This window comes from Arthrobacter sp. Z5-13 (genome assembly GCF_056499105.1).
The window spans coordinates 1996094-2457466 of the sequence record NZ_CP096460.1; the positions used below are offsets into that span (position 1 = coordinate 1996094).

A 461373-nucleotide genomic window follows, 5' to 3' on the forward strand; every position below is an offset into this window, starting at 1 on the left:
GGTAAAGCAGGCCGTCCCTGACGCGAAATTTGTCTTCCTTGCTCCTCCCAGCTGGGAGGAAATGGTGCGCAGGCTCGTGGGGCGCGGCACCGAAACAGCGGACGAACAGCAGCAAAGGCTGGAAACCGCTAAACTAGAACTTGCCGCTGAACCGGAGTTCGATCACACCGTCATCAATGATGACGTTCGACGGGCAGCGGACGAGCTTGTTTCACTCATGGGGCTGATCCCGAACCCGCGTTAAGCGCCGGGAAAAGTCAGCCCGTTAGAATTTGGAGAATTCGTGTCCACGAACCTTGAAGGCATCATCAACCCGCCGATCGATTCGCTGCTGGAGGCTGCTGATTCCAAGTACGGCCTGGTGATCTTCGGTGCCAAGCGTGCACGTCAGATCAACGCTTACTACGCCCAGCTTCACGAGGGCCTGTTCGAGTACGTCGGCCCCCTGGTCGACACCAAGCTGAACGAGAAGTCACTCTCAATCGCCCTGCGTGAAATCAACGAAGGCAAACTGGTTTCCTCGCCGATCGAACCTGCAGAGTAGAACCTAAAGACTGCCTGTTGACGGAGGTCACGTGCGCATAGTCCTCGGAGTCGGGGGAGGGATTGCCGCCTACAAGGTGGCATCGCTCCTCCGGCTTTTTACTGAAGCCGGCCACAATGTCACGGTTATCCCCACCGAGGCCGCCAGCCGTTTCGTCGGCGTGGCCACGTGGGAAGCGCTCTCGGGAAACCCGGTCAGCAACAGCGTCTTCGACGACGTCCCCAGCGTCAACCACGTCCGTCTGGGACACGAAGCTGACCTGATAGTGGTCGCTCCGGCCACCGCAGACCTCTTGGCACGGGCGGCCCATGGCCTAGCCAACGATCTCCTCACCAACACTCTGCTCATGGCAAGCGGGCCGGTCCTGATGGCTCCTGCCATGCACACCGAGATGTGGCAACATGCGGCTACGCAGGCGAATGTTGAAACGCTGCGTTCCCGTGGAGTCACCGTGCTGGAACCGGCAAGCGGAAGGCTGACAGGGACCGACTCCGGTCCCGGCCGTCTGCCGGAGCCGGAGGCCATCTTCGAAGCAGCCATGGCGCTGACGCAGTCCCTGGCAGAGGCGGCCGAGGGGCGGCCCATATCACCAGCGGGCCTTTCAGAATCCGACGCCTTGCCCTTGGCCGGACGAACCGTAACCATCAGCGCTGGTGGAACCCGGGAACCCCTGGACCCCGTCCGCTTCCTCGGCAACCGATCCTCCGGAAAGCAGGGAGTGGCACTGGCAGTAGCCGCCCTCGAGGCTGGGGCCGCCGTCCGGCTGATCGCTGCACACATGGATGTTTCAGCGCCTCCCGGGGTTGAGCTGGTGGAGGTGGAGACGGCGCTGCAGCTGCGCGAAGCAGTCCTGCGGGCGGCGGCCGGTTCCGACGTCGTGATCATGTCAGCGGCGGTGGCTGATTTCCGCCCTTCCGCCGTCTCCGATACTAAAATCAAAAAGCGGGACGATACCGAGGACCCCGTGATCACGCTGGTGCGGAATCCGGACATCCTGAAAGAAGTCGTGGAGGTCAGGAACAGTTCGTCCCGTAGCCAGCTCATTGTCGGGTTTGCTGCGGAAACGGGCGACGCCGACGGCGATGTCCTTGAGTATGCCACCGCCAAGCTTCAGCGCAAGGGGTGTGACCTGCTGGTGGTCAACCACGTCGGAGAAGGCAAGGTCTTCGGCCGGGAGGACAATTCAGTGGTCATCCTGTCGCGGGCGGGCTCCGAACCGCAATCGGCATCCGGTTCGAAGGCAGACGTCGCTTCAGCGGTGATTGACCGGATCAGTACTGAGCTGAGCCGGGTTTATCCGCGAGCGTAGGCTTGTCCTTGTCCGGCCAGCCGATGTCCTCCAAGTCCCGTGGTCGTCTTAGCCCCATGTTCTCCTTAGTCTGGGGAAACATGTCACCAGCCATCCGTATCCCAACAAGTAAGGTAGTTGAGTGACTTTACCGCTGCACCTTCCCGGATCCCATCCTGCGCCTTCTGCCTTGCGCCTCTTCACCTCTGAATCGGTGACTGAGGGACATCCCGACAAGATCTGTGATCAGATCAGTGATGCGATCCTTGATGCGCTGCTGGCCGCAGACCCCGAGTCCCGGGTAGCGGTAGAGACCATGGCTACTACCGGCCTGGTCCACGTGGCTGGTGAAGTCACCACTGACGCGTACGTTGAAATCCCGCAGCTTGTCCGCGAGACCATCCTGGGCATCGGCTACGACTCGTCCGCCAATGGCTTCGACGGCGCCCGCTGTGGTGTGTCCGTGTCAATAGGCCAACAGTCAAACGACATCGCAGGCGGGGTATTCAACTCCCTGGAAGCACGCGAAGGCCGCCAGGAGGACGACTACGACCTTCAGGGCGCCGGCGACCAAGGCCTGATGTTTGGCTATGCCAGCGATGAAACGCCTTCGTACATGCCGGTTCCCATCTGGATTGCCCACCGGCTCTCGGAACGGCTGACGGAAGTACGCAAGAACGGGCAGCTCGCTTACCTGCGTCCGGACGGCAAAACGCAGGCCACCATAGGCTACGACGGCGACCGTCCGGTTTCAGTGGAAACCATCGTGATCTCCAGCCAGCACGCTGAGGGTGCAAGCCTTGAGCAGCTTCGGGCCGACCTGGTTGAGTACGTCATCAATCCCGTCTTGGCGACGGCCGACCTTGATATTTCGCGTACGGTCAACATCCTGAATCCTGCGGGTGCCTTTGTCATCGGCGGCCCCGTAGGCGATGCCGGCCTGACCGGCCGCAAGATTATCGTGGACACGTACGGGGGAATGGCCCGCCACGGCGGCGGCGCCTTCAGCGGCAAAGACCCGTCGAAGGTTGACCGGTCCGCTGCGTATGCCATGCGCTGGGTCGCGAAGAACGTTGTTGCGGCAGGCCTGGCTAAGCGTGCAGAAATCCAGATCGCTTACGCAATCGGCCAGGCACGGCCCGTGGGTACCTATGTTGAAACTTTCGGGACCGAAACCGTGGACCCGGCGCGGATCAGCGAAGCTATCGCCGAGATCTTCGACCTCCGCCCGCGGGCCATCATCGATGCCCTGGACCTGAAGCGCCCCATTTACGCCAAGACGGCTGCTCACGGCCACTTCGGCCGGGATGACCCCGACTTCACGTGGGAGCGGCTGGACCGGGTAGAGGAACTGAAGGCCTTTTTCAACGCCTGACCTCCCTGACCTGCTTGACACACGGGCGATGCCGAGGGGAGGCACGGAAAGTGACGATTGGCGGGAGAAACGTCGCCAAGGGTGGAAGCATGGCCACGAGTGGACAAACCAGTCCGCCCGAGCCTGTCCAGCCTTCGCTGCTGCAGGGATTTCCCCCGCTGGCACAACGTCAATCACCGGCTGGCCCGGATCTTGCCCCGGAGTTGCCAGTGGCCCGGATCCTTATCGAGTCGCCGCTGCCACATCTGGACAGGCCGTTTGACTACAGCGTTCCGGCAACCCTGCATCAAGCGGCGCAGCCGGGGGTTCGCGTCAAGGTGAAATTCAACGGGCAGGACCTCTCCGGGTATCTCCTGGAACGGGTGGCCGAGTCGGATGCCGGGCACTCACTGGTCCCGCTGCACAAGGTTGTTTCCGACGTCGCCGTCCTGACGCCTGCGCTGGCCGGGCTCGCCGGTAGTGTGGCGGCAAGATACGCCGGGACGGTCAGCGATGTTCTGAGGCTTGCAATCCCGCCGCGCGTGGCCAAGCTGGAAAAGGAGCTCTCCGGGCTCCCCGAACGCCCTGAATCCGGGGTACCTGGATATCGGCCTTCCGGGAACTGGGCCAGATATGGCAACGGGCCGGCGTTCCTTCAGCATCTCTCCGCGGGCGAATCACCCAAGGCTGTTCTCAGCGCCCTGCAGGGATTTGGAGCTGCTGGCTGGCCGCGACTGCTGGCGGAAGCTGTTGCAGCTGTCCGATCCTCTGGGCGGGGCGCCGTGGTTGTTGTTCCCGATTACCGCGACCTGGACCGCGTGGAGGCGGCGCTCCTGGAGGTGCTGCAACCCGGAGACGTCGCACGCCTGAGTGCCGAAGATGGGCCGACGCCGCGCTACCGCAATTACCTGCGCCTCCTGACCGGATCCGCACGCGTGGCGGTAGGCACCCGCTCCGCAGCCTATGCCCCCGTGCAGGACCTTGGGCTGGTGGTGTGCTGGGACGACGGCGATGACCTCCATATCGAGCAACGCTCGCCTTATGCGCACACGCGCGAGATTCTGCTCTTGCGCTCCGGGCAGGAGAATGCTGCTTGCCTGTTTGCTGCACACACGCGCAGTACGGAACTCCAGCGACTGGTGGAGTCCGGCTGGGCAAGGGCAGTGGAAGCTGAACGTACGGAGGTCCGCCGCACTGTGCCGCGCGTCCTGAACACGGCGGACAGCTACGAGCAAGAGCGCGATCCTCTCGCCAGGATTGCCCGTCTGCCCGGTGCCGCCTGGCGTGCGGCCAAGGAAGGGCTTGGGAGGGGGCCGGTCCTGGTGCAGGTTGCCCGTACAGGATATGCGCCGTCCTTGGCGTGTGAGCGGTGCCGGGAACAGGCACGTTGCGGAGCTTGCCAAGGACCTTTGGCCATTGCCGGGGCCAGTGGCACGTCCTCCGTCCCGCAGTGCCGCTGGTGCTCCACTCCGGCACCCGAATGGCAATGTCCTCATTGTGGCGGGAGCCATCTTCGCCGTGGCGCAACGGGGGTGTTGCGGACTGCTGAAGAACTGGGGCGTGCTTTTCCCGGGTCGTCCGTGATCACGTCATCCGGGGACCAGGTCAAGGCTACGATCCCTGACGCCAGGGCCCTGGTGGTCTCGACTGTCGGAGCGGAACCAGTAGCCGAAAATGGGTACGCCGCCGCCTTGCTGCTGGACGGGGATTCTTTGCTGCGGCGGGAAAGCCTCCGGGCGGGTGAGGATGCTGTCCGCCGGTGGTTCAACGCTGCTGCCCTGGTGCGCCCATCAACTGAGGGAGGGCTGGTGGTCATCACAGCCGATGACGCTGCCGCCGTCGGTGCCCTCTTGAGATGGGACTCCGGCGGTTATGCAGCACGGGAGCTCTCGTTGAGGCGCGAACTGCAATTGCCGCCGGCCGTCCGCATCGCTTCCGTCACGGGAGGCAGGACTGCCGTGGGGCACTTTGTCCAAGCTGTGGAACAGCGTCTCGCCAGGCTGGGGATTGTGCTGCGGACAGCGGGGCCCGCTCCGCTGGTGTTGGCGGCCACAGTGCCATCACCTGGCGGCCCATCAGCCGCCGGTGGGGGGTCAAGGGAAACAGAAGCCGACGTCAGGACCCTTTTGTTCATTCCCTACGCTCAAGCCACTGAAGCCACGAAGGCCATGAGGGCAGCGAGGGCGGCTGCGGCGGCGAAACGGAACGACGACCCAGTACAGCTGAGGCTCGACGGGGTGGACGTCCTCTAGCCTGCAGTTGGGCACTCCGGGGATTGAGCTCTTCTACAGGCTGCTGCGGTTCCGCCGCTGCCTTTGGGCGGCCACTTCCTCTGCCACCTCAAGCAACTGCCGTGCTGAGTGGTCCCAACTGAACTCGGCTGCCCGCTCCACAGAGCGACGTGACTGCACGTCCCAGACCGCAGGATCCTCCAGGGCACGGACTGCGGCCGCGAATTCCGATGGGGAATCGGGATGGACATAGGTCACGGCGTCCGAGCCCACTTCCCGGAAAATAGGGATGTCGCTGGCTATTACGGGGGTTCCATGAGACATGGCCTCCACAAGCGGGAGCCCGTAGCCTTCGGCTTTGGAAAGACTGATGAGTGCCGTAGCCCGCGAGAGCAGGGCCTCATACTCGTCTTCCGTCACACCGTTGTGGAACACAATGTCCGTCCCGTGGGGCACCAGCGATTCAAGCTCGGCCCGGCGGGCGGGAGTGATGCGGCTCAGGAGGTGAAGCGTCATGCCAGGCAGTTCAGTCATCCCCCTGATCATCGTTTCCACGTTTTTGTACGGCATGAACGATCCCATGTACAGCAGGCTTTTATCGGAACCTGCGGTGACGTCGCGGGGGGAGTGCCCATGCTGCGGGGCATTGCCCACAATCCTCACGGGCCTCGTGGTGAGGCGGTACTTTGCGATGAGGGAAGCGGTGGTGTGACTGATGGTTGCCACGATGTCAGCCCGGTTCAGCAGCAGCCGTTGCGGCCAGAAGGCTTTGTGGTAGAGGCGCCACAGGACTCGGACCGGCGCAGGAAGGAACCCCGGAGGCGCGGGGTGCTCATAGTAGATCAGGTCGTGGAGGGTCAGCACCAAGCCATAGTTCCGGCCCCAGGAGCCCATTGTCTGCATGGGGCAAATCACAACGTCGGCCCCCAGCCGGTTGACCTTTGCCGCCACAAAGAGCTCGGCGGGGGAGAGCGGGCTGTTGATGAGGGTGTACGGGACGTCGGGAAGAAGCTTAAGCTGCCGGGGGTCGCTGATAAGCATCGAAACGTCGGAGATCTTTGCCAGCGCCGCGATGAGACTTGAGCCGTAGCGGCTGATCCCGTCATGGTGGTCCGTGCGGGTGAAGCGGGCGTCAATCACGATTTTCACTAGGCGTGGTCCTTCAGGAAGCTGCGGATATGCCCGGCCGCAGGGGCCGGGGTTTCGTAGTGGATCAGGTGGCCTACGCCTGGGATGATGTGCAATCGGGCATCGGGCAACATTGCCAGCAACTTGTGCTGGTCTTCGAGGACGGCGATTTCGTCCTTCTCTCCGGCCACCAACAGCACAGGGAGTTCAAGGGCAGCGGCCACTTCACCCACATTGCTGCCCACTGAGGCACGGAACGATTCGAGGAGGCTCTGCCTGTTGGCGAATGCCGAAAAATAGGCGGAATGCTGGGCATGAATAAATCGCCGCAATTCCCTGTCCTTGGTTTTAGCCATCGCCACGCTCATAATCCTGACAATAAGCCGGCTCCGCAGAATGAAGAGTCCCAGCTTGCTGGGAAGCCTGGCAGACAGCTGGTAATAGAAAACGGCCAGCCTGGTCATGACACCCTTCGGCCCTTCCAAGGCCGGACTGGCTATCGGGTTGACCAGAATCAGCTCACGGACAGTGCCGGGATGCGCTGCCACGAAATGGCTGGCCACAATAGATCCAAATGAATGACCCAGCAGGACCGTTTCCGGGCCCAATCCAAGGGCGGCCATAAATCCTGTGATGAAGCGGCCGTAATTCTCCACGGTGTGCTCCAGCGACGGGAGCGGATCTGAGCTGCCGAAGCCCGGCAAGTCAGGCATGACCAGCCGCATCTCCGGGAGTTGATCCGCAACGCGCAAGAGGCCGTGGTGATCGCCACGGAAACCGTGGATCACCAGGATGGTCCGGGTCTCCGGGGTCACCTGGACCGGCTCGTAAATCCAGTACGCCACCCTGCCGCCGTCGACGTCGACATCAGCGGCTCGCGTCCGGGCAGCGAGCTGGGGGCTGAAGAGGGGCTGAGTCCGGCCGGTGTCCGTGTCCACTTGTTCCATGACTTTGAATCCTAGTTCACGTTGTCCGGGTGGGAGCCTGTGCGCTGACCGCGGTCCAAGGCCGCGATTTTGGACATTTCTGACGATTCCAGGCTGAAGTCGAAGATGTCCAGATTCTCCCTGAGCCGTTCATAGGAGCTGGCCTTTGGGATGGCGATGTTTCCCAGCTGCAGGTGCCAGCGAAGGATGATCTGCGCCGGAGTCCTTCCATGATTCGCGGCAAGATCAAGAATCACCGGGTCCTGGAGCACCTTGCCGCGCCCCAACGGACTCCATGCTTCGGTGCGGATCCCCAACCGTGCGTGCAGCTCGCGGAGTTCCTCCTGCTGGAGCCACGGATGGAGCTCAATCTGGTTCACGGCGGGGATGACTTCTGCCGTTTCCAGCAGATGATCCAGATGCGCCGGCTGGAAGTTCGACACCCCTATGGCGCGCACTTTTCCCTCCCGGTAGAGGGTCTCCAGGGCACGATACGTTTCGGCGTAGAGTCCACGCCCGGGGCAGGGCCAGTGGATCAGGTAAAGGTCCACGTAGTCCAGTCCAAGGCTGGCCATGGACTTCTGGAAGGCCCTTAGCGTGGAGTCGTAGCCATGGTCGTCGTTCCACACCTTGGTGGTAATGAAGAGGTCCCGGCGTGTGAGCGAGGGTGTTCCCGCTCCGCTGCCCTGTTCCTGACCAGCGAATCCGGACAAGGAGCCGACGCCCCTACCGACGCCGGCCTCGTTGCGGTACATGGCTGCGGTGTCGAAATGGCGGTACCCGGCTTCAATGGCCATGGTGACAAGGCCCGCCGCATCCGAAGGCGGCACTTTGTACAGCCCGAATCCCAACTGGTCGATCAGCACACCGTTGTTGAGCCCAAGGCGGGGGACAGGTTTCATAGCACCGACTCTACCGACTCGTATCAGCCCGGGTTCCGTCACTCGCCCCTCACGCCATGTTCTCTGAACCCACGAGCCTCCGGGCCATGGCCTCATCCAGAATCAGATCAGTGGCGAGTCCCGCGGCGAGCGCCCCGCGCAGCCCGTTGATTTTGGACGCGCCGGACACCACACAAATCCTGCGGCGCACCTGGCGCAACTGTGCCAGCGAGGGGCCGGTTGAGCGTTCGTTGAGCGTGATTCCGTCAGAAGAACCATCGCCGCGGAAGAAGACGGTGGCCACATCGCCCACAACGTCAGAACTTGCCAGCACTTTCAGGTCAACTTCATCGAGGTAGCCGCCTGCATAAACGTGGCTCGGATAGTCCGCATCGACGGAACCCACACCGAACACGGCAATGCTCATGCGCGACTGCAAATCAAGGATCCGCTGCACGCTGCGTTCATTCCACATAGCTGTCTTGGTGCTGGCGTGATCGAAAAACGCGGGCACGGGGAACTGTTCCACCCGCGCACCATAAGCGCTGCCGAAGCGCCGCATGATGTCGCTTGCGTAGGTGATGCCCGTGGTGTGCATGTTTCCGGCACCGTTGAGCTGGACGATAACGCTGTCGTGGGTGATCTTCCGGGTCAGGTGCCTGCTCACGGCGCTAAGGGTCGAGCCCCACGCGACGCCGATAATCGCGTTGGAATCCACCAGCGGACCGATGGTCCTGGCCGCCTGCATGGCAACACGGTCCAGTGTTTCCGCCTCGTTCAGGGACTCCAGGACCGGGACAACGTGCACATCAACGTTGTATTCGGATCGGATGATGCTTTCCAGCTCGGGGCCGGTGTCAAGAGGGCTGCGGATCTGGATCTGGACCAGCCCTGTGTCACGCGCCGTAGAAAGCAGGCGGGAGACCGTTGATCTGGACGTTCGCAACTCCCGGGCGATGGCATCCATTGTGAGGTCTTGCATGTAGTACAGCTGGGCAGCCCTCAGTGCCTCAGCGTGCCGTGAGTGGGGCATCAAAGATCCATTCTGCACGTTCGTGCATAGTGCTTGACTCCATTTTCCATTACTCCAAAGAATAGTGGTGAACGGCGCCGTGCCTGTGGGCGCGCCGCATAGGACCAAACCCAAAGGAGTTGTTTTGGGACACAAGGAATCACCTGGCCATCAGGCCTCTCCCCGGCATCGCCCAACCGTGGACAGTCTGCGTCAGCGGCCCCGGGCCCAGGTTCTCATCATCGGCGGAGGCATCAACGGCGTCGGGACTTTCCGTGACCTTGCACTCCAGGGGGTAGACGTGGCGCTCGTGGAGCGCGGCGACTATTGCCAGGGGGCCAGCGGTGCGTCATCGCACATGATCCATGGCGGTATCCGCTACCTGGAAAACGGCGAGTTCCGTCTTGTCCGGGAATCGGTGGTGGAGCGCAACCGGCTCCTGCGGATCGCTCCCCACTACGTAAAGCCGTTGCAAACCACCATTCCCATCTTCAGCACTTTTTCCGGGATACTGTCTGCGCCCCTGCGCTTCCTGACCCACAAGCAGCAGGGCAAGCCCAAGGAACGTGGCGCCTTCCTGATCAAGGCGGGGCTTACCCTCTACGATTCCTTTTCCCGCGATGGCGGCAACGTTCCGCGCCACGAGTTCCGCGGACGGAAACGCGCTTTGGCTGAACTGCCCATGCTGCATCCAAGCATTAAGTACACCGCCACCTACTTCGACGCGTCAGTCCACAATCCTGAGCGTCTGACCCTCGATGTGCTCCAGGACGGCGAAAAGGCCGGCAGCGGAACCAAGTCGGGTACTGCTGACGCCAGCGCCCGGGCCAGCAACTACGTGTCCCTTGTTTCGCACCAGGAGCCTGCACCAGCCACCCGCACGGACACCGGCACAGGCACCACCGTGCAGCTCAGGGACGAGCTGACCGGCGAACTGTTCGACTTCACGGCTGACGTCATTGTTAACACCACCGGAGCGTGGGTTGACCTGACCAACCAGGCAATGGGCGCAGCGTCAGCGTTCATGGGCGGCACCAAGGGTTCCCACATTGTCCTGGACCACCCGGGATTGCTTGCTGCCTGCAGCGGCCGCGAGATCTTTTTTGAGCACACCGACGGCAGGATCGTCCTGATCTACCCGATGGGGGACCGGGTGCTCGTCGGAACTACTGACATTGACGCCGATATGTCACAGGACGCGGTATGCACCGATGCGGAAATCGACTATTTCTTTGAGCTGATCGGACATGTTTTCCCGGATATCAGCGTTGACCGCGGTCAGATCGTGTACACGTTCTCAGGGGTGCGTCCGTTGCCTAAGCATGATGAGACGCAGCCCGGGTTCGTCAGCCGCGACTACCGGATCGAACGCCAGCCAATGCAGCAGGTCCCAGAGGGCGCCGCGGGCAGCAGCAGCGGCGCAGTTTTGAGCCTGGTGGGTGGCAAATGGACCACGTTCCGGGCGCTGGCGGAGCACCTCAGTGATGACGTGCTCGCCGAGCTGGGAATGCAACGCAGGATCTCGACGGCGAAACTGGCGATCGGGGGCGGCGCAGGGTTCCCCGAGACTGAGGCCGGAGTGCAAAAGTGGATCAAGGCCCACATGTCTGCAGGTCGCGACGCCGACCGGGTTGCAGTGCTGCTGACGCGCTACGGCACGAGGGCCGAGGAAGTTATCTCCTACCTCGACGCCGGGCCCGACCGGCTCCTTCACTCGACGCGCGAACTCAGCGTCCGGGAGCTCGAATTCATGGCACAGCATGAACAGATCGGCCACTTGGTGGACATACTGATCCGCCGCACATCCCTTGCCTTCCGAGGACTCGTAACGGGCGAACTGCTGAATGAAGTGGCCGATGTCCTCGCCGTTCCTCTCGGCTGGGGACCAGCAGCGCGTGCAGCCGAGATCCGCCACGCCCAGGACGTCCTGAACCGTTTCCACGGTGTCCAGGTCCATAGTCTGGTGGCCTGATTAACTTGCGTGCCCGGGTTATCCCGGGCGCAAGGACTGTGCGGAAGCTGAAGTGGCTTCCGGTGCAGCCGTCGGCCGGCAGTTCGGCATTGCTGCCGGCCTCAACAGCCCTTCAAACCCGCGAGGGGCTGACAACAGAAAATAGATGGAGTCAAAGATGTCTCTTGGAATAGTCTTCCTTTCCGAAGTCTTCGGAACCGCAATGCTGACCCTTCTGGGTTGCGGCGTTGTTGCCAACGTGGCGCTCAAGGGCACCAAGGGCAACAGCGGCGGCTTCCTCATGGTCACCTGGGGCTGGGGTATTGCAGTCTTCGCAGGTGTTTTTGTTGCCGCCAAGTCCGGTGCTCACCTGAACCCGGCCGTCACGCTGGGCCTGCTGGTCAACGGCAAGAGCGAGTATGCGCCAGGCGTCCCGGTTGATGTCGCCTCAACGTTGACGTACTTTGGCGCAGAACTGCTTGGTGCCTTCCTTGGCGCCGTAGTCGCCTGGCTCGCTCACAAGCAGCATTTTGACGTTGAACCGGAGCCCGCCAGCAAGTTGGCCGTATTCTCTACCGGCCCGGCTATCAGGTCCACGCCTTGGAACCTCGCCACGGAAATTATCGGAACCTTTGTGCTGGTGTTTGTCATCCTCACCTTCGGCGGCACGCCCAATGAGCTGGGACCGCTCGCTGTGGCACTCCTCGTTGTAGGTATTGGTGTTTCACTCGGTGGTCCCACCGGATACGCCATTAACCCTGCCCGTGACCTGGGCCCGCGCATTGCCCACGCCCTGCTTCCCATCAAGGGCAAGGGCTCCAGCGACTGGAGCTACTCATGGGTTCCGGTGGTCGGGCCTCTCGTCGGTGGCTCCCTCGCCGGTGTTGTGGCTGCAGTGGTTCCGATCATCGCCACTGCGGCGTCGTGAAATCCACCCCTTGAGACTCATAGTCCCGCGGGTCGTTCCAACTTCCTCCACACTCAACTGCACAGCATTTGAACTACAGACAAGGACGTCATAATGAACCAGTACGTAATCGCCATCGATCAGGGCACCACCAGCACCCGTGCCCTGGTCTTTGACCACAGTGGCAACATTGTTTCCTCGGGCCAGATGGAACACGAGCAGATCTTCCCTCAGGCCGGCTGGGTGGAGCACGACCCCGCCGAGATCTGGAACAACACCCGCGAAGTCATCGGCTCTGCCCTTTCCAAGGCGAACCTGACCCGTCATGACATCGCCGCCGTCGGCATTACCAACCAGCGCGAAACTGCTGTGGTTTGGGACAAGACCACTGGCGAAGCCGTCTACAACGCGATCGTCTGGCAGGACACCCGCACCCAGGGCATTGTGGACGAACTCGCCAGGGACGGCGGGCCTGAGCGGTTCAAGCAGAAGGTCGGCCTGCCGCTGGCCACATACTTCTCCGGCACCAAGATCAAGTGGATCCTGGACAACGTCGAGGGCGCACGAGCCAAGGCCGAAGCAGGCGACCTGGTGTTCGGAAACACTGATGCGTGGGTGCTGTGGAACCTGACGGGCGGCGTCGACGGCGGCGTGCACGTCACCGACGTCACCAACGCCTCCCGGACCATGTTCATGGATCTCCAGACACTGCAGTGGGATCAGGAGATCCTGGACGCATTCGGTGTACCGGCCAGCATGATGCCCGCTATTAAGTCCTCCTCCGAGGTCTACGGGAACGTGCACACCTCCCAGTTGCTGCGTGAAGTTCCTGTCGCCGGCATCCTGGGCGACCAGCAGGCTGCCACGTTCGGCCAGGCCGCGTTCCAGACCGGGGAAGCCAAGAACACCTACGGCACGGGCTGCTTCCTGATCTTCAACACCGGTGAGGAGATCGTCCATTCCAAGAACGGCCTGCTGACCACTGTGGGCTACAAGCTTGGTGACGCCGCACCGCACTATGCGCTTGAAGGTTCCATCGCGGTCACCGGTTCGCTCATTCAGTGGCTCCGGGACAATCTGGGCATGATCAGCAGCGCCCCCGAGGTGGAGACCCTTGCGGCCTCAGTTGAGGACAACGGCGGCGTCTACATCGTGCCGGCATTCTCGGGCCTCTTTGCACCGTACTGGCGTTCAGATGCCCGCGGCGCCATCGTTGGCCTGACGAGGTATGTGAATAAGAACCACATCGCCCGCGCTGCCCTGGAGGCAACGGCCTTCCAGACCCGCGAAGTGCTCGACGCCGTAAACGCCGACTCCGGTGTCCCGCTCACCGAACTGAAGGTCGACGGCGGCATGGTCGCCAACGATGCCCTCATGCAGTTCCAGGCGGACATCCTCGGCGTCCCGGTCATTCGGCCCAAGGTTGTGGAAACGACCTCCCTGGGTGCCGCGTATGCGGCCGGGCTCGCCGTCGGATTCTGGAAAGACCTCGGGGAGCTCTCGGCGAACTGGTCCGAAGACAAGCGCTGGGAGCCCAAGATGGACCAGGCCGAACAGGACCGGCAGATGCGTCTTTGGAAGAAGGCTGTGACCAAGTCCATGGACTGGGTCGACGAGGACGTGAAGTAGCGCGACGAGGTTAACAGAGGGGCCGGTGACTCCCGCCCGCCCGCTTCGCGGTGCCCACCACACCCTGGCGGGGAGTCACCGGCCCCTCTTTCTGTCTCTCGCGCTCCTTCGTCCTTGTGGCGACTTACGTTGGGGATGGGGGTGGTGCGCTAAAGTAGTTCTATGCGTGCGATCCTTCTGCTTAGCTAGCCGCCCGGTATCCCGAATCCATAGGAATACCGAGCGGCCGCCCCTCCCTGTCGAGGGGCTTTTGTGTGTCTGGGGCTGGCGGACCGGCACCAATGCGGACAGCAGGGGATCAAGGGCCGGGCGAAACAGAAGCCGGCCGTACGAAAAGCGGTACAGAACAGAAGAGGGCAGCAGTGAGCGTTCAGCCGGAAACAGACACCGGAACAGCATCAGCCGCAACGGCCGGGCCCGAAGAGGGTGCCTACAGCTTTGCGGCCATGGAAGCCAAATGGCCGCAGGTGTGGGAAGACCTCAAGGTCTTCACACCGGTCGACGACGGCTCCCGCGAGCGCCGCTATGTGCTCGACATGTTCCCTTACCCTTCCGGGGATCTCCACATGGGCCACGCAGAGGCGTTCGCCATGGGCGACGTCGTCGCGCGCTACCTGCGCCAGAAGGGTTACGACGTCCTGCACCCGATCGGCTGGGATTCCTTCGGCCTGCCTGCAGAGAACGCCGCTATCAAGCGCAACGCCCACCCGAGCGAGTGGACCTACGCCAACATCGACACCCAGGCGGCTTCCTTCAAGCGCTATGCCATCTCGGCCGACTGGTCGCGGCGGCTGCACACCTCCGACCCCGAGTACTACCGCTGGACGCAGTGGCTGTTCAAGCGGTTCTACGAGCGTGGGCTGGCCTACCGCAAGGACTCCCCGGTCAACTGGTGCCCCAAGGACCAGACAGTGCTGGCCAACGAGCAAGTGGTCAACGGTGCCTGCGAGCGCTGCGGCACCGCCGTCACCAAGAAGTCTCTGAACCAGTGGTACTTCAAGATCACCGACTACGCGGACAGGCTCCTGGACGACATGGAGCAGTTGCGTGGACACTGGCCTGAGCGCGTACTGGCTATGCAGAAGAACTGGATCGGGCGCTCCGAGGGAGCCCACGTCAACTTCGTCATCGAAGCCGAAGGTGGCAAACCCGCCAAGGACGTCACAGTCTTCACCACGCGCCCTGACACCCTCTACGGTGCAACTTTCTTCGTGGTCGCCGCTGACGCGCCTCTCGCCGTCGAACTTGTTACCGAAGAACACGCCGGCGCCCTGGCGGCGTACCGTGAGCAGGTCAAGTCGCTCACCGAGATCGAGCGCCAGTCCACAGAACGCGAAAAGACCGGAGTCTTCACAGGCCGCTATGCCGTCAACCCTTTGAACGGTGAAAAGCTGCCTGTCTGGGCCGCGGATTACGTCCTGGCCGACTACGGCACTGGTGCCATCATGGCCGTGCCTGCCCACGACCAGCGCGACCTCGACTTCGCCAAGACTTTTGACCTGCCTGTGCGGGCCGTGCTGGATACCGGCGAGGAGGACCCGTCCGTCTCGGGAACTGCTACAACGGGCGAGGGTACGCTGATCAATTCCGGTGCCCTCGACGGCCTGCCCAAGGCTGAAGCGATCCCGACTGCCATCAGCATGCTTGAAGCGCAAGGGACAGGGGAGAAGTTCGTCAACTTCCGCCTCCGGGACTGGCTGCTCAGCCGCCAGCGCTTCTGGGGCACTCCCATCCCCATCATCCACTGCGTGGAGTGCGGCGAGGTGCCCGTCCCTGATGAGCAACTTCCCGTCACCCTGCCGGGAGACCTCCGCGGTGAAGACCTGAATCCGAAGGGGACGTCGCCGCTTGCTGCGGCCGAGGCCTGGGTCAACGTTGAGTGCCCGGAGTGTCACGGTCCTGCCAAGCGGGACACCGACACCATGGACACGTTCGTGGACTCCTCCTGGTACTTCCTGCGTTTTGTATCCCCGCACTACACCGAGGGTCCTTTCGATCCAGCCAAGATCAACGACTGGATGCCGGTGGGACAGTACGTGGGCGGTGTCGAGCACGCCATCCTCCACCTGCTGTACGCACGGTTCTTCACCAAGGTCATCCACGACCTGGGCTTGATCGAAACCAGCGAGCCTTTCACCGCCCTGCTGAACCAAGGCCAGGTCCTCAATGGCGGAAAGGCCATGAGTAAATCCCTGGGTAACGGGGTGGACCTCGGCGAGCAGCTGGACAGGTACGGTGTGGACGCCGTTCGCCTGACCATGATCTTTGCTTCTCCTCCGGAGGACGACGTTGATTGGGCGGATGTCTCGCCGTCGGGATCCGCTAAATTCCTGGCTCGTGCGTGGCGCCTTGCCCAGGATGTTGCCAGCGAAGCGGGCGTGGATCCTGCTACGGGTGATCGTGCCCTGCGTTCAGTGACACACCGGGCCATTGCCGATGCCGCAACGCTCCTGGATAACAACAAATTCAACGTTGTGGTGGCCAAGCTCATGGAGTTGGTCAACGCCACGCGCAAGACCATTGATGCCGGTGCCGGTGGTGCGGATCCCGCAGTGCGGGAAGCGGCCGAAGCTGTTGCCGTGATCCTTAGCCTGTTCGCGCCTTACACGGCGGAGGATATGTGGAACGTCCTCGGTCACCCAGCCTCGGTAGCCAACGCCGGTTGGCCCCCCCACGACGAAACACTGCTGGTACAGGAAACCGTCACAGCCGTGGTCCAGGTGCAAGGCAAGGTTCGGGACCGGTTGGAAGTATCTCCGGATATCTCCGAAGACGAGTTGCGTGAGCTTGCACTGGCCTCTGAGAACGTCCAGCGGGCACTTGACGGCAAGGGCATCCGCACTGTGATCGTTCGTGCGCCTAAACTGGTCAACATCGTCCCGGCCTAGCCGGGTACTCGGCTCCCGGTACGTCCGGGAGCCGAACTGACCTCAGGAGGTGCTTGGTGGCAGAACGCGAACCCGCGGGCTGGCCTTGGCTGAGGGAACGGCTTGTTCGCCTTCGAAGTGTCAACCGGCCGGGAGGCCCCCCCGCAGTCCCCGCCGCCGTGGTGCGTACGGCTGTTGTAACAGACTCTGCAGCTGCCTTGCCGCGCGAATGGGTTGATGCGCTGGCAGACGGCCGGCTCAGCGTCATCCCCATGCCTGTCATGGTTGGCGAAGAGATTTACGGCGAAGGTGAAGACGACATCGCCGAAACTATTGCGGTGGCCCTGGCATCGGGGCAGTCAGTCAAGACCTCACGGCCTTCCCCGGGGCAGTTTGAACAGGCATATCGTGCCGCGCTTGACCGCGGGTTCGAGGCCGTTGTGTCTATCCATATCTCCGGCGAGCTGTCCGGAACAGCCGACTCCGCACGACTCGCCGCGGGCCGGGTGCGGATTCCTGTGGAGGTCCTTGATTCCCGGACTGTGGGAATGGCGCAGGGGATGGGTGTTCAAAGCGCGGTGGAAGCTGCCGCGATCGGGCTGTCTGCCGCCGAGGTTCGAAGCGCGGCCGAGGAGCGCCTGGCCCACACCAAGGTGTACTTTTACGTTCCCAGCCTGGAACAACTGCGCCGCGGCGGCAGGATCGGGGCAGCAGCTTCGCTCCTCGGAACCATGTTTTCGATCAAGCCTTTGCTGGGAGTCGAGGATGGCAGGATCACCCCGCTCGAGAAGGTCCGTTCCGCAGCGAGGGCCGTGGCACGGCTTGAAGAGCTGGTGGCGGCCGACGTCGGCAAGCGTGCCGCCGGCAAGGCTCGGTTGGCTGTGCACCACTTCGGCAATGCGGGGGAGGCCGAGCAGCTGGCCGGGCGTTTGTCCGCATCCCTGGACGGCGTCGCCCCGGTACAGATCAGTGCACTCCCTGCCGTCCTGGCCGCCCACGCAGGACTCGGAGTACTGGCAGTCATCGTTGGCGAGGGAAGTGACGCCGACGACGCCGTGTCGCCTCTTGAGGGCGCCGCCCCCGCGGCGGGGAAGTCACCCAAGGGCAAGCTTTCCACATAAGGTTCTAAACATGTCAGCTAGTTCGATACCCCCGACCAAGAGCAGCCTCTCCACTCCGATGCGGTGGATAAGTTACCTGTGCGTTCCGGTAGTGATTGTTCTGCTCACCGTCCTGCTGCTTCCATTCGTGGAACAGGCCGAGGAGGAGGTTGAGGTGACCTACGGCGTGGAGATCACAGAGACGACAGGGTCGCTCATGAACAAGAACATCATCTTCACTGATGATGACGGGAACAGCCTCAAGTGCCCGATGCCCAGCAAGAGTGACCTCCAGAACAAGGCCCCCATGCAGTGCAAGGATCGCAACGGTGTCGGCCACACGGTTGAAGCAATCAGGCCCGTGTAGCCACCGGAGCTGTTGGTGGACAGTCGGGAATGCGAGGCACGGTTTCGTAGCCGCAAGCAATTCACGCTCACTGGACAAGGCCGCGAGGAGCTGGACCGCGCGGCGGCAGCTTGGCACAGGATGAGCCAGGCCCTCACCGAAATCCGAACAACCAGACAGGAACAGCCATGAGCTACGAGCGAAACCTAACTTTCAACCTTAGGATCCGCGGGTTGTCGGAACCCGAGATCACGGAAGTGCTCAGCGATGTGCGGGCTCATCAGGCATCAGCCGGAACCTCAGCGGTAGCGGAATTCGGCACAACCGAGGAGTACGCCAAGCAGTTCCCCAAGAAGAAACGGCGGACACCGGGAAAAACCATAACGACTGTCGGAGCAGCGTTGGCAATCGCATATTTTCTACTAGTGGTCGTCCTGATGCTCCTATTTAGAATCGACATACGCGACTTCGTGGGTCCGATCACACTTATGCCTGCCGCCATATTGATCCTGGGCAGCGTTGTGACGGGATTTTTGACTGACTATTTCAGGCCCGCGCAGACGTACAGCGCGGCTCAATAGCTCCGACGCAGTCCGCGCCGACACGCCGCAGTCTGTGGCTGGACCCGTCACCGTCGAGGTGCCTCCGCTGACGGCTGGCCCGTGGGACGTACAGGTGAGCCTGCCGGAGGAGGTCGAGGACCTGCTGGGCGCGGACGCGTACGCGAGCCTGGAGGAGCGCTTTGCCGCCGTGCCGGGCGTGCGGAGAGTTGTATTCGAGGACCGCGACCCGCTGGTGCTTTCGACAGATGGACTCGAGCCCGAGGAGCTCAGGCGCGCCCTCGACGGTGTGCTGGTGGGGCTCGGCCGGCCTGACGTGGCATAGAGGTGGATGCCGAGGCGGCAATTGGCTGCGGATCTTCAAGAAGACCATTAGTCTTAGCTCCACAGGATGCTGGGGGAGCAAAAAATGAAACCGATTACTGTTGACGGCGGCAAGGGAACCGTGGAACTCGATGCCGAGGGAGTTCTCCATCTTGTGTGGAAGCCGGGGACCGTTCTGCAGGCCGATGATGTGCATGCGGCGATAGCAAAGATCAATGAGCTTGCCGAGGGTGCCGAGTTCCCGATGTTGATCGACATGAAGAACACCCAAGCGGTGACCCGCCAAGCCAAGTCCGTTTTCAGCGTCAAGTGCGCCGCATCACGAATTGCCCTGCTTGGCTCAAGCCCACTCAGCCGTGTCATTGCCAACTTCGCCATGTCACGTCGGACACTCCCATGTCCCACTAGATTTTTCACCTCCCGCACTGAGGCCATGGACTGGCTACTCCAGGGCCCCTTCGCTGACGCCGGTGTGGCAGGGGAGTAACCGCGGGACCGTCTGTTTCCTATCCAAGGAACTGAGAGGAACGCATGCCTGAATTCGCTGTACTGATCTATGCAAACGACTCCTTGCACGCACCTAAAGCCACGAAAGAGGAGCTCAAGGAGTGCGACGAGCATTTCGACTCACTCGTCGCAACCGGTCGCATGCACATCGCGTATGCCCTCACGCCGCGGGACCATGCGCGCACGATCCGAGCGGCCGGCCGCGCAGATGGCCCTTATGGCGGGGACGGTGACGTCGTCGCCGGGTTCTACATCCTGAACGCGACGGATATCGACGAAGCGCTAGACCTGGCCCGCAAAGATCCTTCCATCCTTACCGGCGGTGGAGTGGAGGTCCGCCCTGTGCACAGCGGCGGAGTCGTCACCCCTACCTGAGGTAACGCCGTCGAAATCCACGCTTGCCGTTTGTTGCAAAAGTGAATACAAAAGCGGCTGCACTGGATGACCGGCTGCCGGGCTGGAGGTCAGGACGGACCGCAGCTCTCGATGATTACGCGGCCGCTATCCAGGCAATTAAGGATCCAACTGCCAGCACCAGAAAAGCCAGGATCGGAAAGGCAGCGCTCAGCATGACGACGGTTGTGGCGAGCCACTGGCGAGGACTCTTCCGTGCCTTCGCGACGATGGCGAGGGGTAGGGCCAGGAGGACCAGTGGCGCCCAGATCCAGAACGAAAAGATGGGGTACAGCAACGCTGCCCATTCTTCACTGGTGCCGCCTTTGGCGGTGCTGGAGACGTTCGCCATGGAGGCAAGCAAGTAGGTAAGCTACCAACCCCTTCATCCATGCGCCGGCCGCGAACGAGCCAAGGTCCGTTTGAGCCCACGGGAAGAAGGGAGGTTTCCCTTCCGGTGTCATGCGCGCCGCACGCAGTTCTTCCGGGGACAGATTCACGTAATAGGAAAAGTGAACCAATCCTGAAGCATCGGATGAACGCCGCTCGACGCCGGTGGCTGCTTCCCTGAGCACCCAGCTCCGGCTATCACGCTCGATGCAGTGAGTGGTGTTCTTCGTGGAAGATCTTAAGGTACCGGCACTTTCCGCCCGGGCCGTAGTGCGGCCTGTCGTAGTTGTACGTCATCGGCCAGCAGGCTCAGATGGCTCGGTGGAACGCAGAGTAAAAACAGCTTTGGCGGCGAAAGCCGCGCCGGCCAGCAGGTTCGCGACGGCCGAAACGGTGGAGTACCAGACCCCGTTGGAGCCAACTGCAGCAAATACGCCGATGAGAAAGAAAATAACTGCCCCCAAGCGACCAAATGAGCGTTTCTCTTTTGGTGTTATTCATGGTTTCCACCCCTAAAGGAACCAAACTCGCACGGGTGCTGGAGTAAATCCGACGTCAACAAATCCCAGGACAACGGCGAAGGGCATGTCGCTAAAAAGCTTTCCACATAAGGACGACGCCGACTGTCCTGGTCGGTGACACTCTCCTAGCGTGGGTTCCATGTCACGTCGGAATCCGGGAGCCGCACCGAGCGCCGACCGAGCCCGGCGCGTGCTCGTAGGAAATGACACGGACGTCAGCGGGCTCCTGGATGGGAGTGCCTTGGTGGATGCGCCTGACTTGGGGGAGGGCGGCCCCGGTCACCCACCGCGCACGCGCTGGCGAACCGGTAAGCGTGCAGGGCTCTTGATTGCCTCCATCGCAGTGATTCTGTCCGGGTGGTTTTGGTGGTCAGCCGTCGGCAATAGCCCCCAGGTAGTGCCGCTTAGCTCAGTATCAAGTGCTGCCGCAGAAGGCCAAAGCGCCCCGGAAACGTCGGATTCTGTAACCTTAGCGACCGGTAGCGGGGCGACGGAGGGACCTGAGGTCGTGGGAAAGATCGTGATCCACGTTGCGGGAGCTGTGCACACGCCCGGGGTCGTCGAATTGCCCGCCGGCAGCAGGATTCACGAAGCGATAGGGAGAGCCGGTGGGAGCTTGCCCGGCGCCGACCTGAACCAGCTCAACCTCGCGGCCGTTCTGACAGACGGGCAGAAGGTTCATGTTCCTTTGCTGGGCGAACAGCTTTCCGACGACGCGGCGGGGAAGGACGTGGATGAAGACGCCACGGGTTCCGGGGCGACGGCAACGGGCAAGATCAATCTCAATACGGCATCAGTGGACCAACTGGGCACCCTGCCCCGGGTCGGCCCTGTGCTCGCTCAGCGCATAGTCGACTGGCGAAAGGAGCATGGAGTCTTCAAGACCGTGGAGGAACTCGACGCGGTGGACGGGGTGGGGCCGAAAATGCTGGAAGCGCTCCTTCCTCTCGTCACGGTCTGAGGGAATTGAATATGACGCGGGTAAGCCCCTGGAAGCGGTACGTGGATGCCGCCGTTTATCCTGGGCATCACGCAGATGCCCTTACCGAGGACGCCCATATACCGGGAAAGCAAAGCGGGCCGCGCGCAGGCAGCGCGGCCCTCTCCAAACGGTCAGCGTGGAAGGAGAATATCCGGGAGAAGCTGCAGGACGCACAAGCTTCCAGCGGAGGCACCGGCAACCAAGGCAGTGCACAGCCTCTCAGACGCGGCGACTTCCGCCTCGTGCCTCCGGCGGTCATTGCTTGGTTAACAGCCGTTGCCGGACTCTGGCTGGGGCCCGCCGGACTTGTGGTCCTCAGTGCAGGACTGATCGCGGCCGGCGGCGCTCTGTTGGCCTGGGCGTGGCATGCCTACTTCAAGGCAAGAGCGGGTCATACCCGGGGGAGGACGCGCCATGCAAGGCAGCCGCCCGGACGCAGTCTCCGTGCAACGCTGGCCGTTTCCTTCTTGTTGGCAGCTGCTGTCGCGGGTCATTCGGCCGGAGCGTCAACCCAAAGATATGACGGTGCCTTGGCAGATGCTGCATCGACGAAAGCAGCCGTCATAGCCGAACTCACAGTGGAGGCTCCCCCCAGAAAGTTGTCCGGTCCGGGCAACTCCGGAGCCGGTGAAAGATGGGCCACGAACGTCACGGCGCATTCCTTGACCGTCAAGGGCAATGTCATCTATGCGCGGGCACAGTTGCTCGTGATGGGTGGGGATGAGTGGCAGAACGTGCGGGCAGGGCAGCAGGTGCGCACCACAGGCAAGCTACGATCCCCGGACGGCGGCCAGGTGGAAGCGGCGATATTGTCCAGCACTTCGGCGCCCGTTGTCCTGGCTCCGGCGGGTCCTTGGAACAACGGCCCGGCCGCACTCCGTGATTCGTTCCGGGAAAGCAGCTCGTCATTACCGGGAGATTCCCGGGGCCTGCTGCCTGGCATGGTGACCGGTGACACGAGCAGCCTTGATAACGACCTGAACTCAGCCATGAAAACAGTGGGGATGACCCACCTGACAGCTGTCAGCGGCAAGAAGATTTGCAATTTTATATGGGTTCAAAACGGGGCAATTTTGAGCGTTCCCGCAGGTCAAAGCGATTTTTGCTACCCATCTCCGGCAAATAGTTTGTGATCACTAATGTTCATTTTTGAGGTACTTGATGCGCCGATGAGACTTCAACCGGCCGCGAACTTGAATTGACCAGCATCGGGCCGCGGCCCTTGAGAGTCGAACCTTGGGATCGCTCGGATGTACGCGGCTACCGCCGCAGACATCGTGGCCACCCGGTTGGGAACCGACCGCGAGGACGCCGAGTGAGCCAGGCGGTTAGCTGGCTGCGCCCTGGGCGCGGTACTGACAGCTGTCGCTGGATGCATCGGATTGCAGTCTCACCCATCCCTCAACAACCCCTGGTGGCTTCACCGTCGAGTTTCACGACGCGCAGCCAGTCCCCGGATGGTGAGCGCACGCCGCGTAGCTGCAGGATGCGCCGCCGATTCGGCTCCGCCTGCACTGCAGCTATGGGGCTCGGATCCCGTCCGGATCGACGACCCACCAGAGCCCGCCGTGAGTCGAGACGTTGTGGCACTTTACCTCGCCTGGCCCCTCGTGCGCGTAGAAGTAGAGCGGATGCCCGTTGTAGGTGACCTGGGTCGTGCCGTCCCGCCGCTTGGTGGTCCCCAGCAGTGCTGAGTCGACCTCGCCGCTGGCGGTCGGCGCTCCGTCGGTCAGCACGGGTGGCCACGCTTCAGCGCAGTCGTCGTAACACTCCGGACTGGTGCTCTCCTCACTCTCCCAGATATAGATGGCCTGTTTTTTGGCATCGAAGAGCATCTGGCCGAAGTCGCTCGCGGCTGTGGTGATCGTGGTGCCCGGCTTTGGCGCGCTGGATGGCTGGCTCGGCGGGGGTTGCGGGCTCTCCGGTGTCGTAGTGCTCGTACTCGGAGGCGGGGTAAAGTCCGGGGCCTCGCTCGGGGTGCTGCTTGCGCAAGACGACGCGACGAGTGCGAGGACTACCGCAGCCGCCGCTCGCAGTCCGGGTCTGGACACACTGTGCTCCTATCGGCAGGAGCGGGCGCCCCCGGCCAGGTCTTCGGGGTTGGCGATGATCAGATAGTGGGGCTGTTCGGTTCCCATCATCTCAGCTTTTGTCGAAAATCGGTGGGCGGCGCGGCGAGTCCGGTCATGGGGGACTGCCACCCGACTCGCCTGGATCAGTGAGCGGCTGTGGCCGTCAGGGTGCGGGGCGACGGCGCCCGGCAAGCAGGACGGTGCCGAGCAGCAGCTTCAGGACGACGAGTCCGAAAATCGCGCCGTACAAGGGGTCGCTTCAGAAAAAGGAAAAATCGTACGCTAAGGCCGCGTGGAGAAAAGTAACGGCTGGACCGCAGCTTGTCGATGGAAGCGGGCCAAAGTCCGTCCGTAGGGGAAACGCCCAACGGGACGGTTCTTGGCGTTGTACGCGGAGGACTCAGGGGATCAAACGGAACGGGTGGCTGCCGGTTAGGGGACTGCGGTGTTTCCTAAAGCCCGTTGAAATAGAGAATCAGAAATGCGGGCATGTGATGACGGGAGCTGGCAGGGGTCAGACCAGGTTTGGTGCGCTGGCCATGATGTAGTCGACTGCCGCCGGGCCTTTCATGCCTAGATGGTTGTGCTCGGGCTTGATTCGGCTGGCTTTCAAAGCTTCCCAGAGGGCTTCGGGCGGATGCAATTCTTCGCTGTTGAGTAGGCACCAGCTGGTGTACAGGCCGTACAGCTCGTCCGGGCTCAGACCGGCTTCCTTGTCCTGTTATTCATCAATGGCCTGGGCGAGAAAGACCTCAAAGTGGGGATGACTCATGATTATTGCTTTTCATCAATACAACTCACAGACAATTTTCCAGGTTCGCTCTGTACCGTGGTTGAACGCGCGTTCATAGCCAGCACCCGCATGCGGCCGGAAGTCCGCTGCAAAATCGTTGGGACGGCGATGTAGTCGGCGATGGTCCGTACCCATCCTCTGTTTCCCGTGGATACCCTGGTCCTTATGGCTTAGGTGAGCGTACGCGGCGCACGCCCAGTGGATCGCCGCTGAACGAGTTCTGAGGCTAGAACTTCACTCCGGGACGGGGCGGTTCGATTGATCTGCCCCAGAAGCTCCTGCACTGCAGCTCGTCCTTGCGCGGCGAAGTCAACGCGGATCGTGGTCAGGGGCGGCATAAAAAATGCCGCTTCCGGAATGTCATCTACGCCCGTCACACTTATATCGTCAGGAACCCTGAAGCCGTTTTCGAAGAGTGCGAGTATGGCGCCGAGCGCCATCTGGTCATTTGCTGCCACAATGGCCGTGGCTTGGAGATCCGTGGACACCCGCGAGACAGCTTCGTAGCCGGACTTGGCGGACCAGTCGCCGAAAACAATTCCTTCGGACTGGAGGCCTTGTTCTGCTATGACCGCTTCAAAGGCCCGCGCGCGGTTACGGGCCGCCGGAAACGTGGTGGGCCCTGCGATGTGAAGGAACCTGCGGTGACCGAGGGATGCCAGGTGCTCAATGAGCGCTGGAAAGCCAACGGTGGTCAATTGTGAGGGGCGCCCACTCAGGGCGTCGTCCTCTTCGGCCCCGATGTACAAGGGAACGCGGAATTCGGTTCTCTCGAAAGCCTCCCTCATCTCGTCGGTTGAGGCGAGGCCCAGGACGCCGGCAAGATCGTGCTGCATTACGAGGGCAAGTGCTTCCTCGATTGAAGCGCGGTCGCTTACATCCAGAGTGACGATGTCGAGCAGGTATCCGGCCTCCCTGGCCGCGGCACTTGCGCCTTGTAGGACCTTGCTGGGACCGAAGTGGGCTATTTCATGGGTAAGAGCGCCTATCCGATGCGATTCGCCGGTTGTCAGGGAGCGGGCCGACAGATTGGGCCGGTAGTTGAGCTTCTCGAGTGCATCAACCACCCGCTGTTTCGTTTGAGGTCGGATCCCCTCAAAACCGCGCAGGAAGCGGCTGACTGTCTGATGGGAGACTCCTGCTGCAGCGGCGACGTCGTAAATGGTGGCCTGTCTCGTCGCCGAGGACGCCTGGACAATGGCCTGCCCTGCGTCCACCACCTTCGCGGCCCCCTCATCGTTCATATGGTCCCCCAATCAGCGTTCATGTGGCGGCTCCTGCCACTGTAATGGAGTTTACCGGAAACATTTCTTTCTAAGGTCTATGTTTCCGGTAACAATTAGCGCTAACATGCAATGAACCTTCCCGCATCAAACCCCAACGGAGTGTCAACTCGATGGAATCGCCACCCCTCGCAGCCCTGCCAAGCGGCATCCTCTTCGGAGCGGCCTACTACGCCGAATACCATCTGACCGATCGGCTCAAAGTTGATCTTGATCTGATGAAGGACGCCGGATTCAACGTCATCCGCGTGGGCGAATCAGTCTGGTCGTCCTGGGAACCGCAGGATGGAGAGTTCGACGTCGAATGGTTGACTCCCGTTTTGGATGGCGCCCATGAGCGGGGCATCAAAGTCATTCTTGGCACCCCAACCTACGCAGTTCCTCCGTGGCTGCAGACGGCTTATCCGGAAATCGCTGCCGAACGCAGCACGGGAATCAAAATCCCTTGGGGTGCGCGGCAGGAGATCGACTACTCCCACCCTGCGTTCCTGTTCCATGCTGAACGTGTCATCCGCAAAGTCCTGGAACACCACGCCACCCATCCGGCAGTCATCGGGTTCCAGGTGGACAACGAACCCGGGCTGGAACTCATCCACAACCACGGTGCCTTCACCCGCTTCGTGCGGCGGCTCAAGAAGCAGTACGGCGACGTCGAGGCCCTGAACCGCGAATGGGGCCTCACCTACTGGTCCCACCGGATTACAGACTGGTCCGAACTCTGGCGTCCGGACGGCAACACTTTCCCCCAGTACGATCTCGCCTGGCGCCGTTACCAGGCCGATCTCACCACCGAATTCATCACCTGGCAAGCGGACCTGGTGGCGGAGTATCGGCGAAGCGACCAGTTCATCACCACGTGTTTGCAGTACCCTCGCCGCGGCCTGGACGACCAACAGCTGTTCCGCCGGCTCGACGTCGGAGCAGGCAACCCCTACTACGGCATGCAGGACCACCTTGACGGGCTCCAGGAGCTTGACCAGCCCAACTACTGGACCACCACCGGAGTGGCAGGCCTCTTCCGGCAGGCTGACCGGCTCTACGGGTCCAAGCAGGGACGGTACCTCGTCACGGAGACCAACGCACAGGCCATCGGGGCCGCCGAAACCAACCTGCCACCGTACCCGGGCCAGCTGAAGCAGTCCGCTTACGCTTTCATCTCCCGGGGTGCCGCCATGATCGAATACTGGCACTGGCACACCCTGCCATATGGAGCCGAAACGTACTGGGGAGGGGTCCTGCCCCACAGCCTGGTACCTGGACGGGTCTACACGGAACTCTCCGAACTGGGTTCGGAACTTGGCCAGATCGGAACGCTGCTCGACGGCTACGAGCCGGATGCCGACGTCGCCATCCTCTGGTCGAACCCCAGCCGGTTTGCCATGCAGTTCATGCCGCCCTTTGCTGCTAACGGCCAGCCTGACGGGGAGTCATACGAGCACATCATTGACTCGTTCCACCGTGGGATCATCGATGCCGGCCGGCAGTCGCGGGTGCTCCATCTTCCGCAGGCAGCTGCCCTTGGAGCCGCGCAGCTGGTCAAACAGTTCCCGGTACTGGTGGCGGCGGGCGTCTACATCGCCTCGGACGAGGAACTTGAGATGCTTCGGGACTATGCCCAACTGGGCGGCCACCTCATCCTTGGTGTGCGCACCGGATATGGGGACGAGGAAGCGCGCGCCCGGGTCGCCGTCGCACCTGACCTTCTTCATGAGGCTGCAGGCGTGCGCTACGAGGAATTCTCCAACCTGGACCGCCCTGTGGCAGTAACCGCTACGCCCGGCGGCGACCTCGAACTCGATGACGGATCGTACGCCAGGCTGTGGGTGGACGGGCTCATCCTCCAGGGCGCCGAATCGCTGGCCTCTTACGAGCACCCCCGCTTCGGTGACTTTCCGGCCGTAACAACGCAGGCCCATGGTTCCGGCCGTATAACAGTCGTCGGATGCGTGCCCTCCCCGGATCTCGCCAAATCCATTGTCCGCTGGGCCGTCCCTGACGCGTCCTCGTTCCTGGCTGGGGAGGTGGAGCGTCCGCTCACAGTGTCCTCAGGCTCACTGCCGGACGGCCGCCGGGTGTGGTTCCTCTTCAACTGGGGATGGGAAAGCCGGAACGTCACGCTCACCCGACACGTCAGGGAGGCCACCGAAGATGCCGCCCATGAGGCGGGAACAGAACTTTCGCTCGGAGCATGGTCAACACGTACTTTCATCAGCCGCTGAGCTCGACCGGATCCTCCGGAAGCTGCTCCAAAACATCAGCAAGACCAAAAATCACAGAAAGAGTAACCATGAAAAAGGCACCAAAAACAGCAATGACGCTGGTGAGCAGCGCCGCGGTCGCCGCACTGCTCCTCACCGGCTGCAGCAGCTCACCGGCCGGAACCGCCACCACGGAGACCGTCTCGCAGGACGAGATCGACAAGGCGCTCAGCACCCCCACCAAACTGACGTTCTGGACCTGGGTACCGGACATTGAAAAAGAAGTGGCACTCTTCGAAAAGAAATATCCGGCGATCGACGTCACGGTTGAAAACGTGGGCCAGGGACTCGAGCACTACCAAAAGGTCCGGACGGCGCTACAGTCCAAGGAAGGCGCCCCGGACGTTGTACAGCTCGAGTATCAGTACATTCCGTCCTTCACACTGACGGATTCGCTGCTGGACCTCGCTCCCTACGGCGCAAAGGACATCTCTGGCGACTACGTGGACTGGGTATGGAACCAGGTCTCCACCGACGACGCCGTCTGGGCAATCCCGCAGGACATCGGGCCCATGGGCAACCTGTACCGCAGCGATATCCTCAACCAGGCAGGCGTCACCGAGGCCCCGAAGACCTATGAGGAGTACGCAGCAGCGGCCCAAAAAGTAAAAGACTCAACGGGGTCATACATCTCCAACCTTGCAACCAACGACCCCGCGCAGGTTGTCGGACTGTTGTGGCAGGCCGGGGTTAAGCCTTTCGGCTACGACGGCGACAAGACCGTCAGTATCAACGTCAACAGCGCCGAATCGAAAAAGGTTCTCAGCTACTGGCAGGACCTGGTTCAAAAGGATCTCGTTTCCACTGACGCCGACTTCAACGACCAGTTCTACCAGGGCCTCGCCGGCGGCAAGTACGCAGGATGGCTCACCGCTGCCTGGGGCCCGATCTTCCTCCAGGGCACGGCCGCCGATACCTCAGGAAAGTGGAGCGCTGCCCCGCTGCCGCAGTGGGATTCGTCCAAGCAGGTCGCAGGGAACTGGGGCGGCTCCTCCGACGCAGTGCTGTCAACCACAAAGAACCCGATCGCTGCGCAGGAACTGGCGACATTCATCAACCACGATGAAGAATCAACCACCATGTTCGCGAACGAGCAGTTCCTCTTCCCGGCATCCAAGAAGGTCCTCGAAAGCCCCGAATTCAGTGGGAAGGCTGTGGAGTTCTTTGGCGGTCAGAAGGTCAACGAGCTCTTCGCCGACGTCTCCGGAACCGTTGACACCGAGTTCCAGTGGCTTCCGTTCACCGAGTACGCATACTCCCAGTTCAACGAGATTGTCGGCACAGCCATAGGTGAGAAGAAGGACCTCAGCGCAGCCCTTGACCAGTGGCAGGACGTACTCGTCAAGTACGCGAAGGCCCAGGGGTTCACCGTCAAATAAGACGCCCCGGAGGCGCCGCTGCCAGCAGCGGCGGCGCCTCCCACCCTTCCCATCTCTCTCAAATAAAGGATCAGCCGTGGCCATAAGGTCTATTCCCGCGGGAAAACCGGCGGGCGCACGCAGCGTCAGACGTTCATCCGTCAGCAAGCGCAGGCAAACAACCGCCGCCTACCTCTTCGTGCTGCCGTTCTTCGTGGTCTTCGCCACCATGCTTGTCATCCCGCTCGGATATGCGGGCTACCTCAGTGTGTTCAAGAACCAGCTCGTCGGCGGTCTCTCATTCATTGGCCTGGACAATTACATCCAGGCGTTCTCGGACCCGGATTTCCTGGGCGGGATTGGCCGGATGCTGATTTTCCTGCTCGTCCAGGTACCTATCATGCTCGGCGTCGCCCTGTTCCTGGCCCTGGGCCTCGACAGCGGACGGGCACACGGCGCCAAGGCGCTGCGCCTCCTGTATTTCATGCCCTACGCCGTCCCCGGTGTAGTGGCGACGCTGATGTGGGGATACTTGTACGGCCCCGATTTCGGCCCCATCTCCCAGCTGTTCCGTGCAGTGGGCCTTGAGTCCCCGAATCTGCTCAACTCCCAGAACATCCTTGGTTCGATGATGAATATCGTCACCTGGGAGTTCGTGGGCTACAACATGATCATCCTCTACGCAGCCCTCCGCTCCATTCCTGCTGAACTCTATGAGGCTGCGGCCATTGACGGTGCAAGCCAGTACAGAATTGCATGGAGCATCAAAATCCCCGCTATCCGCCCTGCAATTATGCTGACCGTCATCTTTTCGATCATCGGGACTTTCCAGCTGTTCAACGAGCCCAGCCTGCTCGACGCGATCGCTCCCAGTGCCATCACCAATGGGTTCACCCCGAACTTTTACGCGTACAACCTCGCGTTCGTCAACCAGGACGTCAACTACGCCGCAGCGGTGGCATTCCTCCTCGGGGCGATCATCGCCGTCGTCTCCTACGTCGTCCAGCTCGGCACACAGCGCAGTGAACGCAAGCAGCGAAAGGCCGCACGATGACCACCACCCAACTCGCTCCCGCCACGGGAAAAACCCCGGCTCCCGCTCCGTCGCGCCGTGGGAAACGACGCCGCGGGCAACAACGCAGCATGCCGTTGACCATCATGTTGTGGCTGTGCGCGCTCTACTTCCTTCTCCCGTTGTTCTGGCTGCTGATTGCCAGCACCAAGGACAACTCTGATCTCTTCAGCACCTTCGGGCTTTGGTTCGGGCAGAGGTTCTCCCTGTGGGACAACCTCGTGTCTGTATTCACTGTCCGCGACGGCCTCTACCTCCGGTGGACTCTGAACACCGTTCTCTACGCCGGTGTGAGCGCGGTCGGAGCGTCCTTAATCGCCACCATGGCCGGCTACGGCTTCGCGAAGTACTCCTTTCCCGGATCACGGGCCTTGTTCAGCATCACCCTCGGCGCAATCATGATTCCGCTCACGGCATTGGCATTGCCCACCTATTTGCTGTTCAACGCGGCCAGCCTCACCAACACCCCCTGGGCCATCATCCTTCCCTCACTCGTCAGCCCGTTCGGGGTGTTCCTGATGCGCGTATATGCCGCCGACGCGGTCCCCGACTCAATGATCGAAGCCGCCCGCGTGGACGGGGCAGGGGAATTCAGGATCTTCTGGCAGGTCTCCTTCCGTCTCCTCGGCCCGGGAGTTGTCACAGTCTTCCTCTTTGCCCTGGTGGCCACCTGGAACAACTACTTCCTGCCGCTGATCATGCTGAACACGTCCTCGCTCTATCCGCTGACAGTCGGACTGGCCCAACAACAGTCCGCAAGCGCCGCCGGAGGAGGCGCCCAGGCGCTCTTCTCCACAGTCATCACCGGCTCACTCATCAGCGTGGTACCGCTGATCATCGCTTTCCTGTTCCTCCAGCGCTACTGGGAAACCGGTTTGGCCACCGGCGGAGTCAAGGAATAGCCCCACGATCGCTGGGCTCCGGCCCGCAGATTTATCTAACCAATCCCCAAAGGAGGGGCTATGAAGGAAAGAAGAAGACTAATGAAGGCTCTAGGAGTCTTTGTTGCGGCGGCGTCATTGTTGACGCTGCCGGTGATCAGTGCCCAGGCTTACGCGCCGGAGGGCGGGGTTGTCTATCAGGTCCCCAGCGACCAGCCGTGCCTGAAGGGACGGGGCAACTGCGCTATCTACGTGAAGTCGGCGCAATTGCCGAGCGGGCGGCTCGTGGCGACGTTCGAGAAGTCGACCGTTGTAGCCGCCAGTCAGGGGGCTGCCGGACAGACCCTCCCGGTCTATAAGAGCGATGACCAGGGCACGTCCTGGCAGCCGCTCTCAGAGGTCAAGGCGCCTGCCTACCTTTCCAGCAACCCTCAGTTCGCGAAGTACACCAGCAACTGGGGGAGCCCCTACCTATACACGCTGCCGCAGGACGTCGGGAACCTGAAGTCGGGCACATTGCTCCTCGCGAGCACCGTTACGGGTGAGGACGCTTACTACAAGGAGCACAAGGCGGCCGATCCGAACTGGGTGCCGACTAATGACGGCGACCGCTCCGACATGGCCCTCGCTCTCTTCTCCAGCACCGATAGCGGGGTGACGTGGAACCTCGTCAACGTCATTGCTACCGCTGGCTGGCAGGGTGGCAGCGCAGGTGCGACCGGGGTGAACATCGCCGCCGCAAACACGAACCGGCAGGTCGATCCCATCTGGGAGCCATATCTGATGGTGCATGCCGACAAGCTCGTGGCCTACTACTCCGACGAGAACGACTACCTCAGCTTCGATCCGGCCACCGGCGTGCCGATCCTCGATCCGAACAACGGCACGGCTCCCGATTCCGAGGGCCAGATCCTGGCGCACAAGACCTGGGACGGCAGCAGCGCATCCTGGAGCGCGCCTGTCGTTGATGTCGCAGGATCCACTCAGAACATGGGCAACGGTAAGACCCAGATAGGCGGTGGCCGCCCCGGCATGACCACAATCGCGCAGACGACCGACGGCAAATGGCTGCTCACTTACGAGTACTGGGGCGGCGGAACCAACGTCAAATTCAAAATCGCCGATGACCCGCTGAAGTTCTACGCCGCCAGCGATTTCGACGGCAACGAGATCACCGGGTTGCCCGTCGACGCCGGTTCGCGTTCCTTGTCCCAAGGCGGCAGCCCTGTCCTGATCACCCTTCCAGACGGGCGGATCGTCTACAACGCTGCCAGCAGCGGAAACGTGTGGGTCAACGAAAGCGGACGCAGCGATGGCGCATGGACGGAATACCAGACCCCCGTCGGAGCCGGCTACACGCGCAACCTTCAATACGTGAACGGCACCGGGCGGGTGGTTATCCTGCAGGCGAGCTGGGGCGGCCCCGGCAGCCAGGCCGTGATTCGCTTTGGTGAGGTGGACCTGGGAAACTCCGACGGAACCTACTACCGGCTGGTGAACCGGAAGACCGGCCAGGTCATGGGGACAGGGAACAACACCAACGACGCCAACATCGGCAACGCCGATGTCCCGGACGTCGTCCTTGAAACGGCCGGCGCGGTGCAGAACCCGGATACCCAGTACTGGCATGTGGTCACGAAAGCAGACGGCAATAAGACACTGCTGAATAAATCGGGCGGACGTGAAGCGTCTATCTGGACAGCAAACGCGACAGTGGGCCAGCGCATCGGACAGTGGGTGGACAATAAGGCCGCGGGCAGCTGGAACGTCATTGACAACGGCAATGGTTACTCCCGCCTCCAGGCCGTGAAGAACACGAATCTGTATTTGACCGGCGGTGCTTCCGGGTCCCCGTTGACGCTGCAGAATTCGGCCACCGACGGTTCCCAGGAGTGGCAGCTTGTGGCAGAGCCGCGGCCGCTGGCTAAGACCCTGGTGGGGGCGCAATCAGGTAAATGTCTCGATCTGAAGTCCTTCGCGACAAGTGATGGCGCTGTGGTTGATATCTACACCTGCAATGGCGGCGCCAACCAGGACTGGACGCTCGACTCCTCCGGGCAGCTGGTCAACGCACATTCGGGCAAGTGTCTGGATGTGAGCGGCCACTCAATCTCAAATGACGCCTTGGTGCAGCAGTGGACCTGCACCGGCGCCTCCAACCAGAAGTGGACGCACAACCCGGTGACCAGACAGCTCATCGGGCAGCAGTCCGGCAAGTGCCTCGACGTCAAAGAGGGAGGCACCACAAATGGCTCCCGAGTGGTGATCTGGACTTGCGGCAGCCAGACCAACCAACAATGGACCATTAGGTAGCAACCGCCTTGATCGGCAGGGCTTCAAGGGTTTGAACTGACCACCCGGGACTGGGCGTCGCACTAATACAGTGCTTCGCCCAGTCCCTTCTCGAATGCTGATCTCCGCAATCGAAGATATCTCTGAGCCCAATCCGTCCCACTACATCCACGTCCACGTCCACGTCGAAAGACGTGCAACGATCGCGCCGATGAAATCAACAGACCGACCAATCCCGATACCGATAACAGCGCCTAACGAGCCCGGGCGGCCACTGTCTGTCCCCTAGGCTGACGACGGTCCATCATCCTGAGCCCCCCACGATAGGGAAGATAAAAGAGTGAAAACAGTTATCCCAGGCCTGCCTCCTCTTGAGTGGGCTAACGGTCAAGGTTCTGCCGAAATGCCTACCAACGATGTGCTTCGCCTCATAGCGGCCTCAGGCGCCGACTGGACCAACGACGCCTTCGGGGGGCCGCAACAGCACGCAGCAACCCTGCTCGGCTTCGTCCCGACCGAAGACTTCACTCTTTCCGCTCGTGTCGCGGTTCGGGGCGAGAGAACCACCTTCGATGCGGCCGTCCTGGCGATCTGGGGCGACAAAGACCACTGGGCGAAGCTTTGTTTCGAATACTCTCCGCAAGGACAAGCCATGGTCGTGTCTGTAGTGACCAATGACTTCTCCGACGACTGCAACTCCACGCTCGTAACGGAGGACGCGGCCTACCTCCGAGTTACCCGATCAGGAGCGGGCTGGGCCTTTCATTCATCGGCCGATGGCCACAATTGGGACTTCGTGCGGGTCTTCCGGATCGCGTATGACGGACCCATCAGCGTCGGTTTCCTTTCCCAAGCGCCGCTCGGCGACCTCTGCGTAGCCGCCTTCGACAACATAAGATACGGCACCAGCGTGCCCGCCGACTTCCGCGACGGCAGCTGACTCAAAAACCGCATTGGTCCTGGATATCCCTAGCTGCTGTGATGGCGCCGACACTGACCATACGGCCCGGTGAGGCACAACAGCTGCTGGAGGGGTTCCTGTTGCGCAATGATGATTGGATTGAGTCTTCTTCAGGTATTTGGCTCGCACCCAATCCTGGCGGCCGCCAATGACTCCCTCGGCGCGCTAGCCGACCGTCACGGTACTCCACAGTGGCGGCAGTTCCTCCTCAGGGCGCTGGTGCTCCGAATGGTGACACTCCACCTTCTCGTGGAACTGGAACGACTCACAAGCTGACAGACACACACCCGTCGCCGGCGCGATCGTCGCGCTGACGGAGTAAATTCTGAACGCTCTCATCGGGAGAAGTTGCAGAGATGCAAGGATCGCTGATCCGTGGCTGGAGAGCTATTCGTTCAAAAGCTACTCCGCGCATTACCGATACCTCGTCAACCGCATGGTGACCATTGTGGGGGAATGGTACGACAGGAACTGGTTGCACTGCCAGTGTGGACTGGTCGGTGTGCGGCCAGTCAGTTGGCAGGGGCGAGCCTTACTCTCGCCCGCGTTCCGATGAGCCGCTCCCGGACGTCGTCTTTGCAGCCGCCGGGCCAGCTGGCGGGATGCACTGAAGGAACGCCGCATGATCCATGGGATTTCAATGAGCCAGCGCGGGGCACATCGGACGAGATCGCGACGACGAACTTGTTCGGGGCTCTGGCGCATCACGAGAATCCCGTGCTGCAGTTACCTGCCAAGGGATGTTGAGAATGTGAGAGGGGAGTCGTGCAATGGATCCATTGACGAGGTGGGGGCATTCGCACTCCGGCCGTCAGATTCGCTCGCGAGTCTCAATAATTCCGGCGGTCTCACAAAGTCAAAGAGTAGGCCCGGGCCTATCTGACGGCGGTGTTGGAGCGCGGTGGTGAGGCGTAACCAAGTCGTATGCTTTCGGTTTGCTTGACATGGCGGGAGTATTGATGTCGAGAAGTTCGGCGAAGTGAAGGCTCTTTCGTCCGGGTTCGAGCTGTTTGACCTGCATGGCGCAGCTGAAGCCGTCGGCAAGGACAGGCATGTCCCTGGCAGTTCGGGCGAGGGCCGGGGCGAGGGCTTGCTCGGAAACTTTCACTGAGATGCTGGTCCGGTGCAGCGTCGGCGCGATCCGGTCCTGGGGTGAGGGTCAGCGCTGCGTGCCGTTGTACTCGTCGTCTGTGACGTGCTCGAGCCAAGTGGTCGTGTTAGCTGGGTCGTCGCCGTTTTCGAGCATGGCGATGTGCTCCATGAAGCAGCCGGGCGCGGCGGCGTGCCAGTGTTCTTCGTCGGGCGGTGTGTACAGGGTTTCGCCCTGGCGGACTTCGATGATGGTGCAGTCCCGGCCGCCGAACCGGGCAACACCCTGGGTGACGCGGAGGTACTGTCCGCGTGCATGCGAGTGCCAGGCGGTGAGGGCGCGTGGGGCGAAGCGGACGGTTGCAACGACCATGCGCTGGTCGTTTTCGTGCGGCAGCGCGATGGGGTCCAGCCACACATCCCCGCTAAACTGTTCGGGCGGGTTCTTGCTGGTGGGCCGGGTGGGTTCGATGTTCATGCGTTCTCCCTGCTGATGGGAGGGTTTAGTCGAGCCTGAGAACGACCTTGCCTTCAGCGGCACCGCTGCCGAGCCGTTTGTATGCGCGGTCGGCGTCCTCGAAGGGCATCTGCGAATCGACGATGGGGCGGACACGTCCGGCCTCGACATCGCTAAGCAGGTCCACCATCACGCCCGCCATGAGGGTTCCGATGGTTTCGGGCGGGGTGAGTCCGTACGAGACCGATCGCAGCGTTATCTGCTGTCGGGCGAGGCGGAACAGGTCGATTTCCGCAGTGGGCCCGGTGATGCGCCCCACGCTCACGACGGCACCGCCTTTTCGGGATGCGTCAACGGCATCGACCAGTCCCGAACCGCCGACATGGTCGAGGACGACGTCAGCGCCCTCGCCGCCTGTGAGTTCCCGGACTCGATCGGCCAACGCGGCGCTGTCGTCGAGGACGATGACATGGTCGGCGCCGCCCCGGCGGAGCAGGTCAGCGCGGCCACGGGTGCGGGTTGTGCCGAGAACGACCCCGGCGCCCAATGCGCGAGCGACTTGGAGGCCTACGAGGGCGATGCCGGAGGTGGCTGCGGTAATGAGCACGGTGTCACCGCTTCGCAGCCCCGCGCGGCGGAGTGCGCCGTACTCGGTGGAAAGAGCTGTGGGAAGTGCCGCGGCATCGGCGACGCCCAGCCCGCTGGGAATGGGCAGGAGGTGACGGTGGTCGGCGACCACGACCTCGGCGAACGCGCCCATGCCGATGCCCATGACGGGCGTGCCCAAGAGGCTTTTGGGAACGGCGTCGCCCACTGCCTCCACTGTGCCGGCAAATTCGAAACCGGCGACCTCGTCGCTGCTGACGGACAGGTCGGCGTTGTTGAGTGCGACTGCGCGTGGACGCACCCGCACCTGGTTGGGCCCGGCTTGGGGTTCGCGGCGTTGCACGAGGGTGGGGATGCCGTTGTCACTGATGATGGCAAGCATGAAGGCCCTTCTTGATTTAGGGGAGTCGAGGGGTCGTTGTAGTCAGGAAACCGCTCGCAGGACAGCGCTCTGCTCACCGATGGATGAGATGACGTCAGCCGACGCGTCCACGGTTCCAAGCTTCACCAGGCCGTTCGCATGGGGTTGGCGCTTATAGAACAGCGCGAGGTTTCCCCACGGAGCGAAGTAGCAGAGGTCCCCTATGGCGGCGGAGCTTCCCGCAGGGGACGATGAGGTGGGCAGCTTTGAGGGTAGATATCCGATCTTCTCTGCACCGTGGAAGTCGGTCAGCTCCAGCGTGACGGGCAGCATGTCTGCCAGCGCGGTGGTGGCGGGAGTGTCGAGCAAGTCAACCGTGAGGACGGTTCCGTCCTCCAGTTGAAGTTCGGCGTTCATGATGTTCCTTCCTAGTGCTCGCGGGTTCGACTCGACCCCGCTTGGTGGACTGTGTTGCCGCGGGGAGGTGGTGGATGGTTAGGTCTCCGGCGGGACCTTTGGTGGTGAGAGATTCTTTGGTTCGATGTTCATGTCACTTCTCCCAAACGGGTGCATCGATGTCGACGGCGTCTGCCGACCTGACAGCGGGCGCAGCCCAACTGGCCAGCAGGCGCAGTCGCTCATGTGAGACCGAGCCGGGTTCGGTGGCGTAAATGAACAACGACAGCCCCCGGTCTGCGGTCAGCTCGAGCCCTTCATAGGACAGAGTGATCTCACCGACCACCGGATGCTTGAAGGTCTTCACGCCGTGATCGTGGTGACGGACGTTGTGAGCGCCCCACCGGACACGGAAGTCGTCGCTGCGGGTGGAGAGCTCCCCGACGAGATCCTGAAGGCCCTTGTCGTACGGGTCCCGGCCGGCTTCCCGGCGCAGGATCGCGACGACGACATCGGCGGCCGAATCCCAGTCCGGGTAGAAGACATGAGAGCGGTCATCAAGGAACTGATACCGTGCAAGGTTGCCCGCGCCGGGACCGTCGAACACCTCAGTGTAGAACGCGCGCCCGAGCGCGTTGGTGCCAAGCATGTCCATTCGACCGTTCCGGACGAACGCCGCCCCATCGGTAATCGCGTCCAGTGAGAGTTGCACACCGGGCCGCAGCACGGCCGCCCTGGACGAGCGCCGGGGGGCCCTGGGGGTGATGGGCGCACTTGCAGTGCGGGCCAGATCGAACAGATGTGCCCGTTCGGCGTCTTCGAGTTGCAACGCGGACGCAAGGGCGTGCAGCACGGCCTCCGACGCCCCTGCAATGTTCCCGCGTTCGAGCTTGGAGTAGTACTCGATGCTCACATCCGCGAGGACGGCGACCTCGCTGCGTCGAAGACCTGCGACACGACGATTGGTGCCGGCCGGAATGCCCGCTTGCTCAGGGGTGAGCTTCGCACGCCGCGAGATCAAGAACTCGCGGACTTCCTTCTTGTTGTCCACGGATCCGACGGTACGCCTGGTTTGACGGCTCGGGGAGACCCTGTCAGTACACGTTCCATCAGTAACTCCCTCCATTGATGGAACCGACGTTGAATAGTTGTGCAGGCCCGAAACATCACTCGAACAAGGGGACCGCCAATGGCCGAAGAGACCACCACCGGCTGGACCGGTGGGCTAAAGCTTTCGGCTTCACGTCGCTGTTCGGTAAAAATGCGACCCTCACCGGGCCGCAACGAGCCGCGCCTATCTGGAGCAGGCTCTGCCTCGGGTCTTGGAGGGCACACCATCAACCCCGGACGCGTCTTCGACCCCGAACTGCGCCTCGGGGACATCGCCGAAGCCCACTGGCTCATGGATTCCCGGGAAGCGCTTAACGTCCTGATCCGCCGTGACAGCAAAAGCGAGGGGCAACACCATGCACCAGGGCGCTGCCCCTCGCCCGTCCCTCCCGAATCCATTCGCCGCCCAGTAACCAGAAAGACCACATCGTGAAAAACGCCATCGTCATCGGAGCGAACGGTCGCTCCGCCAGGGAAACCATCCCCCGCCTCCTCGCTCAACCCGACGTTGCGCTCACGCTCTTTGCGCGCCGACCGGAGCAACTGGCCGAGACTGTAACCAGCAACACCGTGCTCTTTGAAGGCGACGCACGCGACCGAGGCGTGCTCACCCAAGCGATAACCGGACAGGACATCGTGATCGTCGCGCTCGGCGGCGAAGACCTGGACAAAACCACGGCGTCGGTTGTCGACGCCGCACTGAGCGTTGGGACCCCACGTATCATCACCATCAACGCAGGAGGCATTTACGACGAACTACCTGAGCCGTTCAACACATGGGACCTAGGAATGGTCGGCTCTTTCCGCCCCATCAGTCGGCGAGCCGCGGACGTCGTGGAGCAGTCATCCCTCGTTTACACGATCCTCCGGCCAGTCTGGTTGACCAACAAGGACGTGCTGGAGTTACAGGTCACCCGAAAAGGTGAGACGTTCAAAGGCACGGAAACCTCCCGGGCCAGCGTCGGAGAGTTCATCGCAAACATAGTCGCCAATCCCCGTACCTACATGAATGAGAATGTAGGAATCTCCCAGCCGAACACTGACGGTGACAAACCAGCGGCATACCGATAAGTCCCGATAGCAACAGCTGCCGCTGTACAGCCGTGTGAGCTTTCGATACGCCTGACAGGCAGAAAAACCAGCTCCGTGCAGCTCCGAGGTAGCTGCCTCGGGCGACGACTCGACCGGCATTGTTAACTGAGCAGTTCGTTTAGGGGCACGCCGAGGGAGGCGAACAGCGCTCCGGACTGCGGTAGGAAGTCCTCGAAAATCTCATCATGATGCCGGCGGCGACGGTGCCGAGCACGCGGCGGCGTTGGTCATCTCTGGCGAGGTCCCCGGCGAGTGGATAAGGGAACTATCCGGCCACTGCACTGAACCCGATCAGAGCGAGCGTTCCGAGCAGCACCGGATAGGCGGTGACCCAGTAAAGGTTGCCGACCGCGGCACTGGCGGCGATCGTAAACATAAGGGTGAGTCGGTGGCGGGCTCGGTGTGGAGTTGCCGTGCGAATCGTTCCGTCAGAGGGTCGATCCCGTTGTAGGTCTGGTGTTGCCAGCCAGGCAGTACCGGTCGCGGCCACTCAGGCATTGGCCGCACTCAAGGCGGGATTTGGACTGGCAGCCGACGCCGACGATCCTGTGGCCGACGATCCTGTGGCCGACGACCGGCAGATGCGCGGTGGGGCCCGAGTCGCTGCGGATCGTGTGAATGTCCGAGTGGCAGATGCGGGCGTAGTCGATGTCGATCAGCACGTCCGACGTTGCGCTCGGTCGTCATCGGTTCCATGGGTGCGGTCGCGTGGGTGGCCCGTAGGCCTTCACAGTGGTCGTCATGGTGATTTCCTTGTTCGATTCGCATGAGGTTCGTTACCCGCCGCGTGCGGCGGGAGGAGCAGGACGTTCAGGTCGGTGGTCTGCTCTGCGCCGTGCTGCGGGATGGAACGAACCTTCAGACGTAGGCCAGGAATCGTCCTGCGAAGATCACACCCGTCCACGTTGTCATCGACACGACCGCCGAGACGCGGGCCGCGACCGGCGTCGCCTCGGCGTCCGCCCACTCGTCGGCTCGATGGTAGACGCCGCGGTGGAACACGAGGGCGTTCAGCCCGGCCAGGAACAGAAGTCCGAGCTTCCAGGGCGCAGCACCCGAGCCGGCGACGCCGACGGCCTGCGCGCTGAACAGCAATATGCCTGTCATGACGGCGATGGCCAGGCCGAGGTGGGACACGGGCAGGAGATAGCGTGCGGCCTTCGTGACGGATACCAGAGAACGCCCTACGCCCAGCAGGCGGAGGTCAAACGCGAAAGCCGGGCCGACGAGCACGGCGATTCCGAGGATGTGGAGGCTCTCGAGCGTCGCATACATGAAGGGAGTGGAACGCACGGCGTCACCGAGCGCGGAATCCTGCAGCCAGCGCAGGATCGGTTCAAGCCATTCAGGCATCCTGGTTCCGTTCATCCTGGCGGGTGCGGCGGCGTACGTAGAAGGCGCCGCCCACAACCGCCACGACGACGACGGCACCGAACACTGCCCAGACTCCCCACGTCTCTGAGCCGCTGCCATCGGCGGTGTCGGTATTCTCTGCGGGACGGCCCATTTCCACGGGATCCTCCACCGTGGACGGCACGTCGACAGGCCCGTCGCTTGCCTCCGCAGCGCCCGGCAGCGGCGCTCGGACGGGAAGCGTGCTGCCGATCACCTGGTTGACGGGCGCATTGTCGTCTCCATACCAGAACGCGACCGGACGGAAGAGGCCGTCATCGGTGCTGTTGATGTATCCGACACCCTGGAAGCGTTCTCCGATCTTCAGCGTGCGCTCCAAGCCGTTGCTGCTCGACCACCACGGCGGAGCGATGATGATCTCAAGCTCGTCGTGGGGTCCGTCATACGCGAGTGCGGCCTCGACCCGGGGGCTATCCTCCGGACCCGACAGCTCTTCGGGGATCGGCAGATCAGGTGTGCTGGCTGGCAGCTGGGCATCCAGTGCCACATCGAAAAGCGAATGCGGATCGCCCCAGCTCCCCTCGGACGAGACGGTGCCGGCGACGTAGACGAGCTCATTGGTCTCGAAGCCGTCCCAGCCGTGGTGCGCGGCGGCCGGTGACGCCGGGACCAGCGATATCGCTGCCGCGGTGAGGAGAGCCGCGGTGGCCATAAGGCCGCGGCGGAGTGGTCGGTCGGTGTGTGTGGAGACGCTCAAAGTCGTCGATCCTCTCTGTGGGCGGTGTGGCCCTCGTTTGGCGAGCCTGGGTCGGGGTTCAGGTTTCTGTGGAGAACGCGAGGCCGGTCTGCTCGGCGTAGGCGGCCAGTAGCCGGTCCTGCGCCTGGGTGTCGTGCACGAGCTCGTTCACGCGCGTCTCGATGTGCTGGTGGAAGAGGAACCCGCCTCCTATGGGGGAGCGCTGCTGCAGGCTGCCAAGGCCACTGCGCCGAAGGATGTGGCGGTCAGCAGGAGTCCGCGCCTGGTCAGAGGAGCCGTATTGAGCGTCATTCGTTGTTTCTTTCGTTCACCCGGTGACGGATATGGTGACCTGCTGCCCGTCCAGCAGCTCGATCTGGTCGATGTCCTCGGTCTTGCCGATCCTGGAAAGGTCGTTTGAGAAGGAGTTCCCGTCCTTGTCGTAGAAGAACCCGAGGTTGCCCCGCGGCTTGCAGGAGAAGAGGTCCCCGACTTTTGGATCTAAACCCTCGGTGTCGGTGAAGTCCCACTCCCCGGTCGGGGTGGCGACCTTCTCCTTGCCGCCGTAATCGGAGAACGCCAGGGTCATCGGCAACATCGCAAGGAATGAGCGGGTCGTGGGGTTGTCCTCGTCGATGACGACCTCGATGGCCGCTTGGCCGGCGGTGAAGCGCACGACCGTGCCCACGACTCCCTGGTCTGCGGATGGGGACTCGGACGCGCCGGTGGTTGTTCTGGGCAGTCGCATCGTGGAGGCCTTCCGGGTCGGTCCGAGGAGTACTCCATCAATGCAACACAGGAAATCGAGGGTGCGGGAGTCCCTGCTGTGAGGTGTACCAGGAGGGACTCCCACAACGGCGATCGGCGGGTGCCCTGCGGGGTTGCTGGCAATTGGGAGCTGAAATCCGCGGCACACGGTCATTCGGTGAGGGTCTTTCCGTCCTTTATAGGCACCGCGCTGCTTGGCCAGGGTGATGCCTTCCCTTTGGCGTTCTCGGATGAGGGAGCGTTCAAATTCGGTGGAAGGCGCCCATGACGGAGAGCATGAAGTTGGCATGGGGGAGTCCTCGCCGGTGAGGACCACGCTTTCTTTGACGAACTCCACGCGCACCCCTTGAGGGTGAGGCCTTGGACGAGAGCGGGTAAGTCGTCAAGGTTTCGGGCGAGCCTGTCCATGCTGTGCGCGTCCACGCTGTCCCCATCGCGGGCGAAGCGCAGCGGCACCGTGAGCTGTGGTCTGTCAGTATCCTGCCCGAAGCTCTATCCGTGAAGACCCGGTCCAAAACCTGGCCCTCGAGTTGGCTCTTCTCGTTCTGGTCCAGAGTGCTATCGCGCACTTACCCGATACGGTGTGGGGCCACTGTTTCATCCAACCCTCGCCTGTGAGGTTGAGTCCTAGACCGTCCTGCAAGGAAGTCAAGACCAAGACCTGGCTGGTGTCGGTGCTGGTCATGGCCTGCTTCTACCATCACAACTGTTTCACGGCAGCGCTCCCAGGGTTATCGCACGACTAAAAGACCAAATGCCCGGGTTTTGTCGGCGCTGTGTACCGCTCGGTTTGGTCGACACTAGCCATTAGATGTTTGCGGTAACAGAAACGTAGATGAAACTCTTGTTACCGGAAACAAACTAGGCTAGCGTTCTTTTTCGGCAGGGTCATTCCTTTACAAAGGATTGCCTGCCTCACCGGTTTGTCCCGTACCTCTATGTCATACCGTGCTTCCGCCCATCCAACATGACCAGGCCGCTCCTTGTCTGGTTGGAGGCTGAGGCCGACCTGCCTGGCCGCTTCCCTGGACGGCCTTGCCGCACTGTCGAAGCCGCCGCAGCCGCGAGCGGTTAGCTCCATGATCACGCACCGTCCAGAGACTTAGTCGTAGAGGACTCAAGGGCAATGGACCGCTGATTGTGGCTTCACACTCACTCGCAGCACCATGATCAGCCGCGCCTACCCGCAGGCGGCTGTCCCCCGGGACGCGACACACCTCCCTAGCTAGTCGCAAGGACCATCGGAACGAGTGCTTGCCTTGCGGCCGTCGGGTAGTCACTGGCGCATTCTTTGCGCACCTGCCCGTATCGGAACCTCACTACAATCCCCAAAGGAAGGGCCATGAACAAATCAAGGACATGGAGAACGCTCGGTGCCGTCGTCGCCGCGGCTGCAATGCTTACAGGACCGGTCATCCCAGCGCAGGCCTACACGCCGCAAGGCGGAATCCTGTACGAGCTGCCACAGGACGAACAATGCCTCAAGGGCCGTGGCAACTGTGCGGTCTACCCAAAATCCGCCGAACTGCCCAGCGGCCGGCTGGTGGCAGCCTTCGAAAAGTCAACGGTCGTAGCCTCATCCGGGGCAGCCACAGGACAGACTCTGCCCGTCTACAAGAGCGACGATGACGGAACATCATGGCAGCCTCTTGCTGAGGTTAAGGCTCCCGCTTACCTCTCCAGCGATCCGCAATACGCCAAGTACACAAGCAACTGGACAAGCGCCTACCTCTACACGCTCCCTGAGAAAGTGGGCAACCTGACGGCCGGCACACTCCTGCTGGCAACAACGGTCACCGGCGAGGACCACTACTACACCGAGCGAAAAGCCGCCGACCCGAACTGGATCCCCACGAACGACGGAGACCGGAAGGACATGGCAATCGCCCTGTACTCCAGCACTGACGAAGGCGCCACGTGGAACGTCGTCAACATCATCGCTACCGGTGGCTGGCAGGGTGGCAGCGCAGGCGCTACCGGAGTGAACGTTGCCAATGCCAACACCTACCGGCAGGTGGATCCCGTGTGGGAGCCGTACCTGATGGTCCATGACGGGAAGCTCGTTGCCTATTACTCGGATGAAAACGAATACCTTGGCTACGACCCGTTGACCGGCGTCGCCATCCTGGACCCGGACAATGACACGGCCACGGACCCCCACACGCAGATCCTCGCCCACAAAACATGGGATGGCTCCAGTGCGGAGTGGAGCGCCCCCGTCGTCGACGTCGCTGGAATGAATGTGACTGCCGGCGGAAAGACTTACATCGGCGGCGGTCGTCCGGGTATGACGAATGTCGTTCCCACCACAGACGGCAAGTGGTTCATCACCTATGAGTACTGGGGCGGCGGCGCCAACGTCCGGTTCAAGATGGCCAATGATCCGCTGAAGTTCTACGCCGATGGTGATGCCGACGGCGAAGAGATCAGCCGGGCAGACGGCAAGCAGGGCCTGCTGCCCTTTGCCACTGGTTCACGGGGCCTCTCCTGGGGCGGAAGCCCGGTCACCATCAAGTTGCCGGACGGACGCCTGGTCTATAACGCTTCCGGAAGCGGGTCCGTCTGGATGAACGAGAGCGGACGCAGTGACGGCGTCTGGACCCAGTACCAGGCCCCGTTGGGAGCAGGCTACAGCCGCACCCTGCAGTACGTCGAGGGCACCGGCCGGGTCCATATCTTCCAGGGAACCTGGGGCGGAGCCACCGCCATGGCAGTCATCCGCCACGCCGACGTCGACCTCGGACACTCAGAGGGCGCGTACTACCGACTGGTAAACCGCAAGACCGGCCAGGTAATGGGAACCGGCGGCAACACCACCGACGCAAACATCGGCAACTCAGACGTACCGGATGTCAGGCTCGAAGACCTGGGCGCGACGCCCAAACCTGACACGCAATACTGGCACCTGGTCACCAAGGCCGATGGAAAGGCGACCCTGCTGAACAAGGCCGGCGGGCGTGAAGCGGCTATCTGGACCGGCAACGCGACGATCGGCCAGCGGATCGGGCAGTGGGTGGACATCAGGCCCGGCGGACTCTGGAACGTGACCCAGACACCCGACGGCTACTACACTTTCCAGGCTGCAAGAAACACGAATGCGTACCTGACGGGCGCATCAGCCGGGGCATCGCTGACGCTGCAGAATGCGACCATCGACGGCTCCCAGCAATGGCAGCTCGTCAAGGATCCTGCGGTCGCTCCCGAGCCAAAGGTATCGTCGACGATTTCCGGTACTGATGCAAATGCTGCAGGATGGCGTTCCGGTCCGGCGTCTGTTGCACTGGCATTGAATGAGGGTGCGCAGGCCGGTATTGAGTATCGCCTTGGTGAGGGCGAGTGGCAGCCCTACACTGCACCTGTTGAGGTGGCGGGGGATGGGGAGACGATCCTGTCTTACCGTGCTGTGCTTAACGGGGTCCCCGTGGAGAACTCCGGCGGCGCAGAAACTATCCGCATAGACGCGACCGCCCCGACTGTGGCCTTGGCCGGGGGCCCGACCGGTGACTACAGCTTTGGCCATGACGCGGCAGCACCGACGTGCGAAGCCGCGGACGCGGTCTCGGGCCTGGCCTCGTGCATAGTCACCGGTGGAGGGGCCACGGTAGGGGAACACACCTACACCGCAACGGCCACTGACAACGCCGGCAACGTCAGCACCGCTGAGCTGAAGTACAGGGTTCTGCCCTGGAGCGTTACTGGTTTCATGGCACCGGTGGACATGGGAGGGGACTGGAACACGGTCAAGGGCGGAAGCACTGTTCCGTTCAGGTTTGAGTTATTCGACGGAGCGACCGAGCTCACCGATGTAAGCAAGGTCAAGTCCTTCACCGCCGCGGGCGTGGCCTGCCCCGGGCCGGGAGCGGTGACCGATGAGATCGAGACCGTCACGAGGGACTTGGCGGGCCTGGTGTACCAGGATGGGCACTTCCAGTGGAACTGGAAGACGCCTAAGAGGGCAGGGTCTTGCCTCGAGGTGACCATGACCGCTCAGGATGAAACCAAGCTGACTGCGAACGTCATCATCAAATAATCAACCACATGCCCAGCGAGAGGGCCGGAACGGTAAGACGCCTCTGGCCCTCTCGCTGCATCAGCATTGACAGCAGCTGATTACTGAAATGAGGAGTATGGCTATGACCCCCGAAGCAGCAGGACTCCCACCTTTGACGTGGACGGACATCGAAAGTGAAGCAGAATACAACTACGTGGATTCCACGCTGACGCTGACAGCCGGGGTTAGGAGTTGATTGGAGTAACGATTTCCATGGCGGAGAGCAGCAGCATCGTGCATCGGCACTTGGCTTCACGGCGCCGGAATCCTTTTCGCTGTCGGCCAGGGTCAGGGTGCAGTCGCCTCGAACGACTTTCGGCGCCGGGGCGCTGAGTCTGTGGATCGACCGGGATCATTGGGCCAAGCTCTGTTTCGAATACTCTCCCCAGGGAGAGGCCATGGTGGTCAGCGTAGTGACCAACGGCTACTCGGACGACTGCAACTCGCCTGTTGCTGGAGATCCACGGGCCTACCTGCGCGTGAGTCGGGTAGGCCCTGAATGGGCCTTCCATTCGTCCTCGGACGGCGAGAAATGGAGCTTCGTCCGCCTGTTTCGATTGGACACGCATAAGCCAGTCCATGTCGGTTTCCTGTCCCAAGCACCTATGGGCGGGAGTTGCGTGGCGCGGTTCGACGAGATCCGCTTCACGAGCCAAACACCCTTCAATCTGCGGGACGGCAGTTAGCACCGCTTCAACGCAGGCGTCGCATCCGGCTTCACTTGTGGCAGCTTGGGAAGAGGGCGCCGGAGCAGGAATTGGAGCACCTGCAGTGGATGTTGACAGGGACCGTTCCTCCCGACAGACGACAGACATTCATTCAACGGCACCAAATGCCCGTCTGGGAGTGTAAAGCGGAGTCAGTTTCCCGATGCCGGGACCAACGTGATCCGGGTGGGCGAATCGTGGTCCGCTGGGGAACCGCGGGACGGCGAATTCGACCTTGCCTGCTCACTCCGGTCCTGGGAGCCGCCTACCAGCGGCTATCCAAGTGATCCTCGCCGCGCCAACCTACGCCATTCCGCAGTGGCTCCAAGCCGCCTATCCTGCGATTGCAGCCGAGCGCCGCGCTGGCAAAAGGATCCCGTGGGGTGCGCGGCAGGAAGTGGATTACTCCAGTCCCGCCCTTCCACTTCCATGCCGTGATCGGCTACCAGGTGGACAATGAGCTGGCGTTGAGCTGTTCCACAATAAAGGAGTTTTTGTGCGCTTCGTTCGCTGGCTCAAGGCGCAGTATGCGGTATGGAAACGCTCAACCGCGAATGGGGCCTCACCTGCTGTTCGCACCGGCTCATGAATTTCCAAGGACCCCTATGCGGGGGGACGATCTTCGCGACGGCTACATGCCGCCTGACAATGCGGTAACACCCCCCTAGTGGTCACCCGCGCCCACAAGGGTTCCACAAAAAAACGGCAGCCAGCCGTTCAAAAGTTCACATGGGATCAGACATATCGGTGTTCCGAACTCTCCGAGTCGGCCAGGTTGCTCGGGTGGGCCTGCCGAGCCGGGTTTCGATGAGGGCGAACGAGGCAAGCACCACCAGTACTGCCGCCAGAGCGAACAGCGGCGCTGAGAGCGCCAGGATCGGTGCGAGGGCTAGGAGAACAATGGTTGTCACGGCTCGGAGAGCTAGGCGCTCTCGTCCGGAGCGCCATGCCGCCGCGGCGGTAGCGGCGAGGAAGAGGGCGGGCCCAGCGGCCAGAGCCCAAGCGCCAAGAGGGCCGAAACGGGCGGCATCGAGATGGGCCATTGCGAGCTCCACACCGAGCGCTGTGAGGATGATACCGGCGACGATCGGAAAGTGCAGGTAGGTGAAGATCTCGCGTGCGTCCTTGGCGCGCTCCTGCCCCTGCCGACTGGCGAGCCGGTCCTCAAGCCGGCGGTGGAGGCCGTGAAAGTATGCGAACCACAAACACACTGCAATTAGGAGGGCCAGAGCTGCGCCACTGGCGATGGGTACGTCGAGGTGCTCCTCTGCGAGTCCGGAACCGATCGCCATTACGGATTCGCCTAGCGCGAGGATGACGATCAGGGCGTGCCGCTCCGCGAAGTGTGCGGCCGAGCGTATGCCCCAGCCGCCGCCCGAGACGGCCGTGGCGAAGATGATTGCGAAATCGTAGAGGACTGCGGCTAGCCAGATCCAGACTTGAGGCGCCCCGCCGACCGCAGCTCCGACGGCCAACAACGCGACTGTGGGCGCGACTGCAGTGGCCGCTGTAATGGCGAGCTGACGGCGCAGCGCCGAGTTGCCCCCGGCGGCGATGAAGTAGGTGCCGAGGTGAGCCGTGCGGACGACTGCGTAACAGACGACGAGGGTCATGGGCGCGTCCAGCCCTCCCGGGGCGTCGTGGAAGACTTCCGGGATCGAGAGACTGGCGATAAATATGGCAACCATTGCGATGACGAACGCGGTACGTGGCAGGCCTCGACTCGCGCGCGCCTCGTTTGCCAGCCAGGTGTACGACGTCCAAGACCACCACAACAGCGACAGAATGATGAACGCCTCGAGAAACGACCCTGGCACCTCGCCGTGCGCCATGAGACCTGTCACACGAGTGAAGGCAAAGACGAACACTAGGTCAAAGAACAGCTCGAGCATCGTGACCCGGTCGCCTTCTTGAACGGCCGCCACCGATGGCGGGCCCGAGCGGATGTGGAGCCATTTCATGTCATCTCCTGCTGATTAGTGTTCAGGCAATGTGCCACGTCAGGGGTCGGTCTCACTCCCTGGCGAGTTCGAATGTGGCGGTGAACGTACTTACTTGGGCGGTCAGTGCGGCAGTCCCGCTCTCGAGGTGGCCGATCTTGACGAGGCCGGCCGAACGGCCGAAGTCCCGGCAGAAGATGGCCAGGTTCCCCCAATGCGAGTAATAGCAAAGGTCTCCTGCACGGGCAGCTGTACCGGCCGGACAGCCATCGGTGGCCAGCCTGTCGGGTAGGTCGCTGACCTTCTCGGTTCCGTGGAAGTCGCTCAGAGTAAGCGTCAGAGGCAGGAGCGCGGCGAAGTCGCAGGCCGCACGGTTGTCATCGAGCGCCGCGTCCAGGACGACGCCGTCAATTATCACGTGCAGTTTCATAAAGCTATCTTCCTCGGCTAATCGAAGCGTCCGGGAGCCCAGCCGACGAGCCGGCCGGCTGGGCGCCCGAATCGCCGCTCAGGCGAGATTCTTTGTAAAGAACTCCGTGAGCATGTCGAATGGGATGAGGTCAGTCTTGTCATACAGATCAACATGTCCGGCGCCCGGAACGAGGTACAGTTCCTTCGGCTCGGACGCCTGGGCGAAAGCATCCTCTGTGAAGTAGCGCGAGTGGGCGTTTTCACCGGCGACAAACAGGATCGGGCGCGGTGAAATCCACTCAATCTTGGACAGCAACGGGAAGTTCATGAACGGCATCGCACTGGTCATCGTGAACTGTGTGATCGCATTCGGGTGGTAGCCACGGTGTCTCGAATAGAACTCGCCAAACTCGCGGGCGATCGGATTAGAGTCGTCGTCGAAGTCCAGCGGAGCGGACCGCGGTGTCATTTCCGGCGGCGCGCTGGTCTCGAAGTCGACGTACCGCTGTTGCGCCACGGCTTCAAGCATGTCGTCCCGGTCATGTTCGGTCAGCGAGTCCGCGTAGCCGCGCTGGTAGTAACGACCGATGTCATACATGACCACCGACGCCACAGCTTTGATGCGCCGATCGGTCGATGCTGCTGACAGCGCGAAGCCACCCGAGCCGCAGACTCCGATGGCACCGACGCGTTCCCGATCGACAAAGGACCGCGTGCCCAGGAAGTCAACAGCGGCGCTGAAGTCCTCAACAAAGCTCTCGGGTGAGGCTAGGTGATGCGGTTCACCGCCGGAGTAACCGTTATATGCCGGATCGAAGGCCAGCGCCGGGAACCCGTGCTTTGCCATGGAGTGGGCGTAAATACCTGCGCCCTGCTCCTTGACACCACCGAATGGCCCACCGACGACGATCGCCGAATGGCGCTTTGCCGTGTCAATATCCTCGGGAAGGTAAAGGTCGGCGGCTATGTCAATGCCGAAACGGTTCGAGTACCTAACCGGTGTTCGTATAACGTCCGCATCGAGGTCAAAGATGTAGCTGTGGTTCAGTGCCATAGGAAACGCCTTTCGTGAAGCGGCGGCAGCATTCGCTGCACACGTGTCGGTACCGTTTTCCGCGGATGCGCCGCCGAGGTGTTCATTAGAACCGCAGGGCACTCCAGAGGATTGCCCGGCGGGTCTCGCCGGCCCCGGTCCAGCCGGTCCTCTGGGCGGTCAGGGTCTCTGCCTTTCGGGTGGTTCTACACAGACTGTGGCAGCGTGGGTCTTATAGCTGAGCATTACCGGGAGGTAGGCGCTGTTGGCGTACTTCGCCGGTAGGCCTCGTCAATCCTGTCATTCAACGACGCTATTAGTGGGGACGAATGCGAGGTCCTTCTCAATATCACCGGCGGTGATCCGCCCCGCGCCCCGCCCCTCGACGCGGCGGAGCGGTACCAGCGAATGCGGTTCCGTTATATGCCCTGACGTACACAGTTCTGTCCACGACGCGGACCAGATCCAGGTCGGTGTGCCGTATGTCGTCAGCTCGGAACGGCGAGATGTGGAAGTCGTCGCTGGAGGTGACGGTCCGTAACTCATCGGGGGTCCAATCGGTCATCACACAAGCTAAGCCCGCATTTCATCTGCGCGGGAGACCCTGCCAATAGGTGGTACTGACAGGGACTCCCTCCGAGATGAATGCGGCCGTAGGGTAGTTGGAATGGATAACCGCAAGGAGATTCGTGAGTTCCTGGCTACCCGGCGGGCGAAACTCACCCCGGAGCAGTGCGGCCTGCCAACTTTCGCCGCCAAACGCCGCGTCCCCGGATTACGGCGCGAAGAGGTTGCGATGTTGGCCGGCGTCTCGGTCGAGTATTACACCAAACTTGAACGCGGCTCGCTGGCCGGGGTTTCCGAAGGCGTGCTTGAGTCCCTAGGCAAAGCGCTGAAGCTCAACGAGGCCGAACGGGACCACCTCTACAATCTGGCTCGGGCGGCCTCCCCTTCGGCGCGGCCGCGGCGAAAAGTCAACCAGGCGGTGACGCCCAGCGTGCAAAGAATGCTGGACGCGATGATAGGAGTCCCCGCGTTCGTCCGGAACGGCCGGCTGGACATTGTGGCGATCAACGATCTCGGCCGCTCGTTGTACTCAGAGGCATACGGCCCAAACAGCGAACCCCCGAACCTGGCGCGCTTCACCTTTCTTAATCACCGCTCGCACGTACTCTTCCCCAACTGGGAAACGGCAGCCGACACCGCCGTCGCCATCCTCCACACCGAAGCGGGACGGGATCCGTTCAATAAGCCCCTCACCGACCTGATCGGGGAGTTATCTACCCGTTCGGAGGACTTCCGCAGCCGATCGGCGCAGCACGACGTGCGCCTTCACGGCACAGGCTACAAGGACTTCCGCCACCCTGCTGTCGGGGACCTTCACCTGGCGTTCGACGCCCTCGAACTTCCGAATGCGCCCGGGCTCACGCTAACGGCCTACAGTGCAGACCCCGGCACCCCTTCTGAAGACGGCCTCCGGCTCCTCGCCAGCTGGGCGGCGACCGAACTGTGGTCCACCCCCGCCAGCAAGGAGAAAGCATGAACAGAACCCACCTGCAGATATCCTCGCTGTGCTGATTATCGGCTCAGTCGTCTTCTATGTTGGGCTCCAGGCCGTGCACATCCTCGCGCAGACCCGGATGGTCTCCATTGCACGACTCAGCGATGTCATCCAGTGGAATCTCCCGGTCAAACATCCGCCTGGCGTCAAGGGGGAATCATGAAGGACCGTTCATTAGGCACTCTGGGCAGGCGTCTTTTCCCACTACAAACCAAGAGAGGTAGTCAGATGCGAGCAACTTTCATGTATGGTGCCGGGGACGTGCGCGTAGAGAACGTGCCCGATCCCGTCCTTCAGGATCCGTCCGACGCGCTGGTGCGCATTGTCCGTTCGTGCGTCTGCGGGTCGGACCTTCATCCGTACCACAGCATGCCTAAATCCCACCAGGGATCTCCGATGGGCCACGAGTTCATCGGTGTGGTCGAGGAGATCGGCAAAGACGTCGCCACGTTGAAGACGGGAGACTTCGTCATCGCCCCCTTCGCATGGTCTGACGGGACCTGCGACTTCTGCCGTGAGGGCCTGCAGACCTCATGCCGCCACGGCGGTTTCTGGGCCGCCGGCGGGATCGGCGGCGCCCAGGCTGAGGCCGTCCGCGTACCTTTCGCTGACGGCACCCTGGTAACGGCTCCCGTTGGCGAGGACAGCGAACTGCTGCCCTCGCTGCTGACCCTTTCGGACGTTTACGGCACCGGCTACCACGCGGCCATCAAGGCGGGCGTCAACGCCGGGACCACTGTCACGGTTATTGGCGACGGGGCGGTAGGCCTGATGGCGGTGCTGTCCGCCAAACAGCTCGGAGCCGAGCAGATCATCCTGATGGGACGACATAAAGCCCGCACCGACCTCGGCATCGAATACGGTGCCACTGAAGTCGTTGCTGAGCGCGGCGAGGCTGGCATCGAGAAGGTCCGCGACCTTACCGGCGGCGACGGGACCCATACCGTGCTGGAGTGCGTAGGGCACCGGCCAGCCTACGACCAGGCTCTCGGTGTGGTCCGTCCCGGAGGTGTGATCAGCCGTGTCGGCGTGCCGCAATACGAGGACGCGCCCATCGGGTTTGGTTCCATGTTTGGACCTAACGTGACCCTCACCGGCGGCCCCGCACCCGTTAGGGCTTACATAGAAACCCTGCTGCCCGGCGTCCTGGACGGCAGCGTCAACCCCGGAAAGGTCTTCGACCGCACCATCAGCCTGGATGAAGTCCCGGACGGTTACCGCGCCATGGATTCCCGCGAATCCCTCAAGGTGCTCGTCCGCCCGTAGCGCCCCCGGAAAATCCAAGTTGCAACTCCGCCCGTAGCCGCAGCAGGCCTGATACTTCGAATCAGGTCTGCCGCGATGCCAAGACGCTTCGACGCTGGCATCCCACGAAACAGAAAAACCAAACTCCCGGGAGTCCACCGCATCATTTACCAGCCGATGATGAAACTGATCAAAAGTATCGACTCACCAGCTGACCACAGCCGAAAGTAAGGCCAGTCGTCGCTTCCGAAGCCCGGAAATGCCTGCCCGCTTAGTCTGGTCTTCAGCAATCCTTATCCTGGCCGTTGCTTGGAGGCGTCCACGCAGCAGCCGCCCGGATTACGAACCATTCAGCCAATGTTCCACGACGCAATGAATGAGTTGAAAATCTCAAGGACTGGACGTGCGGGTATCAGCGTCTGCCCATGAATACGGCCGGGCAGAGCATGGAATTGGGCCCTCGGCATGAGTTTGTCAGCCCGTTCCGAGTCCCCATACCGAAGCGGATCCCTCTGCCACCCACGATCAAGTTGATGTTTTTGGGCCCTCATTGTTGAACGCGCTGGCGGTAGCTTCTTGGTGTTTCCCCAAGGTCGTTGAGGAAGTGCCGGTTGAAGTTCGAGAGGTTTGAAAAGCCGACTTCGTAACAAATTTCTGAGATGGCCTTGTCGCTGCGCTCCAGGAGGCGTCGGGCGTGGGCAAGACGTAATTTGCGCACGAGGTCGCTGAAGTTCTGTCCGGTGGCGCGCTTGAAATACTTTGAGAACGTGGACTCGGACATTCCCACCAAGGAGGACGCCTCGGACATCCGGACGTCGCCCGAATGGTTGTTGAAGACGTACTCGAGAATGATATCGACGACGGCGGCGGCCTGGCCGTCCAGCTGGGGCCGGAACCACTCATCTGCCAGGTAGAGGCGGTCTTCAAGCGGGGCGTGGGCCAGGACAGCGAACAGTTCGAACAAGTGGCGAAGGCGGGACAGTCCGTCGGATACGCCCATGGCTTCGATGGACGCCGCTGCGTTCTCCGCTGTTTGGCCCAGGAACTGGATGCCGCGCGATGACTGATCCAGGAGCAGGTGGACTTCGGCAAGCTCGGGTATCAGGGCGGCGCACTGCTGGACCCATTTACCGTCGAACTGGATGACGGCGTCCCGTCGTTCCAGGACCTCGCCGGGCTGAAGGTCGCTGACCCAGTCGTGGGGGAGTCCGGACCCGATGAGGGCGACATGGCCGGCTTCAAACGTGCCGATGTGGTCACCCACGATGAATTTGCCTGTTCCCTTGCGGATCAGGTGGATCTCATATTCGGGGTGGTAGTTCCAGCGTGCAATGGGACTCGGATAGTCGTGTTCATGCCACCTTACGGAGTGGTTTGGATCCGTCGGGATAACTTCGCGGTTGGCCTGCATCCCGAGAAGGCGCTCGGCTAGTCTGGCCGCGGCGCCTGCGGGGGAGCCGGCGTCAACTGAAACGGCTGCGGCCATGGCAAGTCTCCAAAATCATGCTCAAGTCTCCGAAAATTGTGCTTATGAACTGCGGACAGAAAGGCTGCCGCCCTTTCCCATGATAGCGCTACCGCCACCGAGTTTATTTGGAAAATTTGTATCAGAAATTGGAAAGAGGAGCGCTAGTTGTGCCCTATCCCACACGCCTAGTCTTGAAGTACATCAGCGAGGCATGTCCACCTACTTAGTCTTTGCCTCGCGCTTCAGCCCACCCGTTTGACACAGCAGTCAGCGGAGGGCTGTGCACCCCCTGAAGAACAAAGGAGTCCTTAATGCGCCCGAAAATTCGCGCTGCCACCCTCGCCGCAGGTGCCCTGACACTGGCCCTGACTGCCTCAGCCTGTTCGGGCGCCGGCGGAGGCACCTCCGCCGGTGACCAGAACAGCATCAACGTCCTGATGGTGAACAACCCCCAGATGGAGGATCTGCAAAAGCTCACTGCCGATAACTTCACCAAGGAAACCGGCATCAAGGTCAACTACACGATCCTGCCGGAGAACGATGTCCGAGCCAAGATCAGCCAGGAGTTCTCCAGCCAGGCGGGCCAGTACGACGTAGCCTCCCTTTCGAACTATGAGATCCCGTTCTATTCCGCTAACAAATGGCTGGCACCTCTGGACAGTGTGGCGAACGACGCCGAGTTCAACCAGGAGGACATCCTTCCCGCCTACACGGCATCCCTGACGGGAGAGGACGGCAAGCTCTACGGTGAACCGTTCTACGGCGAGTCTTCCTTCCTGATGTACCGCAAGGACATCCTGGAGGCCAAGGGACTGACCATGCCGGAGAAGCCCACCTGGGACCAGGTGGCCGAACTGGCAGCCCAGGCTGATGGTGCCGAGCCGGGCATGAAGGGCATCTGCCTTCGCGGCCAACCGGGCTGGGGCCAGGTCTTCGCGCCCCTGACTACCGTGGTGAATACGTTCGGCGGCACCTGGTTCGACAAGGACTGGAATGCCCAGGTCAACTCCCCTGAATTCACTGCCGCCACCGAGTTCTACGTGGATCTGGTGAAGAAGCACGGTGAGGCTGGCGCGGCGCAGGCTGGGTTCACGGAATGCCTGAACAACATGAGCCAGAGCAAGGTGGCCATGTGGTACGACGCCACCTCCGCAGCTGGGGCCCTGGAAGCCGAAGGATCGCCTGTGAAGGGAAAGATCGGCTACGCCCAGGCTCCCGTCAAGGAGACGGATTCCTCCGGTTGGCTCTGGACCTGGTCCTGGGGCGTGCAGGCAGCGTCCAAGAAGCAGGATGCTGCGGGAAAGTTCATCGCATGGGCCAGTTCGAAGAAGTATGAAGAACTGGTGGCGTCGAAGCTGGGTTGGGCCAAGGTTCCGTCCGGCAAGCGCATCTCCACCTACGAGAACGCCGAATTCCAGAAAGCAGCCCCGTTCTTCGAAGCAGAACGTTCGGCGATTGAAAACGCGGACCCGAAGAACCCGGGCGTGCAGGAACGGCCGGTCGTCGGCATCCAATTCGTCGGGATTCCTGAGTTCGCCGACCTTGGCACCACTGTCTCGCAGGGTGTGAGCTCGGCCATTGCCGGACAGGGGACTGTGGAGGACGCGCTGGCCAAGGGCCAGGAAGCCGCTCAGAAAATCGGCGACAAGTACAAGAAGTAACCACCCACCAACCGGAGCTGTGGCCCGCCTCCGGGCGGGCCACAGAACGGCAGGAGAACATGATGACTACCGCAACAGCGCGCGTGGCCCGTCAAGGACACAGCGCCCTCAAACCTTCAAAAGACGCCAGGGCCCGTGAACGCGCCGTGGCGTGGGCACGGCGCGCGCCGCTGCTGCCGGCCCTGATCTTCCTCATCATCGTTACGCAGCTTCCCTTCGCTGCCACTCTGATCATTTCCTTTATGAACTGGAATAGCCTGCGCCCGGACCAGACGGGGTTTGCCGGCTTCAGCAACTACGTGGAGGTCCTCACCAACGCTGACCTGCGCCAGGCCATCTTCACTACCATCGTCCTCACGGTTTCGGTGGTCTTGGCCAGCCTTGTCATCGGACTGGTTCTGGCGTTGCTGCTGGATAAGAAGTTCATCGGCCGTGGACTGGCCCGGACCCTGCTGATTGCACCCTTCCTGGTGGTCCCGGTAGCCGCGGCGCTGGTGTGGAAGCATGCACTTCTGAACCCGACCTATGGTCTGATCAACGGCATTCTCACATGGATCTGGTCGCTCTTTGGCAGCAACAACCCGCCACAGCCGGACCTGCTCTCGCAGGCACCGTTGATGGCCGTCATCCTTTCCCTGGTGTGGCAGTGGACGCCGTTCATGATGCTCATTCTGCTGGCAGGCCTGCAGTCCCGGCCCATGGACACCGTGGAAGCGGCCCAGATGGACGGCGCAAGCCCTTGGGAAATCTTCCGCCATTTGACGCTGCCGCACCTGCGCCAGTACCTGGAGCTCGGCGGCCTGCTCGGCGCGATCTACATCGTGCAGAACTTCGATGCCGTCTTCACCCTCACTTCCGGTGGGCTGGGCACAGCGAACCTGCCGTACTCCATCTACCAGACCTTCTACTTCGCCAACGAGTACGGCCTGGCTTCAGCTACCGGCGTCGTGGTGGTAATCGGCACGATCATTGTGGCCACCTTCGCGCTCCGCACAGTTTTCTCGCTCTTCAAGAAGGAGGCAGCACGATGAGCACCCACGCTCCTGCAGCGCCCGCCAACACACCCCCCGGCCCCACCGCCCTGAACACCGGCTCGGGCCGCCGCGGATTGTTTACATCCCGCCGCGGCAAGTCGCGAATGGATCCCACCCGGAACAACACCGCGGCCGGCATTGCCGCCTGGCTGCTGGCCCTGCTGTTCGTCGCCCCGGTCCTGTGGATGGTCCTGACGTCCTTCCACTCCGAGACGGACGCCGCCACCAACCCGCCCTCCCTCTTCGCGCCCCTGACCCTTGACGCCTACGAGGAATTCTTTGGCGCAAGTTCCGGCGTCAGCCCCTGGCCCCCGCTGATCAACTCAGCCACCGCTTCGGTCCTATCCACCGTCCTCGTTCTGGTCCTGGCTATCCCGGCTGCCTACGCGCTTTCGATCCGGCCGATCAAAAAGTGGACTGACGTCATGTTCTTCTTCCTCTCCACCAAGATGCTGCCAATCGTCGCGGCAGTCCTGCCGCTGTTCCTGTTTGCCAAAACCATCGGTGGGCTGGACAACATCTGGTTCCTGATCCTGATGTACACATCCATGAACCTGCCCATCGCGGTATGGATGATGCGCTCCTTCCTCGCTGAAGTGCCGGTGGAAATGCTCGAAGCCTCCCAGATCGACGGAGCAGGACTCCTGCTGACACTCCGGGCGGTGGTGGCACCGGTAGCGATGCCCGGCATCGCCGCCACGGCTCTGATCTGCTTTATCTTCAGCTGGAACGAACTGCTCCTGGCCCGCGTCCTTACCGGTGTCATGGCCGGAACCGCCCCGGTCTTCCTGACCGGCTTCGTTTCCAGCCAGGGCCTGTTCCTGGCGAAAGTCTGCGCCGCAGCCGTCGTGATCTCCCTGCCCGTACTGTTCGCCGGGTTCGCCGCCCAGGACAAACTCGTCCAGGGCCTCTCCCTCGGCGCCGTCAAGTAACTGCGCATCACCGCTTCAACCCACAAAGGAATTCTCCTGATGACAACACCTACAACCCAGGCTCCATCAGTCAAATTGGCAGCCCTTCCGCAGACGATGCGCGCCAACATCCTGAAGCGCCAGGGCCACATGGCTATGGAAACCCTGCCCCTTCCCCAGCTCGACGCCGACCAGGTCCTGGTGCAGGTCGCCGCCGTCGGCGTATGCGGCAGCGACGTCCATTACTACGAGCACGGCCGCATCGGTCCCTACGTTGTCGACCACCCGCTGATCCTCGGCCACGAACTGTCCGGCCGGATTCTAGCCGTCGGCAGCGCCATCGACCCCTCCCGCATCGGCCAGCGCGTCGCCGTTGAGCCCCAGCGGCCCTGCCGGAAATGCAGACAGTGCAAAGCCGGCCGCTACAACCTCTGCCCGGACATCGAGTTCTACGCCACCCCGCCCATCGACGGGGCGTTCGCGGAATACGTGGCCATTCAGTCCGACTTCGCCTACGACATCCCGGACAGCGTCAGCGACGAGGCAGCCGCTCTTATCGAGCCGCTCTCCGTCGGTCTGTGGGCCTGCGAACGCGCCGACATCAAGCCCGGCAGCCGGGTCCTGATTGCCGGTGCCGGGCCCATCGGCATCATTGCGGCGCAAGCTGCCCGCGCCTTCGGTGCGTCCGAAATTTACGTTTCCGACATCGCCGAAGACCGGCTGGCCTTCGCCCTCGACCACGGGGCAACGCACGCGCTCAACGCCACGACCGACACGGTCGAGGGGCTCGATGTCGACGCGTTCATCGACGCATCCGGCGCACCCCAGGCGGTCCGTTCAGGAATAAAGGCCGTAGGCCCTGCCGGAAGGGTCATCCTCGTCGGCCTGGGGGCAGACGACGTCGAACTCCCCGTCTCCTACATTCAAAACCGTGAAATCTGGGTCTCCGGCGTGTTCCGCTACACCAACACCTGGCCCCTGGCCATCCAACTCATCGCCGACGGCAAAATCGATCTGGACATCCTGGTCACCGGAAAGTTCGCCCTCGCCGACTCCGAAAAGGCACTCAACGCCGGGAAACAGCCAGGACAGCTCAAAGCCGTCGTTTACCCGGGCAGCTGAGCCCCCACGGCCCCGAAGCATCAGCAGCCAGATCAAGCACCGACCTGCGAGGAAGCAGCCATGTCATCACAAGGTACAGGTCCCGAACAAAAAATCTCCGACAGCAAAGTACTGGTAACTGTCATCGGCGAATCACTTGTCGACATCATCGAAGACTCCAGCCAAGAGAACTCCGCAGCCGAGACTCATCCGGGCGGCAGCCCCCTGAACGTTGCCGTCGGCTGCGCCCGGCTGGGCCTTCAGACCCAACTTGTCACGCACTTCGCCGATGACACTTTTGGCCAATTGATCGCCGAGCACTTGGAGAACAACAATGTCGAAAACATCGTCGGCGGTTCTCAACCCACCTCAACAGCTGTGGCGACTTTGGATAACACAGGAGCTGCAAGCTACACCTTCGCCATCACTTGGGACATCACCGGCGCCGCCATCCCCGCGATGGCAGCAGTGGAAAGTTCCATGCACGTCCATACCGGATCCATTGCCACGGTTCTGCCCCCAGGCAGCACATCGGTTATGGGCCTGATTGAGGGGGCCCGCCACCACGCCACGATCAGCTTCGACCCCAACTGCAGGCCGGCAATCAGCCCGGACAAGGCCACCGCCCGGAAGCAGGCAGAGGGCTTCGTTGCCTCTAGCGACATCGTCAAAGCGAGCGACGAGGACCTGCGCTGGCTCTACCCCAACAGGACCTTGGAGGAATCGATGAACGCATGGCTGGCTCTGGGGCCAGCCCTGCTGGCATTGACCCGTGGCGCCGATGGCCCCGTCCTCCTCAGCCGGTCCGGCAGGGTTGACGTCAGTGGCGATGCTGTCGCGGTAGCAGATACTGTCGGAGCCGGAGACTCATTTATGGCGGCGTTGATCTCCGGGCTCGCACAGCTCGACGCACTCGGTGCAGCAGCCCGCGAGCGTCTCCACGGCATTACCCAGGACCAGCTTCATGCCTTGGCCCGCTACGCAAATAAAGCTGCCGGGATCACCTGCTCCCGCCCGGGCGCAAACCCGCCCCGACTGGCCGACCTTGGCCCGTTGACCATCCCATCATCCATCCTCGAAGCTTAGGCACTCCATGCCAGCCCTGAGTAACTACACCCTTCCCGGCGTCCCAGGCCCGATCAGCAAACCCAGATACAACAGGTCACAACTGACCGAGGGGATCGTCCACTTCGGAGTCGGAGGCTTCCACCGCTCACATCAGGCAATGTACCTGGACCGGCTCATGAATGCCGGAAAAGCCCTTGACTGGGCCATTTGCGGAATCGGGGTACTCCCCGGCGATGTCCATATGAAGAAGGCCATGGACAGCCAGGATTGCCTTTACACCCTCACTGTGAAGCACGCCGACGGGACCAGACAGGCCAGAATCATTGGCTCCATCATCAACTACCTCTTCGCCCCGGACAATCCCGAGGCGGTGATTGAGAAGATGGCCTCGCCCACCGTCCGTATCGTCTCACTTACTGTCACCGAAGGTGGCTACAACTTCCACCACGTCACCGGAGAGTTCAATGCAGAGAACCCCGACGTCATCCACGACCTTCAACCGGGGGCTTCGCCTCGGACAACTTTTGGTCTCATCACAGCCGCCCTCGCCCGCCGAAGGCAACGCGGACTCACCCCGTTCACCATCATGTCCTGCGACAACATCCAAGGGAACGGCGATGTTGCCCGCAGGATGTTCACAGCTTTTGCCGCACTCAAAGACCCTGACCTTGGGGAATGGGTCCGGAAGAATGTCGCTTTCCCTAACAGCATGGTTGATCGCATCACGCCCGCCACCACCGCGGAGGACCGCCTGGCCGCATCCCGGGAGTATGGTCTCGAGGACGCCTGGCCCGTGGTCTGCGAGCCATTTGCGCAATGGGTCCTCGAAGACGATTTCAGCCTGGGGCGCCCCCCATTTGAGGATGTCGGCGTCCAACTCGTCAACGACGTCGAACCATACGAGCTCATGAAGCTCCGCCTGCTTAATGCCAGCCATCAAGGCATGTGCTACTTCGGTCACCTCGCCGGCTACACCTACGCTCACGAAGCCGCCCAGGACCCGCTGTTTGCCCGGTTCCTGCTGGACTACATGGACAAGGAAGCAACCCCGACATTGGAGCCCGTGCCGGGAATTGACCTCGACGGCTACAAGCAAACTCTTATTGACCGTTTCTCCAACGAGCACATCCGCGACACCCTCGCCCGCCTGTGCGGCGAAAGTTCAGACCGCATCCCGAAATGGTTGCTGCCTGTTATCCACACCAACCTGGAATGGGGTGGCGAAATACACCGCTCGGCGGCGATAGTGGCTAGTTGGGCCCGCTACTCGGAAGGGGTTGACGAGCAAGGAAACACCATCAACGTTGTCGATCGGCTCAAAGAACCGCTGATGGCAGCTGCGGCCCGCCAGCGCGAGGAGCCCCTGGCGTTCGTCTCCAACCGCCAAATTTTCGGCGACCTGATCGACAACGAACTCTTCGTCCAGGCCTACACCGATGCGCTGAACAAACTCCACAACGGCGGGGCCAGGTCCACTCTGGAATCCCTTACCTCTCAGCCCTAGGCGGAGGAATCCAGGCGTTCTTGCCGGCAATTTGAGCCCGAGCGGGCATGACAGCAGTTCAGGCAGAGTTCCCGGGGAGCCCTGACAGTACCCCTCACAAGAGGGACTCCCACAGGTAATGGAGGTGTGATGTGCTCGAAAGGACGACGAGGTCCATGAAGTTACCTAACCGACGAACACGAGGATCACATAACGATGAGCACCAATACTGACGGAAACACGACCACGACCACCGAAATCCAGGGGAAGGGTGTATCCCGCCGGAACCTGATTAAGCTGACAGGCACAGGTGCGGCGGCCATCGGGCTCTCCAGCGCAGCGGGGCTGGCAGGAGCGAATCAGGCTTTCGCCGCTCCGGCTTCCCGAAAGGACCTGGAACCCGGCGACACCTCCAACGGGGCAGACAACTTCTACACCAGCGACCAAGTCAGCGTCCGGAAGATCTCGTTCAAGAACAAGTACCAGATGAAGGTGGTGGGGAACCTGTTTGTCCCCAACGGCCTAAACCGCGGGACCACCCATCCTGCACTGGTAGTCGGACATCCCATGGGCGCTGTCAAGGAACAGAGCGCCAACCTCTATGCAACCAAGATGGCCGAGCAAGGCTACATCACCCTCTCCTTCGACCTCTCATTCTGGGGAGAGAGCGCCGGAAAGCCCGGCAATGCGGTCTTGCCCGACGTCTACGCCGAAGACTTCAGCGCCGCCGTCGATTACCTGAGGGCGCAGCCGTTTGTTGACAAAGAACGAGTAGGGGCGATCGGCATCTGCGGAAGTGGCGGCTTTGTGCTCAGCGCAGCAAAAATCGATCCAAGAATCAAGGCGATCGCCACAGTGAGCATGTATGACATGGGCGCCGCCAACCGCGACGGGCTGAACAAATCCGTCACCCTGGAGCAACGCAAGGCAATCATCGCGCAGGCCGCTGCACAGCGGGACATCGAGTTCGCCGGCGGCGCGATCCAATACACCGGCGGAACACCCGAAGTACTCACACCAGAATCGACCGCAGTGGACCGGGAGTTCTACGACTTCTACCGCACCGCCCGCGGATACCACCCTAACACCACCACGCACCCCACCCTGGCCACCAACACCAAGTTCATGAACTTCCACCCGTTCAACGACCTTGACCTCCTCTCGCCGCGGCCGCTGCTGTTCATCACCGGCGACCAGGCACATTCACGGGAGTTCAGCGAGGAAGCCTACCGCCTCGCCGCCGGGCCGAAGGAACTCTTCTGGGTCCCAGGGGCAGGTCACGTCGATCTCTACGACCGCATCGGCCTCATCCCCTTCGACAAGCTCACCGACTTCTTCCGGACAAAGCTCTAGCCAGCACCACCACTTTGCCGATGGACGTCGAGACGGCCACCCCCACACCATCTTCCACGTCCATCGGCGAAGCGCGGCCACGACTCAGGAAACCCATGTGTAGCACTACGTCCATTCGCATCACTGTCGGCAAAAGGACCGTACGCGGCATTCTGCAAAACAATTCCGCGTCTGCATTCCTTGTCGCCCAGTTGCCGCTCGAATTGTCGTTCAGTGATTTCGGCGGGCAAGAGAGGGTCGCTGCGCTCCCCCGCACCGCTCCCGCTCGACGGGATGCCGCCGGGTAGCGGGGCCGAACCCGGGACCATCGGCTACTACGCATCCGGTCAGGCTCTGGTCCTCTACTACCAGACCGTTGGCTACTACAAAGGGATCATCCCAATCGGCACTTTCGACGTCGCCACAATTCGCGACTCCACGGCGCTATCAATCCAGGCTGATTACCACTAGTCCAAATCGAACACAGGGCGCACAAATCTTTTCAAAGGAAGCAGCACCAGACCGCGATGACCGACGTCACCAAACGCACTCTTCTCCTGTCTTCAGCCTTCCTCGGCGCAGGCATCCTGACGGCCTGCACCCGGGATCCATCACCCGAGAACCCCAGCTCCACCGCAAATGAAGCACAGTAGGGGCGGGCAGTTACAACACCCAAGAAGTCGAGGACCAACTGCGCTACGTCGAGCAGAACATCAGGCCACTTCCCGCAGGGGAGGGGGAGCGCGGAAATCAATCCTGATCACAGGCTCTACCGCGGGAATCGGCCAGTTAGCAGCCGCGCATCTTCTCGCCCGCGGACACCCGGTTGTTGCCCACGCTCGCAATGAACAGCGTGCCGCGGACGTGTGACACCTTTGCGACCACCCTTTTCAGCGGTAGGGGCATACGTGATGGGGGCCCTGACGGGGACTCCCTTAGGTACTGTGGTTGGCTTAGCGTGGAAGTCATGGACAATCGAGCGGAAGTACGCGAATTCCTCATATCGCGGCGTGCTCAGGTCGCCCCGGAGCAGGTCGGATTACCTGCTGGAACGAACCGTCGTGTGAACGGTCTGCGCCGGAGCGAGGTCGCCACCTTGGCTGGTTTGAGTGTGGAGTACTACACGCGTATGGAGCGCGGTTCTATCAGCGGCGCCTCTCCGCAGGTGCTGGAGAGCATAGCCAAAGCCTTGTGCTTGGACGACGCTGAGCGGGCCCACCTGTTCGACCTTGCTCACGGGGCCAGCCCGGTTGGACGGCCGCCGCGGCGGCGGACCTCGAAGTCCTATGTGCCGCACCAGAGCCTGCAGTGGGCGCTGGATGCGATCACGGCCGGGCCGGCTTTCGTTCGTAATGGCCGCATGGATATCTTGGCGATCAATCCCTTGGCGCGCGCGTTTTACAAGGATTCCTATGACATGCCTGTGCAACCGCCGAACATTGCCCGGTTTACCTTCCTGGACGAACGTGCCTATGAGTTCTACCCTGACTGGGATGCCTTTGCGGAGGTGACTGTTTCCATCCTGCGTACAGAGGCGGGCAGGGATCCGCACAACAAAGAGCTCCATGACCTGATTGGTGAGCTGGGAACCCGTAGCGAGGAGTTTCGCAAGCGTTGGGGTGCGCACAACGTCCGCCACCACGGCACTGGCTTCAAGACGTTCAATCACCCCATCGTGGGCGAGATGACCCTTGCTTTCGAGGGGTTGGAGATGGCCGCTGAGCCTGGCCTGACCCTCACGATCTACACTGCGGAGCCAGGGTCGCCGTCGGCTGAGCGCATGCAGCTGCTGGCCTCGTGGGCGGCCAGCGAATACGGAAACGCCGTCCAGCCGGCCTCCGAAAGGACACACACGGAAGGCTGACGACGGCGTTGCTACCGCCGCTGAACGCCTCATGACGCAGGTCTACGCCGAGCTGCACCCCATATGAGTGCAGCCTTTATGCCCCGATCACCCGGACATTCCGTCCTGCCGCCGTGGAAGTAGAAGGAACACCATGAAGACAACCATCGCGATCATCGGTGCCGGACCCGGCCTTGGACTCGCCTCCGCCCGGCGCTTCGGCGCTGAAGGTTTCAATGTCGCACTTCTTTCCCGAATCCAGGAGCACGTGGATTCGCTCGCCTCGGAGTTGGCCGACGCCGGAATAACCGTCGGCGGTTACGCCGCCGACGTCTGTGATGCTGAGTCGCTCAACTCCGCCCTTGCCAGGGTGGCCGAGGAACTGGGAGTCGTCCAAGTCCTCCAGTACAGCCCGGTGCCATCCAAGGAGTACCTGCAACCTGTTCTTGAAACGACGAGGGAAGAACCGCACTCGGCGCTCGAATTCTCCACGCTGGGAGCCGCCGATGCCGTCAGTGCGGTACTTCCCGGCATGCGGTCCCTTGGCCGCGGAACCGCCCCGTTCGTCAACGGCTCCAGCGCGGTGCGGCCCAACCACACCTACGCTGGCACGTCTGCCGCGTTCGCCGCCGAATCCGCGTACACCCAGATGCTCCACGACGCTCTGGTTCCGGTATCCTCCTTACCGGTTCCAGCGACGGTCTCGGCCGCGCGGCGGCCGCAGCGCTGCTCACCGACGGTCATGCTGTCGTCGTCCATGCCCGCTCGGGGGAACGGCTGGAGGACAGAAAGGACCTCCTCGACCGCGGCGCACAGGCCGTCGTTGGCGACCTCTCGAGGCTTGATGAGATGCACGGCCCCTGGGAGCAGGCAAATGCGTTGGGGCGGTTCGACGCCGTGATCCACAACGCTGGAGTCATCGGTGCGTGGTCCCTGCTGCCTGTGAACGTGGTCACTCCCTTCGTCCTCACCGCGGAAATGGGACGACCTGACCGGCTGATCTACCTCAGCAGCAGGATGCACCATGGCGGACGTACGGACCTGGACGGAGTGGACTGGAGCGGAGGACACCAGACGCATTCGTACTCGGACAGCAAGCTGTTCGTCAATGCTCTGGCGGCTGCAGTTGCCAGGCTGTGGCCGGACGTGAGTGCGAACGCCGTCGATCCCGGGTGGGTGCCGACCCGGATGGGCGGCCGCAACGCGGGCGACGACCTTCGGCTCGGTCACGTGACGCAGGCCTGGCTCGCTGCATGCGAGGAAGCCCAAGGACTCGGGCGCGGCCGCTACTGGCACCACCAGAGAACCCAACACCCCATCAGGTGGTACGTGATGAGCGCTTCCAGGCGGCGGTCCTCGACTCGCTGGCTGACTACACGGGAAGCGTGATCCACGGAGGACCGAAATGAGGACATGGCCCCAGGGGCCGAGCGGATCGCTGCGAGTGATGACCTCCATATTTGCATCGAGGATGAGAAACCCGTACTAGGCGGATAGAAAAGGAACGATGAAATGGTCAGCTATGACTTCAACGGCAAGGTCGCCTTCGTCACCGGCGCAAGCGCAGGGATGGGCGCAGCGACGGCGTGTGCCTTCGCGGAGGCAGGCGCCGCCGTCGCAATTGTCGATCTCGACGGCGCGGCGGCGGAGCGCTTCGCGGCTGAATTGAACGCCGCGGGGCACAGTGCCCTCGCCGTACAGTGTGATGTGTCCGATGAGGCGCAGGTGGAAAGCGCTGTCGCCCGTACCGTCGAGGCCTTCGGCAGCCTCGACATGGCGTTCAACAATGCGGGCATCATGCTTCCGCCCGTGGATTCTGCATATGAGTCGGCAGAGGCTTTTGACAAGATCGTAGCGGTCAACCTGCGCGGCGTGTGGGCGTCGATGAAGCACGAGTTGGCGCAGATGAGGAAGCAGGGGTCCGGTGCGATCGTGAATTGTTCGTCGCTCGGAGGGCTCGTCGGCGGCAACGGGCGCGCAACTTACCATGCGACCAAGCATGGAGTGATCGGGCAGGCCAAAAGCGTGGCGCTGCAGTACGCACCCCTGGGAGTGCGGGTGAACGCCGTCTGCCCCGGAACCATTGACACCCCGATGGTGGCGCGGATGACAGCCCGTGGCGAGCTGGATCCCGGCGCCTCGCTCGCGTCCATCCCGCTGGGCCGGCTCGGCCGGCCCGAGGAGATCGCCGCTGCTGTGGTGTGGCTCTGCAGTGATGCCGCCAGTTACGTCACCGGTGTTGCGCTTCCGGTCGACGGCGGGTTCACCGCCTAGGTCTCCGTATTGCCGTAATTCTCTTCCGTTGCAACCAGCCAGCTATCGAACTTTCTGATGCCTTCCGGCTTCCACCACATCGAGGCAGTGCATTCGCACCCGCGGGGACGACGAAGCATCGGCGCGGCTGCGCCTACTGAGAGACCTTTAAGAGTCCTTCTACAGTGGGAGGCCCTGCCGTGTTCTGACAGGGTCTCCCTGTTTCTCATGAGATGGGATTTCATGGGTTGCGGACCCCAGCTCTTTTGAAAAGGATCAACTCAACATGCGCTTCATTACAAGCACCGCACGACAGTCTCGCGCCGGCACCCGTCGCGTGAAGCTGGCCGCCGCCTCCGTCATTTTCGCGGCGATGTTCACAGCTTTCCACGCTAGCGCCGCGCAGGCCCATCACGGTTTTGACGACTTCGACACCGACCGTCTTTACTACATCTCGGGCACCGTCTCGCAGGTCCGCTGGGGTGAGCCGCACTCCTACTTCTCTGTGACGCTCGACAGCCAGCTCCCCGCCGACACGCCTGAATTGGCGTTGCCTGAGCAGCTGCAGGCCCCCGAGGACAGTGGGCCAATCAGTGATGCTCCGTCGTCCCCTGGCTCCGATGACGTGCTGGAGGTGGTCATCGCGCCGCCGAGTTTCACGGGGAGGTGGGGCCTCGACCGTCCTCTTGTCGACGGTGAGCGAGTCGAGGCAGTCGGCTACATCGGCGCGAGTCACGACGATGAGTTTCGTCCGGTCGTGTTCTGGTTCGAGGACGGACAGCCGGTCAATCAGGTGCTCGGAAGTGAATTGCCGGCGAGGCCGCTGCCGGTTCCGTATCCCGCTCACGACGAGCTTGCCGCCGACGCCGACCAGGATGCCCCCGGCGCTGCAGAGGACTCCCACAGCACGTCTCCGATCGCGGTGTGGGCCGGCTGACCGTGGCAGCGCTCCGGGGAGGCTTGGCCTCATTCTGATCGCGGGCCTAAATATCCTGGTCTTCCATCGCCGCACCTACCGGAACGCGGCCGACTGGGACATAGGCGAACCGTCGCCTGACGCCGCTCGGATCGCTGCAGTCATCTCCTTCGTATCGTGGTCAGGCGTCACGGTCGCGGGGATACTCCTGGCCTACACCTGAGATGCGCCGGAGAAGGTCGCCGTGCCGGGCGCCCACAGCATTACCCCTGTAACCAACAAACCAAGCGCCTGCTCCCGCAGAAGCAACGGCCGTCAACAAGCTATTCAGGAGAAAACAATGAACGCCATCCGTACGTCGGCCCTGCTGGCAGCCACCCTCGCAGCCAGCCTGGGGCTGGCATCCTGCACTTCCACACCGCCGGAAGCATCCCCGGCACCGGGTACGGCGTCGGTTCAGTCCCCTTCGCCGTCCTCATCCGGGCTGGCGACAGTGGAGAACGCCACCCCGGCTAGCACGCCGCAAGTCGTGGCCAGCGGACTGGAGGCGCCCTGGTCCGTGGTGTTCCGCAACGGCACGCCCCTGCTCAGCGAGCGGGACAGCGGGCGAATCCTCGAACTCGGCGACGACGGCACCGCTCGCACCGTGGGAACCATTTCGGGCGTAGCGGGCACAGGCGAGGGCGGGTTGCTGGGCTTGGAAGCGGACAGCCAAGGCCGCCTGTATGTATACTCGACGGGCTCTGACGGAAACCGGCTCCAGCGCTTCAACGTCACGGGAGAATCAGGGTCCCTGGCGCTCGGAGAGCCCGAAACGCTCCTCGACGGGATCGCCTCGGCGAGCTATCACGACGGCGGGAGGATCGCCTTCGGTCCCGACGGCATGCTCTACGTCGCGATCGGCGACGCTGGCAATCGCGGCAGTTCCCAGGACCTCGATTCCCTGAACGGGAAGATCCTGCGAATGACCCCAGACGGGGACGTCCCCGATGACAACCCCTTCCCGGATTCACTCGTTTACAGCTACGGGCACCGAAACCCCCAAGGTCTGGCCTGGGCGCAGGACGGCAGCATGTTCGCTACCGAGTTCGGGCAAAACACCTGGGACGAGCTGAACATCATCACTGCGGGCGCCAACTACGGTTGGCCGGCTGCGGAAGGAATCGCCAATGCTGAAGGCTTCACCGACCCGGTACAGCAATGGGGGCCAGCCGAGGCCAGCCCCAGCGGCATGACCCACATAGACGGGACCCTGTTCATCGCTAACTTGCGTGGACAGGTCCTCCGGGCCGTTCCCGTCGCCGATCCCACCACCTCGACCATGTACTACAGCGGCGAATTTGGCCGCATCCGCGATGTCATTCAGGCCCCGGACGGTAAGCTCTGGTTCGTCACAAACAACACCGACGGCCGGGGTGCAGCGGGACCCGACGACGACCGCATCGTGAGTGTCGAGTTGTCCCGGGAGTGACTTGAGCGGCGCGGATGACGCGTATAATTCGGGAAGTGAATCACTCCAAGAAGGCCTAGTTTACTTACGATGTCGCCGGAATTTGGCTGCCATGAAGGCATTTAGCGGCGTTTGCCCTCTGTCATCGAAGGTGCGGTTACGGCGAACGCAAGCGCAGCTGCCCGGTCGGGGTCTGTTCCCTCGTTTCGCACAGTCACGGGCGCTTCGTCTGCCGGGACAAAGGCGCTCTCACCACGGTGCAGGGTAAGTGTGTGGTGCCTTGACTGCAGAGTGATGCCACCCGCGACCGCAAGCACAATTGCAGGCCGTTTTGGACCAGTGGCATGCCGGCGTCGGCTGCCTCCAGCTTGAGGCGTTGGAGCTTGAACTCTTCAAACGGCGGGCAGTACAGCTCCGGCCCATCCATCAGTTGGGCCGTTAGCGAGGGCGGGTCAATGGGTTCGAAAACGATGGTCTTCAGCAGTTCCGGGATATCCACATGCTTAGGGGTAAGGCCTCCTCTGAGCACGTTGTCGGACGAAGCCATGACCTCGATGCCCAGGCCCTTCAGGTAGGCACGGATGTTGCCCGCGGGCAGGTAGAGCGACTCCCGGGGATTGAGAACCACCCGGTTCAGCAGCAGTGCCACCAAACACCCGGGGTCGCCGGGATACTGATGGTGAAGTTCGGTAACAGTCTGAAGGTCCACTGCCACGGAGGATCCTGGAATATCCAACACGGCGAGCAACCCCAGGGCAGGTGACACCAAAGCGGCCTCCGAGAAGAGCCCGGAAAAGGCGCCCCGCAATCCGTCGCCGGCCGGGCTTTCCCGCAACGTGGCGGCAACGCCTGCTAGCAGCAGGGCCTCGGTGGAACGTTCCGGCAGAAGCTGGGACAGCTGCTGGACCTCGGCGGACTCCGCGACAGGGCGGAATCCGCACAGTGTGCCTCGAACCGTGTGAGGGCGAAGATCATTTCGGGTTTGTGGTTTGCGTCCTTGTAGTTCGGGTGAGGCGCGTCCGAGGGGACGCCGCAGGTGTTTCCGCTGCATTACCTGCCACCGCCTGTTCCAGGCTCGGGCGTACCTGGAGTGAAAGGGCGAGTCTGCAGCCAGGACTTTCATCAGGTACGGAAGCCGGCCGCCGAAACGCCGGTCCACATCCCTACCCAGCATCCGCCCCGGACCCAAGTCGATGAGGCGGTCCAGGCGGACACTCTCCCCGTGCGCAGTCACGGCCATTGAGGGGCAGTCCGGATGGGCGCCGATCCACAGTTCAGCCGCAGGCTCACCGGAGGGTTCGCGCCCGAAGAGCTCAGCGATCGCCGAGGTGGATCCCCAGGTGTAGGTGCGGATCGAGTTCTGGAGAAGCTGCATGCGTGCTCGTTTCTTTGACAGGCCGAGGAGGCCGGGCCAGATGTCTGCCAGGAAGAGGTCAGGCGTGGCTAACGGACAGATGTGATGTCCGGAGTTTCAGGGCCGTGGGAATTTCTATGGTCTCGAAGTCTTTCGGCTGCTGGTGATCCGCCAGCCGCGCCAGCGCAAGTTCGGCCGCGGCCGCCCCCAACTGCACAGGGTCGTGCGCGACTACGGTGATGCCGAGGGCATCGGCGAGTTCGAAGTCATCGAAGCCGACCATCGAAATCGGGGAGTTCGCCTCTCGAAGTGCAGTGTAGACACCGATGGCGGCCCGGTTGTTGGCGGCGAAGATGGCAGTGGGTATGGGGTCCAGCGTCAGTAACTGCCGTGTTGCTGCTGCTGTCGAGTCGACTGTGGGGGCACCTGTCCGTTCCAATGCGGCGTCCCATTCGATGTCTGCCTGCTCTAAGGCGTGGCGGTAACCGGAGACGCGTTCGCCATGCGTGTAGAGCTCTGCGGAGCTGCCGACAAATCCAATGCGTCGGTGTCCGCTGTCGACGAGGAGGCGGACTGCCTCGGGCGCCCCTTGCCGGTTGCTGAAAACCACGGCATCGCTACCCGCGTTGTTGAGCGGCCTATCCACGGCAACCACTGGAACATCGGCCGGGTTCGCAGCCTGAAGGTAGGCATGGTCTCTGGAAATGGGCACCATCAGCAACGCCAGGACGCCCCGTTCCAGCATTGACTGGACCACGGATGGTTCCTGGCGCGACTCGTCATCCGTGGCGGCCAGCAGCATTGTCAGTCCTGCTTGTGAGAGGACGCGCTCAACCCCGGAGGCCACTTTGGAGTAGAACGGGTTGCCCAGATCGCCGATCACAAAACCGGCCGTCGTCGGGATCCCTCCCGCGCGCAGTTCGCGGGTGCGTTGGTCCCTACGACGATGACGCTCTGCTCTCCAAGGGCAGCAAAGACTGCTTCCGTGAGGCGTTCTGCAGCGCGCGGCGCGTGTTTCTTCAGGCGTGCCCGTGCATGTCCGCGGCCGACCGTCTGGAGCGCCGCCGGTGTGGGATAACGGATGAACACCCCATGGGCGCCATTCCGGCAGTGTGTACCCTGGACTCCTCCCTGACCGTCACCAACAACATCACGAAAGTTGTAATGATGAGCCCATTCCGCCGCCACATCAGCGCGATGGTCGAGGGAACACCGGCATTCAGGCTGGACGCCGAGATTAAACCAGCGTGAGTTTTGCTTCGCCGGGCAGGTTGTTGACGGAGAATCCTGCGTGAAGGCGGTAGCTCCCTGCCTCGTACGTCCAGCCGTTGTTCCAAAATGCGAGGAGGCGGGTTGGTACCTTCAGCACAGTGCTGACGGTTTCGCCCGCACCGGCCCATACTGGTGCTGATGTGACGAGCCAGCGGACAGGGCGATCCACAGCGGAGTCGCTCTTCTCGGCATAGATCTGGATGACCTGTTTTCCTGACTTGGCGCCAGTGTTGGTCACGGTGACGCTCACGGGCACGACGGCCCCGGTAGCCGTGGTGGGCGAGACGTCCACAGACCCAAGCTTCCACTCCGTGTACCCCAGTCCGAAGCCAAATTCATAGGCAGGTTGAGCATCCGCCTTCAGCCAAGCCCGGTAGCCGATGTGGATTCCTTCGTCGTAGCTCAGGGTTCCGCCGGCGTCGGGGGTAACGTTAATGACGGGCACGTCCTCCAGACGAGCGGGCCAGGTGGTAGGCAGCCGGCCGCCGGGTTCGGTTGCTCCAGTGAGAATGTCTGCGAGGGCATTGCCGAATTCCTGGCCGCCGAAGTAGCCGATGAGGATGGCGGAAGCCTCATGGCGCCACGGCAGGAGGACCGGGGAGCCGGCGTTGACGACCACAATGGTCCGAGGATTGGCCGCGGCTACGGCGGATACCAGCCGGTCCTGCAGGCCCGGTAGTTCCAGGGAGGTCCGGTCGTAGCCTTCCGATTCAACCCTTGAGTTGGTACCTACCACGACGACGGCGACGTCGGCCGCGCGCGCAGCTTCAACAGCGTCAGCGATCAACGCTTCCGGGTCAGAGTCGCCGGGTTCCACCCCGATGGTCACTCCCAGTACGTTCCCAAGGCCCTCATCACTACCGCCGTTGATATCGAGCTCGACCAGTATCTCGATCGGGATGCCGGCGCTGACAGGAACGCGGACAGAGGCCGACGGCGGGGCCAGCAAAGCTGCGGCAATGTCGCTGCTTTCAGGGGCTATGGTGAGATCGCCGGCCAGAACGCCGTCGACCCTAATCCGGCAATGGCCTACGGTCGCGACGCCCAACTTTATGGTGCCGGTCTCATTCGGGGTGTAGATCGTGTGGAACTGCACCATGGAGGAGGCCGCGATCGGGGCATCCCCGCCGAACCAAACGAGGGCTGTCGAGCGGCGGTCCTCGGCGAACAGCTCGACCCCCTGGGAGTCCAGGAAGCGCGCACGCAACCCTGCATCCCCGGTCTCGGGATTCCTGAGCTGGTCCAGGGGCAGCTCGGCGATGCCTTCCTGGGTCACGGTGCCCACGCTGTAGCTGACCTTGTCCGCGCCGAACGCCTCACGGATTCCGTCCAGCGGACTGACGATTTTCTCCGGGATCACGGTGGCGGAGCCGCCGCCCTGGGTACGGGCATATCGGGCATTGTGGCCGATCACCGCGATGCGGGATACGGAAGTAGCAGCGAGCGGCAACGCGCCGTCGTTCTTCACCATCACGGTGCCCGCGGCGGAGGCCTCCCGGGCAAAAGCAAGGGGATCTTCATAATCTACGGGTTCGGCATGGACGGGTTCGAAGTCTTTCAGCGCCCCTACGCGGGCTGCGAGCTGGAGGATCCGCAGGACCTTACGGTCGATACTGGATTCGGCAACGTCCCCGGCACGGACTGATGCCACAAGAGCCTCGCCCCACGGCCCGTCCGGACCCGGCATGGCCAGGTCCTGGGAGAAGTTGGCGCTTTTGACGCTTCGCACTGCCGTCCAGTCACTGATGACGACGCCGTCGAAGCCCCATTCGCTGTTAAGCGGGGTTTCAAGGAGCTCATTCTCAGTGGCGGTGGCGCCGTTGATCGAGTTGTAAGCACTCATCACCAGCCAGGCCTTGGTCTCCACGACGGCCTTCTCGAATGCCAGTAGGTATAGCTCCCGTAGTGCTCGCTCTCCGATTCTGACGTCCACGGTAAAGCGGTCCGTCTCGGAGTCGTTGGCTATATAGTGCTTGAGGGTGGCTCCTACTCCATTGCGCTGGACGCCCGAGACGTAGGCTGCCGCGAGTTCCGCCGTGAGTACGGGATCTTCGCTGAAGGCCTCGAAGTGACGACCGCCGAGCGGCGAACGGTGCAGGTTGATGGTAGGGCCAAGGACAACGTCCACGCCTTTGCGTCGGGCTTCCGCTGCAGACGCCGCACCAAGCCGTTCCGCGATGGCCGGGTCCCAGCTGGAGCTGATGGCAGTTGCGGAGGGAAAACTTACCGATGGCTGGCGTTCATCCCAGACTTCACCCCGGACTCCTGATGGGCCGTCAGAAACGAGGATGGGCCGGAGTCCGATCTTCTCCAGCGGCCAGGTAGTCCAGAAATCCCGGCCCGTCAGCAGTTGTACCTTATCCTCGAGCGTCAGCTGACCGAGAAGCTGTCCCAGGGCCTGATCGGTGGAGCGCCCGTCGGTAGGGTTGATTTCCAAGATTGTTTCCTTGTCTGGGTTGGCCATTTTCGTTGCTCGCGGCGATGGACCGGGAACTACCTGTTAAGTGCCTGATTCAGTGGTGGTGGTGCACGCAGTTTGTGGATGTTTTGGGTTCCAAGCGGTTCAGTCTTCCAAGACACTGATACGTGGTCCGGCAGTTGGCACGTCACTTGCAGACGGTGTGGTGTTTCCGGGAATATGATGTCGAACTGTAGGACGCCGTCGTCGCACCAACCCCCTGAAACCGCAACAGGAGCCGAGGCTCCGTCCAGATCTGCCGGCGTCGGGAACCTCCAGCTGACCTGCAGCGCTACTTCGTGACTGATCGTTTGGTCTCCTGCCGGACCGCCGGTGAATCTCACCTTCCAGGAGGTTCCTTGGTGTCCCACGCGTACTTCAGTCAGTGGGCCGTCTCCGGCCGGGCTGCCGATGAAATGTTTCCACTCCGCCGCTGTCCGAAGGGGTGGGTGGTCGCTTCTTGTCAATGGGGGCACCGTGAGGTGGCTTAGCCGGCGAAGCAGGAGGTCATCAGCCGCGGCTTCTGCTAGAACGTCGTGCTCCATGGCCGGCAACAGATGTTGCCATACGGCATCCAGGATTTTCTGCATGTCGTGGGTTGCTGCCGTGATCGCCAGTACCGCATCGTGTTCGGGCAGTATGATGCAGAACTGGCCGTAAGCGCCGTCGCCGCGGTATCCGTGCCGGGAGTTCCAGAACTGAAATCCGTACCCCTGTTGCCAATCGGGGCTGGCCTGATCGCTGGTGTCGATCTGGGTTCGGGTTGCCTCCCTTATCCATTCGGGGGGCAGAAGCTGTTGGCCGTTCCACAACCCCTCCTGCAGATAGAGCTGACCTAGTCGGGCTACGGCATCCGTTGTGGCGTGCAGGCCTGAGTAGCCCAACTCCTGCCCTGTGTCATCGCATTCCCATCCGACGTCGCCAATCCCAAGTGGATCAAGCAGGCGCGGACGCAAGTAGCTGGTGAGAGACTGCCCGGAAGCGCGTGCAATGAGCGCACCCAGCACGTAGGTGCAGGGCTGGTTATAGGCGAAGCGGGTTCCCGGTTCGGCGTCCGGTGGTATGAGGAGAAAACCGCGGACCAGGTCTTCAGGGTCAGCCTCGGCTGCCCGGTCGAGGGTTTCCTCTGAATGCCCACTGGCCATGGCAGCAACGTGCCGAACAAGAATCCGGCGGCTGCGGGAGTCGGTGATGTCCGGCAGCAGCTCGGGAAAATGGCTGAGGACGGTATCGTCCAGGCTTAGCAGGCCTTCGGTGAGAGCGAATCCCAAAGCGGTAGCCGTGAAGCTTTTGCTCAGGGAGTAGAGCAGTTGGGGTCCGCTCACTGTGTAGGGTGCCCACCAGCCTTCGGCGATGACCTGGCCGTGGCGAAGGACCATCAGGCTGTGCAGTTCGACGTCCGGGGCAGATCCCAGTTCGTCAAGAAAGGCCATGATGGCGGTTGCCCGTGTCCCTTGCGCGGATGGAGTGGATCGAGGAAGAGGAAAGGGCTGAGTCATCGTTCTTCCCCAGTTGTGGCCAATTGCGAGCTGCTGAAGCTGTACCAGCCGCCGGTAACTGAGTGTTGTGCCCCGTCCGGAAGTTCGACCTGTGCTGTGATCCCGTCGGGAACTGTTACCTCGACGGTCAGGATGCCTTCGGCCGTTAGTGACCATGTCGCCTCGATCAGACCGTGGGGCGTCATCAGTGATGTCGCGGCTGAGGTTATACCGCCCCCTGGGCGAGGTGCGATGCGGACTTTCGCATAGCCGGGTTCAAGGGGAGCGAGGCCTCCGATAGTTTTGTGCATCCAGTCGGCAACCGCACCCAGCGCGTAGTGGTTGAAGCTGGTCATTCCTCCGGGTTTGACCGTTCCGTCGGGCAGCATGGAGTCCCAGCGTTCCCAGATTGTCGTTGCTCCCATTTTGACGGGGTACAGCCATGACGGACATTCTTCTTCCAGCAGCAGGCTGTATGCCGCTTCCAGGTGTCCGGTATTTGAGAGCGCCGTGGTGATGAAGGGGGTTCCGGCGAACCCGGTGGAGACGCGATAGCCGTTCTCACGGGCAAGGCCGGCCAGCCGTTGCCCGGCGAGGCGGTGTTTTTCCTCGGTATCCAGGACGTCGAAAGCGATCGCGAGGGAATAGACGGTGGCACAGTCACTGAGGATCGTGCCGTCCTCGTTGACGTAGTGCTTGTTGAAGGCGGCTTTGACCCGTTCGGCCAGGGCAGTGAAGCGGTCAGCGTCATCGTCTTTTCCGAGGATGAGCGCCGCTTGGGCTGTCATCCTTGATGTTCGGTAGAGGCAGGCAGTGGCTACGACCCCCTTGTCCGCTTTGGCGGCGTCTGGTTTGTCCGCCGGGGCATCCGGGTCAAGCCAGTCACCGAGCTGTACGGAGGCGTCCCACAGACCCGTTTCTGACAGCAGCCCTTCGACCCGGAACGTGTGCGCCGACATGGAGTCGTACTGTTGGCTCAGGACGGCCTTGTCTCCGTAGGCTTCCCAGAGCGCCCACGGCACCCAGACGGCGGCTTCGCTCCAGAGCGCAGTGGAGTCCGGGGTAGGGAAGTGCTCGGGCATCTTTTCGTACTTCAGCAGATCCGGGACTGTAAGAGGGACCAGGCCGTCGGCTGCTTTCTGTTCGGCGGCAAGGTCGAGGAGCCAATCCTGGAGGAAGTCCTTAACGTCATAGAGGAACGATGCGGTGGGGGTGAAGACTGCAATGTCCCCGGTCCACCCCAGGCGTTCATCACGTTGGGGGCAGTCGGTGGGAAGGTCGAGGAAATTCCCTCGGAGGCCCCACACCACGTTCTGGTGCAACTTGTTGAGCAGGTCATTGGAGCAGGTAAAAGTGCCTATTCGCTGTAATTTGGTGTGCACGACAACTGCTTCAAGGCTCTCGGTGGTGAGCTCGCCGGGCCAGCCTTCAACTTCTGCGTAGCGGAAGCCATGGAAGGTCTTGGTGGGTTCGTAGCGGTCCTCGTTGCCGGAAAGGATGATGGCGTCGGTCGCTTTTGCTGTACGCAGTGGCTCTGTGCCGAGTTCCCCGTCCACGAGCACTTCTGCGTGGCGGATGCTGATGGTGGTTCCCCGCTTCCCTTTGACTGTGAACCTGAGCCAGCCCACCAGATTCTGGCCAAAGTCAACCAGGGTCTTGCCTTTGGGGGACCGGTGGATCTTGACGGGTTTGAGGACCTCGTGGCGAATCACAGGGGCGGCCACCGGGTCAGTGAGCTTTGCATTGTCGAATTGCAGGGTGTGGGTTCCGAGCCATTGCGCTCCGGTAAATTGCGGCCTCAGCCAGCTGTTTTCCACCAGGCGCGCGTCTACTGTCTGCCCGTCGTACAGGTCGTTACTGAGGACCGCTGACGGTCCGGACTCCCAAGTGGTGTCAGTTGTGATGGTCTGGGTGAATCCGTCGGCATAAGTGATATCGAGTTGCGCAATAAACCCTAGTTCCTCACCGTAGAACCGGCTGCCCTGCATGAATCCAAGGCGTCCCCGGTACCAGCCGTTCCCTAGCGATGCACAAAGGACCGAGGTTTGTTCCAGTAGGGGAGTGACGTCGTAGGTGCGGTACCGCAGTCGCCATTCATATGAACTCCACCCGGGGCTGAGCACATCGGGTCCGACTGGTGTCCCGTTGAGAAAGGCTTCGAAGATGCCAAGGGCGCTGGCCCGTAGAACGGCCCGCTGCATGCTGCCGTGTCCGGCAGCCAAGGTGAATTCCTTGCGCAGGAGAGGGGCCCCGGCGAAGTCCTCATTGGGCGCGATCATGGTCGCTCTCCAAGGGAGTTGTGTCATAAGCGTTCCTAAGTTTGAAGTGCCAGTGGTGTGGAAACCGGGTGGGAGAAGGAAGAGGTCAGGCGACCCACATGTTTTCGTTGCCGCCGCCTTGCCCAATTTGCTGCCGCTGTAGGTCCAGCACCCGGTGCCTTTCGGCCCTGCGTTGTTCCTGCAATGCCGGATCTGCAACCGGGGAGGAGGTCAGGAGCCTTTGCGTGTAGGGGTGTTCGGGCGCCTCCGTGATTTGCTGCGCTGTGCCCAGTTCCACAACCTCACCGTGGAACAGTACTGCGATGCGGTGGCTCATCCTGCGAACGACGGCGAGGTCGTGGGTGATGAAGAGGTAGGCGACTCCGGTGCGTTCCTGGATGTCCAGAAAGAGATCCAGAACCCGCGCCTGGGTGGACAGGTCCAGCGCGCTGGTCGGCTCATCGCAGATGATCAGTTTCGGTGACAGCGCCAGTGCCCGGGCTATGGCGATGCGCTGGCGCTGGCCTCCCGAGAATTCCCGGGCAAGGCGCTGTCCGGCGTCGGCTGGCAGGCCCACATTGTCCAGCAACTCCCGCACGCGTTCGAGCCCAGCTTTGCGGCCCATGTCCAGCAGCGGCTCGGAGAGGATGTCCTCTATCGTCATGGCGGGATTCAACGAGGAGTATGGATCCTGGAAGACAGCCTGGATATCCCTGGCCGTCTTGCGCCGCTGGACAGGTTTCAGCCCCGTCAGGTCTCTTCCTTCGAAAAGGATCCGGCCACCTGATACCGGGGCCAGCCCCAGGGTGGCCCTGCCGATGGTGGTCTTTCCGGAACCGGATTCTCCGACCAGGCCCAGGGTTTCGCCGGGTGCTATGTCCAGCGACACACCATTGATGACCTGCACTGGCTTCTTGCGGAGTCCTTTGCGGCGGAAGTCGACCCGGAGGTCTTCGATCCGCAGAACGGAGGACGCGGCTGAGTATGTCATTTCAGGCTCCTTGGACACGGCTGGGGGTGAGTGGGGCTCGAAGCTCGGAACCGTCAAGGGTGGACCCGAGGAGCATCTTGGTGTATTCATGCCTGGGGTCGGCGAACAATTCGCGGGTGGAGTTGCTTTCAACAATCCGGCCTTGCTGCATTACACTGACCCGGTCGCAGATGTCAGCCACCACGCCAAAGTTGTGTGTCACCAGGATCATGCCCAATTGGCGCTCCCGTTGGAGTTCGCGCAGCAGTTCCAGGACTTCGGCCTGCACCGTGACATCCAAGGCAGTGGTGGGTTCGTCGGCGATGATGAATTCCGGATCCCCGGCGATGGCGCCTGCGATCAGGACACGTTGCGCCATGCCACCGGAAATCTGGTGCGGGTAGGAATGGAAGGTCCGTTCCGGATTGCTGATGCCGACCCGGGCAAGGAGTTCGATCAGTTCTGCCCGTGCCTGCTGTTTGCTGATTGTCTTCACTGCCCGCAGTCCGTACATGAGCTGGCTCCCGACAGCGAAGGCCGGATCGAGGTTGGACATGGGCTCCTGGGGAATGTAGGCGATCTTCTTCCCGCGCAGATTCTTCTGCAGCGTTCCGGATGCCAGCAGATCTTCCCCGCGGTAGAGAATCTGCCCGCCTAGCACGAGGGCTCCCTTGGGCAGGATGCCCAACACCGAGAACGCCGTCTGGGATTTGCCGGAGCCGGATTCCCCGACCAGGCCGTGGATTTCGCCCTTCTGTACGTCCAGGTTCACGCCCCGGACCACTTCCCGGACGCTGCTGGCCGAGTCGGGGTAGGCCACCACCAGGTTGCTGATGGAAAGGTGAGGAGTTTGACCCGTTTCTTTTGCAACTGCCGAAACAGCGCCGTCAGGGATCTGTAGCCGGGAGGACTCGTCACGGAGTTTCCTGATGACCGAGGGTTTCAGTTCATGGCTGCGTGAGCCCGCACCCTGCAGTCGGTCGCGGATCTCGTTGCCGAGCAGGGCGAAGGCCAGAGTGGTCAGGGCAACCAGCGATGCTGGCCAGAGAATGTTGATACCGGCGAGGTAGATTGAGTTGAATGCCTCCCGGAGCATGCCGCCCCAGGAAGGACGCGCAGGGTTTCCCAGACCAAGGAACTCCAGGCCTGCCTGGATGGCGATGCCGGCCCCCAGCACAAAAGCGCTTTGGATGATAATGGGCGCCCGGACGGCCCGCAGCACGTGACGCGAGATGATCCGCAGGTCGGTCAGTCCGGCCACCTTGGCGGCGTCAACATACAGCTCATGGCGGACATTGACGACCAGTGACCGTACCAGGCGGAAGTACGAAGGTGCGACAAGCACACCGAACACCGCCATCGCGGTCAAAGTGGAGGGGCCGATCACCGCATACAGGGCAATCAGCAGTACGATGCCGGGCAGTGCAAGGATAACGTCGGCTATCCAGCTGCTTACGGCATCAAAGATGCCGCCGTAGTAGCCTGCGATCAGACCGGCCGATACGCCCAGAACCACTGAAACCAGCAACAGCACGGCAGACCCGGCAAGCGTACTTCCGGTGGCGAACATAAGGCGGGAAAGGATGTCCCGTCCCGCCTGGTCGCCGCCGAGGATGTATTGGCTGCCAAAGGGCGGTGCGTTGGTCAGGGCCAGGTCGGTGAAGTTCGGGTCGAAGGGAGCCAGGTAAGGAGCCAGAAACCCGCAGAGGAGAATTAGCAGGATAAAGATGCTGCTGGCAAGACCCAGCGGATCCCTGAGAACCAGTTGGATTACCGACCTCTTCACAGGGACCACCCCCGTTGTAGGCGGCGGAGTTCGGGTCAGGTTTTCAACGCTCATGACAGTCTTGCCTTCGGATTGACTGCGCCATTAATCAGGTCAACGCAAAGGTTGACGATGATGACGACCAGTATGGTGAAAAGCACGCAGCCCATCACAGCGGGGATATCACCCTGGAGAGAAGCGCTGGTAGTCAGCAGACCCATTCCCGGCATGGCAAATACCTGCTCGATGATGACTACGCCGCCCATGAGGGCGATGGTCTGAAGCGACAGGATCGTCAGCCCGGGACTTGCCGCATTGCGCAAAGCATGCCTAAAGGTGATCTGCCGTTCACTGATCCCCCGGGTGCGCAGCGTACGGATGAAGTCCTGGCCCATCACATCAATCACCGCCCCCCGAAACTGCAGGGCTGCGTTCGCGACCGAACCTACGAGGACAGCCAGAACCGGCAGGGCCAAGGACCGGGCCCACCCGGCGGTGTCATAGTCGGGGGAAATATAGCCGGTCGCTGGAAAGACAGGGAAGGCCAGCGCAAACAGGAACACCAGGGCGATGGCAATAATGAAGCTCGGAACCGCCGTTCCGAGGATGCCCGTGATCTGCAGCGCGCGGTCCAGCCAGCCTCCCCTGATGGCGGCGGCCACGCCCGTCAGTACACTCAGCAGCACAGTGAAGACCAAAGAAACCAGCACCAGTGACAAGGTAACCGGGACCCGGGTCGCCATCATGCTCGTCACGGGCTCACCGCTGAAGTAGCTGGCCCCGAGGTCTCCATGAAGGAGCCCGCTCAGCCAGTGGAAGTATTGAAGCAGCACAGGTTGATCCAGGCCAAGTTCAACCACCTTGGCGGCAACCTGGCCGTCTGTGGCGTTCTGGCCCAGGATGTTTCGGGCGATGGCCGGCCCGCCGTTGAAGATCAGCATGAATGCTACGGCGGTGACGACGACGGTCAGGATCAGGCCTGAGACGACTTTTCGTGCGAGGAAGGTCAGCATTTTTTGTCCTAGAACGGGGGCAGGATTTCCGCGTGGCTGCGCAGGGGGTTCTTATGCGGGCTTGGTCGTGTAAAGGTACGGGACGGCGCTGCCGATTACCGGCTGCGGCGAAGTCTTCTTGTCGGTGGCGTAGTAAGAGCCTGGAAAGACCCAGGGGCAGAACCACGCCTGTTCGATCAGGAACTTGTTGATGGCCTGGGCATTCGCTTTGGCTTCGCTGCCCTCAAGCTTCTGCGCTTTGTCGATCAGTGGAGTCAAAGCAGGATCCTGGGCTTTGTTGACGTTCCAAATTGCGCTGGGCGCCACAGCCTGGACGATGTCCCACAATGCGGTCCGGCTTTCCAGGGCGAAATAGAAGATGGGGTACTTGCCGCTGAGGAGCTCGAAGATGGCTTGAGGCCCGGAGAGTGTTTCCTGGGTCACCCGGATCCCCAAGAGCCCCAGCTGCTGGGTGATGAGGGGATTCGCAAAATCAAAGCCCGCGAGTGCAGGGATCTTCAGATCGAATCCGCTTTCGTATCCGGCCTCGGCCATCAGTGACTTGGCTTTGTTGACGTCATACGGATACTGGTCGACCATGTCCGGCAGGTAAGCGTCGCTCTGTTCGTTGAAGATCTGGTTAGTCACCGTTCCGGATCCTTGGAACAACGCCTTAAGGATTGCTGGCCGGTCGAACACCATGTTGATGGCCTGGCGCACCTTCACCTGACCCAGGGCCGGAACGGCCGTGCCGTTGCGGTCGCCGATGAACAGGCCGGCCCATGCCGGCTTGGTTTCCATGAGGCTTGCCCCTGAACCGCGGAGCTCGGCCGCCGTCGCAGAAGTGGCTGGGGCGCCGTTGATCTGTCCCGACTTCAGCGCATTAACCCGGGCACTGATGTCGATCAAGGACTTGAAAACCACCTTGTCGAACGGGTAAGCGTCCTTGTTCCAGTAGTCCGGGTTCCGGACAAAGGAGTAGGTCGCTCCGCTGGTCGTCGCGGCGGCGTCCAGAGTGTAGGGGCCGGAGCCGACGGGCTTCTGGTCGCGGTCGGCAGCGGTCAGCGAAGCCGGGCTCGCGACGATGCCCGGCGCCAAACACATGAAGGTCGGGAGAAGACCGTTGGGCTCGGATGATGCGAGGACCACGGTCATGTCATCCGGCGCGGTGACGGTCACATTCGCGAGCCGGCTGGCGTCGGAGCCGCTGCCGTTCTTCATATTCTCCAAACTGACCTTGGCGGCGTTGGCGTCAACTGCCGTCCCGTCGGTGAACTTGACCCCCTTGCGGAGCTTCATCACCAGCTCGGTGTGCTGGTCGTTGAACTGGTAGCTTTCGGCCAGGTTCGGAACGACCGTGCCGTCCGGGTCCAACCGCAGCAGGGTGTCGAATACGCTCTGCCAGACCTGGATGACGGAGCCGCCGCTTTGGACCTTTGACGGGTCGAACGAACCAAACTCAAGGTCCAGCCCCAACGTGAGCGTCCGCGACGTTGCACCAGCGCTGCCCGCGCCCGACGGGTCGGTACCGGGGGTGCATCCCGCAGCGGCCAGCATCACCGCGCTGAGGCTGCCCAGGGCAAAGACCTTGTTGAAATTCCGGCGGCTTACATCAACCATTTTTGTACTCCTGATCCTGGATGGGACGGCAGCGTTGCAGCCCCATCGTTTGAAGGGTCACTACTTCCAGTGTGATTGCTCTGAGAGCTCGGTGGGGTTCAAGATTTGGATCCGCGTGAGCGCGACCGGGACACCTGGACCATGGATGGTCGATGATGCACGCATCGTCATGCTTCTCCTTTGAATGCAGCTGGCGAGAGTCGAGATGCTTGCCGGATCATTCCCTGTCTCCAAGACCGGAAGTGAATCGGTTCATTCTACTAACACGAGACAGTAACAGCTGTTAGTTGGGGTGGCAAGAGTCTGGGCGAAATCGGGGGCACCAACGTGCTGGGGGTTGCCGCACCTCACTTTGCGGACGGCGGAGTGAGAAGGAGGATTGCCGACTGCCCTGGACCTGGGAAGTGCCGGTGCGAAAGAGAATGTGGGCCCCGTTTGATGCTCCAGGTGAGGGGGCAAGGGCACACGCACGTAGCGGGCCCGGGTCGTGAACCCGATCACGGCCGTCGGTTTATGCTGACTCTCGGGGAACCACGTGGCTGAACGGCCGTTGTCCGGTTTCATTCTCGGCAGCGACTTGAAGCGCAGTCTTTACTCTGGCGGCGACGCTCGCCATATGAGCGGGGATGTCAAACCGGACGCTGGTGATTGAGGGTGCGACTACGGCGGACATGGGCAAGTCGTCGACACCGATCACGCTGAGATGGCGGGGCGCCTCGAGTCCGATCCGCCTGGCGGCGGTGATGACGCGCAGAGCGGTGTCGTCGTTATAGCAGCAGACCGCCAGCCGGTCACGGTCATGCCCGTCCACGATGTCCTGGATTGTGGTGTCGTCAATTGTTTCCGCGTTCGCCACCTCGATAAAACGGGGCGCGGGAAGGTGCCGGGCCGCCGCCGTCGAAGTAACTCCGCGAAAACGGTCGGAACGGATGCCGGCGTCACGAACGGCGGGCGACGCAACATAGACGATGCGGGTCGCGCCCCGGGAGATGACATAGTCGGCCTGAAGGGCTCCTGCATCGATCTGAATATTGTCTGGGTCATCCCGGGAACCGAAGGAATGGAAAAACGCTTCGATCAGCGGGACGTTCAATGCCTCGGTGCGTTGGCGTGCGTCGGAGGGCAGGTCGAACATCGCGACAACGGCCGCCGGGGAAATGGATTGCCAAAGAATATCGAGGCTGGCAGGGTCCTCGGCCGACTTGGCGATAACCGTCGCATAACCGGCATCCCGAAGGTTTTGGGTAAGCAAGGCAAGGCCCTCATCCATCAGCGAGGAAGGCTCCCAATCCGCCGTGATGCACAGCACAAGGCGGCTGGAACCGGCCCGCAGCGTCTTCGCCGCGGCTGACGGCGTGTAGCCAAGGGAGCGTGCGGCCTCCCTGACGGCGCGGCGCGTCGCATCTGGAATGGACTGATTGGGAGCGTTATTGAGGACAAAGCTCACGGTGGTGCGGGACACTCCGGCGGCGGCGGCGACGTCGTAACTGGTGACTCTACGGCGTGCGTTCACGAATTTCCTCTTCAGGTTTCGGGTCGTCCAACTTCTTGCCATCGTATACTAACAGCTGTTACTGTCTCGTGTTAGTAAGCAGCGAAAGTCCTGTCTCGCTAGGTATTCAAAGGAGAATCATGAGGATTGGGATGTCAGGACCCACCCTTCGCCAGGCCTGGTGGATGTCAGCAGTTCTGGGGATGGCCTCATATCTGGATGCTGCGGCGACCGCCGGCTCGGGGACCGCGATCGTGCTCCTGCAGTCAGAGTTCGACCTGACAGGAGATGACGTCGGGAGGCTATCGGCGATTTGACCTTCATGATTGCCGCCGGCGCGCTGCTGGGTGGCGCCCCACCCCGATCACGAGCGCTGGGCTGTACTAGCTACAAGGCGGAGCAATCGGCCGGCCGATGTACAAAGCCTGGAACCAGGAGCTGTTCCCGGCGCTCTCTTCCGCAGTGTTCAAGGGATCAGGCAGCTATCTCGGCACCATCCGCTCCCGTATCGGTCTCCTAGGAATCTCGCCCGGCCGCCGTCGCCGGCCGTCCAACATCCGACATGCCTCCCCATCAAGGTAACTACCGCCTGCCCACGTGTTTGAGGTGACCGCCCCTTTCACACACAATCCATTTCAAGTAGGAGAACAATGTCCGCACAGAGCATCACCTGGAATGACGAACCAATTCCAGGCCCTCATGGGCCCGTCCCCGTAAGGGTCTATCAGCCGCCGTCTCCCAGAGGCATCGGGATCGTCTGGATCCATGGGGGAGCCTTCCACCTCAATGACCTTGAAGTACCCGAAGCCCACTGGGTCTCTCAGCGTTTCGCGGAGGCCGGGGTGACTGTCGTCTCGGTCGATTACCGACTAGCGAACAACGGTATCCACTTCCCCATCCCCAGCGACGACTGCCTCGCTGCCTGGCGATGGGCTACCGAGCGTTCGGGCCTAGGCGTCCCAAGCGACCGCTGGCACATCGGCGGTGGAAGCGCCGGAGGCAACCTCGCTGCCTCCGTCAGCCTGCAGGCGCGTGACGGTCACGCCCTCCTCCCGCACTCGAACGTCCTTATCTACCCGGTACTGCACTCCCAGCTCCCCTCGCCGTCCGCCGAACTCGCAAATAAGCTCAGCCAGATGCCTTCAGAGCGACGTTTCCCGCCGGACGCCACTGAAAAGATCAATCTCAACTACGTGGGAGAGGCATCCTTCCTCACGGACCCCTACGCCTTCCCGGCCTATGGCGTCCACGAGGGTCTGCCACCGACCCTGATCGTTAATTCAGACATCGATGACCTCCGTGCTTCCGGCGAAGCGTATGCCGCACAACTCGCCACAGCCGGCGTCGACACAGTCGTGATTCGTGAAGTGGGGGTCTACCACGGTCATCTCAATGAGCCCGAGACCAGTGGAGCCCAGCGGACGGTCAGCCGGATGGTCGACTGGCTGACGGGAAGCGCCCTCATTGGCGAGCCGCACGAGACTCGTACGCTCGCCGCGCGGACGTCTGAGCACGCAGAATGAATTGAGGGTCCAGCAGGCGCTGAACGGCGCCCTTCGGACATCACGATCCATGGTGGCCCGCTACCGCGGTTCGCTCTCATGATGACTGGGATCGAGGCTCCGGCCAGCTGGACGTGGGTCTGCAGAACCTGGAAAGCCGGCGTGTTGCCGCTCGTCGTTGCACGGGGCGCTGCGAGAGGTCTCGCGGGCTAGATTCTTGGCACTTCACCTGTCCAGAATGATCGGTTTGATCAAGGACGTGTTCAGCGACCAGGTGGGATCGGTGGGCCCTTCTTCTAGGCAATTCAGGCGGAGCACGCGCGGCTAGAAGGTGGCGATGGTCAGGCCGAGGAGGCCACGGCCCGCCTGTTCCAGTATCGGATCCATAGTCAAGGTTGGGTGGTTGAGCAAGACGCTTACGTCGCGCTGGATCCGCTGGAGCGGATGTGCAAGGCGTGGGCGGTCGCTCCGGATCCGGCCATGATCAGGTTGACAGCCTGAGCAGAGGCCTCGCCACTGAGAGCGAGGGAGAGCCGGTACTGGGCCCGTTCCTTCTCCGTCAGCATTGACGGCTGCCGTTGGTGTGAGGCAGCAACCACCGTGATTGCCTGCGTCCAGTGCAGCCGTGCGGTGTCGACCAAGCCGTAGGCCTGGGAGAAACGGGCTTGGGCGAGGGGTGAGTCGCCTTGGCGGTTCTCCTGCGGCGTTCCGCGCTCTTTCTGTCCGAAATTCAAGAAGCGGACCATGAAGGAACGCACGGGGTGCTCACGTCCTATAGAAGTCTTCATCCATAACTTCCGGCGTTTCCGACTTCCCGAACCACGGTTCGCCATCGAACTCCGCGTCCATGAATCCACCTGCAGTCATGTTGATGAGGTTCGGCTCGGGGAGGCCATCCGGGACAAACCTCGCGTCCTCGGGATGGTGGTAAACATATTCCCTTGCGGAGTGCGCCAAATGTTCGTTGAAGAGCTTCTCTATGGCTGTTGTGCCCGTTTGTATGCGGTCAGCTTCCCCGCGAATAATAGCGCCTCTGAGTTCCTGGACTCGTGAGTCGTCTGATTCGAGTCCGTCAAGCATCACCGTCGGGTCGCTCATGAGCAACCCGAGCTTCCGTGTGAGGGGAAACGTAATGCCCCATGCCGTCATGAAACCCACACCTTCCGACGCCGCATCCTTTGGATTCGGGATCAGATTCACCGGGGCGTCCGAGGTGATCAGGGACCGTTGCTCAAACCGCACTATGCTCCACGGTCTGGCCGCGAAGTAGGGCGTCAACTTTTCAGCCGTATCCACCATTTGCTGAATATGCGCAAAGTTTGAAAAGCTGATCGGGGGGCCGCCAGGCTGAGTCGCCTCGGCCCAGATCCGATCTTCCTGCTCGGGGGACGGATCGAAGCCCAGATTCTTCTTGGTCCAATTACCAACGTTCTTACGCCCGCCGGCACCGATCTCGACGCGGACGAACTTAGCCCGAAGATGTTCCATAGTCTTGCGAGTGTCCGGTCCGCGCACGCTCTGAAGGGCCATGTAGTAGGAGAACGTCCACCGATCGCTTTCTGACAGAGGGAACCTGCTCTCTTCGAGCTTCCCAATGATGCTGATGGCTTCCCCCTCCACGCCGCTCAACGCTTTCTCGAACTCGTCAGGTTCCTCTAGGCCGTCTACCGTGTGGAAGTGCGTTTGCGCCGCTACGTTCTTAACTGATGAGGTGAACGATGTCCGGGAGCGATCGAGGGGCAAGGCAACGATTCGCCCCTTTTCGGTAGCGAATCCCCGAAGGTATCCCTGGGGCACGTAATGGTGAAGCTTTGCAGTATTACCCTTGCCGGTCATGTCTGGCATCTTCCCACAGGCAGAGCGAGGAAGTGCTGGCGACGGCAGGGCTACAGGAGAAGCGATCGAGCGAGCACGATGCGACCTAGGCCCATGCCGACCCACCTCGTTCGTGAACGTTCGTCAATCAAGCTCCTCTCACATGGTCTCTCTGAAGGTCGCTATCGTCCTCCGGTCAAGTTCGGCACGGTCGACTTGATCGCCGTGCCAGGGGCCCATTGAACGCAGATAACCTTGCCTGAAAAGGGGAAACAAGGGCCTGAACCGACCCACCTCCTGTCTTAACATTCACTGGCCAGACCGCATGAGCTCCGTGGCACCCAAGTCGATATAGGAGGTGGGTACCATAATCCCCGGAATGACGCGGGTTCTGGCCCCTGTCCGGATGTCTTTGCGGCACGGGAACGACCCATCTCTTTAGTAACGTTGGTGCCTTCATGTCACGCCGTGCCGGGCGTGAGGGAACCTTCCGCGGACGTCGCGAGGAAGATTGCTGGTTATCTCGTCGCACTTGGGCATGAGTTATGCATTCAGTATCGAATGCGGTTTAACTGCCAGCTGGGGTCACACCACCGAATTCCACTTTGACCGGGCACCCAGCTGCCTCTGAGTACTTGTGCTCCAGGTCTGCAACGTTCGATGCTCCCTTGGCCGATTCATCCAGCGTGAGCGTAAGACGCGACCCGTCAGGCGATACCGACGTAATGTTCACAGCCGGGTCTGAGGCCAGCAACTCGCTGGCAAACTCGTTGAGTTTGCCAGGAGAACAGGGGGCTGAGATGACTGCAACGTCGATGCTCGGAAACTGGCTGATTAGGTCTCGAAGCTTCGAGTCCACCGGACCATGCCAATGAACAAGAATCCGGTTCCCGCCTGTCACTTCGACTGAGGCAAATCGAGGATCGCCGGCCAGCTCCCGACTCAGTGTGCTGGCCGCGTGAGCGATACCTCCACCCGCAGGCAAAGCTTCGGGACTAACCGGTGGGCCAGTGGGAAGTGCAGGGTTCGCCTCACGCGTGGGCGCTGGGCCATCTTCGGCGGCCGGGGCTTCAGGACCCATTCCAGCGCAAGACGTCGCGAAAAGAGAGAGACCGAGCAGGACTACCGTTAGGCACCTGACCAACTTTGACCCTCCACTGAGCGCAGCCACACCTCATGCTATGCATCCGTCCGGGATGGAGCTAGCTTCGCCGACGCCCCCTGGCGTGTGTCGTCTTGTAAATGCCTTCCCCAGCGTAGGCGCGGCACGCTCGGGGAACCTTGAACGGGACGGAGCGTCTTATGGCGAGGACTCATTGGAAGCTCTTAGATCCTCGCGATAGCGAGAGCAGTTTCCGAGGAGTTCACGAGACCTTTCCTCAGAGCGGTTCGGGCTCTCGCCATTCGGCTGCGCGCAGTTGCAGGCTTGAGGCGCAGGATGGTCCCTGCCTCGGCCAGTGTGAAGCCGTCCCAGTACACGAGCATGATCAGTTCGCGATCCACCGGTTTCAGTTGAGTGATGGCGTCGCGGATCCCATCGACATTCGGTTCATCGTTAGCCCACCTATTGATCACGGCAAGGCGATTTCGGAGTCTGTCGTTCAGTGCGTCGCGTCGGCGGCGAGTGCGCCAGTGCGTCGACAGGACGCGGCGGCCGACACCATAGAGCCACATCCGCGCCTCGTCATTGTCAGCCGGGATGAGTGCGTGGCGACGCCATGCCACGAGTAGTGTCTCGCTGAGAAGGTCTGCGGCATCCTGAGGGTCGTCTACGCGGCGAGCGAAGTACTGCAGCAGCCGTGTCGCCTCGCGTCCGATCAGGTTCTCGAGCAGGCTGTGAGACACGTCGCGGTTCAATGCAGGTCTCCCGTGCAGCTTGAGTCGGACGCTGCGATGACGGCGTTCCCGGGAAGCAGTTCAGCGGGAACCGTGTCCAGGGTGAGGTTCTGTGCGGCCTGGTTCCAGGCCCAGCTTTCTCGCTCCTGCAAAGATCCGAAGGTCAGATCGTCGCGTGGCGCGAGCGAGGCGGCAAGAGCCTGGTCGTAGATGCGCTGGCCCACGCCGCTCCAATCAGCGTCGCTGAGGTAGGCGCGGAGATCCGCATCAGGAACCTCGAGGTTGATCACGCATTCGACGCTCCGTCCAGCGTCCGTGGTGTAGGCGACAGGGATGACCACGTCGGGTTCAACTGTCGTCATCCAAGCTGCGGCACCGGCAGTTACCGCGAGCCCGATGACGGCAAGGGCGGGCAGGAGGCGAGGCACTCGTCGACGGGGTTGGCAGCTCTGACTCTGGAGCTGTCGCGTGAGAGCCAACAGGCTCTCACTGACAGCAGCGTCATTCTCGAGGGTGGTCTTGCCCGAGTCGACCAGCATCCGGTCGAACGAAGAAGGGTTCATTGCGAGTCCAATCTTGAAGTGGTGATACCCAAGTCATGACCGGCGCACCGACATTTGTTGCACTGCTCCGAGGAATTTTACTCAGCGACTTCGGCCTGCATCGTAAGGCGATTCGACATAGCCTCAGCCTGCCGTAACCCACCTCGGTGGTAAACAGGCGCGCCGTTGTTGGACTGCCCGGTTAGGAACGTCATTTGACCTGGACCATGGTTCAACTACAAGACTTACGATCATGATGATGCCCGTAGTAACGATCAAAGGTGCTGTCACTACCGCCGGAACTGTACCCGTAGCGATGGGGACGATGTATTTTGGAACCCTAGTGCCTGCTGACCAGTCGATGAGTTGTTTGAGCCACGCCTATGACTTGGGCATGCGCTTTTGGGACACAGCCAATAACTATGCTTTCTGGGCTGGAGGTGTGGGAGACGAGTCAGAAATGGTGTTAGGGGACTGGTTTGCTACTCGCGGACCGGCTGCGCGTGACGATGTGGTGCTGGCAACGAAGGTGGGGGCGCGCCCCCGCCGGGGCGGCACCGATCTAACTCAGGCGCTTGGATTGTCGGCTCCAATGGTCCGCACCCAAACGCTGGACTCGCTACGCCGGCTGCGCACCGACCGTATTGACCTTCTCTACGCCCACATCGACGACAGCACGGTGCCGCTGGCGGAGACTCTTGGCGCGCTGGGTGATCTAGTTGAGGAAGGGCTGGTTCGACAGATCGCTGCCAGCAACCTCACTGCCCCACGGCTGAAAGAAGCGGCAGAAGTGGGCAAATCCACCGGGCATGCTTACGCGGCGCTACAGCAACGCTTCAGCTACCTCATTCCCAGCCCCACGGCGGACTTGTCCCCGCATGTTCTGCTGGATGACCAGATAGAATTCACCTGCACTGAGAACGATCTGACAATGCTTGGATATTCTCCCTTGCTATCGGGCGCTTACACTCGTCCGGACCGTGCACTTCCCGACGGATACAACACGTCAACTACCCGACACGCTATGAACGTGCTGACTGAGGTTGCCGAACAAGCAAGCCTGGACACTGGGCAGACTGTACTGGCCTGGATGGCGCAGCGGTCATCCCCGGTCCTTCCCGTCGTAGGTGTCTCCTCGGCTGGCCAGGTGGAGTCTGCGTGGCAAGCGGTGACATCGGGCCTCGCCGATGACGCGCTCAACCGGCTAGAGACGGCGCGTATCGGTGCCTGAAGCTCTGAGCGTTGGTGAAGTTGCAGCCCAATTCGGCCTCGAACCGGACACTCTTCGCTACTACGAACGCATCGGTGTGCTACCAGCACCCACCCGTAACTCCTCCGGGCACCGTATCTATACAGACCGGGACGTTCATCTGATCGAGGTGTTGCTGCACTTACGTGATACCGGTATGCCACTCACGCGTATCGCCGAATTCACACGACTTGTCGCCTCCGATCCGGACGGCGTGCCGGAGCGGCTTGCGCTGCTAGAAGAGCACCAAGCCGAGGTCCTCGAGCGACTGCGCGCGTGGCAGAACTCGCTAACGCTCATTGAACAGAAGATCGCCGACTACCGAAGCCGACTTGAACGTTAAAACTGCGTTCCATGGGAGGACGCCGACCGGTCTCGGTTGCTGCACCTGAATCAGGCGGCCACCGGCAGCGTGGCTAGTTGCTCAAAGCAATGCATCGGCAAAGAGGCGATATCGATACGGCTCGATCCACACCCATAGGATGGTGCAGTGACTGATCAAACCTCACAGCGCCGCTTCCTGACGATCGAGCAGGCAGCCAAAGAGCTCAACGTGAAGTCGAGCCTCATCCGGGGGCTGATCAGCAGTGGAGAACTTCACGCTCTGCAGGTCGGCGGGAGAGGCCTGTGGCGCATCAGCCTCCAGGATCTGGAAGACTACATCGCCGACGCCTACCAGCGTACGGCCGAACGCATCGCCGCCGGGGAGCTCATAGATGAGGGGGAGTCAGACGGTGAGTAGGTTCGCTGGTGGGGCCTGACGGTCAAAATTACGAACTGGGGTGCGTTTGGGCACGGCTGGCGGCAAGAACAAGAGAGGCTGACGGGAGAATAAATGCAACAAAATTCAAGGATAGCCGCGGCCCTTCGAACAGTTTCCCGGTTCGTGCTGCGCGCGCGGCTCGTTCAGGAGCATTCTCTGGCGGCTGACAAGAGCGCCCTGGAGAAGCATGCTGCCTGGGCTATGTCCTTTCGGGTCATTCAAAACTTGGCGACCGGGGAGCGTACCGTGGCTATGGTGCCGGCTCCTTTGCTCCCCACCGAGCAGGTCGAGTCAGCGGCCACCCGGGTGCGTCCCGTTTTTCTGGCCAAGGACGGCGTCCATTACGACAAAGTCCTCAACGCCCTGGGGGAGGCTGCCGCAGTCTCCAGCGCAGTGAAGAAGGAGATCGAGGGACTGAGGGTAAAGTTCCGGGCTGCCGACCCCGACTACCCGAATGGTCGCCCGACCGAGCCGCGAAGCGGACCGAGCATGACCAACAAGGAAGTCGCCGGTGCCTGGCTTTACGGTCAGCTGTTGCACGAGGATGAGCTGCGCCGTTCCTACGGTGCCGGCATCAGCGCCGAAGAGATGCTGCTGAATGCAACAAAGACAGTCTGCAGCGAGATGCTGGCCACGGTAGAAGCCCTGCACCTGATCGAGCGGCTTGTAGCCGATGGACTACTGGCTCTCTCCGAGGATCTCTTCACCGAACCCGTCAGCGTGACTGCATCCGAATGGTCACCCCAAATTGCCGGGGCTTATGTTGCTGATGTGGGAACAGCAATGCCTGAAAGTCTTACAGAACCCCTCGGCAGAGAGTGGAGCGAGGTTCATGATCTGTTCGATTTCGATCCTCCCACCACCGGTTCATCTGGCCCCTTTAAGGCAGACGACCCTGCCTGATTATCCTGCTGTTAGCACCTCTCCTGGCCCTGCCCTGCCGCCACCCCTAGGTTACCTTGTCCAGCTGGTCTTTCCTGGCGGGTTCCAGCTTGCCGGCGCGGTCATTGATGCGTTGGACATGCAGCCACACGCCAAGCATTCGTTCTAACGGGTCGTTGGTTTTGTTGTGCCGGGGCCAATCGTTGCCGGCAGCCCGGTACTCAGCGACCTCAGTAAGGCGCTGCGTCCAGCGCGCTTCGTCGTCAGCCCGTTTTGTCGATGGTTTCCGCCAGTCAGGGATCACGTCCAAGGCGTCAGCAAAGGCAGGGGAGAGGGTGCCCCGCGCTGCTTCCTGACGGCGTCGATGCAGCCACACTGCCAGTGCCTTTTCGCGGGCCGAGCGGCTGAAGATTGGCAATCGGCCTTCGGTCTTGTAGAAAGCGATGATGTCTTCCAGATTCCGCTGGCCAGCTGCTGTCAGACGCGGGAGTGCGGCGGGAAGCGCCGCCTGATGCTCAGCCCTGATGCGGGGCTCCAGCCTGGCGGCAATGGCCAGGTGGTACCTGACCGTGGTTTCAGCGACGCCGGCGACCACTGCGATTTTCGGCGTGGGAATGCCTTGCCGGTACATCAGCACCCACTCAGGATCGGGCGCGGTGCGCCTCGTCTGGGTCATTCGCTTGCCAGCGTCATCATCGCAGGGGGTCGTCCTTGGACCGTCCAGCCTGCTTTAGCTCAGCGATCCGCAGCCGGAGGAACACGATGACGAGGACCAGGGCGTAGACCGCCAGTCCGGCCAGCACGATCGTAAAGATCGCGTACAGAACACCAAAAACACCGAAGGCTGGACTTAAATTCACTGGTTCCCCCAATAGTCGTAAGCCCTAGGCTATGCGAACCAGTCCTCGTTTTGTTGGACTGGCGTAGTGCCCTGGAAGGACCGGGAATTGGCAGAAATCATCGCATGCTCAAAGCGATGACGCTCCTACCTCATCCCATGCGGTCCGTGTGGGCTCCAGCCGTCGAGGAACGGCACAAGGTCTTCATCGCGATAGTCTGCCAGAACGGGAACCTCGATGGGGCGGAGCAGAGGATCCTTGGCGTCGATGTAGTCGCGACCCCATGCCAGCCAGGCAAGCCCGCGATTGACCAGCTCTACATCCCGTTCTGAGGACACTCTCGCCTCCAGAGCATCCACGTATTTGCGAAGCATGCCGGCTTCTGCCCAGGCGTCCGCCTGTGTCTTAAGCAGCTGGGCCTTGTGGTGGTCCTGGATTCGTATGCGGGCGCGCTTCATGGCTGCCTCCCACCGTCGCTGCGTTTCCTCCTCCTTGAGGCGTGCTTTCTCGCGCTTCCATTCGTTTTCCAGATGCTGAATTTCGATCTCACGAAGTATGGCCGGCAGGACGGTGTCGAGTTGTTGCCGCTGTCCGTCGCGAAACCGTTCTCGGCGACCGTTGGTTGAGTATTTTGTGTCAGCTCCAGTTGGAGCCGCCCCGTTGATACGAAATTGGTGTTGTTTACAGTCGTCCAGGACTGGTCGCGGGAGTTGTATTTGGGAATGTATGGCCTTGCGGATCCGCCGTTCGGGGGGAGTTCCCGCATTTCCAGTGGAACGGTCGTTGTGCCGACCGTGATGGCGATGTCGCCGTCGAGAGTCGTGGTGCCGCGGGAGTTGGTGCGTTTGTGGCTCGAGGGCAGCGTGACTTCATAGCCGCGGGCTGTACCTTCCGTGGCCAGCGCGTGCAGCAGTTTGGCTGCACGGGCGACGTGCTCTTTCGACACCCCCTTTGTGCCGTCGCGGAACGCTTTGGCGACCGGGTGATATTTGCCCACCGAGTCCGGAATCGGGACCGGACGCTCGTCGACATCATCAGGGAAATGACGCACCCACCGTGCCTCGTACTTTGGGCTATGCCACGACCCGACGCTCGTTATCTCGAGCTTGTAGCCTTTCGGGCGCAGAGCTGACTTCATGATTTCACGAATCAGGGCATCGTTGGCTGCGCGGTGCGAATATCCGCCCTCGACCTCAAGGACGCCGTCAGCGGCAGTGAGCTTCTGTATATATTTGTCCGCTTCAGATTCGTGAGTGTGGTTGTTGCTATCGGAGTCATCGATACCCTCGAGGAGCTCCACACCCAGCTGGGTGATCTTGGCGGTCCAGGTGGGGCCCTTGCCGGTAACAGTGATGTATCGATCGTCCGCCAAGGCTCGGGCCGATATCCGATGTGAGTAGCCTTCGAAGATGCCGCCCGGACAGCCGTCATTGACCCATTTCAAGACTTCGGACTGTAAAACGCTGAGCGGCTTAGGGTGCTGTGGCAAAGGATTCTCCAATCCGGGACGGTCCAGGTTCTGAAGGGCTCTCGTGCAACCATATGGCCCGGTCCAGGGTTGCGGGTTCTACGCCAAGGTCGGCGGCGGCGAGTTCGAGGAGCTGCCGCACCAGTGCGAGTGCAAGCGATGCTTTCGCATCCCACGCATCAGCTTCACCGCCCTCGCCACCAGCGTTGCCCGTGCTCCGGATTTTTGTGTCTGTGGTGCCAGTCATACTTGAAGCACGTGCAGCGATCGTGTCAGTCGTCGCTCTTCCGGCGAGTAAAGGGGCCCGGAGGATCCCTGTCGGGCGCACCTCCCTGGATGACGACGAATGGGAGAAGCATGACGAGTGATGTAGTGATCACTGAAGACCAGGACCTGTATCTGCTTGCGCAGGTGCGTGAAGCGTTCGGACGGGTGGTCTACAGCCACAAGACACAGGAGAAGCAGGCGGACATCTGCTTCCGTCGCCACAGATGGCAGCAGGGCACGCTGATCGCTCTGACGGCGATCAGCTCGGGAACCTTCCTGGCCGCACTGGTCGGCGCGCTGGGGAGCCCGGTGCTGACCAGCCTCGCTACCTCCTTTATTGCGATCCTCGTCAGCGCGACGAGCCTTGCCACGAAGACGTTCAAGTTCTCGGAGGAAGCCGACGCGCACCGCGACATCGCAACACGGCTCTGGGATGTCCGCGAATCATATCTGTCCCTGATCGCCGACCTGATGTCCGGTACGACGTCAGCATCCGATGCCCGCGCACGGCGGGGCGAACTCCAGGAGGCAACGCGTGCGGCATATGCCGATGCGCCGAGGACGAGCTCGAAGGCGTTCGGCAGAGCCAGGGACGGGCTCAAGGACAACGAAGAGATGACGTTCACCGCCCGGGAGATTGATCTCTTCCTGCCCGAGAGACTCCGGCTCGACGAAAGCGAGGCATGATCATGAAGACTTCCGAGATCTTCGACGGGCTGCTCCACAACCTGAAGGTCGGCGATGCCAGCAACACGATCGCTTCACGCAGGGACGAAATCACGAAGGCGCTGAATAAGGACTTCAGATCCACGGACGGTTCTACGGCTTACCGGTTGATGGTCGGCTCCTACGGGCGGCACACGGCGACCCGTGGTGTGTCCGACTTGGACATGATCTTTATAGTCCCGCCCGGCTTGCGCACGAGTTATGGCAACGAGACCGGGCCGAGGAGAATCCTCAACCGTGTCCGAGACGTACTGAAGGCGCGGTACCCCAGCACTGATGTCCGCGTTGACCAGTGTGTTGTGCGGGTGCAGTTCACGAGCAACAAGTTTAAGTTCGAGGTTCAACCCGCCTTCGAAAACGAGGACGGCAGCTTCGACTACCCCGACACCGCCGCCGAAGCCTGGAAAGTCACCAAACCACGCGCTGAGATCAGTGCGACAAAAGTGTGCAACGACCGCACCTCCAAGAACATGCGCTATCTCGCGAGGATGGCCCGGGCGTGGAAGAACGCCAACGGAGTCGTCATGGGCGGCCTGCTCATCGACACTCTGGTGCACCGCTTCTTCTCAACGACCAGTCTCTACGATTCGGCGGGAACCGAATCGTACAACCTCATGGTCCGCGACTTCTTCGCGTTCCTCGCGGACGAGCCTGATAAGGACTACTACCTCGCTTTGGGGAGCTATCAGCGGGTGACGGTGAAGACGAGGTTCCAGCCGAAGGCAAAGAAAGCCTACAACCGTTGCCTGGAGGCGATTGAGGCCGAGGGCAAGGCATCCGCCAACAAGAAATGGCGAGAGGTGTTCGGTACATCCGCGCCGCTGGCTTCGAGCACGCTTGAGGCCGCGCGCGCATTCATCGATACCGAAGAGTTCATCGAGGACAAGTTCCAGATAGACATCTCACATTCGGTCACAATCGATTGCGAGGTCACGCAGGACGGATGGCGGCCGGTTTCGCTGCGGGAGATGCTGCGGGGGAGAAGCCCACTCATGGCGAACAAGGGTCTCAAGTTCAAAGTGACGTCCTGCACCGTCTCCTACCCCTACGTCCTGAAATGGAAGGTACTGAACCGCGGTTCAGAGGCCGAACGCCGGCACAATATCCGCGGGCAGATCATCGAATCGAGTCATCCGAACGCCCGGCACGAGCGCACGAGCTTCCGGGGTGAGCACGTCGTCGAGTGCTTCGTCGTAAAGGACGGAGTCGTCGTTGCACGGGATCGCATTGACGTGCCCATCAGTAATACAAGCACGACGTGAGAACGTGGCGATTTCTCGTCCCCCGCAGCTGCCGTACATAAGTAAGGCCTAAAGGCAGGTGCACTCAGGTCCCGCAATTACCGTGAGGAACTGGGGGAGGGGGACCTGTAGCCAATGTATCTCCTGTTCAAAGGCCTTGAAGCGCGAAGAGTGGCGGTTCCGCACACGCTGAGGATCTGCCTGGGCAAACTTTGGGCCTACCCACCCCCGCTTCAACGTTGGTCAGTCGATTCCCTATCAATGGGGTCCCGCAAGGGATCTGATTGCCGTCCATTCCCGACCGAAAGATGGGTTTGATCGTCACGCCGTTCCATCATTGGATAGCACGAAGCCGCCCCTGACCAGCGAAAACGCCGCTTCAAGGAGACCCACCTCCTGTTTTAACATTCACTGGCCAGACCGCATGGGCTCCATGGAACCCAAGTCGATATAGGAGGTGGGTACCAAAATCCCCGGAATGACGCGGGTTCTGGCCCCTATCCGGATGTCTTTGCGGCACGGGAACGACCCATCTCATTAGTAACGTTGGTGCCTTCATGTCACGCCGTGCCGGGCGTGAGGGAATGAGTCCGGCGACGTCCTTGCTGCATGGGATTTAGGACTTCGCCAGGGTGTTTCTCGTCTAAATCAGCCCGGTCAGACGGGATCGGTGAACGAGATCGGCTTGCCGGTGGCGTGGGCATATGCGATCTCCCTGCCCGTGGACTCGCCGATATACCCTCCGGGGTTGACGACCAGAACCCGGTCAGCCAAGTCGATCTTGCGCAGGTGGAGGGCGTCCAGCGCCGTCTTCTGCTCGTTGGTGACCAACTCGTCTGCTTCGCCTGGCGCGACGACGATGACACCTGCGAAGGTCAGATCACGGTTCGCCGCACGCATCTCATCCACGAAGCGGGTAGAGCCGCAGATGCAGACAATCTCAGGTCGGTCGGGCACGGCTCACTCCTTCGGTCCAACGGGAAACGATCTGTGTACCGTTCACATCACAGACAGGCACATGAGCCAACAGTTTACGCAACAAGATGGACACCACGCGCTTGGCCGAACGCCTTGGGATGCCTCGGCACCCACACGGGGGTGGCTGCACCTAGCCTGCGGGTGTGTATTTATCACCAGCACGGAGAGGGTACTTGGCCACGTACCAGGCGGCCATGGCAGCCAGGATGCTGGATCCGATGAAGTAGGTGGCGGGGTTGTATTGCACGGCGAGAAGTCCGGTGAACCAGAGGTAAAGCGGCAGGGTGAACACCACGAGATATGTCACCCACGGCAAAACCGCTCGGTTACTAAGGGTAAGCGCCGTTACGAAGACCAAAGCGAGAACAAACGACATGCTGACCGGGAATTGGTTCCAGGAGTAATCGCTGTAAAAGGTCATCCGTGCGCCGGCCCCATGACGGTACGCAACGAAGGTCACGCCAGCTGCCAAGGCAGGCGCAGCCCAACTCATCAATGCGGGGGCACCAACGGTTCGATTGGGATCCCCGAGCAGGGCAAGGACGGCCGCGACGGCAAAGAAAGCCGGGATGTACCAGTCAGGAGTGACGACAGTATGCGTCAAAAATGTCGCGAGAGGAAGCGTGATTGCCGCCGCTATCGTCAGCACGTGAGCGGCCACCCGGACTTTTGACATTCGAAGCATGGTTGCCAGGAAAGCGCACAGGCACAGAAGGTAAACCAAGGAGGCCGCCGTGGTGAACGGCCCGAAGAGCATCACGTCGGTCCCATAGCTGCCATACCGGAACCAGCGCCCCACTTCCCCCAGCACCATCATCGTCGCTGCCGCAGCGGAACCGATGATGGTCGCCCCCGCGGCGATACGGGAGCGTCGGTGCACCGGGATGCGTCCCACGACCAGCATGATTCGGGCGAGCAGTCCGCTGAGGCCCAGATTGATAATTTCCTTAGCTCCGGGTTTTACGCGGTGCTGATCCTCGGCCACGTCCATGAGGACCCCCAGGAGCTCATCTCCATGCTCCCGCCTCCAGCTGGACGGGTAGAAGGCCAAAGCCAACCTGTATCGGCGTTCGAGCGCCGTCGAATCCCTGCTCATGCCAGCCCACCTGCCAGTCGTGCCGAGCGGATCTGCAGAGAAGCTTTGGCTGCTACCACGTTCGACTCCAGCCTGGCAATTTCTCCGCCCAACTCATCCGCCCCAACATCGGTCAACTCGTAGTACCGGCGTAGCCGGCTGTCTACGACTTCTTCCCGAGTCACGGACACCAGGCCCTCTTCCTTCAACCGGTCCAAGGCCGTGTATAGCGTGCCGGGCTGCAGCGTTACGCGCCCTCCCGATAGCTTTTTCGTTTCGGTAATCAATGCGTAGCCGTGGGCCGGGCCCTGGGCGAGTACGGACAGGATCAGGAACGTTGGTTCTCGCATGGGACGCTTAGTCATGCCATAAAGATATTCAGTTAAGCGATATATGTGCTGGAAGCCCCGGGCGTGTCCCGACTCTATTCTAAAAACTGTGCGGTCGGCCGCCTATCAGACGGGACTGACTGGTGTCCATTGAAGGAACCCCCACCGAATGCTGCGTTCGTGTGCGTGAGGGGCGGCTACCCTTTTCGAATGGGACAAATGCGCGAGGTCCGCATCCACAAGAACGTCGTCGAGCGACCGGCCAAGCCATGGACACCGACGGTACATGCCCTTCTCAAGCATTTGCACGCCTCCAGGTTGCCCGTTCCGGAACCCCTTTATATCTCCGCCGGGGTCGAGCATGTGAGGCTCATTCCCGGTGACGCTGGATCGGATGCATGGGCCCATCAGCTGGAAGTCGAGTCGGTTCGTTCAGCTGGTCAACTGCTGCGCAGAGTTCATGATGCAACAGTTGGCTGGGTGCCACCGACAGATGCGAACTGGGCGGTCCCTTTCTCACCGGGCGAGATCGTCTGCCATGGCGACCCGCAGCCTGCGAACTTCGCCTGGCGTGACGGTATCGCCGTCGGCTTGTTCGATTGGGACGTTGCCCGGCCGGGCAAGAGATTGAGCGATCTCGCATATGCCCTCGAGTGGTTCGCTCCGATCGAAGATGACCCGACCGTGCTACGAATCCGCGGGTTCGACGAGACTTTGGACCGGCGGGCTCGGATCGCGGCATTTCTCGGCGGATACGGATGGGAGGGGCCGCTCGATTTGGTTGCGGCAGTCACAGCCCGGCAACAGACTGCCATTGATGAGGTGGTCTATCTCGGCGAACTCGGTCACCACCCCCAGTCGGAGTGGGTTGCGGCAGGCTGGCCGGATCGGTGGCGTTCGAAGCTAGAGACGGCCCGCCGAGTCGGTGAGAAGCTGGGAGTTTAGCCGCCAATCTCATTCAGTAATTCAGTCGTTGCTGCGACCTATGAAGGTCGGAATGGCAGGTTTTCCACAGCTCAGTCTGGCCGTTCCGTCGTCCCCGAAAAAGGAACGCTCAGCGGTCGCCTTCTGGGGTGGCTTTTGACTCTGCGTTCTGGATTTTCAGCCCCTCCCGTCGAGCAGCACGTGCCAGTGGGAGAGTGACCAAGAACAGGACAATCAATGGGACGCCATAGGTTATCCAAGGCGACCATCCCGTAGCTTCTCTGAACACAGCGCCGATAAGTGAGACCACAAATACCCCGATTATCCCCACAATGTTAAATCGTCTTGCTTGCGGCCTCTCCGTGCTGCTCACCATCAGGCAAACGTAGCTCTTGATGTCGGCCAGCGGAACCTTTGTCATGTGCCGCTTTCCAGACAGGTGCCTGTTTCAGATACCCGCTCAGCTCGTTGCCGCCTCCCGTCAGGGTTGTCCTGGATAGAGCCCTCCAACCGTTCCCGTAAGCCGGTCCACTAACGAATGCTGATGTGATGACAGCTTCCGTATTGATTGGACCGGGTTGTTGCGCTGGATGCACCTTCTGCAGGCGGTGTTCGACGGGGAGAGGATGCCTTACCTAGTGACGGTTGCGGAAGCCGTCCCGAGAAGACCTGTGTCGTACAGAACGCGGTGGCCGTCGCTTAGGACGCGACGCGTTCCTTCGTCTAAGGGGAAATCAGCCCAGCTCGAGGGAGCGATTCCCAATTCCACGATCAAGCCTGATGCCAGCCGAAATCTGCGTTCGTGTACTGGCCCCCATACCTCGGAGCGGATGAGGCGCGCCCCAGGACGGAGTTGTTTGAACCATCGCGCGTCTTCAAGGCTTCCGGGAGTGTCGCTTAGCACCACTAGGTCGACATCGCTGGCCATTCGCTCAGCCCCTCGGGCGTAAGACCCCACGAGAGCAACAGCTCTCACTTTGTCTTCCTGCTTCGCCCAGGTAGCAACTTCACTGATGATCTGCTGAGCAGCCCGCCGGCGACCTTTCAGTCTTGGTGTCATGAGAGAGATGCTATCCGCTGGAAATTTATTACAGCACCGTATGGGGATTCGTTACGAAGGGCTTCAGCCGACCAGTGAATTGATGCAGAAAGGATCGGCTTACGGGACCTATGGCAGAGTTACTACATGCGCTTGCTCGTGATTTTTGGTCCACCCGCCGTCGGTAAGATGACCGTCGGACGCGAGATCGTTCAGCGGAGCGATTTCCGCCTGTTCCATAACCACACGCTCATAGAGCCTCTACTCGAAGTGTTCGACTACGGGACACCACCGTTCAATCGACTACTTAGCGAATGGCGTGCGCGGGTCGTCGAGGAAGCGGCCATGTCAGGCACCGACCTGCTGTTCACGTTTGTCTGGGGCCTGGAGCAGCAGGCCGAAGCCGATGAGCTAGCGAGATACATCCGCCCTTATGTCGAGAAGGGTGCAGACGTAGCATTCGTGGAACTGTCGGCGGATTTGGACACGCGCCTGCGACGGAATCGGACCGAGTTGCGACTTGCTGAGAAGCGATCGAAGCGCGACGTGGAATGGTCCGACGCTAATGTTCGCGAGATGGAGCGTTTTCTCATGAATACTGACCGCCATGCCAGTGTCGACCAGGCTTTGCCAGGAGCCGCGCTCCTGGCGGAACACAGGCATATGCGGCTGGACAACGGCGACCTCGCACCACAGGAGGCAGCGGCTCGGATTCTCGCCTGGTTGGACAAATCCCCAACGGGACGCGTGACTCAAGAGTCGACATCCTAGCGCGTAAGCTGCGAGAACGTAGGCATGCCTGAGGGGAAGCCACCAGTCATTCAACTGCTAGGGATCGCTTCGGTCGGTTGCGCCTTCGCTTGCGTGGCTGTGGCGTGACAGCATGAGGCTATGGGGAATTTTCAACGATTTCATGCAAACTACGTCGGGCGGACCGGTGTAGGCGTCGGGATCTTCGTGCCGTTGATCACCTTCGCCGGACCGGAAGACTCAGCGACGATGAGATCCTTGTCTATGCCCTCACCGATGAATGGTTTCAGCAGAATCTTCCCAATCCTCTGAGTAGCTCCGACCGACGGTGGCTCCGGTCGTCCTTGGAAGTCGCTCATCCTGGCCACCCTTGGCTCAACGAACTTTAGATCGCCCTGCCAAACGAATTGCTGGCCACGGCCATATCCAGGTCGCCGTGTTTCGTTCGGATCAACTATGCCTATTGGAAGATAAAGAGGTTGCCGTGCGGAACTTGTACGTTGTCACTCACACGGAAGCGACACACCACGTGGAGAACCTGGTCGGTGGCTGGTATGACTCCGCACTGACTCCTCGGGGCCTGAGAGGTGCCCGACGCGTCGCAACGGCAGTGGCCGATCGAATACCAGACGGGCAAAGCGCTGTTCTCTTCTGCTCTGACCTCCTACGAACCCGGCAAACGGCAGAACCTATCGCTGAGCGACTAGGCGTGGAAATCGTCATCGATGCAGATCTTCGGGAGCAGTCCTACGGAGCTGCCGAGGGCACCTCTCCTGGATCAACCCCTTTTGTACCGCCGCCAATGCACGGGGACCGGATGCGTCATCGCGATGGAATTGGTGGTTCTGAGTCGCGGCTCGAATGGGCGAGCAGGGCCTACGCAGCCCTTCAACGGATTCTCACCAGCGGGGCGCAAGACGTAGTAGTGGTTACTCACGGCGGTACAGCGACCTATCTCATTGCAGCCTGGATCGGGCTTCCTCTCGAAGAGGCCGGCTTCGTGAAGTTTAAGGTATCGCCTGGCAGTATCACCCACCTTCGGGAAGACGACTTTTTCCATGATCGGCATGTGATGGCTCTCAACGAGGTCAGCCATCTGGATTGACAAGACCCGCTTGCCGCAGTGTCCATCGGATCGTGGTGGCTGTTCAAGTCCGCAGCAGTGGGGTGGGTAGGCCGCCGTGACTTCAATGGATTTGGCTGCCAGTTTGGCGATTGGTAGGGAGCCAGCGCAAGTACCTTTGAGCTATGACGATGAACTTTGATGTGCGTCCCGGTAAGCCCTTGGGATGCGTCAGCTATGGCCTGGCGTACGAGTTATTGGAGGTAGGTTCTGATGGGACCAGAAGAAGCCGTAGGGCTTGCCATCGAACTTGCTGAAGAAGGCCTGGATGCAGGAGAGATGCCAATCGGAGCTCTTGTACTAATTGGTGACAGGGTATTGGCAAAGGCCTACACCCAGGAGCAAGCCCTAGGTCGACGGGTGGTCCATGCTGACCTGATGGCGATGTTGGAAGCGGACCAGCTTATTGGGCTTACCCGCTCGCCATTGCCCCTGACATTGGTAGTGAATCTCGAACCCTGCCTGATGTGCATGGGAGCCGCCGTCACCTTGGGAATTGACCGTGTGTGGTTCGGGTTGGAGTCTCCCAACGATGGTGCAGTTGCGCTGATGGATCAGTGGCGGCCGCCCGTGGAGCAGCCGTTCTTCCGCAAACCGAATGAGATCGTTGGCGGTATCCACCGGGCTGCAATTCGAGATCAGTTTGCACGTTACGCGCGATCGTCAGGTCCCAAAGGGATGCGTGAATGGGCCCGTGGGCTTTCACTATCCAAATAACCTAGTCGATTTCCCAGACCGCAGGACAGACGATTTACTAGCCATTCTCAGCCGGCAGTTCTAGCGCGGCAGGTCCCTTGGACGGGAGTATCCCACTTCCTAGGAAAGGGGACACCCCCTCGTTCTTGGCAGCCGGCGAGAGCGGATTTGCTGTCGCTCCTAAGCAAGGATGTGCTGGAGGGTCCCCAGAGCGTCCTGAATCGTTCGGGCCACGGAGCGGCCAGTAACTCGGCGTGACGACGCCGGTCGACCTCGGTGAGTGTGACCCATACCGGCGTCGACGACTTCGGATGGGTCAAGCCGGAGGACGGTCGAGGCCGGTATGCGGGCGACGTAGAGGTCTACGAGGGCTGACTTCTCACGGTGTTGACCAACCTGAAGGAATGATTCGGGTGGTGCGGCGATGCCCGTTTCTTCCTGGAGTTCGCGGGCAGCAGCATCCCTGCTCAACTCGCCGGCCAGCACACTGCCTCCCGGAAACTCCCATGCGAGCCCAAACTCTTTCGAGGCCCCGCGTTGGGTCAACAGAACCCTGCCGTCATCCCGAATCGCACACGTTGCAGCGACTACCGGGTAGAGACCACATTTGGCGCGACGAAAATGCCGTCATTTATCGCTGCGAGTCACACACGTGGAGTGGAGCTGCCCCGTTATTGGCACCCTGCACGGAAACGCAGTCGATATCTTCTGCAGCCCAATGTTTCTATGCCATAGTGAGCGGAATGAGCCATCGAATCAGGAATATCGCCGTGGGTGTGCCTCTGCGAGGGGGTTACATCCTGGCTTCCCTAGGTGAGGACCGAAGGACCGGGGCTAACTTCTGCCGAGCCATCGGTGGCGGCATCGAATTCGGTGAAACCTCCGCGCAGGCTGTTCGTCGCGAGTTTACGGAAGAACTCGGATTCGACGTGAGACCGACAGTTCTTCTAGGCGTGCTTGAAAACCTGTTCGAGTTTGAAGGCTCATCCTCGCACCAGATCGCGCATGTCTATGCGATCGAATCCCGTGATATTGATGCCCTGGCACTTGACGCTGAGCTGACTGTCCGTGATGAAGGCAGCCCTGTGCGCTGGTACAGGCGGTCGGAGCTTCACGCGGCGAATCCACCCCTCTATCCCAATGGCATCCTGCAGTTACTGCCCAGTTGACCTTCGGCTAACGTGCACCAAGGGCGTGGTGATCGACCGGCTTACGGGCGCATCTTCGAGGTGCCTTCCGACTTGTGAGTGGGAGGATATTCACGTGATGGACGACATTAAGCCGCGCAGACCGGACGTCGTTGAGGCTGAGTTCAAAGGCGGTATTGAGAAGCGCCAGCTAGAACTGAAGCAGTACGACGATCGGTGGCCCAGCATGTACCTCGATCACCAACGCCGGATTGGCGATGCGCTTTCGGCAACAGAGGTCGAAATTGAACACATTGGTTCAACTTCAGTTCCTGGGCTGGGCGCGAAACCAATCATCGACATCGTTGTGACAGTTCACGACATAACCGCGGAGGAGGACTATCTCGACGCGCTGCTGGCGGCTGGCTTTGAGCTTAGGGTCAGCGACGCCCTCGCGAAATGGCCCCGTTACTACGTCAAGATCCTGAATGCGATTGCCTCAGCTCAAGGAGGCGTGCTGCTGCATTGTGTTCGAGGACATGACCGCACAGGCATCGTTGTCGCCCTGCTGCTGAGCCTCGTAGGCACGAGGCCGGAGGCAGTCATCGAGGACTATGTGCACGACAGTCCCCAATTTGCGCTGGCTGCCCCTGATGCCCATCACGCAGTACACAGCGCACTCGAAACGGCCGACACAACCTTAGACGCCGAGTTTTCGCTCCTGAACAGCGCCACTGTCTTAGAGAGAACGATCGAGGCGGGACTATCTGAAGACACCATCCGTACGCTAAGAACGAAGCTGATCGACGATGCCTAATCCACGAGTTGAAGGATCGACCAATGGAAGCCGCCGTGGTTACCTCAGGACGAGACAGGTCATGTCTGCTAGTGTCAGCGCAACCGTCGTTCGAATACGAAATTGACGGGAGTGAAGCCTTGAGATTTGAAGAAATCATGAGCATTCATGTTGAAATGCCAGGAGTCGAGTCGGATCGCAGCAGCCCCAAGTTCGCAGGCAAGGTCTGAGGCTGAGCTCATCAGTCGCCGGCCCACGCCCGCCGACTGTTGCGACGGTTGTACCCCGATGTGCTGGACGTAGAAGATCGACGCTGCGCGCTTGAATGGGTTGTCCCCGCTTACTATTAATTCAGCCAACAAGTACCCAACCGTGCCATCGGTAGTGGCAGCTATGAGTAAGTGGCTGCCGTCTACGATTCGCGCCTCAAAGAATGCCTGGAGTGCTGCAGCGTCAGGCTCTCGAAAAATGTCGGGGCGGCCTTCATGGTGGAGCTTTTGGATGCCCATTCCCAGCCGGGTAAGTTCGGCCAGATCCTTAATCTCTGCAGGGCGAATAGTAGTTTCGGCGGTTGGTTGACTCATCTGGTAACTCTAGGACAACACCAAGCGCAGGGCGTGTCCCCGGTGTTACCCGTTGGTTCGTTTGGTAGGGAGCCAGCGCATGTACGGTTGAGCAATGACGGTCGATTTTGATGTACGCCCAGCTAAACCCTCGGATGCCTCAGCTATGGCGAGAGTACACGTGGACTCCTGGCGCGAGACATACCGGGGGTTGATGAACGATGCTGTGCTGGATGATCCCGCGCTCCTGAGCCAGCGCGAGGCATTCTGGGCCGCGGCTCTGACCGATCCAAAGTACAACTGCAACACCGCAGCCGTAGCGTCCTACGAAGGCATCCTGATAGGTATCGCGATGTCAGGCCCGGCCCTCGGAGATGCCCAGCTACAGCAGTTGCACCTCCTCTACGCATACTCGGGGTTCCACGGTTCGGGAGTAGGTACTGCGCTCCTCAATGCAGTCATTGACAGCTCAGTGCCTGCTGCGCTCTGGGTCGCCGACCCTAACCCTCGTGCGCAAGCCTTTTACCGAAAGAACGGATTTGTTGCTGACGGTGCGGTGAAAACCGAGGACGGCGTCCGCGCGGTTCGAATGGTCCGGTTGGGTATTTCAACCTAATGGAGGACCACTTGAGACGGTCTGATCCAGGACCACCTGCCCTTCGGCTGAGCGAACGTTCATAACACCTCAGAGCATCAGCATCCGTAAGCTGTGTGAATGAGGCAGCAAGCTGAGGTCGTACTCGTTCATGGTCTGTGGCATCAGCCGGCGCACTTTGACCGGTTGGCAGACAGCCTGCGCGGGCACGGAGTCACTGTCCATGTTCCCCGTCTGCACCGAGGATCCCTTGCTGCCGACACAGCCGCTGTACAGCTGGTAGTCGATGGATGCCGGGTGCCGCCGGTTGTACTAGGGCACTCTTACGGCGGCTCCGTCATCACTGGCCTGGAGCGGGTCAGGCATCTTATCTACGTTGCCGCATTCGTTCCAGCAGCGGGTGAAAGCGCTGCACTGCTGGGAGGCACCGACGCTTTGGTCAACGACGCCGTGCAACACGACGACGACGGGACACCAGCATCCAGCCGGGGCAGGCACGTGAGGTCCTGTATGCCGATTGCACTGAAGCCGACAGCGACTGGGCCACAGCGCTGCTGGTGCCGCAACAGCCCGGTCACGGCCGCGGACTGCAGGACCGTATTGCCTGGCAAAGCATCGAGAGCACCTACATCATCTGTTGGCACGACAAAGCAATCAGCCCTTCCCTTCAGGAATGCATGGCCCGCAGATGCACAACAGTATTCAATTTAGAGTCGAGCCACTCACCCTTCATCAGCCGCTCGGCAGAACTCGCTGAGGTGGTTGTGGGGATCTAGAACCCAGGGGAGAAGACCATCCCTCTTGCCCAGCCGGCGGAGGCATGATGCCGCTGTCTACTAGGCATACCGGGAGTTCATGAGGACGCCCGAACGGAACCAGGCGAGCCGGGCTGCCAGCCCTGAACTCACGGCACTATGAGGGACCGGCTTATGGGACGCTCATACTCAGCGGCTGCGCCCTCGTACTCGCCTTCGCGGGCCTGTGACGAACTACGTTCTTCATCTACGCGAGCCGACCCTGATGGGTGCCTTTCGCGGATTCGAGCGTTGGCTGTTCGCTTTGGGTGAGGTAGGCGTGCACGTTAGCTGCAAGTTCGGCGATCGGCCTCGGAGGAAGGTACGCGGACGCGCCGGCGTCGAGAAGGCGGCTGACGGGACCGGAGTAGTGGACGCCAAGCTCTTCGTCCTCGATCTCGGTGATCACGATTCGCGCGTTGGGGAATTGATGGCGAAGGTGCCCGAGTAGCTGAGGGCTGATGTGTGGGGTCAGCAGGACGTCTGTGCTCGTTGGTGCCTTGGTGAAGTCCATGACGATGTAGTCGTCGCCGAACTCATCGGACAGCCGTCGCCGGGCGGTGTCCGACAGCGTCATGGCTGTCGCGACGACCGTGACGCCGCCTGGGATGGACACCGGGGCGGAGGGCTGGGATGGGACGTCGATGACGGCCCCTTCGAGCGCGACCGAGCGGAACTCCAGTGAGCCGATCGCGCGGCCTGAGCGAGCGAGCGTGAGGTCATTCCCCGCGATAACCGCTTCGAGTGCGCCACGCACCTCGGGAGGCAGATCATCCAGGTCCAGCTGCGTGCCGGTGCGATGTCGGCGACTCATGCTGTCATGCGTCCTCGCCGAGTTCCCTCAGCTGGACCAGCGCTGCTTGGCCCCACCCGGTCGGGTCCTGGCCGGAGGGGATTAGCAGTATGGAGTACCAGAGCACGAGGGCGTCCCACCAGCTCGCCTCCGCTGCAGTCATGCGGCGCTCGGATTGATATCCATCGAAGAACGCAGTGCGGACCTCAGGCGATACAGGCCCCCAGTCATGAAAACGTGTTCCGAGCATGACCGCCGATCGGGCCAGCTCGTCGATACGATGGTCGAATCGAGCCTCCTCGAAATCGATGACAGCGGCGATACCAGGTCCCGCAACCAGGATGTTCGCGGATCGGTAGTCGCCGTGAACGATCTGTGTCGGCAGAGGGTCGTGATCCGCGTCAGCGACCAGACGCCGCAAGGCATCCTGCGCTGCGGCGGGCACGTGGTCGGGGCAGGAATCGAGCCAGCCGTTGATCTTCTCGGCCAGAAGGTCAGACGGGGGGTCCAGCCAGGGCGCGCGGTCAGCCTCAGGATAGACCGCCAGCGCGTCGTGTACCCCAGCCAGGACGGCCCCAGCCATCCGGACCTGACGGAGATCAGTGATGTCCAGGAGGCTGCCCTCGATCTGACGCTGAAGGCCCAGCGATACGCCGTCTGCTTCGACCTGAAGACGGCCATCCATTGTGGCAATCGGCGCTGAGACCGGCAAGCCCGTATGGCCAAGCCAGGCCGTGAGCCGAGCCAACCCCGCCAGCCGAGGAAACCGCGCAGGCACTACCGACCACTTCGCGAGCATCCGGCCGGACGAAGTACCGACCCAGGCCAACGCGTTGTGGTCGCTGATCACGATCCGTTCGCAGAAATCAACCTGAACGCCCCAATGCTCGTCCAACATGGCAGCGATCCAGCGACCGACCGTAGCGACGTCGCTGAAGCCGAACCGCCTTTCCAGTGCGTCGCCGGCATCGCTGGTTTCCCACAGCATCTCCAGCATCGGTTCGTGCGTCTCTGTCATGCCATAACCCAACCATAAAAACAGTGTCGCTCCGATCAGAACCGCTGGCGGTTATCGGCTCCCACGCCCGCCCGTGATGCCCTGGTCCTTGCCGTAGCGCCACAGGATGGCGTCCACGATGCGCAGTTCGGAAATGGGTGTCCGGACCGTGGAGAGTTGGTGAATGCGCGCCAACCGGTTAGCAAGATCAGGGTCTTCTATGAATAGGTTGTGCCAGTTCAACCATTGGTTGTTAGAGGTGCGTTTGCCAACGACCGTCCCGATTACTTTGTCCCAGATGGGGATCCTTGACCGCGAGGCGGCTTACTGCGCAACACTTCGATCGAGGCCAACTCTGCCAGACGTCGATACTGTTACTTCATGAGCATCAAGTTGGTTGTCGCGCATGATCGAGAACGAGGAATTGGTCGAGGCGGACAATTGCCGTGGAGTCTTCCCGGCGAGATGAAGAGGCTTTCGGCCACAACGCTTAGGACTATGGTTCCGGGGCGGAAGAATGCTCTCGTAATGGGGCGAGCGACTTACGATTCCCTCCCAAGCGGTAAGCGTCCTTTGCCAGGACGCCTCAATATTGTTGTCACGAGTCGCCCGATTCCGGACACCGGGGTACTGACGGCCTCAAGTCTGGGTAATGCCATGAACCTGGCCGCCAGCGCCGATGTGGAGGACATCTTCGTCTTCGGTGGAGGCCAAATCTACGAGCAAGCCCTGGAATCGTTGATCCCCGACGAGCTCCTGATTTCGGTCATCGACGAAGTGTTCGAATGCGACACCTTCTTGTCGGAGCTACCCGAGCCATACGTCCTGCGGCGTTCAACCGAACAGATCTATCACGGGACACGGGTATTCCACGAGCAATACGAACGCCTCTGACAGAGTCCTCGTGCCCCGAATAGATGACTCACCCTTTGTCCAGAATCGCGGGCCTCCGGTAGAGGATCCCTTGCTGTACAACCGCCAAATAGGGCCGTGAAAAAGCCGCCATTTATCGCCGAAAGCCACAGACCTGCCATCGAGGCTACCTATTGGAGGGCGCACGGTTCTCCTTCGGAACCTTTACGATCTTCGTCCCACAGTGGGCCGCACTCGTTGATAGTGCGGGCGGCGGTGGGCCGCAGATGTGCCCTGAACCCGGGTTAGTGTCGGTCCGCTCATACTGCTGTCTTACTGGAGACTGATCGGGGTCTCCAGGTAGTAGGGCTGACCTGCGCGATCCTGTCGGCAGACCCATAGTGTGTCGACAGTGAATGGCGGCAATGGGCCGAGCCGATCAACCGCTGCATGAATCTGATTGAAGTCGATCGATTGGCCTTGTTCGAGGGTCAGATGGGGGGTCCACCCGTCGAGCTCGAAGTACCGTGCTGCATCTTCCGGAGCTGGGTTGATGCTCTTCAGGAGCACGTCGTGCAAGTCGTGGATACGTGGGGAATCGACCTCAAGGTATGCGACCGTATCGCCGAAGGACGCAAGTGAACCCAGCTGTACCCTCACTTCGCCGAAGTGCACCACGGCTTGCCGCAGCCGACCGATCCAATCGGGCTTGTCCTCCCCATTGAGGCCGGGTTGCGCTTTTACCGTGATGTGCGGGCCGACCATCAGGTAGTTGCCCACCTCACGCAGGGTGTCGCCGAGGCGTGATGGCGGGATGACCGCAATGAAGTGCTGCACCAAGCCGACTCTAGCTATATCGTCACACGCGAGGCAACCGTCGCCTTGGCGGTTCCTTCAATGAAGTCAAAAACGGTTGTGGAGGCCGGGAAGAAGATTCTCGCAATTGCTTTGGGGCGGCTTGGAGATCAGTTACTTGTGGCCCTATTACGTCCGTTCTGGCCGCGCTAAAGCCACTCACCGTTATGTTCCATTCCGGACGAAGAAAATCCGAGGGGATGATTCGGACGGCCCTGGCCACTACCCGTTTATTTCCGCTCGTTGTGTAGCCAAGCCCATAACCTGGGACAATCCTCATGAGTTATCCATCGCTACTGCTGCCACCAGGGAGCAACCCCTATGGCTCCCAATTTCCAGCCGTGGATAACACGGATTGACCCCAACTGTGGACAGCCCAGGTTTCCGGGCGGTCCCCCGTTCCGGGACGGGGGCCGCCCGGGCGTGCCGTCAAGGCCAGGAGACGGTAGAGCCTCTAGCTTGGTCAGCAGTGGAGAGCTGCGCGCCATTCAGGTCGGCGGGAGAGGTTATCTTGCTCAGACAACTGGGTAGATGCCATTTCTGCCCGGAGTTCGTGGGCAGAGGGTCTGATGCCGGTGATTGGTTTCTGTGCAGTTCGTGAGGATCGTTGGGCCCCTAGCGGGAGACCCTGATCCGCACGGCTCCGCCAAACCGGATACCCTGCTGGAATGGAATCCTGGCACCGGAAGCGGCTGAGCACGCGGCAGGCTGAGCTCGTGGAAACCTGGCTCCCAGGCATTCGTCTCCTGAACGATCTTTCCTGGAAGCTCACAGATACCGCCGTACTTGAAGTGGAACATGAGCAGCGCAGGTACATCATCAAAGCCGCAGGCCCTTCCAACCACCACATACGCCGTGAGATAGAAGCCCACCAGTCCTCGACCAGCGTCCTGGTCGGGTTGAACCGTGCACCGAAGCTCGTACAGTCCGACAGCTTCCTGAACGTCTTGATCACTGATTATTTGGAAGGTTGCCTGGTAGAAGGCACGGAAGCCGAATATGCGACGGAGACCTACGTCCAGGCCGGGTATCTTCTTCGTGCTTTTCACGAGCAAACCGGGCATAGTGACTCGGAATATGAGTTGGCGGCCACGGCCAAAGCTGTGTCTTGGCTGGACACACCCCACCGCATCGAAGAGTCTGTCGCAGAAAAAACCAGAGCCATATTCAGCATCTATCGGCCGGAACCGGTTGTAATCGTTCCGACCCACGGTGACTGGCAGCCACGCAACTGGCTCATAGACGGCACGGAGCTCAGGATCATCGACTTTGGCAGGTATCAGTTAAGACCAGCTGCCAGCGATTTCTGCCGCCTTGCCGTACAACAATGGAGAACGGCTCCTCACCTGGAGTCAGCCTTTTTCGCGGGGTACGGTTCAGATCCCAGGGATAGCAAACTCTGGAACGCAATGCTGCTGCGGGAAGCGGTTTCCACTGCTGCTTGGGCATACCAGGTTGGCGACTATGAGTTTGAGGAACAGGGTCACCGAATGCTCCGTGACGCCTTGGCCCGCTACTGAATAATTCTCTTCCCTGAGACAGACACGTAGAACCACGCCTGTTGATCATTCGCGGGAAGGCTGGCTCCGATCAGACTGAAAACAGTCAGATGGCCACCCGTCGCTTAAAGGAGGAGACGCCAAGCTGCAGGCGAGGTGACGCCATCCTCACAAGGACTGCGAAAAGAGTCAGGAACGAAGAGCACGATGCTCAAACAAACAATTCCTACAGCACTTATCGGGGCAAGATAACCGCGGCTGTGGCGCATCGGCCTCCAGGATCTGGAAGACTACATCGCCGAAACGTACCGTCGCACAGCCGCGCACATTGCCGCTGGCGATCTCCTGTACGACGGGGAACAGGACAGCCAGCCATACACCTAGGGACGGACACCTGTGACATCAGTACAGTTCCAGCGTGCTGAGCCCTGAAGCTAAAACGGCCCCATCAGTATGCGATAAAGGATTCAAGGAGAGGGTTGTCAGCAGTACCACTGACGAGGCATTCAATGTTCATTCGTGCCTCGGCGTTGTACTGGTTTGTCACGTCGGCTTCAACCTTCAAAAACCACTTGTCGTCCCGGATGTCCTCTGCGATCACGCCGAGAACCCAGCGCGCATCGAAGCCGTAGCGGAACTCATTCTCGCCGCGCGTGTTGCAGACCGCTCGTGCGGTTGTAGCGTCCAGTCCGGCAGACGTGGTTTTTTCTGCCGGGTTCGTTGCTGCCGCACCGGGAGGATTCGCCGGCTTACTCACCATGAACGTCACCTTTTCGCCCGGCCTGAGCACTGTTCCCGGCCCAGGACTGGAGGAGCTGATGGTCCAGTTTCTGGCAGCCAGCACTGCCTTACCCTCCACCGTATCGACGGCGTCGTGAAGGATGTCGGCTCTGTTCAAGTCTGCAACTGCAACATCCAACGTCTTGCCTGTGTAATCAGGCAGCATGAATTCTGCGGCCGTGGTGGCGCTGGCCGTCGGCGAGGGTGACTGCGCAGCATCGGGTGGGGCGGAAGAACGGTCGCCCGAATTGAAGATTTGGCCTAGTAGCCCCAATGCCAGCAGAATACCCAGGCCCCACAGCCACTTTCGCCTCGTTGACATTTTCGGCTTCTCTGACATGCTGCACCTCTGGCTCTGAACAGATGAACGTGCCTGTTGGTGAGTGCCGGTGAAGTTGTCCTGCCCAGGCGTTCCCCTGCAACTTATTCAACTTGTCCCTAACTCATTATCGGCTTCCCCCGAGGCCTCGGGAAGGGCTACTGGAGCAGCTCAGCTGAGGCCGGCGCGCGGGGTATTTACGGAAGCCGTGCCTGTCGAACGGGTCCGCCTCGATAAGGACACCGTGACCGAAAATGTCACCGTTGATGAGGACGTGCGCAAGGAACGGATCGAAACCGAGGGCACTGACGACACCCGCCGATAGCCTGCTTCGAAGATTAGGAAACCCACTAGGTCTAGCGCCCCTCCTTCCGGAACCCGGCGGCCGTGTTTGGCCAGAGCAAGGAAGGGGTAGTGATCCAGATATCTTCACTAACTGAATTGGCCGTCTCCCATGTACGCGTCATGCCGGCAGGTGGGGTGGCACGAGTGGCTCTGGTAATCACCAAGGCCACTCTGTCGTGTAGGCCCAGTGCCAGTGCCAGTGCCGGCACCGAATGAAGCCCTGGAAATGGCTCATCATCAAGGCGACTGATTCCCCCCGGCCAGGGTCCACGAACCTTCCGATGGGACCGAGTTCCGTTGGCCAGCGTCCTCTCTACCGAACATGTCCCAATTCCAAGGAAGTGAGACAGCCTGCTGAAGCCACATAAACGGGTCGATCACTTTTGGAATGTCTGGATAGGAGCAACAATATTTGTGTGGCAGCTTTCCCTGGCTGTTGCTTCTTTTATCGGAAAGTCCTCGGTGGGAACGCCGGGGACTTTCTTGTTGCCGGCCGTGGACGGCGACGTGGCAAAAGAAAGCCCACCAGATGGGGGACTGGCGGGCTTTCCGGATTCGACAGTAGTGGGTGTGGATTTAGACATCGAGTGGAGGATTCCCCAATCTCAGCTCAACGGAAAGAGCCATTGATGCAGTTTTGACTAATTCCTTGTCGGTTTGGGCGTGTTCCTTGAGAGGCATCGGGGAACGTTGTTCATGCCAGCAGGGGGTTGGCCTGAACTAGTCAATCCTTCTAGTCCCCTGGCGGTCTGATGCAACCGAAAAAAGATGGCGGAACTGAGCCGGTACTGGACGGTTCCTGTTTCCGGGTCCTGGCCTACGAAATCGACGACGAAGCCATCACCCTCCGGTTCATCACCGAATTCCGGAACCTGCTCCCGTCCCGAACAAACAGGATCCAGCTCGCCGTGAGCAATCAGGACCTGAGCGCAGCCATGGATGCCGTACTGAGCCTGGCAACTTCAGCGTCCATGGTGGGAGGCCTTCAGGTCGCACACCAATGCCGCTCGATCGGCCAGGCTGTGAAGAAGTCCGATTTCGCGACCGCCCAGCAGGCCAGCCTGACCCTCGAAGGACAAACGCAGGCCCTCGCCGATGAGCTCACTGCGATGCTGGATCGCCTTTCGGCAGGGTCATGAGCTGGCTGAGCATCGTCAGAGTCTGCCATTACCGTGGAAATGGCGCGGTAGGTATTGCCTTGACTGGGTGTGTGCCGCGGTAATAAATGAGTACACATTACTCGTGCCCAGAATGGTTCATTCGAGTTCAATAGGGGTCAGGGCCGGCGGCAATCAAGCCTTCTGAGACCGAGGTTTGCCCCCCAGTTGCCGCCGGCCCGGGGCCCGGAGGCGCGACCAGGCCCCACGCCCTGGCCGGCACCCAGGAACAGAAATCATTTCCTCCCAGCCATGGCACGAGTGAACGAAAGAGCACCATAATTGGGGCCATGATTGGTTCCTGGCATGCCACTGTCTTCGACTGCGCGGATCCGGATCCGCTGGCTACGTTCTATCAGCAATTACTGGGCATGATCCGCGTTCAGGATGATGCTGGCTTTATCACGATCGGTGACGCCGAGGATCGGCCTGCGCTGGCATTCCAACAGGTGGAGGACTACCGTCCGCCACAGTGGCCGGGACAGGAGGTTCCACAACAGGCGCACCTCGACGTGCGCGTGCAGGACCTCGACGAGGCAGAGCGGCAGGTTATTGAGATTGGAGCCACCTCACTCGACCGGGGCACCGACACGTTCCGCGTCTATTTGGACCCGGCAGGGCATCCATTCTGTCTCGTGCAGTGGTAACAGGAAGATGTGGGGCGTCCACCTGGAGCGTCCCACAACCAAGGATGTGGACTGTTGGTGGAAATCTACATATGCGCACCCTTGCCTCCGCGTCGCCTTCTTGGGTCGGGAAAGATTACCCTGCGAATGTTCCTTGAGCAGAAGTACCGTTGAGATATCCGGCTGCCAAGGGAGGCCCTCAATGACTGGCAGGGGCAGAGCTGTTTTGCGTATCAAAGGTTCGGGCAAGCACCTTCGGGTCTGGCTTTGTTCCGCTCCTAGTGCAGACCCGTTTGTTTCCGTGCGGGAGTGTGGTCGGGCAGCAACAGCCAACCGACCGTCCGCGCTCTGTTGGCGGGATGCCGGTGGCGCGTACAGCTGCTACTTGACGTTTGCTCGCCCGGCTTCCGCGGGGGAGAGGCGCTCACGACACCGGACGGCTTCAGAGTTCTTTCAGAACGGAAGTGCCTCCAAACTGCCCACATAGATTGATGCCCAGGGCACAATCCGAATGTTTGATCCCGCATCTGACACGTTCGGGGCCTTCGCACCGTCAGACAGACAAAGCCCCTTTTCAAACCTACTTGCAGCAGCTTCTGGGACAAGCAGCCGGGAACAATAGTGCCATGACGACATATACATGCCCTGTTTGCGGGTGGCCGGATCTCACCGAACCACCTCGTTCGTCTTCCGGAGGAGGGTCATACGAAATTTGTTGGAGCTGCGGCTTTGAGTTCGGGGTCACTGATGACGACCTCGGATATAGTTATGCGCAGTGGCGGGAAGAGTGGATCACGAAGGGCATGCCTTGGGATGAAGGTGAACCGCCGAAAAGGTGGGACCCTGTGGAGCAGCTGCGCGGGCTACAAACGGGGTCTGGAGATTGATCCCGATCCGGTCATGGGGCCCGTCATAGTGGGACTGGCCACACAGTTGAATCCGCGAATCCAGTTCTTGGCCACTAGCTTCACTTCACTAACTCCCCAGGCACCGCTGTAATGGGCGCTTCCAGCCTCGGGCCTTTTTGCTGACTCGTCCGAGGGAAACTTATGGTGGGGCCCCGCAGAGTGGAGGACGCGACAGACTCCGGCCGCTTAGGGGAACCATTTCATTACGACACCGCAACCCCCGGGGAAACTCCCGGGGGTTGCGGGTACTTATGACTCGCATTCGGCACTAGTTCGCCAAAGGATCGCCTACTTCGATTTCGAAGCCGCGCCTATGAAGCGGTCAACAACCCTATCAGCCTCTATCTTTGAGCCTGAATAGCTATCTGCCATCGACCCGCCCGACGAGGGAATGACGAAGTCCGCTCGGAGAAAATCGGCAACCGAGACTCTATTGGCAGGAGGGTTCGTTGGCCGCTCCTCTGGTTTGCGCCGACGGCGTTGAGGAAAGCCCATATGCACCACCTTTCTCTCTTATGTGCATGATAGCCGCACGCACTGACACTTTCATGACTTTTTTGAGTCGAGAGTGTCTGCTCGCTTCTTGCTGAACTTCGCATATGTCAATGCGGCCCAACCAGCGAAAAACATGACAATAAACCACAGGATCCACCAGATGGCGGGCGTGAACGGAATTGCCGCCAGGGCCGCCATGAGCAGTAAGGCGATGGAGCAGTAGAGCAGCGCCTTCCGCAGAGGCTTGAGTAGAACAGTGAGCAGACTGTGTTCTGTACGCCGGCTCATCCAGGACACCAACAGGGCTGGTCCCACCAAAATAATGGAAGACGAAGGGGAGGGAATCCATCTGACGTCCAGCAGAAAGAACGAATCGAAGGCCCTGATGAACTGGGCCACGACCACACATGCAACAACCGCAAGTACAGCGACACGCGTGAACGCAAAAATGCCAGCCTTTACCGGCTCTACTTTGACCTTGAAGCCTCCGCGGGCGAAACGGTGAGACGGCGCAATCGCGGCATGTGCGACGCTCCGCGTGTGCTCGGGTACATCCTGCACAGGAAGGGAGGTGAAGCCGTCTGGATAAAACTCCGCTACCTCAAGGGAACGGACAGCTAGACCGTGAGGTACCTCCACCTCGACGTGGTGACTGGCCGCGAAGCCAAAATCAGCCAGTTCATGCGAAAAGGATACGCACTTCTTCCCTTTGTCCGTGACGGTCGGCGGTTCGTGGTCCCAAGAGTACTTCAGCAGGACTCTTTTCGACTCTACTTCTACGTCCAGGACAACAAGAAACAAGAAGTGTTGGGACAACGAGCGCACAAAAGGACCAAATTCGTCCTGGTCGTCCGCTGACTTGTTGTCCATCCCGGCAGCACGCCGCGCCTGGGCATACCATTCGTCAAAGGCTTCTACAGCCTGACCTGCCTGGACCTTGGAGCATTCAACCACCCTTCGCAGAACTTCCATGGCAGCCGCACGCTGGCCGTCGTCAAGGGGCAATTCGGGAGGTATCGCGGCCGCCAGCATCGCTAGGGCGTATTCCGAGTTGAGTTTTTTTCCAAGCACGGTAACGGACTTGCCGCCATACTCCACATCTAACCTTCGAAGCGTGCCCTTGTTCATGAACGCAATCGGCACAACCACCTGGCCTCTGCCCGCAGCGATCGCGTTATCCTCGGGCAATGTCATATCGACAGACACATGCCACCTGGTCTGCCCCTCTGCATCTAATCTGAGCGATTCTACGCGCCGGTGGACCCAGGCCTGAGAGGAAGCCATCAGGGCGAGTAGCCTTCGTCCCACCGTAGGGTCCCCATCATCCAGACGAGCGTCAGCCTGGCCTGCAGGGTTTTTCTGTTCCCTGGATTCAAGGGGCTCATCAGGTTGCATGGCCCCATAGTAGCCAACAGCTTCCGGCGCGGACTTAGGGCCAGAAACGGCGAAGCCCCGCTTAGGGTGCTGTGGCAAGGAATGTCCAATCTGAGTCGGTCCATGGCGCATAGCAATGTCCAGAACTAATGATCGACTCAGTCGTCAATGAATGGGACCTGCAGGCGCTTTCATTGATGCCGGTAGCCGCTTCCTGAACGATCCCTACCGATGGTTTCTATTGGCCCCGTGGTCTCAGGGGACATCCTGGCAGTCTCAGTGGCGTAAGGATTCTCGCTCGCGTCTTGCACCGGCTTGTTCATGCCTGGGGAGTGAGGGGCAGGTTCAGTGAATCCTTCTATTTCCTCATCGATTTGCAGCGGCACGCTCATAAGCCGACGCTTCCGTTCATTGTGGCCGTTCGTTATCAAGTGGCACGAGGCTGCCCACTCGTCGCCATGGTGTTGGCCAAGAATGATCATGATCGGCTGGGGGCACCGAGCGGGTGCGTGGCGTGCGATTGCGCTCAGAGTTTGTTGATCTCGTGGGCTGGGGTTTGAGGTTCCGCCAGGATGCGTGTGCCAATCTCCGAGGTAAGCCAGCCGTCGACCTGATTCAGCGTAGAGCCTGGCGACTTCTTCAGACTGCCATTCGGCGTCGGGCACAAAAGAGTCGCGCGCGTGACTGGCCCCAGGTCCGGGACCAACGATGTCAGTGACGCAGATATGCTCCGTAGTGCGCCAGCCAAGAAGTACTCCGCCTGTTTCCAGAGGAGCACTCCTCGTTGTTTCCATGAACAGGGCCTTTGCGACGCCCTTGCCTAGCCAGGTAGCCGTCAATTGTGTAGACATTTCTCGTGTTTGGTCAGCGACGAGGCCTCCCATTGAGGTAATTCAGCGCCGCTGGGGTGATTCATGGACAGCACGGCCACGTCGTTGCGTGGTTTGCCGTCCAGAACTGCCATCGCTGTTCGTGCAGCGTGGATGGAAACTTCATTAAGGTTGTATCCAGCACCGACGAACGTAGGTTCAGCGCAGCCAATTGGTTGCGTCAGGGGTGCGGCACTTGCCGGGGGTTTAAGAGAAGGGGTTTCGGCTCGAGTCCATTCGAAGCATGAGAAACACCAAGGAGCCCCCGCTGGTATGTTGAGGACGGTTCCACCAACTGCACCATTGGTTGCCCACACCCCAATCCACGGCTTCTTCGCCTGTTGGGCGAGTGAAGCAGATAAACGCTGAACACCGACCTCGGCGGTGGCATCGATGACCGCATCAGCCTTGTCGAATTCCCGTGACAACAGCTCGCGTTGGGAAGAATCTGAGGACCGACCACCGACCACAAAAACGTGTGCTGTTGCATGAAGGTACGGGTTGACTTGGTTGGCGAGAGCACAGGCGGCACCGCTCTTAAATCCGCCGACGTACTGCAAATTGCTCGCGTGGCGGACAAGGTTGCCGGGCTCAAGGACGTCATGATCAATGACGGTCAATTCATCAATTCCGCTACGGGCTAGTTGGTCTGCAATGACGCTGCCGATGGCACCAGCCCCTAACAGCAGAACCTTTCTGGAAAATGTGGACGATGTGGGCTCCAGCCGTGCACGCATGTCCTCCAGTCCAACGCGTCCGGAGCGGACCAATTGGAAGGTCGACGGTGCACGTTGAGGCACCTGCCGTGCGGGGTGACCAGATTTAGTTCTCTTGTTCTTGACCCGACCAAACTGCTGTACAAGAAGAATCCACCCCGTGCCCGTGGTGGTCTGGGAGTGTTCCTCCGGAAAGGAGACCAGACGCAGCGCGAAATCAATACCATTGGCGCTTTGCCCCACGAAAGGTTTGTCCAGCGCCTCGATGGATGCCCAGATCTTTTCGGCCTCTGCAGCCCTGACAGGTTCTGGTATGTGGGTCCAGCGAGCCTTCCAAGGTGGGGCGTCTTTGTATTGAAACGCAATGGCAGGGGGCATGTTGAACAGCTGTTTGCCACCGTCGTCCGCAACCGAATCGATGACGAAATGGGTGAGGGCCCCTTGCTCCAGAGGCATACGACCAGAAAGCTTGAGCACAACCGACCCTCCAGATGTGCCCGCGGGAGGAGACCACGCGCTGTCTAACAGCACCATCGCATTCGGTTGGTAGTTGTAGTAGTCAGAGAACGGTTCGCCCTGGTCCTCTTCATCACCGCCGCGTTGATGGGAGGCTCCCAGATCGAGGGCTTTTTGCAACTGCTCGCGGATGAGCCATGCGAGGTCGTTTCCGGTATCCCACGACGCGGAAGCGCGGCCGATAAGGCATAGGTTTTTCCCGAAGGGGTGCTGGTGGTGGGCCATGTCGAGATCTGGCGCTGTGACATCGGGACGCAGAAACGGATAGAACTCGGGAAAGGTGACGACCAGTTGGACAGGTCCCTGTCCGGTGTACTCTCCAGGAACCTCGAAGAGCCATTCGATAATTCCGCTTGCTCTAGCTGCGGGGTCTTCTTTAGCGGTAATCCCGAGGGACTGGAGCGCCGTAAGTTCGTGCTCCAGTCTCCCGGGATATCGCTCCCACCAAGGTAGGAAGTCCACCATGGATTAGCCGACCGGCCTGTTGCCGGGCGGGTTTGGTGGGTTGGGCGGACCCGGGGGAACATCCGGTTTCTCCGGTTTGTCGGGATGTTCCGGATGCGGCGGGTGTACGGGATGGTCGGGCTTGTTTGGTTTTTCCTCTGGCTTTGCCATGCGGCATCTCCTTTCATTCTTAGCAGGAGAGTCTCTCCTCTGGAAAAGGATGCCATGCCCTACCGACAATTCGTGGCCATCCCGGGGCATCAAGGCCTCGCGCCGCCCAGTTTCAAAACGTTCAGTTCAGAAGAGGTCGGATTTGTCTGCAAAGCCTAGTTACGCCGGAGGTGCGCAGTTGTTAAGGGCCTGGTTAAGAACACTTTGTTACATCATGAATTCTTGACAATATGTTGCGGTTGAACGGCCGTCAGCTTTTCTTCAGCTCCTCGAAGAGCATCGCTTTTTCGTGCCTCCTGCATATGAGGACGCTGCAACCTTCTTCAAGAAACCCCTGTGATGCCCCTTCCAAGGACTCCGGCAGTACCATCAGAGTGACCCCATTTCGGGATCAGACCAGCCCTACGCTACGACAAGGTTCGTAAAGGCCAGGAAAATACGTCCTTGCGTTGAAATCCGAAGGTGGTCACGCCAGTGCGATTTAGGGGAGATGTTCAGGAGGGCGGACATCGGGGACGAAGGTGTTCAGGATCGCGGCTACTGCACCCGAATCGGGGCCGGCCCGTCAGCCGGGTATGCGATATGCGCCCAACAAGACTGGGGGCACCTGCACTGCAGTCAGATCCACTGTTCGAGAATGCGAAGTCCCTGCTCAGTTATGCGCCGGCCTACGAGCCAGAGCAGGTGATCCTGGAGTCGGTCCGCTGGCTGATCGACCATGACGAGCTCGAGGTGACAGGCATGCTCTTGGCCTGACTGAGTCTCTTCTCGATCTAACCCAAAGGCGGAATTTCGAAGCGGCGGTACCGGGCATGGACCCGAGCAAACCAGTGAGAGGTCCTGCCTGCCCCTGGTGGCAGAACGCGGTTTAGCGGAAGTTGGGCGGGAACTCTTGCGACCCGCCTAGCATCACTTCGCCTCGAGCTTACTGAGACGTTCGGCTATGCTGCTGCCGGCGCGCTGCGCCTTGGGACAGCGGGCCAGCCATCTCTTCAGAACCGCGATTTCCTCTTCCTTTTGGGAGAGTTTGCGGTGGATGATTGCCGCCTGCTCCGTATACGCCGGCGCGGGCATTCCACGTCCGGCGTCACCTTCTGCGCCTTCGATGGCTTTGTAGCAGAGGACGAGGGCTTCTTCGAGGCGTCCTTCGCGTTTCAGCTGCTTGATCGGCTCAATGAGTTCGAGGTAGTGGACGCCGTCGACCATGCCCCGTTTGAATTGCTGGGCTCTTTCGCCGCCGCCCTGCAGTGCTTCGCGGACCATTGCTGATTTCTCGGTGTGCGAGCTGTTGATCCGCTCCCGGGACGTGAGCGCCGGTGGGTTCTCCTTGGTATGTGCCCATTCCGGGTCGCCATCGCCGAGCCAGACGTAGGCTTTGGCCAGCAGCTTCTGATCGCGGAGAACGTGCAGCTGGTAGCGCACCGGCTCGCTGGCACCGGCTGGCAGGGGGAGGTCCTTTGCGGCATAGGACGGGAGGCAGCCGACCTTTTGGCCCTCCACCAGGACGGCCACAGCCCGTGGATCAACCGGGTTCTCTGTATCCCGCTGCAGTTGCGCCCGGCCTTCGTAGTAGCCGCGTTCTGCCAGCCCCTCGCGGTCCGCTAGAGCGGCGACGGTATCCTTGGCGAAGGTGGTTGTGCCAGCCACCTCTAGGCACTCATGGAACCGGAAAGTCACGCCCAGAGTCATTTTCGGCTGGTCTGGAACTTCCTGCTCAGGAGCCGTCTCGGGTGGAGACGGTTTTCCGGTGATTGCCTCACGAAGCCACGAACCAAGCCCCACTGAATTCCCCTCTCACGGTCCTGCGCGGGATGACCCGCTGCGGCATGACTCTATCAAGGTGCTGATGCCTTCAGTGGGTCGTAGATGCAAGGCAACCTCGTGCCGTGCGGTATCTCAACGGCTGGCTGCTTTCTCCGGGCCGCCTCGGCCCAACCCGTCGGACAGGAGACTTGCCTGACAGCCGGCGACGCTCTGGCACAATGGCTATTCAGCTCTGCAGCGGCCGGCCTTGTGCTCCTGGATGACGAGGACTCGTTCTTCTCCGAGCACGATGATGTCTTCGTAGCTGAACATGGAGCCAGTCCAACATCACAGGCCGGCCATCGGTAGGGGAGTCTTGGCATATGTGGAAAACCGATTGGACTGCTGCGACCCAGGTGGTGCTTAGACGAGTTCGGGTCCGTTGTTTCGGACGTAGTTCACTCGGAGGGCGTGTGGAACACAATAGCCCGACGAGCCGCACGAGCTGGAGCCAGGTGCATAGGCCTCAGTATTGTGGAGCGGACCTGCTGGAATAGAGACGGACCGCCTCTGTCAGCATCATGTACGCGAGCTGGGTTAGCACTGAAACGACCGTCATTCCTGCGGTGAGCCGGACCTCGGCCACTCCGTTGACGTGCTCTTTCATCAACTGGCGGTGGAGGACATCCAACGTGGACCACTCCCGTCCGTGTGCCATGCCACTGCACATCCTCCAACCCAGTTCACCTAGGTTGTCGCCGTCGGACCAGGTTTCCTTGTCGACCGTCTTCGCGATGGATCCAAACGAGGGAACACCGCCCCGTACCCTATGACGGTCGAGACCGCATTCACCGATAAGGTTCTCGACCCAGTCGTCTCTGGGCGTCGCAGGTGGCTCGTCAAGGCAGTCAGCCATGGTGTTCTGATCCCTGTCGTCAGCGCGGCAAGCAAGTATGTGACGGCTGATTCGTTCGCTCCGCTGCTCCGGTTTCAGGAGCCAGAGGGCATTGATGGAGCCTTCGAGGCTGCCACGAATGAGTGTGAACGGTGCGTAGGTGTGCAACGAGTTGGCCAGGAACAGCGAAGCCCGCAACGAATGAAGATGATCGATCGCAACGAGCAGGTTGCGGGTCACTGCATGGGACAACGGGTATGGGCTTGTCCGTCTGTCGTCTCCGCGCAGCGATGAGCGTGGTTGTACGCGTGGAAGTCGGATAGCGCCGTCGACGTACCAGGAATCAACCGCATCAAACATGCCGGACAGCTCGGCGCTGGCCTTCAGAGCCTCTCCCGGCGATTCCCTGCGCCTGGAAGTCCACACGTCCTCATCGGGTCCGGTCATGTTGGCTCTTGCCCCGGGAAGCTGCTGGTCATGGATATACCTTCCCGCATCTGGTGGCGATTCAGCCGCAAGACCCGATCGGCGAATCGAATGCCTAAAACACCAGCGTACTCAGGAAGCCCCAGATGCTGAGCTGGATGACCGCGGTTGTTGCTGCCAGGGTGATCGCGCCGGGCACGCGGCCCTTGTTCCTGGTCACCGCGATGACGCTCATGATGCCGGCAACGATGACCATCGGAAAGCAGAACCTGATGAATGCAGCGGCGAGTCCATGTCCAGCGTCGACGCCGTTTCCGGCTCCCGCGAAGGTCATGCCAAACACAACCGCCGCGACCACAAAGAACACCAGCGACATCGCTCCGATCGTGAACTCGTTCCGCTCGGGCGATGCAGGCTCGTGACTGACCTCGCTATTGCTCTCCATATCCCTTCTCGTGAGGACGGATCACGAAACCGCCGATATTGGTCCTTCCGGCGCATATCCGGCCAACACTGGTCAGGATCAGATTCGTTTCAACCAGCAAACATCCCTAGGGACAATTGAGCGCTACTTGTTACCGTCTTCAGTCGCGCGCCGCTCTATGGATTCACTTAACTCACGTAGCCAGGTAGCCGCTTCGATTAGGTGAGTGGGCGGAACATTGCCCGCTTTTCCGTGCACAAGGCGGTTTCGAAGCTCACGCATCACCGCCAGTTCTTGCTCTTGCTCCCGCGTAATGATGCCACGAGCGCGCAACCGTCTGACCAAGATCAGGATGGGAGGCAACTTTGTGGGCGATGACTGGTAGAGGCTATTCAGAAGATTTTCAAGCAGGATCCATGCTGTGATGAACTCGCCAAGCGCCAGAGTCTCAGCCGAGTCAGCTTTCAAATCAGCGACGGTAGCGCGACGAGAACCGCGGCGTGCCTCTGACATAGCCCGTGAGTACGCCTCGTAGCGGCTCGAGCTACCAGAGAGCATAAGATCGGCCAGCTGGTCGGCAACGGGCCGGTGTTCGAAGTCCTGCTCTAGCAGGCCCACATACGGTCCAACAGAAGACGCAGTAGCCTCCCCTTCATCAGTGAGGAACCTAAAAAGCACATCAACTCGACCCAAAGTTGCGTCCGTGAGATCAATGCCTAGTTCCTTCAAGCGCGTGCGAAGATATTCAGCTAACTCGTAATGGTCCCGGAAAGGAGTCTTAGCGGCGGCAACCCTTTCGTCTCCAGCCTTTTGAAGTTGTTCAAGCGCAATCTCGCCAGCAAGAACCAGTCCGTTGAGTTGGTCTAGCAGTGCATACTCTGATGGGGACAGCTCACCCTCTAGCGGCTTGTACACCAGATCATGCTCAACTTCGGACCAGGCATGCATAAGTACAGACGCTACTTGGACCTCAATGAGCGCCGACGCATATCGCTCCTGATCCGGGTTCAACTTTGATGCGGGGATGTGAACCCGGAAGTGCCGCGCCCCATAACCAGAGAACCGCTGCGCGCGCTCCGCCGGTTTTCCGGCGTCAGAGCCATCAAGGCCGGCATCAGGAGCTTTCGAGCCCTTGTCCTCAGGGAAGGACTTGCTGTCGTCCACACCCAGTGTCTCTCGAATGATGCGCTCGGCCTCATCCATCTGACCAGGAAAGTAGAGAGCAACGCGCACTCCGGCAAGGTCGACAATATCCTCGCGAATCGCCGAAATCGACGCATACGAGTTCTTGCGATCACGGATACGCAACTTCTCTAATAGTCGGTCAACAGACTTAGCCCGGCTCGTGACGATAGCCCGAAGGCCCGAGCTGGCAAGCTCCGTCTCCAACAGTCCGCAGGCCGAGCGCGCCGCGGCCTCCCAGAAGTCAATCTCGCGTTCATACTCCCTTACGAAGTCTTCAATGACTCCCACGCATTCCCCTTACATTCGCCACATCTGAAGTTTACGATCCCGCCTGGGTGTTTCGAACCCCGTGCACGGACGACAAAGAAGCAAGGCTCGGCGCAGGTGGATTCCCCCAGCAAACACCAAGGGACTCAACAGCAAAGTAACTCTAGGTTTCGGGGATGACCCGCCCAACCTCTTTGGTGTCCCTTTTCTTGATTTTCCTCGTTGGCTTAGGTGCTAAACCATGCCGAGAGGGTTCGTATGGCCCCATGTTCCGTGAATGATGAGTCGAGACATCCTTTACGGATGAGCCGGGTCATCGTTGACACCCCGGTCTTCGGACCGGGGTGGGGGCAGTCCCAGGCCCCGGTATTCGACTTTCAGCGCACACTCGGCTGACACCGAGTCCAGGACCGGGGAAATCAACCATGGGAATACCCATTGGCTTAGCCCCGGGGTCCGCCCAGACCGCCAGCCGCGAGCTGGGTATCAATGTCCGCCGCGAAAGGTTGCGGTGGCTGTGACGTTTCCTGTAAATTCTTACCAGTTCTAGGAGTGCCTGGCCTTGGGTCACGCTGGTTCGCGACCGAGTACTTCACAGAACCGGGTTGTTTCGGGTTCAAGTCCCGGCGGTCTCCTTTGGAGAGTTGTAGCTTAACTGGTAAAGCAACCGGCTGTTGTTGACGGAGGAGTTGGTCCTGAGGGTACAACTCCTCCGTTCTTTAAGCCACACCTGCCCTTGCCATAGCCGCCTGTAGGTCCTGGTCTGAGAGGTTCACGGGTCCGTACTGGAATTTTGCCAGTCCCCGCAGTTGCTTGTATTGCTGATTTTTGTCGCCAGGCTTCCGAGTCTCAAGCCAATCGACAACAGCGATGTCCGCCCAGGTGCTCTTCGGAAGCGCGTGTTGGAGTATGGAGTTGGCCTCTTCCGCCAAGCGTTTCGTGACAGCCAGGATTCCGATTAGTTCCGAGAGGCCAAGATCGACTTTGTCGCCCAAGCTGTACGTGCGAAATGTCGTCTTCGTGACAGTACTCCATACTTGAAGGGTTTGCGCGTCGGACGCACTGACTGCATTCACAAGCGCCGGGTTTGCTTTGCCGCCGCTATGAATGTGGGTATTTCTTGCCTTTCGGATCAGGTGAAAAAGGCTTAGTGACTCTGGAGTGAAACTTTTCCCGGTCGCAGACTCAAATCTTTCGTGGACGTTTGCGGCCTTAGCGCCTTCCGAGATGTTTCCAACGCCGGTTACATTCTTCTCCAGGAGTTCGAGCATTCCCACCATGAGGTCCTCTTGCAGGGCCATCACTTGAGGGACGGCCAGAATGCCCAGTAGTTCCTCGGCATCGTCAAGGACTTCCCGCGCCTTGTCTGTTGTCAAATTGAACCGGCGGACGTGCTCGACGCCGGGAAAGATGTCGCTCATAAGAAGTTTTGATCCGGCCGTGAGCATCAGCGTTTGAGATGCCAGCTTCGAGCCCGCTAACAGGCCCATCATCGTGTCGTTCGTCTGAACTCGTTGGCGTTGATGCTCTCGATATTCGAGATAGTGCACTATTCCCATGAGGCGATAGTTTCACATATTCAATTGACCGCTTGGAGAGCTACGTGAGCATCTTGTGTTGGATGGTGACGGCTCAGCGTAGACCCGGCAGTGCCGCAGTTGCATCATGTACCTGGGCTCATCGCAGCAGCTCAGGAGATCGCGTCCGACGGCACGTGCATCACGTTCCACATATATGAACAGTTCACAGGGGCGGGTGAACGAGCGGCCGATCCAGTTTCAGTTTGAACCGGGCAGTGCAGAGCAACTGGCATTCGAGGACTGGCGCAAGTACGGTAAGCAGTTGACAGCCGACGCCGCCGTCAACTCGGACCCTCTGAAACACTGCGGCGATGCTGTCCCTGGTGTCCGGGCTAGCCCATGTTGCTGGTGTGCTCTTGCCGAGATATTTGCGAGCAGTCGGATACCGATAGCAGCGGACTGGCGGGCATTCGCGATTGTCCGATTTGGACTCATCCGCGGCCCCGGTGCGGTCCGTCAGGTACTTCCGTGTCAAGACAGGATTATGCCACGGGCAGGTGTCTCAAATCTCTTGGTCTGGAATCGAGCTGTTTAGTACTTCGTATTCAGCCTCGTCGAGCCAGATGTCGCGGTGTTCGGTGAATGCGTCTGCGGTTTTGCCGAGCATAGTCCGGCAATGTCGGCGGTCCCCGTTATTCTGCTCTCGTGAGCGAAAACGACCATCCAGAAGACTCCGCCGACGAAGTCGAGGAGAATACCGACGATGCGGACGATCGCATCGTCCTCACGCCTGAACAGAAAGCAAAGCTAGCAAAGACATTGGAAGGCATCCAGCAGTCGCTGGCCGGCAACATCGAGCTCCCGAACTTCAAAGTCCCCGAATCGATTTTCAAGAACATCTTTGCCTTCTCGCGCATCGTCGAATCGCAGCAATCCATGGTAGCCAGAGCGATCAAGCCGTTGGTCGACATGCAGCCGCTTTGGCAGAAGCAGTTTCCCAGTATCAGCAGCGATATTTTCAAGGGGCATGCACTTGTACAGACCAACCTGAACCTGGTTGCCTCGCAACTGACAAAGAACATCGACTTCAGTATCTTTGCGGGCGCAGCCCGGGTTGCAGAGCAGTTCGCGGCACAGCAGACAACGTGGCTAAAGAACATCGCGCCAGCACTCGCATCACTACGTGCGGCCTTCTACCCGCCGAACCTGCGGAGCGTCGAAGGGCTGGAGTTCGAGGAAGTCGAGCAGGTCGTCATGGCCGACGGCATACCCCTCTATGGTCTGCCCCGGGCCTCGATCGCGGAGGCGTTGATCCGGGCAAACGGGGCGCGAGAACGGCGGGAGATCCTGGGTCGACGGTGGAAACCGATCTCTGCCGACTGCCGCGCGGTCGTAGGGGCATGCGGGTCGGACGCGGTTGCAGCGTACGTCCGGTACGCCGTGGCGGCACTCGATGCTTTGGACGCGGGACATGCTGAGGCCGCCCAGGCACTTGCCGGATCTCTCATCGACGCAATCCTGACTTCGTATTTTGGGAAGGATCGCAAGAACTACACCCCCGATCGGAACGGGAAGCGTACCAAGGATGCCTATGACGAATTCAGCGTTCGCCAGTTCATCGCGTTCGCTCCGATGTGGCAGACGTACCAACAATTCTTCGTAGCCGACGGTGACAAGGTGCCGATGACATTCAGCCGCAACGCCACGGCGCACACGGTGAGTCCCCGCCAGTTCAACAGGCGTAACGCGGTCCAGGGCATCATGGTCGCCTGCAGCCTGCTGTATCGATTTGACGAGGAGGCTAGGGCACTCGAGGTGGCCAAGGATAGGCAATAGCCATTGCACCGAGATGCGGAGGCTCAGCACAAGCACATCGCGGAGGTCTACCTTGAGGCACATCCGGACGAGACTCGGACTCCGGGTCTCGTCCGCGGTCGGGTCTCGTGAGGCTGTCGCAGGAGGGTGGTCATGGAAAACGAGTTCATGACACGAGAGCACTTGGCGGCCGTGCCTCGGGCCCGATTCCACCCATCTCGCGTTTCAACGTTGGTCGGTCGACCTCCTGTCAGATGGACTCCCGCAAGGACCTGATCGCCGTCCATCACGACCGGACGATGGGCCTTATCGTCGCGCCAGGTCCATCATTGAATAGCACGAAGACGGGTGGACCAGCGAAAACGCTGCTCCAAGGAGACCCACCTGCTGTTTTAACATTCACTGGTGCCAACTGCAGCCTCGTCCTTGGGGCCTTGCTTCTGGTGGCCCGTAGTCTCCGCCTGCCACGCGGGATAGCCGCAGTATGCGCGTTGGGTGGCCTCGGCTGTTTTGTCCTGGTGGTGGGGCCGGACGCCAGCGTCCTCCGGGCAGCCCTCATGGGCTCGATCGGACTGATGGCCCTGGCTGGCGGAAGACCAGGCAGGGGACTCAGTTTCCTGTGTCTGGCGGTGATCGGCTTGCTGCTGGTTGATCCCGCACTTGGCTCCAGTTACGGATTTATCCTGTCAGTGCTGGCCACGCTGGGCATCGTCACGATCGGGCAGCAAGTGGTCAAGTGGACGCCACGGATTGTGCCGCGATGGGCAGCTGCCGGGCTGGCTGTTCCGTTGTCCGCGCAACTTCTTTGCAGCCCGGTAATTGTCCTGTTGCAACCACAGTTCTCGCCATTCGCGCTTGTTGCCAACATTGCTGCTTCCCCGTTCGTGGGGCCCGTCACCATCCTTGGAACGGCCGCGGTGCCCTTGCTGCCCTTCGCCCCGCTACTGGGAGGGCTACTGATTTTCGTGGCGGGTTTCTTTGCCAATTGCGTTGCCTGCACCGCGAGGTTCTTCGCCTCCTTGCCTGGTGCCTCATTGGCGTGGCCGGAAGGGACATTCGGCCTCTCCACCATGGTTCTCCTGTCCTGCCTGAGCATTCTAGGAGCATGGCTGGCAATGCATCCTATAATTGCGGGCACGAAACTGCTGCTCTTCCATGCTGCCCTCGTCAGGTACCTGGACCGCTTGGCTGACGCAGGTCCTTTCCCGTCAAGCAGGAGCGAATCACGATCGGGCTTGGTGGTCCGGAGACAGCGTGGCAAGCCTGGAGTCAGCAGAATTATTTCCGCGAGGAAACAAAATTGGCCGCAACCCAGGCATCATCCAGAACGCCGGCCTCAAACACGGCAACGTGGCGGGATGTAACACCGGCAGGCGTGGTGCTGATCTCCGGCCCGGCGCAACCACGCCTCAGATTCTCATATCCCCATGCGCTGGTCGGTCCCTCTGGTGGCGGGAAGAGCTCGATCCTCCAGTTGATCGAGAGATTCTATCGCCCGTCTGCCGGGGAGATTCTGGTCAACGGCGTCGATATCACCGAAACTCGTCGAACGTGATGCGAAGGGGCTGGACGCAACGGCTGGTGAAAGTGGGGTCACTCTGTCGGGTGGCGAGCGGCAGCGGCTCGCTATTGCACGAACACTGATCACAGGTGCGCCCATTCTCCTTCTGGATGAGTCGACCTCGAGCCTCGACGGCAAGAACGAACAGCTCATGCGCGACGTGATCTACGCCCCTCTCCGCCGATCGAACGCCGCTTGTCGTCGCACATCGACTTTCGACTGTCATTGAGTTCGACCAGATCCTCATAGTCGAGGGTGGCAAGATAGTCGGCAGAGGAACGCATGACGAGCTGGTCGCCCCGACAACCCTCTACCGTGAGCGCTGAACATCAGCTGCTGCCCCGTATGGGCGGGTAGCGTTTCGGCCCCACGAGCAACCAGCCCGTTTCGCGAATCGCATGAACTGACAAGGAGAACTCGTGCCCCGTACTGAAGGCTGGCTCCTTGTGTTGCGTGACGCGCTCCTCGGGATCGTGCTGATCGCTGTCCTGTGGCTCACCGCTTCCGCGCCCGAGGCTGATCTTTCGTTTGCCTCTGCTTCTGCTTCTGCTTCTGCTCCTGCCTCTGCCTGGCGCTTGATGCAGATCAGCCTGGCGTTGATCGTGCTGGCCTCCGTGCTGCTGCGGGAGAGGTGGCCGGAGTCTGCGGTCGGAGTATCGCTGGTAGCCACGTGCACCGCCTGGACGCTCGGTATGACTTACGATCCGTTTGTGCTGACCGGGTGGTGCGTGCTCGTTCTCGCCGAACGACGCGGGGTGCGTGCAGCCCCCTGGTGGATGGTCGCGTCGGGTGCGACGCTGCTGCTGGTGGCACTCGGCCTGGGCGCAGAAGGCATAGAGGACCGCTTGCGCGGCATGCTGCTCGGTGCGGTGGTGCTCTCGATGGCGTGGATCCTCGGCGTGCGCACCCGCGAGGCGCGCAGCGATGCCGCGGCGCGATCCCGGACCGAGGAACGGCTGCGTCTCGCCCGGGACGTGCACGATGTGCTCTCGCACTCGCTGGGTGCGATCGGTGTGCGCGCCGGCGTCACCGCACACATCACGTCCCTGAGCGAGGATGACCTGCGAGAGGCGCTCCGCGAGATCGAGCAGGACGCACGGAGCTCACTCGCAGACTTGAAGACGCTCCTGAATCGGGAGCGCTCGAGCGGTTCCGAGCAGACGGGCGGCACGGGCGGCACGGCCCCGAGTCCCGGAACGACGGACGCGGCAGCGGAAACCGTGTCCGCGCCACTCGGCGAGATCCTCGCCGACCTCGCCCGCACAGCCCAGCACGCCGGCATCCGCACGACGCTTGAGGTACCCGACGACGTCGACCGGCTGCCCGCCGATGTGCGCACGACCCTCCACCGCGTCGCCCAGGAGGCGATGACGAACATTATCCGCCATGCATCAGCATCTTCGGCGACGATCACGGTGACGGTGCTGGCGAACCGGGTGCAGCTCGAAGTCCGCGACGACGGCGTCGGTGCCAGTGGTAGCGCGGGCCATGAAGGGAATGGATTGACCGGGGTTCGGGAGCGTGTCGCGCTGATGGGAGGCGCGGTGCTCATTGACCCTGCAGCGCCCGGGTTCACAGTGACTGCGACTCTGCCGTTGTCGGTGGCTGAAGCACGTGACGGGAGAGAGAAATGAGTGGAATCCGAGTGCTGATCGCAGACGACGAACGAGCCATCCGGGGATCGCTGCGGTTGCTTGTCGACGCAGAGCCCGACATGCGCGTCGTTGCAGAAGCGTCCGATGGCGACGAAGCGCTCAGGCTCGTGGATGCTTACCGCGCCGACGTTGTGCTGATGGACGTGCAGATGCCACGAATGAACGGCCTGGAAGCCACGCGCAGGCTCGCCGCCCGTGCGCAGAGTCCAGAGAACCCACGAAGCACAGAGAGCCCTCGCGTGATCGTGCTCACCATGTTCGATCTCGACGAGTACGTGTACGAGGCGTTGCGCGCAGGAGCGTCGGGGTTCTTGCTGAAGAACAGCCCGCCGACAGAATTGCTGCATGCTATCCGCGTCGTGCACGAGGGCAACGCGTTGCTGGCTCCCGAGGTCACCAAGCGGCTCATCGGACAGTTCTCCTCCCGGCGAGCCGACGCCGGCCTGCAGTACCTGACAGAGCGTGAACGCGAGACGCTCGTGCTGATCGGCCAAGGACTCTCCAACACCGAGATCGCCGGCGCACTGTTCGTCACCGTGACGACAGTGCGCACCTATGTCAGCCGCATCCTCACCAAGCTCGATGCCCGTGACCGTGCCGGGTTGGTCGTGATCGCCTACGAGAACAACCTCGTCGGGCTCGGCTCGCCAGCTCGCTAGACCAGCACAATACAGCCAACAGAGCAGAGCCAACAGAGCCCGCCCAAACGACACTGTCGACTCTCGCAGACTGACCCGGCCGTCCAAACCGAGTTGACTGGATGCATGATCGAAGTACACCATCTGACAAAGCGCCATGGTTCCCGTACAGTCGTCGACGACATCACCTTCACCGCCAGGCCCGGTCGCGTCACCGGGTTCCTCGGCCCCAACGGGGCCGGGAAATCCTCGACCCTGCGCATACTCCTGGGCCTCGACCGAGCGACCTCCGGACGGGCTCTAATCGACGGGAAGCCGTATCGATCCCTGCGTCGTCCCCTCTGGGAGGTCGGCGCGATGCTCGACGGCCCGGGCGCGAACAAAGGCCGCACTGCACGCGCGCACCTCCGCTGGGTAGCGGAGTCAAATGCGATCCCGTCGCGGCGTGTGGACGAAGTGCTCGAGCTCACGGGACTGCGAGATGCCGCTCGGACTCGCATCAGCGGGTTCTCGCTCGGCATGGGACAGCGGCTCGGCATAGCCACGGCGCTCTTGGGCAACCCTCGAGTCCTCGTGCTCGACGAGCCGACCAACGGTCTAGACCCGGACGGTATCCGATGGATTCGACGCTTCCTGCGTGCACAGGCCGACGACGGGAAAGCAGTCCTCGTCTCGAGTCACCTGATGAGCGAGATGGAAGAGACGGCGGACGACTTCGTCGTCATCGCTCAGGGTCGTGTCGTCGCCCAGGGCCTTGCCGCCGATGTCAAGGGTGGCCACGGCACGCTGGAGAACGCGTTCTTCGCGCTCACTGACGAGCACTCGGATTATCGTGCCCACGGTGCCGAGTTGGCCAACGAGCGCAGCAAGGGGGAGCGATGACCAACAACAGAACCGCCGACAACAGCAACAGCATCAGTCAGGCCAGCAAAGGCAGAATCAGAGGCACAGCACTGCAGAATGCGACTGCGCTGGTGGGCTCCGAGAGCACGAAGCTGGTCACCGCCAGAGCTACCTGGATCCTCGCGTTGGTAACGATCCTTGGCACATGGCCGATGGCCTGGTCGAACGCCGGCTCCGGTGACGACCTGCCTACGGACGATCCGCGATTGTTCTCCTCCAAGCCCATTCCGCAGGAGTTCCAGGGTTTCGAGATGGCAGGATTCGGCTACGTCCTGATCGTCGCGCTTGCCGCGCTATGGGCCGGAAGCGAGTACGGTTCCGGTCGCCAGATCCGCACCACCCTGCTGGCAACCCCGCAACGACTGCGTGTGTTCGTAGTGAAAGCAGCACTGCTGGCAGTGCTCGCCGGCGTCATCGCCTTCCTGACGATGTGGGGCACGATCGTCATCACGCACGCTGCGGGCCACACCAGCGTCGACCCCTGGGCGCTGAACCCGGCGATCTGGTCGAACCTCGCGATCGGCACCCTGGCACGGACTGCCATTCTGCCCCTCATCCTCATCACCCCCCTCGTGATCGGCATCGGGGACTTCCTCGCCGGGTTCTGGGAAGGTGCGAAGTTCCTGCCCATCGCCGCTGGCGCTTCGCTGTACAGTGATCCCGCATCCGGCACCACACTCGAGCCGCTCATGTGCGGACTCGTCCAAGCGGCATGGACGGTAGCCCTGCTGATCGCCGCCGCGATCTCATTTACCCGGCGAGACCTTTAGAGAGCCCGGGAATCAGAAACGGACAGAGCCAGGAACCATGATCCACACAATTCAGGCCGAGCTGACGAAGGCCTTCATGCTGCGCAGTATTCAGGGCACTGTCGCTGCAGCGCTCGTCGCACCGCCCGTCCTCGCCCTCGCCTCGGGTCTCGCCTTCAATCCTGCGGCGTCGAATTCTGCTGCCTCAGCGCTCACGCCGGAGGCGCACGGATTCGAGACCGCCGGGTTCGGACAGCCCCTCGTCATCCTGCTCGCAGCGCTCATCGTCGGGAGCGAGTACCTTGACGGGAGCCTGCGCACGAGTCTGCTGGCGACCCCGCAACGCAGCCGACTGTTCGCCGCAAAGCTGATCGTCATCGCAGGCCTGGCAGCCGCAGTCAGTATCATCGCCACGAGCGCCGCGGTGCTGCTCAAGCACGCAGCACTCGCCGAGCACGGACATGGGCAGGGGCTTGCTATCACGGAGTTCTCACCTGGCATGGCACTGAACCTCTTCACGGTCACCATCAACTACGTGCTCATCGCGCTCATCGCCGCGGCGATCACTGCGCTCGCCCGCACGTTCATCGTCACGCTTGTCGTCCTCGTTCCGCTGGTGCTGGGCCTCACCATCTCGCTCGTCAGCATGCTGCCGCCGCTGAAGTTCTTGCCCGACCTGGCGGGCATCCAGCTCCTCACCTCGTATCCAGGAGCCGGTCTTCTCGACCCTCTGCCCGGAGGACTGGTGATGGCTGCCTGGGCAGCACTGTTTACAAGCGCCGCAGCGTTCGTGTTCGTTCGTCGCGATACCGGGAACGGATGAGGTCAGGAGCACGAGGGGCACCAGAACGCACGAGAGGGCAAGCGGGCCCGCAAGGCTCAACTCAGTGCTGTGCTCCCGAGATCGGCAGAGCCACCCCGAGCCGCACGTTATAGGTCTTCAAGAGCTTGGCCAACGTCTTGAGGGCCCGCTCGCCCCTCCCTGCGGTACTTCCGCTTCCACGCCCAGCCGCCGTCACGCTGTGTCATGCATTCCCGAGGCGCATCCTCGAGACGGATCGCAACCTTCAATGGGTCAGGACGTAGCGGCGTTCCGGCCGACCTGATGAATTTCGTACCTTAAGTTCGTTCGTCCTGGTCCATCCAGCACCTTCGTAGGCAGCGATCCCTCTGCTGTTGTCCGCGATGACCCAAAGTTCCATCGGAGTGTTTTCTTGGGTCGAGTGTTGGCGGAGGTGGTCGAGAACCTCACGGGCAACGCCAGTGCCCCAGGCTGTCGGATCGACGGCCAAGTACAGCACCTCCAGAACACCGACACGGGGGATGGCTATCGCAAACGCCAATGCTTCTTCTTTTACGCGGGCAAAGACAAGCATCGCCCCATCGGTTGCCAAGGCGGATTCAATACTCGGGCAACTTGTCCTCGGCCGTCGGAACTGCAGGGAGCCGATCACGTCGTGCAGTAGCGCGGGCCCAGATCCCGGCGGCTTCTCTTGCCGCTCCGCTCCCTGGCTCCTTACGGATAGCCGAATGTGGAGCTGAAGTCATAGTCCGATCGTGCCACGAACAACGTCACCTAACGAAAAGCGCTTTGTCCGCTTAGCCTATTGTTCAATCTCCCTAATACGAGATCCAAGCTCATGGCTTGGTTACGTGATACTACAGCGGGAAAAACCCGAGATTTCCAGCCAGCAGTACAAGAAGGTCCAGGGGATTCTGCTGCCGGGTCTATTTTGTCGGTACTTGTCTCAGCTGCTGGCCTTTTAATAACGAGTTTCAGCGCAGGTTCCGCACCATGGACGCTGGCTTCCTTTGCTTTACTTGGACTCGCGATGCTGGTGGGTTGGGTTGTTGCGAGATCATCGTCTCCCGTGTAAGACCCAGAGCAACCGAGCCAGTCGTCATGCATGGTAGGGGACCGGACCCACTATTGGATCTCGTGATAGATGGAGAAACGATGTGTTCGCGGCTGGCGGCAAGAACAAGAGGGGCCTGACGGGAGAATAGATGCCACAGAATTCAAGGAAAGCCCCGGCCCTTCGAACAGTTTCCCGGCTCGTGCTGCGCGCGCGGCTCGTGCAGGAGCATTCCCTGGCGGCTGACAAGAGCGCCCTGGAGAAGCGCGCTGCCTGGACTATGTCCTTTCGGGTCACTCAAAACTTGGCGACCGGGGGGCGTACCGTGGCCTATGGTGCCGGCTCCTTTGCTCCCCACCGAGCAGGTCGAGTCAGCGGCCACCCGGGTGCGCCGCGTTTAGTCGCCCGACCGGCCGACCCCCAGATGGCTTGCGATTACTTCCATTGCACCCTGGAATTCAACAAATCTGAAACCAAAATTATCGCTGAAAATGGCTGGCGAGCTTCAGGGGTCGTTGCCGGAGCATGCTCAAAAGTTTGGCATGGTAGTGGGCGCGGCATGCGGCGCGCTGGGTGGTGGACTTACAACCACCGCGGCGCAGGCGAAGAATCAAGACGATTGCGTCGGGGTTCGCTCTGCCAAGGACATGTGGGGACTCGCTACCGGCGTTCCCTATCCGGCGATCTACGATGGCAGTAACTGTCGATAGAGATGGTGGTTTCCCCAGTGGCAACTCAAGAAGATCACGGTAAGTCTGGCGGGTTCAACGCCTTCTGGGCTGTCTATTTACTGATGTTGGCCGGCGTTCTAATGTTGGTTTTTCCCGCTGTTAAAGAGGCGGCTGGCACGTTTTGGGAGCTGTACCCGCTCGCCATGTTTGCCGCCATCGCTGTGGCGGCATATCGCAAGAAGACTGCATCGAAGGCCTCTCAGGGTGAAGAATCGCACCCGTGAGCGCGTTTAGGTCGAAGGCTCCGAGGAGGGCTTAGGCAAATCGTCCGCTCTCCCTCGCGGAGAGCGGGCGATTCGTTTCTCGCGAAGCGCGGCAGCGCTATCAGGGCATGGCGGCAGGCTTCAGCGGCCTCACACTGACTCGAAGGTACTTGCTCCGGTAGGAAGCATGGGTTATGCAGGTCCTTTCCCGTCGAGCAGGAGCGGGTTCCGATCGGGCTTGGTGGTCCGGAGGCAGCGTGGCAGGCTTAGAGTCCGCAGAATTATTTCCGGGAGGAACCAAGAGTGGCCGCAACCCAGGCATCATCCAGAACGCCGGCGTCGAACACGGCAACCTGGCGGGATGTAACACCGGCCGGCGTGGTACTGATCTCCGGCCCAGAAGAATATCTGGGAACACGTGCCATGGACAGGATCCGTTCCCTGGTGCGGGCTGCGGAACCCGATGTCGAAGTCACCCGCCTGGATGCTGGCAGCTACGAAGCAGGTTCCCTTGCCATGAATGTGAGCCCATCGCTGTTCGGGGAACGGAAGCTCATTGAGGTCGAGGGACTTGAGTCCATGAATGACGCGTTCCTTTCGGATGCGGTGGCCTATCTGGCCCGTCCAGAGCCCGATGCCGTCCTGGTGCTGCGCCACGGCGGCGGAAACCGCGGAAAGAAGCTGCTCGACGCAGTGAAGTCGGCAGGTTGGCCCATGGTTGACTGCCAGCCCCTCAAGAAAGAGGCGGACAAGACTGCCTTTGTGGTGGCGGAGTTCAAAGCTGCGTCCCGCCGGATCGAGCCGGCCGCAGTCCAAACCCTCGTAAACGCTGTCGGTGCCAGCTTGGCAGAGCTGGCGGCGGCTTGCAGCCAACTCATAGCCGATGCCGCTACAGCTGTGGATGCGGAAATGGTTGACCGCTACTACGGTGGCCGCGTTGAGGCCTCTGCCTTCAAAGTCGCCGATGCAGCAATGGCAGGTAACGCGCCGCTGGCACTGTCCACACTCCGGCATGCCCTCGCAACTGGCGCGGATCCGGTGCCTCTGGTGGCCGCTCTTGCAGCCAAACTTCGCACCCTTGCCAAGGTTGCCGGGGCTCAAGGCTCGTCCGCCCAGGTGGCCAGGCAGCTGGGAATGCAACCGTGGCTGGTGGAGCAGGCACAGCGGGATGTCCGTCGCTGGACCCCTGAAGGCCTCATCCGGTCCATCCAGGTCACTGCAGAGGCAGATGCCCAGGTAAAAGGGTTGTCACGGGATCCCGTTTATGCCGTGGAGCATGCAGTCACAATTGTTGCCACATCGGTTCGCCCACGTTAGAGCCTGGTCCTGTCTGCGCGTCACAGACGATGGCATTCGCTGGCGCTGCTAGGCCTCACAGCGCTGAGCGAGGGAGAGCAGCCAAGAGTTGCAAGGCGCGCTCAAGGAGATCCTCCATACTGCCCTTAGCTGCCCCTGCAACAGCGCGCCGCGCCACGGCCTCTGCACGGTCGGTTTCTCCGAGGATCAGCGCGGCTTGGGCTTCGGCAAGCAATACGTCTGTTTCCACCCAGGTATATGAGTCTGTGACTCGGCTGCAAAGGGTACTTGCGCTCTGCATCCATTCCAGAGCGGTTCGCGGATCGTCCTCCACGTGGGTGAGGCCAATCGTTTTTGCCGCGAGCCCCTCCCAGCAGGGGTCCTGAAGCTGCCGTGCTAAGGCGAAGGTCGTTTCAGCGCTCTCACGCACGGCGCCGGGGTCGTCGCCGCGGCCAAGGCGGGCATGGGCCAGCCAGGCCTCAGGCCACGGCCGGAACGCTGTCCAGTTTTCATTCCGCGCCAGCTCGCATGAGCGGGTTGCCCAATCCGCCGCTTCTTCAATCCGCCCCAGAATAAAAAGGGTCCGTGCCCCGATACCAAGGTTCCATGATTCGCGCCGGACAATTCCTGCCCTACGGCTGAGCTCGACGGCCTCCCGGAACCTTTCCATACCCGCTTCCAGCTTGCCCCAGTCGCTAAGATTCATGGCCTCAAACCCTGCCAGTGCCGCCATGAGCGGCATATCGTCTGTAGCCAGCTGACCAGCGGCCCGGAGGTAGTGAGCGGCGCTCGTCCGGCGGCTCGCAAGCAGGTCGACATAGCCCAGCTCAGACATGGCCTTGGCTGCGATCCTTTCCGCTCCAGCTGCCAGCGCCAAATCGACCGCCATTGCGAGAATTACGGCACCTTCGTCGTCGTAACCTCTAATCGAATGCACAAGGGCGGTGCCAAGCTCTGTCAGGCATCGGCTGAACAGTTCCTTGTCGCCCGATGTCTCCGCGGCTGCGGACGCGCCGCGCAGGCATTCAATTCCAGCGTCCGCGGCACCGGCGGAGACGGCCGCGAGGCCCGCCTCGCAAAGTGACCGCGCCGAGGCCCGCGCCGACACTCCAGGCACTGGTGCGGATAGGGCGGGGCGTGCTGCGGCCCTGATTGCCGGCGTTGCGGCAACACCAAGTTCGGTGGAAAACAAGGCCTCGCTTGCATCGGCTTGTCGAACGGCTGCCTCCACACTGCCGGATGCGGCGAGCGCTTTGATGAGGAGGACGTGGGGGCCTTCCTCAAGAGGGGCACGCCGAACCATGGCACCGGCAAGGGCAATTGCCCGTTCGAATAGCCGCCCTGACAGGGCCCGAAGCACTCCCTGTCGTAAGACAGACAGCACCTCGCCGTCGACTCGCTGACGTTCGATCAAGAGCCATGATTCAAAGGCCAACGATGCCTTGACTTCAATACCCTCCAGGAACTGGCCCTCGGGGATCTGGTCCTCCCCGATCACGCCTCGGGTGATATCCCAAACATCCGCTGACACATCAGTGCCAACGTCGATGGAGATCGGATTGCCCTTAAGCCCATCAGGATTGGCCATTCGCCGGCGCAATTCCGCGAGCGACCATCGCAAGGCTCCCATTGGATCGTCAGCCTCGCTGAACAGCTCTTCCACGAGGACCTGGCGGGATATTGGTTCGGACGCACGTAGTAACCTGCCCAGGACAGCCCAGGTTTTGTGGCCTCGAGGACCAGGGACTGGTTGGCCGTCTCGCTCCAAGCCCAGTTGCCCAATCAAACGCACGTACAGCACCATCACAATCTAGCAACCCTTACGCTGCCAGCTCCAGAACGTAGCCGGCGAGCAGTTCCGACGCAAGCTGTGTCTGCTCATTCGCGGGGAGCTCTCGAAGCAACACACCGTGCATGACGCCGAACGCCCTTAGCCGGGCAACTTCTGATCCATTCCAATCGATGAGCGCCGCTGACGCACCTGGGTTTAGATCGCCGGCAGCGGACGCCATCGCATGCAGGATCCGGGAATCGGAGTGGGTTCCGTTGGCGACAATGCGGTCGGCTGTGCGATTCAGAATCTCATTCAGTTCCATGATCGTTCTCCTGTCTGGGGTTGATACCTGAATCCTGCTTCACCCCCGTGTGAGCAGACGTGTGACCCGGGAAAACTGCATGGGAAAAGGGGCCCTGAATGGATATATTTGCTTCCTCAGCAAGATGCGCACAATAGCGTACCGCCGAGGCTGATCCCCGTCGCGGAATTCTGACCGCGATTGGGTCTACGCCCCTAACTGAGGCTGGTTCCCAGGGAACGGCGGAGGGCTACAGACTTCACGTCGTTTTCTCGGACGCCTTCAGCAATGAGAAACGACGGACCATGGAGGCATTCGGGGCAGTAGTCGAGGATGTACCAAGCGACCAGGAAAGGATCACCGAGAAGCTGATCCAAGCGATGATCGCCAAGGTAGCAGAAGTTAGTGCCCGGCCGAGCCGCCGGGCGTGCGACCAAGTCAGCAATCATGACGCCATCAACGGATACCTGGCCTTGGGTGAGGAAATCTGGCATGAGCCGGGGTCTTGCTCGAGAAGAAGGAATTTTTGGGGCACTTCATCAGGCGGGAACGTCGTTGCCGCTCTGCGGGTTGGCAAGCGCCTTGGGCCGGAAGCAACCGTGGCCACGATTATCGTCGATTCTGGACTACGCTATTTGAGCACTGCCTGTACGGATAGCAGTTTAAACGGATATGGCCGGCACCCCACAAGGGGTGCCGGCCATAATCATCAGTTCAGGTGAACTGGAAAACCTTAGAGTGCGTTGACCTTTTTGGAGATCGCCGACTTGCGGTTTGCAGCGTTGTTCTTGTGCAGAACACCCTTGCTGACAGCCTTGTCCAGCTTGCGGCTGGCGGCAACCAGGGCAACAGCAGCTGCATCCTTGTCGGTGGACTCAACGGCGGTGTTGACGGCGCGGATGGCCGTCTTCAGCTCTGACTTGACTGCGTTGTTGCGCAGGCGTGCCTTCTCGTTGGTGAGGATGCGCTTCTTCTGGGACTCGATATTAGCCACGTGTGAACTCTCTTTTTAATGCGGAAATGGTCTAGAGGGCTTTCAGATTGGCCATTGACTGAGCGGCGTGGGGATACCTATGGCGGCCAACCATCAGTGGCCGTCGACCTGCACGGACACACAGCTATAAATATTAGCAGATTGGCTGAACCTGTGGCGATTCCTGGACTAGTTCCAGCCGTGTCGCGCCTTCAGGGCGTCAGTCACCAGAACGAAACTGTCGGCGTCGATGATGGCACCCTCACGGCGGATGTCCTTGGGATTGATCTGGAGGATGCGGTCCAGCCTGGCTTCGCTGGGCCGTCCTTGACGATCCCAGCTTCCCGAACCGAGGTCCACGTAGTCAGCGCTTCGCCGATGATCGTTGTCGTGGTCTTTGCTGGTGAGCATGACTCCCAGAAGATGGCGGCCATGGCCGCCAATCAACAGAACCGGGCGGTCTTTGCCCCGCGAGTGGTCCTCTTCAAAGGGGACCCAGGTCCAGATCACTTCTCCCGGGTCCGGCTTGCCGTCGGGAGAGGGTGCATACCGCAGGTCGGCGGTGCCGGTGAAGTCGCCGCTATATGGAGCCGAAAGTCCCGAGGAAGGGTTGGAGGTGCTGGGTTTGCTACCGGAAGGTTTCGCAGGTGCTGCTGCGCCGCGCCCACCCTTCCTTGCGGGAGCCGCCCCGCGGGTTCCCTTTGTCCGGGCGGGCGCTTCCCCACGTAGTCCTTCCAGGAGCCGAAGGGATGAACGGACGATTGCGCCGATTGAGCGGAAGTTCAGGGCCATGGAGAAAACCATACCGTCGCGGCGTCACGGGCGCGGCCCCTTTTGCCGCCGCCGTAAGACGGGCGGCCGCACAGTTCCCGGATAGGATGCACCGCCGGACCGCCGAACGTGGGAGACTATAAATTCAGAGATGTGGCAGGCGGCCGGACAAATTGCAGCCGCCGTGCTCCCTGGAAGCCATCAGTATCGCCAACAGAAGCCAACAGTAAGGACCCTGCGTGTCTCCCATGGCCCGCACCGCACCGGTGCCCGCCGCGACAGATCCGGCCATCATCCGGAACTTCTGCATCATCGCCCACATCGACCACGGTAAATCAACCCTGGCCGACCGCATGCTGCAGTACACCGGCGTCGTTCAATCCCGCGATATGAAGGCCCAGTATCTGGACCGTATGGACATCGAACGCGAGCGCGGCATCACCATCAAGTCCCAGGCTGTGCGCATGCCCTGGGAACTCGACGGCACGAGCTACGCCCTGAACATGATCGACACCCCCGGCCACGTCGACTTCACCTACGAGGTCTCCCGTTCGCTGGCCGCCTGCGAGGGTGCGGTTTTGCTCGTGGACGCAGCCCAGGGCATTGAGGCCCAGACGCTCGCCAACCTTTACCTGGCGATGGAGAACAACCTCACCATCATCCCGGTCCTCAACAAGATCGACCTTCCCGCCGCCCAGCCCGAGAAGTACGCGGCGGAGCTCGCCAGCCTGATCGGCGGCGACCCCGACGACGTGTTGCGGGTCTCCGGCAAGACCGGTGCCGGCGTCGAAGTCCTCCTGGACAAGATCGTGCGCGACCTGCCCGCTCCCGTGGGCGATCCCAATGCCCCCGCCCGTGCCATGATCTTCGACTCTGTGTACGACACCTACCGCGGCGTAGTCACCTACGTCCGCGTCGTTGACGGCATGCTGCACCCGCGGGAGCGGATCCAGATGATGTCCACTCGCGCCACACACGAACTCCTCGAAATCGGTGTGAGCTCCCCGGAACCCACGCCTTCCAAAGGCCTGGGCGTCGGCGAAGTGGGCTACCTGATCACGGGTGTGAAGGACGTCCGCCAGTCCAAGGTGGGCGATACGGTCACCAACCTGGCCAAGCCCGCCGCGCAGTCCCTGCCCGGCTATGCGGATGCCAAGCCGATGGTCTTCTCCGGCCTCTACCCGCTGGACGGCACCGACTACCCGGTGCTCCGCGATGCGTTGGAGAAGCTGATGCTCAACGACGCCGCCCTGATCTACGAGCCGGAAACCTCGGCCGCGCTGGGCTTCGGCTTCCGCGTCGGCTTCCTGGGGCTGCTGCACCTGGAAATCACCCGCGAGAGGCTCGAGCGAGAGTACAACCTGGACCTGATCTCCACAGCACCCAACGTCGAGTACGAGGTGACACTGGAGGACAAGAAGGTTGTCCACGTCACCAACCCCAGTGAATACCCCACCGGCAAGGTCGCCGAGGTCCGGGAGCCGATGGTATCCGCCACCATCCTTGCGCCCAATGACTTTGTGGGAGCCATCATGGAACTGTGCCAGAGTCGCCGAGGCATTATGGGCGGCATGGACTATCTCTCTGAGGACCGGGTGGAGATCCGGTACCGCCTGCCGCTGGCCGAAATCGTCTTCGACTTCTTCGACATCCTGAAGTCCAAGACCCGCGGCTACGGCTCACTTGACTGGAAAGCGGACGGCGACCAGGTTGCAGACCTCGTGAAGGTCGACATCATGCTCCAAGGAGAACAGGTGGATGCCTTTAGCGCCATCACCCACCGGGATAAGGCCTACGCCTACGGTGTGATGATGACAGGTAAGCTGCGCGAGCTCATTCCCCGCCAGCAATTCGAGGTTCCCATCCAGGCCGCCATCGGGTCGCGGATCATCGCCCGCGAAAGCATCCGCGCCATCCGCAAGGACGTCCTGGCCAAGTGCTACGGCGGCGATATTTCCCGTAAGCGCAAACTTCTGGAAAAGCAGAAGGAAGGCAAGAAGCGCATGAAGATGGTGGGCCGCGTTGAGGTTCCCCAGGAAGCCTTCATTGCCGCTCTCACCACGGACGAATCCAAGGACAAGGCCAAAAAGTAGTGATGACCGTGGCCGGAACCTCCGGAGGCCGCAGCAATGCCTAGCGTTCTACCCCTTGGTGACCCCGCGCCGTCGGACGGTCTGCTTCCCGCGCAGGCTGCCGACGGTGCTGCCGGGCGCGGATTCGGGCTGTACGTACACATCCCCTTCTGTGCGGTGCGCTGCGGGTACTGCGACTTCAACACCTACACGGCCACCGAACTCGGCGGCGGGGCGTCCCAGGACGCCTATGCCTCCACGGCCATCGCCGAGGTGGAGTTTGCCGCCAACGCCCTGAAAGCCAGCGGATTGCCGGACCGCCGGATGAGCACTGTCTTTTTCGGCGGTGGCACGCCCACGCTGCTGCCCGCCGAGGACCTGGGCCGCATCCTCAGTGTAGCGATACGCGAATGGGGACTGGAGCCAGGGGCCGAGGTCACCACCGAAGCCAATCCTGACTCGGTGACTCCCGAGTCACTGCAGATCCTGGCGGACGCGGGATTCACCCGGGTATCGTTCGGCATGCAATCGGCCGTACCCCACGTGCTCAAAGTCCTGGACCGCACCCACACGCCCAGCCGGGTCCCGCAGGTGGTGCAATGGGCACGGGAAGCCGGCCTCGCGGTCAGCCTTGACCTCATTTACGGAACGCCGGGGGAGTCCCTTGAAGACTGGCGGTACTCCCTGGAGACAGCCCTGTCCTACGGCCCCGACCACATCAGCGCCTATGCCCTGATCGTGGAGGACGGCACCAAACTCGCCGCGCAGATCCGCCGTGGCGAAGTCCCTGGAATCGACGACGACGACCACGCCGACAAGTACGAACTCGCCGAAGAACTGATCTCCGCTGCCGGCCTGCATTGGTATGAGGTAAGCAATTGGTCCCGCACCCCGGAGCAGGCCTGCCGCCATAATCTGGCGTACTGGCGTGGCGATGACTGGTGGGGGATCGGACCCGGCGCCCACTCACACTTCGGCGGAGTGCGTTGGTGGAACGTGAAGCACCCCACGGCCTATGCCGCCCGGCTCTCATCAGGCGCGTCGCCGGCGGCCGGACGCGAAACGCTCGACGCCGGCACCCGGAGCATGGAACGAATCATGCTGGAGGCCAGGCTTTCCTCAGGGCTGGACATTGCCACGCTGGATGCTTCCGGTCGTCACGCTGTTGCCGGTCTCATTGCCGACAAACTAGTGGACGCGGCAGCCGCCTTCCAAGGACGGCTCATTCTGACACTTAAGGGCAGGCTGCTTGCCGACGCCGTGGTTCGACGGGTCCTGCCGGACTAGCGGGTCCTGCCGGACTAGTCTGGCGGATACCGCTCGGCCGATGCCGCTCGGCTGACGCTACTTGATCCACCGCAGATTGAACGGGTAGCGGTGCGGCTGACCCCGGTTGACATGGATCCCGGCAGCGACTGCAAAGCAGGTCAGGGCTATCCAGATTCCGGTGGCAAGCACGGCGAAAAGGTTACCGACCACGGGAAGCATTACCAGCACGTTCGCGATGACTGCGGCGATGGTGGGAGGAAGCGTGAAGTTCAGGGCTTCTTTGGATTCCTGGGCCGTGAAGGGCCCCCGCTCCTTGAAGATCAGGTAGATCAGCAGTGAAGGTACGCATCCGAGAATGCCGCCGAAATGCGCCAGCGTGGCCCACTGACGGTCCTCGCTGGCGGTCAACGGCAGTGCGTTGGCTGGAACACCATGGTACTGGGACTGACCTTGGCCGCCATGGTCGTCCCTGTGTTCACGTGCGTCTTCTGCCACGGTTACGTCCTTTGGATTGCAGTGGTGCGTTGGTGCCTGGAATAGCAGGGGAGGCTTGCAGGAAGCCGCCGTCGTTCCAAGAATACTGGTTTCCGGCCGGCTTCGCGGGGTAGACCCCGAGCCGGGTGCTACGGAGCTGTCAGGAAATCGATGACCTCTTCCACACGGCCCAGGAGGGATGCTTCAAGATCTGCATAAGTTCGTACTGCTCCGAGGAGTTTTTGCCACCCGAGTCCGATGTCTTCCTTGGTGGAATGCGGCCAGCCGAAGGCGGCCAGAATACCTGTCTTCCAGTCCATGCCCCGGGGGATGGCAGGCCACTGCTCTATTCCAAGGACGCTGGGCCGGATTGCCTGCCAGACGTCAACGTAGGGGTGTCCGACGATGAGCACGTTTCCTGCCGCCCCGGGCGATGACATGACCGACTGTGCAATCCGGGACTCCTTGGAACCGGCTACAAGGTGGTCAACCAGCACGCCGAGACGCCGGTTGGGTCCGGGCTGGAACGCCGCCACCGCGCCCGCCAGGTCGTCGATGCCGTGGAGAGGCTCGACGACGATCCCTTCGATCCTGAGGTCATCACCCCATACCTTCTCCACCAGTTCGGCGTCGTGCTTTCCTTCCACCCAGATGCGGCTCGCTTTCGCGACCTGCGCACGCTGGCCCTCTACTCGGACCGAGCCGGACGCCGTCCGCTGGGGAGCGGCCGAAGCAGCATTTTTGCGAGGGACCGGCGGAAGCAGGCGGATGGGTTGACCGTCCAGAAGGAAGCCGAAGCCCAGGCGGAAAGACCGTGACTTTCCCCGCCGGTCCTCGAGGGCCACAACGTGCATCCCACCGGACTTCTCAACCCTCGTTACGGCTCCTACCCACCCGGACTGGACGTCTTCAAGGACCATTCCACGTTCCACCGGAACGCCAGGAAGTTCGCGTTTGGCGGGGGCCGTGATGTCCTGCGGTCCCCAGTCCTGGTAAGTCATCGCCACTCTGCATTTCAGTTGGAATCCGCTCGTGGCCTCGGAAATCTGCACGCGCCGGTTCACTGCCGGAGTTTCGCCCGGAGCGGTACCAATGCTAACAACGCGGTGAGTCATATTAGACTGGTTAGCACTGAGGCATGTCGAGTGCTAACCGCCGAACTTCGTCATGAGGTCAGCGCGGATGCTGAAGGGTCTGGCGTTAACCGCTGACCCTCGGCGGACAGCACAGACATTTTGGCGGGACAGCAGATCGGAGGTGGACAGTGAGCGAACCACGCAAACTCGAAGTGTTGCGTGCCATCGTGGAGGACTATGTCCATTCACGCGAACCAGTGGGCTCCAAGGCCCTCGTGGAACGGCACCATCTGGGAGTGTCCAGTGCGACAATCCGTAACGACATGGCTGCCCTGGAAGATGAAGGCCTCATCACCGCTCCCCACACAAGCGCAGGCCGCATACCCACGGACAAGGGATATCGGTTGTTTGTCGACCAGATTTCTGCCGTCAAGCCTCTCTCGCAGGCAGAGCGCCGGGCCATCCAGTCCCTGTTGGAGGGGTCCGACGACCTCGACGACGTCCTTGACCGCACGGTGCGTCTGCTGTCGCAGCTGACAAACCAGGTTGCCGTGGTGCAGTACCCGCACCTGAGCCGGGCGCTGGTGCGCCACATAGAATTTGTGCTATTGGCGCCGCGGCAGGTCCTGATAGTGCTCATTGCTGATACCGGAAAAGTGGACCAAAGGGTTATCGATGTAGGGCACGACCTGGGCGATGACGCCCTGGCTGCCCTGCGGACACGTTTCCTCATGGGCCTGTCCGGAACGCCCCTCAGCCAACTGCCCCACGTTCTCCCCAGCGTGGTTGCCTCCTGCGAACCGTCCCGCCGCAACGTGGCCCAGGCCTTGGCCCATGGACTCGAAGCACTCGCCCACAGCAGCCGCGAAGAACGCATGGTCATGGCCGGAACAGCTAACCTGGCCAGGTCCAACGTGGACTTTCCCCTGACTATCGGTCCTGTTCTTGAAGCTCTCGAGGAACAGGTGGTGATGTTGCGGCTGCTCAGCGAGATGGCGCAGGATCCGCGCGGGGTCACCGTGAGTATCGGCCGTGAGAACCCGTACGACGGCCTGGCCGAGGCCTCCGTGGTAGCCACCGGTTATGGGCCGGATTCCAGTTCCAAGATCGGGGTTCTCGGCCCCACCCGGATGGACTACCCCACCAGCATGGCCGCCGTCAGGGCCGTCGCGCGATACCTTTCCAGGATCCTCGGCCCCGGAGGCTGATCGTCCCACCCGATTCTGCGCCCGCACGTAAGGCGCCGCGCTCCTAGACAGCGCGTTCGTATCACAGGCAGTACAACCAGGAAGAGACACAAACTTTGAGCAGCCACTACGACGTCCTTGGAGTCTCACCGGAGGCCACCGGCGAGGAAATCAAGAAGGCATACCGCAAGCTTGCGCGCACCCTGCACCCGGATGTGAACCCTGGTCCTGATGCCTCCGACAAGTTCAAGGCTGTGACCCACGCCTACGAGGTGCTCTCGGATCCGCAAAAACGCCGAGTGTATGACACCACAGGCAACGAGAACGGTACGGATAACGGCTTCGGTGGCGGTTATGCCGGCCAGGGCTTCGCGTTCCAGGACATTTTCGACACCTTCTTCGGCGCCGGCGGCTCCGCCGGGCCTGCCTCGCGCGTGCGCCGGGGGCAGGACGCCCTCATCAGTGTCCGCATCGACCTGCGCGATGCAGTGTTCGGCGTCAACAAAAAGCTTGAGGTGGACACCGCGGTAACCTGCCCGAGTTGCGAGGGTTCCTGCTGCCGGCCCGGCACCCACCCGGTCCGCTGCGACATCTGCGGCGGAAGCGGGCAAGTACAGCGCGCCGTACGCTCAATCCTGGGACAGGTCATGACCGCTGCTCCCTGCGGCTCCTGCGAAGGATTCGGAACGATCATCAAGGACCCCTGCAACGAGTGCAACGGCCAGGGCAGGATCCGCAGCCGTCGTTCCATGACGGTCAAGGTTCCGGCGGGCGTAGCCACCGGAACAAGGATTCAGTTGTCGGGCCAGGGCGAAGCAGGTCCTGCCGGCGGCCCTTCCGGCGATTTGTATGTAGAAATCAGGGTCAACCCTGACTCCACCTACCTGCGCGAAGGCGACGACCTTCACGCCACCCTCAATATCCCCATGACTGCTGCTGCTCTTGGTACGGAAATCACGCTTGAGACTTTCGACGGCGAGCAGGAGATCGACGTCAAGGCAGGCACTCAGTCCGGCGAGATCATCACGCTTCGCGGCCTGGGAGTGACCCATCTGCGGGGATACGGACGCGGCGACCTCAAGGTGCACTTGCAGGTTGAGACTCCCACCCGGCTGGATCCCGCACAGGAGGAGCTGCTCAGGAAACTCGCCAAGCTGCGGGGAGAACAGTTCACTGAAGGCAAACTTGCCGCCAGCGGCGGTGTCTTTGCCAAGCTGCGGGACAGGCTCGGTAACCTGTAGCGGTGAGCAACCCGGTCTTTTTTACCCAGGCAGGAAGCCTCGACGGACAGCAACCCGGGTCCCGGTTTGTCCTCGAGGGTCCCGAGGCCCGGCATGCTGTTACGGTCAAACGGCTCTCGGTGGGGGAGCCAGTGGATATTGCGGATGGATCCGGAAAACGAATGACCGGAATCGTCACCTCTGCTGCTCCGGCTGCGCTGACTGTCGAGTGCAGGACCCTGGAGGCTGAGGACCTGCCTGGTGTCAGGCTGGTCCTTGTCCAGGCCCTGGCAAAAGGTGACCGCGACGAGCTTGCTGCGGAAACCGCCACCGAACTCGGAATCGATGCTGTTATTCCCTGGCAGTCAGAACGCTCAATTGTCCGCTGGAAAGGCGAGCGTGCGGCAAAGGCCCATGCCAAATGGCAATCTGTAGTGACGGCAGCTGCCAAGCAGGCGCGGCGGGCGTGGATCCCCGAAGTACGCGACGCCGTCGATACTGCCGGTCTGCAGCGGACTGTCTCCGCCGCTGATCTCGCCATCATCCTGCACGAGGACGCTGTGCGCCCCTTGCGGCAGGTCCTGGAAAGCTGGCGCAACTCCAACCCTGACCTTGAACCGGGCGCAAGTGCGTCAAACGGGGTCAGGGAAGTCCTGCTGATTGTGGGCCCGGAAGGTGGAATCAGTCCGCGGGAAGTGACCAAGCTATGCGACGCCGGGGCCGTAACAGCTTTGCTGGGTCACCATGTGTTGCGGTCTTCCACCGCAGGCCCCGCCGCTACCGTCCTGGCCAGCGACGTGCTGGGACGCTGGTAGCAGCAGCTAGCGCACGATGAATCCGCGGCTGTCTACGTTGACTTCGGAGTCGCCTTGGACGGACAGGATCCGGGACACCCGAAGTTCGTATTTGCCAGGACCGAGGTTCACGGACAAGTTAAAGATTCCCGATTGGGAGGGGTCTGCGGACGCAGTGACCTCCCCGCTGAGATAAGTCGTTTTGTCGCTGTTTCCCTCCACCCGAAGGATGCGCCAGCGCAGCTTGTTACCGGGGCTCGTGCTTCGACCGTTAATCTTCACAATGCCCTCGGGAAATTCAGTTCCCTCCTGCGGGTCAATGATCCAGACCGGCGCCACCATCCCGGTACCCCTCGACATTGGAGTACCCAACCGGACGCGGTTAAAGCCCAAATAGCCGGTATGACCGTCCACGAGCACCACAACCTGTAGTTGCTGATTGGCGTCAATCAACCCGGCACTGGCTCCTGCCGCCGTCGCGGTGTAGACGAGCTGCTGGATGGCGCGATCGGCCGTGTCCGCGTCCAGGTTGCTGTTGAAGGCATCAGCTGAAACGTCCACTGTAATGACGTTCTTCCCTGAAATGGAGGTGGCGAGCTCCTTCGGATTTTGCCAGGGAGTGAAAAAGTCGGGGTCCATGGGTTCTTCCGACATCATGGCCCGGAGCGCGCTCGTCACAGGGTTCTCCTGCGCGGGGACGTCCCGGAACTCCCTGTATAGAAAGAAGTCATCATTGCTCCGGCCCACCCAATAGACGGGAGCCTTGTTCGATGCCTGCGTTGTCTCAAGGGGAGCACTTGTTGTGGGCACGTCGCCGGTGGCGGGAGCCGACGTCGAGGCCGTTCCGCCGTCGGTGGGTCCGGGCTGGGGATCGGCAATACAGCCGGAAAGGGCCAGGGAGGCCCCAAGCATCAACGGCAGGAGGGCAGCGCGAAGGTGCCTCTTTCCTGTCGAATGCCTATCCATCAGTTAGCTCTTTCCCATAGTCCGTTGTGGTGGCGTGTACCCGCAGCGTGGGCTGATGACCGCCATTTCCAGCATTACACACGGCTGTCCGCCGCCTCTCAGGATTACCTCCCGAGCCGCTAACTGCAACGGGAACGATATGAGGCCGATACGAAGTTGATACCAAATTGCGGGAACACGTCACGGAAGTGTAGCCGCTGTCACTTCAGGGCTGCGTTGGGGATGCGTGTCTGGCGTAAGATAAGAAGACTCGGCTGACGCCGGGAGTTGCCGACCCAAAACGATTCCAAACTGGAGGGGACCAGAGGCCCGCGGGCCAACATTATGACTGAAGCAGCGAACGGAAGGTCCCGGACCAGCGCCGGCGGACGGAACCCCAGCGAATTTCCCCATACCCTTCCGGGCATCCGGACAGAGGTCATTGTTTTTGACAACTCAGAACAGATGGTTCAGTCACTCGGCAGCCATGACGAGGCCCTGCGTTTCATCGAGGAGCAGTTTCCAGGCGTCGATTTCCACGTCCGGGGTAACGAGCTGTCCTTCAGCGGGCCCGCCGATGACGTTCCCCGGATCCTCCGTCTGCTGAACGAAGTCAACGGCCTGGTTGCCAGGGGAACGGTGATCACGCCGGCAGTCCTTCAGCAGCTCGTTTCACTGCTCAGGAGCCAGTCGCTGCAAAACCCCGTTGAGGTATTGACCCACAACATCCTTTCAAGCCGGGGGCGGACCATCAGGCCTAAAACCCTGAACCAAAAAAACTACGTTGATGCCATCGATGCGAACACGGTGATTTTTGGTATCGGGCCGGCGGGTACTGGCAAGACCTACCTGGCCATGGCCAAGGCTGTCCAGGCGCTCCAGCAGAAGGAAGTCACCCGGATCATCCTCACCAGGCCTGCGGTGGAGGCAGGGGAGCGGCTGGGCTTCCTGCCCGGCACCCTGAGCGACAAGATCGATCCCTACCTGCGTCCGCTGTATGACGCTCTGCACGACATGATCGATCCCGAGTCCATACCCCGGCTCATGGCTGCGGGCACTATCGAAGTTGCACCCCTGGCCTATATGCGCGGGCGCACGCTTAACGACGCCTTCATCATTCTTGACGAGGCGCAGAACACCACCCCGGAGCAGATGAAGATGTTCCTTACGCGCCTCGGGTTCGGCTCCAAGATGGTTGTGACCGGAGATGTCACCCAGGTGGATCTCCCGTTCGGCACCCGCTCGGGGCTGCGGATCGTCGAAGAGATCCTGCACGGGATCGACGACGTCAACTTCTCCGTGCTGGACGCCGCCGACGTCGTGAGGCACCGGCTTGTGGGTGACATAGTGAACGCGTACAGCATTTGGGACGAAGTCCAGCGGAACCGGGTCAAGCACACGGTCCCCCGCGAGAAGCGGGGGGATCATTCATGAGCATAGAAATCAATAACGAGTCCGGCGTGAAGGTTGACGAGGAACAGCTCGTGGCTCTTTCACGCTACATATTTGAGCGTCTCTTCATTCATCCCCAAGCCGAGCTCTCGGTACTGCTTGTGGACGAAGAAGCCATGGAAAAGCTGCACATCGAGCTTATGGACGAACCCGGGGCCACTGACGTCCTCTCGGTACCCATGGATGAGCTGACTCCAGGCACGCCGGATAAGCCCACGCCCCAGGGAATGCTCGGAGACATCGCCATCTGTCCCCAGGTGGCTGAAGTCCAGGCGCGCAATGCGGGCCATTCGACGCAGGATGAAATGTTACTCCTCGCCACCCACGGGATCCTCCACCTGCTGGGCTACGACCATGAGGACCCTGAGGAAAAGGCTGAGATGTTTGGCCTGCAGCGAGAGCTTTTGACCGGGTTTACCGGCAAAGAAGCCCCGGCAGAGACGACTCAGTGACGCCCCTGATTCTTGTGGGCATGGCCGTGGTGTTCCTGGGCATGGCAGCCCTGCTCACGGCAGCAGAAGCCGCATTCAATTTTCTTCCCCGGCACGACGCCGAGCAGGCTCTGCTCAGGACGCGCAACCCGGCACTGAAACGCATCCTTGCACAGCCGGTTTCGCACATCCGGGCGCTACGCTTTTGGCGCGTCTGGTTCGAGATGGCCGCAGCTGTGGCCGTTGCCGTGCTGCTGCACAGCATCCTCGACAGCATCTGGCTCGCCGGGCTCGCTGCCACGGGCATTATGGCTGTTGTGGGCTTTGTCATTGTGGGTGTTTCCCCCCGCCAGCTGGGCCGCGTCCACCCGGGTGCGGTTGTCAGGTTCACGGCGCCCCTGATCCGTTCCCTCTGCTGGGTGCTGGGTCCCATTCCGGGCTGGCTGGTAAAGCTGGGAAGTGCTGTGGCGCCAGGCTCCTCCAATGGCGACGAAGCCTTCTTCAGTGAAGAGGAATTCCGCGAGCTGGTGGATCGCGCCACTGAGTCAGACGTGATTGAGGATAACGAGGCCGAGCTCATCCAGTCCGTCTTCGATTTTGGCGACACACTGGTCCGCGCCGTTATGGTTCCCCGCACGGACATTGTCAGCATCGACGCCGGCTCCAGCCTTCGGAGGGCAATGTCGCTCTTCCTGCGCTCCGGGTATTCCAGGATGCCGGTGATCCGCGACAACACCGATCAGATCCTGGGGATCATCTACCTGAAGGACGTCGCCGCTGCCCTGCACGAACTCAGGCCCAACGACGAACCGCGTACGGTGGATGACCTCGCCAGGGAAGTACGGTATGTCCCGGAGTCCAAACAGGTCAGCGATCTACTCCGCGAGCTGCAAAAGGAATCCACCCACGTTGCCATCGTCATTGACGAGTATGGCGGCACCGCGGGCCTGGTGACACTGGAGGACCTCATCGAGGAAATCGTGGGCGAAATCGTGGACGAATACGACACCGAGTCGGCGGAGGCTGTTGAGCTCGGGGACGGCAGCTTCCGTGTCAGCGCCCGGATGAACATTGATGATCTTGGTGAGCTGTTTGACATAGAACTCGACGACGACGAGGTGGACACCGTAGGTGGGCTGCTGGCCAAAGCCCTGGGAAGGGTTCCGATCGTTGGAAGTACGGTGACGGTTGATGGTGTCTCCCTCCGGGCTGACCGTCTCGAGGGCCGCCGCAACCGGGTAAGCCACATCATTGCGGCTCCGGTGCCAAAGGAAGAAACTGACCATAACGAGCTTCTCGACGAGGCCGAATCAACGCAACAGGGAGTGCCACGTGAGCAAGCAGAATAAGGCCGATGCCGGGGATGCCTACGGCGGCTTCCGTGCCGGTTTCTCGGTACTGGTTGGGAGGCCCAACGCAGGCAAGTCGACACTGACCAACGCCCTGGTGGGTAAGAAGGTTGCCATCACCTCTGCCAAACCGCAGACAACCCGGCACACGATCCGAGGCATCGTCCACCGCGAGGATGCGCAGTTGATCCTTGTTGACACGCCCGGCCTCCACCGTCCCCGTACCCTGCTGGGCAAACGACTCAACGACCTCGTGGCCGATACCCTGGCCGAGGTAGATGCAATTGGTTTTTGCCTTCCAGCAAACGAGAAAATCGGGCCGGGCGACAAATTCATCGCGGCCCAGCTTGCCGCCGTCGGGAAAAAGCCGATCATCGCGATCGTCACCAAAGCAGATCTGGTAGACAGGCAGGCCCTGACGGAGCAATTGCTGGCCGTCGCCGCACTGGGCAGGACGGTGCTGGGCGAGGAAGGCTGGAAAGACATCGTCCCTGTATCCGCAACTGACGGCTTCCAGGTCAGTACTGTTGCGGACATCCTCATCAGCCACATGCCGCCGTCGCCTCCCCTCTACCCGGATGGCGAGCTGACTGACGAGCCGGAAGCCGTCATGGTGGCCGAACTCATCCGGGAGGCCGCCCTTGAAGGCGTCCGGGATGAACTTCCACACTCACTCGCTGTTGTAGTGGACGAAATCGTTCCAAGGGAAGGCCGTCCGGAAGACAGTCCTTTCCTTGACGTCCGGGTCAACCTGTATGTCGAGCGGCCATCGCAAAAGGCCATCATCATCGGCAAGGGCGGTGCGCGATTACGGGAAGTCGGCACCAATGCCCGCAAGGGAATCGAGGCGTTGCTGGGCACCAGGATTTATCTGGATCTCCATGTCAAAGTCGCCAAAGACTGGCAGCGGGATCCCAAACAGTTGGTCAAGCTCGGTTTCTGACTCGTCTGCGGAAGAGCCGATACCAGCGCGGCGCTTCGTGCGCGCCCGGCTTTTTCCCAGTCTCTGCCCCTAAGATAGGGCGGATCATATTCTTAATGGAAGGTACATTCAGTGGTGCAAGGCCGCGATGACAGCGCAGACAGGCCCAACGGGTCACGCTCCGACGCCGCCGCCAGGCACTCGGAACACACCGGACTCGGGGCCGCCCGGCATCTCGGGGCCACCCGCCATATGCCAGCGTGGCTAAAGGTAACCACCGCCATCGTCTCGGTTCTCGTGGTTGGGGGACTCGCCTTTGCTGCCTTCTGGGTTATCCGGCTACAGGGCAACATCGAAAAGGCGCCTCTGGGCGCCGGGAACCAAAAGACAGAAGGAGCCGTCAACGACGCGACTGACCGGATGCAGATTCTGATCCTTGGTTCAGATACCCGCGACGGGAAGAACTCGGAATACGGAGCCGCAGATCTTTCGTCGGGCTACGGACAATCCGATGTCATGATGATGATGGACATTTCCGCTGACAATAAACGCGTCAGCGTCATCAGCTTTCCCAGAGACCTCCTGGTCGACATCCCTGAGTGCAAGGACCAGAAAACCGGAAACGTCTACCCGGAGCGAACAAACGCCATGATCAACGAAGCCATGGCGCAGGCCGGGATCGGCTGTGCCGTGGACACCGTGAATAAGTTGACCGGCCTCGAGATCGATCACTTCATGATGGCTGACTTCAACGCCGTGAAGGAGCTCTCCAACGCCGTGGGCGGCGTGGACGTCTGCGTCAGCGACCCCGTCTTTGACCCCGACTCGCGCCTCCGCCTCCCGAAGGGAACCTCCCAGGTCCAAGGAGAGCAGGCACTGGCGTTCCTCAGGACGCGCCATGCCTTCGAACTCGGCGGAGACCTCGGCCGGATCAAGGCCCAGCAGGGCTTCCTGTCCTCACTGACCCGCAAAATAAAGGACGAGGGCACCCTCTCCGATCCCGGGAAAATGCTGCAGATCGCGGACACGGTCACCCAGAACCTCACCGTGGATGACGGCTTGGCCTCGGTTCCCGCCCTGCTCACCATCGGCAACCGGCTCAAGACCATCGATGTCAGCAAGGTCGCTTTCGTAGCGACCCCCACAGTCCAGGCGGTCATCGACCACAACCGGCTGCAGCTGGCTCAGCCTGACGCCTCACAGCTTTTCGCGGGCCTGCGGAATGACATTGACCTCACAGATCCCACACCCGCTCCATCGCCCACGCCAACACCCACCGCGCCGGGGACCACGCCACCCGTGGCAACGACTCCTCCGGCACCGGCCACGCCGCCCTATGACAAGACAGCTCAGCCGGTGACCATCGTGAACGGTACCGGGCTTCCCGCGCGGGCACAGGAGATTGTCCAGGCGGTGGTTGCCGGGGGGTTTACGCAGACAGGTCAGTTTGCTGCGGAATCCACAGAAACCACCATGGTCTATTACGGGGCGCAGTACGCAGATGTTGCCGCCGACATAGCGGCTTTGCTGGGTATCCCTTCTGCACAGGTGGCTCCTTCGCCTGGGCTGACAGGGGTGCAGGTGTACCTTGGCGGGGACTTCACCACAGGGACCAAATTCGGCGCCGTTGCGCTGCCGCCCGGCATCGTCAATCAAACGGCCGGGGACACGCTCTGTCAGCAGGTCAATCCGCTGTACATCGACGGCTAGGAGCCCCGACGGCTTGGAACCAGGACGGCTTGGAACCAGCATGGCCAGGAACGACGACGGCGGCAGGCTCCCGCGTGGGGCCCGCCGCCGTCGCTGTTAACCGCCGTCCGCAGCCGGAATCAGCAAGCGGCTGATTACCAGATACTGACGCGGTCCTCCGGCGAGAGCCACATGCCGTCCTGATCGCTGACCTCGAAGGCGGTGTGGAAGGCGTCGAGGTTTTTCGCAATGGCATTCGTGCGGAACTCATTGGGGGAGTGGGGATCTGTCGCGAGGCGCCGGATCGCCTCTTCTGTCCTGATCACCTGCCGCCAGCCTGCAGCCCAGGAGGCGAAGAAGCGCTGCTCTCCCGTGAACCCGTCAATGACAGGCGCGTCCTCACCGTTCAGGCTGAGGAGGTAGGCCTTGTAAGCGATGGTCAGTCCTCCGAGGTCACCGATGTTCTCGCCGAGTGTCAGCCTGCCGTTGACTTTGTGCTCCGGCGCCGCCAGGGGAGACAGAGCGTCGAATTGCGCTACGAGCTTGGCTGTCAGAGCTTCAAACGCCTTTCTGTCATCCTCGCTCCACCAGTTACGGAGGGCCCCGCCGCCGTCGAACTGTGAGCCTTGGTCATCGAAGCCGTGGCCGATCTCGTGCCCGATCACGGCGCCGATCCCGCCGTAGTTAACGGCGTCGTCGGCGTCGGCTGTGAAGAACGGCGGCTGCAGGATCGCGGCGGGGAAGACAATCTCGTTCAGCATCGGGTGGTAGTACGCGTTGACCGTCTGAGGAGTCATGAGCCACTTGTTGCGGTCCACGGGCTTCCCCACCTCGTCCAGATGCCTGTCGACGTCTGCGTTGTGAGCGCGTTCCACGTTGCCGAGGAGATCCAAAGGATCGATCTCCACGGCCGAGTAGTCGATCCACTCTTCCGGGTAACCGATCTTGGGCCGGAAAGCGTCCAGCTTCTTCAGAGCCTCCTGTTTGGTTTCTTCACCCATCCACTGCAAATCCGTGATGCTCTGCCGGTATGCCTCGATCAGGTTGGAGACAAGTGTCTGCATTCTGGCCTTATGGGACTCAGGGAAGTGCCGGGATACGTAGATCTGGCCCACGGCTTCGCCAAGTGAAGCTTCGACGACGGCGACGCCCCGTTTCCAGCGGTCTTTGTTGCGAGGTGTGCCGCTAATAGTTGTGCCATAGAAAGCGAAGTTGGCGTCCACGAATTCCGAGGATAGGTAGGGTGCGGCTGAACCGACCACGCGCATCGCGAGCCATTCCTGCCAGGCTTCCAGGGGTTCGGACTCAAGGAGCGACGCCGCACCGACGAAGAAATCAGGGGTGCTCACCACAATCTCACTGCGTTTCTCAGGGGAGATCTCAGCCGCGTCGAACCACGTGCCGATCATCGGAAAGAGCTGATTGGCTTCCTCTGCACTCTTAAGGTTGTAGGTCTTCTGCGGATCACGGAGCGTGACATTGTCCCAATGGTGGGAAGCAAGAGCTGTTTCCAAAGCGACCACCCGTGACGAAGCTCCCTCGGGGTCCGCGATCCCGGCCATGCCCAGCATGGTCCTGACGTGGTCCCGGTAAGCGTTGACAATCGGGGCGAATTTCTCTTCGCGGTAATAGGACTCATCGGGAAGGCCAAGGCCGCCCTGGCCCGTATAGAGAAGAATCCGATCCGGGTTGCCGGCATCGGGGGCGGGGTAGATGTAGAACAGGCCGCTGACGTCTGACCTGAACAGGCGTCCTGCCAGTGCCATGAGCTCTGAGGGAGACGTAGTGGCAAACACGGCTGCCAGGCGTTCCCTGATGGGATCCACGCCCTTGGCCTCCACCCTTTCTTCATCCATGAAGCTCTTGTAGAGGTCGCCCACCTTTTGTTCTATCCCACTGGCCTCTGCGCCACGGTTGGCGGCTTCCTCAATGATTTCCCTGACGGCCAGTTCGGAACCGTCGCGCAGCGCGGTGAAGGTTCCCTCAAGCGGCCGGTCATCCGGGATGGTGGTGCTCTTGAGCCAGGCGCCGTTAACGTGCTGGTACAGGTCATCCTGCGGCCGGACACTATGGTCGATGTTCGACAGGGCGATCCCCGAGTTTGGCACAGGTGCTCCTTCAAGTGAGGGCTGCAGCCGGTGCGGTCACCGGGGCAGCGTCTGCATGGTGGACGTTACGGAGGGTGTTGCTCCTTCATCTTACGCACCCGTGTTACTGTGAAATGGTGCGCGCAGAACTGCTCCTTCTTAGCTGCCGTGGCGAGGCCTCAGACGCAATCTAGCTCAAGGCCACCCTCGCTGCGGAGTTTGTGTTGCCCGGCCACCCTTTCATCAAGAACCAGAAAAGGCCACGATACTGATGCGAAACGCACAAAAGCCCTCAGGAATGCCCGTCCACCGCTACCTGCCGTTCCATGAGCAGATCACCGTCGATCTGCCGGACCGCACCTGGCCGGACAAGAGAATCACCAAGGCACCCCGCTGGTGCGCAGTAGACCTCCGCGATGGTAACCAGGCACTGATCGACCCCATGAGCCCGGCCCGGAAAATGAAGATGTTCGATCTGCTGGTCCGCATGGGCTACAAAGAGATCGAAGTAGGTTTTCCTTCGGCTTCCCAGACCGACTTCGATTTTGTCCGCCAGCTCATCGAAGGCAACCATATCCCGGACGACGTCACCATCCAGGTGCTCACACAGGCCCGCGAACACCTGATCGAGCGGACCTATGAGTCCTTGGTCGGCGCCAAGCAGGCCATCGTCCACCTCTACAACTCAACCTCGGTTCTGCAACGGCGGGTTGTCTTCAACCAGGACGAAGACGGGATTCTGGACATCGCCCTGCAGGGCGCCCGGCTGTGCAAAAAGTACGAGGAAACGCTCGTCGATACCGCTGTGACCTACGAATATTCTCCCGAATCCTTCACCGGCACCGAGCTGGAATACGCCGTTCGCGTATGTAACGCGGTCGCTGACGTCTTTGAAGCTTCGGCTGACCGCCAGGTCATCATCAACCTGCCGGCAACCGTGGAGATGGCAACCCCCAACGTTTACGCGGACTCCATTGAATGGATGAGCAGGCACCTGCACCCCCGGGAGGGAATCATCCTCTCCCTGCACCCGCACAATGACCGCGGCACCGGTGTTGCAGCAGCCGAGTTGGGCTACCTGGCCGGCGCTGACCGCATCGAGGGATGCCTGTTCGGCAACGGCGAGCGGACCGGCAACGTGGACCTCGTCACGCTTGGCCTGAACATGTTCGTGCAGGGCATTGACCCCATGATCGATTTCTCCGATATCGACGAAATCCGCCGGACCGTGGAGTACTGCAACCAGCTTCCCGTGGCGGAGCGTTCCCCGTACGGCGGAGACTTGGTCTTCACGGCGTTCTCAGGCTCTCACCAGGATGCCATCAAAAAGGGATTCGAGGCACTGGAGAAGGAGGCCGCGGCGGCCGGCAAGGACGTCAGCGACTTCACCTGGCAGGTCCCGTACCTGCCCGTGGATCCCAAGGACCTGGGACGCAGCTATGAAGCCGTTATCCGCGTAAACTCCCAGTCCGGCAAGGGCGGCGTAGCGTACCTGCTGAAGAACGAGCACAGCCTGGACCTTCCCCGCCGTGCCCAGATCGAATTCTCCGGAGTCATTCAGCGCCAGACGGACACCGTGGGCGGAGAAGTGAGCGGCGCGCAGCTCTGGAAGCTCTTCCAGGACGAGTACCTGCCCTCTACCGAATCCGGCAGCCAGTGGGGACGCTATTCCCTCGGCTCCTTCAGCACCGAAGTGGACGAGTCCGGTGATATGACGCTGCACGCCACCCTGAACATCGACGGCGTCCAGGTCCGCCGCACCGGGACCGGCAACGGACCCATTGCCGCCCTCCTGAACATCCTGAGCGAAGACGGTGTGGATGTGCGGGTTCTGGACTACAGTGAGCACGCGTTGTCAGAAGGCGGAAACGCAATGGCAGCAGCCTATGTCGAAGCCGCCGTGGGGGAGCGGGTCCTGTGGGGCATTGGCATCGACTCGAACACCAGCATGTCTTCCCTGAAGGCTGTCATCTCTGCCGTAAACCGGGCCATTCGCGACGCGCAAGCCTGAGAATTCCGGCACAAGCCTGAGAACCCCAGGGTGTGCCGCGGCAGTTAAGCCGCGGCACACCTTGACTCCCGGCCTGATAAGGCCAGGACGGTGCGAAGATTAACTGTGGCCAACCAATCATTTGCGGCGCGCTCCTATCGGGATGACGCGGTAGTACTGCGCACCCACAAGCTGGGTGAAGCTGACCGCATCATCACGCTGCTCACCAAGCATCACGGTCAGGTGCGTGCAGTGGCCAAAGGCGTGCGACGCACCAGCAGTCGTTTTGGGGCCCGTTTGGAACCGTTTATGGTCGCAGACCTGCAACTTATCTCCGGGCGTTCGCTGGACATTGTCACCCAGGCCGTCGCGAAGGGTGCCTATGGCGGCAACATCGCCGCCGACTACGGCCGCTACACGGTGGCCGCCGCCATGACCGAAACAGCGGAAAAGCTGACGGACGTCGACGGCGAAGCCGGGACCGCCCAGTACAACCTGCTGGTAGGGGCGCTGGCGTCATTGAGCCGGGGTGACCATTCTCCGGAGCTCATCCTGGACTCTTACCTGCTTCGTGCCCTGGCCACCGGAGGATGGGCGCCAAGCTTCACCCAGTGCGCACGCTGCGGCGCCGCAGGTCCTCATACCGCTTTTTCTGCTCCTTTGGGCGGGATGGTCTGTGGAAACTGCCGCCCCCCGGGTTCCCCGGCCCCGGCAGCCGAAACAGTGTTGCTGCTCGGTGCTTTGCTGACCGGTGACTGGACGACGGCGGATGCGTCCCTCACCGTGCACCGCCGGGAGTCTGCTGGTTTGGTGGCAAGCTACCTGCAGTGGCATCTTGAACGTGTACTGAAATCCCTCAAACATGTGGAGCGAACGTAACTTGGCCTTGGGAAATAAGCGAAAAACGGTCCGCCAACGAACCGCTCCGGTGATCAGCCCCTACCCCCATCCTTCCGGAGCGCTCCCACCGGCCATTCCGGCCGAGTTCATCCCGCGCCACGTGGCCATTGTCATGGATGGCAACGGCCGTTGGGCCAACCAGCGGGGACTGCCACGGATCGAAGGGCACAAAGCCGGCGAACCCGCTTTGCTCGACGTGATGGCCGGTGCCATTCAGTTAGGTATAGAACACGTCAGCGTTTACGCGTTTTCAACGGAGAACTGGCGCCGGTCCCCTGAGGAGATCCGGTTCCTGATGGGTTTTAACAAGGATGTGCTGCGTCGCCAGCGCAACCAGCTGGATGACTGGGGAGTGCGGGTGCGCTGGTCCGGCCGCCGCCCGAAGCTCTGGGGTTCCGTGATCCGCGAACTTGAGGAAGCCGAGGAATACACCCGCGGTAACAGCACCTGCACTTTGAACATGTGTGTTAATTACGGTGGCCGCGCCGAAATAGCTGACGCCGTGGCAGCCATTGCCGAAGATGTGGCGGCCGGCCACCTCAAGCCGTCAGCCATCAATGAGAAGACCATCCAGAAGTACCTGGACGAGCCTGACTTGCCTGATGTAGATCTCTTCCTGCGGAGCTCGGGGGAGCAGCGGCTCTCCAATTTCATGCTCTGGCAGTCGGCTTACGCGGAGTTCGTCTTTATGGACACCCTCTGGCCTGACGTTGACCGCCGGACCCTATGGGACGCCGTCGAAATTTACGCCCAGCGGGACCGCCGCTACGGTGGTGCGGTGGACGCCGCGGCCACCTGACGCTGCCGCCCCTGGCATGGCCGCGGACCCACATCGGCTCCCTGGCGGTGTTGGCTATTCGTCGTGGGAATACGCGCGGATCCAACGGGAAAGACGGGCATAGGCATCCTTACGAACCTTGGGCGGGGAGAGGAACACGTCATGCAGGCCACCCTCGATGCGTTCAAGGGTGACCGTCTTTCCCAATGACGATGCCCGGACGGCGATCGCATTGACATCGAGTACCGCGTCCGTTCTGCGCATCTCCTCGGTCCAGAAGAGTCCGTTGGCGCTGGCCCCGGAGAGCAGGACCAGTATGGGTATCTCAATACCCAGGCCGCGGGCCACCTTCGCGTGACCGGCCAGAACTGCACTCAGCCAGCCTGCCCTGACAGGGAAGGCCATTGGAGGCCTGTACTTGTCATCGAGGGCCCATTCCCCCTCAGCAGAGCTACTGATGCTGCGCCAGTAGAAGCCACGTTCCGGCAGGCGGAGGACGGCTTCGGGCTTGAAACGGGCAATCGGTTCCACCATGGTCCAGGCGACCCGGCGAACCAGCGTGCTGCCGTGCATCTCGAGCCAGGGGCTGTTGAGAACCAGTTGGCTCGCGACTCCCGGATGTCGGCTGACCCACAGCGCAGCGACCAGCCCACCGGCTGAATGCCCCATCAGGGTCAACGGCGGCGGAGGTGAATCCTGCGGTCCGAGCGTGCGGATAACACCGATTGCCTCGGCGATTTCCGCGTCGTAATCGGCAAGATCAGCGACATATCCGCCAGGCACTCCCTCCTGCAGGCTTCGGCCGTGATTGTGCATGTCCAGGGCGAAGAACTCAAACCCTTTGCCATACCAGAACGCGGCAAGTTCAACGTTGAAGAAGTAGTCGCTCCAGCCATGGAGGAAGAGGACTCCCCGCCGTTGGGCCGGTGATTCAACGTCAACCCCGGCAGGGGAATAGCGGATGAGAGTCGCAGTCCGCTCTGTCCCGTCGTCGCCCCGTGCCTGGAAGGTGTATGCCTGAAAGTCCGCGCCGAGGATGTCTGGTCTCCACTCCATGGCACCAGCCTAGGCATTCAGGCGGAAGTCAGGGAGTGGAGAGGCCAGTCCAGTTTGGTCTGGACCCCTCGAAGCGGAAAACTAGAGGCATGCGCGTATACCCAACTTTCTTCCGGCTGGCCTTTTCTTGGATGGACGCCGAACGCGCCCACAAAATCGGCTTCCGTGCCATCCGGCTCGTCCACGCTTCCGGTGCCGGCAAGGCACTGTACAAATTCACAGCTCCCGCACCTTCTTTGGAAACCAAGGCATTCGGCCTGACGTTCCCGTCGCCCTTTGGCCTGGCTGCCGGCTTCGACAAGGAAGGGCTTGGCATCGAGGCGCTGAGCGAACTCGGGTTCGGGCATGTGGAGGTTGGAACCATCACGGGACAGGCGCAGCCGGGTAATGAAAAACCCCGCCTGTTCCGTCTGATCGAGGACCGCGCGGTGATAAACCGCATGGGCTTCAACAACGACGGCGCCTCAGCCGTGGCTCCCCGCCTGCGCGCCGCGCGTGCAGCGTTACAGAGGAGGCACCCCGGAGTGCGACCCCTCATCGGCGTCAATATCGGCAAGAGCAAGGTGGTGGAGCTCGAAAACGCCACAGAGGATTACCTCCTCAGCGCCCGGAACCTCGCGCCGGCAGCTGATTACCTGGTGGTGAACGTCAGCTCCCCGAACACTCCCGGCCTGCGTCTGCTCCAGAATGTTGAGACACTCCGGCCATTGCTGAAAGCAGTAGGTGAGACGGCAGACCAAGCGGCTGGGCGTCACGTCCCGCTGCTGGTGAAGATAGCCCCTGACCTCAGCGACGAGGATATCGACGACGTCGCCCGCCTCGCCCTCGACCTGAACCTGGATGGCATCATCGCCACCAACACCACCATCGGCCGTGAGGGACTTGCCACCGCTCCGGACAAGGTGGCCGGGTGTGGTGCCGGTGGCCTTTCAGGAGCCCCTCTGAAAGGCCGGTCCCTGGAGGTTTTGCGGCGTCTCAGCAACGCAACAGAGGGGAAGCTGACTCTCATTGCCGTTGGAGGCGTGGAGACCGCCAGGGACGTCCAGGAGCGGCTTGAGGCGGGCGCAACGTTAGTCCAGGGCTACACGGCGTTCCTATATGAGGGACCGTTCTGGGCGGCGCACATCAACAGGCAGCTCGCTAAGTTGTCCAGGGCGGAACCGGCCGGGGAAAAGCGCGCGTAGTCCGCCACGGAAAGCCTCGAGGACATAGAGAAGCCCCAGCGGGTAATCCGCCGGGGCTTTCCTTGTTAAAGGCCTCAAACAGAGGGTAGGCCGTCAGGAGGGGAACTCGCCCCGGCTGACCAGGGGCTTGGGCAGGCGCAGCTTGCGGAACTGCAGTGAGCGCATGGATCCATACCAGATGGTTCCCCGCTCCGGTTCGCCGAACTTTTCTGTCAGGCGCTTCTTCAGCTTCCTGGACAGGATAAAGACGTCGACGAAGACAGCAAGGAACATGAGCCAGAACCCTACGAGGACGTAGACCATCAGTTCGCTGCTTGCAGGGATGAGCAACGAGACGATGACAAACACAAGAGCGCCGAACATCAGGTACTCGCCGAGGCTGAAGCGGGCGTCCACGTAATCGCGCGCATAGCGCTTTTGCGGGCCCTTGTCCCGAAGCGGCAGGAACTTCTCATCGCCGGTATCCAAGGCACGGCGCATTTTGAGGCGCTGTTCCTGGACGGCTGCGCGCTCAGCCGCCTTCGAAGCTTTCCGGTCTTCAGGCACCAAGGGCCGCTTGCGTGCAGCTTCCTGTGCCTTGCGCTTGGGCGTCGGCGTGCCCTTGCCAACGGCTATATTCTGCCGGGCTTCAGCCTCTGCGGCCTGCTGATCAACTACGTCTTGCGCCGATGGCGCTTCTTTTCTACGTCCAAACACCACTACAGAATACCCTGAGGGCAGTGCCACCGATGTTCTGCGTCCGGGCGGTCACCCTTGCCGGGCGGCCCGCTGCAGACGCCTGAATTCCGGCACCACACGCAGGCGGCCGGACGATTTGTTGTCGTTTATTACAGCGGTAGTGTGAGGCCATGACATCAACTCCCGCCCAGCCCTCACAAACCTCGAGCAAGCCCCTGGACGAAGCCCGGATTGAAGACCTCAAACGTGCAGTAGACGATGCTTTTGACGCAACTGTCGAGAAACTGAAGAACCTGGTCAGCATCCCGGGGATCGCCTGGCCCAGCTTCGACCCTGCGGAGCTGGATCGCAGCGCCAAGCACGTGGCGGAACTCGTAAGCCAGGCCGGCCTTAGCGACGTCCGGATCCTCCGCTGCGACAAGGAGGACGGTACGCCTGGCGGACCAGCCGTCGTCGCACGCCGGCAAGCCGCCCCCGGCAAGCCCACAATCCTCCTTTACGCGCATCACGACGTCCAGCCCCCGGGGGATGCCGGCCTGTGGGAATCAGAGCCTTTCACCGCCGTCGAGCGTGACGGCCGCCTGTTTGGACGCGGGGCCGCGGATGACAAAGCCGGAATCATGGCCCATATAGCGGCCTATTCCGCGGTCTCAAATGTTCTGGCTGATCAATTCGGGCTGGGAGTCACCTTCTTCTTTGAAGGTGAAGAGGAGGCCGGTTCCCCGACATTCAGGCCATTTCTCGAAGCGCATCGGGAGTTGCTCCGGGCAGATGTCATAGTGGTTGCCGATTCCAGCAACTGGAAGGTTGGGGTCCCCGCCCTGACTACAAGCCTTCGGGGACTGGTGGACGGCACGGTTGAAGTTCAGGTCCTCGAACATGCTGTCCACTCAGGCATGTTCGGTGGGCCCGTACTCGATGCCCCAACTCTGCTCGCGCGCATCATCGCCACTTTTCATGATGCCGACGGAAATGTGGCCATCGACGGGTTGGTGGGCCGGGACGATGTGGCGGTGGACCTCACGGAGACGGAGTACCGCGCCGATGCTTCAGTGCTCGACGGCGTCAGGCTCGCAGGTACGGGAAGTATCGCGTCGCGGTTGTGGACCAAGCCTTCGCTGTCCATCATCGGTTTTGACGCACCCGGCGTGGACGTGGCCTCCAACACGCTCCTGCCGAGGGCAAAAGCAAAGTTCAGCCTTCGCCTGGCACCCGGGCAGGATCCCGATCAGGCGATGGAGGCCGTCCGGAAGCACGTGGAAACCAACCCTCCGTTCGGCGCGCGCGTGGTGTTCACCCCGGGGGAGCAAGGGAACTCCTTTCTCACGGATACCGGCTCGGCAGCAGCCCGCAAGGCACTGTGGGCCTTGGGCGAGGCGTGGGGCGTTCCAGCCGTTGAGATGGGGATCGGCGGCTCCATCCCGTTCATCGCCGACCTCACCGAGCTTTACCCGAATGTCCAGATCCTGGTGACTGGCGTTGAGGACCCTGATTCCCGGGCTCACAGCGCCAACGAGTCCCTTCACCTCGGCGACTTCCGCAATGCGGTAGTGGCGGAGGCGCTCCTCCTGGCAAGGCTCAATCATGAAGGGCTGGCTTAATAAGGGAGGGATCAGGACCGGTAAATCGGATTCCGGGAACATAAAGGTCCTAAGAACGGTTACGCCTGAAGTTAGAGCTACAGCACTGCGCGACGTAGCATTAGCTATAGCCCATACCGTTTCCCCGGGGCGGACAAGGCGACAGCCTGGTCGCCACCATGTTGCAAGAAGGTAGGCCAATGAGTACTACGACCAATGAAAACAGCACCGAATCCACCGAGATCACCGGCGAGGAGCTGGCCAGCCACGAGGTCAAGCTGACCGACGTCGCGGCCGGCAAGGTCCGCAGCCTGTTGGAGCAGGAAGGCCGCACCGACCTTCGCCTGCGCGTGGCCGTCCAGCCCGGCGGCTGCTCAGGGCTTATCTACCAGCTGTACTTTGACGAGCGGATCCTGGACGGCGATGCCGTACGCGATTACGACGGCGTCGAGGTTGTTGTTGACAAGATGAGCGTCCCTTACCTCAGCGGTGCGAGCATCGACTTCGAGGACACCATCGCAAAGCAGGGTTTCACCATCGACAACCCCAATGCCGGAGGCTCCTGCGCCTGTGGCGATTCGTTCCACTGACCGGAAATAAGGTCCACTTCACCGTGCCCCGGTGACCGGCTGAAACCGGTCCCGACGCACGGTGCAGTCATGTGGGCGAAAACCCCCGGGGAGCGGTAAGCTCTACACCGAGTAGTAAAACTTTTCGTGTGCCCGGGGGCTTAGACAGCCCGGGCGACAGCAACAAGTAGGAAGGGCCGTCTGTGAGTTCGCAGAACCGAACCGGCAGCCGACGCAAAAAGATCTCTTCGATCACAGGCTTGGCATTAGCCGGCGCGTTGGCTTTGACTGGATGTTCACCAGAGGTACAGAAGGGGTGGTTGCCCACCGAGCGTGGCACCACCAATCACACTGACCGAATCATGGACCTCTGGGTCAACTCATGGATAGCCGCATTGATCGTCGGCGCCATCACGTGGGGTCTGATGATCTGGTGCATCGTCGCCTACCGTCGCCGGAAGGGCACGGTTGGATTTCCCCGGCAGACGAGCTTCAACCTTCCCTTGGAAGTCTTCTACCTCACCATTCCGTTGTTTATGGTGCTGGTGTTCTTCTACTTCACCGACCGCGATCAGCAGGCGATCGATGACAGGTCACAGCCTGCCGACGTCGTGGTTGATGTCCGCGGCAAGCAGTGGGCGTGGGACTTCAACTACAAGGCTGGCGAGGTCATCAATGAAGACCTCCACGAAGCTGGCGTCCAGGCCCACCTGACCGGTGAGGAAGTGGACAAGGAGAAGCTCCCCACTCTCTACCTGCCGGTCAACAAGTCTGTTGACCTGGAACTCAACGCCCGCGACGTTATCCACTCCTTCTGGGTCCCTGCCTTCCTTCAGAAGCGCGACATGATCCCGGGCAGGACCAACTACATCCGGTTCACGCCCACCAAAGAAGGAACTTACGACGGCAAGTGCGCCGAGCTTTGCGGGGAATACCACTCCGAAATGCTGTTCCGCGTGAAGGTTGTCTCTGAGTCCGAATTCCAGGCCCACATGGACAAACTGCGCCAGGACGGCAACACCGGGCTCCTCGGCGAAGAGTACGACCGCAATCCCAACCTGAACGAAATTAAGTAAGGGGAGCGACCGTGGCTACGTACACTCAATCGCCCGCCGGGATCCTCGAAGCTCCCGTAGTTCCTAAGTCCAAGGGACGCATTGTCGTCAACTGGATCACTTCCACTGACCACAAGACCATCGGGTACATGTACCTGATCGCGTCCTTCGTGTTCTTCTGCTTTGGTGGCGTCATGGCGCTGCTTATCCGTGCAGAACTGTTTGAACCGGGTATGCAGATCCTGCAGACGAAGGAACAGTACAACCAGCTCTTCACTATGCACGGCACGGTGATGCTCCTGATGTTTGCAACGCCGCTGTTTGCCGGCTTCACCAACGTCATCATGCCCTTGCAAATCGGCGCCCCGGACGTTGCCTTCCCGCGGCTGAACGCTCTAGCTTTCTGGTTCTTCCTGTTTGGTTCCACCATTGCGGTGTCCGGCTTCATCACCCCCCAGGGCGCCGCGTCCTTTGGTTGGTTCGCCTATGCACCGCTGTCCAACACCACCTTCAGCCCCGGCATCGGTGGCGACCTGTGGGTGTTCGGCCTGGCGCTCTCGGGTTTCGGCACCATCCTTGGCGCCGTCAACTTCATCACCACCATCATCTGCATGCGTGCTCCCGGCATGACCATGTGGCGTATGCCAATCTTCACCTGGAACGCCCTGGTGACGTCCATCCTCGTGCTGATGGCGTTCCCGCCACTGGCAGCAGCGCTGTTTGCCCTGGGTGCGGACCGTAAGTTCGGTGCCCACATCTTTGATCCGGAGAACGGCGGAGCGGTGCTCTGGCAGCACCTGTTCTGGTTCTTCGGCCACCCCGAGGTTTACATCATCGCGCTGCCGTTCTTCGGTATCGTCTCGGAAATCTTCCCGGTCTTCAGCCGCAAGCCGATCTTCGGTTACAAGGGTCTGGTCTACGCAACAATCGCCATTGCAGCTCTCTCTGTTACCGTGTGGGCCCACCACATGTACGTGACCGGATCGGTGCTCCTGCCGTTCTTCGCCTTTATGACGATGCTGATCGCCGTTCCTACAGGTGTGAAGTTCTTCAACTGGATCGGCACCATGTGGCGGGGATCCATCACGTTCGAAACTCCAATGCTCTGGAGCATCGGGTTCCTCGCAACGTTCCTCTTCGGTGGCCTGACGGGCATCATCCTGGCTTCGCCGCCCCTGGACTTCCACGTATCAGATTCGTACTTCGTGGTGGCGCACTTCCACTACGTCGTCTTCGGTACCGTTGTGTTCGCCATGTTCGCCGGCTTCTACTTCTGGTGGCCGAAGTGGACCGGCAAGATGCTGAACGAGCGCCTTGGCAAGATCCACTTCTGGCTCCTGTTCCTGGGCTTTCACGGCACGTTCCTCATTCAGCACTGGCTGGGTGTTGAGGGTATGCCCCGCCGCTACGCGGATTACATGCCCCAGGACGGTTTCACTTGGATGAACCAGTTCTCGACGATTGCCTCATTCGTTCTGGGTGCCTCACTGATTCCGTTCTTCTGGAACGTTTACATCACTTGGCGTAGCACCGAGAAGGTTGAAGTGGATGACCCCTGGGGCTTCGGGGCCTCACTTGAATGGGCCACCTCATGCCCGCCGCCGCGGCACAACTTCACCTCGCTGCCGCGTATCCGTTCGGAGCGTCCGGCCTTGGATCTGCACCACCCGGAGCTAGCCCAATCCCATACCGTTGAGTCTCCGGCACCGGCTGCGGCGACGCTTGGTAACGCCGACCAGAAGGACACCGCAAAGTGAAAATCGAATCATGGATATTTGGAGCCGGAGTCTTCTTCTTCGTCCCGGTCTCGTTGATTTACGGTTTCCTCACTCAGTGGTCTGAGTGGGTGGGAACCCTCGGCATTCTTCTTGTGGGTGGCCTCGCCGGCATGATCGGCGCTTACCTGGGCTTCACCGGCAAACGGGTCGGTTTGCGGCCTGAAGACCGGGCGGATGCTGAGATCCACGAAGGTGCTGGTGAACAGGGACATTTCAGCCCCTGGAGCTGGTGGCCGCTGGTTCTTGGGCTCGCCTGCGCGGCCGGTTTCCTGGGCCTTGCAGTGGGGTTCTGGATCGTCTTCATCGCGGGCGGGCTCGCCACGGTAGCCCTGGTTGGCTGGGTGTTTGAGTACAGCCGCGGAGACCACGCACATTAGTTTGCAGACGCACGTTTCATAGACGTACGACGGCGGGCCCCACCTTTTGGTGGGGCCCGCGGTGTTTAAGGTATTAGGGCGTAAGTCTGCCGGAGTGATCGGACATTGAGCGATCAAGCGGTCAGGAAGCCGCAGCCCGGTCCGAGGCAGGGGAGGGCAGGCGTGACACGCGTTCGTCATGCCCCGTCGCCTCCAGCACGCCACAGAGCGCCCTCAGTGCCCCCTCAGCATCTGCCGCTGTGCAACCGCCTGGCAGGGCCTCCGGGGTCACGGACAGCTCAACCTCGCACCCGAACTCAAAGTCTGCCGTCATGACCTCCAGAAGCGAGCGCGCATCCACGGGGGCGATGCCTTCTTTGCTGATGGTCACCGGAAGCCCGGTCTCCGTGACAGCCCGTACAAACCGCGCTGCGGGCCGGGCATGGAGGCCTATTTCTGATTTCACGATCGCCTTACGGACTGGCAACGTAACTCCTTCTCTGCAGCGGCACGCAGCCACTGTTTAATCAACCAATCCAAGGGTAGCTGTGCTCCCTTGGGAGCATGCAATTGAAGACGGACGGGTGGTCTAGACCTTTGCTTGTCTTGGCCTAGGCTTGTCTCATGAAAAACTATCGGAAGGGCCCCACTGATGCCTTCTGACGCGGCCCGCATCGTTGGGGATATCGACCGCAAGAGCAGCACCCCCATCTACGTTCAGCTTCGGGAATTACTCAGGGGCTACATCGGTTCCTCATGCCCGCCTGGATCAGCTCTGCCCTCGGAAAGAGACTTGGCGGAGAGATTCGGGCTGGCAAGAATGACTGTAAGGCAGGCAATCGATGCTCTTGTAGGGGAGGAGGTCATTGAGCGCGTCGTGGGGCTCGGTACATTCGTCCGCAGGCCCAAGCTCGACCTCCAGGTGAAGCTCACGTCCTACACCGAAGAGATGCAACGCCGTGGAATGGTGCCTGCAGCCAAGGTCCTGAGCTTTGAACAGATTGCGGCCAACGCCTTTTTGGCGCGTGAGCTGCAACTGGAGGAGGGTACACTCCTGGTCCGGTTCCGCAGGCTTCTGTTGGCTGATAACGAGCCCATGAGCGTGGACGAGAACTTTATCCCCGCCCACCGGGTCCCAGGCCTCCTGGACGGAGAGCCACCAACATCCTTATACAACGTCCTGAGCGAACGGTACGGACTCGTTATGGAGTGGGGCGAGGACATGATCGAGGCCACTGCAGCCACTCCTTCAACGGCACGGCTCCTCAATGTTGAAGTGGGCTCACCACTGCTGAAGATCCAGCGCCACGCCTTCGTTGCAAGGGCGATGGTGGACTATTCAGTCTCCTATTACCGTGCTGACCGCTATAAGCTCTGGGTGCCGCTGCAGCGTCCAGGCGTGCGGCCTACCCGGAACTACGCGTCAGGTTACCGGCAGCAATAGCAGAACTGTTCCAGGAAAAGGGCAGTTCCAGGTAATACATAAGGCCCGGTCCAATGGACCGGGCCTTACGTGGTTCAAAGCAGTTGTAGCGATTGTGACAGCTACTAGTGGGTGAGACTCCGTTGTTCGTCTGCTGCTTCTACAGCTTCGTGCTGCCCATGGTGGCCATGGGCTGCTTCGAGCTCTGCAGGTGTGGCCGGAGCAACGCGGTCCTCGAAGAACAGCTTGGAAAGAGCGGCGCGTCGCTTCTCTTTCTTGGTCACGATTCCGTGCTCGTTCGGAACAGCCGGGAGCGGTGCGGGCGATTCGAAACCGACCAGCTTGTAACGCTTGTACTCGTCCAGCGGAGCGTGCACCTCGATAAACTCACCGTGGGGCAGACGTACGATACGTCCTGTCTCGCGGCCGTGGAGTGCGATCTCGCGGTCCTTGCGCTGCAGGGCGAGTGCGACACGCTTGGTGACGATGAAGGCGAGCACCGGGCCGATGAAGAACAGGGCGCGCAGCCAGTAGGTGACATCGTTCAGGGACACATTGAAGTGTGTCGCAATGAGGTCAGAACCAGCAGCCGCCCACATTACGCAGTACCAAGTGAAGCCGGCCATGCCGATTGCGGTACGCGTGGGTGCATTCCTTGGACGGTCCAGAACGTGGTGTTCGCGGTTGTCCTTGGTGATCCACCGTTCAATCCACGGGTACATGAACATCACGGTGAAGAGAATGCCCGCCGGAACCAGTGCCGGCAGGAGCACATTGAGTGTCAGGACATACCCGAAGATCACATACTCGAAGTGGAAGTCACCAATGACGCCCGGCATCAGGCGGAGCGCGCCGTCAACGAAACCGATGTACCAGTCAGGCTGCGTGCCTGCGGATACGGGGGAGGGATCGTAGGGGCCGTAGTTCCAGATCGGGTTGATCGTGAAGAAGGCTGCCATCAATGCGATAACACCGAAGACGATGAAGAAGAATCCACCGGCCTTCGCTGCATACACAGGACCCAGGGGGTAGCCGACGACGTTGCCGTCATTGCGTCCGGGACCGGGGTACTGCGTGTGCTTGTGCACAACCACCATAAAGAGGTGCAGCACAATCATGAGCAGGATCAAGGCCGGGACCAACAGAATGTGCAGCATGTAGAGCCGGCCGATGATGACCGTGCCCGGGAACTCGCCGCCGAAGAGGAAGAACGAGATATAGGTTCCGATGACCGGAATGGACTTGATGACGCCGTCGATGATGCGCAGGCCGTTGCCGGAAAGGAGGTCATCGGGGAGTGAGTAACCGGTGAAGCCCGCAGCCATGGCGAGGATCAGCAGGACACTGCCGACAACCCAGTTGAGTTCGCGGGGTTTGCGGAATGCGCCGGTGAAGAACACACGCAACATGTGAACAGCAATCGAGGCCACGAACAGCAGGGCCGCCCAGTGGTGTACCTGACGCATGAACAAACCGCCACGGACGTCAAAGGAGATGTCCAGTGACGAGCTGTACGCTACTGACATTTCAACGTTCTGCAGGCCGGTGAAGGAGCCATCGTAATGGGTCTCGGCCATGGAGGGGTCGAAGAAGAACGTGAGGAACGTGCCCGACAAAAGGAGGATGACGAAGGAGTACAAGGCGACTTCGCCGAACATAAAGGACCAGTGGTCCGGAAATACCTTGCGGCCAAATTCCCGGAGGATGCCCGAGCCGCCAACGCGCTCGTCTACAAAGTCCGTGATTCGGCCAGCTTTAGTTTTAGCGACGTAGGCGGGGGCTTCAGCTCTTGATGCTGCGCTCATGCTCATCACGCTCCCAGTAACTCGGTCCTACAGGTTCGTTGAAGTCGCTCGTAGCGACGAGGTAGCCCTCGTCGTCAACTGCAATGGGCAGCTGGGGGAGAGGACGGCTGGCCGGGCCAAAGATAACCTTGCATTCCTTCGTCAGGTCAAAGGTCGACTGGTGGCACGGGCACAGCAGATGGTGCGTCTGCTGCTCGTAGAGGGCAACAGGGCACCCGACGTGGGTGCAGATCTTGGAGTAGGCAACGATTCCGTTGTAACCCCAGTCTTCGCGTCCCGGTGAGGGATTGAGGGACTCAGGATCCAGGCGCATCAGCAGAACGACGGCTTTGGCCTTTTCGTTCAGCTTGCCTTCGTGGAGTTCGTTGAGGCCTTCGGGGATGACGTGGAAGGCGGAACCGATGGTGACATCCGATGCTTTGATCGGGGTTCCGTCGGGGTCGCGGGTGAGGCGCTTGAGCTTGCCGTCCTCGGGTGCCCACATGGTGTGGGCCAAGGCCTTGTCAGGACGGGGGCCGAGGTCACCAAAGATGGCGATCGCGGGCAGCGGTGCCAATGCGACGGCGCCAAGGAGGGTGTTGCGGATCAGCGGCCGGCGCTTGATTCCCGTTTCCTCGACAATGTCATCGACGATACGGACAGCGGCCTGGCGGTCCTCCTCATACCGGATAGCATGGCGCTCTTCCGATACTTCGTGGTCCGGCATAAGGGCCTTGGCCCAGTGGACAATGCCGGTGCCGATGCCGAGCATGGCAAAAGCCGTACCCAGTCCCAGCAGGGCGTTCTGCAGCCGGATGTCCGCGATGGTGGCGCCGGAGCCTTCCCCCAAGTCGATGACAAAATACGCCACCAGGAAGATAAAGGTGCCAACGACCGAAAGGCCAAACAGAAAGGCTACCTGCCGTTCTGCTCGTTTCGCGGCCCGCGGGTCCGTGTCAGCCAGGCGCAAACGATGCGGAGGAAGCCCAGGATCCTGGAACTTCTCCACCTCATTCTGACCAGCCGTAGCTACGGTGCCCGAGTGGTTCGGACTGCCGTCACTATGGTTGCCCATGATTCGCCTCATCCTTCTCTCGTCTCGGTCGGTGCCGAGTTAGTTTTCAATTCCTATCCGCCTGATCGGCGGAAATTCTTACATGGTCCGGAGCGGCAGCTATGACGTCCGGGAGGTTAGCCAGATGGTGAAAGCAATGATGACGCCAAGGCCGGCGATCCAAACAAACAGACCTTCAGCAACCGGGCCCAAAGCCCCGAGATCTGCTCCACCCGGGGAGCCGTTGTTTTCGATCTGCTTCAGGTAGGTGATGATGTCGCGCTTGCCCTCAGGGGAGATATTCGCGTCGTTGAACACAGGCATGTTCTGTGGACCAGTGACCATGGCCTCGTAGATGTGCTGACCGGAAACTCCGGCAAGAGGCGGTGCGTACTTGCCTCTGGTCAGAGCACCACCGGCGGCAGCAGCGTTGTGGCACATGGCGCAGTTGACGCGGAACAGCTCTCCGCCTTCGGCTGCATTGCCCTTCTCGTCCAAAAGCCCGGCTTCGGGAATCGACGGGCCGGGGCCGAGGCTGGCAACGTAGGCGGCCAGCTGGCGGGTCTGTTCCTCATTGAACTGAACCGGCTTTTCCTGTGCCTGCGGACCGTTCATCTGCATCGGCATACGGCCGGTGCCTACCTGGAAGTCGACCGAAGCAGCGCCGACACCCACCAGGGAGGGGCCGTCCTGCGTTCCACTTGCACCCATGCCATGGCAGGTTGCACAGTTAGCGGCAAAAAGTTTTCCGCCTTCTTCTGTGTCCTGCTCGGTGAAGTTCGTGGTGGAAGCCTTGGCCTGGTTCATGGTGGTGGCAACGGCGTACAGCCCACCCGTGACCAGGAGGCCCATCAACAGCAAGGCTATTGCGGCCAGTGGGTGACGTCGCTTCTGCGAGAGTGCCTTCACGTGGTGGTTCCTTTATTCGATGGTGCGCCGGCTCCGGGAGCCGCTTCTTGAAATTCTGCCTCTTGTAGAAAAAGAGTCAAGTCGGGCTACTTCAGCACGTAGATGACCATAAACAGGCCAATCCACACGACGTCGACGAAGTGCCAGTAGTACGAGGTGACAATTGCGGACGTTGCCTCGAAGTGCCCGAACTTCTTCGCGGCAAAGGAACGTCCCATGATGAAGAGGAAGGCAATGAGTCCGCCAATGACGTGCAAGCCGTGGAAGCCGGTGGTCATATAGAAGGCTGAACCGTATGCGTTGGAGGAGAGCGATACATGCTCAGAGACCAACATCGCGTATTCAGTAGCCTGCCCGGCAACGAAGAACGCACCCATAAGGAACGTCAGAGTGAACCACTCATTCATTCCCCAGCGGGTGAACTGCAAAGCTCCACCGCTTCGGCGCGGTTGCAGACGCTCAGCAGCGAAAACGCCCATCTGGCAGGTAAACGAGCTCGCCACAAGGACGATGGTGTTCACCAGTGCAAACGGGAAGTTCAGCTTGGCAGTCTCCTCGGCCCACATCCCTCCGGAAGTGGAACGCAAGGTGAAGTACATGGCAAAGAGGCCGGCAAAGAACATCAGCTCACTGGACAGCCAGACCACGGTTCCTACGGAAACCATATTCGGGCGGTTGAGCGTCGGGTGCGCCGGGGTACTGGGGGCATGGGTCGCAGCAGTCACATAGACATTATGTCTGCAAAAGTTCGTCCTGCCCAACGCAAACCGGGTTTTCAGAGGACTTTTTCTACAAAGACGCGAATTCGCGCGAAAAAGTTCCCGGCTGCGTTCACATTGGTCTGGCGGCATTCGCCTAGATAGCATCAGGAGGTGACTTCACAGGTATCTGCGCAGCCGCCCGCCAAGACTTGGCCGCGGCTCATATCGGCACTGATTCATCGCACGGACCTCACGGCAGAAGATACCGAGTGGGCCATGGGCAACATCATGTCCGGGGAGGCGACCCCTGCACAGATCGCCGGTTTTCTCGTTGCACTCCGGGCCAAAGGCGAAACCGTCGATGAACTGACCGGCCTGGTGAAGGCGATGGTTGCCCACGCGAACCCCATCAGCATCTCGGGGGAGAAGCTGGACATCGTGGGCACGGGCGGAGACCAGCTGAACACCATCAACATCTCCACCATGGCTGCCCTTGTGGCGGCCGGTGCCGGGGCCAGAGTGGTTAAACACGGCAACCGCGCTGCTTCGTCCTCCTCCGGGTCCGCCGATGTGCTCGAAGCCCTCGGAGTGCGTTTGGACCTGGCCATCGACCGAGTGGCCAGGAATGCAGAAGAGGCTGGAATCACCTTCTGCTTCGCCCAGGTGTTTCATCCCTCGTTCCGCCACACCGCTGTTCCCCGCCGGGAACTTGCCATACCCACGGCCTTTAACTTCCTTGGTCCGCTGACCAACCCCGCCAAGGTACAGGCGTCCGCCGTGGGCGTCGCCCACGCAAGGATGGCGCCACTGGTAGCTGGTGTGCTGGCGCGCCGGGGCAGCCGCGGGCTGGTATTTCGTGGCGACGACGGCCTGGACGAGCTGAGCACCACCGGGCCTTCAACTGTCTGGGAGATCCGAAACGGCCACGTGGCACAGGAAACTTTTGATCCCGGTGAACTCGGTATCCGTCCGGCCACCATGGAGGAACTTCGTGGCGGAGACGCCCAAGCGAATGCCGCCGTCGTGCGTCAGGTTCTGTCAGGCAGTAAAGGACCGGCACGGGACGCCGTTCTGCTGAACGCCGCGGCCGGTCTGGTGGCATTTGACCTTGCTGCAGAGGGGCCCTTGATGCAGAGGATGGCTGCAGCACTGGTTAAAGCAGAGGACGCTGTGGACTCCGGTGCTGCCGCCGGGGTGCTGGATCGCTGGGTGGCCCTCAGCCAGGGCTAAGTGCTACTGCTCGAAACCCAGCGCAAAGGCGGCGTCGAGGTCGTGCTGTGAGTAGGCGCGGAAAGCTATGTGGGTTGTCGTATGGACAACCGCCGGAACCTTGGAAAGCTTGTCCGCAATGACATCTGCAAGTTCCTCGTGGCGTGAAACGCGGGCAACCGCGATGAGGTCCCACTCGCCGGTAACCGAATAAACCTCGCTGATGCCTGGGATCGCGGAGATTTCCTCCGCCGTTTCCGGGATGCGTGAGGCGTCTGTTTTGATCAGGACAAAAGCGGTGATCACTGCGAACCCTTCCGGATCGGTTGCGCCATTGCCGTTCCGGCAGGCCCTTGAATCTGTGTTGCCCAGCCTAGTGCATCTGCCTCTGACGGGCGCGAAGGCGTATGAAGGCCGTCACTGCAATGCGGTGTCCCAGGAGGAAGACCCCGAGGGTCACCAAGGCAACAATGATGAAGGTCACCACCACCGTCTGATTGGTCAGCGCCCGCAGCAGCATCCCGATGGCTACGGTGCCGAGCCATACTCCCACTCCGGCCGGCCATGGCGAAAAGGGCGCCTTCCATGCGAGCATCATCAGCCACATTGCTGCTGCACCGGCAAGGAAGGGCCACGCTGTGAGCAGGACTCCGGTGATGATATCGCCACGTTGGTGGGCTTCCCGGCCCAGGGCTGCGAAGACCAGAATCAGCACGGCATCCGCGGCGGCGGCCCAGATGACAGTTGAGGCAGTGGTCTTGGCAGTTGTAGTTTGCACAGGGGCCCGGTGAGGAGAAGTCATAAGATCAACACTAGGCATGAATCCGCCACAACCACGCCTTGGAGGAAGAAGTGATCCTGCTGCAAGTCGCGCAAAGGGCCACTGACCTGAATCGCGCCGCCGAATTCTATTCGGAACTGCTGGGCACCCGGCCAACCGGGCTTTTTGACCCTCCGGGTCTTCTATTCTTCGACCTGCAAGGCGTCCGCCTTCTGCTGGACCGGGGCGCACCGTCGTCGCTTATCTATCTCGCCCTGGAGGACATCCGGGTTGAGATTGAACGGCTACGGGGCAGGGGAGTGGAAGTCGTCAGCGAACCGCGGGTTATTTTCAACCACGCCGACGGACAACTGGGGCCGGCAGGAACCCAGGAATGGATGGCCTTCATCAAGGACAGTGAAGGCAACACGTTAGGGCTGGTCAGCCAACTGCCGCAGGACTAGGCTCTGGTCACATGCACAGGGGATGCCGGTTCTTCCGTTGCCCTCTCAAAGATGGGCCGAGGCCTGCAGTGATGGGAGATTTGCACTCATGAAAAAGATCACGACCTGCCTGTGGTTTGACGGAAGGGCCGAGGAAGCGGCGGACTTCTACACCTCAATATTCGAAGATTCCAGGATTATGGAAGTCGCCAGGTACGGAGACGCGGGGCACGGGACGCCAGGGGAGGCCATGACCGTTCAGTTCCAGTTGGGCAATCGCGAGTTCACAGCCCTGAATGGTGCCCCCGGCTTCACTTTCAATGAAGCCATCTCCTTCATGGTGCCTTGTGCCAATCAGTCAGAAGTGGACCGCTACTGGGACAGCCTTTCCGACGGCGGCGAAGAAAGCCGGTGCGGCTGGCTGAAAGACCGGTTCGGAGTGTCTTGGCAGATCATTCCTGACAGGCTGGGCGAGTTGCTGGGCGGACCGGATCCTGAGGGAGCCCAACGCGCGATGCAGGCCATGCTCGGGATGCAGAAGCTCGACATTGCGGCGTTGGAGAAAGCCTATGAAGGGACTTAAACTGACCCGCCCAGCCAGAAATTAGCCCGCCAGCCCTGAATTAGCCCGCCAGCCCGGCCAGAACAAAGATGGCGGAGGCGATTGCGAATCCCATGACGCCGATCAGGGTTTCCATTACGGTCCACGTAAGCAGCGTTGTCTTCACGTCCATTCCAAAGAATCGCCCCACAAGCCAGAAGCCTGAATCGTTGACGTGGGAGACCACCACCGAGCCGGCGGCGACAGCGATGACGAGCGCTGCCACCTGCATGCCGTTCAACCCTGCCCCAGCAACCGCCGGGGCGATCAGGCCTGCAGTAGTAGTCAAGGCCACGGTGGCTGACCCTTGGGCAATACGGAGGATGGCAGAAATCAGGAATCCTGCCACAATGAGCGGAATTCCAATGTTTCCGAGCACGCCGGCGAGGGCCGAGCCAATCCCTGACGCCCGGAGTACACCGCCGAACATGCCGCCGGCGCCCGTGATGAGGATCACCGAACAGACCGGGCCCAGAGAGGATTCGAGCAGCTTTTCAAGATCGCTGTTATGGGTTCCGCGCCTGGCCCCGAGGACGAAGAGTGCCACCAGCACCGCGATCAGCAAGGCCACCGGAGTTTCTCCCAAGGTGCGGAGAAGCTGGAACCAGTATTCATTCTTGACGGACTCATCGAAGACCCCGGAGGACGCCAGGGTGCTGAGCCCGGTGTTGACGAAGATCAACAGGAGCGGGAGCAGCAGCAAGCCGATGATGGTCCGGAACCGGGGCGGATTCGCTTCGGCGGCCGCGGAAGCATGTCCCAGCAGTTCCGGCACGGGGAGTACCAGGCGCTTGCCAGTCCAGAGGCCGTATAGGTACGCCGTCACATACCAGGTGGGGATCGCTGCGATGAGGCCGGCGATCATTACCAAGCCAACATTGGCTTCGAAGAAGGCGGAGGCGGAGACCGGGCCGGGGTGCGGCGGCAGGAAGATGTGCATCACGGAGAACGCTCCTGCGGCCGGCAGGCCATAACGCAGGACACCTCCGCCAAGACGATGCGCCACCGCGAAGACCACCGGCAACATCACCACCAACCCCGCATCGAAGAAGATGGGGAAGCCGAAGATCAGCGACGCCAGGCCCAACGCGAATGGCGCCCGCTTTTCGCCAAAGACCCCGATGAGATAATCGGCCAGGACCTTGGCGCCTCCACTGGTCTCGACTATGCGTCCAAGCATGGCGCCAAGGCCGACGAGCAGCGCAACCGTTCCCAGCGTGGTGCCGAAGCCGTTAATCAGTACAGGAACCACCTGGTTCGTGGGAATGCCTGTGGCAAAGGCGGTTGCGAGGCTCACCACAATGAGCGCGATGAGCGCGTGCATCCGAAGCCTGATGATGAGGAACAGCAGGACGGCGACAGCCGCGGCCGCTATCAACAGCAGCGGAACCGCGCCGAGTGTTTGGGTCCATCCTTCGATGGTCATGATTCTCCTTTGAAACAGGTCTGGGCATGGGATCTGGTTGCGGGGGTGGATGTGCTTGCTTTGGCACTGTGCAGGCGGAGAGCGGCTATTACGGCTTCAACGAGCTGCGCCGGGGGTTGCGCGATATCCAACCGCATGCTGCCCACTGCCAGCTCCGAGGTGTCCAGCGGCTCAAGTGCTGCCAGCTGGCTGGGGAGCAGGGTGGTGGGCATGAAGTGGCCTTCCCGTCCGCGCATGCGTTCCGCCAGAAGGGATGGATCGCCATCGAGGTGGATGAAGGCAACACGGCCGTGCGCTTCGGACAGAAGCCGGCGGTAGCTTTGCTTCAGCGCAGAGCAGGTCAATACTGTGCTGCTGCCGCCTTCGGCCTTGGCCGTCATCCAGTCCCTGATTCGAACAAGCCACGGCCAGCGGTCGTCGTCATCCAGCGGGATGCCTTGACTCATTTTGTTGATGTTCGACGGCGGGTGGAATTCGTCCGCTTCTGCCCTGGCCCAGCCAAGGGCTACAGCAAGAGCTTCCGCGATAGTGGACTTGCCGGCACCGGCAACGCCCATCACCACAAGGTGGGTAGGAGGACACTTCATTGTTTTGATCTCCGTAGAAGACGACGCTGGCTTGTGTAGAAGCTCGCAGCCCAAGACTGCCTTCGAAATAAGATAGCACCATTCGAGGCAACAGGTAGTATCTTTTGTAACACAGGTCATACCTTATGCCCGCGAGTCGGGTATTCTGGGAGGGCTGTATCTGTCAGACAGATCCAGTACAAAAGAGAGGACTGCGATGTCGACGGCGATACAGGGGAGCGGGGGAATGGCCACTACGGCTGGTCCCGCATTGCACCAAAAAGTCCTGGATTCGCTGGGGGAGGCCATAGCTTCTGGCAAGCTCGCCCCGGGCCGGCGCCTGACCCTGGATGAGATCCAGCAGGACTACGGCATCTCGCGGACCCTGGCGCGCGACATCATGCAGGTCCTCGAGTCAATGAACGTTGTCTACTCCCGCCGTCGGGTAGGCATAGTCGTTCAGGAGCCGACGCATTGGAATGTGTTTGATCCGAAACTGGTGCGGTGGCGGCTGGCCTCCGAGCGTAGGGCTGAGCAGTACAGCAGCCTGACCGAGTTGAGAATCGCCGTCGAACCCATCGCGGCTGCCGGGGCTGCCCGCCGCGCAAGCTCAGCGGAACGAAGCCGACTGGCAGGATTGGCGGCGGAGCTTAGGCAGTACGGCGAAGCAGGGGATCAGGAGTCGTTCCTGGCCGCGGACATAGCTTTTCATCGTCTCCTGCTGAACAGTTGCGGCAACGAGATGTTTTCAGCGCTGGACGGCATGGTGGAGGAAGTGCTGACAAGCCGCACAAGGCAAGGCCTGATGCCGTTTCATCCCAGCCCTGAGGCTCTGCGGGCGCACGAAGAGGTTGCTGCCGCTGTTGCCTCGGGTGATGCGAGGACAGCCGAGACGAGCATGCACCAGATTCTTAATGAAGTGCGGAACGCCATGGGCCTGGAGTAGAGCCGGGCCTGGACTAGCGTCCGGTTCAGCTCGAGTTACTCGTCAGGATTTGGGGTGCGTACGTCCTTCTCCCCGATATCAGCCGCGCCCAGGACGTCCGCTGCAGGGGAATGCGTAGGCTCGTGTTCCCGGACGCGGATCTCCGGATGATGAAGGTCCAGTGCGGGGCGCTCCGAACGGATCCGCGGCAATGAGGTGAAGTTGTGCCGCGGTGGCGGACAGGATGTCGCCCACTCGAGGGAGCCGCCGAATCCCCAAGGATCATCGACCCCCACTTTTTCCCCGGCCCGCCAGGTAATGTACACGTTCCAGAAGAACGGGATCATGGAGGCTCCGAGAAGGTATGAACCGAACGTGGAGAACTGGTTCATCAATGTGAAGTTGTCCTGCGGCATGTAATCCGCGTAGCGGCGGGGCATACCCTCAACACCGAGCCAGTGGTGAATGAGGAACGTGCCGTGGAAGCCCAGGAACAGCATCCAGAAGTGAATTTTGCCAAGGCGTTCGTTCAGCATGGTGCCGGTCCATTTGGGCCACCAGAAGTAGAAGCCAGCGAACATGGCGAATACAACGGTGCCGAAGACGACGTAGTGGAAGTGCGCCACCACGAAGTATGAGTCGGACAGGTGGAAGTCCAGCGGCGGCGAGGCCAGGATGATGCCCGTAAGGCCACCGAAGAGGAACGTTGCCAGGAAGCCGATGCTCCACAGCATGGGCGTCTCGAAAGTGATGGACCCACCCCACAGGGTGCCGATCCAGTTAAAGAACTTCACACCTGTAGGAACGGCGATCAGCATGGTCATAAAGGCAAAGAACGGCAATAGCACTGATCCCGTGACGTACATGTGGTGGGCCCACACCGTTACGGACAGGGCACCAATCGCAATGGTCGCGTACACCAGCCCCTTGTAGCCGAAGATCGGTTTGCGGCTGAAGACCGGGAAGATCTCTGTCACGATGCCAAAGAAGGGCAAGGCGATGATGTAGACCTCGGGGTGGCCAAAGAACCAGAACAGGTGCTGCCAGAGAATAGCGCCGCCGTTCTCCGGATCGTAAATGTGCGCCCCGAATTTCCGGTCGGCACCAAGCGCGAAGAGAGCAGCGGCCAAGGGTGGGAAGGCCATAATTACCAGGATGGCTGTCACCAGCGTGTTCCAGGTGAAGATGGGCATACGCCACATAGTCATGCCGGGAGCACGCATGCAGATGATGGTGGTGATGAAGTTAACGGCTCCGAGGATGGTGCCGAAGCCCGAGAGCGCCAGGCCGAACACCCAAAGGTCTCCGCCGACACCTGGCGTGAAAGTGGTGTTGTTCAGTGGGGCGTAGGCAAACCAACCAAAGGACGCCGCACCTTGCGGGGTGATAAAGCCGGCCATAGCAATTGTCGAGCCGAACAGAAAAAACCAGAAGGCCAAGGCATTCAGGCGAGGGAAGGCAACGTCCGGGGCGCCGATCTGCAGAGGCATGATGACGTTGGCGAAGCCGGCAAACAGCGGCGTTGCGAACATAAGCAGCATAGCCGTGCCGTGCATGGTGAAGAGCTGGTTGTACTGTTCCTTGGTCTGTACGATCTGCATTCCAGGTTCAAACAGCTCGGCACGGATCAGGAGGGCCATCACCCCTGCCAGCAAGAAGAAGACGAAAGACGAGATCAGGTACATGAAGCCGATCGTCTTGTGGTCGGTGGAGGTGATCCAGTTGACGACGACGCTGCCCTTGCGCTTGGGCACTACCTGCGGGGACGCGGTCGGCGCGGCGGTCCCGCCGGTTGCATACTTGTAACTGGCCAAGGTCACTGCCCCCCGGACTGTTCACTATGCGTGCATGCCATCATCGGCTCTTTTCGGGCGTGCATACTGTGCCGCCGTTCGGCTTCAGCGGCTGCCGCTTCCCGGCCGCACACCGGAGCCGGAAGGGTGTTCCCCGGCATGACTGCCATGCTGGGGTCCTTCTTCGAATTTACTGAGGACGAGGGGTCCTGTCCATAGCTTTTGTGCCCGGTGTTACTAGCTGCTGGTCTCGTAGGCAAGGTCATCAATCGCCCACGCAAGAGCGCGCAGGTCGAACCACGAAACGGGCAACAGATTGTGGATAAAGGCGTCGAATTCAAAAGGATCACAATCTCCGCCATGGGTCCAGTACTGGATCCAGAGGTCGACCAACGCCAGATCTTCCCGCTGTAGCAGTGTCCTCGCCCTCAACCGCAGGTCCATAACCAATCCTTGCTTCTGCTCCTGCAGCAGCACAAGATCAGCGGGACTCTAACCGGGCAACCCAGCCTGTTGCCCGTATACCTGGAGGCTAAACCACCGGGAAAAGTCCCGGTGAGGACAATGATACAAACACGAAACGTTGCGTCGAGGCCAGGAAACATTACGGAGCTACGCTGATTCCTAGTTGGACAAAGAGGTCCCAGCCAAACACGAAAGGAACTACTGATGTTGTTTGCGAGCAGCCTTACTCTCTTCCTCGATTACCGCGGCAAAGACGACGACGCCCACTCCGGCGGCGCGGAGCATGCCACAGACTTTCCGAGCGGCCAGCTGACTTCCAGTGCTTGGGAAGGTTGGTGGCACGACTAACCCGCCTGCCCGCAGGTGTCCGCCGTCGGTATGGGCTTCTGCCTGTCAGATCAGCATCGCCTCCCGCACGCGTTCAGCAGAGCCTGTCCCTCCCTCGCCGCTGGAACTGACCCTTCCGGAGGCGAGCACGTAGTATCTGTCAGCCGCCTCCAATGCGAAGCCCAGATGCTGTTCCACAAGCAGGATCTGCATCCCGCTGCGGCGGGCCAGATTGATGATGGTCTGCTCAATTTCGGCCACAATATTAGGCTGGATACCTTCGGTCGGTTCGTCCAGAATGAGCAACCTGGGTTCGGTGATCAAGGCCCGTGCGATCGCCAGCTGTTGCCTCTGGCCACCTGAGAGCAAGCCCGCCCGCCGCTCGAGCAGGGGCCGAAGAACCGGGAACATGTCCAGAGCCTCTTCCACAAGCCGTTTTCCATGTTTGCGGCCGTCAGCCACGAGCTGCAGATTTTCCAGTGCCGTGAGCTGCCCGAACGACTGCTGGCCCTGGGGAACATAGGCCAAACCGCGCGAAACACGTTGGTGTGGCCTTAAGACGGATATGTCCTCTCCATCCAGCATGATTTTGCCCTTCATCGGCTTGATGAGCCCGACGACGGAACGAAGCAGCGTGGTTTTCCCGGCGCCGTTGTGACCCAGGATGGAAACCACCGCTTCTGCCGGAACGCTTATGTTCACATCGGTGATGATTTGGGTGCCCCCATAGCCCGCCTGCAGATCTATGATTTCAAGCATTACTCGCCTCCCTCCCTGGCACTGCCCAAATAGACTTCCTGCACTCTTCTATCTGCCTGGACTTCGGCGACACTGCCCTCACTGAGGACCTTCCCGGCAGCGAGGACTGTTACTGAGGTGGCAAATTCCCGGACGAAGTCCATGTCGTGCTCAATGACCAAGGTGATACGGCTGGCACCTATTCTCCTGAGCAGCTCTCCGGTCTCGTTTCGCTCGTCCTGGCTCATCCCGGCGATGGGCTCGTCAAGCAACAACAGGTCTGAATTTTGGACCAGGAGCATTCCAATTTCCAGCCATTGTTTTTGTCCGTGGGAGAGCACGCCTGCTTGCTTTTCAGCCAGATGACCCAGCCCTACAAGGTCCATCGCCTCTTCGATGGCAGGCTCGGTCTTGCTGCGGCGACGCAGAAGCTCCAAGGCTCCGCGGCCTGAGCCGGCGGCGATATCCAGGTTCTGCAATACCGAGAGGTTCTCAAAGACGTTTGCTGTCTGGAAGGTACGACCCACACCGAGACGGGCAATCCGATGAACCTTCCGGCCCAGAATTTCCGTTCCCGTGTGGTTTACCGATCCCGAGGCGCGTACCAGTCCGGTGATGGCATCGATGACTGTTGTCTTCCCCGCTCCGTTGGGTCCTATCAGGAAGCGCAGGTCACCTTGCGAGACGTCGAGATTCACCCCATCCACTGCAATAAAACCATCAAAGACCACGGAAAGATTCCTGATTTTCAGCTTCCGGGGCTGTCCGGCCAGGGGTCCTCCCGCCTTTGGTTGGGCCCGGGGCAGCAACAATGGGGACTTCATCGGCGGACCTCTTCCCGAATAGGTACGGTCTTTGGTTGGACCCGGTCATGGGCATGAGGGTGAAGACGACTGTTGGCGGCAGGAGCACTGGCAGTACCGCCGCCCGCCCTCTTTTGATTGATCAGGTTGCCTATTGCCCTGGGAACAGAGGCCAGGCCGCCTGGCAGGAAGCCGATCACCAGCACAAAAAGCAGGCCCTGGAAATACACCCAGAACGACGGGAAGGACGAGGCCAGGTTGGTCTGCGCTACCGCCACGCCCACGGCTCCCAGAACAGGTCCCAGAAGAGTTGCCCTGCCGCCGATTGCCACGCCGATCAGGAAGGCGATGGAGGGGACGACACCTACATCCGCGGGCGAGACAATGCCGACTATCGGAACGAACAGCGCACCGGCGATTCCGGCTATTACGGCGGCCAGCACATAGACAACTGTCTTGATGGTTGCGGGGTCATAGCCAAGGAACCTGACACGTTCCTCCTGGTCCCTGACGGCCACCAGAAGCTCACCGAACCGGCTGTGCATCAGTTGCCGCGCGGCAGCCATCACCGTCAACAGCACGATCACGGCGATGGAATAGAGCATCACCTTGTTCGCTGGATCCTGGAGGTCAAAGCCGAAAAATGACCTGAATCCGCTCAGACCGTTAGACCCTCCCGTGGTTGCTTGCTGACCAATCAGGAGAACGGCGAATGCTGCGGCCAGAGCCTGGCTGAGAATTGCGAAGTAGGCGCCTTTAACACGGCGTTTGAAAACAGCGAGGCCCAGGATCAGGGCCACTAGTCCTGGCAGCAGTGCCACTGCGAGCAGGGTGACCACCGGGCTGCGGAAGGGCTCCCACCAACCGGGTACATCGCCGCTTCCGTAGAGGGACATGAAGTCGGGTACGCCTGTTCCGCCAAACAGCGAAGCGTCAGCCAGCTTCATGTGCATCGCCATGATGTACGCTCCCAAGCCGAAAAAGACGCCTTGGCCCAGGGTCAGCATTCCACCCCGTCCCCAGGCGAGACCGATTCCAACAGCCACGATCGCGAAGCAGACGAACTTGCCCAACAGGCCGAGACTGAAGACGGACAGCACTGAGGGTGCCACAACTAGGAGCACCACACCGGCGAGTACAAATCCTGCCCCAACGCCCCACCGACTGCTGATAAGTGCCCTCATGCAAGGCTCCTTGTCTTGAGGCTGAAGATTCCCTGGGGCCGCAGCTGCAGGAACACCACGATCAACACCAGTATCAGGACCTTGCCGATGCTGGCGGTGGTGCTGAACTCAAGGGCCGATTGCAGGACGCCGAGCGAAAAAGCGGCGATTACGGCGCCCTTGATCTGGCCCACGCCTCCGGCGACCACCACGAGGAACGCGTCCACGATGTAGTTGGTCCCAAGGTAGGGGCTGGTTGAGCCAATAAGGGTGACGGCTACCCCGGCTATCCCTGCCAGACCCGATCCGATGAAGAACGTGAGCTGGTCTGTGCGCCGGGTGGAGATCCCACTGGTCTCTGCAAGATCACGGTTCAGGACTACGGCCCTGATGCGGCGTCCCAATGGGGTTCCTCTCAGAAGAAGAGCCAGAGCAGCCAGGCAAAGCAGGGACAGAATCAGGATGAAAAGCCGGGCAAGGGGAATGGGGGAGCCGAGCAGTTCGACGTTTCCTTGCAACCAAGCTGGGGCCCGCACGTCCACACTTGGAGCGCCGAACACGTCCCTGGCCACTTGTTGCAGGATCAGGGCCACACCAAAAGTGACGAGCAGGGTGTCCAGGGGCCGGTGGTACATGCGCCGCAAGAGCACGGACTCCACCAGCAATCCCATGAGCCCACCCACCAGGAAACCCACTGGAATGGATACCAAGAGCGAAATACCGGCGTCGGAAATAGCCCGCTGCACCACGAAGGCCGTGTAGGCGCCAGCCATCATGAATTCGCCATGGGCCATGTTAATGACCCCCATCTGTCCGAAGGTTAATGACAGGCCAAGTGCCGCCAGCAGGAGCACGGAGCCGAGGCTGAGCCCGGCAAAGAGCTGTCCGATCAGGAGTTCCATTCCAGTGGGCCTTTCTTCTGTTGACTGTGCGGTCAGAAAAGGGCTACTTGGCCAGATCCTTGGCCCAGTCGTAGCTGGTCAGGAAGGGATCAGGTTCCACGGCTTTGGGCGCGGACCACACGGTGTCAATCAACCCACTGGAATTGATCTTGCCGATGCGGGGGGTCTTGGTGATGTGGTTGTTTTCTCCATTGACGGTGACCAGACCTTCAGGCGCTTCGAAAGTGACGCCGTCGGCCGCCGCCTGAATCTTGTCCACCTCAAACGAGCCGGCCTTCTCGGCCATCGCCTTCCACACATACAGCGACGTGTAGGCCGCTTCCATCGGATCGCTGGTCACCCTGGCTTCGCCGAACTTTGCCTTGAAGGCTGCCACGAACTTCTGATTGGCTGGCGTATCAAGGGTCTGGTAATAGTCCCAGGCAGTGAGCTGGCCTTCCACGTTGCCCAGTCCAACGCCCGGAACCTCCTCTTCGGCGATGGAAACAGAAACCACCGGCATGGTTTCCGCGCTCAGTCCCACGCTCTTGTACTGCCGGAAAAAGGCGACGTTGCTGTCTCCATTGAGGGTGTTGAAAACGGCGTCAGCCTTTGAATCGCGGACCTTGTTGACGATGGTGGAAAATTCGGTAGAGCCCAGCGGTGTGTACTCCTCGCCCACAACCTTCATGCCATGGGCTGCAGCATAGGCCTGGATAATCTTGTTGGCGGTTCTGGGGAAGACGTAGTCGCTGCCCACCAGGAAGATGGACTTGGTGCCCTGTTCCGCGAGGTAATCCAGAGCCGGGATGATCTGCTGATTGGTGGTGGCGCCCGTGTAGAAGATGTTTTTGGACGCTTCAAGTCCTTCGTATTGAACCGGGTAAAAGAGCAGGGCGTCGTTGGCCTCGAAGACGGGAAGCATGGCCTTGCGGCTGGATGAGGTCCACCCGCCGAACACCGCCGCGGTGCAGTCCTGCTGGATAAGTTTGCCTGCCCGTTCAGCAAACTTGGTGGGTTCGCTGGCTCCGTCTTCACTGATTACTTCGAGCTTTTTTCCAAGAACACCGCCTGACGCGTTGATCTCCTCGGCGGCGAGGGTGAGTGAGTCAAATACCGTGCTTTCACTGATCGCCATAGTGCCGGACAGAGAATTGATGAAGCCCACCTTGACGCTGCTGCCGGAGGTATCAACGCAAGAACTGCCACTGCTGGTGGCGGATCCGGCGGAGGCCGGACTGCCGATCTGGCTGCCGCAACCGGCCAGGACAGTAACCATGGCCGCTGCAGCCATTGAGAGCAAAGCGCGCTTAGATACTGAAACCTTCACTGTTTACCTGCTTCTTACTCCGCGTTGCTTCAAAGCAACGGTTGGCCTCCCGGTCCTGCTTTCGAACCGTTGAGGTCAATCTAGGAGCGGATTGTTTCGGCGCGAGGGGTGCTTCATTTCCGATCCGTTTCGGCTTTTTCTCCTGACCCGGCTTGCGGGTGTCAAGGGGGAAAATGCCTGCCAGGGCAGCGAAGAATCGGCATGGGGATGCCTTGATGTCTCCGGCAGGAAAGGTTTAATTTACCTCCGGGTAATCTGCTGACCCGTCTCGTTGCCTTTTCCTCCTGCATGAAAAGGAAATTCGGGAAGACGCGGCTCGACTAGGCCGGAGGAGGGGCAGTCGTCTTGCGGACAACGAGGTGAGGAGTCCTCACAACATGGGCAGGACCCAGCGTCCCTTCTATCCTGTCCACGGCCCGGTCGACGGCGGCGGAGGCGAGTAGCTGCGCATCCTGGCTGACGGACGACAACTGCATAAAGCTGAGCCGGGCCAGCTGGCTGTCGTCATAACCGAGAACAGACACATCGGAAGGAACCTTCAGGCCGTTTGCGCGGAAGCCTTCGATCAAGCCCAGGGCCGATCTGTCATTGAAGGCCACAACAGCCGTCGGAGGGTTATCCAGCAGGGACTGCACCGCCCGCAGGCCGTCCTCCTCATCCGGCCCTCCGGGGATGACTCTCGGCTCCAGCCCACGTGCGCGCATTTCGCTGCGAAAGGCTTCGCTGCGCTCTTGGGCAGACACTGCTGTACCGCCGTCAACATGGACTATTTTGCTGTGGCCCAGACCCGTCAGGTGTTCCACGCCAAGGCGGATTCCGGCGTGATCGTCGCTGCTCACCGAGTCCACAAGCTGACCCACGTCGTTACGGAGGAGGCTTACGACAGGAACCTGACCCGAGTATCGGTCAAGTTCTTCCCCGGTCAGGGTCGGCGAAATCATGATCAACGCTTCCGATCCGAGATCCAGGAGGGATTCGATGGCCCGGGTTTCTGTCCGTCCGTTTGCCACGGCGCTCAAGGCTATTTCGTATCCACGCGAGTTGGCCTGCGCGTAGGCGGCGTCCACGATTTCGGCGTGGAAGGGCTGGGAACTGGAGAAGCTGAGACCGATCAATTTGGTGCGGCTGCTGCGGAGTAACCTGGCCCGGCTGTCCGGCCTGTAACCGAGTTCACCGGCAGCCTGGAACACTTTTTGTCTGGTGGATTCGGCGGCGCCTGGCGCACCCCTCATCACAATGGAGACCAAGGCCCGCGAGACGCCCGCTGCGTGGGCAACGTCCATCAAGGTTGGCCGGCGCTGCTGTTCCTTCATAATCTCCTCGTCCCCATCGGTGTCGCCTTCAGTGTATAGAACGATCTAGACAGGACGGGGGAGGCGTGCCAACATGGACCAACTAGAACGATCTAGTGACGTGACGGAAGAGGAGTTTTCATGAGTTACCTTCAGCATCCAGTGAGCGAGGCAAGGCCTGTCCGGGTGGGCTTGATCGGCGCGGGCTGGATCGGCAGCTTCCATGCTGAGTCTGTTGCCCTCCGGATTCCTGCTGCCCGGCTTGACGCGATTGCAGACCCGGATCTTCCCGCGGTAGAAGCCTTGGCGGGCAGGCTGGGAGTGAGCAAGATCAGTACCGATCCGGCTGATGTGATCAACGATCCGGAGATCGACGCCATCTTGATTGCCGCGCCGGTACGCTTCCACGCCGGTCTGATCGCAGCCGCCGCCAACGCAGGCAAGGATGTGTTCTGTGAAAAGCCCGGTGGGCGAACCATTGACGAATTGGACGAGGCCATTGATGCAGTCCAGACGGCAGGTGTCAACGTCCAGTTCGGGTTCAACCGCCGCTATGCGGCTGACTTCGCCGCTGCACGCAAGCTCATTGACGACGGCGTTGTGGGCACCCCGCAGCTGATGCGGTCCCTGACCCGGGATCCCGGCACGGCTGCCGGGATTGCCAATCCGGAGCGAATCGCACCCGGGACGATCTTTCTGGAAACCCTGATCCATGACTTCGATACGCTGAACTGGCTCAATCCCGGTGCCGTGCCCGTCCGTGTCCACGCCGTCGCCGATGCACTCGTGGCCCCGGAAGCGAAGGCAGGCGGTCTCCTGGACACCGCCGTCGTCACCGTTTCCTACAGCAACGGAGCGATCGCGGTGGCCGAGGCAAACTTCAACGCTCTCTACGGTTATGACGTGCGTGGCGAGGTGTTTGGTTCGGCAGGCATGGTGACCGCGGGCGGACCACAGGAGTCCAGTGCCACCACTTACACCTCTGAAGGCATAGTCGCTTCGACCGTGCGGCTGAACGTTGATCTTTTCCACGACGCCTACACTGCGGAAATGAGTGACTTTGTTGAGGCGGTGAAAGCGCGCCGGGACGGTGTCCAGGCGAAGGACAGCAACCGTCCGGGAGGCACCGACGCCCGCAGCGCGCTGGCAGTGGCGCTGGCGGCCTTTCGTTCCGCTGAATCCGGGATTCCGGTGGACATTGCAACCATTGCAGAACTGAGGCCGGCTGAGCCGAAGCGCAATCCAGTGGGGGAGAGCGCATGAGCTTCCGATTGGCTGTGTGTGCCGAGATGGTCTATGGCCATTTGCCTCTGATCGAACGTGTGACAAGGATTCACGAACAGGGTTTTGAGGTGGAACTCTGGGATACGCGGGGACGGGACATCAGCGCGATGGCAGCCACCGGCGCCCGTTTCTCTTCCATGAGCGGCTACTTCGGCGGGAGCCTTATCGACCCGGATTCCGCTGATGAAGTGCTCCTTTCAGCCGAAAAGCTGATCCCCACCGCCCTGGAACTCGGTGTGGAGCGGATGGTCGTACACCCGGCGGAGCTGGGGGAGGGCGGGCTCGCCGTTCACCCGGTTCACCGCTCCACGGGGCAGATGTGGCTGACCGGCCTGCGAACGCTCGAACGGCTTGCCGTCCTTGGTGAAAAGCACGGTGTGACGTTCGCGCTGGAGAACCTGAACACCCTCGTTGACCATCCGGGCATACCGCTGGCGAGGGCGAAGGACACCCTGGCTCTGGTCTCGGCCGTTAACCGTCCGAACGTGAAAATGATGCTGGATCTCTACCATGCCCAGATCGGGGAGGGGAACCTGATCGAACTCGTCCGGGCGGCGTTGCCCTGGACGGGGGAAATTCAGGTGGCTGATGTTCCAGGGCGTTGTGAACCCGGCACCGGAGAAATCAACTACGGCGCAGTGGCGGCAGCGCTCAAGGACGCGGGCTATACGGGCGTCATAGGCTTGGAGGCCAGCCCGTCCGGCGGTGATGGCCTTCCCGCGGGTGATGCCGCCCTGGCTGCTTTCGGGGCATCGTTCAGAAGCTGACCTGGCTGCCGGTCAGCCGACTTTGAACCCGCCGTTGCTGTACAGGATCTGACCGTTTATCCACGAGCCCTGCTCCGAGAACAGAAAGCGAACCAGATCTGCTGTGTCGTCAGCCGTGCCCAGGCGCCCGGCTGGCGTCGCTCCGATCCCTGATTGACGCGTTGCGTCGTCCATCCACCCTGTGTCGATCGGGCCAGGGTTCACCACGTTCGCCCGAACTCCTCGGTCCGCTAATTCAACAGCCGCCGCGGTGACGATACGATCGAGTGCTCCCTTGCTGGCGCCGTAGGGCAGGTTGTGGACGGTATGGTCGCTCGTCAGCGCGACGATCCGGCCGCCGACCTCGCCTGCGATCACGGTTTCTGGTAATTGCCCGGCGAACGCCTTGATAAGGAGCCAGGTGGCGCGCGCGTTGACTGTGAAGTGGCGGTCCCAGCTCTCGAGTGTTGTCGTCAGGATGGAGCTATCTACGGACTCGCAGTGTGACATGACAAGACCAGTTACCGGCCCCAGACTTTGAGCCGCTTGGATTAGTTCCGCCGGCACAGTCGGGTCGCTCAGGTCCCCGGGAACGAGCTCGACGGCGACTCCAAGCGCACGGCACTCTTCCGCGATTGCCTCGGGGTCGTCGGGGCCTTTCTCCAACCCAATGCGCACATCGTAGGGCGTCCAATGGTTGAGGACGAGATCCCAGCCGTCATGTGCCAGTCCGACGGCGAGGCCAGCCCCGATTGATCGGCGTCTCCCGACTCCCGTTACTACTGCGGTCTTCGAACGGTTTCGAATGGTCATGGCCCGACTCTATTAGAGAGAGCGAGAAGGGGGCCATTGTGCCTCGAGACGGTCATATCGGCAGCTAACTAATTGTTTTGGACCCGGCGGGTTTCTTCACAGAGATGCTTTGCCGTCGTCATGATGGGTCGATGAGATCCTTTTCACGCTTGCAGCTGGACTTGGAGACAGAACGCCTAAGTCTCCGCCCCTGGACCGACGGAGACACGTTGTGGCATCGGCAGCTTGTGGGAGAACGCGGGGGAGAGGCCCCCACTGAGGAAGCGGACGCTTACGTTGTCGCGAATGTCCTTGAGGCCCAAAGTTCCCACGGCATTGTCCCTTCGGTTGTCCAACGGAAGCGAGATGGTCAAGTTCTTGGCTATTGCGGCCTCGTAATCGGGCGAGCGACGGTGGACGAACCCGAATTGGCGTACGAGCTGTTTCAACAAACCCATGGGTATGGCTATGCCACTGAAGCTGGCGTGGCAGTTGTCGGCGCGGCCGCAGCGACGGGACGTTCCCGCCTGTGGTCGACAGTCCGAACATGGAACACGCCATCTTTCCGAGTGCTCGACAAGCTCGGCTTCACGCGTCACCACAGCGAACGGGACGACGACGGCGAACTCGTCTGGAGCGTGCTCCAACTTCGCTAAGACGGAGGGGTCAGTCGCCGAGAATCTTCTCTACTTTACATAATGTAGATTATCGGCGTCAAAGTACGGCAGCAGAAGTGGATGCGAGAACTCCAGTTCCTTGAGGAAATCGGCGTTTTCGCAGATTTGCGGGAAGGGTTAGATGCGTGCGGGAGCCCAGTCCGGGGCCTCCCGCAACACCACGGAACGCAGGAGTTCGGCAGATTTTCGGACACCTTCGCCGGAGTTCATAATGACATCCTCGTGCTCGATATTCAGCGGGCCGTTATAACCAACCGACTGCAGCGTGTAAACGAAATCGGCCCAAAAAGCAGCGCCGCCCGGATGACCCAAGCCGAGGGTCACGTAGTTCCAGGACCGGTCCGCCGTGCGGGCAGGGGGTAACGTGTCAAGAATGCCGTTGACAGCCGCATTGGGCCTCTCGATGCGGGCGTCCTTTGCGTGGACATGGAAAATCGATGATCCCAGCGCACGAATGACCGCAAGAATGTCCGCGCCCATCCACATCAGATGAGACGGGTCGAGGTTGGCACCAACGACGTCGTCACCCACAATGCTTTGAAGCCGCTTCATGGTTGCTACGTTGAAGACAAGTTGACGGCCATGCATTTCAACAGCCAGTCGGACGTTGTGGGCCCGCGCGAATTCCGCAAGTTCAATCCAATACGGCTCTGCTACCTCGGCCCACTGATATTCAAGAATCTCAAGTGTCTCGGGGGGCCATGACGTGGTGATCCAGTTGGGCGCCTTCTCCCCCCGCGCGCCGGGAAGCCCGGACATCAACACCACGGTGGGCACTCCCATCTCGGAGGCCACCTTGATTGTGTCCCGTACAACCCTGTCGTGGGCAGGGCCGGTCACGGGGTGGAGTTGGTTTCCATTCGCGTTCAGTGCACTCAAAGTGAGCCCACGAGAGCTTATGGAACTTGCGAGAACGTCGCGGACTGAAGCGCTGGAAACAAGCTCGTCGAGGTTCGCGTGCGGGGATTCGGACCAGTTGCCTGTGGCAATTTCCACGGTTTCCATGCCAAGTTCCGCCGCAGTATCGAGAACTTGTTCGAGTGGTCGGGATCCAAGCGAATCGGTGATAAGTCCAAGCTGCATACATGGTTCCTTCGTACGTCGATGTGCGGCGGAGGGGCTCATCAAGCCTGACAATCTAAATCTTTAGATAAAGATTAGGCTTAATGTCCTTACATATCAAAGCAGATCGATCCTGGTGGGTTGCATTGAATCAACATCGCCCCCACGAGACGCCAGAGCGAACTCGGCCGCGTCTCGGCCGACCCAATCTCTGGCCTCCTCTTGGCTTGCGCGTGCCTGGTCTGCCGGTTCATCGCTGGTGCGGAGTTGGATGAACTCTGCTGCTGTCTGTATCAATGGCAGTCCTTCCATGGATGAACGTGCGATGTCGCTCTTGTGCTTGCCACCGCTCCTGATGCGCTTGAGTCTCCCGGCCAGGGAGTTTGCGCCAGCCGACCGGCAACGCTGATGGCGACCAGGCTACTCCCGTCCCATGAATACCCGTCCATGCCAGCTAAGTAGAAGTAGATGAGTGAACTCCTCCCTATGTGCTTTCCCGCCAGGTCGCGTCGCTCAGCTCGACCAGAGACTAGACCCATCCGCCCTCCGCTAAATCAGACCAAAAGTCGACACGATACGTCGGTAATCCCGCGTCGGGCGCCCGGAAAAACTCAGCCGCGAAGTATGTAGCAAGGTCACTGCCGTAATAGATCACGTCTGTCTGGTGGACAGAAAAAACCGGACTTCCTGCCGGCGATGGCGCTCCCGGCATAAAACGGTGCGAGTAGATAGGAATCAGCGTCGGCACGAGTTGCATATGTTCTCGCGCTGCCTGCAAAGCCGTAGCTGTTTCAATTGGCCTTTTGCCCCATTCGTCGGGCCAGAAGGCATTCTGCTCGACGTCAAACAGGACTCCCTCCAGGGGCCAGTTGAGCCGCTGATGAATACCGTCAGGCTCCCCCAACCAATCAACCCATCTAGGGCCCATCGGAGTAGCCAGACTCAGCAGCCCCGCATGATCAGGGCTGAACTTGATACCAAATTGCTGCTCAACGTCGGCGATCTCGGCATTAGATAGACCCGGACCCAAAGGAATACGCGCCTCGTAAAGCGTCTCAATGGCTGCCTCAACGGTAGATGTCACGAGAGAATCTTGTCACCAACTCGTCCCACATCAACATGTCCGGCTGCCAGTCAACCTACGGGAATGGAAGTGGATGCGAGAACTCCCGAAACAGGGCGATTCCGTGGCTCATCGGTAATCAGTCGCTGCTGTAGGTCCGCTCGGGCCACTTCCAGCGGCCGTCTGGGGAGATGTCGTATCTCATCTGGCCGAACAGCAGGTCGCTCGTGCCGGTCGGGTTGCCGCCGTGGGCCACATAGAGACGCTTGGCTTCCACGCCCCTGCGTTTGAGTCCCCTCACGGCCCACCAAACCACCGTGACTGTGGCCAGGAGTGGAATTCCAATCAGCGCCCATTGACGCACTCCAAGCCATTGGAGAATGAACAACGGGGCAACGCCGCTCACGGCGACATAGAGGGCCAAGCCGATACTCATGTTGAAGCGAAGCTCCCAGTTCGGCGGCCTTTTGTCGATGTCGTAGAGGTCATCGTTCAATGAGTTCACAGTGTTCCTTGTTATCAATTACGGGTGCGAGCAGTTGTCTGCATGAGCGTCGGCTAGTCCTGCTGCTTCCTGAGCGTCACGCTCGGACCAGCCGATGGTATCCCCGAACATGACACAAGGTTATGGCAAACCGCTCACCAACCAAGAGACACTGATCCTGCTGTTTTCGCCTATTTCGGGACCTTCGTCCCTTATGGACTTCGCCCCCTTCTGGAAACATCGTTGAGGGGCTGCCTGCCGTTCCATTGAAGTGGATCGACCGGTGGGGTTTTACCAAATCTCTGATCCTTCCCGTCGAATGATGGCAGGCAAGCACCCGCCACAGTTCAGAAGGCAAAGGTGCCTTGGAAGGAGCAAATTCATGGCAGGTTCATTCGAGGTATTCATCGACGCCGAATCGCACGTGCGGTTCAGGCTGGTTGCCCCCAATGGAGTTGTGCTCGCGGTCTCCGAACAGTTCGCTGACAAGCATCACGCTGCCGCGGCAATCAAAGATGTTCGTGAATGCGCCGGAACAGGCCTCATCCAGGATCTTTGCCCAAAGTCCACTCCCGAACCAGGTCCAAAACAGTACGCCCCACCGCGGCGTCCGGTGGTTCGACGCCCCTACAGCTTTCTTTCCACCCGTACGGTTTAGGTTACAACGACCCTGACGGGCGGAAGCCCGCTGCTTCCCCCAGTGCTCCCCGGCGCCTTGACGTCACCGAAATGTGATCTAAATTACTTGACGCGTGGCTTTGTTAGCGTTCACACTTATCGCCAGAGCGAATCTGCTTCAGTTTGCAGCAACGGTGATGTTGGGGTCTCCCGCCTGCATGTAACTAACGCTTCCGGGAGGAATGTTGTGTTTAAGAAATCTCTAGTCGCCGTTATGGCCGCGTCAGCTATTGCCCTCACTGCCTGTGGAGGTGGCGGCCAGGCCGCTTCCAGCACCGGCGGTGCGGATAAGAAAATCGTGATGGGCTTCGCCCAGGTCGGCGCGGAAAGCGGCTGGCGCAGTGCCAACACCAAGTCTGTTCAGGAATCCGCCAAGGAAGCCGGCATCGACCTGAAGTTCTCCGATGCCCAGCAGAAGCAGGAAAACCAGATCAAGGCGATCCGGTCCTACATCCAGCAGAAGGTCGACGTCATCGCCTTCTCCCCCGTGGTTGAGTCCGGCTGGGACACCGTCCTGAAGGAAGCCAAGGACGCGAAGATCCCCGTGATCCTCACCGACCGTGCCGTGGACTCGGCAGATAAGACCCTGTACAAGACGTTCCTGGGTTCGGACTTCGTCCTCGAAGGCAAGAAGGCCGGTGAGTGGCTCGTTGGTGAGTCCAAGGCCGCCACCGATACCGTGAACATCGTCGAGATCCAGGGCACCACCGGTTCCGCCCCGGCCAACGACCGCAAGGAAGGCTTCGAAGCGGCCATCAAGGCTGACCCGAAGCTGAAGATCATCGCTTCCCAGAGCGGTGACTTCACCCGCAGCGGCGGCAAGCAGGTCATGGAAGCGTTCCTGAAGAACAACCCGGACATAGACGTCGTCTTCGCCCACAACGATGACGAAGGCCTCGGCGCGATCGAAGCCATCGAAGCCGCCGGCAAGGTCCCGGGCAAGGACATCAAGATCATCACCATCGACGCCGTCAAGGACGGCATGACCGCCCTGAGCGCCGGCAAGATCAACTTCATCGTCGAGTGCAGCCCGCTGCTGGGCACCCAGCTCATGGACCTCGCCAAGAAGGTCCTCGCCGGCGAAACAGTCCCCGAGCGCGTCGTCACCGAAGAAACCACCTTCACCCAGGAACAGGCCACCAAGGCCCTGCCTACCCGTCAGTACTGAGCCCCGCTCACCTGATCGTCCGTGCGGCGGCAGTACCTACACTGCCGCCGCACGGACTTTCCCACGTCCTCACAAAAACACCCTGGCAAAGCCGGACAAACAGTAGGCCAGTCACGGCCGCCCCCTGCAACGAAATTACCCACGAGAACGCCCCGTTCAATCAGGGCCACGGAAAGTAGGCGCAACGATGCGACCCTTACGTTTGCTCACCAGGACAGCAGCCGCAGGGGCCGTAGCCTCGGCGCTTGCCCTGACCCCGCTGGTCCCGGCGCTGGCTGAGACCACGCCGGACCCAAGGCTCGTCCTGCAGTACAACCTGGATCAAAGCAGCGGGACCGTGGCTGTTGACACCTCCGGTAAGGGACGCAACGGCACGGTAATTAATGGCGGCACCTGGACGGGAAGCGAAGGCCTCAAGCTGGACGGTGTCAATGACTATGTCCGCCTTCCTGACAACATCATGCAGGGACTGTCTGCCATTACCGTCAGTACCGACGTTCTGATGGCCCCAACACAGGCAACCCCGTACTTCATCTACGGCCTCGGTAACACGACGTCGAATGCAGGCAACGGCTACCTGTTCACCACCGGCGACAGTTACCGCACCTCTATCGCCTCCGGCAACTGGTCCACCGAGCAGACACTTTCCCAAAGCCAGCCCTTGGCACGCGGCGTGTGGAAGACAATCACCTACACCCTGGCAAATGGAACAGCCACACTGTTCCTCGACGGCGTGCAGGTCGGACAAAAGACCGGCATCACCATCACGCCAGGCAGCATCGGCAACGGAATAACGACGGCAAATTACCTCGGCCGGTCGGTCTATTCGGCCGACAAATTCCTGTCCGGGTCCGTCCGGAATTTCCGGATTTACGATGCTGCCCTCACTCCAAGCGAGGTCGCGGCAACAATCGCACCAAGTGACGCACTCCGGGTGCAACGGGATGTCGCAGTGCTTACTCTCGGGGACCTCTCGGCAGTCACAGGCAACCTCTCCCTGCCGGCCAACGGCGTCAACGGCTCAACCATGACGTGGTCCTCAAGCAACCCCGCCGTCATTGCCAACACAGGAGCAGTGACGCGCCCAAACGCGGCACAGGGCCCGGCAAACGTGACCCTTACTGCAACGATCACGCGCGGCGGCGCCACCGGAACCAAGACATTCACGGCAACCGTGCTTCCTGCCGAGTCAGATGAAGAAAAGCTGGCAGCAGCCATCGCTGCCCTGTCACTCCCCGCCCTCGACGACGTCCGCGGCAACGTCACGCTGCCGGCAACCAGCGGACAAGCCGCTGTAACGTGGCAGTCCGCAAACCCGATCATTGACACCACGGGCGTGGTTAACCGCCCGGCGGCGGACACCGACGTCGTCCTGACAGCCACCCTGAAAGTCGGAACAGCGACCGGAACGAGGGAATTCACAGCGCACGTAAAGGCAAAGCCAGCCATTGCACCCTACGCCGGATACGCTTTCGCCTACTTCACCGGGAACAGCCTGGCCGGAGAGAACATCTTCATGGCTGCAAGCCGCGGCAATGATGCCCTCCACTGGGATGAGACCAACGGCGGCAAGCCGATCCTCACGTCCACCATGGGCACTAAAGGCCTGCGCGACCCCTTTGTGATCCGCTCCCCCGAAGGCGACAAGTTCTACATGATCGCCACAGACCTCTCCATCGGCAGCGGAACCTCCTGGGACTCCTCCCAGCGCCAGGGCAGCCAATACCTCGAGGTCTGGGAGTCATACGACCTCAAAAACTGGTCCGAACAAAGGCACGTTAAGGTGTCCCCGAGCACGGCCGGCAACACCTGGGCTCCGGAGGCCTACTACGACACAAGCATCGGCGCCTACGTTGTGTTCTGGGCCTCGAAGATCTATGCAGAATCCGACCCCGGCCACACCGCCGGGGTTGTGAACAAGATGATGTATTCAACAACCCGCGACTTCCGTACCTTCTCGGAAGCCAAGGTCTGGAACGACCCCGGCACATCAGTCATTGATTCAACAGTCATCAAGGACAAGGACACGTTCTACCGCTTCACCAAGGATGAAGGCGGCGTTTCGGGCTGCGTCGACATCATGCAGGAGAAGTCCAAGAACCTGCTCGCCGTCGACCTTCCCACCACGAACCCCAGGAACTGGGCGCTCCAGAGCTCCTGCATCGGCAAGAACGCAGGAACGGCAGCTGTAGAAGGTCCCACCGTCTTCAAATCCAACACGGAGGAGAAGTTCTACCTCTTCCTCGACGAGTTCGGAGGACGCGGGTACATCCCGCTCGAAAGCACCAGCCTGGAAACCCCCAGCTGGAAGCTGTCCACCAACTATGACCTGCCCGCCAGCCCCCGCCACGGAACCGTTCTCCCGGTAACCCAAACTGAGCTGGATGCCCTTCGCCAGACACCAAAACCTGTCCCCGCCAATGAAAAGGGCGAGATCCTCCGCTACTCCTTTGACCAGACCTCGGGGACGGACGTTACAGACTCCTCCGGGAACGGCCTTAACGGCAAGATCGTGGCAGGCGGCAGCTGGCAGCCTGATGGGGCCCTCAAGCTCGACGGCGCCGGCGGATATGTCGATGTCCCAGACAACATCCTCTTCGGTGTCCAGGACGTAACGGTGGAAGCCGACGTCAAGGTCAGCACCGCCCAGAGCGGGGCCTACTTCATCTACGGATTCGGCAACACCGACGCCGCGGGAGTGGGCAACGGCTACCTCTTCGCCACAGGCAACTCCGTCTATAAAACCGGTATCGCTTCCGGCAACTGGACGACGGAACAAAATGCCAACAGCACATCAGCCCTCCCCCGGGATTCATGGAAGCACCTGGTTTACACGCTGAAAGGCACAGTCGCCACCGTATACCTCGACGGGAAGAAGGTCGGGGAGAACTTAAACGCCACACTGAACCCCGCGGACATCGGGCTGGGCAACACCACGTCGAACTACCTCGGCAAATCCGTCTACACCGCAGACAAAACCCTCAACGGCTCCCTCCGCGAGTTCGCCATCTACAACCGGGCGCTGTCAGCGGAGGAAGTAATGAACATCTCAGGGGACAAAACCGGACTGGGAGATGTTTCCCTGACGGATGCCAGCCTCCTGAAGGTGGCGCCCATCGTGGACAACACAAGTAAAAAAGTCACCTATCCCGTCAAACCGGGAACGGATCTGAGCAAGCTCTCACCCACGTTCAGCCTCTTTCCCGGAGCTGCCTCAAGCCCGGCTTCCGGAGACACTGTGGACCTGAGGAAGCCGGTCACCTACAAGGTGACAGGGCCAGATGGTTCGACGGCGGACTGGACCTTCTCAGCGCTGGAAATGAAGAGCCCGGTGTTGCCCGGCTACACGGCTGATCCGAACATCGTGGTCTACGGGGATACCTACTACATCTATCCCACGACCGATGGAATCGCTTCCTGGGGCAGCACAAAGTTCTCCGTTTTCTCCTCCAAGAACCTCATCGACTGGACAGACGAAGGCGTGGTGCTGGATCTCGCGAACGTCAGCTGGACGCATACAAGTGCCTGGGCGCCGTCAGCTGCAACAAAGAACGGCAAGTACTACCTCTACTTCAGCGCCGGTCAGAACATCGGCGTCGCCGTCGCTGATTCTCCCACTGGTCCCTTTATTGACTCCGGCGCCCCGCTGGTAAATAAGGCGTCCTTCGGAGGTGCCCAACAGATCGACCCTGCCGTGTTTACTGATGACGACGGCGTGTCCTACCTGTTCTGGGGCAACGGTACTGCGCGCTATGTTCCGCTCAACCCGGACATGGTCTCCTACAACGCTGCCAACATCAAGACCATCAGCGGGTTGGCGCAGTTCAGGGAAGGAGCCTTTGTGCACAAGCGCAACGGCACCTACTACATGACCTATTCGATCGACGACACACGGAGTGAGAACTACCGTGTAGGTTACGCCACAGCCACCAGCATCAACGGCCCATGGACATCCAAGGGAGTCATCCTCGAGAAGAAGCCAGAACTCGGCATCCTTGGGACAGGCCACAACTCCGTGGTGCAGGTGCCCGGTACGGACGAGTGGTACATCGTGTACCACCGCTTCGCTATCCCGGGCGGCGACGGAATGCACCGCGAAACCACCATTGACCGGCTCACTTTTGCGGCAGACGGAACGATTAATCCGGTTGTTCCCACTCTCGAAAGCGTGGAGCCAAGATTCGCCGATACGTCTGCACCGACCGTTACGATAGCCACGGAGCCTGCGGCACCGAACGGTGCTGAGGGCTGGTACGTGGGTCCTGTCATGGTGAACGTCACCGCCAGTGATAACTCTGCGACTGCTCCCAGCGTAGAAGTAGCGGTCGACGACGGCGCCTGGGTTCCGTACGTGCACTCCTTCGAGGTGGCATCCGATGGCCCGCACACTGTCAAGGCAAAGGCGACGGATGCGGCCGGAAACGTGTCCGTGGAAGCATCAATGGCGCTGAAGATCGACAGGACAGCGCCACGGACGGCTGCCACCCTCGACGACGATCGGACGCTCAGTCTCACTGCCGAAGATCCCTACTCGGGCGTTGCTGCCCTTGAATACCGTGCGGGCACGGCCGAGTGGGTGTCCTACTCCGGTCCCCTTCCCGCAGGACGGACAGCGGCAACTGTCGAGTTCAGGGCAATCGATAAAGCAGGCAATTCCACCCAAGGAATAGTGGACGTCCCCGCACCGGCTTCACAGTCGATCTCCTTTGCATCGATTGCAACCAAGACCCTCGGGGACGCTGACTTCGCAGTCAGTGCAACGTCAACTTCCGGTCTCCCTGTAGCGCTCGCTGCCGCCGGCTCCTGCACCTTGCAAAGCAACACCGTTCACCTGACCGGAGCCGGAACCTGCACCATCACTGCCAAGCAGGACGGGAACCAACGATTCCTGGCGGCCCCCGACGTCGTCCGCTCCTTTACGGTCAACGCCCCGGTGCTGGACAACTTTGACCGGGCGAACGGGACATTGGGACGTTCGTGGGGCGGCGAGACCGGGCCACAGTCCTACATCATCAAGGACAAGGCCCTCAGCCCGCTCCTTGGGGGCTCGACCCTCTACTCCACCACGTTTGGTGCAGACCAGACGGCTTCCCTGACGCTGAAGTCCACGGCACCGAAGTCGGTTCAAGGTGTGCTGCTTAAGGCCCAGTCCGGGAAATCGTTCTTCTCGGGCGGAGTTTCAGTGGTCTATGACGCCCCCACTAAATCGGTGCGTCTGTCCACCCTCGGTGCTGAGAAAGCCTGGTACTCGTACGCCGGCGTTCAGGCACCCTTCGCTGCAGGAGACGTCCTCACGGCCAGCTATGTGAACGGCACTGTCACCATCGCCAAGAACGCAGAGGTTGTTGCTGCTGTGCCGCTCCGGGCAGCCGACGTGCAGTTCTTTACCGGCAAGACGGGCAAGGCAGGCATCATCACCTCGCAGGCGAGCGGCAGCGTCCTGGACGATTTCCGGGCGGCCACGATCACTCGCTAGGGAGAACCACTCCGCAAACCGGAAGGCGGCCATTCATCTTTCCCGATGGGTGGCCGCCTTTCGCATTGTTTTATCCGCCGTCTGACACTAACAATGAACCATGACGGTCTACCTGAGATCCCTGGAAACTGCAGTCCCGCCGACTATCCTGATCCAGTCAGAAGCACGGGAGGTTTTCGCTGCCCAGCCGGGGCTCAGCAGGCTCGGCTCGAGGCTCGTCAATACGTGCTTCGACTCGGCAGCCATAGACACCCGATACACCGCAGTCGACGAATTGACGATGGAAATCCGCTCGGACAACCCCCAGTTCTTCGATCCCCGCACCGGTCTCCTCCTCCGGCCCAGCACCAAGGTCCGGAACGACATCTTCGGGCGGGAAGCCACCAAGTTGTTTATCGAGGCGGCAGATGCCGCCTTGACGGCGTGCGCCGGTATCGGACCGGAGGACGTCACCCACCTCGTGACCGTTTCATGTACAGGATTCTTCAACCCCGGACCTGACTACAAGATCGTCCGCGCCCTCGGCCTGAATCCCTCAGTCCAGCGGTACCACCTCGGTTTTATGGGATGCTATGCAGCATTTCCGGCGCTTCGGGCAGCAAAGTCATTCTGCGAAGCGGATCCGGAAGCCGTGGTCCTGGTGGTCTGTGCCGAGCTGTGCTCGCTTCACGTCCGAACCTCCAACGATCCGGACACCATCATGGGGTCAGCACTGTTTGCCGACGGCGCTGCAGGCGCCGTCGTGACCGCACGGGAGATTCCTGACGCCGAACCGCTCCTGCAACTGGATCACTTTGAGACCGTTCTGACTCCGGTGGGAGAAGAATCCATGGCTTGGAACATCGGCGACGAGGGTTTCGAAATGGTCCTGGGCAATTACGTCCCGCACATCATCGACGATCACATTATCGGCGCCCTGGAACCGTTGCTGTCGCACGAGGATTCCCTCCGCGACAAGCCCTACACGGACATCAGGCACTGGGGAATCCATCCTGGCGGCCGCAGCATTCTAGACAAGGTGCAAAGCAGGCTCCAACTCAGCGATGAGCAACTGATCCCTGCCCGTGAGACCTTGCGTAACTACGGGAACATGAGCAGTGCCACCGTACTGTTCGTGCTCAAATACATCTTGGAACTGCCGGCCGAAGCGGGCAACGAAAGGATTTGCTCCATGGCGTTCGGCCCCGGGCTGACAGTTGAGACGGCTCTCTTCACCAAGATTTCGGCCCAAAGCCGTCCCGAGGCTTCAGCCGGGCCCACTGCCACGGCGGAGACGGCATCTGCCGCAGCGGCCGTGGAGGAGCCGTTCGCGGCTCTTGCCCGCCATTCCCGTGCTTGAGGCGGCCATGTTCCCGCTGCGGGAAAGGGCGGCTCATGCCGTCGAGGAAATGGACGCCAGCGATTGCGATCCGGTGCGCCTTGAAAACACTTACGCCCAGTTCGCCTTGGTTAACAGGCTGGTCTCGGGCTGGCGCAGGCTCTACCGCAACCAGCTGCTGCCCCAATTGTCGTCAACCGCCCCCACCACACTCCTTGACATTGGGTGCGGAGGGGGCGATGTGGCCGTGTTGCTCGCGACGTGGGCTGCCCGGGACGGCAAGCAACTGTTGGTCACCGCCATCGATCCTGATGAGCGTGCCTACCGGTTCACGTCAAAACTGCCGGGAACTGCCGGCGTCACCTTCCGTCAGGCATCCTCCGCGGAGTTGGTTTCCGAAGGGCTTACGTTCGACGTCGTGATCTCCAACCACGTCCTGCACCACGTGCCCGCTGCCGAACTCCAACGGTTCCTGACGGAGTCGGCGTTGTTATCCCGCGGAACTGTCATCCACAACGACCTTCGCCGGAGTATGGCCGCGTATGTCATCTTCTCTGTGGCATCGTTGCCGCTGAGGCGCTCCTTCATCCGGCAGGACGGGCTCACGTCCATCCGGCGCAGCTACAGACCCCACGAACTGAATTCCCTCGCTCCCCCGAATTGGACAGCCGAGCGCCGTTTTCCGTTCAGGACAGTCCTGAATTACAGGAAGCCTGAGCTACCCGAGGCCACGGACCCTTGACCGACGTTTTGATTGTTGGCGGTGGCCCTGTGGGACTGTATCTTGCCTCCCTGTTGGTCAGTCACGGCGTGTCTGTGCGGGTCCTGGAGCAGCGACTGACGCGCTCTCCGTTCTCGCGGGCCATAGGGATACACCCGCCTGCTCTGGAAGCCCTCGATGGAATCGGTGTCGCCTCCAGGCTGGTGGAGTCCGGAGTCCGAATCAGCCACGGCATCGCGTTCGGAAACGGCGTCCCGCTTGCCGGCATGTCTTTTGACGGACTTGGGGGACGCTTCCCCTTCGTCCTTTCCCTCCCTCAGGAACAGACGGAAGCCATACTCGAGGACCGGCTCCGGGAACTCGATCCGGCCGCGCTGCAGCGGGGCTCCACTGTGACCGGAATGCACGACGACGGACGGACGGTCACGCTGGACGTTGCCTCTGCTTCCGGCTCATCCAGGCACACCTCGCTGCTGGCCCTTGCGGCCGACGGCGTCCGGTCCAGCATGCGGGAGTTCTTGGGCATTCCGTCCCGGCTGAAGATCTATCCGGACGCATACCTGATGGGTGACTTCCAGGACTCCACCGAGTTCGGATCCGATGCTGTGCTGTTCCTTGCGGCCAAGGGGATCGTCGAATCGTTCCCGCTGCCCGGCTCCCTCCGCCGCTGGGTGGCCAGAATGCCGAGCCTGCCTACACAAGCAGGGGCTTCGATGTTGGCTGACCTGGTATATGAAAGAACGGGAATAGCCATAGACCCGGAAACCAACAGCATGCTCAGTACCTTCGGCGTCCGGTCACGACGAGCCGTGCGGCTGATCCACGGCAGAGCAGCTTTGATTGGAGATGCTGCCCACGAGGTCAGTCCTATCGGCGGCCAGGGCATGAACCTGGGATGGCTTGACGCTGCAGAGCTCGCCCCCATCATTGTGGCGGCAATTAGAGGGCAGCCGGTGGCAAGTGAACTGCGTGCTTACCAAGGCTCACGGTTGCACGCCGCGGCGAAGGCCATGCGGCAAGCAGAGATCAATATGGCCTTGGGCCGCCCCGTGCCGCCGTTCCTGCTGACTGCCCGCAATCGGATGTTGGGCTCTCTTGCAGGAATGCCGGCCGTCAACGCCTGGGTTGCGCGGCGCTTCACCATGCATTGAACAGCCGCCCGGCGACGCTGTTCAGCCGCCGGTGAAATAGCAGTCGTAACTGGCCTGACTGAAGATCCGGCCGCCGCTGACCTCGAACACTGAGGTGGTCCTGGCCCTGATGGTTTCACCGGAGTCCCAGTATGGAAGGTCCATCCGGAGCGTCGCTGACCAGTCAGCTTCGATGACCACGCGGCCGCCTTCACAGGTGGTCCGCTTCACGTCGAAGCGCTGGCCGGTTACCACTTCCCCGCTGTGCTCTGCTCCTGACAGGACGTCCTCCAGGGTTTTGGTCGAACCCTTTGGCGCCAGCACGTGCGGCGCTTCGACGAGGACAAAGTCCTCAGCAAGGAATGGCCTGATCTCTTCTGCGCCGCCGCCTGCTTCAAGCGCACGGACAAAGCCGAGCACACACGTTAAGGGGTCCAAAACCACGGGGTCCTTTTCAGTCATGCAACGACCCTAGCCGAATAGGGCGTCTTCACCCCAGTCTCCTTCGCTATCCCGCAGAACTGACAGCAGCGCCCGCCAGTGACGGCGTGTGGACCAACGGCCTAGACTTCAGGAATGAGCCGCGCACCGCTGACCTCACGACGCCGGTTCAAGTCCGCTCTTGCTTCAACCGTTGCCGTAGCGATGGTCATGATGCTCGCCTCCTGCAGTTCTGGCCCCGGGCCCGAAGGCAGTCCCGATTCGGCCTCTGCGACTGTGCCGCCATCGCCAACTCCAATAGGCGGGCTGCCGGCCATAAGCTCCCAAATAAACCAGTTCAGGGACAACTACGCCAGGCAAATCATCGAAATACAGCTCACCAACAACACACCTGAACCCGTGACTGTACTGGACGCTTCCCTCCACAGCGGTCTTTTCAGCGCCGCCATTACCTGGGATCCGTCCGCCGGTGGCATCGAACTTCCGCCCAGGCAGACCAAGAGCCTTCCCGCGCAACTGCCCGAGCCTGCCTGCAGCGGCATCGGTGAGCCGACCGGAGGCCCCACAACGGCTCAGGAAGATAAGCCAACGCTTCGGATCACCACCCGGCCGGCGGTGCCAGGCCAAGCGACGCTGGAACCGGCGGATCCCCATGGCGTTTTGGCCCGGAACAATTCTGAACGGTGCGTCAGTAAGGCCGCCGAGGCGATTGCGGAGTTCCGCCCAGTGCCCGAACTGGACATTGGTGAGAAAGGCGGCACCGCCGTCGTCCGTATCCGCATACTCCCCAAGCCGTCACCTCAAGGCAGCAATGGGAGTACCCAGGGCGGTGGGGACCCGCGTTCGGAACCGCGGAGCCTGACCATAGAAGAAATTGACGGTACTCCGCTCATTGCTGAGGAACCTTCCCAGCCCTGGCCGCGGGGACTGGAGGTTCTGGAGGGCGCACCGGCTTCGGAGCTGCGCCTGGTTATCCGTCCGGCCCGGTGTGATCCGCATGCGGTGGCAGAAGACAAGGTGGGGACGTTGTTCCCGTTGCGGGTATCAGTGGCCGGGCAGCAAGGAGTGCTAAAGGTGGACGCCGGCGCCGGGCTTCGGGGCCGCATCCACGATTTCGTCACGGCTGCCTGCGGAACGCAGTAGGGCTCAGCCGCATTAGGCTTTTCCTATGGCTTCAGTCCCCACTCCGTCCAGTCCCGCCGAAATACAGGAGACCGTTCAATCCATCCTGGCAGGAGAGGGTCTCCCGCCGATCGTCCAAGTGGGGCATCCTGCACTGCGCCAGTCCGCCGCCCGCTACGACGGACAGCTCACCGATGAGGAACTGGCTGCGCTGATAGACCTCATGCGCCGGGTCATGCACAACGCTCCTGGCGTCGGGCTCGCTGCCCCGCAGCTGGGGATCCCGCTACAGATTGCCGTGGCGGAAGACGCGTTCGACGTCGAACCTGACATCGCGGGCCTTCGTGAGCGGGCCCCCCTGGACTTCCTGGTACTGCTCAACCCCTCCTACATAGCCATAGGCGCAGGGCGGGCAGCATTTTATGAGGGCTGCCTGTCTTTAAACGGCTTGCAGGCGGTGGTATCGCGGCCCGACCGCGTTCAGCTGACCTACACCACGCCGGGCGGGTCTGCGATGCAAGCAGAGTACGCCGGATGGCAGGCCCGGATCGTTCAGCACGAAACCGACCATCTGCATGGCACCCTGTATGTAGACAAGGCCGAACTCCGCTCCCTCACCACAAACGAGGAATACGGGCTTCGGTGGATGGCGCCGGACATCAGCCGGGCCCGGCAGGAACTCGGGTTCCTGCCGGACTGATCAGGCCTTCACGGGGAGGTATTTCGCCCACCAGCGGAGGATGTGTTCAAAACGCTGCTTGCGGTGGTGGGGCGTTCCGGATCGCGAGAGTTCGTGGTTTTCCCCGGGGAAGACAAGGAATGCTGCCTCCACTCCCTGTTGCTTCAGTGCCGTGAAGTACCGCTGGCCCTGTTCAACCGGACACCGCAGGTCTTCCTCGCTGTGGATTACGAGGGTGGGGGTACGCACTGCCGAAATGGTGGCCATGGGGCTCTGGGCAGCCATTTCCTCCGGCGTTGGTCCGGTGTACTCGCCGCCGAAGAACCATCCGATGTCAGAAGAGCCAACAAAACTGACCGGATCAAGGAAGCCGCGTTCCACAATCGCCGCTTTGAAACGGTGGTCCTGACTGATGGTCCACGCAGTCAGATAGCCTCCGTAGGAGCCGCCCATGATGCCCAGCGCTGTGGAATCGAGTTCCTGGAACTTCTCCAACGCGCCGTCGAGGAATGCCAGAACGTCCTGCATGTCCACGGTGCCCATTTTTCCCTTAATGGAACGCCCATGGGACTGGCCGTAGCCCGCTGAGCCGCGGGGATTGCACATCAGGACGGCGTAGCCCGCCTCCGCGTACACCTGGGCTTCGTCGAACAGTCCAACCGTGTACTGGGCGAAGGGGCCCCCGTGGATGTTGAGCAGGACCGGGTGGGGTCCCTTGCCTGGAGGCATAACAAGCCAGCCGTGCACCGGATGACCGTCCGGCGAAGTAAACGTAAGTTCCGTGGGCTCGATAATGCCGGCTTCGGTCCGCAGCCGCGCTGAGAAGTCGGTGAGCAAGCGCAGTTGGCCAGCTTCCAGGATGCCCAGGTCACCGGTAGTGGCTGAATCCGCAAATGTGACGAAGATCGAGCCTCCTCCCGATGCCGCCCCAACAACCACCCGGTCACCGTGAACAAGGAGCGCATGGTTACCGGTGGCGCCGAATTCCAGCAGCTCCACTGTGCCCTGGGCGTTGTTCAGCGCGAGTACCGAATCGTCCCCGTGGAGTTCGAGCAACCCAGCGCCGGTACCCAGATCCATGTTCTCGACGTCGCTCATGCAGGTGGGGTCACCACCACCCGAGGGCATCACGTACATGGCTGTGTTCCGGGCCACGAAGTCCAGGCCCGATGTGCCCAGTTCCTGGGCCAGATAAAAGAGCCAGTTGCCGTCCCGGCTCTGCCGGACGCTGTGGATTGCCTGCCGCGGCCCGTCCGCGGGCTGCACAGGAACGGGATCCTGTCCGCCTGCCGCCGGCAGGGAGTAGATCCCGGTGGCCAGGTCGCCGTCGCTTCCCGCATGGAGGGCTGCCACAAAAAAGATGGTGCTTCCGTCGCTGCTGAATGTGGCACTTTCATGGTCAACCGCCGCCGCGGTCAGCTGCCGGGCGGGAGGCACGGCATCGTCCTCCGGCACGTCGGGTGAATCATTCGCAGCACGCGAATCCTTGGACTCTTTCCCCTGTTGAGCGGCACGGCCGGCGCGCACCACTTTGGGCTCGTCGTCGAGATCGGGGACGTGAACGAGAAACAGCTGGAGCGGTTTATCAGCGGTGTAACCAACGCCGTTCATCCGGTACTTGTAGTCCGTGATCAACCGTGCGTCCTCGGCGGCGGACGAGACGCCGTCCAACGTTCCGTAGCGGCCCGCCTCTGGAGTCCTGGCAGCGAAAACTATCCGATGCGAGTCCGGCGCCCACGCGAAGTAGGAGACGCCAAGCTTGGCGTTGGTAATGACCTGCGGCTCGCCTCCGGATGCGTCCACAACATGGAGTTGCGGCTTCCCGTCGGCAGACGTGCGGACAAATGCCAGCACACGCCCGTCCGGAGAAAACGACGGCGAGGTGTCACAGAACCCGCGGGTGAGTCTCCGCGGCAGTCTCTCCGGATTCCGGGAGATGCTCCAGAGCTGGCCCACATAGGTGTCAGCGTCGAAGTCAGGACGGAGGACGGACACGACCGCCCTCGTGCCGTCAGGATGGACGGTAGGGGCGGATACGGAATTCAGCAGAGTCAGGTGTTCTGGTTTCACTCTTGCGAGCCTAGTAGCTCGCTCATCGGATGGGGAACAACTTGGTGGTGAGCCGGCACTTAAGATGGGGCTATGCCTTCTGATGCCGTCCACTCGCTGCTGTGCCCCGTTTGCCGGCAGGCACTGGGCTACGGCAACGGCGAGCTGCTCACCTTGAAGTGCCCTGCCGGTCACAGCTATGACGCGGCCAGGCAGGGATACTTCAATTTCCTGGTGGGCAGGGGAACTGCTTTCGAGGCCGACTCTGCCGACATGGTGGCCGCGCGCAGCGATTTTCTGTCTCGCGGGCACTACGACGGGCTGGCGAGGGCCCTTGCGGACACTGCTGGTCCGGCGCTCGCTGCCGCCAACGCGGCTGTCCTCGACGCCGGCACCGGGACCGGACACTACTTGAGGGCGATTCTTGACAGGTTCCCGGCGTCAGCCGTCGGCCTGGACATCTCCAAGTTCGCCTTGCGGCGTGCTGCCAGGTTGAACCCGGAGGCCATCAACATTGTCTGCAATGTATGGCAGCCCCTTCCGCTGGCGGATGGGGCGGTCGACGTCGTCACCGTCGTCTTCGCTCCACGGAACCCCGGCGAGTTTGCCCGGGTCCTCCGTCCTGGTGGGAGGCTCATTGTGGTAACGCCCAGGCCGGGTCACTTGGCCGAGGTTGCGGGAATTACCGGAATGTTGGGACTGGAGCAGGCCAAGGAGGAACGCCTGGCAGCATCCATGGATGGAGCGTTCACGGAACTGTCCGCCCAGGAGCTGGACCTCGACCTGAGCGTTCCGGCGGCGGACGTCGTCAATCTCGCTTTGATGGGGCCGGCCGGGCATCATTTGGACCGCTCGGTGCTTCCGGATCTGCTGGCTTCCCTGCCACACAGGACTACAGTTTCTGCCCGTTTCCGGATCACGGCTTTTGAACCCCGGATCCCCTCACACCGAAACTCCTGAACTCCTGAATTCCGAGTGGCCGACATAACGACTTGGCCACTTTCCGGACCTCTTCTCCGGACCCTCCCCTCCCCCTCAGGCTTCCGACTACGATGGAATCACAGTTACTGAGGGTCTGCTCCAGCAGGTCCCGGCGACGAAGGGGGAGCTACATGTTTGATTGGCTTGGCGAGAACTGGTGGGCGTTGTGGCTGACCGTGTTCCTGGCGTTTGCCGTGGTGGAAATGCTCACCTTGGACCTTTTCTTCATCATGCTCGGCGGCGGCGCCCTTGCTGCCCTTGTTGCGGACTTTGCCGGTGCCGACCTCTGGTTGCAGATCATCGTCTTCTGCGTTGTGTCACTTCTCATGGTTGGCCTCGTCCGGCCAGTGGCGCTCAAACACCTCCACAAAGGTCCAGCCGAACAAAGGACCAATGTGGACCGCCTTATCGGCGAATCAGCGCTGGTCATGGAATCCGTCAGTTCCAATGGCGGCCTGGTCAAAATTGGGGGCGATGTGTGGAGTGCGCGCTCCAAAGACGGGGTGCTGGAGGCAGGCCAGCGCGTGGTGGTGTCAGCCATCGAAGGAGCCACCGCCGTCGTCGTCCCCCAGCCGGAACCCGCACAGTAAGCGTTGCGGCAACACCACCGGCATCAAGCCGGTGTGAACGGAGCCGGCATCAGCCGGGATGACGCTTGCATACTCAGCTTGGACACAACTATTGGGGAATGAAGGAGATGCATGGATATCGCAGTCACGATCGTGCTGCTGGTTCTGATCGTATTCGTAATCATCGTGCTTGTGCGTTCAGTACGAATTGTGCCGCAAGCGCGGGCAGGCGTAGTAGAACGGCTAGGAAAGTACCAGCGCACCCTTAACCCGGGACTTACTATCCTGATCCCCTTCGTGGACAGGCTGCTGCCGCTCCTGGATCTCCGGGAACAAGTGGTTTCCTTCCCTCCGCAGCCCGTGATCACCGAAGACAACCTGGTGGTCTCGATCGACACCGTGGTCTATTTCCAGGTTACTGACCCGCGGGCGGCAACCTATGAGATTGCCAACTACATCCAGGCTGTCGAACAGCTGACCACCACCACGCTCCGTAACGTCGTCGGCGGCCTGAACCTCGAAGAGGCCCTGACCTCCCGCGACCAGATCAATGGTCAACTGCGGGGCGTGCTCGACGAAGCCACTGGCCGCTGGGGCATCCGGGTGTCACGAGTGGAACTCAAGGCGATTGATCCGCCCCACTCCATCCAGGATTCGATGGAAAAGCAGATGCGGGCCGAACGGGACCGGCGTGCTGCGATCCTTACCGCCGAGGGCACCAAGCAGTCGGCTATTCTTACCGCTGAGGGCCAGCGGCAGGCAGCCATCCTCAAGGCAGAGGGCGACGCAAAGGCCGCCATTCTGCGGGCCGACGGTGAAGCCCAGGCCATCCAAAAGGTCTTCGACGCAATCCATAAGGGCAACCCCGATCAGAAACTGCTGGCATACCAGTACCTGCAGACGCTGCCAAAGTTGGCCGAAGGATCCTCGAACAAGCTCTGGATCATTCCCAGCGAAGTTGGCGAGGCACTCAAGGGCATCGGCAGCGCCCTGGGCGGGACCAACCCGGACTCCACGGGCCTCTTCGGTAGCGGGCCCACGGCCAAACACACCACTGACAAAGAGGCTGTGCAGGGAGCTTAAACCGCACAAAGGAGGAGTTGCGCCGGAACCGGGGCAACTCCTCCCTTGTTTGATTTTGCTTCGCTGTTTTTGCTTGGTTGTAGAAGAAACCGTATAATAGGATATTTGTCCGACCGGTTCAATAAGGCTGGAACAAGAATGCTGCGCAAAGCGTTGGAGTTAACGATGCAACGTAGTGCAAACCGTAGTCCGGGGGCTGTCACTTACCTCCGGCTAGCGCAGAGCCAGGCTCTGCGAACCGACCAAAGGGAGAAATCATGAGCGATCGCAGCCTGCGGGGCATGCGCCTCGGCGCACAAAGCATGGAGACGGAATCCGGTGTCGAGCCGGCTCCCCGCCAGCGGGTTGAGTACCGTTGCGAGGACGGCGAGCAGGTCTTCGTCACCTTCTCCTCGGAAGCTGAAATCCCTCCGGTATGGGTGTCGAAAACGGGCAAGGAAGCTCTCCTGGTGGACGGCGAACGCCCCATCAACAGCAACGAAAAGGCCGTCCGGACCCACTGGGACATGCTCCTTGAGCGCCGGTCCCTTCCCGAGCTGGAACAGATCCTTGAGGACCGCCTGACGATTCTGCGTGAACGCCGTGGAGAACGCCGCTCAGCCTAAGGGCTGAATGCGCAGACGCCACAGGAGAACCGAGCACAAAAGAGAGCCGGGCTCCCTCATCGTTTATACGATGAGGGAGCCCGGCTTTCTTGTGTCTTGATGCCGTGGGCTGCTGGAGCCGTGGGCAGGGTTAAGCGCAAGCAGCCTATGCTGCGGAGCTCTTCCTGGCGGTGAGTTTCTGCCACCGCGCGGCGAGGCCCCAGCGCGTGACGTTGATCATGGCTTCAACCACAATGTTTCCGCTCATCTTCGAGTCTCCGAGTTCGCGTTCCACGAACGTGATGGGGCGTTCAACGATGGTGAGTCCCAGCTTCGCAACACGCCAGGCAAGGTCAACCTGGAAGCCGTAACCAACCGAGGCCACCTCATCAAGGTTGAGCTTTTCAAGCGTGGTGCGACGGAAGGCACGGTATCCGCCAGTGACATCCTTGATCTTCAGGCCCAGCATAAGCCGCGCATAGGTGCTCCCCACACGCGAAATGGCCTGCCGGTAAAGCGGCCAGTTGACTACGCTGCCTCCAGGAACCCAACGGGATCCCATAGCCAGATCGGCGCCCTGCTCCAAGGCTTCCAGCAACTGCGGAAGCTGCTCGGGCTGGTGCGAGCCATCGGCGTCCATCTCTACGAGGACGTCGTAACCGGCGTCAAGTCCCCATTTAAAACCGGCGATATAGGCCGCTCCGAGTCCGGCTTTGCCCTGGCGATGCAGGACGTGGATCTGGGAATCCTCTGCAGCCAGGCCATCCGCGAGCTGCCCTGTACCGTCCGGGCTGTTGTCGTCAACAACCAGAACGTCCGATGCCGGGACAGCTGCCCTCAGGCGGCTGATTGTCTTTGGCAGGGATTCCAGCTCATTGTAGGTCGGGATGATCGTGAGGACACGCACAGCGAGGCCTTTCCTTGGTGGGAGCGGTCAGAGCGCGCAAAGACCAGGCGAAAAGCCGAGCTGCAGGCGCAACTTTCTATTATAGGCGGTTCATCCTAGGTCAAAATCCTGTGAGACCGCCCTAACCGCGGAGGCCGTCATGCGAATATAGCTCTTTGCCGTCGTGGACCGTCTGGAGACATACGGGGCTGACCCCGGTGTCCAGGGCCGGCAGGAGCGGTGTCCTTGCCCGGGGATCGGTGCTCCAGGACTGTACACGGCCGTCGGCTACCTGGACCATCAGTTCCTCGACCTCCCACACCGCAAAGCTCGCCGGTGCCCCCGGCACCAGCTGACCAGCCATGGGGTCTGAATACTTGGCGGCGCGCCAACCCGCCCGGGTGTGCCCCAGAAATGCTGCCCGTGCCGAGATCCGCTGCTCCGGATTACTGTGCTCAAGGCAGGCCCGCACGCTTTCCCAGGGTCGAAGAAGCGTGACTGGACTGTCGCTGCCGAAGCAAACAGGCACTCCCGCCGAATAGAGGGAGGCGAAGGGATTCATGGCGACGCGGCGTGAACCCAGCCGTTCCTGGTAGAGGCCTCTTTCAGCGCCCCACGCTGCATCGAATGCCGGCTGGGCGCTGACAGTGATGGAGTGACGGGCCAGTCTCGCTATGGCCGATGGGTCAGCCATTTCCACATGTTCAAGCCGGTGTCCTGCCGCCCGGATGCGCTGATCGCCAACCTCCGCGGCTGCCTGGTCGAATGCTTCCAGCACAGCGTCCAGTCCGGCGTCGCCGATTACGTGGAAGCCGGCCTGAATTCCCAGCAGCGAACAGGCTGCAATGTGCGCGGCCGCCTGGTGGACGGAAAGGTACGTGGTTCCCCGCTCCCCCGATGCATCGCTGTAATCGGCGCGAAGAGCAGCAGTCCTGGACCCGATGGAACCGTCAATGTTCAGATCCCCTGCGAGCCCTCTGACGGGAACCCCAAGTCCGTCAAGAATCGCCTGCACTTCCCTTTCGGAACCGGCGAGCTCGCCGCGGTAGGCCAGTATCTCGGGGAAGTCCTGTCCGGAGGCCTCGTTCCAGGCCACTGCCTGCTGAAGGTCCAGGACCGTCCCGATATGGGGAGCGGACATTTCCGCGAGGGCTACGTAGCCATTGGCTGCAGCTTCCGAAAGGGCTTTGCGCTGGAACTGCTGGATCTGTTCGGCGGGGAATTGACGGGCTGCCAAACGTGCGGCCGAATGCTCCTCCCGTTTCACCTGGCTGTCGGCCCCTGCTTCCACAGAGTGCGGCGATGACAAGTTGGCCGCAGCTGCCAGGGATGAGGAGACCAGCGCCGAATGGGCGTCCACTCTCGCCAGGTAAACAGGTCTGCCTCCAGAGGCGCGCTCCAGTTCTTCCCTGCTGGGGAGGGTTCCATCGGGCCAGGAACTCTCATCCCAACCATGACCCATGACGGTTCCAGTACCACCCCAGGCGGCGACGGCGTCGAGCACTTCCCCCGCCGAGCGGACCCCATCAAGCCGGAGTGAGGCCAAGGCAATCCCCGTCTCAGTGAGATGCACATGCGAGTCAACAAAACCCGGTGCCACCAGCGCGCCCCTGAGATCAATGACCTCCATCGAGTCGTCAGCTATGGACGATGCCGCCTGCTCGGAGCCCACCCAGGCCACCGTTCCTTCGTCCACGAGCATCGCGGTCGCAAATGGATCGGCAGCGGTGTAGACGGAACCGTTGCGGTACAACGTCACACTCCGTGGGGCCTGCTTGCCTTTTGCCGGCTCTTGGGACGAGGAGCCAGACGATAAGTCAGACATGGATTAACTACTCCTGAAACCTGGTAACGAAACTGATAGTTGGCGGATCATGCGACAGTGGAATACGCGACGACGCCGCGACGCACCAACGTGATCGCTTCACTGCAAAGTCTGGCAATCCGGGGATCAAGGCCTGGAATTTTGGCCAACTGGTCGAGGAGGTCAATGACCTGCTTGACCCAGCGGACGAAGTCGCCGGCCGCCAGGTCGGTTCCGCTGAGCACTTCCTGGAGATGGCGGCCTTTCGCCCATTTGAAGATGGGCCACATAAGTCCCAGCTCCGGTTCGCCTGTCAGCGGAAGCTTGTTAGCTTCCTCGGTGTCCTCCAGCGCGGACCATTCCTGAACCACAATGTCCACCGACGTTTCCAGCGAGACGCTTGGCATTCTGGGCCTGAGGCCACGGTCTTCGCGCTTTGCCTGGAACACAAGGATGCTCGCCAAGGCAGCAATTTCCGCTGCATCGAGTTCGTCGAACGCGCCTTGCCTGAGCGCCTGGGAGATCAGCAGATCTTTTTCCCCGTAGATGCGGCGCAACCGCTGGCCGTCCGGGCCGATCACTACTTTGCCGGATTCAGTCGTTTCAAGGTATCCGTAGCTGAACAGCACCTCGCACACCCGGTCAAAGGTCTTCGCAATGGTGTTGGTCCGGCCCTGGATCTGGCGTATAAGGCCGTCCGTCTCCTGGCGCAGCTTCCACCAGCGCTCGGACCACCGCGCATGATCTTCCCGTTCGCTGCAGCCATGACACGGATGGGACCGCAGGGAACGACGCAGCTCGGCGATCTTTCGTTCCTGGTCCGGAAGCGCAGCGGCTCGGCCAAAGTCGTTGTGCCTGCTGCTGTCGGGTGCAGGGGGCCGGTTTTCGCGGATTGCATTACGGGCGGAGGAAGCAAGCTCCCGGCGGGACTTGGGCACTTTGGCGTTGAAGGACTTCGGGATCCTGATGCGGGTCACAGGAGAAACCGGCCCCTCGAGGTCGTGAATTCCGATCCTCCGCAGCTGGTGGTCCATAGTGAGCACCGCCGGCCTCGGCTCCCGGGACGTGTGATCAGAACTCAGCACAACCGCGAATCCCGGAGCCCTTCCCGTAGGTACGTCAATGACATCGCCAGGAAGAAGACGGCTCAGGGAGTCTTCCGTGAGGGATTTCCGGGCACGGGACTGGCCACGGGCCGCAACATTCTCGGCCTCGGACAATTCACGACGCAAGCGGGCATACTCGGTGAAATCTCCCAGGTGACACGTCATGGACTTGCGGAATCCGGCCAGTGATTCCTCCCGGCTCCGTACCTGCTTGGCGAGGCCGACGACGGAACGGTCGGCCTGGAACTGGGCGAAGGAAGATTCGAGGATTTCACGGGCCCGCGGCCTGCCGAACTGGGCCAGAAGGTTGATGCTCATGTTGTATGTGGGACGGAAGCTGGAGTTCAGCGGGTAGGTGCGCCGGGATGCGAGACCCGCTACCGCCGCCGGGTCAGTTCCCGGTTGCCACAGCACCACAGCGTGACCCTCGACGTCGATACCCCGCCGGCCGGCGCGGCCGGTCAGCTGCGTGTATTCGCCGGCGGTGATCCCCACATGGGCTTCACCGTTGAACTTTTCCAGCTTTTCCAGCACCACAGAGCGGGCCGGCATATTCACACCCAGGGCGAGAGTCTCCGTAGCGAAGACTGCTTTCACCAAGCCCTCGGCAAACAGCTTCTCCACTACTTCCTTGAACGTGGGCAGCAGCCCGGCGTGATGGGCAGCCAGTCCGCGGAGCAGGCCGTCACGCCAGCTCCAGAATCCCAACACATCCAGGTCCTCCGAGGGAATGTCCTGGCCTGCTTCGTCAACGCGCATGGCGATGATCCGCTGTTCCCTCTCTGTGGTCAGCCAGAGTCCCGCGGATACGCACTGTGCGACGGCAGCGTCACAACCTGCCCGCGAAAAGATAAAGGTGATCGCGGGCAACAGATCCTGCCGGTCCAGGCTGGCGATGACCTGGGGGCGGCTGGCCTTGCGCACAGGGCTTCGCTGCTCGGCCGGGGCACTGGCGTTCTCCCGGCGGTGCTGGCCATGCTGGCGGCGCTGGCTCCGGCCGCCGTGCCCGAACCGCCCACGGAAGTTCATCTGGCTTTCGGCCTTCGCCATGGAAAGCAGTTCAGGGTTCACTTCAAAGCCGCGCTGGCTTGCCGCCTCCACTGAGAGAACAGGTTCAGCCGCGTCGGCGTCGGCAGGGGCAATTTCGTCGAAGGACGTCTCACCCGCGAAGAGATCCACGATGTTCCGGCCCACCATTACGTGCTGCCACAGGGGAACCGGACGGTGCTCGGAAACGATGATGTCAGTGTGGCCCCGGACAGTGTCCAGCCACGCACCGAACTCCTCAGCGTTGGAGACGGTGGCGCTGAGTGAAGCCACCTGGACTTCGCTGGGGAGGTGGATGATCACCTCTTCCCACACAGCCCCACGGAAGCGGTCGGCGAGATAGTGGACCTCGTCCATCACCACGTAACCAAGGTCGTCGAGGGAATCGGAATCGGCGTATAGCATGTTCCGCAACACCTCGGTGGTCATCACCACCACGGGCGCGTCCCCGTTGATGCTCGTATCCCCGGTCAGCAGGCCAACGTTGTGAAGCCCGTACTTTTCGGTGAGCTCGGAGTACTTCTGGTTGCTCAGTGCTTTGATCGGTGTGGTGTAGAACGCCTTGAGGCCACGCTGCAGGGCGAGGTAGATGGCGAACTCTCCCACGATGGTTTTCCCGGCGCCTGTGGGGGCTGCAACGAGTACTCCCCGTCCGGCCTGGAGTGACTTACAGGCCTCACGCTGAAAGTTATCCAGCTCAAACTCCAGGGATCGGACAAAACCACCCAGATAGGTATTGGCTTCGGCGGTCCGTTCAACGCTGGCCCGGTAGAGCTCGGATGGCGACTGCGGCCCGGATATGGAGGACATGCATCAAGCCTAGTGGGCGAAGAGCTAGAGATTGCCCAGTTCAGTCCGTGGGGTTGCAATGTTGGCAGAGGCTTCAGTCTCGGCGGCGCGCTTTGCGGCTTTGCGATCACGACGGCGGTCGTTGAGGAGGCACAGCCCGATAGCGGCAAAAAACAGCGCCAGCATGGGACCGGCCAGATAGAACATGCTCATGGCGTCAGCGCCAGGGGCCGCCATTGCCGCGAACAGGCATACCAAGAACACGGTGATCCGCCAGCTCTTGACGAGCTGCTGCCCCTTGATGATGCCCGCCAGGTTCAGTCCAAAAAGCACCACTGGCAGGAGGAAGGCAATGCCGAAGGCCAGCAGGAGCCGCATGACGAAAGCCAGATATACCTGCGCAGTGATGTAGTTGGAGCCCCCGATTGGCGTGAAGTCTGTGAGTACCCGGACCGCGTTGGGCAGCACCAGCCAGGCCAGAACTACCCCGCCGACGAAGAGCGGGACTGCGGCCGCCACAAAGGACAATGCCAGGCGACGCTCTTTTTTATGCAGGCCGGGAACGATGAAGGCCCACAGCTGATAGAGCCACACCGGGCTGGCAACTATCAGGCCAAGGAAAACCGACACCTGGATCATCAGGTCGAAGGAACTGGCTACACCGTCAAAGTTGAGCGAGGCTTGGCGCCCCTCTTTTTCGTTGAGGTCAACGATGGGTTTGATCAGCGCGGCCAGCATCGGCTGGTAGGCCAAAAACCCGACAATTGTTCCGAGGATGACGCCGATTGCGGACTTGAACAGCCTGTTCCGCAGTTCCTTGAGATGGTCAAGCAGCGCCATCTTCCCCTCAGGGTTGGATCGGCGGCCCATGGTTACTGCCATCTGGACTTAGGCGCGGTTCGACGGCGGAACGTCAGTACCGTCCGCGGGGCGGTTGTTGGTGGAGTCGGTGCGGGGGTGGTTCACCACTTTGCCTTCGACGGGTTCAGAGCCGTCTTTCGCTTCCGGGGTGCCGTCCTTCTTCATTTCCCGGACTTCCGACTTGAATATCCGCATCGACTGCCCAAGGCTCCTGGCCATGCCAGGCAGGCGTGGTGCAGCAAAAAGCACCAAAGCCAAAACGATAATAATGATCAGATGCCAGCCTTCAAGCCTCATGTTGGGAGGTCCTTTCGTTTAGATACATCCTACGTCTAACTGAATTCGATGTCGCGCAGCCGCTGGGGCTGGCCGCGATCGGCCTTGCGCTGAACGCGCCGGGCTCGGCGCCTTTCCTGACGCGCGGCTTTGCCCGCCTGATACTCGAGCCGCATCTGCTCCGGGGAAGCGAAGACAGCCAGCCCTGGCGGAAGGGACTGTGCGAGCCCTCCGGCTTCCGATCCATTTTCCGCAACAGCATCCGGATTTAGGTCAGCCATCGGGTCGCTGGACCGGTGGCCGGACTGGCCAAGGCGGCTTCCGGCCTCCCCAAGTTCCTTGAATGTGGCCATGGCTTGACGGAAGAGCCGGAAGCCGAGAACGGCGTAGAACAGGAGCGACAACGCAACGAGCGCTATCCAGAGAAGGATCCAGGACCACCAAGGCATGCTGAGTAGTCTAGCTGTCGTAGAGGGCCAACGCTTCTTCGATCCACCGGCGTGCAGCGGCAGCTGCATCGTCAGGCCTCAGGATCCGTACCCCTCCGCCATGCTGGGCAACAAACGCCGGGAGCCACTCCGTGCTGCCAAACCGGATTTCGGCGAGAAGTCCGGCATCTTTATCACCATCAGTAAGAGGTGCTGTCCGCTCGGCGTAGTAGTCCTCGGCGAGGCCGGCAGCTTGTCGGCTGAGCTGCACGGTGACTACTGTGTCGTCGTCGTTCGGGGTGAAGAGCTTGACGGGGAAACCCTCCGAAGCCTCGGCGTGGTCAGATGAAAGCCTGCCGTTTGGATGGAGTTTTTCGATCCGGTCCAGGCGGAAGTTGCGAAGCCCTTCCACGGAGTGGCAGTAGGCCTCGAGGTACCACGTGTTGTCCAGCGAGTAGAGCCGCAGGGGATCAACATCGCGTTCGGAGAAAGAGTCACGCTGAGGTGACAGGTAGACCAGGTGGAGCTGGCTTCGGGACTTAATCGCATCCCTGGCAGTCTGAAGATGAGCGGAATTAGCCGGGCTGACTTCAGGTCCTGCCAGCGAGGCGGCCCTCAGGCCTTCCTCCCCCGCAGCCGCCATGAGCTTCAGCGTTACTGATTCCAGGGCGCTTCCTTCGGCGAGTTCCGGCAGTCCGTTGAGCGCTTCGAGGCCGGTAAGGAGGGCGCAGGCTTCATCAATCGTGAAGCGGACAGGACGGTTCAGGTCAAGGTCCTGGGTGATATAGACGTGGTCGTCCTCCCACTGGATGTCGAGCAGGTCGTCCGGATACCCCTCTGGCAAACCTGAACAGATGAGGATACGGAGATCGTCCTCCAATTCCTTCCTCGTCACACCAAAGCGGTCTGCAACCTCACGGATATGCAAGCCCTGATTATGGACAAGGAAGGGCACCAGTTGCAGCATCCTTTGCAACTGGTCCTCGGAAGTACGTTTGCGGGTGCGCTTGGCAGCGGTGTCATTCGGGAACTTAATCGGCGGCATAGGTTCGGCCGCGAAGCTCACGGCTGCCGTGAGCCGCCGTCGGACTGATTCCCTCAACTCCTCCGGCGAAACGACCAGCACATTGGGGCCATAGGAGGCCAGCTCCTCCCCCAGCACCGCCGAATCCCGGTAACTGACCTCGAGACGGTCCCAGCCGTCGTCGGGAGCGTCAAGGGACTGTACTGCCTTCTTCCGCAAGCCCAGCACACGCCCTTGACGCACATCCACGAGGGCTGTCCTGAGCGGGAGTTCGGGGAGTTTACCGAGCTCGGCCCGGGCACTAAAGCCAACAGGCGGGGTGTAGGAGTCCTTCTCAAGCACCGTGACGGCGGAAGTGAAACGCGAGAGCCGGAAGTACCTTTGCGCCCCACGGGAACGGTCGAAGGCCACGAGGTACCACTGGCCAAAGCGGCTTCCGAGCCCCCAAGGCTCCACGAGGCGTTCTTCTTCATTCCCCGTTGTGCCAGCCAGATAACGGAAGCTCACCGGATGCTGGGAGTGCATAGCAGCAACGAGGTCCTCGAAGGCCTGTCCTGGAGGCTTGATCCGTGGCTGCACGCCGGCTGGTATTTCGGCTGCAGATGATAATTCACCGGTCGCCTGGAGTTTACGCATGGCGCTGAGTGCAGCCGAACCAAGCGCAGCATGCTCCCATAACTGGGAGGCAAGAATAAGGACCGTGCACTCCTCCGGTGTGAGGCTCACATCGGGCAGGCGGTTCGATTCCTTACCGATCCGGTAACGCGTGGTTGCCGGATCATCGGATCCCCAGCCCTTGTCTGTGACGGTTTCCACGTCGAATCCGAACTGCCGGAGATCATTCTTGTCACGTTCAAACATCCGGCCAAAAGAAACATCGCTGCTGCCGGAGTCGTGGTAAATCTTCTCGCGCAGCTCACTGCGACGCAGCCCATACCGGGTGTTGAGGAGGGCAATGAGCAGGTTCAGGAGGCGTTCAGTACGTGAGGCGGACACCCCATCAACGTTACTAAATACCGCTTGCTGAAATGCAGGAAGCGCGGCATCAATCGGAAATACCGCTCCGATTGTTACCGCGCTTCCAGGCTCAGCGGGACTGATGGCCCAACATTGCTGATTGGTGCTTAGCGCACGCCGACCAGGTCAACGACGAAGATGAGCGCCTCGTTGGGGGCAATGGCGCCTCCGGCTCCACGGGAACCGTAGGCGAGCTCGGAGGGGATTTCCAGCCGACGGCGGCCGCCTACCTTCATGCCCAACAGGCCCTGGTCCCAGCCCTGAATGACCTGGCCGACGCCCACCTTGAAGTCCAGCGGCGCTCCGCGGCCCCACGAGGCATCGAACTCTTCACCGGTGGACCACGCAACGCCGACGTAGTGCGTTGACACGGTGTCTCCCGGCTTGGCTTCGGCGCCGTCGCCCTCGATGAGGTCTGTAATCACCAGCTCAGTGGGGACATCGCCCTCAGGGAAGTCAATTTCCGGCTTCTGGCGGTCGAAATCACGCTGACCAAATGACATGGTTGCTCCTTTTGTTCGGGGTTTCTTGGTCTTATAACCGTATGGCTCAAGGCCGAGGAAGGCGTGAGCTACTTCTTGGACTTGATCTCAACAACGAAGACCAGCGGACCGGCAGGCTTCTTCTGTGCCGCGGCATTTGGGCCGTAGGCGAGATCTGTCGGGATGGTCAGCAGGACTTTGGATCCTACTTTCTGCCCGGTCAGGCCAAGTGTCCAGCCCTTGATGACCTGGCTGAGGGAGAATGTCGCAGGTTCGCCACGGTCGAAGCTTGAATCGAACTTTGAGCTGTCTTCCCATCGCCAACCCGTGTAGTTGGCCTCGATGGTGTCAGCTGCTGCGACCGTTTCGCCGGTGCCCTCAGAAAGTACCTTCGCTGACAGGCCGGCAGGAGCATCCGTTTTCGGAATTTCCACTGACGGAACACCCTTGTCATCGAAAGTGACCTTAGGGAGCTTTCCGTCCTTGTCCAACTGCTCGGTTTCTTCCTTGCTCAACGCCTTGGGAGCTTCCGTAGCGGCGAGCACCTTGATGATGATCAGGTTGCTCGGCTGTTCTTGCCCGCCCTGGGCAGCGGCCTGTCCGGGAAGGGCGAGAGCGATGAATGAGCCGATCTTACTTCCGACAAGCGCGTTGTAGATCTCGGGACTACCGGTTTTTGCTTCTTCGCTGAGCTCCAGTGGCTGGGGCTCAGTTGAGAAGGTGTCCTCAAGAGTGGAGCCATCCTTGCCGTTAAGGGCTACATAGGAGATCTGGGCGATCTGATTCGCCTTAAGGCTGTCTCCATTACCTTCTTTGACCACCTTAATGGTGGGTTTTGTGACATCCAGCGGCTTGGTGAATTCAACACCTGGCGCCTTCTTGTCTCCATTTTCAGTGAGCTTCAGGGTGTCGAGCTTTGCTGTTTCACCCGCGGATTGACTTGTTGGCTCGGGAGCGGCAGCTGATCCGCCGCACGCGGTCAGCAGCAGCAGTCCGGGAATGAGAATTGCTAGTATTCGGCGCACGTAAGAACTTTCGTCGGGGCAAGATGGACGTCATGCCGGCATCATGCTCGCGGCAGAACAAGGGTGGCCGTATAAACGGCCCCATCCAGCTTAACCCCTGAAGCTGGGTATCAGCCCATAGAGTCCAGAAGTGCATCCACCCGGTCATCAACGCTGCGGAATGGATCCTTGCAGAGAATAGTCTGATGCGCCCTGTCGTTCAGTTTCAGGTGCACCCAGTCAACGGTGTAGTCCCGGCCCAGCTCCTGGGCTCTCCGGACGAAGTCACCGCGGAGTTTGGCGCGGGTGGTCTGCGGAGGGGCGTCCACAGCGTCCTTGATGTCGATGTCCCCTACCAGGCGACGTGTGGCTCCCCTCGACTGGAGCAGATAAAAGAGTCCCCGTGAACGGGAAATGTCGTGGTACGTAAGGTCCAATTGGGCAACCCTGGGGGCATCGAGTCCCAGACCATGGCGCTCACGGTATGAGTCCATCAGCTTTTTCTTGATGGCCCAGTCAATCTCGGTATCGATGGTGCGGGTGTCTCCACTCTCGATGGCGTCGAGGGTTCGTCGCCACAGGTCAAGTATCAGCGGCACATGCGGATTATGGGCGCCGTTCTCGGCCACGAAGGCGGTGACTTTGCTCAGGTATTCGTGCTGGATCTCAAGCGCAGTGAGCTGCCTGCCGTTGGCGAGCCGGACCAACGCCCTGCCTGTGAGGTCGTGGGAGATCTCCCGGATGCTTCGGATGGGATTTTCCATTCGCATGTCGCGCATGATGACTCCCGCCTCAATCATCCGCAGAAGCAGGTCGACTGTACCTATTTTGAGCAGCGCTGTGGTTTCGGACATGTTGGAATCACCAACAATGACGTGGAGGCGCCTATAGAACTCAGCGTCCGCATGAGGCTCGTCGCGGGTGTTGATGATGGGCCGGGACCTGGTAGTGGCCGAGGAAACACCCTCCCAGATGTGGTCTGCCCGTTGCGAGAACGCGAAGGTTGCCCCGTGGGGAGTTTTCAGGATTTTTCCTGCACCAGCTATCAGCTGGCGGGTGACCAGAAAAGGGATGAGGATCTCCGCGAGCCTGGAGAACTCGCCACGGCGCGGAATCAGGTAGTTCTCATGGCTGCCGTATGAATTGCCGGCGGAGTCCGTGTTGTTTTTGAAAAGATATACCGTGCCATTGAATCCCTCGGCGGCCAACCGGGCCTGCGCTTCATCAACAAGGTCATCGAGGATCAGCTCGCCCGCGCGGTCGTGCGCTATCAACTGCGCCAGGTCATCACATTCAGCCGTTGCATACTCGGGGTGCGAGCCGACATCCAGATATAACCGGGAGCCGTTCGTGAGGAACACATTAGAGGACCTCCCCCAGCTCACCACCTTGCGGAACAGGTAGCGCGCTACTTCCTCAGGAGCCAGGGGCCTGGAATCCGGACTGGAGTAGGAAATTCCAAACTCCGTTTCGATGCCAAAAATGCGCTTGTCCATGTTAGTTCCCCTCAGCTAGGAGTTCCGCGATCTCTGCGTCTCCAAGACGCCGGAAGGCCCGGCGCGTGCCGAGGGCAGTCTCCGATACCCGGTGCAGGACCGCTACTTCAACAGCCGAGGGAGGTAATGCCGAGGCGTCCTTGTCAGTGACGAGGCCGCGCATGGCCAACCGGACCGAACCAGCAAGATCGAGTTCCCGCTGCCAGCCGGCTTCCACGGCTGCCGAGACCTGTTCAGCCTGACCGCCCATCACGATGAAACCCTTTTCGTCAGCAATGGAACCGTCGAAGGTCAGGCGGTACAAATGGTCCTCGTCCTGGCGGGTTGCCACCTCCACGACGGCAAGCTCCACCTCGAAGGGCTTCTGCTCAGCTGTGAAGACCGCTCCGAGGCTTTGGGCATAGACGCTGGCCAGGCCCCTGGCAGTCACGTCCTCACGATCGTAGGAATACCCGCGGACGTCCGCGTACCTCACACCTGCCTGGCGAAGGCTTTCGAACTCGTTGTACTTTCCGACGGCGGCGAAGGCGATTTTGTCGTAGATCTCGCCGATCTTGTGAAGGGAAGGCGATGGGTTCTCGGCAACCAGGGCTATCCCGTCAGCGCCGCTGATAACCACCACCGACCTGCCCCGTGCAATGCCTTTCCGTGCGAAATCCGCACGGTCCTTCATCAGCTGTTCAGGAGATACATAAAACTGCTGGGTCATGTCAGGACTCCCTATGAGCCGAAGCCCGTGACTCTATGACTCGTTGGGCGGCCTCGGCCAGAACGGCCTCCGGCACACGGCGGGCGCCAGCACGGTTCACCGTGTATACCACCGGCCATAATTGCCGCACAGGATCCGGACCGCCCGTGGCGGAGTCGTCGTCGGCCGCGTCATACAAGGATTCAACGGCCACCCGGATCGCGTCATCCTCTGAAATGTTCGGATTCCACAGTTTCTTGAGCGCCCCCCGGGCGAACATGGAACCGGACCCAACCGTATGGTGTTCCTGCTCCTCATAACGGCCGCCGGTGACGTCGTAGGAAAAGAGCCGGCCAATTCCCGCCTGAGTGTCGAACCCCGCAAACAGCGGAATCACGGCGAGCCCTTGCATAGCCATTGGCAGGTTTCCACGGATCATGGCACCCAGCCTGTTTGCCTTGCCGTCCAGGCTGAGCAAAGTACCTTCGATTTTCTCGTAGTGCTCGAGTTCCACCTGGAACAGCCTGGTGATATCAATGGCAATCCCGGCGGTGCCGGCGATACCAAGCACCGAATACTGGTCTGCAGGAAAAACTTTTTCAATGTGGCGGCTGGCAATAATGTTTCCCATGGTTGCCCGGCGGTCACCGGCCATGAGCACGCCGCCTGCATACGTCAGGGCAACAATGGTGGTGGCATGCGGAACCTGCAGCGGCTGGGCGGACCCGGCTTGCGCCGTTGGAAGAGGATTGTTGAAGGGCAGCAGTCCGGGCCTGTCGCGTTGCAGGTGTTCGGTGAACGATGACGTCGCATTGGCCGCTACCTGGTTGGCTGTAGTTTCCTGCACTGCTGCACTCCTTCAACGTGGTGAATCAACGTTTTCCTCGCCCGTTGGGCACTGGCGCGCGTCCGCTTACTGGCCACCCTTTTGGACAAAGGCCCGGACGAATTCCTCAGCATTGGATTCGAGGACTCCGTCGATTTCGTCCAGAAGGTCGTCAACGCCTTGCGTGGCGGCTGACGCCTGGGCCTCCGCAGGAGCGGGAGGGGTTGCGGGGATGTCCTCGTCAACTTCACTGTCCCGTGACTGCGGTTGTTGCTGCTCCTGGCCTGCCATTGTTCCTCCTTCTGAGAGTCCCCAATTCCTGCAGGGACATCCTGTAAGCCAATAGTGCCACGCCGGAGGCTCCTGCGGGTGGCTTTATCCCGGTGGCGGAGTGGTGCCCAGTCCTAGGAGTTCCGCGAGGAAGGGCGCGGCCTCGTGATGACGGGCAAACAGTCCGCCGGTGAGTGCTTCGGTGCCTCGCAGTGGTTCGCGCGTGGGCACGCGTTGGAGCCGTCCGTAACCCGGAACGTCAAAGATGACCGAGTCCCAGCTGGCCCCCACGACGTCTTTGCTGAAGCTGCTGACGCAGCGTCCCCGGAAGTATGCCCTCGTGTCCGACGGCGGCTCAGCCACCGCACGCGCAATGGCCTGGTCGTCCACGATGCGCTGCATCCGGTCCCTGGACAGAAGCCGGTGGTACAAACCCTTTTCGGGGCGGATGTCCGCCCACTGCAGATCGATCAGTCCGAGGCGTGCGTTGTCCCAGTTGAGCCCGTCGCGTTGCCGGTAACCTTCCAGCAGGGAAAGTTTTGCGAGCCACTCCACCGAGGAAGCGGCGGCGTCGCGGTCGTTGTCCAGCTGGCTGAGTGTTGCCGCCCAGCACTCGAGGACTGCGTGCGTGTGACCGTCACCGTCCACCGTGTCAGCAACGCCGGCGTCCTGCGAGAGCTTTGCGGCTGCCTCGTGGTACATCCATTGAAGGTCCAGAGCCGTCACCCGCCGGCCGTCCAGGAGCCGGATGGTGGCCATGAGGGACGTGTCATGACTGACAGTTTGGAGGGCCGCTACAGGTTCGTGGACTTCCACTTTCGGGGCCAAGCCGGCCTCAATGAGGCTCAGCACCATGGCTGTAGTACCGAACTTCAGGTAGTTCGAGGTCTGGCTGAGGTTGGCATCACCAATGATGACGTGCAGGCGCCGGTACTTGTCCGCGGTGGCATGGGGCTCGTCGCGGGTGTTGATGATTGGGCGGCGGATGGTAGTTTCCAAACCCACTTCGGCTTCAAAGAAGTCAGCACGCTGGCTGATCTGGTAACCGGGCCTGGAGCTGTCCTGTCCCAGGCCGACGCGTCCCGCCCCACAGATAATCTGCCTCGTAACAAAAAACGGAGTGAGTCCCCTGACAATGTCGCCGAAGGGAACCGAGCGCGGCATGAGGTAGTTTTCGTGCGAGCCGTACGAGACTGACTTGTTGTCAGTATTGTTCTTGTACAGATTGATGGGCGGCAGGGTGGGGTCAGCAGCCAGGCGCCGGACTGCCGCCAGCACCACAAGATCACCGGCAGCATCCCAAGCCACCGCATCACGCGGGTTGGTGACTTCGGGGCTGGAGTATTCAGGGTGGGCATGATCCACGTACAGCCTGGCTCCGTTCCCGAGGACCATGTTCATGAGCAGCGAGCCGGATTCGTCGTCGCCGTCATGGTCCAGCTCGTCGCGGCCGTAGGCGATGGCGATAGCCTCGGCATCGAGAACCGGAGGCTGGTCCGTCAGTTGACTGGGATCCGCTGAAGTTCGCTCCACTGTCCAGCCCCTGGCGTCGTGCAGGGGTTCCTCGTCCGTGTAATCCCAGCGCGTCTCCGCTCCCCCGGCCGCCCGCTGCCTGGTGACCTGGGCATAGGCCTGGATGACGCGGGCGGACATCATGGTGGCATTTGCTCCCGGCGCAGAGGGAGCATGGATACCGTACTCTGTTTCCGAACCCATCACCCTCATGGCGCCGCCCGCCGGCAGGGCAGAACCTGGAGCGCGTTCGGGGCGGGCTGTCACAGGTACTGTCCAGTATTGGGCATCGTTTCGATGGACTTGCCCGGCTCCTGGCCTGCCTTGCCCTGGACAATGGTACGGATATAGGTAATCCGCTCACCCTTCTTGCCGGAGATCCTGGCCCAATCGTCAGGATTGGTGGTGTTCGGCATGTCCTCATGCTCGCGGAACTCATCAACTACGGCCCGGAGCAGGTGGTCTATGCGGATGCCCCTCTGGGCCGTCGTGAGAAAATCCTTTATGGCATACTTCTTTGCCCGGTCCACAACGTTCTGTACTACCGCACCTGAGTTGAAGTCCTTGAAGTAGAGCATCTCCGTATCACCGTTGGCGTACGTCACTTCGAGGAACTCATTGGATTTGTCCGTTGAGTACATCGCTTCGACTGTGCGCTGGATCATGGCATCAACGGTGGCCTGGACATCGCCATTGTGCTCGGCAAGGTCTGAGGCGTGGAAGGGCAGGTCCGTGGTGATGTACTTGTAGAAGATGTCGGCTGCCGCCTCGGCATCCGGCCGATGGATCTTTACCTTCACGTCCAAGCGTCCTGGGCGCAGGATGGCAGGATCGATCATGTCCTCACGGTTGGAGGCGCCGATGACAATCACGTTGTCCAGCCGCTCGACGCCGTCGATCTCGCTCAGCAACTGCGGAACGATGGTGGTCTCGACATCGGAGGAGATTCCGGTTCCGCGCGTGCGGAACAAGGAGTCCATCTCGTCAAAGAACACGACGACCGGGCTGCCGTCTGAGGCCTTTTCGCGGGCCCGGGAGAAAATGAGCCGGATGTGGCGCTCGGTCTCACCGACATACTTGTCCAGGAGTTCAGGACCCTTGATGTTCAGGAAGTAGCTCTTAAGATCCACGTTTCCTGTGCGCTCGGCAGCCCTGGCGGCCAGGGAATTGGCCACAGCCTTGGCTATAAGGGTCTTGCCGCAACCTGGAGGGCCGTACAGGAGGATCCCCTTGGGAGCCTTAAGCCCGTGTTCACGGTAAAGGTCCGGATGCAGGAACGGGAGTTCCACGGCGTCGCGGATCTGCTCAATCTGCGGACCCAGCCCGCCGATGTCGTGGTATGTGATGTCAGGGACTTCTTCCAGCACCAGGTTTTCAACCTCGGCGCGGGGCACCTTTTCCAGCGCGTAGCCGGTGCGGGAGTCGATGGACAGTGCGTCCCCCACTCGCAGCTTCTGGGCCATCAGCGGACCGGAGAGGCGGATGACGCGTTCCTCGTCCGCCCGGCCTACCACCAGGGCGCGGTCATGGCCCAGCATCTCCTTGAGCGTTACGAGGTCGCCGGCACGCTCGAAGCCGAGCCCCGCCACTACCAGGAGTGCCTCATTGAGCAACACCTCCTGGCCGACGGCCAGCTGGTTGATGTTGACCAGAGGGCTGATCCCCACGCGCATTTTGCGGCCGGCGTTGAAGATGTCCACCGATTCCTCGGTGGTTGCCTGAGTGGAACTGCCCGGCGCAGCCTGCCGCTTCGGATTGAGCTGGAGAATGGTACCGAAGCTGTAAGGCGGCTGGCCCTCCTGATCCAGGGCGTTCTTAAGCCGCAGGATCTCGGCCTTCGCGGTTTCCAGCATGCCCACGAGCTTGGTGTTGTTTTGCGTTGCTGCCGCGAGCTGGCGGTCGATGTGGCGGAGTTTGTCCCTCAGAATGTTGATTTGCCGGTCAGCAACCGAGAGTTCGCTGGCGCCGTAACGTGCACCGTCCTCGCCTCCTGGACCTGCCTTGTCCCCTGCGGGCGTCCGTCCTGATTCGTTGTTTGGCATCTCCATGATCATCAGCCCCTTCTTGCGCTCTTATTAAGACCATAGTCCCAACAGCGCAAGGTCTGCTGAAGGTAAGCGAAATTCAGGACTAGTTCGTGACCTTTGGATCGTCCTTGACATTGGTCCCCGCAATGGCGTCACGGGCAGCCCTTCGCAGCTTCTTATCAGACACCAGACGTTCTCCGACGGCACCTGGAGTCCAGGCGTTGACGTCTTCGTCGTTGAACTCTGTCTTCGATGGACGACGCTTTACTGAGATGCCTGTGACACCATCGGCCAGCCGGCGCGTTACCAGCAGGAATCCCGTGTGCGCCACCATCCGGTGGTCCGGGCGTACAGCCAGGCCCTCCAGGTGCCATCCCCGCACCATGGATTCCCACGCGTCGGGCTCGGTGAAACGTCCGTCTGCGCGAATGGCCTCGGCCGTCCGGGACAGCTGGGTCACTGTTGCAACATAGTTGATCCAAACACCACCGGGGGCAAGAACCGTTGCCACCGCATCCAGGCACTCCCAAGGCGCCAGCATGTCGAGCACGACGCGGTCGATGGAGCCGGGGGCTTCGCTGCGGACCACTTCTTCCTGGAAGTCGCCGAGTGAGATCTTCCATGCCGGATGCGGACCACCAAAGATCGTCTCCACGTTCCCGCGCGCAATATCGGCGAATTCCTCGCGTCGCTCAAAGGAATGCAGGTAGCCGTTGTCCCCTACTGCGCGCAGGAGGGAAATGGACAGGGCTCCGGAGCCCACGCCCGCCTCAACCACGCGAGCCCCGGGGAAGATGTCAGCCATGGTCACGATCTGCCCGGCGTCCTTGGGGTAAACCACTGCGGCTCCGCGAGGCATGGACAGGACAAAGTCGGACAGCAATGGCCGAAGCGTCTGGTATTGCTGGCCTACGTTGTTGGTCACAACGGAACCGTCCACTTTTCCGATGATCTCATCGTGGTTCAGGAATCCACGGTGGGTGTGGAACGCCCCACCCACCTCGAGGGTGATGGTGTTCATCCGGCCGCGTTCGTCAGTCAGCTGAACGCGCTCACCCTCGCGGAAGGGGCCCCGGCGCCTCGCGGCACCAACCGGCTCGGCACTTGCCGTAACCAAGCCTGGATTTTCGGCTGTGGTGGTACCGGTGGCGGCGTGATCGCTGCTCATGGACTGTTCCTCGCTCCTGTAATGCTGTCTGGCTGCTCATTGAGAGCGCCGGCACCAGGCGGCCAGGCCTGGTGGTGATTATGCTTTTTGCCCTATTTCATGGCCGGCAGGTAACTCTACCGGTTCCTGCTTATCTGCGCCCGTTGCGCTGTGCTTCCTTGCCGGTGATGGCATCCAGGACGGCATGCTTGTGCAATAGGCCCGTCACTTTGCCATTGTCATCAACCACGGCGTACTCGCTTCCGTTTATTCCGGACAAGTATTTCAGCAGATCCTGGCCTTTGTCCGATTCAAGAACGTAGGCGCCGGCGTCGAGGTTGTAGGAGACCGCGCTGGCGGCGGTGGCGGCCTCTGCTCCGGCAGGGACGTCCGCTACAGACTTGGGATCCACTACTTGCTTTGGACGGTTGTCGTCTCCGAACAGGACCACCGCCGGGAAACCGGCGGGCGAGAGACGCAGGACATCCGCCACGGTGGAAGTGTCGGAGAGCCCGACGGCGGGTTCGGCCAGTGCGGCCGCGTCCACCAGATGCAGACGGCTCCGCAGCCTGCCCTGCCGAATGGCGCCGGAAGCACTAACCCACAGGAAACCACTCACCAGGACTGTTATGACCATCTGGGTGATGTCCGGCTGTTGGCCGCTCAGCATTGGAAGGCCCACGAAGTACAGGACGAGGGCGACGACTATCAGCCTTCCCGCCCAGCCGGCCGCGATGGTTCCCTTGGCCTGGTTTCCGGTGGCCGCCCAGACGGCGGATTCCACCAGCCTCCCCCCGTCCAGCGGCAACCCGGGGAGGATATTGAAGATTGCGATCACGAAGTTTGCCAACATGAAGATGTAGGTGAGGTTTTCGGCGATTCCTGTCAGCGATCCTGTGGAATACACCGCCAGGCCACCAGCAGCCAGCACGAAGTTGGCTGCTGGGCCGGCCAGTGCAACTATCAGGGACCGGCCGGGTGTGGGTGTGAACTCCTCAAAACTCGTATGCCCGCCCCAGAGGTTCAGCACGATCTTTTCCGTGGACCAGCCATAGATTCTGGCGGTCAGCGCATGGGCGAGCTCGTGGACCAGGACACTGAACAGTAAGAGCAGCGCATAAGCGAAGGCCACAATGTAGACGGTCATCCCGAGCCGCGGATACGCCTGCGCAAGGAGGGGCCCGTAGGCGAAGACTGTAAAAGCGGCGATGACGAACCAGGAATAGGAAAGCACCACTCGAATACCAGCGATTCGACCCAGGGCGATGCCCTCGCGGAATCCGTTGCGTTGGCCGTTCGGTGCGCCTGTAGTGGACTCAGTCAACGCTGTTTCTCCCTGGTTCTGCGGCTTCCACCGGAAATGGGGCCAGCGGGAATTTCCGCCGACGCTCCACGAGTTGTTCCAGGTCCGCGACGCTGCGGCCCTCAAGGGTGTCCCACAGGGCATGGCGGGGGTCGTCCGTCAAGGCCATGATGTGCGGAACGGCCACAGTCACGGCTCCCGACGCTACGGCCGCGGCAACTCCGGGTGCGGAGTCTTCTAGCGCTACACAGTCAGCTGCAGTCAGTTCGGGATCGTTGCCCTGGAGGAGCTCGATGGCTCTAAGATACGCTTCGGGATCCGGCTTGCCCCGGCTCACGGTGTCACCCGTGACGAGAAACTCAAAATACGGTCTCGGCAGACTTGCCACGATTTCCCGGGCCAACGGTCCTTCAGACATGGTGACCAGCGCGCAGCGGACATCAGCCTCATGCAGCTGCTCCAGGAGTTCACGCGCCCCGGGACGCCATGGCACAGTGTCCCGTACCCTGCTGATGACCTGGGCCGTAAGGGTGTCGATGATGTCCCGGCGGGACATCTCCACCCCGGCCTCCTGCAGGATGCCGGCTGAGAACACGAGGGATTGCCCCACAAGTTGGAGCGCCTGTTCATGGGACCACTGACCACCGTGCGCTGCCACCAGCGCATATTCGGCTTCGATCCAGTAGGGCTCTGTGTCCACGATAGTGCCATCCATATCCCACAATGCTGCCTTCAGTACTGGCGGTGAGGCTGAGGATCGCATGCCTTCAAGTCTACGGGGAGCGCATGGCCGGCTATTCGCGCTACGCCCTCGGCGAATTCCGGGCTGAGGTTCCGGGTTACCTGCTGGTTTCATCCGGATTTCCAGCGATTCATTCAATGCGTAGCGTCCGCTCTTGGACGTAGGGTGAAGGAATGAATAGCTTTGACGGAGACATCACGGCGCCGGAGGGTACGGTCGAACCGGACCGGTTGCTGCAGCCTGTGCCCGAAGGGCAGCGCATCACTGTGATGCTCGCCGCCTTCGAAGGCTGGAATGACGCCGGAGAAGCCGCCAGCGATGCTCTTCGCTACCTTAACAAGCTCTGGGACGGCAAGAAGGTTGCCGCCATTGATGCGGATGAGTACTACGATTTCCAGTTCACACGTCCCACAATCAGGCGTACCCAATCCGGTGAGCGCAAGATCAAATGGCCGTCAACACGGATCTACAAGGCCAGCGCGCCGGACACCAATGTAGACATTATTTTCGTGCAGGGCACTGAGCCGTCCTATAAGTGGCGCGCGTACACAGCCGAGCTCCTGGTACACGCCGAAGCCCTCAACGTGGACTATGTGGTGCTGGTGGGAGCACTGTTGGCCGATGTACCCCACAGCCGGCCGATCCCGGTGAGTGCTTCGACGGACGATAATGCGCTGCGCGAGCGGATGGACCTTGAGGCCTCCCAGTACGAAGGGCCCGTGGGCATAGTGGGAGTACTTGCTGAAGTTGCACTGCTGGCAGGCCTGCCTACTGTTTCCCTCTGGGCGGCGGTGCCCCACTATGTTGCACAGGCTCCATCACCCAAAGCACAGCTTGCCCTGTTGCACCGTATCGAGGAGCTCCTGCAGATTCCCCTGGATACCCACGAACTTTCCGAAGAGTCCGATGCGTGGGAGCGGGGCGTGGATGAGCTCGCTACCGAGGATCCGGAAATTGCCGCTTATGTCCGCCAGCTGGAGGAGGCGAAGGACACCGCCGATCTTCCAGAGGCCAGCGGGGAGTCCATCGCCCGTGAATTTGAGCGTTATCTGAAGCGTCGGGGCAAGGACAAGCCCTAGAAATTTAGAGCTGGATGCCGAGCAGGGCGTCGAGTGCGTCGGTTATCAGCGCCGCATCCAGCTCTGAGTCTTCGCTTTGGAGTTCCGCGTCATGCAGCTTCAATTCGTGGAGGTCCAGTGCGCTTGCTGCCCAGCGGTCAACGGCGGCGAGGGCACCAGGGGCATTAAGGTCCTGCGACATCTCCGTCCGCAGTTCGGCTACCAGGCCTGCTCCCGATCCTTCCGGTGCTACGGAGACGGCGAGGGCCCAGCGTGCAAGCCTTGCTTTGGCCTGCGCAAATTCCTCCTCGGTCCACGACCAGTCAGAGCGGTAGTGGTGTGCCAGGATTGCCAGTCTTATGGCGGCTGGCTTCTCCCCTGCGGCCCTCAACTTGGACACCAGGACAAGATTGCCTTTGCTCTTGCTCATCTTTTCGCCATCGAGGCCCACCATTCCGGCATGGGCGAAGTGTTGGGCAAGGGGCAGCCCGGACAGTGAGTAGGCGTGCCCGGCTCCCATCTCATGGTGCGGGAAGATCAGGTCTGACCCGCCGCCCTGAACCGTGAACGGAGCCGGGAGGTATTGCTGGGCGATGACGGTACATTCGATGTGCCAGCCGGGCCTCCCTTCGCCGAGTTCTCCCCCGGCCCAGCTGGGCTCACCCTCCCGCGCAACACGCCAGAGAAGCGGGTCCAATGCCTGCCGCTTGCCGGCGCGCCCAGGGTCGCCGCCGCGCTCGGAAAACAGCTCCAGCATCTCAGATTCGCTGAGGCCTGAAATGGAACCGAGCGTCCAGGCGTCCGGACCTACCGAATGCTTACTCGCCGCTTCGACGTCGTAGTAGACGTCGCCGTCGGGCTCTCCCGCTGTTCCCGGAACGCGATAGGCGAGCCCGAGCTGCAACAGCCTTTCGATTGCAGGAACGATCATGGGGATGGCTTCTACTGCGCCGACGTAATGATCCGGCGGGAGGACGTTGAGTGCCTCCATGTCGGAGCGGAAGAGTTCGATCTGGCTTGCAGCCAGGTCTCTCCAGTCCATCCCGGTGGCAGTGGCGCGTTCAAGTAACGGATCGTCGACATCGGTCACGTTTTGGACGTAGGAGACCCGCTGGCCGGCGTCCCGCCAGGCCCGGTTCAGGAGGTCGAAAGCGACATAACTGGCCGCATGCCCCATGTGGGTTGCGTCATAAGGCGTGATGCCACAGACGTACATCGACTGCTCCCCCGGCCCGTCCAAGGCAACAAAGGAGTCTTTAGCCGAGTCGAAAAGCTGAACGGTGGGCATACGCCCGGGCAGCTGTGGGACGGAACGGGATTTCCAGGATTTCACAGCCCAAGCCTAGTGCTAGGCGCTGATGACGTTGAAACCGAGTAGCAAGTACAGCGCCATTCCAAGAAAGATGCGGTACCAGACAAACAGCCGGTAGCTCCGCGTGGAAACGAACTTCAGGAACCAGCCGATGATGACGTAGCCCACCACGAAGGCAATCACCGTGGCGAGGGCAGTCTCAGGTAACCCATAGGGGCCAGACACGCCGTCCTTGGAAACCACCTTATAGAGCTGGTAGAGGCCACTGCCGAAAACAGCGGGGATGGCTAGCAGGAACGAGTACCTTGCGGCAGCTTCCCGGGTGTAGCCCATCAGGAGTCCGGCGGTGATGGTTCCACCGGATCGGGAAACGCCTGGTATCAGGGCCATCGCCTGGGCGAAGCCGTAAATAATGCCGTGTTTGTAAGTCAGCCTGGTCAGGTCCGTGTGTTGCCGGCCGACGGCGTCTGCCACCGCAAGGATCATTCCGAAGACTATAAGGGTGGTGGCCACGATCCAGAGGCTCCTCAGGACCGACTCAATCTGGTCTTGGAAGAGCAGCCCCAGGATGATGATCGGCAGGCTGCCAAGGATCACCAGCCAACCCATCCGGGCATCAGGGTCCTGCCGGGACACCCTGCCACGGAGGGACCCTGACCAGGCCTTCATGATCCGCACGATGTCCCGCCAGAAATAGACGATCACCGCAGTCTCGGTACCCAGTTGGGTGATTGCGGTAAAGGCTGCACCGGGATCTGCTGCGTTCGGCAGGAAGGAACCGACTATCCGGAGGTGGGCGCTTGAGGAGATCGGGAGGAATTCCGTCAGTCCCTGTACAAGGCCCAGCAGGGCCGCTTCAATCCAGTTCACGTTTATAGACCCTACGTCATTGCACTTGGGGAATCCCCGTAAGCTTGCTGCTATGCAGCAGCGTTATGTCGGCAACAGTGGGTTGCGCGTGTCCGCCCTTTCTCTTGGCACCATGTCCTGGGCGCGTGAAACCGACGAGCAGGATGCCTCTGAACTGCTGCGGAACTTTGTTGATGCAGGCGGGACGCTGATCGACACTGCCGCGTCCTACTCTGAGGGCCAGGCCGAGGCGATTCTTGGCGGTTTACTGGGAGACGTTGTGGCCCGCTCCGAAGTGGTCATCTCCACGAAGGCGGGACTTTCGACGTCGGAGGGCCGGCGTCGGGTGGACACCTCCAGAAGCGGAATGCTGTCGGGACTTGACGCCAGCCTTGCACGTCTGGGCACAGACTATGTGGATGTCTGGTTTGCGCATGCCTGGGACCCCAACGTCCCCGTCCAGGAAACTCTCTCGGCCATGGAGCTCGCTGTCAGCAGCGGCCGGGCAAGGTATGCGGGTGTGTCGAATTTCAACGGCTGGCAAACGGCCAAAGCTGCAGCCATTGCGGGTTTCCCTCTTGTCGCCAACCAGTCAGAGTATTCGCTGCTGCAACGGCGGCCCGAGGACGAGCTCCTGCCGGCCATTGAAGACGCAGGACTTGGACTTCTGGCGTGGGCGCCCCTGGGCCGGGGAGTCCTGACCGGAAAATACCGCGGCCACATTCCTTCAGATTCCCGCGCAGCCCAAAAGAGGCTGGCGGGGTATGTGGAACCGTATCTTGAGCCGGAGTCATCAAGGATAGTTGAGGCTGTTGCCATGGCGGCAAGAGGCCTCGGCAGGACTCCCGTGGACGTCTCCCTGAGCTGGCTGGTTGCCCAGAATGGCGTAGCAAGCGCCGTGGTAGGCGCGCGCACCCCTGTTCAGCTGAAGGAGATCCTGGCATCCCAGCTTGCCCCCCTGCCGCCGGAAATTGCCAGGGCTCTGGAAGATGTCTCTCTGGTGCCCTGACAGTCAGCCGCCGGACTTTGCCAGCCGGGCTCCACGCTGCTAGCTGTCAGATTCCGCGGTTGTCAGACTCGACGATCTCAAGATCGTCGTCGTCCACGTCTTCGCGGTCATCCTCGTCGTCCTCGACCTCATCGATAACCTCGAGAGGCGTCACTTCGCCATACGCTTCGTACAGGGAATCGTCGTAGACTTCAAAGGCATCAGCGACAGCAAAAAAAGCAGCTTCAACCGTGGGGTCACCCTCACCCCGCCGTGCCGAGGCGGCGATCAGGTGTTCTTCCAAAGCGGTGGTCAAAGACTGAAGCGCGACACGCGGATCGATGCTCATGACTTCACGTTAGCCGGAAAAAGACGAAAATGGAGAGCAATGAAGGAACATTTTCTGCGCAGCTCCGTCGAACGCGAGCGGGACTATGTGAGGCAGTACGAGTACCTCGTACTGACGATCGGCCCTGAGGATTCGCTGCCTGAAGCCCGGCGGAGACTCATTGAACATTCCGAGTACGGCAAGTGGGAATTAGAGCGCAGCCGCCTCTACGTGGGCGGCGGGCGGCGGTTCTGGCTTAGGCGGCGCGTGACCCAGGTACAGCGAACCGTCTAAGCGGAGCAAGCGGCGTTGTGCCGCCCCCAAAGGGCATCAGAAGCTCTCCAGCGGGCCCAACCACGCATTCGCAACAGTGCTGTGTGCTGACTCGTCATCGGACGGATGGAATATCCCGGCCAGCACATCCCGGTAGAGCCTCTCCAGCTCGCTTCCCTGGAAATAGCTTGAGCCGCCTGAGACCCTGATGGCCAGGTCTACAACTTGGCGGGCCGTTTCGGTCGCGTTCACTTTGAGGGACACGAGCTTGGGAAACCATTGGCTGCCGTGGTCCATCTTCTCGTCCACATCCCGCGCTATCAGCTGCAATTGTGGATACAGACGCTCCAGTGCCATTGCCCCATCCGAAACTTTCCAGCGGATATCAGGATCCTGGGAGTAAAGGCGGCCGTCGTTTTTCAACGATGTCCGGCGCTTGACTGCCTGCACACCGAGTTCCAAGGCCCGTTCCCCAATTCCGGTGTACACGGCTGCGAGCAACGTCTCGAAACAGGCGAAGATAGCGAAAATCAGGGGATCTGCATTGGGGCCAACCGGCAGCTTGCGGAAGATCCGGTCAGGCGGGACGTAGGCACCTTCCAGGACGGTGGTGCAAGATTGGCTGGCCCTCATCCCCAGCGTGTTCCAGTCATCCAGGATCCTGTATCCGGGAGTGTCACGATGGATGAAGCCGTGGACCAACTCGCCCTCCCCATCTCGGGCTTCACTGTCCTTGCCGAAGATGCCCAGCCGTGTCCAGACAGGGGCCAGGCTTGTGAAGATTTTTCGACCGGTAAAGCTGTAGCCGCCGTCGGGCTGCGGCCGGGCTTGTGTGATCGAGTCGAACAGGACTGAATCATTGCCGGCTTCTGAATTGCCGAAGGCGTACAGCTCTCCTTCCCCCGCCTCACGGAGAACAAAATCCAGTGAGTTGTCATCTCTTGCTGCCAGGACGTGAGCCACTCCGGTCCAGACCAGATGCATGTTGATTGCCAGGGCGGTAGCGGGAGCAGCCGTCGCTAGCCGGCGCTGCAGCTGTGCTGCCGCTTCCATCCCAAGGCCCAGGCCGCCGTCGGACGCGGGTACGAAGATCTTCAGGTAACCGGCATCGCGCAACTCGTCCAGATCTTCGTGGAAAAAAGCATTGTCCCGGTCATAGCCCGCGGCGCGGCTGCGGATCCTTTCAAGCAGCCTGTCCGGCAGGATCTCTTCGATGGTCATGGTTCTACCTTTGTTGCCTGGAACATCAGCTGCGCCAGGGGGTCAGTAAGTGGTCAGGAGCCGGTCCAGGACCCTGGCACCGAACTTCAGCGAGTCGGCGGGAACCCGCTCGTCCACTCCATGGAACATGCCTGTGAAGTCCAGATCATCGGGCAGCTGGAGCGGGGCGAAGCCGTAGCCGGTAATCCCCAACCTGCTAAGGGCCTTGTTGTCCGTGCCCCCGGAGAGTGTGTACGGCAGGACCTTTGCGCCGGGGTCTTCGGAGTGGAGGGCATCGATCATTGAGTCCACAAGGTTCCCGGCGAACGGCACCTCCAGCGAAACGTCCTGGTGAACGTAACTGACGTCCACTCCGCTGCCGGCAAGCTCCCGCACGATCTCCAGGACCTGGTCCTCCTGGCCGGGAAGGGTCCGGCAGTCCACCAGGGCTTCGGCGGACTCCGGGATGACGTTGTGCTTGTAGCCGCCCTTGAGCAGCGTGGGGTTGCTGGTGTTCTGAAGGGTCGCTCCTACGAAACGTGACAAGGTTCCCAGTTCCTTGAGGAGCCGTTCAGGGTCATCCGCGTCGAACTCTACGCCGGTGAGTTCGGTCACGCCGTCAAGGAACTGACGGGTGGTGGGGGTCAGTTCAATGGGCCACTGGTATTCGCCGATCCGGGAGACAGCGCTGGCCAACCGGGTGATGGCGTTGTCGGTGCTGATCTGGGAGCCATGCCCTGCCCGTCCGTGCGCCACCAGGCGTAGCCAGGAGAGCCCCTTCTCGGCCGTCTGCAGCAGGTACGTTCGCTGGCCTCCGATGGTGGCCGAAAACCCGCCCACTTCCGAGATCGCCTCTGTGGCGCCCTCGAAGAGCTCAGGGCGCTGTTCGACGGCGTAGCGGGAACCGAAGGTTCCGCCCGCCTCCTCATCCGCAAAGAAGGCAAAAATGATGTCCCTTTTGGGTTTTCGGCCGGTTCGCGCAAACTGGCGCATGACGGAAAGAATCATGGCGTCCATGTCCTTCATGTCCACCGCCCCGCGGCCCCAGATCAGGCCATCCCGCAGCTCGCCGGCGAACGGGTCCACGCTCCACTGATCCTTGAGGGCCGGCACCACGTCAAGGTGGCCGTGGACCACCAGTGCGCTGGCGGAGGGGTCTTCCCCAGCAATACGGGTCACCACATTGGCGCGGCCCGGAGCAGACTCGAAGATCTCCGCCTCGAGGCCCACCTCCGTAATTAGCCCCGCTGTATATTCCGCAGCAGACCGCTCTCCCGGGCCCGAACCGTCACCGAAGTTGGAGGTGTCAATCCGGATCAATTCCTGGCAGATCCGAACGACTTCGTCCTCGGGGCGGATCGCAGTCATGGCTCTCTCCTCATATCGGTTGGGGCTCGTGGTCCCAGCCTACCCAGTAGGCCGCGTTCGTCCCGATTCCAACTTTCCGCAGAGTTCGTGTTAGAGTTTTTCTCGCTGCTTCGGAGAGAAGCGAACCGCCGAAGGGCGGAAATCACGCTCCGAATTACCACCTGCGCGGGTGGCGGAATGGCAGACGCGCTAGCTTGAGGTGCTAGTCCTCGAAAGGGGGTGGGGGTTCAAGTCCCCCTCCGCGCACATAGGGAAAACCCCGGAAAATCATTGATTTTCCGGGGTTTCTTGTGTCGGAAGGCCATGCTGAAGTGCGGCGCAGGGAGAAGAATCAGGTCCTGGAGGCGCGCTCCGCAATCATCCTGTCGACCTCGTCCTCTGGTGGACATTCCTGATTGTCGATGGGGCACAGGCGCGATTCCATGAGCCAGCCCCTGCTTGCGGCAGTCTCAACACACATCGTGCAGATGTTGTCCGCTTCGTACATGAGCGTCGGTTCTTCCTCGATGTAGCCGCAAAAGGCCTGCCGCCATTCCAGGTCCCGGCAGCAGACCATGTGGGCGAGCTCCTCTGGGTTCTCGCTCAGCTTGTACTTGGCCTCCCACGCAGGGACACGGACCTGCTCAAGGGAACCCGTGCCCTCATACGTAGGTGGACCCTTTGTTGATGTCTCGGTCATCTCTCCCCCTTGCCCTTTTTAGCAAGAGAATACGCCCCTCCCTCTAGTTTCGCGCTGCCGCCCGCAGTGATGCCGCGCGCTGAAGGAATGAAAGCGGCCTTTTACGGCTCACTGACACGGGCCGGGGTGTTTGTGTCCCTTGGAGTTCAGCTAGACCAGCCGCCCACGTACGATCTCGCTGACGGTCTTGCCGTCGAAGCGTCCTGCTACCTTCGCAGTGACAGGCTTCATGACTGCCCCGATTGAGCGCATGGACAGCTCTTGCCCCTCAGCTTTCAACGCAGCGATCGCCTCATCCACGATAGCCTCCACCTCATCGCGTGTCAGAGCCTTTGGCAGGTAAGCCTCGATGACCTCTGCTTCAGCGATTTCGGCAGCAGCACGGTCGGATTCTCCGGCTTCGGAGTAAATGCGGGCCGTGTCACGGCGTTTGGCCGCTTCCTTCTGCAGCAGCGAGGTCACCTGGGCATCATCCAGCTCAATCGGTGTTTTGCCGGACTTCTCGCGAGTTTCAATTTCGCCCAGGACGTTCCGCACCGTGGTGAGCGCCACCTTGTTTCGGTTTTTCATGTGGACGACGACGTCGCCGTGCAGCTGTTCTTTCAATGACATGGTGCTCCTCGTTTTGAATGGCACCGGAGGTGCCCGTTGCCTGTCCGCCGCCATGGCAAAAGTGGCGCGTCTCATGTGTGCGGTTGTCACACCGGTATCGACGAGCCTTGGCCCTGCTTACAATAAGGGAACCATGAAGAAACTCACCACAGCCCTGCTTGCTGCCGCGCTCACCCTCTCAGCCTCAGCCTGCGTCGCCCATCCGCAACTAACCAATGCGGAAACGTGCGAGCGGATCCGTGAAGTTATGTCGAACCCTCCGGCCAGCAAGACCGGAGCGGTGAACCTCGCCAACCAGATCCGGACCATTGGGCCCGTTTCCTCGGATGACCTGAAGTCGACTGTCAAGGCGCTGGTGGAACTGACCGACGAATCGGCCAAGGACTCGCCCGATGTTGAGAAGCAGGGCGAGCTGCAAGCTGAGGCTCAGAAAAACTTCGGGGAGTTCTGTCCTCCCAGGAGTCAATAAGCACTCCTCCGGCACCCCGGACCCGCGGTTGCGCAACTGAGCGTCCTGGTCCACCGTAGGCTGTCCAGGTGACGCCCTTACTACCTGCCGCCGCATCCACTGTCGTCGATCAGCCTGCTCCAGCCCAATGGTGGGAGATAGTTGCCGCGTTGGGACCGCTTGCTGTCCTCTTGGCTGCTGTCGCTGCGGCAGTCGTCGGGCTCCTGACCCTGCGCCAGAAAGCACAATCGGATGCCTTCGCCTTGGCCCAGAAGTCCGATGCTGACAGCCGGTCGGAATGGTGGCGACGAACCCAATGGGCCATGGATAGGGCATTGGCCGGCGAGGACGATGTAAAGGCCCTCGGACTGGCAGCGCTATCCGTTCTCAGCCAGAGCGAGCTGGCACGCGAGGAAGAATTACGGCTGCTCGACGTCGCCTGGAAATCGGTAATCGGCACGGACGAGGACGTCCAAGTCTTGCCTGCACGGCCCAACGCCGCCAAAGCCGACAGGAACAGCGCATCGACAGTGGCGTCTGACCGACGGGTGCAAGGGGCGGCCGCCAGGCTGCGTGTCGCCCTGGACCGGCGCCTTGGGCGCCAGACACCTAACTCGATAAAGGACCTGGCAGAGGAAGACTTCCAGTAGGTACGCCCACAACAAAGGGCGGCCGGTTTACGGACCGCCCTTTGGGGGAACGCTCTACCTTGTTTGCAGCACGTTCCACAGAATCAGGTCGTGGGCGTGCTTTGCTTTATCGTCACCACGGAAATCCGCTTCTTTGATGCTGCCGCCCGTATCGATCCCGATGCTGGAGGACGATGCAAAGCGTCCGAGCATCGACTTGTTGGACAGCATGGAGACCGAGCGAATGTTCTTGTAGGGCACGGAAACGATGGCAACCTTGTTACCCACGAAGCTCTTGTCCTGCAAAATGATGCGCATGTTGGTAATGCCTACAAAGCCTGTTCCGACGCCGATACAGTCGTAGACCGCATACACCGTCTCTCCTTGCAGCAGCCCCGCATTTATCTGCTCGAGCTGTTCTGGCCTGTCATAAATGATTTGTGTCATGGGTACTCCCGGACTTGTTCCCGAGTTCTCTGAATTACTCGCGCAGCGGGATGCCATTAGCGTCCCGCTGGAAGTAGCTCGAACCGGCAAGAATCATGATCCCCTCCACGACGCCCCAAAGCCCTACCAGGCCGAAAGTGAAGAGACCCAGAACGACTGTCAGAACCAGCTGGATGACTCCGATTGTTGTGTAGCCAAGATAGAAGCGGTGGATGCCCAGTCCGCCAAGGAAAATCCCCAAAAGCCCGGCGGCAATCTTGGACTTCGGCTGGGGGTAGCCGTAGGCCTGGTTGGGCATCGGAGGCTGCTGGGATATCTGTGGGTATTGGCCCTGATACTGCTGCGGCGCGGCCGGCGGATAGGCCTGGTACTGGGGCTGCTGAGTGGGGGGCTGCTGGTACTGCGGCGCGGCCGGCGGATAGGCCTGGTACTGCGGCTGCCCAGCGGGGGGCTGCTGGTACTGCGGCGCGCCAGGCGGATAGGCCTGGTACTGCGGCTGCTCAGCAGGAGGCTGCTGGTACTGGGGTGGCGTCTGCTGCGGGTACGTTGGCTGGCCGACCGGAGCCGATTGATCCGGTACCGGCGCTGCTGACTCGCTGTTGTCCGCAGGTCTTTCAGCGGCGGGATGGGTCATGGTGATGCCTTTCGACGAAATTGGTGAGGTAGCCCAAGGACTCCGGGCTGCATCACCGTCGAAAGACGGCATCCCCCAAATAATCCACGTGCTCCCACTATTCTGTCGGATCGTGGGTCGGTGCACCGTATTTCGTCACTCGACCCGCCCGCTATGCGGAGCAGATGTACCAGGTTTAGGTTCGGCGGCAGGGCAAAAAATAGGGGGGTGCTTCCCGTTCGCTGGAAGCACCCCCGGTATCAACGTCATTCAGTCGCGCTTAAAGGCGTCCTTGACCTTTTCGCCTGCCTGCTTCATATCAGCTTTGGTCTGGTCTGTTTCACCTTCAGCTTCGAGCCGCTCATCGTCAGTCATCTTACCCGCGGCTTCCTTGGCCTTACCGGTCATTTTCTCGCCGGAATTTTCCATCTTGTCGCCAAGTCCCATTGCTGGTCCTCCCCTGCTCCGAGCCGATTTATGTCGGCTGCTGATGCCTTCAGTTTAGGACTGCAAATGGAAGGGAGGAAGAGCCCCCGGAAGTCTTCCTGAACCCTTTTCAGGCAAGCAAAAAACGTGAGCTACTGCCTGTTGCGCAGCCTGCGGCGGACGATGTCCGCCACCGCAAAGGAACCGGCAATTAATGTAGCGGCGACGGCGACATACACCAGCATGAGCCAGGTCAGGGTAGGTAGAAGCGGCTTCGGATCGCTGAGGAAGGAGAACCCACCAAGAAGACCGACCAGCCAGAACAAGACGACGCCACCTGCAACTGCCGCTCCTGGAACATATTCCTTCTTCATCATGAAATCCCTCACTCGCTGCCACCGCGCGCCACCATGCCGCTCAACATCCAGTATGGGACTGCCGAAAGCCCAAAAATGCTAGGACGGGACAAGTGTGAGCAAGTCAACACAGGCAATTCCCAAAGCCGGCCTCAAGCCCCGTTTTGAAGCATTTTCTTCAACCGGTCAACCAATGACCGGTAGCGCACGTTTGTGTCGAGGTTCTCGATCAGAACAGCACCATCCGGACCCGCCAGCGGAATGCACCAATTCGGGTACTGCTCGTGCGTTCCAGGCTGGTTCTGGGTCCGGGTCTCCCCCACGGCGTCCACCAACGCTAGTCCCAACAATGACGACGGCGTCAGCACAGTAAAGGCGTACAAGGCCTCCACAATCCGTTGGATTTCCTGTTGCTGCAGGGCTGCTTCCTGCGGACCTTGGCCTTGCAGGTCGAAGGGATCAGGCGCGTCCTGGAGCACCCCTTGTTCACGAAGCAGGGCCAGTACAGCCTTCTGCTCAGCTGCCGCTTCTTCCCGCTCTTCTGCCACCGGACGACGGAGTAATCCGAGGGATTCGCGGAGGGTCACATGTTCCCCGGCGAGATAGCCGGCAGTTGGTGGCAAATCATGGGTATTGACGCTGGTGAGGCACTGCTGCCGGTATTTGTCCGGTGCAAAGGGCCCGTCGGCGTCCTGCTCGAACCAGAGGATGGAAGTTCCAAAAATCCCGCGCTCCGACAGGTAGCCGCGGACCCAGGGCTCGAAGACACCAAGATCCTCGCCGATAACCACGGCGTCGGCTCTTTGGGCTTCAAGTGCCAGGATCCCGATCAGTGCTTCGTGGTCGTAATAGACGTAGGCACCTTGCTCGGGTCCGCTTCCCTGTGGAATCCACCAGAGCCTGAAGAGGCCCAGGATGTGGTCCACGCGCACCCCACCTGCGTGCCGGAGGATGGTTCGGAGCATGTCCCGGTAGGGCGCATACCCTGCTTCTGCAAGCCTTGCCGGGTGCCAAGGGGGCTGGGACCAGTCCTGACCCTGCTGGTTGAACATGTCGGGAGGAGCACCCACTGTCACTCCATGCGCCAAAACGTCGGCGAGCATCCAGGCATCTGCGCCGTTCGTCTTTACGCCCACTGCCAGGTCATGGATGACACCCAATGCCATGCCCGATTGTTTGGCTGCACGTTGTGCGGACTCCAGCTGCTGGTCACAGATCCACTGCAGCCAACTGTGGAACTCCACCCTGTCTGCCAGCAGTTCACGTTGCTCGTTCGAATACGGCGTGGACGGCGAGGCTGCCTCAGCACGCCATGCAGGCGCGGAAGGGTGAAGCCTTTCAGCAAGGGCGCACCAGAGCGCGAAGTCAGCGAGTCCGGCTCCTTGCTCTGCACGGAATCTTTCGAACTGACGCGACCGGGCGGCACTGCGCCCGACGTCGAAAATCAGTTCCAGCGCTGCAAGCTTGGCACCATAACTGGAATTGCGGTCCAGCAGGTCGCTTGCCTGGTTCGCAGGATAGAGCTGGGCAGCGTACTTCTCTACATGTGCCCGGCTGCCCGGCTCAAGATAGGCGTACTCGGGGATCTCCTCCACCCTGATGTACAGAGGATTAAAAAAGCGCCGTGTTGTGGGCAAATACGGTGAGTCTTCTATAGGCGTTCGGGGCTCGGCTGCATGCATCGGGTTGACGAGGATGAAGCCGGCCCCATCCTCGCCCGAAATTGCCGCCAGATCCGTAAGGTCACTGAAGTCCCCTATCCCCCAGGAGCGGCTGGACCTCACCGAGTACAGCTGGGCCAGCAAACCCCAACTCCGGTTTTGAGCGAGGTCGACGCTTGTCTTCAAGACTTCCGGCGTGACCACCAGGGCGCACTCGGCATATGTGCCTTCGACGTCCGTCTGCAGAGTATGCCAGCCAAGGGGCAGGTATTCCGGAATGGCGAAGGTTGCGCGAATAGTGGGTATGCCGTCGATTAAACGGGGTTCTTCCCAGTCATCCTGTTGAAGGACGTCGTGGTGGAGGCCATCTTCGCTGGTTATTGAGACGCGCACGGCCTTTCCCTGCGGCACGTGTACCTCCACATGGAATTCCTGGCCTTCCCGGACCACCACCACAGGAGGCAGAATCCTTCGCCATGGTGCCAGCTCGACGTCATGGATTGCTGTCCGTATCCGGTCATCGGTATCCGTGTCCACGCCCAGCGCACCAAGCACGGTTTTCAACGTGGCATCAGAGACCTTCCGTTCTGCGCCGTCCCAGCCTTGGAATACTGTTCCGACTCCATGGGCCGCTGCCAATTCCCTGAGCAGCGCCTGCGAGTTTTCCGTCTGATCAATTCCCATGTGATCCGCCATGGCCCTACTCTATTGGCTCAGGATGGAGGCGTGGGACGATGAATCGGAGCTTTGTACTCGCGGAGGTCCTCCCGTTAGCCTAGATCCCTATGGCTGACTCCGAACGATTCCCCGAATGAACCTGTTGGAGATGTTGTGGGAGCGGATCGTTGCCGGATTTTCCCAGGCTGCCGTTCCCGTCGTCCCACTCCCGGAACTCCTCATGGTCATTGCAGTGGCGATTGTGCTTTCCGTGCCCAAAGCGACCTGGAAGTACTTCGGACTCCTGGCCACTGTTGTCCATGAACTCGGCCACGCCTTTGCGGCGCTGTCAAGCGGTCAACGGCTGGGAGGTATCCAACTCAGGTTGAACCATTCAGGAACCACGGTGTCTTTCAGCCGTGGCCGCTTTCCTGCCATCTGGTCGGGATTCTGGGGATACCCGGTGCCGGCGATAGTGGGAGCGTCCCTGGTCTGGGCAGGGTTCAACGGCTGGGGTCCGGCGGCAATGTCTTTCGGCGTCATCATTCTGCTGGCGGCGCTCCTTTTCATCCGCAATGTTGTGGGCGTGCTGATCATGGCCGCGGGAATCCTGCTGGCCTGCGCCCTTGTTCTCTTCGTGCCGCCGGAGCTGAACGGCCATCTGGTCATCGTTCTGGGCCTGGCGTTGCTCGTGGCTGCTGTCAGGGACCTCGGAAAACTTATCCACGTACATTTCAGGCGCAGGGAACAGTTGGCCACCTCCGATGCCTATTTGCTGTACCGGGCGACGTCAATTCCCTCCGGGGTGTGGATCGTGCTGTTTAGCAGTGTGGTGGGGGCAGCCTGGATTTTCGCCTGGCAACCCATGTCAGCTGTTTTCACTATCGCAATTCCCTGACCGTCCCGGCCTGCCGCTGCCGTGGCACCCGGGTTTAGTCTGAAGAGATGAGCCAGGACACAGGTCAGAGCACAAACTCCACCACGTCGCCGGGTTTCAGCAGTAAGGGTGCCTACGTTACGGGTGGTGAATTCAAACGGGACACGAAATACATTGAGGACCGCATCACGTCGGATGGTACCGCCGGGCCCAATGGAGAGCAGGGGTGGCCGGTGGAGCCGGGCCGTTACCGGCTCATCGCCGCAAGGGCTTGCCCTTGGGCAAACCGTGCGGTCATAGTGCGGCGGTTACTGGGCCTGGAAGAGGTCATCTCCCTCGGTCAACCCGGGCCAACGCACGACTCTCGGTCATGGACCTTCGACTTGGACGAGGGCGGCCGGGACCCGGTCCTTGGCATCGAGCGGCTCCAGGAAGCGTACTTCAAGCGCTTCCCTAACTATCCGCGGGGCATCACCGTTCCCGCGATCGTGGAGGTTTCCACCGGCCAGGTGGTGACCAACAACTTTCCGCAGATCACTCTCGACCTCTCCACGGAATGGCGCGAGTTCCATCGGCCTGGAGCCCCGGACCTGTATCCGGAGTCCCTGCGGCACGAAATAGATGAGGTGAACAAAAGGGTTTTTACCGAAATCAACAACGGGGTCTACCGCTGCGGATTTGCCGGATCCCAGGAAGCCTATAACGCTGCCTACGAGCGCCTGTGGACGGCACTTGACTGGTTGGAGGACCGATTGGCGGGACAGCGGTATCTTGTGGGTGATTCCATTACCGAGGCTGACGTCCGACTCTTCACCACTCTGGCCAGGTTTGATGCTGTCTATCATGGGCACTTTAAATGCAACCGCCAGAAACTGAGCGAGATGCCTGTTCTTTGGAGCTATGCGCGGGACTTGTTCCAAACCGCTGGGTTCGGGGACACCATCGACTTCGTGCAGATCAAGCAGCACTATTACATCGTCCATGAGGACATCAATCCCACCGGCACAGTCCCTCAGGGCCCTGCTCTTTCGGGTTGGCTCACGGAACACGGGCGTGAATCCCTTGGGGGCCGGCCTTTTGGGGATGGCACTCCGCCGGGTCCGGTCAAGGCAGGAGAGGAAGTCCTTCCCGGGCACGGGGCTGCATGAAAAGAGGTCCCGGGAATCTGTGGGTATGTTGGATCCATGCAACTCTCAGATGGCCATGTGGACCCAGAATTCGGCGGCGTACTGGACCTCTTCGAATCGTTCCTCGCCGAGGACCCTCTCTATAGCGCGCAGCTTTCGGCCTACGTCCATGGCCGCAAGGTGGTGCACTTAGCCGGGGGCCCGGATTTCGGCCCTCGCGATATCACCGGCACCTACTCCTGCAGCAAGGGAGTGGCTGCCTTCGTGGTCGCGCTTCTGCTCCAGGACGGGATCCTGGACCTTGAGCAGACCATGGCCCATTACTGGCCCGAGTTCGCCACCCACGGCAAAGGCCGGCTGTCCGTAGCACAGGCGCTCTCACATCAGGCAGGCCTGTTGGGGATCGAAGGCGGATTCCGCCTGGACGAGTTCACCACCGAAGCGGCGGCCGGGAAGCTGGCCGCTGCTGAGCCTCTGTGGCTGCCGGGAACTACCTTCGGATACCACGCCCTCACCATCGGAATCCTCATGGAGGAACTCTGCCGCCGCACCACGGGAGTCTCCCTTCAGGAACTGTATGATTCCCGCCTGCGCCTGCCCATGGATATCGACTTTTTCCTCGGCCTCCCCGAGGATCAGGAGTCCCGTTACCGTGAAGTTCTGTACGACGTCGATGACAGCCTCCCATGGCAGGACCCGCTGAGCCTTGATGGGCTGAACAGCAACAGCGGTGTCAGCTCAATCATGGAGCTTCCCAACCACCGGATTATCCGGGCTAACGGCATGAGCAGCGCGGGAGGGGTGGGGTCCGCCGGAGGGCTTGCCCGCCTGTATGCCGCCGCCATCACCGGCGTCGACGGCGGTGCGGCGTTCCTGACGGAAGCTACCATCCGTGCCGTCACCCAGGAACGAGTCTGGGGGCTGGACAGGTCATCAGGGCTTGATAACGCGTTCGCCGTCGGGTTCATGAAGCCGCACCCAAGCCGGAACTTCGGCAGCTACCGGGCTTTCGGACACGAGGGAGCGAACGCGGCGCTTGGATTTGCTGACCCAGCGTACGGCATCGGTTTCGGGTACGTTCCCAGGCGGCAGGAGGAAGGCCGCACGCCGGGGCGGGCCCACCGTCTCGCCCACGCAGTTCGCCAGGCAGCCGCCGCTTCTTCCAACTCTGATGAAGCCGCTGTCCGGAGCTAACAGGTTAATCCATTTGTAACATCTATGACCCGCCCCTAGGGTGGGGCCAGATGAGCACACGATTACCTGGAGTACAAAGCCGCGGGACAGCGCGGAGGCGAATGTGGGGACTGGTTACGGTAGGCGTATCCGGGGTTTTCGCCGTGTCCCGCCTCCAACTCGCGGCAAAAGCGGCTTTGGCGGCGGGCCTGGCTTTCCTGATCGCCCCCTGGATGCCGGGGTCTGCTGCCGACTATCCGTACTATGCTCCCCTCGGCGCCCTCGTGGCGATGTACGAAAACGTGGCAGGTTCCATGCGGCAGGGGCTCCAGACACTCATCGGGCTCGGCCTGGGCATCGGCCTCGCGTTCATGCTGGTGAGCCTCGGTGGGCCGTCCCCCATCACCGTTGCGTTGGTCATGGGCCTTGGAGTCCTCCTTGCTGGCCTTCCACGCCTGGGCGCCGGGCGGGACTGGATTCCGACTGCGGCCTTGCTGGTGCTGTTGGTGGGAGGACACAACCCTGATGACTTTTCCTTCGGTTATCTGCTGCAGATGGGCGCCGGTGTGGTGGTTGGCATCGCCGTCAACCTGCTTGTTTTCCCGCCCCTTCACTTCAATGCAGTGGCGGTAAGCCTTGCCGAATTCCGGAGGGCACTGGCTCAGCAGATCTCCGATATGGGAGCAGCACTCGAAGAAAAATGGCCGCCGGAGCACGATGACTGGTCCAGCCGCTCAGACGAACTCGCCCAATCGGCCCGCTCGCTGAGGGCTGCAGTGGAAAAGGCCGACGCCAGCCGCCGTGCCAACCCGCGGCGGAAGCTCCACCCACGGGACGTGGACCTGGACTACAAGAACCTCCGTGACCTGGAACGCATAACTTTTCATGTCCAGGACATGACGGAGGTCCTGGCCGACGTTATCTGGGGCCAGGACACTCTCTTTGTCATTCCGCTCCCCTACAGCGGGCCGTTGAGCGAGGCCCTTGCCGCCGTCGGGGCTTTGCTCCTGGCTGTGGAGGAAGGAGATGCGAAGCGGCTGGAAGAACTACGGGACCAAGCCGACACAACAGTGCATACCCTCGCGCAACGACTGGCCTCGGATGATACGGATCCGGACGCGCCCAGCGCGGCTGAATCCATTCTGCTGAGCCTGCACAGGATCCTCCGCGTGCTCAAATCAGGAATGAGTTAGTCAAACGCCCTAGCGTGGTTTACCTCGAGGTCACTGAACCGCTGAAGTGCTTCCTCCCGGCCTTCGGACTCCAAGCTACGTAGTCGGAGCGTTGCCACGCTCCTCCATCGGCCTGAGCGGTACTGATATCAAGAGCCACCCGCGAGGGAAGGAAAACCGGTGCTTCGAAGGAGACTTCCCAGTCAAAGGCCTCGCCCTTGACTGCCCCGACATCGGCCAGCGCCCTGGCCGCCAGATACATCCCATGGGCGATGGATCTGCGCATACCAAGAGCCTTCGCGCTCAAGGCGCTGAGGTGAATGGGGTTGAAGTCACCAGAGACCGCAGCGTAGGCCCTGCCTGTATCCACGCCAAGCTGCCAAAGCGCAGTGGGGTTGGGAGGCTTGAAATCGGCCTGGGCCTGATGAACCGACGGCTTGTCTATGCCCGGCAGGAAGACACCCTTGGCCAGATAGGTGGAGATACCCTGCCAGAGGACGTCGTTGCCGTTTCCGCTGCGGACCTCCGCCACCATGTCCAGCTGTGTTCCGCTGCGGTGACCCCGCAGGTTCACGGCTGAAGCCGTGATATCCAAAGGTTCGGTAAAACTGATGGCCCGTCTCTGCTCCACAACGTTCCGGAGATGGATCATTCCCAGCAACGGCAACGGAAAGTCATCCCGGTTCATAACACTCATGGCCACAGGAAAGGCAAGAGCATGAATGAAACCGGCCGGCAGCACGTCTGTTGCTGGCTCGCCAACGAGGTGCTGGTAGGCAGTGAGTTTCTCGACGTCGACCCTAACCCCTCGCACCTTATGGCTGCTTTCGGGCAAGGCTGTACCCAGATCCGTCCCGAGCAGGCGGCGCCGGGCAGCCGTGGCAGCGGCGTTGACGTAAAGCTTTGACAGCGAAGGCATATCCCCCAAGACAACGGGGCCAGGCTCGCTCATGCCCCCACCATGTTCTGCCCGCATACCCGAAGCACTTCGCCTGAAATCCCACCGGCCGCATCACTCGCCAAAAATGCGATGGCCTCGGCGACGTCGATGGGTTGGCCGCCCTGCCTCAGGGAATTGAGGCGTCGCCCTACTTCCCGCCGCACCAGCGGAACACGCCGGGTCATCTCCGTTTCAATAAAGCCGGGGGCAACAGCATTGATGGTTCCCCCGTAAGGCTCCAGCAAAGGAACGGTTGCCCTCACCATCCCCATGACGCCGGCTTTGGAAGCCGCGTAGTTGGTCTGGCCGCGGTTTCCTGCGATTCCGCTGGTGGAAGCTACCGAGACGATTCTCGGAGAGTTGCGGAAGTGCTCCGATGCCAGCAGCGCCTCGTTGATATGCAACTGAGCTGCAATGTTGACGGCCAAAACGGAAGCCCACTTGTTGTGGTCCATATTTGCCAGCAGCTTGTCACGTGTGATGCCTGCGTTATGGACCACTATGTCCAGATGGCCGTAGCGCGACACTGCATGATCGATGATCTTTGCGCCTGCGTCCTCCCGCGTGATGTCCAGTTGCAGCGCAGTCCCACGGACCTCGTTGGCAACCTCTGCAAGGTGATCGCCGGCCGCGGGCACGTCCACCGCAATGACCGTGGCACCGTCCCGGTGAAGGGTGCGGGCGATAGCCGCGCCAATGCCCCGTGCAGCCCCGGTAACGACGGCGACCTTCCCCGCCAGAGGTTTCCCGACGTCGTCGGGGAGTTTACCGGCAGGCGAACGCACGGTCATGAACTGACCGTCCACGAAAGCGGATTTCCCGGAAAGCAGGAACCGCAGTGCAGCCAGGGTGCTCGGGCTGGTGGTGGACACGCCGTCCGCCAAGAGGATGCCGTTTCCCGTGGTGCCGGATCGTAGCTCCATGGCCAGTGAACGCAGCAATCCGTCCACACCCTGACGGGCTGCAGCCGCGGCGGCGTCCGGGGCGTTTCCTGGATGCCGGGATAGAGTGACCACCCTGGCATTGGGAGCGAGGTCCCTAAGGGAAGTTGCTGCAGTGAGAACGGGTTTTTCCAGGTCATTCGGGTGGGTCAGCTCATCCAGGACCAGGATGACAGCACCCAGGCGTTCTTTCGGGACGGGGTGCCGGCGGACATCCAGATCCCAGGACAGCAGAGCCGACGCCAGTTCGTCTGCCCCCTGGGTGGAACCCTCAATGAGGATTGGGCCTGAGATCAGCGGCTGCCCGGGCTTGTGCCGCCGTAAGATCACGGGCTGTGGAAGCCCGATCTTCCGGGCAATCTTCCGGCCAGGCCCGCTGCTGACGAATTGCGTGTAGGTATCGGTCATGGCTTCCCCCTAGTGTGATTCCAGTATGGCCACAACGCCCTGGCCGCCTGCAGCACAGATCGAGATGAGTCCGCGGGAAGGCCGTCCATCCACTTGCCCCTGGGCATGCAGCATCTTGGCGAGGGAAGCCACGATGCGTCCTCCCGTAGCGGCGAAGGGGTGGCCCGCAGCGAGGGAGGAGCCGTTCACGTTGAGTTTGGACCTGTCCACAACACCAAAGGCACCTTCCAGGCCTAGCCGGGTGCGGCCAAATTCTTCGTTCTCCCAGGCGGCGAGGGTGCTCAGCACAGTTCCTGCAAAGGCCTCATGGATCTCGAAGAAGTCGAAGTCGTCCAGAGTGAGCCCGTTGCGGGCGAGCAGCCGCGGCACGGCAAACGCGGGGGCCATCAACAGTCCGTCCTTGCCGTGCACAAAGTCGACAGCGGCAGCTTCGCCGTCGATGACCGTGGCCAGCTTGGGAAGGTCGTGGGCATCGGCCCATTCTTCGGAAGCCAACAGCACGGTGGCAGCCCCGTCCGTCAGAGGGGTGGAGTTGCCTGCAGTCATCGTTGCCTCGGAGCCAAGGTTCTTGCCGAACACAGGCTTGAGCGTTGCAAGTTTCTCAAGGGACGTGTCAGGCCTCAGGTTCGAATCCCTGGTCAAGCCCCGGTACGGGGTGAGGAGGTCATCGAAGAAGCCGGCATCATAGGCAGCAGCAAGGTTGCGGTGGCTGTTGTAAGCGAGCTCGTCCTGGGCCTCCCGCGTGACCTTCCACTGGGCGGTGGTAAGGGCTTGGTGCTCACCCATAGAGAGTCCCGTCCGCGGCTCGCCGGTGTTCGGCGCATCAGGGGCGAGGTCTTTGGGCCTGAGCTTGCTCAGGACTTTGAGCCGCTGTGGGAGGGTCTTGGCGCGGTTAAGGTCCAGAAGTACCTCACGGAGGCCTTCGCTGACCGCAATCGGGGCGTCGGAGGCAGAATCCACGCCACCGGCTATGGCGGAGTCGATCTGCCCGAGCTTGATCTTGTTCGCGAGTCCCAGGACGGTTTCCAGCCCTGTGGCGCAGGCCTGCTGCACATCGTAAGCAGGCGTCTCGGCCGCCAACGGGGAGCCCAGTACCGCCTCCCGTGTGAGGTTAAAATCGCGCGAATGCTTCAGGACTGCCCCCGCCGCCACTTCGCCGATCCGCTCGTCCTGCAGGCCGAACCGGGCTATCAGTCCATCCAGGGCGGCGGTCAGCATGTCCTGGTTTGAAGACTTCGTGTACGCGCCTCCGGTGCGGGCAAAGGGAATACGGTTACCGCCGACCACCACAGCTTTCCGTAATTGCCTCTGGGGCCCTTGGGCTGGCTGAACGAATGATTCCTCGCGTCCGGTTTCGGACATGTGCTCTCTCCTTCAAACGAAGCTGATTACCGATACCCAGCGTACCTGATACGCTGGGTATCGTGAACATCCTTTCAGCAGAGGCCCCAAAGCCTGCCGACAACGCCGTGGACGGGAGGGCTTCGCGCTGGCAGAGCCACCGCGAGGAACGCCGTCGTGAGCTCATAAAGTCCGCCCGCAAAGCGGTTCACGCGCTGGGAAGCGACGCTTCAATGGAGGAAATCGCCGCTGCCGCAGGTACCTCGAAGTCAGTCTTCTACCGGTACTTCGGAGACAAGGCAGGACTCCAGCAAGCCGTTGGAGAGGTGGTCCTCAGCCAAATGCAGCGCCGCATCCAGGAGGCCGCCCAAAGCGCGCAGACCCCCCGGGAAGGCATATTCGCCATGGTGTCGGCGTATCTGCAGATGGCCGAAACAAGCCCCAGCGTCTACACCTTCGTCACCAAGCATCCTGCGGCCGAGTCGGACCCCTCCGGCGGCACAATTGCCGCCGGAGGAGCTCTGGGCCACTTCTTCGAGGCCATCAGCGGAATGATCGCCCGCCCCATGCGCGCGCACCTGGGCAGCGGCAGCGGCAAGGAGGCCGTGATCGGCTACTGGCCTACCGCCGCGATTGGCTTGGTCAGGAATGCGGGCGAACAGTGGCTGGCAAGCCCTGCTTCCCCTGACAAGCCAGACCAAGAGATTATGGCCCGGCAAATTACCTCCTGGTTATGCGTTGGAATCGCTCCCGAGCTGGAAACCAGCACCCTCGCTTTGTCCAAGCCACCATCAAAAACGTAGAAGAAACTGTCAAAAATCTTCAGGACGTTGTCAGAAAACAGAAGGAACAGACATGACAGAAGTAGTGGACCGCGCCGACGCCAATTCCACAGGTGTCAGTGCACCCCGGGCCATCACGGGCCATCCGGCCATTGACGTTGCCGCGCTCGGCGAGCAGCTCCTGGGGAAGTGGGCCGACATCCGCAGGCAGGCACGTGACCTTTCTGCCCGTCCGGAGCTGCACAAGACCGAAGGCCTTACCCATACAGAGCACCGCAAGCGTACTTTCGGCCAGCTCAGTTACCTCGTGGACAACGGCGCCGTCCACCGTGCCTTCCCATCGGCGCTCGGTGGTTCAGATGACCACGGCGGAAACATTGCAGGATTTGAGGAGCTGGTAACGGCCGATCCGTCGCTGCAGATCAAGGCCGGCGTCCAATGGGGCCTTTTCGGTTCCGCAGTGATGCACCTGGGCACTGAGGAGCACCACCGCAAGTGGTTGCCCGGCATTATGAACCTGGACATTCCTGGCTGCTTCGCCATGACCGAAACCGGACACGGCTCAGACGTCGCCAGCATAGCCACAACCGCCACGTACGAGCCTGCTACCCAGGAATTCGTGATCGACACCCCGTTCAGGGCCGCTTGGAAGGACTACATCGGCAACGCGGCCATTGACGGCCTCGGCGCCGTGGTTTTCGCTCAGCTCGTGACCCTGGGTGTCAACCACGGTGTGCACGCGTTCTATGTCGACCTGCGTGATCCTGACACTAAAGAATTCCTGCCGGGCATCGGCGGTGAGGATGACGGCGTCAAGGGGGGACTTAACGGTATCGACAATGGGCGCCTGCATTTCTCAGCTGTCCGGATCCCCCGCGTCAACCTCCTGAACCGCTACGGAAACGTCGACGTCGACGGTACCTACACCTCCCCCATCGCCAGTCCCGGCCGCCGGTTCTTCACCATGCTCGGAACCTTGGTCCAGGGCCGGGTTTCCTTGGACGGTGCCGCTGTGGCAGCCAGCAAGATTGCCCTGAAGACCGCTATCCAGTACGCCACCGAACGGCGCCAGTTCAATGCCTCCTCCCCCACCGAGGAGGAGGTACTGCTTGATTACCAGCGGCACCAGCGCCGCCTGTTCACCCGGCTGGCGACCACCTACGCAGCGAGCTTTGCGCATGAACAGCTGCTGCAGAAGTTCGACGACGTTTTCTCCGGTGCCCATGACACTGATGCGGATCGTCAGGATCTGGAAACCCTCGCTGCCGCCCTCAAGCCCCTGAGTACGTGGCACGCGCTCGACACCCTGCAGGAATGCCGGGAAGCCTGCGGTGGGGCCGGGTTCCTGATTGAAAACCGATTTGCGTCCCTGCGGGCAGATCTCGACGTGTACGTGACGTTCGAAGGCGACAACACTGTCCTGCTGCAGCTCGTTGCCAAGCGACTCCTCGCCGACTACGCGAACGAGTTCCGCAACGTGGACTTCGGTGTGCTGGCCCGGTACGTCGTTGGCCAGGCGGCCGATGTCGCAATCCACCGCACGGGTCTGCGCCAAGTGGCACAGTTTGTGGCCGACACCGGATCACCGCAGAAGGCAGCCATAGCGCTCCGGCACGAAGAGGGCCAGCGAGCCTTGCTTACCGAGCGCGTGCAATCGATGGTTGCTGAGGTGGGGTCAGCGTTGAAGGGTGCCAACAAATTGCCCCAGCACCAGGCCGCTGCGGTTTTCAATCTCCACCAGGACGACCTCATCGACGCCGCACAGGCCCACGCCGAGCTGCTTCAGTGGGAAGCGTTCACGGAGGCACTCAGCCAGGTATCTGATCCTGGCACCAAAACCGTCCTCACCTGGCTTCGTGATCTCTTCGGCCTCTCGCTGATCGAGAAGAACCTCTCCTGGTATCTGATGAACGGCCGTCTCTCGATGCAGCGCGGACGCACCGTGGGCGACTACATCAATAGGTTGCTCATCAAGATCCGGCCTCATGCCCTGGACCTGGTGGACGCCTTCGGCTACGGCCCTGAGCATCTCCGTGCAGCCATCGCGACGGGCGCGGAGCAGGCCCGCCAGGACGAAGCCCGCGATTACTTCCGGGCGCAGCGGGCCAGCGGGCAGGCGCCTGTTGACGAAAAAACCATCCTCGCGCGCCAGTTCGGCGGAAAGCCAACACAGAGCTGACCCTAAGCTGGCTGTTGCCGGATACGACGACGGCGCCACTCCCCTTCTGAGGGGAGCGTCGCCGTCGTCGTTTCAGGACAGCACCGAGCGGTAAACCTGAAGGGTGGTCTCCGTGATGGATTCCCACGAGAAGTGCTGCTCAGCCCTGAGCCTGCCGGCTTTGCCCATGGCCCGGGCCCGCTGCGGATCCGACACGACCTCGGTGAGGGCGGCTGCGAATTCCGTAACGAACTTCTCCGGATCCAACGGTGTTCCGGTGCCGTCAGTGACCTGCTCCAGTTCAACAAGCAGCCCTGTTTCGCCGTGCTGGACTACCTCCGGAATACCACCTGTTGCGCTTGCCACAACCGCGGCACCGCAGGCCATTGCCTCGAGGTTGACGATTCCCAGGGGCTCGTAGATGGACGGGCAGGCGAATGCTGTTGCATGGCTGAGAACCTGGACGAGTTCATGCCGGGGAAGCATCCGCTCCACCAGCACAACGCCGGTACGCTGCTTCTGCAGTTCCTCGATCAGCCGGGCAGTCTCCGCTGCGAGTTCCGGGGTGTCAGCGGCGCCAAGGCAAAGGACCAGCTGGACGTCCGCGGGCAGCTTGGCGGCCGCACGAAGCAGATACGGCACGCCCTTTTGACGCGTGTTGCGCCCCACAAACACCACACTCGGGAGTTCGGGATCGATGCCCAGGGCCCGGATGGCGTCAGTGCCCTCGTCCCGGCTCCACAGGCTGACATCGATGCCGTTGTGAACCACCTTGACCTTCTCAGGATCAACGTCCGGGTAGCTGCGCAGGATGTCCTGGCGCATGCCCTCAGAGACGGCGATGATGGCGGCTGCGGCCTCGTAGGCGGTTTTTTCGACCCATGAGGACAATGCGTAGCCTCCGCCCAGCTGCTCGGCTTTCCACGGCCGCAACGGCTCGAGGCTATGGGCACTGAGGACGTGCGGGATGCCGTGCAGCAGCGATGCCAGATGACCTGCCATGTTTGCGTACCACGTGTGTGAATGCACCACGTCCGCACCCGCAATGTCCGGCACTATCCGCAGATCAACGCCGAGGGTCTGGACGGCGGCATTAGCACCCCCAAGATCGTCCGGAACGGAGTAGGAGGTCACTCCCGCACCGTGGTAGTCGGCGTCCCGGGGAGCTCCGAAGGCCCGCACCTGAAGATCCACGTGCTGGGCCAGCACACGGCTCAGTTCAGCCACATGGACTCCGGCGCCGCCATAGATCTCAGGCGGAAATTCTTTGGTCACAATGTCTATACGCACGCTACCCAAGGTAGTCGTTCCCGCTTAACTGTTCTAGTGTGAAGGAGTCCGGGCTTACCGGGCTGTTGGGGAGTGACGAAGGCGTACAGGGAGCGACCACATGCCGTTGAATAAGAAAGTTTTGGCCATTGTCCTCGCAGGCGGCGAGGGAAACCGCCTCATGCCGCTGACGGCGGACAGGGCCAAACCGGGGGTTCCTTTTGCAGGCAGCTACCGGCTCATCGATTTTGCATTGTCGAATCTGGTGAATTCCAGATATCTGCAGATCGTGGTTCTTACTCAATATAAATCCCACAGCCTTGACCGACATATCTCCGAGACGTGGCGGATGTCCACGCAGCTCGGGAACTACATTGCTTCGGTGCCGGCGCAGCAGCGCGTAGGCAAGAGCTGGTTCCTTGGCAGCGCAAATGCCATCTACCAGTCCCTCAACCTCATCCACGACGCCAACCCCGACATCGTCGTTGTAGTTGGAGCGGACCACGTGTACCGGATGGACTTCGCCCAGATGGTGGAATCCCACGTTGCCAGCGGGGCAAAAGCCACCGTCGCTGCCGTCCGCCAGCCGCTGAACATGGCGGATCAGTTTGGTGTTATCGAAGTGGACCAGGACGATCCCCGGAAGATTGCGGCGTTCGTGGAAAAGCCCTCCAGCACTCCTGGCCTGGCTGCTGATCCCACACAGTTCCTTGCCTCCATGGGCAACTACGTCTTCGACCGCGATGCCCTGGTGGACGCACTTCAGGTCGACGCGGAGCGTTTGGACACCAAGCACGACATGGGCGGGGACATCATCCCCTACTTCGTTGACCAAGGAGAAGCCGGAGTCTACGACTTCACCCTCAATGACATCCCGGGCTCAACTGAGCGTGACCGCACCTATTGGCGCGACGTCGGTACAATCGACTCCTTCTACGACGCCCACATGGATCTCATCTCGCCCCTGCCGGTCTTCAACCTGTACAACTCGGAATGGCCCATCTACACCCGCCAGACCATCTCGCCGCCGGCAAAGTTCGTCCGCGGTGAAAACAATGCCGTGGGAACCGCCCTGGATTCCATCGTTGCCAACGGCGTTGTAATTTCCGGCGGCATTGTCGAGGGATCCGTGCTCTCCAACGACGTATACGTGAGCACCGCCAGCCGTGTACTCGATTCGGTTCTGATGGATAAAGTGCAGATCGGCGAAGGCGCCGTGGTGAAGCGTGCCATCCTCGACAAGAACGTGAAGGTACCGGCCGGAGCTACCATCGGACTGGACCCTGAACTGGACCGGGCCCGCGGTTTTAAGGTCACGGAATCCGGCATCACCGTGCTCTCCAAGGGCCAGCAGGTTCCGGAACCGGGTGATGATGAGAAGGCACTGGCCGCAGCGAACCTGCACCTTGTGCCCAATGCTGTGCAAGCTGCGACCGAGAATTATCCGGAGGTCCGCGACTCAGTGGAAAAGGCGGCTGAGGTCCAGGCATCAGGAGTGGCTGCTTCGGCGTCCACCAAGGAGTCTGTCACTACGCGGTCCTGAAAGACGCCCTTAACCTGACGCAGGGCAGGCCGGTGCTCCTCAGGCTGTAAAATCGGAACAATGAACTCCCCCGATCTGACGCCTGAGGAAATCCAGGCCTGCCTCAAGGTTCTGAACACGATTCATGCCTATGACGAAGAGCACCCTGACTATGTCTCGGTGCGCCGCGCCACGGGAAAAATGTTCAAAGCCGTCAAAAGGCACCGCCGGGTCACCAAGCGGGATCTGATTTCCGAAGCAGACCGGGCCGTGATTGCGCAGACTGCAACCGCAGCGCCTGACCGGATTGACGACGAGACCCGGGGCAACAAGCTGGAACCTTCCGCCACTGGCAAAGTGGCCGGCCATCTGATCAGGTCCCGTCCCTGTTACATCTGCAAGCAGCACTACACCCAGGTGGACTCTTTTTACCACCAGCTGTGCCCCGAGTGCGCTGCTTTCAACCACGGCAAACGAGATGCCAGGACCGATCTCACTGGCCGCAGGGCACTCCTCACGGGCGGCCGGGCCAAGATCGGTATGTACATTGCGCTCCGGCTCCTCAGGGACGGCGCCCACACCACCATCACCACGCGGTTCCCCAAGGATGCTGCCCGCAGGTTTGCCGCCATGGAGGACAGCGGCGACTGGCTGCACCGGCTCAGGATTGTGGGCATTGACCTGCGTGACCCCTCCCAGGTCATGGCATTGACGGATTCATTGAATGAAGCTGGCCCCCTGGACATCATCATCAACAACGCCGCGCAGACCGTCAGACGGAGCGGAAACGCCTACAAGCCCTTGGTGGACGCAGAGGACGAGGCCTTGCCTGTTGCCTTGGAGGCCGCCAATGGCGGACCCGAGCTTGTCACTTTCGGCCACGCCCATGACAAACACCCGTTGGCCTTGGCAAGCAGCGTCCTGGAGCATCCGGTCCTGGCCGGTGATGCCATCACCTCCCTGGCCCTGTCCACGGGTTCTGCTTCATTGGAGAGGATCGCAGCGGGAACAGCGATCGACGCCGGAGGCCTGGTTCCGGACCTCGCGACCATCAACAGCTGGACCCAGGTGGTGGACGAGGTTGATCCGCTCGAAATGCTTGAGGTTCAGCTCTGCAACGTCACCGCGCCTTTCCTGCTCGTCAGCAGGCTTCGCGATGCCATGAAGCGGTCCACAGCCCACCGTAAATACATCGTGAACGTCTCGGCGATGGAGGGCCAGTTTTCACGTGCCTACAAGGGTCCCGGCCACCCCCATACCAACATGGCCAAAGCCGCTCTGAACATGATGACCCGGACCAGTGCCCAGGAAATGCTTGAAACGGACGGCATTCTGATGACAGCCGTGGACACGGGCTGGATAACCGACGAACGCCCCCACTTCACGAAAGTCCGGTTGATGGAAGAGGGGTTCCATGCACCCCTGGACCTGGTGGACGGCGCCGCCCGTGTGTACGATCCGATCGTGATGGGCGAGAACGGGGAGGACCAGTACGGCGTCTTCCTCAAGGATTACCGGCCCAGTCCCTGGTAACGCCGACAATGGTCGTGGGTCCCTGACCTCTTGCTGTTGGAACGGGTAGGGTGCAGAAGATGGATACTTCAGACTTTCCGGACGGGATTCTCACCATTGACCAGTGCTGGGAGCTGCTCAACGACGCCGCATTGGGCCGCCTTGCCCTCATTGTGGACAACCATCCGGAGATCTTTCCGGTGAACTATGTCCTGGAGCGAAGGAGCATCGTCTTCCGAACGGACGGGGGTATCAAGCTGTGGGGGGCAATGACGGCAAAGCCTGCCGCCTTCGAGATTGACGGCTATGATCCTCACACTGAAGAGGCCTGGAGCGTCGTCGCCCGGGGCGATACCGAGGTCATCAATGACCCGCGGGAAAAAGAGGCAGCGGATGCGCTCAACCTTGAGCCCTGGCACCCGGGAACCAAGGACCATTATGTGCGGTTGTCGCCCCGTGCCCTTACCGGCCGAAGGTTCAAGGTGAATAAGCCTGACGTGTGGAACACCAGGGCCTCCGACGCCCGTCGATCCACCTTTGAATAGCAGGACCAACGGCCCTTGTTCCCCAATCCACGGTGATCGAGAATGGCAGAGCCTGATGTGGGAAGCCGCGTCGGCTGCGACAATGAAGCCGCCCCACCAGTGCCTTCCGTGAGCATTTAAGCAGCGGCTGCACTGTACGCCCGGAGATGGCCGATACGGCCGGACAGAAGGATTATGCTTCCCCGTCAAGACAGCCCATCAGAGGTACCCGCTCAGGCGAAGGATTTGATCCGTGTTTTCATTCTCGACGATCACGAACTGGTACGCCGCGGCCTGCAGGAACTGCTGGAGGATGAAGGATTCCTGGTGGTTGGCAGTTCAGGTTCCGCCGTCGAGGCGACCAGGCGGATTCCGGCGCTGCGCCCGGACGTCTGCGTTCTGGACGCCCGGCTTCCCGATGGCACAGGCATTGAGGTCTGCAGGGACGTCCGCTCGGTGGACCCGTCCATCAACTGCCTGATTCTCACAAGCTACGACGACGAGCAGGCCTTGCGCGGTGCGATCCTGGCAGGAGCCCGGGGCTATGTCCTCAAAGAAATCGGCGGGACCGATCTCATCGGAGCTCTCCGGCGTGCCGCTGCCGGAGAATCGCTCTTCGAGGACGGAGTGGTTGCCAATACGGTTCAGAAACTCGTGTCTTCCTCCCAGCCTGACCCCCATGCTGGGGCGCTGACGCCGCAGGAACAGCGTGTTCTTGAGCTTGTGGGCGGCGGCCTGACAAACCGGCAAATAGCCGCGGAAATGTTCCTTGCAGAAAAAACAGTGAAGAACTACGTTTCGTCCCTCTTGGCGAAGCTGGGCTTCGAGCGCCGCACGCAGGCCGCTGTGTACATCGCCAACAAGACTGCCATGGCCTCTCCCGGAAACACGCAGGCCAAGTAGAGCCATCAGCCAGGCGGGTCTCCAACCCGCCAGGGCGTTTAGTAGCCGGGCTGGATAGGCACTGACCACTCCAGCCTGGTACCTTTTCCGACCTCGCTTGAGATGCTGCAGGAACCGCCCATCAGTTGCGCCCGGTCCTCCATGTTCGTGAGGCCATTCCTTCGCTTGAGTTCACTGAAACCCTTGCCATTGTCAGCAATGGCAACCAATGCAACTCCGTCAGCGGCGGTTACGGAGACCTCGATGGACTCGGCGCCGGAGTGCCGGATGGCATTGCTCAGTCCCTCGGAGACCACCGCCACAATGTTGTCCGCAAGCTCCCCCGCAAGCGAATCGACAGGCCCCCTAATAGTCAGGCCGGGAGAGAAAGGCAATGATTTAGCTGCGCTCATGGCGAGTTGGCGGATTCTGCTGCTGAGGGGCTCCACTTCCCCTCCGCTTGTCCTGAGGAAATAAATGGTGTCGCGGAGGCTTCTGATGACCTCATCCAGCTCTCCGGTGATGGCACGGATACGTTCCAGTGCCCGCGCATCTCCCGTGAAACGATTGAGGCTCTGGACGCTGAGACCCGCCGCAAAAAGCCGCTGAATGACCAGATCGTGCAGGTCACGGGCGATCCTGTCCCTGTCAGTAAATACAATCAGTTGCTCCCGAAGCCTGTGCACACGTGCCAGCTCAAGGGCCAGCGCCACATGGGATCCGAACACGGCACCCATCTCCACATCCGTGCGGGAATACGGCCCCTGGCCGCCGTCGCGCATCAGCAGCAGCAGTCCATGATGGGCGCCCTGAGTGCTGAGGGCCACCGCAAGGAGCGGACCTTTGGCTGTCAGACTGACAGGCCCGAGCACTTCCGCCGTCCTCTCGAAGACCACGGGATCTCCGCCGTGCAGCACGCCCTCCAGCTTCTTTACGTCGAGTTCGAGCCGCTTGCCCCGGTACTGGGCCGAGTGCTCACCCGCGGCGCCAGCCACAACGTATTCAGAGCCGTCCTCCGAGGGCGCCGCGATAAGCGCCAATACTGACCCCGATTCATGCAGGGCACGGTCGGCAATGGGATCCAGCCCTCCGGCGGAGTGGTAATGGTCGCTGCCCAACATCAGGCCCGAGACCTCCATGCATGCCTCCAGCCACAGGGCCCGCCGTCTCGCGTCGTCGTACAGCCGGGCATTTTCTATCGCGACGCCTGCCGCAGCGGCCAGGGCCATCGCAAGTTCCTCATCCTCGACCGTGAAATCGCCACCGCCATGCTTTTCAGTCAGGTACAGGTTGCCGAAAACCACGCCGCGGACCCGGACAGGAACACCCAGGAAGGTCCGCATGGACGGATGGTGTTCAGGGAACCCGTAAGATTCCGGATGCTGTCGGAGGTCGTGGAGGCGTAGGGGGCGGGGGTCACTGATCAGGAGGCCCAAGACGCCGTGCCCTGTGGGCAGCGGGCCTATCCGGCGCTCGAGTTCGCCGTCGATCCCCACACTGACAAAGGTGGTGAGGGCCTGATTCTCACCAATGACGCCGAGGGCGCCGTAACGCGCATGGAGGAGGCGGCAGGCTGACTGGACCACGCGCTCAAGCACGGCATCAAGGCTCAGGTCTTCGGCTACCGCTACCACTGCTTCCAGGAGCCCGGCCATCCGCTCCTGCGACTGGAGCAGCTCGCCCGCCCTGGAAACAAAATCCTTCAGGAGGTCTTCGATCCGGAGGCTGCCCGAAGTATATGGCTGGGCGGCGTCATCATCCGCGTGCATCTCCAACCCCAATTCCTTGCGGCGGAACTGTGCCCCGCCTCTCGTGCCAGAATACTCCGTGCCGGGTTCTCCAGCGGGCATCCGGAACCGTTATCGCCGTCTGGCAGGAACCCGTGGGGACGTGCCTCTGGAAGCGGCTGGTAGCGGGGCGTAGGCTCGGCGTCATGAGCACCAGCGAACAGAGCGACAGGGTCGAAGAACTCAGCAGCAGCGATTGCTGGCAGCTTCTGCGCAGCGTTTCCGTGGGGCGACTCGCTGTATGGGTCGAGGACCATCCGGATATCTTTCCAATCAACTACAAAGTGGACCGGGGCACACTGGTTTTCCGAACCGGAGATGGCACCAAGCTCCGGGCTGCTATCGGGGAAACGCCAGTAGCCCTCGAAGCGGACGGTGTTGATCCGCAAACCGGAATCGCCTGGAGCATTGTCATCAAGGGCGAGGCCGCCCCGGTAAAGGACGCAGAAGAGGTCCTGGATACCGTTGGCCTGTTCCTGTTTCCCTGGGAGGGCGGCAAAAAGGAACACTTCGTCCGGATCACGCCTGACGTCGTTACGGGCCGTCGTTTCAAAGTGACCCCTCCGTTGACATGGTGGACGCCACTGGATCAGGCAACATGGACCGGCCACGAATAAGGTTCTATTCGGGTGCGGTCACTGCATCAGGCGAACCGGGTGATCTCCACGCTCACATTGAGTGCGGACCCGCCGCCACCTGACAGGATTCCCTTTAGCGGCGGTACGTCACGATAGTCCCGTCCGCGGGCCACAGTGACGTGGAAGTCGCCGGCCGGTTTGTGGTTGGTCGGATCCCAGCTCCGCCATTCACCGTCCCACCACTCGAGCCACGCGTGCGACTGGCCGGCCACTGCCTCGCCGATTTCCGCCGTCGAACGCGGGTGCAGGTAACCGGAGACGTACCGGGCGGGAATACCGCAACTGCGCAGTGCACCAATGGCAAGGTGGGCCAGGTCCTGGCAGACCCCTTGGCGCTGGGACCAGGCTTCCTCGGCATTGGTGGTGACGCCCGTGGTGCCCTTCATGTACGTCATCTCGCCCCGCATCCATTCGAAGATGGCCAGGGCCGCCTCGTGTGGAGTGAGGCCGGCAACGACGCCGGGGACAATGCCCAACACTTCGGTACCTGGCCCGGTGAGTTGGGACTGCGGGATCCAGTCACTGAAGCTGTTCAGTGTTTCGGGCAGGGCCAACACGTCCCAGCCCACCAGGTCTGCTTCGGACGGAATCCGATCCACCCGGTGAATTTCTACCGTGGTGGTGGACACCACCTCCAAATGCTCGTGCGGCATCTGCATGTCGAACGCCGTGACCCGGGTACCCCAGTAGTCGCGATAGCTGCTGACGGCCGCCTGGCTTGGAGAAACCTTCATGGACGATTCCAGGACCACCTGCTGCGGGTCAGTGAGGGGCGTCATCCTGGCCTCGTTGTAGGACAGGGTGACCCGCTTGTTGTACTTGTAGCCGGTCTTGTGGACGATCGTGAGACGGGTCATGAAACTTCTCCCACCCAGGCAAGTTCGTCCGCCTGATTGAAGTACTTACGGGAAATGGCGTCCGAGGCCTGGGAGACGGCCTTCTGGACGCGCTCCATGTGCTCCGGCAGCTCGGACATCAGGTCATCAGTGCGGTGGAACTCCAGGAACGTGCGCGCCTGGCCCACGATCCGGCGGGCATCGTTGATGAAACCCACACGTTGGGCTGAGGGGTCCAGCTTGGCGAGGCATTCATCGGCGTCACGCAGTGCGTACACGATGGACCGCGGGAACAGCCTGTCCAGCAGCAGGAATTCGGCGGCGTGCTGGTCGCCGAAGGCGGCCCGCCGGGTGCGCAGGAAAGACTCATAGGCGCCGGCGCAGCGGAGCATGTTGACCCAGGACATGCCGGCGGAGAGGACATCCCGGGTGGAAAGCATACGGGCGGTCATGTCAGCGCGTTCCAGGGACCTGCCCAGGACGAGGAACAGCCAGCTTTCGTCGTGGCTCACCGTGGTGTCAGCGAGCCCGCTGACCATGGCCGTACGCTCCAGCACCCAGTTGCAGAAACGGTACGTTCCCACGACGTCTTTGCGGTGCTGGTTGAGCCCGTAGTACGTGGTGTTGAGGCTCTCCCAGAGGCCTGATGAGACAGTTTCCCGGGCGCGCCGGGCGTTCTCCCGGGCAGCTCCCAGGGAGCCCGCAATGGAGGTGGCGCTGTGCTTGTCGTAGGCCAGGGCGTGCAGGAGTTCGTTGAGCCCGAACTCTTCGCTCTGCGGCCGGGCACCCATGACAGCCAACAGTGCCTGGGCGACGCTGCGCTGCTCCTCCATTGGCAGGTGGTTGAGCCGTTCAAGGTGAACGTCGAGGATGCGGGCAGTACCGTCTGCCCGTTCGACGTAGCGACCGATCCAGAAAAGGGACTCGGCAATTCGGCTAAGCATTCGCGGTTACCTCCTGCGGGTCCGAAATCTGTGTGTTGGGAACTGCGTGCAAGTCATGGGTCCGGCTCATTGTTGTTGCTCGCTCTGGCGGTCGCGCCAGTTGCTCTCCACAGGCCAGACCGACACGCGTTCACGAACGGTGATAGTGGGACGCGGCAGGGTCTCCACCGGGACCTGCGGAGAGTCCGCGAGCACCCAGGTGTCCTTGGACCCGCCGCCTTGGCTGGAGTTGACGATCAACGACCCTTCCTTGAGCGCCACACGGGTGAGTCCGCCGGGAAGCACCCAGACGTCGTCGCCGTCGTTGACTGCAAAAGGACGGAGGTCAACGTGCCGGGGGCCAAACTTATCACCGCTCAGCGTAGGAACTGTGGACAGCTGAAGCACGGGCTGCGCAATCCAGCCGCGGGGGTCAGCGATGACCCGCTTGCGAAGCGCCTCAAGCTCGTCCTTGGAGGCGTCCGGACCGATGACCAGGCCCTTTCCTCCCGAACCGTCTACGGGTTTGACCACAAGCTCGTGCAGCCGGTCCAGGACGTGTTCCCTGGCTTCCTTCTCTTCGAGCCTGTAGGTATCCACGTTGGCGATGATGGGTTCTTCGTTGAGGTAGTACCGGATGAGGTCCGGAACGTAGCTGTAGACGAGCTTGTCGTCGGCCACACCATTGCCCACCGCGTTGGCGATGGTCACCCCGCCTGCCCTGGCGGCGTTCACCAAGCCCGGGCAGCCGAGCATGGAATCGGAACGGAACTGCAGCGGGTCCAGGAATTCGTCGTCGATGCGCTTATAGATCACGTCCACGCGCTGTTCGCCGGCAGTGGTCCGCATATAGACGCGGTTGCCGCGACAGATAAGGTCGCGGCCTTCGACGAGCTCGACTCCCATCAAACCGGCCAGCAGAGTGTGTTCAAAGTAAGCGCTGTTGAAAACACCCGGTGTGAGGACCACAACTGTGGGGTCGTCGACGCCGGAGGGTGCGGTCTTGCGCAGGGCGGAGAGGAGACGGCGCGGGTACTCCTCCACCGGCCGGATGAGCTGCTGGCCAAAGGCTTCGGGAAGCCCCTTCGCCATCGCCCGGCGGTTTTCCAGGACATAACTGACGCCGGACGGGACACGCACGTTGTCCTCCAGCACCCTGAACGTTCCCGCTGCGTCGCGGACGACGTCGATGCCGGAAATGTGGACGCGTACACCACCGGCGGGCTCGAAGCCCTGCACCTGACGGTGGAAGTGTGCACTTGTGGTAATCAGCTGCCGGGGAATGACGCCATCGGAAACGACGGTCATTTTGTCGTAGACATCGTTGAGGAATGCTTCCAGGGCGCGAACGCGCTGGGCTACTCCCCTTTCCAAAACGCTCCACTCGTCTGCCGGTATGACCCGCGGGACGATATCCAGCGGGAACGGCCGCTCCTCCCCCGCGTAGTCGAACGTCACGCCGCGGTCCAGGAAGGTCCGCGCCATGGAATCGGCGCGTGCGCTCACATCGGCGAGGGACAGTTCACTCAGCGCGTCGGCAACCTGGCCGTACGAGTCGCGTGTCATCTGGCCGGGCGCAAACATCTCGTCGTAGGCGCCACTGCGTCCTGCGGCTACGGAGTAATCCTGGAATAGGTCAGACATGTCCAATAGCCAACCATCTTTTTGTTGCGAAATCATTACCGGGTCCCATTGTGGCGTGTTGATGCGTCTTGAAGTCTTTGCGCCGGTTCGTGTTTTACTGCGCTCTTCCGGCATGGTAGGTGAGTGCCGCCGCCCAGTTTCCCCGCCGTCCCTTCCGGTCATAGGAGATGGCAGCTCGCGAGGCTGCTGCCAGGACTGTTGACCGGCGTGCCAGCGGTGGCCGCCGCTTTCGCCCTGCATGCCGTTATGCCGGCACTGCCTGCCATGACCCTGGCTGTCGTCCTCGGACTTCTCACCGCGAACCTCCCGGGCTCGGGAACGTGGGTGGCTGGCCGTGCACGGCCCGGACTGGACTTCTCCGGCAAGCACCTCATGCGTGCGGGAATCGTTGTCCTCGGCCTCAAAGTGAGTATGCCTGATGTGCTGGGCCTGGGTTGGACGGCGTTGATGCTTATCGCAGGGGTGGTCCTGGCAAGCTTCGCCGGTACGTACGGCATTTCACGGCTGTTCAGGCTTCCGCGGGAGGCGTCCCTTTTGATCGCCACCGGGTTCTCCATCTGCGGCGCCTCGGCCATTGGAGCCATGGCAGCGGTGCGGCGCATCCGGACCGTTGACACCGTCCTGCCCGTGGCGCTCGTGACCCTGTGCGGCACGTTGGCCATCGGAGTGCTTCCGCTTCTGAGCCATCCGCTCCGGCTCTCCCCGGAGGTTTTCGGTGCATGGACCGGCGCGTCAGTCCACGACGTCGGCCAGGTGGTGGCAACAGCGCAAACAGCCGGGACCTCCGCCCTGGCCATCGCCGTCGTCGTCAAACTGACACGGGTCATCCTGCTGGCACCTATGGTGGCCGCTGCTGGACTCCACCAGCGGTTTACCGCCAAGAAGGCCTCCAGACGGACGCCACGCGACGCCGCTGGCGGTTTGGTATCCAGCGACGGCGCGTTCCCTCCCCTGGTGCCGCTCTTTGTGCTCGGGTTCCTGGCCATGGTGGTCCTGAGGTCCACAGGATGGCTCTCACCGGGATGGCTGGATGTGGGGAATGCGCTGCAGGAACTCCTGCTCGGAATGGCCCTGTTCGGTCTCGGTTGGGCCGTGCGGATCCGGACGCTTCTCCACACCGGTTCGCGTGCGCTCCTGGCTGCCCTGGCGTCATGGTTCCTCATTGCTGTGCTGGGGCTCGCTGCGGCTTTGTTCATGATTTCGACGTGATGCTGTCGTGATTCAATAGCTAAGTGTCAAATGAGAATCTGCAGCGCGATGAAGCGGCAAAACGGTCGGCCCTGATCACCACTCGGAGCTACGACGTTTCCCTTGATGTCCGGCAGGCGCCGAACCCGGCTGTGGCGGGGTATCCCACTCGAAGTGTCATCAGCTTCTCCGCGTCTGAACCAGGAGGTTCAACGTTCCTTGATTTTGTTGGGGAGGAAGTCAGCAGCGTTGTTCTGAACGGCAAGAGCCTTGCTGTGGGGGACGTTGTTGACGGCGCCCGGATCCGGCTCGACGATCTTCAGGCAGAGAACCAGGTAACTGTTACGGGCACGGCGCTCTACAGCAGTTCCGGGGAAGGAATGCACCGCTTCTTCGACCCGGCAGACGGTCAGTGCTACCTCTACACTCAGTACGAACCGGCAGACGCCAGACGGGTATTCGCCAACTTCGAACAACCCGATCTCAAGGCAGAATTCACCTTTCACGTTCTGGCGCCGGCAGGATGGCTTGTCGCATCCAACGGCATCGAAAGCAGCTGCCTGCCGCTGGCGGAAGACCCCGGCACCAGCCGCTGGGACTTTTCCCCGGCGAAGCCCATGTCCACGTACATCACCACAGTCCTCGCCGGACCCTACTTCCGCGCCGTGGACCACTGGAGCGGCGTTGCAAGCGACGGGTCCGAGCTAGAGGTCCCCTTGGCCCTGTACTGTCGCGCTTCCATGGCTGCATCCTTTGACACCGCCGAACTTTTCCGCCTGACGAAGAACGGTTTGGCGTTCTTCAATGACCTCTTCGATTACCCGTATCCGTGGGGCAAATACGACCAGGCCTTCGTTCCGGAATACAACCTGGGTGCGATGGAAAACCCGGGACTGGTGACGTTCACGGAGCATTACATTTTCAGGTCCCGCGCCAGCGACGCCCAGTATCAGGGCAGGGCGAATACCCTGCTGCACGAAATGGCCCACATGTGGTTCGGCGACCTCGTCACGATGAGCTGGTGGGACGATTTGTGGCTGAAGGAATCCTTTGCGGACTACATGGGAACCCTTGGTGTTGACCGCGCAACTGACTGGGACACTGCGTGGGTGAATTTCGCCAACAAACGTAAAGCCTGGGCGTACGTCCAGGACCAGCTTCCCACGACGCACCCCATCGTCGCAGATATCCCTGACCTTGAAGCGGCCAAGCAGAACTTCGACGGCATCACCTATGCCAAGGGCGCTTCAGTCCTCAAGCAGCTGGTGGCATATGTGGGCTTTGACGCCTTCATTGCCGGTTCCCGCCAGTACTTTCGTGATCATGCTTTTGGAAATACCACTCTGACTGACCTGCTTGCTGCTTTGAGTAACGCCTCCGGCCGTGACCTCGGCACGTGGGCGAAGCAGTGGCTTCAGACTTCCGGGATCTCCACCCTCCGGACGGAACTTGAGGAGCACGACGGCGTCCTCGGGTCTGTGATCCTCGTCCAGGACGCGGAGGATCCCGTAACGGGACGCGAGGAACTGCGGCCCCACCGGCTGCGGGTGGGGCTCTACGACTTCGACGCCGCTGGCGCCCTGGTGCGTACGGACAGCATGGACGTTGACGTGCAGGGGAACCGCACCCTTGTCCCCGGGCTTGAGGGCAAGCGCCGGCCGGCCCTTCTGCTCGTCAACGATGATGACCTGAGCTATGCCAAGGTGCGGCTTGACCCCGCCTCCGAGGCCACGGTTCGCACCTCCCTCCACACAATTCCTGACCCCATGGCACGGGCCCTGTGCTGGACCGCCCTGTGGGATTCCGCGCGCGACGGCGTCACGCCCGCGTCCCGATACCTTGACGCCGTGCTTGCCTTTGCCCCGTCAGAGACAGGCAGTGGTGTTCTCTCGACGGTGCTGAACAATGCAAGCACCGCCCTGGAGCATTACGTCCCGGCGTTCGAGCGGGAGTTGGTGCGAAGCCGCTTTCTCTCAGCTGCCGCGGCCGAACTGTGGGCGGCCCCTCCTGGCTCGGACCAGCAGCTCGCATGGGCGCGCACTGTTGCCGAAACCAGCCGTCGGGACGCTGGGCAGATCCAACTGCTGCGGAACCTCCTGGACGGCAGCTCGGTGCCGGAGGGACTGGCCGTGGACGCCGACCTGCGCTGGAGTCTTTGGCATGCTCTTGCCGCGCAGGGGCAGGCTGGTCCCTTGCAGTTGGATGGGGACTTGGCCAGGGACAATACCGCATCCGGGCGTGCCGGGCACGCCACGGCTTTGGCTGCCCGCCCTGACCCGGCAGTGAAGGCCGCTGCATGGGACCAGGCGGTCAATGGAAGCTCGCTGTCCAACGAACTGCTGAGCGCCACAATTGCCGGCTTCAATACGGCACCGGCAGGGCTTCTGGATGACTACGTGGAGCGCTATTTTGCCTGCCTGGAACAGGTATGGACTGAACGAAGCATCGAAATAGCCACCCGGATCGTCCGCGGTTTATTCCCGTTCGGACAGGACCTCAGCGGCAATGTCACCGATCCGGAAGCCCATCCTGTGATTGTCCGCGTCGATGACTGGCTCGTCCGGCACCAAGCAGTCCCCGCGGCGCTGCGACGGATCGTTATCGAGCAGCGGAGCCATTTGCATCGTGCGCTTGTGGCTCAGGCCCTGGCCGCCAAAACAGCATCGGTTGCCCCGTAACCGGGGAGCCGTCGTCGCTGAGTTCTACGGAACCCGGTGCAGCCATTCATGAGTATCGAACTTGGCTTCCACGCGTTGCTCGGCCGCCTGGAGTTCGGCTTCAGTCAGTTCTGAAGGAGTTGCTGCGTACCGCTCGGCAAAGACCTCGATCATTGCCTGGATGATGTCGCCACGCGTCAATCCGCTCTGGCGACGGAGCGGATCTACCCGTTTCTTGGCACTGCGGGTTCCTTTGTCGGAGAGCTTCTCCTTGCCGATCCGGAGCACCTCCACCATCTTGTCGGCGTTGATGTCGTAGCTCATGGTGACGTGATGGAGCATTCCGCCGTTCGCCAGCCTCTTTTGCGCTGCACCGCCGATCTTGCCCTGGTCAGTGGCAATGTCATTGAGGGGCACATAGAAGGCATTGATACCGAGCTTCTCCAGGGCCGCCAGAACCCACGCGTCCAGAAAGCTGTAGGAATCCGCGAAACTCATGCCGTCCACCAGGGTTTGGGGCAGGTAGAGCGAGTACGTGATGCAGTTCCCTGCCTCCATGAACATCGCTCCGCCGCCGCTGATCCTGCGCACTACCGTCACGCCGTGGCGGGCAACGCCGTCGGGCTCAATCTCGTTCCGCACGGACTGGAAGCTCCCGATCACCACAGAGGGCTCCTCCCAGTCCCAGAACCGCAGGGTAGGGTTCCGGCGCCCCGCTCCTACTTCCTCGGTAAGGACTTCATCCAGGGCAACGTTGACGTGCGTTGGAAGGACCACGGGGGCAATCACGTTCCAATGGTGGTCGGACCAGGACGTCGCCTTCGCCAGGGCCCTTCGCACTGCCACGGCAACCGCCGCCGCGGAGAAGCCGAAAAGCGCAGCATCCTCCCGAAGGCCGGAGGTTACGGCCGAAGCGATGTCGGCTGCTCCTGCCTCCTCGGAGAGCCCCGTCAGGGCGCGGTTGATATCCAGCAGGGCCTCATCCGGTTCCAGGAAGAAGTCCCCGCTGACTGAAACGTCGGCCAGACGGCCATCCTCGACGTCGAAGTCCACCACCACGAGTTTGCCGCCGGGCACCTTGTACTCACCATGCCGGCGGAAACCGCCGTCGTTATGGTCATCAGCGGGGGCGGTTTCAGGCTGGAAAGTCATACCTCCCATCCTGCCCCAGGAACGCAAAAGCCCGCACCGTTGCCGGTGCGGGCTTTTTCAGAGAATCCTGGGGAGAAGTATTACTTCTTGCCGCCGAAGCCCTTGAAGCGAGCGTTGAAGCGCTCGACGCGGCCTGCAGAGTCCATGATGCGCTGCTTGCCCGTGTAGAACGGGTGGGACTCGGAGGAGATTTCGACGTCGATGACCGGGTAGGTGTTGCCGTCTTCCCACTCGATGGTCTTCTTGGAAGACACGGTGGACTTGGTCAGGAACTTGACGCCGGAAGCCAGGTCGTTGAAAACAACAGCTTCGTACTTCGGGTGAATATCAGACTTCATAATGGGACCTTCGTTCACGCAACTGGATTTGGCCAGCTGCCAGGTATGAATGGGATGGCAGGACACGCGCCTGAAGGCGCAGAACAACCAGCTATCTATACTACCCGAAAAGCGCAGGGCTGACGAACTGTCCCCCCGACGTCAGGGGCGGGCGCGCAACTCCCAGAATGCTACCGCCGAGGCAGCCGCTACGTTGAGGGAGTCAACACCGGCACGCATGGGGATCTTCACCGCAAGGTCGACGGCGGCCAGCGTCTCCGCACTCATCCCCGCTCCCTCGGTCCCAAGTACCAAGGCGAGTTTGTCCGGGTTCTCCCTTGCCAGGGCGTCCACGTCCACAGCGTCCTCAGTAAGTTCCATGGCCGCCACTTTGAAGCCGTGGTCCCGGAGCACCGCGAGGTCCCCGGGCCATGATTCAAGTCGCGCCCAGGGCACCTGGAACACGGTGCCCATGCTCACCCTGACGCTTCGCCGGTACAGCGGGTCGCCGCAGCGCGGGGAAATCAGGACAGCGTCTATCCCCAACGCGGCGGCGGAACGGAAAATCGCGCCGACGTTGGTGTGGTCCACGATGTCTTCAAGGACAGCCACTCGGCGTGCCCCGGAAAGCAGCTCAGCAAGCGGGACGGGTGCAGGACGTTCCATGGCAGCCATGGCACCCCGGTGCAGGTGGAACCCTGTGATCTCCTCCAGCAGCGCCGCGCTTCCGATGAAGGCGGGGACGTCTGGATACTCTTCGAAGACGTCGCTGAGATCCTTACGCCATTTCTCTGCCAGGAAAAAGGATCTGGGACGGTGACCGGCGGCTAAAGCCCTCCGCAGTACCCGCGAGGACTCCGCGATGTACATGCCCTCGGCAGGCTCGCGGATTTTGCGCAGGTGGACGTCCGTCAGTTGGGTGTAATCGGACACCAGCGGGTCGTCGGCAGATTCAAGGTAATGGAAAGTCACTGCCTGATTATTCCAGCAGATTAGCGATCATAAAGCCCAGTGCCACCAGCCCCAAGGTGAAGATGACACCTCTCAAGACGGTCGGGGAAAGCCTGCGGCCGACTTTGGACCCGAAATAGCCGCCGACAACCGAGCTGACGGCGATGATGCCGACGGCGGCCCAGTTGATCCTGTCGAAGGCGAAGATCAGGTAGGAGACCGCGGCTATCATGTTCACCCCAAGTACCAGGATGTTCTTCATTGCGTTGGCGTTTTGTATTGTGCCCGTCAGGAAAATTCCCAGAATGCCCACGAGCAGGATGCCCTGGGCTGCAACGAAGTACCCGCCGTAAACCCCGGCAAGATAAACCAGCACCAGGAGGATGATGCCATGGCTCCTGTCCCGGAGGGCGTGCTCGGGATTCTCCTCTCGTTCCCGAACCCACCGCTGGAGCCGCGGCTGGAACACAACCATCAGCAGTGCGAGGACTATGAGCACGGGTGCCGCATAGTGGAAGACCTGCTCGGGAAGCTGCAGCAACAGCCAGGCCCCGGTGATTCCTCCCAGAAGCGAGGCGGGCAGGAGCTTAATCAGCTGCTTTCCGCGGCCAACCAGTTCCTTACGGTAGCCCCAGGCCCCGGCGGCGTTTCCGGCCACAAGTCCGGTGGCATTGCTGATGGATGCTGTGACAGGGGCCATCCCCAGGGCGATCAGCACGGGGAACGTAACCAGAGTGCCTGAACCAACAACACTGTTGATGGTTCCCGCCCATAAGCCGGCCAAAAAGATAAAGATGCCGCTGAGAAACTCCACGCTGTGTCTGTGACCGGCGCTTAGCGCCGCGCGGTCGCGGTGTAGCGCCCGGCGTTCACACTCACATCCAGCGGCAATCCAAAGGTCTCGCTCAGATGCTCGGCGGTGAGGACCTGCTCAATGGGGCCGGACGCCACTACGCCTGCATCCCGCATCAGCATTGCGTGGGTGAATCCGGGAGGGACTTCCTCGAGGTGGTGCGTGACGAGCACGATGGCGGGCGCTCCGTCGTCCTTCGCAAGTTCGCTGAGGCGGTGAACCAGATCCTCACGTCCGCCCAGATCCAGCCCGGCTGCAGGCTCATCGAGGAGGAGGAGTTCGGGGTCCGTCATCAGGGCGCGGGCTATCTGGACTCGTTTGCGTTCCCCTTCGGACAATGAGGCGAAGGGTCGGTTAAGCAGGGGCCCCATCCCCCATTCGTTGAGCAAGGTGAAGGCCCGGCGTTCGTCATCCTTCTCGTAGCCCTCCCGCCAGCGGCCGGTGACACCGTAGGCCGCCGTCACCACTACGTTAAGGACTTTTTCGTGTTCGGGGATTTGATTGGCCAGGGCAGCGGAGGACAACCCGATCCGTGGGCGCAGTTCAAAGACGTCTACCGCACCAAGGATCTCCTCGAGAATGCCGGCCATGCCACTCGTGGGGTGGAGCCGGGCAGCCGCAATCTGGAGCAGAGTGGTCTTGCCGGCTCCATTGGGGCCGAGAATGACCCAGCGTTCGCCTTCCCTGACCTGCCAGTCGACTTTGTTCAGAAGCGTTTTGGCTCCACGGACAACGCTGACAGCAGCCATTTCAAGAACATCACTCATAGGAGTAGACACTAGGACAAAATGGGGGGCGACTGATAACCGGACGTTGAACGAAATGAATTCGGGCTCCGCATCGGCGCTGACTAAGATTACAGGCATGACTTCGAACGTGACTGCGGTCAGCTACGGCCTGAAATTGCCCTCCGACAGCCTTGGGCAGCTGCGCTCGGCGCTGGTTGAATCGGGGGCAACTCTGGCGGGCGAATCCACCGCGGGAGACGGCCGGTACGAAGTCAATACGATCGACTTCACTGTGGAGCAGGGCCTGGCCTCGGACATCGCCGACCTTCGAGGAAGGGTCGCCGGCTCCGGCATCCAGGGAATGGACACTGCGATCGTTCCTGCGTCGCTGCGGAACGCGCCGCGGAAGTTCCTCATCATGGACGTCGACTCCACTTTGATCCAACAGGAGGTCATTGAACTCCTGGCCGCGTACGCAGGAAAACGCGAGGAAGTGGCCGCCGTGACGGAGGCCGCCATGCGCGGGGAATTGGACTTCGCGCAAAGCCTTCACGCCCGGGTGGCTGTACTGGCGGGGTTGCCGGCCGCCGTCGTCCATTCTGTACGGGCTGAAGTGAAGCTCAGCGAGGGTGCTGCAGAACTTGTTGCAGCCTTCAAAGCCGCCGGCCACCCAGTGGCTGTGGTGTCGGGCGGATTCAACCAGATCCTGCAGCCGATCGCCGAAGAATTGGGCCTTGACCATTGGATCGCCAACGAACTGGAGATCGTGGATGGCGCCCTGACCGGAAAAGTCCTCGGCGCCGTGATTGACCGCGCCGCGAAGGAAAAGTACCTGCGTGAATGGGCTGCGGCAGACGGTGTGGCGATGGAAAATACCATCGCAGTCGGTGACGGAGCCAATGACCTGGACATGCTGGGTGCCGCAGGGATCGGAGTCGCGTTCAACGCAAAGCCCGCCGTACGGGCTGTCGCTGACTCCGCAATCAACATGCCCTACCTTGATGCCGTCAGGCACATCGCCGGAGTGTGATGCCCGGCGGGGCTGGCACTGTGAACAGAAACCAGCCCCGCCGGTGGAACTCAGCTCAGGGTCTTGCCAAAGTAATCCGCGCCGCCCACATACTCTGTGTGACCGGATTCGACGTCGGCCGTCACCATTTTGGCCACCTCAGCGGCGAACTCCGAGACGGAGTACAGCTTGCCTGCCTCTGCGCGGCGGGCCTCAATGGCACCGGGATTTGAGCGGTCCAGGAGGGTCGCCGTGACGGTTCCCTCAATCATGTCCCCTGATACCACTACGAGAGAGATGCCCTTCTCAGCTAAATGCGGGACCAGTTCACGCAACGCGTCTTCGCCGGCACGCTTGCTTCGGGCCACGGGCTCGTATTCAGGCATCGTGGCAACAGAGTCGATGAAGTGTGCCTGGTGGCTCGTAACGAAAACCACCCGGGACCCCTCGGCCATGAGGGGGGCGGCCGCATTGAGCAGGTTCACCTGTGCATCGCGGTTGAGTTTCAGCGCGTAGCCTTCCTCCATGCCTGACTCCATTCCGCCGGAGGCGTTCAGGACCAGTACGTCAAGGGAGCCGAAGTTCTCCATGGCTGCCGTGACAAGCGCCTGCACACCCTCCTGAGTGGTCAGGTCGGCGCCTACAGCAACGGCGCGGCCGCCGGCCGCCTCGACCTCTGCCACCACCTTATTCGCCCGGGGAGCCTTCTGCCGGTAGTTCACGACGACGGCGGCACCCTCGGCCGCGAGGTACTTGGCAACCTCGGCGCCAATACCGCGTGACGACCCCGTCACGATGGCGGTCTTATTGTCCAGCAGTCCCATACAAGCTCCTTTGTCACAACGTCTCAAGTCAGTTCGTCCGCAGTCCATCATGCCAGCGGCCCGGCGGAATTCGCTTGTGCGACCTCAACAAAGAAGAACGCCCGCCCTAGTTTCAGGGCCAAAGCTCTCTGGGCCACTGCTATGGTCATCCGTTGGAGGCATGAAATGGCGCGGGCAGGCTGGAACGCCTGTCCGCGCCATTGGAACCTTTAGTCCCGGACTTGTTCGCGTCCGGGGGAGCACGTCAGCCGTGGTCGATGCGGATCCTGCGCTTTTCGGCGCTTTCAGACGGCTCCCTTGCGGGTGCCCGCACTTCCAGCACACCATCCTTGTACTGGGCAGTGATGTCTTGCTCCCGGGCGCCAGGAGGAAGCGCGATACTCCGGTTGAACGAACCGTAGCGGAATTCAGAACGGTAGCTGTTCTTGACCTTGTGCTCGGACTTCTCCTGGCGCTCAGCCTTGATCTGCAGCATGCCGTCGGCAACAGAGACGTCAAGGTCCTTCTCCGGATCGATGCCGGGCAGTTCAGCCCTGACAACCATGCTGTCGCCCTCCATAAACTGCTCCACCCTGATGGATGAAAACGTGAGATCGCCGTCAAGGAACCGCCTGATGGGTTCCATGACGTCTGACGGCGCCCACTTGAGATCGGCCATGGTATTCCTCCTCGGGATCCGGCCCGTGCTCTTTGGGGCCGGTCGATACTCCCATTACATACCCGGAGCGAAGCGCTGCTAAGGGCAGAAAGTCCCGGTCGAAAGCGCCATGTGAAGTCCCGGTTAGTGGCCCATTCCCAGGCCGCCGTCGACCGGAATCACGGCCCCTGAGATGTAGGCAGCCTCATCCCCCGCGATCCAGCGGACCACATTGGCGACTTCGGTGGGTTCAGCAAAACGGCCGGCAGGAACCTTCGTCAGGTAATCCTTCTGGGTCGCCTCAGGGAGTTCAGCAGTCATGTCGGTGTTGATGAAACCGGGCGCCACCACGTTCGCCGTGATGCCTCGGGATCCGAGTTCCCGGGTGAGGGAACGGGCAATACCAACCAGACCGGCTTTGGACGCCGAGTAGTTGATCTGGCCAGGTGCCCCGTAGAGGCCTGAGACGGAGGAGATGAGCACCACACGCCCCTTCCGCATTTTGATCATCCCTTTCGAAGCCCGCTTGATGACTCGGAAGGCGCCCGTGAGATTGGTGTCAATGACAGACGTGAAGTCGTCCTCGCTCATTCGCATCAACAACGTGTCCCTGGTGATTCCGGCGTTAGCAACAAGAACCTCAACAGGTCCGTGGGCGGCTTCGACTTCAGTGAAGGCTGCATCCACCGACGACTCGTCCGTCACGTCGGCCTTGACGCCGAGGATCCCGGCCGGAAGGTCAGATTCGCTGCGGAATGTCACGGCTACCCTGTCGCCGTTAGCCAGGAACGCCTCGGCTATGGCCAGGCCGATTCCGCGGTTTCCGCCAGTGATAAGGACGCTGCGACCTGCGGGTACTGCTTCAGTCATGTGGGTCTCCGGTTTTCTGCGGGCGAACGGCACCGCGGTGAGGGCTGGGTTTACCGCCTCCGATCTTAGCCTCCGTTTGGGTGGTCCTGCCGATGGTGAGAGAATTGAAGCAAGCCTTTGGAGTGTGATTATTCAGCCGTGACACTTGAACACCGACGGGCCTCCCGGGCATCCGGAGAGCCGGACAACGCCTCAGGTGACGCCGAGGTACACAGCATCACCGATGCCGCCACGGCACATTCTGAAGAGATGCGTCAGCGGATGATCAAGTATGCGGTGGCCATGGGTATCCGTATGGTCTGCCTTGTCCTCGTCTTTGTCCTGGACGGTTGGTTGAAAATCATTGCTATTGCCGGGGCGGTGTTCCTTCCTTGGATAGCCGTTGTCATCGCAAACGGCAGCGACAAGGCGGAAATCCACAGCGATTCGCTGTTGGAATCCGCTCCCCTGGCAGAGATAGACGCCCCCGAGCCAGCGCAGCAGCCTGCAGATGAGGATCAGATGGTGGTGCTGCAGGGAGAACTCCTGGAGGACAACGGGGACAACATAGAGGGCGAGGAACGCGCAGCTTCATGAGTATTTTTGATCTTGCCGGGAGCGACACCGTTATCCCCGAGGCCAGGTGTTCACGGAAGGGTTGCCGCAACGCAGCATCGTGGCAGTTGCTGTGGAATAACCCGAAAATTCATACACCGGAACGGCGTAAGACCTGGCTGGCGTGCGAGGAACACCGGACCTGGCTGGAGGAATACCTGCAGACGCGAGGACTCTGGAAGGAAACTCTGGAACTTGGCGAACATCCGGCCGGTCCCGGAAATCTCCCAGCAGGCAGGGATCTCTGAATGTACCGCTTTCTCTTCTCCAGCAAGTGGCTGGGCTACTTGGTGTTGGCTGCAGTCTTTGCCTCGGCCTGCGTTTTTCTGGGCCGCTGGCAAATGGACAGGCGTGCCGAAACCCTGGCGGAGATCAACAGGGTGACGAGCAACTACTCGGCGGAACCCCTTGCCTTCCCGGAAGCCCGAGACCAGTTTGAGCACCTGGACCCGGAACGTGAGTGGACGCAGGTCGAGCTGAAGGGATCCTACGACACCCAGGGTCAGCGGATTGTGCGCAACCGGCCGCTCAACGGGCAGCCCGGTTATGAGGTGCTCGTCCCGTTCCGGCTCGAGACTGGTGAGACTGTGGTGGTGGACCGCGGCTGGCTGCCCATCGGGAACAACACCCCGGGAAGGCCGGATGCCATACCGGCCCCACCAGCCGGAAAGGTCACCGCAGTGGTGCGCCTCAAGGCAAGTGAGCCGCAACTTCAGCGCGGCGCCCCGGAAGGCCAGCTAGCCAGCATCGACCTTCCGAGCTATTCGGCGGAGCTCGCCTACCCGCTGATGACTGGGGCTTACGGTCAACTGGCCAGTGAAAATCCTCCGGCAGCAGACATGCCCGTCGCCTTCCCTAAACCGTCTGTGGAGGAAGGCACGCACCTCTCCTACTCCCTGCAGTGGTTTGCTTTCGGCGTCCTGATGTTCGTCGCGTTCGGTTACGCGGCCAGACAGCAGGCAAAAAATGCCGCACTTGACGCCGAAGATGAACTCGCTGGCGAGGCAGGAACCGAATACGACGGCGAGCATGCCGCAGTGCCCCAGGCCCGCCGTCGTCCACTCCCCCGAAAAGCCAGGAAAGCGACCTCAGAGGAAGAGGAAGATGCCATCCTGGACGCACAGGGCTTCTGACAGAGAGTATTTGCGATGATTCCCGACGCAGTTGCCAACGTGCAGCGAGCCCTTGTCAATGCCGGCGTCCAGGACACGGTGAAGATCTTCGACACAAAAGTTCCAACCGCAGCTGCCGCAGCGACGGTGTTGGGTTGCCAGGTGGCGGCCATCACCAACAGCCTGGTATTCGAACTCGACGGCGGCCCGCTCCTGATCCTTGCCAGTGGAGCGGCCCGGGTGGACACAGATTACGTCGCGGCGCAGCTGGGCTCCGGGCGGATACGGCGCGCCACGGCACGCTTCGTCCTTGAACACACAGGGCAGGAAGTCGGTGGGGTGGCCCCGCTCGGGCACCCGCGCAAGATACGGACGTTGCTGGACTCCACACTGGAGCAGCACGAGATCCTTTGGGCGGGAGGCGGAGACCACAACTCCATGTTCTCCATCACCTACCGGGACCTGCAGCGGATCACCGACGCGGAGGTCATGGACGTCCGCTGAGACCGTGGGTCCGCAGGATATCCTTCACCTAGCCTCAAGCTCGCGCCACTTGTCCAGAAAGGCTGCAGCTGGTGGTTGTCCTGCGCCGAAAACCCTTCCACCGTAAAGGACCCACGCGAAATGTTTGGACTTTTCAAAAAGAAGAAGGACACGTCGATCATCGTCGCCACTTTGAACGCCCGTCTGCAACCGATGGACCGGGCCGATATCGAAGATGCCTTTGATGCAGCGATGGCACGGCATGGCCACGGCATTCGGGTGGTCGGCGGCGGCACCCAACTCGGAGCCAACGGAGACCAGGATTGTGACTCTAACTTTGTCTATGCTGAATGTGGCAGGTTGCTGGAGGGCGTTGGCACGGTAAACAGCCATTGGCAAGGGTCGCAGGAAACGGCGCTGTACATGTATGGCTCGGATTTTAGAGCCATGCAGGAGCGCTTAGCGCCTTTCCTGCAGGACTATCCCCTTTGCCAGCAAAGCCGCGTCACCCAGATCGCCTGATGCTGATCTTGGCCAGCTGTGGAATTGCCTGCGGCGCGGTTGGTCGCTGATCGTTACTCAGGGCTGGTTTGCGTCAAAGAACCGGTATTCGGTGGTGATGGAGCCGGTGCTGTCTGTTTTCTCCCGGATAAAATCGAGGTCCTCCCTGGACAGCGGGATCTGGCCGTGCCGGTCACATTCAGCCTTCCCGGCGGCGTCCCTGAGTATCCGGGCTGACATGGTCCTCGGCAGAATCACGCATCCAGGATTCTCCAGCAGCCACTTCCGTGTCTCAGAATCGAGCCTCTCCCACTCGTCTCTGAGGTTCATTTCGACTGTCCCCCTGAGGGCGGCAGGGCCGCGCGCGACAGAGTCAGGCTCAGGCTTCGGTGGGATGGGTTTACGCGCAGTTCATGGTCCATGTTTCTTACCCCTGTGAGGAAGAGTCATGGGCCGCTGCTTGACCTTCGCCCCAGACTACCGGGGCTGACTTCAGCCCACAATATCCCGAAGGAGATGCCTCGGAACAAGTGCTGGTTTTGAGTCGGGCCTTGGCTACGCGAGGGTGATCAGATCCAGGTAGTCCTCGTTCCAGAGGTCCTCAACGCCATCCGGCAGCAGAACCACACGTTCCGGGTTAAGGGCTTCGACGGCCCCTTCATCGTGGCTGACGAGGACGACGGCGCCGCTGTAGTTGCGCAGCGCACCCAGAATTTCGGCACGGCTGGCGGGGTCCAGGTTGTTTGTCGGCTCGTCAAGGAGCAGGACGTTCGCGCTGGACGCCACGATGGTGGCCAGGGCAAGGCGGGTCTTCTCACCGCCGGAAAGAACGCCTGCCGGCTTGTCGACGTCGTCGCCCGAGAACAGGAAGGAGCCGAGGATGCCACGCACCTCAGCGTCCTGCATGTCCGGCGCTGAAGAGCGCATGTTTTCCAAGACAGTGCGATCGACGTCGAGCGTTTCGTGTTCCTGCGCGTAGTAGCCCACTTTCAGCCCGTGTCCGGGGAGAATTTCGCCGGTATCCGGCTTGTCCACCCCGGCCAGCATGCGCAGCAGGGTGGTCTTGCCCGCACCGTTGAGGCCGAGGATGACCACCTTGGAGCCGCGGTCGATGGCGAGGTCGACGTCGGTGAAGATCTCAAGTGAGCCGTAGGACTTGCTGAGGCCTTCGGCGGTAAGCGGCGTCTTTCCGCAGGGTGAGGGATCCGGGAAACGGAGGGCGGCCACGCGGTCGTTTTCGCGCACTGCCTCCAGACCCTTCAGGAGGCGTTCGGCACGCTTTGCCATGTTCTGCGCTGCGACAGCCTTGGTGGCCTTGGCACGCATCTTGTTGGCCTGGTCAAACAGGACCTGCGCCTTCTTCTCGGCGTTGGCGCGTTCGCGCTTTCGCGCCCGCTCGTCCGTTTCACGCTGGAGCAGGTAGCGCTTCCAGTCCATGTTGTAGAAGTCGATCTGCGCCCGGTTCGCGTCCAGCAGGAAGACCTTATTCACGGTGGCTTCAAGCAGCTCGGTGTCGTGGCTGATCACGATCAGCCCGCCCTGGTGGTTCTTGAGGAAGTCGCGCAGCCACGAGATGGAATCGGCGTCAAGGTGGTTTGTGGGTTCGTCAAGGAGCATGGTTTCGGCGCCTGAATACAGGATCCGGGCCAGCTCTACACGACGGCGCTGGCCACCGGAAAGCGTTTTGAGCGGCTGATTGAGGATGCGGTCCGGCAATGCGAGATTTGAGGAGATCGATGCTGCCTCTGCCTCTGCTGCATAGCCGCCACCCGCCAGGAATTCGGCTTCCAGACGGTCGTAGCGGTTCATGGCCTTGCGTTGAACAGTGGCGTCATCGCTGGCCATATCCTCGTGGGTCTGCTTGAGTTTGCCCACCACGACGTCAAGGCCACGGGCGGACAGGATGCGGTCGCGCGCCAACTGTTCCATGTCCGGGGTCCGCGGGTCCTGCGGCAGATAGCCGATTTCACCGCTGCGGGTCACTTTTCCCGCAGCCGGAAGGCCCTCTCCCGCCAAGACGCGGGTAAGAGTGGTTTTTCCTGCACCGTTCCGGCCTACCAAACCGATCTTGTCTCCCTTGTCGATCCGGAAGCTCACCTGGTCCATAAGGAGACGGGCGCCGGCGCGCAGTTCAAGATCCTGGACGGTAATCACAGCAGGTAATGCCTTTCACAACAGGGAACGCCGCAGCACAACTGATGGGATCTGTTGGGACCGGGGCAGGTAGCCGAGAGAACGGCCTCTACCAGTCTACCGGCAGGGCCTGCAACGCCTGAAACGCGGACGCTCACGGCCGAATGAGACACAGTCCGCCCAGCCCGTTAGGCTCAGCGAATGCACACCGTAATCACAGCAGACGTGTCCGATGCCCAGCACAAAGCGGCGGTGGGAGAACTCCTGGAGCAGTATCATCGCCAAACGGAGCGGGAGAAGGCGATCCACGGGATTGGCGCACAGACTGAAGGATTGCCGCTGCCTGCGAAATATCAGAATGAAATTGATGATCCTGAAGCGTCGTTCGCACATGCCCACGTGCTGATGGCCACCGACGGTCCCGATGTTGTGGGGATGCTGGTGCTGACGGTTGATGTCCGGGCAAGTGAGGTGAAACGGTTGTGGGTGACGCCTTCCGCCCGAGGCTCCGGAGTCGGCTCGGCTCTTCTTCAGCAGGCACTGACCGTTGCGAAGGATTTCCAATCCAGGGCAGTGCGCTTGACCGTTTGGCCGTGGCGTGAGCCGGCGCTGCGTTCCTACCGCCGGCTGGGGTTCCTGGATGTTCCGTCCTGGGACCCCCGTTCCGATCTCGTCTGCATGGAGCTGGTCCTTGACAAAAACAATGCCGGGTCCCGGGATTAGTAGACCCCCTACAAAAACCGCACTGTCGGAGGGACGTATCGTCAGAATCCAGAGGTAGTTTCGTGCCGGCGGCTCCTGCCTGCACCCCAAGAACAGGATTCATCATGACTCAGACTGACAATGCTGTCACCACCGATTCCCCGACGCGACGCAAGCGTTGGAACGCCACCGATCTCGGTCTCATCGCAGTCTTCGCCGCCCTTGTTGCGGGCTCAGCTCTGATTGCCGCTATTCCCGTCGGGGGACTCGGCGTGCCTATTACTCTCCAGACTTTGGCTGTAATGCTCACGGGACTGGTGCTGGGCCCGGGACGTGCGTTTGCCGCCGTCGGACTCTACGTGCTGCTTGGCCTGGCCGGGCTGCCCATTTTCAGTGGTGGCCGCAGCGGCCTGGGCATACTGGCGGGACCTTCGGCGGGCTACATTATTGCCTTCCCGCTTGCCGCCGCAGCGGTGGGTTGGTTGACCGTCCTGATCATCCGCCGCACCGTGAAGTACCGTGCCGCCCTGCTGTTTGCCGCCGCCATGGTCAGCAGCATAGTCCTGGTGCACGCCTTGGGCGTACTGGGAATGGTGGTCAACGCCAAGCTCGAACTGTCCAAGGCCGTCATTGCCGATCTTGCGTTCTACCCAGGTGACATCATTAAGAACGTCCTCGCCGTGACTATCGCCCTCGCCCTTCACAAAGCCTTCCCTGATCTCCTGGTCCGTCCGGCCCGGAGCCACAACCGTCTGCCGTGACTGCCATAGTGCTCGACCAGGTGGGCGTCGAGGTCGTCGTCGACGGCACCGCCGGATCCAAAGTGCTGCTGAGCGGGATCTCCATGACGCTGACTGAGCAGCGTGTCGGTGTGATCGGAGCGAACGGGTCCGGGAAGTCCACCCTGCTTCGGCTTCTAAATGGCCTGGTGGAGCCCAGCACGGGCAGAGTGGTTGTTAACGGAAAGGACACCCTCCGGGACGTCCGCGGTGTTCGACGGGAAGTGGGTTTTGTCTTTACCGATCCGCTCTCCCAGCTGGTGATGCCGACGGGCCGGGAGGACGTGGAGCTGTCCCTTCGGCGTTCCATCCGGAATCCGCAGGAGCGCCACCGGATTGCCGAATCAACCCTGGACCGCTTTGGACTGCTGCCCCTGGCTGACCAAAGCATCTATGAACTTTCCGGTGGGGAACGGCAACTTCTTGCCCTCGCGACGGTGCTGGCTGTTGCGCCGTCTGTGCTGGTACTGGATGAACCGTCCACCCTGCTGGACCTTCGCAACCGGGAACTTCTTCGGAGGACGATTGCCGGACTGGAACAGCAGGTGGTGATGTCCACCCATGACCTGGACCTCGTTCTGGACATGGAAAGGGTCCTTGTAGTGGACGACGGAAGGATAGTGTTCGACGGCGACCCAGGCGCCGCCGTCGCGCATTACCGCCAGCTGTCCGCAGCTTCCCTTCCTCCCCTGCCGCCGGCGGCACCGGCCGGGCAAGAAGCCCCTGAACCGCTCGGGGCGCAAGCGGGGAGCACGCGTGAGCGGTTCTAACTTCCTGCTGGTGAATTACGTGGCCGGGACCTCGCCGGTGCACCGCGCACCGCTCTGGCTGAAGTTCCTGGGTGTATTCGCCTGCGGCATGGCGTCATTCCTGATCGTGGACTGGGCGGTGTCCGTTGGCGTCCTGGCCTTCATGAGCGGACTATTTCTGCTGAGCGGCGCCGGGGTCCGGAGACTTATCCGTGCCGTGCGGCCTGTCCTGCCCATCCTTCTTGTTATCGGATTGTTCCAGTGGTGGCAGCTGGGAGCACCGACCGCCGGGCGGATCGTCCTGAATATCCTGGTGTGCATAGTGGCTGCCTCGCTGCTGACGGCCACCACTCCTATTCAACGGCTCCTCGATGGTGTGGTCAGCGCGGCGCGCCCCTTCCAGCGCTTTGGGGCCGACCCTGAACGCTTCGCCCTGACCATTGCCATCATGCTCAGGAGTATCCCCTACATCGCCGGTGCCTATTCAGATGTCCGGGACTCCGCCCGGGCTCGGGGCCTTGAACGGAACCCGCGGGCCCGCATTCTTCCGGTCTTCATCACTACCGTTGCCTTCGCCCGACAGACCGGTGACGCCCTTGCAGCACGCGGGCTGGGCGAAGCCGACGACTGAGGGCACCTGGCGCTTGCCACCGTACCGGAAGAGGGGCGGTCTCTCCGACTGCCTGTCAGGTGATTGCCCCGTAGCGGAATAAGGCCGCAGTTCCCATTCCTCCGGCGATGCTGATCATCGCCAACGCAAGCCTCTCCTGTTGGGGATTCCGGCGGGCCTGGGCCAGCAGACGGGTTACCAGAACGGCTCCGGAAGCACCATAGGCATGGCCTAAAGCAAGTGCGCCACCGTCGCGGTTGACCTGGCCCGGGTCCAGATTCAAGAGATCGAGGCAGGCCAGGGTTTGCGAGGCGAAGGCCTCATTGAATTCCACCAGGTCTACGTCCTGGGGTGTGATGCCTTGGGCAGCCAGGAGCCTTGCAGCAGCCGGCGCGGCTCCAATCCCCAACAGCTTCGGATCGACCCCCGCAGTGTCCGTCCCCAGCACCATAAGCCCGTCCCGGGCCCCCAGCTCCCGTGCCCGCTGGAGGGAGGTCATTACGACGGCGGCCGCGCCGTCGGCGTCGAAGCATGAGTTCCCTGCTGTGACAGTTCCTGGGGTGCTGAAGGCTGGAGGGAACCTTGCGAGCACTCCGGCAGTAAGCCGGGGGCGTGGCCCGTCGTCGGCGTTGACGGTGCCGGCGGCGCTGACAGTGCCACCTGCGTTCGGGAGAGGTACCAGCTCGCCCTCGAAGTACCCCGCCTTTGCCGCTTCCAGGGCACGGCTGTGGCTTTGCAGCGAGAACGCGTCCTGACGTTCCCTGCTGATGCGATAGTGGGCTGCGACGTTTTCCGCGGCAACGCCCATGTCCGGGTCCCCGTAGCTGTTCGGCACAAATTGGGCACGGCTGAAAAACTCCGGCTCGCCCGCCGCAACGCGGTGGGCCCGCAGCGGGGCCGTGCTGATGCTCTCCACACCGCCCGCGAGGTAGGCGCCGTCACCGCCCGCGGCAACCATACGGGAGGCGAGCACGATTGCGTCCAAACCCGAACCGCACTGGCGGTCGACAGTCAGCCCGGGCACAGTGACAGGAAGTCCGGCCTCCAGCAGGGCGAGTCTCGCAACATTTCCGCTTGCTCCTACGGCGTTGCCGATCACGACGTCGTCGACGGCGTCGGCCCTCAAACCGGTTTCCCTGAGCAGGGCGCCCAGCACGGGCGCCAGCAGTTCGTGGGCACGCAGCGCGCTGAGTGCTCCTCCGGAACGGCAGAGAGGTGTGCGCCGGGCAGCGATGATAACGGGCTGACGATCGTCAGGCAGCAGGCTGCCACCGCGGGAACCGGAGCTTGGGCGTTCAGACAAGGCGTCGCGCCTTCCGGTCGCCGTCGCCGATCCAGTCGATCAGAAGCTGGCGGCTGACCTTGCCCCTGTCGGTCAGCGGGAGCCCCTCCAGGACGTAGTACTGCGTGGGGCGCTTGTCTCTGGCCAGCACCTCTTCGAGCCCTGTCTTCAGCTGGGTTGCAGTGACGCCGCCGTGGGAGGGAACAATGCCCGCTACAACCCGTTGGCCGCGAAGATCGTCCGGCATACCGGCAGCCACAGCCGCCGCGACTCCAGGCAGTGACGCCAGGGCCAGTTCCACTTCATGCGGGTAGACGTTCTTGCCGGAGGTGATGATCATGTCCGAGCGGCGGCCAAGGATGTGCAATTCACCATCGGCCAGATAGCCCTGGTCACCAACCGTGTACCAATCGCCGAAGCGGCGAAGTGCCTGGCCGTCGTCGCCCCACAGGTAGCCGTTGCTCACCAGACCGCTTCGCACGCAGATGTTGCCGTCGACGCCGTCGGGCAGAATCCCGCCGTCGTCGTCCATGATCAGGACTTCAACGCCGGGAAACGGCCGCCCGATTCCGGACCCGCCCGGCGAAGGGATCTGACCGGGGGCGAGCCCCAGCCCGGAGACAAAGCTCAGTTCGGAGGCACCGTAATACTCGAAAAGCGTCGCGTTGGGTGCCCACCTCCGCGCGGCCTCAAGGGTACGGGCGTCCAGCTTGGACCCCGCGCAAATGATGCTCCGGATTCCCGAGGCATCCACCCCGCCGGAGAGGCCGCGTTCACTGAGGAGCCTGAGCATGGTGGGGACCAGCACCAGGCGGGTTATTCCGTCGTAGGTGATGGCGCCATGGACGTCCCCGACGTCAAAGTTTTCGAGGGTATGGAACTCGGAACCCGCGTAGAGGCACTCGGATAGGGCATAGAGGTTCAGGCTCGACGCGAGCGGTCCGGGGGCCATGGTCTTGTCCGTTGCCTCGAGTCCGAAAAAGGCCATGGATGCCTCGAAGGAGAGGACCCAGGACTTCCTGGAGCGGGTAAAGGCTTTGGGAACAGACGTGGTGCCGGAGGTCATTCCGATGAGGAAGCTGGACTCTGCCGGGCCGTCGGACAGGGCGGTTCCTGACGCCGGGGCGGGTGCGCCGAGGCGTGCACGGACCTCGCTCCTCAGATGCTCCGGCCAGGAAGGATCCAGCACAGCGCACTGCCGCTCCCCTGCCACCGCCGCGGCGAAACGGGCGACAAATTCAACAGAATTTCCCTCCGTCAGAACGGTCACCTGGGGTGATTCCGGGACGAGATCAGCCGCCAGCTTCTGCAGGGATTCCCAGCTCAGTCGTCTGCCGCCAACAACAACGGCGGTGTCGTCGGGACGTTCATTGGCCCAGCGCTGGAGTTGGTCGAGAAAAGGCATCAGAGCCACTTTACCGCCGCAGCCACCTTTCCTCAGCGCCCAGTCGGACTATTGTGACGTTATGAGTTTCAATGACAATGTCCGCCTGGATCCATCGCAGGTCCAGGACCGGCGGGGCATGGGCCGGGGCATCGGCGGCGGCATAGGGGGCGGAATCGTTCTCCTGCTCGCCCTTTTGTTCGGTGTTAATCCGCAATTGCTCGAAGGCCTCGGGGGAACTGTTCAGGACCCCTCAGCCCAAAGCCAGGGAACTGCGCCGGCGTGCAGGACCGGAGCGGACGCAGACCAACGTCTGGATTGCCGGATTGTCGGAACAGTGAACAGCCTGAATGCTTTCTGGCCGGGCTATCTGGCCCAGTACAACAGGCAGTATCCGCAACCCGAAACAGTCATCTTCCGCGAAGCAACCAATACTGGCTGCGGAGCGGCAACCTCAGCTGTGGGGCCCTTCTATTGCCCGGCAGACACCACAGCGTACTTCGACCCCGGATTTTTCCAGGAGCTGGTGGACCGGTTTGGTTCATCCGGAGGCCCCCTTGCCCAGGAGTACGTGGTGGCCCATGAGTTCGGTCATCACGTCCAAAACGTACTGGGTTACCTGGACCGGGCCCAGCAGGATCCGCAGGGGCCTGAATCGGGCGCTGTCCGGGTTGAGCTGCAGGCCGATTGCTATGCCGGCCTCTGGGCCCACCATGCCACCCAGCCGGACCCTGCTTCCGGACAGCCGTTCCTTGATCCCCTGACCGAGCAGGACCTGAAGGACGCACTTTCCGCAGCATCCGCCGTCGGCGATGACCGCATTCAGGAGGCCGCAACCGGAAGGGTGACCCCCGAAGCCTGGACGCATGGTTCCAGCGAACAACGCCAGCGGTGGTTCTACACCGGATACACCACGGGCGACATCAACCAATGCGACACCTTCTCGGCCGCCACTCTCTAACGGCAACGTGAAGCGATAAAGCGCGACGGCGGCCGGTCACCTTGGTGAGAAGGTAACCGACCGCCGTCGTGCTTTGCTGGATAGAGCTTTGAGTCAGATGTTGAACCCGAGGGCGCGCATCTGGTCCTTGCCGTCATCGGTGATCCGCTCGGGACCCCATGGCGGCATCCACACCCAGTTCAGACGCCATTCGTCCACAACACCGTCCAGCGCCTTGCCCACCTGCTCTTCGAGCACATCGGTCAGCGGGCACGCAGCGGTGGTGAGCGTCATGTCGATCAGCAGTGCGCCGTCGTCGTCGGAGTATTTCAACCCGTAGAGCAAACCGAGGTCAACGATGTTGACCCCGAGCTCCGGGTCAATGACGTCCTTGAGGGCCTCTTCGACATCCTCAAGGCCCGTCCGGGCGGTATTGATTTCGGTCATGACTGGTCCTTACTAGGCCTGTGCTGCTGCCGCCGCGGCTGCAATGCTCGCTGCCCCGGCGCCTTTAGCGTAGCGGTCGTAGCCTTCTTCTTCGAGTCGGTCGGCCAATTCGGGGCCACCTTCTTCGACTACCTGTCCGTCAACGAACACGTGGACGAAGTCCGGCTTGATGTAGCGCAGGATCCGCGTGTAGTGCGTGATGAGCAAGGTGCCCATGTTGCCCTCGGCGTGAGCGCGGTTGACGCCCTCTGAGACCACCTTGAGTGCGTCGACGTCGAGGCCTGAGTCGGTTTCGTCGAGGATAGCGAAGCGCGGCTTGAAGAGTTCCAGCTGAAGGATCTCGACGCGCTTCTTCTCGCCACCGGAGAAGCCCTCGTTGACATTGCGCTGCGTGAAGTCAGCATCGATGCGGAGCTGGGCCATTGCGGCCTTGACGTCCTTGGTCCAGTGACGCAGGGAGGGTGCTTCGCCGTCGATCGCAGTCTTGGCGGTGCGCAGGAAGTTGGTCATGCTGACGCCGGGGACCTCCACCGGGTACTGCATGGCCAGGAAGAGGCCTGCCCTGGCCCGCTCGTCGACGCTCATGGCCAGTACGTCTTCGCCGTCGAGGGTGATGGTGCCGCCCGTGACGTTGTAGCGGGGGTGGCCGGCAATGGTGGAGGCCAGCGTGGACTTGCCCGAGCCGTTGGGGCCCATGATGGCGTGGGTCTCGCCTGTCTTGATGGTCAGGCTGACGCCCTTCAGGATCTCTTTGGTGCCCTGTTCGGTGTCAATGCTGACGTGCAGGTCCTTGATCTCAAGAGTAGACATGTGTCTTGTTCTCCTCTGCACCATGCCCTCCGGCGGCGGTGCGGTTTCTTGGCTTGAAGTTTTTGATGTGCGGTTGGCGGTTAGCTGAAGTTGGGGGCTTCGGCGCCATTGAGTACGTTGCTGAAGTCCACGTAGACGTCGTCGCCCTCGATGGTGACCGCGAAAACCGGTACCGGGTCGTAGGCAGGCAGCTGAAGTGGCTCTCCTGTACGGAGATCGAACTGGGATCCGTGACCCCAGCACTCGATCATGCAACCTTCGACTTCACCCTCCGAAAGGGAAACGTCCGCATGCGAGCAGGTGTCCCCGATTGCATGGATGTCACCCATCGAGTCCTTCACGATGGCGACCGGGTAGTCGTCGATCAGGATCCGCAGTGCCTGCTTGAGTTGAATCTCGCTGGCGCTGCAGACAAGCTCGCCCTTCGGCTGTTCAGTCATATGGCTGTTTCCGTACCCGTTCAGTTATTGGTGGCGGCGAGCTCGCGCTCAACCGCAGCAGTCAGGCGCTCCTCGAGCGCCGGAACCTTGATCTTCTGGATGATTTCGTTCAGGAAGCCCCGAACCACCAGCCGGCGGGCAACCTCTTCCGAGATTCCCCGTGCCATCAGGTAGAACAGGTGCTCGTCGTCGAAACGTCCGGTGGCGCTTGCGTGCCCCGCACCCTCGATCAGGCCCGTCTCGATTTCAAGGTTAGGGACGGAGTCGGCGCGGGCGCCATCCGTCAATACCAGGTTGCGGTTGGCCTCGTAGGTGTCCGTGCCTTCTGCTTCCTTACGGATCAGGACGTCGCCTACCCAGACGGTGTGGGCGTTCTTGCCCTGCAGCGCACCCTTATAAAGAACATTGGACTTGCAGTTGGCCACAGAGTGGTCAACGAACAGCCGCTGCTCAAGGTGCTGGCCGGCGTCGGCGAAGTACAGGCCCAGGAGCTCGACTTCGGCGCCGGTGGCGGTGAAGCGTGCTGACGGGGTCATGCGCACCAGGTCGCCACCGAGGCTCACCACGATGTGCTTGAACTTCGCGTCGCGGCCAAGCTTTGCCTGCTGTGAGGATGCGTGCACGGAATCGTCATGCCATTCCTGGAGGGAAATGACAGTGAGGTCAGCGCCGTCTCCCACCAGGATCTCGACGTTCTGCGAGACGACGGCGGTGCCCTGGTGATCAAGAACCACCACGGCCTTGGAGAACTTCTTCGCCTCAATAACGATGTGCTGTGCAGAGGCCTCGGTGCCTTGGCCGGTGATCAGGACACTGATTTCATCCGTGACCTGAGCTTCAGCGGGGACTGTAATAACAGTGGCCTCAGTGAAGTTTTCCCAGGCGTTGGCCGAAACCCTGTCCTCAGGGATCGCCGCGGACCCTATGCGGTTGTCGTTGCGGTCAACCGTTTCCACCAGGACTCCCAGGGGTGCTGTGACCAGCACCTCGGGGGCAGTCCCGGTCAAGGCGTCCGTGTGGAGCCCGCGCAGGCGCTTCAGCGGTGTGAAGCGCCAGTCTTCCTCCATGCCCGTGAGCGGCTTGAAGTCGGCAAGGTTGTAGGACGTCAGGCGTCCGGCACGTGAGCTGTCGGGGATCCCGACGCCGCCACCATGGGAGTGGCTCTTGGCGGAAGCTCCGGCCAGCGGGGCCTTGGATTCAGCGGAATTGATCGGAGAAAGGCTCTCGCCCTCTTCGGTGAAACCGTTAATGAACGGCTGGGCTGAGGGCGCGCCGATTCGCGCTTTTTCGGTGGTGATTTCAGTCATCGTTATCCGACGGACCCTTCCATCTGCAGTTCAATCAGGCGGTTCAGCTCGAGGGCGTACTCCATCGGGAGTTCGCGGGCAATTGGTTCGATGAAGCCACGGACGATCATCGCCATGGCTTCGTCTTCGCGCATACCTCGGGACATCAGGTAGAAGAGCTGCTCTTCGCTGACCCGGGAAACCGTTGCTTCGTGACCCATAACGACGTCGTCTTCGCGGATGTCGATGTACGGGTACGTGTCCGAACGGCTGATGGTATCCACCAGCAGTGCGTCACAGCGGACGGTATTAGCGGAATGCTTGGCACCTTCGCGAACCTGCACCAGACCACGGTAGGCAGCGCGGCCACCGCCACGGGCCACAGACTTGGACACAATCGAGCTTTTTGTGTTGGGCGCGATGTGAACCATCTTGGAGCCGGTGTCCTGGTGCTGGCCCTCGCCTGCGAAAGCGATGGACAGGGTTTCACCCTTGGCGTGCTCGCCCACGAGGTAGACAGCGGGGTACTTCATGGTCACCTTGGAGCCGATGTTGCCATCGATCCACTCCATGGTGGCGCCCTCTTCGCAGATGGCGCGCTTGGTGACCAGGTTGTACACGTTGTTGGACCAGTTCTGGATGGTCGTGTAGCGGACGCGGGCGCCCTTCTTCACGATGATCTCCACAACAGCGGAATGCAACGAGTCCGAGGTGTAAATCGGCGCGGTGCAGCCCTCAATGTAGTGAACATAGGAGTCTTCGTCCGCGATGATCAGGGTGCGTTCGAACTGGCCCATGTTTTCCGTGTTGATGCGGAAGTATGCCTGCAGGGGGATGTCTACGTGGACGCCCTTGGGCACGTACACGAAGGAACCGCCAGACCAGACAGCCGTATTCAGTGACGCAAACTTGTTGTCACCGACGGGGATGATGGTGCCGAAGTACTCCTGGAAGATCTCAGGGTGCTCCCGCAGCGCAGTATCGGTATCAAGGAAGATGACGCCCTGCTTTTCAAGGTCTTCACGCAGCTGGTGGTAGACGACCTCGGACTCGTACTGGGCGGCGACGCCGGAGACCAGCCGCTGCTTTTCGGCCTCGGGGATGCCGAGCTTGTCGTACGTGTTCTTGATGTCGTCCGGCAGGTCCTCCCAGCTGGTGGCCTGCTTCTCGGTGGACCGCACGAAGTACTTGATGTTGTCGAAGTCGATGCCCGACAGGTCCGCACCCCAGGTGGGCATGGGCTTGCGGTCGAAGTACTTCAGGCCCTTGAGGCGGAGGTCCAGCATCCACTGGGGCTCGCTCTTTTTCTCCGAAATGTCCCGGACAACGTCCTCGTTGATTCCACGGCGGGCGTTGGCGCCGACGTCGTTCTTGTCGGACCAGCCGTACTCGTAAGTGCCGATTCCGTGGAGCTCGGGATTCTTTTCCAGAATCTCCGAAATCACAGTAGAGTCAGCAACCTTTTTCTCTGATAGTTGGTCCGTCATCACGGCCTTTCTTGCAGATGGTTGGATACTTCGTCCGGGTTTTCCGGCAATACTTCTGAGGTTCCGGGTGCTGCGGGTGTTTCCCGCCCCTGAACCGCCGGCCGACCCGTAGGTATGTGGGTAGTACAGACATGTCCGCCGCGGGCCAACGTGGAGAGGCGGCGCACGTCAACGCCTACCAGGCGGGAGAAAACTTCAGTTTCCACGTCGCAGAACACTGGGAACTGGACAGCGAGTTGTTGAATCGGGCAGTGCCCCTGGCAGAGCTGGACGCTGGATAGTGCAGCGGGAAGGGGCACCTTGGCTTCAATCGAAGCGGCGGACGAGACGTAACCGTCCCTGGAGAGGGCAGCGGACAGGGCCCGCGCCCTTGCAGTGATGTCAGCTCCGGCTGCTTCAACTTCCGGCGCATAACGGCGTTCCATGTCCGAGAAACGCTCGACGGCGAACTCACGGACTGCTGCCGAGCCAGCCATATTCTCGAGCTGCTTGAGTGCAGAGCTTGCGATATTCAAGTAGTCGTCCCCGAGGCTCGACTGGCCTTGCGAGCTCAGAACATAACGGCGGGCGGGCCGGCCTGCACCGGCGCCGGCCCTGGCTACGCGCTTAACCTCGATCACTCCCCTGCGGGCAAGGTGATCAAGGTGACGGCGGACTGCGGCCGGGGTGAAGCCCAGGAGGTCGCCAAGCTCGGCGGCACTTACGGGCCCGTGCTCCAGGACGGCATTCAGAACGCGGTCGCGTGTACGGTCCTCAGCCTCGGCAGTTGCCGACGCCGGAACAGGGCTGAGCACCGCCGGCACGCCTGCTGGCGCGCTGCGGCTGATCAAGCGCGCAGAAGTGGATGAGCTCATGGAATACACAACATAATGATGTCGTAATTTAGTCCCGGCATCCAGTAAGGCTAGGCTCGCCTGCTGGCTGCATCATTGTGACCTCGGACACCCCGGAAGCCGAACTGAGTGCACTGCTACTACATCACGTAGAATGCTTTGGTGCAATCCCCCCAATCCACTGTTTTGTCCATAGACGGGTTAGTCAAGGACGTTGGTCCGCTCCCGGCCCTGGACGGCAAGATGCTCCGGGTAGTGGGTGGCCTGTCTCTTGTGGCCGAACGCGGCAAGGTAACCGCCCTCCTAGGAGCCAATGGTGCAGGAAAAACCACCACTATTGAATGCGCACAGGGGCTCCAAAAACGCACTGGCGGAACCATCTCGTTGCTGGGGCAGGACCCGGATACAGCTGATGCAGGCCTTCGCTCCCGGGTAGGTGTGATGTTGCAGGATGGCGGACTCCCGCCGTCGGCCCGTCCTGTCCCGTTGCTCCGCCATATAGCGGGCATGTACCGGAACCCCTGGCCCTTGGACGAGCTGATTCAGCGTCTCGGAATAGACACTTTCAGCAAGACCAGCGTGCGCCGGCTTTCCGGTGGGCAGAAGCAGCGCCTCGCCCTCGCTGCCGCCCTGGTGGGCCGGCCCGAGGTGCTTTTCCTTGACGAGCCAAGCGCTGGCCTGGATCCGCAGTCCCGCAACATCGTCTTTGAACTCATCACCGAACTGCGTTCGGCCGGGATGGGAATCATCCTGACAACCCACCTTATGGACGACGCCCAGCGTCTCGCCGACTATGTCTACATCATTGACGCCGGCAGGAACGTGGCCGAGGGAACCGTGGCGCAACTGCTGCAGCGGAACGTTTCGCCTGATCCGAGCCAGCCCCACATCCGCACGCTCCTTTTCGAGGCGCGGCCGGGCCTGGATTTCACCGGTGTTTTTCCCGCCGGAATTGGCGTGAGAGAGAGCAGGGCCGGCAGCTACTCGGCCACGGGTGCGCTCAGCCCGGAGGATCTTGCTGCCCTCACGGCCTGGTGGGCAGCGCGCGGCATCATGCCCGGATCCTTCAGCCTGGAAGCCCGCAGCCTCGAAGACGTATTCCTGGACATTTCCGGAAGGGATATCCGATGAACGAGACGCTCGGAGGCGCCCCTGCGCCCCTGTTCAAACGGATCGCGCTGCAAGGCGGCTATGAAGCCCTGACCATGATCCGCAACGGTGAACAGCTGATACTTGCCATCGTGCTGCCACTCTTGGCCTTGGTGGGCCTGACTGTCACGCCGCTGCTGGACGGGCTCGGCGGCACCCGGATCGACGTCGCAGTGCCGGGCATCCTCGCCCTCTGCGCCATGTCCACGGGTTTCACGGGTCAGGGCATCTCCACAGGATTCGACCGGCGCTACGGCGTACTGCGGTTCCTCTCCACCACCCCGCTGGGCCGGACCGGGCTCATAGCGGGAAAGATCCTGGCGGTGTTGGCAGTGCTTGCCCTGCAGGTACTGGTGATCGGTTCAGTGGCTGCGACCCTGGGCTGGGAGCCCAATCCGGCAGGGCTGCTCCCCGGCCTTTTCCTGCTGGTTATGGGTGGAGCCGCTTTCACTGCCCTTGGGCTGCTCGTCGCCGGCACGGTTAGACCCGAAGCAACGCTGGCCATCACCAACCTGCTCTGGATCCTGCTCGGTGCCCTGGGCGGCATCGTGATTCCCGCCGAACGGCTGCCCGGCCCGGCCCAGCACCTGGTGCACTTTCTCCCGTCCGGTGCCCTCGGTGAGGCATTGAGGGACGCGTTGGTGCATGGCGGCGTCAACACCCCGGCTGTTCTTGTCCTGCTGCTGTGGACGGCTGTCGCCGGCGCAGCGGCCACCCGTTGGTTCAAGTGGAATTGAGAAAACTGTGAGCACGGCGTCGCGCCTCCCCGGGATGATGTCCCGGTTTACCTCCAAGCTCCCCGTATCCGTCGACAGGACAGTGCTCCGCCTTGCAGTCCTGTCCCTGATCGGCCAGACGGTTCTGGTGGTGACCGGAGGAGCCGTACGCCTCACATCCTCGGGCCTGGGCTGCCCCACGTGGCCTCGTTGCACCGCAGATTCCCTGGTCAACACCCCCGAGATGGGGCTCCATGGCTTCATCGAGTTCGGCAACCGTCTGCTGACCTTCGCCCTGGCGGCTGTTGCTGCCCTGATGCTGGTGTATTTGTGGAACCTGCGCAAGGAACGTCGTGATCTGTTTCTCCTCGCCCTCGGACTGCTGGCGAGTATCCCTGCGCAGGCCATCATCGGCGGAATCACTGTCCTCACCCAGCTCAACCCGTGGGTTGTGGGCCTGCATTTCCTCGTCTCCATGGGGCTGGTGGTGCTGGCGACGTTACTCGTTAACCGGGCCTATGGAAGGACGGGCAGGTTCCGCTCGGTGCAGTTGGCCCCCTTGCCTGGCGTCGCCCGCCCACTGATGGCCGCCGTCGCCCTTTTTTCTGCTGTTGCAGTCTGCTTGGGAGTTGTGGTGACGGGGGCAGGACCACACGCCGGCGACGCCGATGCTCCCCGCAACAACCTCGACTGGGATCTTTTCTCGCACATCCATGCGGTGCCGGCGTACCTGATCACCGCAGGTTCCCTTGTGGCCCTGTACCTCGTGGTGCGGGGAAAGATCAACGGACCGTTCCGTTCCGCCGTGTTCCTGTTGCTCGCTGTCACTGTGCTGCAGGCAGTCATTGGCTTCAGCCAGTACTACAACGGGATCCCGGCTCTCCTGGTTGGCACGCACATGCTCGGCGCGGCACTGCTGATAATCGCCGCCACAAACGCAGCGGACCTCGCCCGCTCAAGCCCGGTTAAATAACCCGACGCTCCCTCAGATCCTGCCCCTAAAAGGCCGACGATCCCTCAGATCCTGCCACGGGCAGTGTGGACGAGATGACGCGGGATGTGAGGGAGCGTCTGGGAAGGGCTAGCCGCCCATGATCGGCGCGCCGACAAACGGATCGATGGCCAGAGCGATAAACAGTAGCGTGAGGTAGCTGATGGAGCCGTGGAAAACCTTCATGGCACCCTTGTTTGAAACGTCGCCGGCCTGCGCCTTGCTGTAAAGGGCGTGGGACTCATAGAGGAACCAGGCGCCGGCGAGAACAGCAGTTGCTGTGTAGACCCAGCCGGCGCCACCCGCGGGAACCATCAGCAGGGAGCAGACCACCATGGCCCACGCGTACAGGACCACCTGCACAGAAACCACTCGTGCGCCAGCGATAGCACCAAGCATGGGCACGTTGGCGTTGCGGTAGTCCTCGCCGTAACGCATGGAAAGCGGCCAGTAGTGCGGGGGGGTCCACAGGAAAATCACCATGAAGAGTACGACGGCGGGCCACTCAACGGTGTTTGTGACTGCAGCCCAGGCGATCAGGACGGGGAAGCACCCTGCGGCCCCACCCCACACAATGTTCTGGGCAGTGCGGCGCTTCAGAATCATGGTGTAGATGACCACGTAGAAGAGGATGGCGCCGAGGCCCAGCCAGGCGGACAAAGGGTTTGCGCCGAACCAGAGGATGGCAATGGCGGCGGCACCCAGGAGGGTTGCGAAAACCAGCGCTTCCCGGGGTGTGACCTCGCCAGTGACGAGAGGCCGCTTCTCGGTCCTGTGCATGAGTTTGTCGATGTCGCGGTCGATGTAGCAGTTGAAGGCGCCTGCACTGCCGGCGGCGAAGGCACCGCCAACCAGCGTCGCGAGGATGAGCCCGACAGAGGGGAAGCCCCGCTCTGCGTAGATCATGGTGGGAAGCGTGCTGACCAGGAGCAGTTCAATGACTCTTGGTTTAGTGAGGGCCAGGTACGCCTTGGCCTTGCGGGCGAAGCCTGCCTTTCCCGGAAGCCGGGCAGCGTTGAGAGGCGTATTGGTTGTGCTCACGTTGCAGTCACTCTGTTCTGTCTGGCGGTTTAGTTCCGGTTGGCCTCGACGGCGGGACCCGCAAAACGGGCCTGCGCACCCCTTCTGCGGCCTCCGAATATCATACCGTGGAGCCACGGCCGGCATTGTTCACCGGGCATTCCGCAGCGTCGTTGCTTTGCCTGCGGCTTGCTGGCGGCCATTCCTGCGAGTTTGCCAATGATTCGGGCACGTTAACTGATTCTCACAACCTGCCTGCGATACGGTGATTCATATAAGGAAAATTCAGTCCACTTAGTGAGATTCACGCTGACCAGAGTGTGGATTAGGGCTAAGCTGTCAGCAGATCAGCACGCAAGGGGTAGCGCTGGAAAGCGTATTCCCCCCTCTGCCATGCGACTGAATATAGATCAACGTTTCAATGGTGAACGGCTGGTACACACTGCAGCAGGCGCCATCAAGTGCCCTGCTCGGGCCTGACCAGTACCAATTGCCGTCAGCACAGAGAGGGGCCCGGTTTTCGTGCCACATTTGGAAGAGCAAGAACTGTCATGGACCAGCTTGGACCAACGCGCCGTGGATACCGTCAGGGTATTGGCCGCGGATGCGGTGGAAAAAGTTGGCAATGGCCACCCCGGGACGGCCATGAGTTTGGCCCCTGCCGCATACCTTCTCTTCCAGAAGCTGATGCGCCACGATCCCCGGAATCCTGACTGGCTGGGACGTGACCGCTTCATCCTGTCCCCGGGTCACACGTCACTGACCCTGTACATCCAGCTGTTCCTCTCCGGCTACGGCCTGGAACTCAAGGACCTTGAAGCCCTGCGCACCTGGGGTTCACTGACCCCCGGACACCCGGAATACAAGCACACCGCCGGCGTGGAAATCACTACCGGGCCGCTGGGCCAGGGCCTGGCATCCTCTGTCGGGTTCGCTTACTCGCAGCGCCGCATGCGCGGCCTGTTCGACGCCGATGCTGCCGCCGGCACCAGCCCCTTTGACCACACCATCTGGGTCATCGCATCCGACGGCGACCTCCAGGAAGGCGTGACCTCCGAGGCTTCGTCGCTGGCTGGCCACCAGGAACTGGGCAACCTCGTAGTTATCTACGATGAGAACCACATCTCGATCGAGGACGACACCGACATCTCCTTCACCGAGGACGTGCTGAAGCGCTACGAGTCCTATGGCTGGCACACCCAGCGCGTCGACTGGACCAAGACCGGCGAATACAAGGAAGACGTGCAGGAGCTGTACTCGGCACTGCTCGCCGCCAAGGCCGAAACGTCGAAGCCGTCCATCATTTCGCTGCGCACCATCATTGGCTACCCCGCGCCGAAGAAGCAGAATACGGGCAAGATCCACGGTTCCGCCCTGGGCGCGGAGGAAGTGGCAGGACTCAAAGAGGTCTTGGGCTTCGATCCCGCCAAGTCCTTCGACGTTGACCAGGAAGTCCTGGCCCACGCCCGTTCCGTAGTGGACCGCGGTGCCGAGGCCCGCAAGGAATGGGAAGAATCCTTCAACGCCTGGCAGGCAGCCAACCCGGAAAACGCTGCTCTGCTGGAGCGTGTGGAAGCCCGCGAACTGCCTGAGGGCCTGGACGCCGCTCTTCCCGTCTTCCCGGCCGGCAAGGACGTCTCCACCCGCGCGGCGTCCGGCAAGGTGCTCAACGCACTTGGCCCGGTCATGCCGGAACTGTGGGGCGGCTCCGCCGACCTTGCTGAATCCAACAACACCACCATCGAGGGCTCGCCGTCGTTCATCCCCGCATCCAAGCAGACTGACGCCTGGTCCGGGAACCCGTACGGCCGTGTTCTCCACTTCGGTATCCGTGAGCATGCCGCAGCGTCAATCGTCAATGGCATCGCCCTGCACGGCAAGACCCGGGCGTTCTCCGGTACGTTCCTGATCTTCAGTGACTACCAGCGCCCGGCCATCCGCCTCGGCGCTCTCATGGGCGTTCCGTCGCTGTACGTCTGGACCCACGACTCCATCGGTCTCGGTGAAGACGGTCCCACCCACCAGCCTGTGGAACAGCTCGCCTCGCTGCGCGCCATCGTCGGCCTGGACGTTGTCCGTCCCGGTGACGCCAACGAGGTGGCTGCGGCATGGAAGACCATGCTGGAGAACCACGAGAACCCGGCAGGCATCGTCCTGACCCGCCAGAACATTCCCACGTACGACCGTGGCGAGGGCACCGCCGACGGCGACACCTTCGGTTCGACGGCGGGAGTCGCCAAGGGCGGTTACGTCCTGGCCGAGGCTTCGAAGGACGGCGCAACGGTCCCGGCCGACGTCATCCTCATCGGCACCGGCTCCGAGGTCCAGCTGGCCGTCCAGGCCCGCGAAGCACTTCAGGCCGAAGGCATCGCTGCCCGCGTTGTCTCCATGCCCTGTGTCGAGTGGTTCAACAAGCAGGATGCCGCTTACCGCGAATCCGTACTGCCCGCCGCCGCCAAGGCCCGGGTGTCCGTTGAAGCCGGGCTCGCCCTGGGCTGGAGGGAGTTCGTCGGCGACGCCGGCCGCTCCGTCTCGCTCGAGCACTATGGCGCTTCCGCTGACTACAAGCGCCTTTTCCAGGAGTTCGGCATCACCGCGGAGGCTGTTGCCGCCGCTGCCAAGGACTCCCTCGCTGGCCTGCAGGCCTGAACACGAATTCCAGGAGATACAAAATGACTACCCCCACACAGCAGCTGTCCGACGCCGGCGTTTCCATCTGGCTTGATGACCTTTCCCGTGGGCGCCTGGATACAGGCACCCTTCAGAAGCTCATTGACGAGAAGAACGTTGTCGGCGTTACCACCAACCCGTCGATCTTCCACGCAGCCATCACCACCGGCACGGACTACGACGCCACCATCGCCGCGCAGGCAGCCGCCGGTGCCACGATCGAAGAGACCATCTTCGAAATCACCACCACCGACGTCGCCGACGCCTGCGACCTGTTCGCCCCGGTCGCCGCAGCCAGCAACGGTGTTGACGGCCGTGTTTCCATCGAGGTGGACCCCCGCCTTGCCTGGGATACCGCCGGTACCGTGGCCGAGGCCCAGCACCTGTACAAGAAGGTCAACAAGGACAACGTCCACATCAAGATCCCGGCAACCCTTGAGGGCCTCGAGGCCATCACCACCACCCTGGCCGCTGGCATCAGCGTGAACGTGACCCTGATCTTCTCCCTCGAGCGCTACCGCGCCGTCATCAACGCGTTCCAGTCAGGCCTGGAGCAGGCCAAGGACAACGGCCACGATCTCTCCAGGATCCACTCCGTGGCATCGTTCTTCGTCTCCCGCGTCGACTCCGAAATTGACAAGCGCCTCGACGCGATCGGCACCGAGGAAGCCAAGGCCCTCAAGGGCAAGGCCGGCGTCGCGAACGCCCGCCTGGCCTACCAGGTCTATGAAGAGCTTTTCTCCACCGAGCGCTGGGCCCTGCTGGCCGACGCCGGGGCCCTCCCCCAGCGTCCGCTGTGGGCCTCCACCGGTGTGAAGGACCCGGCCTACCCGGACACCCTCTACGTCACCGAACTCGTCGCCCCCGGCGTGGTGAACACCATGCCGGAGAAGACCCTGGACGCCACGTTCGACCACGGCGTGGTCACCGGTGACACCATCACCGGCCGCTACGACGAGGCCAACGCAACCCTTGACGCCCTGGATGCCCTGGGGATCTCCTACAACGAGGTCGTCGCGCTCCTCGAGTCCGAAGGACTCGACAAGTTCGTCGCCAGCTGGAAGGAACTGCTGGCCGACGTCGAGGGCGCCCTCGCCGCTGCACGGAAGGCTTCCTAGTCCATCATGAGCACACTCAGCTACGACGCCACCGGCGCAGCACGCCAGGCCCTTGAACAGCACGTCCCCACCCTTGTTGAGGATCGGATAGCGAGCCGCATTTTTGCAAAGGACCACACCCTGTGGGGTCCGGATGCTGAAGCAGAATCTGCCGTTCGCCTGGGTTGGGTGGAGGCCGCCACCGTTTCACAAGCGCTGGTGGCCCCCATCCTGGAACTCCGGGACGCACTCCGTGCAGAGGGCGTCACCAGGATCGTTCTCTGTGGCATGGGCGGCTCCTCGCTGGCTCCGGAGGTCATGGCTGGAACTGCAGGCGTCGAGCTGAGTGTGCTCGACAGCACCGACCCAGAACAGGTCAGTGCTGCCCTCGCCGACCGGCTCACCGAAACCGCTGTTGTGGTGTCTTCCAAATCAGGTTCAACGCTTGAGACAGACTCCCAGCGGCGCATTTTCGAACAGGCCTTCACCGAGGCCGGGCTCGATGCGAAGAGCCGGATCATCATCGTCACCGATCCGGGTTCTCCTCTCGATAAGGCTTCCCGGGAAGCAGGTTACCGGAAGGTGTTCAACGCCGATCCCAACGTTGGTGGGCGTTACTCCGCCCTTACTGCGTTTGGACTGGTGCCCTGTGGATTGGCCGGGGTAGACATCCAGGCCTTTCTCGACGAAGCCGAGGAAGCCGCTGAAATCCTCAACGACGACGCCCCTGAAAACATCGGCCTTGCGCTCGGTGCCGCCCTCGGTGGCACCTCACCCCTGCGGGACAAGATTGTCATTGCCGAGGACGGCTCAGGCATAGTCGGTTTCGCCGACTGGGCTGAGCAGCTGATCGCGGAGTCCACCGGCAAGCTTGGCACTGGCGTCCTTCCAGTGGTCGCAGGACCCACATCACCGGAGGTCACGGCCGGTGCCGGCGACGTCCTGGTGGTGCGGCTCGTGGCCGCGGATGCCGACGTCGAACTCGGTGAAAACGAAGTGGCAATCGCCGGCGGTCTCCCCACCCAAATGATGGTGTGGGAATTCGCAACGGCAGTTGCCGGCCGGCTACTGGGGATCAACCCCTTCGACCAGCCCGACGTCGAGGCCGCGAAGGTTGCCGCCCGTGGGCTGCTGGACGCGCAGCCGGAACCGACCCCGGCCAATTTTGTCGATGGGGCCATCGAGGTCCGCGGCGGCGAGTGGCTTGGTGAGTCTGCAACGGCAGCCGACGCTGTAACGTCCCTGCTTTCACAGTTGGGCGACGACGGCTACCTCAGCGTGCAGGCATATTTCGACCGTTTGGCCTTCGCGTCCCTCGAGACCGTCCGTGACCAGCTGGCAGCCCTGAGCGGACGTCCCGTCACCTTCGGCTGGGGACCCCGGTTCCTGCACTCCACAGGCCAGTTCCACAAGGGCGGACCAGCGATTGGTGTCTTCCTGCAGGTCACGGCTGCTGCCGCAAAGGATCTTCCCATTCCGGAGCGTCCCTTCACCTTCGGCGAACTGATTACCGCGCAGGCAGCCGGTGACGCACAGGTCCTGAGCGAGCACGGCCGTCCGGTCCTTCGCCTCCACCTCACGGATCGTGCAGCCGGCGTGCAGCAGCTGCAGGAGATCATTGCTGCGCTGGCCGGCCAGGCCGCGTCCCGACTCGAAAGCTAAGGCAACGAGCTACCATGCCAGAAACTGAAAACGGCGGCCGAAGGCCTGTTCCATCGTCGCGCGGTGGCCTGCGTAATCCTCTGCGGGATCCGCGAGATCGGCGTCTGAACCGCATTGCCGGGCCGTCCTCCCTGGTGCTTTTCGGCGTGACCGGAGACCTGGCCCGCAAGAAGCTGATGCCGGCCGTCTACGACCTCGCCAACCGCGGGCTTCTTCCGCCAAGCTTCGCCTTGGTTGGGTTCGCCCGCCGTCAGTGGGAGAACGAAGACTTCGCTGCGGAAGTGAAAGAGTCGGTCAAGGCCTACTCCCGCACGCCCTTCGATGAGGCGGTCTGGAACCAGCTGTCTGAAGGCATCCGTTTCGTCCAGGGTGAATTCGACGACGACGCGGCTTTTGAGCGGCTGGGCGACGTCATTGACGAGCTGGATGAACAACGCGGTACCCGCGGCAACCATGCGTTCTACCTCTCGATTCCGCCGAAAGCCTTCGAACAGGTGTGCCGCCAGCTATCCAAGCATGGACTGGCTCAGGCCGGTGGGGACAACTGGCGTCGCGTGGTCATTGAGAAGCCGTTCGGGCACGATCTCGAATCCGCGCGTCAGCTCAACGACATCGTGGAATCAGTGTTTCCGCAGGACGCCGTGTTCAGGATCGACCACTACCTCGGCAAGGAGACAGTACAGAACATCCTGGCGTTGCGTTTCGCAAACCAGCTGTTCGAGCCGTTGTGGAATGCCAACTACGTGGATCACGTCCAGATCACCATGGCCGAGGACATCGGCACTGGCGGCCGCGCAGGATATTACGACGGCGTCGGGGCAGCCCGGGATGTCATCCAGAACCACTTGCTGCAGCTGCTTGCGCTCACGGCGATGGAAGAGCCCATCTCCTTCAACGCAGATGATCTGCGTGCCGAAAAAGAAAAGGTCCTCGCGGCCGTCAAACTGCCTGATGATCTCTCCACGCATTCCGCGCGTGGTCAGTTCGCCGGTGGTTGGCAGGGCGGAGAACAGGTCCTGGGTTACCTGGAGGAAGACGGCATCCCGGCCGAATCCACCACGGAGACCTTTGCTGCCATCCGGGTGGACATCAACACCCGGCGTTGGAACGGCGTTCCCTTCTACCTCCGTGCCGGCAAGCGCCTGGGCCGGCGGGTCACCGAGATCGCCGTCGTCTTCAAACGTGCACCTAACCTCCTGTTCCGTGACCACGCCGAGGATGACTTCGGGCAGAACGCCGTGGTGATCCGCGTCCAGCCAGACGAAGGCGCCACCATCCGTTTCGGCTCCAAAGTCCCCGGCACGCAGATGGAAGTCCGGGATGTGACCATGGACTTCGGCTACGGCCACGCCTTCACGGAGTCCAGCCCCGAAGCCTATGAACGGCTGATCCTGGACGTGCTGCTGGGCGAGCCTCCCCTCTTCCCGCGGCATCAGGAAGTGGAACTCTCCTGGAAGATCCTGGACCCCTTCGAAGAGTACTGGGAAGGCCTGAACGAACAGCCTGAACCGTACGCCCCCGGCAGCTGGGGTCCTGCCTCGGCAGACGAACTGCTTGCCCGCGACGGACGAACCTGGAGAAGGCCATGATCGTAGATCTTCCCGATACCACCACCTCGAAAATATCCAAGAAGATCATGTCCCTGCGCGAACAGGGCGGGGTCATCGCCTTGGGCCGGGTGTTGACGCTCGTCGTCGTTACCAAATCCGGCCTGGAAGAAGAAGCGATCGAAGCGGCCAACGAAGCCAGCCGGGAACACCCCTGCCGGATCATCGTGCTCGCCGACGCGGGAGCCTCTGCACCAACCAGACTGGACGCCCAGATCAGGGTGGGCGGAGACGCCGGAGCCTCCGAGGTCATTGTGTTGCGCGGCTTCGGAGAACTGGCTGAGGAGAGCGAATCCCTCGTGGCGGCCCTGCTCCTGCCGGATGCCCCCATCGTTGCCTGGTGGCCTCACGGTGCGCCGAAGAGCGCCTGTGACACGTCCATCGGCAGAATAGCCCACCGCAGAATCACGGACTCCGCCAACGAGCCCGATCCTGCGACGGCTCTGGAGAACATCCGCAGAACCTACAAGGCAGGCGACACGGATCTCGCCTGGACCCGCCTCACCAACTGGCGGATCCAGCTGGCGGCAGTTCTGGACCAGGTGGATTCCTCTCCGGTCACGGCCATCGCCGTCGAGGGTGCCTCCGACTCCCCCAGTACGCTGCTGCTTGCCGCATGGCTCACGCTCGCCCTGGACGCCCCGGTCACCATCGTCGCCGACCCCGCGGGCACCGGCATCCGGCGCGTCCGTCTCAGCAGGGCAAGCGGGGACGTGCAGCTGTTCCGGCCCGGCTTGTCCGTCGCGGAACTCACCCAGCCAGGCCAGCCGGCACAACGGATCTCACTCCCCCGCCGGAGCCTGAAGGACTGCCTCGCCGAAGAGCTCCGCCGCCTGGATCCCGACGATGTGTTCGGTGAAGTGATTACTATTGGACTTCCACTTACTAATCTAAGGAGTGTCCATCCAAGTGAGCGCTGAGCCCAGAGTAAGTATTCATCCTGACTCCTCGGTATTGATGGCGGCGATCGCTGCCCGTCTCATCACCAAGCTTGTGGACGTTCAGGACCGATACGGCGAGGCCACTGTTGTGCTCACCGGAGGCACGGTGGGAATCGGTACCCTCAAGGCTGTTGCCGACTCCGCCGCTGCCCCGGCCGTCAACTGGTCCAAGGTCAACTTCTGGTGGGGCGACGAACGCTTTGTGGCCGCCGACGACGACGACCGGAACACCCGTCAAGCACACGCTGCCCTCCTGTCGCACATCGGAGTGGATCCTGAACGGGTCCACGTGCCGGGATCCACCGATCAGTTCGGGACACCGGAGGAAGCGGCTGAAGACTACGCCCGCAGGCTGGCAGAAGCCGCTGCAGCTGAGCATGCAGCGGATACCTCCGACGACCGTCCGGACACTCCCGGTAAGCTTCCACGCTTCGATATCCTCCTGCTTGGCGTGGGACCGGACGCTCACATCGCGTCGCTGTTCCCCGAGCAGGCAGGGATCCGGGAGAAGGAACTCACGGTGGTGGGCGTCCGGAATTCACCCAAGCCACCGCCACAGCGTATTTCCTTGACTTTGCCTGCCATTAACACGGCGGCGGAAGTGTGGATGGTGGTTGCCGGCGAGGATAAGGCCGGTGCCGTTGGCCTGGCTCTGGCGGGGGCCAATCCGGTGCAGGTGCCGGCGGCTGGTCCCGCGGGCCTCTCCCGGACTCTCTGGCTCATCGACGAGAACGCCGCCTCGCGGGTTCCGGAGCAACTAATCCGGAAGAGCCCCGCCAGCGCGTAATCTTTCAAGCGCTCCGGCCAGGACGTCTTCGGCGTCCTGGCTGGAGCGTCGTTCTTTAACGTATTCCAGGTGGCTCTTAAAGCCGTCCTCGGGCTCTTCCAGTGTTGCTTCCGGCTGGGACTGGCCCCGCGTCGCTGTCCCGCCGCACCGGCGGCAGTCCCAGACCACCGGGATCTGGTCCTCCGGGAGCTTAACAAAAACAGGCCGCGTCTCGTGTCCTTTGGAGCACCAATAGGAGACACGCATACGCGGCAGGCTGTCGCCGACGCCATTTCCGGGCTGGTTCTTGGGAACGAAGCCCTCGGCGGCACCGGCACGGGTGCCCCTGAAGCCTGAAGCGGCATGCACCATCGGGAACTCCTGGTTACTCGGCTGGACGACTCATAAAACGTCAACAGCCATAGTTTAGGCGGAGTTCCCGATGGTGTCAGTGGCAGCGGGCGGTGAAGATGTGGAAAGAGGCGAAAGCGCGGCGGCGCCTAGGAATCGCCGCCGGCGGTGAAACGCATCAGCAGGCCCAAGGCGATAATGACTATTCCCCAGGTGACGCCAAGGATGACGGTGAACCGGTTCAGGTTCCGCTCCGCCACTCCTGACGAGCTAAGTCCGGAGCTCATACCGCCACCGAACATGTCCGACAGACCGCCGCCCCGTCCTTTGTGGAGGAGGATGAGCAACGTCAGCAAGAGGCTGGTGATGCCCAGGAGGATCTGCAGAATGACATGAAGAACGTCCACGACGGCCTTTCAGAAGATGGAAATTGCGGGAGCTTGACCTGTGTCCGGACTAATCCGTCAGCAGGTGACTCTCGAACCTGACAATATTAGCAAACTCGGCAGGATCAAGGCTCGCGCCGCCCACCAACACGCCGTCGACGTCGGTTTCGTTGAGGATGGCGGCCACATTATTGGCCTTAACCGAACCGCCATAGAGGAGCCGGATCTTGGCCGCGACATCGTCACCGAAGATAGTGGCAAGTTCGGCGCGGATTGCGGCGCACATTTCCTGCGCATCTTCCGGGCCGGCAACCTCCCCGGTTCCGATGGCCCAGACGGGTTCGTACGCGACGACCAGTTCAGCTGCGTGCTCGGGTGAGAGCCCCTCAACGCCCGCACGCAGTTGCTCAAGCGTGTGGTTGACGTGGGTCCCGGCTTGACGGATCTCCAGGCCCTCACCGACGCACAGGATGGGAACGAGGCCGTGACGGTAGGCCGCCTTAACCTTCTCGTTCAGGACGTCGTCAGTTTCGTTGTGGATAGTGCGTCGTTCGCTGTGGCCCACCAGGACATACTTGCAGCCGAGCTTCTTAAGGAACTGGCCGGAGATGTCACCCGTATAAGCACCCGAGTCGAACTGGGACAGGTCCTGGCCGCCGTACACCACTTCCAGCTCGTCGCCCTGAACAAGGGTCTGGACGCCGCGAAGGTCAGTGAAGGGCGGAAACACTGCCACCTCGACGCGGTTGTAGTCGTGCTTGGCATCAGAAAGGGTCCACGCCAGCTTCTGCAGCAAGGTGATGCCCTGGACGTGGTCCATGTTCATCTTCCAGTTGCCTGCAATCAAGGGCGTACGGTCGAAGGTGCCGTTCATTGACGTTGTCACGTTTTCTCCAAAAGTCATGGTCATGTAAACGGCCGGCAGGACACCAAGAGGTGCCCTGCCGGCCGGAGCAAAATCAGCGGTCCAGAACGCTCAGGCCGGGGAGTTCCTTGCCTTCGAGGTATTCCAGGCTGGCGCCGCCGCCGGTGGAAATGTGACCGAACTGGCTGTCCTCGAATCCGAGGGTACGCACAGCGGCTGCGGAGTCGCCTCCACCCACCACAGTGAAAGCGTCCGTGCCGGTCAGGGCCTCGGCGATCGCCCGGGTTCCCGAAGCAAATGCCTCAAACTCAAAGACGCCCATGGGGCCGTTCCAGAAAACGGTCTTTGCGGACTTGATTCGATCAGCGAATGCAGCTGCAGAGTCAGGGCCGATGTCCAGGCCAATACCTTGCGCTCCGAAACTGCTGCTTTCGATGGCATCGGCAGGCACCGTCTGGTGCTGGGCATCAGCGGCAAATTTGCTGGCGACAACAACATCGCTTGGCACCACAAATTCGGTTCCCGCGTCGGCTGCCCGCTTGAGGTATTCCTGCACTACCGGAATCTGGTCTTCTTCCAAAAGGCTACCCGCGACCTTGTGCCCTTCGGCGGCAAGGAAGGTGAACAGCATTCCGCCACCCACGAGGATGGTATCGGCCTTGCCGATGAGGTTATCGATCACCGCGAGCTTGTCGGACACCTTCGAGCCGCCCAGAACTACAACGTAAGGCCGCTGCGTGTCAGTGGTGAGCTTCCGGAGGACTTCGACTTCGGTGTGGACGAGATCGCCTTGGTAAGACGGGAGCCGGGTGGCGACGTCGTAAACACTGGCGTGCTTGCGGTGCACGGCACCGAAGGCGTCATCGACGAACGCGCCCTTGGTCCCGGTAAGTGCCACGAGCTCGTCCGCGAAGGCTCCGCGCTCGGCGTCGTCCTTGCTGGTCTCGCGGGCGTCAAAGCGTACGTTCTCAAGGACGAGTACTTCGCCGTCCTGCAAGGAGGCAGCCAACTGCTTGGCGGACTGCCCGACAGTGTCCTCTGCAAGGGTGACTTTGAAGGAAGCAATCTCGGCAAGCCGGGCTACCGCGGGCTTAAGGGAGTACTTCTCTTCGGGAGCGCCCTTGGGGCGGCCAAGGTGGGCTGTTACGAGCACGCGGGCACCGGCGTCCGTGAGCTTTGCCAGGACCGGAAGGGAGGCCTTGATGCGGCCATCGTCAGTCACTGTAGAGCCGTCGAGCGGCACATTCAGGTCACTTCTGACAAGAATGTACCGCCCGCGGACACCTTCAGCGATCAGTTCGTTGAGGGTGTGAAATGTCATGTAGCTAACCCTAGCTCAGCTTCGCTGCTACGAGCTCCGTGAGGTCCACGAGGCGGTTGGAGTAGCCCCATTCGTTGTCATACCAGGAAACAACCTTGACCTGGTTGCCAATAACCTTCGTCAGGCCAGAGTCGAAAATGGACGAAGCGGGGTCGCCAACGATGTCCGAAGAAACGATCGGCTCGTCGGTGTAGGTCAGGATTCCCTGCAACTCGTCGGACTCAGCTGCCTTCTTCAGGGCCGCGTTTACTTCCTCAACCGTGGTCTCGCGGGAAACCGTGACCGTGAGGTCGGTGGCAGAGCCTGTGGGAACCGGGACGCGGATGGCGTAGCCATCGAGCTTGCCCTTGAGTTCCGGCAGGACAAGGCCGATCGCCTTGGCAGCACCGGTGGAGGTGGGAACCATGTTGACGGCGGCGGCGCGGGCGCGGCGGAGGTCGTTGTGGGGGCCGTCCTGCAGGTTCTGGTCCGCGGTGTAGGCGTGGATGGTGGTCATCAGGCCGCGCTCGATGCCGAAGGCGTCGTTGATGACCTTGGCCAGCGGGCCCAGGCAGTTGGTGGTGCAGGAAGCGTTGGAGATGATGTTGTGGTTCGCGGAGTCGTAGAGTCCGTCGTTCACGCCCATCACGATGGTGATGTCCTCATCGGATGCCGGTGCGGAAATGAGTACCTTCTTGGCGCCGGCATCGATGTGCTTCTGCGCTGCTGCGGCCTTCGTGAAGAAGCCGGTGGATTCGATAACGATATCGACGCCGAGCTCTCCCCAGGGGAGGTTGGCGGGATCGCGCTCGGCCAGCACCTTGATGGCGTTGCCGTTGACGATGATGTTGCCGTCCTTGACCTCGACGGTTTCCTTCAGCCGGCCGCCTACGGAATCGTACTTGAGCAGGTGGGCCAGTGCTTCAGGGCTGGTGAGGTCGTTGACTGCAACAATCTCGAGGTCAGCGCCCTGCGCGAGTGCTGCGCGGAAGTAGTTGCGGCCAATGCGGCCAAAGCCATTAATACCAATACGGGTCGTCACTTGTAGTCTCCTTGGTGCTCTTGCAAGCACACCTAGTTGAGTCGGGCGTTCAAAGCCAACTAACAGATCCCGCACGCCATTGGGCAGAGATGATTACCAGATCGGAGGGCGACCAGCCACATTGCTGAAGGCTAACCGCCTTCCGTGATCCATCTTACGTTTAAGAAGGTCGGCCCCCGCAAGTGCGGAGGCCGACCTTCCACGATTCGGTCAGAATCAACCTAAATGTGAAGTTTGTTACAGGCGCGTGTAGTCCTGATCACACGCCGAGGGTGATGAGGCCGGTTGCGTTGGCGCGTGCGCTTTCGAACCGCTTGGCCACATCTGCCCAGTTCACGATGTTCCAGAACGCCTTGACGTAGTCAGCCTTGACGTTCACGTAGTCCAGGTAGAAGGCGTGCTCCCACATGTCCAGCATCAGCAGCGGGGTGGTGCCAAGTGCAACGTTGCCCTGCTGATCGTAAAGCTGCTCAATGACCAGGTTGCCGCCGATGGGCTCGTAGGCCAGGAAGCCCCAGCCTGAGCCCTGGAGGCCCAGGGCAGCGGCGGAGAACTGGGCGCGGAAGGCGTCAAAGGAGCCGAAGGCATCGTCGATTGCTGCTGCGAGCTCGCCCTCAGGCTTGTCGCCACCGTCCGGGGAAAGGTTGTTCCAGAACACGGAGTGGTTGACATGGCCACCGGTGTGGAAGGCCAGGTCCTTGGAGAGCCTGTTGATGTTGGCGAAGTCACCCTTGTCCCGGGCGTCAGCAAGCTGTGCCAGGGCGTTGTTGGCGCCAGCCACGTAGGCGGCGTGGTGCTTGCTGTGGTGCAGCTCCATGATTCGGGCGGAGATATGGGGCTCCAGTGCTGCATAGTCGTAGCTGAGTTCGGGCAGTACGTACTCGGTCACAAAATCCTCCAATGTCGTGGACGGTTGTCCGGTTCGGTAACTCTCGGATTGTGCATCCGGATGGCTGTGCACCCGGAAAACTGCGGTGGCTGAACCCTGACGTTCCGGGGGCCTCCCGAGGGGCATAACCTCCGGTTGGTTCAGGGTATTTCCATCGTCCGTTCTAGATTCTAGGGGCGGGCCTACTCGTCCAGCATTTCAGGCGTCACATTGGCTTCCGTCCCGGGAATACCCAGGTCAAGTGCTTTTTTGTCTGCCATAGCCAACAAGCGGCGGATTCTTCCCGCGATGGCGTCCTTGGTCATGGGCGGGTCCGCGAGCCGCCCCAGTTCGTCCAGGCTGGCCTGTTTGTGGGCCACGCGGAGTTCGCCGGCATACTTCAAGTGGTCAGGAACATCGTCACCGAGAATCTCCAGTGCGCGGTCTACCCTTGCCCCCGCGGCCACAGCGGCCTGGGCCGAGCGCCGGAGATTAGCGTCATCGAAGTTGGCGAGCCGGTTGGCTGTTGCCCGGACTTCCTTCCGCATCCGCCGTTCTTCCCACACCATCAGGGCGTCATGGGCGCCCATGCGGGTCAGCAGCGCCGCGATGGTATCGCCGTCGCGGATTACCACGCGGTCCACTCCCCTGACTTCGCGGGCCTTGGCCTGGATGTTGAGCCGCCGCGCGGCACCAACAAGCGCCAGCGCTGATTCGGGTCCCGGGCACGTCACCTCCATGGACGAGGACCGCCCGGGTTCCGTGAGTGAGCCATGGGCCAGGAAGGCACCCCGCCACACAGCTTCAGCGTCTGCTGCGGATCCATTGACCACCGCGGAAGGCAATCCCCGCACGGGACGGCCCCGGGCGTCCAGGAGACCGGTCTGGCGTGCAAGGGCTTCGCCGTCCCGCACCACACGGACCACGTAGCGGTTCCCTCGGCGAAGGCCGCCACCGGACACAACGATGATTTCACTCTGGTGGCCGTACACCTCCGCAATAGCCGCACGCAGTCGCCGGGCAGTGGACGCCAGATCCACCTCGGCCTCTATCACTATCCGGCCCGAGATGATGTGGAGTCCCCCGGCGAAGCGCAGCATTGCTGACACTTCAGCCTTCCGTACCGAGGACTTCTTGATGTCCAATCGGGACAGTTCTTCCTTGACCGATGCTGTCAGTGCCATGGGGCCTTCCTAACTGTTCCCGAAAATATCGCTGTACGCCGTTGCCAATCGCAGTGGGTCATGGATCGGACGGCGGCTCGACGCCCCTACTTTACCCAAGACAACCTCGGCCCCCAGCATCCCGGCCGCTTGCTCGAATTCCTTGACATCCGGCACCGAGGCGGGATCGGCGAGTACAACATCAACTGTGAACTCAGGAGCGTAGGTGCGCAGGACCTTCAGATGGTCAGCTGCGGACATCCCCGAGGTCTCCTTGGTGTCCGTCGCCAGGTTCATCGTCAGGCACCGCTTCGCCGCTGTATCGCAAAGGGCCTGGCGCATTTCGGGCAACAAGAGGTGGGGAAGGACAGAGGTGTACCAGGATCCTGGCCCGAGCACCACCCAATCGGCCAGTTCAATCGCCATCAGTGCCTCGGTGCAGGCCGGAGCCCCTTCCGGCAGCAGGCGGACCCGGTCCAGTGAACCGGCGACAGCACAATTGGCCTGGCCGTAAACGGTGTGGAGGACGGTACTGCCATCCGGAGCCTGAACCCGGACATCACCTTCGATAGTCAGGGGCACGCTTGACATGGGAAGAACCTGCCCGCGGGCACCGAGCAAGGCACCTGCCCACTTAAGCCCGGCGACCGTGTCTCCCAGGAGTTCCCAAAGGGTCACGATGAGCAGATTCCCCATGGCATGGCTGTCCAGCGAACCGCCGGTGCCGTTGACGGGCCTGAAGCGGTGCTGCATAACGTCCCGCCAGGTGCGACCCCAATCGGTATCGTCACACAAGGCGGAGAGGGCCATGCGCAGATCTCCCGGGGGGAGGACACCGTACTCCTCACGGAGCCGCCCGGAGGATCCGCCGTCGTCAGCCACGGTTACAACCGCCGTGAGCTCCGAAGTCAGCAACCGCAGTGCTGACAACGACGCGGACAGCCCGTGGCCTCCACCCAGAGCGACCACAGTGGGGCCCTTTTGCTGGGCTCCCGAGCCCCCGGAAGGCGGCACCAAAGGCAAGGGACCGGTAAGCAAACCCATTATTCGCGGCCCAGGTCCCGGTGCGTCGTAGTCACGGTCACCCTGGGATACTGGGCAAGTTTTTTGGAAAGTTCGACGGCGACAGCCACCGAGCGGTGTTTACCTCCGGTGCAGCCAACAGCGATGGTGGCATAGTGCTTGTTCTCCCTCCGGTAGCCTTCCAGGACCGGTTCCAAAGCAAGAACATAGCGATCCACAAAGTTTTTGACGCCATCGGCCTCCAGGACATAGTCGCTCACCTCTTCGTCGAGGCCGGTGTGGGGGCGCAAATTCGGCACCCAGTGGGGGTTGGGAATGAAACGGGCGTCAGCGACAAAGTTGGCGTCCACCGGAAGTCCGTACTTGAACCCGAAGCTCATTACGTTGAGGCGGAGGGCCACCGGACCCGTTTCGGTAAACAGTTCGGTGATGGCCGTGGCGAGTCCGTGGACATTGAAATCGGAGGTGTCCAGAACGACATCGGCGGAGTCCCGCAGTTCCTGAAGGATCTCCCGCTCAGCGGCGATACCGTCAAGGATCCTGCCTCCGCCCTGGAGCGGGTGCGGCCGCCGTCCCTGTTCAAAGCGCCGGACCAGCACGTTGTCATTGGCATCGAGGAACAACACCCGGAACGTGACGCCGCTCGCCTCCAGTGCACCAAGGGCGCTGCGGATGTTCGCAAAAAGGGCCTTGCTCCGGACGTCCATGACCACAGCGAGCTTGGGGATGGACTGGGGTGCATGCGAAACGAGCTCAGCAAGGGTTCCGAGCATCTGCGGAGGCAGGTTCTCTACCACGTACCAGCCATGGTCCTCCAAGGCGTCGGCTGCCGTACTCCTGCCCGCGCCCGACATACCGGTAACTACCAGCAGCTCAGCTTCCACAGGCTTGACCGGCGAGGATCCGTCCTGTCCAGCTTCGGATCCTGTCGTCGACTTTGCCATCTGTTCAGCCCCATTTCTGCTGCGCGGGTAAAGCGCAGCTGCACGTATGTTTGTCCCGTTCCTTACCCTAGCCAAGATTCGTTGGCCGGGCTAAGTTTCCAGGATTTCCCCCGTGGTCATGTTTACTGCTGGTGCGACGGCGTCGGCGGACCCGTCAGTGACGGTAAAGTGCGTGACTATTGCCTCCGCCAAGGACGGACCGATTCCCTTGGCGGCCGTAAGTTCCATGACCGTGGCCGCCTTGATTTTCTTTACGGAACCGAATTCGGCCAGCAGTGCCTTGCGCTTGGACTCCCCTAAGCCCGGAACGCTGTCCAGCGCGGAGACCGTCATGGCTTTGCCGCGCTTCTGCCGATGGAAGGAAATTGCGAACCTGTGTGCCTCGTCGCGGATGCGCTGCAGCAGATACAGGCCTTCTGAGGTGCGGGGAAGAATGACGGGGAAATCGCTGTCCGGAAGCCAGACTTCTTCCAGCCGCTTCGCGAGTCCGACGACGTAGACATCGTCGATGCCAAGATCGGACAATGCGCGCGCCGCAGCATTGACCTGGGGCTTTCCGCCGTCAACCACCACCAGGTTGGGAGGGTACGCGAACTTCGCCCGCGGCGCCGGAGTGGTGGTGTCCAGGACGGCGGCATCAGCCATCGCGTTGATGGCGGCTTGGTGGCCGGGAAGCTCGGCAGCTTCCACCTGGGCCGTCTTGTCCTGGAGGTAATGCCGGAACCTGCGGGTCAGGACGTCATGCATCGCCGCGGTATCGTCAGCCGCCGCGGGCCCGGTGACAGCGAATTTTCGGTAGTCGGATTTTTTCGGCAGTCCGTCTTCCACCACCACCATTGAGGCCACAACATTGGTTCCCTGGACATGCGAGACGTCAAAGCACTCAATGCGCAGCAGGGCAACCGGCAGATCCAGGGCTTCCTGCAGCTCCTGCAATGCCAGCGACCGGTTGGTCAGGTCCCCGGCGCGGCGGGTCTTATGGAGCTTGAGCGCCTGTTCTGCGTTCTCCCTGACTGTCGACATCAGTGCGGCCTTGTCCCCGCGTTGGGGAACACGGATATCGACTTTGGCGCCGCGAAGACCGCCCAGCCATAACGCCAGCTCCTCGCTGTTGCTTGGCGCCACTGGTACCAGCACCTCGCGGGGTATCCGGCCCTCGCTTTCACCGTCTTCGCCGTAGACCTGCTGGAGGAGATGCTCCACGAGGTCAGGAGTTGTGGAATCCTCGACCTTGTCCACCACCCATCCACGCTGGCCACGAACACGCCCTCCGCGGATGTGGAACACCTGGACAGCGGCCTCAAGTTCGTCTTCATGGAGGGCAAAAATGTCTGCGTTTGTGTCCTCCGCAAGGACAACCGCATTCCGCTCGAAAACCTTCCTCAGCGCGATGATGTCATCTCGCAGCCTGGCTGCGCGCTCGTAATCCAGCTTGGCGACTGCCGTGGCCATGTCCTTTTCGAGCCTGGAGATGAACTTCTTCGCTTCGCCGCCCATAAAGGCGCAAAAGTCCTCTGCCAGTGCCCGGTGTTCCTCAGGAGTGACGCGGCCGACGCAGGGCGCAGCGCATTTATCGATGTATCCGAGCAGGCAGGGGCGCCCACTGGCCTGGGCACGTTTGAAGACACCTGCACTGCAGCTACGCACGGGAAAGACCCGCAGCAGTGTGTCCATGGTTTCGCGGATGGCTCCGGCGGTGTACGGACCAAAGTAGCGGATCCCCTTGCGCCTCTCGCCCCGCAGGACCTGTACGCGCGGAAACTTCTCCCCCATGGTGACGGCGAGGTAGGGATACGTTTTGTCGTCCCGGAAGACCACGTTGAACCGGGGTTTGAACTCCTTGATCCAGGTGTATTCAAGCTGCAGGGATTCGAGTTCGCTGCCCACCACGGTCCACTCGACGCTGCTCGCCGCAAAGACCATGGCATGGGTCTTTGGAAGCAGGCCTCCGGGATTGGCGAAGTACGAGTTCAACCGTGAACGGAGATTCTTGGCCTTGCCGACGTAGATAATCCGCCCATGGGGGTCCCGGAACCGGTAAACGCCGGGATTGGTCGGAATTTCGCCCGTTTGCGGACGGTAACTTGATGGATCTGCCACTAAACCAGTCTACTGAGGCGCCGCCACAACTATGTCAACGGCCCCTCCGCCTGGGACGGCTACGCCAACGGCGAAAGGAGCGGACCCTTGGAGGATCCGCCGCTCAGTCGGTGATCTTGCTCTGGTTGTAGCCTGTGGCCCGTTCCTGGCCGCTCAGGTCGGCGATGGCGTCCATGATGGTATCGGTGACTTGCCTCCGGGCCGGAAGTGAGTGGTCCGGGCCTGTCTTCTCGAAGTACAGCGGTTCGCCGACCTTCATGGTGAAATGCTGCGGCTTGACCGCGTTACGGCCGGCAGGTTGAAGGTTTTGGGTTCCGATCAGCCCCACCGGTATAACGGGGGCGCCGGTGGTTAGTGCCAGCCAGCCCACACCCGTTCGTCCCCGGTACAGAATCCCGTCCCGGGAACGTGTTCCCTCGGGGTAGATGCCGATTCCCTTTCCGGATTCGAGGATGTCCAGCAGGGTCTTAAGCGCCTGTACGCTCGCAGCCTGCTCCCCACGCTCAACCGGAATGGAGCCAACGGCTTCGAAGAACGACTTCATGACCCGGCCTTTAACGCCCCCGGTTGTGAAGTATTCGGCCTTCGCAAAGAAGGCCACGGGGCGGGGCATCAATGCCTGGACAATGACGCTGTCCAGGAAGGACAAGTGATTGGGTGCCACAATAAACGGGCCCTCGGCAGGAACGTTTTCCAAGCCGATAACGGTAGGACGGCACGATCCTGAAATGAGGCCCCGGGTGGTCCAGCGGATTGCATCAAACAATGCCATCGTTGTGCACCTCATTCAGAATGGCTGTCCGGACTTCGTCCAGTCTGTTGATAGTGGCGGCAAGCGCAGCAGAGTCATCGACGATCACCATGGCGCCGGCCTCCTGCAGTTCTCCGTCCAAGGCGAACCCCCATCCGACTCCTATGCAGTCCAGCCCGTTGGCCAACGCTCCTGCCACGTCCTGGGCGCGGTCCCCCACCATAACTGCAGACTGCGTTCCGAGGTCCGCCAGCGCGGCCGCAACAATAGCGTTCTTTCCCCTTGGGCCTGACTGTTCGAGGGTTTCGTCTGCGGCGGAACCCCGCGTGGCTTTGAAGAATTCAGCGATACCGTGATGTTCGAGCACTACCCGTGCGAGGCCCTCAGGCTTTTGGGTGGCCACAGCAATAGGCCTGCCCGCTGACGCATAAGATTCCACCAGTTCGCCGATCCCTGGATACAGCCGGCCTTGCGCTATGCCGCGGTCCAGATAGTACGCGCGATACAGCCTGATGGCTTCCGGGAGCAGCCCTTCGGGGACCCCCGCGACGTTCAACAGCGAATCACTCAGCTTCGGACCGATCATCGCTTTAAGCGTGGCCGGATCAGGAACCTCAAGGTTGAGCTCAGTCAAAGCGGAGGCGATTCCGTCGGTGATACCACCGGCAGGGTCGACAAGAGTGCCGTCCAGGTCGAAGATTACAGGCACTGTTGAATGAGTCACCGGCTTAGTTTCTCACGACTGCGCACGAGCCTGAAACTCGCATTCCGCGTGCGGAATATATGGCAGGCGCACCGATGCGGAACAGCCACCGGGCGAGGGCGCCCGGGAGTGCTACCCGAGGATCTCGGCCAGGAAGGTTGCCGTGTAACTGTCCTTCGACCTTGCAACCTGCTCTGGAGTGCCTGTAGCGATGACCTGTCCGCCGCCGGAACCGCCGTCGGGACCAAGATCCACAATCCAGTCGGCACTCTTGATGACATCGAGGTTGTGCTCGATGGTAATCACCGTGTTGCCCTTGTCCACCAGTCCCTGGAGGACCAGGAGGAGCTTACGGATGTCCTCGAAGTGCAGCCCGGTGGTGGGTTCGTCAAGGACGTAGACGCTGCGCCCGTTGGACCGCTTCTGGAGTTCAGCGGCCAGCTTGACCCGCTGCGCTTCACCCCCGGAGAGGGTGGTTGCAGGCTGGCCCAGGCGGACGTAGCCAAGACCGACGTCCACCAGGGTGTTCAGATGCCTGGCGATCGGCGAGAAGGCTGCAAAGAACTCAGCGCCTTCCTCGATGGACATGTTCAGCACGTCCGCGATGGTCTTGCCCTTGTAGTGCACTTCCAGCGTTTCCCGGTTGTAGCGGGCACCATGGCAGACCTCGCACGGAACATAGACGTCGGGGAGGAAGTTCATCTCGATCTTGAGCGTGCCATCCCCGGAGCACGCCTCGCAGCGTCCGCCTTTGACGTTGAAGGAGAACCGGCCCGGCATGTAACCCCGGACCTTCGCTTCAGTGGTATCCGCGAACAGCTTGCGGATGTTGTCGAACACTCCCGTATACGTGGCGGGGTTTGAGCGGGGTGTCCTGCCGATAGGGCTTTGGTCAACATGCACCACTTTGTCGAGGTGCTCAAGGCCCTGGATGCTCTTGTGCCTGCCGGCAACCTGCTTGGCCCCATTGAGTTTGTTGGCCAGCACCTTATAAAGGATCTCGTTAACCAGGGTGGACTTTCCTGATCCACTCACCCCTGTCACAGCAGTCAGCAGGCCGAGCGGAAATGCTGCATCCACGTTTACCAGGTTGTTTTCCTTGGCGCCGATGACCTTCAGTTCACGCTTCTTGTCGTATTTCCGGCGTTTCTTCGGAATGTCGATGGACTTGCGTCCGGAGAGGTAGTCGCCGGTCAGTGACTTCCTGTTTTCCAGCAGGGCAGTATATGAACCGGAGTGAACCACCTGGCCGCCGTGTTCTCCGGCCCCTGGTCCGATGTCCACTATCCAGTCAGCTTCCTGAATGGTGTCCTCATCATGCTCAACCACAATCAGGGTGTTCCCAAGATCCCGGAGCCGGGTGAGGGTCTCAATAAGCCTGCGGTTGTCACGCTGGTGGAGACCGATGGAGGGCTCATCGAGGACGTAAAGGACTCCCACCAGGCCCGAACCGATCTGGGTCGCCAGGCGGATACGCTGAGCCTCTCCCCCGGACAGGGTGGCAGAGGGCCGCTCAAGGTTGAGGTATTCGAGGCCGACGTCGAGAAGGAATGTCAGCCGGGCCTGGATCTCCTTAAGGACCTGGTGGGCGATCTGGGCTTCCCGGCCGGTCAGGACCAGATTGTTGAGGAAGTGCGCACATTCACGCATGGGCAGGGCGGCGACGTCGGCAATGGACTTGCCGTTGATGAGCACGGACAGCGAGGCAGGGTTGAGGCGGGCACCGTTACACACAGGGCACGGGATCTGCCGCATGTATTCCTCGTAGCGGTCACGGGCCCAGTCCGAGTCGGTCTCACCGTGCTTGCGGTGCACATACTGGATGGCACCTTCAAACCCTGTGCTGTACTTCCGCTCGCGGCCAAAGCGGTTGCGGTACTGCACCACAACGTTGTGGTCCTTGCCGTGAAGGACGGTCTGCCGCACTTCTTGGGACAGATCTTCCCAGGCCGTGTCCATGGAGAAGCCCAGTTCATGGGACAGGCCCTCCAGCAGCCGGTTCCAGTACTCCGTGGTGGCTGTCCCGAGGGACCAGGGTGCGATGGCGCCTTGGGCAAGCGACAGCTCGCCGTTCGGGACGATCAGGTCCTCATCCACCTCAAGCTTGGTCCCAATGCCGCTGCACGCCGAACAGGCACCGAAGGGGTTGTTGAAGGAGAAGGAGCGCGGTTCAATTTCGTCGATAGCCAAGGGGTGTTCGTTTGGGCAGGCGAGGTGCTCGGAGAACGCCCGAAGCCGGCCGTCATCCTTGGGATCCAGGTCCACAAATTCGGCAAGAACCCGGCCTTCGGCGAGTCCCAGGGCCGTTTCGATGGAATCAGTGAGGCGCTGGCTGATGCCTTCCTTGACCACCAGACGGTCAACGACGACTTCGATGGTGTGCTTGAACTGCTTCCCGAGCTTTGGCGGATCACTCAGCTGCACGAGCTCGCCGTCAACGCGTGCGCGTGAATAGCCTTTGGCTGTGAGTTCTTTGAAGAGTTCAACGAACTCGCCCTTGCGGCCGCGGACTACCGGGGCCAACACCTGGAACCGCGTGCCCTCCCCCAGTTCGAGCAACTGGTCCACAATCTGCTGGGGAGTCTGCTTGGTGACAGGCTCGCCGCAGGTGGGGCAATACGGGCGGCCCACCCTGGCCCACAGCAAGCGCATGTAGTCATAGATTTCAGTAATGGTGCCCACGGTTGACCGCGGGTTTTTGCTCGTTGACTTCTGGTCAATCGAGACGGCCGGCGACAGGCCCTCAATGAAGTCAACGTCCGGCTTGTCCACCTGGCCCAGGAACTGCCGGGCGTACGCGGACAGCGACTCGACGTACCGCCGCTGCCCTTCGGCGAAGATGGTGTCGAAGGCCAGCGAGGATTTTCCCGAGCCCGAGAGGCCGGTGAAAACGATCATCGCGTCCCTGGGCAGATCGAGGTCCACGTTCTGCAGATTGTGTTCCCGGGCACCCTTGACTATGAGGCGCGACAGGTCCGGACGGAGCGGAGTGGCATGGGTGAGCGGCGCGACGGCGGAGTGGACATCAACGGCTGGATCTTCAGCTACGGCTTTAGGCACCCACTAATGCTAATCGAAAACTTCTTCGAATTTCCATGAGCTGCCATTATTCCGCATCGTAGGCTGCGGCCAGCAACTGTACAGCGGCAGCAAAGCTCACCCCTTGGGCTTTTGCCTTTGATGCATACTCAGCAGCCGCCTCCGACAGGGAGCCCCAGGCATCATCCCTGGCACAAACCACCGTGCCGTTCCTGCCGCGCGTGGCAACCACCCCGGCGGCCTCAAGTTCCTTGTAAGCCCTTGCCACAGTATGGGGAGCGACCCCCAGCTCCGCCGCAAGGTTCCGCACCGCGGGAAGTTTAGTCCCGGGCACTAGCTTCCCGGCGTCAGCCCGTTCAATGACGTTCAGCCGCAGTTGCTCAAAGAGCGGCACCGAGCTGCTGTGGTTGGGCTTCCACGTTCCGGGGAATGCTTCGGCGGCACTCACACTGGTATCTCCATGATGAGAATTAGACCAGCGTCCTTCTGCCTGAACAAGCCAGGGCACCGGACGCTCAAGCAAAACATCCTGGCACTGGTCGGGGGAAACTCAGGCAGGCTTGTGGGCTACGGCGAAGATCCTTCGGAACGGAAGCACCGTTCCATGGCCCGTTACGGGATACGCCTTGTCGAGCAAGGCAGAGTATTCGGCCTCAAACTCAACCGCCTCGTTTGGCGGCAGCGCTGCCAAAACGGGCCTGAGCCCCGTTCCCCGTACCCATTCCAGGACGGCATTTTCCCCCTGAAGCACCTGGTGGTAGGTGGTTTCCCACGCGTCAGCTTCACAGCCGGCGTCGAGCATGACCTCGAGGTATTCATCCGGTTCTCCCACGGCGTCGCTGTGACGGAGAACGCCGGCGAGCCTGTCATCCCAGGACGCTGATTCGGCAAGTTGGCGCATCAGGGCATGGGAGGGGGCGTTGAAATTGCCCGGGACCTGCAGTGCAAACCACGCACCGGGCTCAAGGGCATCCAGCCACTTCTTCAACAGTTCCACATGACCGGGCACCCACTGGAGGGCGGCGTTAGTAACCACGACGTCGGTCCTGGCGGAGGGCACCCATTCCGCGATTCCACCCAGACTGAAAGTGAGGTTGGGCCCTACGGCATCGGCTGTGGCATGGCGCAGCATTTCCACGGAGGAATCCAGACCGATCACTTCCGCCTTGGGCCAGCGCTCAGCGAGGGTTGCTGTGAGGTTGCCCGGGCCGCACCCCAGATCCACCACCACCCGAGGTTTCTCGGCCCGGACGCGTCCCACCAGATCAAAGAACGGCCTGTTGCGGTAGTCGCCGAACTGCACGTATCTCGCCGGATCCCACTTCATAAGTGCCTCGCTCCCCAATGTTTCCGTCCCAGCGAGCCTAGCAGCGGGCACTAAGCTGGAAGGCAATGAAACTCGTTGATCAGCTTCCCGTCCCCTCCGCACTTACTTCCACAGGAGCAGGTCCGGATGCGGACGCGCTGTACAGCCGGTTTGTGGACTGGACGGAAAGCCGCGGACTGGCTCTCTATGAGGCGCAGGATGAAGCCATCATGGAGCTTGCTGCCGGCGCCAATGTCATTCTGGCCACTCCCACCGGATCCGGAAAGTCCCTCGTTGCGATCGCCGCCCATTTCCAAGCCATGGCGCGAGGTGAACGGAGCTACTACACAGCACCGATCAAGGCCCTGGTTTCGGAAAAGTTCTTCGCCCTTTGCGAGATTTTCGGCGCAGAGAATGTTGGCATGATCACTGGTGACTCCGGCGTGAACCAGGACGCCCCCATCATCTGCTGCACAGCGGAAATCCTCGCCAACATCGCTTTGCGTGAAGGCACGGCTGCCGACCTGGGTGCCGTCATCATGGATGAGTTCCACTTTTACTCCGACCCTCAGCGCGGCTGGGCGTGGCAGGTGCCGCTCCTGGAACTGCCCCAGGCCCGTTTCCTGCTGATGTCAGCGACCCTGGGTGACGTCAGCCGTTTTGAGGACTGCCTGACGGAACTGACAGGGCGGCCGACGACGACCGTCAGTTCCGTTGAACGTCCCATCCCGCTGCACTACTACTATCAGCAAACCCCTGTTCACGAGACCCTTGAGGAGCTGCTTTCCACCAAGCAGGTGCCTGTCTACGTTGTCCATTTCAGCCAGCTGGAAGCGATCGACCGGGCGCAGAACCTCATGAGCATCAACGTCTGCACGCGGGACGAAAAGGACAAGATCGCCGAACTGATCGCGAATTTCCGCTTCGCTGCAGGTTTCGGGAAAACGCTCAACCGCCTGGTGCGCCACGGCATCGGTGTACACCATGCAGGCATGCTGCCGAAGTACCGGCGCCTCGTTGAGCAGCTGGCGCAGGCCGGATTGTTGAAAGTCATCTGCGGCACCGACACCTTGGGAGTTGGAATCAACGTCCCCATCCGCACGGTGCTCCTGACCGCGCTCAGCAAGTACGACGGCGTCCGCACCCGCCTGCTCAACTCCCGGGAGTTCCATCAGATAGCGGGGAGGGCAGGCAGGGCAGGGTACGACACAGCAGGCACGGTGGTGGTCCAGGCGCCGGAACATGTCACTGAGAACATCAAAGCCATGGCCAAGGCAACAGCGAAATTCGGGGACGACCAGAAGAAGCTGCGGCAGGTTGTGAAACGGAAACCGCCGGAAGGATTTGTGTCATGGGGTGAGCCCACCTACAAGCGCCTTGTCGAATCTGTTCCGGATCCGCTGACATCAAGTTTCGCCGTGACCCACGCGATGCTCATGAACCTGATGGAACGGCCCGGAGATCCTTTCACAGCCACCCGCCGCCTCCTGACGGAAAATCACGAGCCGAGGTCATCCCAGCTGCAGCTTATGAAGAAGGCACTCGGCATTTACCGGGAGCTGCTGGCTGCGGGCGTGGTGGAACGCATCCCGGAACACGAACAGGGTCCGGACGGCAGGAGTGTGCGGCTCACAGTGCACCTGCAGGCCAACTTTGCGCTGAACCAGCCGCTCTCCCCCTTCGCCCTTGCGGCCCTTGAGCTGCTTGATCCGGAGTCGCCGTCGTACGCTCTTGACGTGGTGTCCGTCATCGAAGCGACACTCGAGAAGCCCCGGCAGATCCTCTCCGCCCAGCAGAAGAAGGCGCGCGGAGAAGCCGTGGCCGCCATGAAGGCCGACGGCATTGAATACGACCAGCGCATGGCCATGCTTGAGGAAGTGAGCTACCAGCAGCCCCTTGCTGAGATCCTGGGCGAGGCCTTCGACGTTTACCGCAAGGCAGCGCCTTGGGTTGGCGATTTCGAGTTGGCACCGAAGTCCGTGGTGCGGGACATGTACGAACGCGCCATGAACTTCGGGGAATTCGTTCAGTTTTACGGGCTGGCCCGTTCCGAAGGCATTGTGCTCCGGTATCTGGCAGACGGTTACAAGGCACTGCGCCAGACGGTGCCGCAGGATGCGTTGAGGGAGGACCTGGAAGATCTCATCGCATGGCTTGGTGAGCTGGTCCGCCAGGTGGACTCCAGCCTGTTGGACGAATGGGAGGAGCTCACCTCCGGCGCGGCCCCCACGCCGCACGATGCTCCCCCGCCGCCGCCTCCGTCACTGACCTCAAACATCCGGGCATTCCGGGTCATGGTCCGGAACGAGATGTTCCGCCGCGTGGAACTCTTCGCCGATGAGGCCGCCACTGCCCTTGGCGAGCTCGACGGCGGGAATGGCTGGGATGCGGAACGCTGGGAAGATGTCCTGGACGACTACTTTGACGAGCACGACGACATCGGAACCGGACCGGACGCCCGGGGCCCGGGACTGCTCATCATCACGGAGGAGCCGGACGTCTGGAAGGTGAGGCAGATCTTTGACGATCCTGCCCGGAACCACGACTGGGGCATTTCGGCCGAAGTGGACCTTGCCGCTTCGGATGAAACGGGGACCGCTGTTGTCCGGGTGACGGACGTCAACAGGCTCTGACCGCCCTCGCTACCAGAAAATGTCGCGTGCAACACCCATAATGATCCTGTCACCGGGGACTGACTTCCGGAGGAAGTCCTCCACTGCCCAGTCATCGAGAGAGATGCAGCCTGCAGTAGGTACCTTGTGCTGATGCAGGAAGATCGCAAACCCGGCATCATGAACAATCTCGGAGTCAGGCGGCCTGTTGTAGTTGATCACCGCACCTTGGCGATAATCATGCGACCTTCCCGTAGCGAAATACCACATGTTCTCGTCGTAGCCCACCCAAGAACTTGATTCGAAGTACTTGTTGTAGGTGTCTGTCCAGGGGTTTCCACCCCACCGGGATCTGGGATTGAGAGTCCGATAAGGCAGTGCGGTGCCAGGATTACCCAGCCCAAAGGCTTCCGTGACCGAGTAGGAGCCGGTGGGCGAGAAGTTGTAACGAGTGGGGCCGGACGCTACTCCTGGCGGTTTGAATCCACTCGCCCCAACGAATCCGTCGGTTTTCCAGTCGGTGACGTACCAACCAGCAACACGCTTGCAGTGCAGGACGCTGGCGTAGGACTGGCCGTAGTCACCAGTGAAAGTCAGGGTTACCCGATTTGCGTTTCCGGTTGAATATTTGATTCGTCCGTCGTTGAGCTTGGTGCACTCGGTGTGTCGGTAATCTGCCGATACTGCTGGTGTCCACGTCAGGTAACCGCCCTGAAACGCCTGTATACACTCTCCCCCCGAGCAGACTTCTGGTGTCGCGGGGTAGCCAAGGTAGCCGAGATGCCATCCCATCGATGCATATTTGGCCTGCATTCCGCCCCGGATGGGCTGCGATCCTGTAGTTGGGGACCAAAAGATGAGTCCGCCCTGGAACCATTGATAGCAGCCGCCGCCCGGCTGGCCGCACACTTCATTTTCCAGGGGATACGCCAAATACCCTCCGATTCCGCCTTGCTGGTCAAATCTCGCCTTGATTCCCCCGTTGACCGAATGAGCCCCTGCAACGGGCGACCAGTAGATGGTTCCGCCCTGGTACTCCTGCAGGCAGCCGTTTCCCGCAAGGCCGCACACCACATCAGCGACTGCATACCCAAGAGGCCCGTTCTCGTAGCCACGGCTGGCCCAGTTCTTTCGCATAGGGCCCTCGCTGATTCGAGCACCGGTGCCCGGCGACCAAACGATCGCACCACCCTCATAATTCTGATAGCAGCCGTTGGCCTTTAGCCCGCAAACCTCTTTGGATGTCGGGTAGCCCAGTTTCCCGTTCTCCGCACCAATAGAGGTGTATAGCGAACCGATGGCGCCTGGAGTCCACACGCCGTAGGCCCCCGACTTTGCGGACCAAACCAGCCTCAGCCTGCCGAACTCCTGTGAGCAACCCTGATCCTTCAAATTACAGATCTCGTCGGTGGTGGGATAGCCGATGCCTGAGTAGCCGCCATAGATTCTATGTACAGCACCGCCAATGGCTCCCTGCGACCAGACCAAGCGATACCCCTGGATTGTCCACGTGATATCGAACCCGCCGGAGAAGCGCTGGTAGCAGCCAACAGCGTCGCAGACTTCATCCGTGACAGGGTAACCAAAGGCAGGCAGCCCCCCGCTCGAATTCCAGTGCGGGCCTGTCCTCCCATGCGTCAGGAAAACCGGATGCGCGCCCGTCTTGGGACTGTAGTAGATGTCCCCGCCGACGAACGTTTCAACGCACGTTCCGGTGCTGTCACAAAGCTCGTTAGACGTCGGACTCCCCAAGGGGCCGGCTTCGCCACCTAGCGCCAGCCACTTGGCGCCAATGGCGCCAAAGGGGGTGAAATCATCGGGAGGGGTCGCGGATGTTGCCGGCGTGTCAGAGTCGCCGCCCTCGACCAGCGCCGGCCCCTGCTCGGCCAAAGAAGCGGCTGACGGATTTTCGGGTTCAGCTGAACTCGCTGTCGAAGGTATGGCCCCTGGGGATTCGTTAGTCGGGGAGATCGGCATTGGACTGTCCTGATCTCCGCTGCTCGATGGTTCCGGCTGGTTAGGCGTGGACGAGTGAGGCGCAGGCTGGGATGGATCAAAAGCGAAGGCGGGTGTCAGCAACGTCACCCCCATAAGGGATGCGGTCAGGACGGCGCCTGTGAGCATTCTTTGCGATCGGGAGAAAAGTGCTGAGCTCACTTTGAGACCACCGCCTCGCACTGAGCACCGGCGGGAGCGTTAGTGGCAAAGGCCGAAGCCTGGATGTCCGCCTTCGACCCGGCCGCGACAGGCTGCTCAATCATGGCATGGCCTGCAACACTGCTGTTCACACCCACGGCCACTGCCACCAGGTAGACGACATCCCTTGGATCGGAATTGGTTAGGGTTCCGCTAAACGACCAAACGCCGTTGCCGTCCGGCTGGCAGAGAACGTTACTCAGATCCTCCGTGGCTAACGCTTCCGGAGATGGAGGCGATGGGGCTGCCGACGTTTGAGGTGAATCTATCGTTGAAGGTGCCGGTGACGCCGTGTGAGCATGTGTCCGGTTACTAGCAGCTTCTGATGCCGGCGAGTTGTTGGTCGGTGGAAATGTACATCCCCCCAGGACCAACCCTCCTGCTACGCAGCCCCCAATGAGCATTGCCCTATTCTGCATTCAGTCCTCCATTTACGCGCCGGCCTCAACCCTGATCACGTAGTTCTCCGACGAGGGTGAGGCCAATATGGGGGGAGAGTATCAGGTTACTACTGCACCTCGGGAGAGGAATGCACGTGTTTGTTGAAAACGACTCTAAAAATTATCCGAGTAGGGATTAATGGTGCACTTCCGAATGGTTCTTTGGTGGATTCTTAAAGTTTCGGGTCGCGTGATCAAAATAGACTTTTCGATTGCCCTTTACGGAATTCCGGGGCAAGGGCCGGAATTGAACAGAAAAAAATTCGTGGTTCCAAAGACCCTGCCCTCGGCGCGGCTTTTCCCTGATTTGTCACGTTGCCCACTCTGCTGTTCAGCCACCTGAGACAATAGCTGTTGGAATGCTGGTGGAGCACCGCCACGCGACCTGCCAGCGCCAGCTTGGCAAACAGTAACGTTCAGAGGGAGAAACGAAAATCGTCATGAGTGTAATCAGGCCCGCCACGGCAAGCGACGTTCCCGCCATCCTGCAAATGATCCACGACCTGGCCGTCTACGAAAAAGAGCCAGACGCCGTCAGGAACACCCCGGAGATGCTCACGGCGGCGCTCTTCTGCGAGCAGCCCAGCGTGTTCGCCACCATGGCTGAAAACGAGGCCGGCGATGTGCAGGGCTTTGCTGTCTGGTTCCTGAACTACTCCACCTGGGAGGGTGTGCACGGCATCTACCTTGAGGACCTGTACGTCACTCCTGACTCCCGGGGCGAGGGCCACGGCAAAGCGCTGCTGCAGTACCTGGCTGACACCGCCGTCGAACGCGGTTACGCCCGGGTGGAGTGGAGCGTGCTCGACTGGAACGAGCCCTCCATCAACTTTTATCGGAAACTCGGTGCCGTGCCCATGGACGGCTGGTCGACGTTCCGGCTCACCGGTAGCGCTTTGGAAGCCTTTGCCCGGCAGGAAGCCAGGATCGGTGGCTAAGCCCGCGGCCCCTGTCCCGCATCGGATCAAGGCGAGGCACGAATTCCGCGGCATGCGGACCACCGAGCACTTTTTTGAGCTTCCGCTCGACCACTTTCGCAGCGGCAATAACGGTGAAACAATCACCGTGTTTGCAAGGGAGTATGTCTCCGCAAACCACAGTCTGGAAGCCGCCGCTGAATTGCCTTGGCTGGTCTACTTTCAGGGCGGGCCCGGCGGCCGCGGCAACCGTTTCACCTCCCTGGGCGGCTGGAGCAAGGCCGCAGCCAGGGACTTCCGCATCCTGATGCTGGATCAGAGGGGAACGGGGCTATCTTCCCCTATTGACCGGAACACTCTTCCGCTGCGCGGAAATCCCCAGGACCAGGCTGACTACCTGACGCATTTCAGGGCGGATTCAATCGTGGCGGATGCCGAAGCAATCCGGCTTGCCATCGGTTCAGGTCCCTGGACTGTATATGGGCAAAGTTACGGCGGCTTCTGCGCGCTGACCTACCTCTCCCATGCACCTGCCGGTCTGCGCGAAGTCCTCATCACGGGAGGGCTACCTCCCTTGTCCGGTCCAGCTGAACGCGTCTACCGGGCAACATTCCCCCGGGTAGCCGCCCGGAATGCCGAGTATTTCAACCGGTACCCCGAGGACCGTGAAGTGCTGCAACGTATTGCGCTGCATCTGGTAAACGTGGATGAAAAGCTTCCCAGCGGGGAACACCTCAGTGTGGAACGTCTCCAGATGGTGGGGTCCTTTCTCGGCGGCAATACCCGGATTGATGCGCTCCACCATCTTCTGGAAGACGCGTTTTCTCCCTCACCCGGGGGCGACCGCTTGTCCGATGCATTCCTGGAGCAGGTACATTCCCTGGTTTCGAGAGCGTCCGGGCCGCTCTACGCCTTAATGCATGAGTCGATTTATGGGCAGGGTGAGGCAACCGACTGGGCGGCTTGGCGCGTCCTGAAAGAATTCCCGGAGTTCCTGCCTCACGCCGAGCCCGTCCTGCTCACAGGGGAAATGGTGTACCCGTGGTATTTCGACGAGGACCAGTCTTTGGTGCCGCTGCGTACTGTGGCCGAACTCCTGGCCAGGAAAAGCGACTGGAAGCAGCTGTATGACCCGGTCCGTCTGGCGGCCAACACCACACCAGTCGCTGCTGCGGTGTACACCGAGGACATCTATGTGGACAGGGAGCTTTCCTTAGAGACGGCCGCCGCGGTACGTGGACTCCAAGTCTGGGAGACCCCCGATTTCCACCACGATGGCATTGCCGACGACGGCGAGGCCATCTTCGGACGGCTCCTCGGCATGGTCCGCTCGGTGCGGCCGGCCGTGTCGGCCGTGCGCAGCTGACTTTCAATCGGGCTTATAGAGCTGCTTAATTCAGCCAGGTATATCCAGGTGGGTACTTACCCTGAGGCGACCTTGCTGCCGCCCTGCGTCCTGGTTCGTCCGCCGAGGATCCTGACCACTGCAGCGGCCAAAACGGCGCCAGCCACCAGCCCGCCAACCAGGTTGAGTCCCTGGTAGCCCACCCAGCTCAGGACCAAACCTGAGAATGCGCCGCCGACGGCACCAGCCATACCCATGAGCATGTCCGAAGTCCCCTGCACTACGATCCGCTCGTCTGGGCTGACGCTCTCGGCCAGCAGGGTTGATCCCGCGATGCTTGCCGCCGACCAGCCCAGCCCCAAGAGGACCAGTCCGACCGCGACTGACGTTGTAGAGGCATGCCCGAGCCCTGAGACCACCACGGCCGCCACAAGTATCAGATAGCCCAAAGCAATGGTTTGAACCCGCCCGGCCTTATCCGTCAGCCAGCCCATCACAGGAGAAAGGGCAAACATCCCCGCGATGTGCAGGGAAATCGTGATGCCGATGATGACCAGGACATCCCCGCCGGCCGAATGATCGGCATGGGACACGCCCGGGCCCGCCACCAGGTCCTGTAGGTGCAGGGGCGTCATGGACATGACACCCACCATCACGGCGTGGGCACCAACCACGGCGGCCAGGGCAAGGATTGCCGCCGGTGAGCTGCGCACGGCACGCAGGCCTCGGGCCAATGAGCCGCGTCTGGCAGTCCCGGCTGCCGGCTGGCCCGCAGAGGTCGCAGCGGCTTGTTGCGCGGTGGGGGCACGTTCCGCCGTATCGGCCGCTGCCAATTGCCGCGCAAGGATCAGCGGGTCGGGGCGGAGTCCCACCAGGAGCAGGACGGCGGCAAGAAGGAGTCCGGCAGCTGAAATGACAAAGGGGCCCGCGATGGGCGGGAGACCCAGCGCCTGGCCGACAACTGCCCCCGGCTGGATCAGGTTGGGCCCGGCAACGGCACCGATGGTTATGGCCCATACAACCGCCGAGAGCGCCCGCCCGCGATGTTCGGAGTCGGCGAGATCGACAGCGGCGAACCTGGCCTGAAGGTTTGAGGCTGCTCCCACTCCCACCCCGGCAGCCCCGAGGATCAGAAGCACGAAAATGCCGGTTACCACGGAGAGCACCATCAGCAGCGTGCCTGCGAGGGCTGTGGCAAGCCCTGAGACGAGGCCGATCCGCCGTCCCCGGTGATCAGCGAGTGAGGCCAGCGGTAAGGCCGCCAGCGCAGCCGCGAGAGTCATGACGGTGGCGACAGATCCGGCCCAGGCATTGGAACCTGAGAGGTCCACAGCTAGCAGGGAGCCAATGGAAACTGTGGCCCCGGTGACGATTGCGCTGAGAAGCTGTGCCGATCCGAGGATCCGGACTGTGCGGCGCTGTACCTGGATGACGCTGGGTTCGGCCTTGGAGGAAGTAGCCATTCTCAGAGCATAGACCGCGCGGGCACAACCTGACAGGGCGCCCGCCATCCAGTCGGCAGGCCCTAAAAATGAACAACCCCGGCCACATCAATGGCCGGGGTTGCAGGTAGATCTTGGTGCTGTTTGGCGCCAGACCCTAGTCGACGTCGCTCAGGCTTTTCCGGGAGTCTTCCTCGAGGCGGGCATCCAGCTTTGCCTTGGTGGCTTTGGAGCTCACGAGGCTGGCGATGACCGCAATCACGATGGTGCCCACGATGACAGCGAGGGATACATACGTGGGGATTTCCGGTGCCCATTCGATGTGGTGGCCGCCGTTGATGAATGGAAGTTCGTTGACGTGCATGGCGTGGAGAATAAGCTTGACGCCGATGAACGCCAGAATGACCGACAGTGCGTGCTTGAGGTAGATAAGCCGGTTCATCAGCCCGCCGAGCAGGAAGTAGAGCTGCCGGAGTCCCATCAGGGCGAAGATGTTGGCCGTGAACACGATGAAGGCACTCTGGGTCAGGCCGAAGATGGCAGGGATGGAGTCTACTGCGAACAGCAGGTCCGTCATGCCGATCGTCACGAAGACGATGAGCATGGGTGTGAAGACCTTCTTGCCGTCAACGACGGTACGCAGCTTGCCGCCGTCGAACTTCTCGGACATGGGAAGTACCTTGCGGATCCGGGCGATCAGCGGGTTCTCGGTTTCTTCCTCATCTTCACCGTTGTCAGTGGCCTGCTTCCAGGCGGTCCAGAGCAGGAACGCGCCGAAGATGTAGAACACCCAGCTGAACTGCTCGATCACGATGGCGCCAAGCAGGATGAAAATGCCTCGCAGGATGAGGGCGATGATGATGCCCACCATGAGGACTTCCTGCTGGTACTTCCGGGGCACCGAGAAGCGGGCCATGATGATGATGAAGACGAAGAGGTTATCAATACTGAGGCTGTATTCCGTTACCCAGCCTGCTACGAACTGGCCGCCATATTCCGGACCGGCAAATGCGAACATGCATCCGGCGAAAACGAGGGCCAACGCGACGTAGAAGGTGACCCAGAGGCCGGCTTCCTTCATGGAGGGTTCATGCGGCCGCTTAACCACCAGCAGCAGGTCGAAAAGCAGGATGACACCGAGGACTATGAAGGAACCGATCTCAAACCAGACGGGAAGTGTGGGCACGGGTGCTACCTTTCGCAGGGTACAAAAAAACGGTGTAAGTCTCTCCGGCTGACCGTGCACTTGGTGCTGAATGGCCGCCCGCTACACCCGGCAAGGCGTCTGTGCCTTGCGTGTTGACGTTCGTAGCGCTTGGGATACTCCCCTACGTCAGAACAACTTTACCCTACCGTCCCGCGTGCCCGTCACCCGGACGTGATCTTTCGGCGGAGTGCGTGACCTGAACGTTACCTAGGCGGTGTCGAACAGCATTGCTAGGCGTGCCCGGCGGCCTGCATTTGACGGAGTTCCTTCTTCAGGTCCCCCACTTCGTCGCGGATGCGTGCAGCCAGTTCAAACTGCAATTCCGCTGCGGCAGCATGCATCTGCTCGGTCAGCTGTTCGATCAGACCAACCAGATCCTCTGCCGGCGCAGCAGCCAGGCCGTCCGACCGTACAGTGGCCGGACCCTTGCCTGCAGGTTTTCCACGCTTGCCGCCCTTCGCCAGGCGGTTGTTGTTCAGCAGTTCCTGGGTGTCGGCGTCTTCCTTGGCAAGCTGGTCGGTAATGTCCGCGATCTTCTTCCGCAGCGGTTGCGGATCGATGCCTTGTTCGGTGTTGTAGGCCACCTGGATTTCCCGGCGACGGTTCGTTTCGTCGATGGCCTTCGCCATGGAGTCGGTGATGCGGTCCGCGTACATGTGGACCTGGCCGGAAACGTTACGGGCGGCACGTCCGATCGTCTGGATGAGAGAGGTGGCGGAGCGAAGGAAGCCCTCCTTGTCCGCGTCCAGGATGCTCACGAGGGACACCTCGGGAAGGTCCAGGCCTTCGCGCAGGAGGTTGATGCCCACCAGGACATCGAAGCTGCCCATGCGCAGCTCCCGCAGCAGCTCCACACGCCGGAGCGTGTCCACATCCGAGTGAAGGTACTGGACCTTGACTCCATGACCGAGCAGGTAGTCGGTGAGGTCTTCGGCCATGCGTTTGGTCAGGGTGGTGACCAGGACCCGTTCGTTCTTCTCCACCCGGGTGTTGATTTCGCCCAGGAGGTCATCGATCTGGCCCTTGGTGGGTTTGACGATGACTTCCGGATCGATCAGGCCGGTGGGGCGGATGATCTGCTGCACGTAGCCGTCGGCTTTGCCGAGTTCGTACTTACCGGGTGTGGCGGACAGGTAGACGGTCTGGCCTACACGTTCGAGGAATTCGTCCCATTTCAGCGGCCGGTTGTCCATTGCCGATGGCAACCGGAAGCCGAAGTCCACCAGGTTCCGCTTGCGCGACATGTCGCCCTCGTACATCGCACCGATCTGGGGCACAGTGACGTGTGATTCATCGATGACCAGCAGGAAGTCGTCTGGGAAGTAGTCAAGGAGGCAGTGCGGCGCGGTCCCGCGGGCGCGGCCGTCAATGTGCGCGGAGTAGTTTTCAATGCCGTTGCAGAAGCCCATCTGCTGCATCATTTCCAGATCATAGGTGGTCCGCATGCGAAGCCGTTGGGCCTCCACGAGCTTGTTCTGGCTTTCCAGCAACTGCAGCCGCTCAGCGAGTTCGTCCTCGATCCGCTTGATCGCCCGGGCCATTCGCTCAGGCCCCGCCACGTAGTGTGAGGCAGGGAAAACATACATTTCCTCTTCGTCCCGGATCACCTCTCCGGTCAGGGGATGCAGTGTGTGAATGGCCTCGATCTCATCGCCAAAAAATTCGATCCGGATGGCCAGTTCCTCATACATGGGAATGATTTCCACGGTATCGCCGCGGACGCGGAAGGTGCCGCGGTGGAAGTCCATGTCGTTGCGCGCGTACTGCATGGAGACGAACTTCCGGAGGAGGTCGTCCCGGTTCATTTCGGCGCCCTTGCGAAGTGTCACCATTCCGGCGATGTATTCCTCAGGGGTGCCCAGGCCGTAGATGCAGGAAACCGTGGCCACAACGATCACGTCCCGGCGCGTCAGCAGGGCGTTCGTGGCGGAATGCCGGAGCCGTTCAACTTCCTCGTTGATCGAAGAGTCCTTTTCGATGAACGTGTCCGTCTGGGCTACGTACGCCTCGGGTTGGTAGTAGTCGTAATAGGAGACGAAATATTCCACCGCGTTGTTGGGCAGCAGTTCCCGGAATTCGTTGGCGAGCTGGGCCGCGAGCGTCTTGTTCTGCACCATGACCAGAGTGGGCCGCTGCACCTGTTCGATCAGCCACGCTGTGGTGGCGCTCTTGCCGGTACCGGTCGCGCCCAGTAGTACAACGTCCTTCTCACCGTTCCTGATGCGCTCCGTCAGTTCGGCAATGGCTGCCGGCTGATCACCGGCAGGCTTGAATTCGCTGATGACCTCGAAAGGGGCCACGACACGGTTGATTTCCTGCGCAAGACTCATGAATCTAATCTACCGCCGCCCAGTGACATGGGAAGCCGGCCCTAGGACAGCCACTGTCCGCAATCTAGGTGTTCACGCTTGAAGCGTACGACGGCGGACTCCAGCCTGTGCGCTTCACCCACCGCTCCATTCCGGGGTCTGCAACCTCGGTGAACCAGGCCTCTTTGTCCACGGCATAGCCAACGGTGGATGTGTCGTTTGCATGAAGGTCGGCCACCCTGCGCTTCTCGGCGCGGTATGCCTCCAGCGCTGCAGCATCCGCTGTGAGCCAGTCACGGAAACACAGTGCGTACCGCCACCCCGGCGAGCCCACTGCACGAATGTGCAGGTTAACATCACGTCCTGGATCAGCGTTTCCATGGAGTCTTTTCCGCCACTCGGAGGGATGTGGGGAGGACGGCCTGGGGTGGTCGGCCAGGACGTCGGGAAAAGGAGGAAAACCGGCGGCTGCAAGCAGTGGGGAAATACGGTCGGCGGTCTCAAGGTCATCCACCGCGAGTTGAAGATCGATGACGTCCTTGGCTTCCAGGCCAGGGATGGCAGTGGAACCGATATGGTCCAGGGCCACAACATCATCGGGTGCTGCTGCCCTGATCCGTGCTATCAGCAGGGCAGCCTGCCTGCTCCAGTCCGGATTCGGTGCTACGAGAACGGGTCCTCCCTTCCGCACTGCCCGGCGTCCGTGCTCCAGGTTCATTGCGAAGGGGACCAGCCTGTCCTCCCACAAGCGATCCACTTGCTTCAGGAGTGCCTCACGGAGCCCGGAGTTGTCCAGGACGACGTCCGCTGCGGCAAGGCGGACTTCCCTGGTGGCTTGGGCCGCCATCCGGGCCTTGGCTTCCTGCTCGCTCATTTGGCGGTAGTCCATCATGCGGCGGACGCGCACGTCGTCTGGAGCATCCACTACCAGCACAAGGTGGAAGGCGGCACCTTGGCCGCTCTCGACGAGGAGGGGAATGTCCTGGACCACCACCGCCCCCGGCGGCGCTGCGCTTGCCATCGAGGCGGCCCGTTCCCGGACAAGCGGATGGACAATCCCGTTCAGCACCGCCAACCGTTGCGGGTCGCCGAAGACCACTGCGGCCAGCCTTGCCCTGTCGAGCCGCCGGTCCTCCCCCAGCATGCCGGGGCCGAACGCGTCCACCACCCGGGCCAGCCCCGGTGTTCCCGGTTCAACCACTTCACGGGCCAACGCATCTGCGTCAATGACAACTGCGCCGAGTTCACGCAGGCGTGTTGCCACCTGTGACTTCCCCGAGGCGATTCCGCCCGTCAATCCAATTTTCAGCACTCCACCAGACTAAACTGGTGCGGTGCTGAACGACGCTGATCCGGTGGAAAGCAGGGCAACGTCCTATATAACGCTGCCTGCAGGCCGCGATTTCCGTTCAGAGCTTGAAATCCGCCGCTCCCGGTTCATTACTGTTCTTCGCCGCACTGAGAGTGAGGATGCCGCCCGTGCCCTCGTCGCAGAACTCCGCAAAGAGTTCCACGACGCCCGGCACCACTGCTCAGCTTTCGTGCTGGGCGCCGACCGTAGCGTCCAGCGCTCTGACGACGACGGAGAGCCCTCGGGATCCGCCGGCATGCCCATGCTGGATGCACTTCTGAAACGCGAGACCGCACCAGGCAGCGCCGGTCTCAGCGACATAACCGCCGTCGTCGTCCGGTATTTCGGAGGAATCCTTCTGGGGACGGGCGGGTTGATCCGCGCCTATTCGGACTCCGTCTCCAGTGCCTTGGACAAGGCTCCGCTGGTGGAGCGGCAAAGGCTGAGGCTCTGCAGCGTCAGGGTTGCCCATGGCCAGGCCGGTCGATTGGAAAATGAACTTCGGAGCAGCGGCTATCTCCTGGCGCAGACACGCTACGAGGCCTCCGCGGCTGTCCTGACGCTTGCGCTGGCGGATGATCCCCGGACGGTGTCCGAAGCAGCAGACCGGGTCGCCACCCTCACCTCCGGTGCGGCCTCTGTCGTTGCCGGCGCCACGGAATGGATCGACGGATAACGCCTTAACGAAAGGTGGCCGCCCCCAACGGGGACGGCCACCTTCCATTTTGCTGGATCAGCTCACTCTCGTGTGCCGGTCAGCGGGACAAACTAGTTGCCGGTGAGCTTCTCGCGCAGTGCTGCGAGAGCCTCATCCGAAGCAAGGGTGCCGGCGTTGTTGTTGTTCTCGGCGGCAGCCGGCTCGGAAGAGTAGCTCGTGGTGCCCGAGTCACTGTCACCGGACGTTGCGGCAGCAGCGTCGTCGGCAGCGTGCTGAGCAACCTGCTTCTTGTGTGCTTCCCAGCGGGTCTGGGCGTCAGCATACTGCTGCTCCCATGCTGCGCGCTGGTTCTCGTAGCCTTCAAGCCACTCGTTGGACTCCGGGTCGAAGCCCTCCGGGTACTTGTAGTTGCCTTCTTCGTCGTACTCAGCGGCCATGCCGTAGAGAGCCGGATCGAATTCGGTGCTCTCGGCGTCCACGCCCTCGTTAGCCTGCTTGAGGGAGAGGGAGATGCGGCGGCGCTCGAGATCGATGTCGATGACCTTGACGAACAGCTCGTCACCAACGGAGACAACCTGCTCAGCCAGTTCAACGTGGCGGACTGCGAGCTCGGAGATGTGGACCAGGCCTTCGATGCCGTCTTCGACGCGAACAAACGCACCGAACGGAACCAGCTTGGTGACCTTACCCGGCACAACCTGCCCAAGGGCGTGCGTGCGGGCGAAGGTCTGCCACGGGTCTTCCTGCGTAGCCTTGAGCGACAGGGAAACACGCTCGCGGTCCAGGTCGACTTCGAGAACCTCGACGGTGACTTCCTGGCCAACTTCGACAACCTCGGACGGGTGGTCGATGTGCTTCCAGGACAGCTCGGAAACGTGAACGAGGCCGTCTACGCCGCCAAGGTCCACGAAGGCACCGAAGTTGACGATGGAGGAAACGACGCCGGGACGGACCTGGCCCTTTTCCAGCTTGTTGAGGAAAGTGGAGCGGACCTCGGACTGGGTCTGCTCGAGCCATGCACGGCGGGAAAGCACAACGTTGTTGCGGTTCTTGTCCAGCTCGATGATCTTGGCTTCGATCTGCTGACCGATGTACGGAGCAAGGTCGCGCACACGGCGCATCTCGACGAGGGACGCCGGCAGGAAGCCGCGCAGACCGATGTCGAGGATAAGACCACCCTTGACAACCTCGATGACGGTACCGGTGACGACACCGTCTTCTTCCTTGACCTTCTCGATGTCGCCCCAGGCGCGCTCGTACTGAGCACGTTTCTTGGAGAGAATCAGGCGGCCTTCTTTGTCTTCCTTGGTGAGCACCAGGGCTTCGACCTGATCGCCAACGGAGACGACGTCTCCGGGATCAACATCGTGCTTGATGGAAAGCTCGCGGGAGGGGATGACACCTTCGGTCTTGTAACCGATGTCGAGCAGAACTTCGTCGCGGTCGACCTTGACGACGGTACCTTCGACGAGGTCTCCGTCGTTGAAGTACTTGATGGTGGCGTCGACTGCTGCGAGGAAGTCCTCAGCGGTACCGATGTCGTTAATCGCGACTACGGGGGTACCGGGCTTCTCGGTGGAGGTGATGGTCATGTAGTAGGGGCTCCGTTGTGGATAGTTAGTCGGTCAGGCAAACCGCCAGGCACGCATTATGGAACGCATAACTGGAAGACGGCAGAACACGCAGAACTGCCGGGTCATCCTGATTTTGTGGATTCTAGACACGTGCACGTAGTACACGCCCGTTTATTCTAGTCGTACCCGACAAGAAGGGTCAAAGCGGGCGGCCATCAGGGCTTGCGTTCCGGCTCTTGCTGGCCAAGCGTTTTGACGCCTTCCCCTTCCAATGCCCGGGACACCGCAACACCGAAGACCAACGACCAGAAATAGGGGCCCAACCCGAACATCGACAGCTCGGAGACGGCTACCGCGAAGGCGATCAACGGACCCAGAGTCAAAGGACCCGTGCTGATCCGCTTCAGCGCCATGCCCAAAACCCCAATCACTGCCAACCCGGCGATTCCTACCAGCAGTTCCAGCGGCAGCACCACTCTGGCGGCTGCGGCGAAGCCGACCAGAGGTGTCATCGCCAGAAAGATGACATACGTCAGGATGACGGCTCTGTAGCGGTAATGGCGGGGACCGGCGTCGGGTCCGGCGACAATGGCCGTGGCCGGAAGCGAAAGAGAAAGTCCTGAGGGGCCAAGGAAGGATGCCACCATTGTGCCGATCCCGCTCACGTAGCCCATGGTCCGTACAGGAGGACTGTAGAGCTCGTTTTTGAGGAAGACCAGGGAGGGAACGTTGGACTGAAGAACAATGAGAACCACCATGACCGGGGCGGCCGTCAAGACCGCGTCCCAGGTAAACACCGGCGCCGTGAGGGCCGGTAGGTGTTGGAAACCGTCGCCGCCGGCGTTCCCGAAGCGGCCCAGCACCACAGCAGCAGCAATCCCCACCACCATTGCAAGAAAAACTGAGGGAACCCGGCTGTCGAGATACTTTCTGCCCAGGAGGTAAGCAAGGAATGCGAGACCAATCACTGCGGGTTCGGATCCCATAACAGTGAAAACGTCGGCAACAAACGGGAGGGTGGAACCGGCCAGGAGACCGACCACAATTGGCTCGGGGATGAGGCGTGCCAGTTGGTCGGCGAGCCCCAGGGCAGTGATCACCACCACCGCGGCTCCAGCAACCATCGAAGCCCCCGCGAGTTCCGCGAACGTCAGCCGGCCTTGGAGGGAGACGATGAAGATGAGTACGAAGATGTTCCCGGTCAGGAGGAGTGGCTGCTTGAACCGCAGACCCAGAACCAGGCCGAGCAAGCAGGGCAACGTATAGATGGTCATGACCCACGCCGCCAACTGCCCGCCTGACAGGTCCAGTTCTTGAGTGCCGGACAGCGGAATGGCAATCAGCGAAGTGGCCAGGGTGACCATGGCCAGACTCGTGCCCAGGGAGGGAATCCACTCCCGGAACCAGTGCGATCCGCCCTCGGAACTCTGACGCATGCCTCACCATACGCCCCGGGGCGATTCAACGGAATCGCTCCCAGGGCGTACGGCTGGTACCGGGTTAGAAGTGCGTCATGCAGTGCGTTGAGCGCTCGACAGCAAACATCTGCCGGGCCTTGAGCGCTGCCCCTGGGACGTCCTCCCTGATTCTCCCGGCGGCTGTCAGCGTTACCGGGCAAACGGCTCCCAGATAGATGGAACCCAGTTCGGCGACATCGAGCTTAAGCTCCGGTGACTGGCCATCCGAGGCGTTAGTGAGGCTGGCTTCTCCATCCCGAACCTCCAGGCGGTAGGTGCCTGAGGCGAAACCCAAGGGGTCAGAGACTTCGAAAATGAGCGTGCCGTCAGCCGAGTAGCGGCGACCCGTGAGCGCACCGGCAACGTCGAGGATACGAAGCCAGAGCATATCCCGGTGGTCCGAGGACTCAATGCAGCGCGGATCCTCGAGTGCCCAGCCCAGGGGGTCATCCACCGGGGCTTCCTCCCAGCTGATGCGCTCGACCAGATCGATGGCGCCCAGGAATTTCCACAGATCCAGGTAGGCAGCATCCGAGCCCGCTACCAGATCCACAATATTCACGGTGTAGGGCTTCGCCTCCCAGCCGGCAAACTTGTACGAGACGTAGCCGTCAACCTCCCCGTCGGAGTTGTAATGGAGGGCGCACCTGATGCCCTGGTCTTCCGAACCGTCCTGACCGAACGCGCCCGAGACCCTCTGGCGGTATGACTCTTGACGCACTATGGATCCCGGCGTGACTTGATGAGATTGGGCGAACACCCCGGGTGCAACATCCAGCAGCACCTTTCGGTCCGCAATCTCCACTGTTCCTGCAGGCTCATGGCGCAACTGGAACCGGGGGCCCGTGTCCACTTTGATGCTGCGTTCAAAGGTGGCCACGCCGTATCCAAAGCGCCGGTAGATGGACCCTTCGGAGGCCGTTAGTGCGGCCATGGCCTGGCCCTGAGTCTTCGCTTCAGTGAGGTCCTCGGTCATCATCCGCCGCAACAGGCCCCGCCGCCGGTGGGTACCCCGGACGGTCACCGCGGTAACCAGGCGTGTTTCCAACTGCCTGCCGTAGCCGGTGTTCAGAGTCTTCAAAAGCGTGCCGAAAGTAGCCACCGGGACATCTACTGCCAGCGAATGAACAGCAACCGATCCCGTCTGGTAGACCCCCGTCAATTCACGGTCATCCACCCTGTACATGGTCATGATCTTGTCCACGAACTCCGTGCTGCGCCGGTTGTCGAGGAAACCATCCTCCACTGCCCGCATCCAGCCCAGGTTTTTGGAATAGTCGGGTGAATCCTTTGCGGCAGCACGGAATCTTTTTACTTCATACTTCTCTGACACGTCTGTTTCTCCCCAAAATCGGTTTACCGGCCGGCGCACAATCGGGGCGCCGGCCATCTCATATGCCTGCTGGTTGCTTCTTGTCTCAGTGCCCGGCTTCGTACCAGCTGGAGCCCACGCCAATCTGGACGTCCAAGGGAACGGTCAGCTGGGCGGCTGCACCCATCTGCTCTGTCACGAGCTTCTCCACGGCAGCCCGTTCCCCGTTTGCTACCTCCAGGACGAGCTCATCATGGACCTGCAACAGCATCCGTGACTTGAGCCCCTGCGCCTCGAGCTCGGAATGCACTCCAAGCATTGCCCGCTTGATGATGTCCGCTGCGGAACCCTGGATAGGCGAGTTGAGTGCGATGCGCTCCGCATTCTCGCGAAGCTGGCGGTCCGTGCTGGTCAGATCCGGCAGGTAGCGGCGCCGTCCTTCGATGGTTGCTGTATAGCCGTCGACCCTTGCCTGGTCCACCACGCCGCGAAGATAGTCGCGGACGGCGCCGAACCGGTCGAAGTAATCCTTCATGAGCGTCCGCGCCTCATCGACCGAAATCTCCAGCTGCTTGGAAAGACCGAAGGACGTCAACCCGTAGGCCAGGCCGTAAGACATGGCCTTGACCTTTGAACGCATGGCACTGGTGACTTCTTCGGTCGGGACATGGAAGATGTTGGAGCCAACAAACCGGTGCAGGTCTTCCCCTTCCTTGTACGCCTGAATGAGGCCAGCGTCGCCCGAGAGGTGCGCCATGATCCGCATCTCGATCTGCGAGTAATCGGCGGAGAGCAGGCAATCATAGCCGTCGCTGACCACGAAGATGCCACGGACCCGGCGGCCTTCCTCGCTTCGGATGGGGATGTTCTGCAGGTTGGGGTTGTTTGACGAGATCCGGCCCGTAGCTGCAACGTTCTGAGCGTAGGTGGTATGGATCCTGCCATCGTCCGTGACGGACTTCTTCAGGGATTCCAGCATCTGCCGCAGCTTCGAGGACTCGCGGTGGGCCATAAGCTGGACCAGGAACTCGTGTCCCGTCTTCTCGAGCAGGTTCTTGAGTGACGCCGCGTCGGTAGTGTAACCGGACTTGATCTTCTTGGTCTTTGGCAGCTGGAGTTCCTCGAACAGGACGGTCTGGAGCTGCTTGGGCGACCCCAGGTTCACCTCATGCCCGATCGCTGCGAAGGCCAGCTCCTGGGCGTTGTCAATCACCTTGGAGAGATCGGCCAGCTGCTCATCCAGCCGTGGCATGTCGATGGCAATCCCCGCCAGCTCCATGTCGGCAAGGACCCGGCTGACGGGCAGCTCCAGGGTGCTCAGCAGGTCCTCGGCCTTGCGCTCCTTCAATTCGGATTCGAAATGACGGCTCAGAGCCTGGACCACAGCGGCCGCTTGGACGAGCGCACCCGACGCTGCGGCGTCGTCGCCGTCGAACGACAGCTCCAGCTGGCCCGCCTTGGCGGTCTCAGGCGAGATGCTGATGTTGAGGTGGTGCTGGGCCAGTTCGGAGAGCTCATAGGTGCGGCGGTCAGGCTGGATGAGATAGCCGGAAATCGATGTGTCATCCACTACCCCTTCCAAGCCCAGGCCCCGGCTGGACAGGGCCTTCAACGCAGCCTTGTACCCGTGCATGACCTTCGGGGCCTGCGCGTCCCGCAGCCAATCAGCCAGGACGTTCTCGGCTTCAGCGTCCTGGGCAGCGAGGTCGATGTAGACGGCGGCGTCGTCACGGACGATGGCCAGCGCGGCGGCGTCCTCGCCGATCCTGCCGGGCACCAGGTCGACGGCGACGGCGGACCGCTTGCCTGTGCCTGCCGCCAGGAAGGCACTCAACTCCTTTGCACCCGCGGGGGTGACGAAATCTGGCGTGTCGATGCTCTCACGCTCAGCGGATTCCAATTCTTCGCTGCTGTAGAGGGCAAAGAGCCGGGTGCGGATGGTCTTGAATTCGAGGTCGTCGAACAGCTGCTCCAGAGCCGCCTCATTCGGGCGGGGCTCTGCGAGATCATCCAACGTGAGCGGGAGATCAAGGTCAGTGTGGAGCCTGTTCAGCCGCCGGTTGCGTTTGACTGCCTCCACGTTTTCGCGGAGCGCGTCCCCAACCTTGCCGCCGATGGCGTCCACATTTTCCAGGACCCCTTCAAGTCCGCCGTAGAGGTTGATCCATTTGGCTGCCGTCTTGGGACCCACTCCGGGGATGCCTGGGAGGTTGTCCGCGGACTCCCCCACCAGTGCGGCCAGGTCCGAGTACTGCGGGGGCGTCACAAAGTACTTCTCCTGAATGGCAGCAGTATCCAGCCGCGGAATATCGCTGACACCCTTCCTGGGGTAAAGCACAAAAACGTTGTCGGTGATGAGTTGGAATGCGTCACGGTCACCGGTCACCAGGAGCACTTCGTAACCGGCCTTCTCACCCATGGCGGCGAGTGTTGCCAAAATGTCGTCAGCTTCGTAACCGGGCATTTTGATGGTCTTGATGCCCCACGCCTGCATGACCTTGTCAATGAGGTCGATCTGGCCGCTCATCTCCATGGGAGTTTGGTTGCGGCCGCCCTTGTACTCGCTGTACTCGGCCTTCCGGTGCGTGGTGTCATCCGATACATCGAAGGCCACGGCCACGTGGGTTGGCTTCTGTTCCTTGATCAGGTTGATGAGCATGGACGTGAATCCGTGGATGGCGTTGGTGTGCTGCCCGTTTGCCGTAGAGAACTTGTCCGCCGGCAAGGCGAAGAAAGCCCGGAATGCCATGGAGTGGCCATCTAGTACCAGCAGCCGCGGCTGACCAGTGATAGGAATCACAGGGGCTTCCGTGGCAGAAACGGAACGATCACCGGGCGGGGGAATCTTCACGTCCTGCAAAGCAGCGTCAGTGGGCAGGGTTGCGTCTGCACCAGCGTTGGCCTTCGGGGCGGCGTCGTCCTGAAGGTCAGCGGTTTCGAACGGGAAGGGGGCCGGTTTGGTAGTTTCACTCACAGGTGCCAGCCTAGTTGGCATGATGGACAATTTCACGCCCCACCGGTTTGCCGACGAACTGACCTCAGCCGGAATCCCCAAGGAACTCCATGATTGGCTCGGCGGCTACGGGATTGGTGCTCTGGTGGTCAAGATGGGCATCCGCTTCGTCGAGATGAGTCCGGCGCGCACCGTGGCCACGATGCCAGTGGAAGGCAACACGCAGGTGGCTGGAATCCTGCACGGCGGAGCCCACGTTGTCCTCGCCGAGACGCTTGGATCCTTCGCAGCAGGAATGCATGCAGGTCCTGGCAGGCAGGCGCTGGGAATTGAAGTGGGCGCTACCCATCACCGGTCCATCTCCACGGGCACAGTCACCGGAACGTGTACGGCCATTCACCTGGGCCGCACGCTCACCACCCATGAGATCGTGATGACAGACGAACAGGGGAGGAGACTGTCAACAGCCCGCATCACCAACCTCATTCGGGATATTGACGAGTAATCAGTGATGTAACCGGTACCGCAACTCCACTACGCCGCGACCCAGGGCCGCTGACGACACCAGTTCCAGGGGCGGCGTGGGCTTCCGCAGCGGCAGGACCGGCTTGCCCTCGCCAAGAATCAGGGGGATAACCGAAACAATCATTTCGTCCAGCAACCCTGCGTCGGCGAACTGCGCTGCGAGGTTGCCGCCGCCCACCACCCACACGTTCTTGCCATCGGCGTCTGCCTTCAGGTCTGAGACAAAAGTCGTGACGTCACCGCGGGCAAAAGTGATATCAGCGTCCTTAGGTACCGTGCCCTCGTGATGGGTGAAAATCCAGCAGGGCGTGTTCGGGTAGGGCCACTTGCCGGGATCGTGCTCCAGCAGCCAGCGGTAGGTTTCCCCTCCCATGACGATGCAGCCGACGCCCTCCATAAAGGAGTCGTAGCTTTCCTTCCCGCCTTCGAAACCGTCGAACTGCAGGAGCCAGGCAAGGTCGTCGTCGGGCGTGGCAATATATCCGTCAAGAGAGGCGCCCACGTAGTACTGGAGACTAGACATGGCCCCAGCCTAACCACTTCAGGTCCGGGTTCAAATACCGCGTTTGAACCCATGGGCGCTGTGCGCTTTGCCGGCTGAATCTACTTGCTGAAGTAAGGAATGATCAGGTAGAGACCAAAGAGAACTGCTAAGCCGCATAGTGCGAAACAGACGTAGGCAAGCGGCTGGATCCAGCGGGGGGCCTCGGGCGTAACGTCTCCGGCTATGGCTGTCAGGCGGACGCCGAGGGAGTACAGCCCCACAACCGTGACGGCGGCTACCAAGGTGGCTCCGCCCACCATCAAAAGTTCCAACCACTTCATTTCTGGCCGCCCTTCTTCTTGTTGGCGCGTGCTGCCGCTGCCGCCTTCTTCTTCTGGAACCGCACAGCATGGCCGGCTTCCTCAACCTCCACAGCGTTGTGATGGCCGACGTGGGACTTGCGCGATTCGAAGTACATCAGCAGCACTGACGCAAATCCAGCCGCTCCGGCGATGGCCACACCGACGACGCCGGTACTGACCAGCCAGGCAGTCAGGGCGCCCATGATGCCCGCCGCCGGGAGGGTGAACAGCCAGCCGACGGCGATTCGTCCCGCCGTCGCCCATCTCACTGAGGTTCCCTTGCGGCCAAGCCCTGAGCCGATGACGGAGCCCGAGGCCACCTGTGTGGTGGACAAGGCAAACCCCAGATGCGATGAAGCCAGAATCGCTGAGGCCGTGCTGGTTTCGGCAGCGAAACCCTGTGCAGGCTTAACGTCAGTCAGCCCGGAACCCATGGTCCTGATGATCCGCCAGCCGCCCGCGTAGGTGCCGATTGCAATAGCAAAGGCGCAGGCCGCGATGACCCAGAACTGGGGCCCGGAACCTGTGGGCTGGGTGCCTGCAGCGATCAGCACCAAGGTGATGATGCCCATTGTCTTCTGGGCATCATTGGTTCCGTGGGCGAGTGCCACCAGGCTGGATGTGAAGATCTGCCCCGTGCGGAAGCCCCCGCGCTTCTGCGTCAGCTTGTCCCCTGTCTCGGGGTCGTGCCGGGAGGTCAGCGCATAGGCCAGGCGGGTGCAGATATAAGCGACGGCGCCTGCAATGACCGGGGCAAAAATCGCCGGAAGGATCACTTTTTGCATCAGCGATTCAAAGTTGATCGAATGCAGCCCGATGCCGGCAATCGCGGCCCCGATGAGGCCACCGAAGAGGGCATGTGAGGAACTGGACGGCAGGCCCTTGAGCCAGGTGATCATGTTCCAGAGAATGGCTCCCATGAGCCCGGCGAAGATAATCTCAGGGGTGATCTGAATGCCTTCAGAACCTTCCCGGATAATCCCTCCGGAAACAGTCTTGGCCACTTCAGTGGAGAGGAATGCACCCACCAGGTTCAGAACGGCTGCCAAAGCCACTGCCGTTTTGGGCTTGATGGCACCCGTGGCAATCGGAGTAGCCATGGCATTTGCCGTGTCATGAAAACCATTGGTGAAGTCGAAAAAAAGTGCCAGCGCTATAACCAGCGCCACCATAAAGGTGATATCCACCTGTTGCCCAATCTGCAGAGTCGACGGTCAGCAGTTCCACTTCCCCGTTGCCCGAAGCCGAACAGCACAGTTCACGGGAAGTTAACCGTGGTGTTGTGCGGTATTCAGCAAAGCAGGCTTGAAACCCTATAGATCGTACGCGTCAACAGCATCAGGACAAAACATGGGCGGTGAAGCCATTGTGCGCCCCTTCTCCGCGGGCGTACCGTGACGTTGCTGGGGCTTATCGAAGGAGAAACGATCATGTTAGACGCTCACCCGGCCAGATTCCGTGCCATGGCCGTTTTGGCTGCAGTAACTGCCCTTGCCACTGCCAATACCGGCGCTGCCACAGCGGCTCCCGGCGGTGGAGGAGCAGCCATACCGCTCAATGTGGGCCAGGAAACCACCGGTTCCAATACTGGCGCCCATGGATTCTTCAGCTACCACATCGTCAATGGGGAACTTTGCTACACGCTGTCCGTCAAAGGCCTGTCGGCACCAGTTGTCGCAGCTCATATCCACGTCGGTGCCCGTAAGGTGGCTGGCCCGGTCGTCATTCCTCTGGAGACCGGCACAGGCACTACCTGGACGGAGACCGCCTGCGTCCCCGCGGATCCCATGGTGTTGGCTGCTCTTGAGGCAAACCCCCGGGCTTACTACGTGAATGTGCACACACCAACGTTCCCCGGAGGCGAGGTCCGCGGACAGCTGAAGTAGTTGTCTGACCCTGTCCTACCCGTCGTGGCTGTCCTCATGGAGCCGGGGTCACGGCGGTAGGGCGCGGGGAACCCGTTCGAGGACGGCGTGGACCCTTGATCCAAAAATGAGCCGGGTAGACGCTCCCTCCCCCGGCTAAATCCGCGGAAAGAGCTAGAACCCGCTCGGTTCGGTTTCGAATTCCGGCCCGACGGGTGGACCCTCGTGGTGGATCGGGCGCAGGGCAACCGTGCGCTCGAGCCAAATAAGCGCGTCGTAGCGGCCACCCATGACCGTCGGAACATAATTGGCCTGCTCGCTTTCGGGGCTGTAGACGACGCCTATGGCCCGGTGGCCAAGCTTGCGGGACAGCCATGGCCCGGGACGCTTCCTGCCGAATTCCAGGATGGCAGGCACGCCCAGGCAATGGTGAAGGAGGTATTCATGACTCCCTGTCCGAGCCTCAGGCACTCGGACAACCTGTTCGCGGGAACCCCAGTCTTCAGCGGCAACCACGGTGCCACCGTAACCGGCAAACCCCACAAGCAGAACCCGGTCCGCCCCGTAACGCTCCCGGATCAATTGGCCAACGTTCACCAGTCCGTTACGCGCCATATCAGTTGCTCTGGCGTCCCCGATGTGGGAGTTGTGCTCCCAAATGATCCCTTTCGACGCCGGACCCGCGTGCTGGCGGAGACGCTCGATGGTGTCTGCCATGTGGCGGTCGCGGATGTTCCACGAGTCGCGGCTGCCGTTGACCATGGTGCGGTAGTAATGCTCGGCGTTTGCTGCCACTTCCGCATTCTGCAAGGCGTCAAAAGCGTCGTCGTCGCGGTGCTCTATGGCGGTGAGCGCATGCTTGCGTACTTCCTCAAGGAGCGCAACGACGTCGGCTTGGCAGGTTTCCGGGACCAGCCGCGTCTTCCACGCATATTCATGCGGATCCTCATGATGCGGCTGAAAACATTCCAGGGCGCGTTTTGCTGCCGGTACGGCTTCCGGTGAGTGCACTTCCAGCCAGCCCAGGGTCTGCCGCAACGAGTCCCACAAGGAATAGACATCCAGGCCGTAGAAACCAACCCGTTCGGCCAGCGGACGTTCCATGTTCCAGCCGCGAAGCCAGTCCAGGAATCCCGCCACTTCCTCATTGGCCCACATCCACGTAGGCCACCTTTCGAAACCCGCCAGCAAGGCGTGCACTCCGACGCCGAGTCCGCTTTGCCCGGTGACCCAGCGGTTGATCCGCCAGCAGTCCGGCCAGTCGCCTTCAACCCCGATCCAGTTGTAGCCTTGCTCTTCGATCAGCCGGATGGTCAGGCGGGACCGCCACGTGTAGTACTCGTGCGTTCCATGTGACGCTTCACCGATAGCCACCAGCTCACACCCCGCAGAGCGGTGCACCAGGCTGTCGAGGTCGCGCAGCCCGGCGAGGGGGCGGGCAAGCGCAAGGATCTCCGCCGTAACTGCCGGGTTGACAGTGACGTCGGTCATCCTGGATCCCCAGTCTTGGCTTTCTTCCATGACGCTCTCCGCTTGCCCTTCTCACTCCAGCTTCCCGCCACAGCTGCCCTCCCGTAAAGGGCCAAGGCGATGAGAGTTGACGATCCGTTGGTTCCCTTTCCCGCTCATTGGGCGAGCAGTACTCTGAAGGAACCATCCGGAAGCACACTGACATGACAGAAGTTACGGACCTGATCTCCAGCGCGCGAGCCGCCTTTGTCCGCAAAGACTGGGACGCCGCCCGCCGAAGCCTGCTCGCTGCCCGGAACAGGTCCGAACTGGGGACTCCCGAGCTGGAAGTGCTCGCTGAATCGGGCTGGTGGCTGGGACATGTGCCGGAGTCACTGGCCCTCTCGGAAGAGGTCTACCGCCGCCTGCATGGAACCGGTGACCACGCTGCCGCCGCCATGAAAGCCATCGAATTGTCCCTGCAGTGGGCCACGCGCGGAGATGTCGTTGTGGCTTCGGGGTGGATGAACCGTGCCAGGCGCTTGCTGCGGCAAAATCAGGAAACAGCGGAGTATGGCTATCTGCTGTACGTCGAAAGCTCCCAATCCATGGATTTGGAGGAAGATCCGGGCCCGGCCTGGGAGGCAGCCAGTATCCTCGAGCACCTCGCCGAACGGCTGGACAACCCCACTCTGGCCTGCTTCGCCCGGGTGCTCAACGGGCTGGCCCTGGTTCGGGGAGGACAGACTGAACCGGGCTTCAACGAGCTTGACGAGGCCATGCTTTCTGTACTGGCCGGCGACCTTTCCCCGGTCTGGGCAGGCGACATCTACTGCACGGTTGTGCATCTGTGCCATATCCTCGGTGACCTTTCCCGGATGCGCGCTTGGAACAACGCTTTGGACCGCTGGACCGCCGGACTGTCGGCCTCCTTCATCTATGCCGGAGTCACCAGGATCCACCACCTTCAGTTGATCAGCGCGGAAGGCGATTGGGACACCGTGGAACGGGAGATAGGTCCCCGCAGTGATCAACTCGTGGAGGCGCACGGCTGGATGGCCGGCGCTGGCTATTACGAGCTAGGGGAAGTGAGACGCCTCCGGGGAAATATCGAGGGTGCCGTCGATGCCTATGCGAGTGCAAGGAATACAGGTGTTGACCCGCAGCCCGGGGAGGCACTTCTGCAAAACTCCGCAAGGTACTGGCGGATAGCTGGTCTGACCACCTCCAACGCATCGCTGCCAAGTACTCCTCCCCCGGGATCCAGGCTTGGGCCCGGCATGCCCGCGGAGCCGTGCTTTTAGCCGCAGGACGGGCGGCTGAGGCAGTTCCCCATTTGGATTCTGCGGCCAGGATATACCGGGAACAGCGTGTCCGGTACAGCACGGCAAAGATTCACGAGTTGTTGGCCGAATGCCGGCGGCGGCTGGACCAACCGGATGCTGCTGACGCTGAGCTGGCCACTTCCCTGGCGATTTACCGGCAGCTTGGCGCCCTCCCGGATATCGAGCGTATTGAAGGCAGGCCCAGCCCTGGTGGATTGACGGCGCGCGAAAGCGAGGTCCTGGCGCTGGTCTGCGGCGGGGCCAGCAACCGGCAACTTGCCCGAACGCTGGTTATCAGCGAGAAAACGGTGGGGCGGCACCTGGCCAATATTTTCACCAAGATCGGCGTGGACAGTCGGACCGCAGCTGCAGCCTGGGCACGGGAACGCAACCTCCCGCCCCGGATACCGCGCTGATCAAGCCTCATTTGCAGGTCCGGTCCTGGTTTGCCGTGCTGATCGACTCCGCTGCGTCTGCATGATTTGACCCATGCCTGGCAGAAAAAGATGAGGCCGATGCCCGACGACGGGACGGCATGCGCGCACATAGCTTCGAACTAACGGATTCATTCATCCGTACTTGAGTCGAGGAAGGACCATCATGACCACGTTCGAAGAATCAACAAGCCGGGGTTCTGCCGCTTCAGCTGAATCCGGGGCCACTGCTGAGGCAACACAGGCTGCCGCTGAGAGGTTGGTGGACATCCTTAATGATGGGGCAGCAGCGGTGCTGGCAAGTATTGGCCACCAAACGGGCCTCTTCGACACGCTCGCGACCTTGCCAGCTGCCAGCAGCGAACAGATTGCAGATGCAGCGGGACTGCAGGAGCGTTATGTGCGGGAATGGCTTGGCGGCATGGTTACTGCCGGTCTTGTGCAGTATGAACCCGCAGCCCGCACGTACCTGCTGGATCCCGCCGTCGCTCCTTCCGTCAGCGGACCAGGAGCGGACAACCTTGCCCGGACGCTGCAATACGTCACGCTGATGGCCGAGGTCTCCGGCAAGATTGCGGAAAGGTTCAGATACGGGGGCGGCCTGGGTTATGAGGACTACCCGGGATTCGTCCACATCATGGCATCGGACAGTGGCTCGGTTCACGACGCTTCGCTGATAGACACCATTCTTCCCTTGGCCGGCTGCATCGACCGCCTGCGCACCGGAATCGACGTCGCAGATGTTGGCTGCGGTTCCGGGCACGCAATCAACCTCATGGCCCAGGCCTTTCCTGCCAGCAACTTCACCGGCTACGACTTTTTTGAAGAAGGGCTCATCGCGGGACGTGACCTTCCTGATGGTGGATATCAAGGCCTCCAGCAGGCTTGAGAAGAACATCCGACTCCCCTGGGCTACGTTCCTTTACGCGATCTCCACCACCCACTGCACATCGGTTTCGCTGTCGCAGGGCGGAGACGGCCTTGGGACCGTCTGGGGTGTCGAGCTGGCGGAATCCATGGTCCGCGACGCCGGCTTCGAGTATGTGGATGTCAAGGACGTGGAGGAGGACCCGTTCAATGCCTACTTTGTGGCAACAAAGGCTGCGTCGGGGGTGGCCGGACCCTAACAGCCAGGACACTAAGAGCTACGCGGGTGGCGCCCCGGCTGCATTGACCAACCACGGGACACCGAACTTGTCAGTGCACATGCCGAAGGTGTCACCCCACGGAGCGGGTTCGAACGGGACGGTGACGGTACCGTCTGAACAGAGGCGATCCCAGTATCCGCGCAGTTCAGTTTCGTCTTCTCCGCTGAGGGAGACGGAAAAGTTGTCGCCCGGGTTGTAGTTCATGCCGTTAGGTGTGTCCGCCCCCATCAGCACCATTCCGGAATCTGTGGTGAGCATGGCGTGCATGATCTTGTCTTGCTCGCCAGGATCTTCGCTGGCCTGGAATTCGCCGAAAGTACTCATGGTGAGTTCCCCGCCGAAGACTGACTGATAGTACGTCATGGCTTCGCGGGCGTTGTCGCGGAAGCCAAGGTAGGGGTTGAGGCGCGTTGGCATTTGGGTTCTCCTTGGAATCGGGTGGCGGCCCGGGGCGGGGAGCAGGCGGCGCAGCGGGCTGGGAACACTTCATATGGTGCCCCAATTCATGTGCCGTTCCTAGACCTCGCAGACACTTTCCCCGGCTGGCAGTCCGGTTTTCAGTCGGCGGCTTTCTTCGCCCGGCTGGGCTGGACTCTTGGTGGTTCACCCGGCATTTTCGGATAGTCGGGAGGGAACGGCAGTTCGCCCAGGCCGGCGTCAATGTCACGTTCCCACCAGCCCAGGAGGGTGTCGATGGTCCCGGGTTTGGAATGCATGTCCGCCCAAGGATCACCGGTTGTCTTCAACCGCTCGGGAACTGTGAGGATGGTGAATTTTCTGGGATCCGCGCTTTCCAGTTCATCCCATTCAATAGGGCAAGAGACGGGGGCATGTGCCAGGGGCCGCGGACTGTAGGCACCGGCCATGGTGCGGTCACGGTTGGCCTGGTTGAAGTCCACGAACACCTTGACGCCACGCTCTTCCTTCCACCAGGCCGTAGTGACCTTGTCAGGCATGCGGCGCTCAAGCTCGCGTGCCGCAGCAATGACCGCGTGCCGTACGTCCAGGAACTCCCGGGTGGCCTCAATGGGGGCGAACACATGCAGGCCGCGGTTTCCTGACGTTTTGATGAATGCAGTAAGCCCGGCTTCTGCCAGCACACTTCTGAGCTCGATGGCGGCCGGGACGGCGTCGTCGAAGTCCGTTCCGGGCTGAGGGTCCAGATCGATCCGCAGCTGGTCGGGGTTGTCCGAGTTATCCGCGCGGGACGGCCAGGGGTGGAAAACGATGGTGTTCATCTGCACCGCCCAGACGGCGGCCGCGGGTTCGTCGATCACCAACTGGGGATGGGTCCGTGCGCTCGGATAGACCACCTTGACGGAGCGGATGAAGTCCGGCGCCCCCTTGGGAGGATTCTTCGAGAAGAACTGTTCGCCGTCGACATTCTCTGAGAAGCGCTGAAGCGTAATGGGCCGTCCGCCATTGGCCGTGACAAAGGCCTCCCCGACGTCCACCATGTAATTGGCCAGATCCAGCTTGGTGATTCCAGGTTCCGGCCAGAGGACGCGGCTGGGACTCGATATCCGCATCTCCCGGGGACCGTTGGGACCGTCGACGGTGAGGGTGGTTGCTTCGCTGGCCATGGGAACAACCTACCCCGCCGATGTATCCGCGGTCAGCAGATTCGGTGTCTCTTCCGTGCGGACGGCAGACACTCTTTTTAATGGAGTACGGACGGACCACGTGTTCGGGCATTATTGAGGAATGCCCGTCGCCCAGATCCCCCTCAGCTTCACTGTCGGTGACAGTACAGTTTCCTCAGCTTATGGACGTCCTGACAGCCCATTCGCCACACTCGTGCTTGCGCACGGTGCAGGCGCCGGTATGGATCATCCGTTTATGGTCGGCTTCACTGCCGCGCTGGGCGCCGAAGGGATCGCCACCCTCCGCTTTAATTTCCCCTACCGCGAGGCAGGTAAGAAGTTCCCGGATAAGCCGCCGACGGCGATCGCTGCTTGGCGGGCGGCCATGGACGTCGCTTCGCAACACTCGGAAGGTGAGCCGTTGTGGGCGGCCGGCAAGTCCTTTGGCGGGCGGATGGCGTCAATGGCGGTTGCCGAAGGAATGCCGGCCGCCGGACTGGTTTACCTCGGCTACCCCCTGCATCCACCGGCCAAGCCGGAGAAGATCCGGGACGAGCACCTGTACGGCCTCACGCTGCCCATGCTGTTCCTCCAGGGAACGGGTGACCGGTTCGCGACGCCTGCCTTGCTTGAGTCGGTGGTCGCTCGGATCGGCGACGCCGCAACGCTGAACTGGGTGGAGGGCGGAGATCATTCTTTCGCCATCAAGGGCTTCAAGCGCAGCCATGAAGAAGTGGGAGCATCACTCGCGAAACCTGTGGCGGATTTCCTCCGCGCACATTCCTGAAAAGCACTATGAGGCGAGCGGACGCGCTCATAATCACTCCTTGTTGGTCTTGGCGCGGACATGCATCCTTTCCCCTTGTCCTCCGAATACACTCAGGACTTCTGCAGGCTCGTCTCCTGTGCTGCCGAACCAGTGAGGTACGCGCGTGTCGAATTCGGCGACTTCTCCTGCTTGGAGGACCAGGTCATGGTTGCCGAGAAGCAGTCGCATCCGGCCAGATAGAACGTACAGCCATTCGTATCCTTCGTGAACCTTGAGGTCCGGGTCGGATTTGGAGACGGGAATGATTATTTTCCAGGCCTGCATCCCGCCCGGCTGCCGGGTCAAGGGTACAACCGTCCGGCCGTTGGCCTTATGGGGTTTGAGACGGATTCGGGGGTCCCCGACTTCGGGTGCGCCCACCAGCTCTTCCAATGGCACCCGGTACGCCTGGGCCAGCGGAAGGAGTAGTTCCAGGCTCGGACGGCGCTGTCCCGTCTCCAGGCGCGACAGGGTGCTTTTCGAGATACCTGTCGCTGCAGAGAGACCGGTGAGGGTGACACCGCGCTGCATACGCAGTCGTTTGAGCCTCACCCCCACCTGATCGAGCGCTGCCGCAATCAATTTCGTCGTGTCATTCACAGGACCATCCAACCTCTCTTTCCCGGAAACAGCAACGTTAGTTGTCGGAACAGGAACGTTGGCGCAGCCTTGAAGACATGAACGAATTTGATGTAGTCATAGTGGGCGGAGGCGCCGCAGGATTGTCAGCGGCATTGGTGTTGTCCCGTGCCCGCCGCAAGGTTCTGGTGGTGGATTCAGGGACCCAACGCAACTCCCCGGCCTCACATATGCATGGGTTCCTTTCACGCGATGGGCTGCCTCCCGCCGAACTTCTGGCGATTTCCCGAAGAGAGGTGGCGGGCTATGGCGCCGAGATCCTGGACGGGGAGGTCACGGACGTCCTTGCCTGCGGGAACTCGCGATTCCAGGTGCTGCTTTCGGGCGGGAGGCGCATTTGGACGCGGCGTCTTCTCGTGGCCACCGGGCTGCGGGACGAGTTGCCCGACGTACCGGGGCTGGTGAGTCGATGGGCACGGGATGTTCTGCATTGCCCTTACTGCCACGGCTATGAAGTGCGTGACCGGCAGCTGGGCGTTCTGGGCGGCGGACCGGATGCTGTCCGTTATGCCCAGATTGTCCGCCAGTGGGCCAAAGACGTCGTGCTGTTCATGCCCGCTGAAGTGCTGACCAACGTCCACCGCTCGCAGCTGGTTGCCCGTTCGATCGGTGTCATCGAGGGGGACGTCAGACGGATCGTCGTTGAGGACGACCATCTGTCCGGCGTCGAAATGGCAGACGGCACCATTGTCCGGCGTGACGCTCTGTTCGTGCCGCCGCGCTTCATCCCTAACAACGGCCTTCTTGCCGGTCTCGGCTGCGAGCTGGATGAGGCAGGGTGGGCCGTCCGGGACAGCGACGGCCGCACCAGTGTTCCCGGCGTCTGGATTGCGGGCAATGTTGCCAACCCTCGCGCCCAGGTGATCACGGCCGCAGGCGAAGGATCCACCTCCGCCATGGCCATCAACGCGGACCTGGTCGAGGAAGACATCCGAAACGCCGTCCGCGACTTCAACAGGGGCTTTTGATTCAGCAACTTGTCGTCCCGGCCGCTTCCTCAAAGACTCCAAGGAGAACCTAATGTCCATCCCGGCAACGTCAACCCGCCCCGCACCGCCCAACAAACATCAGCTCGCGCTGATGATCTGGTTGGCTGTGTTCCCCACCCTGACCCTCATCAACCTGGCTTTCGGAGAGTGGCTCGGGATCCTGCATCCTGTACTGCGCACCTTCGTTCTTGCCACAGTTGCGGTTCCGATCGTCATTTACGGGATTATGCCCCATCTGCACCGACTGCGAGCGCTGCTGCTGAGCCGGGCCGCACGCCGCTGACCTCCGTCGGGGCCACTGACCTCCGTTCGGGAAGGAGGAGTCAGACTTTCACCGATGCGGGAATCGCATTTGAGGGGACAGGATCATGGCGGAGGTAACGGCGATTGAAGCGTCCGGTGCCCGCTGTCAGTGCGCGCAACTCCACGGCGTACTTCAGGAGCTCCTGGTCCGGAACCTCGGCACTGATCTCCGTCATGTCGCCCACCGACGTTGTTCCCGTGAGTCTCCCCCGCCGCGACGACAGATCACTCATCACCGCACCAACATAGTCATCTGAGACAGTAATGGTTACGGCTGAAACCGGCTCGAGCAATTGGATACGGGTAGCCGAGGCCGCCTCCCGCAGGGCAAGCGCTCCGGCAGCCTGGAAGGCGGCATCTGAAGAGTCAACGCTGTGGGTCTTGCCTCCCACGAGCGTGACCCGGATGTCCACGACAGGGAACCCGGCAGCGACCCCTTTCTGCATCTGCGTCCGGACGCCCTTCTCCACAGATGTAATGAACGGGCCGGGGATCACGCCGCCAACGGTTTTGTCCACAAACTCAAAGCCGGACCCGCGGTCCAGCGGCTCCACCTCGACGTCGCACACCGCGTATTGTCCGTGGCCACCGGACTGTTTGACATGGCGGCCGTGGCCGGCCGAGGGAGCCGCGAAGGTCTCACGCAGCGGCGTCACGACCTCTACGGTCTGCAGTTTCACGCCCTGCTCCCTCAACCGGTCCAGTACAACCTCCGCGTGGGCCTCCCCCATGCACCACAGGATCAGCTGATGGGTCTCCGGGTTCCGTTCCACCCTGAGGGTCGGATCGCCGGCGGCCACCTTGCCCAGGCTTTTCGCCAGGACATCTTCGTCACCGTGGGAAGCCGCCTCAATGGCAACAGGCATCATGGGTTCGGGCATATCCCAGGCCTCCACCAGCAATGGCCGTTCACGCGAGGAAATGGTGTCCCCGGTTTCGGCGTTCCCGAGTTTAGCCAGAGCACAAATGTCACCGGCAACGCAGAAAGGCACAGACCGCAGGGATGCGCCGATGGGAGCGTACAGGTGGGTGATTCGCTCGTCGCTGTCGTGGTCCAGATGGCCACGGTCCGCCAGTCCCCGGCCTCCGACGTGAATCGCTGAGTCCTCCCGCAGTGTGCCCGAGAAAATGCGCACCAGGCACACGCGTCCCAGGAACGGATCGATCGTGGTCCGGACCACTTCGCCCACCAGTGGCCCCTTTGGATCGCAACTCACCTCCACTGTGGCGCCGCCATCGATCTCCCTGACGACCGGAAGCGCCCGCTCCGCCCCCGATGGGAAACCACCGCGCAGGACCTCAAGCACGTCCAGCATTCCGACGCCGGATTCAGCGGCCGTTGCCAGCACCGGAAAGAAGGAACCGCGGGCGACGGCGGTTTCGAGATCGGCGATCAGGACCTCCAGCGGGACCTCTTCACCCGCAAGGTACCGATCCATCAGCGTTTCGTCCTCGCTCTCAGCGATGATTCCCTCGATGAGCGCACCGCGCGCCTCTTCCGCTGTGCCGAGTTCGCCGTCGTCTGCTTCCCGTACCTGGCGCTCCCCGCTGCCATTGGCGTACGTCGAAACGGTTCTCGACAAGAGGCCCAGCAGGCTGATGGATCCGCCGCCGGAGGGCAGCGGCAAATACAGCGGCAGCACAGAGTCGCCGAAGGCCCGCTGGCAGGCGGATAGCGCTGCGTCAAAATTGGCGCGGGGATGATCGAGCCGGCTGATCACCACTGCACGCGGCATCCCGGCGGCTTCACATTCCCCCCAAAGCGCGATCGTGGCGGTGTCGATGTCGTCAACGGCTGAGGCGACGAACAGCACGGCGTCCGCCGCCCTGAGCCCTGCGCGCAGCTCGCCCGTGAAATCGGGGTAGCCGGGAGTGTCCAGCAGGTTCACTTTGATGTCTTCGAAGACCACCGGCACGACGGCGAGCGCGACTGAGCGCTGCTGGTGAATTTCCGAGGGGTCGGCATCGCTCACGGTTGTACCGTCGGCTATTGATCCCATTCTGGTGATGGCACCGGTTGCGGCCAGCAGGCCCTCTACAAGCATCGTTTTCCCGGCGCCCGAGTGCCCGACCAAGGCAACGTTGCGGATTTGTTCAGGGTGCTCCGCCGGTGACCAGGTAGAGGCGTCCGAACGGCGCGGGTCCCCATTGCCCCGGCCCGAACTCCTCGCCGGGCTCTTTGCTCCTTTTCCCGACATGTGCATCTCCTGCGTGTGTCCGTTCGCCTTTGTCTTGTTAAGGATTGGACACCCTCAGGCACCTGAACAGCAAGAGGCCCATCGCAGGGCTTGGGCAGGGTGCGTTCCGGCCTGGCCTTGATTCCCCAAAACGGTGTTGCTGGGGGCGTTTGCTGTTCTGGTATGAACATTTCCGTTCGGAAGTGTGCTTTTTGTTGTTTCGAGGCCGCCCACAGGATTAGCTGTGGGCGGGACAAACAGGGTGCGACGACGCACCCGCGGAACACGAGCGTATGCACCTGGAGAACCAACATGAACAGACCCAGAGTCAGGGCCGCCCTGGCCGCCTTCGTCACGGTGGCCACCGGCCATCTCGGCATTGCAACGGCCCATGCCACCGAGCTTCCCCCGCCAGCCCCGACGAGCAGCTTCCTGCTCGCCTTTGGCTCAAATGCCGCAGGGCAGGCTGCCGTTCCTGAAACTCTCAGCAAAGAGCCACTGAAGGGCCTCGCGGCAGGAAACGCCCACACCGTTGCCCTGACCAACGCCGGCCGGCTCGCAGCCTGGGGCAGCAACGCGCAAGGGCAGTCCACGGTACCGGTTATCGCTAACCGGAAGTTTATGGCGATTGCCGCCGGCGCGAGCCACTCCCTTGCCCTCAGCACTGATGGGAAAGTCACGTCGTGGGGCGGAAATTCTTCCGGTCAGTCGACAGTCCCTGAAGCGGCACGGAGCGGTGTGGCTGCGATCTCGGCGGGCGGAAGCAACTCGCTGGCACTCAAGACGGACGGAACCCTGGTGGGTTGGGGTGACAACGCATTTGCCCAAAACCAGATTCCCGCAACCCTGGCAGGCCAAGGCATTAAACAAATAGCAACGGGCGCCGGGTTCCATCTGGCGTTGACGGCCGAAGGCAAAGTGGCTGCCTGGGGCCGGAGCGATTATGGACAGATCGAGCTTCCCGCAGCTCTGAGCACAGCTAACATCAAGGCCATCTCTGCCGGAGTGACACACTCGCTGGCCCTGACTGATACAGGTACAGTGCTGGCGTGGGGATCGGACACGTACGGGCAGCTCAACGTTCCGGCTGAGCTTGGTTCGGAAAAGGTAACGGCGATCGCGGCCGGCGGCTACCACAGCCTCGTCTCCACCGAATCAGGGAAAATTGTCGCCTGGGGCGAGAACAATGCGGCGCAGAGCACGGTTCCGGCGGGGTACGGACCGAGGATTGTGGCGATGGCCGCCGGAGAAGCGCACAGCGTGGTCTTTACCCGGCCGGACGACGACGGCGACGCTGCCGCCGTCGTTCTTCCTGGTTCCCCAGCAGGCGGGACACCGGTGGCTCCGGCAACAGGAATGGCCGGTTTACTGGCTGCAGGCGTCACTGCCATGGCGTATCCCGCCGTGCCGTATCTTGCGGGTGCAGCCCTGCTTTTGCTCGGTAGCTGCTTGCTCGCTACTTGCTCAAGGCGGGGACGCCACACGAGGCGGATTGCGGGGGCGGCGCTGACTGGCGCCGTCACGGCCGCATTGCTGGTCCCGGCGTCGCCCGCGCTGGCAGAGGAGCCTGCGCCCATGCCGAAACCAAGCGTCGAGCAGCTGGTGGCCACCAACGGCGTCCTTTACTTCGCCAACAGCGGCACCACAGTGACGGATAAGGTAGCGCCCGGCGACACCATGGGGATCTACCAGTCACGCTCCGATCAAGCCCTCGGTGCGGACGCCAAGACCGGCGGCAGCTGGGGCTTCGTTTCCGACGCCTTTTCGAATCCCAAGCGCAACACCAACAGCACCCTCGGCAAATACGACTCAATCCTGTACGACGCACCGCCCGCAGGCTCGGTTCTTGCAAGCCGGGCAGTGAAGTACGACTTCGCGCTTCCCAACGGAAACTACGACGTCACCTTCGGCTTCAAGTTGCCCAGCGGCTGGGCCGGACGGACCTTGGACCTGATGGCGGAAGGGCAGATCCTCGGCACTGCTGCCACCAGCGGCACCGCCCTGGAGAAGACCTTCAACAACGTGGCCGTCACCGACGGCATCCTCAACCTGCAAGCCCACAGCCAGGCCGGCCGCACCAACACGTTCCATGATCCGGCGCTGAACTTCATTGTGATCAGGCAGCCCTTGGACTACACGCCTGAACTACTGGCGGAGAAAGTCCGTCAGGCGACGATCACTCCGGAACAGGCATCACTGTATGCGGCGGACTCCGTCGCGGTCCTCAAGGAGAAGCTTGCCGCGGCACAGGCCCTGGTGGACGCGGCCTCCGCCGACACAGCCGCCAACAAGGCAGCGTACGAGGCAATTGGTACAGCCACCGCCGGGCTGCGGAAACTCGTCACCTACAATTCCTTCAACCCCGGCCAGCCTTGGCTCGATACCAGCGGCCGCGCCATCCAGGGCCATGGCGGCCAGGTGGTCCCGTCCAAGGACGAGCAGGGCCGGACCATCTATTACTGGTATGGGGAAGACCGTACTCAGGGTTATCAGCCCATGGCGGGCCTTCACGGCTACTCCTCGTACGACCTCTACAACTGGAAGGACGAGGGACTGGTCCTGAAGACCGCGGAAACCCGGGCCCAGCTGGATACGGACCCCTACTTCAGCGCTCTCTACACGGACTACACGGCTCACGAAAAGGACGCGGTTTTCAGGGATCTGGACAGCAAGGGTGTGGGCAACGCGGTGGGCCGCGCCATCGTCCTTGAACGCCCCAAGGTGATGTACAACGAGTCAACCGGCAAGTGGGTTCTTTGGGTCCACACGGATGGCCCGTCAGCAACCTCGAATGCGCAGTACGCCAAGGCAACCGCCGGCGTCGCCGTCTCGGACTCCCCGTTCGGCCCCTTCCGCTACGTGGACAGCTACCGCCTGGACCGCATTCCCGCGGACAACCCCAACAACCAGTACCCGTCGCAACTGGGAATGGCCCGGGACATGAACCTCTTCAAGGACGATGACGGCACCGGCTACATCATCTACTCCAGCGAAGAGAACCGCACCATGTACGTGTCCCGGCTGAACTCCAGCTACATGTACCTGAACGTGCCCTGGCACCGCTCCGTTGACGGGGTGGACTTCAGCCGCAACTTCCAGGGCGTGGCCCGTGAGGCTCCCGCCATGTTCAAGTACGACGGCACGTACTACCTGATCACCTCAGGGGCCACCGGCTGGGATCCCAACCCTGCGCGCTACGCCACGTCCCCCACCCCGATCGGGCCGTGGACACAGCACGGCAGCCCCGCCGTCGGGTCCGGTTCTGAAACAACCTTCCGGACACAAAGCACCTCGGTGATGCCGATTGACCCCGCGGCAGGAAAATTCATCTACATGGGCGACCGGTGGATACCTTCGGACCTCGGCAATTCACCCATGGTGTGGCTGCCGCTCACGTTCGGGGCCAACGGTGACCTGAGTTTCCGCTGGACAGACCGCTGGACCTTGGCCGACCTTGAAAACCGGGGCAAGTTCAGTGTGGACATGACGATGCCGGCCAGTGTTCCGCTGGGTTCGGGATCTTCTGCACTCCCAGTCACCGCGGTGGTCAGCCAGAACGGAAGTTCGACGACGTCGGCAGTCACCTGGAGCGGCGCGGACTTCTCTGTACCCGGCTCGGCGACGGTGACTGCCACCTTTGCCTCGAATGGCCGCACTGCAAGTTACACCGTGCTGGTGGTGCCTTCCGGGCTGGTCTACTTCGCCGATCCGGGGTCCACTGACACCGCTGACTACGCCGCAATCCGGGCGGCGGCATCGGCGGCTGGCACCCTCTCAAATTCGACCAAGGACCAGCCCCTCGGAGCCGATCCTGGAACCGGCAAGACGTGGGGCTACGACAACCCGGGCACGGCAACAGTTGGCGGCGACAACATGTTCGGGACGCTCCGGTACGTGACCAAGGAGTCCGCGCGCAAGGACGTCAGCTATCTGTTTGGCGATCTTGAGGCAGGCGCCTACACCGTCTACGTGGGGCTCTACGACCCCTGGGCGCAATATGCGCCGAACCGGGCCGCGAGAATCAGCATCAACGGCACCGTGGTTGATGCCAGTAGGCGGATCAGCGGAACCAACACCACCATGAAGTACGCCGGGCACTACCCTGACGGTGAAGGGAAACTCAAGGTGAATCTGGCACCCACCACTGCAGACGACGTCCAGGTCAGCTGGATCATGGTGGTCAAGGGCTAGGAACCCCCAAACCCTCCCTCACCTTTCGCAACCAAAACCCCAACCCTCCCTCACCTTGGTTGCCCAAGGGAACGGGGAGTTGGTCGAGAGGTGAGGGAGCGTCGCCGGAAAACCCGCGAAAGGTGAGGGAGGGTCGCCGGAAAACCCGCGAAACGTGAGGGAGGGTCGGCGGAAAACCCGCGAAACGTGAGGGAGGGTCGGCTACATTCTGGACTTGACCCTGGCTGTAGCCGGCGCAGTCCACGGATCCTCCGGCCAGGGATGCTTCGGATAGCGTCCTCGCATTTCAGAGCGCACCTGTGTGTAAGGACCGGACCAAAAGGAGGCAAGGTCGTCCGTCACGGCCAGCGGCCGTCCGGCAGGCGAAAGCAGGTGAAACAGGACCGCCACCTTGCCGCCCGCCAAGTGCGGTGTTTCTGCCCAGCCGAAGCACTCCTGCAGCTTTACCGCAACCACCGGCCGGCCGCCGTCGTCCCCAATGCCCGGGTAGTCGATCCGGACCCGGGAACCGCTGGGCACTTCGAGCCACTCCGGCACCAGCCCGCCCAGCCGCGCAGCTTCCGGCCAGGGCAACAGCCGCCGCAACGGTTCCGTGAGATCGACTTTGTTCGTGGGGGTTCCGACGGCCAAAGCTTCCAGTTCCGGCGCAAGCCACTCTTGCAGTCGTGCCAACAAGGCCGGTTCGGATACATCAGGCCAAGGACTGCCCAGTTCCCGGTGCAATAAGGCGAGGCGACGACGCAATCCATCTGCCGCCGTCGACCATCCGATGGTTCCCAATCCTTCCTTCTTCAACACCCGCGCAACGGCCGCCCGCCCCTCCTCCGGCGAGGAGCGCACCGGCGTCGATGACAACGTGATCGTTCCCAGCCTTCGTTCCTTCCGCGCCGTGACGCGCCCCTGGCTGAACTGCGCCTCTACGGTTTCGCTCAGAAGATGCCGGCCTGCGGCCTCCGCCAGTTCCTGCGACAACGGCGCCGCTGAACGGATGACGGCACCTGTACCGGCAGCGTCCCGGCCTTGGGCGCGCGACACCTCGGCTACAGCCAGCCACTCGTGTCCGGACAGCCCACTGCCGGCAGGCAAACCCGCCCGGGTACCCGATGACAGCAGGTATCGCTCCGGACCTTGCCCCGGGGCACGGCGCGCCACGCGATCCGGAAACGCGAGCGCGACGACGAAACCAACGGCTTCCGCCGCGCTCGCCGCTGCAGCATTCTCCGTCGCAAGGGGGTCAGGGACGACGCCGGGTGCTTCCTGGCGCCCGATGGCCTCCATCCGTCGGACGTCCTCTGCCCAGCGTCGCGAGGCCGGGTCTGTGCCGGTCCGCAGGGTGGCGAGAAGCCGGGTGAGATCGGAGCCGGGAGCGCGCTGGTCGCCGGAAACGACTGCCACCGTTTCCGCAGCAATCCGGCTGCCCACGGCGGTTGCCCCGTCCAATAGCGCGCGCCCGAGCCGCGGGTCAGCGGGTATCCGTGCCAGCGTCTTGCCCAGGTCGGTGGCGTGACCGTCCGATTCGATCGCGCCAAGTTCCCGGAGGACTTCCACAGCGTCGTCCATGGCGGCGCGGGGCGGCGCATCCGGTAGCGTCAGGCCCTGGCCGCCCGGCGATCCCCAACAGGCAAGGATCAGAGCCGCACCCGTCAGATCAGCGACGGCGATCTCCGGGGTCTGGTAGGCAGGTGCGGCGCCGAAGGTCTTCTGGTCATAACACCTGACCACCCGGCCGGGCCCCTGGCGGGCCGCACGTCCGGCGCGCTGATTCGCGGAGGCACGGGAAGAGGACACAGTGACCAGTCCCGTCATACCGCGGTTTGCATCCCTTCGCGGTTCACGCGAGAGCCCGGCATCGATCACGAGGCGGACCCCTGGCACGGTGAGGGACGATTCTGCGAGCGCCGTCGAAACGATAATCCTTGGAGGTTCGCCGTGTTTACGTCCGGAGACGGCGCGGTCCTGCTCCGTCGGGCTAACCTGCCCGTGAAGCTCCAGGACCTCCGCCTTCCCCTTGCCCCGCAGCCGTGAGGCGACGTACGAGACTTCCCACGCCCCTGGCAGGAACACCAGCGCGTCGGTGTCGCTGTCTGCGGCCAGCGCCAGCGCGTGCGAGGCGGCGGTAGTCTCCGCTACATGCTCGAGGAAAGCGCGGGTGATTCCCCTGTCGTCGAGCCGCGGCAAAGCCGCCGGTGCCCATTCCACCTCCAAGGGGTACAGCGCGGACGGACAGTCGACCACTGGGGAAGGCCCGCCGTCGTCGTGCTTCCCTTCCTGGACATTTCCCAGCAGGGCGGCGAACCGGGGCGCGTCCAGAGTTGCGGACATCGCAACCAGAGTGAGGTCACCCCTGAGTTCCCGGACCTCTGCGAGCATGCCGAGCAGCAGGTCGGTTTCCAGCCCGCGCTCATGGACTTCATCCAGGATTACTGCGTCCGCCGACTCCAGCCCCGGGTCCGCGAGCAGACGGCGCAGCAGGATACCGGGCGTGACGAACTCGATCAGTGTTCCGGGACCGGCCTGGCGTTCCCCGCGGACGGTGTACCCGACGCGGTCCCCTACACGGCTGCCATCCAGTGCGGCAAGGCGCCGGGCTGCCGAGCGGGCAGCCACCCGCCGCGGCTGCGTGACCACAACATGAGGATTACGGCGCCGCCCCTCCGTCTGGTCTGCAACGTGACTGGAGGCCAGACCTGGATCCTGACCGGAGGCCAGGTTGGCGAGGAGCGGCGGGACCAATGTGGTTTTACCCGTTCCGGGAGGTGCCTGTACCACGGCCGTCCCCGCCAGACCTCCCACACGCAACGCTGTGGCAAGCTCCCCCAGGGACTCAGCAAAAACCAGGCCTGCGCCGATGGCTGCAAGATCGAAGGTCATCCGTCCATTGTGCCCGCAATCCCGGTGTCCGATCCCAGCAGGACTGCGGAATAGGCGAGAATAGAGGTCATCCATCATGAAAGCGGGAAGACCATTGATTCATCTCCAGCAGGACTCCGAAGGCTTTATCCGCATGAACAGGCACTTCCCCGGCTCCGCTGCCATATCCATCACCTTCAGTGACGGGAGTCAGGAAGAAGTCACGGGTACGAGGCTCAACGAGGCCTACGATGAAGCTTTGGCTCTGTACCGGGCCGAGAATCACTTGGATGCCAAGGGCTACTCACGTGGCCCGAAGAAGAAGGTGCAATCCGGTATAGATTTTGTGCCGGTTCATCCTGGGATGTCGAACTAGCTCGAAGCAGGGGCCGGATTCCTGTGCAGGTCCTCCCGCGCATCACGGTTGAGGTTCCTGTCCTGAGCATCGGCCGGGGGCCCTCGGACTATGAGCACCTGGGCCGCTACGTTGACGCCTTGCGCCGGCCGCAGGGCCTGCACATGACACTCCTGCACATTGGCGTCCTGGAGGACTTCGGCCGGGACGTGGCCGACTGGACCAAGGGGCTCACCAGTACAGAGGCTGCCACGCGCAAGACCGTGGCTTGGTTGCACGCGCTTCCGGGGCTGGGCAGCTTTTCCGGATGGACCGGGCGGCTGATCGTCCTGGGCGGCGGACACGTGAGCGGGCTCGAAGTTGAAGTGCCCGCCCATGTGCACGACTTTCAGGTGGCCCTCGTGAAGGCGCTGCACGAATTGCTGGAGGAACTGCTAGTGGATAATGTCGACGACTTCATCCTCAGCTCCCCGGCACTTGGCTACCGGTATCCGCGTTGGACTCCCCATGTTGCCGTGGGCCGCCCCAAGTCAAGGGGTGGCGGATCGTGGGAGATTGAACCCTTGGCCGTCGAGTTCGGCGAGTCCCGCATCCGGAACCGCCGTCTCCTTCCAGTGTTCGACGACGGCCCGGGCGCCTGAAAACCCTCCCTCACCTTTCGCAGGTTTTGGCCAGACCCTCCCTCACCTTGTGAGGGAGGGTCGGTGATTAAGGGGCGAAAGGTGAGGGAGGGTCGGTGTGTGGGAGGACTTACTGAGGAGCCGGAGGAGTGATGTTGAAGGTGGCCGTCTTGTCGCCGATATCATCCTTCACTGTGATCTCGGTCTTGCCGTAATCTATGTCCCACGTAACGATGCCATGGACCTTTTGACCGGTTGCCAGCTCCTTCCCGAAAGGAAGATTGGCCTCGTCCGCGTTCAGGTAAAGCACTTCGCCCGTCTTGCCGCTTGGAGAGACTGCATCGAATTTGAAGGCGTTCGGTGACGTGGTCCCGGTCAGAGTCTCCCAAGTGACCTCCAAGAGGAGGAATCCGCCGTTGGCCGGTACCGTGTTGGGCTGGGAAGCGATTCGCTTGGTGTAGAGGGCATCATTGATGGTGACCTTTGCCGTGTTGCCATCGGACATGGTCACCACGATCTCGTTCTCCCCGGCAGGTGTTCCCTTGGCGCCATTGGTTGGACCCGCGGTGGGAGCCGTCGAAGTCTCATCGGTGGTGTCCCGGGCGGCGGCAGACTGTGACGCTACAGCCTTTCCCGCTTGCTCCGCTGCAATTCCCATGGCTGCAAGGGACATCATCATGCTCATGGCGCCAACGATGATACCGAGAACCCAGACGGCGCCGGTGATTATCCAAGCCTTCGCCTTGTGTTCCGGGTAGCCTTCGAGCAGGCGCCCGTCTTTGTCCCTGGCATTGCCGGTCAGGACAATGATCAGATCCACAACCGACCAGATCCCAAGTCCTCCGCCGGTCAGAAGTTTTGCAACCCCGGTACCGATCTTCCCGAGGTAGAAACGGTCTGCTCCGAGGCCACCCAGCAGCATGGAGAGAATCCAAGTTGTGATGAAGGACTTCCCCGGCCCGGCACCATATGGACCCTGTCCGTAGGAATTCGAATCATATCCGGGGTGGTAGCCATCTTGCTGTTGGTACCCGCCCTGCTGCGGGGCGGTCCCAATCTGGTTCGGATCACCGAATGTGGTTGGTGCGTAAGGGGGCGGCGGAGCGCCCGTCCCTGCGTCGTTCTGTGACGGAGGAGGGGAACTGGGAAAGCTCATAGATGTCCTTTTGGCGGAGTTGGTGGGGGGCGACACGTATTAAGTCTCACGATTAGAATAACCCACTTTGGAAGGGGATTCCGGCTGAGGCAATCCATTCACGGCCGTGACAACCCACCGGAGCGGAACAGTATTCTGCGGGCCCGCCAAAAACCTTCCCCGGCGGTACCCGGCACGCCAATGTCCCGGCTGCTTGCTTGTAGAAACCCGACAAAATCCCGGCAGCAAAGGAAAACTAGCGTCGGCAGTGAGGCAAACCCGCAGCCAGCGCAAAGGACCATAATGACCATTCAGGCACACCCCCCGACGAGCCACGAAATCCTGGCGACCGCCCGCCAGCAGGTCCTGGAGGGTGGTCGGGGCCTCACTCAGGAGCAGCTCGTGGAAGTGCTGAGCCTGCCTGACGAAGCCCTCCCCGCCGCACTCCAACTAGCCCACGAAGTGCGGCTCAGGCACTGCGGTGAGGACGTGGAAGTGGAAGGCATTATCTCCATTAAGACCGGAGGCTGCCCCGAGGACTGCCACTTCTGCAGCCAGTCGGGCCTGTTCGACTCCCCGGTGCGGGGCGTGTGGCTGGACATCCCGGAACTCGTCAAGGCCGCCAAGGAAACCGCTGCCACCGGTGCCACCGAATTCTGCATCGTCGCCGCAGTCCGCGGACCCGACATCAAGCTCATGAACCAGATCAAGTTCGCTATCGACCGGATCAATGAAGCAGTGGACATCAATATCGCCTGCTCGCTGGGCATGTTGACGCAGCGCCAGGTCGATCAGCTCAAAGACTGGGGGGTGCACCGCTACAACCACAACCTGGAAACAGCACGCAGCTACTTCCCGGAAGTGGTCACCACCCACAGCTACGAGGAGCGCCTGGAAACCTGCAACATGGTCAAAGCCGCCGGCATGGAACTGTGCTGCGGTGCCCTGATCGGCATGGGCGAGTCCCTGGAACAGCGAGCCGAACTCGCCGCCCAGCTTGCTGCGCTGGAACCACACGAGGTCCCGCTGAACTTCCTCAACCCCCGTCCCGGAACCCCGCTGGAAAACCAAGGCATCATGGACGGCAAGGACGCCCTCCGTGCAATCGCCGCATTCCGCCTGGCCATGCCCAGAACCGTACTGCGCTACGCGGGCGGCCGCGAGTTGACCCTCGGCGACCTCGGCACCCGTGAAGGCCTGCTCGGCGGCATCAACGCCGTCATCGTCGGCAACTACCTCACCACCCTGGGCCGCCCTGCAACAGCGGATCTCGGCCTGTTGCTCGAGTTGAACATGCCCATCAAGGAACTCCAGAAGTCACTGTGACTGCAGGAGTATCGGCCCGCACAGGTCCTGAAAATCCAGATACCCGCAGCAGCTTTTGCGGGCACTGCGGTGAGCCCGACGACGACGGCGATGGCCCGGCGTCGGACCTTCACCTTCGCTGCCGGGAACAGTTGGAGCTGGAGCCTCCCCGCTATTGCGGTCACTGCCGCAGGCGGATGAAGGTTCAGGTGACGCCGCTGGGCTGGTCCGCTCAATGCGCCCGCCATGGAGCGCTTCTTCAGTGAGAGGTGGCCCGGCACAGGAGGGGGACTGCCGGCGTTGCCAGCACTTCACAGCTTTCTACCCGGAGCGTGCCTGCACCAGCCCCGCCAGCAGGCCGGGCCCTTCATTCAGCACCAGCTGGCGGAAGAGCCGCACCTGATGGGGTTCTGCATCGGGGCCGCCGCGCCGTTCCCGCCAGGCGAGTCCGATTTCGCGGTACGCAAGACCTGACTCCAGCGGAACATCGACCCACCCCAGGTTTCCCGTATGGGCCGAAACTTCCCGGGCTGGCTCCAACCCGTCAGGCGGCAGGATACTGACGCCCAGGCCAGCAGAAACGAGTCCCCTGACCGTATGGGAATCCTGGCTCTCGAACGCGATTCGAGGGCGGAAGCCGGCTTCCCGGAAAAGGGCGTCAGTGAGTGACCGTAGGCCATAGCCAGGGCCGAGAGCAACAAAGGGGTCCTGCCTGACGTCGGCAAGACGTGCACGTCGCCGGCCCGCGAGCGGGTGTTGGTGGTGAACCACCAGGCGCAACGGTTCGCGGTACAGGGCAGCAGAACCAATGCTGCGGCTGGCTGGAGCCACTGGTGCGGTGAGGGCAAGGTCGGCGGTACCGGCAGCGAGCTCAGCGAGGCAGCCATCCCTTGCCCCTTGCCTGAGATCGAACGCTGTCTGCGGATAGCGGCTCCGGAAGGCGCTGATCAGGAGCGGCAGGGTTGCCTCCCCGAAGGTGTGCTGGAAGGACACAGCTATCCGGCCGCGTACCACCTCCGATTGATGGCGGACCACATCCAGCCCCGTCTGGAATTCATCCAGGGCTGCCTCGATGTAGGGTAGCAGCGCCTTGGCTGCGGGGGTGAGCCGCACGCCGCGGCCATCGCGGATCAACAATTCAGTGCCCACTGCAGCGCTAGCCCTGGCCAGGGCGCGACTGACCGTCGATTGAGGGATACCGAGCAGCTCAGCAGTCTCGGTGACATGCTGGGTCCGCCCTAATTCCGCAAGCACCGGCAGGAGCGGCAGGAGCTGCACCAGTTGTTTGTGTTCGATAGTCAGAGCGGTCCTCCCCGCGCATGCCAGGACCGGGAATGTGCAGTTCGCCGGCCAGACTGGATCAATCCATTTCCGCCATTGATTCTATGCGAATCATGCATTGGAGGCATTCTTTCCGAATGCCTAGGGTGGATTCATGCCACACCTTCCGCTGCAAGCCACCGCCCATTCCAGCCTGATGGAGCCCTGGGACGGCCACGCCAAGGGTTCGTCCGGGTACCGGAAGGCCCTTGCCGGGCTGGCCTTCGCCGGCGTGGCCACGTTCGCCCAGCTCTACTCCACCCAGGCAGTGCTGCCCATCATGGCATCGGACCTGCGCATCACGGCCGCGGAGGCCGCCTTGACGATCTCCCTGGCCACCGTGGGCTTGGCAATCACCGTCATCCCGTGGTCGTTCCTGGCCGACAGGATCGGGAGGGTGCGGGCCATGTCCATAGGCATATGCACAGCCACGGTTATGGGCCTGTTGGTTCCACTGGCCTCCACCTTCCCCATGCTGCTGGGCCTGCGGATGCTCGAGGGGATGGCTCTGGGCGGGATTCCGGCGATCGTCATCGCCTACCTGAATGAGGAGGTCCACCGGGCCCACGCGGCCCTCGCCGCGGGAAGCTACGTGGCAGGCACAACGCTGGGAGGACTCGCCGGCCGGCTGGTGGCAGGTCCGGTGGGTGAGCTCTGGGGATGGCGGGCAGCAGCCTTGGCAGTGTCTGTCCTGGCGACCTTGGCGGCGGTGCTTTTCCTGGTGCTCGTACCCAAGTCGCGGGGTTTCACGGCGGCGCCGGCGAGCGGACTCCGGGGAGCATTGAAGACGCTGGCCGGTCACGGCCGCAACCCGCGCCTGTTGGTGCTCTATGTTCAGGCCTTCCTGCTGATGGGCGGCTTTGTGGCCGTCTACAACTACCTGGGATTCCGTTTATCCGGGGAGCCCTTCAGCCTGCCTGCCACTGTGATCAGCCTCATTTTCCTCGCTTACCTCTCAGGCACGGTCACCTCGCGCTGGGCAGCAGGACTGGCCCTGACGTTCGGACGCCGGAAAGTCCTGTTGGCAGGAGTCATCCTGATGGTCCTCGGGCTGGCGCTGACCCTGACCCAATTGCTGGTCCTTATCCTGGCCGGGCTCCTGGTCTTTACCGGCGGCTTCTTTGCAGCCCACAGCATCGGGGCCGGCTGGACAGGAGCGATCGCCTTGTCTGGAAGGGCGCAGGCGGCATCGCTCTACAACCTCGCCTATTACCTCGGCTCCAGCATCATCGGCTGGGCAGGCGGACTCGTTTTTCAGTCACTTGGCTGGAATGCGCTCGCGTTGAGCGTCATGGGACTAGCGTGTACGACGGCGGCAATCACCGCCGTCGTACACGCCCGTTCACATCGTGGAGGGATTGTGCACCGGTCTTGACCGCTCCACGCACGGCGGAGTAGACCTGTGTTCAACGGAAGACCGGCCCACAACATGTGGCCTGTCCTGAGCAGAATCGCAACGCCATGACCGAGCAGCTACCCCGTTCCCAGTCCACGAATCCAGCAGCACCGGACCAGCCGGTGCCGCACGCAACGCCCCCCACAACGGGCCCGCTGACGCCGGAGGAACTCCAGCTGTCAGCCCGGAATCATTCAATGCCGCTGGAGGCCCTGCAGAGGGACATCACTCCCCCAGGGCTGCATTACGTCCTCACCCACTTCGACATTCCCTTCATCGACATCAACTCCTGGCACCTGCGGATTGGCGGAGCGGTGGAGCGGTCCGTTGAGCTGAGTATGGCGGCATTGCGCAGGGACCCCATGATCAGCATCCCGGTCACGCTGGAGTGTGCCGGCAACGGGCGCTCGCTGCTAACTCCCCGGCCCCTCAGCCAGCCCTGGGTTCTTGAAGGAGTAGGAACGGCGGAATGGTCAGGAGTTCCACTCGCCTACCTGCTGGCCCAGGCGGGCGTGGACTCCGACGCCGTCGAGGTACTGTTCACCGGAATGGACGCCGGTGTCCAGGGAGGCGTTCCCCAGCGTTACGCGCGGAGCCTGCCCATCTCGGAGGCCATGCGTCCCGACGTCGTCCTTGCCTACGCCATGAACGGCAGTGAGCTTCCGCCCCAGCACGGCTACCCGCTCAGGCTGGTGGTACCGGGCTGGTACGGCATGACCAGCGTCAAATGGCTTGAATCCATCCAGGTGCTGCGGCAGCCGTTTGAGGGGTTCCAGCAGGCGGTGGCATACCGCTACCAGCAGGACGCGGACGACGCCGGTACACCGGTTTCGCGGATCCAGGTGCGTTCCCTGATGGTTCCGCCAGGCGTTCCCGACTTCTTCACCCGCCGCCGGATCCTTCCGCACGGACCCGTGTTGCTGCAGGGCCGGGCCTGGTCCGGGGAGGGGGCTGTGCAGCGCGTGGAAATAGGGATCGATGGCAAGTGGAGCGACGCCCAGCTGAAACAGCCAGCCGGTCCTTTCGCCTGGTGCTCCTGGTCCTTGCCGTGGGTGGCGGATCCAGGCGAACACGAGCTTTCCTGCCGGGCCACCGATTCAACGGGGGCTGTGCAGCCACTTAAGCAGAACTGGAATTACCAGGGGCTCGCGAACAACCAGGTCCAGCGCATCGCAGTGACCGTTGATTAGCCCCGTTGGCGGGGAGGATGAGTGACTGTCCGCAGCGCGGGCCTCCTGCTGTACCGGTGGAGCAAATCATCGGAGCTGGAAGTGTGGATTGCCCATATGGGCGGGCCCTTCTGGGCGCGCAAGACGGACCATTCGTGGTCCATTCCCAAGGGCGAATACCCCGATAATGAAAATCCCCTGGCGGCTGCGCTGCGCGAGTTTGCTGAGGAAATGGGCAGCCCGGCACCCACCGCTGACTACGTTGAACTTGGCTCCTTCCGGCAACCCTCCGGCAAGATCATCACGGCGTTCACAGCGGAATCCGGCTTCGATCCCGAGCGGGTTGTGAGCAACACCTTCTCCCTGGAATGGCCTAAAGGATCCGGCTCAATCCGGGACTTTCCCGAAATCGATGAGGCGCGTTGGATAAGAGAGCCAGAAGCACGTTCAAAGCTGGTGAAGGGCCAACTGCCCATTCTCGACGCCCTGATTGGACACGTCGGGCAAAACGGAAGCGGGCGCTAATGGGCGTTCAGCGCCCCTCTGGGCTTTCACCGTTCCCCACGGCTTCAATCCAGTCGACGGCCTCGTCCGAGAAATAGAACGCGGAGGGACCGTTTTCGCCAACCCACCAGGAATCAGTTGACGTGGAGCCGCCAGCATCTGTGATCTCGACGATCACTTCCGGAGGGACGGCGTCACCGTTGTTGTCCACCAGCCATTCCCGGGTGGAAGGCTTCAACTTCGGCCACCATTGCTCCATGCTCATGCGCGAAGTCTGCCACTTCGGCGCTGAGAATTCGACCGCCACTTGGTGGAGATCCGGGCGGCGCCTACGGTGACGGTTCGAGTACCATCGCCGAGCCGCCCCCACGCCTGACGGGCTCAGCAGCGGCAACCGTACGCCCGTCGGGCAGGAACTCGATGGCTGTAGCCGCTCCGATCTGTGCAGCCGAGGTGAAGGCGTCGCCAGACGGCGTGAACAGATGCCCGTAGGGCGTCAGCTGGCTTCCGTACGCCGCGATGAACTCCGGTTCAGCCGTGACCTTTTCAGTGTTCCGTTGCGATGCGCGCGGTGCCGCAAGAGCTTCCGGGGTGCTCATCCCCAGATCAACACGGTTCAGGATCGTCTGCAGGACAGTGGTGATGATCGTTGATCCCCCGGGTGAGCCCAGCGCAAGGAAGGGCTTGCCGTCCTGGAGGATGATGGTGGGCGACATCGAAGAGCGCGGGCGCTTTCCTGGTTCAATCCGGTTCGGGTCCGTGGGGTTGTACACGGTACTGAAGTCAGTCAGCTCGTTGTTGAGGATGAACCCGCGACCGGGCACCACGATCCCGGACCCGCCGGTCTGTTCAATAGTGAGGGTGTACTCAACCACATTCCCCCACTTGTCAGAGACAGTCAGGTTGGTGGTGGAGATGTTCTCTGTGTCGCTCTCATCGGCAAGCGGTGCGGCAGCAGCCGGGCACACGCCGTCGTACCCGGTGACGTCGCCGGGTGCAACTGGCTTCGTCGCGGCCTGAAGCGGATTGAGCTGGCACGCGCGTTCCTTGCCGAAGACGGGATCAGTGAGCTCGGCCGTGGGTACATCAACAAACGCCGGGTCGCCCACGTACTTGCCACGGTCCGCGAACGCAAGGGCGCTCGCTTCAAGGTAGTGATGGTAGGCGGCAGGTGTGTCTGTTGGTGAGAGCTCGAACTGGGCCAGGATGTTCAGTGACTCTCCAACGGTGGTGCCGCCGCTGCTGGAGGGAGCCATGCCGTAGACGTCGTAGCCTCGGTAGTTCACGTGTGTGGGCGCCTGGTCGAGCACCCGGTAGCCGGCCAGGTCTGCCGCAGTCATGTGGCCCACGGGGACGGGCAGCTTGGTTGTAGGCGACTTCGGCGGGTTCTGCACCGTGGCCGCGATCTGTTCCGCTAGGGGGCCGGTGTAGAAGGCACTCATGCCGTCGCGGGCCAGGAGGCGGTAGGTCGCGGCCAGGTCATGGTTTTGGAAAACAGTGCCGACGGCGGGTGCGTCGCCACCGGGAAGGAAGAGGCCGCTCGTTGAGGTGAATGCCTCGAAGCGGAGCTTGTTGTCGAGGGTCTGCTGCCGGAAGGTCTCGTCGACTACGAAACCGCGGGTAGCTACCTTGATTGCCGGCTTGAGGGCTTCTGAGAGCTTCACGGTGCCCCACCGCTCGAGGGCCCGCTCCCAGGTGGCGGGTGTTCCGGGGACGCCTACGGAGACGCCTGATGTAACGAGCTCAGGGGTGAAGCGGTAGGGGCTGCCTGCCGGGTTGGTGGGTGTGATGGTGGCCGGGTTGATGAATGCGTCATGGGGCATGGCGGCGGGCGCGGTTTCGCGGCCGTCGATAGTGCTGACCTCCCCGGTCTTGGCGTCGTAGAAAACGAAGTAGCCTCCGCCGCCGATTCCCGCGCTGTATGGCTCTGTTACGCCCAGGGTTGCCGCTGCGGCGACGGCCGCGTCCGCAGCATTCCCGCCCTTGCGGAGAACCTCGATTGCGGCAGCCGATGCCTCCGGGTCCACGGTGCTCACGGCGCCGCCGTAGCCGGTTGCCGTTGCGTTCTTTTCGGTCTCCCGGGGATCGGCAAAAGCGGGGCTCCCCACCGCACCGCTCGCGACGCTCATAGCCAGCACTGCCGTGACGGCAGCCAATCGACGTCTCACATAAGGCATGGTTTCTCCCGAGTCCGAATGATGCGAGTTGAAGGTGTGGGCCACGTTACTATGCGGCGGTGCGACACTCAATGGAGCCAAAAACTGGCTGCCTGCGTGTCGCACCGCCCTGCTCTCAGGCATCCTTCCGCCAGCGCGTCAGGAAATTTCCAGGCCTTCGAAGGCGCCCTTCGTGAGAAGGCGCTGACTCCCGGAACAGACTGGCGGTGATATCGATATCAAGTAGGCTTATCCGCCGCGCGCCTTCCGGGTTGCGGCGTCGTTGGCCTTCTGCAGCGCTTGGACTAACTGATCCTTGTCCATCTTGGAACGGCCGTTGATGTTCAGCTCCTGGGCGCGCTTGTAGAGGTGCTCCTTCGAGGCGTTGGCATCCACTCCCCCGGCGGTGGGTTCGGAGGACTCGATACCTTCCTCCGCACGTTTATCCGAGGGGCCACGCTTCTCCTTCGGCTCCCAGTGGTCCCCCACCTTTTCGTAGCTGTGCTTCAACGATGCGAAGGCTGCACGGGCTGCGCGGCTCTCGTCATTGCCGTAGGTTTCGAGGGCGGAATCGTAGGTTTTGGCGAAGGTGTCCTGGGCTCTCTGCTCAGACCGCTGCAGCGTCGAGGGAAGCTCGTCCTTGCGTGCGTGGTCGTTCTTGCCGGTCTTAGGCATGGCATCCACCGTCCTTTCATCAGCAAGCTGATTATCCGGATGTAACCAGCTTAGACACCGATGCGCCCGTTTGGCTCGCGACGTCCCCTGAGGCGGCGGGGCTCTCTGGCGGGTTTTGGTCCAAGGGCAAGGAAATGCCTACGCCGGGCATGGGTTCGGACCCGGAAGCCCGGAAGCGCTTCTGGGACACGTGTACACGCCTGGCCAATTCCGGCTAAGCAGGGCAATCCCGCCGTTCACAGTCAGTCGCCGGCAACATCCGCGACCGCATCCCTGATGGCGCGGAGAGATTCTGCTGAGTTGCCGCTGGATGGCGCGTATTCCAGGCCAATTCCTCGCCGGTATCCGAGATCCTTGAGTGCTCGGATCTGCTTCTTCCAGTCAACCAAGCCTGATCCCGGTTCGTGGCGTCCGGGGTGATCTGCTACTTGGACGTGGCCGATGAGCTCAATGGAGCCGGCGAGAACCTCTGCCGGGTCCTCGTCCATCACCACCGAGTGGTAGAGGTCGTAGAGCATTTTGACGTTGGCCGATCCCACGTCGCGAAGGATCTCAAGCGCCAGCGGAGTTGAACTGAGATAGGTGCCGACGTGGTCGATGCGGCTGTTCAGGTTCTCGAGGACCAGAGTAATGCCAGCATCCTCCGCGTAGGGCGCAGCCGCCCGCAGGGCATCGGTCAGAGCCTTCCTCTGCTCGACGTCGGTGGCAACTTCCCGGGTCTCCCCCGCAACCAGAACAAGGTTGGGAATCCCAAGCCGCTGCGCGATGGGCAGCGACTCCTTCACGGCCGCGACAAACTCGTCCTGCCGCGCGGGGTCAACAGCCTGGCCCTGGGGCTCGCTGACCATGGTGATGGTCGAAAGTCCTGTTTCTCCCAGAGCCCGTTCCATCGCGTCTATGTCCTTGTTGCGCCAGAACCAGAACTCCACCGCAGCGATGCCGGATTCTTTGACAGCCTTCAGCTGCGGGAGCGACATTGGCTCGCCGAACTCGCGGAAGAGCATCTCGGTGCATACCGATAGTTCGTAACTCATGCGCTGCCTTTTCCCTTTGCCTGGCGGGTACAACCGTTAGGGAGATTATGCAACACAGGTAACGAGATAATGCGATTCCCAGGTCTCGCTCAGGAGAGGCATCCGCCAATTAGCATAGAAGAGGGCTGATGGGACGGAGGAGTTCTAGCGGTGAAAAGCTACAAGTACGACGTCGAGATCGTCCACCTGCTCGTGTCCCCCGGGCACGCCTACTTCGGCAGAGCCAAAGATGCCGCCGCGGACGTCCCGACGGCGGATGCTGACCGGGTGGAACTCGTGGCCGGCAAAGGGATCGTCGGTGATCGGTTCTATGGCAAGGCTGCACACATGGATGCAGCAGTGACGCTGTTCGCCGTCGAGGCTCTCGAATCCATTGCCTCAGACCTCGGCGTTGGGCCCCTGGATCCACTCCTGACGCGGCGCAACATCGTCCTCCGAGGCGCTCATCTCGCTCCGCTTATCGGTGCGGAATTCGCGTTGGAATCCCACGGAGCTCTGGTCCGGCTACGGGGCGGACGGCCTGCCCACCCTTGCGCCTGGATGGACAAAGTTTTCACTCCGGGGGCGCATGCGTCCATGCGCGGGCGTGGAGGCCTGCGCTGCCAGCCGCTTTCGGATGGCATCCTGCACCGGGGTCGAGCCACGCTGCTCAGCCCCGTGCCTCTCGAACCTGAGCTGGCCGGCACGGCCTCGCTGCTGAAACCGTCAAGGTTGCCGTAAATCCTGGGAGGCTACGAAACCTCCCGGCAGATTTGTGTCAGGATCAGTTATGCCTGACCGCCTGATGCTGCTCGACACCGCGTCGCTGTACTTTCGCGCCTTTTATGGCTTGCCCGATACGATCCGCCGCGCTGACGGCACTCCGGTGAACGCCGTTCGTGGTCTCCTGGACATGATTGCCCGGCTGACCACCGACTATGACGCGACGCATCTCGTTGCGTGCTGGGACGACGATTGGCGTCCGCAGTGGCGCGTGGACCTCCTCCCCACTTATAAGTCGCACCGGGTCGCCGAGGTGGTAGCGGGAGCTGCCGATGTTGAGGTGGTGCCCGACGCGCTTGAGGCGCAGCTTCCGCTGATCCGCCGGGTGCTGGAGCTCGCCGGCATCGCCGTGGTGGGGGCTCCCGAGCACGAGGCCGACGACGTCATCGGCACTTACGCCAGTCACGCCGACCTCCCGGTTGATGTGGTGACAGGCGACCGTGACCTCTTCCAGCTGGTCGACGACGCCCGTCAGGTGCGCGTCATCTACACCGCCCGGGGTATGAAAAACCTGGAAGTCATCACGGAGATCGTCATCGTGGGCAAGTACCGCGTGCTGCCCCAGCAGTACGCCGACTACGCCACCCTCCGCGGCGACGCTTCCGACGGGCTGCCCGGCGTTGCCGGAATTGGCGAAAAGACGGCAGCCTCGCTGCTCAAGGAGTACGGCACGCTTGAAGGGCTGCTGGAGGCGGCGTTGATTCCGGGAAGCGGGCTGTCCGCACCGGTTCGCGCGAAGCTCGCCGCAGCCGCGGACTATCTCGTGGTAGCGCCAACCGTCGTAAACGTTGTGCGTGACCTCAAGCTGCCGACGCTTGAGGAGGCAGGCGCGCAACTGCATCCGGTTTCCGGCGATTCTCGCGCTGAGCTTGAAAGTCTGGCCACCGAATGGAACCTCGGCGGCTCCGTCAGAAGGCTCCTGGAAACCCTCGAGCGGCGTCGCTGAGTTTTTCGGCGCCCGTCTGGCCGGTTTGAGAGAAGATCCCGGCCAACAGCCGGTCGGATTCTGACTGGCCGACGACGTCGAAAGCCCCTCCGGTGACCAGCAGCTCGTCGGCTCCGGTAACCTCAGCGAGGGTTTCAAGCTGGCGCCGAACCTCGGCGGCGGTGCCGTAGATCGACGTCGAGAGGCTGCATTGGACGGCAGCGCTCTCCCGGGGAGTCAGCCTGCTCTCCACAGCGTTGTCCACCGGCGCCAGGGCAGTGAACTCGCCGGTGGTCCGGGATCGCGCGAGGGCGATCGCTTCAGGCAGTAGTAGATTCCTGGCATCATCAGGGCTCGAGCCCACGGAAACGTTTACGGCAATCATGACGAACGGCTTGTTGAACCAGCCTGATGGGCGGAACTGCGCCCGGTACCTCTCCAATGCCGGTATGTTTCCGTTCTGATCAGTCTGAAACAGCGCTGGCCCACCCAGGACCACCGCCAGGCCGGCACGAGCGGCTATGTCGATGCCGGATCCAGTGGCCAACACGAAGACCGGAGGGAGCGAAGCGTTTCGGGGGCGCACAGTCACCGGTGCTGAACCGGACAGGTAGCCGAGGAGTTCGGCCAGATCATCTTCAAACCGCTCCGCGTCCTGCTTCCCGTTCCTCAGCGCTTTCCGCACAGCCTGGGTGAAACCAAGGGAGCGGCCTAAGCCCAGGTCGATCCGTCCGGGATGAAGGGCCTCGAGGGTTGCCACCTGCTCTGCAACCACCAGCGGCTGGTGGTTGGGAAGCATAATCCCGCCCGAACCGACTCGAATGGAATGGGTCCGGCCGGCAACGGCTGCCATCAACACGGATGGGGCCGATCCGGCGATGCCAGGCACTGCGTGGTGTTCGGCCACCCAAAATCGGTGGTATCCGAGTTGCTCGGCCAGCCGCGCGCGGTCCAGCACCCGATGCAGGGCTTCGGAAGCGGAAAACCCCACCCTGGTGTTGGCGCGGTCGAGAATGGATATCCGTGCGGGTAGGGGCATATTGGGTTGAACCACGGTGGTCCCGGAGGAATTCCTGCTTCGGCTCGGGAAGCCTCCTAAGCCTGGCTTACGTGCCGGCGGGACGTCCTTAGGACCTAATTACCGGGATCTGACTGCATATTCGAGCTCGATCAGCCCTTTGTCGTACGGCTTTGCGCTCAGCAGGTTCAGCAGAGCGGGGTCCTGGCCGGCAGGAAACACGCCGCGCCCCGATCCAATCGCGACGGGCATAACAACGAGCCGCACGCCGTCGACTTCGCCTGCGGCGAAGAACGCCTCGCTCAACGTCAGGCTTCCCCAGAGAACTACGGTGCCATCGGTCTCTCCTTTAATACGGCGGATCGCCTCGACGGCATCACCGGACTCGATGGTTGCCTCCTGATACTCTCCCCACGGCGCCTTCTCGAGCTGCCGGGAGAACACATAGCGGCGGAGCCCGTTTAGAGCCGGCGCAATGATTTCCCCCTCTGATGCAGGAGTGGGCCAATACTCCACAAACATCCGGTAGGTGGATGCCCCGAGCACCATGGCGTCCACGGTGTCGAGCCAGGCGAGCTGGTTTCGGTCGAACTCTGCAGTGCCACCATCGAGCAATTCGTAGGCGTTGAACTCGTTGTTGGCGTTGGCTGCAAACCCGTCCGCTGTCACGAATTGCTGCACAACCAGTTGTCCCATTGTCCGGTCCTCCCTTGTGTCGTTCGAGGGACTTTACGCCGGGCCTGGATAGCCTTCAACCCCTTGGCAAATAGCCACCCGCTTGGGCGGGCCGCTGCTGCTTCAGGGGGGACAATGAATAGTCGACTACGACTTCGGAGCAGCACTTTACGGCTCTCGATTTTAGAACTCCTGTTCTGTTCTGCTGTGCACAACAGGGTGAGCCAGCCTGTGAAGCATCTGCTCATTCTCCGGCCCCTACCGCTCCCGTCCCGTCTGCGTGGGCGACCAAAACTAAAGGACCGGCAACACCGGTGCCGTCCTACACTCCTTCGGATATTTGCTTGGATCACACACAAATATCGAGATAGAGGTTAAGGTCAGTTGCTTATGCTCCAGATGTACTGGTTGAAGCCGTTTTCGTGCGCATCAAGTGTGAAGCCGAGGCGGCTGAGGATCCGAGTGGACACCGTATTTTCAGGGTCCACACGGGCGATAAGGAAGGCCGTCCCAAAGAGTTCGGGAATTTCGGTGACAGCTCGGTCGACCATGGCGCCGGCGATCCCTTTGCCCCAGTGGCTGGGAGATACCCAATAGCCAATCTCAACGCCGTCGAGCTTGCGCGTCGAGACTACTAACCCCACTGGCTCGGCAGCGTCCTCGGCGATAAACCAGCGAACGGCCCCAAGCTGTTCCAGCGGGGTCAGGTCAAGAGCAGCCGCGGCCCGGGCCGCTATAACTTCGTCGTGCCAGGGTTTTCCATCTCCGATGAAGCGTGTCACTCGATCATCGCTTGCCATGCCTGCGAAGAAGGGCACGTCCGTGCCGTGAAATGGGCGGAGGGAGATTGCCGGAAGTTTCGCCATGGAACAAGCTTTTCACGTGAGGGCGAGATCGCTCGCCATGGCGAGGTGCAGCTGCGCCGCTGGTTTTCGTCTGCAACGTTCCCAGGGAGCACTTCTGCGTACATCGAGGCTTGCCTACGCCCTGTCCCGCAAGACGGATCTTCGAACATGCTCGCTGAGGACGATGTCGCAGCTGTCCTGTCCCGAATCACCGGGGTGGATCTCCACGAAGAGTTCGCCACAGTCGTTACCACCGCGGACCTGCTGGAACTGACGAGGCAGATTGCTGCCCCGTAGCCGTCCCTCGAGCTGATAGCCGGCTTTCTCGCCAACCATGGGCGGGCCTTCGGCAACCCCCACAAACGCTGACCTCGAACCATCAAGGGCCATTGCCCTGCCTCCTTGGCCGCCAACACAGCCGTCCTTCCCTTGCAGTGCCCCGCGCATCGGGCAGAATGAGCATCATGGTGCGTTGGAGCGAGGAAAGAGTGGTGGGCGCAGCCCCGGACCAATCTTCTTTGGCAGCTGCCCGCAAGCTGGCTCGTCCTGGCCCTTGGTCCGATACCGGCAGCAACGATGTTCTGGTGTGGGGCAAATGCCAAGGTAGCGGAAAGACCCCGTACCAAGTGAGTGTGGACACCGCCACGCCTGCCTACCGTTGCTCCTGCCCGAGCCGGAAATTCCCGTGTAAGCACGCGGTGGCGCTGCTTCTCCTCTGGGCCAGGGGTGAGGCGGCCGACGCCGGCGAGGAGACCGCGGACTTCGCACAGGAATGGGCAAAACAACGGGAGGACCGCGCCGCAGACCGGGAACGCCGCCAGTCCGGGCAGCAGCCGGACCCTGTAGCCCAGGCCAAGCGGCTGGCTGACCGGTTGGCGCTGATGGATGCGGGGATCGCGGACTTTGCCCGATGGCTGACCGACCTGGTGCGGACAGGACTGGCTGGCGCCCGCAACCAGCCTTACTCCTGGTGGGATAGTGTGGCCGCCCGGTTGGTCGATGCCCAGCTGCCCGGTCTTGCCGAGCGAGTGCGCACGATGGGATCTGATGTGCATGCCCGCAGCGACTGGGCCGACCATCTGCTGTTTCACGCGGGCCGCTGGTGGGCCCTGACCAAAGCCTGGGGCATAAGGGACCAGCTGACCCCTGACGAGTTTGCGGATCTCCGGGTGGCCGTGGGATGGGCCACGGCCACCGCCGAAGTTCAGGGCACCAATCCTTTGCCGGGTCCGTGGCTGGTACTCGGCGCACACCGCAGCGATGACGGGCGCCTCCAGCAACAACGGACCTGGATCCGCGGACCCGGCGGAAAGGTCGCCGTCGTCCTTGACTTTGCAACCCAGGGTCAAGCACTCGCGACACCTCAACTGGCGGGGGCTGAACTGGACGTCACAGTCGCCCTGTACCCCGGCTCGGCCCCGCAGCGGGCAATGTTTACCACCACGGTTGCACCGCGTGGATTGGTCAGCAGCTTTGGTGAGGGCTGCAGCATTGCGCAGGCGCTGGAACAGGAATCGGCGGCCGTCGCATTCTCGCCCTGGCGCGAGCGTTACCCGGTGCTGCTGAGCGGAGTCCGGGTCTCAGCTTCCGGCCCTGGCTGGCTGCGTGACGGATCTGGTGATGCCCTGCCCATTATGGATGCTTCCTTGGATTCCTTAATGGCACTTACCGGCGGCTATCCTGTCGACGTGTTCGGCGAGCTGGAAGAGGGCCGCGTACGGCCGCTGACCGTCGTCGCCGGCGAAACGGTGATGACTCCATGAGCTGGCTGGCTGAGCTCCGAACCGTTGCGCTTCTCGGCACGGGACGGCAAGCACCGCCGTCGCCGCCCCTGGATCTCGGGTTCCAGCCACCGGACGGTCTGTCGCGTGAGGAGGCCCTCCTCGACCAGGCAGCCTTGGCCGACGTCGTCACGCGTGCAGTTCGCCGGCCGAGCCGTACCGACGGCATCGACACCGCGGGCGGGCACGATGAGGAGGCGCCCCCTGACGATGCCCCCGAAGTTTCCGGCGACGCCGCCCGGTTGCTGGAACTGCTGCTTACGCAGCCACCGGTCGGCCTGGAGCTCCGCGCGCAACTCGTGGCGGACTGGCTGCAGCTTGCTATGGAATCCCGACGGCGGGTGCCGCACCGGTCGCTCCCGGCGCTGCTCACTCTCGCTGACACGAAGCCAGGTGTTGCGGAACATTTGCATCCCGCAATCGGAACCCGGGGCCGCTGGCTCCAGAACATCACCCGGCCCAAGGAATCTGTCCCGTCTTCTGCGAATTCTTCTGCGAGCGCCTCTCATTGGGCAGTGCTTGGCAGCGCCGATGCAGCCGCAGAACTCGAACGGCTCCGGCACACCGACCCCCGGTCCGCCCGCGACCTCCTGCTCACGCAGTGGGACTCGCTCAGCGCACGGGAACGCGCCGCCCACCTGGGCATGTTCGCAACAAACATCCAGGCGGACGACGAAGAGCTGCTTGAAATGGCCCTGGACGACAAAGCGAAGAGTGTACGGGAGGTGGCCGCAAACCTGCTGGACCGCCTACCCGCCAGCGCCCGCGCCAGCAGGATGGCCTCCCGGTTGCGCCCGCTGCTGCGTGTCAAAGGGTTGCTGCGCAAACAATTCGAGATCGATCTGCCTCCTCAGCCGGATGCTGCAGCCCTGCGCGACGGGATCGCGCCGGATCCCCGCACAGGTGAACCGGACCGGCTCGGCCGGCTGGACACAATCATCAGAGGTGCTCCCCTCGACGTGTGGACGTCAGTGGCTGGCCTCAGTCCGGCAGCTACCCTTGCGCTTCTGGAAGGCGAAACCCGGGTGGTCAACGGAATCCTCGAAACAGCGGTTCTTCGCGCGGACGTCGACTGGGTCCGCGCGCTCTTCAGCGTCCGCAAGGACGTGCGCCTGCTGAACTGCCTGCCCGACCGCGAGCGCGAGCTCTCACTGGTGCGTTACATCCGCGACGGCGGCACGAATCCGATAACACTGGTCCCCCTGCTGCGGGACATGCCAAGGCCCTGGGCCCGGCCGTTGGCTGAAGAAGTGCTCAAGCTGGTAACTGCCAAAAACGGTGGCCAGCTGGCCGGGATGCTGGCGGGGTTCCTCCCACAGGCGATTCCACTCGACCTGGCCGAACAGTGCCAGCACCTGCTCGCGCGTTCAGACGAGGAGGCTGCGCGGCGCCGCGTGCTTCGTGACGTCGTACAGTACCAATCATTCCGAAAATCACTGACGGAGGCCTTCCGATGACAGATGCCTACTCCCCTACGGACGTTCTTCGCGCCCACGCCGAAAACGCCTACGCCGATGAACTCCGGGAGCTGGCAGCCGCTGACGACAGGCCCCGGCCCCCCAGCTGGCGCCTCTCACCCTGGGCGGTGGCCACGTACGTGCTCGGCGGCACCCTGCCCAACGGCGTCGAGATCAGTCCGAAGTATCTGGGTTCAGCGCGACTCGTGGAAATCGCCGTGGCGTCACTTGCCACGGACCGGGCACTGCTGCTGTTGGGAGTCCCCGGAACAGCGAAGACCTGGCTGAGCGAGCACCTTGCTGCGGCCATTTCGGGAACGTCCACCCTCATAGTTCAGGGCACTGCCGGGACTCCGGAAGAGGCACTCCGGTATGGGTGGAACTATGCGCGGTTGTTGGCCGATGGCCCGTCCCGCGCAGCGATGGTGGCCGGGCCGGTGATGCGGGCCATGGAGACCGGAAGCCTGGTGCGGGTGGAGGAGCTCACCCGCATCCCTTCGGATGTGCAGGATTCCCTCATCACCATCCTCAGGGAGAAGATCCTGCCCATCCCGGAGCTCAATGCGGAAGTCCAGGCGCGCAAGGGATTCAATGTCATCGCCACGGCCAACAACCGCGACAAAGGGGTCAATGACCTCTCGTCGGCCCTGCGCCGTCGCTTCAACACCGTGGTGCTGCCTCTCCCGGACACCCTCGACCAGGAAGTGGAGATCGTGACCACCCGGGTCCGCAGTCTCGGCACGGCCCTGGAGCTTCCGGCCGATCTGGCGGCACTCTCCGAGATCCGCCGGGTGGTCACCATCATGCGGGAACTGCGTGCCGGGGTAACCCAGGACCAGCGGACCACGCTGAAGTCGCCGTCCGCCACCCTTTCCACCGCCGAGGCTATCTCGGTGATGACAAACGGACTGTCTCTGGCCGCGCACTTCGGTGACGGAACCGTCAGGGCCCCGGACGTGGCGGCAAGCCTGGTGGGCGCTGTGGTCAAGGATCCCGTGCAGGACCGGGTGATCTGGCAGGAGTACCTGGAGACCATCGTGCGCAACCGTCCGGACTGGAAAGACCTCTACCGGGCCTGCCGTGACCTTGAGACATCGAACTGACCGCCGTCGGACCGGCGGCACCCAAACACCCATGACACGAACCCCAATGACACGAACCGATCCATGACAGACGTCCACGTCCTGGGAATTCGGCACCACGGGCCGGGTTCCGCACACTCGGTGGCCGAAGCTCTGGCAACCCTCCGCCCGGATCTGGTGCTGGTTGAGGGTCCGCCGGAACTTGATCAGGTTCTGCCGCTGCTCTCGGATCCGGAGATGACGCCGCCCGTGGCTGGGCTGATCTACGTGGCCGACCAACCTCGGCTGGCCTCGTTCTATCCGCTCGCGAGCTTCTCGCCGGAGTGGGTGGCCATCCGCTGGGCCCTGTCGACCGGAACAGAGGTGCGGGCAATAGACCTGCCCGCGGCGCACAGTTTCGCCCTGCGCACGGCCACTCTGCGCACTGAACCGTCCACATCAGAGGACGACGGCTCAGAGGACGACGGCGGCACTTCCGACGAAGACCCCGGCCCCGTTGTCGAGGTGCAACAGCCATACCGCCCAGATGCCATCGGGATGCTTGCTGAGGCAGCAGGGTACAGCGATGCTGAGCGCTGGTGGGAGGATGCGATCGAGCACCGGGACGCCGGCCCTGTTGACCGGTTCGCCGCCATCACCGATGCCATTGCGGAAATCAGAGCGGCAGATAGCAGGACCAGTGAACACCCGGACGTGAAGGAGAACAACCTGCGGGAGGCGGCCATGCGAAGGCTGCTCCGTGCCGCCATCAAGGAAGGGCACGGAAGCATCGCCGTGGTCTGCGGTGCCTATCATGCCCCTGCACTGGTCCCCGCGGGCTTTCCCCCGGTTTCCGCCGATAACAAGTTGCTGGCAGGCCTGCCCAAGGCAAAAGTTTCCGTGACATGGGTGCCGTGGACCTCGGATCGGCTCAGCCTGCGCAGCGGATACGGCGCAGGTGTCACCGCGCCTGGTTGGTACCAGCATCTGTTCGCCCACTGGACCGGGAAAGATTCCACCGGGGATGTGGCAACCACCTGGCTGGTCCGGGTTGCCCGTATTTTGCGCAAGGAAAACCTGGACGCCTCCACAGCCTCCGTGGTGGAAGCAACCCGGATGGCGAGTGCACTGGCGGCGGTGCGTGGGCGGCCCAGCCCCGGACTCACCGAACTGGACGATGCTGCGCAGGCCGTACTTTGCGATGGCTCACCGCTGCCGCTGGCTTTAGTACACCGGGAACTTACCATCGGACTTGAGCTGGGGAACGTGCCGGAGTCCGCGCCGACGGTTCCGCTGGCTGCTGATCTCGCTGCCACTCAGCGCGGGCTGCGGTTGAGGCCCAGTGCGATGGAAGAGGTTCTGACGATCGACCTGCGGAAACCGAATCAGCTGGCACGTTCGGTGCTGCTGCACAGACTGGCGCTGCTGGGAGTTGACTGGGGTGTCCCCACTGAAACCGGCCGGACCACAGGCACGTTTAAGGAGGCGTGGACAATCCGCTGGGAGCCGGAGCTCTCCGTGTCCGTGGTGGAAGCCAGCCGCTATGGGACCACCGTTGCCTCGGCGGCCGCAACGTTTGTTTCCGAACGCGCCCAGGCTGCCACTGACCTCGCGGACCTCAGCGACCTGCTCGCAAACTGTCTCCTGGCCGATCTTCCTGACGGGATCAGCGCCGTAGTGTCGGTCCTCGCGGAGCGTGCCGCTTTGCAGCAGGATGTTCCGCCCCTGCTTGAAACCATTGCGCCTCTTGCCCGGACTTGCCGATACGGCAATGTGCGGGAGGTGGACGTTACCGAGGTGCGGAAAATTCTTGACACAACTGTGGTCCGGGCGTGCGTGGGACTGCCGGTAGCTTGCGCAGGCCTGGACGACGAAGCCGCCGTACTGATGCGGCGGGCGATTGACGCGGCACAGCATGGTCTGTCACTTTTGCCGGAGCTGCCGCTGGACGACTGGCACCGGGCGCTCGCAGCGGTTTCAGGTTCGGATCGGATCCATGGAGCCGTAGCAGGGCGGGCCACCAGGCTGTTGCTGGACGCCGGCTTGGTGGACAGAGATCAGGTCGCGGCCAGGCTCAGCCGCCGGCTGTCCATCGCCACTCCGGCGCCGGAAGCAGCCGCTTGGCTCGACGGGCTGCTATCAGGGGACGCCGTGCTGCTGATTCACGACCGGCGCCTGCTGCAGATCGTCGATGAATGGGTAGCCGGTGTGCAGGACGAGGTCTTCGGCGACGTGCTGCCCCTGCTGCGCAGGACTTTCTCGATGTTCGGGCCACCAGAACGTCGGGAGATCGGCGAACAGGTGAGCCGGGTCAATGTTCTCGCCGAAACCACAAACCCGAAGGCACTTGACCTGGCAGGAGCGGGACCTGCAATCCGCACGATGGCCAGATACCTGGGATGGGAGTCCAAACCGTGACTGAAGCGAACCCTGGTGGCCGCGACAGGCTCAGCCGCTGGCGCCTGGTGCTTGGCGGGCATGACGCCGACGGCGTCACAACCTCCGACGGCCAGAGCGTAGCCCTCTCCGCCGTTGACCAGCTCCGTGACCGTGCCCTGGATGAACTGTACGGGCCTCCGAAAAAAGGGCCGGGAAGCCTGGGCGCATCCAGTCCCCGTGTGGCCCGCTGGCTCGGCGATATCCGTGGATATTTCCCTTCCTCCGTAGTCCAGGTCATGCAGGCCGACGCAATGGAGAGGCTCGGATTGCGGCAGCTGCTCCTCGAACCGGAGATGCTACGCACCGTACAGCCGGACATCGGACTGGTGAGCACGCTTATCGGGCTGGGCCGGGTTATCCCCGAACATTCCCGCGAGACCGCCAGGACGGTGGTCCGCCAAGTTACCAGCCAGCTAGAGGAGCGGCTGCACGCCAAAACGGTTCAAGCCGTCTCCGGGGCATTAAACAGGGCCGCGCGAACGCGACGCCCCCGCCATCGGGACATCGACTGGAACCGTACTATCGCGGCCAACCTTAAGCACTACCAGCCCGAGCATCGCACCATCGTGCCGGAGCGGCTGGTCGGGTACGCCCGCCGCAGCACCGAAGTGCAGCGGGAGATTATCCTGTGCATCGACCAATCCGGATCGATGGCCGAGTCGGTGGTTTACTCCAGCGTGTTCGGTGCAGTGCTCAGCTCACTTCGGTCGGTCCGCACACGGCTGGTGGTCTTCGACACCGAAGTTGTTGACCTGTCAGAGGACCTGGAGGATCCGGTGGATGTGCTCTTTGGCGTGCAACTCGGCGGCGGCACTGACATCAACCGGGCCCTCGCCTACTGCCAGAACCAGATCACTCAGCCGACCGAAACAATCCTGGTGCTGATCAGCGATCTGTACGAGGGCGGAATAGCCGAGGAAATGCTGAGGAGAGCCGCCGCCATCGTCGGATCGGGAGCCACCATGATAGCCCTGCTGGCGTTGAGCGACAGCGGCCATCCGACGTTTGATGCAAACCATGCAGCCGCCCTCGCGGGGATCGGCGTCCCCGCATTTGCATGTACGCCTGATCTGTTTCCGGAGATGATGGCCGCCGCCATTGAACGCCGGGATGTGGGTGAATGGGCCGCTGCCCAGGACATCGTGACCAACCACGTAACGCAGCAATGAACATTGTTGCTGGTGGACGCCGGGACACGGGCCGGGGATGATGAAGCGGTGACCGCTGATGAACCTGTAAACGCTGATATCCCCCGGCGGGCTACTACAGCCGATGCCGCTACAGTTGCCCAATTGCTTCACGATTTCAATACAGAGTTCGATACTCCTACCCCCGGCCCGGACGCCTTGAAAAGGCGCCTGACGTACCTCTTGGCGGGTGACGATGTGGTCGCATTGCTCGTCGGCGAGCCGGCTACCGGACTCGCTGTGCTCAGTTTCCGGCCCAACGTCTGGTACGACGGGCCCGTTGCGATCCTTGACGAGCTCTACGTCCGTCCCCGGGTACGTGGTCAACGGCTGGGCAGCGCGCTTCTTGCCGCTGCCTGTGACCTGGTCCGGCGTCGGGGCGGGGAACTCATGGAAATCAACGTCGACCGCGATGACACCGATGCACGTCGTTTCTACGAAACCCGGGGGTTCAGAAACACCGAACCTAATCGGACTGATCCGCTGCTTTACTACTTTCGGGAGCTATGAGCTGGTGTCCGGGCGCGGCGTTACCTCACCACGAAGATCCGGGCAGCGGAACCAGCTGGAACTTCGACGACTGGCAGGCCCGTTTCCGTGCGGATCTTCCACTCCGGCAATGCCACCGGATAGACCTGCTCGATGGTCTTACCGCTCAGACCTGGCAACATGACATCTGCGGCCGCGCCGCGCGACCACAGCGCCAGCAACGATTCGGAACCCGAGTTCAGTTGCAGCGCAATGACGTCGTCATCCCATCCCGGCAAGCCGAGCGGCCACACCGGATGCGCCTCGGCGATGCGGTGCCGCCAATCCTTGTGGAGCGCAACAGCTTCGCGGACAAGCGCGAACCGTTCGGCGTCGAGCTCTGCGAGGAATCCCGAGAGGTAGAGCCGGCCCATCACACCCGCCGTCATGGCGAAGGCCGTCTCCTCCACGCTCATCGACGCGGCAGGGTACGCCCAGTTCCCCGCCTGCTCGGGGAGGACGCTAGCGGGCGCGGCGGCGGCGATGGCCGCGTACCGCCGGAAATCCTGCTGGTCACTGGTGGACTGCAGGTGCGCAACGGACAGCAGGTTGTAGTCCATGCGCATTCCGCCCGAGGAGCAGCTTTCGAACAGGACCTCAGGGTGCCGCGCCTGGGCGTCGCTCAGCCAGCTACGGAAGGCCAGCGTGTGCCCGAGGAGCCCGGCCCCAGGCCCCTCGGCGTCCACATCAGTGCCGACGCCCGAGTTCACGTTGTAGTCGAGCTTGAAGAACCTGATTCCGAACTCGTCCACGAGACGGTCCACTGCCTCGTCCAGATGGGCGCGGGCCGCCGGGTGCCGGAAGTCGAGCTGGAAATGCCCCGTTTCACTCACACGCCGACCATACCGCCGGAAAAATGCCTCCTCGGGCAGCTGCCGCCCCAGCGCAGCGTTGGCACCGACAGCCTCGGGTTCGAGCCAGATTCCCGGGTGCATCCCTTTGGCGCGGATCGCGTCGATGACCGAAATCAGTCCACCGCTGAACAACCCCGGGGCCTCGTGCCAGTCCCCCGCGTCCGTCCACCAATTGGCGCTGCCGAACCATCCGGCGTCGATACAGAAGTACTCCGCGCCCGCTTTCGCCGCGCCCTCGATGAGCGGCAGCTCCTTCTCCGTGGACGGACCGGCCATGAGCGTGTTCATGAAGTCGTTGTAGACCACCGGAAGCTCCGCATCTACCGGACGCATTTCGCGGATGGCACGCCGATAATCCGTAAGCGCCGCGAAGGCCGCGTCCCGGCCGCCGTCGGCGACGCAGAACCCGGCGGGCGCCGTCGTAAACTCACCTCCCGGAGCCAGGCGTTCAGCGAACTGGTGATACAGATCAGTCGGGCCGTATACGCCGACGGTGACCGTTCCCTCGGTCTGTGTCACCTCCCAGTGCCAGCCCGCGCTGGTCTCCACCTGCCATGCGAAGGAGGGCCCGTCATTGACCGCGAGGACTCCGGTGGGCAGGAACTCCCCGCTCGAAAAGGAACCGTGGCTGGTCACGGCGAAGTTCCCGCGCGGATGCCGGTTGTGGAACGCCGGGCTGATATCGGGCAATAGTTCGGAGACCGGACGTTGATGCCAGCGCCCTTCGGCGAGCCATTCGCTTTCGCCCCAGAGCAAGTCGTGGTCCCCCTCGGGGACGGCCACGAGGGCAGAGCTCACCGACAGGAGCACGAGATCTCCTTCTGCACCATTGCGGACGGTGTGACTGATCTGGACTCCCGGCCCTGCCGCCCGGAAAACACTGGTCACTTCAAGGCCGCTCTCCTGATCACCCTGGCGAATCCGCAACTCGTCGCCGACCACTTCGTGGCTGGTGTAGCGGAGCCGGGGGCCGGCACCCCACAGCAGGAGGCTCTGGTTGAGGCGGGCACGATGCTCCCCGGCAGTGCTCACGTCTACGATCGGCGACGGCGCCACCAGTGACACGCCACCCGGGCCGGCCGCCCAATGGATGAGGCGGACAGGGTGGTCATCGCCATGGTCAAACCGCAGGTGCAGTCCGGGATGAACCCACTCGATGGCTGGTTCCGTGTCGTGGCGCTGCAGGTCAGTCGATGTCACGCTTGCACTCCTCATTCGATCATTGCGTAGGGATGGGCCGGTCAGGGTCGAATCCAAGCGAGGGATTCTGATCTTGGTCACCTGCACAGCCACCACAGGCCAACCACATTGCAGCTACTTTAGCTGTGGCGGCGACGGTGGGCAATCGTTTTCCTACGCCTAGTACGAAGCCGATACAGCGCGGGAAAAAGCCCTGCCCCTTCAGTCGGGTTGCTGCAGGTCACGAAGAGTAGATGCCCACTGGCCCTAAACTTTGCGAGACACTACGTTTATGACTGACATGGGACCTGTATTGGTGGTGGGCGGTACGGGCATGCTCGGCGCCCAGGTTGTCAACGAGTTGCTGGCACTAGGAAAGGAAGTACGTGCCCTGGTGCGTGTCGGCTCGGATGCTGCCCGCCTGAAAGCTGCCGGGGCCAGTATTGCCCGGGGTGACATGATGATCCCGGGTTCGCTGAGGCGCGCGATGGACGGCGTCGACTGCGTGATCACTACTGCGGCAGGCTATACCCGGCATCGTAAGGGTGACACACCAGAAACCGACGTCGTCGGAAACGCCAACCTCGTTGATGCAGCGAGTGCCGCCAAGGTTCGCCGATTCGTCCTGACGAGCATCCTTACCTGCGACCAGACTCCTGGCGTTCCGCACTTCTGGCACAAGAAGCTGACCGAGGACCGGCTTGAAGCCCTGGGCGTACCGTTCGTGGCGCTTAGGCCTGGTGCGTTCTTTGACCAGGTAACCCGTTTCGGCGGCGATCCCATCACCAATGGACGCTTCCGCTGGCTCGGCGACCCGCGAATCCCACTCACGTTTGTGCTCACCCCTGATGTTGCTGGTTATCTTGCAGCGGCTGTGGATGCTCCAGGCATTGAAGGCCAGCGGATCGATATTGGCTGGGACAGGCCGGTAAGCATGCAGCAGGTGGCTGAGATCTCCGGCAGGCTCCTTGGTAAGCGGATGAAAGTGCAGGCCATCCCCACCAGGCTGGTCCGCACAATGAGCAGGGTCCTTGGACCGGTTAATCCAATGTTGAAGGACCTGGGTTCGATGATCGACTGGTTCCAGAGCGGCGGCTACGTCGCTGACATCACCCGGCAACAGGAGGTCTTCGGTACCGTGCCCGGCGCCGAAGATTCCATAGCCCGGCTGATCACCAGCCTTGGCCACTCAGTCGAGCGACAAGCCTTGTAACTCAGGGCAACGTCCCCTGACTCCGAAGACAGCCCATGGGAAGATTGGCGGATGGACCTGCATATCACCGGTGACTCCGCCGCCGACCAACTGCTCAGCAATGACGCTTTCGCACTCTTGGTGGGCATGCTGCTCGACCAACAGGTGACCATGGAATCAGCCTTTGCCGGGCCCGAAAAGATCCGGACCCGGATCGGATCAATGGCCCCCGCCGCAATTGCCGAATACGACCCCGCAGGTTTTGTTGAAGTTTTTAAGGAGCGTCCGGCTGTTCACCGCTTCCCGGGTTCAATGGCCGGCCGGGTGCAGGCGCTCGCCGAAACCATACAGCGGGACTGGGATGGGGACGCAGCTGCTATCTGGACCCGGGAGGACCCGGATGGACGGGAAGTGCTCCGCAGGCTGAAGGAATTGCCGGGGTTCGGTGAGCAAAAAGCGAAGATCTTCCTGGCTCTGCTTGGCAAGCAGCGCGGGCTTCAGGCAGACGGCTGGCGGGAGGCGGCTGGTGCTTATGGCCAGGCGGACTCATATCTTTCTGTCGCCGACATCGTTGACCAGGAGTCGCTGCGAAAAGTGCGGGCCAGCAAGCAGGCTGACAAGGCCGCTGCCAAAGCCGCAAAGACGTGATGTGATAGCTCCTTGGCCGTAGTGAACGGCGGTCCAGGGGGTCTGTTTGGGTGCCTGCACCCCTGTCGGGGCAGAATGAACGCGTGACTCATACGACTTTCGCCCTCGTCCGCCATGGTCAAACAGATTGGAACGCGCAGCGCCGGCTGCAGGGATCCACCGATATCCCGTTGAACGACGTCGGCCGTGGCCAGGCACGTGACGCCGTCGCCGTTCTGTCCGGCTATGAATGGGATGCGATCGTATCCTCACCGCTGAGCCGCGCCGCTGAAACAGCCGATCTGATTGCCGCCGGGCTGGGGCTCCACGTGGCCCGCCGGATACCCGACCTCGCGGAACGGAGCTTCGGACCAGCGGAAGGCCTCTGCGCCGGCCCCGATCTGGACGCACTGCGCATTCCCGGTGGCTACCTTGGCGCAGAGGGCGAAGATGATGCTGCCCACCGTGGGCTGGACGCCTTGGAGGCACTGGCGGAGGAGTTTCCAGGCGGCCGCGTCCTGGTCATCGCCCACGGCACGCTCCTCCGTCTAACCCTCAGCCGCGCCATCGGCCGCACTCTGCACAGCATCGACAACGCCACCCTCAACCTGGCCCGCCACCACCCCGCTGATGGCTGGCAGCTCGAGTATTTCAACGGCGAACGACTAGCTGTCGGCGTGGCAGGCTGACGGAAAGGTTCGCCAAGGCATAACGGAACTCTTGTCGGCGGTGACGTCCGCGCGTAACCTGTGAGCGAAACCGGTCGGCAGGAGGTCCAATCATGGCGTCAACAGAGTCAAACAAGGAAACCGTGGCACGTCTTTTCGATGCCTTTAGGGCCGGTGACACGCAGGCTTTCGGGGAGATGATCGTGGACGACTACAAGCAGCACAACCCGATGGCCGGGAATGGTCTACAGGCCGTGCAGAGTTTTTTTGAGCAGTTCGGTCCGGTCGACGTCGAAGTCCACCGTGTCATCGCCGAAGGTGACCTCATTGCAGTCCACGCGCACTACAAAACGTTCAATTCTGCGGGCGTCGACATATTCCGCTTCAACGACGACGGCAAGATCATCGAGCACTGGGATGTTCTCCAGGAAGTCCCCGCCACGACGGCCAGCGGGAACGACATGTTCTCGCAACTCACCTGAGCTCGAGGCATTAGTCGTTCAGGATGAGCGCGTCGGCAAGAGGACTCGGACCTGCTCGCCGATCTCGGTGAGGATTTCGTCCACAGAGTTGGAAATGTTGGTGGTGGCCGCCATGCTGACGAACATAATGGCCGAGACAATATGCGCGAGCTTTGCGGCATCGCCGGGCTCGACGCGCGCGTCTCGCCCGAAAACACCGGCAATGGCTTCCTCGGTCTGAACCGTCAAAGTGAGAGCTTCACTGTGGTGGGGTTCCTGGGGGTCGCCGAACACCAGTTCCCGGAGGTAGGTCCGGCCGTTGTCGACCTGTTTACGGTTGCACTCCACCACCGGGCGGACGATCGCCATCACCGCTTCCAGTACATCCGGGATCCCCTCGGCGTCCGCTTTGCCCTTGACCAGCGCATCGGCGTAGGTGGAGTTCTGTACCAGCAGGAGCAGCTCAGCCTTGGTCTTGGCATAGAGGAACAGTGTGCCCGTGCCGATGTCAGCTTTGTCTGCAATCTGCTGGGTAGTGACCTCATCCACACCAAACTCGGAGAAGAGCTGGAGGGCCGCTGCCGTGATGCGGTCGAGCTTGTGTTGCTTGTTGCGCTCGCGCCGTCCAACCTGCTGAGGGGTGACTGACATTACGTTTCCTCCGGAAAAGTATTCTGACTTTTGCTGGTTAGGGAGCATAGTCAGAACTGTTTAGCTCGAATCTGCCTTCGTTCATTCTTTCACGCAGCCATCCTGGTACCGAGGAAGACCGCCGGCGTCTACGCTTCGTAGTGAGGCAGGACCCGCCCCTCTTTCACATAGGTGAGCGCCGTGGTGACGTTGTAGCCATGGACGGCGGACGCCACCGACGCCAGGGGGTCGGACAGGTTCCTGACCGTGCTGCTTTCGAAGAATGCCGAGCGTGCTGAGGAGTCTGCGAAACCGAGGCTCAGTGAGGCATGGAAGTGCTGGTCTTTAGGGTTGTCGTGGGCGACATTAGGGGTGTCCCACAGCTTCTCGTTCCAGGGCATGAATACCTTGGTTCGGAGTTCTGTGAGCGCGCCCGTGTTCGCGAGTGCGGGGACGAGTTCATCCCTGACGAACTTCCGGAACGCGCGGGTGCCGACGCCCTCTCGTCGCCTGAGGTAGATCAGGGCCCTTGTGCCGGTGTCCTTACCGGTCCCACCGACGTCGTACCAGCGGGCAGTGTTGGGCAGCCCGGCGTAGAGCAGGGTGCGCCGGAATACGTTGATTTCGTCCTGGTACGCGAGGCGGGTCTGCTTCCGGCCCAGTAGCGGAGAGAGCACGGAGGCGAAGGTAACTTCGGCAACGCCATCGATCCGCCGGTCGGTGGGGATGGCCGTTTCGAGCCCGGCAGTGGCCGGCAAGAGCCCAGGATTGGTCTCGGCCAGGTGAATCTGGCGGTACTCGTTGAACCCCGGGGTCGGGGAGATGATCTTGGAGTGGGGTCCCTTCCAGTAGTCCATGCCCTGCTGTCGGGGCTGGTCTGTGCGGATCCACAGCATGATCGATGATGCGAACGGTTTCTTCGTATACGGAATGGTGCGGGACATTAGTTCGTCCTGTTACGCGGGTTTTGGGTGTGGTCAGTTGGCGAGGAACTCGACCGCGACGGGCGCGAACCGGTCGTGGAACTGGAAGATGCCGCCGTGGCCGGAGTCGGGGTAGATGATCAGCTCGGATCCGCTGATGCGGCGGTGCAGGTCGTTGGAGAGCACCGAGGGCACCATCCGGTCGTTGTCGCCGTTGGCGATCAGGGTGGGCTGGGTGAGTTTCGACAGGTCGGCGGGCGCCGAGCGGCCCCACTTCTTGATCGCCTTCAGCTGCGTCTGGAGCACCTTCACCGTGGCCGGTGCGTCACGGTCGACGGTGCGCTCCTGGAGCCGCTTCACGAACGCCTTGCCGGCCGGCTTGCCGGTGTCGTCGCGATTGAAGAAGAGGAACTCCTTCGGGTCGGACCGGGTCAGCGTCGCGCGCAGGATGTCCACGTACGTGATTCCGGCGACCTTGTCGATGTCCTTGCCGCCGGCGGGCCCGGTGCCGGTGAGCACGAGCTTGCGAACGAGCTCGGGGTGCTTGACCACGAGGGCCTGGGCGACCATGCCGCCGAGGGAGAACGAGAAGATGTCGATCTTGTCGAAGCCGAGTGCTCGGATGAAGGTGTAGGCGTCGTCGGCCATCGCCTCGACGCTGTCGGGCACCTGGCCGGTGGACGCCCCGACGCCGCGGTTGTCGAAGGTGATGACGTGGCGGTTCTTCGCGATCGGGTCGACGATGCGTGGATCCCAGTTGTCGAGGGTCGCGGCGAGGTGCACGAAGAAGACGACGGGGATGCCGCCCTTCGGCCCAAGCTCACGGTAGGCGTAGCTCACCCCTCCGGCGGTGATGGTGCGGGCCGGTGCTTTGGCGTAAGAGGTGATGACGGGTTCATTCAAGGCATTCACGATGGTGCTCCTATGAGAAGAGTTGTTGATTGAGCTGCGCGAGGGGCGTGCCTCGCTTGGTTCCAGACAGGGCTAGCTGTTGCTTATGACTGCTTTGCCGCGTATGCCGCCCTTTTCAAGGCCCTGAAGGGCCTGGGCAGTCTGGTCAAAGGGGAAAACCCGTCCGACGATAGGGCGCAGTGCACCGCTGTCAATGAGGGCGGTGATCTGGCGCAACTGGTCACCGCTGGCGCGCATGAACAGGAACTCGTAACTGACGCCCAGCTTCCTGGCCTGACGACGGATGCCAGCGCTGAGGCCTGCGACGGCGAGGCGCAGCACCGGATTCAGGCCTGCTTCACGGGCAAATGCCGGGTCCGGAGGGCCGGAAATCCCGATTGCCTTACCGCCGGGCTTCAGCACGCGGAGGGATTTTTGAAGGGTCTCACCGCCGAGGCTGTCCAGCACAAGGTCGTAGCCGCTCAGAAGCTGTTCGAAGTCCTGGCCACGGTAGTCGATGGCGATGTCTGCGCCGAGTCCGCGCACGAAGTCCAGGTTTCCGGCACTTGCCGTGGTGGCGACGGTTGCACCCAGATGCTTCGCGAGCTGGATCGCGATCGAACCGACTCCCCCGGCGCCGGCGTGGATGAGGACCTTCTGTCCCGGCTGGACATTGGCGCGCTCAACGAGGGCCTGCCATGCGGTTAATGCCACCAAGGGCAAGGATCCGGCCTCCTCCATGCTGATCGATTCCGGCTTGAGAGCCAGATCAGCCTCGTCGACGGCGATCCGCTCGGCGAATGTGCCGATACGGTCCTGATCCGGACGGGCGTAAACCTCATCCCCCGGCTTGAATGCGCGCACAGCGGCGCCTACACGGATGACGGTTCCGGCCACATCGTTGCCAGAAACCAAAGGCAGCCTGTAGGGCAGGATCTGCTTGAACTGGCCCGCACGGATCTTCTCATCGAGCACGTTCAGGCCTGCAGCCTGCACCCGCACGAGAACATCACGCTTCCCCACCGTTGGCTCGGGAACATCCGATTCCTCGAGTGGACCCTTGTACTCCTTGATGACGAACGCTCTCATGCTGCCTGCTCCTGGTCGGTGGAAGTTGTATGAATGGCCATGGCCCAATCAAATATACGAGTTTACTCAATTATGAGTTCACTCATTTATCTTGTCAAGGGGGCAGCGAGCATCGGCCTTAAAAGAGGAAGCCTCTACCAATCGGCAGAGGCTTCCTCTATTGATCCAGGAATATCAGGTCACTGAATGCTCCCCCGGTCCACGATGCGGCCGAGAGTTTATGGATTCCAGCAACGGGTGCGCCGGGGGTGATGAGTGGCCGCGGTCAATACCGCTGTCGTTGCTGCCCTCGAAGCCGCTCTGGATGAGGACATGCTTGTCGGCATTGCGGAAAAGGCTCAGGCAGCAGCACAGGCTAGGTCCACCCGGAGCCCGCTTCTGTGCAAGAGGATGTTCAGGAGGAACAATCCCAGCTGCTGTATCCGACCGTGGAAGCCTGGGTCACCGACTGGTTATCCCCTGGTTTCCGCAGGTCCACTGCAGGATTGAACAGCACTCACAGGTGGTGCAGTGACTGGTGGAAGCACGGGGAGGCGGTGTCCCGCCTCGATGTTCCGTGGCGGGCATGGGAGCACTTGAGGCTCGACCCGGCCACAGGATTAGGTGTCTGGTGCGGGGATCACTGCTCCCACAACACGGCAGTCCTCATGAACCCCGAGGAGCCATTCGGCAACTGCAAAGAAGGGCACAAGCCAGAGATAGCGCCGCTTCTGGTGTCTCCCGCTCCAGCCGGGATACAGCCGGTCGTTCACAGTTGGACCAAGCCTGAATAACCCGTCCTACGGGTTGCGAGATCCTGCGATGTGAACGAACTGACGCACACCAGGGTCCGCGTTTGGCAGGTCCCATGTGGGCGGTTCCTCATACCACTGGACATCATCGTTGGCAAGGACAGTGGAGTCGGAAGAATGGAAGTTGTAGCTGTTGTGCCCAAGAGTTGGGTATGCGGCATCAGCCAGAGATGCCCCCACTCCGATAAATGCCATTAGCACGACCGCAGAAGCAGCAATGCGTAGGAAGCCCAGTTTTCCTGACGGTGCAAAACGTTCGCCAGCGCTCCCGGCCAAGGTGACGGATGCACTGGTTTTTCCAATAAAAGCGGACATTAGAATGAACCTTTCAAGTAGATGTGTTCCGATCGGACTGCGCCGATGGCCAGCAGAGAAGATCATTACCGTTTCGCCCCCAGTCCCCCCGGTGTGGATCGGCTCCATCCGATCCACACTCGACTGAGGACGAGGCCTCAACGTCGTCCTCGGCCTAGTACTGGCGCCATTCCAACTGCGAGTAAACGCACTCGCCCGACCACTGCCCGCAGTACCACGTGCCGCCTCCGTACGCCAGCCCCCACGCAGTCACGGGCTCCCACACATATTGGTATCCGTCCCAGTACGTAACGTTAACTGTATTGTGGTACCTAACCGGTATTACCCCCCAGAGGTAGTACTCGGCCATGTCGCCGTTCGTGATGTTGATCGCCATCGCGTTGGCCGCCCCGCCGCCGGCCAGAGGCAAGCCCACCACCATCGCCAAACCTATGGCCAGCAGACTTAGCCGACGACGCAGGCGCCCACGTCCCGGATCCCGCCGCTGGGCGTCGGTCTTCAGGTTCTGGTCATTACCGTTTTTGCTATCCAACTTGAACATGTGTGACTCCTTTAAAAGAGGAAGCTCAGCTTCCTTGTTTGGTGTTTATTTCTCGTAAGAGGCTCTGAAGCTGCTCAACGGTCCCGCAGTGATTAGTCCAGGCAGTCCGGCCAGAGACCGTTGCCCCAGGTCTGGGGGTGCCCATCCCCTGGTGTGGGCTGGCAGTCCAAGGTTTGCCTCTCTGGGTTCCCCAAGGGGAACCACAAACCGGTTTCCGGGCATTGGACTCCGGTCGCAGCTTCGACGCGGACACGGCCGGATAGTTGACTGGTATGAATGCTAAGTGTTCCTATCCTTTTCATTTCGGGATCTCCTATCTGGACGGTGTTCCTGGGTACATTCCCAAGGTAGGTCTCGCCGATTCACGGAACCTTCTGGGATTCTTCAGACTCACCAACAGCAGATCCGCATCAAAGGGTTGGGCGTTCCTCATCGGCCGTGCACGGTTCCCGCCGACTGACTATCGGTTATGAATCGGCGCGGAAAGGGCGTCATCCAGTCAAAAGACGTCTGGTGAAATGCCTGGCTCCGGTTGCCCACGTGCTTGGCCCATCTAACTTGTGATGCGAGCAGGCACACAGGGGCTGGCTAGGCAGAGACCATCAAGCCACTTCTGGGACCCTCATGGTCCCTATAGCGCGGGGGTACAGGTTTGCCAAAACCTTCATAAATTCTTCAGACAGCGACAAAGGCAGCGCCTATCTTGACTGCGGGCTTTCTGACTTTGGCAGGTCCAGGACGAGCGCTGTTTCGAGTTCAGCGAGGGCCAAAGGGATCACTGAGCTGAGCGGAAGCTGCTCACCTTGCTCCCATTTCCGGGCGAATTCGTCGCTTCCGATGGCGAGTTCTGCTTCTCGGCTTGCCTCCTCAAGCCACAAGATGACAAAGGGGAATGATGCGGCGCCGATTGAAGACCGAAGCTGCTCAGATGCTCCCATCAGCATGACTTGTTGCGGAATATTTCCTTGGGCACCGGACACTTCGGCCGCCATGAAGATTGCGAAGGACAAGCCCCAAAGTCCGCCCAGTCTTTGGAAGATCTGGAATCCCTCACGGATAAGAGGAACCGCTTGGGTTCGCCTTCCCCTGTACCAGTGGGAGGCGGCGAGGGCGAGGGTGGCCCATCCTGCGAATTCGGGATCTAGATGCCGTTCGGAGACCGAGAGAGCCTTGCTGGCGAGGATTCCGGCTTGCTCGTATTGGCCACTGCTGAGAGCTACGGCACTCATAATGGCCATTGTTGAGAGCTCCAGCCATGGGTCTCGGACTGCTGTGGCGTGCTGGAGTGACTCCTGAAGAAGGCTGTCGGCTTCTTCAAGTTCTCCTTGGAACATCGAGCAAAGGCCGAGGAACTGCAGGGCGTGGGACAGTGAGGCTCGGTCTCCTGTTCCGCGGGCCAATCCCACGGCTTCTCTGCATGCGCTTACGGTCGTTTGAGGGTCTCCTTGAGCGACTGCGAGAGTTGCTGCTCCCAGCAGGACCCGGGTGCGGGACTCGTTGGATATCTCGTGATGCCCAGCCAGGATTTGGTCGATCCAACGCCGGCCTTCGCTGTAATGGCCGTGCAGGTCCCAAAATGGATACAGCGATCCTGCAATGCGCGCCGCCGTTTCGAAATCGCCTGTGTGTATTGCTGTTTCCAGCGCCGCCCGTAGGTTGTCATGGTCCGAGGTCAACCGATCCAGCCAGATCCGCTGGTCCGGGCCGCGCAAGGCAGGTGCGGCTTGTTCGGCCAGGGATCGGTAGTAGGCCGCATGAAGGACCTGCGTGCTTTCCAGTTTGTTGCTGCTTTGCAATCTCTCTGCGCCGAAGACCCGAAGGCTGTCGAGAAGACGATAGCGGCGCCCCGCCCCCGGCCGGTCCTCACTGACGACCAGGGATTTGTCCACCAGGCGGCTCAGGGTCAGGGCGACAGGCTCTCCTGGTTGTTCGTCCCAATCAACTACAGATTCTGCAGCTTCGAGAGTGAACCCTCCGACGAAGACAGCAAGATTATCGAATAGCTGTCGTTCGGCCAGATTCAGGAGCCCGTAGCTCCAATCCGCCACAGCCCGTAGTGTCTGGTGTCTGGCCACGGGGCTGTGGGTCGGCCGGTTGAGGAGATCGTATCGGTCGTTCAGTCGTTGCGAGATCATATGGACGTCCATTGAATTCATTAGCGCTGCGGCCAATTCGATAGCAAGGGGCAGTCCGTCCAGCCTTTGGCATATCGCGATTACGGCTTGGCTGTTGCTGTTATCGAGCCTGAATCCGGGTTGCAAGGTGGAAGCTCGTTCTACGAAGAGATTTACGGACTCTGATTGCAGCAGGGCAGGAAGTTCCGCGTCTTTGTCATCCGGAACATCGAGACCGGCGAGGGGTCGCAAGGCCTCTCCCGTTATACCCAATCGCTCCTGGGTAGTGGCCAGGATCGACACGTTTGGGCATGAACGAAGCAGACGGTAGGCGAGGGCAGAAACTTCGCCGACCAAGTATTCGCAACCATCGAGGATGAGGAGGATCTTTTCTTGTTGCAGACGATCTTCGATGACCTCTTCGATGGGAACGACAGGGTGTTCGGCCAGACCCAGGGTCTTTGCCAGCGTTAGAGCGGCTATCCCAGGCTGACCAAGAGGTGGAAGTTCAACGAGCCATACACCGTCGGGGAAATCCTCGAAAGCATTTAGTGCGACTTCGAGGGCCAGGCGGCTTTTCCCTGCGCCACCGCCCCCGACGAGCGTCACCAAGCGGTTTCCACTGAGCATTGCGCGGACCTCGTTGAGTTCCCACTCCCTCCCAACGAAGGATGTCACTTCGGCAGGGAGGTTATGCCTCGGCGGCTGAGTTGCAACGATAGGCAGGTCAAGATCGAGGGCTGGATCTTGCCGAAGTATTCTGAGATGAAGGTTTTGTAGCTCTTGGCCCGGGTCTATTCCCAGCTGCTCCGAAAGCAGCTCACGGGCCTTTTCGTAAGATCGAAGGGCCTCTCCCTGACGACCTGCCCGGTATTGCGCGAGCATAAGCTGAAACCAGAGGCCCTCGCGCAAAGGATGCTTTGCGACAAGCGGGCCTGCTTTGGTCACGACCTCGTTGTGTCGTCCGAGAGCTAGCGCGACAGCAAGCTCGTCTTCTAACGCCTGCAGATGGAGCGCTTGGAGATGTGCAGAAAGCGTCTCAGTAAAGGCTCGATCTTCGAATTCTTCGAAGGGAGATCCCCTCCAGAGAGCAAGTGCCTGTTCAAGAATGCGGTACGTAGCTAGAAACTCACCTCGCCGCAGAGAGTTCTGGCCTTGATCGAGCAGCCTTTCGAAGGCCCACGCATCAAGCTCATCCTGGGAAGTGATCAGGATTTGATACCCGGAGGAATGAGTCACGAGTCCGGAGAACGGCTTTTCCGGATCTGTTGTTAGGGCTTGGCGGAGCTCAGATACGCGGACTTGTAGTAACGCCCGCGCATTGTCCGGGGGCGTATCACCCCAAAAAGTATTCACTAGATAGTCCGTCGATAGGCGCTCTCCAGCGTGGGCAAGCAGGACAGCCAAAAGTAGCCTGATACGGGGTCCCTTTAACGAAAGCGTTACGCCAGATTCGACGGCTTCGATTGATCCTAGAATCCTGAATTGCATGACGTTCCCCTACCGGTGAACAGCGGAAGCGCCGAGCCAGTTTACGTCGCTCTACATCCTTCTAAACGGCGATCATCCAACTATTGTGGATGACATTACTCTCATCCTGGCCCTGTATACACGGGATAAGTGCATCGAATTGCTTCGACGCTGCCTCTACTCACCCCAGCTTCCGTTACGTGCCTCCCATGATTCTCCAGTCTTCGCGTAGGGCTCGCGGCCAAGGAGGAAAATAGGCTACTGGTTAGCGTTCTCAGCTCGCTTTCGTCCAACGATTCATGGTGGATGAGACTGCACCAGATCCGTGATCGATCTCCGGGATCGGCTTGCTCCACCACTGCTCCCACCACATCGCAGTCCCTATGGATCCCGAGGAGCCATTCGCCACTGCAAAGAAGTGCACAAGCCAGAGATAGCACCGCTTCCGGTGTCTTCTGCCCCTGCCCGACTCTTCACCCCACGCTAGGAAAAGACATGCAGTGAGGGCCCCTTTCCAAGGTGGCCCTCCCTGGTTCAAAACGCCCACGGCGTGAGGCGTGACCTCACAGGAGCCCCTTTCCGATCCACACGATCGGCCGGTACTCCTAGCGCATGTCAACCTGGACACCGTGCATCCAGCCCGTCTAGGGCTACAAGCTGGGCTCACCGCGGCCGCGACAGGTTACCTAAGCCCAGAGTTTACGGGTCCCGAGTGCCTATTTCCTGCTGCGAACTTCAGTGGTCCACCCTGACAGAAGAAGCCCTTTGACGTGAAGCTCCCTGCGCGAAAATGGGCCGAGCTCTTGGGGTGCCTGAGGCCTCCGGTAAAGGAGCCCGACGAATCGCCAACGCTTTGCAGACACTGGAGGGTCTCCAACTCATCAAACTTGACAAGGTGCATGGTGAGGCATCGTAAGTAACGCTGCTCGATGAGTCGGGCGACGGTTCGGACTACGAGGTTCCGTCGACGTCCTATTCGCGAGGCGGCTTGAAGCGAGCCTGTACTTCAAGGTCTCCAGCACGCTATGGACCTCCGGCGAGTTCCAGCAGCTGACTGCTCCTGGTCCGAAGAAACGGGTACGCAAGGTGAACCCAATCACCGGCGATCAGAGCAAACCGCAGCGGACAAAGCAGGCCAAGAAGTAGTCGACTCTTCTTGCTCCGGAAATATCCCCTGCCAACAAACAGAGGACCCCATGCCATCGGCAGGGGGTCCTCTGACGCTGTACTAACGCGACCGTCCAACTTCCCTTTGACGGGATGTCTTCGCTCGGGAAGAACCGCACCAACCCTATTTGTTGCTACCGCATGGTCCAGAGCTGGTTGGTCTGGTTGCTGCAGCTCCAGATCACCACTCGGGAGCCATTGGCCGTACTCCCCTGATTTACATCCAGGCATTTGCCCGACTGCTGCGCGACAAGCTGCCGGGTTACCTGGTTGTACGTCCACTTCTGGTTGGCGCCTCCCGTGCAGGACCATTGCTGCACCACTGCGCCGTTGTCGGTTGACTGGCCCTTGACGTCCAGGCACTTGCCGGAGTGGGCATTGACCAGTTGCCCCGAGGCGTCGAGGGTCCAGTTCTGGTTCGTGCCGCCGTCGCAGGTGTAGATATCAACCAGTGCACCGTCCCGGGTATCGAAGCCGAAGAGTCCAGGCATTTTCCGGATTGTGCGCCCAGGAGGGTCTGCGCTTGAGGCTGCGGTTCAGCCACAAGCTGCCAGTCCTGCGAACCGTCCGTACTTGCATTCTGCAAGGTCAGTGGCGAGCCGGCGGCAGACCCCGTCAGGAAGACATTCGTATTCTTGATTGCCTGGAAGCGGACGTAACCGTTTCCGTCATCGATGAGATTCCACAGACCCGGGCGGCTGTTATCGACCCATTGGCCGATCCGCTGCCCGACAGTGGCGCTTCCCGTCCAGATGGCGGCTTCACGGCCGCCCGATTTGTTGAGCAGTGTCTCGTTGCCGTCCGCCTTGGTCATTACGTGCCAGTACTGGGTGTCCGGGTTCTGCGCGGCGCCGGAGTTTTCCAGGACAACGTCAGGGACGTTCGCATTGCCGATGTTGGCATCGTTGGTGTTGTTCCCGGTGCCCATGACCTGGCCGGTCTTCCTGTTCACCAGTTGGTAGTAGGTGCCCGCCGAGTTCCCCAGATCGACCTCGCCGTGCCGGATAGTGGCCTGGGTACCGGCACCACCCCAGCTTGCCTGCAGGATAACCACGCGTCCCGTGCCCTTTACATATTGGAGGTTACGGCTGTAGCCACCCCCGAGCGGGGTCTGATACTCCGTCCAAACGCCGTCACTGCGTCCGCTGTCGTTGACCCAGACGTTTCCGCTGCCGGAGGAGTTGTAGACGATCCTCCCGTCAGGGAGAGTGATCAGGACCGGGATAAATGTTTCCGGCAAACTCCATAACAGTGGCATCAGCCGCAGGTTATTGCTGATTCGGGGGACCTATGAAGAGTGAGAGGGCTGTGAAGGTGGTGGAAGCTGAGGAGACAGTCATTCCGGCTTCCCCGACGGTCAGGCAGGCCACAATCTACGACGTCGCCGCTGCAGCAGGAGTCTCCCATCAGACGGTCAGCCGCTTCCTGCGCGGGTTTGAGGGGGTCCGGCCTCAAACCAAACAGCGGGTGGTTGATGCACTCGAGAAGCTCAACTACCGTCCCAACCTATCGGCCCGCTCACTAACAACTGGCGAGTCGCATCGGATCGGTGCCCTTACCCATGAGATAGGCCATTTCGGTCCGAGCAAAGTCCTGCAAGGCGCGAGTGCAGCGGCCAGGGAGGCCGGATACCTGCTCGACATCGTCACCCTGGATGTAAGCGACCGCGCTTCAATCGAGGAAGCACTTGCCCTCGTGATGCAGCACGATCTTGCCGGCGTCCTTGCCCTCGCCTCGACCGACGAGATGAGGGAGGCTTTCGAGAGAACCGAATTCCGCGTTCCGTCCTACATCGGGGCCGAGGAGGACGACGCTCTGAGAGGCCGTCCCTCACAGCTGACCACCGTTGGCTTTCCAGCGCTCATTGAGCACCTGGCATCCCTCTCGGTCACCGCAGGTTCCTTCACATCGCGGGGCCCACCACATTTCCGGCGGCACGAAACCGCGCGCGGGCTTTTGAGGCGGTAATCGCAGAACAAGGCCTCCAGTCCGAAGGAATCGTTTTCGGCGACTGGTCCGCCAGATCCGGGTACGAGGCTATTTCGCGAATGACCGCCGACCTCCGGGCTACCGCCGTCGTCGCTGCAAATGACCAGATGGCGCTCGGGGCCATACTCGCACTCTCCGAGGGTGGCTTCAGCGTCCCTGACGATATAAGCGTGACGGGGGTCGACGACATCCCGGAAGCTGCCTATTTCATGCCGCCCCTGACCACGATCCGTGTCGACTTCGCGGCGCAAGGTCGCGCGGCAGTCCACGAGCTGCTTGGGCAAATCAACCGCACCACCCATCTGCAGGGCGATGTCCTGGCCTCAGAACTCATATCACGGCGGTCCACGGGACGCGTTGCAGGAACGCTCAGCTAGCTCTGGATTCGGATGCTTCCGTTCCGCCGATGTTGTGCGACGCTGGTTGCATGGATCTTGAGGTGTTGCCAGCGCTCACGATTCCCGCCTCGGAACTTAGCTGGCGGTTCTCGCGTTCCTCCGGTCCTGGCGGTCAACACGTCAACACTTCCGATAGCCGCGTTGAACTCTCGTGGAACGTCGCCTCTTCTGCCGCGCTTTCGGACGCTCAAAGGCTGATGCTGCTCACGCGCCTGGAGCGACGCCTCATCGATGGTGTGATAACCGTGACAGCTTCCGAGCGGCGCTCGCAACTGCGCAATCGCGAGATAGCACTGGCCAAGCTTTCCGACCTCGTGGCGGAGGGTCTTGCTCCCGAGGCGGCTCCCCGCCGCGCAACCAAACCCACACGGGCATCGAACCGCCGTCGGCTGGCCGCAAAGGAACAGCGTTCGGCAACCAAGCAGCAACGGAAGCGGCCCTTTGCAGATTAGTCCAGGGACATTGGTGGGAATATAAACTGAGGGCACTCGGTTATGAGTATAGTCATCATTCTGGAGCGGATTGCTTGCGTTCATTCCACCGGGCAGAAACCGCGCAATGGTGACAGATCAATCTCTGCAGTGGCTGCGGAGACAACTTACAACCAGAAAGTTCGTGATATGCCTTCACTTAATGGAGCAGTCGTCCTGGTCACCGGGGCAAACGGCGGCATCGGAACCCACTTCGTGCATGATGCCCTTGCCCGCGGCGCAAGCAAGGTCTACGCCACTGCCCGTACGCCCCGCACTTGGGAGGACAAGCGCATCGTCCCGCTCACGCTCGACGTCACCGACCCCGCTTCCATTCAGGCCGCCGTCGAGACCGCGGGCGACGTCACTGTGTTGGTCAACAATGCCGGCGCCTCCCCGGCCAGCTTCGGCATCCTCATGCACACCGATGAGGAAATCCGGAACAATGTGGAGACGAACTTCCTCGGCCCGCTGTTTCTTGCCCGCGCATTCGCACCGATCCTGTCAGCGCAGAACGACTCCGTCATCATCGACATCCATTCGGCAATGAGCTGGTACGCCGTAGGCGGCATCTACAGCGCCACCAAGGCTGCCCTTTGGTCGGCCACCAACTCGCTTCGCCTGGAACTCGCCCCTGTAGGAGTCCATGTGGTGGGCGTCCATGTCGGATGGGTTGACACCGCCATGGCCGCGCACAGCACCGATCCCAAAACGGATCCGGCAGATCTTGTACGCACAATATTGGACGCCGTGGAAGCCGGCGAGTACGAGGTTCTTGCCGACGAGCTGTCCGTGCAGCTCAAGGCCGGACTCAGCGCCCCCATTGAGGCTCTCTACCCGCAGCTGGCTCAAGCCTAGGAATACTGCTGTGCCGTGGTCATGGCACGAACCCGTGACCACGGCACAAAATTCTTCAATCGGTGCCGCTGCCCGGCGGACCGGTGAGGACGGTGGGAACGTACTCAAGCAGTTGGAGCCGGCCGTCGAAGGTCCTGCTGTCCACCATTTCAAGGGCAACATCGGGATAGTCGTCGTAGATCCGCTCCCGACCGGTGCGGCCCGTGATGACCGGGAACACGACCAGCCGGAACCTGTCCACGAGGCCAGCGGTCAGCAAAGACCGGCAGAGGCTGAGGCTGCCGAGAGTGCTCAAGGGTTTGGTCCCGGTCCGTTTCAGCTCGGCTACAGCCTCCACCGCGTCTCCTGTGACCAGCTCAGAGTTCGGCCAGGTCAGCGGCGCCTGCAGGGTGGAGGAGAAGACGATCTTGGGCACGGCCGCAAGGCCGGTGAGGCTGGCGCCCTCGGTTTCAGAGAATGCCGAGTCTTCAGCGGCGGCCTGCTCTGACATCCCGGACATCAGCCGGTAGGTGTTCGCTCCGAAAAGGAAGGTGTAGTTCTTCTCCCCCTCCTGCTCAAGCCAAGCCAGGTATTCGGGCCCTTCGAGGCCCCACCAACCGGGCCACCCCTCCGCCGAGGCATATCCGTCCAGGGAAATAATGAGATCGACCATTAGCTCCGATGATGCATCTGTTGTTGCCTCGCCCATGGCCATCTCCTCGATCCAATCGACGCCGGACCGTACATCCGTACGTCACTCCAAGTCCGTTTAGTACTCAGCCAGGAGACTGCGAGTCCGTGTTCGCGGTTTCCTTCGCGTCGGCTGCTGCCTTCATGTACGACGCCGAAACCCGCCGGTAAACCGGGGTCAGGAAGGCCAGCAACGCGGCTACCACCATGATGATCCCTGCGATCAGGAACACCAGGGCAATTCCGCGGGAGACGCCCTCGCCCAGCAGCGGGGCCAGCTGCGCAGCACCCTCCCCGGACCGCGCGTACGGGATGATCCAGAACTGGGCGATCGGCGCAATAAGGAACGCGGTGATCGGTGCTGCAGCGGATTCGAAGGCCATGGCAAATCCGAACACCCTGCCCTGCCGTTGCAGCGGCACCACCTGCTGGATGACCGTCTGCTCCGCAGCCTCCACCAAGGGGATGAGAACCAAGTACAGCCAGATTCCTGCGATGTACAGCCAGGCCCACTCCCGCACCGTGAACACAGCACCGAGGACTCCCATGACCACCACGGCGCAAAGCATGGTCCGCAATGGGTTGGCCCCGAGCCCGAACTTGCCCACCAGCGCTCCCCCTATGATGAAGCCGGTGGACCCCAGCGCGAAGACAGCTCCCCATATTTCCACCGGGAACATTTCCAGGCCATAGGGATCCATCAGCGCCATGTAGACGCCGCCGATGAAGTTGTTGAACGTGGAGAAGAGGATCAGCGCGAAGAGTCCGGCGATGGCCAGCACGGCGGCAATGGAACCGCGCAGGTCGAACGCACCATGAGCGTCCGTAGAGGCCACCCGCACTTCCTCCGGCATGCGCAGAGTGAGCAGGTGTGCGAAGGCCAGCACTGTGAGAGCTATGGCGACGACTACAGTCCAGCCCATGCCCAGCAGCCCGATGGACAGTCCGGAGAGCACAGAGGTGACAATAAACGCCAGCCCCTGCACCATCCCCACCATTCCATTGGCGTTTGCCCGCCGGTCGGGATCGATGAGGATGGTGACAATGGTTGAAAGAGCCACGTTGCGCATGTTCTCCACCACCGCCCCGACGAGGATGATCAGCGTGAACAGCCAGAACCACGGCTGTGTCAGGTCCAGCAGCTGTGGGGTGGGCGTCAGCAGGAACATGACTCCGGACAGCACGAACATCACCAGGGTGAAGCCCGCGGCGAACCGCATCACGGCAAGTTTGCGGTATCGGTCCACGAACGTGCCGAAGCTGATGCTGGAAAGGGCAATCAGTAGCATATACGCACCGCCGACTACCCCCGTGGCGATCACGTTGCGCGTTTCCAGATAGACCCAAAACGTCAGCGCGAACCACAAGTAGCTGGTGGTGATGTTAGCCAGAGCCGTGTTGACCAGGATCCCTGCGAAAGTGCGGGAACGCTCTGCCGGACTTCGCAAGGAAGTGTCGACGGCGTCCGGATCAGTTAAGTGTGAGGACTCACCGTTCTCGACCTGTGTGGAGGTTGAGGACCCGTCCTCAGGAAGGATCCCATCGCTTTCTGGAGCTTCAGCGGCCCTGCGCGAGGCCGGTTCCTGCTCGGTCATGCGTCCCAGTGTAGTGACAACCACCGGGCGCGGACAGTGCAATGTGGACACCGTTTCCAATTTCGTCAGAGATTCAGCAAGCTTGATAAGGGGCTCAGTTAAGGTGCGATCGTGACGCACCCCCGCAGCGCAGAAAGGCCCACAAGCGTGCCAAGACCAGAACGGTCACACAATCCGTTGGTTCGTAAGTTCCTCAAGGGCAGCCCAAAGAACCATTCGGCTGCCAGAGGACGCGGCGAGTTCAAACCTGTGGAGCCGGCCGCTCGACGGAACGGGGTGCCGGTCCTCGGCGAGGATCAGGTCTACGTGATCAAGTACGGAACGGATTACCACAGGGCGTGGTGCCGGATTGTCGCCGATGCCTGGGACCACGCACCCAGGGGCCTCCACGTGACCCTGTTGGCTGACGTCGGCGAGCGGAGCCGGTGCATGGAATGCGACGTGCTCATGGAGAAGATGTCCTCGGCGCCGGAAAACGAACTGCAACCCCACCCCTCACCGCAACTCCCTCCGTCGGACGCCTTGATCCCGTTGAAGGTCATCGGGGTTGCCCATGGAATCCTGTTCCTGGCGGCAGGGCAGGAACATCAGGAACGCCTCAACGAGACCGCGGTGGAACCCGCCACCCCTCTGTCCGTAGACGGACGGCGTGACGGCATGGTGGTGCGGCTGGATGCCACCCGCACCGAACCACTCCTGGTTGTCCAGTTGGATCCGCGGGCCACGGTCAGGGAGGGGCCATATCAAATGCACCTGCGGCGGCCACTCCAGCGGTCGGCCACCAAACCCTATGCCGCTGAGTCGGTCGAACCTGCACTGCGGCTGTAGGCCTTCATCCAGCCAACCGCATAGCCGCTACCCCTGGCTGATATCGACGCCCGTGATCGGCAAGCCCGCGCGCTCGTATACAAGAGAGACAGCGCCCTTCGGGAACGCCTGCGGCGGCTGCGCGAACCGGAACGCCGCCGGGACACCCGTGCCGTCCGCGAACAACCGCTTGCCTGATCCGAAGGTAAGCGGATAGAGGAAGAGGTTCAGCCGGTCGACGAGGTCAGCTTCGAGCAGCGATCGTGCGAGATGGCCGCTGCCGATGACGTGAATGTCCTCAAACTGCTCCTTCACGGCCGCCACCTCCGCGACCTCCGGCAGCGCCGTCGTGTTTTCCCATTCAGGATCGGTCAGGGAACGTGAGACGACGAACTTAGGCAGTGCGTTGAACGTCACCGCAATCGGGTCATCCTCGCCCCTGGTGGGCCAGAATCCGGCGAAGATGTCGTAGGTTTTGCGTCCGAGCAGGAGGGCGTCCATGCGGTCTATGCCGACGCCGATCGCCTCGCCGGTCTCGTCGTCGAAATAGGCGCCCTGCCAGCCGCCGAATTCGAAGCCGCCCTCGCGATCCTCATCGGGACCGCCGGGCGCCTGATACACGCCGTCGAGGGTGATGAACAGGTCAACGGAGAGGATTCCCATGGTGCGCTCCTTCACATGAACGGCGACCGATGCCGCCTCCGCCTGTGGGCTGATCGGCGCCCTGAATCGCACCGCTCGCTGTCAGATTAGCGAGCAACGGACGGCAGGTCGAGAGATCTGCGTTGGCCCCGTGGTTATGGTTCGGCGGGCGCCGCCTGCCGGACTGTCGCAGGTTGCTTGGCCGGCAGCAGGGGCGCGAAGAACGCAGCCAGTTCCGCCGTCGCCGTCAGTGGCAGGACGTTGGCCACATACTGGTCCGGGCGGACCACAATAACGACTCCCCCACGGTCAAGGCCGCGCAGTTCGAAGATGTCTGCACGGGGATCCGTGGCATAGACCTTCTCGTAGTCCGTGAGCTTGAACGGGCCTACCTGGGGCTTGAAGACCGTGGGAACCGTGCCGATGTCGATGGCGGCATGCTCTTGCTGGTAAATCACCTTCAGATCGAACCAGGCATCAGGATCCGCGTCCGACGGCGTTGCGGCCAGCGGCGATTCCGGCGAGTTCGCGATCCACTCGGCAAACTGTTCGGTAGGGGACGCTGCCCCCTCCTGAGCAGTTTCCGGCTTTCCGGACGGGATGGCCGGATCTGCAAAGACGTAAATGCGCCAGCGTCCGTCCGCCCTCGCATGGTGGCCGAGGTGTATCGGATTGGTGTCCCCGACCCTCACCACGGGAGCAGACTTAAAACGCTTGCCCACGGTGAAACCCGTTGCCAGGTGCTGGTGCTTGGCAGGGGCCACCAGCATGGACGGCGCGTACTCGGTCATGAATCCGGCGGGGAACTCCGCGGTGGCCACATAGAAGTCCTCCAGGTCCGAGGGGTGTTCAAACTCCTCTGGCTTTTTGGCCATCATGGTGGACCACTCTTTGTCGAAGTCGATGAGGTTTTTGGCCACCACCTGCCGCTCGGCGGAGTAGGTGGACAGCAAGCACTCCGGACTCCGTCCCTCAAGCACGTGCCCGAGCTTCCAGGCCAGGTTAAAGCCGTCCTGCATGGACACGTTCATGCCCTGGCCGGCCTTTGCGCTGTGAGTATGGCACGCGTCGCCGGTGATGAATACCCGCGGCGTACGCGTTCCGCGCTGCTCCGGGAGGACGTCGTCGAACCTGTCAGTGAGACGGTGGCCCACCTCGTAGACGCTGTGCCAGGCGACGTTGCGCACATCCAGCGTGTAGGGGTGGAGGATGGCGTTGGCCTTGCCGATGATCTGCTCGATGGTGGTGCTGCGAACGGCTCCCTTGTTCTGCGGGTCCACCTCACCAAGATCGACGTACATCCGGAACAGATGCCCGCCTTCGCGCGGAATCAGCAGGATGCTGCCGCCCGCTCCTGATTGGATCGCACACTTCGTACGGATATCAGGGAAGTCGGTAACGGCGAGGGCATCCATAACGCCCCAGGCGTGATTGGCCTGATCCCCGGCGAGGGTGCAGCCGATGGATTCCCGCACCTTGCTCCGGGCACCGTCCGCCCCCACCACGTACTTGGCCCGGACGGTTCGCTCCTGGCCCTCCTTGGGTCCGGCCGTGTGGAGAAGGGTCACCGTGACCGGGTACTCACCCGTGTTGGTGACCTCAAGGCTGCGGAACTCGAAGCCGTAGTCCGGGGACATACGCGTGGGCGAATTTCCCATGAACTCGGCGAAGTAATCCAACACGCGGGCCTGGTTGACGATCAGGTGAGGGAACTCGCTGACGCCGGCCGCATCGTCAACCGCACGGGCTGTCCGGACGATTCGGGACGGGTCAGCGGGATCCGGCTTCCAGAACGCCATTTCGGTGATCCGGTATGCCTCGGCGGTGATCCGTTCGGCAAAACCAAAGGCCTGAAAGGTTTCCACGCTGCGGGCCTGGATGCCATCAGCCTGCCCGATAGCAAGCCTCCCCGCCCGGCGCTCGACGATGCGTGTGGTGACGCCAGGAAACTGCGAAAGTTGAGCTGCGGTGAGCATGCCGGCAGGCCCGGTACCGACGATCAGCACGTCGACCTCATCCGGAAGCTCGTCGGGCCGGTTGATGCCGACGCCGGCCGCCGGCTGGATCCGCGGGTCTCCGGATACGTAACCGTGGTGGTGGAACTGCACGGGCTTTCCTCACTTCACTGTGTGGCGATTTGAATCTGGACCATGTTCTATAATTGAACTCATGTTTCTATAGTTGAAACATCGGCTTGATCCAATACTTTACGGCACATGTGTTGAGAACAACAAGGGATGCAGATTCCTGCATCCCTTGTTTTCCAGCCTGTTTTCTTACTTTGCTGCCAACTCCAATTCGGGCTCCGTCACCGCCGATGCTGCTCCGAGCGCAATGGTGCGGGTGGTAACAGCGGCGGCAAGGGCGTCGTCGTGCGTTACCAACACCAGCGCACACTCCAGCTTGTCCACCTGCTCCATCAGGCACATCATCGTCTCTTCCTGGGTGATGAGGTCCAGGCGGGAGGTGGGCTCATCGGCAAACACGAGGACGGGCTCCAGGAGCATGGATCTGATAATGGCGATCCGCTGAAGTTCCCCGCCCGATATCTGCCCTGGCCTGCGGTGAAGCAGCTCGGGGGCAAGCCGCAATGAACCCATCAGTTCCTCCAGGCGTGCGTGGTCCAGACCGTTCCGGCGCACCACGTCCCCCAGCGAGTCGGCCAAGGAGACACGCGCGGGAAAAGCAAGGGCGGGATCCTGGTACAGCTTTTGGAGCCTCCCCCGCTGCAGGAGGTTGGAGTGCTGGACAGTTCCGACGTCGGCGGGAAGAAGCCGGAGCAGTACATTGCCCAGTGTTGTTTTTCCGCTTCCGCTCGGGCCGCTTAGGGCAACCCGCTCCCCGGCTCTGACTTCAACGGACAGATCGGCGAAGAGCTCTTGATCGCCGAAGGATTTTCCGAGGCCTGTACCAGACACCAGCACAGTGCCCGAACTTTCCAGGGATCCTCGGTTCCCACCTTCGGCAGGCACGGTCCCTTCCGAGGCGTTCCTCATCCACTGATGCCTCCAGCGTGAGGGTTCGGCAGCCAGGAGGCGGCGGGTATAGGGGTGCACCGGATTGGCGAGCACTTCACCGGCTGCCCCCTTCTCCACCACGTGGGCGTCCTTCATGACCAGAACCTCCCCGCCCAGATCGCGCGCCAGATCAAGGTCGTGGGTGATGGTCAGGAGGATTCCGCCACTTTTGATATGGGTTCTGAGCAGTTCCGCCAGCTCGGCCCGGGCGTGTTTGTCCAGGCCCTTGGACGGCTCGTCTGCGATGAGGACGGGAGCTCCGCCGATGGTTGCGGCGGCGAACGCAACCCTCTGGGCCATACCGCCCGAAAGTGTATGCGGGAACGCCGTCGAAGCGTGCTTCAGCCCCAGGGAGGTCAGCAGGTCGTCCGCGGCGCGTAGGGCACCGTGTTTGTCCGTCCTGAAGGTGGGAGCGCCCTCAGCCACCTGGTCCCTGGTCCGCATTGTGGGGTCCAGGGCAAGCACGGGCTCCTGGGGCAGAAGGGACATGGTTCGCCCCCAAAGCCTGCGCCTGTTCGCCTGATCGCTGACGTCGTACACCTGGCCGTCCACAGTCAGGCTTCCCTGTGCCTTGAGGTTATGCGGGAGCGTGCCCATGATTGCGTGGGCGAGCAGGGATTTACCGGAACCGCTTTCGCCGACAATTGTTACGGGCTTGCCTGGCTCGAAGTCCAGTTGGGCGGTCTCGACCAGGACCTTGCCCCCGTGGCTGACTACGAGGTGGTTAAGGCGCAAACTCATGCGGGGGACTCCTTGCTTCTCAGGCCCAGGAGCCCGATCAGGATGGTGGTGAGAACCAGGACCGGCGCCAATGCCATCCAGGGTGCTTCGTGGTAGAAGGGGAACGCCTCGGTGATCATCAAGCCAAGCTCGGGAGTCGGCGGGCGGACGCCGATCCCCACGAAACCCAGTGTTGAGAGTGCAAGGATGGAAGAGCCGACGCCGAATGTGGCCATGGTGGTCAGCAATGGGCGGAGCTCAGGCAAGAGGTGCCGTCGGATGATGTGGACAGGGCCGAGCTGGAGCAGGCCGGCAGCTTCCACCGCCGGTCCAGCCAGGACCAGTCCGCTCCGGGCCCGGACCATCCGGAAATATTCCACCCACTGCGCCAAAGCCAGCCCCAGGCAGAGAGTCCACAGATCGCCGTTGGCTATGGCCGAGACGACGAGAACCACTAGAAGGGCTGGGAGCGCGATGAAGACCTCGGACAAGCCGTGCAGCACCGAATCGATCCAGCCGCCGCGCCAGGCAGCAGCGATGCCCGCGAGCGATCCGAAGAGCAGGGCAGCACCCACGCACAGCACGGCCATCACAAGGGAGAGCTGAGTGGCGTGGGCCAGCCGCGCAATGACACTGCGGCCCAAATGGTCACGGCCAAGCGGTTCGCTGGCGCCCGGAGCCTCAAGGAACCGGGACAGGTCCTGTACGGCGTGCCCCGGCCAGATCAGCGGGCCGGCCACGGCGAAGATGACCAGGACGGCCAGAAGCCCGGCTGAAACGAGTTGGGTTGCGGAACTCGCAGCCAGCCATTTCGGTCCTTTCGAATCCCCTGCTGGTGCGGGAAGAAGTTCTTGCATAGCGACGGCATTGGTCACAGTACTGCCTCCTTGTGGCGGGGCCGCGGATCCACAGCTGCTGTCGCGAGGTCCACGAGGGTGTTCATGACGACAACAAGCAGGGCCAGCGCCAGCGCTGCGGCCTGGACCATGGGGATGTCCCGCCAGAAGATCGCGTGGACGAGCGCATGTCCCAGACCGGGCCACGCGAAGAGGCTTTCAACCACCACAACACCTTCGATGAGAACCAGGATCTGGACGCCCACGTAGGCGATCAAAGTCACGCCGGTGTTTCGGATGACATGCCGCACGAACACAAGCCAGCTGCCCAGGCCTTTAGTGTCCGCAAAGCGGACGTAGTCCGATTGCCGGATCTGTGCCATTGTGTCGCGGGTGACGCGCGCGAAGAGCCCGGAGAGACCGACTGCGAGCGTTGCTGCAGGAAGCACGATGTTGTTCGCTTCTCCATGCCCCGCCGCCGGGAGTACGCCCAGATGGACGGCAAAAAGCAGGATCAGGACCAGTCCGAGCAGGAAGGGCGGCAGCGCACGTGTGACAGACACCCACACTGTGGTGAGCCGGTCAAGGATGCCACCCGGCCGGGCCGCTGCCAGGGCTCCCGCCGTCGTCCCCACAATCAGTGCAAGAACCAGCGCAACTGCAGCCAACTGCAGGCTGCTGGAAAGATTGAGCCCAAGCTCCCCAGCCACGCTTGCCCCAGTTACCAGGGAGTTGCCGAGGTTCAGGGATACCAGGCCGCCGAGCCAGTCGAGGAACTGCAGCCAGGCAGGCTGGTCAAGGCCCAGTTCAGCGCGGACACTGTCCGCTGACGCGGCCGTCACCTGGTCATATCCATACCTGCCGGCGGCAATCCGGAAGGCGATGTCGCCGGGAAGGCTTTGCACCATAGCGAAGCAAGCAGTGGAGACGAGTACAACCACTCCCGCCGCCTGGAGTGCCCGGCGCCCAAGAACCCGGGCTGTGGTGCCGAGGGCTGAATGGAGAGAGGGCCCGGCGGAGCTGCCGGGTTCAGTGGTCGCTTGGGTAGTCGGTTTGGTAGTCAAAGAGAGCATTCCCGCCCCTTCCTACTTCTTCCAGGTCAAGTCGGTCAGACGCCATGAGCGTTCGAGTGGATCCAGGACGAGACCTTCAACCCGTGGGCTGACCACAGCGCTCTGCCGGTACCAGGCCACCGGAATGACGGGCAGCTGGGTCTGCAGGATCTCGTTCACTTTCCGGCGGTTCTCCGCCGCTTTGTCAGCGTCCTTGCCGCTGGCAAGGGCGTTCAGGGCTTCGGTGAGGGCGGGGTCATTCCAGCCCATGGCGCCGAAGTCCGAACCTGCGGGCGCAAAATCTTCAGCCAGGGTTACCAGCGCATCCGGAACGAGTGCGTAGTTGCGGGAGTAGAGCGCCAATTCCAGAGAGCCGTCCTTGTGCCCGGCCGGAATTTCGCTGGAGTTGCCCACTTTTACGTCCAGGGCAATCCCCAGTTCCTTCAGTTTGGCTTGGATGGCTGTTGCCAGGATGGGTAGTTCGGGGCGGTCCGGGAAGGTACGCAGGGTCACTGAAAACTTCTTGCCGTTGCGTTCCAGAATGCCATCGCTCCCCGGAGCCCATCCGGCTTCAGCCAGCAGTTTCCGGGCTTCGGCTGGATCATGGGTCAGCGGTGTGGCCGAGTCCTGGTGCCACTCCGGCAGCGAAGGCGGGAAGAGCTGGGTGGCTGCCATCTCGCGGTCCCGCAGCAATGCTGTGGCCATCGCTTCCCGGTCCAAGGCAAGGCTCAGGGCCCGCCGGACTTTCACGTCGCCCAGCATTTCGTGGCCGGCGTTGACCTTCAGCAGGATGGAGCGGGGCAGGGTTACGGAAGCAATATCCACCTTGCCTGCCTGCTTGATCCGCTGCAGGCTGGTTGGGTCCATCCCGAAGGTGACGTCGGATTGGGCGCTTTCGGCCATGAGTGCCCGGCTCTCAGCTCTCCCGACGGCCTGGTAGGTGACCTCGGAGATGGCTGGCTTTTTGCCCTGCCACTGCTCGAAGGCAGCCACGTCAATGTGGGCAGGCTGCTCGATGTGTTTGACCTCATAGGGCCCTGAACCGACCACCTTAGTTACCGATCGGTCCGCGCCGTAGGAGCTCGGCGCAAGGATCTGTGTGCTTGTGTGGGCCAAGACTGCAGGCAAGGGCGCATATGGTGCCGTGAGATCCACCCGGAGAGAATCACCAACCGCGGAGATCCCCTTGACGGGAACCGTCGCCAGCGGAGTACCGGCCTTGCCCTGTGCAATGTTCAGCGAAGCGGCTGCCGCCTCGGCTGTCACTGCCGTGCCGTCATGGAAGAGGGCGCCGGAGCGGAGGGTAAAGCTCCAGGACAGCCCGTCAGCGGAAACATCCCACTTTTCGGCAAGTCCCGCTTGGAGGACGCCCTTAACATCGGCGTCAACCAGCGTTTCGGCCACCTGCAAGCGTGTGAAGAAGCCGCCCGCCGTCGACGGATCGAGGCTGTGCAGTTCGAACTGCCCCACCACCCTCAGCGGCTTGTCGGCCGCAGGGCTTTCGCTACCTGCCGCTGCGCACCCCGTCATCATCAATAATGCAACGACGGACGCGCCCGTCGCCCTCATCCTCTGCCAGCCCATTTTTTCCAGTTCCTTCTGTATTGCAAATCCGTATGGTTCGACCCAACACACTAGATGCAAACCATTATCATTAGCAATTTACGACCATCGGAACTGTTCTGGGAGTCACATGATTTGGGCTCACGTCGCCAGCCTGGCCGGGGGTTGGTCAGCGAGGCGAGGGTGGGGGTTAGTTGGAGGGGAAGTTGTAGGAGGCGCCGGAGGCGTGGGTGGGTTCGGGCCAGCGGGAGGTGACCACTTTGCCGCGGGTGTAGAAGGAGACGCCTTCGGGGCCGTAGATGTGTTTGTCCCCGAAGAGTGAGGCTTTCCACCCGCCGAAGGAGTGATGCGCCACCGGCACCGGCAAGGGCACGTTGATCCCGATCATGCCCACATCCACCGACCGCTGGAACTTCCGGGCGTTCGCCCCGGAGGAGGTAAAGATCGCGGTGCCGTTCCCGTACGGGTTCGCGTTGATCAGGGCGATCCCCTCCTCCAGGCTGTTGACCCGCACGACGACGAGCACAGGTCCGAAGATCTCCTCCGTGTACGCGCTCATCCCGGTCTTGACGTGGTCGATCACGGTCGGGCCCACCCAGAACCCGTCCTCGTGCCCGGGAACCACCAGGTCCCGGCCATCAACCACCATCGCGGCCCCGGCCGTTTCGGCTTCGGTGACGATCCGCACGATCCTGTCCCTGGACTCCGGCGTGATCACCGGCCCCATCTCCGCCCCGGACACCGTCCCGTTATCGACCTTCACAGCCAGGGCCCGCTCCTGAACCTTTTCCACCAGCAGGTCAGCGGCGTCCCCCACGGCCACCGCGACGGAAATCGCCATGCACCGCTCCCCGGCCGAGCCGAACGCGGCCGCGGCCAGATGATCGGCGGCGTTATCCAGATCAGCGTCCGGCAGGATGATCGCATGGTTCTTCGCCCCGCCCAGCGCCTGGACCCGCTTGCCATGCTTCGTGGCCGTCTCATGCACATACCGGGCAATCGGAGTGGACCCGACAAAAGAAATCCCGTCCACATCAGGGTGGGTCAACAACCCGTCCACGGTGTCCTTCCCGCCATGCAGAACCTGGAACACCCCGTCCGGCAACCCCGCGTCCTTCCACAGCTTCGCGAGCAGCATCGACGCCGACGGATCCCGCTCCGAAGGCTTAAGGATGAACGCGTTCCCCGTCGCGATCGCCATCGGCGCCATCCATAACGGCACCATCACCGGGAAATTAAACGGCGTGATCCCCGCAACCACACCCAACGGCTCCCGGAACGAAAACACATCAATGCCCGTGGACACCTGGTCCGAGTAGTCGCCCTTAAGGAGCTGCGGGATGCCGCAGGCGAACTCGATGACTTCCAGGCCGCGGCCGATCTCGCCCTTGGCGTCGGAGAGGACCTTGCCGTGCTCGGCAGTGATCAGTTCGGCGAGATCGTCCACGTGGGAGGCGACGAGTTCGCGGAACTTGAAGAGCACGGCGGTGCGCTTGGCGAGGGAGATGTCACCCCAGCTGTCGGCGGCGGCACGCGCCGCTGCCACCGCCGCATCCAAATCAGCACGATTCGCCAACCGCAACTCCCCCGACACAGCACCAGTCGCAGGATTGTAAACAGGCTGGGTACGGTCACCCATACCCGGCGTTTCCGCACCATTGATGAAGTGATTGATGAGAGTGATGGTTGATGTTGTCATAACCGGATCCTTTATAAGGGGAGGAGGGTTGAAGCGAGCTGGAGTGCAGCGGAACAGCGGGTCTCTTGTAAAATAGGAGTCCGTGCTACTAAACACAAATTTAGTGGGACTAATTGCTAACAGTGTGGGCTCTACCGCGGGGCAGTGTCAAGACCACGACTGGTCACCTTGACAGCTTCGAACCGCCGGAGCCACACTGTTCCTGGCTACTCAGCTAAATATTTGTTTAGTACAGGCAAACCGGAAGTTTCCCCATGACCAGCGAAACTGATCTTTCTCAAGCCCAACTCGGCGAACGCGTTCTCCAGTTTCGTTCTTTACGGCGCATGTCGTTAAAAGAACTAGGCGAAGCCACCGGGACGACTGCCGGCTTTCTTAGCCAGCTCGAGCGGGGCCTGACGAATGCCAGCATCGGCGTGCTGCGGCGGATCGCAACCGCCTTAGGGATGACCCTTGCGGATCTTTTTGAGGAAGTGCCCGCAGGCTCTCCCAGGTTGTTGCGTCGGGAAGCGCGCCCGGAACTATCGACCAATGCAGGAATCCATAAGTTTCTGATCTCCCAGCGCCCTCTGCGCCACCTCGAGGTCTATGCCGGTGAGTTCGAGCCCGGGGCGTCCACCGGAGACGAGCCCTATACGCACGGAGACTCACAGGAGATTCTGTACGTAGTATCAGGCGAGATCGTCATAGAGCTGGATGGAGAACCCCACTCTATGCAGCAGGGCGACAGTATCGACTACATGTCCTCGTTGCCCCACAGATTAACGAACACCAGCACTCTCCCGGCTGAGGTTCTTTGGATCGTGAGCCCGCCAACCAGTATCTAGCTGTGGGTTACAGCACCCGCAACGTCAAACTCCGGGAAGTTGCAACATCCATCGTTGCGTCCGTGTCCAAGGATCCCAACATCTTCACCCACTTCGACAATTGACCCAGACTTCGCTTTATTGCTGCTGCCCGCCTGTTGCGGCCTTCCTGATTCTGCGCGCCTGACTCTGCCCGACGACGGCGGGAGGGGGTCTGCCCGACGTCGGCGGGAGGGGTACCGGTTCCACCCCACGGCGGCGGGAGGTACAGCCGTCGTCGTCTTACGTTTGGGGGTCCTGCTGTTGCCGTGAGGTTCTCACCTCGCGGCGGCAATAATGTCACACCCTCCTGGGATGCTTTTCCTATGGAAGGCACGGGGGCGCTAACAGCCAGGACCGGGGAGGCTTTAGAGTCCCCCGGCGGGCTCGAGGCCGCCGAGGCCCTGGCTTCCGTCGCTGCGTCCGTTGCCGTTCTTAAGCGCATCGTCGGACCCGCTTTCCGTGGCCCAGCTGATGGCCCTGATGCTGACGGTCAGGGCTCCGATCCCCTGCGGCGCCAGCTCGATGTCTGCCTGGACGCGTTGGCCGAGGTTGCCCGGTTCGAAGCCAAAGCCGCGGCACTGAAAGTACAGCTAACAGCCAAGTACGTAGAGGCAGCGAAGGCAATCGCCTCCCCCGCCCTCACCGCCCAGGACGCGACCGCACAGGAAATGTCCACCATCGCTGAGCTCGCCTGCGTCCTGACCGTGAGCGAGCGTACCGCCGCCGCGCTCCTGGACCAGTCCCGCCACCTGACCAGCCAACTCCCGCTGACCCTCACGGCACTGCAGAACGGGTCGATTTCGTGGCAGCACGCCCGCGTCATCTGTGATGAAACCAGCAACCTCGATGCCACCGGGGCCACAGCGCTGGAAACACACTTCCTTGATCCTGACTCCCCTGACCCTGCGCGGGGATGCCAGGTGGGCGAACTGGTCCCGTCCCGGTTCCGCGCCAAAGCCCGGACCTGGCGCGAACGCCATCACCCCGACAGCATCGAACTCCGCCACCGCAAAAGTGTCCTGGACCGGCGGCTCGAATACACTCCGGACCAGGACGGCATGGCATGGCTCTCGGCCTACCTGCCCGCCGCGACAGCCGCCGGGATCTGGGACCGGACCACCACCGCAGCCAGGGCCCTCCAAGGCCCCGCAGAGCCCCGCACCCTCACCCAGATCCGCGCCGACATCACCGCCACCTGGCTCCTGAGCACCACGGACAGCGGCACGACGGATGCGGGCCTTGAAAGCACAGGTGCCGGCATGGGTGTCGGCCTGGGTGTTGGCGGTGGCCCTGAAGGTGTTCCATCTCCCCGGGCCCAGGTGCTGGTCACAGTCCCCGTCCTCTCCCTCCTTGGCGCCACCGACGAACCCGCGATGCTGGACGGGTACGGACCCATACCTGCATCCATGGCCCGGGAACTCGTCGCCAACGGGGCCGATTCCTTCCACCGCGTCCTGATCGATCCCCGCGACGGAGCACCTCTGGAAATCGGCCGCACCAGCTACCGGATCCCCAAATACATGCGCCAATGGCTGCGACTGCGCGATGGCAAGTGCCCTTTCCCCGGCTGCCACAACCACTCCCTCGACAACGAAGCCGACCACCTCCTGGCCTGGGCCGACGGCGGCACCACCGGCATCAGCAACCTTGGCCAACCCTGCCGGAAACACCACCACCTCAAACACAACACCCCCTGGGCACCATCCCAAGCCACGGCAAACCAAACACCCGGCTGGACAACACCCTCAGGCCGGCACTACCCCAGCGAACAACAAGACTGGCAACCACCCACCTGGCCCGACCATATCGGCATACCCGCCCCCAACCAGGACCTGGACCTGGATCAGGACCTTGACCTACCCGTGCCCGCGGACCAGGACCTTGACTTACCCATGCCTTCGGACCCTTTCCCGGAATGGTTCCTTCTGCAACCGGCGTAGTTTCACGCACTAAACTCCGGCAGCGCATGTGCCAACGAACAGGTCCAAAGGGCCATGCCGCATTTCACTCATTTCCGTCTCCTTCAGGGATTGTTCAGGAGGTTCCTTGCGGGCTTCTTCCTCTGTTGGGTTGACCACTACAGCAATGAATCAGCACCTTAACCTGGGCCCCGCTAGCGTTAAAGCCCAGCAGGAGGCTCCGGCGCGTCCAGCTGGATTGCCGCACAAATGCTCTGGATGGGACCTGCGATCGTTGCTAGCGTTGCGGCATGGACCCGTCGAAGACCCCGGCCGAGATCCTCAATATCGCGGGCAACGAGGTTCGCATCTCAAGTCCGGACAAGGTGGTGTTCCCCGAACCCGGGCTGACCAAGCTGGACCTGGTGAACTACTACCTCGCCGTCGCTGATGGCGCGTTGCGCGGTGCCGGCGGCCGCCCCATGGTACTCAAGCGCTTCCCGAAAGGGATCGATTCTGAACCGTTCTTTCAGAAGCGCGTGCCCGAGAACCACCCAGACTTCATCGACACCACCACCCTGCATTACGCGTCGGGGACGTCAGCGGAGGAAGCCGTCATCCGGGATGCCGCGGGCCTGGCCTGGGTTGTGAATCTCGGGTGCTTGGACCTCAATCCACACCCCGTTCGCGCCGAGGACCTAGAGCACCCGGACGAGCTCAGGGTCGACCTCGATCCGATGCCGGGGGTCGACTGGTCCCAGATCGTCGACGTCGCCTATGTCGCACGTGAGGTGCTCGACGACGTCGGGCTGGTGGGATGGCCGAAAACGAGCGGATCGCGGGGACTTCATATCCTGGTGCGCATCGCGCCGCAATGGTCGTACCGCGACGTGCGGCTGGCCGCGGAGACCCTCGCCCGCGAGGTCGAGAACCGCGCCCCGGGCCTCGCCACCGCCCGATGGTGGAAGGAGGAACGCGGCGAGAGCGTGTTCGTCGACTTCAACCAGAACGCAAAGGACCGCACCGTGGCATCCGCTTACTCTGTCCGGCCTCTTGCGGACGCCCGGGTTTCGACGCCGCTCTCGTGGGACGAGGTCCGCTCCACCCGGCCGGAACAATTTACGGTGCGCAGTGTGCCCGAACGCTTCGCTGCCTTGGGCGACCCCCACATTGGAATCGATGACGCCGTCGGGACACTTGATGGGCTCCTCGCTTTGGCAGCCGAGCTGGGGCCCGCTGAAAAACCGCCCCGCAGTGGTGACAGCTCCGGACGCCGGCAGTCCGTGATGCCTCTCATCGAGGTGGCCCGCACCAAGACCAAACCCGAGGCGCTGGCGGCGCTTGACGAATGGAAGGCCCTGCATGCGGACATCGTCCACGCATTGCATCCTGCCGACGTGCTCGTCGACGGCATGCGCGGGTCAAGTTCGCTGTGGTACAGGGTGAGAGTAAACCTGCAACACGTCCCCGAGCCGGAGCGACCGTCCCAAGAGGAACTCATCGCGGACTACGACCCCTGGGCGGGCAAAGAGTGGCCGGGCCGCGCGGGCTCCTGACCGGACCTGCCGTCCTTCAAAGCGGCACTAGACCCAGATCTGGTATCCCGTCCTTTTGTCAAAAAGTCTCCGGGTGTTGGCTCCGGCGGCCGCGATCCACAGGACTGAGTCGTCTGGAGTAGCCTGATCCACCACCCCGGTCATGATGTGCTCCCCCAGCAGCCGTACCTCCACGGTGCGGCCTGTCAGCCGGGACCAGTCGCTACGCAAGCCACGTCTGGCATCAATCCTGATAGATCCCGTGTCCAACATGAGTCCGCCTCTACCGGTCACCTGAGTTACTTCACCCGATCAGCATTCAATGACGTTCACCGCAAGGCCGCCTCTGGAAGTCTCCTTGTATTTGTCCTTCATATCGGCGCCGGTTTCCCTCATGGTCTTGATGGCCTTGTCGAGGGAAACCTTGTGGCTGCCATCGCCGTGCAGGGCCAGGCGGGCGGCATTGATGGCTTTGACACTTGCGATTGCGTTCCGTTCGATGCACGGGATCTGCACCAGCCCGCCTACGGGGTCGCAGGTCAGGCCGAGGTTATGTTCGATTCCCACTTCGGCCGCGTTTTCCACCTGTTCGGGTGTCCCTCCGAGCACCTCGCAGAGGCCTGCGGCTGCCATGGAGCAGGCGGAACCAACCTCGCCTTGACAGCCCACTTCCGCGCCGGAGATGGAGGCATTGATCTTAAACAGAATTCCGACGGCGCCCGCAGCCAGCAGGAAGCGGACCACGCCGTCGTCGCTGGCGCCAGGGACAAACTTCACGTAGTAGTGCAGCACTGCCGGGACAATGCCGGCCGCCCCGTTGGTAGGCGCCGTGACAATACGGCCGCCAGCCGCGTTCTCCTCATTGACGGCCAGCGCAAACAGGTTGACCCATTCCATGGCCCGGAGGGGGTCGGTCACGCCGGTATCCGCTGTCAGGGTCTTGAATAACGACGGCGCCCGGCGCCTGACGTTCAAGCCGCCGGGAAGGATCCCTTCCGCCGCACAGCCGTTGTCCACGCATTGACGCATTACTGCCCAGAGCCGCAGCAACTTCTCCCGGAGCTCCGCCTCGCTGCGCCACGTGACCTCGTTGGCGAGCATGACGTCCGAGATGGACATCCGTTCGCGGCTGCAGATCGCCAGCAGTTCGTCGGCTGTGGTGAACGGGTAGGGCAGGACCGTGGAGTCGGCAACCACGCGGTCGCCGGCATCGGCATCCCCGTCAACGACAAAGCCGCCCCCAATTGAATAGAAGCTTCGTTCGCTGAGCACCTCTCCGGCATGGTCCAGGGCACGGAACGTCATGCCGTTGGGGTGGGCCGGAAGGGACTTGCGCCGGTGCAGCAACACGTCCTCGTCCCAGTTGAAGTCCACCCGGTGGTCCCCGCCTACCCACAGTTCAGCATCAAGGGCGGCGGCTGCCACTTGGTCATCAGCCGTAAAGGTGTCCACGGTTTCCGGGTCCAGCCCCTGGAAGCCCAGGACTACGGCCTTGTCCGAACCGTGGCCGCGCCCGGTGGCCCCAAGAGAACCGAACAGTTCGGCTTGGACCCGTTTGGTGGAGCTCAGGTGTCCGTCGTCTTTGAGTCCGTCCGCGAACAGCTTGGCAGCCCGCATCGGGCCCACCGTGTGTGAAGACGACGGGCCGATGCCAACGGAAAACAGATCCAGGACGCTGAGGGCCATTAGGGGACCTCAGGTGAGGCATACTCCCGCATGGCATCCAGGAGCCAGCGGCCCAGGAAATCAGCAAACGAGGCGCGTGGGAACATCCGGTAGCTCTCGTCACCGGTCTTCCAGAGAACCACGGGGATGTTACCGATCTCCGTGGACAACGCCGTTCCCGCCCGGAACCCGCGTGGGTGGAGGTCCAGGGAGCAGCCCTTTTCCAGGACGGCCCGGGACCGCGGCCCCGTGAGTTCAAACGTGGTGCGGTTGGCGGAGAGGTCCACCACCTGGCCCGCGCCGTCGCCGAGGGCTTCCCTCAAGGCCTGGATCAGGTCGCCGCCGAGGGACTCGTGGGCTTCCACAGGTGCCACCACCAGGAATTCCTCCGGCCCAAGCCAGAGCACGGAGGTGTCGCCGGTGCCGCTCACGGCCCCGCACCTCGCGGGCAGACCGCCAGTAACCGATGCGATCCGCTCCCCTGCCTCGGTATCCAAGGGAACCCGCAGGCCCACCATGGTCAGGAAAGTGATTTCGCGCAGTTCAACAGTGCCGGGCACGGAGCCTGTTTCGAATGCTGTCCTCAGCAGCTCGGCGGGGCTGGTTCGGAGCGACAGATTGGTCTCAGGAGAGGTTTTGGGTGCTGCTGTTTCAGCCATCTTTGCGGGTCCCTTCAGGGTCAAAAAGTACGGTTTCAGCCACAACAACATCCACTAGCTGGTTTCCAGCGGCAGCCACCAGGGTTTCGCCGATCCGGTTGCGGCCATTCTTGATCAGTGCCAGAGCGAAGGACCTGCCGAGGGCCGCGCTGTGGTAGCTGGAAGTGACAAAGCCCTGCATGGGCACGGGCCCGTAGGCGGGTGTCACGGGGATGCCCTTTTCCACCAGCTGAGTGCCTTCCGGCAACCGGATGCTGCCGTCAATGGGCAACACGCTGACCAAGTGCTTGCGGTCCTCGCGCTGGGCATCAACCCGGGCGTACGAGCGCTTGCCGATGAAGTCCTTGGCCTTGGAGACGATCCACTCCATCCCGGCGTCCTGGGGGGTGACGGTTCCATCGGTGTCCTGGCCAACGATCGGGTAGCCCTTTTCGGCCCGGAGCACGTGCATGGTCTCTGTGCCGTAAGGGGTGATGTTGAATTCGGCCCCGGCAGCCGCAATGGATTCCCAGGTGTTCAACCCGTACCAGGCGGGCACGTTAATCTCGTAAGCCAGCTCACCGGAGAATGAGATCCTGCAGACCCGGGCCCGTACGCCCGAGGCGAGAGTGGTTTCGCGGAAGGTCATGAACGGGAAGGCGTCCGCTTCCAATCCCCCGTTGGCGGCGAGTTCCGGGGCCACCTTGGCAAGGACTGCCCGGGATTTTGGCCCTACGACGGCAATGGTGCTCCACTGTTCGGTCACCGAGGTGCAGTGCACGTCCAGTTCCGGCCACTCGGTCTGCAGCCATTCCTCGAGCCAGTCCAGCACCTTCGCGGCTCCGCCGGTGGTGGTGGTCATGAAGAAGCGGTCCTCATCCAGGCGCAGGGTCACGCCGTCGTCGAAAATCATGCCGTCTGCCAGGCACATCACGCCGTAGCGTGCAGAACCGGGTGCGAGCTTCTTAAAGGCGTTGGTGTAGATCCGGTTGAGGAACTCGCCGGCGTCCTTGCCCCGGATCTCGATCTTGCCGAGCGTGGTGGCGTCCATGAACCCGACGGACTCGCGGACCGCGGCGCATTCGCGCAACACAGCCTCGTCCATGTCCTCGCCGTTCTGTGGGTAGTACCAGGGGCGCTTCCACTGTCCGACGTCCTCGAAGAGGGCACCCTTGGCGACGTGCCAGGGGTGGATGGACGTGACGCGGGCGGGATCGAACAGTTCGCCGCGCTGGCGGCCGGCCAGGGCCGCGAACGCTACCGGGGTGAACGGTGCCCGGTACGTGGTGGTGCCGATGTCGCCGATGCCGCGGGATGCTTCCCCTGCGTGCTTGAGCGCGGCGGCGATGACGCCGATCGCGTTGACGCCGGAGGTCTTGCCCTGGTCATTTGCGGTGCTGATGGAGGTGTAGCGCTTGATGTGCTCCACTGACCGCATTCCTGCTCCGGTGGAGCGCAGGACGTCGGCGACGCTCTGGTCCCGCTGGAAGTCGACGAAGTGGTGGTGCCAGTCATCCGGGGTGCCGCTCTGCCCGGGGATCAGCCACAGCTGCCGGGTGGGGGCGGAGGCCTTCGGCTCGCCGATCGGTGAAGGCTCGACGGCGGCGTCTGCATTTTCCGGGCTGAAGCCTGCGGCGGTGGCCGCTTTCACACCGGCGGAGATGCCTTCGGTAATGCAATCCCGGAGTTCGAAGCTGCCGCGGCCGGAGCCAATTATCTGCTGGTTCGGAACAGCAGTGCTCGGCACAAAGGCCGCAAGGTCATCGTCCCAACGCAGCTTGCCCTGCCGCTGGGAGTGGAGGTGTACCAGGGGGCTCCAGCCGCCGGAGACTGCCAGCAGGTCGCAGGCGATCTCTTCGATGCCTGAGGTGAGTTCGCCGTCGTCGTTAATGCTGCGGACGGTGACGCCGTCAAGCCGGCCATCCGTTCCGGCGGCGGTGGCGGCCACCGCGCTGCCGATCAACACGCGGGTCCCGGCTTCGACGGCGGCAGCAGCCACCTCGGTCAGCTTGGGGCGGGCGTCAACAATGGCGGCAATCCTGATACCGGCGGCGCGCAGGTCCGCGGCCAAGGCGTAGGCGCTGTCGTTGGTGGTGCTGATGACCACGCGCTGCCCGGGGGCCACGGCGTAGCGGTTGAGGTAGCTGCGAACGGCCGAGGCGAGCATGATCCCGGGGCGGTCATTGTTTTCGAAGACCAGCGGGCGTTCGTGGGCGCCAGGCGCCAGCACCACTTGGTTGGCGCGGATGTGCCAGATGCGCTGCCTGGACACGCCGGGAGCAGCGGGGGTGGACAGGTGGTCGGTACGGTTCTGGACAGCGATGACGTAGTTGGCGTCGTAGGCGCCGAAGGCGGTGGTGCGGTTCAGGACGGTGGATTCGGCGCCGGAGACGAGCTCGGCTTCGACGTCTGCCACCCATTCAAGGGCCGGCTTGCCTTCGATGGTCTCAGCCAGTTCGGGGGCCGTGGAAGCGGACAGCAGGGAACCGCCCAGTTCCGGCTGGTCGTCAAGCAGCATAGCGCGGGCGCCCGTGCGGACGGCTTCACGTGCTGCGGCCAGGCCGGCGGGGCCGCCGCCGATCACCAGGACGTCGGTATGGACGTACTTCTTGTCGTATTCCGCATGGTCCTCCTCAGGATCCAGGCGGCCCAGGCCGTTTAGCAGGCCGGCGTTCAGTCCATCCACCAAGGTAACGGTGGTAGCGGGCAGCATGGATTCGGCAACGTGGCCGGGGAATCGCGGTTCCACCTTGACCAGTGCGTTGGATTCCTCAACCCCGGCGGACATGATGCCGCGGGGCCGGTCCTCGTAGAGGGAGTTTCCGACGGCAATCCTGCCGTTGGCGAGCAGGGCGGAGGCGAGGGTGTCCCCGGGATGGCCGGTGAACTCCTCACCATCCACAGTGAAACGCCAGGAAATGGTGCGGTCGATCCGACCGCCGGTGGTGAGGCGGGCCTTCTGGGAAGTCACTTGTTTGCTCCTTCCGGGGCGGTGGTGCCGGGTAATGCGGTACTTGTGGCGGTGCTGGTTCCAGCAGTGCTGGGCGCTGCAGTACCTGTTGTGGTGCTGTCCGGGGCGGTGCTGGCGGTTCCGGATTCGGCGGCTGGCGCGGCCGCCGAAGGCCGGGGTGCGCCCATCGGATAGACGGCCTGGATCTCGTACGTGACCGTGTCGCGGAGCATGTTGAACCACTGGCGGCAGCCGGTGCTGTGGAGCCAGCGTTCGGCGAAGGCGCCTTTGGTGTTGTCCCGGTAGAACAGGAACTCGGCCCATTCGCGGTCGTTCAGTTCGTTCGGGTTTTCCGGATAGGCCACGTGGGCCTGGCCGCCGTAGTGGAACTCGGTTTCGTCGCGGGAGCCGCAGTTGGGGCATGAAATGAGGAGCATGACCGGACTCTCTTCTTAGTGGGCCACGGCGGCTGCGCCGTGTTCATCGATCAGGGCGCCGGTTTCGAACCGCTCCAGTGCAAAGGGCTTGTTCAGGTGGTGCGGCGTTCCGGTGGCGATGGTGTGGGCAAAGGTCAAGCCGGCGGCAGGGGTACCCTTGAAGCCGCCGGTCCCCCAGCCGCAGTTGACGAACATGTTGTCCACCGGCGTGATGCCCACAATCGGGGAGGCGTCCAGGGTGGTGTCAACGATTCCGCCCCAGGTCCGGAGCACATGGGCCCGGGCGAAGATCGGGAAAAGTTCGACGGCGGCTGCCATCTGGTGCTCGATCACATGGAAGGACCCGCGCTGGCCGTAGCCGTTGTAGGAGTCCACGCCGGCGCCCATGACCAGTTCGCCCTTGTGGGCCTGGGAAACGTAGACGTGCACGTGGTTGGACATGACAACTGTCGGGTGGACCGGCTCGTGCAGTTCGGAGACCAACGCCTGCAGCGGGTGGGACTGGATGGGGAGCCGGAAGCCTGCCATCTCGGCCAGGACCGAACTGTGACCGGCTGCGCAGAGGCCCACCTTTTCAGTGTTGATGGTGCCGCGGTTCGTCTTAACGCCCACCACCTTGTTGCCGTCCTTGAGGAACCCAGTAACTTCGCAGTTCTGGATGATGTCCACGCCCAGCTCGTCGCATTTGCGGGCGAAGGCCCAGGCCACGTGGTCGTGCTTGGCGATACCTGCGCGGGGCTGGTACGTGGCGCCCATGACGGGGTAGCGGATGTTGTCGTTGATGTTCAGGATGGGGCAGAGTTCCTTGACCTGCTGCGGGTCCAGCCACTCGGCGTCCACACCGTTGAGTTTGTTCGCGCCCACGCGCCGCATGCTTTCGCGGACGTCACCCAGGGTGTGGGCGAGGTTCATCACGCCGCGCTGGCTGAAGAGGAAATCGTATTCGAGTTCCTCCGGAAGGATTTCCCAGAGTTTGAGGGCGTGCTCGTAGATGGCTGCGCTCTCGTCCCACAGGTAGTTGGACCGGATGATGGTGGTGTTCCGCGCCATGTTCCCGCCGGCCAGCCACCCCTTTTCGAGGACGGCAATATTGGTCAGCCCAAAGTTTTTGGCAAGGAAGTAGGCGGTGGCCAGCCCGTGCCCGCCGCCGCCGACGATCACGGCGTCGTAGGAGGACTTGGGCTCAGGGTTCCGCCACAGGAAATCCGGGTGCTCCGGAAGCAAGTCCGCCATCATGCCACCTCGATCGCGTCAGAGGAAAGGTTGGGGTAGAGCGGGAACTTCCCGGCCAGGTTTTCAACCCGCTGCCGAAGTTCTGCCACCGTCTCTTCATTGAAATCGTGCTTGAGGGCTGCGGCGATAATGTCTGCCACCTCGGTGAACTCGGCCTTTCCGAACCCGCGCGTGGCCAGTGCCGGTGTGCCGATACGAAGGCCGGAGGAAACCATGGGCGGACGCGGATCGAAGGGGACGGCGTTGCGGTTGACCGTGATCCCGATCCGGTGCAGGCGGTCTTCGCCCTGCTGACCGTCAAGCTCCGAATTGCGCAGGTCCACCAGCACCAGGTGCACATCCGTGCCGCCACTGACCACAGTTACGTTGGACTCGGCAACATCAGCAGCAAGCAGGCGTTCGGCAATGATGCGGGCGCCTTCCAGGGTACGTTCCTGGCGGTCACGGAACTCCGGCTCCGCAGCAAGCTTGAACGCCACGGCCTTTGCTGCAATCACGTGCTCCAGCGGGCCGCCCTGTTGTCCGGGGAACACTGCTGAGTTGACCTTCTTGGCGATGTCGGCGTCGTTGGTCAGGATTACTCCGCCGCGCGGACCGCCAAGGGTCTTGTGGGTGGTACTCGTAACGATGTGGGCGTGAGGCACCGGGCTGGGGTGGAGCCCTGCAGCCACGAGGCCGGCGAAATGTGCCATGTCCACCATCAGGTACGCCCCCACCAGGTCCGCGATACGGCGGAATTCGGCGAAGTCCAGCTGCCGGGAATAGGCAGACCAGCCAGCAACGATCAGGCGGGGCTTGTGCTCTACCGCCAAGCGCTCCACCTCAGCCATGTCAATCAACATGGTGTCCTCGGCGACTCCATAAGGGACCACCTTGTACAGCTTGCCGGAAAAGTTGATCCGCATCCCGTGCGTCAGGTGGCCCCCATGTGCGAGGTTCAGCCCCAGGATGGTGTCGCCAGGCTGAATCAAGGCGAACATGGCCGCCGCGTTGGCCTGGGCGCCGGAGTGCGGCTGTACGTTGGCGAATTCTGAGCCGAACAATGACTTGAGTCGGTCGATGGCGAGCTGCTCCACCACATCAACGTGTTCGCAGCCGCCGTAGTACCGCTTGCCCGGGTAGCCCTCGGCGTACTTGTTGGTCAGTACCGATCCCTGTACTTCCATGACGGCAGTCGGAGCAAAGTTTTCGGAGGCGATCATCTCCAGTGTGCCTTGCTGGCGGAGGAGCTCCTGGTTGACGGCGGCGTGGATTGCAGGATCGGTCTCTGCGAGCGTGCGGGTCAGAACGTCGACCATCGTGTCTCCTAGCTGTTGCCTAATATCCTGTTGATATATTAGTTGCGTGGTTCCCAGTATGCTACCGGTGGCTGTGGGTGTCAACAGATTTTCAGGGTCAGTGCAGAGACGCCGGAAGCGCGGCTTTGAGGGCCGCGCTTCCGGGTAATAACTGTCGAGGTGAGGTTTGGACTAGGTAAAGAGAGCCCTTCGGACAGCATCCTCGAAGCCGCTGACGTGTGTTCTGGCGAGTTCCGCAGCCCGGTCCTCGTCCCCGTCAATCACTGCTCCGAGCAGTTCTACATGCTCATGGACGTGGTGGGCGAGATCGGGAAGGCGGTCCAGGACCATGCACCAGATCCGCGTGGCCAGATTGTCATAACGGATCAGAACATCTTCCAGGTGGGGATTGCCTGCAGCGGCGTAGATTCCCTGGTGCACACTTGCGTCCAACCTCAGGGTTTCGACGACGGAGGCGGCCTGTGCATCGAAGGACTCAACCGCCTGCATCACAGCGCGCAGCTTCTCCCGCTGCCCTGTTGTGGCCACCCGCGCAGCACGCGCGGCCGCAAGTGGTTCAAGCTGGGTCCGGATTTCGGAAATGAAAGCGAGGTCGGTTACCTCCACCCGCGTGGCAAAAGTTCCCCGGCGGGGGTACGAAACAACCAGCCGATCAAGCTCGAGGCGCTTCAACGCTTCCCGTACGGGAGTGCGCCCCATGCCCAGGTCCTTGGCGAGGTGGTCGTCATTGACGAGATCGCCGGGTTTGATGTCAAGCATCAGCAGCCGGTCGCGGATGCGCTCATACGCCTCTTCCGCCAACGACTTCTTGAGGGTGTCCTCCGCGATAGCCAAGACTCCTACTGCCATAACCGGACCCTTTCCGTTTCGAGCAAACAGGCTATTGACCTCGCCCATGGACCAGTATACGCTGATGCCAACCCTAATATATCAGTTCATGATTTGAAAATATATCTAAAGGAGTTGACATGGCTCTAGTGGCTACAGACTTATCAACCAGCACCCTGGCTCAGGCGGAGCCCCGCTTGGAAGACAAGGCCCAGAAGTTCGTGCTCACATTGTCGTGCGTCGAACGCGCCGGGATTGTCCAGGCGGTCACCACCTTTCTCTTCGAACGTGGCTTTAACATCGACGAGCACCAGCAGTTCGACGACGGACTCCGCCAGACGCTGCACTTGCGCACTGCATTCTCGGGTTCCCCTGAGTACACGCCTGAGAGGCTTCAGGCCGAGTTCAACGCGATCGCGGACCGCTTCGAGATGAAGTTCAGCTTTCATGACCAGACAAAGCAGCGCGTCCTGGTGATGGTTTCAAAGTTCGGGCACTGCCTGAATGACCTGATCTTCCGCTGGCGCGGGGGCAGCCTCGGCGGCGACATTGTCCTGATAGTTTCGAATCATGAAACCCACCGGGCAATGGCTGAGGCAGCGGGCCTCCCCTTCCTCTATGTCCCGGTGACACCAGAGACAAAGGCAGAGTCCGAACAGCGCCTGCTGGATCTTATTGACGAATATGACATCGACCTAGTGGTGTTGGCCCGGTACATGCAGGTGCTGTCAGACGATCTCTGCCGCTCCCTCGAGGGCCGCGCCATCAACATCCACCACTCCTTCCTCCCCGGATTCAAGGGCGCCCGCCCGTATCACCAGGCCTACGACCGCGGCGTCAAACTGGTGGGAGCTACCGCCCACTACGTGACGGCGGAGCTGGATGAGGGTCCCATCATCGAACAGGAAGTCATCCGGGTGGACCACAGCTACGGACCGACCGCACTTTCGACAGTCGGCCAGGACGCGGAAGCCCTGGCGCTGTCCCGGGCCGTGCGGTGGCACTGCGAGCACCGTGTGTTGCTGGATCAAACCAGCACTGTCGTGTTCCGCTAAGCACCGCCACCACATCAGCAGAGAAACACGAATACCAGCAGGAGAAACCACATGGCTTCAACGCCGAGCATTGTCATTATTGGAGCTGGAATCGTCGGCACGAACCTGGCCGATGAACTGGTCACGCGGGGCTGGAACAACATCACGGTCCTGGACCAGGGACCCCTGAATATGCCTGGGGGCTCCACCTCCCACGCGCCGGGCCTCGTTTTTCAGACCAACCCTTCAAAGACCATGGCACTTTTCGCCAAGTACACGGTGGAAAAGCTCCTGTCCCTGACCGAGGACGGCCAAAGCTGCTTCAACCAGGTGGGCGGCCTTGAAGTTGCCACCACGGAAACCCGTCTGGGAGACCTCAAGCGCAAGCTCGGTTACGCGCAGTCGTGGGGCATCGACGGCAAGATCCTCTCCCGCGAAGAGTGCAAGGAACTCTACCCGCTGATCAACGAGGAAGACATCCTGGGCGGCCTCCATGTACCTAGCGACGGCCTGGCCCTGGCTGCCCGCGCAGTCCAGTTGCTCATCAAGCGCACTGAAGCAGCCGGCGTGAAGTACATCGGCAACACCGAGGTGACCGGGATCGAACAGTCCAACCGCCGCGTCACCGGCGTCGAGACCGCCGACGGCGTGATCCCGGCGGACATCGTGGTTTCCTGCGCAGGCTTCTGGGGCGCCAAGGTAGGCGAGCTGATCGGGATGTCCGTCCCGCTCCTCCCGCTGGCCCACCAGTACGTCAAGACCACGCCGGTTCCCGCCCAGAAGGGCAAGAACGAACTGCCCAACGGCGCCCAGCTCCCCATTCTGCGCCACCAGGACCAGGACCTCTACTACCGCGAGCATGGCGAGCGCTACGGCATCGGCTCCTACGCACACCGACCCATGCCCGTGGACCTGGACGAACTGGGCAGCTACGAGCCCAGCAGCATCAGCGAACACAACATGCCTTCCCGCCTGGACTTCACCCTGGAAGACTTCCTTCCCGCGTGGGAAGCAACCAAGCAGATCCTGCCGGCACTGCGTGAAAGCGAAATCGAGGATGGCTTCAACGGCATCTTCTCCTTCACCCCGGACGGCGGCTCCCTGGTAGGCGAGTCCAAGGAAGTGGACGGCTTCTTCGTTGCCGAGGCCGTGTGGGTCACACACTCGGCCGGCATCGCCCGTGCCGTGGCAGAGCTCCTCGTGGACGGAAAGTCGCAGATTGACCTCGGCGACTGCGACATCCACCGCTTCGAAGAGGTCCAGCTGACCCCCGAGTACGTCAGCGAAACGTCCCAGCAGAACTTCGTGGAGATCTACGATGTTATGCACCCCCTGCAAGCCAAGCTGTCGCCGCGGAACCTTCGCGTCAGCCCCTTCCATGCCCGCCACAAGCAGCTGGGCGGCTTCTTCCTGGAGGGCGGCGGATGGGAGCGCCCCTACTGGTTCGAAGCCAACGCGGATCTGCTGAAAGAGATGCCCGCTGAGTGGCAGCCGCCGGCACGTGATGCCTGGTCCGGAATGTTCAGCTCGCCCATCGCCGCCGCCGAAGCCTGGAAGACCCGCACTGCGGTGGCTATGTACGACATGACTCCGCTCAAGCGCCTCGAGGTATCCGGCCCCGGCGCGATGAAACTGCTGCAGGAGCTAACGACGGCGGACATGTCCAAGAAGCCGGGGGCCGTCACCTACACCCTCCTGCTGGATCATGCCGGTGGAATCCGAAGCGACATCACCGTGGCCCGCCTGAGCGAAGACACCTTCCAGCTCGGAGCCAACGGAAACATCGACACCGCCTACTTCGAGCGGGCCGCACGCCACCAGACGGAAAGCGGAACCGCCAGTGACTGGGTCCAGGTCCGCGACACCACCGGCGGAACGTGCTGCATCGGTTTGTGGGGGCCCCTCGCACGGGACCTTATCAGCACCGTCAGCAGTGACGACTTCTCCAACGACGGGCTGAAATACTTCCGGTCCAAGAAGGTGGTCATTGGCGGCGTCACCGTTACCGCTATGCGCCTCTCCTATGTAGGCGAGCTGGGCTGGGAACTGTACACCAGTGCAGACAACGGCCAGCGACTGTGGGATGCACTGTGGAAGGCCGGGCAGCCGTTCGGTGTCATTGCTGCCGGCCGCGCCGCGTTCAGCTCCCTGCGCCTGGAAAAGGGGTACCGCTCGTGGGGCACGGATATGACCACCGAGCATGACCCCTTGGAAGCAGGGCTCGGTTTCGCAGTGAAGATGGCCAAGGATAACTTCGTCGGAAAGGCTGCACTGGAAGGCCGGACAGAGGAAAACTCCGCACGCCGCCTGCGCTGCCTGACCATCGACGACGGCCGCAGCATTGTGCTGGGCAAGGAACCTGTCTTCTACAAGGACCAGGCAGTCGGCTACGTCACGAGCGCTGCTTACGGCTATACCGTAGCCAAGCCCATCGCTTACGCGTACCTTCCCGCCGTCGTGTCCTTGGGCGACTCGGTTGAGATCGAGTACTTTGGCCGGCGCATCCAGGCCACCGTAACGGCGGATCCGCTGTACGATCCCACGATGTCCAGGCTCCGCGGCTAAGAGCCAGTCGACTCGAGCTTCAGCCAGGGAGACACATGATCAGTTCAGAAACAATAAGCGGCTACCTCACCAGGCTTGCCTCCCGCGAGCCCACCCCGGGCGGCGGGGCAGCTGCGGCTATCCATGCAGCCCAGGGGGCGGCCCTGATCGGAATGGTGGCCAGGTACACCACCGGTGCGAAATATGAGCAGCATGCCGAACTCGTGACAAGGGTCATCGCCTCTGCCGACAGGCTGGTGGCAGAGGCCCTGCGCCTCGCCGACGCTGACCAGCACGCGTTCCAAGGTGTCATCGCGGCGTACAAGCTCCCCACCGGTACTGACGATCTCAAGGCGGCCCGAACGGCATCCGTCCAGGACGCACTCATCCTGGCTGCGGAAACGCCGGCACAACTCATCCTCCTGGCCGGCGCTGTGGTGGATCTTGCCACGGAACTGTTCGAGGTGGCCAACAGCAACGTCATCAGCGACGTCGCGGCCGCCGTTGACGCAGCCCGTGCAGCTGCCACTACTGCCCGGGTGAACATCGACATCAATGTGGTTGCCATCAAGGACATCGAAGCCCGGTCGCGGCTGGCGGACCAGACCAACGGCCTTGAGGACAAAGTCATCCTGGCAGCCGACTCCCTCGCAAAGCGCGTTCGCGAAAGGATCCTGGGTTGAGCACCACACTCCTCTCCGGGCGGACCCTGGCCAGGCTCATACAGCAAAAGGCCTACGACGACGCCCGGGACCTCGAAGCCGAAGGCCTGCGCCCGACCCTTGCGGTTGTTGTGGCCACCGACGACGGCTCCACTCAGTGGTATGTCCGGTCAATCGAGCGGGCTGCAGAAAGCGCCCGCGTCAGCTGCCGGATCGTGGACCTGGGCCACGATGCGACAGCGCGGGTTTTGGCCAGTGTCCTCAAAGACCTCAGCAACGAGCCAACCGTGCACGGGATCATCCTGCAGACGCCGTTGCCACCCGGCGTTGATGCAGATGCCCTGGTTGGGCATATCGCTCCTGAAAAGGACATCGACGGCGCAAATCCTGTGAGCCTTGGCCGCCTGGCTGTCGGCCAGCCCTCGTTCGCGCCGGCCACAGCGAGGGCGGTCATCGAGATTCTTGACCACTTCGACATCCCGGTGGCGGGGCGGAACGTCGTCGTCGTCGGACGCTCTGCCGTTGTTGGAAAACCGCTGTCCCTGCTGCTGCTGGAACGCGACGCCGCGGTCACTATCTGCCACTCCAAGTCAGGGCCGTTGGAGAAATACACCAAAACGGCCGACGTCGTGATCGTCGCCGCCGGGCGCATCGGCCTGCTGAGCAGCAGCCATATTTCTTCCGAGGCTGTGGTGATCGACGTCGGCACTAACGTCCTTCCGGACGGGTCCCTTGTAGGGGACGTGGATCAGGCCAGTGTCCGGGGCGTTGCTGCGGCACTGACGCCAGTCCCGGGCGGGGTTGGATCGGTCACAACGTCCCTGCTTCTCCTGCACACGGTTGAAGCCGCGCGGGAACAGTCGCGTGCGTTAGTCCGGGAAGGGGCCGCGTAGTGTCGGGTACACGCAATCCACCGGGACGGTTGTTGCTGTGATGCCGAAGAACGGAGAGCAATGACCAAGGAAGCTGTTGCACGGGTACGCCTGGAAGTGGTTCCGTCTGCCGATCTCCTCAAGCAGCTCCCCGCGGCTTTTGACACCACAAGTTCCGTGAGCGTGACCTGTCTTCCCCACCACGGTCCCGGACGGACGGTGGAAGCGTCGGTAGACCTGGCGCGCATGGGTTTTCACACGGTTCCCCATCTCGCGGCCCGCAGCATTACCGGACAGGCAGACCTGCATTCACTGCTGTTGCGGCTGCAAAATGCGGGCGTCTCCGAGCTTTTTCTTGTAGCCGGAGATCGGCGAACGCCCGCAGGTCCCTACTCGTGGAGCGGACAACTTCTCGAGGCGGTCAAAGCGTATTCTTCCGACTTCTCCATAGGCATTGCCGGCTACCCCGAAGGCCACCCGCAAATAAGCCAGGAGCAACTCAGCAGCAGCCTGCGCACCAAAGCACCTTTTGCGTCGTCTATAGTCACCCAGATGTGCTTCTCAGCCGAGGCGATCAGCCGGTACATCAAGACAATCCGGAAGAGCGGCCTGGACTTACCCGTCTGGGTTGGAGTCCCCGGCCCGGTCTCCGTCAGGAAGCTGGTGTCCATGGGAGCACGCCTCGGAGTGGGCCGCTCACTCAAGCTTGCCCGCGGGACAGGGATAGCGGGAGCACTCGTGCGCGGGGACGACTTCCTCCGCTACGACAGCGGACGCCTGATTCGTGAGGTCCACCAGGAGTTGGGGGGCGATCCCCTCTTTGCCGGGTTCCACGTCTACACCTTCAATGACCTCGGCCGCTTGCCTGGCCTCCTGGACGGTGTGCCGGCCCTGCAGCCCGCCGCCATGCCGGCTCCGCGCAATACCGCCACTCCCCCGTTACCTCCCAAGATCTGAAGGGAAGACCCCATGGCTTCCAAAGCCCCCAAGCACAACATCGACGAGTCAGAACTGAGGGTGTCGAAGCCGAAGTCCAAGGCCGTCGGCATCCCCGCAGTCATGAACTCGCTTAAGATCTCCCTCGAGCAGATGGGTCCGCTGCGCAGCGTCCAAACCCTGCTGGCAGTCAACCAGGTGGATGGGTTCGACTGCATGGGTTGCGCCTGGCCTGAACACGAAAAGCGCAATGCGGCGGAATTCTGCGAGAACGGCGCCAAGGCAGTGGCGGAAGAAGCCACACGCCGACGCGTCACGCCTGAATTCTTCGCACAGCACTCGATTGCCGACCTGAAGAAGCGTGACGACTACTGGCTGGGTCAACAAGGCCGCCTGACTCACCCGATGCTGCTCGACGAAGGTGCCACCCACTACACGCCGATTGACTGGGATGACGCGTATCAGCTGATCGCCCAAGAGATCAGGGACATGGACCACCCGGATCAATCGGTTTTCTACACCTCCGGCAGGACATCGAATGAGGCAGCCTTCGCCTACCAGCTGCTCGTTCGGGGTATCGGGACGAACAATTTGCCCGACTGCTCAAACATGTGTCACGAATCGTCCGGCTCCGCATTGGTCGAAACCATCGGTATCGGCAAGGGCTCCGTCAGCCTCACTGATGTGGAGACGGCGTCGCTGATTATCGTGGCGGGTCAGAACCCCGGCACTAACCACCCCCGCATGCTCAGCGCGCTGGAGAAGGCAAAGAAGAATGGCGCCGTCATTGTCTCCGTAAATCCACTTCCCGAGGCCGGCCTCCTTCGGTTCGAGAATCCGCAGACTATCTCCGGCATGGTGACGGGCACGGAGTTGACTGACGATTTCCTGCAGATCCGCGCGGGGGGCGATCAGGCCCTCTTCCAGGGGCTTGGCAAGTACCTGCTCGAAGCCGAAGCCGAGGGGCGCAGGACCCCCGGGCTGAGTACCGTGCTGGACCATGAATTCATCAAGCACCACACCGTGGGGATTGACGAATACCTCCGGTACCTCGAAAAGGCCGAATGGGACGACATCGTCGAAGCCACCGGACTGACATTGGAACAGATCAGGTCCACGGGTGAACGCCTGCTGGCCTCGAGCGCAACCATCGTCTGCTGGGCCATGGGCCTGACCCAGCACAAGCACTCGGTACCCACCCTCCGTGACGTGGTCAACGTCCTGCTTCTCCAAGGCAACATCGGCAAGCCCGGAGCCGGCGTCTGCCCTGTCCGCGGCCACTCCAACGTCCAGGGTGACAGGACCATGGGCATCTTCGAAAAGATGCCGCAGGCTTTCCACGACAGGCTCGACGACGAATTCGGGTTCCACTCGCCCCGGGCCCACGGGTTCGACACCGTGGCTGCCATCCGTGCCATGCGGGACGGAAAAGTGCGCGTCTTCATCGGGATGGGCGGCAACTTCGTGCGGGCCGCCCCGGATTCGGAAGTCACGGAGCAGGCGCTGGCCAATACACGCCTGACGGTGCAGATCTCCACGAAACTCAACCACTCCCACGTATCGACCGGCCGGCGCGCCCTCATTCTTCCAACGCTGGGACGCACCGAGAAGGACACCCAGCGCACAGGTGACCAGAGAGTGACCGTGGAAGATTCCATGAGTGCGGTCCATGCCTCCCGAGGACGCCTTAAACCAGCCAGCGAGCACCTGCAGTCCGAGGTGGCCATTGTGTGCAACCTCGCTCATAAGCTGTTCACGGACAGTTCAAGCCGCCCGCTGGCCAACGCTCCCAAAGCCGACTGGCTGGCCATGCGGGACGATTATTCGGTTATCAGGAAACACATCGAGGCCGTCCTCAGCGGCTTTGAGAACTTCGAGGAACGGATCCAGAACCCCGGCGGGTTCATCCTCCCCCACCCGCCCCGCGACGCCAGGAAGTTCGATACCGCTTCAGGCAAGGCCCACTTCACAGGCAACGAACTCGAATTCATCAGAGTCCCCACGGGACGGCTGGTCCTTCAGACTCTGCGCTCCCACGACCAGTACAACACCACAATCTATGGCAAGGATGACAGGTACCGCGGCATCCACGGTGGGCGCCGCGTAGTCCTGATCAACGCTGATGACATAGCAGAGTTGGGGTTCACGGACGGGACCATGGTTCATCTCATCTCCGAATTCCAAGGGACCGAACGCCGGGCCGATAACTTCCGTATCGTGGCCTACTCGACGCCCAAGGGCTGCGCGGCGGCCTACTATCCGGAAACCAATGTCCTGGTCCCGCTTGATTCAGTGGCAGACACCAGCGGCACGCCCACCTCCAAGTCCGTCATCATCCGGCTTGAACGGGCCGAGCCGTGAGCTCCTGCTTGACTACGCAAGCAACCATGGCCAAGGGGGTGGACGGGCCCAGGGTGGAACGGGCCGTCCGTGAATACCTCCTTGCTATCGGGGAGGATCCCGACAGGCCGGGACTGGCGGACACTCCCGCCCGTGTGGCCCGCGCCGCCGCGGAAACGTTTGGCGGGCTCCACGAAGATCCCTTGGCAGTCCTCGACAGGACCTTCGACCTGGGTCACGGCGAAATGGTCATCGTCAAGGACATTCCCTTCTATTCCACCTGTGAACACCATTTGGTGCCATTCCATGGCGTGGCCCATGTAGGTTACATCCCTTCCACAGAGGGCCTTGTAACCGGACTCAGCAAGCTGGCCAGGCTGGTGGACGTGTTTGCTCGAAGGCCGCAGGTCCAGGAAAGACTTACCACCGAGGTGGTTGAGGCGCTGGTCACTGCTCTGCGTCCTTTGGGAGCAATTGTGGTGATCGAATGCGAACACCTGTGTATGTCCATGAGGGGCGTCCGTAAACCCGGGGCAAAGACCATCACCTCCGCAGTCCGGGGTGAACTCCGGCTGCCGGCGGCCCGCGCTGAAGCACTAAGCCTCATCCGCAGCCGCTAAGAAATCTCTGGACACTGCCTTGGGACTCCCCTACGATGTAACTGATATATCTTTCATGTTCATGCAAAAATATCAGTCTCCATGCATGTCCGGTACGGCGTCCGCTGACATCCTTCGTCTTCGCGAAGTATGAGGTGTCCCGTTCCCGTGAAGGGTGCTTCGGTGGTCAGAAACCTGGGGAGGTACATCGGAGCGCCACTCTCGGGCGACGGGGCATCGACAACGGTTTGCCTGACAGTGCAGGGCATTCCTCCATGGCAGGCCTGGCACCATATCCAGCACCACCCGCGTATCCAAAGGAGTATCCATGTCAGGAAATAGAGCTGTCGCCTACAAGGAACCCGGCGTCGTCGAGATCATCAATACCGACTACCCGACGTTCGAACTTAAGGATGGACCCGGCGTCAATCCGGCCAATGTCGGCCGGAAAGTCCCCCATGGCGTTGTCCTCCGCACCGTGACCACCAACATCTGCGGGTCGGACCAGCACATGGTCCGGGGCCGCACCACGGCGCCGCGGGACTTGGTCCTGGGGCACGAAATCACCGGTGAGGTGGTGGAAGTTGGTTCGGATGTCGAATTCATCAAGGTTGGCGACATCGTCTCAGTGCCATTCAACATCTCCTGCGGCCGCTGCCGTAACTGCAAGGAAGGCAAGACCGGCATCTGCCTGAACGTGAACCCCGACAGGCCAGGCAGCGCTTACGGCTACGTGGACATGGGCGGTTGGGTTGGCGGGCAGGCGGAGTACGTATTGGTCCCGTATGCAGACTGGAACCTCTTGAAGTTTCCCGACCGGGACCAGGCCCTGGAGAAAATCATGGACCTGACCATGCTCTCGGACATTTTCCCCACTGGTTTCCACGGGGCAGTCACAGCAGGAGTCGGCGTCGGCTCCACTGTCTACATCGCAGGCGCTGGTCCGGTGGGCCTCGCAGCGGCAGTCGGTGCCCAGCTGCTGGGGGCGGCAGTCGTCATTGTCGGCGACATCAACGAAGATCGCCTCGTTCAGGCCAGGTCCTTCGGATGTGAAACCGTGAACGTTTCGAAGGGTGACCCGAAGGACCAGATTGAGCAGATCCTCGGCGTGCCCGAAGTGGACTGCGGTGTGGACGCTGTCGGATTCGAAGCCCGCGGGCACGGGAGGGACGCCTCGCACGAAGCTCCTGCCACTGTGCTGAACTCCCTCATGGACATCACTGCCGCGGGTGGGGCCCTGGGCATCCCTGGACTCTATGTGACGGGTGACCCGGGAGGAATCGACGAGGCGGCACAGCACGGATCCCTCTCGCTGTCGCTGGGCACCGGATGGGCAAAGTCTTTGTCGTTCACCACCGGCCAATGCCCCGTGATGAAGTACAACCGCCAGCTGATGATGGCCATCCTGCATGACAAGGTGCAGATTGCCAAGGCAGTCAACGCCAAGGCAATCACTCTCGATGAAGCGCCGCGAGGCTACGCGGAATTCGACGCCGGCTCGGCAACTAAGTTCGTGCTGAATCCGAATGGATACGTCAAGGCGTAATAGGCCAGCTGATGGCGCCGGGGAGCGGGGCCAGCACTTTACAGTGCGATCCCCACATTCCCCGGCGCCACTTTTCAGTGCATCAATACCTTCAGAAAAGGGGCACCGTTGCTCGCCCAGGAAATCACCACCAGCCGTCGCACACCGGAGCTGTTCTCTGCCTTGCGCCCTTCCGGACCTGCCGCCCCCACGTGGTTCGAAGCGCGCCAGCTGGCTTTTGACTGCGCTGTCCCCCTCGCACCGGTGGAAATTCCGCTCTCGTCGGCAGCAGGCCGCATCTTGAACCGTGAGGTCGCTGCCCTGCAGGCGCTCCCGCATTACGACTCCTCCGCCATGGACGGCTGGGCCATTAGCGGTTCCGGTCCATGGATCCTTACCGGCAACAAAAATCTTCTGTCACCCGGGCGGGCCAGCGTCATCGCCACCGGCGGGCTGGTACCTGCCGGTGCCACGTCGATCCTCCGCAAGGAAAGCGGCGAGGTCCACCAAGACGCTGCGGGCAACACTCTCCTGCGGCTTAATGGCAACGCAAAACCTGGCGAGCCTGGACAGGGCCGCCATATCCGTCCTGCCGGCGAAGAAGCTGCCGCCGGTGAAGTGCTTATCCCGGCCGGCACAGAACTGAACCCCGGCCACCTTGCGCTCGCAGCCGTGGCCGGCCATGACAATCTGCAGGTGCAGGGCAAGCCGGTGGTCGGAATCGTACTGACCGGTTCCGAAGTAGTCACAGCGGGTGTTCCGGAACCTGGCCATGTCCGGGACGCTTTTGGTCCCCAGCTGGGCTCGGTCGTTGCCCTTCTGGGCGGCACACCGGCCGGCCCCCTGCGCGTCGGGGATTCCTACAACGAGTGGCTCGCGGCTTTGGGTGGCTCCGAAACACTTCCCGGGCCCCTGCCGGACGTGACCATAACCACGGGCGGAACCGGGCGTTCCGGGACAGATCATTTTCGCGATGCTATCGCCGCTCTCGGCGGCCGGCTGCTGCTGGATGGCATCGCCATGCGTCCCGGCCACCCGGCTGTCCTGGCCGTACTTCCGGACGGCCGCTTCGTCGTCGGACTGCCCGGCAACCCCTTGGCTGCAATGATGGCCCTCATCAGTATTGGTGCGCCACTCCTGGATGCACTGGGAGGAAGAAACCTCGCCCCCGTGGGGCAGGTTACGTCGGCCGCTGACGTTGATCCCTGCCCGGGCCGTACTCGGCTGATTCCCTGCAGGTTCATCGAGGGGTTGGCCTTTCCTGCCACGCATACCGGGCCCGGAATGATGCGTGGACTGGCCGCTGCTGACGGTGTCATGGTGGTACCCCCGTGCGGAGTCCACTCCGGCGAGCCGGTTTCTGTGCTCCCTCTCCCCTGGACGCAGTCCGACGAGACGATTCTGTCCGCAACCTACCGATACGGGAGCACAAAATGACGCGATTCTAGGTGAGAACAATGCCCGGCTCTAACGTCGTCCGGGCGCCAACGGTGAATGGATACCTGCGGCGGTTGCAACAGGGGAATTGCGGGGGTCTAACCTTAGCGGTCTAGGATCAAACGCAGAACGGGTGTTTTCAGCCTCTTGTTTGGCCACAGAAAGACGTAGGTGTGGATCATGGCCACAAATGACCTTGACGCCCAAAAAAGTGCAAACGGGCAGGCGGGCGGCGTGCAGTCCGTTGACCGTGCCCTGCAGATCCTCGAAATCCTTGCACGTGACGGACACGCGGGCGTCAGCGATATCGCGGAGGAAATGGGCGTTCACAAGTCCACCGTCTTTCGGCTGCTCGAATCCCTTGCCGGCCCTGAGATGGTCCAGCAGAACAGCGGACGCGGCAAGTATCAGCTTGGCTTCGGCATCCTTCGTCTCGCCGCCTCCATCCCTGCCCGCCTCAGCCTGGTGCGGGAGGCCAGGCCGATCCTGGAAGATCTGGCGGATGAGAGCAAGGAAACGGTGAACCTCGCAGTCCTGCGCTCAGGCTATGCCGTCAACGTCGACCAGGCGCTGGGCCCCTCCAGCCTGGCCACGCACGACTGGGTCGGCGGCCTGACACCTCTCCATGCCACGTCCAGTGGAAAGGTTTTTCTGGCAGCACTGCCCGCTGATGAGCGGCGCCGGATCCTTGACGAGGTCGGCTTGTCTGCCAGAACGCCGCGAACCATCACCAGCCGGGAAGTACTGGAAAAGCAGTTGCTGGATGTAGCCCACAAAGGGTATGCCGAGTCGAGAGACGAACTCGAGATCGGCTTGAACGCTGTTGCCGTTCCGGTCTATAACCACGTGGCCGCGGTCATTGGGTCAGTGAGCATTTCGGGACCGGCGTTCCGCTTCGACACCGAAAAGGTCCCGGAGCTGATCACGGCCCTACGTGCTGCAGGACTCAGGATCAGCGAGAAAATGGGCTACACGCAAAGGTGAGCCCACACCTTATCTGATACGGACACTGGAAGAGGCTGGCAGCTTCGCCCTGCCACGATTGCGAGCGTCTCGGTAAGTTCGGCCCTCATCCGCCAATTGCTTATTACGCAACAGCTATCATCTTATGCAACAGGGTGAGCCATGTCATCCCTGCCGTCAAGATGTGCTTAGCGCTTCAGAAATGTCTTGACATTGAGTGTGACGAGGGGCACTCTGTTGCTTAGCGCGAATCCTGTTGATCCATACGGAACGTCCTGCAGGTTCCGGACCACAGCATTCGTCAACCTGATCCCCGCCCAGACCATGAGAGGCAACATGCACAAGGCCTGCCCACTCAGTGAGCTCGCGCCAGGGGAGGCGCTCCGGCTTGATTCGGCCATGCCGATTGCCGTTTTCATTTTGAGGTCGAAGTCCTGGACGGCGACATCATGGTCATCAAATCCAAGGAAGCCCCCAACCTTCCTCCCGGCCTGACAGTCAACGGCCACATCTGAAACACGCAGTCCATGACTCCCAAGAAAAGGACAAAATCATGGCTATAAACAGCGACACAAAACCCCCCAAGAAACCTCCCGTCAGCGAAGCCGACGCGGAAAGCTTAATAATCGAGGAATCGGTTTCAAGCGACGGTGTCGAAGCAGTTGTCCTCATTCCTGAGGATGGAACTTCCAGCACGTTGCCGGATTCAGAAGAGTACGACCAGATCCTGGAAGAGCTCCGCCACGCCAAAACCGAACAGGCCGTTTCGGCACGCCGGAAGACCAAACTGACCCTCGATAAAGTCACCTTCGGGATCACGGGCGCCATCGCCGTCGCCTTCGTGATCTGGGGATTTGTTGGCCGGGACAGTCTCTCCGCGTCCTCCACGGGTGCCCTGAACTGGGTTATGGAATACACAGGATGGCTGTTCATGGTCCTGGCCTCCCTCTTCGTCATCTTTGTCCTCTGGCTTGCCCTGGGGAAGTTCGGCAACATCCCGCTCGGCAAGGACGGCGAGAAGCCCGAATTCCGCACCGTCTCCTGGGTGGCGATGATGTTTGCCGCGGGCATGGGCATCGGGCTCATGTTCTACGGCGTGGCCGAGCCTCTCTACCACTACGTTTCGCCCCCGCCTGGAACCGTTGACGGCAGCACCCCGGCTGCCATCCAGACTGCAATGGCCACCTCAATCTTCCACTGGACGCTGCACCCCTGGGCCATGTACGCCGTCGTGGGCATAGCGATGGCCTATGGAACCTACCGGCTGGGCCGCAAACAGCTGATCTCCGCCGCCTTCACGTCCCTGTTCGGCATCCGCGTGGTTGAAGGTCCGATCGGCAAGTTCATCAACATCCTTGCCATCTTCGCTACACTCTTCGGCACTGCGGCATCACTGGGCCTCGGCGCCCTGCAGATCGGCAGCGGCATGACGTCCAACGGCTGGGTAGGCGAAATCGGCACTCCCGTGCTCGTTGCCATCGTGGCCGTCCTCACCACCTGTTTCGTAGCCTCCGCGGTTTCCGGCATCAGCCGCGGAATCCAGTGGCTCTCCAACATCAACATGGTCCTGGCCGTGATCCTGGCTCTGATCGTCTTCGTGGCAGGACCCACCCTTTTCATTCTCAATCTGCTCCCCGCCGCGGTGGGCGATTACGCGAGGGACCTCGCGGAGATGTCTTCCCGGACCGAAGCCGTCGGCGACGAGTCTCTGCGCAGCTGGATGTCCGGCTGGACCATCTTCTACTGGGCCTGGTGGGTATCCTGGACCCCCTTCGTTGGCATGTTCATTGCCCGCATCAGCCGCGGACGCACCATTCGTCAGTTTGTCACCGGTGTGCTGCTGGTGCCCAGCGTCGTCAGCGTGATCTGGTTCGGCATTTTCGGCGGCACCGCATTCCACGTGCAGCAGGAAGCCGACAAGGCCGGCACTCCCGGCCTTGTCACCATGGTCGACGGCGTCCCGTCCGTTAGCTTCGACGGTGCCCTTTTCGATCTGATCAAGAACCTGGGCATGCCCGCCTGGGCCGTCGCGGCAGTCATCGTCCTGGCGATGGTCCTGGTGGGGATCTTCTTTATCACCGGCGCAGATGCAGCTTCCATCGTGATGGGATCGCTCAGCTCCAACGGCGCCGAAGAACCCCGCCGGGGAGTGGTCATTTTCTGGGGCACGCTCACCGGGGCCGTCGCCGCCGTCATGCTTCTCGCCGGCGGAGACGTACCGTCAGAGGCCCTGTCAGGGCTCCAACGCATCACCATCGTGGCCGCTCTTCCCTTCGTGGTGGTGATGTTGCTGCTCTGCTTCGCCCTGGTCAAGGACCTTCGCCGCGACCCGCTGGCGCTCCGGCAACGGCTGGCCACCAACGTGATGGAACGTGCGATCCGTACGGGCGTGGAGCAACACGGCCACGTCCAGTTCGACCTCGTGACCAGGCACGAATCCCACGAAGGCTGCCCGGACGGGACACCCTCCCACGGGAACAGCTCAACCAACTAGATACGGTGGCCGAAGATCCTGGCCGTCCGCGGCCAGGATCGTCGGCCGCCCCCTGTCCTCCTGCCTTTAGAAGAACGGAATCAAATGCACGCTTCCCAGCAAAAAGAAAAGGTCCTTCACATATCAGGTGACGGCAATGGCTCGGTCACCGTCAGCCTCGAAACCGACGAACCCGTTACAGTCCGCCTGGAAATCGATTCCAAGTGCAGCTGCCATGGGGACGGCCGTGCGGTCAGCAGCCCGGGATCGTATATCGATACCGAAGTACTCGGCTAAACGAACCAGCACCCCTCCCCGGTGTTATCCCGGCGCCCCGCAGGATTTCCTGCGGGGCGCTTGCATGTCCAATTACGGAGTCGGGACCGCCTGCCCACGGGACCAAGGTGGTGCCCGCCAAACAGTGGTGCCAAACGCCCGCCCGGGGCAGACTGGGGCTGTGAGTGAACCTTGGGTGCTGCATGTGGATCTTGACCAGTTCATCGCAGCTGTCGAAGTGCTCCGTCGGCCTGAGCTTGCGGGTAAGGCAGTTATCGTTGGCGGCCGCGGCGATCCGACCGAAAGGGCGGTAGTGTCCACGGCGTCGTACGAAGCAAGGAAGTATGGCGTCGGCTCGGGAATGCCGCTACGCATCGCCGCGCGGAAAGTGCCTGACGCCGTCATCCTGCCCGTGGACGCTGAAACTTACCTCGCCGCGTCTGAAAAAGTCATGGAAGTGCTCCGTTCCCAACCCGGCGCTACGGTCCAGGTGCTCGGCTGGGATGAAGCGTTCGTTGGTGTGCGGGCGGAGGATCCGGAGGCTTACGCCCGGCGACTGCAGCAAGCCGTCCTTGAGGAGACCCGGTTGCACTGCAGTGTCGGCATCGGTGACACCCTGGTCCGCGCCAAGGTTGCGACGACGTTCGGCAAGCCGGCCGGCGTCTTCCGGCTCACTGATGCTAACTGGCTGGACGTTATGGGGAGCCGGCCCACAGTCGAGCTGTGGGGCGTGGGGACCAGAGTGTCACGCCGTCTTGCCACGCTCGGCATCGAGACTGTGGCCCAGCTTGCAGCGTCCAACCCCGCTGATCTTGTCCCCGAGTTCGGCCCGAAGATGGGCCCCTGGTATGCGCAGCTCGGGCGGGGTGACGGCGCCCGGACAGTCGATGACACGCCCTGGGTGGCACGCGGGCACAGCCGGGAAACCACCTTCCAGCGGGATCTAACTGAAACGGGGCAGATTGACGACGCCGTCAGGGAGTTAGCGAGGCAGGTCCTCCAGGATGTCGCGGCGGAAGGGCGGCCGGTGATCGGTCTGACACTCAAAGTCCGCTACGCCCCGTTCTTCACCAAGACCTACGGCCGGAAGATCCCCGAGACATCGGACCCGGCAGAAGTGCTCGCACGCACCCTGGACCTTGCAGCGAAGATCGAGCCGGATCGCCCCATACGCCTCCTGGGGCTGCGGGCCGAAATGCCGATGCCCGACGACTCAAGGCAAGGGCATACGCCGACCCGCAGCGGCTGGTGAACGACGGCGGCAGACCCCTACGATCTGGTGCTTCCTAGGTGCTGTTTGCGGACAGTTGGGCCATCCGGGGTGGTTGGAGCGGGCGTGTCGCGTGGCCTTGGAGGTCCTGGAGACGCGAGCGGGCCGTACCCTCAATGAGGGTACGGCCCGTTAGCCGAGCGTGAGGTCAGGCGACGATCAGTCGAAGCCGTGGCAGTAGACCTTGCGGATGGTTTCGGTGACATCCCAGCGGCCCGACCAGCCCTTGGGCTGCACCACCACGTCGCCGGCAGTGACCTCGTAGACGTTGCCTGTGGGCCCATCCGTGACGGTCACGCGGCCGCTAACGATGTAGCAGAGCTCGGTGTCCTCGCGAGGGGTTATGTCCCAGCCGCCGGGCTGGCACTCCCAGACTCCGGTCTTGACCTCGGTGTCGAACTTCAGGATTGCCGTCTTGGGGTCACCTGAGTCGTAGCCGGCGCGGTAGCCGTTGGGCTCCAGCTCGCCCTGAACCTCAGCTGCAGGGACGTACACGTATGGA

At 61.7% G+C, this 461373-nt stretch carries 435 protein-coding genes, 1 tRNA gene and 6 pseudogenes (2 of these 442 only partly in view); 219 read left to right on the forward strand and 223 right to left on the reverse strand.

Features of this window, described 5'->3' with window-relative positions:
- The 5 genes from gmk to M1E02_RS09520 form a co-directional block, all read left to right on the forward strand.
- Positions 1-244 carry the 3' end of a guanylate kinase gene (gene gmk, locus M1E02_RS09500; protein WP_479378118.1) on the forward strand. The gene continues 329 nt to the left of window position 1, outside the view, so 244 of the gene's 573 nt are visible here — the last part of the coding sequence; its start codon lies beyond the left edge, outside the window; it ends in the stop codon at positions 242-244.
- A 39-nt stretch (positions 245-283) separates the two neighbouring features.
- Positions 284-544, forward strand: a complete 261-nt coding sequence (rpoZ, locus tag M1E02_RS09505; protein WP_309107109.1) for a DNA-directed RNA polymerase subunit omega — start codon at positions 284-286, stop codon at positions 542-544.
- A gap of 31 nt (positions 545-575) precedes the next feature.
- On the forward strand, positions 576-1853 hold the full coding sequence (gene coaBC, locus M1E02_RS09510; RefSeq protein ID WP_479377783.1) for a bifunctional phosphopantothenoylcysteine decarboxylase/phosphopantothenate--cysteine ligase CoaBC: 1278 nt from the start codon (positions 576-578) through the stop codon (positions 1851-1853).
- 121 nt (positions 1854-1974) lie between these two features.
- The gene (gene metK / locus M1E02_RS09515; protein WP_479377784.1) at positions 1975-3207 is read left to right on the forward strand and encodes a methionine adenosyltransferase; all 1233 of its coding nucleotides are present in this window, start codon (positions 1975-1977) and stop codon (positions 3205-3207) included.
- Between the two features lie 89 nt (positions 3208-3296).
- Positions 3297-5438: a primosomal protein N' gene (locus M1E02_RS09520; protein WP_479377785.1), complete on the forward strand. Its 2142-nt coding sequence runs from the start codon at positions 3297-3299 to the stop codon at positions 5436-5438.
- Positions 5439-5471: 33 nt separating this feature from the next.
- Here the strand turns inward: M1E02_RS09520 and M1E02_RS09525 are convergent, their stop codons facing one another.
- From M1E02_RS09525 to M1E02_RS09540, 4 genes are read right to left on the reverse strand one after another with little or no spacing between them, the layout of a single operon-like run.
- A complete protein-coding gene (locus M1E02_RS09525; RefSeq protein WP_479377786.1) occupies positions 5472-6566 on the reverse strand; it encodes a glycosyltransferase family 4 protein in 1095 nt (364 codons plus the stop codon).
- On the reverse strand, positions 6566-7492 hold the full coding sequence (locus M1E02_RS09530) for an alpha/beta fold hydrolase (protein ID WP_479377787.1): 927 nt from the start codon (positions 7490-7492) through the stop codon (positions 6566-6568). The genes M1E02_RS09525 and M1E02_RS09530 overlap by 1 nt, the downstream gene beginning before the upstream one ends.
- An 11-nt stretch (positions 7493-7503) precedes the next feature.
- Positions 7504-8373 carry an aldo/keto reductase gene (locus tag M1E02_RS09535; RefSeq protein WP_479377788.1) on the reverse strand — a complete coding sequence of 290 codons (870 nt, stop codon included), beginning with the start codon at positions 8371-8373 and terminating at the stop codon, positions 7504-7506.
- Between the two features lie 49 nt (positions 8374-8422).
- Positions 8423-9385: a sugar-binding transcriptional regulator gene (locus M1E02_RS09540; protein WP_479377789.1), complete on the reverse strand. Its 963-nt coding sequence runs from the start codon at positions 9383-9385 to the stop codon at positions 8423-8425.
- Positions 9386-9509: 124 nt separating this feature from the next.
- On the opposite strand from M1E02_RS09540, the gene M1E02_RS09545 reads away from it, so the two are divergent.
- From M1E02_RS09545 to M1E02_RS09590, 10 genes are all read left to right on the forward strand, one after another.
- A complete protein-coding gene (locus M1E02_RS09545; RefSeq protein ID WP_479377790.1) occupies positions 9510-11336 on the forward strand; it encodes a glycerol-3-phosphate dehydrogenase/oxidase in 1827 nt (608 codons plus the stop codon).
- Positions 11337-11493: 157 nt separating this feature from the next.
- Entirely contained in the window at positions 11494-12243 is a 750-nt protein-coding gene (locus M1E02_RS09550) for an MIP/aquaporin family protein (protein WP_479377791.1), read from the forward strand.
- 93 nt (positions 12244-12336) lie between these two features.
- Entirely contained in the window at positions 12337-13851 is a 1515-nt protein-coding gene (glpK, locus tag M1E02_RS09555) for a glycerol kinase GlpK (RefSeq protein ID WP_479377792.1), read from the forward strand.
- A gap of 362 nt (positions 13852-14213) precedes the next feature.
- Positions 14214-16739, forward strand: a complete 2526-nt coding sequence (gene leuS, locus M1E02_RS09560; RefSeq protein ID WP_479377793.1) for a leucine--tRNA ligase — start codon at positions 14214-14216, stop codon at positions 16737-16739.
- 56 nt (positions 16740-16795) lie between these two features.
- The gene (locus M1E02_RS09565) at positions 16796-17839 is read left to right on the forward strand and encodes a DegV family protein (protein WP_479377794.1); all 1044 of its coding nucleotides are present in this window, start codon (positions 16796-16798) and stop codon (positions 17837-17839) included.
- A gap of 10 nt (positions 17840-17849) precedes the next feature.
- A complete protein-coding gene (locus tag M1E02_RS09570; RefSeq protein WP_479377795.1) occupies positions 17850-18185 on the forward strand; it encodes a hypothetical protein in 336 nt (111 codons plus the stop codon).
- Positions 18186-18352: 167 nt separating this feature from the next.
- A complete protein-coding gene (locus M1E02_RS09575; protein WP_479377796.1) occupies positions 18353-18745 on the forward strand; it encodes a hypothetical protein in 393 nt (130 codons plus the stop codon).
- Positions 18746-18779: 34 nt separating this feature from the next.
- Positions 18780-19049, forward strand: coding sequence for a hypothetical protein (locus M1E02_RS09580; protein WP_479377797.1), 270 nt, complete (start codon positions 18780-18782; stop codon positions 19047-19049).
- 84 nt (positions 19050-19133) lie between these two features.
- A complete protein-coding gene (locus M1E02_RS09585; RefSeq protein WP_479377798.1) occupies positions 19134-19535 on the forward strand; it encodes a DUF7793 family protein in 402 nt (133 codons plus the stop codon).
- A gap of 44 nt (positions 19536-19579) precedes the next feature.
- On the forward strand, positions 19580-19930 hold the full coding sequence (locus M1E02_RS09590; RefSeq protein WP_479377799.1) for a YciI family protein: 351 nt from the start codon (positions 19580-19582) through the stop codon (positions 19928-19930).
- Between the two features lie 115 nt (positions 19931-20045).
- On the opposite strand, the gene M1E02_RS09595 is transcribed toward M1E02_RS09590, so the two are convergent.
- Positions 20046-20300 carry a hypothetical protein gene (locus M1E02_RS09595; RefSeq protein WP_479377800.1) on the reverse strand — a complete coding sequence of 85 codons (255 nt, stop codon included), beginning with the start codon at positions 20298-20300 and terminating at the stop codon, positions 20046-20048.
- A 698-nt stretch (positions 20301-20998) separates the two neighbouring features.
- Between M1E02_RS09595 and M1E02_RS09600 the strand changes: the two genes are divergently transcribed.
- Together M1E02_RS09600 and M1E02_RS09605 are read left to right on the forward strand one after the other, a co-directional pair.
- The gene (locus tag M1E02_RS09600) at positions 20999-21820 is read left to right on the forward strand and encodes a ComEA family DNA-binding protein (protein WP_479377801.1); all 822 of its coding nucleotides are present in this window, start codon (positions 20999-21001) and stop codon (positions 21818-21820) included.
- 11 nt (positions 21821-21831) lie between these two features.
- Positions 21832-22974: a hypothetical protein gene (locus M1E02_RS09605; RefSeq protein WP_479377802.1), complete on the forward strand. Its 1143-nt coding sequence runs from the start codon at positions 21832-21834 to the stop codon at positions 22972-22974.
- Between the two features lie 387 nt (positions 22975-23361).
- Here M1E02_RS09605 and M1E02_RS09610 read toward each other — a convergent pair whose 3' ends face one another.
- Complete coding sequence (locus M1E02_RS09610; RefSeq protein ID WP_479377803.1) at positions 23362-23676, reverse strand: COG4315 family predicted lipoprotein; 315 nt, start codon at positions 23674-23676, stop codon at positions 23362-23364.
- Between M1E02_RS09610 and M1E02_RS09615 the strand changes: the two genes are divergently transcribed.
- Positions 23660-23959 carry a hypothetical protein gene (locus tag M1E02_RS09615; protein WP_479377804.1) on the forward strand — a complete coding sequence of 100 codons (300 nt, stop codon included), beginning with the start codon at positions 23660-23662 and terminating at the stop codon, positions 23957-23959. The two genes, M1E02_RS09610 and M1E02_RS09615, sit on opposite strands and share 17 nt — an antisense overlap.
- A gap of 917 nt (positions 23960-24876) precedes the next feature.
- On the opposite strand, the gene M1E02_RS09620 is transcribed toward M1E02_RS09615, so the two are convergent.
- The gene (locus M1E02_RS09620) at positions 24877-25950 is read right to left on the reverse strand and encodes a LacI family DNA-binding transcriptional regulator (protein WP_479377805.1); all 1074 of its coding nucleotides are present in this window, start codon (positions 25948-25950) and stop codon (positions 24877-24879) included.
- A 152-nt stretch (positions 25951-26102) separates the two neighbouring features.
- Between M1E02_RS09620 and M1E02_RS09625 the strand changes: the two genes are divergently transcribed.
- The 7 genes from M1E02_RS09625 (at position 26103) to M1E02_RS09655 (ending at position 35922) form a co-directional block, all read left to right on the forward strand.
- On the forward strand, positions 26103-28208 hold the full coding sequence (locus tag M1E02_RS09625; RefSeq protein ID WP_479377806.1) for a beta-galactosidase: 2106 nt from the start codon (positions 26103-26105) through the stop codon (positions 28206-28208).
- Positions 28209-28276: 68 nt separating this feature from the next.
- Positions 28277-29626 (forward strand): ABC transporter substrate-binding protein, encoded by a 1350-nt coding sequence (locus tag M1E02_RS09630; protein ID WP_479377807.1) that lies wholly within the window; start codon positions 28277-28279, stop codon positions 29624-29626.
- Positions 29627-29702: 76 nt separating this feature from the next.
- Positions 29703-30659, forward strand: a complete 957-nt coding sequence (locus M1E02_RS09635; protein ID WP_479377808.1) for a carbohydrate ABC transporter permease — start codon at positions 29703-29705, stop codon at positions 30657-30659.
- Positions 30656-31579, forward strand: a complete 924-nt coding sequence (locus M1E02_RS09640) for a carbohydrate ABC transporter permease (RefSeq protein ID WP_479377809.1) — start codon at positions 30656-30658, stop codon at positions 31577-31579. Before M1E02_RS09635 ends, M1E02_RS09640 begins: the two co-directional genes overlap by 4 nt.
- 81 nt (positions 31580-31660) lie before the next feature.
- On the forward strand, positions 31661-33871 hold the full coding sequence (locus tag M1E02_RS09645) for an RICIN domain-containing protein (protein WP_479377810.1): 2211 nt from the start codon (positions 31661-31663) through the stop codon (positions 33869-33871).
- Positions 33872-34253: 382 nt separating this feature from the next.
- A complete protein-coding gene (locus M1E02_RS09650) occupies positions 34254-34790 on the forward strand; it encodes a DUF1349 domain-containing protein (protein ID WP_479377811.1) in 537 nt (178 codons plus the stop codon).
- 1000 nt (positions 34791-35790) lie between these two features.
- Positions 35791-35922 (forward strand): hypothetical protein, encoded by a 132-nt coding sequence (locus M1E02_RS09655; protein WP_479377812.1) that lies wholly within the window; start codon positions 35791-35793, stop codon positions 35920-35922.
- Positions 35923-35970: 48 nt separating this feature from the next.
- Here M1E02_RS09655 and M1E02_RS09660 read toward each other — a convergent pair whose 3' ends face one another.
- From M1E02_RS09660 to M1E02_RS09675, 4 genes are all read right to left on the reverse strand, one after another.
- Positions 35971-36378 (reverse strand): (R)-mandelonitrile lyase, encoded by a 408-nt coding sequence (locus tag M1E02_RS09660; RefSeq protein WP_479377813.1) that lies wholly within the window; start codon positions 36376-36378, stop codon positions 35971-35973.
- Between the two features lie 25 nt (positions 36379-36403).
- Positions 36404-37345 (reverse strand): quinone oxidoreductase family protein, encoded by a 942-nt coding sequence (locus tag M1E02_RS09665; protein ID WP_479377814.1) that lies wholly within the window; start codon positions 37343-37345, stop codon positions 36404-36406.
- 42 nt (positions 37346-37387) lie between these two features.
- Positions 37388-37741 carry a cyclophilin-like fold protein gene (locus M1E02_RS09670; RefSeq protein WP_479377815.1) on the reverse strand — a complete coding sequence of 118 codons (354 nt, stop codon included), beginning with the start codon at positions 37739-37741 and terminating at the stop codon, positions 37388-37390.
- Positions 37742-37874: 133 nt separating this feature from the next.
- Positions 37875-38771 carry a helix-turn-helix transcriptional regulator gene (locus M1E02_RS09675; RefSeq protein WP_479378119.1) on the reverse strand — a complete coding sequence of 299 codons (897 nt, stop codon included), beginning with the start codon at positions 38769-38771 and terminating at the stop codon, positions 37875-37877.
- Positions 38772-38909: 138 nt separating this feature from the next.
- Here M1E02_RS09675 and M1E02_RS09680 point away from each other — a divergent pair, with 138 nt between their 5' ends.
- Both M1E02_RS09680 and M1E02_RS09685 read left to right on the forward strand, forming a co-directional pair.
- On the forward strand, positions 38910-39263 hold the full coding sequence (locus M1E02_RS09680) for a hypothetical protein (protein WP_479377816.1): 354 nt from the start codon (positions 38910-38912) through the stop codon (positions 39261-39263).
- The gene (locus M1E02_RS09685; RefSeq protein ID WP_479377817.1) at positions 39260-39901 is read left to right on the forward strand and encodes an NAD(P)H-binding protein; all 642 of its coding nucleotides are present in this window, start codon (positions 39260-39262) and stop codon (positions 39899-39901) included. The genes M1E02_RS09680 and M1E02_RS09685 overlap by 4 nt, the downstream gene beginning before the upstream one ends.
- Before the next feature lie 449 nt (positions 39902-40350).
- Here the strand turns inward: M1E02_RS09685 and M1E02_RS09690 are convergent, their stop codons facing one another.
- From M1E02_RS09690 to M1E02_RS09710, 5 genes and pseudogenes are all read right to left on the reverse strand, one after another.
- Positions 40351-40584 (reverse strand): hypothetical protein, encoded by a 234-nt coding sequence (locus tag M1E02_RS09690; RefSeq protein ID WP_479377818.1) that lies wholly within the window; start codon positions 40582-40584, stop codon positions 40351-40353.
- Positions 40585-40780: 196 nt separating this feature from the next.
- Positions 40781-41275, reverse strand: coding sequence for a DUF6644 family protein (locus tag M1E02_RS09695; RefSeq protein ID WP_479377819.1), 495 nt, complete (start codon positions 41273-41275; stop codon positions 40781-40783).
- Entirely contained in the window at positions 41268-42032 is a 765-nt protein-coding gene (locus tag M1E02_RS09700) for a hypothetical protein (protein WP_479377820.1), read from the reverse strand. Before M1E02_RS09700 ends, M1E02_RS09695 begins: the two co-directional genes overlap by 8 nt.
- Before the next feature lie 307 nt (positions 42033-42339).
- The gene (locus M1E02_RS09705; RefSeq protein WP_479378120.1) at positions 42340-42759 is read right to left on the reverse strand and encodes a cyclophilin-like fold protein; all 420 of its coding nucleotides are present in this window, start codon (positions 42757-42759) and stop codon (positions 42340-42342) included.
- Between the two features lie 186 nt (positions 42760-42945).
- Positions 42946-43348 (reverse strand): annotated as a pseudogene (locus M1E02_RS09710) (recombinase family protein); the annotation flags it as partial.
- Positions 43349-44121: 773 nt separating this feature from the next.
- Between M1E02_RS09710 and M1E02_RS09715 the strand changes: the two are divergent.
- The 3 genes and pseudogenes from M1E02_RS09715 (at position 44122) to M1E02_RS09725 (ending at position 47997) form a co-directional block, all read left to right on the forward strand.
- Positions 44122-46809, forward strand: a complete 2688-nt coding sequence (locus tag M1E02_RS09715; protein ID WP_479377821.1) for a PxKF domain-containing protein — start codon at positions 44122-44124, stop codon at positions 46807-46809.
- A 287-nt stretch (positions 46810-47096) separates the two neighbouring features.
- Positions 47097-47516: pseudogene (locus M1E02_RS09720) on the forward strand (DUF1349 domain-containing protein); the annotation flags it as partial.
- A gap of 304 nt (positions 47517-47820) precedes the next feature.
- A complete protein-coding gene (locus M1E02_RS09725) occupies positions 47821-47997 on the forward strand; it encodes a beta-galactosidase (RefSeq protein ID WP_479378121.1) in 177 nt (58 codons plus the stop codon).
- 265 nt (positions 47998-48262) lie between these two features.
- On the opposite strand, the gene M1E02_RS09730 is transcribed toward M1E02_RS09725, so the two are convergent.
- From M1E02_RS09730 to M1E02_RS09745, 4 genes are all read right to left on the reverse strand, one after another.
- The gene (locus tag M1E02_RS09730; RefSeq protein ID WP_479377822.1) at positions 48263-49498 is read right to left on the reverse strand and encodes a low temperature requirement protein A; all 1236 of its coding nucleotides are present in this window, start codon (positions 49496-49498) and stop codon (positions 48263-48265) included.
- A gap of 52 nt (positions 49499-49550) precedes the next feature.
- Positions 49551-49907, reverse strand: a complete 357-nt coding sequence (locus M1E02_RS09735) for a cyclophilin-like fold protein (RefSeq protein ID WP_479377823.1) — start codon at positions 49905-49907, stop codon at positions 49551-49553.
- 78 nt (positions 49908-49985) lie between these two features.
- Positions 49986-50942: an alpha/beta hydrolase gene (locus M1E02_RS09740; protein WP_479377824.1), complete on the reverse strand. Its 957-nt coding sequence runs from the start codon at positions 50940-50942 to the stop codon at positions 49986-49988.
- 328 nt (positions 50943-51270) lie between these two features.
- Positions 51271-51486 carry a hypothetical protein gene (locus M1E02_RS09745; RefSeq protein ID WP_479377825.1) on the reverse strand — a complete coding sequence of 72 codons (216 nt, stop codon included), beginning with the start codon at positions 51484-51486 and terminating at the stop codon, positions 51271-51273.
- Between the two features lie 102 nt (positions 51487-51588).
- Between M1E02_RS09745 and M1E02_RS09750 the strand changes: the two genes are divergently transcribed.
- The 3 genes from M1E02_RS09750 to M1E02_RS09760 all read left to right on the forward strand — a co-directional run bounded on the left by M1E02_RS09750 (position 51589) and on the right by M1E02_RS09760 (position 53748).
- Entirely contained in the window at positions 51589-52464 is an 876-nt protein-coding gene (locus M1E02_RS09750) for a helix-turn-helix transcriptional regulator (RefSeq protein WP_479377826.1), read from the forward strand.
- Between the two features lie 28 nt (positions 52465-52492).
- Positions 52493-52645 carry a hypothetical protein gene (locus tag M1E02_RS09755; protein ID WP_479377827.1) on the forward strand — a complete coding sequence of 51 codons (153 nt, stop codon included), beginning with the start codon at positions 52493-52495 and terminating at the stop codon, positions 52643-52645.
- A 65-nt stretch (positions 52646-52710) separates the two neighbouring features.
- Positions 52711-53748 carry a zinc-binding dehydrogenase gene (locus M1E02_RS09760; RefSeq protein WP_479377828.1) on the forward strand — a complete coding sequence of 346 codons (1038 nt, stop codon included), beginning with the start codon at positions 52711-52713 and terminating at the stop codon, positions 53746-53748.
- Positions 53749-54274: 526 nt separating this feature from the next.
- On the opposite strand, the gene M1E02_RS09765 is transcribed toward M1E02_RS09760, so the two are convergent.
- Positions 54275-55213 carry a helix-turn-helix domain-containing protein gene (locus M1E02_RS09765; protein ID WP_479377829.1) on the reverse strand — a complete coding sequence of 313 codons (939 nt, stop codon included), beginning with the start codon at positions 55211-55213 and terminating at the stop codon, positions 54275-54277.
- 293 nt (positions 55214-55506) lie between these two features.
- Here M1E02_RS09765 and M1E02_RS09770 point away from each other — a divergent pair, with 293 nt between their 5' ends.
- From M1E02_RS09770 to M1E02_RS09845, 16 genes and pseudogenes are all read left to right on the forward strand, one after another.
- A complete protein-coding gene (locus tag M1E02_RS09770) occupies positions 55507-56856 on the forward strand; it encodes an ABC transporter substrate-binding protein (protein WP_479377830.1) in 1350 nt (449 codons plus the stop codon).
- 62 nt (positions 56857-56918) lie between these two features.
- Positions 56919-57887 carry a carbohydrate ABC transporter permease gene (locus tag M1E02_RS09775; RefSeq protein ID WP_479378122.1) on the forward strand — a complete coding sequence of 323 codons (969 nt, stop codon included), beginning with the start codon at positions 56919-56921 and terminating at the stop codon, positions 57885-57887.
- A complete protein-coding gene (locus M1E02_RS09780; RefSeq protein WP_479377831.1) occupies positions 57884-58822 on the forward strand; it encodes a carbohydrate ABC transporter permease in 939 nt (312 codons plus the stop codon). Before M1E02_RS09775 ends, M1E02_RS09780 begins: the two co-directional genes overlap by 4 nt.
- A 39-nt stretch (positions 58823-58861) precedes the next feature.
- A complete protein-coding gene (locus tag M1E02_RS09785) occupies positions 58862-59923 on the forward strand; it encodes an NAD(P)-dependent alcohol dehydrogenase (protein WP_479377832.1) in 1062 nt (353 codons plus the stop codon).
- Between the two features lie 60 nt (positions 59924-59983).
- Positions 59984-60988, forward strand: coding sequence for a carbohydrate kinase family protein (locus M1E02_RS09790; protein ID WP_479377833.1), 1005 nt, complete (start codon positions 59984-59986; stop codon positions 60986-60988).
- A gap of 7 nt (positions 60989-60995) precedes the next feature.
- Complete coding sequence (locus M1E02_RS09795; RefSeq protein ID WP_479377834.1) at positions 60996-62474, forward strand: mannitol dehydrogenase family protein; 1479 nt, start codon at positions 60996-60998, stop codon at positions 62472-62474.
- 195 nt (positions 62475-62669) lie between these two features.
- On the forward strand, positions 62670-63806 hold the full coding sequence (locus M1E02_RS09800; RefSeq protein WP_479377835.1) for an alpha/beta hydrolase: 1137 nt from the start codon (positions 62670-62672) through the stop codon (positions 63804-63806).
- 95 nt (positions 63807-63901) lie between these two features.
- The gene (locus M1E02_RS09805) at positions 63902-64093 is read left to right on the forward strand and encodes a cyclophilin-like fold protein (RefSeq protein WP_479377836.1); all 192 of its coding nucleotides are present in this window, start codon (positions 63902-63904) and stop codon (positions 64091-64093) included.
- On the forward strand, positions 64020-64256 hold the full coding sequence (locus M1E02_RS09810) for a cyclophilin-like fold protein (protein ID WP_479377837.1): 237 nt from the start codon (positions 64020-64022) through the stop codon (positions 64254-64256). Before M1E02_RS09805 ends, M1E02_RS09810 begins: the two co-directional genes overlap by 74 nt.
- Before the next feature lie 56 nt (positions 64257-64312).
- On the forward strand, positions 64313-64438 hold the full coding sequence (locus M1E02_RS09815) for a hypothetical protein (protein WP_479377838.1): 126 nt from the start codon (positions 64313-64315) through the stop codon (positions 64436-64438).
- Positions 64439-64752: 314 nt separating this feature from the next.
- A complete protein-coding gene (locus M1E02_RS09820; protein WP_479377839.1) occupies positions 64753-65649 on the forward strand; it encodes a helix-turn-helix transcriptional regulator in 897 nt (298 codons plus the stop codon).
- Positions 65650-65782: 133 nt separating this feature from the next.
- Positions 65783-66235 (forward strand): annotated as a pseudogene (locus M1E02_RS09825) (SDR family NAD(P)-dependent oxidoreductase); the annotation flags it as partial.
- A 119-nt stretch (positions 66236-66354) separates the two neighbouring features.
- Positions 66355-67017: a Rossmann-fold NAD(P)-binding domain-containing protein gene (locus tag M1E02_RS09830; RefSeq protein ID WP_479378123.1), complete on the forward strand. Its 663-nt coding sequence runs from the start codon at positions 66355-66357 to the stop codon at positions 67015-67017.
- Positions 67018-67140: 123 nt separating this feature from the next.
- A complete protein-coding gene (locus M1E02_RS09835; RefSeq protein ID WP_479377840.1) occupies positions 67141-67902 on the forward strand; it encodes a glucose 1-dehydrogenase in 762 nt (253 codons plus the stop codon).
- A gap of 352 nt (positions 67903-68254) precedes the next feature.
- Complete coding sequence (locus M1E02_RS09840; RefSeq protein ID WP_479377841.1) at positions 68255-68818, forward strand: DUF6152 family protein; 564 nt, start codon at positions 68255-68257, stop codon at positions 68816-68818.
- 319 nt (positions 68819-69137) lie between these two features.
- On the forward strand, positions 69138-70268 hold the full coding sequence (locus tag M1E02_RS09845) for a PQQ-dependent sugar dehydrogenase (protein ID WP_479377842.1): 1131 nt from the start codon (positions 69138-69140) through the stop codon (positions 70266-70268).
- A gap of 101 nt (positions 70269-70369) precedes the next feature.
- On the opposite strand, the gene M1E02_RS09850 is transcribed toward M1E02_RS09845, so the two are convergent.
- The 3 genes from M1E02_RS09850 to M1E02_RS09860 are packed head-to-tail and all read right to left on the reverse strand — an operon-like array spanning position 70370 to position 72484.
- Positions 70370-70543 (reverse strand): hypothetical protein, encoded by a 174-nt coding sequence (locus tag M1E02_RS09850; RefSeq protein WP_479378124.1) that lies wholly within the window; start codon positions 70541-70543, stop codon positions 70370-70372.
- Positions 70462-71622, reverse strand: coding sequence for a type I phosphomannose isomerase catalytic subunit (locus M1E02_RS09855; protein WP_479377843.1), 1161 nt, complete (start codon positions 71620-71622; stop codon positions 70462-70464). Before M1E02_RS09855 ends, M1E02_RS09850 begins: the two co-directional genes overlap by 82 nt.
- Positions 71623-71680: 58 nt before the next feature.
- A complete protein-coding gene (locus M1E02_RS09860; protein WP_479377844.1) occupies positions 71681-72484 on the reverse strand; it encodes a substrate-binding domain-containing protein in 804 nt (267 codons plus the stop codon).
- Between the two features lie 209 nt (positions 72485-72693).
- Here M1E02_RS09860 and M1E02_RS09865 point away from each other — a divergent pair, with 209 nt between their 5' ends.
- Complete coding sequence (locus tag M1E02_RS09865; RefSeq protein WP_479377845.1) at positions 72694-72852, forward strand: hypothetical protein; 159 nt, start codon at positions 72694-72696, stop codon at positions 72850-72852.
- Here M1E02_RS09865 and M1E02_RS09870 read toward each other — a convergent pair.
- From M1E02_RS09870 to M1E02_RS09905, 8 genes are all read right to left on the reverse strand, one after another.
- Positions 72839-75337 carry a beta-glucosidase gene (locus tag M1E02_RS09870; RefSeq protein WP_479377846.1) on the reverse strand — a complete coding sequence of 833 codons (2499 nt, stop codon included), beginning with the start codon at positions 75335-75337 and terminating at the stop codon, positions 72839-72841. The two genes, M1E02_RS09865 and M1E02_RS09870, sit on opposite strands and share 14 nt — an antisense overlap.
- A 29-nt stretch (positions 75338-75366) precedes the next feature.
- Complete coding sequence (locus M1E02_RS09875; protein ID WP_479377847.1) at positions 75367-76830, reverse strand: serine hydrolase domain-containing protein; 1464 nt, start codon at positions 76828-76830, stop codon at positions 75367-75369.
- The gene (locus M1E02_RS09880; RefSeq protein WP_479377848.1) at positions 76827-79115 is read right to left on the reverse strand and encodes an alpha-L-rhamnosidase; all 2289 of its coding nucleotides are present in this window, start codon (positions 79113-79115) and stop codon (positions 76827-76829) included. The genes M1E02_RS09875 and M1E02_RS09880 overlap by 4 nt, the downstream gene beginning before the upstream one ends.
- 58 nt (positions 79116-79173) lie before the next feature.
- Positions 79174-80058: an ATP-binding cassette domain-containing protein gene (locus M1E02_RS09885; protein ID WP_479377849.1), complete on the reverse strand. Its 885-nt coding sequence runs from the start codon at positions 80056-80058 to the stop codon at positions 79174-79176.
- Position 80059: 1 nt separating this feature from the next.
- Positions 80060-81877, reverse strand: a complete 1818-nt coding sequence (locus M1E02_RS09890) for a dipeptide/oligopeptide/nickel ABC transporter permease/ATP-binding protein (RefSeq protein WP_479377850.1) — start codon at positions 81875-81877, stop codon at positions 80060-80062.
- Positions 81874-82815, reverse strand: coding sequence for an ABC transporter permease (locus M1E02_RS09895; RefSeq protein ID WP_479377851.1), 942 nt, complete (start codon positions 82813-82815; stop codon positions 81874-81876). The genes M1E02_RS09890 and M1E02_RS09895 overlap by 4 nt, the downstream gene beginning before the upstream one ends.
- Positions 82816-82866: 51 nt before the next feature.
- Positions 82867-84414, reverse strand: coding sequence for an ABC transporter substrate-binding protein (locus M1E02_RS09900; RefSeq protein WP_479377852.1), 1548 nt, complete (start codon positions 84412-84414; stop codon positions 82867-82869).
- Positions 84415-84925: 511 nt separating this feature from the next.
- The gene (locus M1E02_RS09905) at positions 84926-85927 is read right to left on the reverse strand and encodes a LacI family DNA-binding transcriptional regulator (protein WP_479377853.1); all 1002 of its coding nucleotides are present in this window, start codon (positions 85925-85927) and stop codon (positions 84926-84928) included.
- 131 nt (positions 85928-86058) lie between these two features.
- Between M1E02_RS09905 and M1E02_RS09910 the strand changes: the two genes are divergently transcribed.
- Together M1E02_RS09910 and M1E02_RS09915 are read left to right on the forward strand one after the other, a co-directional pair.
- Positions 86059-86223 carry a hypothetical protein gene (locus tag M1E02_RS09910; RefSeq protein WP_479377854.1) on the forward strand — a complete coding sequence of 55 codons (165 nt, stop codon included), beginning with the start codon at positions 86059-86061 and terminating at the stop codon, positions 86221-86223.
- Between the two features lie 333 nt (positions 86224-86556).
- The gene (locus M1E02_RS09915) at positions 86557-87429 is read left to right on the forward strand and encodes an alpha/beta hydrolase (RefSeq protein WP_479377855.1); all 873 of its coding nucleotides are present in this window, start codon (positions 86557-86559) and stop codon (positions 87427-87429) included.
- A 395-nt stretch (positions 87430-87824) separates the two neighbouring features.
- Here the strand turns inward: M1E02_RS09915 and M1E02_RS09920 are convergent, their stop codons facing one another.
- From M1E02_RS09920 to M1E02_RS09935, 4 genes are all read right to left on the reverse strand, one after another.
- Positions 87825-88196 carry a hypothetical protein gene (locus M1E02_RS09920; RefSeq protein ID WP_479377856.1) on the reverse strand — a complete coding sequence of 124 codons (372 nt, stop codon included), beginning with the start codon at positions 88194-88196 and terminating at the stop codon, positions 87825-87827.
- Positions 88174-89253, reverse strand: a complete 1080-nt coding sequence (locus tag M1E02_RS09925; protein WP_479377857.1) for a DUF4238 domain-containing protein — start codon at positions 89251-89253, stop codon at positions 88174-88176. The genes M1E02_RS09920 and M1E02_RS09925 overlap by 23 nt, the downstream gene beginning before the upstream one ends.
- Before the next feature lie 1296 nt (positions 89254-90549).
- The gene (locus M1E02_RS09930; RefSeq protein WP_479377858.1) at positions 90550-91068 is read right to left on the reverse strand and encodes an RNA polymerase sigma factor; all 519 of its coding nucleotides are present in this window, start codon (positions 91066-91068) and stop codon (positions 90550-90552) included.
- 8 nt (positions 91069-91076) lie between these two features.
- Entirely contained in the window at positions 91077-91622 is a 546-nt protein-coding gene (locus M1E02_RS09935) for a hypothetical protein (RefSeq protein ID WP_479377859.1), read from the reverse strand.
- A gap of 232 nt (positions 91623-91854) precedes the next feature.
- Here M1E02_RS09935 and M1E02_RS09940 point away from each other — a divergent pair, with 232 nt between their 5' ends.
- From M1E02_RS09940 to M1E02_RS09955, 4 genes are all read left to right on the forward strand, one after another.
- Positions 91855-92832, forward strand: a complete 978-nt coding sequence (locus M1E02_RS09940; protein ID WP_479377860.1) for an aldo/keto reductase — start codon at positions 91855-91857, stop codon at positions 92830-92832.
- Positions 92825-93193, forward strand: a complete 369-nt coding sequence (locus M1E02_RS09945) for a MerR family transcriptional regulator (protein ID WP_479377861.1) — start codon at positions 92825-92827, stop codon at positions 93191-93193. Before M1E02_RS09940 ends, M1E02_RS09945 begins: the two co-directional genes overlap by 8 nt.
- Before the next feature lie 147 nt (positions 93194-93340).
- Positions 93341-93592, forward strand: coding sequence for a helix-turn-helix domain-containing protein (locus M1E02_RS09950; RefSeq protein WP_479377862.1), 252 nt, complete (start codon positions 93341-93343; stop codon positions 93590-93592).
- Between the two features lie 93 nt (positions 93593-93685).
- Complete coding sequence (locus M1E02_RS09955) at positions 93686-94516, forward strand: hypothetical protein (RefSeq protein ID WP_479377863.1); 831 nt, start codon at positions 93686-93688, stop codon at positions 94514-94516.
- Positions 94517-94562: 46 nt separating this feature from the next.
- Here M1E02_RS09955 and M1E02_RS09960 read toward each other — a convergent pair whose 3' ends face one another.
- From M1E02_RS09960 to M1E02_RS09980, 5 genes are all read right to left on the reverse strand, one after another.
- The gene (locus tag M1E02_RS09960) at positions 94563-95171 is read right to left on the reverse strand and encodes a helicase associated domain-containing protein (RefSeq protein ID WP_479377864.1); all 609 of its coding nucleotides are present in this window, start codon (positions 95169-95171) and stop codon (positions 94563-94565) included.
- A gap of 16 nt (positions 95172-95187) precedes the next feature.
- Positions 95188-95355 (reverse strand): hypothetical protein, encoded by a 168-nt coding sequence (locus M1E02_RS09965; protein ID WP_479377865.1) that lies wholly within the window; start codon positions 95353-95355, stop codon positions 95188-95190.
- A gap of 125 nt (positions 95356-95480) precedes the next feature.
- Positions 95481-95792 (reverse strand): hypothetical protein, encoded by a 312-nt coding sequence (locus tag M1E02_RS09970; RefSeq protein WP_479377866.1) that lies wholly within the window; start codon positions 95790-95792, stop codon positions 95481-95483.
- Positions 95789-96778 carry a hypothetical protein gene (locus M1E02_RS09975; protein ID WP_479377867.1) on the reverse strand — a complete coding sequence of 330 codons (990 nt, stop codon included), beginning with the start codon at positions 96776-96778 and terminating at the stop codon, positions 95789-95791. Before M1E02_RS09975 ends, M1E02_RS09970 begins: the two co-directional genes overlap by 4 nt.
- 28 nt (positions 96779-96806) lie before the next feature.
- The gene (locus M1E02_RS09980; protein WP_479377868.1) at positions 96807-97049 is read right to left on the reverse strand and encodes a hypothetical protein; all 243 of its coding nucleotides are present in this window, start codon (positions 97047-97049) and stop codon (positions 96807-96809) included.
- A gap of 110 nt (positions 97050-97159) precedes the next feature.
- Here M1E02_RS09980 and M1E02_RS09985 point away from each other — a divergent pair, with 110 nt between their 5' ends.
- Together M1E02_RS09985 and M1E02_RS09990 are read left to right on the forward strand one after the other, a co-directional pair.
- Positions 97160-97756: an SLATT domain-containing protein gene (locus M1E02_RS09985; protein ID WP_479377869.1), complete on the forward strand. Its 597-nt coding sequence runs from the start codon at positions 97160-97162 to the stop codon at positions 97754-97756.
- Positions 97757-97758: 2 nt separating this feature from the next.
- On the forward strand, positions 97759-99057 hold the full coding sequence (locus tag M1E02_RS09990; protein WP_479377870.1) for a nucleotide-binding domain-containing protein: 1299 nt from the start codon (positions 97759-97761) through the stop codon (positions 99055-99057).
- Between the two features lie 636 nt (positions 99058-99693).
- On the opposite strand, the gene M1E02_RS09995 is transcribed toward M1E02_RS09990, so the two are convergent.
- From M1E02_RS09995 to M1E02_RS10005, 3 genes are all read right to left on the reverse strand, one after another.
- Positions 99694-99993 carry a hypothetical protein gene (locus tag M1E02_RS09995; RefSeq protein WP_479377871.1) on the reverse strand — a complete coding sequence of 100 codons (300 nt, stop codon included), beginning with the start codon at positions 99991-99993 and terminating at the stop codon, positions 99694-99696.
- A gap of 151 nt (positions 99994-100144) precedes the next feature.
- Positions 100145-101110 (reverse strand): hypothetical protein, encoded by a 966-nt coding sequence (locus M1E02_RS10000; RefSeq protein WP_479377872.1) that lies wholly within the window; start codon positions 101108-101110, stop codon positions 100145-100147.
- Positions 101107-101454, reverse strand: a complete 348-nt coding sequence (locus M1E02_RS10005) for a PadR family transcriptional regulator (protein WP_479377873.1) — start codon at positions 101452-101454, stop codon at positions 101107-101109. The genes M1E02_RS10000 and M1E02_RS10005 overlap by 4 nt, the downstream gene beginning before the upstream one ends.
- Positions 101455-101628: 174 nt before the next feature.
- Here M1E02_RS10005 and M1E02_RS10010 point away from each other — a divergent pair, with 174 nt between their 5' ends.
- Positions 101629-102363 carry a phosphotransferase gene (locus tag M1E02_RS10010; RefSeq protein WP_479377874.1) on the forward strand — a complete coding sequence of 245 codons (735 nt, stop codon included), beginning with the start codon at positions 101629-101631 and terminating at the stop codon, positions 102361-102363.
- A 610-nt stretch (positions 102364-102973) separates the two neighbouring features.
- On the opposite strand, the gene M1E02_RS10015 is transcribed toward M1E02_RS10010, so the two are convergent.
- Positions 102974-103402, reverse strand: a complete 429-nt coding sequence (locus M1E02_RS10015) for a nucleotidyltransferase domain-containing protein (protein WP_479377875.1) — start codon at positions 103400-103402, stop codon at positions 102974-102976.
- Positions 103403-103528: 126 nt separating this feature from the next.
- On the opposite strand from M1E02_RS10015, the gene M1E02_RS10020 reads away from it, so the two are divergent.
- Positions 103529-104152: a P-loop nucleotide/nucleoside kinase family protein gene (locus M1E02_RS10020; RefSeq protein ID WP_479377876.1), complete on the forward strand. Its 624-nt coding sequence runs from the start codon at positions 103529-103531 to the stop codon at positions 104150-104152.
- Between the two features lie 149 nt (positions 104153-104301).
- On the opposite strand, the gene M1E02_RS10025 is transcribed toward M1E02_RS10020, so the two are convergent.
- Positions 104302-104490, reverse strand: coding sequence for a hypothetical protein (locus M1E02_RS10025; RefSeq protein ID WP_479377877.1), 189 nt, complete (start codon positions 104488-104490; stop codon positions 104302-104304).
- A gap of 125 nt (positions 104491-104615) precedes the next feature.
- On the opposite strand from M1E02_RS10025, the gene M1E02_RS10030 reads away from it, so the two are divergent.
- Positions 104616-105236 carry a histidine phosphatase family protein gene (locus M1E02_RS10030; protein WP_479377878.1) on the forward strand — a complete coding sequence of 207 codons (621 nt, stop codon included), beginning with the start codon at positions 104616-104618 and terminating at the stop codon, positions 105234-105236.
- A gap of 231 nt (positions 105237-105467) precedes the next feature.
- Positions 105468-105971 carry a nucleoside deaminase gene (locus M1E02_RS10035; RefSeq protein WP_479377879.1) on the forward strand — a complete coding sequence of 168 codons (504 nt, stop codon included), beginning with the start codon at positions 105468-105470 and terminating at the stop codon, positions 105969-105971.
- Between the two features lie 159 nt (positions 105972-106130).
- On the opposite strand, the gene M1E02_RS10040 is transcribed toward M1E02_RS10035, so the two are convergent.
- Positions 106131-106496: an NUDIX domain-containing protein gene (locus tag M1E02_RS10040; protein WP_479377880.1), complete on the reverse strand. Its 366-nt coding sequence runs from the start codon at positions 106494-106496 to the stop codon at positions 106131-106133.
- 197 nt (positions 106497-106693) lie between these two features.
- On the opposite strand from M1E02_RS10040, the gene M1E02_RS10045 reads away from it, so the two are divergent.
- Positions 106694-107119 carry an NUDIX hydrolase gene (locus tag M1E02_RS10045; RefSeq protein WP_479377881.1) on the forward strand — a complete coding sequence of 142 codons (426 nt, stop codon included), beginning with the start codon at positions 106694-106696 and terminating at the stop codon, positions 107117-107119.
- A gap of 97 nt (positions 107120-107216) precedes the next feature.
- Complete coding sequence (locus tag M1E02_RS10050) at positions 107217-107894, forward strand: GrpB family protein (RefSeq protein WP_479378125.1); 678 nt, start codon at positions 107217-107219, stop codon at positions 107892-107894.
- Positions 107895-107968: 74 nt separating this feature from the next.
- Here M1E02_RS10050 and M1E02_RS10055 read toward each other — a convergent pair whose 3' ends face one another.
- The gene (locus M1E02_RS10055) at positions 107969-108457 is read right to left on the reverse strand and encodes an N-acetyltransferase family protein (RefSeq protein ID WP_479377882.1); all 489 of its coding nucleotides are present in this window, start codon (positions 108455-108457) and stop codon (positions 107969-107971) included.
- 145 nt (positions 108458-108602) lie between these two features.
- Here M1E02_RS10055 and M1E02_RS10060 point away from each other — a divergent pair, with 145 nt between their 5' ends.
- Both M1E02_RS10060 and M1E02_RS10065 read left to right on the forward strand, forming a co-directional pair.
- On the forward strand, positions 108603-109052 hold the full coding sequence (locus tag M1E02_RS10060) for a GNAT family N-acetyltransferase (protein ID WP_479377883.1): 450 nt from the start codon (positions 108603-108605) through the stop codon (positions 109050-109052).
- A 99-nt stretch (positions 109053-109151) separates the two neighbouring features.
- Positions 109152-109742 (forward strand): esterase/lipase family protein, encoded by a 591-nt coding sequence (locus tag M1E02_RS10065; RefSeq protein ID WP_479377884.1) that lies wholly within the window; start codon positions 109152-109154, stop codon positions 109740-109742.
- Between the two features lie 291 nt (positions 109743-110033).
- On the opposite strand, the gene M1E02_RS10070 is transcribed toward M1E02_RS10065, so the two are convergent.
- From M1E02_RS10070 to M1E02_RS10080, 3 genes are read right to left on the reverse strand one after another with little or no spacing between them, the layout of a single operon-like run.
- Positions 110034-110639, reverse strand: coding sequence for a hypothetical protein (locus M1E02_RS10070; RefSeq protein WP_479377885.1), 606 nt, complete (start codon positions 110637-110639; stop codon positions 110034-110036).
- A 4-nt stretch (positions 110640-110643) separates the two neighbouring features.
- Positions 110644-111636, reverse strand: coding sequence for a phosphotransferase (locus M1E02_RS10075; protein ID WP_479377886.1), 993 nt, complete (start codon positions 111634-111636; stop codon positions 110644-110646).
- 51 nt (positions 111637-111687) lie between these two features.
- Entirely contained in the window at positions 111688-111921 is a 234-nt protein-coding gene (locus M1E02_RS10080) for a DUF6308 family protein (RefSeq protein WP_479378126.1), read from the reverse strand.
- Positions 111922-111996: 75 nt separating this feature from the next.
- Between M1E02_RS10080 and M1E02_RS10085 the strand changes: the two genes are divergently transcribed.
- Entirely contained in the window at positions 111997-112509 is a 513-nt protein-coding gene (locus tag M1E02_RS10085; RefSeq protein ID WP_479377887.1) for a dihydrofolate reductase, read from the forward strand.
- Between the two features lie 291 nt (positions 112510-112800).
- Here M1E02_RS10085 and M1E02_RS10090 read toward each other — a convergent pair whose 3' ends face one another.
- Positions 112801-113304, reverse strand: coding sequence for a 2'-5' RNA ligase family protein (locus M1E02_RS10090; protein ID WP_479377888.1), 504 nt, complete (start codon positions 113302-113304; stop codon positions 112801-112803).
- A gap of 686 nt (positions 113305-113990) precedes the next feature.
- Here M1E02_RS10090 and M1E02_RS10095 point away from each other — a divergent pair.
- A complete protein-coding gene (locus tag M1E02_RS10095; RefSeq protein WP_479377889.1) occupies positions 113991-114842 on the forward strand; it encodes a phosphotransferase in 852 nt (283 codons plus the stop codon).
- 427 nt (positions 114843-115269) lie between these two features.
- Here M1E02_RS10095 and M1E02_RS10100 read toward each other — a convergent pair whose 3' ends face one another.
- Positions 115270-115923 carry a PASTA domain-containing protein gene (locus M1E02_RS10100; RefSeq protein WP_479377890.1) on the reverse strand — a complete coding sequence of 218 codons (654 nt, stop codon included), beginning with the start codon at positions 115921-115923 and terminating at the stop codon, positions 115270-115272.
- Positions 115924-116128: 205 nt separating this feature from the next.
- On the opposite strand from M1E02_RS10100, the gene M1E02_RS10105 reads away from it, so the two are divergent.
- From M1E02_RS10105 to M1E02_RS10115, 3 genes are all read left to right on the forward strand, one after another.
- Entirely contained in the window at positions 116129-116245 is a 117-nt protein-coding gene (locus M1E02_RS10105) for a DUF2382 domain-containing protein (protein WP_479377891.1), read from the forward strand.
- Between the two features lie 772 nt (positions 116246-117017).
- Positions 117018-117404 carry a hypothetical protein gene (locus M1E02_RS10110; protein WP_479377892.1) on the forward strand — a complete coding sequence of 129 codons (387 nt, stop codon included), beginning with the start codon at positions 117018-117020 and terminating at the stop codon, positions 117402-117404.
- 308 nt (positions 117405-117712) lie between these two features.
- Positions 117713-118069, forward strand: a complete 357-nt coding sequence (locus M1E02_RS10115) for a VOC family protein (RefSeq protein ID WP_479377893.1) — start codon at positions 117713-117715, stop codon at positions 118067-118069.
- 1433 nt (positions 118070-119502) lie between these two features.
- On the opposite strand, the gene M1E02_RS10120 is transcribed toward M1E02_RS10115, so the two are convergent.
- The 3 genes from M1E02_RS10120 to M1E02_RS10130 form a co-directional block, all read right to left on the reverse strand.
- Positions 119503-120645, reverse strand: a complete 1143-nt coding sequence (locus M1E02_RS10120; RefSeq protein WP_479377894.1) for a hypothetical protein — start codon at positions 120643-120645, stop codon at positions 119503-119505.
- 371 nt (positions 120646-121016) lie between these two features.
- Positions 121017-121676 (reverse strand): Mov34/MPN/PAD-1 family protein, encoded by a 660-nt coding sequence (locus M1E02_RS10125; RefSeq protein WP_479377895.1) that lies wholly within the window; start codon positions 121674-121676, stop codon positions 121017-121019.
- A complete protein-coding gene (locus tag M1E02_RS10130) occupies positions 121661-123391 on the reverse strand; it encodes a ThiF family adenylyltransferase (protein WP_479377896.1) in 1731 nt (576 codons plus the stop codon). The genes M1E02_RS10125 and M1E02_RS10130 overlap by 16 nt, the downstream gene beginning before the upstream one ends.
- 732 nt (positions 123392-124123) lie before the next feature.
- On the opposite strand from M1E02_RS10130, the gene M1E02_RS10135 reads away from it, so the two are divergent.
- A complete protein-coding gene (locus M1E02_RS10135; RefSeq protein ID WP_479377897.1) occupies positions 124124-124297 on the forward strand; it encodes a hypothetical protein in 174 nt (57 codons plus the stop codon).
- 153 nt (positions 124298-124450) lie between these two features.
- On the opposite strand, the gene M1E02_RS10140 is transcribed toward M1E02_RS10135, so the two are convergent.
- The 5 genes from M1E02_RS10140 to M1E02_RS10160 form a co-directional block, all read right to left on the reverse strand.
- Complete coding sequence (locus tag M1E02_RS10140) at positions 124451-125188, reverse strand: hypothetical protein (RefSeq protein WP_479377898.1); 738 nt, start codon at positions 125186-125188, stop codon at positions 124451-124453.
- 622 nt (positions 125189-125810) lie between these two features.
- The gene (locus tag M1E02_RS10145) at positions 125811-126626 is read right to left on the reverse strand and encodes a hypothetical protein (RefSeq protein ID WP_479377899.1); all 816 of its coding nucleotides are present in this window, start codon (positions 126624-126626) and stop codon (positions 125811-125813) included.
- A gap of 94 nt (positions 126627-126720) precedes the next feature.
- Positions 126721-127050 carry a hypothetical protein gene (locus M1E02_RS10150; RefSeq protein WP_479377900.1) on the reverse strand — a complete coding sequence of 110 codons (330 nt, stop codon included), beginning with the start codon at positions 127048-127050 and terminating at the stop codon, positions 126721-126723.
- Between the two features lie 123 nt (positions 127051-127173).
- Positions 127174-128502 (reverse strand): GTP pyrophosphokinase, encoded by a 1329-nt coding sequence (locus M1E02_RS10155; RefSeq protein ID WP_479377901.1) that lies wholly within the window; start codon positions 128500-128502, stop codon positions 127174-127176.
- Between the two features lie 698 nt (positions 128503-129200).
- Positions 129201-129902, reverse strand: a complete 702-nt coding sequence (locus M1E02_RS10160; protein ID WP_479377902.1) for a hypothetical protein — start codon at positions 129900-129902, stop codon at positions 129201-129203.
- Between the two features lie 804 nt (positions 129903-130706).
- Here M1E02_RS10160 and M1E02_RS10165 point away from each other — a divergent pair.
- The 8 genes and pseudogenes from M1E02_RS10165 to M1E02_RS10200 all read left to right on the forward strand — a co-directional run bounded on the left by M1E02_RS10165 (position 130707) and on the right by M1E02_RS10200 (position 138145).
- On the forward strand, positions 130707-131837 hold the full coding sequence (locus M1E02_RS10165) for a hypothetical protein (RefSeq protein ID WP_479377903.1): 1131 nt from the start codon (positions 130707-130709) through the stop codon (positions 131835-131837).
- Between the two features lie 422 nt (positions 131838-132259).
- Positions 132260-133180 carry a ComEC/Rec2 family competence protein gene (locus M1E02_RS10170; RefSeq protein WP_479377904.1) on the forward strand — a complete coding sequence of 307 codons (921 nt, stop codon included), beginning with the start codon at positions 132260-132262 and terminating at the stop codon, positions 133178-133180.
- Between the two features lie 65 nt (positions 133181-133245).
- Positions 133246-133734: pseudogene (locus M1E02_RS10175) on the forward strand (ATP-binding cassette domain-containing protein); the annotation flags it as partial.
- A 62-nt stretch (positions 133735-133796) separates the two neighbouring features.
- Positions 133797-135011 (forward strand): sensor histidine kinase, encoded by a 1215-nt coding sequence (locus tag M1E02_RS10180; protein WP_479377905.1) that lies wholly within the window; start codon positions 133797-133799, stop codon positions 135009-135011.
- Positions 135012-135022: 11 nt separating this feature from the next.
- Positions 135023-135691 (forward strand): response regulator transcription factor, encoded by a 669-nt coding sequence (locus M1E02_RS10185; RefSeq protein WP_479377906.1) that lies wholly within the window; start codon positions 135023-135025, stop codon positions 135689-135691.
- A gap of 105 nt (positions 135692-135796) precedes the next feature.
- Entirely contained in the window at positions 135797-136552 is a 756-nt protein-coding gene (locus tag M1E02_RS10190; protein ID WP_479377907.1) for an ABC transporter ATP-binding protein, read from the forward strand.
- Positions 136549-137343: a hypothetical protein gene (locus M1E02_RS10195; protein ID WP_479377908.1), complete on the forward strand. Its 795-nt coding sequence runs from the start codon at positions 136549-136551 to the stop codon at positions 137341-137343. The genes M1E02_RS10190 and M1E02_RS10195 overlap by 4 nt, the downstream gene beginning before the upstream one ends.
- Positions 137344-137380: 37 nt before the next feature.
- A complete protein-coding gene (locus tag M1E02_RS10200) occupies positions 137381-138145 on the forward strand; it encodes an ABC transporter permease (RefSeq protein ID WP_479377909.1) in 765 nt (254 codons plus the stop codon).
- A gap of 244 nt (positions 138146-138389) precedes the next feature.
- On the opposite strand, the gene M1E02_RS10205 is transcribed toward M1E02_RS10200, so the two are convergent.
- A complete protein-coding gene (locus M1E02_RS10205) occupies positions 138390-138716 on the reverse strand; it encodes a GNAT family N-acetyltransferase (RefSeq protein WP_479377910.1) in 327 nt (108 codons plus the stop codon).
- 1189 nt (positions 138717-139905) lie between these two features.
- Between M1E02_RS10205 and M1E02_RS10210 the strand changes: the two genes are divergently transcribed.
- A complete protein-coding gene (locus M1E02_RS10210) occupies positions 139906-140133 on the forward strand; it encodes a hypothetical protein (RefSeq protein WP_479377911.1) in 228 nt (75 codons plus the stop codon).
- A 282-nt stretch (positions 140134-140415) separates the two neighbouring features.
- Positions 140416-141429, forward strand: a complete 1014-nt coding sequence (gene holA / locus M1E02_RS10215) for a DNA polymerase III subunit delta (RefSeq protein ID WP_479377912.1) — start codon at positions 140416-140418, stop codon at positions 141427-141429.
- 55 nt (positions 141430-141484) lie between these two features.
- On the opposite strand, the gene M1E02_RS10220 is transcribed toward holA, so the two are convergent.
- Entirely contained in the window at positions 141485-143071 is a 1587-nt protein-coding gene (locus tag M1E02_RS10220; RefSeq protein WP_479377913.1) for an AfsR/SARP family transcriptional regulator, read from the reverse strand.
- Between the two features lie 157 nt (positions 143072-143228).
- Complete coding sequence (locus M1E02_RS10225) at positions 143229-143504, reverse strand: hypothetical protein (protein ID WP_479377914.1); 276 nt, start codon at positions 143502-143504, stop codon at positions 143229-143231.
- A 179-nt stretch (positions 143505-143683) separates the two neighbouring features.
- Here M1E02_RS10225 and M1E02_RS10230 point away from each other — a divergent pair, with 179 nt between their 5' ends.
- The gene (locus M1E02_RS10230; RefSeq protein ID WP_479378127.1) at positions 143684-144205 is read left to right on the forward strand and encodes a pyridoxal-phosphate dependent enzyme; all 522 of its coding nucleotides are present in this window, start codon (positions 143684-143686) and stop codon (positions 144203-144205) included.
- A gap of 11 nt (positions 144206-144216) precedes the next feature.
- Here the strand turns inward: M1E02_RS10230 and rpsT are convergent, their stop codons facing one another.
- Entirely contained in the window at positions 144217-144477 is a 261-nt protein-coding gene (gene rpsT / locus M1E02_RS10235; protein WP_479377915.1) for a 30S ribosomal protein S20, read from the reverse strand.
- 168 nt (positions 144478-144645) lie between these two features.
- Positions 144646-145248 (reverse strand): type II toxin-antitoxin system PemK/MazF family toxin, encoded by a 603-nt coding sequence (locus tag M1E02_RS10240; protein ID WP_479377916.1) that lies wholly within the window; start codon positions 145246-145248, stop codon positions 144646-144648.
- A 218-nt stretch (positions 145249-145466) separates the two neighbouring features.
- On the opposite strand from M1E02_RS10240, the gene lepA reads away from it, so the two are divergent.
- Together lepA and hemW are read left to right on the forward strand one after the other, a co-directional pair.
- Positions 145467-147320 (forward strand): translation elongation factor 4, encoded by a 1854-nt coding sequence (gene lepA, locus M1E02_RS10245; protein ID WP_479377917.1) that lies wholly within the window; start codon positions 145467-145469, stop codon positions 147318-147320.
- Positions 147321-147356: 36 nt separating this feature from the next.
- Positions 147357-148586, forward strand: a complete 1230-nt coding sequence (gene hemW / locus M1E02_RS10250) for a radical SAM family heme chaperone HemW (protein WP_479377918.1) — start codon at positions 147357-147359, stop codon at positions 148584-148586.
- Between the two features lie 57 nt (positions 148587-148643).
- Here the strand turns inward: hemW and M1E02_RS10255 are convergent, their stop codons facing one another.
- Together M1E02_RS10255 and M1E02_RS10260 are read right to left on the reverse strand one after the other, a co-directional pair.
- Complete coding sequence (locus M1E02_RS10255) at positions 148644-149063, reverse strand: DUF4870 domain-containing protein (protein WP_479377919.1); 420 nt, start codon at positions 149061-149063, stop codon at positions 148644-148646.
- Positions 149064-149191: 128 nt separating this feature from the next.
- On the reverse strand, positions 149192-150043 hold the full coding sequence (locus M1E02_RS10260; RefSeq protein ID WP_479377920.1) for a DUF3097 domain-containing protein: 852 nt from the start codon (positions 150041-150043) through the stop codon (positions 149192-149194).
- Between the two features lie 263 nt (positions 150044-150306).
- Here M1E02_RS10260 and hrcA point away from each other — a divergent pair, with 263 nt between their 5' ends.
- The 3 genes from hrcA (at position 150307) to M1E02_RS10275 (ending at position 153340) form a co-directional block, all read left to right on the forward strand.
- Positions 150307-151326 carry a heat-inducible transcriptional repressor HrcA gene (gene hrcA / locus M1E02_RS10265; RefSeq protein ID WP_479377921.1) on the forward strand — a complete coding sequence of 340 codons (1020 nt, stop codon included), beginning with the start codon at positions 150307-150309 and terminating at the stop codon, positions 151324-151326.
- Positions 151327-151421: 95 nt separating this feature from the next.
- Positions 151422-152546 carry a molecular chaperone DnaJ gene (gene dnaJ / locus M1E02_RS10270; protein ID WP_479377922.1) on the forward strand — a complete coding sequence of 375 codons (1125 nt, stop codon included), beginning with the start codon at positions 151422-151424 and terminating at the stop codon, positions 152544-152546.
- A gap of 2 nt (positions 152547-152548) precedes the next feature.
- The gene (locus M1E02_RS10275) at positions 152549-153340 is read left to right on the forward strand and encodes a 16S rRNA (uracil(1498)-N(3))-methyltransferase (protein ID WP_479377923.1); all 792 of its coding nucleotides are present in this window, start codon (positions 152549-152551) and stop codon (positions 153338-153340) included.
- 6 nt (positions 153341-153346) lie between these two features.
- Here the strand turns inward: M1E02_RS10275 and M1E02_RS10280 are convergent, their stop codons facing one another.
- The gene (locus M1E02_RS10280) at positions 153347-154285 is read right to left on the reverse strand and encodes a GerMN domain-containing protein (protein WP_479377924.1); all 939 of its coding nucleotides are present in this window, start codon (positions 154283-154285) and stop codon (positions 153347-153349) included.
- Between the two features lie 324 nt (positions 154286-154609).
- On the opposite strand from M1E02_RS10280, the gene M1E02_RS10285 reads away from it, so the two are divergent.
- The 5 genes from M1E02_RS10285 (at position 154610) to M1E02_RS10305 (ending at position 160128) form a co-directional block, all read left to right on the forward strand.
- Positions 154610-155698, forward strand: coding sequence for a PhoH family protein (locus M1E02_RS10285; protein ID WP_479377925.1), 1089 nt, complete (start codon positions 154610-154612; stop codon positions 155696-155698).
- Complete coding sequence (ybeY, locus tag M1E02_RS10290; protein WP_247040448.1) at positions 155695-156168, forward strand: rRNA maturation RNase YbeY; 474 nt, start codon at positions 155695-155697, stop codon at positions 156166-156168. Before M1E02_RS10285 ends, ybeY begins: the two co-directional genes overlap by 4 nt.
- On the forward strand, positions 156165-157496 hold the full coding sequence (locus tag M1E02_RS10295; protein ID WP_479377926.1) for a hemolysin family protein: 1332 nt from the start codon (positions 156165-156167) through the stop codon (positions 157494-157496). The genes ybeY and M1E02_RS10295 overlap by 4 nt, the downstream gene beginning before the upstream one ends.
- A complete protein-coding gene (gene era / locus M1E02_RS10300; protein WP_479377927.1) occupies positions 157480-158439 on the forward strand; it encodes a GTPase Era in 960 nt (319 codons plus the stop codon). The genes M1E02_RS10295 and era overlap by 17 nt, the downstream gene beginning before the upstream one ends.
- A 111-nt stretch (positions 158440-158550) precedes the next feature.
- Complete coding sequence (locus M1E02_RS10305) at positions 158551-160128, forward strand: LCP family protein (RefSeq protein WP_479377928.1); 1578 nt, start codon at positions 158551-158553, stop codon at positions 160126-160128.
- A 134-nt stretch (positions 160129-160262) separates the two neighbouring features.
- Here M1E02_RS10305 and M1E02_RS10310 read toward each other — a convergent pair whose 3' ends face one another.
- A complete protein-coding gene (locus tag M1E02_RS10310; protein ID WP_479377929.1) occupies positions 160263-162215 on the reverse strand; it encodes a M13 family metallopeptidase in 1953 nt (650 codons plus the stop codon).
- Positions 162216-162465: 250 nt separating this feature from the next.
- Here M1E02_RS10310 and leuA point away from each other — a divergent pair, with 250 nt between their 5' ends.
- The 3 genes from leuA (at position 162466) to M1E02_RS10325 (ending at position 165883) form a co-directional block, all read left to right on the forward strand.
- Positions 162466-164205, forward strand: a complete 1740-nt coding sequence (gene leuA / locus M1E02_RS10315) for a 2-isopropylmalate synthase (protein ID WP_479377930.1) — start codon at positions 162466-162468, stop codon at positions 164203-164205.
- A gap of 105 nt (positions 164206-164310) precedes the next feature.
- On the forward strand, positions 164311-165063 hold the full coding sequence (gene recO / locus M1E02_RS10320; protein ID WP_479377931.1) for a DNA repair protein RecO: 753 nt from the start codon (positions 164311-164313) through the stop codon (positions 165061-165063).
- Entirely contained in the window at positions 165047-165883 is an 837-nt protein-coding gene (locus tag M1E02_RS10325) for an isoprenyl transferase (RefSeq protein ID WP_479377932.1), read from the forward strand. Before recO ends, M1E02_RS10325 begins: the two co-directional genes overlap by 17 nt.
- 54 nt (positions 165884-165937) lie before the next feature.
- Here M1E02_RS10325 and M1E02_RS10330 read toward each other — a convergent pair whose 3' ends face one another.
- Positions 165938-166918 carry an alpha/beta hydrolase gene (locus tag M1E02_RS10330; protein WP_479377933.1) on the reverse strand — a complete coding sequence of 327 codons (981 nt, stop codon included), beginning with the start codon at positions 166916-166918 and terminating at the stop codon, positions 165938-165940.
- Between the two features lie 89 nt (positions 166919-167007).
- On the opposite strand from M1E02_RS10330, the gene M1E02_RS10335 reads away from it, so the two are divergent.
- The gene (locus tag M1E02_RS10335) at positions 167008-168102 is read left to right on the forward strand and encodes a quinone-dependent dihydroorotate dehydrogenase (RefSeq protein ID WP_479377934.1); all 1095 of its coding nucleotides are present in this window, start codon (positions 167008-167010) and stop codon (positions 168100-168102) included.
- A 93-nt stretch (positions 168103-168195) separates the two neighbouring features.
- Here M1E02_RS10335 and M1E02_RS10340 read toward each other — a convergent pair whose 3' ends face one another.
- Complete coding sequence (locus M1E02_RS10340) at positions 168196-168798, reverse strand: DUF3043 domain-containing protein (protein WP_479377935.1); 603 nt, start codon at positions 168796-168798, stop codon at positions 168196-168198.
- A 152-nt stretch (positions 168799-168950) separates the two neighbouring features.
- On the opposite strand from M1E02_RS10340, the gene M1E02_RS10345 reads away from it, so the two are divergent.
- The 5 genes from M1E02_RS10345 to M1E02_RS10365 all read left to right on the forward strand — a co-directional run bounded on the left by M1E02_RS10345 (position 168951) and on the right by M1E02_RS10365 (position 174139).
- The gene (locus M1E02_RS10345) at positions 168951-170381 is read left to right on the forward strand and encodes a M20/M25/M40 family metallo-hydrolase (protein WP_479377936.1); all 1431 of its coding nucleotides are present in this window, start codon (positions 168951-168953) and stop codon (positions 170379-170381) included.
- Positions 170382-170560: 179 nt separating this feature from the next.
- Positions 170561-170950 carry a HesB/IscA family protein gene (locus tag M1E02_RS10350; protein WP_479377937.1) on the forward strand — a complete coding sequence of 130 codons (390 nt, stop codon included), beginning with the start codon at positions 170561-170563 and terminating at the stop codon, positions 170948-170950.
- Between the two features lie 182 nt (positions 170951-171132).
- Positions 171133-172005 carry an aa3-type cytochrome oxidase subunit II gene (ctaC, locus tag M1E02_RS10355; protein ID WP_458113899.1) on the forward strand — a complete coding sequence of 291 codons (873 nt, stop codon included), beginning with the start codon at positions 171133-171135 and terminating at the stop codon, positions 172003-172005.
- Between the two features lie 11 nt (positions 172006-172016).
- A complete protein-coding gene (gene ctaD, locus M1E02_RS10360) occupies positions 172017-173741 on the forward strand; it encodes an aa3-type cytochrome oxidase subunit I (protein ID WP_479377938.1) in 1725 nt (574 codons plus the stop codon).
- Positions 173738-174139 (forward strand): cytochrome c oxidase subunit 4, encoded by a 402-nt coding sequence (locus M1E02_RS10365; RefSeq protein WP_479377939.1) that lies wholly within the window; start codon positions 173738-173740, stop codon positions 174137-174139. The genes ctaD (M1E02_RS10360) and M1E02_RS10365 overlap by 4 nt, the downstream gene beginning before the upstream one ends.
- Positions 174140-174260: 121 nt before the next feature.
- On the opposite strand, the gene M1E02_RS10370 is transcribed toward M1E02_RS10365, so the two are convergent.
- Entirely contained in the window at positions 174261-174584 is a 324-nt protein-coding gene (locus tag M1E02_RS10370) for an HPr family phosphocarrier protein (RefSeq protein WP_479377940.1), read from the reverse strand.
- A gap of 186 nt (positions 174585-174770) precedes the next feature.
- Between M1E02_RS10370 and M1E02_RS10375 the strand changes: the two genes are divergently transcribed.
- The gene (locus M1E02_RS10375) at positions 174771-175562 is read left to right on the forward strand and encodes a GntR family transcriptional regulator (RefSeq protein WP_479377941.1); all 792 of its coding nucleotides are present in this window, start codon (positions 174771-174773) and stop codon (positions 175560-175562) included.
- A 104-nt stretch (positions 175563-175666) separates the two neighbouring features.
- On the opposite strand, the gene qcrB is transcribed toward M1E02_RS10375, so the two are convergent.
- The 4 genes from qcrB to ctaE form a co-directional block, all read right to left on the reverse strand.
- Positions 175667-177346 (reverse strand): cytochrome bc1 complex cytochrome b subunit, encoded by a 1680-nt coding sequence (gene qcrB / locus M1E02_RS10380; protein WP_479377942.1) that lies wholly within the window; start codon positions 177344-177346, stop codon positions 175667-175669.
- Entirely contained in the window at positions 177324-178400 is a 1077-nt protein-coding gene (gene qcrA, locus M1E02_RS10385; protein ID WP_479377943.1) for a cytochrome bc1 complex Rieske iron-sulfur subunit, read from the reverse strand. Before qcrA ends, qcrB begins: the two co-directional genes overlap by 23 nt.
- Positions 178401-178499: 99 nt before the next feature.
- Positions 178500-179288: a cytochrome bc1 complex diheme cytochrome c subunit gene (qcrC, locus tag M1E02_RS10390; RefSeq protein ID WP_479377944.1), complete on the reverse strand. Its 789-nt coding sequence runs from the start codon at positions 179286-179288 to the stop codon at positions 178500-178502.
- A gap of 86 nt (positions 179289-179374) precedes the next feature.
- On the reverse strand, positions 179375-180013 hold the full coding sequence (gene ctaE / locus M1E02_RS10395) for an aa3-type cytochrome oxidase subunit III (RefSeq protein WP_247040469.1): 639 nt from the start codon (positions 180011-180013) through the stop codon (positions 179375-179377).
- A gap of 147 nt (positions 180014-180160) precedes the next feature.
- Here ctaE and trpD point away from each other — a divergent pair, with 147 nt between their 5' ends.
- The gene (gene trpD / locus M1E02_RS10400) at positions 180161-181219 is read left to right on the forward strand and encodes an anthranilate phosphoribosyltransferase (protein ID WP_479377945.1); all 1059 of its coding nucleotides are present in this window, start codon (positions 180161-180163) and stop codon (positions 181217-181219) included.
- Positions 181220-181222: 3 nt separating this feature from the next.
- On the opposite strand, the gene M1E02_RS10405 is transcribed toward trpD, so the two are convergent.
- Positions 181223-181504, reverse strand: a complete 282-nt coding sequence (locus M1E02_RS10405; protein ID WP_479377946.1) for an Lrp/AsnC family transcriptional regulator — start codon at positions 181502-181504, stop codon at positions 181223-181225.
- A 67-nt stretch (positions 181505-181571) separates the two neighbouring features.
- Positions 181572-182000 carry a DUF3054 domain-containing protein gene (locus M1E02_RS10410; RefSeq protein WP_479377947.1) on the reverse strand — a complete coding sequence of 143 codons (429 nt, stop codon included), beginning with the start codon at positions 181998-182000 and terminating at the stop codon, positions 181572-181574.
- 50 nt (positions 182001-182050) lie between these two features.
- Between M1E02_RS10410 and M1E02_RS10415 the strand changes: the two genes are divergently transcribed.
- Positions 182051-182422 (forward strand): VOC family protein, encoded by a 372-nt coding sequence (locus tag M1E02_RS10415; RefSeq protein WP_479377948.1) that lies wholly within the window; start codon positions 182051-182053, stop codon positions 182420-182422.
- 88 nt (positions 182423-182510) lie between these two features.
- Complete coding sequence (locus tag M1E02_RS10420; RefSeq protein WP_479377949.1) at positions 182511-182984, forward strand: VOC family protein; 474 nt, start codon at positions 182511-182513, stop codon at positions 182982-182984.
- A gap of 40 nt (positions 182985-183024) precedes the next feature.
- Here the strand turns inward: M1E02_RS10420 and M1E02_RS10425 are convergent, their stop codons facing one another.
- The gene (locus tag M1E02_RS10425; RefSeq protein ID WP_479377950.1) at positions 183025-184428 is read right to left on the reverse strand and encodes a GntP family permease; all 1404 of its coding nucleotides are present in this window, start codon (positions 184426-184428) and stop codon (positions 183025-183027) included.
- On the reverse strand, positions 184425-185015 hold the full coding sequence (locus M1E02_RS10430; RefSeq protein WP_479377951.1) for a gluconokinase: 591 nt from the start codon (positions 185013-185015) through the stop codon (positions 184425-184427). The genes M1E02_RS10425 and M1E02_RS10430 overlap by 4 nt, the downstream gene beginning before the upstream one ends.
- Before the next feature lie 226 nt (positions 185016-185241).
- On the opposite strand from M1E02_RS10430, the gene M1E02_RS10435 reads away from it, so the two are divergent.
- On the forward strand, positions 185242-185940 hold the full coding sequence (locus tag M1E02_RS10435; RefSeq protein WP_479377952.1) for a FadR/GntR family transcriptional regulator: 699 nt from the start codon (positions 185242-185244) through the stop codon (positions 185938-185940).
- A gap of 35 nt (positions 185941-185975) precedes the next feature.
- On the opposite strand, the gene ctaD (M1E02_RS10440) is transcribed toward M1E02_RS10435, so the two are convergent.
- Together ctaD (M1E02_RS10440) and M1E02_RS10445 are read right to left on the reverse strand one after the other, a co-directional pair.
- Positions 185976-187733, reverse strand: coding sequence for an aa3-type cytochrome oxidase subunit I (ctaD, locus tag M1E02_RS10440; protein ID WP_479378128.1), 1758 nt, complete (start codon positions 187731-187733; stop codon positions 185976-185978).
- Between the two features lie 216 nt (positions 187734-187949).
- Positions 187950-188156 (reverse strand): hypothetical protein, encoded by a 207-nt coding sequence (locus tag M1E02_RS10445; RefSeq protein ID WP_479377953.1) that lies wholly within the window; start codon positions 188154-188156, stop codon positions 187950-187952.
- Positions 188157-188381: 225 nt separating this feature from the next.
- Here M1E02_RS10445 and M1E02_RS10450 point away from each other — a divergent pair, with 225 nt between their 5' ends.
- Positions 188382-188525, forward strand: a complete 144-nt coding sequence (locus M1E02_RS10450; protein ID WP_479377954.1) for a hypothetical protein — start codon at positions 188382-188384, stop codon at positions 188523-188525.
- 45 nt (positions 188526-188570) lie between these two features.
- Here the strand turns inward: M1E02_RS10450 and urtE are convergent, their stop codons facing one another.
- The 6 genes from urtE to M1E02_RS10480 all read right to left on the reverse strand — a co-directional run bounded on the left by urtE (position 188571) and on the right by M1E02_RS10480 (position 194732).
- Entirely contained in the window at positions 188571-189263 is a 693-nt protein-coding gene (gene urtE, locus M1E02_RS10455; protein ID WP_479377955.1) for an urea ABC transporter ATP-binding subunit UrtE, read from the reverse strand.
- Positions 189263-190066 (reverse strand): urea ABC transporter ATP-binding protein UrtD, encoded by an 804-nt coding sequence (gene urtD, locus M1E02_RS10460; RefSeq protein WP_479377956.1) that lies wholly within the window; start codon positions 190064-190066, stop codon positions 189263-189265. The genes urtE and urtD overlap by 1 nt, the downstream gene beginning before the upstream one ends.
- The gene (gene urtC, locus M1E02_RS10465; protein WP_479377957.1) at positions 190063-191229 is read right to left on the reverse strand and encodes an urea ABC transporter permease subunit UrtC; all 1167 of its coding nucleotides are present in this window, start codon (positions 191227-191229) and stop codon (positions 190063-190065) included. The genes urtD and urtC overlap by 4 nt, the downstream gene beginning before the upstream one ends.
- The gene (gene urtB / locus M1E02_RS10470) at positions 191226-192110 is read right to left on the reverse strand and encodes an urea ABC transporter permease subunit UrtB (RefSeq protein WP_479377958.1); all 885 of its coding nucleotides are present in this window, start codon (positions 192108-192110) and stop codon (positions 191226-191228) included. The genes urtC and urtB overlap by 4 nt, the downstream gene beginning before the upstream one ends.
- Before the next feature lie 43 nt (positions 192111-192153).
- A complete protein-coding gene (gene urtA, locus M1E02_RS10475) occupies positions 192154-193419 on the reverse strand; it encodes an urea ABC transporter substrate-binding protein (protein ID WP_479377959.1) in 1266 nt (421 codons plus the stop codon).
- Positions 193420-193739: 320 nt separating this feature from the next.
- Entirely contained in the window at positions 193740-194732 is a 993-nt protein-coding gene (locus tag M1E02_RS10480) for a LacI family DNA-binding transcriptional regulator (RefSeq protein ID WP_479377960.1), read from the reverse strand.
- A 120-nt stretch (positions 194733-194852) separates the two neighbouring features.
- Between M1E02_RS10480 and M1E02_RS10485 the strand changes: the two genes are divergently transcribed.
- On the forward strand, positions 194853-195974 hold the full coding sequence (locus M1E02_RS10485) for a Gfo/Idh/MocA family oxidoreductase (RefSeq protein WP_479377961.1): 1122 nt from the start codon (positions 194853-194855) through the stop codon (positions 195972-195974).
- Positions 195971-196762: a TIM barrel protein gene (locus tag M1E02_RS10490; protein WP_479377962.1), complete on the forward strand. Its 792-nt coding sequence runs from the start codon at positions 195971-195973 to the stop codon at positions 196760-196762. The genes M1E02_RS10485 and M1E02_RS10490 overlap by 4 nt, the downstream gene beginning before the upstream one ends.
- A gap of 12 nt (positions 196763-196774) precedes the next feature.
- On the opposite strand, the gene M1E02_RS10495 is transcribed toward M1E02_RS10490, so the two are convergent.
- Entirely contained in the window at positions 196775-197554 is a 780-nt protein-coding gene (locus M1E02_RS10495; protein ID WP_479377963.1) for an SDR family oxidoreductase, read from the reverse strand.
- A 131-nt stretch (positions 197555-197685) separates the two neighbouring features.
- Between M1E02_RS10495 and M1E02_RS10500 the strand changes: the two genes are divergently transcribed.
- Positions 197686-198189 carry a GNAT family N-acetyltransferase gene (locus M1E02_RS10500; RefSeq protein WP_479377964.1) on the forward strand — a complete coding sequence of 168 codons (504 nt, stop codon included), beginning with the start codon at positions 197686-197688 and terminating at the stop codon, positions 198187-198189.
- 138 nt (positions 198190-198327) lie between these two features.
- Here M1E02_RS10500 and M1E02_RS10505 read toward each other — a convergent pair whose 3' ends face one another.
- The 4 genes from M1E02_RS10505 to M1E02_RS10520 form a co-directional block, all read right to left on the reverse strand.
- On the reverse strand, positions 198328-199293 hold the full coding sequence (locus tag M1E02_RS10505; protein WP_479377965.1) for a sugar phosphate isomerase/epimerase family protein: 966 nt from the start codon (positions 199291-199293) through the stop codon (positions 198328-198330).
- Positions 199294-199389: 96 nt separating this feature from the next.
- Positions 199390-199569 carry a hypothetical protein gene (locus M1E02_RS10510; RefSeq protein WP_479377966.1) on the reverse strand — a complete coding sequence of 60 codons (180 nt, stop codon included), beginning with the start codon at positions 199567-199569 and terminating at the stop codon, positions 199390-199392.
- 232 nt (positions 199570-199801) lie between these two features.
- Positions 199802-200356 (reverse strand): hypothetical protein, encoded by a 555-nt coding sequence (locus M1E02_RS10515; RefSeq protein WP_479377967.1) that lies wholly within the window; start codon positions 200354-200356, stop codon positions 199802-199804.
- 118 nt (positions 200357-200474) lie between these two features.
- On the reverse strand, positions 200475-200840 hold the full coding sequence (locus M1E02_RS10520; protein WP_479377968.1) for a hypothetical protein: 366 nt from the start codon (positions 200838-200840) through the stop codon (positions 200475-200477).
- Between the two features lie 361 nt (positions 200841-201201).
- Between M1E02_RS10520 and M1E02_RS10525 the strand changes: the two genes are divergently transcribed.
- The 6 genes from M1E02_RS10525 to M1E02_RS10550 all read left to right on the forward strand — a co-directional run bounded on the left by M1E02_RS10525 (position 201202) and on the right by M1E02_RS10550 (position 211331).
- The gene (locus tag M1E02_RS10525) at positions 201202-201477 is read left to right on the forward strand and encodes a YegP family protein (protein ID WP_479377969.1); all 276 of its coding nucleotides are present in this window, start codon (positions 201202-201204) and stop codon (positions 201475-201477) included.
- A gap of 207 nt (positions 201478-201684) precedes the next feature.
- On the forward strand, positions 201685-202665 hold the full coding sequence (locus M1E02_RS10530; RefSeq protein WP_479375804.1) for an ABC transporter substrate-binding protein: 981 nt from the start codon (positions 201685-201687) through the stop codon (positions 202663-202665).
- A 187-nt stretch (positions 202666-202852) separates the two neighbouring features.
- The gene (locus M1E02_RS10535; protein ID WP_479377970.1) at positions 202853-208141 is read left to right on the forward strand and encodes a family 43 glycosylhydrolase; all 5289 of its coding nucleotides are present in this window, start codon (positions 202853-202855) and stop codon (positions 208139-208141) included.
- 100 nt (positions 208142-208241) lie between these two features.
- Positions 208242-209480, forward strand: coding sequence for a type III polyketide synthase (locus M1E02_RS10540; RefSeq protein ID WP_479377971.1), 1239 nt, complete (start codon positions 208242-208244; stop codon positions 209478-209480).
- Positions 209458-210201, forward strand: a complete 744-nt coding sequence (locus M1E02_RS10545) for a class I SAM-dependent methyltransferase (protein ID WP_479377972.1) — start codon at positions 209458-209460, stop codon at positions 210199-210201. Before M1E02_RS10540 ends, M1E02_RS10545 begins: the two co-directional genes overlap by 23 nt.
- On the forward strand, positions 210198-211331 hold the full coding sequence (locus M1E02_RS10550) for an FAD-dependent oxidoreductase (protein ID WP_479377973.1): 1134 nt from the start codon (positions 210198-210200) through the stop codon (positions 211329-211331). Before M1E02_RS10545 ends, M1E02_RS10550 begins: the two co-directional genes overlap by 4 nt.
- Positions 211332-211352: 21 nt before the next feature.
- On the opposite strand, the gene M1E02_RS10555 is transcribed toward M1E02_RS10550, so the two are convergent.
- Positions 211353-211772 carry a nuclear transport factor 2 family protein gene (locus M1E02_RS10555; protein WP_479377974.1) on the reverse strand — a complete coding sequence of 140 codons (420 nt, stop codon included), beginning with the start codon at positions 211770-211772 and terminating at the stop codon, positions 211353-211355.
- 114 nt (positions 211773-211886) lie between these two features.
- On the opposite strand from M1E02_RS10555, the gene M1E02_RS10560 reads away from it, so the two are divergent.
- Positions 211887-212894 carry a putative periplasmic lipoprotein gene (locus M1E02_RS10560; protein WP_479377975.1) on the forward strand — a complete coding sequence of 336 codons (1008 nt, stop codon included), beginning with the start codon at positions 211887-211889 and terminating at the stop codon, positions 212892-212894.
- Between the two features lie 25 nt (positions 212895-212919).
- The gene (locus M1E02_RS10565; RefSeq protein WP_479377976.1) at positions 212920-213573 is read left to right on the forward strand and encodes a peptide deformylase; all 654 of its coding nucleotides are present in this window, start codon (positions 212920-212922) and stop codon (positions 213571-213573) included.
- Here the strand turns inward: M1E02_RS10565 and M1E02_RS10570 are convergent, their stop codons facing one another.
- Positions 213574-215622 carry a S9 family peptidase gene (locus M1E02_RS10570; RefSeq protein ID WP_479377977.1) on the reverse strand — a complete coding sequence of 683 codons (2049 nt, stop codon included), beginning with the start codon at positions 215620-215622 and terminating at the stop codon, positions 213574-213576.
- 72 nt (positions 215623-215694) lie between these two features.
- On the opposite strand from M1E02_RS10570, the gene M1E02_RS10575 reads away from it, so the two are divergent.
- The 4 genes from M1E02_RS10575 (at position 215695) to M1E02_RS10590 (ending at position 218839) form a co-directional block, all read left to right on the forward strand.
- On the forward strand, positions 215695-216561 hold the full coding sequence (locus tag M1E02_RS10575) for a methyltransferase domain-containing protein (protein WP_479377978.1): 867 nt from the start codon (positions 215695-215697) through the stop codon (positions 216559-216561).
- A 152-nt stretch (positions 216562-216713) separates the two neighbouring features.
- Positions 216714-217172: an NfeD family protein gene (locus M1E02_RS10580; RefSeq protein ID WP_479377979.1), complete on the forward strand. Its 459-nt coding sequence runs from the start codon at positions 216714-216716 to the stop codon at positions 217170-217172.
- A 111-nt stretch (positions 217173-217283) separates the two neighbouring features.
- Positions 217284-218234 carry an SPFH domain-containing protein gene (locus M1E02_RS10585; RefSeq protein WP_479377980.1) on the forward strand — a complete coding sequence of 317 codons (951 nt, stop codon included), beginning with the start codon at positions 217284-217286 and terminating at the stop codon, positions 218232-218234.
- A 257-nt stretch (positions 218235-218491) separates the two neighbouring features.
- Positions 218492-218839 (forward strand): RNA polymerase-binding protein RbpA, encoded by a 348-nt coding sequence (locus M1E02_RS10590; RefSeq protein ID WP_011692034.1) that lies wholly within the window; start codon positions 218492-218494, stop codon positions 218837-218839.
- A gap of 145 nt (positions 218840-218984) precedes the next feature.
- Here the strand turns inward: M1E02_RS10590 and M1E02_RS10595 are convergent, their stop codons facing one another.
- The 18 genes from M1E02_RS10595 to M1E02_RS10680 form a co-directional block, all read right to left on the reverse strand.
- Entirely contained in the window at positions 218985-219725 is a 741-nt protein-coding gene (locus M1E02_RS10595; RefSeq protein WP_479377981.1) for a polyprenol monophosphomannose synthase, read from the reverse strand.
- Between the two features lie 121 nt (positions 219726-219846).
- Positions 219847-221529, reverse strand: coding sequence for an amidohydrolase (locus tag M1E02_RS10600; protein ID WP_479377982.1), 1683 nt, complete (start codon positions 221527-221529; stop codon positions 219847-219849).
- Positions 221530-221576: 47 nt separating this feature from the next.
- Positions 221577-224471, reverse strand: a complete 2895-nt coding sequence (locus M1E02_RS10605; RefSeq protein WP_479377983.1) for a DEAD/DEAH box helicase — start codon at positions 224469-224471, stop codon at positions 221577-221579.
- A 24-nt stretch (positions 224472-224495) separates the two neighbouring features.
- A complete protein-coding gene (gene tatC, locus M1E02_RS10610) occupies positions 224496-225332 on the reverse strand; it encodes a twin-arginine translocase subunit TatC (protein ID WP_479377984.1) in 837 nt (278 codons plus the stop codon).
- A 6-nt stretch (positions 225333-225338) separates the two neighbouring features.
- Positions 225339-225608, reverse strand: a complete 270-nt coding sequence (gene tatA, locus M1E02_RS10615) for a Sec-independent protein translocase subunit TatA (protein WP_479377985.1) — start codon at positions 225606-225608, stop codon at positions 225339-225341.
- Positions 225609-225643: 35 nt separating this feature from the next.
- Positions 225644-226036, reverse strand: coding sequence for a hypothetical protein (locus M1E02_RS10620; RefSeq protein ID WP_479377986.1), 393 nt, complete (start codon positions 226034-226036; stop codon positions 225644-225646).
- Between the two features lie 10 nt (positions 226037-226046).
- Positions 226047-228035: a helix-turn-helix transcriptional regulator gene (locus tag M1E02_RS10625; protein WP_479377987.1), complete on the reverse strand. Its 1989-nt coding sequence runs from the start codon at positions 228033-228035 to the stop codon at positions 226047-226049.
- A gap of 128 nt (positions 228036-228163) precedes the next feature.
- On the reverse strand, positions 228164-228559 hold the full coding sequence (locus M1E02_RS10630) for an FKBP-type peptidyl-prolyl cis-trans isomerase (protein WP_479377988.1): 396 nt from the start codon (positions 228557-228559) through the stop codon (positions 228164-228166).
- A 68-nt stretch (positions 228560-228627) separates the two neighbouring features.
- A complete protein-coding gene (locus M1E02_RS10635; protein ID WP_479377989.1) occupies positions 228628-229563 on the reverse strand; it encodes an FKBP-type peptidyl-prolyl cis-trans isomerase in 936 nt (311 codons plus the stop codon).
- Positions 229564-229673: 110 nt separating this feature from the next.
- Entirely contained in the window at positions 229674-231038 is a 1365-nt protein-coding gene (gene pafA, locus M1E02_RS10640; protein WP_479377990.1) for a Pup--protein ligase, read from the reverse strand.
- A 1-nt stretch (position 231039) separates the two neighbouring features.
- Positions 231040-231747, reverse strand: coding sequence for a proteasome subunit alpha (gene prcA / locus M1E02_RS10645; RefSeq protein WP_479377991.1), 708 nt, complete (start codon positions 231745-231747; stop codon positions 231040-231042).
- A 1-nt stretch (position 231748) separates the two neighbouring features.
- The gene (prcB, locus tag M1E02_RS10650; RefSeq protein ID WP_479377992.1) at positions 231749-232573 is read right to left on the reverse strand and encodes a proteasome subunit beta; all 825 of its coding nucleotides are present in this window, start codon (positions 232571-232573) and stop codon (positions 231749-231751) included.
- 66 nt (positions 232574-232639) lie between these two features.
- On the reverse strand, positions 232640-232843 hold the full coding sequence (locus tag M1E02_RS10655; RefSeq protein WP_458113967.1) for a ubiquitin-like protein Pup: 204 nt from the start codon (positions 232841-232843) through the stop codon (positions 232640-232642).
- 84 nt (positions 232844-232927) lie between these two features.
- Positions 232928-234601 carry a depupylase/deamidase Dop gene (dop, locus tag M1E02_RS10660; protein WP_479377993.1) on the reverse strand — a complete coding sequence of 558 codons (1674 nt, stop codon included), beginning with the start codon at positions 234599-234601 and terminating at the stop codon, positions 232928-232930.
- Entirely contained in the window at positions 234598-236382 is a 1785-nt protein-coding gene (arc, locus tag M1E02_RS10665) for a proteasome ATPase (protein ID WP_479377994.1), read from the reverse strand. The genes dop and arc overlap by 4 nt, the downstream gene beginning before the upstream one ends.
- Positions 236383-236464: 82 nt before the next feature.
- Positions 236465-237529, reverse strand: a complete 1065-nt coding sequence (locus M1E02_RS10670; RefSeq protein WP_479377995.1) for a tRNA (adenine-N1)-methyltransferase — start codon at positions 237527-237529, stop codon at positions 236465-236467.
- Positions 237530-237659: 130 nt separating this feature from the next.
- Positions 237660-238832 (reverse strand): site-2 protease family protein, encoded by a 1173-nt coding sequence (locus M1E02_RS10675; RefSeq protein ID WP_479377996.1) that lies wholly within the window; start codon positions 238830-238832, stop codon positions 237660-237662.
- Positions 238825-239574: an HAD family hydrolase gene (locus tag M1E02_RS10680; protein ID WP_479377997.1), complete on the reverse strand. Its 750-nt coding sequence runs from the start codon at positions 239572-239574 to the stop codon at positions 238825-238827. The genes M1E02_RS10675 and M1E02_RS10680 overlap by 8 nt, the downstream gene beginning before the upstream one ends.
- Positions 239575-239726: 152 nt before the next feature.
- On the opposite strand from M1E02_RS10680, the gene M1E02_RS10685 reads away from it, so the two are divergent.
- Positions 239727-240632 (forward strand): PAC2 family protein, encoded by a 906-nt coding sequence (locus M1E02_RS10685; RefSeq protein ID WP_479377998.1) that lies wholly within the window; start codon positions 239727-239729, stop codon positions 240630-240632.
- 4 nt (positions 240633-240636) lie between these two features.
- On the opposite strand, the gene mshC is transcribed toward M1E02_RS10685, so the two are convergent.
- Together mshC and M1E02_RS10695 are read right to left on the reverse strand one after the other, a co-directional pair.
- Positions 240637-241944 carry a cysteine--1-D-myo-inosityl 2-amino-2-deoxy-alpha-D-glucopyranoside ligase gene (gene mshC / locus M1E02_RS10690; protein ID WP_479377999.1) on the reverse strand — a complete coding sequence of 436 codons (1308 nt, stop codon included), beginning with the start codon at positions 241942-241944 and terminating at the stop codon, positions 240637-240639.
- A gap of 15 nt (positions 241945-241959) precedes the next feature.
- Entirely contained in the window at positions 241960-242793 is an 834-nt protein-coding gene (locus tag M1E02_RS10695; RefSeq protein ID WP_479378000.1) for an undecaprenyl-diphosphate phosphatase, read from the reverse strand.
- A 52-nt stretch (positions 242794-242845) separates the two neighbouring features.
- Between M1E02_RS10695 and M1E02_RS10700 the strand changes: the two genes are divergently transcribed.
- On the forward strand, positions 242846-243781 hold the full coding sequence (locus M1E02_RS10700; protein ID WP_479378001.1) for an aldo/keto reductase: 936 nt from the start codon (positions 242846-242848) through the stop codon (positions 243779-243781).
- A 46-nt stretch (positions 243782-243827) separates the two neighbouring features.
- On the opposite strand, the gene M1E02_RS10705 is transcribed toward M1E02_RS10700, so the two are convergent.
- Positions 243828-244109, reverse strand: a complete 282-nt coding sequence (locus M1E02_RS10705) for a hypothetical protein (protein WP_479378002.1) — start codon at positions 244107-244109, stop codon at positions 243828-243830.
- Positions 244110-244148: 39 nt separating this feature from the next.
- Between M1E02_RS10705 and M1E02_RS10710 the strand changes: the two genes are divergently transcribed.
- Positions 244149-244382, forward strand: coding sequence for a DUF5703 family protein (locus M1E02_RS10710; RefSeq protein WP_479378003.1), 234 nt, complete (start codon positions 244149-244151; stop codon positions 244380-244382).
- 36 nt (positions 244383-244418) lie between these two features.
- Here M1E02_RS10710 and M1E02_RS10715 read toward each other — a convergent pair whose 3' ends face one another.
- A complete protein-coding gene (locus M1E02_RS10715) occupies positions 244419-245582 on the reverse strand; it encodes an acyl-CoA dehydrogenase family protein (RefSeq protein ID WP_479378004.1) in 1164 nt (387 codons plus the stop codon).
- A 42-nt stretch (positions 245583-245624) separates the two neighbouring features.
- Positions 245625-246929, reverse strand: coding sequence for a M20/M25/M40 family metallo-hydrolase (locus M1E02_RS10720; protein WP_479378005.1), 1305 nt, complete (start codon positions 246927-246929; stop codon positions 245625-245627).
- A gap of 163 nt (positions 246930-247092) precedes the next feature.
- On the opposite strand from M1E02_RS10720, the gene M1E02_RS10725 reads away from it, so the two are divergent.
- Positions 247093-247175: transfer RNA gene (locus tag M1E02_RS10725), tRNA-Leu, on the forward strand.
- An 85-nt stretch (positions 247176-247260) separates the two neighbouring features.
- Here the strand turns inward: M1E02_RS10725 and M1E02_RS10730 are convergent.
- A complete protein-coding gene (locus tag M1E02_RS10730; RefSeq protein ID WP_479378006.1) occupies positions 247261-247608 on the reverse strand; it encodes a hypothetical protein in 348 nt (115 codons plus the stop codon).
- Between the two features lie 150 nt (positions 247609-247758).
- Complete coding sequence (locus M1E02_RS10735) at positions 247759-248220, reverse strand: GatB/YqeY domain-containing protein (protein WP_479378007.1); 462 nt, start codon at positions 248218-248220, stop codon at positions 247759-247761.
- Between the two features lie 133 nt (positions 248221-248353).
- Here M1E02_RS10735 and M1E02_RS10740 point away from each other — a divergent pair, with 133 nt between their 5' ends.
- Together M1E02_RS10740 and M1E02_RS10745 are read left to right on the forward strand one after the other, a co-directional pair.
- Positions 248354-248689: a hypothetical protein gene (locus tag M1E02_RS10740; RefSeq protein WP_479378008.1), complete on the forward strand. Its 336-nt coding sequence runs from the start codon at positions 248354-248356 to the stop codon at positions 248687-248689.
- A 68-nt stretch (positions 248690-248757) separates the two neighbouring features.
- Complete coding sequence (locus M1E02_RS10745; protein ID WP_479378009.1) at positions 248758-249318, forward strand: hypothetical protein; 561 nt, start codon at positions 248758-248760, stop codon at positions 249316-249318.
- Positions 249319-249372: 54 nt separating this feature from the next.
- Here M1E02_RS10745 and M1E02_RS10750 read toward each other — a convergent pair whose 3' ends face one another.
- The 5 genes from M1E02_RS10750 to malQ form a co-directional block, all read right to left on the reverse strand.
- Positions 249373-249744, reverse strand: a complete 372-nt coding sequence (locus M1E02_RS10750) for a PH domain-containing protein (RefSeq protein WP_479378010.1) — start codon at positions 249742-249744, stop codon at positions 249373-249375.
- 34 nt (positions 249745-249778) lie between these two features.
- Entirely contained in the window at positions 249779-250378 is a 600-nt protein-coding gene (locus tag M1E02_RS10755) for a TM2 domain-containing protein (protein WP_479378011.1), read from the reverse strand.
- Positions 250379-250627: 249 nt separating this feature from the next.
- A complete protein-coding gene (locus M1E02_RS10760) occupies positions 250628-250804 on the reverse strand; it encodes a CsbD family protein (RefSeq protein WP_479378012.1) in 177 nt (58 codons plus the stop codon).
- 131 nt (positions 250805-250935) lie between these two features.
- Entirely contained in the window at positions 250936-251160 is a 225-nt protein-coding gene (locus tag M1E02_RS10765) for a hypothetical protein (protein ID WP_479378013.1), read from the reverse strand.
- 131 nt (positions 251161-251291) lie between these two features.
- A complete protein-coding gene (malQ, locus tag M1E02_RS10770) occupies positions 251292-253496 on the reverse strand; it encodes a 4-alpha-glucanotransferase (RefSeq protein ID WP_479378014.1) in 2205 nt (734 codons plus the stop codon).
- A gap of 115 nt (positions 253497-253611) precedes the next feature.
- Between malQ and M1E02_RS10775 the strand changes: the two genes are divergently transcribed.
- The 4 genes from M1E02_RS10775 to M1E02_RS10790 all read left to right on the forward strand — a co-directional run bounded on the left by M1E02_RS10775 (position 253612) and on the right by M1E02_RS10790 (position 257827).
- Complete coding sequence (locus M1E02_RS10775; protein WP_479378015.1) at positions 253612-254355, forward strand: M50 family metallopeptidase; 744 nt, start codon at positions 253612-253614, stop codon at positions 254353-254355.
- Between the two features lie 47 nt (positions 254356-254402).
- Positions 254403-255482 (forward strand): glutathione S-transferase family protein, encoded by a 1080-nt coding sequence (locus M1E02_RS10780; protein ID WP_479378016.1) that lies wholly within the window; start codon positions 254403-254405, stop codon positions 255480-255482.
- 36 nt (positions 255483-255518) lie between these two features.
- Complete coding sequence (locus M1E02_RS10785; protein WP_479378017.1) at positions 255519-256655, forward strand: serine hydrolase domain-containing protein; 1137 nt, start codon at positions 255519-255521, stop codon at positions 256653-256655.
- Positions 256656-256756: 101 nt separating this feature from the next.
- Positions 256757-257827, forward strand: coding sequence for an FUSC family protein (locus M1E02_RS10790; RefSeq protein WP_479378129.1), 1071 nt, complete (start codon positions 256757-256759; stop codon positions 257825-257827).
- Positions 257828-257846: 19 nt separating this feature from the next.
- Here the strand turns inward: M1E02_RS10790 and M1E02_RS10795 are convergent, their stop codons facing one another.
- Genes M1E02_RS10795 through M1E02_RS10805 form a run of 3 tightly spaced genes read right to left on the reverse strand, consistent with a single transcriptional unit; the run spans position 257847 to position 261457 of the window.
- Complete coding sequence (locus M1E02_RS10795) at positions 257847-258758, reverse strand: MaoC family dehydratase (RefSeq protein WP_479378018.1); 912 nt, start codon at positions 258756-258758, stop codon at positions 257847-257849.
- Entirely contained in the window at positions 258755-260095 is a 1341-nt protein-coding gene (locus M1E02_RS10800; protein WP_479378019.1) for a 3-oxoacyl-ACP reductase, read from the reverse strand. The genes M1E02_RS10795 and M1E02_RS10800 overlap by 4 nt, the downstream gene beginning before the upstream one ends.
- 9 nt (positions 260096-260104) lie before the next feature.
- Entirely contained in the window at positions 260105-261457 is a 1353-nt protein-coding gene (locus M1E02_RS10805) for an acetyl-CoA C-acetyltransferase (protein ID WP_479378020.1), read from the reverse strand.
- Positions 261458-261519: 62 nt separating this feature from the next.
- On the opposite strand from M1E02_RS10805, the gene M1E02_RS10810 reads away from it, so the two are divergent.
- Both M1E02_RS10810 and M1E02_RS10815 read left to right on the forward strand, forming a co-directional pair.
- Positions 261520-262239, forward strand: a complete 720-nt coding sequence (locus tag M1E02_RS10810) for a TetR family transcriptional regulator (protein WP_479378021.1) — start codon at positions 261520-261522, stop codon at positions 262237-262239.
- A 52-nt stretch (positions 262240-262291) separates the two neighbouring features.
- Positions 262292-264397 carry an acyl-CoA dehydrogenase family protein gene (locus M1E02_RS10815; protein ID WP_479378022.1) on the forward strand — a complete coding sequence of 702 codons (2106 nt, stop codon included), beginning with the start codon at positions 262292-262294 and terminating at the stop codon, positions 264395-264397.
- 72 nt (positions 264398-264469) lie between these two features.
- On the opposite strand, the gene glgA is transcribed toward M1E02_RS10815, so the two are convergent.
- Positions 264470-265666 carry a glycogen synthase gene (glgA, locus tag M1E02_RS10820; protein WP_479378023.1) on the reverse strand — a complete coding sequence of 399 codons (1197 nt, stop codon included), beginning with the start codon at positions 265664-265666 and terminating at the stop codon, positions 264470-264472.
- A 100-nt stretch (positions 265667-265766) separates the two neighbouring features.
- On the opposite strand from glgA, the pseudogene glgC reads away from it, so the two are divergent.
- From glgC to M1E02_RS10840, 4 genes and pseudogenes are all read left to right on the forward strand, one after another.
- A pseudogene (gene glgC, locus M1E02_RS10825) lies at positions 265767-267175 on the forward strand (glucose-1-phosphate adenylyltransferase); the annotation flags it as partial.
- Between the two features lie 73 nt (positions 267176-267248).
- Positions 267249-268700, forward strand: coding sequence for an SDR family NAD(P)-dependent oxidoreductase (locus M1E02_RS10830; RefSeq protein ID WP_479378024.1), 1452 nt, complete (start codon positions 267249-267251; stop codon positions 268698-268700).
- Between the two features lie 59 nt (positions 268701-268759).
- Positions 268760-269224 (forward strand): pyridoxamine 5'-phosphate oxidase family protein, encoded by a 465-nt coding sequence (locus M1E02_RS10835; RefSeq protein WP_479378025.1) that lies wholly within the window; start codon positions 268760-268762, stop codon positions 269222-269224.
- Between the two features lie 174 nt (positions 269225-269398).
- The gene (locus tag M1E02_RS10840) at positions 269399-270106 is read left to right on the forward strand and encodes a response regulator (protein ID WP_479378026.1); all 708 of its coding nucleotides are present in this window, start codon (positions 269399-269401) and stop codon (positions 270104-270106) included.
- Between the two features lie 38 nt (positions 270107-270144).
- On the opposite strand, the gene M1E02_RS10845 is transcribed toward M1E02_RS10840, so the two are convergent.
- Complete coding sequence (locus M1E02_RS10845) at positions 270145-271854, reverse strand: GAF domain-containing sensor histidine kinase (protein WP_479378027.1); 1710 nt, start codon at positions 271852-271854, stop codon at positions 270145-270147.
- 164 nt (positions 271855-272018) lie between these two features.
- Between M1E02_RS10845 and M1E02_RS10850 the strand changes: the two genes are divergently transcribed.
- Entirely contained in the window at positions 272019-272489 is a 471-nt protein-coding gene (locus tag M1E02_RS10850; protein ID WP_479378028.1) for a pyridoxamine 5'-phosphate oxidase family protein, read from the forward strand.
- A gap of 26 nt (positions 272490-272515) precedes the next feature.
- Here the strand turns inward: M1E02_RS10850 and M1E02_RS10855 are convergent, their stop codons facing one another.
- The 3 genes from M1E02_RS10855 to M1E02_RS10865 form a co-directional block, all read right to left on the reverse strand.
- Complete coding sequence (locus M1E02_RS10855; RefSeq protein ID WP_479378029.1) at positions 272516-273367, reverse strand: transglutaminase family protein; 852 nt, start codon at positions 273365-273367, stop codon at positions 272516-272518.
- The gene (locus M1E02_RS10860; RefSeq protein ID WP_247040548.1) at positions 273364-274290 is read right to left on the reverse strand and encodes an alpha-E domain-containing protein; all 927 of its coding nucleotides are present in this window, start codon (positions 274288-274290) and stop codon (positions 273364-273366) included. The genes M1E02_RS10855 and M1E02_RS10860 overlap by 4 nt, the downstream gene beginning before the upstream one ends.
- A 66-nt stretch (positions 274291-274356) precedes the next feature.
- Positions 274357-275913: a circularly permuted type 2 ATP-grasp protein gene (locus M1E02_RS10865; protein WP_479378030.1), complete on the reverse strand. Its 1557-nt coding sequence runs from the start codon at positions 275911-275913 to the stop codon at positions 274357-274359.
- Positions 275914-276036: 123 nt separating this feature from the next.
- On the opposite strand from M1E02_RS10865, the gene M1E02_RS10870 reads away from it, so the two are divergent.
- Positions 276037-277122, forward strand: coding sequence for a YeiH family protein (locus M1E02_RS10870; RefSeq protein ID WP_479374290.1), 1086 nt, complete (start codon positions 276037-276039; stop codon positions 277120-277122).
- A 23-nt stretch (positions 277123-277145) separates the two neighbouring features.
- The gene (pepN, locus tag M1E02_RS10875; RefSeq protein WP_479374291.1) at positions 277146-279779 is read left to right on the forward strand and encodes an aminopeptidase N; all 2634 of its coding nucleotides are present in this window, start codon (positions 277146-277148) and stop codon (positions 279777-279779) included.
- Between the two features lie 24 nt (positions 279780-279803).
- On the opposite strand, the gene M1E02_RS10880 is transcribed toward pepN, so the two are convergent.
- The 5 genes from M1E02_RS10880 to M1E02_RS10900 form a co-directional block, all read right to left on the reverse strand.
- Complete coding sequence (locus M1E02_RS10880; RefSeq protein WP_479374292.1) at positions 279804-280910, reverse strand: lipoate--protein ligase family protein; 1107 nt, start codon at positions 280908-280910, stop codon at positions 279804-279806.
- Between the two features lie 80 nt (positions 280911-280990).
- Positions 280991-281248: a type B 50S ribosomal protein L31 gene (locus M1E02_RS10885; RefSeq protein WP_028267311.1), complete on the reverse strand. Its 258-nt coding sequence runs from the start codon at positions 281246-281248 to the stop codon at positions 280991-280993.
- 141 nt (positions 281249-281389) lie between these two features.
- Entirely contained in the window at positions 281390-282199 is an 810-nt protein-coding gene (locus M1E02_RS10890; protein WP_479374293.1) for a TrmH family RNA methyltransferase, read from the reverse strand.
- A 7-nt stretch (positions 282200-282206) separates the two neighbouring features.
- Positions 282207-282992, reverse strand: a complete 786-nt coding sequence (locus tag M1E02_RS10895; protein ID WP_479374294.1) for a sulfite exporter TauE/SafE family protein — start codon at positions 282990-282992, stop codon at positions 282207-282209.
- 20 nt (positions 282993-283012) lie between these two features.
- Positions 283013-283798 carry an ABC transporter ATP-binding protein gene (locus tag M1E02_RS10900; RefSeq protein WP_479374295.1) on the reverse strand — a complete coding sequence of 262 codons (786 nt, stop codon included), beginning with the start codon at positions 283796-283798 and terminating at the stop codon, positions 283013-283015.
- Between the two features lie 97 nt (positions 283799-283895).
- Between M1E02_RS10900 and serB the strand changes: the two genes are divergently transcribed.
- On the forward strand, positions 283896-284789 hold the full coding sequence (gene serB, locus M1E02_RS10905) for a phosphoserine phosphatase SerB (protein ID WP_479374296.1): 894 nt from the start codon (positions 283896-283898) through the stop codon (positions 284787-284789).
- A 50-nt stretch (positions 284790-284839) separates the two neighbouring features.
- On the opposite strand, the gene M1E02_RS10910 is transcribed toward serB, so the two are convergent.
- The 3 genes from M1E02_RS10910 to fabG all read right to left on the reverse strand — a co-directional run bounded on the left by M1E02_RS10910 (position 284840) and on the right by fabG (position 287099).
- On the reverse strand, positions 284840-285592 hold the full coding sequence (locus M1E02_RS10910) for an SDR family oxidoreductase (RefSeq protein WP_247040557.1): 753 nt from the start codon (positions 285590-285592) through the stop codon (positions 284840-284842).
- A 244-nt stretch (positions 285593-285836) separates the two neighbouring features.
- Positions 285837-286250: an Hsp20/alpha crystallin family protein gene (locus M1E02_RS10915; RefSeq protein ID WP_479374297.1), complete on the reverse strand. Its 414-nt coding sequence runs from the start codon at positions 286248-286250 to the stop codon at positions 285837-285839.
- A 123-nt stretch (positions 286251-286373) separates the two neighbouring features.
- Positions 286374-287099 (reverse strand): 3-oxoacyl-ACP reductase FabG, encoded by a 726-nt coding sequence (gene fabG / locus M1E02_RS10920; protein WP_479374298.1) that lies wholly within the window; start codon positions 287097-287099, stop codon positions 286374-286376.
- Between the two features lie 138 nt (positions 287100-287237).
- On the opposite strand from fabG, the gene M1E02_RS10925 reads away from it, so the two are divergent.
- The 5 genes from M1E02_RS10925 to M1E02_RS10945 all read left to right on the forward strand — a co-directional run bounded on the left by M1E02_RS10925 (position 287238) and on the right by M1E02_RS10945 (position 289810).
- A complete protein-coding gene (locus tag M1E02_RS10925) occupies positions 287238-287675 on the forward strand; it encodes a DUF3099 domain-containing protein (RefSeq protein ID WP_479374299.1) in 438 nt (145 codons plus the stop codon).
- On the forward strand, positions 287672-287941 hold the full coding sequence (locus tag M1E02_RS10930; RefSeq protein ID WP_479374300.1) for a hypothetical protein: 270 nt from the start codon (positions 287672-287674) through the stop codon (positions 287939-287941). The genes M1E02_RS10925 and M1E02_RS10930 overlap by 4 nt, the downstream gene beginning before the upstream one ends.
- Positions 287942-288826, forward strand: a complete 885-nt coding sequence (locus M1E02_RS10935; protein ID WP_479374301.1) for an SURF1 family cytochrome oxidase biogenesis protein — start codon at positions 287942-287944, stop codon at positions 288824-288826.
- A gap of 15 nt (positions 288827-288841) precedes the next feature.
- Positions 288842-289309, forward strand: a complete 468-nt coding sequence (locus M1E02_RS10940; RefSeq protein ID WP_479374302.1) for a YbaK/EbsC family protein — start codon at positions 288842-288844, stop codon at positions 289307-289309.
- 120 nt (positions 289310-289429) lie between these two features.
- Positions 289430-289810 carry a hypothetical protein gene (locus tag M1E02_RS10945; RefSeq protein ID WP_479374303.1) on the forward strand — a complete coding sequence of 127 codons (381 nt, stop codon included), beginning with the start codon at positions 289430-289432 and terminating at the stop codon, positions 289808-289810.
- A gap of 57 nt (positions 289811-289867) precedes the next feature.
- On the opposite strand, the gene M1E02_RS10950 is transcribed toward M1E02_RS10945, so the two are convergent.
- Together M1E02_RS10950 and M1E02_RS10955 are read right to left on the reverse strand one after the other, a co-directional pair.
- Positions 289868-290119 (reverse strand): hypothetical protein, encoded by a 252-nt coding sequence (locus M1E02_RS10950; protein ID WP_479374304.1) that lies wholly within the window; start codon positions 290117-290119, stop codon positions 289868-289870.
- Between the two features lie 225 nt (positions 290120-290344).
- Positions 290345-291943: an ABC-F family ATP-binding cassette domain-containing protein gene (locus M1E02_RS10955; protein ID WP_479374305.1), complete on the reverse strand. Its 1599-nt coding sequence runs from the start codon at positions 291941-291943 to the stop codon at positions 290345-290347.
- A 180-nt stretch (positions 291944-292123) separates the two neighbouring features.
- Here M1E02_RS10955 and M1E02_RS10960 point away from each other — a divergent pair, with 180 nt between their 5' ends.
- The 4 genes from M1E02_RS10960 (at position 292124) to M1E02_RS10975 (ending at position 294783) form a co-directional block, all read left to right on the forward strand.
- The gene (locus M1E02_RS10960; RefSeq protein ID WP_479374306.1) at positions 292124-292645 is read left to right on the forward strand and encodes a GNAT family N-acetyltransferase; all 522 of its coding nucleotides are present in this window, start codon (positions 292124-292126) and stop codon (positions 292643-292645) included.
- 104 nt (positions 292646-292749) lie between these two features.
- The gene (locus M1E02_RS10965; RefSeq protein WP_479374307.1) at positions 292750-293385 is read left to right on the forward strand and encodes a biotin transporter BioY; all 636 of its coding nucleotides are present in this window, start codon (positions 292750-292752) and stop codon (positions 293383-293385) included.
- Entirely contained in the window at positions 293382-294173 is a 792-nt protein-coding gene (locus tag M1E02_RS10970; RefSeq protein ID WP_479374308.1) for an energy-coupling factor ABC transporter ATP-binding protein, read from the forward strand. The genes M1E02_RS10965 and M1E02_RS10970 overlap by 4 nt, the downstream gene beginning before the upstream one ends.
- Positions 294160-294783: an energy-coupling factor transporter transmembrane component T family protein gene (locus tag M1E02_RS10975; RefSeq protein WP_479374309.1), complete on the forward strand. Its 624-nt coding sequence runs from the start codon at positions 294160-294162 to the stop codon at positions 294781-294783. The genes M1E02_RS10970 and M1E02_RS10975 overlap by 14 nt, the downstream gene beginning before the upstream one ends.
- Before the next feature lie 55 nt (positions 294784-294838).
- Here the strand turns inward: M1E02_RS10975 and M1E02_RS10980 are convergent, their stop codons facing one another.
- Together M1E02_RS10980 and M1E02_RS10985 are read right to left on the reverse strand one after the other, a co-directional pair.
- Entirely contained in the window at positions 294839-296065 is a 1227-nt protein-coding gene (locus M1E02_RS10980; protein WP_479374310.1) for a thiolase family protein, read from the reverse strand.
- A complete protein-coding gene (locus M1E02_RS10985; protein ID WP_479374311.1) occupies positions 296058-297449 on the reverse strand; it encodes a class I adenylate-forming enzyme family protein in 1392 nt (463 codons plus the stop codon). Before M1E02_RS10985 ends, M1E02_RS10980 begins: the two co-directional genes overlap by 8 nt.
- Before the next feature lie 61 nt (positions 297450-297510).
- Between M1E02_RS10985 and ypfJ the strand changes: the two genes are divergently transcribed.
- On the forward strand, positions 297511-298389 hold the full coding sequence (ypfJ, locus tag M1E02_RS10990; RefSeq protein WP_479374312.1) for a KPN_02809 family neutral zinc metallopeptidase: 879 nt from the start codon (positions 297511-297513) through the stop codon (positions 298387-298389).
- 93 nt (positions 298390-298482) lie between these two features.
- On the opposite strand, the gene M1E02_RS10995 is transcribed toward ypfJ, so the two are convergent.
- From M1E02_RS10995 to M1E02_RS11020, 6 genes are all read right to left on the reverse strand, one after another.
- Positions 298483-298815: a metal-sulfur cluster assembly factor gene (locus M1E02_RS10995; RefSeq protein WP_247045237.1), complete on the reverse strand. Its 333-nt coding sequence runs from the start codon at positions 298813-298815 to the stop codon at positions 298483-298485.
- 12 nt (positions 298816-298827) lie between these two features.
- Positions 298828-299625 carry a Fe-S cluster assembly ATPase SufC gene (gene sufC / locus M1E02_RS11000; RefSeq protein ID WP_247045239.1) on the reverse strand — a complete coding sequence of 266 codons (798 nt, stop codon included), beginning with the start codon at positions 299623-299625 and terminating at the stop codon, positions 298828-298830.
- A gap of 80 nt (positions 299626-299705) precedes the next feature.
- Entirely contained in the window at positions 299706-300065 is a 360-nt protein-coding gene (locus M1E02_RS11005; protein ID WP_479374313.1) for a non-heme iron oxygenase ferredoxin subunit, read from the reverse strand.
- A 20-nt stretch (positions 300066-300085) separates the two neighbouring features.
- Positions 300086-301372, reverse strand: a complete 1287-nt coding sequence (sufD, locus tag M1E02_RS11010; RefSeq protein WP_479374314.1) for a Fe-S cluster assembly protein SufD — start codon at positions 301370-301372, stop codon at positions 300086-300088.
- A gap of 2 nt (positions 301373-301374) precedes the next feature.
- Positions 301375-302838, reverse strand: a complete 1464-nt coding sequence (sufB, locus tag M1E02_RS11015) for a Fe-S cluster assembly protein SufB (protein WP_309106837.1) — start codon at positions 302836-302838, stop codon at positions 301375-301377.
- A complete protein-coding gene (locus tag M1E02_RS11020; RefSeq protein ID WP_479374315.1) occupies positions 302838-303692 on the reverse strand; it encodes a helix-turn-helix transcriptional regulator in 855 nt (284 codons plus the stop codon). The genes sufB and M1E02_RS11020 overlap by 1 nt, the downstream gene beginning before the upstream one ends.
- Before the next feature lie 141 nt (positions 303693-303833).
- Here M1E02_RS11020 and M1E02_RS11025 point away from each other — a divergent pair, with 141 nt between their 5' ends.
- Genes M1E02_RS11025 through M1E02_RS11035 form a run of 3 tightly spaced genes read left to right on the forward strand, consistent with a single transcriptional unit; the run spans position 303834 to position 306509 of the window.
- Positions 303834-304802 carry an ABC transporter ATP-binding protein gene (locus tag M1E02_RS11025; protein WP_479374316.1) on the forward strand — a complete coding sequence of 323 codons (969 nt, stop codon included), beginning with the start codon at positions 303834-303836 and terminating at the stop codon, positions 304800-304802.
- On the forward strand, positions 304799-305557 hold the full coding sequence (locus M1E02_RS11030; RefSeq protein ID WP_479374317.1) for an ABC transporter permease: 759 nt from the start codon (positions 304799-304801) through the stop codon (positions 305555-305557). Before M1E02_RS11025 ends, M1E02_RS11030 begins: the two co-directional genes overlap by 4 nt.
- A 7-nt stretch (positions 305558-305564) precedes the next feature.
- Positions 305565-306509, forward strand: coding sequence for a COX15/CtaA family protein (locus tag M1E02_RS11035; RefSeq protein ID WP_479374318.1), 945 nt, complete (start codon positions 305565-305567; stop codon positions 306507-306509).
- Between the two features lie 108 nt (positions 306510-306617).
- Here the strand turns inward: M1E02_RS11035 and M1E02_RS11040 are convergent, their stop codons facing one another.
- Positions 306618-307568, reverse strand: coding sequence for a heme o synthase (locus M1E02_RS11040; RefSeq protein ID WP_479374319.1), 951 nt, complete (start codon positions 307566-307568; stop codon positions 306618-306620).
- A gap of 510 nt (positions 307569-308078) precedes the next feature.
- Here M1E02_RS11040 and tkt point away from each other — a divergent pair.
- The 6 genes from tkt to pgl are packed head-to-tail and all read left to right on the forward strand — an operon-like array spanning position 308079 to position 316311.
- The gene (tkt, locus tag M1E02_RS11045) at positions 308079-310196 is read left to right on the forward strand and encodes a transketolase (protein WP_479378130.1); all 2118 of its coding nucleotides are present in this window, start codon (positions 308079-308081) and stop codon (positions 310194-310196) included.
- A 23-nt stretch (positions 310197-310219) separates the two neighbouring features.
- The gene (tal, locus tag M1E02_RS11050; protein ID WP_479374320.1) at positions 310220-311335 is read left to right on the forward strand and encodes a transaldolase; all 1116 of its coding nucleotides are present in this window, start codon (positions 310220-310222) and stop codon (positions 311333-311335) included.
- A gap of 6 nt (positions 311336-311341) precedes the next feature.
- Positions 311342-312976: a glucose-6-phosphate isomerase gene (locus M1E02_RS11055; protein ID WP_479374321.1), complete on the forward strand. Its 1635-nt coding sequence runs from the start codon at positions 311342-311344 to the stop codon at positions 312974-312976.
- Positions 312977-312990: 14 nt separating this feature from the next.
- A complete protein-coding gene (gene zwf / locus M1E02_RS11060; protein WP_479374322.1) occupies positions 312991-314565 on the forward strand; it encodes a glucose-6-phosphate dehydrogenase in 1575 nt (524 codons plus the stop codon).
- Entirely contained in the window at positions 314562-315503 is a 942-nt protein-coding gene (locus M1E02_RS11065; RefSeq protein ID WP_479374323.1) for a glucose-6-phosphate dehydrogenase assembly protein OpcA, read from the forward strand. The genes zwf and M1E02_RS11065 overlap by 4 nt, the downstream gene beginning before the upstream one ends.
- Positions 315493-316311, forward strand: coding sequence for a 6-phosphogluconolactonase (pgl, locus tag M1E02_RS11070; protein WP_479374324.1), 819 nt, complete (start codon positions 315493-315495; stop codon positions 316309-316311). Before M1E02_RS11065 ends, pgl begins: the two co-directional genes overlap by 11 nt.
- Here pgl and M1E02_RS11075 read toward each other — a convergent pair.
- From M1E02_RS11075 to M1E02_RS11145, 15 genes are all read right to left on the reverse strand, one after another.
- On the reverse strand, positions 316282-316662 hold the full coding sequence (locus M1E02_RS11075) for an RNA polymerase-binding protein RbpA (RefSeq protein ID WP_479374325.1): 381 nt from the start codon (positions 316660-316662) through the stop codon (positions 316282-316284). The two genes, pgl and M1E02_RS11075, sit on opposite strands and share 30 nt — an antisense overlap.
- Before the next feature lie 128 nt (positions 316663-316790).
- Positions 316791-317048, reverse strand: coding sequence for a preprotein translocase subunit SecG (secG, locus tag M1E02_RS11080; RefSeq protein WP_458114051.1), 258 nt, complete (start codon positions 317046-317048; stop codon positions 316791-316793).
- A gap of 49 nt (positions 317049-317097) precedes the next feature.
- A complete protein-coding gene (gene tpiA, locus M1E02_RS11085; protein ID WP_479374326.1) occupies positions 317098-317913 on the reverse strand; it encodes a triose-phosphate isomerase in 816 nt (271 codons plus the stop codon).
- Positions 317914-317986: 73 nt separating this feature from the next.
- Positions 317987-319213 carry a phosphoglycerate kinase gene (locus tag M1E02_RS11090; RefSeq protein ID WP_479374327.1) on the reverse strand — a complete coding sequence of 409 codons (1227 nt, stop codon included), beginning with the start codon at positions 319211-319213 and terminating at the stop codon, positions 317987-317989.
- Between the two features lie 10 nt (positions 319214-319223).
- Positions 319224-320234: a type I glyceraldehyde-3-phosphate dehydrogenase gene (gap, locus tag M1E02_RS11095; RefSeq protein ID WP_479374328.1), complete on the reverse strand. Its 1011-nt coding sequence runs from the start codon at positions 320232-320234 to the stop codon at positions 319224-319226.
- A gap of 259 nt (positions 320235-320493) precedes the next feature.
- Positions 320494-321123: a superoxide dismutase gene (locus tag M1E02_RS11100; RefSeq protein WP_479374329.1), complete on the reverse strand. Its 630-nt coding sequence runs from the start codon at positions 321121-321123 to the stop codon at positions 320494-320496.
- 182 nt (positions 321124-321305) lie between these two features.
- On the reverse strand, positions 321306-322286 hold the full coding sequence (gene whiA, locus M1E02_RS11105; RefSeq protein WP_247045268.1) for a DNA-binding protein WhiA: 981 nt from the start codon (positions 322284-322286) through the stop codon (positions 321306-321308).
- A 9-nt stretch (positions 322287-322295) separates the two neighbouring features.
- Entirely contained in the window at positions 322296-323309 is a 1014-nt protein-coding gene (locus M1E02_RS11110) for a gluconeogenesis factor YvcK family protein (RefSeq protein ID WP_479374330.1), read from the reverse strand.
- Positions 323309-324232, reverse strand: a complete 924-nt coding sequence (rapZ, locus tag M1E02_RS11115; RefSeq protein ID WP_479374331.1) for an RNase adapter RapZ — start codon at positions 324230-324232, stop codon at positions 323309-323311. The genes M1E02_RS11110 and rapZ overlap by 1 nt, the downstream gene beginning before the upstream one ends.
- A gap of 90 nt (positions 324233-324322) precedes the next feature.
- Positions 324323-326332 (reverse strand): excinuclease ABC subunit UvrC, encoded by a 2010-nt coding sequence (gene uvrC, locus M1E02_RS11120; protein ID WP_479374332.1) that lies wholly within the window; start codon positions 326330-326332, stop codon positions 324323-324325.
- Between the two features lie 103 nt (positions 326333-326435).
- The gene (locus M1E02_RS11125; protein WP_479374333.1) at positions 326436-327104 is read right to left on the reverse strand and encodes a lysophospholipid acyltransferase family protein; all 669 of its coding nucleotides are present in this window, start codon (positions 327102-327104) and stop codon (positions 326436-326438) included.
- Positions 327091-327807, reverse strand: a complete 717-nt coding sequence (locus tag M1E02_RS11130) for an HAD hydrolase-like protein (protein ID WP_479374334.1) — start codon at positions 327805-327807, stop codon at positions 327091-327093. The genes M1E02_RS11125 and M1E02_RS11130 overlap by 14 nt, the downstream gene beginning before the upstream one ends.
- Positions 327808-327918: 111 nt before the next feature.
- Positions 327919-330846 (reverse strand): excinuclease ABC subunit UvrA, encoded by a 2928-nt coding sequence (uvrA, locus tag M1E02_RS11135; protein WP_479374335.1) that lies wholly within the window; start codon positions 330844-330846, stop codon positions 327919-327921.
- Positions 330847-330892: 46 nt separating this feature from the next.
- Positions 330893-331273, reverse strand: a complete 381-nt coding sequence (locus M1E02_RS11140) for a GntR family transcriptional regulator (RefSeq protein ID WP_479374336.1) — start codon at positions 331271-331273, stop codon at positions 330893-330895.
- Between the two features lie 102 nt (positions 331274-331375).
- Complete coding sequence (locus M1E02_RS11145; RefSeq protein WP_479374337.1) at positions 331376-332152, reverse strand: trans-aconitate 2-methyltransferase; 777 nt, start codon at positions 332150-332152, stop codon at positions 331376-331378.
- 65 nt (positions 332153-332217) lie between these two features.
- Between M1E02_RS11145 and M1E02_RS11150 the strand changes: the two genes are divergently transcribed.
- A complete protein-coding gene (locus M1E02_RS11150; protein WP_479374338.1) occupies positions 332218-334764 on the forward strand; it encodes a DEAD/DEAH box helicase in 2547 nt (848 codons plus the stop codon).
- Positions 334765-334773: 9 nt separating this feature from the next.
- Here M1E02_RS11150 and M1E02_RS11155 read toward each other — a convergent pair whose 3' ends face one another.
- A complete protein-coding gene (locus tag M1E02_RS11155) occupies positions 334774-336720 on the reverse strand; it encodes a L,D-transpeptidase family protein (protein ID WP_479374339.1) in 1947 nt (648 codons plus the stop codon).
- Between the two features lie 1099 nt (positions 336721-337819).
- On the opposite strand from M1E02_RS11155, the gene M1E02_RS11160 reads away from it, so the two are divergent.
- The gene (locus M1E02_RS11160) at positions 337820-338317 is read left to right on the forward strand and encodes an N-acetyltransferase family protein (protein WP_479374340.1); all 498 of its coding nucleotides are present in this window, start codon (positions 337820-337822) and stop codon (positions 338315-338317) included.
- 52 nt (positions 338318-338369) lie between these two features.
- A complete protein-coding gene (locus tag M1E02_RS11165) occupies positions 338370-339662 on the forward strand; it encodes an alpha/beta fold hydrolase (RefSeq protein WP_479378131.1) in 1293 nt (430 codons plus the stop codon).
- 56 nt (positions 339663-339718) lie between these two features.
- Here M1E02_RS11165 and M1E02_RS11170 read toward each other — a convergent pair whose 3' ends face one another.
- The 4 genes from M1E02_RS11170 to coaE form a co-directional block, all read right to left on the reverse strand.
- Complete coding sequence (locus tag M1E02_RS11170) at positions 339719-341104, reverse strand: MFS transporter (RefSeq protein WP_479374341.1); 1386 nt, start codon at positions 341102-341104, stop codon at positions 339719-339721.
- A 136-nt stretch (positions 341105-341240) separates the two neighbouring features.
- Complete coding sequence (locus M1E02_RS11175; RefSeq protein WP_479374342.1) at positions 341241-342269, reverse strand: TerC family protein; 1029 nt, start codon at positions 342267-342269, stop codon at positions 341241-341243.
- 251 nt (positions 342270-342520) lie between these two features.
- Positions 342521-344620, reverse strand: coding sequence for an excinuclease ABC subunit UvrB (uvrB, locus tag M1E02_RS11180; protein ID WP_479374343.1), 2100 nt, complete (start codon positions 344618-344620; stop codon positions 342521-342523).
- A gap of 64 nt (positions 344621-344684) precedes the next feature.
- Positions 344685-345911: a dephospho-CoA kinase gene (gene coaE, locus M1E02_RS11185; RefSeq protein WP_479374344.1), complete on the reverse strand. Its 1227-nt coding sequence runs from the start codon at positions 345909-345911 to the stop codon at positions 344685-344687.
- 22 nt (positions 345912-345933) lie between these two features.
- Between coaE and M1E02_RS11190 the strand changes: the two genes are divergently transcribed.
- On the forward strand, positions 345934-346626 hold the full coding sequence (locus M1E02_RS11190) for a YigZ family protein (protein ID WP_479374345.1): 693 nt from the start codon (positions 345934-345936) through the stop codon (positions 346624-346626).
- Between the two features lie 92 nt (positions 346627-346718).
- Here the strand turns inward: M1E02_RS11190 and rpsA are convergent, their stop codons facing one another.
- From rpsA to polA, 4 genes are all read right to left on the reverse strand, one after another.
- A complete protein-coding gene (gene rpsA, locus M1E02_RS11195; RefSeq protein WP_309106871.1) occupies positions 346719-348200 on the reverse strand; it encodes a 30S ribosomal protein S1 in 1482 nt (493 codons plus the stop codon).
- Positions 348201-348397: 197 nt separating this feature from the next.
- Positions 348398-349618 carry a benzoate/H(+) symporter BenE family transporter gene (locus M1E02_RS11200; protein ID WP_479374346.1) on the reverse strand — a complete coding sequence of 407 codons (1221 nt, stop codon included), beginning with the start codon at positions 349616-349618 and terminating at the stop codon, positions 348398-348400.
- A gap of 64 nt (positions 349619-349682) precedes the next feature.
- On the reverse strand, positions 349683-350972 hold the full coding sequence (locus M1E02_RS11205) for a GNAT family N-acetyltransferase (RefSeq protein WP_479374347.1): 1290 nt from the start codon (positions 350970-350972) through the stop codon (positions 349683-349685).
- Positions 350973-351057: 85 nt separating this feature from the next.
- On the reverse strand, positions 351058-353700 hold the full coding sequence (gene polA, locus M1E02_RS11210; protein ID WP_479378132.1) for a DNA polymerase I: 2643 nt from the start codon (positions 353698-353700) through the stop codon (positions 351058-351060).
- A 244-nt stretch (positions 353701-353944) separates the two neighbouring features.
- Here polA and M1E02_RS11215 point away from each other — a divergent pair, with 244 nt between their 5' ends.
- Positions 353945-354409, forward strand: coding sequence for a hotdog fold thioesterase (locus M1E02_RS11215; protein WP_479374348.1), 465 nt, complete (start codon positions 353945-353947; stop codon positions 354407-354409).
- On the opposite strand, the gene M1E02_RS11220 is transcribed toward M1E02_RS11215, so the two are convergent.
- The 3 genes from M1E02_RS11220 to M1E02_RS11230 all read right to left on the reverse strand — a co-directional run bounded on the left by M1E02_RS11220 (position 354410) and on the right by M1E02_RS11230 (position 356462).
- Positions 354410-354952, reverse strand: coding sequence for a dihydrofolate reductase family protein (locus M1E02_RS11220; protein WP_479374349.1), 543 nt, complete (start codon positions 354950-354952; stop codon positions 354410-354412).
- 80 nt (positions 354953-355032) lie between these two features.
- Positions 355033-355254: a hypothetical protein gene (locus M1E02_RS11225; RefSeq protein WP_479374350.1), complete on the reverse strand. Its 222-nt coding sequence runs from the start codon at positions 355252-355254 to the stop codon at positions 355033-355035.
- Positions 355251-356462: an inorganic phosphate transporter gene (locus M1E02_RS11230; RefSeq protein WP_479374351.1), complete on the reverse strand. Its 1212-nt coding sequence runs from the start codon at positions 356460-356462 to the stop codon at positions 355251-355253. The genes M1E02_RS11225 and M1E02_RS11230 overlap by 4 nt, the downstream gene beginning before the upstream one ends.
- A gap of 276 nt (positions 356463-356738) precedes the next feature.
- Here M1E02_RS11230 and M1E02_RS11235 point away from each other — a divergent pair, with 276 nt between their 5' ends.
- Entirely contained in the window at positions 356739-357161 is a 423-nt protein-coding gene (locus M1E02_RS11235; RefSeq protein WP_479374352.1) for a CHRD domain-containing protein, read from the forward strand.
- A 153-nt stretch (positions 357162-357314) separates the two neighbouring features.
- Here M1E02_RS11235 and M1E02_RS11240 read toward each other — a convergent pair whose 3' ends face one another.
- On the reverse strand, positions 357315-358631 hold the full coding sequence (locus M1E02_RS11240) for an erythromycin esterase family protein (RefSeq protein ID WP_479374353.1): 1317 nt from the start codon (positions 358629-358631) through the stop codon (positions 357315-357317).
- Positions 358632-358813: 182 nt separating this feature from the next.
- Between M1E02_RS11240 and M1E02_RS11245 the strand changes: the two genes are divergently transcribed.
- From M1E02_RS11245 to M1E02_RS11260, 4 genes are all read left to right on the forward strand, one after another.
- Complete coding sequence (locus tag M1E02_RS11245) at positions 358814-359893, forward strand: hypothetical protein (RefSeq protein ID WP_479374354.1); 1080 nt, start codon at positions 358814-358816, stop codon at positions 359891-359893.
- Complete coding sequence (locus tag M1E02_RS11250; RefSeq protein WP_479374355.1) at positions 359884-360330, forward strand: LuxR C-terminal-related transcriptional regulator; 447 nt, start codon at positions 359884-359886, stop codon at positions 360328-360330. Before M1E02_RS11245 ends, M1E02_RS11250 begins: the two co-directional genes overlap by 10 nt.
- Positions 360331-360514: 184 nt before the next feature.
- Entirely contained in the window at positions 360515-361237 is a 723-nt protein-coding gene (locus tag M1E02_RS11255; protein WP_479374356.1) for a class I SAM-dependent methyltransferase, read from the forward strand.
- A complete protein-coding gene (locus M1E02_RS11260; protein WP_479374357.1) occupies positions 361206-361475 on the forward strand; it encodes a hypothetical protein in 270 nt (89 codons plus the stop codon). The genes M1E02_RS11255 and M1E02_RS11260 overlap by 32 nt, the downstream gene beginning before the upstream one ends.
- An 18-nt stretch (positions 361476-361493) precedes the next feature.
- On the opposite strand, the gene M1E02_RS11265 is transcribed toward M1E02_RS11260, so the two are convergent.
- Positions 361494-361913, reverse strand: coding sequence for a VOC family protein (locus tag M1E02_RS11265; protein WP_479374358.1), 420 nt, complete (start codon positions 361911-361913; stop codon positions 361494-361496).
- A gap of 140 nt (positions 361914-362053) precedes the next feature.
- Positions 362054-363079, reverse strand: coding sequence for a non-homologous end-joining DNA ligase (gene ligD / locus M1E02_RS11270; RefSeq protein WP_479374359.1), 1026 nt, complete (start codon positions 363077-363079; stop codon positions 362054-362056).
- 121 nt (positions 363080-363200) lie between these two features.
- Here ligD (M1E02_RS11270) and M1E02_RS11275 point away from each other — a divergent pair, with 121 nt between their 5' ends.
- The gene (locus M1E02_RS11275) at positions 363201-363866 is read left to right on the forward strand and encodes an alpha/beta hydrolase family protein (protein WP_479374360.1); all 666 of its coding nucleotides are present in this window, start codon (positions 363201-363203) and stop codon (positions 363864-363866) included.
- Positions 363867-363899: 33 nt separating this feature from the next.
- Here M1E02_RS11275 and M1E02_RS11280 read toward each other — a convergent pair whose 3' ends face one another.
- On the reverse strand, positions 363900-364487 hold the full coding sequence (locus tag M1E02_RS11280; protein ID WP_479374361.1) for a helix-turn-helix domain-containing protein: 588 nt from the start codon (positions 364485-364487) through the stop codon (positions 363900-363902).
- A 77-nt stretch (positions 364488-364564) separates the two neighbouring features.
- Between M1E02_RS11280 and M1E02_RS11285 the strand changes: the two genes are divergently transcribed.
- Entirely contained in the window at positions 364565-365494 is a 930-nt protein-coding gene (locus tag M1E02_RS11285) for an NAD(P)/FAD-dependent oxidoreductase (RefSeq protein ID WP_479374362.1), read from the forward strand.
- A gap of 52 nt (positions 365495-365546) precedes the next feature.
- A complete protein-coding gene (locus M1E02_RS11290) occupies positions 365547-365798 on the forward strand; it encodes a hypothetical protein (protein WP_479374363.1) in 252 nt (83 codons plus the stop codon).
- Between the two features lie 40 nt (positions 365799-365838).
- Here the strand turns inward: M1E02_RS11290 and M1E02_RS11295 are convergent, their stop codons facing one another.
- A complete protein-coding gene (locus tag M1E02_RS11295; protein WP_479374364.1) occupies positions 365839-368016 on the reverse strand; it encodes an elongation factor G-like protein EF-G2 in 2178 nt (725 codons plus the stop codon).
- A gap of 291 nt (positions 368017-368307) precedes the next feature.
- Between M1E02_RS11295 and M1E02_RS11300 the strand changes: the two genes are divergently transcribed.
- Positions 368308-372186 carry a family 43 glycosylhydrolase gene (locus tag M1E02_RS11300; protein ID WP_479374365.1) on the forward strand — a complete coding sequence of 1293 codons (3879 nt, stop codon included), beginning with the start codon at positions 368308-368310 and terminating at the stop codon, positions 372184-372186.
- A 201-nt stretch (positions 372187-372387) separates the two neighbouring features.
- Here the strand turns inward: M1E02_RS11300 and hrpB are convergent, their stop codons facing one another.
- On the reverse strand, positions 372388-375057 hold the full coding sequence (gene hrpB / locus M1E02_RS11305; RefSeq protein WP_479374366.1) for an ATP-dependent helicase HrpB: 2670 nt from the start codon (positions 375055-375057) through the stop codon (positions 372388-372390).
- Positions 375058-375151: 94 nt separating this feature from the next.
- On the opposite strand from hrpB, the gene M1E02_RS11310 reads away from it, so the two are divergent.
- Positions 375152-375412 carry a hypothetical protein gene (locus M1E02_RS11310; RefSeq protein ID WP_479378133.1) on the forward strand — a complete coding sequence of 87 codons (261 nt, stop codon included), beginning with the start codon at positions 375152-375154 and terminating at the stop codon, positions 375410-375412.
- A 23-nt stretch (positions 375413-375435) separates the two neighbouring features.
- On the forward strand, positions 375436-376032 hold the full coding sequence (locus tag M1E02_RS11315; RefSeq protein ID WP_479374367.1) for a hypothetical protein: 597 nt from the start codon (positions 375436-375438) through the stop codon (positions 376030-376032).
- Positions 376033-376141: 109 nt separating this feature from the next.
- Here M1E02_RS11315 and M1E02_RS11320 read toward each other — a convergent pair whose 3' ends face one another.
- Positions 376142-377167, reverse strand: a complete 1026-nt coding sequence (locus M1E02_RS11320) for a TM2 domain-containing protein (protein ID WP_479374368.1) — start codon at positions 377165-377167, stop codon at positions 376142-376144.
- A gap of 282 nt (positions 377168-377449) precedes the next feature.
- Here M1E02_RS11320 and bioB point away from each other — a divergent pair, with 282 nt between their 5' ends.
- Both bioB and bsaP read left to right on the forward strand, forming a co-directional pair.
- On the forward strand, positions 377450-378472 hold the full coding sequence (gene bioB / locus M1E02_RS11325) for a biotin synthase BioB (protein ID WP_479374369.1): 1023 nt from the start codon (positions 377450-377452) through the stop codon (positions 378470-378472).
- Positions 378469-378717 (forward strand): biotin synthase auxiliary protein BsaP, encoded by a 249-nt coding sequence (bsaP, locus tag M1E02_RS11330; RefSeq protein ID WP_479374370.1) that lies wholly within the window; start codon positions 378469-378471, stop codon positions 378715-378717. Before bioB ends, bsaP begins: the two co-directional genes overlap by 4 nt.
- A gap of 55 nt (positions 378718-378772) precedes the next feature.
- Here the strand turns inward: bsaP and M1E02_RS11335 are convergent, their stop codons facing one another.
- The gene (locus tag M1E02_RS11335) at positions 378773-379753 is read right to left on the reverse strand and encodes a LysR family transcriptional regulator (protein ID WP_479378134.1); all 981 of its coding nucleotides are present in this window, start codon (positions 379751-379753) and stop codon (positions 378773-378775) included.
- 133 nt (positions 379754-379886) lie between these two features.
- Between M1E02_RS11335 and M1E02_RS11340 the strand changes: the two genes are divergently transcribed.
- From M1E02_RS11340 to M1E02_RS11350, 3 genes are all read left to right on the forward strand, one after another.
- Entirely contained in the window at positions 379887-381146 is a 1260-nt protein-coding gene (locus M1E02_RS11340; protein ID WP_479374371.1) for an MFS transporter, read from the forward strand.
- Positions 381147-381232: 86 nt separating this feature from the next.
- A complete protein-coding gene (locus M1E02_RS11345) occupies positions 381233-382357 on the forward strand; it encodes a sulfite oxidase (RefSeq protein WP_479374372.1) in 1125 nt (374 codons plus the stop codon).
- Positions 382358-382378: 21 nt separating this feature from the next.
- Positions 382379-382861: an NUDIX hydrolase gene (locus M1E02_RS11350; protein WP_479374373.1), complete on the forward strand. Its 483-nt coding sequence runs from the start codon at positions 382379-382381 to the stop codon at positions 382859-382861.
- Positions 382862-382868: 7 nt separating this feature from the next.
- Here the strand turns inward: M1E02_RS11350 and M1E02_RS11355 are convergent, their stop codons facing one another.
- From M1E02_RS11355 to M1E02_RS11370, 4 genes are all read right to left on the reverse strand, one after another.
- Positions 382869-383105, reverse strand: a complete 237-nt coding sequence (locus tag M1E02_RS11355) for a hypothetical protein (RefSeq protein ID WP_479374374.1) — start codon at positions 383103-383105, stop codon at positions 382869-382871.
- A 64-nt stretch (positions 383106-383169) separates the two neighbouring features.
- A complete protein-coding gene (gene ggt / locus M1E02_RS11360) occupies positions 383170-385017 on the reverse strand; it encodes a gamma-glutamyltransferase (protein WP_479374375.1) in 1848 nt (615 codons plus the stop codon).
- A 228-nt stretch (positions 385018-385245) separates the two neighbouring features.
- Positions 385246-385671: a ChaB family protein gene (locus M1E02_RS11365; protein WP_479374376.1), complete on the reverse strand. Its 426-nt coding sequence runs from the start codon at positions 385669-385671 to the stop codon at positions 385246-385248.
- Between the two features lie 242 nt (positions 385672-385913).
- A complete protein-coding gene (locus tag M1E02_RS11370) occupies positions 385914-386705 on the reverse strand; it encodes a TIM barrel protein (protein WP_479374377.1) in 792 nt (263 codons plus the stop codon).
- Between the two features lie 150 nt (positions 386706-386855).
- Between M1E02_RS11370 and M1E02_RS11375 the strand changes: the two genes are divergently transcribed.
- Together M1E02_RS11375 and M1E02_RS11380 are read left to right on the forward strand one after the other, a co-directional pair.
- A complete protein-coding gene (locus M1E02_RS11375; protein ID WP_479374378.1) occupies positions 386856-387425 on the forward strand; it encodes an MOSC domain-containing protein in 570 nt (189 codons plus the stop codon).
- A 49-nt stretch (positions 387426-387474) separates the two neighbouring features.
- Positions 387475-388413, forward strand: coding sequence for a 5'-3' exonuclease (locus M1E02_RS11380; RefSeq protein WP_479374379.1), 939 nt, complete (start codon positions 387475-387477; stop codon positions 388411-388413).
- Here M1E02_RS11380 and M1E02_RS11385 read toward each other — a convergent pair.
- The 3 genes from M1E02_RS11385 to M1E02_RS11395 all read right to left on the reverse strand — a co-directional run bounded on the left by M1E02_RS11385 (position 388376) and on the right by M1E02_RS11395 (position 390951).
- The gene (locus M1E02_RS11385; RefSeq protein WP_479374380.1) at positions 388376-389446 is read right to left on the reverse strand and encodes an LLM class flavin-dependent oxidoreductase; all 1071 of its coding nucleotides are present in this window, start codon (positions 389444-389446) and stop codon (positions 388376-388378) included. The two genes, M1E02_RS11380 and M1E02_RS11385, sit on opposite strands and share 38 nt — an antisense overlap.
- Before the next feature lie 84 nt (positions 389447-389530).
- The gene (locus tag M1E02_RS11390) at positions 389531-390106 is read right to left on the reverse strand and encodes a dihydrofolate reductase family protein (protein ID WP_479374381.1); all 576 of its coding nucleotides are present in this window, start codon (positions 390104-390106) and stop codon (positions 389531-389533) included.
- Between the two features lie 359 nt (positions 390107-390465).
- Positions 390466-390951, reverse strand: a complete 486-nt coding sequence (locus M1E02_RS11395) for a GNAT family N-acetyltransferase (RefSeq protein WP_479374382.1) — start codon at positions 390949-390951, stop codon at positions 390466-390468.
- A 147-nt stretch (positions 390952-391098) separates the two neighbouring features.
- On the opposite strand from M1E02_RS11395, the gene M1E02_RS11400 reads away from it, so the two are divergent.
- The 7 genes from M1E02_RS11400 (at position 391099) to M1E02_RS11430 (ending at position 399365) form a co-directional block, all read left to right on the forward strand.
- Positions 391099-391227: a hypothetical protein gene (locus M1E02_RS11400; protein ID WP_479374383.1), complete on the forward strand. Its 129-nt coding sequence runs from the start codon at positions 391099-391101 to the stop codon at positions 391225-391227.
- Between the two features lie 167 nt (positions 391228-391394).
- Positions 391395-392693, forward strand: a complete 1299-nt coding sequence (locus tag M1E02_RS11405) for an SWIM zinc finger family protein (RefSeq protein WP_479374384.1) — start codon at positions 391395-391397, stop codon at positions 392691-392693.
- Entirely contained in the window at positions 392690-394168 is a 1479-nt protein-coding gene (locus tag M1E02_RS11410; RefSeq protein ID WP_479374385.1) for a DUF5691 domain-containing protein, read from the forward strand. Before M1E02_RS11405 ends, M1E02_RS11410 begins: the two co-directional genes overlap by 4 nt.
- Positions 394165-395271 (forward strand): ATP-binding protein, encoded by a 1107-nt coding sequence (locus M1E02_RS11415; RefSeq protein ID WP_479374386.1) that lies wholly within the window; start codon positions 394165-394167, stop codon positions 395269-395271. Before M1E02_RS11410 ends, M1E02_RS11415 begins: the two co-directional genes overlap by 4 nt.
- Positions 395272-395334: 63 nt before the next feature.
- Positions 395335-397647, forward strand: a complete 2313-nt coding sequence (locus M1E02_RS11420) for a DUF5682 family protein (RefSeq protein WP_479374387.1) — start codon at positions 395335-395337, stop codon at positions 397645-397647.
- Positions 397644-398837 (forward strand): VWA domain-containing protein, encoded by a 1194-nt coding sequence (locus M1E02_RS11425; protein ID WP_479374388.1) that lies wholly within the window; start codon positions 397644-397646, stop codon positions 398835-398837. Before M1E02_RS11420 ends, M1E02_RS11425 begins: the two co-directional genes overlap by 4 nt.
- A gap of 78 nt (positions 398838-398915) precedes the next feature.
- Positions 398916-399365 (forward strand): GNAT family N-acetyltransferase, encoded by a 450-nt coding sequence (locus M1E02_RS11430; RefSeq protein ID WP_479378135.1) that lies wholly within the window; start codon positions 398916-398918, stop codon positions 399363-399365.
- A 20-nt stretch (positions 399366-399385) separates the two neighbouring features.
- Here the strand turns inward: M1E02_RS11430 and M1E02_RS11435 are convergent, their stop codons facing one another.
- The gene (locus tag M1E02_RS11435) at positions 399386-401437 is read right to left on the reverse strand and encodes a glycoside hydrolase family 36 protein (protein WP_479374389.1); all 2052 of its coding nucleotides are present in this window, start codon (positions 401435-401437) and stop codon (positions 399386-399388) included.
- A 271-nt stretch (positions 401438-401708) separates the two neighbouring features.
- Here M1E02_RS11435 and M1E02_RS11440 point away from each other — a divergent pair, with 271 nt between their 5' ends.
- The 4 genes from M1E02_RS11440 (at position 401709) to M1E02_RS11455 (ending at position 404385) form a co-directional block, all read left to right on the forward strand.
- Entirely contained in the window at positions 401709-402629 is a 921-nt protein-coding gene (locus tag M1E02_RS11440) for an SDR family oxidoreductase (RefSeq protein ID WP_479374390.1), read from the forward strand.
- Positions 402630-402680: 51 nt separating this feature from the next.
- Positions 402681-403256, forward strand: coding sequence for an HhH-GPD-type base excision DNA repair protein (locus M1E02_RS11445; RefSeq protein ID WP_479374391.1), 576 nt, complete (start codon positions 402681-402683; stop codon positions 403254-403256).
- Positions 403257-403339: 83 nt separating this feature from the next.
- Positions 403340-403924, forward strand: a complete 585-nt coding sequence (locus tag M1E02_RS11450; RefSeq protein WP_479374392.1) for a histidine phosphatase family protein — start codon at positions 403340-403342, stop codon at positions 403922-403924.
- Between the two features lie 92 nt (positions 403925-404016).
- The gene (locus tag M1E02_RS11455) at positions 404017-404385 is read left to right on the forward strand and encodes a nuclear transport factor 2 family protein (RefSeq protein ID WP_479374393.1); all 369 of its coding nucleotides are present in this window, start codon (positions 404017-404019) and stop codon (positions 404383-404385) included.
- Between the two features lie 18 nt (positions 404386-404403).
- Here the strand turns inward: M1E02_RS11455 and M1E02_RS11460 are convergent, their stop codons facing one another.
- From M1E02_RS11460 to M1E02_RS11475, 4 genes are all read right to left on the reverse strand, one after another.
- A complete protein-coding gene (locus M1E02_RS11460) occupies positions 404404-405015 on the reverse strand; it encodes a TetR/AcrR family transcriptional regulator (RefSeq protein WP_479374394.1) in 612 nt (203 codons plus the stop codon).
- Positions 405016-405143: 128 nt separating this feature from the next.
- Positions 405144-405938, reverse strand: coding sequence for a strictosidine synthase (locus tag M1E02_RS11465; RefSeq protein WP_479374395.1), 795 nt, complete (start codon positions 405936-405938; stop codon positions 405144-405146).
- A 33-nt stretch (positions 405939-405971) separates the two neighbouring features.
- Positions 405972-406829, reverse strand: a complete 858-nt coding sequence (locus M1E02_RS11470; protein ID WP_479374396.1) for an alpha/beta fold hydrolase — start codon at positions 406827-406829, stop codon at positions 405972-405974.
- A gap of 72 nt (positions 406830-406901) precedes the next feature.
- The gene (locus M1E02_RS11475) at positions 406902-407897 is read right to left on the reverse strand and encodes an NADP-dependent oxidoreductase (RefSeq protein ID WP_479374397.1); all 996 of its coding nucleotides are present in this window, start codon (positions 407895-407897) and stop codon (positions 406902-406904) included.
- A gap of 428 nt (positions 407898-408325) precedes the next feature.
- Here M1E02_RS11475 and M1E02_RS11480 point away from each other — a divergent pair, with 428 nt between their 5' ends.
- Positions 408326-408670, forward strand: coding sequence for a DUF4913 domain-containing protein (locus M1E02_RS11480; protein ID WP_479378136.1), 345 nt, complete (start codon positions 408326-408328; stop codon positions 408668-408670).
- Between the two features lie 6 nt (positions 408671-408676).
- Here M1E02_RS11480 and M1E02_RS11485 read toward each other — a convergent pair whose 3' ends face one another.
- The 5 genes and pseudogenes from M1E02_RS11485 to M1E02_RS11505 form a co-directional block, all read right to left on the reverse strand.
- Positions 408677-409003: a hypothetical protein gene (locus tag M1E02_RS11485; protein ID WP_479374398.1), complete on the reverse strand. Its 327-nt coding sequence runs from the start codon at positions 409001-409003 to the stop codon at positions 408677-408679.
- A gap of 154 nt (positions 409004-409157) precedes the next feature.
- Positions 409158-409544 carry a hypothetical protein gene (locus M1E02_RS11490; RefSeq protein ID WP_479374399.1) on the reverse strand — a complete coding sequence of 129 codons (387 nt, stop codon included), beginning with the start codon at positions 409542-409544 and terminating at the stop codon, positions 409158-409160.
- A 698-nt stretch (positions 409545-410242) separates the two neighbouring features.
- On the reverse strand, positions 410243-412336 hold the full coding sequence (locus M1E02_RS11495) for an ATP-binding protein (RefSeq protein WP_479378137.1): 2094 nt from the start codon (positions 412334-412336) through the stop codon (positions 410243-410245).
- A 135-nt stretch (positions 412337-412471) separates the two neighbouring features.
- Positions 412472-413149 (reverse strand): annotated as a pseudogene (locus M1E02_RS11500) (AfsR/SARP family transcriptional regulator); the annotation flags it as partial.
- Positions 413150-414429: 1280 nt separating this feature from the next.
- On the reverse strand, positions 414430-414786 hold the full coding sequence (locus M1E02_RS11505) for an RICIN domain-containing protein (protein WP_479374400.1): 357 nt from the start codon (positions 414784-414786) through the stop codon (positions 414430-414432).
- Positions 414787-414818: 32 nt separating this feature from the next.
- Between M1E02_RS11505 and M1E02_RS11510 the strand changes: the two genes are divergently transcribed.
- From M1E02_RS11510 to M1E02_RS11530, 5 genes are all read left to right on the forward strand, one after another.
- Positions 414819-415544: a hypothetical protein gene (locus M1E02_RS11510; RefSeq protein ID WP_479374401.1), complete on the forward strand. Its 726-nt coding sequence runs from the start codon at positions 414819-414821 to the stop codon at positions 415542-415544.
- A 41-nt stretch (positions 415545-415585) separates the two neighbouring features.
- Positions 415586-416263, forward strand: coding sequence for a LacI family DNA-binding transcriptional regulator (locus tag M1E02_RS11515; protein ID WP_479374402.1), 678 nt, complete (start codon positions 415586-415588; stop codon positions 416261-416263).
- A complete protein-coding gene (locus tag M1E02_RS11520; RefSeq protein WP_479378138.1) occupies positions 416203-416661 on the forward strand; it encodes a substrate-binding domain-containing protein in 459 nt (152 codons plus the stop codon). Before M1E02_RS11515 ends, M1E02_RS11520 begins: the two co-directional genes overlap by 61 nt.
- Before the next feature lie 50 nt (positions 416662-416711).
- On the forward strand, positions 416712-417134 hold the full coding sequence (gene arfB / locus M1E02_RS11525; protein WP_479374403.1) for an alternative ribosome rescue aminoacyl-tRNA hydrolase ArfB: 423 nt from the start codon (positions 416712-416714) through the stop codon (positions 417132-417134).
- A 168-nt stretch (positions 417135-417302) separates the two neighbouring features.
- Entirely contained in the window at positions 417303-418010 is a 708-nt protein-coding gene (locus M1E02_RS11530; RefSeq protein ID WP_479374404.1) for an SDR family oxidoreductase, read from the forward strand.
- Between the two features lie 55 nt (positions 418011-418065).
- Here M1E02_RS11530 and M1E02_RS11535 read toward each other — a convergent pair whose 3' ends face one another.
- Together M1E02_RS11535 and M1E02_RS11540 are read right to left on the reverse strand one after the other, a co-directional pair.
- Complete coding sequence (locus M1E02_RS11535; RefSeq protein ID WP_479374405.1) at positions 418066-418698, reverse strand: dihydrofolate reductase family protein; 633 nt, start codon at positions 418696-418698, stop codon at positions 418066-418068.
- Between the two features lie 67 nt (positions 418699-418765).
- Positions 418766-420274 (reverse strand): MFS transporter, encoded by a 1509-nt coding sequence (locus M1E02_RS11540; protein ID WP_479374406.1) that lies wholly within the window; start codon positions 420272-420274, stop codon positions 418766-418768.
- 147 nt (positions 420275-420421) lie between these two features.
- Here M1E02_RS11540 and M1E02_RS11545 point away from each other — a divergent pair, with 147 nt between their 5' ends.
- Positions 420422-421102 (forward strand): hypothetical protein, encoded by a 681-nt coding sequence (locus M1E02_RS11545; protein ID WP_479374407.1) that lies wholly within the window; start codon positions 420422-420424, stop codon positions 421100-421102.
- A 27-nt stretch (positions 421103-421129) separates the two neighbouring features.
- On the opposite strand, the gene M1E02_RS11550 is transcribed toward M1E02_RS11545, so the two are convergent.
- From M1E02_RS11550 to M1E02_RS11580, 7 genes are all read right to left on the reverse strand, one after another.
- Positions 421130-421744, reverse strand: a complete 615-nt coding sequence (locus tag M1E02_RS11550; RefSeq protein ID WP_479374408.1) for a dihydrofolate reductase family protein — start codon at positions 421742-421744, stop codon at positions 421130-421132.
- A gap of 134 nt (positions 421745-421878) precedes the next feature.
- Entirely contained in the window at positions 421879-423831 is a 1953-nt protein-coding gene (locus M1E02_RS11555; protein ID WP_479374409.1) for an FAD-binding monooxygenase, read from the reverse strand.
- 168 nt (positions 423832-423999) lie between these two features.
- The gene (locus M1E02_RS11560) at positions 424000-425481 is read right to left on the reverse strand and encodes an ABC transporter ATP-binding protein (protein WP_479374410.1); all 1482 of its coding nucleotides are present in this window, start codon (positions 425479-425481) and stop codon (positions 424000-424002) included.
- Positions 425478-426335 (reverse strand): ABC transporter permease, encoded by an 858-nt coding sequence (locus M1E02_RS11565; RefSeq protein ID WP_479374411.1) that lies wholly within the window; start codon positions 426333-426335, stop codon positions 425478-425480. The genes M1E02_RS11560 and M1E02_RS11565 overlap by 4 nt, the downstream gene beginning before the upstream one ends.
- Positions 426332-427369 (reverse strand): ABC transporter permease, encoded by a 1038-nt coding sequence (locus M1E02_RS11570; protein WP_479374412.1) that lies wholly within the window; start codon positions 427367-427369, stop codon positions 426332-426334. The genes M1E02_RS11565 and M1E02_RS11570 overlap by 4 nt, the downstream gene beginning before the upstream one ends.
- A gap of 12 nt (positions 427370-427381) precedes the next feature.
- Positions 427382-428932 (reverse strand): ABC transporter substrate-binding protein, encoded by a 1551-nt coding sequence (locus M1E02_RS11575; protein ID WP_479374413.1) that lies wholly within the window; start codon positions 428930-428932, stop codon positions 427382-427384.
- A 169-nt stretch (positions 428933-429101) separates the two neighbouring features.
- Positions 429102-430610 (reverse strand): CoA-acylating methylmalonate-semialdehyde dehydrogenase, encoded by a 1509-nt coding sequence (locus tag M1E02_RS11580; protein WP_479374414.1) that lies wholly within the window; start codon positions 430608-430610, stop codon positions 429102-429104.
- 254 nt (positions 430611-430864) lie between these two features.
- Between M1E02_RS11580 and M1E02_RS11585 the strand changes: the two genes are divergently transcribed.
- From M1E02_RS11585 to ligD (M1E02_RS11595), 3 genes are all read left to right on the forward strand, one after another.
- Positions 430865-431437 carry a helix-turn-helix domain-containing protein gene (locus tag M1E02_RS11585; RefSeq protein ID WP_479374415.1) on the forward strand — a complete coding sequence of 191 codons (573 nt, stop codon included), beginning with the start codon at positions 430865-430867 and terminating at the stop codon, positions 431435-431437.
- A 344-nt stretch (positions 431438-431781) separates the two neighbouring features.
- Positions 431782-433398: an HNH endonuclease signature motif containing protein gene (locus tag M1E02_RS11590; RefSeq protein WP_479374416.1), complete on the forward strand. Its 1617-nt coding sequence runs from the start codon at positions 431782-431784 to the stop codon at positions 433396-433398.
- 269 nt (positions 433399-433667) lie between these two features.
- Positions 433668-434912, forward strand: coding sequence for a non-homologous end-joining DNA ligase (gene ligD, locus M1E02_RS11595; protein ID WP_479374417.1), 1245 nt, complete (start codon positions 433668-433670; stop codon positions 434910-434912).
- A 27-nt stretch (positions 434913-434939) separates the two neighbouring features.
- Here ligD (M1E02_RS11595) and M1E02_RS11600 read toward each other — a convergent pair whose 3' ends face one another.
- The 8 genes from M1E02_RS11600 to M1E02_RS11635 form a co-directional block, all read right to left on the reverse strand.
- On the reverse strand, positions 434940-435164 hold the full coding sequence (locus M1E02_RS11600; RefSeq protein WP_479374418.1) for a hypothetical protein: 225 nt from the start codon (positions 435162-435164) through the stop codon (positions 434940-434942).
- A gap of 39 nt (positions 435165-435203) precedes the next feature.
- Entirely contained in the window at positions 435204-436577 is a 1374-nt protein-coding gene (locus tag M1E02_RS11605) for an L-serine ammonia-lyase (protein ID WP_479374419.1), read from the reverse strand.
- On the reverse strand, positions 436577-437215 hold the full coding sequence (locus tag M1E02_RS11610; protein WP_479374420.1) for a sarcosine oxidase subunit gamma: 639 nt from the start codon (positions 437213-437215) through the stop codon (positions 436577-436579). Before M1E02_RS11610 ends, M1E02_RS11605 begins: the two co-directional genes overlap by 1 nt.
- Positions 437208-440165 carry a sarcosine oxidase subunit alpha family protein gene (locus M1E02_RS11615; protein WP_479374421.1) on the reverse strand — a complete coding sequence of 986 codons (2958 nt, stop codon included), beginning with the start codon at positions 440163-440165 and terminating at the stop codon, positions 437208-437210. Before M1E02_RS11615 ends, M1E02_RS11610 begins: the two co-directional genes overlap by 8 nt.
- The gene (locus M1E02_RS11620; protein ID WP_479374422.1) at positions 440162-440581 is read right to left on the reverse strand and encodes a sarcosine oxidase subunit delta; all 420 of its coding nucleotides are present in this window, start codon (positions 440579-440581) and stop codon (positions 440162-440164) included. The genes M1E02_RS11615 and M1E02_RS11620 overlap by 4 nt, the downstream gene beginning before the upstream one ends.
- Positions 440582-440596: 15 nt before the next feature.
- Positions 440597-441817, reverse strand: a complete 1221-nt coding sequence (locus M1E02_RS11625; protein WP_479374423.1) for a sarcosine oxidase subunit beta family protein — start codon at positions 441815-441817, stop codon at positions 440597-440599.
- Positions 441814-443112 (reverse strand): serine hydroxymethyltransferase, encoded by a 1299-nt coding sequence (glyA, locus tag M1E02_RS11630; RefSeq protein WP_479374424.1) that lies wholly within the window; start codon positions 443110-443112, stop codon positions 441814-441816. Before glyA ends, M1E02_RS11625 begins: the two co-directional genes overlap by 4 nt.
- Before the next feature lie 171 nt (positions 443113-443283).
- Complete coding sequence (locus tag M1E02_RS11635; RefSeq protein WP_479374425.1) at positions 443284-443961, reverse strand: GntR family transcriptional regulator; 678 nt, start codon at positions 443959-443961, stop codon at positions 443284-443286.
- A gap of 119 nt (positions 443962-444080) precedes the next feature.
- Here M1E02_RS11635 and purU point away from each other — a divergent pair, with 119 nt between their 5' ends.
- From purU to M1E02_RS11700, 13 genes are all read left to right on the forward strand, one after another.
- Positions 444081-444995 (forward strand): formyltetrahydrofolate deformylase, encoded by a 915-nt coding sequence (gene purU / locus M1E02_RS11640; protein ID WP_479374426.1) that lies wholly within the window; start codon positions 444081-444083, stop codon positions 444993-444995.
- Positions 444996-445046: 51 nt separating this feature from the next.
- The gene (locus tag M1E02_RS11645) at positions 445047-447539 is read left to right on the forward strand and encodes a GcvT family protein (RefSeq protein ID WP_479374427.1); all 2493 of its coding nucleotides are present in this window, start codon (positions 445047-445049) and stop codon (positions 447537-447539) included.
- 35 nt (positions 447540-447574) lie between these two features.
- Entirely contained in the window at positions 447575-448201 is a 627-nt protein-coding gene (locus M1E02_RS11650; protein ID WP_479374428.1) for a cyclodeaminase/cyclohydrolase family protein, read from the forward strand.
- Complete coding sequence (locus M1E02_RS11655; RefSeq protein WP_479374429.1) at positions 448198-449073, forward strand: bifunctional 5,10-methylenetetrahydrofolate dehydrogenase/5,10-methenyltetrahydrofolate cyclohydrolase; 876 nt, start codon at positions 448198-448200, stop codon at positions 449071-449073. The genes M1E02_RS11650 and M1E02_RS11655 overlap by 4 nt, the downstream gene beginning before the upstream one ends.
- A 60-nt stretch (positions 449074-449133) precedes the next feature.
- Positions 449134-450009 (forward strand): methylenetetrahydrofolate reductase, encoded by an 876-nt coding sequence (locus M1E02_RS11660; RefSeq protein WP_479374430.1) that lies wholly within the window; start codon positions 449134-449136, stop codon positions 450007-450009.
- 12 nt (positions 450010-450021) lie between these two features.
- Positions 450022-452349, forward strand: coding sequence for an FdhF/YdeP family oxidoreductase (locus M1E02_RS11665; RefSeq protein WP_479374431.1), 2328 nt, complete (start codon positions 450022-450024; stop codon positions 452347-452349).
- 26 nt (positions 452350-452375) lie between these two features.
- Positions 452376-452948 (forward strand): GTP cyclohydrolase I FolE, encoded by a 573-nt coding sequence (gene folE / locus M1E02_RS11670; RefSeq protein ID WP_479378139.1) that lies wholly within the window; start codon positions 452376-452378, stop codon positions 452946-452948.
- Positions 452949-453255: 307 nt separating this feature from the next.
- Positions 453256-454473 (forward strand): formaldehyde dehydrogenase, glutathione-independent, encoded by a 1218-nt coding sequence (gene fdhA / locus M1E02_RS11675; RefSeq protein ID WP_479374432.1) that lies wholly within the window; start codon positions 453256-453258, stop codon positions 454471-454473.
- Between the two features lie 123 nt (positions 454474-454596).
- The gene (locus M1E02_RS11680; protein ID WP_479378140.1) at positions 454597-455889 is read left to right on the forward strand and encodes a molybdopterin molybdotransferase MoeA; all 1293 of its coding nucleotides are present in this window, start codon (positions 454597-454599) and stop codon (positions 455887-455889) included.
- A 180-nt stretch (positions 455890-456069) separates the two neighbouring features.
- Positions 456070-456873 (forward strand): IclR family transcriptional regulator, encoded by an 804-nt coding sequence (locus M1E02_RS11685; RefSeq protein WP_479374433.1) that lies wholly within the window; start codon positions 456070-456072, stop codon positions 456871-456873.
- A gap of 532 nt (positions 456874-457405) precedes the next feature.
- Complete coding sequence (locus tag M1E02_RS11690; protein WP_479374434.1) at positions 457406-459346, forward strand: BCCT family transporter; 1941 nt, start codon at positions 457406-457408, stop codon at positions 459344-459346.
- Positions 459347-459430: 84 nt separating this feature from the next.
- Positions 459431-459622: a hypothetical protein gene (locus tag M1E02_RS11695; protein ID WP_479374435.1), complete on the forward strand. Its 192-nt coding sequence runs from the start codon at positions 459431-459433 to the stop codon at positions 459620-459622.
- Positions 459623-459782: 160 nt separating this feature from the next.
- Positions 459783-460853, forward strand: a complete 1071-nt coding sequence (locus tag M1E02_RS11700; RefSeq protein ID WP_479374436.1) for a DNA polymerase IV — start codon at positions 459783-459785, stop codon at positions 460851-460853.
- A 177-nt stretch (positions 460854-461030) separates the two neighbouring features.
- Here the strand turns inward: M1E02_RS11700 and M1E02_RS11705 are convergent, their stop codons facing one another.
- Positions 461031-461373, reverse strand: the 3' portion of a protein-coding gene (locus tag M1E02_RS11705) for a cupin domain-containing protein (RefSeq protein ID WP_479374437.1). Its footprint extends 5 nt past the window's final position; the window shows 343 of its 348 coding nt (coding positions 6-348); the start codon falls outside the window, past its right edge; the stop codon is at positions 461031-461033.

Bases quoted from the DNA above. Each gene is read 5' to 3' on its own strand.
- rpsA (WP_309106871.1), bottom strand. From the start codon at position 348,200: ATGACCATCACCTCCACCGAGAAGCCCGGTACCCCCGTAGTCGCGATT.
- M1E02_RS10620 (WP_479377986.1), bottom strand. From the start codon at position 226,036: ATGCCTTGGTGGTCCTGGATCCTTCTCTGGATAGCGCTCGTTGCGTTG.
- M1E02_RS11445 (WP_479374391.1), top strand. From the start codon at position 402,681: ATGGACCTGCATATCACCGGTGACTCCGCCGCCGACCAACTGCTCAGC.
- M1E02_RS10005 (WP_479377873.1), bottom strand. From the start codon at position 101,454: ATGACTAAGCGTCCCATGCGAGAACCAACGTTCCTGATCCTGTCCGTA.
- M1E02_RS10420 (WP_479377949.1), top strand. From the start codon at position 182,511: ATGAAAAAGATCACGACCTGCCTGTGGTTTGACGGAAGGGCCGAGGAA.
- M1E02_RS10965 (WP_479374307.1), top strand. From the start codon at position 292,750: ATGACTCAGACTGACAATGCTGTCACCACCGATTCCCCGACGCGACGC.
- M1E02_RS10555 (WP_479377974.1), bottom strand. From the start codon at position 211,772: ATGACTGAAAAGGACCCCGTGGTTTTGGACCCCTTAACGTGTGTGCTC.
- M1E02_RS11055 (WP_479374321.1), top strand. From the start codon at position 311,342: ATGAGCACACTCAGCTACGACGCCACCGGCGCAGCACGCCAGGCCCTT.
- M1E02_RS11485 (WP_479374398.1), bottom strand. From the start codon at position 409,003: ATGTCCGCTTTTATTGGAAAAACCAGTGCATCCGTCACCTTGGCCGGG.
- M1E02_RS11580 (WP_479374414.1), bottom strand. From the start codon at position 430,610: ATGACAACATCAACCATCACTCTCATCAATCACTTCATCAATGGTGCG.
- urtD (WP_479377956.1), bottom strand. From the start codon at position 190,066: ATGAAGTCCCCATTGTTGCTGCCCCGGGCCCAACCAAAGGCGGGAGGA.
- M1E02_RS09970 (WP_479377866.1), bottom strand. From the start codon at position 95,792: ATGAAGCGCGCCCGCATACGAATCCAGGACCACCACAAGGCCCAGCTG.
- M1E02_RS10055 (WP_479377882.1), bottom strand. From the start codon at position 108,457: ATGAGTCAACCAACCGCCGAAACTACTATTCGCCCTGCAGAGATTAAG.
- M1E02_RS10800 (WP_479378019.1), bottom strand. From the start codon at position 260,095: ATGACCGATACCTACACGCAATTCGTCAGCAGCGGGCCTGGCCGGAAG.
- M1E02_RS09595 (WP_479377800.1), bottom strand. From the start codon at position 20,300: ATGGCGAACGTCTCCAGCACCGCCAAAGGCGGCACCAGTGAAGAATGG.
- M1E02_RS10285 (WP_479377925.1), top strand. From the start codon at position 154,610: ATGACTGAAGCAGCGAACGGAAGGTCCCGGACCAGCGCCGGCGGACGG.
- M1E02_RS09840 (WP_479377841.1), top strand. From the start codon at position 68,255: ATGTTCACAGCTTTCCACGCTAGCGCCGCGCAGGCCCATCACGGTTTT.
- M1E02_RS11585 (WP_479374415.1), top strand. From the start codon at position 430,865: ATGACCAGCGAAACTGATCTTTCTCAAGCCCAACTCGGCGAACGCGTT.
- M1E02_RS11420 (WP_479374387.1), top strand. From the start codon at position 395,335: ATGACAGACGTCCACGTCCTGGGAATTCGGCACCACGGGCCGGGTTCC.
- qcrB (WP_479377942.1), bottom strand. From the start codon at position 177,346: ATGAGCGCAGCATCAAGAGCTGAAGCCCCCGCCTACGTCGCTAAAACT.
- M1E02_RS10410 (WP_479377947.1), bottom strand. From the start codon at position 182,000: ATGACTTCTCCTCACCGGGCCCCTGTGCAAACTACAACTGCCAAGACC.
- M1E02_RS11215 (WP_479374348.1), top strand. From the start codon at position 353,945: ATGATGGACAATTTCACGCCCCACCGGTTTGCCGACGAACTGACCTCA.
- M1E02_RS11125 (WP_479374333.1), bottom strand. From the start codon at position 327,104: ATGGCATTGTTTGATGCAATCCGCTGGACCACCCGGGGCCTCATTTCA.
- sufD (WP_479374314.1), bottom strand. From the start codon at position 301,372: ATGACTGAAATCACCACCGAAAAAGCGCGAATCGGCGCGCCCTCAGCC.
- M1E02_RS10195 (WP_479377908.1), top strand. From the start codon at position 136,549: ATGACCAACAACAGAACCGCCGACAACAGCAACAGCATCAGTCAGGCC.
- M1E02_RS11260 (WP_479374357.1), top strand. From the start codon at position 361,206: ATGGTGGATATCAAGGCCTCCAGCAGGCTTGAGAAGAACATCCGACTC.
- M1E02_RS11605 (WP_479374419.1), bottom strand. From the start codon at position 436,577: ATGGCCCTCAGCGTCCTGGATCTGTTTTCCGTTGGCATCGGCCCGTCG.
- M1E02_RS10120 (WP_479377894.1), bottom strand. From the start codon at position 120,645: ATGACATTGCCCGAGGATAACGCGATCGCTGCGGGCAGAGGCCAGGTG.
- M1E02_RS10765 (WP_479378013.1), bottom strand. From the start codon at position 251,160: ATGATGAAGAAGGAATATGTTCCAGGAGCGGCAGTTGCAGGTGGCGTC.
- M1E02_RS09760 (WP_479377828.1), top strand. From the start codon at position 52,711: ATGCGAGCAACTTTCATGTATGGTGCCGGGGACGTGCGCGTAGAGAAC.
- M1E02_RS10115 (WP_479377893.1), top strand. From the start codon at position 117,713: ATGATTGGTTCCTGGCATGCCACTGTCTTCGACTGCGCGGATCCGGAT.
- M1E02_RS10505 (WP_479377965.1), bottom strand. From the start codon at position 199,293: ATGCAGCTTGGACTTATCACCGATTCGCTTGGATCCCGACCACTCGAA.
- M1E02_RS10125 (WP_479377895.1), bottom strand. From the start codon at position 121,676: ATGTCTACACAATTGACGGCTACCTGGCTAGGCAAGGGCGTCGCAAAG.
- M1E02_RS10740 (WP_479378008.1), top strand. From the start codon at position 248,354: ATGAAGAAACTCACCACAGCCCTGCTTGCTGCCGCGCTCACCCTCTCA.
- M1E02_RS10015 (WP_479377875.1), bottom strand. From the start codon at position 103,402: ATGACACCAAGACTGAAAGGTCGCCGGCGGGCTGCTCAGCAGATCATC.
- ypfJ (WP_479374312.1), top strand. From the start codon at position 297,511: ATGAGTTTCAATGACAATGTCCGCCTGGATCCATCGCAGGTCCAGGAC.
- M1E02_RS10525 (WP_479377969.1), top strand. From the start codon at position 201,202: ATGGCAGGTTCATTCGAGGTATTCATCGACGCCGAATCGCACGTGCGG.
- M1E02_RS11695 (WP_479374435.1), top strand. From the start codon at position 459,431: ATGCACGCTTCCCAGCAAAAAGAAAAGGTCCTTCACATATCAGGTGAC.
- M1E02_RS11515 (WP_479374402.1), top strand. From the start codon at position 415,586: ATGAAGAGTGAGAGGGCTGTGAAGGTGGTGGAAGCTGAGGAGACAGTC.
- M1E02_RS10150 (WP_479377900.1), bottom strand. From the start codon at position 127,050: ATGGAGAGCAATAGCGAGGTCAGTCACGAGCCTGCATCGCCCGAGCGG.
- M1E02_RS11320 (WP_479374368.1), bottom strand. From the start codon at position 377,167: ATGAGCTTTCCCAGTTCCCCTCCTCCGTCACAGAACGACGCAGGGACG.
- glyA (WP_479374424.1), bottom strand. From the start codon at position 443,112: ATGGTCGACGTTCTGACCCGCACGCTCGCAGAGACCGATCCTGCAATC.
- M1E02_RS11530 (WP_479374404.1), top strand. From the start codon at position 417,303: ATGCCTTCACTTAATGGAGCAGTCGTCCTGGTCACCGGGGCAAACGGC.
- M1E02_RS11600 (WP_479374418.1), bottom strand. From the start codon at position 435,164: ATGTTGGACACGGGATCTATCAGGATTGATGCCAGACGTGGCTTGCGT.
- M1E02_RS10480 (WP_479377960.1), bottom strand. From the start codon at position 194,732: ATGAAGGAACAGCAGCGCCGGCCAACCTTGATGGACGTTGCCCACGCA.
- M1E02_RS10335 (WP_479377934.1), top strand. From the start codon at position 167,008: ATGCGCGTATACCCAACTTTCTTCCGGCTGGCCTTTTCTTGGATGGAC.
- urtB (WP_479377958.1), bottom strand. From the start codon at position 192,110: ATGGAACTCCTGATCGGACAGCTCTTTGCCGGGCTCAGCCTCGGCTCC.
- M1E02_RS11380 (WP_479374379.1), top strand. From the start codon at position 387,475: ATGCCTGACCGCCTGATGCTGCTCGACACCGCGTCGCTGTACTTTCGC.
- hrpB (WP_479374366.1), bottom strand. From the start codon at position 375,057: ATGACCTTCGATCTTGCAGCCATCGGCGCAGGCCTGGTTTTTGCTGAG.
- M1E02_RS11685 (WP_479374433.1), top strand. From the start codon at position 456,070: ATGGCCACAAATGACCTTGACGCCCAAAAAAGTGCAAACGGGCAGGCG.
- urtE (WP_479377955.1), bottom strand. From the start codon at position 189,263: ATGCTTGAAATCATAGATCTGCAGGCGGGCTATGGGGGCACCCAAATC.
- M1E02_RS10100 (WP_479377890.1), bottom strand. From the start codon at position 115,923: ATGTCAACGAGGCGAAAGTGGCTGTGGGGCCTGGGTATTCTGCTGGCA.
- M1E02_RS10930 (WP_479374300.1), top strand. From the start codon at position 287,672: ATGAGTATTTTTGATCTTGCCGGGAGCGACACCGTTATCCCCGAGGCC.
- M1E02_RS10085 (WP_479377887.1), top strand. From the start codon at position 111,997: ATGAGCATCAAGTTGGTTGTCGCGCATGATCGAGAACGAGGAATTGGT.
- serB (WP_479374296.1), top strand. From the start codon at position 283,896: ATGACTTCGAACGTGACTGCGGTCAGCTACGGCCTGAAATTGCCCTCC.
- M1E02_RS10685 (WP_479377998.1), top strand. From the start codon at position 239,727: ATGAATAGCTTTGACGGAGACATCACGGCGCCGGAGGGTACGGTCGAA.
- M1E02_RS11110 (WP_479374330.1), bottom strand. From the start codon at position 323,309: ATGGGTTTGCTTACCGGTCCCTTGCCTTTGGTGCCGCCTTCCGGGGGC.
- M1E02_RS09745 (WP_479377825.1), bottom strand. From the start codon at position 51,486: ATGACCGATTGGACCCCCGATGAGTTACGGACCGTCACCTCCAGCGAC.
- M1E02_RS10260 (WP_479377920.1), bottom strand. From the start codon at position 150,043: ATGACTTACCAGGACTGGGGACCGCAGGACATCACGGCCCCCGCCAAA.
- M1E02_RS10720 (WP_479378005.1), bottom strand. From the start codon at position 246,929: ATGACTGCGATCCGCCCCGAGGACGAAGTCGTTCGGATCTGCCAGGAA.
- M1E02_RS09870 (WP_479377846.1), bottom strand. From the start codon at position 75,337: ATGGCCAACCCAGACAAGGAAACAATCTTGGAAATCAACCCTACCGAC.
- M1E02_RS09705 (WP_479378120.1), bottom strand. From the start codon at position 42,759: ATGCGACTGCCCAGAACAACCACCGGCGCGTCCGAGTCCCCATCCGCA.
- tatC (WP_479377984.1), bottom strand. From the start codon at position 225,332: ATGGCAGTAACCATGGGCCGCCGATCCAACCCTGAGGGGAAGATGGCG.
- M1E02_RS09820 (WP_479377839.1), top strand. From the start codon at position 64,753: ATGGACAATCGAGCGGAAGTACGCGAATTCCTCATATCGCGGCGTGCT.
- M1E02_RS10045 (WP_479377881.1), top strand. From the start codon at position 106,694: ATGAGCCATCGAATCAGGAATATCGCCGTGGGTGTGCCTCTGCGAGGG.
- M1E02_RS09955 (WP_479377863.1), top strand. From the start codon at position 93,686: ATGCAACAAAATTCAAGGATAGCCGCGGCCCTTCGAACAGTTTCCCGG.
- M1E02_RS10495 (WP_479377963.1), bottom strand. From the start codon at position 197,554: ATGACCATTCGAAACCGTTCGAAGACCGCAGTAGTAACGGGAGTCGGG.
- M1E02_RS09875 (WP_479377847.1), bottom strand. From the start codon at position 76,830: ATGACTCAGCCCTTTCCTCTTCCTCGATCCACTCCATCCGCGCAAGGG.
- M1E02_RS10760 (WP_479378012.1), bottom strand. From the start codon at position 250,804: ATGGGACTTGGCGACAAGATGGAAAATTCCGGCGAGAAAATGACCGGT.
- M1E02_RS10035 (WP_479377879.1), top strand. From the start codon at position 105,468: ATGGGACCAGAAGAAGCCGTAGGGCTTGCCATCGAACTTGCTGAAGAA.
- M1E02_RS10560 (WP_479377975.1), top strand. From the start codon at position 211,887: ATGAGCCGCGCACCGCTGACCTCACGACGCCGGTTCAAGTCCGCTCTT.
- M1E02_RS11355 (WP_479374374.1), bottom strand. From the start codon at position 383,105: ATGAGCATGGAGCAATGGTGGCCGAAGTTGAAGCCTTCCACCCGGGAA.
- M1E02_RS09570 (WP_479377795.1), top strand. From the start codon at position 17,850: ATGTCAGCTAGTTCGATACCCCCGACCAAGAGCAGCCTCTCCACTCCG.
- M1E02_RS09960 (WP_479377864.1), bottom strand. From the start codon at position 95,171: ATGACCCAGACGAGGCGCACCGCGCCCGATCCTGAGTGGGTGCTGATG.
- M1E02_RS10850 (WP_479378028.1), top strand. From the start codon at position 272,019: ATGAGCACCAGCGAACAGAGCGACAGGGTCGAAGAACTCAGCAGCAGC.
- M1E02_RS11145 (WP_479374337.1), bottom strand. From the start codon at position 332,152: ATGAAGTGGGATCCGGCGAGATACGTGCAGTTCGGCGACTACCGCAAC.
- M1E02_RS10700 (WP_479378001.1), top strand. From the start codon at position 242,846: ATGCAGCAGCGTTATGTCGGCAACAGTGGGTTGCGCGTGTCCGCCCTT.
- M1E02_RS11415 (WP_479374386.1), top strand. From the start codon at position 394,165: ATGACAGATGCCTACTCCCCTACGGACGTTCTTCGCGCCCACGCCGAA.
- M1E02_RS10840 (WP_479378026.1), top strand. From the start codon at position 269,399: ATGCTTCCCCGTCAAGACAGCCCATCAGAGGTACCCGCTCAGGCGAAG.
- urtC (WP_479377957.1), bottom strand. From the start codon at position 191,229: ATGAGGGCACTTATCAGCAGTCGGTGGGGCGTTGGGGCAGGATTTGTA.
- M1E02_RS10010 (WP_479377874.1), top strand. From the start codon at position 101,629: ATGGGACAAATGCGCGAGGTCCGCATCCACAAGAACGTCGTCGAGCGA.
- M1E02_RS11300 (WP_479374365.1), top strand. From the start codon at position 368,308: ATGAACAGACCCAGAGTCAGGGCCGCCCTGGCCGCCTTCGTCACGGTG.
- M1E02_RS11090 (WP_479374327.1), bottom strand. From the start codon at position 319,213: ATGACATTTCACACCCTCAACGAACTGATCGCTGAAGGTGTCCGCGGG.
- M1E02_RS10435 (WP_479377952.1), top strand. From the start codon at position 185,242: ATGGCCACTACGGCTGGTCCCGCATTGCACCAAAAAGTCCTGGATTCG.
- M1E02_RS09765 (WP_479377829.1), bottom strand. From the start codon at position 55,213: ATGGCCGCAGCCGTTTCAGTTGACGCCGGCTCCCCCGCAGGCGCCGCG.
- glpK (WP_479377792.1), top strand. From the start codon at position 12,337: ATGAACCAGTACGTAATCGCCATCGATCAGGGCACCACCAGCACCCGT.
- M1E02_RS11395 (WP_479374382.1), bottom strand. From the start codon at position 390,951: ATGGCGAAACTTCCGGCAATCTCCCTCCGCCCATTTCACGGCACGGAC.
- M1E02_RS11635 (WP_479374425.1), bottom strand. From the start codon at position 443,961: ATGGCAGTAGGAGTCTTGGCTATCGCGGAGGACACCCTCAAGAAGTCG.
- M1E02_RS11575 (WP_479374413.1), bottom strand. From the start codon at position 428,932: ATGGGCTGGCAGAGGATGAGGGCGACGGGCGCGTCCGTCGTTGCATTA.
- M1E02_RS11665 (WP_479374431.1), top strand. From the start codon at position 450,022: ATGGCTTCCAAAGCCCCCAAGCACAACATCGACGAGTCAGAACTGAGG.
- M1E02_RS10075 (WP_479377886.1), bottom strand. From the start codon at position 111,636: ATGACAGAGACGCACGAACCGATGCTGGAGATGCTGTGGGAAACCAGC.
- M1E02_RS09730 (WP_479377822.1), bottom strand. From the start codon at position 49,498: ATGAAATGGCTCCACATCCGCTCGGGCCCGCCATCGGTGGCGGCCGTT.
- M1E02_RS10280 (WP_479377924.1), bottom strand. From the start codon at position 154,285: ATGGATAGGCATTCGACAGGAAAGAGGCACCTTCGCGCTGCCCTCCTG.
- M1E02_RS11540 (WP_479374406.1), bottom strand. From the start codon at position 420,274: ATGACCGAGCAGGAACCGGCCTCGCGCAGGGCCGCTGAAGCTCCAGAA.
- M1E02_RS11400 (WP_479374383.1), top strand. From the start codon at position 391,099: ATGCTCGCTGAGGACGATGTCGCAGCTGTCCTGTCCCGAATCACCGGG.
- M1E02_RS09795 (WP_479377834.1), top strand. From the start codon at position 60,996: ATGCCAGCCCTGAGTAACTACACCCTTCCCGGCGTCCCAGGCCCGATC.
- M1E02_RS10540 (WP_479377971.1), top strand. From the start codon at position 208,242: ATGACGGTCTACCTGAGATCCCTGGAAACTGCAGTCCCGCCGACTATC.
- M1E02_RS10160 (WP_479377902.1), bottom strand. From the start codon at position 129,902: ATGAGCGACATCTTTCCCGGCGTCGAGCACGTCCGCCGGTTCAATTTG.
- M1E02_RS10855 (WP_479378029.1), bottom strand. From the start codon at position 273,367: ATGACCCGTCTCACGATCGTCCACAAGACCGGCTACAAGTACAACAAG.
- M1E02_RS11265 (WP_479374358.1), bottom strand. From the start codon at position 361,913: ATGCCAACGCGCCTCAACCCCTACCTTGGCTTCCGCGACAACGCCCGC.
- M1E02_RS11570 (WP_479374412.1), bottom strand. From the start codon at position 427,369: ATGCTCTCTTTGACTACCAAACCGACTACCCAAGCGACCACTGAACCC.
- M1E02_RS11405 (WP_479374384.1), top strand. From the start codon at position 391,395: ATGGTGCGTTGGAGCGAGGAAAGAGTGGTGGGCGCAGCCCCGGACCAA.
- M1E02_RS09775 (WP_479378122.1), top strand. From the start codon at position 56,919: ATGACTACCGCAACAGCGCGCGTGGCCCGTCAAGGACACAGCGCCCTC.
- M1E02_RS10535 (WP_479377970.1), top strand. From the start codon at position 202,853: ATGCGACCCTTACGTTTGCTCACCAGGACAGCAGCCGCAGGGGCCGTA.
- M1E02_RS09915 (WP_479377855.1), top strand. From the start codon at position 86,557: ATGTCCGCACAGAGCATCACCTGGAATGACGAACCAATTCCAGGCCCT.
- M1E02_RS11290 (WP_479374363.1), top strand. From the start codon at position 365,547: ATGTCCATCCCGGCAACGTCAACCCGCCCCGCACCGCCCAACAAACAT.
- M1E02_RS09900 (WP_479377852.1), bottom strand. From the start codon at position 84,414: ATGGTTGATGTAAGCCGCCGGAATTTCAACAAGGTCTTTGCCCTGGGC.
- M1E02_RS09990 (WP_479377870.1), top strand. From the start codon at position 97,759: ATGAAGACTTCCGAGATCTTCGACGGGCTGCTCCACAACCTGAAGGTC.
- M1E02_RS11345 (WP_479374372.1), top strand. From the start codon at position 381,233: ATGACCGAGCAGCTACCCCGTTCCCAGTCCACGAATCCAGCAGCACCG.
- M1E02_RS10630 (WP_479377988.1), bottom strand. From the start codon at position 228,559: ATGTCATTTGGTCAGCGTGATTTCGACCGCCAGAAGCCGGAAATTGAC.
- M1E02_RS10795 (WP_479378018.1), bottom strand. From the start codon at position 258,758: ATGAGCGAGCCTGGCCCCGTTGTCTTGGGGGATATGCCTTCGCTGTCA.
- M1E02_RS10910 (WP_247040557.1), bottom strand. From the start codon at position 285,592: ATGGGACTGCTGGACAATAAGACCGCCATCGTGACGGGGTCGTCACGC.
- M1E02_RS11225 (WP_479374350.1), bottom strand. From the start codon at position 355,254: ATGAAGTGGTTGGAACTTTTGATGGTGGGCGGAGCCACCTTGGTAGCC.
- M1E02_RS10735 (WP_479378007.1), bottom strand. From the start codon at position 248,220: ATGTCATTGAAAGAACAGCTGCACGGCGACGTCGTCGTCCACATGAAA.
- leuA (WP_479377930.1), top strand. From the start codon at position 162,466: ATGCGAAACGCACAAAAGCCCTCAGGAATGCCCGTCCACCGCTACCTG.
- M1E02_RS11465 (WP_479374395.1), bottom strand. From the start codon at position 405,938: ATGTCCCGCACCATTCCGTATACGAAGAAACCGTTCGCATCATCGATC.
- M1E02_RS09785 (WP_479377832.1), top strand. From the start codon at position 58,862: ATGACAACACCTACAACCCAGGCTCCATCAGTCAAATTGGCAGCCCTT.
- M1E02_RS09575 (WP_479377796.1), top strand. From the start codon at position 18,353: ATGAGCTACGAGCGAAACCTAACTTTCAACCTTAGGATCCGCGGGTTG.
- qcrA (WP_479377943.1), bottom strand. From the start codon at position 178,400: ATGGGCAACCATAGTGACGGCAGTCCGAACCACTCGGGCACCGTAGCT.
- M1E02_RS11200 (WP_479374346.1), bottom strand. From the start codon at position 349,618: ATGCGTCAGAGTTCCGAGGGCGGATCGCACTGGTTCCGGGAGTGGATT.
- M1E02_RS10025 (WP_479377877.1), bottom strand. From the start codon at position 104,490: ATGAGCGACTTCCAAGGACGACCGGAGCCACCGTCGGTCGGAGCTACT.
- M1E02_RS11505 (WP_479374400.1), bottom strand. From the start codon at position 414,786: ATGCCTGGACTCTTCGGCTTCGATACCCGGGACGGTGCACTGGTTGAT.
- malQ (WP_479378014.1), bottom strand. From the start codon at position 253,496: ATGGCGGATCACATGGGAATTGATCAGACGGAAAACTCGCAGGCGCTG.
- M1E02_RS09895 (WP_479377851.1), bottom strand. From the start codon at position 82,815: ATGCTGACCTTCCTCGCACGAAAAGTCGTCTCAGGCCTGATCCTGACC.
- M1E02_RS09740 (WP_479377824.1), bottom strand. From the start codon at position 50,942: ATGGCACTGAACCACAGCTACATCTTTGACCTCGATGCGGACGTTATA.
- M1E02_RS10940 (WP_479374302.1), top strand. From the start codon at position 288,842: ATGATTCCCGACGCAGTTGCCAACGTGCAGCGAGCCCTTGTCAATGCC.
- bioB (WP_479374369.1), top strand. From the start codon at position 377,450: ATGACCATTCAGGCACACCCCCCGACGAGCCACGAAATCCTGGCGACC.
- M1E02_RS09845 (WP_479377842.1), top strand. From the start codon at position 69,138: ATGAACGCCATCCGTACGTCGGCCCTGCTGGCAGCCACCCTCGCAGCC.
- M1E02_RS09935 (WP_479377859.1), bottom strand. From the start codon at position 91,622: ATGAACCCTTCTTCGTTCGACCGGATGCTGGTCGACTCGGGCAAGACC.
- M1E02_RS09640 (WP_479377809.1), top strand. From the start codon at position 30,656: ATGACCACCACCCAACTCGCTCCCGCCACGGGAAAAACCCCGGCTCCC.
- M1E02_RS10885 (WP_028267311.1), bottom strand. From the start codon at position 281,248: ATGAAGTCTGATATTCACCCGAAGTACGAAGCTGTTGTTTTCAACGAC.
- M1E02_RS09865 (WP_479377845.1), top strand. From the start codon at position 72,694: ATGGGCGCCATTCCGGCAGTGTGTACCCTGGACTCCTCCCTGACCGTC.
- M1E02_RS10050 (WP_479378125.1), top strand. From the start codon at position 107,217: ATGGACGACATTAAGCCGCGCAGACCGGACGTCGTTGAGGCTGAGTTC.
- hemW (WP_479377918.1), top strand. From the start codon at position 147,357: ATGCCTAGCGTTCTACCCCTTGGTGACCCCGCGCCGTCGGACGGTCTG.
- M1E02_RS10425 (WP_479377950.1), bottom strand. From the start codon at position 184,428: ATGACCATCGAAGGATGGACCCAAACACTCGGCGCGGTTCCGCTGCTG.
- M1E02_RS10350 (WP_479377937.1), top strand. From the start codon at position 170,561: ATGAGTACTACGACCAATGAAAACAGCACCGAATCCACCGAGATCACC.
- M1E02_RS09885 (WP_479377849.1), bottom strand. From the start codon at position 80,058: ATGACATACTCAGCCGCGTCCTCCGTTCTGCGGATCGAAGACCTCCGG.
- M1E02_RS10985 (WP_479374311.1), bottom strand. From the start codon at position 297,449: ATGCCTTTTCTCGACCAACTCCAGCGCTGGGCCAATGAACGTCCCGAC.
- M1E02_RS10590 (WP_011692034.1), top strand. From the start codon at position 218,492: ATGAGCGATCGCAGCCTGCGGGGCATGCGCCTCGGCGCACAAAGCATG.
- M1E02_RS11065 (WP_479374323.1), top strand. From the start codon at position 314,562: ATGATCGTAGATCTTCCCGATACCACCACCTCGAAAATATCCAAGAAG.
- M1E02_RS11170 (WP_479374341.1), bottom strand. From the start codon at position 341,104: ATGGCTACTTCCTCCAAGGCCGAACCCAGCGTCATCCAGGTACAGCGC.
- M1E02_RS09610 (WP_479377803.1), bottom strand. From the start codon at position 23,676: ATGCTCTTCGATGCCAAAAAACAGGCCATCTATATCTGGGAGAGTGAG.
- M1E02_RS11155 (WP_479374339.1), bottom strand. From the start codon at position 336,720: ATGCCGATCTCCCCGACTAACGAATCCCCAGGGGCCATACCTTCGACA.
- fdhA (WP_479374432.1), top strand. From the start codon at position 453,256: ATGTCAGGAAATAGAGCTGTCGCCTACAAGGAACCCGGCGTCGTCGAG.
- M1E02_RS11440 (WP_479374390.1), top strand. From the start codon at position 401,709: ATGACTGACATGGGACCTGTATTGGTGGTGGGCGGTACGGGCATGCTC.
- M1E02_RS10865 (WP_479378030.1), bottom strand. From the start codon at position 275,913: ATGTCTGACCTATTCCAGGATTACTCCGTAGCCGCAGGACGCAGTGGC.
- M1E02_RS11150 (WP_479374338.1), top strand. From the start codon at position 332,218: ATGAAACTCGTTGATCAGCTTCCCGTCCCCTCCGCACTTACTTCCACA.
- M1E02_RS09985 (WP_479377869.1), top strand. From the start codon at position 97,160: ATGACGAGTGATGTAGTGATCACTGAAGACCAGGACCTGTATCTGCTT.
- M1E02_RS09680 (WP_479377816.1), top strand. From the start codon at position 38,910: ATGGCCGAAGAGACCACCACCGGCTGGACCGGTGGGCTAAAGCTTTCG.
- M1E02_RS09590 (WP_479377799.1), top strand. From the start codon at position 19,580: ATGCCTGAATTCGCTGTACTGATCTATGCAAACGACTCCTTGCACGCA.
- M1E02_RS09520 (WP_479377785.1), top strand. From the start codon at position 3,297: ATGGCCACGAGTGGACAAACCAGTCCGCCCGAGCCTGTCCAGCCTTCG.
- M1E02_RS10000 (WP_479377872.1), bottom strand. From the start codon at position 101,110: ATGAGCAGGGATTCGACGGCGCTCGAACGCCGATACAGGTTGGCTTTG.
- sufC (WP_247045239.1), bottom strand. From the start codon at position 299,625: ATGTCTACTCTTGAGATCAAGGACCTGCACGTCAGCATTGACACCGAA.
- M1E02_RS11590 (WP_479374416.1), top strand. From the start codon at position 431,782: ATGGAAGGCACGGGGGCGCTAACAGCCAGGACCGGGGAGGCTTTAGAG.
- M1E02_RS09605 (WP_479377802.1), top strand. From the start codon at position 21,832: ATGACGCGGGTAAGCCCCTGGAAGCGGTACGTGGATGCCGCCGTTTAT.
- M1E02_RS09815 (WP_479377838.1), top strand. From the start codon at position 64,313: ATGACCGACGTCACCAAACGCACTCTTCTCCTGTCTTCAGCCTTCCTC.
- M1E02_RS09780 (WP_479377831.1), top strand. From the start codon at position 57,884: ATGAGCACCCACGCTCCTGCAGCGCCCGCCAACACACCCCCCGGCCCC.
- M1E02_RS10715 (WP_479378004.1), bottom strand. From the start codon at position 245,582: ATGACCATCGAAGAGATCCTGCCGGACAGGCTGCTTGAAAGGATCCGC.
- M1E02_RS10750 (WP_479378010.1), bottom strand. From the start codon at position 249,744: ATGACACAAATCATTTATGACAGGCCAGAACAGCTCGAGCAGATAAAT.
- M1E02_RS09925 (WP_479377857.1), bottom strand. From the start codon at position 89,253: ATGCCAGACATGACCGGCAAGGGTAATACTGCAAAGCTTCACCATTAC.
- M1E02_RS10580 (WP_479377979.1), top strand. From the start codon at position 216,714: ATGTTTGATTGGCTTGGCGAGAACTGGTGGGCGTTGTGGCTGACCGTG.
- sufB (WP_309106837.1), bottom strand. From the start codon at position 302,838: ATGACGGACCAACTATCAGAGAAAAAGGTTGCTGACTCTACTGTGATT.
- M1E02_RS10575 (WP_479377978.1), top strand. From the start codon at position 215,695: ATGCCTTCTGATGCCGTCCACTCGCTGCTGTGCCCCGTTTGCCGGCAG.
- M1E02_RS10145 (WP_479377899.1), bottom strand. From the start codon at position 126,626: ATGACCGGACCCGATGAGGACGTGTGGACTTCCAGGCGCAGGGAATCG.
- M1E02_RS09940 (WP_479377860.1), top strand. From the start codon at position 91,855: ATGATGATGCCCGTAGTAACGATCAAAGGTGCTGTCACTACCGCCGGA.
- M1E02_RS10190 (WP_479377907.1), top strand. From the start codon at position 135,797: ATGATCGAAGTACACCATCTGACAAAGCGCCATGGTTCCCGTACAGTC.
- tatA (WP_479377985.1), bottom strand. From the start codon at position 225,608: ATGAGGCTTGAAGGCTGGCATCTGATCATTATTATCGTTTTGGCTTTG.
- M1E02_RS10330 (WP_479377933.1), bottom strand. From the start codon at position 166,918: ATGGAGTGGAGACCAGACATCCTCGGCGCGGACTTTCAGGCATACACC.
- M1E02_RS10680 (WP_479377997.1), bottom strand. From the start codon at position 239,574: ATGCGATCCTCAGCCTCACCGCCAGTACTGAAGGCAGCATTGTGGGAT.
- M1E02_RS10950 (WP_479374304.1), bottom strand. From the start codon at position 290,119: ATGAACCTCAGAGACGAGTGGGAGAGGCTCGATTCTGAGACACGGAAG.
- arfB (WP_479374403.1), top strand. From the start codon at position 416,712: ATGGATCTTGAGGTGTTGCCAGCGCTCACGATTCCCGCCTCGGAACTT.
- M1E02_RS10830 (WP_479378024.1), top strand. From the start codon at position 267,249: ATGAACTCCCCCGATCTGACGCCTGAGGAAATCCAGGCCTGCCTCAAG.
- M1E02_RS11285 (WP_479374362.1), top strand. From the start codon at position 364,565: ATGAACGAATTTGATGTAGTCATAGTGGGCGGAGGCGCCGCAGGATTG.
- M1E02_RS09600 (WP_479377801.1), top strand. From the start codon at position 20,999: ATGTCACGTCGGAATCCGGGAGCCGCACCGAGCGCCGACCGAGCCCGG.
- M1E02_RS10500 (WP_479377964.1), top strand. From the start codon at position 197,686: ATGAGATCCTTTTCACGCTTGCAGCTGGACTTGGAGACAGAACGCCTA.
- M1E02_RS09660 (WP_479377813.1), bottom strand. From the start codon at position 36,378: ATGAACATCGAACCCACCCGGCCCACCAGCAAGAACCCGCCCGAACAG.
- M1E02_RS11490 (WP_479374399.1), bottom strand. From the start codon at position 409,544: ATGTTCAAGTTGGATAGCAAAAACGGTAATGACCAGAACCTGAAGACC.
- ligD (WP_479374359.1), bottom strand. From the start codon at position 363,079: ATGGCCAGCGAAGCAACCACCCTCACCGTCGACGGTCCCAACGGTCCC.
- M1E02_RS10605 (WP_479377983.1), bottom strand. From the start codon at position 224,471: ATGTCCTCCATATCCGGGCCGCAGTCGCCATCCGAGCTCTACCGGGCC.
- whiA (WP_247045268.1), bottom strand. From the start codon at position 322,286: ATGGCACTGACAGCATCGGTCAAGGAAGAACTGTCCCGATTGGACATC.
- M1E02_RS09920 (WP_479377856.1), bottom strand. From the start codon at position 88,196: ATGAAGACTTCTATAGGACGTGAGCACCCCGTGCGTTCCTTCATGGTC.
- M1E02_RS09620 (WP_479377805.1), bottom strand. From the start codon at position 25,950: ATGAACGATGAGGGGGCCGCGAAGGTGGTGGACGCAGGGCAGGCCATT.
- arc (WP_479377994.1), bottom strand. From the start codon at position 236,382: ATGGAGATGCCAAACAACGAATCAGGACGGACGCCCGCAGGGGACAAG.
- M1E02_RS10430 (WP_479377951.1), bottom strand. From the start codon at position 185,015: ATGAAGTGTCCTCCTACCCACCTTGTGGTGATGGGCGTTGCCGGTGCC.
- M1E02_RS11220 (WP_479374349.1), bottom strand. From the start codon at position 354,952: ATGTCTAGTCTCCAGTACTACGTGGGCGCCTCTCTTGACGGATATATT.
- uvrB (WP_479374343.1), bottom strand. From the start codon at position 344,620: ATGAGTCTTGCGCAGGAAATCAACCGTGTCGTGGCCCCTTTCGAGGTC.
- M1E02_RS11690 (WP_479374434.1), top strand. From the start codon at position 457,406: ATGGCTATAAACAGCGACACAAAACCCCCCAAGAAACCTCCCGTCAGC.
- M1E02_RS10805 (WP_479378020.1), bottom strand. From the start codon at position 261,457: ATGTCCGAAACCGGACGCGAGGAATCATTCGTTCAGCCAGCCCAAGGG.
- M1E02_RS09790 (WP_479377833.1), top strand. From the start codon at position 59,984: ATGTCATCACAAGGTACAGGTCCCGAACAAAAAATCTCCGACAGCAAA.
- M1E02_RS10130 (WP_479377896.1), bottom strand. From the start codon at position 123,391: ATGGTGGACTTCCTACCTTGGTGGGAGCGATATCCCGGGAGACTGGAG.
- M1E02_RS11235 (WP_479374352.1), top strand. From the start codon at position 356,739: ATGGCCGTTTTGGCTGCAGTAACTGCCCTTGCCACTGCCAATACCGGC.
- M1E02_RS10710 (WP_479378003.1), top strand. From the start codon at position 244,149: ATGAAGGAACATTTTCTGCGCAGCTCCGTCGAACGCGAGCGGGACTAT.
- M1E02_RS09530 (WP_479377787.1), bottom strand. From the start codon at position 7,492: ATGGAACAAGTGGACACGGACACCGGCCGGACTCAGCCCCTCTTCAGC.
- M1E02_RS10585 (WP_479377980.1), top strand. From the start codon at position 217,284: ATGGATATCGCAGTCACGATCGTGCTGCTGGTTCTGATCGTATTCGTA.
- M1E02_RS10705 (WP_479378002.1), bottom strand. From the start codon at position 244,109: ATGAGCATCGATCCGCGTGTCGCGCTTCAGTCTTTGACCACCGCTTTG.
- M1E02_RS10655 (WP_458113967.1), bottom strand. From the start codon at position 232,843: ATGGCAGGCCAGGAGCAGCAACAACCGCAGTCACGGGACAGTGAAGTT.
- M1E02_RS09630 (WP_479377807.1), top strand. From the start codon at position 28,277: ATGAAAAAGGCACCAAAAACAGCAATGACGCTGGTGAGCAGCGCCGCG.
- M1E02_RS09540 (WP_479377789.1), bottom strand. From the start codon at position 9,385: ATGCCCCACTCACGGCACGCTGAGGCACTGAGGGCTGCCCAGCTGTAC.
- M1E02_RS10445 (WP_479377953.1), bottom strand. From the start codon at position 188,156: ATGGACCTGCGGTTGAGGGCGAGGACACTGCTACAGCGGGAAGATCTG.
- M1E02_RS11625 (WP_479374423.1), bottom strand. From the start codon at position 441,817: ATGATGGCGGACTTGCTTCCGGAGCACCCGGATTTCCTGTGGCGGAAC.
- M1E02_RS11370 (WP_479374377.1), bottom strand. From the start codon at position 386,705: ATGAGTTACGAACTATCGGTATGCACCGAGATGCTCTTCCGCGAGTTC.
- M1E02_RS11340 (WP_479374371.1), top strand. From the start codon at position 379,887: ATGCCACACCTTCCGCTGCAAGCCACCGCCCATTCCAGCCTGATGGAG.
- M1E02_RS11650 (WP_479374428.1), top strand. From the start codon at position 447,575: ATGATCAGTTCAGAAACAATAAGCGGCTACCTCACCAGGCTTGCCTCC.
- M1E02_RS10065 (WP_479377884.1), top strand. From the start codon at position 109,152: ATGAGGCAGCAAGCTGAGGTCGTACTCGTTCATGGTCTGTGGCATCAG.
- polA (WP_479378132.1), bottom strand. From the start codon at position 353,700: ATGGCATTCCGGGCTTTCTTCGCCTTGCCGGCGGACAAGTTCTCTACG.
- M1E02_RS09890 (WP_479377850.1), bottom strand. From the start codon at position 81,877: ATGAGCGTTGAAAACCTGACCCGAACTCCGCCGCCTACAACGGGGGTG.
- M1E02_RS11455 (WP_479374393.1), top strand. From the start codon at position 404,017: ATGGCGTCAACAGAGTCAAACAAGGAAACCGTGGCACGTCTTTTCGAT.
- M1E02_RS10780 (WP_479378016.1), top strand. From the start codon at position 254,403: ATGAGCCAGGACACAGGTCAGAGCACAAACTCCACCACGTCGCCGGGT.
- M1E02_RS11295 (WP_479374364.1), bottom strand. From the start codon at position 368,016: ATGTCGGGAAAAGGAGCAAAGAGCCCGGCGAGGAGTTCGGGCCGGGGC.
- prcA (WP_479377991.1), bottom strand. From the start codon at position 231,747: ATGACCCAGCAGTTTTATGTATCTCCTGAACAGCTGATGAAGGACCGT.
- M1E02_RS10060 (WP_479377883.1), top strand. From the start codon at position 108,603: ATGGCGAGAGTACACGTGGACTCCTGGCGCGAGACATACCGGGGGTTG.
- M1E02_RS11610 (WP_479374420.1), bottom strand. From the start codon at position 437,215: ATGGCTGAAACAGCAGCACCCAAAACCTCTCCTGAGACCAATCTGTCG.
- M1E02_RS11275 (WP_479374360.1), top strand. From the start codon at position 363,201: ATGCCCGTCGCCCAGATCCCCCTCAGCTTCACTGTCGGTGACAGTACA.
- ybeY (WP_247040448.1), top strand. From the start codon at position 155,695: ATGAGCATAGAAATCAATAACGAGTCCGGCGTGAAGGTTGACGAGGAA.
- M1E02_RS10325 (WP_479377932.1), top strand. From the start codon at position 165,047: ATGTGGAGCGAACGTAACTTGGCCTTGGGAAATAAGCGAAAAACGGTC.
- M1E02_RS10070 (WP_479377885.1), bottom strand. From the start codon at position 110,639: ATGAGTCGCCGACATCGCACCGGCACGCAGCTGGACCTGGATGATCTG.
- M1E02_RS09550 (WP_479377791.1), top strand. From the start codon at position 11,494: ATGTCTCTTGGAATAGTCTTCCTTTCCGAAGTCTTCGGAACCGCAATG.
- M1E02_RS09855 (WP_479377843.1), bottom strand. From the start codon at position 71,622: ATGCAGCTTCTCCAGAACTCGATCCGCACCTACACCTGGGGATCCACC.
- M1E02_RS10845 (WP_479378027.1), bottom strand. From the start codon at position 271,854: ATGCACGCGGATGATGACGCCGCCCAGCCATATACTTCGGGCAGCCTC.
- M1E02_RS10730 (WP_479378006.1), bottom strand. From the start codon at position 247,608: ATGACCGAGACATCAACAAAGGGTCCACCTACGTATGAGGGCACGGGT.
- M1E02_RS09650 (WP_479377811.1), top strand. From the start codon at position 34,254: ATGCCTACCAACGATGTGCTTCGCCTCATAGCGGCCTCAGGCGCCGAC.
- M1E02_RS09715 (WP_479377821.1), top strand. From the start codon at position 44,122: ATGAACAAATCAAGGACATGGAGAACGCTCGGTGCCGTCGTCGCCGCG.
- M1E02_RS09625 (WP_479377806.1), top strand. From the start codon at position 26,103: ATGGAATCGCCACCCCTCGCAGCCCTGCCAAGCGGCATCCTCTTCGGA.
- M1E02_RS10880 (WP_479374292.1), bottom strand. From the start codon at position 280,910: ATGACTTTCCAGCCTGAAACCGCCCCCGCTGATGACCATAACGACGGC.
- pafA (WP_479377990.1), bottom strand. From the start codon at position 231,038: ATGGACAAGCGCATTTTTGGCATCGAAACGGAGTTTGGAATTTCCTAC.
- M1E02_RS11160 (WP_479374340.1), top strand. From the start codon at position 337,820: ATGAGTGTAATCAGGCCCGCCACGGCAAGCGACGTTCCCGCCATCCTG.
- M1E02_RS09910 (WP_479377854.1), top strand. From the start codon at position 86,059: ATGTCAGGACCCACCCTTCGCCAGGCCTGGTGGATGTCAGCAGTTCTG.
- M1E02_RS10945 (WP_479374303.1), top strand. From the start codon at position 289,430: ATGTTTGGACTTTTCAAAAAGAAGAAGGACACGTCGATCATCGTCGCC.
- folE (WP_479378139.1), top strand. From the start codon at position 452,376: ATGGCCAAGGGGGTGGACGGGCCCAGGGTGGAACGGGCCGTCCGTGAA.
- M1E02_RS11560 (WP_479374410.1), bottom strand. From the start codon at position 425,481: ATGAGTTTGCGCCTTAACCACCTCGTAGTCAGCCACGGGGGCAAGGTC.
- M1E02_RS11030 (WP_479374317.1), top strand. From the start codon at position 304,799: ATGAACGAGACGCTCGGAGGCGCCCCTGCGCCCCTGTTCAAACGGATC.
- ggt (WP_479374375.1), bottom strand. From the start codon at position 385,017: ATGCCTTATGTGAGACGTCGATTGGCTGCCGTCACGGCAGTGCTGGCT.
- M1E02_RS11020 (WP_479374315.1), bottom strand. From the start codon at position 303,692: ATGAGCTCATCCACTTCTGCGCGCTTGATCAGCCGCAGCGCGCCAGCA.
- M1E02_RS10565 (WP_479377976.1), top strand. From the start codon at position 212,920: ATGGCTTCAGTCCCCACTCCGTCCAGTCCCGCCGAAATACAGGAGACC.
- M1E02_RS10915 (WP_479374297.1), bottom strand. From the start codon at position 286,250: ATGGCCGATCTCAAGTGGGCGCCGTCAGACGTCATGGAACCCATCAGG.
- M1E02_RS11620 (WP_479374422.1), bottom strand. From the start codon at position 440,581: ATGCTCCTCATTTCATGCCCCAACTGCGGCTCCCGCGACGAAACCGAG.
- M1E02_RS11165 (WP_479378131.1), top strand. From the start codon at position 338,370: ATGCGGACCACCGAGCACTTTTTTGAGCTTCCGCTCGACCACTTTCGC.
- M1E02_RS10860 (WP_247040548.1), bottom strand. From the start codon at position 274,290: ATGCTTAGCCGAATTGCCGAGTCCCTTTTCTGGATCGGTCGCTACGTC.
- M1E02_RS09670 (WP_479377815.1), bottom strand. From the start codon at position 37,741: ATGAACGCCGAACTTCAACTGGAGGACGGAACCGTCCTCACGGTTGAC.
- M1E02_RS11410 (WP_479374385.1), top strand. From the start codon at position 392,690: ATGAGCTGGCTGGCTGAGCTCCGAACCGTTGCGCTTCTCGGCACGGGA.
- M1E02_RS09800 (WP_479377835.1), top strand. From the start codon at position 62,670: ATGAGCACCAATACTGACGGAAACACGACCACGACCACCGAAATCCAG.
- M1E02_RS10225 (WP_479377914.1), bottom strand. From the start codon at position 143,504: ATGGAACTGAATGAGATTCTGAATCGCACAGCCGACCGCATTGTCGCC.
- M1E02_RS10815 (WP_479378022.1), top strand. From the start codon at position 262,292: ATGACAGAAGTAGTGGACCGCGCCGACGCCAATTCCACAGGTGTCAGT.
- M1E02_RS10670 (WP_479377995.1), bottom strand. From the start codon at position 237,529: ATGAGCAGCGATCACGCCGCCACCGGTACCACCACAGCCGAAAATCCA.
- M1E02_RS11240 (WP_479374353.1), bottom strand. From the start codon at position 358,631: ATGACCGACGTCACTGTCAACCCGGCAGTTACGGCGGAGATCCTTGCG.
- zwf (WP_479374322.1), top strand. From the start codon at position 312,991: ATGCCAGAAACTGAAAACGGCGGCCGAAGGCCTGTTCCATCGTCGCGC.
- M1E02_RS11535 (WP_479374405.1), bottom strand. From the start codon at position 418,698: ATGGGCGAGGCAACAACAGATGCATCATCGGAGCTAATGGTCGATCTC.
- M1E02_RS10960 (WP_479374306.1), top strand. From the start codon at position 292,124: ATGCACACCGTAATCACAGCAGACGTGTCCGATGCCCAGCACAAAGCG.
- M1E02_RS11645 (WP_479374427.1), top strand. From the start codon at position 445,047: ATGGCTTCAACGCCGAGCATTGTCATTATTGGAGCTGGAATCGTCGGC.
- M1E02_RS09735 (WP_479377823.1), bottom strand. From the start codon at position 49,907: ATGAAACTGCACGTGATAATTGACGGCGTCGTCCTGGACGCGGCGCTC.
- purU (WP_479374426.1), top strand. From the start codon at position 444,081: ATGGCTCTAGTGGCTACAGACTTATCAACCAGCACCCTGGCTCAGGCG.
- M1E02_RS11460 (WP_479374394.1), bottom strand. From the start codon at position 405,015: ATGTCAGTCACCCCTCAGCAGGTTGGACGGCGCGAGCGCAACAAGCAA.
- M1E02_RS11390 (WP_479374381.1), bottom strand. From the start codon at position 390,106: ATGGGACAACTGGTTGTGCAGCAATTCGTGACAGCGGACGGGTTTGCA.
- M1E02_RS11550 (WP_479374408.1), bottom strand. From the start codon at position 421,744: ATGGGAATCCTCTCCGTTGACCTGTTCATCACCCTCGACGGCGTGTAT.
- M1E02_RS10020 (WP_479377876.1), top strand. From the start codon at position 103,529: ATGCGCTTGCTCGTGATTTTTGGTCCACCCGCCGTCGGTAAGATGACC.
- M1E02_RS09835 (WP_479377840.1), top strand. From the start codon at position 67,141: ATGGTCAGCTATGACTTCAACGGCAAGGTCGCCTTCGTCACCGGCGCA.
- M1E02_RS10775 (WP_479378015.1), top strand. From the start codon at position 253,612: ATGAACCTGTTGGAGATGTTGTGGGAGCGGATCGTTGCCGGATTTTCC.
- M1E02_RS10095 (WP_479377889.1), top strand. From the start codon at position 113,991: ATGGAATCCTGGCACCGGAAGCGGCTGAGCACGCGGCAGGCTGAGCTC.
- M1E02_RS10450 (WP_479377954.1), top strand. From the start codon at position 188,382: ATGTTGTTTGCGAGCAGCCTTACTCTCTTCCTCGATTACCGCGGCAAA.
- tal (WP_479374320.1), top strand. From the start codon at position 310,220: ATGACTACCCCCACACAGCAGCTGTCCGACGCCGGCGTTTCCATCTGG.
- M1E02_RS11245 (WP_479374354.1), top strand. From the start codon at position 358,814: ATGACAGAAGTTACGGACCTGATCTCCAGCGCGCGAGCCGCCTTTGTC.
- M1E02_RS10790 (WP_479378129.1), top strand. From the start codon at position 256,757: ATGTGGGGACTGGTTACGGTAGGCGTATCCGGGGTTTTCGCCGTGTCC.
- M1E02_RS09535 (WP_479377788.1), bottom strand. From the start codon at position 8,373: ATGAAACCTGTCCCCCGCCTTGGGCTCAACAACGGTGTGCTGATCGAC.
- M1E02_RS10200 (WP_479377909.1), top strand. From the start codon at position 137,381: ATGATCCACACAATTCAGGCCGAGCTGACGAAGGCCTTCATGCTGCGC.
- M1E02_RS09980 (WP_479377868.1), bottom strand. From the start codon at position 97,049: ATGACTGGCACCACAGACACAAAAATCCGGAGCACGGGCAACGCTGGT.
- M1E02_RS10345 (WP_479377936.1), top strand. From the start codon at position 168,951: ATGACATCAACTCCCGCCCAGCCCTCACAAACCTCGAGCAAGCCCCTG.
- M1E02_RS11475 (WP_479374397.1), bottom strand. From the start codon at position 407,897: ATGAGAGCGTTCGTCATCAAGGAGTACAAGGGTCCACTCGAGGAATCG.
- M1E02_RS10995 (WP_247045237.1), bottom strand. From the start codon at position 298,815: ATGACCGAAATCAATACCGCCCGGACGGGCCTTGAGGATGTCGAAGAG.
- M1E02_RS09805 (WP_479377836.1), top strand. From the start codon at position 63,902: ATGTGTAGCACTACGTCCATTCGCATCACTGTCGGCAAAAGGACCGTA.
- M1E02_RS10110 (WP_479377892.1), top strand. From the start codon at position 117,018: ATGCAACCGAAAAAAGATGGCGGAACTGAGCCGGTACTGGACGGTTCC.
- M1E02_RS09645 (WP_479377810.1), top strand. From the start codon at position 31,661: ATGAAGGCTCTAGGAGTCTTTGTTGCGGCGGCGTCATTGTTGACGCTG.
- M1E02_RS10240 (WP_479377916.1), bottom strand. From the start codon at position 145,248: ATGGCCCTGAACTTCCGCTCAATCGGCGCAATCGTCCGTTCATCCCTT.
- M1E02_RS09750 (WP_479377826.1), top strand. From the start codon at position 51,589: ATGGATAACCGCAAGGAGATTCGTGAGTTCCTGGCTACCCGGCGGGCG.
- M1E02_RS10835 (WP_479378025.1), top strand. From the start codon at position 268,760: ATGGATACTTCAGACTTTCCGGACGGGATTCTCACCATTGACCAGTGC.
- M1E02_RS09695 (WP_479377819.1), bottom strand. From the start codon at position 41,275: ATGCCTGAATGGCTTGAACCGATCCTGCGCTGGCTGCAGGATTCCGCG.
- M1E02_RS09770 (WP_479377830.1), top strand. From the start codon at position 55,507: ATGCGCCCGAAAATTCGCGCTGCCACCCTCGCCGCAGGTGCCCTGACA.
- M1E02_RS09585 (WP_479377798.1), top strand. From the start codon at position 19,134: ATGAAACCGATTACTGTTGACGGCGGCAAGGGAACCGTGGAACTCGAT.
- M1E02_RS10490 (WP_479377962.1), top strand. From the start codon at position 195,971: ATGAGCTTCCGATTGGCTGTGTGTGCCGAGATGGTCTATGGCCATTTG.
- M1E02_RS10375 (WP_479377941.1), top strand. From the start codon at position 174,771: ATGCCTTCTGACGCGGCCCGCATCGTTGGGGATATCGACCGCAAGAGC.
- fabG (WP_479374298.1), bottom strand. From the start codon at position 287,099: ATGACTGAAGCAGTACCCGCAGGTCGCAGCGTCCTTATCACTGGCGGA.
- M1E02_RS10755 (WP_479378011.1), bottom strand. From the start codon at position 250,378: ATGACCCATCCCGCCGCTGAAAGACCTGCGGACAACAGCGAGTCAGCA.
- rapZ (WP_479374331.1), bottom strand. From the start codon at position 324,232: ATGGCAAAGTCGACGACAGGATCCGAAGCTGGACAGGACGGATCCTCG.
- M1E02_RS09665 (WP_479377814.1), bottom strand. From the start codon at position 37,345: ATGCTTGCCATCATCAGTGACAACGGCATCCCCACCCTCGTGCAACGC.
- M1E02_RS11005 (WP_479374313.1), bottom strand. From the start codon at position 300,065: ATGACTGAACAGCCGAAGGGCGAGCTTGTCTGCAGCGCCAGCGAGATT.
- M1E02_RS10485 (WP_479377961.1), top strand. From the start codon at position 194,853: ATGAGTTACCTTCAGCATCCAGTGAGCGAGGCAAGGCCTGTCCGGGTG.
- M1E02_RS10785 (WP_479378017.1), top strand. From the start codon at position 255,519: ATGCAACTCTCAGATGGCCATGTGGACCCAGAATTCGGCGGCGTACTG.
- ligD (WP_479374417.1), top strand. From the start codon at position 433,668: ATGGACCCGTCGAAGACCCCGGCCGAGATCCTCAATATCGCGGGCAAC.
- M1E02_RS09880 (WP_479377848.1), bottom strand. From the start codon at position 79,115: ATGACACAACTCCCTTGGAGAGCGACCATGATCGCGCCCAATGAGGAC.
- M1E02_RS10900 (WP_479374295.1), bottom strand. From the start codon at position 283,798: ATGAGTGATGTTCTTGAAATGGCTGCTGTCAGCGTTGTCCGTGGAGCC.
- M1E02_RS11075 (WP_479374325.1), bottom strand. From the start codon at position 316,662: ATGGTGCATGCCGCTTCAGGCTTCAGGGGCACCCGTGCCGGTGCCGCC.
- M1E02_RS11660 (WP_479374430.1), top strand. From the start codon at position 449,134: ATGACCAAGGAAGCTGTTGCACGGGTACGCCTGGAAGTGGTTCCGTCT.
- M1E02_RS11255 (WP_479374356.1), top strand. From the start codon at position 360,515: ATGACCACGTTCGAAGAATCAACAAGCCGGGGTTCTGCCGCTTCAGCT.
- M1E02_RS10135 (WP_479377897.1), top strand. From the start codon at position 124,124: ATGCGCCCAACAAGACTGGGGGCACCTGCACTGCAGTCAGATCCACTG.
- M1E02_RS10600 (WP_479377982.1), bottom strand. From the start codon at position 221,529: ATGTCTGACTTATCGTCTGGCTCCTCGTCCCAAGAGCCGGCAAAAGGC.
- M1E02_RS11365 (WP_479374376.1), bottom strand. From the start codon at position 385,671: ATGCCTAAGACCGGCAAGAACGACCACGCACGCAAGGACGAGCTTCCC.
- M1E02_RS10935 (WP_479374301.1), top strand. From the start codon at position 287,942: ATGTACCGCTTTCTCTTCTCCAGCAAGTGGCTGGGCTACTTGGTGTTG.